The sequence below is a fragment of the Hyphomicrobium sp. MC8b genome (assembly GCF_905067615.1).
Classification (GTDB): domain Bacteria; phylum Pseudomonadota; class Alphaproteobacteria; order Rhizobiales; family Hyphomicrobiaceae; genus Hyphomicrobium_B.
This window is the reverse complement of sequence record NZ_LR898465.1, coordinates 2,876,887-3,337,081: the sequence shown is the minus strand read 5'-3', so window position 1 is coordinate 3,337,081 and position 460,195 is coordinate 2,876,887. Positions and strand designations below refer to the sequence as shown.

The following is a 460,195-nucleotide window of genomic DNA, read 5'->3' as shown; positions in this document are numbered from 1 at the left end:
GAATACCATGTGTTGTGCAACACCTCGCCCTGCGACCAGGACACCAGCTCGAATAGGCTGCCAGCTCGATGTAGCCCTTTGTTTACGAGATCTTCTCGCGGCACGACGTGGCAGCCGTAGCAGTTCTTCGCCAGTTGATAGAGCGCATGACGTCGGATCATGCCTTTTGACTCCGCGAGCTTCCAGCGCGCCTGCGCTTCGCTTTTCGTTTCCGTCTTCGCGGTTTTACCGCTGAAGCTGCTATGGACTTTGATCCAATCCTTGGCGGCGCCATGACAGGACTCGCAGGAGATGCCGGACACGGCCGCATCGTTGTTATCCTTGCGTTGAACTGTGTAATGACAATTCACGCATAAGCTTTCCGATTTGATGCGCCGGACGTCCATCCTTTCCGCGATTTTCCTGGCTTCGGGGTTGCGCGGAAGCTCTCGGAACGTTTTGAAATGATGTGTGCCTTTCCAGGCATCGGCTTCCTGCTTGTGGCATTCGGCGCAGGCATTCGGCCCGACGATCTTCGTCGAATCCAACGCTACAGCGCGACCTATGTCGAGCGTAACGATCAATGGCAGTGCAACTAACAGACCGAACCGCACAGCATTGAAATCTGCGCTGAGCATCGACCAATTGTTACGCTTTGAAAGAAGCAATGAAATATTCCTCGCGCATGTACCGTAAGCGAGCAGCGATTGCTACCTGAAACCTCCTGGGCGGTCGTAAGCGAGTTGAAGCATGTTTCGATCGAGGGGAGAGGAGAGTCTCTCGATGGTGCGCGTGAGAGGGCTTTGCCCGCCCGCTGTGTCGGGCGCCGGCAGAAATGGGTCGGCGTAACAGGTCGCGCCAACGTCTGCCGAAACTGCCCTTACCGACTCGACCATGCCCGGTGCCCCGCAAGCGTACAAAGCATCGGTGGGCAATAAGCGTGGAAGATAGTCGGTTGGCCGACCCGGTCTGACCGCCGGAATCGATACCTGCAAGGAACTGCAGACCGGTACGACGACGACGTTCGGAAAACGCGCCAGGCGCACAAGAGCGGGGGCCATATAAAGGGAATCCAAGGTGCGGCCGCCGGCAATGACCATCATTCTTCGTGAAGGATCTTCGCGAAGCGCTGCGACGGCGATTGCCCAGATCGGCGCAAAACCAGTGTTGGTTGCCACGAGAACGATCCGGCCACCGGGATTCGGCCGGAAGTGCGCAGTTCCGAAAGGTCCTGTGAGTTTGACACGGTGCCCGATCCCGATCCGCTTGCCGAGGGATGCGCTGACGCGGCCCTTCTCGACGCGGCGGACGTGAAACCACGTGGCATCGCAGTTGTCCGATTCATTCAGAGCATGCGTGATGCTATAGGAACGGTTCGGATAGCCGCTGAACTGTACGTGCGCGTATTGGCCGGGCAGATGCGGAAGGGGACGGTCCGTTGTAATGCCGATTTCCAGGACTTCCGACGACAGCGGCCGCAATGTCCTCAAGACGCCGTTGACGGAACGAATATCAGCGGGCTGCCCGCGCTCGATTACTGCGTCGGCAACGATCAGACACTGACAGGCGTGAATGAGCCCGGGCTCAGCTCCTTCGCCACCGTGTACGTCGCCGGATACAAGCCGCACGCAGCATGTTCCGCAATGTCCGGCGCGACAGCTGTAGGGCAGGTCGATACCGTTGTTCAACGCCACATCGAGCAGACGCGCACCGCGCGGCGCCAGAAAGCTTTTGCCGTCGATCGTGATTTTGTGGCGTTTTGACATAAGTTCATCCCAGTAGGGTTGAGGTTCATGATGTCGATCTATCCCGCTGAGATCAGGCGCTGAATTTCAAGTTCATCCGCCTGCATTTTATTTCAGTAATGATCATTCGTGGTCAGACAATGGCCGCGCGAGTAATCGCACAAAAGCGGAAATGAAGACGGAATTGGAAACGAAGAAAAAGCAGTAATGAATGAGGCAATGAGAAAAATTAGATCAATGAGATGAGGCTAGGCGCGGGCCGCAGTGGCCTACTGCGAACGGGAGTGCGAAGGGCACAAAAGTTTCGATAAACAGCAGCTTGCATTGGAAATATAATCAGCAAGCTGATAGAGCGTGTTGCCGTAAGGAAGCGGGTGTCATCAGTAATTACGAAGGCGAGTAATTGTCCGAATTGAACGTTCCGGCGAGAGAATAAATTTGCGGCCATATCGCGGCCCATTTCGCGTTTCAATTAATCAGCAGGCCATCCATTCCAGACGGCTGTTCAGCGTCGTTTCGCGGGGCGATGCGAATTGAAATGATGCCCTGAAATGTACTGAGGACAGGGATAAGGCCATGACGCGATTATCAACATTCGCAATGCTCTCCGGTATGTTCGCCGGTGCCGCTCTCATATCTGCGGCACCTCCGTATAAAGCCGCAGCCGAGGAGAACAACAACGCATCAAGGCATACACAAGCCCTGCCGCGCACGCTTATGCTTGCTGAAACCGCAGGCGAGATCCGAAGGCCGGAGGCCGGCAAAGCCAAGCCTGACGGATTGGATAACAGCAAACCCGATGCGCACGGCAGTCCGAATAGCGACGAAGAGCTTTATCCGACCGCCGCGCAATGCGGCACTTGCCATAAGCAGATCTACGAAGAGTGGTCATCTTCGCAGCATGCTTATGCGTCGATCTCACCGATGTTCCACAAATTCGAGCAAAAGTTCCAAACGCTGACGCAGGGGACGGTCGGCACCTTCTGTGTGCGCTGCCATCAGCAGGTCGGCACGCAACTCGGAGAAGCGCGCGAGGCTCCGCTTTGGGCTAGAAGCCAAATCTCACGTGAAGGCGTCACTTGTATCACGTGCCACCGGGTTAAAGAACAGTACGGCAAGGTCAACGGCGAGCGTCGGGTTGAACCGGGTAAGATTTACGAACCCGTTTATGGCAGCGGCGAAAAAAGCGTCATCAAAAACGTCATAGCGAATAAGGAAACCTATTCGGTCAAGACGAGCGCAAAAGGCCGCGGCAACGACATACATAAAGGCATGATCACGAACGACCAGATCACCAAGTCGGAGTTCTGCGTCAGTTGTCATCAGGTCGCCGTGAACCTCGGCATCAAGCTCGAAATCGTGTGGGACCAATATCGCGATAGCCCGGCGCGTAAAGCAGGGATTACTTGCCAGGACTGTCACATGGGCAAAGTTCCCGGCCAGTCGAAGGGCTATGCGACGGCGCCGTCGGCGATCGTCGGCGGCAAGGAGATCAATCCAGGTCGTAAACATGCCAACCACCGTTTCATCGGACCGGGCTATTCGATCGCTCATCCGGGCATCTTCCCGCACAACGTCAAAGCCCAGGCCTACAGCATTAAGGACTGGCTGCAGTTCGATTGGCGCGCTGGCTGGGGCACGAGCAAATTCGAAGACAAAGTCGCCGACGGCAAGATCAAAGTCTCGTTTCCGAAGCGCTGGAGCGATCCAAACGATCGTGAGGACGCGCGCGAAATTATCGACGAAAATCTGAAGAAGCTCGACGCACGAGATGTTCTTCGTCGTCGGGTGATGGAGAACAGCAGCAAAGTCGATGGCCCATTCATCGAAGGCACGCCGAAGGTCGGCTCGGTTCTTGCGTTCTCCTACAAGATCAAGAACACGAACACCGGCCACAACCTGCCGTCGGGATCTCTCGGCGCACAACCGCAGCTTTGGGTGAATGTCGCGCTTGTCGATCCGGACGGTAACAATGTCTGGGAGTCAGGTTACGTCGATAGCAACGGCGATATGGCCGATCTGCATAGTCTCGACGTCGCCGCCGGCCGCATCGATACCGACCAGATGCTGGTGAATTTTCAGACCAAGTTTCTGACGACCAACGTTAAGGGCACGGACCGCGAAATGTATCTTCCGGTCAATTTCGACATTGATCCGTTGCCGCAATTACGTCCGCCGAGCATCCCGACCACCGTCCTCAATCATCCGCCGCTGGTGCGCATGGAGAACCATTCGTTGACGCCGTTGGGTGTGAGGGAAGCCAAATATGAAGTGCCAGGTAATTTGATCAGCAAGCCTGGTCGATACCGCCTTGCTTTCCGCATGCGAAGCCGCGCCGAGCCGATCTATTTCATGCGCTTTGTCGGCGCCACCAAAGATATGGAGCGGAGCATGAACGAGCGCATCATGAACTTCCACGACTTCGCGGTTGATGTCGACGTAAAGGGCTAACGCCGAGAACCGAGCGTTTCGGATTTGGATCGAAGGAATGGTCCAAAGACGCGGGTCCGAAGCCTCTCTGAATCCTCCTGCCTGCGGTGAAGCGCTGGCCGGAGGCATGAAGTGGGAGCTTCAGCATGACTTCTGCCGTAAAAGGCAACTTGCGATCTTACGCCGGGACGGCAACGGCCATCGCGGCTTTGATCGCGGGCGGCAATCTTATGATCTCAGGTTCGCCTGCAGAGACGATTCTTTCCGAGGAACGCAACGACGCGCGCGAGCGGGACGATGTCGAGGGGGCGTCCGGAAAAGAAACGTCGGAGTGGCAGCCGGAAATAAAGCGCCCCAACGAAACGATTGTTCCGAAGCAATATCTCGGCGCTGCCGTCCCCGGCGACGGTAAGGCGAATGCTCCCACGGAAACGAACTCAAAACCGCGCAAGAAAAAGACATCGACCAAGGGGGCCTTCCGTCCCGATCCCCAATACAACAAAAAGTACGATGCCAAGGGGCAGGCGGATATCTATGGCGGCAAAACCGCAGTCGAGCCGCCACGCCCGCTTTTGGAAATCGGTCGTGAGCAGTACACGTCGGGGATATACGACGAGAGCAACACGCTGTTCGGGAAATTGAACCCGCTGCTGCCGGGGCTATCCGTCTATGGCGATTGGCGAACGGCGATCGCGTACAACAAGAACAACGGCAAGGATATCGCGCAGGTCGCAACCCGCTTGAACCTCGACGTCGATTTCAAGATCACTGCAACCGAGCGAATCCATGCGTTCTTTACGCCGTTTCAGGACGGGAATGCGAAATTCACCCGCTTCGAATTCGGCGGCGTCGACGGCGATCAGAAGTTTAATGACGAAATCGATCTTGATCCGCAGACGTTGTTTTTCGAGGGTGATGTTGGGTCAATTTATTCGGGCGTGACAGGGAAATATGCTGGCTTCGATTTGCCGTTCACGGTCGGGCTCTTTCCGTTGTTCCTGCAGAACGGCATCTGGGCGAACGATGCGATCCTCGGCGGCGCCGTGACAATCCCGGCGCAGAACTCGCCCACCCTCGGCCTGTCAAACTACGATCTCACCTTCTTCGCGGCCTTCGATAACGTCGATAATGCGAGCCTTATCGATCGAAACGGCAAAGTCGATAACCACGCCGCTAATCTGTTTGGCGTTACAACTTTCATCGATGCGTACGGCGGTTATATCGAAGCGGGATACGGCTTCCTTCAAGGCAACGGAAGTCAGGAAGCCGTCGAGCAACACTTCCTAACCGCGGCTTATAGCCGGCGCTATGCCAACACCATTTCGAATTCGACCCGATTGTTCGCTAACTTTGGAGACGATGGTCGGGGAAGCGGAGATGGCTTTGCCTTCATCTCGGAAAACAGTCTGATCTCACCCTTGCCGAGCACGCTTTTGCCTTACGCGAATTTCTTCGTCGGCGTCGGCAGTCCTGAACCGCTGGTCGATGGCAATAATGCGGGTATATTGAAGAACGTCGGTATCAACTTCGAAACCGACGCGCTGACGGGTTATCCGAAACTCGACGATACCGCATCAAATACGTTCGGCGGTGCGCTTGGCGTCGAATATCTCTTCAATCTCGACCAGCAGATTGTTTTTGAAGTGGCAACCGTGCAGCCATTCGAGAACGACGGCATCGGCGTAAGAGATCCGCAATATGGCTTCGGTGTTCGATACCAAATTCCGCTCGACCGAGCGTGGCTGTTTCGCGCCGATGCGACCTATCAGATCCAGGAAGGTGGCGAGGACAACTTCGGGTTCCGCACGGAACTCCGCAGGAAATTCTAGACGCCTCGCCAAAGGAATCGAATAGCGCCCCAAAAGTTGGGGCGCGTGGTGGATGAGATGAAAGGTGATTGGCGTGAGCTATCGCGGCCGAGCGATGGCTTCGATTTCGATATCAACATCATCGTCGACCATGGCTTGGTAGTCCACCATGTTGAACGCGCTGCGCCGAATGCGGGTCTTAGCAATAAATTTGCGCGCGCCGACGTCATACTTCAGGGCGGGATCATCGTGCGGCTCAATTGTGACGTTCAGCGTCACCGGCTTTGTGATGCCATTAACGGTCACCTCGCCGGCGACCTCCGCGGAGGTTGCTGATCCGGCATGCACTTCAACGCTCTTGAACGTTATCACCGGCGACGTTGCGGCATTGAAAAAGCTCGCGCCCTTCAGCTCGCTGTCTATGAGCGTATCCCCAGTCGTAAGGCTGGAAGCCGCAATCAAAGCCTTGATTTTGCTCTTGCCGGGCTTGCCTTCGTCGTAGTCGAGAGTGCCGGAAACCTTGGTGAAGCGGCCGCGCTGTTTTGCATAGGCGATCTTGTAAATGAAGCGCACCTCGGTGCGGCGCTGATCGAATACGAAACGCGCCGCTTGCGCGATCGGAGCCGGTAACAAGTTGATCGCAAGCGCAGCACCAAACAGAACGCGCGTAAAAGTGGGCCTTTTATAACCCCGCTTCTCCAGCACATTTTGGCGCTTGCGGACACTGACAGTCCCGAAATCGCCATGAACATGATTGCCGGTCTTAGCGTTTTTCACTGCTCGCGCTCCCTCGTTTGGCCTGCGCGTCCGCGCCGCTGGGCTGCGTTAGGGCTGCCACGACCTGCGAAATCTCATCTCGAGCCGCCAGGGCTTTGATCGCAATGATCCATGCTACGGACAGAGGCTGCCTCGTCAAAATGCAAAGTTTATGAGGCTGGTAGCGACGCGCCGACGTGGTCCGATCAGCTCTGCGCTGAGCAATCAAATTTCATTGCAGTGATTTTGACGCCGGTGCCAAACACGCCGTAAGGAAAGAGTTGCGGCGGCGCCAATTTTTTAGCGCCGACGCCATTCGCAATGAAGTTAAGAAAAAGGTCATCAAAGGCGTCAATGGGGAATCTGGTTCTGTTCCTGCTTGACGATCGACTCATCGTTTCCCTGAGAGGCATTGGGATCGACGTCGGGCTTGGCGGAATCGCCGATCTGCTCATCCTCCTGCTTCACAATTGAGGAGTCTCCGCCCGTGGAGGCGTTCGGATCCACGTCGGGACGAGCTGAATCGCCGACTTGATCGTGCTCCAATTTGTTAAGTTCTCCCGCTCTCAAATCCGATACATAGGCCGTCGCAACGACGGTCGAAGCTATGAACAGCATCAAAACTTTTTTGGACATCGGAGCTTTATCCTTCAATGGCGCTGAATTCATTGGGCAGTATTCGAGAAAGGATAGGGGACAGACCGAGCAACGCTCGGAGGCGGCATCGACGCCGTTCGCGAAATATGCAATTTTGTCCGATGACGGTCTTTTAGTTTCGCGCTTTTTTTAAAAAAGCCTAAATGGCATGTAAACGCCGTCGTCACAATCGATGCTTTGATGCGGCGCGGCAGAGTTTTCTCGACGGTGTCGAGCGCTCCTTGACCGAAGGCACGATGCCGGCTGATACTACGGCGTGGATTCTCATCAGCCGCCCTCACGACAAACCAACTCCCGTTCCCAGACTGCGATGCTGGGGGTGTGCGCCGCTATTCTCTCGTGCGCGGCGCTATATGTGGCCGAGACGATCTTCGCGCCGCTCGCTTTCGCGCTCTTCATCATCGCCATCACCTGGCCGTTGCAGAGGTTGCTGCAAGCCAGAATGGCCCGGCTCGTCGCAGTTGCAATAACAACAGCTGCGATCATCATCGTGATCGTCGCTTTTGCCATGTTGCTTGCCTGGGCCGCGGGGCGCGTGGGGCAATTTATCGTGAACGACGCAGCCCGCCTGCAGGCTCTCTATGGTTCGCTGACGTCGTGGCTGGAAGGTCATGGTGTCGAGTTGGCCGGGCTATGGGCGAGTTATTTCCGTGGCGATCAATTGTTGCGCCTGGCCCAGGAAGTCACCACACGCCTCAATACTGCGCTCAGCTTCCTGATTGTCGTCTTCATTTATGTGCTGCTCGGATTGCTCGAAGTTGACGACGCATGCGCAAGACTTCGTGCGTGGCGACAAGGAAGCCTTGGCACAGTTCTACTGACCGGAGGAGCGAACGCCGCCACCAAGCTTCGTCACTATATGCTCGTCCGCACACAGATGAGCGCGATCACTGGCCTTTTGGTATGTATGTTCGCGTGGCTTGCGGGGCTGCCGCTGGCGCTCGAATGGGGTGTGATCGCATTCGCCCTGAACTTCATACCTTTCATCGGCCCATTTATCGCGACCATGTTTCCGACCGTGTTTGCCGTCGCGCAATTTGCATCGTGGCCCGCGGCCGTCGCCATTTTCGCGTGTCTCAACGTCATCCAGTTTGTGGTCGGAAGTTATCTGGAACCGCGGTTCATCGGGAACGCATTGTCGATATCGCCTTTCATCGTCCTATTTTCAGTCTTCTTCTGGACGTTCCTCTGGGGGCTTCCCGGAGCCTTCATCGGCGTACCGATCGTCATAGTGCTTCTTTCGCTGTGTGAGGTTCATTCGTCGACGCATTGGATTGCGGATCTTTTCGGCGCACCGCCGCTGCGGGGGGCTGGGACACAGGATTGAGGGCGCCAGAAAGAACAACGCGCTCCGGCGTGAAGAGGGTAAATCGCCCGTCCGGTCCCCCGCCGAGCGTATGGATATAAAAATAGGTATCTTTATCGTCGGTCACGTCCATCACTGGCGACGGAGCAGAGACGATCGTCAGCTCGCCACAGCGCCCGATCCAATCGATATGACGATGGCCGTGCATGACGATGATCTTCTTCCCATGTCGTTGCATCCGACGAACGAACCAGCTGCCATTGATCAGAGCCGTGCCAATCCGCTCCGAAAGCGCCTTCGAGGCTTTGGGATACTCGACGACGTGATGATGAAGCGCAACGATCCAGTAGGCATTGGGAAATTGTGCGAAGACCTTGTCGGCGGCATGTATTTGCTCGGTGGTCACAAGGCCGAGCGCATTCGTGAACGAGAAATGGGTCTCGGCATTCGAATCCATCAGGATGACGCCGAGCCCGTCCGGCGTCTGCGGCGGCAGAATCATCGGAAAGCTTTGCGCCCAAACGTTTGCGAGGCGCCATGATAGGCGCATGGCGCCGCTATCGGCAAATTCTGCAATTTGCTCTTCCAAAGGCTCAAGCGACTTTTGCAAGCTCGCGCCGGACTGATCGCTCTCGTCATCGAAAATGCGGACACGCTTGCCTTGCACCTCGGTTATGGCGGCAAGCGCCCGAACTTCGCGCAATCGCATCTTGGGACTGAGAGGCAAATCGAGTCGCGCAGGATTTGCTCTGTCGACGACATTGAGATCATGATTTCCCGGAAGTATCACGGTGAGTTCTGACAGCCGCGGATAGTACGTTATGGCATCAAGAAATTCCGCCCATTCGGTCGAGCGTCCGGCGTCTGTGATATCGCCGGTGATCACGATCAAATCGAGTGGTGTCCGTGCGTGAATGGCGTCGAGCTTCGCCAAAAGCTGCATAAGGCGATTATTGCCGCGTGGCCCGGAGCGTCCTCCTTCTATGCGAAAGCCATATCTCTCGCCGACGGTATGAATGTCGGAAAGGTGCACGACGCGCCAAAGCTTTTCTGCTGAAGCTGAGGCAGGGCCCGGAGAAAAATCCTGCGGTTGCGTCATGAGGGTATCAGCCAGACCCCAAGTCAATGCCGCAGCCGCGAGATATGCCGTGACGATGGCGAGGCTGTTGCAAAGCGCGATGCCTATCAGTCTCGTTGGCAATGAAAGATCGCTGACGGAGCCCGTCCACCTCGTGTGCGGCCACACGAGCGTAAAGACCCAGATCGCAAATGCGCAAATTAGGACGCCGGCTACAGTAGCGCTCATTGCGCGCACGCGGCCGCGGCTTCGCTGGTCAGCGCTGGCGGTCATGAAGCGCTCGGCGAATTGACGGACCGCTTCCCGCACAATCGCGTAAGCCGGCTGCACCGCGAGTGCGTTCAGTGACCAGAAATTCGTCTCGACGAATCGCCATAATGGCTTGCCGCCAAACCATCCGATCGCAAGCAGGGCGAGCAACGCGATCGGCGCGAAGAGACCGGTATAAAGCGCGGCCGTCTTCGACGAGACTGTTCCGATCCATATCGAGACGAGAACCGGCGCTGCTCCGAGCATGATCGCAGGAACGACGATCAACGCGATCCAGGCCGCAAGTAACTTTGGCAAACTGATTTCCGAGAGAAGCGTTCCGGCAAGGGATAACAATGTTCGTCGTTTCGTGCTCGATCCGTCGTCTTCGGCGTCGCCGTTCCGCGGGTCGATGATCGACTGCATGGTCGCTTCTTTCTGACGAGGTGGCAAAGCCACGAGACTTGCAACACTTAAGGCAAGCAGGCCGAAGTGTCAGCTCCGGCCTCCATGCGCTTTCCTCCCTCTATCAGAGATAGTGATCGACTGCTTGTGGCCACTACAGAATAAACGATAAAAGGCGCCCCAGATGAAGGCTCCATGCGAACCTTCGCCCTGGGTGCCAAATGCCGCCTCCCGCGCAGCGTTCGTCAGCCGAGTGCGGCGCTGTTCTCCTGACGCACCCGGCTTCCGAAGAAGATCCACCAAATGCCATGAGACAGGAGATCGATGCCGACCAGAAGTCCCAAGACCCACAGGCCACTAAATGGCCATTTGGCGAGAATGACGAGGCCTGCCACGATGCCGATGATCCCGGAAATCAGCAGTAGTGGGCCGAACAAAGCCCAATACTGAAACGACTGGACGATCCGAACGCATCCCGAAGCGATCAGAGATAGCGCGAATACTAAGGTCAGGATAACCGAAGCACGTGCAGGGTCCGTGATCAGCATTATTCCGCAGACGCCGTAAAGAAATCCGACAAGCAATCTCAAGATGAAGCCGCGCCAATGCTGTGTCGAAAACGCTTGGAATATTTCCGATATGCCTGCCACCAGCAGCAATATGCCAATGAGCATCGTACTGATTACCGTCGCAGCGACGACGTCTCCCAGGACGAAGATGCCAGCGAAGACGAAAATGGCTCCGACCAGAATAGCGCCCCACCAACTGGGGTCCGAGGCCTCTGTAGGTCTCGCAGAAACAGGACTGGCGGTCATGACGAACCTCTCAATCTATCGAACGAGGAACGGGAAATGCTGATCCATGAGTAGCGCCAAAGAGTGCGCGCCGACCGTTGGATCATAAGCGGCACGTGAAATGTTTAATGGCGCCATCGCCCAGCATATGACGTGCGCTTGCGGACATCTGATCGTCTGCGATAGATGGCGTCGCTATGAAAGACAGAAGAATTTACCGGCGAAGCGGCCGCGAGGAGAGACTGCATGATACGGACTCCTTGGTTTGCTTGTTAGCTGCCAAGTGTCCCCCGTCTCCCACCATTATAGAGAGCGCGCCGAGGAACTGTCTTCTCTTTTGTTTCTCAATTGATTGTCTTGATGAATTCCTGATCACATGCCGCCAATTCGTAGGCGGGGAAAGCAAGGCGCCTGAAGCGGGTGATTGGATCGGGGGGCTGCCGCGTTATCGTTAAATCCCGAGTCGTAATGAGACGCGCCTCGACCGCATCCGTTCGACTGAACGTTGACCTCCATCAAGGCCGAAAAGAGCGCGAGCAACCAGAACTCCGATGAGCTCAACGGAGAAGACAGATGGCTGCAGCTTTAAGACACTTCGTCGACACACAGGACTTCTCGCGCGAGGAGCTGCTGCGGATCATGGACCTTGTCCGCCTTCTTAAGGAAGCTGACAAGGCAGGCGCATGCCCGCGGCTCCTTCAAGGTGCGTCGCTGGGCATGATCTTCGAAGAGCCATCGACACGCACGCGTGTTTCGTTCGAAGTCGCGATGACCAAGCTTGGTGGTCACGCTCTCTATTTGAGACCGGGAGAGATCCACCTCGGCAAGCGCGAGAGCATCCGCGATACGGCAGAGGTGATCAGTCGTATGGTCGACGTGATTGAAGCGCGAACGCTCAAGCACAAGACGGTTCTCGATCTCGTGGCAAATTCGACCGTGCCGGTCATGAATGGCTTGACGGACTACAACCATCCGACCCAGGTCGTGTGTGACGTCTTCACGATGATGGAGCACAAGCTTCCGGATAAGTCGCTGACCGACGTCCATGTGACGTTCCTCGGTGATGCGACCAACGTTTGCTCCTCGCTGATGATGATTTGCACGCAGATGGGCATGCATTTCACGCACGCTGCACCTGTGCGTTATCAGGCCCCGAAGGCCTGGCAGGATATCGCCCGCGCCAATATCGCGAAGTCCGGCGGCACCCTTACTGTTACAGATGACGTTAATGCAGCGGTTAAAGACGCCGACTTCATCTATACGGATCTCTGGTGGTGGATCGGACAGGAAGCTGAAATTCCTGATCGCGAACGGGCTTTCATGCCGAAGTATCAGGTCAACGAGAGCCTGCTCGCGCGTGCGCCCGCGCACGCCAAGTTTATGCACTGTTTGCCGGCATCACGTGGTGTCGAGGTGACAGATGCCGTCATGGATGGACCTCAATCAATTATCTACGACCAATCTGAAAATCGGCTCCATACCGAGAAGGCCCTGCTGGCCTACTTCGTCTATCCGCGCCTGAAGATCGCGGATCCAAGCGCTATCGCGCGGTATCGGAGCGCGGTCGATGACTTCCACATGCGTGCAACCGAACTCGTCAGTTAAAAACATAAGAGGATAATCCAATGGCGGTCTCAGCCCCGGGTGCAGTGCGGCCTCCGCGCTTCCAAAAGGTTCTCCACGGCTTGGATATGACCTTGTTTACCGTCTGTGCGGTACTCGTCATTGATCAGTTGACGGCAGCCGCCTCGATCGGCGTGCAATCGATCTTCTGGTGGACATTCACGCTTGTCTTGTTCTTCATTCCGTATGGTCTGATCACTGCTGAGCTTGGCAGCACCTACACGGAGGAGGGCGGCATCTATGCCTGGGTTCGCCGCGCCTTCGGACCCGTCTGGGCTGGACGTACCGCTTGGCTCTGGTGGGTCAACGTCGCCTTCTGGATGCCGTCTGTGTACATCCTCTTTGCAGGCATTCTGGCGGAATTGATTGCGCCGGATATGAGCCTGTGGACGAAGATTGTCATCACGCTGGGCCTGACGTGGCTCACCGTCGGCATCAATATCATCACCCTGGAGGTCGGGAAATGGGTGCCGAATATCGGCGCCATTTTCAAAGTGATTATCATGCTCGCGCTCGGCCTCGGCGGCATTGCCTACGCAATGCATAACGGTCCCGCGAACGAATTCAGCCTCGCGACGCTCACGCCGCACTGGGGCGATAGTCTCGCGTTCCTTCCGGTCATTATCTATAATTTCCTCGGCTTCGAGCTGATGTCCGGAGCGGGTGAGGAGATGGAAAATCCTGGGCGGGACGTGCCGTGGGCAATCGTACGCTCGGGGTCGATCATCGCGTTCTTCTACATTCTGGCAACCGTCGGCATTCTGCTCGCACTCCCGCTTTCCGACATCGGCCTCATTAAGGGCCTGCCGGATACGTTTCAAAAGATCTTCGGCGCAGGCATCTCCGGCAATGTTCCGGTCATCGCCCTATGCGTGATGACGCTCTATACATTGATCGCCAACATGACGACGTGGTCGATCGGAGCAAACCGATCGGCCGCCGAAGCGGCCAATCGTGGTGATCTGCCGTCGATCTTCGCCAAGCTTCATCCTGTTTATAAGACACCCGCCAACTCGGCTATCCTGTGCGGTGTCATCGCCAGCGTCGTGCTGTTGATTTACGGGTGGCTCGCAAAAAGTTCCGAAGATCTCTTCTGGACGACCTTCGCGTTCTCGTCCGTCGTCTTCCTGCTTCCCTACTTCCTGCTGTTCCTCTCGTTCCTGAAACTACGTAAGGATGATCCAGATATTCGACGTCCTTATCGCGTTCCCGGCGGCTATCCGGTTGCTGTGCTGCTGAGCAGCATCTGCATGCTCTTCATCCTGCAGGCTATCGTCTTCTTCATCTACAAGCCCGGCGCGGTTGATATGACCTACATAGGCGCCGTGCTCGGAGGCGTCGTGCTCACGGTCATCGTCGGCGAATTCCTCGTCCATGGCAAACGTCCCGAACCAGCGAAACCGACGAAGGAGATCGCCCATGTCTAAGGTCCTCGCAACGACACCTAAGCAGGACGGCTTTCGGATGCCGGCGGAATGGGAGCCCCACATTGGTTGCTGGATGCTCTGGCCTGAGCGATCGGATAACTGGCGAAGTGGTGCAAAGCCTGCACAGCATGCTTTCGCGGCTGTCGCCGCCGCGATCGCCCAGGGAGAGCCGGTAACTGTCTGTGCGTCTCCCGCTCAATATCTTATCGCCCGAGAGATGCTCGACCCGTCCGTACGTCTCGTCGAAATGACGAGCAACGACAGTTGGATCCGCGATTGCGGGCCGACATTCGTCGTAAATGATGCGGGCGCGGTAAGGGGTATCGATTGGAAATTCAATGCTTGGGGTGGGCTTGCTGGAGGGCTCTACTTCCCTTGGGATCAAGACGACCTCGTCGGTGAGAAAGTCATAGAACTCGAAAGGGATGATCGGTACGCGCCGGACTTCATTCTCGAAGGCGGTTCAATCGATGTCGACGGGCAAGGCACGCTCTTGACCACAGAAGAGTGCTTACTCAATCCGAACCGCAATCCCGATAAAAGCCGTGCCGAGATCGAGAAGTATCTCTGTGACTATCTCAATCTCGAGAAGATCATCTGGTTGGAAAAAGGCGTCTATCTCGACGAGACGAGCGGCCACACTGATAATTTCTGCCGCTTCGTTGCGCCCGGAGAAGTTGTGCTGACGTGGACGGAAGATCGCTCCGATCCGCAATATGCGATTTCGGCCGGCGCCTTGGAACGGCTCGAAAAGGCAACTGACGCACGCGGGAGGCGGCTGAACATTCACAAGCTCGTCGCGCCAAAACCAGTCTTGATCACGGCTGAAGAAGCCGCTGGAGTCGATAAGGTTGCTGGAACGCTGCCGCGCGAAGCAGGCAATCGACTCGCGGCATCATACGTCAATTTCTACATCGCCAACGACGTAATCGTGATGCCGCGCTTCAACGATCCAGCTGACGATCCGGCGCAGGACGCGTTGGCGAAACTCTTTCCGACCCGGCGGATCGTAAGCGTGCCTGGGCGGGAGATCCTTCTTGGTGGCGGCAACATCCATTGCATCACCCAGCAGGAGCCGCTCGGCCGACGTCTGCTCCGTATGGCAGGAGCCGCATAACAGATGCGGATTGTCGTTGCTCTTGGCGGGAACGCGTTGCTGAAACGCGGCGAGCCTTTGTCTGCAGAAAATCAGCAGCGCAATATGCGCGCCGCTGCCGATGCATTGGCCCTGGCATGTAAGGGACATGAAATCGTCATCGTGCATGGAAACGGTCCTCAAGTGGGCTTGCTCGCTCTTGAAGCCAATGCCTACAAGGCGCTCCCGCCGTATCCGCTCGATGTGCTCGGGGCCGAGTCGCAGGGGATGATCGGTTACGTCGTCGCTCAGGAACTGCGAAATGCTCGCCAGGAACGTCCCACCGCGGCGCTCATTACACAGACTATCGTCGATGGCAGCGATCCAGCATTTCAACGGCCGACGAAGCCGATTGGTCCCGTCTACACTTCAGAAGAAGTTGCGTCGCTTCGGGAGCAGTACTCTTGGACGTACGCGCAAGATGGGAAGTCATTCCGCAGGGTTGTGCCTTCTCCCCAGCCGGTGGAAATCGTTGAACTCCCGATTATTGAAAGTCTCGTTCGCAGCGGCGTTCTTGTCATCTGTGCTGGCGGCGGCGGCATACCCGTCCGTCGCAATCCGGACGGCAGGATCAGTGGCGTCGAAGCCGTCATCGACAAGGATCTAGCCGCAGCACTCCTCGCCGAGAAGCTTGGAGCCGATCAGCTGGTCATCCTCACTGATGTGGATGCTGTCTATCTCGACTGGGGAACGCCGCAACAAAAGGCCATCGGAAAAATCAAATCGCTCGATTTGCGCCGCCATGGCTTTGCGGAGGGCTCAATGGGACCGAAGGTAAGCGCAGCGTGCAACTTCGCCGAACGGACCGGTCGCGCCGCCGTTATCGGATCCTTGTCCGCTGTGCAGTCTGTATTGAGCGGAAAGGGTGGCACGATCGTGCTCCCCTGATGGCCTCATCGTTGCGGTGATTTCACCAGATCCGTGGATCCTTAGAAGGGCAGAAATCCCCCCAGGGACGATTCATAGGTAGGTTTTCGAACGGTGCGACGACCGCCGCTTCCTTTGCGCGCCAGATATCTCTTGGCGTCCGGGTCTCCCAAGGCGGCGGCTTTCTGCAGCCATGCACGGCCATCTTTCGTCATGCGGGGACCGCCTTTCCCCTGGATCAAAGCAATGCCGTAGTCGTACATGCCGATGCGATCACCCGCATTGGCAGCCTTCTCGTACCACTGGCGGGCTTCCTGAAGATTTTTAGGGCCACCCAAGCCCCTTTCGAGGAGAAAGCCATATAGAGGCATCGCAAACGAACAGCTGGCTTCAGACGCGCTCTTAGCCCATGTACGCGCCGATGAATAATTCACGGCAACGCCTTGCCCGTGCGCGTAGATTGTTGCGAGCATCCCCATAGCGTCCGCATCACCTTTTTCGGCCGCTTTTTGAGCCCAGTCCCGCGCTCCGCTTAAATCCTTTCGACCGCCGGTCCCGTCATACAAAACTTTCGCATAGTAGGTCATGGCCCGAACGAGGCCCTTTTCGGCCGCCTTCTGATACATTTCGCGCGCGCCCTGGGGATTTGCCGGGCCACCCTTCCCGGTTTCAAAATAGTAGCCCATTCTGTACAAGCCGTTGGCGTCGCCCTGATCAGCCGCCCGCTGAAACCACGATCGCGCCGCCGCGAAATCTTGAGGGCCGCCCTCACCATCCTGATAAAGATAGCCCATCCAATCCATCGCCGGGACATTCCCGGCATTCGCTGCTTTCTCAAACCAGGAACGAGCAGAGGCAACGTCTTTGGGGCCGCCTTGGCCGTCATGCAGCATCATGGCCAGGCTGAACATTGCTTCTGATAGGTCACCGTTATTTGCGGCCGCTTCATACCATTTTCGAGCGGCTGGTAAGTCCGCGTCGCCCCCCAATCCTTTCTGTAGGATCGACGCCAAAAGGTTCATCGCAGAAGCATTGCCGGCGTCTGCTGCGTGTGACAGCAGCTCTCGCGCCTGAGTTAGGTTTCCGTCGTCGTATGCCTTGGAACCAGCTTCCCAGAGTGCCACCCCTTTCGGGTCAGCGTCCCTCGCGTAGGCGCCCGTGTGACTAAAGAAATTCATAAGCACGGCTGCCAAGGCGAAGACGAATATTCGTGCCAATTCTCTTCTCCGTCTTATGCCGTGCTTGTTCAAAACGATCCGCGATATGCGGCGGGTAGCTGCAACGGCTATCATCGCCTTCGAGGCATCGAATAGCTTCGCTCATGACATCACCGGCGGCACCAACGATTGCAGGATGTGTAAGATTCGCGCTAGGCCAAGGCATTGCATGCGCTGATGGCCATCTGACGTCTGCGGCAAATGTTTTAGTCATATCGCCCGGGCTCGTGCGGGGCACCGTAGACATGCATCAAGACATTGGTTTTCATTGATAAAATGGAATGGCGTGGCCATTTAAATGGCCGTTTTCAGACGCAGTTCCAAGTAATTTTGAGCCAACCTTCTAGGCTCGCGTGGTGCTAGCCCAGCTAAAAATTGATTTCAAACGGCTGGTACATCTCGGCCGCGGATATCGATCGTGCCGACTCGGTTGCTCCTTCGCGACGACATCTTTCAAAGAAGAGGCTTCCCTATGAGCCTCAGCTCTCGAGCAGATTTGATTGATGTGAATCAAGCATCACTGGCAGTGCATATGCGAGCCTCGAAGCCATTCATTGCTCGGGAGGTTTCGTCATGTCCAAGAGCGGGAATCACACGCCATTTCATTACGTCGCAATCGCGATAGGAGTTTTTGGGCTTCTGTTGGTCCGTAGCCCTGCGGCATTCTCCGAGCAATTTCAATCTGCGCAAACCACGTCCGAAACTCCAACGGATGCCGGGGAAGATGCTAAAGCGGCCATTGATGTCGCCAAGAAAGCCGCTTTGAACGCAATCGAAAAGGCAAGGCGAGCAGTCAAAGACGCAATCGACAAAGCGCGAATTGTCATTCCGCGTTCCATTGACAATGCTCACCATAAAACGACGGAAGTCTTGGACAAGGCGCAACGAAGCGCGGATGAGCTATTCGATAAGACCGAAGATGCGACGAAGGATGTCCTCGGCAAAGCTCGGGAAACTATCGATGAAGCGCCAAAGGCGATTCCCGATCAGAGGTTCAAAGCGGGCGAACAAACGTACCGAACCTACTGCGCCTTATGCCATGGAATAGGCGTAGGCCCTGGGATGTTTGCTGAAGCGCTGAAGAAGCCCGCTCCCGATCTAACCCAAATCTCCAAGCGCAACGGTGGTTGGTTCCCCAGAGGAAGGGTGGAACGAATTATCCGCGATGGCGGCATCAGTGGGCACGGAACAATGCGGCTGCTTGCGTGGGAAGGCTATTTCTACGAGAACATGCCACCTGATGCCGCTGATCGTGAAATTGATCAGCTGGTCTCCTATTTGGAGAGCCAGCAGGCACAGTGAACCCAATGCCAGTCTCGGCATCATTGTTAGCATGAGTTCATTGTAGCCGTGACCTGACAAGTTCTTCGGCAGTTGATGTTGGTCCCTAACGTATCGACGCGCCGAGGCCTGCGACGTCCATCGATTGCACGCTCTTTTGAGAGCAGCTCCACGATCATCCCGACGGAATTCTCTCCAGGTGCACAGTCGCTTGCGCCAGTCTACGAAACAGATCTCGCCGGCGCTTCAGCGGCAACCAATCGTAAAGAAAAGTCTCGATCGGCTTCCAATTGGCGACCCATCCAAAGAAGACTAAGCTCTCGGAGACGATGGCCGCAAGCGGCCCTGCGCCGAGCGTGCTTCGCACCAATTGGCTGCCGAGGAGACACGCCACAAGGGTGGCGGAGCCCACGAATAAATAGAGACGTCCGATTCTAAACAGCTCATTTAGTTCGCGTTGCGCAAATTGCGCGCGTTCTGTGAAGTAGTTTGCCAGCGCCGACGGAAGCTCCCACTTTTGAGCATCATGCATCGCCTCGTCGGGCAAATGGATAACAATCTTCAGAGGCGCATCTGATGGTAACTCGCGTGCCCAGCCGACGATGTAATCTTCGGCATCTTGATCCAGATCCCGCTCGTGAAAAGGCGATGGGTCGAGCGAGTTAAAAAGCTGCGCCAGCTTTTGAATCCGCAGCTCGATGACGCCGTTGGCGTTCGATATCTTGTCGTCAGTGTTGCTTGTTGCCATAAGCCCGAGTCCCAATCCGAACCTGCGGTGGCGATGATAATATAAGGCTTAAGCAGGCTTGCGCGACCCACTGGAGGGTGTGTTCGCTTGGCCGAAGTGCGAAATGGCATTTCTACCACTTGGGGACGACGACTTGGGGTGCGCCTGGAGGCCACAAATGCATTTCTGAGTCTGTTTTCTATGCATCTCGGACGAGACGCTATATTTGCACCAATCGAGTGGCGGAACTCGGCGTAATGAGTGTCCGAACGAGCGGTCGTTTAAAGGTTTTACCGCCGCAGCGTGTCGTTCACGGCCGAGGGCAGGTTCACGCGACGCGACAGTTCCTCGGCGCTTTCCTTCCTTTCACTGTAACGGTCGACAAGATAATCAGCGCGGTCGCGGGTAAGCAGGGTGAACTTCACCAGCTCCTCCATCACATCTACAACGCGGTCGTAATACGCTGACGGCTTCATGCGGCCGTCCTCGTCGAATTCATTGAAGGCCTTCGCGACGGAAGACTGGTTCGGGATGGTGATCATCCGCATCCAGCGGCCCAGCACGCGCATCTGGTTCACAGCATTGAAGGACTGAGAGCCGCCGCTGACCTGCATCACGGCCAGCGTCTTGCCCTGGGTGGGACGAATAGCGCCCGTAGACAAAGGTATCCAATCGATCTGTGACTTCATCACGCCGCTTATCGCACCGTGCCGTTCCGGCGAGCACCAAACCTGGCCCTCGGACCAGGCGGCAAGCTCGCGCAACTCCTGCACTTTGGGGTGGGTTGCCGGCGCGTCATCTGGCAGCGGTAAGCCATGCGCGTGAAAGATCTTCGTTTCGGCCCCGAAATGCTCCAGCAATCGCGCCGCTTCCATCGTGAGAAAGCGGCTGTACGACCGCGCGCGTAGTGAACCGTAGAGCAAAAGGATACGCGGCTTATGGCTACCCGCCGCGGCGAGCTTATTATGGGCGGGAATGTGCAGATGCTCGTGCGCGATGTTGGGCAGGTCGCTGGCGCCGTTCTTGCTCATCAAGCCTTCTTTCTTGCCGCAATCACTTCGCCGTCCTCTTTGGTGAAGTTGCCGATGTTCGGCTCCGCCAGGATGTCGAGCACCTTCTCCGATGGCCGGCACAGCTTCACGCCTATCGGTGTGACAACGATCGGCCGGTTGATGAGGATAGGGTGCTCCATCATGAAATCAATGAGTTGATCGTCGGTCCACTTGGCATTGCCCAGGTCAAGTTCCGCAAAGGGCGTTCCCTTTTGGCGGAGCAGCTCGCGGGGAGTGATGTCCATGCGCCTCATCAGGTCCACCAGTGTTGTGCGCGAAGGCGGCGTCTTGAGGTATTCAATGATCTCCGGCTCCTCGCCGCTCTGGCGGATCATCGCCAGCGTGTTGCGGGAAGTGCCGCAGGCTGGGTTGTGGTAGATGGTGATAGCCATCGCTCATTCTCCTGCTTGTGCGGACAGGCCATGCTTTCTGACCGTTTGACCGGCCTCGTACCAGTCGCGCGACGAATTGACGATCTTCACCACAGACAACATCACGGGGACCTCGATCAGCACGCCAACGACGGTGGCGAGCGCTGCGCCGGAGTGTAGCCCAAAGAGGCTGATCGCGGCGGCGACTGCCAGCTCGAAGAAGTTGCTGGCGCCGATTAGCGCGGAGGGTCCCGCCACGCAATGAGCTTCGCCTGACGCGCGGTTGAGAAGGTAGGCGAGCGCCGAGTTGAAATAGACCTGGATGAGAATGGGTACCGCCAGCATGGCGATGATCAATGGCTGCGCCAAGATCTGCTCGCCCTGAAAGCCGAATAGCAAGACCAGCGTGGTGAGCAGGGCCACGAGGGACAGAGGCTGAATTCGCCGAAGCAATGCCTTCAGCGCGCCCTGGCCACCGGTCGAGAGGACGACGCTGCGGATCACCTGCGCGATGATGACCGGCACCACAATGTAAAGGGCGACCGACAAGAGGAGCGTGTTCCAAGGCACCGTGATTGCCGAAAGACCGAGCAGCAGGCCGACAATCGGCGCGAACGCGAAAACCATGATCACGTCGTTGAGTGCCACTTGGCTCAAGGTGAAATGCGGCTCGCCGTCAGAGAGGTTGCTCCACACGAACACCATGGCCGTACACGGCGCAGCGGCGAGGAGAATGAGGCCGGCGATATAGCTGTTGATCTCCTCGGCTGGTAGGTACGGCCGGAATATCCAGCCGACGAAGATCCAGCCCAGCAGCGCCATCGAGAACGGCTTTACCGCCCAATTGACGAAAAGCGTGACGCCGATGCCGCGCCAATGAGCTTTCACTTTGGACAGCGCTGAGAAATCGATCTTCACCAGCATCGGAATGATCATCAACCAGATCAGTGCCGCGACGACGAAGTTCACGTTGGCCACTTCCGCCGCGGCGATCTCTGCAAAGGCAACGGGAAAGAAATGACCAAGCGCGATGCCGAAAACGATGCAGAGCGCGACCCATACTGTCAGATAGCGTTCGAAGGTTGACATGCTCAGGCTCTCTCCGGCACGGCTGAAGCTTTCAATCGGCCAATATCGTTGAGGCGATTCTGGAGGCTGAGTTCGTCGAGTGACGCGAGCGGCAAACTGGTGAAAATGCCAATCCGGTTGTTGAGCATGCGGTACGTATCGGCGAAGGCGAGCGCTCGCTGAGCTTCATCCCCCTGAGCCTCGGCGGGGTCCGGCAGGCCCCAGTGCGCTGTCATCGGCTGCCCCGGCCAGATCGGGCAAACTTCGTTGGCGGCGTTATCGCAAACGGTAAAGACGAAATCTAATTCAGGTGCACCGGCTGCCGTGAACTCCTCCCAGGACTTTGAGCGGAGAGAACCGGTGCCATAGTTGAGCTTATTCAGAAGATTGACGGCCAGCGGGTGAACCTCACCTTTTGGCATGCTGCCCGCGCTGTAGCCTTTGAACTTCCCTGCCCCGATGCGGTTGATGATGGCCTCGCCCATGATGGAACGGGCGGAATTGCCGGTGCAGAGAAAGAGGACGTTATACGGTCGATCTCGGTTCATTTCGCTTCTCCCTTACACAGCTTACGCGCCTTTTTGATTGTCGAGCCGCAAAGCTCCGGATTTCCCTGGCAGCAGTCGTCGGTGAGAAAGCTCAAGAGTTGTCGCATTCCCTCAAAGTGCGCCGCATAGCGGATGTACCGGCCAACGCGCGTGGCATGGATTAGTCCGGCGCGGTCCAATTCTTTAAGATGAAATGACGCTCCTGTTGGGGTGGCGCCAACAGCTTCAGCGATCTCACCTGCAGGCAGCCCGTTTGGGCCCTCCCGCACCAGGAGCCGGAAGATAGCGAGGCGCTGATCGTGGGCCAACGCCGCGAGACGAGTGACAGCTTCATCAGTGTTCATAAATTGACAATACAAGAATTATTGAAATGTGCAAGCCTTATAAAGACTGCTCACTCACGTCTCCCCTCCCATCAACGGATGGGGCGATCAAATATGCCTTTCAGCAGCTCCAGGATTATCAGCAGTACAACGCCCACGCTGACTGATATGAGCGCGTCATGAGCGTGAAAAGCGCCAAAGTCGAAAAGGGCGCGTGCAGGTGTCCAGTAAAGAGTTGTCGCAAAGATTGCCGTAGCGAGTGTGAAGACTGCCCAGAGCATGGGGTTGGGTCGGACGAGAGATCCGAAGAGCACATTGTCAAAGCTGCGATTGATAATAACCAATGCAACCGAGGATGCGATCATTGCTCCGAAGGAGAGGGAACGAGCCTGGTCGGCGGGAAGACCATACCGCAAAGACGTAACATAGAGGCAGGCAATGAGAGCAAACGCTATTGCACCCTGCAGCAAACACCATAGGAGCCGCACCAATGAGAGCAGGGGAGCCTTTGTCGATCGAGGCGGGCGGCTCATGACATCGGATTCTTCCGGCTCGTTTTCGAAGGCGATCGAGCAGACTGGATCGATGATGAGCTCGAGGAAGGCAATATGTAAGGGGCCAAGGATCGGTGGCAGTCCAGCGATGATTGGAAACAAAGCAACTCCTGCGATCTGCACGTGAATAGCTGCGATGAAGCCCGTTGCCTTGCGAAGATTGTCAAATATTCGACGGCCTAGCCGAATAGCAGTGACGACCGAGCTGAAGTTGTCATTCAGGAGGACGAGCGCAGCCGCTTCACGGGCCACGTCAGTTCCGCGACCGCCCATAGCCACACCGATGTGGGCTGCCTTCAGAGATGGAGCATCGTTTACACCATCACCAATCATCGCAGTAATCTCGCCGTTCGACTGAAGCGCTTGAACGATGCGCAACTTGTCGGCCGGCGTAATTCGCGCGAAGACGGAACATTCCCTGATCTTGCGGCCGAGAGCCGCCGCAGCCATGCTCTCGATTTCGGGGCCCGAGACCACACGGCTTGCGTCGATACCGGCTTTACGGGCGATTGCAAGGGCAGTCGTCGGATAATCGCCGGTGATCATGACGACGCGAACGCCAGCGGCCCTACACTCGCTGACTGCATTGGCAATATCTGCCCTAATCGGATCAGCGAGGCCGATGAGTCCCACAAATTGAAAATTGAAAGCGTTCGGCTCGAGCGGCAAATCTCTTTCAGAAAACGTCGCTTCGGCAATGGCTAACATGCGCAGCCCCTCGCGCGCCATCGTATCCGTCATCGTGGAGACCCCGGCATACTCGGCGGCCGATAACCCGCACAGGTTGGCTATCGTCTCGGGCGCGCCTTTGGCCGCTATTTTAAATCCGCTCGTAGAATTCGCCCGCCAAGCATTTACCACGGCCAGGCGCTTCCGTGTCATGCCATAGGTGCGCTCCAAGACGTCCCGATTTCGCGATTCTGTGCCGCAAGAACGCGCCTCGGCAAAATCGACGATAGCGACATCCATGGCGTCGACAGGCGTCGGTTGCGAAGCCAGCGCTCCGGCGCGGATGAGGCGATGGAACTGAGTGGGCAACGAACCCGACGCCTCTGGCTGGCTCGCGCCAAATGTCTCGCCTGTCTGCAAGCGCAGTTCAGCAATCGACATACGGTTCTCTGTCAACGTCCCTGTTTTATCGGTGCAGAGGACGGTGGCTTCGCCGAGTGCCTCTATCGCGGCCGCACGTCGCGTTAAAACCTGGGCGCGCGAAAGACGCCAAGCACCCATGACCGTAAAGACGGTGAGGACGAGCGGGAATTCTTCGGGCAGCATCGCCATGCCAAGCGAGATGCCTGCAAGGAGGGCGGGGAGCACGGAATGCCCCGATGCCCATTGCAATAGGAAAGCGAGAGAGCAGACCGCCACACCGATAATCGAGAACATCCGCACGAGACTATTGATCTCGGCCTTGAGCCGGGGCGGTTCCGGTTCAATTCGGGCGAGTGAGGCACCGATTTTTCCGATCTCGCTTCGGCCTCCGGTTGCGACAACTTCGGCTTTGCCTTGTCCCCGAACGGCGAGCGTGCCGGAAAACAAGTAAGGCGTATCATCGCCACCGGGTTTTCGGTCTATCGGAACCGAGGCATCCCTATCGACAGGAACCTTGCGGACGGCCACGGATTCCCCTGTCAAAAGTGACTCATCGGCCGACAAGTCACCTTCAATCAAAAGTCCATCGGCAGCAATCCGATCACCTTCGCTGATGATCAAAATATCGCCGCGGACAACATCTCTGCCAGCGATGCGGCGACGCTCTCCATCCCGAATGACGAGAGCACGGGGGCTCGAGAGCTCTTTTAGGGCGTCCAGCACACGTTCACTGCGAAACTCTTGGACAATTGCGATGGCGACGGAAGTTGTCGCAAAAAGACAGAGGACAATTGCTTCACTCGTTTCGCCAAGGATGACATAGATCCCGCCAGCGCAGACGAGGAACAGAAACATCGGCTCGCGCAGCACCTCCAACGCAATCGCGAATGCAGAGCGGCTGCTCTTACGTTCAAGCTCGTTTGGCCCCTCAGTGGCGAGCCGCTTCCGCGCCTCGTCCATGGTGAGGCCGGCTTCAAACCGGGAACTCCGCTCCACGTTGTCCGCGTCAAGGGCCATCATAAAAAATGACTATAACTTCTGGCCGCAAGCGTCGCCGTTGCATTGTCGGATAAGTGAAGGAAATCGCTCATCGGCAGATCAACACAGAGACAGCACAGGTCGTGACGACGCGGTGGGCCTGACTGCCAAGTACAAATTCCATCAGGCCGCGATGTCCGTGAGATGCCATAACAATCAGATCACAGGCCCGCGCTTGAGCCGCCTGGACGATGCCCTCAGCCGGAAATTCGTCTTTGATGTGCACGGTCTCGCAGGTTATTCCGACTTTGGCGGCTGCAGAAGCAGCATCGGCGAGAATTTTACTCGCATTTGAAGCCGCCGCTTTTTCATAATCTTCGATCGGATACACCACCGCGACTTCGGCCGGGGCGACCATCCTCCACGGTTCGGTGACTGTTACAATCGTTGCTTTCGACCCGAGCGCTTTCGCCAACTCGCAGCCCTGTGCGACCGCACGTTGAGCAAGCTCTGATCCGTCTGTCGCGATGAGTAAATGTTTGTACATATCGCTTTCCGAAAAGATGTTTGCGGATGATCTTCGCTAGCGCACTGTTTTCCTTGATGAACGTCAATCTCAAAGCAGTTTGAGCGTCCGGATGTGCTTGACGGCGATCAAGGTCGGTTCAGGAAACATAGCCATTTTTGCATCATTTGGAGGAATCCGAAAATGGCGAAGACTACTAGAATTATTGATGAAGCGCCTGCACTGCCTGAGCTTCAAATTTCTCCCGAAAAGGTTTGCTTTATTATTGCGAAGGCGCGGGAGTTCGACGCGAAAGACGCCGTCAGTGATCCAGATCCTGGCTCGAACGCGTCCGACGACAAGATGACATCTGTTCTCGAAGATCATGCGGACGATCCCGTCGTTGAAGAACTAACATCGGTAATCAACGACATGAATGAAGACGAGCAGATTGATCTCGTTGCGCTTGTTTGGCTTGGCCGCGAAGACTATTCGGCCGCGGATTGGGCCGATGTGCGCAAAGAGGCGACCCGGGCGCACAACAAAAACACAGCGCGCTATTTGCTTGGCATTCCATTGCTTGGGGACTTCTTGGAAGACGGCTTCGCGCTTCTCGGTCGTTCCTGCGAGAAATTTGAGCTGGACCACCTTTAATTGTGAAAGGCGACGACGATGAAAACACGAGATTTACATCGCACAGAACCGCGCCATGATCTTATGAAATCGCATCTTATCGAGCCGCATCGGCATGATCCTTACAAGGCGCGAGGGAAGCTGCAAGAGCCGACAGTCTGCAATCAGTGCGGAGCCGTATTTCTCGATGGTCGTTGGCAGTGGCTGGAAAGCGCGCCGACTGACGCTGCGAGGCAATTGTGCCCTGCGTGTCTGCGGGAGAACGATAAATATCCGGCAGGTGAAGTCACGCTGTCTGGCAAGTTTTTCCAAAAACACAAGGGCGAGATTTTCGAGTTAATTCGAAACACGCAATCCGATCAAAACGCCGAGCACCCCTTGTCGAGGATTATTGAGATCGCCGACGCAAACGACTCGGCGATCATAACCACCACAGATATTCATCTGCCGCGCCGTCTCGGGCATGCGCTCGAGCACGCCTACAAGGGCCAATTTGATATTGACTACAGCGAAGGGGATTATTTCGTGAGGGCTCACTGGCGTCGCGACGAGTAAGAGCCATTCAAATTCGCAGCAATTTTCGACATCGCGGGAGTGTTTCCATGCAGATCCCTCTTCAAATCTCGTTTGAGCACATAAAGCCAGTTGATTACATCGCGATCCGGGTTCGCGACGAGGCAAAGAAACTCGAGCAGTTCTACGATCGCATTACATCGGCGCGGATCGTTATAGGGCGACCGCAACATCGCCGCCGGCATGGAGATTACTATAGCATCCGGCTACTCATTACGGTTCCGGGCGCCAACGATATTGCGGTGAGCCGTGAGCCGAGCGTGACGGGTCGCCACGAGGATATCAACGTTACAATTTCAGATGCCTTCGCGGCAGCGCGTCGTCAGCTTCAGGATCTGACTCGCAAGCGGCAGGCCTAGGACAGAAACACGAAGGTCAGGCCGTGTGTTGCGCAAGATTTGCGCCTTTTCGGAATTCGTGCAGTGCTTTCGCAATCTCATCATCGTCGATCTGATGGAAGTCCTTATAGTGCATACCGACAGCGTAAAACGGCTCCGGAGTTTGTAAGCAGATCACCGCATCGACATCGGAACGAAGCGAGTTGACAGTTTCCAGAGGCGCGACGGGAACGGCTACAATAAGTTCCTTTGGCTTCTTTCTGCGGAGTGCGTTTATTGCGGCCCGCATGCTGGTGCCGGTCGCGATGCCATCATCGACAATGATAGCGGTTCGTCCCGTGATAGCGGGTCCAGCCGCCGTGCTGGCATATTCCCGTCTTCGGCGCTCGATCTCATGAAGCTCAGCTTTCATCTCGCGATCGATATAGGCTTGCGGGATTTCGATTTGTGTGCTGATCTCTTCGTTGAGAACAAGCTCCGGCGCCGCACCATCGACGACCGCCGCCATGGCGACCTCTTTGTGCCCCGGAACGCCGATGCGGCGCACGAAAACAAAATCGAGCGGTGCCTTCAGCTGTTTGGCGATCTCGATGGCGACCGGCACACCGCCACGCGGCATGGCTAGAATGATCGGATTTTCGAACTTTTGCTTGGAAAGCACAGATGCAAGGGCGCGTCCCGCCTCTTCTCGGCTTCTGAAAGGCAGCCAGAAACTCATCTGATATCCTCACGTCAAATATTGATCATACCAGCCTATTGAGAGTTCAATAACACGATCCAAAGTGCCCGGCTCCTCGAAAAGATGCCCTGCTCCTGGGACGATCTGCAGCTTTCGGGTACAAGTCATGTGCCGAGCGGCAAATTCGTTGAGTTCGATCACGCCAATGTCGTCGCCGCCAACGATCAGGAGCGTGGGAGCGGTGACGCCTCCCAATGCCTCTTTTGCTAAATCGGGACGGCCGCCGCGCGATACCACTGCCGAAATAGCCGGACCGAGTGCAGCCGCTGCGACCAATGCCGCGGCAGCGCCGGTGCTTGCGCCAAAGAGACCGAGGGTAAGGTCGGCTGTCTTAGGCTCCTCGAGCGTCCAGTTCACCGCCATCTGCACGCGACGCGCCAGGAGCGAGATATCGAACACATTACGGCGGTCGGAAGCTTCGGCCTCGGTCAAGAGATCGAAGAGGAGGGTGGCGTATCTATTTTCATTGAGGACGTCGGCGACATAGCGGTTACGAGGGCTAAGGCGGCTTGAACCGCTGCCGTGTGCAAATATAACAATCCCGCGTGCGCCGCTCGGAATGACAAGGCTGCCCTGAAGCGCCGGCAACCCAATCGTCACATCCTGTTCTTCCAGAACATCGACCGCCACTGACGCCTCCTTAAGCGTGGTGTGCAGATACGGCGCTGATCACCTCGCCAGAGAGATTACGGACGACCGCGTGCGAGACGTCTCCGAGGCTAAGCATGCCCACCATTCTTTTTTTATCGTCAATGACCGGAAGTCGTCGGATCTTCTTCGATTCCATCAAACGGATGGCATCCTCGATATCTTCGTCGGCCTTGCAATAGATGATGCCCTTTGTCATGACCTTCTCTGCGGTCAGGGCGGAAGGATTGGCGGAGTCGGCAAACCCTCTGCACGTAATATCGCGATCGGTCACCATGCCGATGAGACGATCATCTTTCCCGATCGGAACAGCTCCGATATCGAGGTCTTTCATCATTCTGGCGACCTCCGAAACAAGTGTATCGGGGGCAACCCATTTGGCACCTTTATGCATGACATCTTTGACTTTCATGGGACTTACTCCCTTCCCATTTTACGAAGCAACGGTGAGACGATCATCGACCCCTTGCACGCCGGGAACGGACCAAGCGGCATTCTCGATGATGTCGTGATCTTCCCAGCTGTTGACATGGCCTTCGAGACAAACTCGATTGTCTAAAACGGCGACGCGGATTCCTTCAGCCTCGACATGGGCGTTGCGAGCCAGTGCGGCCTCGATTTTCTTTTTGATATCCGGGGCCTCAACGGGCGATTTCACCACTATGGAATTTGTTACGCCGATCACGCCCATCAGCTTTCTGACCTCGTCTTCAGCGGTCTTCTTTTGGTATTGCCAATCGAGTTCGCCGCTCAGATTGACCCAACCTTTCTGCACCGTCACTCGGACGTGTTCGTCGGGTATCATGGCATGCCATTTCAAGACGCTTAGTACGCGCTTTGCAATTTCCTCATCCGACGTCTTGATTTCCGCCGGATAGCAAACATCGATTTCCTGGGCGATGGCACGAACGCCTTTCACCCGACGTGCAGCCTGAAGCGCGGCGACTTTTTCCGCGTAGCTGCGAACGTGTCCGTGGAGCGTGACGACGCCTCCGCTCGCCGAAACGCCAATATTTATCGAGTTGATGCTCGGTTCGAATTCCAGTTCGTCTATGACCAACTGACGAAGCTGCATATCGTTCATGGCCAAAAATCCTCTGACGATAAAGCTCAAAAAAACTTCGCTAGGCTGTCGGTGCGCGCAGAGATCCGGTCGCGGCTCCCGACAATAAAATTTTTTGCAGCGCACTCAGTTCTGAGAAATAATCCTTCGCTGCGTCTTGCCAGAATGCGATGGCGAACGACGTCAATTCGTTTGGCGACTTGATCGCTATGGTGCGCTGCAACGCATCCACGTCCTTCAAGTAACGTTTCTGCAAAAATTCCATCCAATTGCGCGCGATCTCTTCATTAAGACGAAGGGAGACAGCGAGCGCTTGAAATCCAGGCCAATTGGGCATCAACGCTGCCAAGCCAGGTCCGGGCGCTTTTGGATCAAACATTTCGTGAAGCATATTGCGCACCTCCGAATTGTCAGTGCGATTTTTGCTGCTATTCCGCGCCTCTCATTGATGCATCTCAATGTTGCCGCGGAATGCTCGAGTGAGCGAAGTTCAATTTAGATCGTCATCTTTTGACGCTCATCAACGCGGCATCTGCGTTTGATCTGCCTAAAGATGATCGTTGAGTATCGATCAACAAGGAGTTTTGTGCCATGGCAGAACCTGCAGTAAAACTTCCGGTAAAATCTCAGAGAGAACCTACATCGAGCCGCGAGTGGTGGCCGCTCGAAAATATTCGCCATCAGTTCGAGGATCTTATCGAAGAGTTTGACCGAGGTTTCTTGCGATCGCCGTTCCGCGGCTCACGCCTCGGTATTGAGCCATTATTGCGACGGGAACTGAGCTTTGTGTCTACGCCGCCTGTCGACATCGTCGATAAAGACACAGCTTACGAGATCACCGCTGAGCTTCCGGGCCTTGATGAGAACAATATCGATGTAAAGTTCGCCAATGGAATGCTGACCATCAAAGGGGAGAAGAAGGAAGAGAAAGAGGAGAAGAAGAAGGATTATTTTCTCTCCGAGCGTCGGTATGGTTCGTTCGAGCGCCGCTTCAGCGTTCCGGAAGGTGTCGATACCGGAAAGATTGAGGCAAACTTTAAGAAGGGCGTCCTGACCGTAACGCTGCCAAAGACGAGCGAGGCCAAGACAGCCGAGAAAAAGATCGCGGTCAAAGCCGCATAAAGCAGCGCCACCTCCCGCCGGGGTGCGCATCCCGGCGGGGAGTGTGAAATCCAAATTTCGGATGGGCTTAGGGTATATTCATGGAGTTTCATCCATGCCTAAAGCGTTGTTGCAGAGGAAATCGGAATCTTCCGCGGAAGAGCGGCATCAGTTTGTTGCAAGCCAGATAGAAAGCCGTGGCGTCCGTGACGCTCTCGTGCTTGAAGCCATGAGGCATGTGCCCCGCGAGCTCTTCGTTCCGCGCGAACTTGCGGAAAAGGCTTACGATGATACTCCGCTCCCGATTGGATGCGGCCAGACAATTTCGCAGCCTTATATCGTCGGGTTCATGATCGAAGCCCTTCGACTTCGCGGCGGCGAGCGCGTCCTCGAGATTGGCACGGGATCGGGCTATGCAACCGCCGTTCTGGCCCATATCGCCGGCGAGGTTTATACGATCGAGCGTATCGGAGAGCTTGCCGCGAGAGCGCGGGATAATCTTCAGCGGGCGCGGACACATAGCGTGCACGTGCGTCATGGTGATGGTACGCAGGGATGGCCTGAGTATGCGCCGTTCGATGCGATCCTCGTCTCGGAGGGCGTGCCAAATATCACGGCGGCGCTTCGTCACGAGCTTAAAATCGGAGGCTGTCTGATCGCTCCTATTGGCGATAACCCACGTTCGCAGGAGCTTGTGAGAATTACGCGCGTAGCCGAAGAGGAATTTGAGCGCGAGGATATCGCTGATGTGCGCTTCGTGCCCCTGATCGGCAAAGACGGATGGGAAAGCCCTGAGGATGATTGGCGCGTGAAGCCGCCTCGGGTGGTCCGCGCACGGCCGGCTGTCAGCGTTTCGGTGCCCTCGATGATCGCCAAGGAAGGCGAGATTTTCACACATCTCCATGACGCGGACCTCAACCCACTCATCGAACGCATCGGCGATGCGCGCGTCGTTCTCATCGGCGAGGCAAGTCACGGGACTTCCGAATTTTACCGCATGCGTGCGCGGATAACGCAGCGTCTCATCGAAGACAAGAAATTCAAATTCGTTGCCGTCGAGGCCGACTGGCCGGATGCTGCGCGCATCGATCACTATGTTCGCCACCGTGATGTGCCGCCGTCAGATTGGACAGCATTTGCGCGATTTCCCACTTGGATGTGGCGTAACGCGGAGACGAAAAGCTTCGTCGACTGGCTTCACAAGAATAATGAGACGCGAGCCTTCGAAACGCGTGCGGCCTTCTATGGCCTTGATCTCTATAGTCTCTACAATTCCGTTCGCGTTGTCTTGGAGTATCTCGACAGCGTTGATCCCGAACTCGCCGTGATCGCGCGTGAGCGCTATGGCTGTCTTAGCCCGTGGGAGGCGGATCCAGCTGCTTATGGTAGGGCGGCGCTGACGGGCGAATACCGAAAATGCGAAAAAGACGTGTCCCGTGTTCTCGTTGACGTACTGCGAAATCAACAAGACTATATGATGCAGGATGGCGAGCGCTATTTCGATGCGGCGCAGAATGCCCGTCTAATAGCTAACGCAGAACGCTACTATCGCACGATGTACTATGGTTCGCGCGCATCCTGGAACCTGCGCGACAGTCATATGTTCGAGACGCTCAATCAGCTATTGGTCCATCATGGCGCTCACTCGAAGGCGGTCATATGGGCGCATAATTCGCATATCGGTGACGCCTCGGCCACAGAGATGAGCCAGCGGGGTGAATACAATATCGGCCAGCTGTGCCGTCGCGCCTTTGGCGTGGCTTGTTTCAGCATCGGGTTCGGTACGAATGACGGTACGGTGGCGGCGGCATCGAACTGGGACGCGCCGATGGAAGTCATGAATGTGCGTCCGGCCCACGCCCAGAGCTATGAACGTCTCTTCCATTTGAGCAACGCGCCGGGATTGATGCTCTCGCTCAGGGAAAACGGTGCGCTGCGCGAGAAATTGATGAGGCCGCTGCTGGAGCGCGCCATTGGAGTTATCTACCGGCCCGATAGCGAACTTGCGAGCCATTACTTTGAAGCCACGCTGCCCCGACAGTTTGACGAGTATATTTGGATCGACCGGACGAGCGCTGTGAAACCCATCAAGGGCATTGAACTCGAAGGCATGCCCGAGACTTACCCATTCGGGCTTTAGCGGACATCGTCCGCGGCAGCGTCACTTATTGGCCGACGTCGGCTTCACAAGGTCTGCACGATGAAAATAGGAGTGATCCAGCGGCGGTGCTTCACGCTTGCCTTTCTCAATAATCTCAGAAAGGTCATCCACCATCCAGCTAAAAAGCTTTTGTCCATCCTCTACAGTCGCCAGGCTCGGTTTGCCAGTGACACCGTTTTCGCTCGTTCTGTTTACGGGATGCGCAAAGACGAGGTGGTCCGTGCGATCCGGATCATCTGACGTTGGGACAAGTTCAGCACGCACGATTTCCGGCGCGATCGCAAGCATAAGAGCCGTCTCGGCAGCATTGGCATGCCAATCCTGTGCATCGGAAAAATGCGCGTCACGCACGCGTTCGCTGATTGTCGCGGTGTTGATAACCGCAACCATCAGATCATCGTGATCTGCTCGCAGCATTTCGAGAGCACAGCGCAATGGCGCTGCATTCGTAACGTGACTGTTGACAATAAAGAGACGGCGAACTCCGCTGTGGTAAGCCCAATCGCCAATTTCTTTGACTAAGGTGATCAATGTGATGGGCTGTAGCGCAATCGTCCCAGGCCATCTCCAGCTATGCCCAAGAGAGCATCCGTATGGAAGCGTGGGGAGAACCGGAACGCGCGTTCGCTCGCTGACCACCCGACAGAGCTTTTCTCCGAGAATAAAATCCATTCCTGTGCCGAGGTGCGGACCATGTTGTTCCGTCGCTCCGACCGGCAGAATTGCGACCCCGTGGCTATCAGCTAAGTCAGCCGGTAATTCAGTCCAGGTCTTATCGGCCCAATTCATGACGTTTCCCGAGTAAGCATGTGTTTGTTAGGCACCCGATTGAGTGCCATCGCTCCTAGCGATGCTTCCGAACCTTGAATGACGTACGCTTTTTTTCGTCGTTGCCCCCGGCAGATGATTTCATACTCTTCTTGATATGAAGAGGCACATCTGGAAGGGGATGGAGCTGCGGAATGATCGCAGCCGCCAACTGCATTCGGCCGAAGATAATGCCGCGAAGCGTACTCAACTCGTCCGTGAGTTCCTGCAGCTTCACGGCTGGCCCCTGCACGAGAATAACTTCCAGCGTCTGATTTCCCGCCAAGTGCACGTGAAGGGAGCTGATAACCTCCGCAATGTTTTCGTATTGCAAATCTGCGAGCTTTTTCTGCAAGCCGCGAACCGTGTTGTCGTAAAAAAGCGTGATCGTACCGACCATAACTTCGCTCCCGGACTCACGTTTGTGCTCAACCAGCCAATTGTGCAGCATATCGCTGATGGCCTGCGATCGGCTTGCGTAACCCTTCGCTTTAACGACGGCATCGAGCTCCGACAGCTGTTCCTCCGGCAACGACACGCTCATCCTAGCGACGAGGTTACTCGTTGTTTCTACAGACATCGGATCCTCCGGCATGGGCGCCTCCGCATGAAAAAATGCGGACAGCAAATTATCGAGTTGGAATCACTTTATCATGCCGGAGGATCGATGCTCAGAAGAGATGGCTGTAGCGCTCGGTCTCCCAGCTGCTGATCGACAGATGGTAGCTTTCCCATTCGGCCGTTTTGTATTTTACGAACTCGTCGCGAAGTTCCTTGCCAAGCGTTTCCTCCACGAAGGGATCGTTGGCGAATGCGGCAACCGCGTCTTGCAAGTTCTGAGGGAGGAACTGAATGCCGCGCGCTGAACGCTCGGATTCCGAAATTGCGTAGAGGTTATCTTCGTTCGGCTCGCCAGGATCCATCTTCTCGCGAACGCCTTTGAGGCCGGCTGCCAAGGCAAGCGTGGCCGCGAGGTAAGGATTCACCGCGCCGTCGGCGTTTCGTGACTCGCATCGGCCGCCGCCCATCGGGACACGTAATGAATTCGTTCGGTTGTTTGAGCCGTAAGAGTTGAAGACCGGCGCCCACGAGAATGTTCCCATCGCTCCTTGGCGGACGAGTCGCTTGTAGCTATTGACCGTCGGCGCATACGCCGCGCACAGGGCGCGTCCATGACGCAGGATTCCGCCAATGAAGTGATAGCCCGTTTCAGTCAAGCCAAGGCCTCGCGGATCATCCTCCGGCTTGCAGGAAAAAACATTTGTCCCGGTCGCGAGATCGGAAAGCGACATGTTGAAATGGGCGCCGCATCCAGTTCTGTTTGCGAAGGGTTTCGGCATCATCGTCGCGATGAGACCTTCTTCTTTAGCGTAGTGCTTCGCCATAAAGCGGAAAAAGGTGAGACGATCGCAGGTCGTGAGGGCGTCCGAATATGTGAAATCAAATTCGAATTGACCGTTGGCATCCTCATGGTCGAACGAATAGAGATCCCAACCGAGATCGTTGATGCACGACGCAACCTTATCGAGCCAACCGAAGGCATTCACGAAGCCTTGCACATCGTAGCAAGGCTTGGCGAGCTTGTCGTCGGGATCTGGGATCGACAGGCTGCCATCCGCATTTTTCTTCAGCAGATAGATCTCGCATTCAATCCCGAGGTTGAAGCCGAATCCCATGTCTGCGGCTATTGCGAGCTGGTTTTTCAGTGCGACGCGAGTGCTGAGTGGATAGGGCTTGCCGTGGAACGTGAGATCCGCTGGCGCCCATGCGAGCTTTGGCTCCCAGGGGAGTTGGATGACGCCATTAAAATCAGGGACCGAAGCAAACTCATCTTCGTTCGGCTCCTGACCTAGTCCATCAAGCGCATATCCCGTGTAGAGTTCTGAACCTTTCGCCATATGCTTCAAATGCTCGATCGGGACGACCTTGCCTTTCGGCACGCCGTGAATATCGACATAAGCGCCGATACAATATTTGACGCCCTGAGCCTTCAGTCGCTGGTACGTTTCGTCAAGCGCTGACGCCGCGCCGACTGGGGTATGTTCATTCATCGTTTTTTCCTCATACTGGTGATTGTTTGATGCAGGTTGCGTCGGCGGATGGCTTCTCTAACCGCTCCGCGAATTTGAGCTGTCTCTAGTCAATGGTGTCTGAGACGTCCGTCAGTCGCGTGAAAGTTGGAAACGGTTCGTCGGATGCCGCTTCGTTATCGCTGCCGGTCGCAGCATGCTGGCTGCCATGAATGAGCATTTCCAACCGGGCTTTCGCCGCGACGTAACTGGGCGACGCCAAATCTTCGGGCGTGCGCGAACGTGGCACTGGCACTTCCATCAGTTCGATAACTTCACCCGGGTGCGGCTTCAGCACCAGGATGCGGTCTGCGAGGAGAATAGCTTCGTCGAGATCGTGGGTGACGAAGACGATGGTGATATCGATCTTGCGCCAGATCTCCATCAGGTGCCTTTGCATACGGCTGCGCGTCTGCGCGTCGAGTGCACCGAACGGCTCGTCCATTAACAGAATGCGAGGCTGATTTGCCAGCGATCGGGCAATCGCCACGCGTTGTTTCATGCCGCCCGAAAGCTGGTGCGGATAGTGATTGGCGAACTTCGAAAGGCCGATCAAATCGAGCCACTGCAGAGCAGAAGTCTCCGGATCCCGCTTGCCGTCGTAAGACATCTCCAATCCGAACATGACGTTTTTCTTCACCGTCAGCCACGGAAAGAGGGTGTACCCCTGAAAAACCATTCCACGGTCACTGCCGGGACCGATCACAGGTTTGTTGTCGAGCAGTACGTCACCCGAAGTTTGCTGGTCGAGTCCGGCGATGATCCGGATAAGGGTGGATTTTCCGCATCCGGATGCGCCCACGACGCAAACAAATTCCCTACGATACGTCGTGAAATTGATGTCGCTCAGCGCCGTCGTTGTTTTGCCATTGCTGAAAAACGTTTTGCTGAGATTGCGCACCTCCAGAATAATGTCGCGCGCTTTGAGCCGCTGGAATCGATCGTGCACCGCCAGCGATTGCTCGAGTACCGGAAGCGAACTCATGTCCTGCATCAGCGCTAACTCCGCTTCGTTGCTTGGTCCCAGGGGAAAAGACGCCGTCCGATCCGCGCGAGCACCATGTCGACGCCGAGGCCGATGATGCCGATCATGATGATGGCGGCGTAGACGTTGGCGAAATGCTGGTATCGCGCCTGCTGCGTGATGAACCAGGTTATTCCGGAAGAGGTGCCGATCAATTCCGCGACGATGAGATATGTCCACGCCCACCCAAGCAGGATTCGTTGGTCGCGATAGAGGTCCGGCATGATGCCGGGAACGACGACGCGCGTCAGGATTGCTCGGCCTTTAGCGCCGAGTGTCAGCGCAGCTTCGATCAATCCGAAGTCGAGTTTTCTAGTCGTATTCGCGATAATCAGAATCTGCTGGAATAAAGTTCCGATAACGATGATTGCGATCTTCGGGCCGTCATAGATACCCAGGATCGCAACAGCCAGAGCTCCGAATGCGGGTGCCGGAAGATAGCGAACGAACTCAGTGAACGGCTCGATCAGCCGTGAGATGCCGGAATAGGCACCGCACAATACGCCGAGCGGGACGCCGATGAGGGATGAGATTAGAAATCCCCAGAAAATGATCGTGATGCTGTGCCAAAGGCTTTCGTGCAGCCATTGACCGTCTCGCGTCTGAGGAGGTGTTGAGAACGCCGTGAACATCGCGATCGCGACTTCATGCGGCGCCGGAAGATAAACCGGATTTGCCGGATTGCCCTCAGGTTTCGCTAGACCGGCTTTCTCCATAGCCGCAGCCTGCTGATCGAATGCGTCTTGCTGAACCCGCATGCCGGGCCTGAAATAACTCACACCGCCGGGTTGCGTGACGACGACCAGTGGATGCCAAACGAACGGCACATAACTGACGACACACCAGAGGAGCACTGGCAATACGAACGACAGGATGCCGAGCGTGACGCGCGACGTGGGAGAAAGGGGGCGTCCGACCACAAACCAGCGCCGCGTCGACGTACGCTGTTGTGTCGCCGCCCCCGCCGTAACGGCAGGAGCGGCGACGACACCGACGTTAGGGCTGTGCATTGGTGAGCGATGGATCGATGAAGCTGTCGACGTCGAGCTTGTCCTTGTAGACAGCGTATTTCGTGTTGAAGTCGTTAGCGATTTCGGACGAGCCGTAAAGCGATCCGAAGCCTTTGGCTTTCACAAAGACCTTTTTTGCGGCCGCCACATCGAGCAGTTTTGTTCCGGCGATCAGAGGTTTGTATTCCTCTGGCTTCAGGCCAACTCGTGCGGCCATGATTTTCGCTGCATCATCGACCGTCGCGGGATCGTTGATGTATTTAACAACCCGATCCCAGACCTTAATGACTTTTTCCCAATCCGCTTTTCGGGTCGCCAGACTCGTCGGGTTTACAGTGATGACGTCGTAGATCAGGCCGGGTTCGTCGGCCGACGTATAGATTGGCGTCGATCCCGGTACTTGCTTCATCGCCTGGCCTGAGTTCGGCTGCCATGCGCCAATCGCGGAAACCTCGCCGGAAGCAAGGGTTTGAGGTGTCTCATTTGTCTTGGTGTTGACGAGCGTGACATCCGATTCCGTCATGCCGTTTTTCTCAAGGCCGTTCAGCAGCAGTAAGTGCTCGACGAAGCCAACTTCGATCCCGACTTTTTTCCCCTTGAGGTCCTTCAGCGACTTAATTCCTGGAACTCCAACAATCATGTCATTGCCGTTGGAGTAATCAGTCAGCATGATCATCGTGTTCTTGGTGCCCGATCCACCCATGACGAGTGCATCGCCATTCGTCACCGTCACGCCGTCGAGCTTCCCAGCAGAAAATGCGTCCATCGATGGCACGTAGTCGAACCATTCGAAATCGACGTCGACACCGGCTTCTTTGAACCATCCTTTGTCAATTGCGACCTGCCACGCCACCCAGCCAGGCCAATCGCTGTAGCCAATTTTCAAAGGTTCTGCCCAGGCGTTTGCCGCAGATACTGCGAACATTGAAACTGCCAAGACTGCGAGTTCACGGATGCGTAATCGACGCGCCATTCTCAACCTCCTGCGCAAAGGCGATATTACGAAAATGTTGTTTCGTAATACCGGTCATTAGCAAGCGGCGTGCCATTGAGACGGCGCGCATAGCATCGGTGTTTTGAGGGTATAAGAGAGGCGATCTACGCTTGGATTTGCCCAATCGACGGTCGACACGCCAAAAGACTGCGCAGCATCCATCCTAACATCACGCTGGAAAGTGACGGACCCGATACCGAACGTGGCAGACGTTCCGGCTCCAATCTTCCTATAATGGATTAATTGAAAAGAAGGGCTGCGGAGACTAAGGCCCCGCGATAGCCATAACTCGACGAAACCGAAGAAGCGCCAAAAATAAGAAAATTCCACCGATCGCGCCAACAGCAACAAATCTCGGCCAAACCACGTCGAAACCGGCGCCTCGATAAAGGATCGCCTGTGCGAACGCCACAAAATGAGTCGACGGTGATACCTGCATGATGGTGCGCAGGAACGGAGGCATGCTTTCGAGCGGGGTGTTGGCGCCGGATAGCAAGTTCAGCGGCACAGCAACGAGAATGTAAAGCAGGCCGAGTTGAGGCATCGTACGTGCGATCGTTGCAAGAAAGATCCCGACCGCCGTCGAGAAAAACAAATAGATCATCACGCCGCACATAAACAGCGGTATGGAACCTGCGATGGGAATGTGCAGCAGTCTCTGCACGACAAAAAACAACGAGAGCCCGACTGCAATCGTGATAACCACGGCGTTCGCCCACACTTTGGACATGGCAATTTCAAATGGCGTCAGCGGCATGACGAGAAGATGATCGAGCGTTCCGTGCTCACGCTCACGCACGACGGCCGCCCCCGCGAGGATGATCGCGAGCATATTCACGGAACTGATAATACCCATTACGGCAGTGAACCAAGCTGTCGTAACATTAGGATTGAAGGCTATTCGTACCGAGAGCGTGACGGCGAGTGGGGGAACATCCTCAATTCGAGAAACAAATTTATTGATCTCGGTCGAGATGATCTGCTCCGCATAGCTTGAGCCGATGCCCGCCTGGACCATCGCGGTTGCGTCCACATTAACCTGCAAGGCCGGCTTACGCCCTCCAAGGACATCGCTTTCGAATCGGGGCGGAATGTCGATGACGAACGTGTAGCGCCCTGTGTTCATAAGCCGGTCGACGTCGCGCTCTTCAACATATTGCGGCGTTTTGAAATAGGGCGGCAGAAAAGCGCCCGCGATACGCCAAGAGAGATCCGAATGATCCTCGTCCACAATGGCGATCGAAGCGTTGTGCAGTTCCTGTGAGTTGCTCTGGGCCTGCGCCATTACAGCGATAGAGAACGAATATATGACGAGCGCGAGTAGGACCCAATCGCGGAAGAAGCTGCGTAACTCTTTCACTCCAAGCCAATAAATATTAGAAAGCTTACGCATGGCCGATCACTTTTCTTGCTTACGCAGAAGGAACAGGCTGATTGAGGTTAAGGCGGGAACGAAAAGCGCAAGTGTTGCGATGTATCGCGCAAGATCGGGGAACCCTAGCCCCTTCGTAAAAGCCCCCACACTGATCGGGACGAAATAGGTCATCGGAAAAAGACGGCCCAGTATCGCTCCAAAACCGGTGATCGACGAAACGGGCGTCATCATGCCGGAAAACATCGTCGCTGGCAGGACAGTCAAAATAGAAGTCCCGAACAAGGCCGCAATTTGCGTTCCGGTGAAGGAGGAGATGACCATCCCATAGCCCGTCGTCGCGGTAACATAGATGAGCGATCCAACCAGCAGTGCCAAAAAGCTTCCCTTGAGCGGCACATCAAAAATAAAGATGGCCATCAGAAAGAGTATGAAGAAATTGAGCATTGCTACCGCGATGTACGGAAGCTGCTTTCCAATCAGGAACTCAAGCCGCGTTACCGGAGTCACGTAAAGATTGGTTATGGAACCCAGCTCCTTCTCGCGGACGATAGCGAGCGCCATCAAAATCGCTGGGATCAGCGCGAGTTGCATTGCGATCGTCGAGGGGACCATCGCATAAATGCTATCGAAGTCCTGATTGTAGCGAAAGCGGATCTCTATATCCGCGGGCGTGTCCGTATCCGCAAGGCCAACGTGACCTCGGATTGCGGGATCGGAAAGGAACTGCTGGTGCACGCCCTCAATATAGCCGTGAATAGTTTCGGCTCTGAACGGCATCGCGCCGTCAATCCAAACGCCAACCTCGGTTGGCCTCCCGCGTCGTATATCGCGCCCGAAGCCCGGCGGAATCTCGATCGTCGCCGTAACCGTGCCGCTTTTTAGCCGGCTCTGCAACTCATCCTCATTCCTGAAGGGCTCTTGCTCGATGAAATAGCGCGAGCCTCGCAGCTCACTGAGATAAGCGCGGCTTTCAAAACTATTGTCTCGATCGAGAGCGGCGAACGACAGTGAGTTGACATCGGTCGTGATGCCGAAACCAAAAATCAGCATTAGAAACGCCGTACCGAGAAGAGCGAAGCTCAACCGGATCGGGTCGCGAAGCAGCTCGAGCGACTCTCTTATGGTGTAAGCCAACATGCGCCGCACCGAAAAGATTCTGGATACGCCCGGTGAAGCGGTTGAACTATCCCCTTTTTGTCCGACATCGAGGATCGTCTCTGACCCGGAGGGCTGCGATCGTGACGAAGCCGATTCCTCGAGGTATGAAATAAAGGCATCTTCGAGTGTCGTCGCGTGACGCGCTTCGATCAGTTTGGCTGGAGTGTCTGTTGCCAAAACGCGTCCCGCGTCCATAAGAGAGATACGGTCGCATCGCGCTGCTTCGTTCATGAAGTGAGTCGAGACGAAGATCGTCACACCATTCTTTCTCGACAGCTCGATCAGCAATTCCCAGAACTGGTCTCTCGCGATCGGATCTACGCCCGATGTCGGTTCATCGAGAATGAGAAGCTCCGGCTCATGAACCACGGCCACCGCGAGCGACAGCCGCTGACGGATTCCAAGCGGAAGATCTTCCGCCAGTTTATTCAGGTGCTCTGACAGGCCAAAGCGCCGGACGAGGTAAGCAATCCGTCCCTCGATCGATCCAGCCGGAAGATGAAACAGTCGGGCATGTAGCTCGAGATTCTGACGGACGGTCAATTCGCCATAAAGCGAAAACGATTGCGACATGTAACCGACGCGCATGCGAGAACTTATTTCGTCCGCGTTGACGGGTTCGCCGAAAAGCATCGCGCTGCCTTCGGTCGAGGGCAGGAGACCCGTGAGCATTTTCATCGTCGTAGATTTGCCGCAACCATTCGACCCGACGAACCCGAAAATCTCCCCACGCTCTATATCGAAGCTTACGTGGTCAACCGCAGTGAAGTCGCCGAACCGGCGTGTGAGATTACGGGCGACGATCACCGCACCATCGGCAATGCTCTGACGCGGCGGGATCGTCGGAGTGCGATGGTCCAACTTCGCCTCCGGAGGAAGCAGGTCAATGAAGGCTTCCTCGATTGCGCCCGCGCCGGTTCTCTCTTTGATGTCGCTTGGGGATCCCACCGTAAGGATCTTCCCGGCATTCATCGCGATCAGCCAATCGAAGCGCTCGGCTTCCTCCATATAGGCTGTTGCAACTAAGACGCTCATGCCCCCGCGATGCTCGCGCATCCGCTGGATAAGCTCCCAGAATTGCCGCCGCGATAGCGGATCGACGCCTGTCGTCGGCTCATCGAGTATCAAAAGATCTGGATCGTGAATGAGCGAGCAGCAGAGCCCAAGCTTCTGGCGCATGCCGCCCGAAAGTTTTTGCGCCGGCCGATCGGCGAAAGGTCCGAGGCCCGTGCTGTCGAGAAGCTTGGGGATGCGTTCTTCGCGCTGGCGCCGCCCCTGACCGAAGAGCCGGGCAAAAAATTCGATGTTTTCGCGCACGCTGAGATCGGGATAGAGGTTCTTGCCGAGGCCCTGCGGCATGTACGCGATATGCGGACAAACTGCCTCGCGGTCCACGGCCTTGGACATATCCGCGTTCAACACCGTGACGTGCCCCGATTGAAGCATGCGCGCGCCCGAGACTAGCGCAAGCAACGTCGATTTACCGACGCCGTCCGGTCCGATAAGGCCGACCATTTGGCCGGCCGGAATCTCGATTGTTAGGTCGTCGAGCGCGAGGATGCCGCCATATCTGTGGGTCACGCGTTCGAGACGAGCAACTGCTGCCCCGTCCGCCATCGTCATGATCCAGCTTTCAGGCGTTCCGGCCACTCAGTCTTGGTGTCGGTTCGAACGTAAGCGACTCCCGGTAAACCGCTCCGGACGTAGTCCGCATGAGCTTCCGAGCGCTCAGGATCGATACGCACGCGCACCCGGAACATCAGCTTGTCTCGTTCAGTCTGCGTCTCGACCATTTTTGGTGTAAATTGCGCCTGATCAGCAATAAACGTCACGTTCGCGGGAATGGGATGGTCTGGATATGCATCGAGCACGATGCGGGCGTCCTCGCCGATTCTGACTTTCCCGGCCTCGAGTGTTGGAAGATATACGTCCATGTAAACGTAACCGAAGTCCAGCATAGTGAAGACTTTGCCTCCAGCCGCGAGGACCTCTCCCGTATTGGCGATGCGATAAGCAATCCGGCCGTCTCGCGGTGCAACGAGGGTATTATCCGCAATATTCACCCGATAGAGTTCGGCGTCATGATTGGCTGCGTCCAGCGCATGCTCTGCCTCGGTGACGCGTGCCTGGGCCGCGAGTTCTCCGGCTTTGGACGAGTTGAGCGTCTGCTGGCGCTGATCATAGGTCTGCTTCGTGACCCAGCCGGATTTTAACAACGACTCGGCGCGGTCCATCTCCTGCTGCGCGAGCACGACTTGAGTATGCTGCTGATTGAGGAGCGCCTTTGCCTCGCTGATGCTCTTCTTTGCCTGTTCTGCCTGAGCTTCTGCTTTTTTAAGCGACGCATCGAGGTCGCGCGTATCCATGACGGCAAGAACTTGCCCAGCTGTTACCCTGGCGCCCTCGTCGACGCGCAATTCAAGAACCCGCCCGGCAAATTTTGTCGCTATGTCAATCGGGTCGGCTTCAATTCGCCCATTACCCATTACGATCCCAGGAGGAAGCGGAGGCACCCTGTGCATCCACCAATAACCAGCGCCGCCTATGGCCATGATGACGGCGAGAACTGCCAGCATCTTCCGCCAGCGGCCGAATGGGCCCGTCGAGATGTTCCCTGCTGGAACGGGTAATTTTGCTGTTACGGGAACGAGCTGTCCATGAGACGGCGGCAGTTCTTTCAGAGCAATTGCTTTTTTCTCTGCATTTTGCTCGGATTGCATGATGGATTGCTCACTTGGCTCAATGCACGGTTAGAACGCGTTTGCTGGGCCATTGTTCTCGTCTGTCGGCACGAGCATTTCCAAATAAACATTGGCTACGAGGTGCGTGTGCCCGACATGCTCACTTGCCCCTTAGCCATTTCAAGTCGACGCTTAACCTTGCCCATGGATGAGAGCGTTGACTTGGAACAAATTTTCTCTGCCACCCCTCCGGCCAACGCTACGATAATTCTCTTTGCTTGATACTCGTCAACGTTTGAGCCGCCGCCTAGGGTCATTTGTTTATGCGTCTAATCTTGGAGGCGTCTTTTTGGGTATCGCAGCAATGATCAGTTTAAACCAAAGCCGATTCACGGTCCCTGGGATTGCTGGCGCGTTTGCTATGCTGTGTGTCGCCAGTACCGTTGCCGTCTCCGCGCCGATTGGGGAGGCTGAAGTTCCCACAGGGCGAGAACTTTTTCTTCACCACTGTGCTCAGTGCCATGGCGATGATGGCGCGGGAGACGGACCTATGGCCAGCGTTCTGACCTTAAAGCCGGCAGATCTAACCACGCTAAGCAAACGTGCTAACGGAAAATTTGATGCACAGCGTATCGTCGAGATTATCCGCTATGGAGGCGATATCTCGGGACATGGTACGAGCGCCATGCCAATTTGGGGCATGATCTTTAGCATTGAAGGCGAGGGTGGAAAGGTCGGCGCCGCCTATTCGCGCATCGCTGTCATCAACCTCAAAAACTATATCGAAGCCCTCCAGAAGAAATAGCTGTCTGAGCAAGACAAGCGAAGCTGCAGAAATGAGACTAAACGCTGGGCCTTTGCCGTTTGCGAATGTGCGACGGTGACTGTTACGATCTCTACCGTCGACCCGGGCGCTGTCGCCAACTCGCAGCACCGAGAGCGCTAGAGATGGTAAGGTTCCCCCACCAAATCATCTCAAATTCACTGCGCCAAAAAGTTCGAGGATCTCGCCCCTCCGCGATCCTCTTTTTATTTCCTCCCTCGCAGGCGATTGGTGCGCGGATCGCCCCTAATGTCGCTTACTCCATTGAAGTTCCGGCATTTACGACTGCCGCCACGGCCGAAGTGCAAATTTTGCTCTTGACGTAAGCTTGCGCCAGATCAGAATTGGCGGCGTTCATTTTTTCGGCACTTGGGCCTTTTCCTATGTCGCCAATTGCTGCTGACGACCCTGCCCCGGAGGCATCACTCGATCATCTTGCAGCGGTATTTCAGTCCGCAATCGATGCAATTATTGCTATCGATGGTCTGGGCCTCATCACGAGTGTCAACCCGGCGGCTGCAAGACTGTTCGGTTATACGAACGCAGAGCTAATCGGCGCGAATGTCAGCATGCTGATGCCGGCACCCGATTCGGAGCGGCACGACGACTATCTCCGGCAGTACCGTCATACGGGCCGTCGCAAGATTATCGGCATCGGACGCGAGGTTTTTGGGCGGCGACGGGATGGCTCGACCTTCCCCATGCATCTCTCGGTCAGTGAATATCAGATCGACGGCAAGGCGCATTTTGCGGGCATCGTGCGTGATCTCACCATGGAGAGGCGCGTACAAGAAGAAAGCGAACGCCAGCAAGTGCTTTTCGAGGCCATCATCAAGGATACACCCCGCGCGCTCGTTCTGACGGACAGTGGCCGGCGGATTTTTCTCGCAAATCCTGCCGTAAAATCTGTTTTTGGCTACGATGAAGCCGAGCTCGTGGGCCAGAGCTCCCGGCTCCTCTATGAGACCGACTATGACTTTGAGCGGGTCTGGAGAGCCTCTCTCGCGGGCTCGACGGGCCTCGATCCACTGGCGGTTAACTGCCGCCGCAAAGACGGAAAGGTTTTTCCGGCCGAGGTCGTTGCAACCTCTGTCACCGCCCGCAATGGACAGATCCTCGGGCATATGCGTTCCTTCCGCGATTTGACCAAGCAGGTTGCGCAGACGGAGGCACTCCACCGGTCACAACGGCTTGATGCGCTCGGCCAACTGACGGGCGGTGTCGCGCATGATTTCAACAACATCCTGACGATTGTCCTCGGAAACCTTGAGCAAGTTTTCGAAACCTCCGATGTTGCAGAGAAACACGATTACTGCCGGCGAGCGCTAGAAGCTGGGGAAATGGGGGCGCGTCTGACGCGCCGCCTGCTGAGCTTTTCCCGTCAGAGAAAACTGGAGCCGGCCGTTCTCCAGCTCAACACCTACATCACCTCGATGGTTGAAATGCTCGAAAGGGCCCTGGGAGAAACCGTCTCGCTATCGACGAACTTCGCACAAGATCTCTGGATGGTGTGCGTCGATCCCAGCGAAATTGAGAATGCGATCCTCAATCTCTCGGTCAACGCCCGAGACGCCATGAGGCATGGTGGCCGTGTGAGCATCGAGACAGCTAATCTCCAGCTGACATCCGATGACGTTCTCGAAGAATACGGCATCCCGGCGGGGGATTACATACGTATAACAGTGGCCGACAATGGCGAGGGAATGTCACCGGAAATCGTGAAGCGCGCCTTCGAGCCGTTCTTCACGACCAAGGGTACCGGTAAAGGTACAGGTCTCGGGCTTTCAAGCATTCACGGCTTTGTCAAACAGTCAGGCGGTAATGTCACCATCTATAGCGAACTTGGAAAGGGGACCGTGGTCAATCTCTATCTGCCACGCGTGGCGATGGAAGCGCGGCGAGATCTGCAAGCAACAGAAAAACACGCTATCCCTCCTGCCAACTTAAAGGTTCTTGTTGTCGAAGATAACCCTGAACTACGACAGCTGGTGGCCGAGCGAATTCGAAGATTGGGATATACCGTTGAGGAAGCCGATTCCGGCGCCTGCGCGCTGCAAAAACTTTCCGAGAAAAGCTTCGATATTCTCTTCAGCGATGTGGTGATGCCGGGGGGCATGAGCGGCTATGAACTTGGCTCCCGGGCCCGCGTCGCGAGTTCCGTTACGAAGATCTTACTGACCTCAGGGTACGACTCGGAGTTCGCATCCGAGCTTAATAGCACCAATGATACGTTTCATGTGCTCCGCAAACCGTATAGGCAGGCAGACCTCGCGCAGGCGCTTCGAGACTGCCTGTGACCAGCGTGTTTTTTAAGCATATTTGCTCTGCCGGAGACGATGGCAGCTAAAGCTCGAATGAGTAAGTCTCGAGCATGCCTTCGAGTTTAATGCCCTCGATGGGTCTCACCGCGCTCGTCCGGTCGATCCAAATATATTCGTCAAACTGTGGGATAGCGTGCTTCAATGTAATGGCTCGCAAGTCGCTAGACGATAAGAAAAGAATCCTCCGCACCGCCATTTTGGATATCAAGCCTTCCAGCGTGACTCGCGGATCGCCGAGCAGAAGTTCCCTCGATGGAAGTGAGGCACCTTGTCGGCAATGACATCAGCCTTGACGTTGCCAAATGTCGTGTCAGGCTTGTGTTTGATGCCGTCGTAGAAGGCTTGAATGATATCTTCCTTAAAATGAGGCGTGCGCGGATAGGCGTTCACCACAGCCTCTCGGGTGCCATTGGAATATTGCCCATAGGTCAAGCCTAGAACATCCATTTCGACACCTGCGGTCGTCAGTGCAACGATTGGATGCATGAACTCAGGCACGCCCGGTGTCGTATGCAGCGCAATGGCCGTCCAGACTTTTTCTATGTCGGACGGATCGACATTATAGCTCCTGAGAAACTCGCGAGCCGCATTAGCTCCGTCCACTTCGAAACGAAGATTCGAGCTGCTGTGTTTGGGCATGAGGCCGACGTCATGAAACATTGCGGCAGCGTAGAGAAGCTCAGAATTGAAGGTAAGCTCTCGCTGCCCGCCGGCAATGGCAGCAAAGAAGTAGACGCGGCTGGAATGATTGAAGAGTAGGTCGCTTTCAGTGTCGCGGACGAACTCAGTTATAGCTCTGCCGAGCTTGCTGTCGGGCACCTTGACGCCTTCAATGCTCGTGGTTTCCAGCTTATCCGACATGGTTTGAAGCCCTTCCTCATCTCTATATTTCTGAGGATGTTATTGCCCCGTTCGGCGGCATGGCAGCAATCGTAACGTTCATTGAAAAACTGCCAAATTCCGACGATATTCTGCCGACGCCCTGAGAGGAAGCTGACAAGGGAAGTTGGGCTGAATGGCAAAGAAACAGGTTGCACTCGTTATCCATGAAGGTGTGCAAGCATTGGACGTAGCCGGGCCGCTCGACGTCTTTGCCGAGGCAAATGCATTTCTTAGCAAAGGCGAAGGTTATGATTGCATAGTCGTTGCAGGCCAGCGGGGTTCGCTGCGCGCCTCCAATGGCATGCTGATTGGCGTGCATAAGACGTTTGCGCAAGCCGCACGGAAATTTCACACGGTTCTTGTTGCTGGCGGCCCGACGCTTCCAAATGCCGAAGACGATACCGCTGTGTCAAAGTGGCTTCGCACTTGGTGCAAGAGAGCGGTGCGGTATGGGTCAATCTGCACCGGCGCTTTCGCGCTCGGCCGAGCGGGTCTCTTAGACGGGCGGACGGTTACAACCCATTGGCAAAATGCTGCCAAGCTCGAAGCAGACTTCCCCAAAGCGCGGATCGAGCATGATCGTATTTTTTTGCGCGATGGCGCGTTGGTAACGTCCGCCGGCGTCACCGCCGGAATTGATCTTGCACTCGAACTTGTGAGCGAAGACTACGGGGCTTCAGTCGCTCTTTCCTGCGCAAAGCGTCTGGTGGTTGTGACGCAGCGCCAAGGCGGTCAGTCGCAGTTCAGCCCCTTGCTGCAGCCGCGCAGCGATCCGCGATCAGCCCTTGGTAAGGTCCAAGCATACGTGCTCAGTCACATTGGAGAGCCACTATCGGTTGCGCGCCTGGCGCAAATAGCTGGTACAAGTCCTCGCTCGATAGCCCGGCTATTCGTCAAAGACCTCAAGATAACTCCTCACGATTACGTCGAAGCCGTGCGCCTCGACCATGCGCGCAATCTCCTCGAAGCAACCGACCTTGCACTGAAATCGGTGGCTTTTGCTTGCGGGTTTGGAGGCCCCGAGCAGATGCGTGCTGCTTTTCAGCGTCGGCTAGGCGTAAGCCCTCAACGCTATCGAGAGAGCTTCCGCTATGTGCACCGAAGAAGACTGGTTGACGCAAGATCTTGAATTCGCAACGCTCGAGTAAGGGGGCGGCATCACTTTTTGAGTCACCAACTCTTCCTCTCGCTCTGCTAATCCGCCAAGATGATGCGCGCCAGATCGCCGGGATTTTCGACCGCTGAGAAGTGGCCAGTGTCTTTAAGAGTGATCAAGTTTGCCTGTGGGATTAGCGAACGCGTCCGATCCCTTTCGACAGTATGAGACCAGTCAGTGTCACCGTAAATCAAGGTAACCGGTGCGCTGATGCCGCGATAAAGGTCTCGCGCTTTGCTCCAGGATCGCCAGCCGGCCAGCACTTTGCGCGCAGCGCGCTTATATCCTGGTAGGTGGGCAACTTGATCGAATTCGACCAACAAATCGGCAGGAAATTTTTTTGGATCGTGATAGCCGCCGTCCATGATCTTCTTGAGCACGACCTTGTTCTCCAACGACGCGTTGAACGCCCCCAGTACAGGGATTTGCAAACTGCCGATGATGAAGTTCGAGAACCAGTTTCCGCGCCGGATGCCATCGCCGTAACGGGTTTCGTAATCGTAAGGGTTGATCGAATATACGCGCTTGATCCGCTGCGGTATCGAGGCTGCAACAGTCAGCGCAAGTGCACCTCCGATGGACTCGCCAACAAGCGTAACGTCTGTGAGGTTGAGCAATTCAATGAAGCCGATAACGGCTTCTCTCATATAGGGTTCATCCAATCTTGCGTTGGGGTCGATGGGCGAGCGGCCGTGCCCGGGCAGATCAATAGCGTAAACGGTGTAAGACTTGGCGAGAGTTGGCGCTAACTCACGAAAGTATTCAAGTTGCGTTCGGATCGTATGCACGAGAACCAAGGGTGGGCCTTCACCAATCTTTTGGAATCGCATGCTGAGCTTGTCCGAGACCTTAAGAAGGCTTGGTGCGGATACGCTGGCGGTCGCCATAATGGTATCTCCTATATTGATCTGTAAGATTTCGTTCAGGTTAAATGACGCTTGCGAAGACTTACGCTCTGAGATCTCAATCCTTCTGGTCGATGATCTGAAGCGCGCGGCGTTTTGCGTCTGCGAGGACTTTTTCCGATAGCTGCACATCGTTGCTCGCCCGCGCCATGACGAGGGCTCCGAGCATCAGCCCTCCGAGCTCGATGGCGCGTTCAGTGCGCATTTCCTTTGGGCAGGACAATCCGTCTGAGACAAGCTCAATGAGCTGACAGATCCCGGACGTGAAGGCGCCGCGAACGACGTCGCTTTGTCTTGATGCTTCTGCGCCGCACGCCGAGATCATGCAGCCCACAGTGGGATCGTCGCGGTGCGTATCGGATAAATAGTCGAGCACGTACGCCGTGAGCGCCGCACGCGGCCCAGCCTCCTCCGCCTTTCTTTCAAAGCGTTCGACGACTTCCTCGAACGCCTTCGTTGCCGATGAGGCTACAAGCTCGTCCTTCGATTTGAAGTGGCGGTAAAACCCGCCATGCGTAAGCCCGGCCGCATGCATGAGGTCGACGACACTGGTGCGCTCGATGCCCCGTTCCCGCAGCATCCTCGACGCTACGGCTGTGATCTCTTCATGGTGTCGAGCTTTGATCTCGCGCGAGAGTCGCACGGCATTTCTCCTTTGTTCTTGCTCTTGTTCGGTCACGCCACTGCTGTGACTTCAGTCGCACGGACGCGGAACCAAATCGCGTAAAGCGCAGGCAGAAAGAGTAGGATCAGGAATGTTCCGACCGCCGTCCCGCCTATCAGTGTGTAGGCCATCGAGCCCCAAAAGACCGATGTCGTCAGTGGAATGAAGGCGAGCACGGCAGCCAAAGCGGTGAGGACAACGGGGCGTGATCTCTGGACGGTGGCCTCAACCACCGCATGATAATCATCGAGGCCTTCATCCTTGTTGGTCTTGATCTGCTCGATCAGGATCAACGTGTTGCGCATCAAGATACCGGAGAGCCCGATCAAACCGAGGATGGCGTTGAAGCCGAAGGGCTGGTTGAAGATCAGCAGCGTCGGCACCACACCGATCAGTCCAAGCGGCGCGGTCGCCAAGACAAGCCACATTGCCGCGAACGATCTCACCTGGAAGATGATCACGATCATTGTCAGTGCGATCATGATTGGAAACACGGGGACCAGCGCGTCGTTGGCTTTCGTCGCCTCTTCGATGTTGCCGCCCATCTCGATCCGATAGCCATCGGGAAGAGAGGCAATCAGTGGCTGCAAGGCTTTTTGAATTTCCAACGATACCGGCGGCGGCTGCATCGACTCGTCGATGTCGCTCTGCACCGTAATCGTCGGCGTGCGGTCACGCCGCTTCAGGATCGGATCCTCTTGCACAATCTCGATGTGGCCAACCTGACTGAGCGGCACCAATTGGCCGCTATCGTTTTGCAGGACAAGATTGCCGAGTTTGGTCGGATCCAGCCTGTCCGGACCGGCGCTGCGGGCAACGACTTGCACCGTGCGGATATCTTCTCGGACCCCGGTCACAGTCACGCCGGTCAGCAGGAACTGCAGCTGCTGGGCGACGTCGCTCGGTGATAATCCGATCAAACGAAGCCGATCTTGATCAACCGTGAAACGAACGGACGGTGTTCTTTCGGTCCAGTCGGTGTTCACATCACGCGTATGCGGATTGGCACGCATGATCGCGACCACTTTTTGTGAGATTGCTCTCAGCTTATCGAGGTCTGGCCCCATGACGCGGAAAGCGACCGGGAAGGGTGACGGCGGTCCGAACACGAATTGCGTTGCGCGAACGCGTGCCTCGGGTGCCAGTCCCTCGGCAATCTTCTGACGAATGCGCAGCTTCAGTTCATCTCGTGCTTCCGAGCTTGGTGTCAGGACGACGATTTTCGCGAATGATGGGTCCGGCAGTTCCGGATCATAGGCGAGGAAGAAGCGTGCAGCGCCTTGTCCGATGAAGGAGACGATATTCCTCGTTTCGGGCTGCGTTTTTAGCCAAGCCTCGACTTTCGCGACGGCCGCGCTCGTCACTTCGATGCTTGAGCCTTCGGGCATCTGCACTTCGACAAGCAACTCACGTCGATCGGAGCTTGGGAAAAACTGCTGTTTTACCCCAGCCATGCCCACACCAGCCGCAACAAAGAGCAGGACGACGAAGCCCGCCACGATATACTTGCGACGCACCGCCCAGCTTACCGCTCGTCTGAAGCGCTCATAGTTCGGAGTTGAATAAATCGCGGTGTGTCCACCTTGGATGGGCTTAATGTTCGGCAGCATTTTCACACCGAGGTAAGGCGTGAAGGCTACGGCCACGATCCACGAAGTGATGAGGGCGAAGGCGACAATCCAGAAAATATTGCCCGCATATTCGCCTGCCGTTGACCTCGCAAACCCGACTGGCATCAGGCCGATGACGGTGACGAGCGTTCCCGAAAGCATCGGCGCTGCCGTGTGGCTCCAGGCGTAGGCCGCCGCTTTTGTGCGCTCGTAGCCTTCTTCGAGCTTCACGACCATCGTTTCGATAGCGATGATGGCGTCATCGACGAGAAGACCAAGAGCCAGGATGAGCGCGCCGAGCGTAATGCGATCGAAGTTTCTGCCGGTGATCATCATAATCACGAAGACTGCCGCGAGCGTCAAAGGTACGGCCGCCGCCACAACGATGCCGACGCGCCATCCAAGGCTCAGAAGGCTGACGATCATCACCACCGCCAAAGCGACGACGAACTTCAGCATGAACTCGTCAATGGATTCTCGGATGTTTTCAGCCTGATCGATAATCTTGTTTAAGGACAATCCGGCGGGCAAAGATTTCGCAATCTTCGCTTCTTCTTCGTCGAGTGCTTTGCCCAGATCCAGGCCATTCCATCCGTCTTGCATGACGACGCCTAGCACCATCGCCGGATCGCCGTTATGTCGGATCAAAAAGGTGGCTGGATCCTCGTAGCCGCGCTTCACCTCTGCGACGTCGGAGAGCTTCAGAACGCGGCCGCCGGCCACGATTGGCGTGTCGGCAATCTTTTGAAGATCGTCATATGCACCTTCGACGCGGACAAACACTTGCGGACCGTTGGTGTCGACGGAACCTGCGGCCGTAACGACGTTCTGGCGATTGAGCGCATCAAAGATCGTCCGGGCGCTGATGCCCAACGTCGCGAGCTTGGCGTACGAAAACTCGACATAAATGCGTTCTGGCCGCTCGCCGAGGATATCGACTTTCTTTACGCCCGCGACATGGAGCAGTCGCTGCCGCAGCGCTTCGGCCTCTCTAGTTAACTGGCGCGGCGGCATCCGATCGCCCTGTACGGTATAAAGAGCAAAGGTGACATCGGCGTATTCGTCGTTGATGAAAGGCCCAATTGTGCCGGACGGCAGCTTCAGCGCCTCATCGCCGAGCTTTTTGCGCGCTTGGTAGAATTGCTCGGGGATATCGGTTGGCGGCGTCTGGTCCTTCATCTCGACCTTCATCAGCATCAAGCCAGGGCGCGTGAACGTCTCCACCCGATCATACCAACGCAGTTCCTGCATGCGCTTTTCGAGAGGCTCGGCAACGAGATCCTGCATCTCTTTTGCGGTCGCGCCGGGCCACATGGCGGTTACCGTCAAAACTTTGATGGTAAAAGGCGGATCTTCGGCTCGGCCGAGCTTGTCGAACGCATAGGCGCCCGCCAAGGTCATTGCGATGATGAGAAACAGCGTGATGGCACGTTCGCGGACCGCGAGGGCGGAGAGATTAAAGCTTATCATCGTGATGCCGTTTCTTCGCCTTCGACGCGAACGTTATCGCCGTTGTGCAGAAGTCTACCGCCCAGTGCGACTACCTGATCGCCAACGTCTACGCCGCTGCTGATGAATGCCTTCTCTTCACCGATGCCGGCGAGCTTCACCGGTCGGAAATTCACGGCCATCTTCTGCTGATCGACCAGCCATACGCCCGACGACGTACCGTTATCGATCACCGCGCTCACAGGCACTTCGACGATATCTTTGGCTTTGAACTGCGGGATGTGAACCGTTACCGTCGCACCGAGAGGAGCATTTGCTGCCGCCCCGCTAAGGACGTATCGCGCTTCATAGGTACGCGTCGCGGGATTGGCGGCATCAGAAAGCTGACGGAGCCGAGCGTTCGAGCGAGACTTGAGATCGCCATAAAGCGTAGCGGTTGCTTCCGAGCCGATCGCAGGCCGCACGGTTTCGGGAAGATCAACGGAAGCCTCTCTCGCGCCGGCATGCGCGAGGCGAACCACGGTTTGTCCGGCAGAGACGACCTGTCCGGGTTCTGAAAGCGTCTCCATAACCACACCGTCAGCGTCGGCTGTCAGGACCGAATAATCTTCTGCGTTGCGGGCGAGTTGCGCATTGGCTTCAGCGGCGGCGAGCTGCGCTTCCGCGTTATCCAACGCAGACTTCGCCTGTTCGTAGCGCTGATGAGAGATCCAGCCTTCGCCGACAAGGTTCTTGTACCGCGCCTCATCGGCACGCGCTTGAATGGCAGTGGCGCGGGCCGCATTGATGGCGTTTGTCTGCGCGACGATGGTGAGTTTCAGGTCTACGGGATCGAGCTTCATCAATGGCTGACCAGCTTTGACGGTCTGCCCGGTATCGACGAGGCGTTCGATGATCTTTCCGGCAACGCGGAAGCCGAGATTGCTCTGCACCTTTGCCGCAATCACACCTGTGAAGGCGCGTTCGGCGGCGCTTGCCGAGTGAACTGTTGCCACACGAACGAGTGGAACGCCGCTCCTCGGATCGGCGTCGGTCGGTTTGCAAGCGGCTACGCCCACGGACACGAGCGTCAAAGCCACGACGGCGACGGATGCTTTCAATAATGACGTGCCGACCAGATGCGAATGTCCGGCGTTCGTTTCTAGAATTTTCATCACGACCTCACTGCCTGACGGCGGTCCACTAACCTTCGAACCGAATTTCTAAATATAGATTATATTTGACATCTTAAAAGTGCAAGCGGGAAAAGATGCTGGCCATAATCTTTTTTATTTTGGACGGGGGGGGATGACGAGCAGCTTGGGGCGAGCCGGAGGGCGGAGGTCCGGCTATCAAGTGGCAAAGTCTGGCATGACGGACGCTGGCCGGCTACCGCGACGCGACTAGGCGTGCGGGGGGGGGGGGGCAACCGCATTAGCGTCCCGAAGTAGGAGGGAGCCCCGCGAGCCAGGAAGTTTCCGTTATTTACGGGCTTCGATGATTTGGTTTGCGCGTTTGCGGGCCGAAGCGATGATTTCGCCGGACAACTTTTCATCGTCCGTCGCGCGGGCCATAGCGACGGCCCCGGACAGAAGCGAAAGCAGCTCAACTGCTTTGTCTTTGCGCTCTGCCGCTGGGCAGGACAAACCCTCCATGATCAGGGACAGATTTGTCTTGATGCCGTTTGTGAATACGCCTCGGATGGCACCTTGCTCTCGACTCACGTCTGGGCCGAATGCCGCAATTGGGCAGCCCATTTCGGGCTTTTTGACATGCCCGAGCGTGAGATAATCCGTGACGTAAGCGATGAGAGCCGCCTTGCTCCCCTGCGACTCGACGCGTTCCTGAAAGCGCGCGTTGATCTCGGCAAAAATCCGCTCGGTCGCCTCGGCGACAAGCGCATCCTTTGAATCAAAGTGCTTATAGAAGCCACCATGCGTCAGGCCGGCCGCCGCCATCAAATCGGCGAGACTTGTACCGACGATGCCACGTTGGCGCAGCATTTTCGACGTCTCGGAAATGATTTCGTCGTGTCGTTGGGCCATCACCTCCCGGGACACTCGCATGGTCTCACCTCTTGTTTTGAACGTTTCTTTGTTGGTGCAGCTGTCTTAATTGGCTGGCGTAACTTGATCAGTCACCTTGTCCGAAGCGTCCTGATCTCATTTTCCAATCGCGTGACGCAGGCTTCCTGTATGCCGCCAGGCTCGTAGGCCATCGCCAGCGCGACCAGATCCACCCATTTCAAGAAACGGCCTAAATGCCTGTTGCATCATGTCTATCCAAAGCGTCATTGCGTATTAGATGTCGATCGAAATGCAATTGTCAAGGATTGTTTGGGCGGCGTCCAAAATCGAGGGGAGACCGAGGTGGCCACTCGGTCCCCCGATCGTTCTCCTGTTAGCGCTTATTATGCCGCACGGACGCGCCAGCATGGCTAACCTTGGCCGACGAGGAAGCTTGCCAGGCTCCCTGCTTAGAGCCGTTGGGGTTGACATAGGAGCCGGCGCCCATAGCGCGATCGGTCTCTTCGAGAGCCTGGGCGCTAAGCGCACCAGCAGAAAGGGCAGCGGCCGCAACAGTGGCGAGGATCAAAGCTTTCATTGTCGTTCTCCATTCAATTGTTTAGCCGCCAACCCGATGGTCGCGGATTTTTAGATGACGAATGTCATCCGTATAAATAGATTGCTATTAACATCTAAAATATCAAGACATAACCTGACGACGGGGAGGAAGAGACGATTGTGTCGCATGTTGGATGCGAGGCACAATCTAATCGAAGGAGTTTGCTAATCGCCGTAAGGCCGGATTTTCGCACCTAAGGCGCCTCAACCGCATCAAGCAACTTTGCCTGCCGTCAGAGCGGTATGATGCTTTTCGATTTTGTCGGCGAGATAGCGACTATCTTCATCGATGGCGAGGAAGCGACCGGAACCCCAGGTATTTAGCCAACCCAAGCCAATAAAATAGAAGCCGGGAACATCGCAGACGCCGCGATCGAATACGGGTTTTCCGCGCGCGCCGAACACGTCCACGTCGATCCAAGAATAATCCGGTCGGAAGCCAATAGACCAGATGACCGACGTGATGCCGAGCGCCGTGGCATCGATCTCCGTCGTTTCCGTCTCCGGGCGCCACAGTTTCTGGAATGCAGGCTCTGCCGGTACTTCGATGCCGTTCTTCTCGATGTAGGCGTCGATCTGCTCGCGGATGCCGACATAGCTCTTGTCGGCATCGTCGAGATTCTTTTCGAGATCGGGATCAAAGCTAATTTTTGCGCCGTTCATGCCGGAAACAGAACCGTAAAGTGATACGCCACTATCGACGACGAACCGGCGCAAATCGATTTCTTTGCCGCCGTCGCGACCGGACATGTAATGGTTGGTCTGCGTGAGTGCCTTCATTGGATCCGGGTGTTCGGCGATCGTGATGGCGTAGTGGCCCATGTCGTAGAGCCAGTCCGTTGCGTCACGACCGCGATACTTGCGCGGGCTGCGCGGCGCTGGGCCGACCGCCATGTGGACCTTCCGCCCGTCGCGAACGAGATCTTCCATGATCTGTACGCCGGACTGCCCCGTGCCGACAACGAGCGTCGCGCCTTCTGGGATCTGGGACGGCCGGCGGTAATCGACGGAATGAATTTGAGTGATCGCAGGATCGAGATCTTTCGCATAGGGCGGCACGATCGGATTGTCATAACCGCCAGTTGCAATGACAACCTGATCGCAGATCCAGCTACCGATCGATGTTTCAATGGCGTATCCGCCTTGCTCGCGCGGAGCGATCCGCGTTACCGCGACGCCCTCACGGAGCGGCGGATTGAACGAGGATGCGAAGCCGTCGAGATAGTCCGTGATTTCGTCCTTCAGCATGAACCCGTTCGGATCATCGCCAGCATAGGGGTAACTCGGCAGTCTGCATTGCCAGTTCGGCGTGACGAGGCAGAACGTGTCCCAGCGGTTCACGCGCCAGGAGTGAAACTTCCTGTGGCGCTCGAAGACGATATGCGCAATTCGCTTTCGCGTTAGATAATAGCTCACTGAAAGTCCGGCCTGCCCGCCGCCGATAACGACGACAGGAATATGCGGTACGCCGATATCCTTCATATCCGTCTCCTTAAGTGGCCTGATATCCAGACAGGCCACCTCGGCGTCTGGCGTCGCTTCGAACAACTTGACCCGTATCTCGATGCGATCGAGTTGCGCCATGGCGGCGGCGCAGGCATATCCGTACTTGCGCATCACGCGTGATGAGGCGCGTTCCATCGCGATGCGAGCGCGCAGAAGAAATTCCTGGAGTGGATAGCTCGAGCCCGGCGTCAATAATTCCGAGACAATACCTGATGGCGAATAGCAGTGCTCCGTGCTGCCATCGGGCCAGCGCAGGGTGAAAGAGGTTTCAGGCATGTTCGCAATCCCGTTGCCGGAAGCCGAGGTAGGGTTCGTTCGCGTAGTTCCAGAAGGGGGCCGTTTCACCGCCCGCGGAAAAGCGCACTTCATCCCCGTGGAAGACACTCCCGATCACTGCCGCGCTGATGTCGCGATCGGCAAAGTGGCTGACGACGCGATCGGCAAACGCCACGGGTACGGCGAGAAGGAAGCCGTAGCTTGGGAATGCGCGCAGCCAACGCGATAGCGAAATGCCGGCAGGCGGATCGATCACGTCGAGGTCGAGCTCTATTCCGACGTCGGAGCTTTCCGCTAGCATCAGCGACGTGCCGGCAATACCGCTCTGGCTGACGTCCTTGCCTGCCGATACGAGATCGTCTTCGGCGAGACGCGGGAGAATCTCGAGATCGTTTCGAAGTCGGTCGGCCGGCGCGCCCCCAGCCGCGAAGAAGTTATCGTAGTTGCGGAACGCACCGCGCCTGTCTATCGCGGCGATGATGACGTCGCCCGGCGTCGCGTCGAAACTCGTGATGATGGCCTTCGCGCGGCCTAAAACTGTCACGGCGAGGCTGAGCTCGGTTGCGGAAAAATTCGTATGGCCGCCGACAAGGGGCACGCCATAAGCATCCGAAGCGGCTTTGAGACCGGCGAGAAGGGGCCTGGCGAGATCGCTATTCGGCGCCCAAATCTGATCGATGAGCGCGACGCCGCGTCCGCCCATCGCGGCGATGTCGGAAAGGTTCACCATCACGCCGCACCAGCCCGCGAACCACGGATCGCTCTTCACGAATTGCGGAATGAAGCCTTCGCCTGCGAGAAGGTCGTAGCCGCTGGCGTGCGGCAGGATCGCGGCGTCGTCTCCCGGGTGGCCGACGCTTTGTTGGGCGAGGCCAAGTCCCTTGGCAGCGTCGCTGATCGCCCGCTTGGATTGGATCGCAGGATGATTGCGCAGCTCTTCGATCAGAGCGTTGAGTGCTGAGGCCGTCATGCCGCGATCCTCCGCGGCTTGTGATACCAGCCCATGGCCTCGTTCAAGATCGGCGGATAGTGGGCGAGATCCGCGCTCATGAGGCCATGTGGTCTGCCGTGCAGTTCAACCATCTCAAGCAGCCGCCAGTTCAGACGGCGGAACAGGATGACGTTCTGCTCCTGCACATGCGCGTGAAAGGTGTGGCAGCCGCGCGTGTTCGCCAGCGAAACAGCGAAGCGGATCAGCTCAGCGCCCAAGCGGCCGACTTGGCGAAAGTTTCGGTCGACGACGAGGCGAGATCCCCACCAAAGACCGGGCTCGGCCTGGTGAATGCGGACTGTGCCGACCACCGCATCGGCTTCGTGTGCGTAGGTTGAGATCGCGACGAGATGCGTGGCGATCAGATCAATATCGTCGCGGTCGTGCTCCTTGAAGATTTTTTGCTCGTCGACGAACACGCGCTTGCGGAGATCTGATGCGCCGCGCGCTTCCCAAGGCATGGAGGCCGCACGAATGAAATAGCCTGGGCACTGATAGGGACGAGGCTCGATCTCGATCATTGCATCACTCGCAGCTTTTCATAAGTTGAGAGGGCTGAGCAGGCGCCGCACTTGCCGCAACCAGCTTTGATGTTCTCCGATGCCATTCCTGCCGCGACGATCATTTGGCCCAACGGGCGCAGGATCGACGCCATGAAGTCGGCGCTGGGGGCGGGATGACTTTCGAGCGGCGTGCCGGAGATCGGGACGAAGGGGACAACGAAGGGATAGACGCCCATCGTCACGAGTTTCTCCGACACCGCCAGGATGGCGTCGGGCGTATCGCCAAGGCCGGCGAGGATGTAAGTGGAAACTTGTCCGCGCCCGAACACTTTCACGGCGGCTTCGAAGGACGAGAAATATTTGTCGAGCGGGACGGACGCCTTGCCGGGCATGATCTGTTCGCGGATTTCTTGTGTCACCGCTTCGAGATGCATGCCGAGCGCATCGACGCCTGCGTCCGCCATGCGCTGGTGCCAGATATCGTCATCCGGCGGCTCGCATTGCACTTGGATTGGGATATCGACGGCGGCTTTGACGGCGCGTGCACTGTCGGCAAGGACCGCGGCGCCGCGGTCTTTTCCGGGCGGCGTGCCGGTCGTCATCACCATGTGCTTGACGCCGTCGAGTTCGACGGCCGCCCTGGCGACCTCGGCCAACTGTTCCGGCGTCTTGCGCGCGATGGTGCGACCCGCAGCGAGACTCTGACCGATGGAACAGAACTGGCAGGTCTTCTTCCGGCTTTCATAGCGGATACAAGTCTGCAGAACCGTGGTCGCCAGAACGTCGCGCGAATGCAGCGTAGCGATGTGGCTGTAGGGGATGCCGTCTTCGGTCTGCATATCATAGAAGCGTGGACGGCCGGGAAAGCGGACCTGCGCGATTTCGCGACCGTCTCTCGTAATGCGCGCGCGGCCATCGGAGCCCGGAGCCTCGACGAGAAACGGGCTTTCAAACGCAGGTGCGGTATGGACCGGCACCATCACCGTCTTATCGCCGATCGTCAGAGCCTTGTGGTCGGAGGGCCCTGCACCGCCACGGCGGCTTTCGTGGCCGGCGCGCGGATCCAAGAGACGTACGCCGCGTGTCTGAAGTTCGTTGATGAGCGCCGAGTCAGACATAGTTCGCCTCCTCCTCGATCGATTGCGACTCCGATGCTTGTGCTGCGTGCGATATCTCGCGGGCATTCGCGGGGCGCGTGTCGTGGACGAGGTGCAACAGCTCCGGCCGCGCGTAATGGCCGACGCTGTCCATCATCCGCTTGCGCTTCGTGATGAGCCGCATGTCGAGGTCGGCGATGAGGATGCCTTCGCCATTCGTGATGGGATCAGCGAGATGGCGACCTTCGGGCGAGACGATGCAGGTCATACAGCCATCACGCATTGCGGATTGCAGCTTGGGATCGGGATGAATCGATGCGATCTGCTCTTCCGTGAGCCAAGCTGTGGCGTTGACGACGAAGCAGCCGGCTTCGAGAGCGTGATGGCGCATCGTCACCTCGATCTGCTCGCCGAAGATCGGACCTACAAGACTGCCGGGGAAATGCGCTGCGTGGATCTCCTCGTGCTGCGTCATCAAAGCGTAGCGGGCGAGCGGATTGTAATGCTCCCAGCAGGCGAGAGCGCCGACCCGGCCGACTTTCGTCTCGACGACCTTGAGCCCCGCGCCGTCGCCTTGGCCCCACACCATGCGCTCGTGATAGGTCGGCGTGATCTTGCGCCGCTTTAGTAAGAGCGAGCCATCGGCGTCGAAGATCAGTTGCGTATTGTAGAGTGAGCCATGGTCTCTCTCGTTCACGCCGAGAACGATAACGACGCCGCGCTTGCGGGCGATGTCGGCGACCGCGTTCGTATCCGCAGAGGGAACGACCACCGCCTCCTTATAAAGTTCAAGGTGCGGGGCGCCCTGAAGGACCGGAGGAAGGACGAACGAAAAGTAGGGGTAGTAAGGAACGAACGTTTCCGGGAAGACGATGAACTGCGCGCCTTTGTCGGCCGCCTCAGTGATGGCATTCAGCACGCGCTCGATCGTGCCAGCGCGGCCCTTGAGGTCGGGAGCAATCTGGACGGCGGCGGCGCGGATGGTATCAGTTCGCACGACTGTCTCTCCTTCTACGCAAGCGTGTTGCCGGTTGGAGCCGGACCGGCTCGTGCGCGGTCCGGCTCAGGGATCAGACGGTCCAGGTGTCGAGGATGACGGCGTTGGCCTTCTTGTGCAGAAGGACGCAATCGAGAACGTCCTGTGGCGCTATCGGACGAATACCGGGGAGTAGAGACGGCTCGCCGTGGCCATAGAGTGCCTGCAGCGCAAAGCGGCAGGCGTAGACCTTGCCGCCTTCCTTCATGAACTTGTTGAGGTTGGCAGCGAAGTTCTGGTGGCCCGGAAAAGCTTCATCACCGAGGGTTGGGAAGCCGCGCTGTATGCCAAGCGTGACGCCCGGCCCGTACAGCAAGATCGACGTCTCGTAGCCTTTCCGGTTGAGGCGGATGGCATTCAAGATGTTGACCAGGCCGATCGAGCCTTCGAAGGCCACGGTATGGAACGTCACCAGGGCCTTCTCGCCGGGGGAGGCTTTGACGTCTTCGAAAACCTTCTCCTCGTAGTCGACAAAGTAATCGCCGTCCTTGTGGGCTTCCTGGGTCACTTGCGGCATTGCGGGCCTCCTTGTTGCGCCAACATGATTGAGTGTTTCGTCGATAATATGCATACATTTGACGGTCAATAAGACAATCAATTATCCATACAATGTAGTCGCATAATTTTCGCTTTTGTCGATTTTTCTGGCACAATGGTGGGATTTTTGCTCGAAATTCCGGCGAAAGCAGTGCTTCAATTTCCAATATTTGCATGGCCTACATGCATACAATATTGCATCCATACAATCGGCTTCAATTTCCGTGCGGCATCACTTAATGGTTCGGTTGAGGAGAACGAGATGGCGACCTGGAGACCGACGCTCACCGACAGCAGCAAACCGCGATACCTGGCGATCGCCGACGCCGTGGAGGAGGACATCCGGAACGGCACCCTCGCGCCGGGGGATCGCCTGCCGCCGCAACGCAAGCTCGCCGAATGGCTTGGAATCGATTTCACGACGGTTTCGCGGGCCTACACGGAGGCGCAGTCGCGCGGGCTGATCGATAGCCACGTCGGACGCGGCACGTTCGTTCTCGGCACGGACGCGGGCGATGTTGGCCCTGATCCCGCGAGATCGAGCCAGGAAGATCTGGCAATGAACATGCCGCCGGAGCCGACCGACGCCGCACTTCTCGCCAAGATGCGCGAAGGGCTCGAGTACGTCTCGACCAACCTCATTCCGCTCCTTCGGTATCAGTCCGCGATTGGCGGCGAGAAAGACAAGATCGCTGCCTCGACTTGGCTATCGCTAAGGGGGATGGTGCCGAAACTCGACCGCGTGGCGGTGACGCCCGGCGCTCACGCGACGATGACTGCGATCCTGGCGACGATCACCAATCCCGGCGACATCGTTTTATGCGAGCGCATCACGTATCCCGGCATTCGCGCCATCGCCGGCCGCCTGCGTGTGAAGCTCGTTGGTGTCGAGATGGACGGCCAGGGCATTCTGCCTGATGCCATCGAGAAGGCCGTCAAAGCATTTGGCGCGAAGGCGCTCTACCTCAATCCTACTTTGCAGAATCCGACAACAATAACGGTGCCGACGGAGCGCCGCTTGGAAATATCGCAGGTGCTTCGCAAACACGGATTGCCGCTGATCGAAGATGACGCCTATGGATTCATCCCGACCAAGGCCCCTGCACCGCTTGCAGTCTCGGCACCGGAGCTCAGTTGGTATATCGGTGGACTGGCAAAATGCATCGGCGCGGGTTTGCGTCTTGCGTATACGGTTGTGCCGTCGGCAAAGGACGCTTATGCGCTCGCCGAAGCCTTGAAGGCCGTCTCCGTGATGCCGTCTCCGCTCGGAATGGTGTTGGCGACACGCTGGATTGAAGATGGTACCGCGGACCGCATCCGCCGGTTCATCCGCGCCGAAACGGCGGCTCGTCAGCAGCTCGCCTCAGAAGTGCTAAAAGATTTCGATTACATCGCCGCCGAGAATGCCTTTAACGTCTGGCTTCGTTTGCCGGAAGGTGCTGGGCGCGCCGATATCATCGCCCGCATGGCTGGGCGGCATATCGGCATCATTCCATCCGACGCATTCACCGTTGGCGGTTCGCCGAGCGAGCATGTCCGTGTCTGCCTTGGAGGCTCGATCGACCGTGAGGCGCTCAGATCGGGACTTCTCTTCATGTCGCACACTCTCACGCAGAACGCCTATTCCGGATAGCGGTCTCGTCGAACCGCCGAGGCAGAGCGCGTCGCCTTCTCCATGTCAGGCGGCTCTATAGGGTCGTGAAGGTCCACGATCGCGGCAACTCGCCGACGTTCATCGTAGCGATTGATGTGCAGGGATATCCAGCGTTCGGACCATTTCGCGGCAATCGAGCCTTTGCACATTTTTTCTGCAACGCGATGCCTGAAAACCGGTCCGCCGAATCCAAATCTTTGTGCGCCTTAAGACAAGTGCACCGGCGCGCGTCGGGCATAGGCTTCTCAATCGAAATCGGACCATGGCATGCGCCATGACGATGTCGAGGAGACCAGGATGCACAATCGTTATTCTCGTGAATGTCCGCCGATAGCTTCGAGCATGCGTTGGCGATGGATCGCCGTCCTCTTGGGCGCAGCGCTCGTCGCGAATATTTGCGGAACCGCTCCGGCGAGTGCGGCTCCCGATGCGTGCGCGGCGCTGCAGGCAAAGTATCCCGCATGGAAAGGCAAGACGCTCGTCAACGCCATCAACCCGCACACGCCGGGCTACGAAGCGCTCGATCCCAATGACCCGTCGAAGTACGTTGGCTACGATATCGATCTCGGCGAGGCGATCGGCGACTGCCTCGGCTTCAAGGTGACGTACAAGGCCGTGACCTTCGCGGCGCTTCTGACCACGCTTGCCAGCGGCCAGGCTGACATCGTCATCTCCGACATCTACGCCACCGAAGAGCGCGCGAAGGCCGCCGACTTCATCAAATACTCGAAAGTGTTCGATGGTGTCCTCGTGGCGAAAGGCAACCCGAAAAAGATCGACGGCATCAATCTCTCGATGTGCGGCGCTTCCGCTGCCGAGAACACGGGTTATGTCGAAGTGCCTTTGATTCAGGCTCTCGTTCCCGAGTGCAAGGCCGCTGGCAAGCCCGAGCCGACACTACAGCTCTACGACAACAACGCCGACTGCATTCAGGCCATTCTCGCGGGCCGCGCCGACACCTACGTCAACGACGTCAACACTGTCGATCAGGCCGTGAAGGCGTATCCGGACAAGCTCGAGAAGGCGGTCGCGGTGACGATCCCCTATTCGGTCGGGATCGCCGTTCCCAAGGACAAGCCTGAGTTCCGCGAGGCTGTCTTCGCCGCCCTCAAGGAAATTTATAAGTCTGGCGCCCAGGCCGGGCTTCTGAAGAAGTGGGGCCTTGATCCGAACAATCTCGAAGAGCCGAGCATCCTGTCGGTTAAATAATGGATCTCTTCTTTCACTACCTCAGCCTGCCGTACCTGCTCCAAGGCATCTGGTTCACCGTCGAGGTGACCGCCTTGGGGCTGGCCGGCGGGCTCATCCTAGGCGTGATGCTCGCGAGCATGCAGCTGAGCCGGTATAAAATTCTCGCCGCCTTCGCCCGCGCATACACCGTGATTTTCCGAGGCACGCCGCTGATCCTGCAGATGGTGTTCGCCTACGATGCCTTGCCGCGCATCGGCCTGACGTTGAGCGCTATCGGCGCCGCGGGGCTGGCACTGGCCGCCAACGAAGCGCCCTTCATCGCTGAAATGCTGCGCGCCGGCGTGCTCGGCGTCGAACGTGGCCAGATCGCGGCCGGACAGGCTCTCGGCATGACGCCGGGAATGCTGATCCTTCGCATCATCGCACCGCAGGCGTTGCGCACGATGATCCCGGCGATCGGCAACGAAACCGTCAGCGCCTTGAAGAATTCCTCGCTGGCGAGCGTGATCTCGGTGCAGGAGCTGACGCTGCGCAGCACGCAGCTCGCCTCATCGACCTTCGATTTCTTTTCGATCTTCTTCGCGTCGGGCCTGATCTATCTCGGTCTCACGACGACGGTCAGCATCATCCAGCTTGCGCTCGAACGCATATTCGATCTCGACCGGCCCAAGGGCGCATCGACCTGGGTGAACTTCCTTCCCTGGCGTACCGAGGTTCCCGTAACTCCGACTGAGCCGGCCGCGACTGATCCCGAACCGCCGCAGATTTCCGCGCTCGCGCCCAAAGCCGCCGCCCGTCGTGAAGCGGCCGCACGCGCGGCGACACTTGCCGGCAACGACGTGGCGGTTGAGGTGAAAGGTCTGCGCAAGAGCTACGGCAAACAGCCGGTGCTCGACGGCGTCGATCTCGGCGTCCAGTTCGGCGAAGTCATCGCGCTTCTCGGGCCGAGCGGCTCCGGCAAGAGCACACTGCTTCGCTGCATCAATCACCTCGAAAGCTGGGACGCGGGCTCCGTTCTCGTCGCGGGTCGCCGACTCGACGTCAGCGAGAGCGGACGAGCCCTGACGCCGCGCGAAATCGCAAATGAGCGCGCGAGTGTCGGCGTCGGCATGGTATTCCAGCATTTCAATCTCTTCGCCCATCTGACGGCGCTAGAGAATATTGCGGGGCCTCTGCGCTGGATTCACGGCATGTCGCGCCCCGATGCGGAAAAGCGCGCCCGGTCGCTGCTCGCCCGTGTCGGCCTCAGCGACCGTGCCGATGCTTTGCCGCGGCATCTGTCGGGCGGACAGCAGCAGCGCGTCGCCATCGCCCGCGCGCTCGCACCCTATCCGAGCGTCCTGCTGCTCGATGAGCCAACGTCCGCGCTCGATCCGGAGCTCATCAGCGAAGTGCTCGATGTCATCCGCCAACTCGCCGTCGAGGACGGCCTGACGATGATCATCGCCACGCACCAGATCCGTTTCGCCGATGAGGTCGCCGATCGCGTCGCGTTCCTGAGCGGCGGCGCCATCATCGAGCAGGGGCCGGCGCACGAGGTTCTGAGCAACCCCAAGCATGCGCTGACGCAGCGCTTCTTGAGCATGATGGAAGGCGACAAGGCGCCGAAGCGCTCGGCATGAGCAGCCATTCGACAGACCATCCTAACCGCGCGCAAGAGGAATTCAAATGAAGCACTATAATCTGCCGGTTTCGCCCGCGACGATCCACTGGGGCTACTTCAGCAAGATCGTCACGCCGGCGCTGACATTGAAATCCGGCGACCGCGCCACTATCGAAACGCTGACGCACCACGCCAACGACGATTACGAGAGGATGATCGCCGATGATCCCGGCGCCGAGAGCGTGTTCAAATGGACGAAGGAACAAAAAAACGTCGCCCGCCGGGGTGCCGGCCCGACCGAAGGCCCCTTCGTACGCGGATCGGGCGAAGGCGTCGGCGTCCATATCCTGACCGGCCCCGTCGCCATCGAGAATGCCGAGCCCGGCGACGTGCTCGAAGTCCGCATTCTCGATATCCGCCCGCGCCCGTGCTGCCACGTTGCCCACGCTGGCCGCTGCTTCGGCTCGAATGCCGCCGCGAACTGGGGCTTCCATTATAATGATCTGATCGAGGAGCCGAAGCCGCGCGAGGTCATCACGATCTTCGAACTCGATACGTCCGGCGAACCGTTCGCCAAGGCCGTCTACAACTACGTGTGGGTGCCGCAGACCGATCCTGACGGCATCGTGCATTCGACCATCGATTATCCGGGCGTCCGGGTCGATCACACGATCGTCAAGAAGCGCGAGAACATCCTGCCGAACGTTAAGGTTCCCGCCCGCCTTCACTTCGGCACCATGGGCCTCGCGCCGAGCGAGCAGGATTTCGTCAGCTCGATTCCGCCGAGCTACACCGGTGGCAATATCGACGACTGGCGCATCGGCAAGGGCGCGCGCATGTATTACCCGGTCGCGGTGCCGGGCGCATATTTCTCGGTCGGCGATCCGCACGCCGCACAGGGCGACAGCGAGCTTGCCGGAACCGCCATCGAGACGTCGCTGACGGGCGATTTCGAATTCATCCTGCACAAGCATCGCGATCTCGGCGGCACGCCGCTCGAAGGCCTGACGCATCCGATGCTAGAGACCGAAAGTGCGTGGTCGGTCTACGGCTTCACGTACCCCAATTATCTCGCCGAGCTCGGTCCCGGCGCGCAGACGGAGGTTGGCAAGCACTCGAGCCTCGACCGCGCCATGCGAGACGCTTTCCGCAAGCTGCGCCGCTTCCTGATGACGGTTCACGGCCTGAGCGAGGACGAGGCGATTTCGCTGATGTCGGTCGGCGCCGATTTTGGCGTGACGCAGGTGGTGGACGCGAATTGGGGCGTTCACGGCACCATCAGAAAGAACGTGTTCGTCGGCGATTGAGCGCCCGCCTTGCGGCCCTATCTTGGATCGCCGCCACCCAACGGCTGTGTCAGCGGAGAATAAGCAGTGACTTGGCACGCGGGTTGCGAAGCGTCGTTGATGATGAACCAACGCACCGGATTTCAGCCGTTCTCCAGCGAGTCCTATCCCGAGGATGCTCGCACCGAGGCCTGGCAAGACGTCCTGAAGATCGCCGGATTGCAGGGCACGTCCCCATCTTGGGGGCAGAGCCGGCACGCCACGGCTTCCTATCGCCAGGCCGAGGGTGTTGCCCTCGTGAGGTTGTCCGCTGGCCCGCAGTCGGTTGCGCCACTTTCGGGCGGCGGCAGGGACCTGCCATTAGCGCTGATGCCTATTGAGGATGACCTCTGTCTGAAGACGTCCGACGGCCATCTAACCGTTTCGGCGAAAGAGCTTGTACTCGTGCCGCGCCGGAGCGGATCGACCCTTATTTTCCAGCAGACGATGCGCGCGCTCGTTCTCTCTGTCTCACCGGAAGCCTATCACGGCCGCAAGATCGACATGCGCGGGCTTCGCAAGGCGCAGGTGGTCGAACGCAGCGGCCTTAGCGAAATTTTTGTGCAGATGCTCGAAACGGCGTCGCTCTGGATCGAAACGCTGTCGGATCCCGAGTGGCTGGCACTCGCCCGCAGCCTCAGCGATTTCTTGCCGCTGTTCCTGCCGAAGCTGTTGCCTTCTGATGAGCCCGTCGGCACGCATTCGCAAAGCGCCATCCTGCATCGGCTCTGCCAGACGATCGAATACCGACTTGGCGATCCTGATCTCAGCCCCTCGCGCATTGCCGTGATCGAAGGCATATCCGAGCGCTACGTGCAGAAACTGTTCGTCGGCATGGGGAGCAATTTCACCACTTACATTCGCGAACGGCGCTTGCAGCGGGCGTGGGCCGATCTATCAAACCCGGCCGACGCCCATCAATCGATTTCCGAGATCGCCTATCGCGTCGGCTTCTGCGATCCCGCCCACTTCAGCCGCGCCTTCCGTCACCGCTTCGGCATTCCACCGCGCGAGTTCCGCCGTCAGGAGGCCGAACGCGTGACGGCTTCCGCTGCAACGACGGGCCAGCGCGGTTGGCCGGCCGACGCCCTTGCGCAGTTGCGCGGCGCGTCTCCTGTGCCAATCCCGCGCCCGAAAGCTCTGACATCGCTCGGGCGCGCCGCCGCGGGTAAGCACCATCACCATCTCGCAGTCAATGCCGGCAACGTCCATTGGGGCTACTTCTCGCGCTCCCTCCAGCCGCGCATCGAGATCAACTCCGGCGACGCGATTACCATCGAGACGCTGACGCAGCACGCCTCCGACGATCCCGAGCGCATGATCGCTGGCGATCCCGGTGCCGAAAGCGTCTTCCACTGGACGGCCGAGACAAAGAACGTCGACCGTCGCGGCGCCGGACCTATGGACGCGTCCGTCTACGGTCGCGGCGCGGGCGAAGGCTTTGGCGTTCACATCTGCACCGGCCCGGTAGCGATCCGCGATGCCGAGCCCGGCGATGTGCTCGAAGTCCGCATCCTCGACATCGTCCCGCGCCGCAGCCGCAATCCAGACTGCAAAGGCCGGTCATTCGGCAGCAACGTCGCGGCGTGGTGGGGCTATCACTATAGCGAAATCATTACCGAGCCGAAGCAGCGCGAGACGGTGACGATCTACGAGATCTTCGAAAAGGACGAAGATCCGCACGCGCGCGCCGTCTATTCCTATTTGTGGGAGCCGCAGATCGATCCGTCGGGTGTGCTCCACGACACCTATGACTATCCGGGCATTCCGATAGCACCCGAGACGGTGAGACGACGCCACGCCGTGCTCGACGGCATCCGCGTTCCGCTTCGGCCGCATTTCGGTGTGATCGCGGTCGCGCCGGCTGAAGCGGAATTCGTCGATTCAGTTCCGCCCTCCTACTTTGGCGGCAACGTCGACAATTGGCGGCTCGGCAAGGGCGCGACGATCTATCTGCCGGTGTCGGTCGCCGGCGCGCTGCTCTCGGTTGGTGACCCTCACGCGGCCCAAGGCGACGGCGAACTCGGCGGCACCGCGATCGAATGCTCGATGACGGGCACATTCCAGATCGTGCTTCACAAGAAGGCTGACCTCCCGGGCACGGTTCTCGCCGATCTCACCTATCCGCTGATCGAAACCGAAACCGACTGGGTGCTGACGGGTTTCAGTCATCCGAACTATCTCGCTGAATTCGGCGCCCAGGGGCAGAGCGAAGTCTACAACACGTCGTCGCTCGATCTCGCGATGAAGGATGCGTTCCGCAAGATGCGCCGCTTCCTGATGACGATCAAAGGTCTCAGCGAAGATGAAGCCATCACACTGATGTCGGTCGCGGTCGATTTTGGAGTGACCCAGGTCGTGGATGGGAACTGGGGCGTCCACGCGATCCTGAGCAAAAGCGTCTTCGACGAGCCGAAATCCGATTCTTGAAGGAAGCCATCCATTGCAATTTCATATGATCACGGGCGGTCCACGCCCCGTCGCACCGTTCAGCCATGCCGTCGAAACGGCTGGCTTCGTTTTCGTGACGGGACAGATGCCGGATACGCCGGAAGCTCCCGGCGTGCTGCCTGAAGGGATCGAGGCGCAGACACACGCGGTGATGAAAAATCTTAGGCTTGTGCTTGCTGGGCTCGACCTTGGCTTCGAGCATGTGGTCATGAGCCGCGTCTATCTCGAATGCTTCAAGCGCGACTACAAAATCTTGAACGAGGTCTATCGCAGCTATTTCGCGCCGGACCGGCTGCCGGCGCGAACATGCGTGGGTGTCCAAGGCTTGGCCTACGACGCGCTTGTGGAAATCGATTTGATTTGCCGGCGGCCGGCATGATTGCACGAGCTGACGTATGCCAATCTTCTGGTTAGATCGGCAATAGTTTGGGCCAACTTGTATCAGTTAGCGCCATAGCCGAGGCTTACTTGGGCACACCCACATGTCGGGCTCTATGGCGCCCGTGGGGCAGGTTTCAACGCCAAGGAGATCAAAAGCTTATTAGGTCCGGCGCAGGTTCGGCGGAAGGCCGGAAGCTGGGCTTTTTTGACTGCACCGAGATCGGGCAAGTGCTTTGCAATTCCTCGAACACAATTGACCTCTACAAAACTCAGTATGCGGAAGCCAATGACTGCAAGCAGAGTTCGGCAGCACACTCCCGCCAAGGCGACCTCAACTCTGAAAATAAATCCACGATCGTTATCGGGAGCGGCGTGAGCGTCCACAACTGAGGTCCATTGCAAGTTGCACCTCAGTCGACTCTGCCGGAGGCGATTCATGGGGCCTCGACGAGAGCTCTTGGGCTTGCGAAATCGCCGCTCGGCGAAGGCTGGACCTCTGCGTAGTGACCAGCCCACGCTGACTGCCTGAGAGCAGCCCCTTGAACTCGTGGCGGCGGCGTTCGTAGGCAAACATCAAGTTGGGTCGATGGTTCTCAGCAGGTGCAAAGCTGTTTTCTCCAAGGTGTGGGTGCTGAGCCTTCGGTCGAGCTAAGCTTTTTGAGGTTTGGTGGAAAGCATAACTGTACCCCTCGATAATTGCCCTTGATCGGCTGGCAGCCGCGTTTCAAGCCCAAGACAACAAGTGAGATATGGGCCCAACCCCATTTTTCGAATATTGAAGACCATGCGTTGAAGTTGATTGTTCTTCTTCGGCCGACTCCTTGCCGGGATCGTTGTTTCGACTTCGGTCCCACTTGCTTGGGTCACGGGCGGCGGGTCAATCCCGTACACATTCAAGTCCAGTTGCCATGGCCAACGAATTTCGACGTCGATAGGCTCTTTTATCAGGCGAGGCGTCAGGAGTTTGCGCGCGCCGGACAGACTCACCACGAGACCTGTTGTGCTTCTAGGGACTCGCAGGTAGCGGACCAGGGATTTGCCCTGACCAATGTCCACCAGTCGTTGAAGCGGACGTGACGATGTCTCGATGAGACGAATGATGTCCCAATCCCGTGGCACCGTCTTCAATGCGATCGTGAGCGCACAGAGGCAGTCCCTTTCCAAACGAGCGTCATCTTCCAGGACCAATGCGTACGGAAGGCCTCTCTCGACGATTGAGCGGTAAATAACGAGATGGCTTGCGGAGCAACCGATTTCGCCGTCGCTCATGCGATTGTCATAGAACGTTTGCAGCCAGTCAGGAACAGCGCGCCCGTCGACCGCAGATATCCTTTCGGCACGAAGTCCGGCGGTTGCGAGTTCCTCTTCGAACCGCACGCGTCGAGAGTGATCTCTATCCAAATTGATGTAGAAGGCGGGAATCGACAAATTGGGCATGATTGGCACACCGCTTCCTTGCGCTGTTGCCAACGATAGGTGTCACCCGGTTGCGCGATTCGCTACAGAGCGTAGCAGTTATAAACGTTTTCTTCGAAGCCGAGCGCTGACGACACATCGTACCGCTCTTTCTCCACATCTTCTCTTGGCGCGGTTCTGGCGGATTTTTCCCCCTGCGGACTATTATCAGGCACGACGACTGCCAGTCAGGTGAAAATCGAGCATGCAGACATTGACGGTCGCGATGCGACACCACATTGAGGACTTCCTCGCGCAATTCGCAGGAACCAAAGCGGTGTTCGTCCCTAATGAGGGAAATGTCGGCGATTGTTTGATTTTTGCGGCTACGATGAACGCCTTCGCGAAGGCCTCTATCGACGTTGAGGTGGTGGACAAACGGGCGGATTTTCGTAACCGCGTCGTGTTTTTGGGTGGCGGCGGAAACTTGGTCGGCGCGTACCGAGGAATGCGAGAGACGATCGAAGCCTGCCGACAACAAGCCGACCGCATTATTTTGTTGCCGCATACGATAAGAGCTAACGTCGACTTGCTTAAATCGCTCGATGACCGCGCGACGATCTGGTGCCGCGATCTCAGATCGTTTCAACATGTCCGTCAATCGAACCCGAGCCTGGACTGCCAATTGGCACATGACATGGCTTTCCACTGCGATATCCCACAGTTCATGAGCGACGAAGCTTGCAATAGGGCCGGGCCGGCAATGCTAGCGGAAAAGCTAGCACTGCATCGCACGAGCCTGGATAAAATATCGAGCCTGCCCGTCGTTCGATTCATGCGCACCGATCGCGAGGCGCGATTGTCGCATATTCAAACAGACTTAGACGTCTCGAGGGCGTTCGGATGCGTTACGGATGCCGAAACGTCGAGACTGGCGGCTTGGTGTTTCCTCAAGACGATTTCCGTCGCAAATCGTGTGCTCACCGATCGCTTGCACGTGGCAATCGCCTGCGCGCTCCTCGAAGTCGATTGTGAGCTGGTTGACAATAGCTACAATAAGAACAGGGAAATCTACGCGCATAGCCTGAGCCGGTTCGATTGGGTTTCGTTTTCGAAAGCCGACGACGTGGAAGTGCCTGACATTCCATCTGCTAAATTACCATTGGTCACGAAAGTTGCTCGCCGTACCCAACGCTTCAGAGACCGTTGGTTGAATGGCGCTTCGCGATGACGGGAATGCTAGGCAGCGGCCAAGATTATTTCACCCCCGCTCGATCGCTTGAGTTAGTAGCTGACGAAAGTCGGTCCAGAAATCCGCATTTGATCGCGGAAATCGATTTGCGGATTGTTCGGAATAATGTCGAGGTCATCAGGAAGACCACCGGCGTTTCCGTTCTGCCAGTTGTCAAAGCGGATGCATATGGATTGGGAATACGGAGAGTCAGCGAGGCCATAGCTGATCTCGCTGACGGTTTTTGTGTGTTTAGCGCTTCGGAAGCAGTTGCGGTGAACCTGGCCCGTCGTACCAACAGACGGGTGCTCGCACTGGGGCCGCCAGAAAGCAATGATCCAACAGACTACATCACTCATCGCATCACGCCGACAGTCTGCAATCATCAGCAGGCTCGGCAGCTTCGTCGCGCTCAGCCTGCGCTATGCGTTGATACTGGAATGCAACGCTTTTCCTGTCCCCCTGAAGACTGCCGCGAAGCCTTGACCGCAGGAGATTGTCGCGAGGTCTTCACTCATGCCGTCGAGATCGGGCAAGTTGAGCAGCTGATGGACGTGACGAGCGGTTGCGATCGCCCACGTCACGCGGCGGCCAGCGGATTGCTGCATGAAGCGCTAGCCGTTCTCGACGCCGTGCGTCCGGGATTGGCGATGTATAAAGGCGCAGCCAATATTTCTGCGCGAATTGTCGAGATTCGCCAGTCTCGTGGGCCAGCTGGTTACTCCGGGTTCACTGCGGAACGTCACGGGATCATCTTGGTTGGCTATTCGCACGGTCTCCGTCGAGGTCCCTGCTTAATCAACGGTCGGAAATCACGCTTGCTCGAAGTGGGCATGCAGACCGCTTTCGTCGAACTCGACGCCGAGGATCGCGTCGGCGACAGGGTTGTCCTGCTCGGCGACGGTCTGACGGAAGCGGACCTCGCGCAAAACTGGAACTGCGGCCCCCATGAAGTCCTGACAGCATTATCCTCGGCTGCCACGCGCCGTTACCTCCAGTAAATTACCAGCGTCACGGATATTTTGGAGAACTCGAATGGCGGGTCTCAAACTGCGCATTTCTGACGATGGGCTTCGCCGCGAAGTCATAAGTAACGGTGAGCTTCCTCCGCTTTTTTTTGAGATCACGCCGCGCGATAACGCAAGTGCTCCGGCTTTCGATGGTGGCGATTTTGCTCTGATCGCGATGCTGCCGATTGCGATGCATCAAATGGTGGATTTGCACGCCGAGTTCGAATTGGATTCAACGCTTCTTGACGGCCTTGATCATTATCAGGAGGTTTGGCACTCCTGGCGGCCAGACATTTACAAGAAGAAAATTCAAATCACGGCGGACTCGGAATCTTCTCGCGCAAACGCGGGCCAAGTTCCAAAGCCCGCCTTGGTTGCGTTTTCGTCGGGTGTAGACAGTACCTTCACGCTAACCCGTCATGCCCACAGGGAGGCTGGCAGGGCTGCTCGCGATGTCGCGACCGCCGTCATGGTTCATGGATTCGATATGCCGCTCGACGAGGCGGACGGGTTTGAGACAATGGCCCGACATGGCGCCGCGATATGTAGGGATCTGGAAGTTGATCTCGTCACTGTTAAGACGAACTGGCGACGGCTGGTAGCAAATTGGGAAATGACGTTTGGCGCAGGCTTGGCTTCTGTCCTGCATCAATTTTCCCACCAACACAATCTTGCATTAATCGCAACTGAGGAAAGCTATCAGAACTGTTTCCCGGTTTGGGGGAATAGCTTTTGGAGCGATCGCTTTTTTTCTTCTTCGAAGCTGAAGATTGAATCGGACGGTGGCGCTTTCGATCGCATCGAGCGAGCGCGTTACATTGGGCGTTATCGGTCTCTTATTCCTCACCTTCACGTCTGCTGGGCAGGACCAAGGACAGGCAAAAATTGTGGTGTCTGTCCAAAGTGCATTTTGACCAAACTTAACTTTGTAGCGGCAGGTGTTCCGGAGCCATGGCCATTTCCGCAACCGCTGACCACCGGCTTGATCAGCGAGATGCCTCTAAAAACGCGCTGGCAGAGGCAATTCCTGGAACTCATTTTGACGAAGATGGAGGCTCAGCCGTCTGCAGACCCACAGATTGTTGCCGCTGTAAGACGTCGACTCGGCGTGGAGCAACCGCAAAAAGATCGCAAGTTTTCACCCGCCGTTTTGAAATCGGCTCTTTGGTCATCGTTTACTAGAAAAAAGGGGTAAACTTGCCCAAGCGCCGAAAACCCTTGGGCTCCAGCGATCGACGCCGCTCCGCAGTGCGTTATCAGGCAATCAGCAAGCGCGCCAATCCAGTTTCGCATTCCAAAACCGGCACTGGAAACGCAGCTGGCGGTGGAAGAAAAAGAACGCGAGCATCCGTTTTATCCAAATGGGAAGACGTGATGACTAGAAGATAAGCGCGACGGGCTACTTAGATACCGCGTTCGCGTGGGATGCGATCTGCCTCGGCAATTCTCTTTCCAGCAACGACGCGATAGCACGAACACGTGGTGGGATCGGTCTCATCGCGGAGTAGAGCAGATTGAGTTCGAAGCCGGGGACCGTTAACTCGGGTAGGTGATGGTTGGCCCGGTCGATGACTTCAGCGCTCAGGTCCCGCTTCTTACTGACGGACGCCGGGCAAATTCAATTGCGGATCGATCACCGAGCCTAATTAGTGCTGCATCAAAAAAGGCGACGCGGAAGCATGCAACCAATGACCCAATTCGGCTTGTCGACGACCTCGTGGATTCGTAACTCCCCGACCAACCCCAACATTGCATACGCTTCGAGCTCGCTCACGTTTTGCGATCGTGCAAGGGGAGCGATTGCCCGGCGAACCGCGTCGCGAGTAGCGGTCATCATATCGGGGCCGATGCCTGTAAAGATGCGATAGCCTTCCTCCGCTGCGAATGTATCTCCTGTTAGAATTTCAGGTGCTTCTATGCCCGCGTTTTTTATCAAGTTGATCTTGAGCGACATTTCCATCGGACATTCGATGGCGGTGCCATTGATTTCCCCGTCGCCTTGAATGGCATGACCGTCCGCGGCAGATAGCAATGCGCCGTCATTAAAGATAGGCACATACAGCTTTGCGCCGACTCCTAGATAACGGACATCGATATTGCCAGCCGCATTGGTTGGAGTGATGGAAGCGTAATCGCCGTCCTCGCCTGGAGCTACACCGATGCAGCCGATCATCGGGCGTAATTTGAACTTCGCTCCATTAGGCATTTCGATGTGGTCGCGATCAAGCTCCCAGATCTTTAGATAGGGATCCGTGATTTCGTCCGAGAGAAGACCGAAGTCAGGTAGGCATGCGTTCCAACCCCAGCTCAAAATCTTGAGGTCGAGCACTTCAATTTCAAGAGCATCCCCCGGAGAGGCACCTTCAACGTAGATCGGCCCTACCAACGGGTCGAGCTGGCGATAGTCGATTTTAGCGATGTCTGCCGTGGTCGATGCGCGCGTGATCTCGCCATTGGATGCGTCGGGCGATGAAATGGTCACCTGATCTCCGGGCTTGATGAACAGAAGCGGCTTTTGCGTTCTGTTCCAGGTTTTGTGAATGCATTTTTCGGAAAGACAGTGACAGACGCTAGTGGCCATTGGGGCGGCATCCAGATTTCGGTTCCTACTCAAAGTCGTCAGGCTAACAAAGTGCCATCAATCATTGATGAGGGTTCGACGTTGTGGGGGATAAGTTTGGCTTCCACCATGAAGTTGGACATAGCCTTGACGGCTTCAGAATAAGGCCCGGGTTTTTCCGGTGTCCCGATGAGCTGGATATTTTCGGGACGCGAATACATTTTGACACCGGCCCACATGCCCGCGAATTCATCGACCTTGACGTCCGAATGCTTCGCCATGATCGCAAATGCCTCGTCTTTATTCGTACTTACGAATTCGAGCGCGTCGTACCACGCATCCAAAAGGCGCTTCACGTCTTCCCTGCGCGACTTCAGGATGTCGTTGCGCGCCGAGATGATGTCTATGATCAGGTTCGGAGTATCTTTGCTCGTCACCAGCGCCGTGCCGCCCGATGCGATGCCTTGAGAGGCGAACGGTTCCCAGGTCACGGACACGTCGATAGCCTTCGCTACGAACGCCGCGCCTGCGTCTTGCGCCGACATGTTGATGATGTTGACGTCGCTCTCCTTTAGACCAGCTTTTTCCAGCACTTTGCTGAAAAAGAAATGGCTGACAGAACCAATCTCAAGGGCAACCTTTTTGCCCTCCAGATCCTCAACTTTGTCGACGCCCCGCGCGATGATGATATCGGCTCCGGCTGACGCGTTCGTCAGAGTGATGACTTTAGCCACTGGTGATACGGTGTCGATAGCCAGCACGTCGGCTGTATTAAGGGCGCAGACGTCAAGGCTCCCCGCAGCCAGCGCTTGCCGTGCGTCGGTTTGCACCGTGAATTGTGTAAGCACAGCATTGAGCTTGTGCTTATCGCCAATCTTCTTCTCATCCATGATCCAGAATGGCATCCAGCCCACCCAGATCGGAATTCCAACTTTGAGAGGCGCATCGGCAAAAGAAAACTTCGTACCGAACGTCAAACCAGCGGTGGCACCCGCCAGAAGACCAAGCGCGCCGCGGCGAGACACAATTCCGGCGACCATCGAAAATCTCCTTTTCTGACGATTTCGACGAAAATGGCGGACCGGATGCCCCGCGTCTTGGAAGAAAGCGCAGACTTTTAGAAAGGCGCAAAAATTCCAGTGCGTCAGGAGCGCACATTCTTGCGATATTTCGCCGGCGGCAATCCCTCGTAACGGCGAAATACCGAAGTCAAATGGGCTTGATCGACGAACCCAGTGGCGTGCGCGACCTCCCAAATCGTCATGGTGCTGTTGGCAAGATAGTCTTTGGCGCGATCGATGCGCATTCTGATGAGGTATTGATAGGGCGTTTGGCCGGTAGAGAATTTGAAGGCGCTTGCGAAAGAACGTTCTTTCATCTGTACGCGCTTGGCCAAGTCGGCCAAGCAGAGTTCGTCTTCAAGGCGATCTGAAACAAAAGCATGTAGCGACCCTAGTTCTGAACGGGAAAGGCGTCGGCCTTTTTGGCCACGAATTGTTCCGTCTTGAGACCGCCGAACAAGCGCAGCCACGAGTGCCATTCGCATTGAATCGGCATACAACGCGCCGTTACCATTGTTTTCCCGGGCCTCGAGCCAAAGCGCACGCACGATTTCGGATAAAAGCGTATCCTCGAAGCCGTCTTCGTAAGCCAGGCGCGGAGAGAAGGGCGCATCAGAGTGCGCTCGCCAGGGCTCAAATGCGTTCTGTGGCAGCGTCAACATAAGATGCTGCATTGGAGCGCTCATCCAAAAGTCTGCGGAGACATTTGGAGGAGTGACGGGAACGAACATCCCCGCACGAAAATATTGTTTTCGGGCTCTTAATCCATCAAAAGAGGAACGAATGTCGCCGCACCCGCGAAGCACAAAACATAGGACAAAATGATCGCCCGCCGGGTCTGCGCTGCCGCCAGCTGAGAAGTCGACGAGATCGAGGCGCAACGGCACAGCGCCGGCAGTCCGCCAGGATTCCCGCACGTCAACAGTCGCGGCGCAGGTGCTTGCCATAAGTAAGGACTGTCCGAATTACGTCTTGCAGTGTCTGGGCAGGTCCAGCTTATGAAGAGATAACGCAGACGCCAACGGCAAAAAGACATCACGATGCCCAACGAATAGCCATCTTAGCAGCCGATTTATGCAATCGCCGCCGTCACCGCCCACGGGTTTTCACTCGTTATCAGGCTGGCTAGAGTTTTCGTAGCGCGCCGGAGAACATCATTATTTTCCGCTGCCGATAGGCAGACGCGAACGGCATCCCGGGCGTTCTTTGGATCCAAGTTGAAGAACGCCGCCGGACTGACTCCCACGCCGCGTAGTTTGGCTTCCGCAGCAAAGACCTCGCTTGGCCACTCCTCCGGCATGTGCAGCCAAACGTGAAAGGCGTTTGCGTTAGATGAATAATCCAGGCCACGGAAAGCCTGCTCGGCGATGCGTTGCCGTTCCGAGTTTTTTTCTTGTTGCGCGCTCTCTAGATGCGCAATGAGACCGGAACGCACGAGCCGAGCCGCAATCTCGGCCTCGATGGGCGGCGCCATGAGTGTGGTCGCGCGCAGCGCAGTTCCAACTGCCCGACGCCACTGCTCGGGCACGCGCATGTAACCGAGGCGGAAGCCTGGGCCGCAGCTCTTGGAGAAACTGGTGATATAGATTGCTTGAGAGCTGAGCCGAACGGACAGCGGTTCACGTCGCGGCGACATGAGAAATCCATATACGTCATCCTCGACCACGGCGATTTTGTAACGTTCGCAGATTTTAGCGATCGCTTTTCGGCGCGCGGGTGGCATGATCGTAGTGGTCGGATTATGCAGGGTGGGTGCACAATAAAGCACCCTCGCGTGGCTCGAACGCACCTTTTCTTCGAGCGCGTCCGGTACCAATCCCTCGTCATCTATCGTTACGGGGATGACGTTGCGGCCAAGCATCCGCGCCGCGGTCCGAGCGCCGTAAAATGTTGTCGCTTCCATGAGGATACTATCCCCAGGCTCGGTCAAAGCCGCAAAGGCGATTGCAATTCCGTGCTGCGCACCGGCACAAACGACGACATCGTCGCCCCCGGCCTTCACGCCTAAAGTCTCTAGATAAGCGGCTCCAGCCGCGCGATGTGAGACGGTCCCAACGTCGCTTTGCCTGCCGAGAAGCGCTCCGTAATCGAGGTCGCGAGCGACTTCGTTCGCAAGCTCGCGCAAGTTTGGAAGGGGCGGAGCGCCAGCAGGGAAGTTGTGCGAGAGATCAATAAATGGCGCACGGTTTGTCGCCGCAAACGATGACGCAGGCGAATCGGGAAGGCTCGCGAGTACGAAGGTTCCCTGGCCAACGCGAGCTTCCGCGAGTCCGCGCCGCTGAATTTCCGCATACGCACGCGTTACGGTAGTCACGTCGAGTTCCAACTGGTCGGCGAGTGAACGATGTGTCGGCAATCGGGTGCCGTTGAGAAGCTCGCCGCCGTCGATCGCTCGCGTCACTGCGTCTGCGATTGCGAGATACCGCGGCCCTCTGATGCGCCTGACTTCCGAAATCCATTTCATGCAGCATCCACAATCTGATCGCTTTGATTGTATGGATTTTTGCGCGCCTATAAAGACACTTTGTCTGCATATATTGGGAGCACGTCGCCGAACAGTTGGGCAAATAGCTCCTTCGTACATTCGCACAAGCAGGACGACCAGGTGCCGATCCCACAGATTTACTCGAGGAAACCGAATGCTACATCGCGTGACGAATTAGCGAGCGGCGTGGCACATGCCTTGCAAAATTCCATGCAGACACTTCGGCTGTATGGATCAGTTCATGTCGGCAAAAATTGCGACTACGGGATTGAGCTTTTACATGGTCCCGAATGCCCCGGAGCCGGTTGCCACATTCTCGCACGCAGTTGAAGCCGGAAGTTTCGTGCACGTCACAGGGCAGATGCCGACATATCCCGGTGAACCCGAACGCCTCATCGCTAATGACATAAAAGAGCAGACGCATCGGGTGATGGCCAATCTGCATATCGTGCTCAAAGGGTTGGGCCTCGAGTGGTCGAATGTCGTGCGAGCCGGTGCCTACCTGACGAACTTCGAAGACGATTACGCCAGTTTCAACGAAATCTACTCGAGCTACTTCCCGGCGGACCGGTTGCCGGCACGGACATGCATCGGCGTAACTGCGCTCGCGCGTGGTGCGCGCGTGGAGGTCGATCTCGTGGCCTTCAGGCCCGCTGCGCGGTGAGGGGGCTGGACTGATGAACCAACCCGGCCTGACATTGCAAATACGCCGTAACATACCGACACGTCGCTATCGTGTGCTTGCCGTCGTCGGATTTGCGCTCTGCCTCGCCGTTTGGGGCTTGATCAGTGCCTCGGCGATCGTCGATCCGGTGTTCCTGCCGTCACCCGTCACGGTAGCACGCACGATGACGGAGATTTTTAGCGATCAAACGATCTGGTCGGATCTCTGGGTCAGCTTCGTAAGAGTGACGATCGGCTTTTTGCTCTCGGCCATAGTCGCTTTGCCGATGGGGATCCTGATAGGATCGTTTAAGCCAATTGAAGCCATTGCGCAGCCGGTCACCGAATTTGTTCGCTACGTTCCTGTCCCGGCGCTCATTCCAATTTTGATGGTGACGCTAGGCATTGGCGAAGAATCCAAATGGGCGCTGATTTTCATCGGCACTTACTTTCAACTCGTCCTTATGGTCGCTGACGAGGTTCGACGTGTCCCATACGAGCTGCTGCAAGTCGCTCAGACGCTCGGCGCGAAACGAGGGGAGATTATCAGTCGTGTTCTCTGGCGATCGGCAATGCCCGGAATTTTCGATGCGCTTCGTCTCTGCAACGGCTGGGCCTGGACCTATCTGATCGTCGCTGAACTCGTTGCAGCAAACGAGGGGCTGGGCTTTCGTATTCTGAAATTCTCGCGCTTTCTGCAGACACCGAAAATATGGGTGTATCTGATCCTGCTCGGCGCGATCGGCCTGCTTCTCGACTTACTGTTTCGCGCGCTCAACCGCCGTTTGTTCAAATGGGCGGAGAGCGGAAAATGAGACCGATCCTGGAGGTTCAGGACGTATCGAAAGTCTATCCCACCGATAACGGGAGCGTCGAAGCCCTACGTCCCACCTCGTTCAAAGTCGAGCGCGGAGAGTTCGTCACGCTTATCGGTCCATCCGGCTGCGGTAAGACGACGATGCTTTTTATGCTCGCAGGCCTGGAGGAACCGTCGGACGGTTACATGCTCGTCAATGGCCGACAAGCCATCGGGCCAGGCGCGGACCGCGGCATGGTTTTTCAGAACTACACTCTCTATCCGTGGCTGACCGTAGCGCAGAACGTGCTTTTCAGCGCGACATTAAAGACTTTCCGCCAGGACGGAGGGGACCTGAAAGCCGCCAAGGAACGATGCGACGCGCTTCTCTATCTGATGGGGCTCGAAGCGTTTGCAAAGGCCTATCCACGCGAGTTGTCCGGGGGGATGAAGCAGCGCGTCGCCATTGCGCGAGCGCTGCTTCCGCGCCCGGCGATCCTTCTGATGGATGAACCGTTCGGTGCTCTCGACGCGCAGACGCGCGAAGAAATTCAGCAGCTAACCGCGCTTTTGACGAGGCACGAAGGCACGACCGTTTTGATGGTCACTCACGATGTTGACGAAGCGCTTTTTCTATCGACGCGTACGCTCGTGTTCTCACCTCGTCCGGGCAGAATCGTTGAAGACATTTCGGTTCCGTTCGGTGAAGTCCGCACACTCGATTTAAAGCTGACCCCAGAATTCATATCACTTAAGCGGCGCATGCTTGGCCTTCTTAGGCGCGAATCAGATGCAAACCGCGAAGACTATTTGCAACGGCTGCTGCAGGTGCAGGAGCCAGAAATGTCTGATGTGAGCCACCGGCCTAAAGCGCGAAAGGAAAGTCAATGAAAGCTGCGTTCAGAGTATTGGCAGTCAGCCTCGCCTTTGGATTTTCGGCCTTAACGTGTTCCGCCGTCAACGCGGATGCGCTGAAACCTTATAAGGTCGGATATAACAGTTGGATCGGCTATATCTCGCTCTTCATTGCGAAGGAAAAGGGCTTCTTCAAGGACGAGGGCTTGGACCTTCAAATGCAATCGTTCAGCTCTCCGGGGGATGGACTGGCACCGCTGCTCGGAGGACAGCTTGACGCGCATTTTACGACGGCTGACAGTGTTATCACTGCGCTGGACAAAGCTCCTGGTCGCCTGGAGATCGTCTATATGACAGACACCTCCGCGGGCGCCGATGCGATCCTTGCGAAATCGGATATTGCGACACCTGCCGATCTCAAGGGAAAGACTGTGGCCGCGACCGCCGGACAGTGCAACGAACTGCTGCTGCGAAAGGCACTCGCGAAGTACGGCTTAGTACCGAGCGATATCAAGCTGACAAACATGAATCCGGACGATGCAGGCGCCGCCTTTGCCGCCGGCAAGCTCGACGCAGCGGTCACTTGGGAGCCTTGGATTACGAAGGTTCAGGGCGAGAAGAAGGGTCACGTTATCTTTTCATCCAAGGAAGCCCCTAACCTGATCCTCGACGTCGTTGCGATCAGCGACAAGACGGCGAAGGATAAGGCCGACGAGACCAAGGCGTTCCTTCGCGCGTTGAACAAAGCCAATGAACTGGCAATCGCCGATCCCAAGGCCGCTTCGGAAATCGCAGCGAAATCTCTCGAGCTTAAGCCCGAGGAGGTTCTGGATATGCTTCCTAAAGTGAAGCTCTACGGTGCCACCGATAATGTCGCTCAGATGAAGGGCCCGGCGATTGAGGTCGGAAAAGAGCTCGCAGCATTCTTCAAGGAAGTCAAAGTCAACGACGGCGTCGTTGATACCTCAAATATCTTCAACCCGTCCTTCATAGGCAAATGAGCTATGGAGCCACTCTATAGAGCCATGCCTGCCGGCAAAGTGGGGACGCAAAACACGGCTTTGCTGGTCATTGACATGGAGCGCGACTTCATCGACGCGGGCGCGGTTCAAGAGACACCGGGAGGGCGGGAGATTATCCCCGCCATCAATAGGCTCATAAACTGGGCCAGAAACCACGCGCTCCCCATCATTTTCACACACGAAATGCATCGGGCGGATCAAAGCGACTACGGGATCGAACTTGAGTTCGATCCCGTTCACTGCCTCGAGGGCACGCCTGGTTGCGAGTTGGCCGAGGGGCTGAATGCCCGTCCCGAAGATTGGCGCATTCGAAACAAGCGCCGTTATGATTGCTTCGTCGGGACCGACCTCGATATCCTCTTGCGCTCGCGCGGTATCAAAAACCTTGTCTGCTGCGGAGTGACGACGCACTGCTGTGTAATGAGTACGGTTTATTCGGCCCGCAACCTGGATTATCGCGTCATCGTTCCGACCGACGCCGTCGCCGCTGTTTCTCCCGCGCATCAAGCCGCCGCGCTACTCTGTATGAGCGACGTATTTGCCTATCTGTCATCGACAGCCGCAATTACGTCATGGCCAGTCGTCGCGTGCAGCTTCGACACTTCAACAGTTGGTCACCCTCAGCATGTCGTTGCCTGAGCCGTCGGTGGCGTGCCGGGAGACAGTCCGAAAGCTATACGCATCAGGCGAAAAGGGCTGTATTTCGGCTCCCCATCATGCAGCAGCGGAGGCTGGGCTCTCGATCCTTGCCGAAGGCGGTACCGCAATCGAGGCTATGATTGCGGCCGCGGCGACCATCGCCGTCGTCTACCCGCATATGAATGGTCTTGGTGGCGATGCGTTCTGGTTGATAAAGCGCAAGCACCAAGAGCCGATCGTCGTCTCGGGCTGCGGTCGCGCAGCCGAGCGGGCAACGGTGCGTTACTATCGCGATCGCGGTTACGATGCGCTTCCAACGCGAGGCTCTGACGCGGCACTCCTCATTCCAGGCGCGATATCGAGCTGGAAGCTCGCGCTAGACCTCGTTCCCGCCACGCGGCGCTTTGGATTGGAACGTCTGTTGCGAGATGCGATGGACAAAGCGATCAGCGGCTGCCCCGTTTCACGCAGCCTTGCCTCGACTCTCGAAATCTTCTCGCCCGAGCTCAGCACGATTGAAGGATTTGAGCAGGTATTCCTGCCCGATGGGCGAGTGCCGGGCGCAGGCGAGATTTATCGCCAACCGGCTCTTGGAGCGACTCTCGGTAAGCTCGCGGGTAACGGTCTCGATAGCTTCTATCGCGGCACGGTTTCGAAAATTCATGCGCAGTTCCTTGAAGAAGCGGGCACTCCGCTTCGGCTCGAAGACTTTCAATCTTACTCGGCTGAGTATTCGAAGCCGCTATCTCTGCCTGTTTCTGTGGGAACGCTCTTCAACACCCCGCCGCCGACGCAGGGTCTGGCATCTTTGCTCATCCTAGGAGTTTTCGACCAACTGGGCGTGAGCACGGCCGACGAAACTTCTTATATTCATCACCTCGTCGAAGCGACCAAGTGCGCATTCGCGGTTCGAAACGCCAAACTTGGCGACCCCGATTTCATGGATGCTAGGCCATCGGAGTGCCTAGCACCCGCGCTTATCTCCAAAGCCGCAGTATCGATTAATCCGGCGAAAGCGGTACCATGGCCTGGCCCATCGCAAGTCGGGGGCACAATATGGATGGGCGCTGCGGACAGCGAGGGCACCGTCGTGAGCTTCATACAAAGTTTGTTTTGGGAGTTTGGCTCAGGCTTGGCGTGCCCCGAAACAGGCATCGTCTTCGAGAATAGGGGTGCCGGATTTTCGCTTGCGAACGGACCTAATCAGTTAGCGCCGCGGAAACGGCCCTTTCACACGCTCAACCCCGCGATGGCGGAACTCCACGACGGTCGCGTCATGGCATACGGGACAATGGGCGGCGACGGGCAGCCGCAGACGCAAGCGGCGGTATTCACGCGTTACGTCCTATCGGGCCGCGGCCTCGCGGATGCGATTGCCGATCCGCGCTGGCTTCTTGGCAAAACGTGGGGCAACAGCAGCCTTTCGCTAAAGCTCGAAGGGCGTTTTTCTGAACAAACCGAGGAGCAGCTTGTCCGACTAGGGCACGATACCGAGCGCGTCTCCGATTACGCGGAGATGATGGGTCATGCCGGAGCGGTCGTTCTTCATCCATCGGGCCATCTCGAGGGCGCAAGCGATCCTCGCTCGGATGGTGCGGCCTTCGCGATATGACAGCGATCGGAGCAGCTCAAGGAAGCAATGCTTTGGCAAAAACATTCATCGAGGCCGATCCCTACCTCTGGCCCCACGACGGGCATTTGCAGCCGCAAACAACGGCGTTGCTCGTTATCGATATGCAGCGCGACTTCTGCGATCCGGATGGATATTTGGCTGCGTCGGGTTACGACATCCGCGCCACCCGCTCGATTGTCCCGAACGTCGCTTCAGTTTGCCAGACAGTCAGAGACTGGGGTGGTCTGGTTATCTACACGCGGGAGGGCCATCGACCTGACCTCAGCGATTTACCGCCGTTGAAGCGCTGGAGGTCAGAACGAGGCGGAGGGAAGATAGGAACGCCCGGGCCGCTGGGTCGTTTGCTAGTCAGAGGCGAGCATGGCTGGGACATCATTGACGAACTCAATCCGCAGCCAAGCGATGTCGTCGTCGACAAGCCCGGTTATAGTGCATTTTTCGCTACCGATCTCGAACGCATCCTCAGCACGCGTGGTATCCGCAATCTTATCCTGACCGGAGTAACGACCGACGTGTGCGTGCACTCAACTCTGCGCGACGCAGTCGAAAGAAATTACGAATGCTTGGTCATAGAGGACGCGTGTGCTGCAAGCATTCTTGACAACCATGCTTCTGCGTTAAGTACCATCGCAACCGAGGGCGGGATATTTGGTGCGGTGGCAAAATCCGACAGTCTTAGGCGGACGTTAGGAGCAGCCCTTCGTGCCTGAGAGCAACCCGTAACTGCGTTGGCTACGTCTGCTGCCCGCGCAACGCACGCGAGTGGGGCCGCCCAGCACGAGATTGAGCTTCTTTGACCAATGACGGCGAGAAGATGATCGGCCAATCGCCAGGGCTGGCACCTCGCAGAGTAGCAGCGAAAGGTAGCAGCGAGTGAAGAAAGCCCTTGTTTCTCAATGGCTTCTATAAAATCAATGGCTTAGCTTGAATTGGCGCCCCGTAGGGGACTCGAACCCCTGTTGCCCACGTGAGAGGCGGGTGTCCTAGGCCACTAGACGAACGGGGCCGGCGCAGTGCGACGTGTAGTCGACTGTCGGCAGCCGATCAAGCCCCGTCAGCGCGGCAATCACGCCAAACCGACGCATCCGTTCGGCAGGCTGCGAACCGATCTGAAGTGGGAACGGCAACTCATGCCCCCTCGATGTCCTTCGACAGTCTCATTGAGCAACCCCGGTTCAATTCCGCGGCAATGTCTCGGTCGGTTTCAATTCAATGACCCGTTGCCCGGTGTCCGTATCCAGAATTGTAATGCCGGGGCCCGATGGCCCGTCGTGTTGAATAGCAAGGCGGTTGCCTGACAGGGACATCGAAACGATCTTGGCGCCTTTGGGCAGTTCGAACGACACCGACGCATCTGTGCCAGGGACGGCTACGGACCGCGACACAGCCCCGCTTCCCGCCGGGCGCGTCGCTGTCGATATGATTTTGAAGGCGATGGCCGCTAATCCGGCAAAAATCATAAGCCCGAGAACGGCAATGACGATCTTCAGATTGCGTTGCAGCCGCTGTTCGCGCATCAAGTCGGCCGAAGGCGGCTCAGGATGGGTCATCTCTCAGGTTTTCTTTCTGGTAATCACGTGCCGATCGAGGAAAAAACAGCAAGCCACATCGACGTCGTCGCGGGGCCTGAAGATGCCGGCCAGCGTGTCGATCGATGGCTTGCAACGAAAATCGAAGGCGTCAGCCGCGCTCGCGTCCAAGCGCTCATTCGCGAAGGTCACGTCAGCGCGGGCGACACGATACGAGAGCCGCGCACGCCGGTCAAACCGGGCCTGACATACACGGTTAGCATTCCGCCTGCTGAAGAGTCTGGAGTTCAAGGCGAAGAGATCGCACTCGACATCGTGTACGAGGACGAGGACGTCATCGTGATCGATAAGCCGGCCGGCTTGGTCGTGCATCCGTCCGCCGGACACGACGCTGGGACCCTGGTGAATGCTTTGATTGCCCATTGCGGTGACAGCCTCTCGGGCATTGGCGGTGTCAAACGTCCGGGCATCGTTCACCGCCTCGACAAGGACACCTCTGGTCTTCTCGTCATCGCGAAGTCCGACGCGGCACATCAAGGGCTGGCGGAGCAGTTCAAAAGCCACGGCCGGGACGGCCGGCTGCATCGGAGCTATATTGCGTTCGTCTGGGGTCGACTTCCCAAACCGGCCGGAAGTATCGATGCGCGCCTAGAGCGAAGCCGTGCCAATCGCCTCAAAATCGCCGTCGCGCGGGGAGAAAATGGTCGCGAGGCAAAAACCCATTACGAGGTTCTTGACGTCTTTCCAGGCGAAACGCCGTCCGGCGATATTTCGCTGCTTCGGCTCGTTCTCGAAACCGGGCGTACGCATCAGATACGCGTGCATCTCGCGCATATCGGCCATCCAGTCGTGGGTGACCCCACGTACGGCGCCGGCTTTAAGACGAGACTTGCATCGGTTCGTGCGAATGCGAAAGACCAAGCAACCGCGTTGATGCGACAAGCGCTACATGCTGAGCGGCTTCAGTTCGAGCATCCGATTACCGGCAAAAAGCTGAATTTTTACAGCAAATTGCCATTGGACCTCGAACGTCTTGGAGAGGCCTTGCGGCCTATGCCATCAGTGCCGACGGATAAACGCCGCCGGCGGCGTTCGTAAAAGAGACAAGCTCCAAAACCTGGGGTTCGGTGACGGAGCATTCAAGTGGAAGTGACCGGAACCCCTGATGAAATTTTGGATTTTACTACTATGTAACACCCGACGTCGGGGGAGCGTATCGCTTCTCCGACACTGAGAAGGGAGCGCGGGGCCGAACCGGAAACGGGCGAAGGTTCTGCAGAGGGCAATGGCATCAGTAGCAAAAGGTCTTCCGTCCCTAGCCGGCGGTTCGCTCGGCCTGTCGCGGTATCTGGAAGAGATCCGCAAATTCCCGATGCTTGCGCCTGACGAGGAATTTATGCTCGCCAAGCGTTGGCAGGAACATCAGGACGCGGACGCCGCCGAAAAACTCGTGACGTCGCACCTCCGTCTCGTCGCGCGCATCGCGATGGGCTATCGCGGCTATGGCCTGCCGATCGGCGAAGTCATATCGGAAGGCAACGTCGGCCTGATGCAGGCCGTCAAACGCTTCGATCCAGACAAGGGCTTTCGCCTCGCTACATATGCGATGTGGTGGATCCGCGCGTCCATTCAAGAGTACATCCTGCGGTCGTGGAGCCTTGTGAAGATGGGCACCACCGCGGCGCAGAAGAAGCTCTTCTTCAACCTGCGGCGCGCCAAGAGCCAGCTGCAGGCGCTGGACGACGGCGATCTGAAGCCCGAACACGTCAAGACGATTGCGACGAAGCTGGGCGTTCCGGAAGAAGACGTCGTCAATATGAACCGGCGGCTTGGCGGTGACGCTTCGCTGAACGCGCCGATCCGTGCCGAAGCTGAATCCGGCGAATGGCAGGATTGGCTCGTCGACGATACGCCGACGCAGGAAGATCGCCTCGTCGAGGACGAAGAATTGCAACGGCGCAAGTCGTACCTGTCGTCCGCGATGTCGGTTCTGAACGATCGCGAGCGTCGCGTCTTCGAGGCGCGCCGGCTTGCCGAAGAGCCTGCAACGCTTGAAGAATTGTCGGAAGAGTTCGGCGTCAGCCGGGAACGCATCCGGCAGATCGAGGTCCGGGCCTTCGAGAAGGTCCAGAAGGCGGTGACGTCGACGGCTCGGCAGGCGGAAGCGCCTGCCGCCCTTGAGGCCCACCGCTAAAGGACAGTCTTGACGCCGCAACTCACGGCGCATACGCGATGTCCCAATGGGTATTCTGGCGGCGCTGAACGGCGCCGCCATTCTCTTATGGGGTTCGCCACGCCGATGCGGCGCCGATTTGCACTTGTTTTCAATGCGACTGCGGGCGTCGCCCTGCCGAGGCTGCTCGACGGGGTGTTGGGTGCATTGCGCGCAAGAAATGCGGACGTGTTTCAGGTCCCGGCGCGCAGTGCCGAAGAAGCGGCGGACCGCGTGCGGGAACTGGCCCAACGTCATGTCTGCGACGCCGTCATTGCGGCGGGCGGCGACGGGACGTTCCGCGCCGTGGCGACGGGCGCTGCCGGCACCCAGCTGCCGGTGGGCGTCATTCCGATCGGCACGGGTAACGTCCTCGCCAACGAAATCGGGCTGCGCAGGCGGGCAGGGGAGGTGGCCGATGTGCTGCTTTCGGATACTGCGGTTGACGTTCGCGGCGGCCTTGTGAATGGCGCGCCGTTTTTCTTGATGCTCGGCGCTGGATTTGATGCCCGTGTCGTCGCCAAGCTCAGCTATCGGACGAAACGGGCGTTCGGCCGCGGGGCGTATGTCTATCCGGTTTTGAAAACACTCGCTGAAGGTCCGCGACGCTTCGACGTCGAACTGGATGGCCGCAGGTTCGAGGCGAGCTGGACAATCCTGTCGTTCGCCAGCCGTTACGCCAGCGTGTTCGAGCTGGCGCCGGACGCCGGTCTCGGACGCGACAGGCTGATGGCGGTCGTGATGGAAGCAGGGACGCGTCTCGAAACGGCAGCCAACCTCATCTCGCTGGCGTTCGGATGGATTGCCCGGCCCGAAACGCGGCCGAAGGGTGTGCACGTTCTGCCGGTCAATACTGCCCGCATCGGCTACTTTACGACCACGCCCGTTGAGATCGACGGCGACGATGCGGGCGGATCGCCGGTCGAGGTCAACGCCGCGGGAAAGCCGGTGCGTCTCCTCGTCCCCAATCGCTATGTTGCTGATCTCACGAAACGTCACGCGAATCGCTTAGCCTATGAGTCGTGAAGCGTTGCGAGGTATGCGGCTAAAGCATGTCCTTACAACATTGTGCGAGCGTCAGAGCGAGAACTAGGGGTCCATGCCCTTCTCTTCTCTGAACCGGATCCAGACGGACCGGCAGATGGCTTCGAACGGCGCGTGGCAGCGATGGACAGGGCTGCCCGAGGGAGCGTCGTTCGTGTCCAGGCTCCACGACTTCACGTCTCTGTCCAACCCTCCCCGCCCCGTCGATACCGAACCCGGAACGTTAGCGCGCCGCTCAGTGAGCCCGAGTGCTGGACGAGCGCGTGCGTTGTCTCGGTATCGGAAAATCCGCTCTATCGAGCGGATGGGCGGTTACCTGGAAGATGGAGTGCCTCATGCAGAAGCGCTGTCACCGGCCAATCGAATTTCTCCGATCCAGCGAAGCGTACTCTTCGCGCGATATGTCGAGGAAACGTTGGCTTATTCTGCTCTGGCGTCAACACCATAAGCATCCTCCATGTAGGAGATAACTGATGCACTGCGGGAGGTCGGTGCGATGATCTCCTGCCACACAAGATACCAAGGCCGGCTTTGATGAGCCGGCCTTTTTTATTTGGCGCTTCGCGACGCCGGCCGGAAGCGCCGAAATATTCGCTGCATCGTCTGCGCCGGCGGCCGGCTCCCCGGAGGGAAGTCGCCGGCGCAATCAAAAAAGCCAACTACATAGGCAATCTGGCGATGTCGCGTGAGAAGTAGTTGTCGATAGCGGCGACGATCGAATGCGCGACTTTCTCGCGCCATTCGTCTGACTTGAGATTGCTCGCGTCTTTCGGATTGGTGACGTAGGCCAGCTCGATCAGCACGGACGGGAACTGGGCCGTCTTCAGAACGCGGAAAGCGGCTTGCTGCTCCGGCTCATCGCGAAGCGGCGTGCTTTCGCCCATGTTCTCGATCACCGACTTCGCGAACATGCCCGTGCGTTCGTGCGTCAGCTCGACGTCCCGATCGGCGAGATCCGCAAGAATGTCTCTCACGGCATTGACGTCGCCGTTGACGCTCTTGACGGTATCAATCTCGTCCGGCGACAGCACGTTGCGTGCGATTTCGCCTTTCGCGGACCGCTCGAGCTTTTTGGCGACACCGTCACGCAGCGAATAGATTGTTGCGCCGCGTGCACGCGAACCGCCGTCCGAATAATCGGCATGGATCGCGATAAAAAGGTTCGCCTTGTTTTTTTCGGCAAAGCGCGTCCGCTCGTCGAGCGGGATGAACGTGTCGTCGCTGCGCGTCATCAGCACTTTGTAGCGGCCGGTCTTCTCAAGCAGATCGCGCAACACCAATCCGAACGCCAGGACGACGTTCTTTTCGACGATGCCGCGCTTCTCCGCGCCCGAGTCATAGCCGCCGTGCCCCGGATCGAGCACGATGATCGGCTTGAAGGTCCGCGCTGCCCGTTCCTTGGGGCTTTCGGCGAGACGGGGAAGCGGCGGCTGGATGCTGAGAGGTGCAAGCCCCGTCCGTGTCGCCACGCCTTTGACGTCGCCTTTAAGCGCCGCGCTGGCCGGGAGGATCGCGAGGGAAATTCTATACTGTCCCTTGTCGTCTTTGGAGATCTCGGAATTCTCGACGACGACGGGCTGCGTGACCCCGATTACGACGCGCATTTTTCCTGCTGCTGCGAGACCGGCGCGCACGCTGCGGACGAGGCCGACGGGTGTCTTGCCGTTGAGTTCCGGCAGCCGGACGTTGACCTCCGGCAACTCGATCACGACCCGGTTCGGGTTCGAAAGCGAGAAGATCTGGTATTTGACTTTGCTGTCGAGGCCGATGACGAAGCGTGTGCCGGTGATGCGATGTGCGGCAACGGGCACCGGTGCGGGCACGGCCGTCGCCGCCGTTGCTGCGACCTGCAACTCATCGGCGTAGGCGGTGCACATCGCAGCGGCGGCAATGACTGCCGCGAAGACGCCGCTCAATGCGCGTCGAGCCAAACTACGCATTCGTTCCGTTTCCCCCAAGGCGCGCCCACCCAGCCCGTGCGCCACAGATACGATCTGTATGCCTACGGAAGATGGCGTTTTGGCGGTCAAAGTGGCACAAGGATTAAGGTTATCCGGCTCAGCCGGTTAAGCGGCCGTTAACTGCCTCGCTAAAATGCCAGCTATCGAAGCCTCGAAAATCTATTTGCTCCTTAGAGCCCACGCCGCGGCGGCATCCTCATCGCTTTCTCGGGCATCGACCCACTGCGCGCTGCCGTCGCCGAGCGTTTCCTTTTTCCAGAAGGGCGCGCGGGTCTTGAGGTAATCCATCAGATACTCGGCGCCCGCGAACGCATCCTGCCGGTGCGGCGCGCAAGCGATAACGAGCACGATGTTATCGCCGGGCTTGAGTTCGCCGACCCGATGCATGATCAGCGACGCCGAAAGCTTGAAGCGCGCGCAAGCTTCCGTCTCGATGCGTGCGAGTTCCGCTTCCGTCATGCCCGGATAGTGTTCGAGCGTCATCGAGACGAGTGGCTGGCCTTTGACGTCGCCGCGAACCTTGCCGACGAAGAGCGCCACGCCGCCAATGCCCGTGTCGCCGTCCGAGAGTTTCGCCATCTCCTCGGAAATATCGAAATCGTCGGTGGAGACCCGAACGGCCACGGTATCAACCTCCCGTAACGGGCGGAAAGAAGGCGATCTCGCGAGCATTGCCGATAGCTGCCGTTGGCTTCACGTGAGCATGGTCGATGGCGACACGGATTGCCTCGGGTTTGGCAAACGCCTGATCGAACGGTTGCCCGCGGTGCGCCTGCCAGAGTAGCAGATCGCGGACCGTCACGATATTGGCCGGCAGCCTCAGGCGCTCTTCGCTGACGCCCGCGCGCTCGCGCAGCCACGCGAAATAGCGAAGCGTCACTTCGGGGGCTGATTGTCTGTCGGTCATGTCAGGGCTCAGCGATAGATCGCGTGGCGGATACCGGCCTTCAGATAGTCATAGCCGGTGAGAAGCGTAAGGAGCGCCGCTACCCATAGCAGCACCATTCCGGCCAGCGTCGTGCCCGGGAGTAGCTTCTCAGCGGCCGGCCCGGCCAGCAGGATCGCAAGCGCCACGAACTGGACCGCCGTTTTCCATTTGGCAAGCTGCGTCACATGCACCTTGACGTTCAGCTCCGCCAGGAACTCGCGTAGGCCCGACACGAGGATCTCGCGCGACAGGATCGTCAGAGCCGCCCAGATCGACCAGCTCCCAATGGTGTCCGTATATACCAGCATCAGGAGCGTCGCCCCGACCAGCAGCTTGTCGGCGATTGGGTCCAGCATTCTGCCGAGATTGGACTGCTGCTCCCAGATCCGGGCCAGATAGCCGTCGAGCCAGTCTGTTACGCATGCGGCAACGAAAATCGCGAACGCCAGCCAGCGCGCAATTTCGCCCGTCCCGAAGAACAGCACGCCCGCAAGCACGGGCACGGCCGCAATCCGTCCGTAAGTTAGGATATTGGGCAGGCTCATTGACAGCGAGCGGTGCGCGACGTGATCCATGGTTTTGGGTAGCCGCAGCACCGCCGGGCCGTCAATCCCCAGTGAGCAAAGTGCGCGCCGATGGTGAACGGCTCAGGGCAGAAAGCCGCAGGAATTCGTCATGACGCCGCGGCCGAAGCCGGAACCGGGGGAGGCGCAGGATCGGGTGGCGGTGGGGGGGACACGGCAGCCGGCGGCGCGAAAGCCTGCCGACTGACAATGCCGACCTTGCGGAACGCCTCGTAGACTGCAATCCGAAGATCCGATTGGACCTTCAGCGAATGCGTGATGTCGGGGAGCATGATCCGCAGCGTATATTCGGTCGTCGTCGGCGTGTAGCCGTCAAACGTCGCCAGCGGGGCCGGTTCCCGCAGGATCGTGGGATGCCGCGCAGCGCATTCGTTGAGGATCGGCAGGACCAGCCGGGGATCGATCTCGGCGCCAGCGGAAAATTTCAGCACCACCCGGCCGAGTGCGCTGCGGTGCGTCCAGTTCAAGACGCGGCCGGTAATGAGTTCGGAGTTCGGTACGATGAGACTTGCCCGGTCAAACGTTTCGATCTCGGTCGAACGGACCGAAATGCTTCTCACCGTCCCCTGTTCGCTGCCGACGACGATCCAGTCGCCGACTTTGATCGGCCGCTCGATCAGGAGAATAAGGCCCGAGACAAAGTTATTGACGATCGACTGCAAGCCGAAACCGATACCGACCGACAACGCACCGGCAACGATCGCGAGGTTCGTGATGTTGAACCCGGCGTAAGAGATCGCCATGACGGCGGCAAGACCAGTACCGGCGTAGCCGACGGCGGTATCGATCGAGTTTGCGATACCGGGATCCATTTTCGGCGCGATGAGGATGTTATCGCGCAACCGCCGCTGGATCATTCGTGTGACGAGGACGACCGCGATGAACAGAGCGATGCCAATCAGGATTCGCACGATAGAGATGCGGATCGAGCCGACTTCGAAACCGAAGAACGCCCGTTGCATCCAATCGCGGATATCGGGAGCTGAGAAGCCCCACTGCAGCAGGAGCACCGGCACTGTGATCAGAGCTACGCCCAAGGTCAGCGCAGTTTCTGTCAGCCAGCCGAGCTGCTTGCGGCGGACGTCATCGAAGCCCATCCGAGCTTCAAGCAGTTCGCTGATATGTCCTCGCGACGTTGTGCTGCCGCGCGTAAAGGCGCGGATTGCGAGGATCAGAAGCATCGCTACAAGTCCGACGACACCGGTCATGACCAATTGCTGCGCCAGGAACCGGCCGAGCGCGATGTAGCCCGTGAGGCAAAGGCCGATGATGGACAACGCGGCGACCCATAGCGGCAGTTTGAGCCACAGCGGCTCACTGCGCGTAACCGGACGCGTGCGCGTCATCTGGTTGGACTCGAAAGGCGTCAGCAGGAGGCCGATCAGTACAAGTGCGAATGCAATGCTCGTGAACAGCGACTGCGCGACACTCATCGAAAGCGGCAAATACAGAACCTGTGCGAACTTCGACAGGAAGAGATCGATCGAATAGATCAGCGCCAGTATGACGAGAAGCCGCGAGATGCGCCGAGCGCTGCGATCGGAAAGATGCATCAACCGCCGCTCATGACTGCGCGGCGCAAAGACTGTAATGACCAGCGCGGACACCGCCACGAATACCAGCGATGCTTCAAGAAGGGCCACACCCACCGGAGCGGCGGTCGGATAATAGAGCAGTCCAAGATATTCGAGACCGCCATAGGCTAGGAAGGCTGCCGCAACACCGGGAATCGCCCGTACCGGCGCGATCCATGCGGCGGAAGCTGCCCGCTGGAAGAACGTCGGCGGGGTCGCATTCGGAGGAGCCCGATAGCGCGTGATCGAAACGACCACGGTCTTGAGCAGCAGATAGAGACCGATGACTGCGATGAGCAGAATCAGGGCACTCGTCTTCTGTCCGTTAACAGCGTTCCACCAGTCCCGCGCGTTATAATCAAGGCGCCACTGAATGGCCTCTCTGTGCCTGTGGAAGTCGTTCCAGAACGCGGGAAAGACCGGACTCGTCATCTGCTCAGTGAGGCTGCGCACGAACATTTTGAGGCGCAGCTCAGTGATTTTGTCGATCGCCTGGCGGGCGCGCCACCAAGTATTTTCGAGCGTCTTAATGGCTCCCGAGACGTCCGCCTCACGCGCGTCGAGCCTCGACCGTTCCGCTGCCACGGCTGGCGTTTCCGACGGTTGATCTTTCGCGGGCGGTGGACCAAGCCGCTTGATCTGCGTTTGAATGTCGGAAAGACGCGGACGCAATGAATCTGCCGTTTCCGTCGTCTTTGAAATGACCGCGTCGAGCTTGTCGCGCAATTGCCCGAGGTCGTTGTCGGCGTTCGAGATACTCGAAAGCGATTTCTCCGCGCCGTCCATCTGGCCGACGAGATTGGTGATCTCGGCGTTGACCTCCTGAGAAACCGCGGGCGGCGGCGGAGGCGCAGCCGGTGCTGCCGGAGCGGGTGCTACGGCCTGAGCGGGTGCCGTAGCGGGAGCAGGCGCTGCCGGAGCCCCAGCCGCTGGAGCTGTTGCTGTGGGAGCCGCCGCAGCGGGGGCCGCTGCTGCCGGAACCGCTGCCGCAGGCGCCGCTGCCGCAGGCGCCGCTGCCGCAGGCGCCGCTGGGGCTGCGGTCGCCGCAGGAGCGGCTGCAGCGGGTGTTTGCGCCGCGGCAGGAGGAGGTGCTGCGGCGGGTGCCGCAGGCGCTGGCTGGGCCGCTGGAGCCGCCGCGGCTGGCTGTTGAGCCGGCGTGATGGTTTGAGCAGGCACCGCCGATTGTGCAGGCTGTGCAGCAGAATGCGCCGGAGCGACGGGCTGTGCCTGCGTCGTGGCCTGCGCCTGCGGCTGAGCCGGGGCTTCCTTCGTTTCCTTGACGGGATCGGCAACTGGTGCCCAGCCGTTCGTGGTGGCGTCCTGGGCATCGGCCCGCGGTACCGCAAAGAGAATGGCTAAGGTGGCGATCGCAAGTGCACGTCTGAGCATCGGCAGGACTGGAGCCTTTGGAAAGTGAATTGAGCACAAGGATGGCCCATCGCCCTCAAGTGCCGCGAAATTAGGGCGGACGGTGTGCAGCTGGCTAGCCTTTAAAGAGTTCCCGCGACTATCCCGCCCGTTCGTGGAAGAAGTCGTAGATTTTTTTGGCCATATCGGCCGAGATTCCATCGACAGCCTTCAAGTCTTCGACACCGGCGCGTGACACCGCCTTGGCCGAGCCGAAGTGTTTCAGAAGCGCCCGCTTACGCGTGGGACCAACGCCCTCGATCTCGTCGAGCGGATTGGCGCCGAGCGATTTCGCACGCTTCGCCCTGTGCGTGCCGATTGCAAACCGATGTGCTTCGTCACGCAGGCGTTGCACGAAGTAGAGCACCGGGTCCTTCGCTTCAAGCATGATCGGCCGGTCGCGCCCCGGAATGTGGAAATGTTCGCGACCTGCATCGCGATCCGGACCTTTTGCGACACCGATCAATGCAATATCGTGCAATCCGAAGCCGGCCAAGACTTCGCGCGCGACCGAAAGCTGCCCCAGGCCGCCGTCGATCAGGACGAGATCGGGCTTGTCTGGAAACGCGCGTTCATCTGCGGTGTCATCCGGATCGTCGACAATGGGCGAAAGCGGACCTCCGCTGACGTCTGAGGCAATCTCTTCGACCTCGGTCTCGATCTCGTCCAGCACCTCGGCTTCCGCAATGCGCTTGAAGCGGCGCGTCAGGACCTCGCGCATCATCGCGTAGTCGTCGCCCGGCGTTGTCTCCGGCGACTTGATGTTGAACTTGCGATACTGGCCTTTGACGAACCCCTCCGGCCCCGCGACGATCATGCCGCCGACGGCATTGGTGCCGGAGATATGGCTGTTATCGAAAACCTCGATGCGGCGCGGCACGGCCGCAAGCGAGAACCGCTCCGCCACACCTTCGAGCAGACGCGCCTGCGACGAGCTTTCTGCGAGCTTTCGGCCGAGCGCTTCGCGGGCGTTCGCAAGCGCATGTTCGACGAGCGTCGATTTGGTGCCGCGTGATGGCACGCGAATTTCAACCTTGCGCTCCGCCTTTGTCGTCAACGCTTCGGCCAGCAGTTCGCGGTTCGGGATATCGTGCGAGATCAGGATCAGGCGCGGCACGGGCTTATCGTCGTAAAACTGCGCGATGAAGCTATCGAGTACGTCCTCGACGTTCAGCGAGCGATCCGCTTTCGGATAGTAGGCGCGATTGCCCCAGTTCTGTCCGGTGCGGAAGAAGAACACCTGAATGCATGTCTGTCCGCCGTCCTGGTAGGCGGCGAACACGTCGGCTTCTTCGACGCCTTCCGGATTGATCGACTGATCGGCCGTGACATGCGCCAGCGCCCATAGACGATTGCGATATGTCGCGGCGGTCTCGAATTCGAGCTTCTCTGCGGCTTCCGCCATCAACCGTTGATACATCTCGCGGACCGTCTGGCTTTCGCCGCTGAGAAAGCTTTCCGCTTCATCGACGAGCCGGCCGTAATCGTCGAGGCTGATCTCTCCGGTACACGGCGCCGAGCAACGCTTGATCTGATAGAGCAGGCACGGCCGTGTGCGGCTGTCGTAGACGCTGTCGGAGCATGAGCGCAGCAGAAACGCGCGTTGCAGCATGTTGACGGTGCGGCTGACGGCGCCAGCGGACGCGAACGGTCCAAAGTATCGGCCTTTGCGGTTGCGCGCACCGCGATGCTTCATGACGGCCGGCGCGCCGTGGTCCCGGCTGATGAGAATGTAAGGAAACGACTTGTCGTCGCGCATCAGCACGTTGAAGCGCGGCCGGAAGCGCTTGATGAGGTTCGCCTCAAGCAAAAGCGCCTCGGCTTCGGTGCGTACCGATACGAACTCCATCGACGCCGTCGAAAGGATCATCCGTGCGATGCGGTTCGTATGGCCATTGAGACGGGCGTAATTCGAGACGCGGGCTTTGAGCGACCTCGCCTTGCCGACATAGATCACCTCGCCGTCTGTATCGAGCATTCGATATACGCCGGGGCTCTGCGGCAGCAGCTTGAGATAGGCCGCAATGACCTCGGGCCCTGTCTTTGCGGGCGTTTCCGGGGGGGATGTCAATGTCGCGGGTTCTTCGGTCATGGCGCACCTAAAATTGGGCCGCCGCCAAGGTCAAGCAAGGCATTGCATGCTGCGCCACAAAATCACCATGCCGAGGGCGTGGTGTCCAATTTCATTGAAAGTTCAGGGAACAACGATGCGCCGAGGGGGGTGTCATGCGTCGCGTCATCGCCATTCTTGGCCTAGCTTGGTTCATTTTCCTGCCGGCGTTCGCGCTGGCGAGACCCGTGAAAGTGAATGATTTCACACTTGCCGGACCTGCTAGAAATTCCGCCGTTGCGAAACACACGAAAGGCAAGTCTCAGAAGCCGTTTCAGAATTCGCAAGAGCTTCTCAAGTGGATCAACGACTATCGCAAGGATCCTGATCCTCAACGCCTGCCGCAAGCCGTGAAGGCAATGTCGGATTTCGGCGTGACGAGGGATACTGATCAGTCCGGCGTCTACATCGGCTTCGTCGCCGGCGTGCTGGGCGCTAACCCAAAGATCGCCGACGAACTGATAACGAAGATGTTTCCGCTCCCGCCGGAAGATCAGGTGCTCGTGATCAAGGGCATCGCGTATTCTGGCCTGCCGCGTTGGCGCGATACCCTGAAGAAATACGTCGAGCGTATGCCGGCCCGCAGAGTGCTGATCGAAAAGTATCTCTACGGCAATAAGCCGACGCTGACGGAGATGTCGATCAAGGATGACTCCAGCGTTATCGATTTGAATTGGGGCTATTACTTCGCGACCGGCTGGGAAGCGCCAGTCCGGCGCATCGTGACCGCGCTCGAATTATCGCTCGATAAGGACAAGGTCGATTATCTGACAATCGGCGCGATGGCGAAGTGGACGCTGGCGCAAAACGCCGCTCGCAACGATGACTTGCTGCGAATGCTGAAAAAGATTTCGACAGACGTCGATCCCAAACTGCGCAAGCCGCTTGCCGAAGTGATCGACGCGGCCGAGTCCTATGAGCTCGCCAAGCTGCGCAAGGATGCACTGGCGTCGATCGACCAGCTCAAAGCTCAGGGTCCTGAGAGCCTTCGCAATTACAACTGGTGGGGGCAGGCCGGGCAGACTGTGCTGGCGCTCGGCTGTGTGGCTGCCGGTGCGCTGGGACAGGTTGAGGTCGGCATTCCCTGCGTCATAGGCGGTGCGGCATCAACCGCCGCGCTTAAGTATCTGGCGCCGACATCGACGCCGTAAAACGGGCGCGCGAACGGCGCCTCACTTGTCCTCAGGACAATTGACCTTGGCGTCGATCAGCGCCGATTCCGGTGACGCATATTCGCCGACGATCTCGGCACCGACCGCTTCCGTGCGGGCGTAGGCGTCGAACATCGGCTTTTCGAAACCGTCCATGATCGTCAGCGCCGTGTATTGAACTTCATCGCCGGAGCGTGAGCGGATCAGCAGTGTTTTCTTGCCGCCGTAGCTCGCTGTCAGAACCTTGCAGTGCGCTACGGGCGCGTTTTCCGCGGCCTTCGCCGCGGCGCCAAGCTCCGCCGGGAGCGGACCGCCGAGACGTGACGGCTGGGGCGGCTCCGGCGCGATGCGAAACGTGGGCAGCCACGGCAGGAAACTTGAGCTTTCGCTGTTCTCTGCAACTTGCTCTGTCGCTGGCGGCGCGGGAGCCACGGCTTGAGCAGCGTCCGCTCCATCCTTGGCAATAGTCGTCTCGTGCGTGACTTCGGTCGTTGCAACCCAAGCCGACGTTGAAGTATGAGCCGCGGCCGTGACACGCGAAGTCTTTTTCGCCTTGCGCGCCAATTTGCGAACTTTCGCTTTTTTCAGTGCATGTTTCGGGGTTTTCACCGCGGGCTTTTTCGGAGCCACCGCGGCGGGATGGGCATGATGGACCGGTGCAGCCGGTTGTTTCTTCGATTTCACGCCCAGGGGCGGGACTTCGGGCCCGGCGTTGTCGTCTTCGGGTACTGGTCCGCCAAGTCCGGACGGCGGCCGGAACGGATACCGCCATTCCCGCCGGATCTGTAACGGTGCAGGCGGCGGTACATCGCTTTCCGCTGCTTGCGCCGGCTGGTCGCAATAGCGTGAACGGAACAACCCGGCGACAATGTCGATCGACTTGCCGTAAGCGCGGTCTGCAGCCCATCGGCGCGCGAGATCGCCGAACGTCACCGGCCGTCCGAGCCGTTGGGCGAGTTTGATGATGTCGTCTTGATTTTCGCGTGTCCGCTTGGCAACCGGCGCCGCGAGACGTTCGCCCGAATAGGCGACGAGATGCTGGATCTGCGCGTGTACGCCGGTCTTCACATCCGCGAAGCGCTCGCCGCGCACGCCGCCGCCGGTCGCACCGATGCCTGCAAAATTGTTTTGGTTTTCACGAACGTCGCCGCGCTGTCCATCGCCCCGGCGATAGGACAGATAGTTCGTCTCCAGCACCATCTGATAGAACGCATAGTCCCACCGCACGTGCCAGCCTTCGCCGAAATATTTGTACCAGCGCGCGATTTCGCGGAAGCGCGGGTCAACGTGCGGATTGCGCTCGGCCACAAAAGCCATGAGGCGTTCCGGAGTGACGCAGGCCGGAACCTGATTTTGCGCACTCGTCCTGATCGGAGGCGCGGCTTTGGCACCGCTCGTCGTCAGGACGAACAGTGCCGATGCCAGGGCGGCGGTTAGATTCCGGAATGGAAGCGGCTTTGGTGTCGCCATCAAATAAGGCCCTCTGCGACGGTTTCTCTTCGCGATCAACCGTCAGGGCAGAGTTCGAAGGCCTTATCGAGGGCTTGCGATGGGTTCGAATATTCGCCAACGGTCACGCCGCCCTTCGCGTACGCTGCAATGTAGGCTGCAGCCTCGCGTTTTTCGGAGCCTTCGTTGACGTCAAGCACCGTATAATTTTCCTGCGCATCCGCTTTGGCGCGGATAATAACCGAGTGGCCGCCGCCGTAGCTCGCCGTCCAGACTTTGCACTTCGGCTTTACGCCTGCAGCCGGGATCATCATCGCGGTCTTGGTGCCGCTGGACACTTTCGCGGCAGCAGACTGCTTCTTGTTCGTCTTCGACTTCAACGGCTCGACCTGAGCAGAGGTATCAGCAGTCGCGGCTTCATCGTCGGACGACGTCGAGGCGTTGATGACCTTGAACGACGTTGTCGACGTATTGGCGGCCGGTTCGCCGACGGCGGGTGCATTATCCGCCGGCGGGATCAGCGATTCAGCGCCGAGGCCAGAACGCTCGAACGAACCGGATTTCCGCGCTTCTTCTACCGCGCGCTTGGCGAGTGCCGCGCCGGAAATATAGGGACCCGTGTTAGCCGAGCTGTCGTCGGCCGAGGCGACTTGCGTTGACGTGGTGTCCGCAGGCGGCGTCTGCGCGGCAACCTTCGCGCCGCCGCCCGGCTGGGCGAGGGCCATCAGTTCAGGCTGCGGATCAGGCCCGCGGCATGGGCTGCCGTAGAATGCTTCGACGAGTCCTGCGATTTCGCGGCTGTAGCGCCGCGAGCCGGGCGCCCATTGCTTTGCAAGCTGATCGTAGGTGACAGGACCGTGCAGTGATTTCTGCCAGTCCGTCAGAATACCCCACTCCTGAACCTTCCGCGTGCGCTCGGCGACCGGATTGTCGATGTGTTCGCCGGCGTACATCAAGAGATGCTGCAGATGGGCTTCGACGCCCGTCGCGACATTCGGAAAGCTTTCGCCGGGCACATTCTTGCCCGTGGCGCCCATGCCGGCGAAGTTGTTTTGCGTCGCCTTGACGTCGCCTTTGAACGTCAGGTTGCCGGTTTCGAGCATCATCTGGAAGAAAGCGATATCCCAGCGAATTTTAAGCTCGTTGCCGATCCGCATGTAATCAGCGGCAATCGTCTGAAATTTCGGATCGAGATCGCGATTGCGGCTTTCGAGAAAGCCCATCAAGCGTCCAGGCGTGGCGCACACCGGGACCTTGTTCTTTGCGCTGATCTCGACCTGAGGAAGTCCCGCAGCCTTTACAGGCAGCGACATGGCAGCCAGTGGCACGGCTGCAGCCAAAGCGAACGCAAAAGGCGTCCGAACGCGGCGAAGCATGGTTACACCCATTTGCACGCGGCACCCCCTGTCGAGGCGCCCAACAGAACTATTAACGTTCGTAGGCGCTTAACGTTAAAAAAGTGTTTATGAGCCCCCCATTTGGACCCGATTCAAAGGTCGCCAAGTATTTGGGCAGTAATGAGAACAGCGCGCGGTGACATTGCGGCGGGGCTGGGGCATTGCCGCGCAACGACGGGCTTATTTGTGCCTCAAGTCAGATGTTGTCCGCCGTCGAGGGCGATCATCTGGCCGGTGAGGGACGGCGTCGCAAGAATGAATCGCACGGCGGCGGCGATCTCATCGGTAGAGGCGCCGCGCCCGAGCAATGTCGATCGGCTCTCGCGCTCGAAATCATCGTCTGTCTGGTGAATGCTGCGCAAAACGGGGCCGGGACCGATGGCGTTCACGCGAACCCGGGGCGCGAGCGCTTGCGCCAGCGTTCGCGTCGCCGTCCAGAGGCCCGCCTTCGAGATCGTGTAGGAAAAGAAGTCCTGCGTCAGATTCCAAACGCGCTGGTCGATGATGTTGATGATGTTTCCTTCGCAACCCTCTGGCAGACCCGCGGCAATCGCTTGAGCCAAAAACACCGGCGCTTTGAGATTGATGCCGAGGTGGAGATCCCAAGTCGCGTTATCGAGATTCTGAACCGTGTCGGGCAGAAACTCGGACGCGTTATTGATAAGCACGGTCGGCGAGCCGAATACGCGCTCGACGTCGGCAACGAGGGCGCGTGGCGCTTCTGAATCGATCAGATCGGCTTGAAACGCTTGCGCACGGCCGCCGTTCGACTCGATTTCCTCGACCAGCAGCAGGGCCGCTGGCGCCGATTTCCGGTAATGAATCGCAATCGTCCATCCCGCGCGCGAAAGATCGAGGGCGAGCGCACGTCCAATGCGCCGCGCCGCGCCGGTAATGAGGACGGTACCGGGGGGATTGTCGGGGTGATTCATGTCTTTGACGGCTTATGTGCGAGCGAAACTGAGTGCGTTGTAACTGCCACAGATAATTCCTGACGAGACGTCATAGCGAAGCGTGTTCAGATAGTTTCTCATTTGGTGTTCAATTTGCTTTTGCTTTTTGCAAGGTGCCTTTAAGTTGGCTTTTGCCACAGCACTGACGTGCTTAATTTCAAGGCATATCGACAACGCACAGGCTTCTTCTCTCGGCAGCGTTGCACACAGGTAACATACGCCTGGCAAGTCACACAGTGTTGCTCCTAATCGCTTGTGCGGTCCCATCAAAAAAGTTTTCCTAATCTCAGAGCGGTTGAGAGTCGCGTTGTCCGCAATAGAGCGGGTGTTGCGAGCCGCAGATCTGGGACGGGGGTTGTCTTATGAAGAATATCAGAAGTTTCTTGGGCGCTGCAGGCGTGGCGGCTGTCGCCGCGCTGGGCATGTCGACGGCAGCGCTCGCCGATGACGACGGGGCGAACAAGTTCGGCTACTCGATCACCATCTCGGGCACCTCGGACTACATGTTCCGTGGTATCTCGTTCACGAACGAAGATCCGGCCTTCCAGCCGTTTATCGAATTCACCTACGGCAATCCTAACCTGACCTGGTACTTGGATTTCTGGGGTTCGAATATCGCCGATCCGTACGGCCCGTTCGAGTTGGATATGTACGCAGGTGTCCGTCCTGTGACCGGTCCGGTCAACTGGGACTTCGGTATCCTGTACTATACGTATCCGAACAACTCGATCCCTGGCTCGAGCAACGGCGACTACCTCGAACTTAAAGCCGCGGCGTCTATCACGCCGATCACCAACTTTACGACCGGTCTCACGCTGTACTACACGCCGGATCAGGGCGGCAACTACAACGAAACCTGGACGATCGAAGGCAACGCGTCCTACACGCTGCCGAACTTCTACATGTTCACGCCGGTTGTCAGCGGCGTTGTCGGTTATACTGATACCGGCATGTCTTCCACGAGCGCCGACTTCATCGGCGTCGGTCTGGGCCAGAAGGATTACACCTACTGGAACGCTGGTCTGAAGCTGTCGGTCGACAAGTACTTCATGGACTTCCGGTACTGGGATACGAACATCAGCAAGAACGCTGCTGACGGCTTTGATAACGATCTGGCCGACTCGCGGTTCGTCTTCACGGCTGGCGTAAACCTCCCGTAATCACGTAAGTAAAACAGACCCTAATCCCGTCGCAGATGGCCGGAGCCTTCCTCAGGGCTCCGGTTCCATTTTGTGGCGGGATTGCTCTTTATGCAGATAATGTTTTTCACCAAGCGAATTGCTCAAGGCCGCTTGAGAATTGCCGCAACTCAGCTCAGAGATTGTAGTGAGGTTTCTGGCATCGTGCGGTCCGGTCCGTGCTCCTAACGGTCATTGCTCTCGTTTTTCTGACCACTATTGCCGCCGCGACCATCATCGTGCCGCGGCTCGTGCCGCATCATGTCCGCCTTGCCGATAATCCAGACCGACCGCGCGCCTTCGGGCACGATATGGCTTGGCTTGCGATCAAATCAAACGATCGGGCGGCCGTAGCGGCGGCGCTCGGACTTGTCCGGCTTCGGCCTGCCAACTGGAATTCTGGCGTCGGTGCAATTTACGATTCGGAGATCTCGAACGGGCTCGTTTTCATCGCCCCGCCGATCAAGGGCTGGACGCTCGTCGCTGCCGAGTCGCTTCCTATTCCGTCCAGTGAGTCGTTTATCGATAAGATGACGCCGCTGCTTCGGCATCTCGCGATCGAATTCCCAGCCGTTCAGTATTTCGCGTCATTCCCGATCATCGACTTCTACGCCTGGGCGCGCTTTGAAAAGGGCCGGCGCGTCCGGGCCTTTGCGGTTGGCGATGGGGGCGTGATTTGGAATGCCGGCAAGCTGTCGCAAGAAGAACGCCAGCTCGGCCTGTCGTTCATCGAAATCAGGGGCATCCGCGACCGCCACGGAGACCTCGGCGGCGAGCTACAGCTCTACCCGACCGAAGAGCACGTCTCCGCGATTTCCGGCGGCTGGAGCATCAATCCTATGGCGATCGAATCGCTGCGAGCGCCGACCAGCGTCGGCTGGATCGCCGATGCACCGCGTTCCTGGCGGCCTGAGCGCATTCGCAAGGTTGCCTGACGGCGACCACGCGAGGAGAGCGGGAAAGGGCACGGCGCGCCTCGTTGGCCGACGCCAATCACACGACCTTCGAAGCTTCACTGCGTGCTGCGCTCGTAATTGTAATTCATCTGCGGCCCCGGCAGATGGTCGCCGCCTTGTGCATTGTTTCCCGGGGGCGTCGGCAACTGGATCTGCTGTTGGTTCTGCCAGTTGCGCGCCGTCGAGCGGGCTGGCGGCACGAAGACTTGGTTGGCCGTGCAGAGATTGCGTCGCGTTTCGTTCTGGCCGCAACGGCGCGGTGCGCCGTCCTTCGTCAGGCAAAGCCGCACTTCCCGCAGCATGCCACCTGCGCCGCCGCAGACGACGGTCATCATATCGGGACTGAATCGAGGGTTGGCCTGCAGGAAGACCCGTTTGACGTCGGCCGCCGACAAGATCTGCGACTCAAACGGATTGTTGAAGCGCTCAGGAATGTTGATGCCGTCGAACAGGCGGCGTGCCAGCGCGAAGTACTGCATCGGGTTGAGACCCGAGCATGTCCCGTGGGCGCGGTACTCGTGAATGACCAAGCCACGGCTAGGCATGATGTCGAGCATGTTGTTGATCACGGGATCAGGAACGAACGGCCGCCTCGGCAGGCGGCAGTTCGACGGATAGCCGCTGTCATACTGTGGCCAGAGACCATGCAACACGAACGAGTAGCGACGGCCGTCGCGGCGATTGCACTGCGTGTCGTCATCGCGTCCCTGGTCGGAGCAGTAGGTCGGGCTCCATGAGAGAACCAGCGCGTAGTAATCGAACTGGCCCGGAACGTTTCGCTGATCGCTATCGTCGTCGGAGTTCTCGTTCCAACGGTCGTCGTCGTTGTACGCCTGTTTGTTTCGGGCATCGCGGCCGGAGCGATTGGAATTTCCGTTGCCGCTCGTACCGGCGCTGGATCCTGTTGTTCCTTTGCCACCGTCGGCGGTGCGGCCGGGCAACGGATATATCTCGGGCCGCTCGCTCATAAAGTGGGCAAAGTAAGCGCCGAGAGCCACGAGCACTAAAACCGTCAGAAATAAATGAGGTTTGAGCATTTCTCTTTCTCTGACATCGCACGCAAGATGCGGCGTGAGCGGACGGTTTCGGTAGCCTCACGTACCAGGTTTGGCGAGCGCTGCAAGAATACGCGCCCAGCTCCGCGCACCCTTCTCGAAGCTTCGGATATTGTATTTCTCGTTGGGCGAATGAATGCGGTCGTCGTCCAATCCGAAGCCGACCATCAGGCTGTCCATGCCAAGCGCATCGCGGAACGAAGAGACAATCGGGATCGAGGCGCCGCTGCCCATCAGCACCGTGGGCTTGCCCCATTCTTCTTCCAGCGCCTTGGCCGCCGCGCGCATCGTCGGGTCGTTGGTATCGAACATGATCGCGCCTGAGCCGTGATGGCCGAGCCAGGTCGCCTTGCAGTCGGCTGGAATAAGCGTCGCGACGTAATCGCGGATCGATTTCATGACGTGCTCGGGATCTTGGCCGGACACCAATCGGCACGTGATCTTCACCGAGGCTTTCGCCGGGATCACGGTCTTCGAGCCGATGCCCTGGTAGCCGCCCGTCACACCGTTGAATTCAAGCGTCGGGCGCGACCACAGTTGCTCAATGACGGAGCGGCCTTTCTCGCCTGCAGGCACTGACAATCCAACCGAGCCGAGGAACGACTGCGCGCGCACGCCAAGTGCCTGCCACTGCGCGAGCTGCTCTGCTGTCGGCTCTTGAACGCCGTCGTAGAATCCCGGAACGGCGATCTTGCCGGTATCGTCGTGGAGTGCGGCCATCACCTTCGCCAGCACGCGAATGGGGTTCGTGACGGGGCCGCCGTAGATGCCCGAATGCAGATCGCGCGTCGGTCCGATAATGACGAGTTCGTCGCCGACAAGTCCGCGCAGCATCGTCGTGATGGCAGGGGTGTCCTTGTCCCATTGTCCGGTGTCACAGACCAGAACGAGATCGGCCTTGAGTTCATCGCCGTGCGAGGCGAGGAACGCCGGCAGCGACGGCGAGCCGCACTCTTCTTCGCCCTCGATCAACACCGAGACGGCGATCGGCAATTCGCCCGCGACCTTCTTCCAGGCCCGCGCCGCTTCGAAAAAGGTCATGAGCTGACCTTTGTTGTCTTCTGCGCCGCGCGCCACGATCACCTCGCCGTTGACGGGATCGCTTTCGATCCGCGGCTCGAACGGCGGCGTTTTCCAGAGGTCGAGAGGATCCGGCGGCTGCACGTCGTAATGTCCGTAGAACAGGACGTGCGGCATGTTGGGGTCGCGCTTCGGCCGGTCATGCGCCACGACCATCGGATGGCCGCTTGTCGGCACAACCTTGGCTTCCGCAAAGCCGATGTCTTTTAACGTCGCCGCGCACCATTCCGCAGCCCTGAGGCAACTCGCCTTGTGGCCGGGATCGGTCGAGATGCTGTCGATGCGCAGAAGCTGGAACAATCGGTCAAGTCCGGCCGATTTTGACTGGCCCAAGGTATCGAGAACGGTTTCGAGCTTGCTCATTGCGACAGACTTTCCGACGTGTTGCCAGCGGGGCAGGATGAGGCGGCGCTAGGAATGCGGGGCCTCATTTGCTATGGCACCTCTCCCTGACGCCCATCACTCCTGAAAGGAATGATGGGCAGCAAAAAGACCGCATCGGAGGTCTGATGGCACAGCCGAACGCCGACGGCAAAAAGAAATGGGTTTACGCTTTCGTACCTGGAAGGGCCGAAGGCAGCGCCGAGATGTCCGAACTGCTGGGCGGTAAGGGTGCCAATCTTGCCGAGATGGCGGCACTCGACCTCCCCGTGCCGCCCGGATTCACGATCACGACCGAGGTTTGTAAGGCTTTCTTTGCCGCAGGCCACCAGCTGCCGGAAGAGCTGAAAGGCGAGGTGCTCCAGGCGCTCGACGCCGTCGGCGAGACCGTGTCGGCCAAATTCGGCGACGAGACGCGGCCGCTGCTCGTTTCAGTCCGCTCCGGCTCGCGTGCGTCGATGCCCGGCATGATGGATACGATCCTCAATCTCGGTTTGAACGATAAAACGGTCGAAGGGCTCGCCGCGCTGACTGGCGACCCGCGCTTCGCGTTCGACAGCTATCGCCGCTTCATTCAAATGTACGGCGACGTCGTCCTGGGTGTCGATCACGGTGCGTTCGAAGATATTCTCGAAAATTTCAAGAACCTGAACGGCTTCGCCGCCGACACCGACCTCGACGCCGAAGCCTGGCACGAAATCATTGCCGACTATAAGGCCGCGATAGAGCGCGAGCACGGCGCGCCGTTTCCGCAGGACACCAGCGAGCAGCTCTGGGGCGCCATCGCCGCCGTCTTCAATTCCTGGGACAATCCGCGCGCGGAGACGTATCGCCGGCTGCATGACATTCCTGAGGATTGGGGGACCGCCGTCACCGTTCAGGCAATGGTTTTCGGCAACCTGGGTGACAACTCCGCGACAGGCGTCGCCTTCACGCGAAACCCATCGACGGGCGAGAAAGAAATCTTCGGCGAGTATCTTCCCAATGCCCAGGGTGAAGATGTCGTCGCCGGCATTCGCACCCCGCACGCGTTGACGAAAAAGAGCGCAGCCGGTGAGGCCGAGACGTCGCTAGAAGTCGCGATGCCCGACGTCTTTGCCGAACTCAAGAACATCAACGACCGCCTGGAACGCCATTATCGCAACATGCAGGACGTCGAGTTCACTGTCCAGATCGGCAGGCTCTGGATTCTGCAGACGCGGTCTGGAAAGCGCACGACGGAAGCCGCGCTCCGCGTTGCCGTCGATCTGGCGGCAGAAGGCCTGATCTCACAGGATGAAGCCATTCTGCGCGTCGAGCCCGCGCAGCTCGATCAATTGCTGCACCCCGCGATCGACCCGTCGGCCGACCATGACCTGATCGCCAAAGGCTTGCCCGCGTCTCCTGGTGCCGCATCCGGAGAAATCGTTTTCCATTCTGAAATGGCCGAAGCGCTGAAGGCTAAGGGCCGCGACGTCATCCTCGTGCGCTCCGAGACGAGCCCGGAAGACGTTCACGGCATGCACGCAGCCGTCGGGGTTTTGACGGCGCGAGGCGGCATGACGAGCCACGCCGCCGTCGTCGCGCGCGGCATGGGCCGGCCCTGCGTCTCTGGCGCCGGAACCCTTCGCATCGATGCCAACGCCGGCACCATGCGGGCCGGCTCGCGTACCTTCAAATCCGGCGACATCATCTCGATCGACGGCAGCTCCGGCCGCGTCTACGCGGGCAAAGCCAAGATGCTGCCGCCGCAGCTTTCCGGCACGTTCGCGACCGTCATGGAATGGGCAGACAAGACGCGACGCATGAAAGTGCGCACCAACGCTGACACGCCGCGCGATGCCCGTCAGGCCCGCGCGTTCGGTGCCGAAGGCATCGGTCTCTGCCGTACCGAGCATATGTTCTTCGAGGAAAAGCGCATTCTTGCCGTCCGCGAGATGATTTGCGCGGAAGACGAAGAGGGCCGACAGCAGGCACTCGACAAGCTGCTTCCCGTCCAGCGCGCCGACTTCGAAGAGCTGTTCGAGATCATGGCTGGATTGCCGGTCACAATCCGCTTGCTCGATCCGCCGCTGCACGAATTCCTGCCGCACGAAGATCGCGAGGCCGCGCAGGTCGCGGCCGCGTTGGGCATGGATCTGATGCGCCTGAAAGCCCGCGTCGCCGAGCTTGAGGAATTCAACCCGATGCTTGGGTTCCGTGGCTGCCGTCTCGGCATCAAGTTTCCTGAGATCACGCGTATGCAAACGCGCGCCATCTTCGAAGCGGCGATCAATGCGCAGAAGAAAACGGGCGACGCGGTCCATCCCGAAATCATGATCCCGTTCATCGCCTATCGTCGCGAGCTCGATATTCTGCGCGACGTCATCACGGCGACTGCAAAGGCCGTGGAAGAGGAGACGGGCGTCACCATTCCCTACGCCGTCGGCACGATGATTGAGTTGCCTCGCGCGGCGTTACGCGCCGCCGATATCGCTGCAGGCGAGAAAGGGGCCGACTTCTTCTCCTTCGGCACCAACGACATGACGCAGACTGTGCTCGGCCTGTCGCGCGATGACGCCGCGCCAATTCTATCGAACTACCTTGAGCACGAAGTCATCACGACCGATCCGTTCGTTTCGATCGATCAGCTCGGCGTCGGCGAATTGGTGAAAATCGGTGTTGATCGCGGCCGGTCCGTCAAGCCAGGCATCAAGACTGGCATCTGCGGCGAACACGGCGGCGATCCGAGGTCGATCTACTTCTTCGAAACGGTCAATCTCGACTACGTATCGTGCTCGCCGTATCGCGTGCCGATCGCGCGTTTGGCAGCAGCACAGGCAGCGATCCGCAGGAAACGGCGCGAGCAGGCGGCGTCCTAGAGCGGCCCGTTTTCGTGCCTGTCGATTTCATCGAGTGTCGGCCGGCGCGGCCGCGGACCCTTGTTTCGCGGCAAGAGCAGCAGCCAAAGTGCGAACGGCGGCACCAGGAAGCTCCACGCTGTCCAGTACGACAGATCGCGATTCTTGATGCCTGCGAGGACGGCCGCAAAGACCGAGGCTGCGATTGCGATCCCGCCCCAAAGCACGATCCATTGCATTGCCATCGACATGCCGATTCTCCCAAACCCGCGCCCGAGACTCAGAGTTTCTACCACAGTCAGCCAGATGCGAGCCGACTATGGCGAATTCAAGCAGGGCGGCCGGAACTCTTTTGCGGTGCCGAGATGAAATCAAGTCCCAGGTCGAGAACGGGCGCCGAATGCGTCAGCGCACCGACCGAAATCAAATCAACGCCGCTTGCGGCAATTTCCTTGACGGTATCGAGGTTAACGCCGCCCGAGGCTTCGGTCAGGCAGCGCCCGGCGACCGTCGCGACGGCCGCTCGCAATCCCTGCGGGGTCATGTTGTCGAGCAGCACGCAATCGACCTTTTCCCGCATGACGACGTCAAGCTGTTCGAGTGTGTCGACCTCGACTTCGATCTTCGTCATATGACCGGCCGCGTCGCGGGCAGCCTTGATCGCCTCGGCGACACCACCGGCGGCGACGATGTGATTGTCTTTGATGAGGATGGCGTCGAATAGCCCGAAGCGATGGTTGTGGCCGCCGCCGCAGCGCACCGCGTATTTTTCGAAGACGCGAAGTCCGGGCGTTGTCTTGCGCGTATCGACGATTTTCGCCTTCGTTCCTGCCGTCGCTTCGACATAGCGCCGCGTCAGTGTTGCGATCCCGCACATTCGGCCCATGAAATTGAGGGCGACGCGCTCGGCCGTGAGAATGGCGCGGGCATTGCCGCTAATCCGGGCAACCGTATCGTCGGCAACGATGCTTGCTCCGTCGTCGATATCGACCTCAAAACTGCAATCGGGATCGAGTTCCCGGAATGCTGCTTCGGCGAGCGCGATCCCTGCAACGACGCCGGGCGTTCGCGCCACAAGCAGCGCATCCGCACGAGCGTCGGCACGGACGGTCGCATTCGTTGTAATGTCGCCGCTGAGGCCGAGATCTTCGGCAAGCGCAGCGCGAACGGCGGCAAGAACAAGATTATGGGAAAGCATCATTGGCGAACTTGCGGGACTTTGATCATGAGCATGCGGCGAGGGGTGGCGCCTCGGAGCGTTGTTTTGCGGAGTCATCCATCGCATCGAGGTCGGCGAGCGTTATGAACGTACGCTGCGCGAGAGCTGGATTGGTTTGCGGATAGTCGACGCGATAGTGGCCGCCACGGCTCTCCTTGCGAAGCAGCGCTGCCGCCGTAATCAATCGCGCGGCCAGCAGCATGTTGGATAGTACGCGATCATTGGCGTTGCTCGTCTCGAGCGCTTTCAGTTCGGCGAGTGCCCTTTTTAGACCGCGACTGGAGCGTTGAACGCCAACGTGCGTCGTCATGATATTGCGCAGCGTCTGCATCGCTTCCTTCCGCGAGGCAGTATCCGCCGCCCGCCCGCTGCCGGGAATGCGGTGCGGCACCACGAAATGCCCGACGCGATCATGCGGAAGCAGCTTGCGGATATCGTTCGCGACACGCGCGCCAAAGACGACGGCTTCCAGTAACGAATTTGAAGCCAGCCGGTTGGCGCCGTGAAGGCCCGTCGATGCAACCTCGCCGACGGCCCAAAGACCCGTAAGGCTCGTGCGGCCGCGCGCGTCAGTTGCAATGCCGCCCATGTGATAGTGCTCGGCCGGAGCAACCGGAATAAGATCCTTCGACGGATCAATGCCGGCGCGCTGGCAATGTCCCCAGACGGTCGGAAATTCTTTTTCGAAATGCATGCCGATCGCAGCACGGCAGTCGAGATAGACACGGCGTCCGGCAGCGAGTTCGTTATAGACGCCGCGCGCAACGACATCTCGTGGGGCAAGCTCTCCGCGTGGATCAATGGACAGCATGAAGCGCTCGCCGTCCGAATTGACAAGCGTCGCGCCTTCGCCGCGCAATGCTTCCGTCGCCAGCGGAGCGGGATCGATGCCCGCATCGATTGCAGTCGGATGGAACTGCACGAATTCCGGATCGGCAATAACCGCACCGGCGCGCGCCGCCATCGCCAGCGCTTCACCTTTGGCGTAGGAGGGGTTTGTCGTCAGTGCGAACAACGCGCCGACGCCGCCCGTTGCCAGCACCACCGCCGAAGCAGGCACGAAGGCATAGCGGCCGTTGCCAAGCGCTGTCGGACGGATCAGCCGAACGCCTTCGATGCGGCCATCGGCGACGATGAGATCATCCGCTTCGTAACCTTCCAGTACACGGATTGACGGCGTCGCGCGAACCGCTGCGATAAGCGCCTGCATGATCGCCGCGCCCGCCTTGTCGCCGGAGACGCGCACGACGCGCTTTTCCGAATGCGCTGCTTCCTTCGAAAGCACGTAATGGCCTTCGAGATCGCGATCGAACGGCACGCCATAGCCAAGCAGATCGCGAATGCGATCGGGACCTTCCTCCGCAACGAGGCGCGCGACGTCCGGATCGACGATCCCGGCCCCCGCCTCGATCGTATCGGCCGCATGCTTTGCCGTGCTGTCACCTTCGCCGACAGCGGCAGCGATGCCGCCTTGCGCCCACATGCTCGATGCGCCTTCGCCGAGGGGCGCCGCGGCAATCACCGTCACAGGCAGCGGCGCAAGCTTCAATGCCGTAAACAGACCCGCAAGCCCGGCCCCGATAATGGCGACGTCACCGGGGCCGGGCTCGCCCGTGAAGCCTTTGAAGTCCGTTACGGAATAGCGCTTCTTGTGTGCGGCCATTGAATTGCCCTCCTGGGCGAAGTTGACCCCGGCGCTTCGTTCGTTCTCAATTCGTCAGATTGACCATACGCTCGACCGCACGGCGTGCACGGGCAGCGATATCGGGATCGACCGTCACCTCATGCTGCATATGCACGAGGCTGTCGTAGATGTTTTCCAGGCTGATGCGCTTCATGTGCGGGCAGAGATTGCACGGCCGGATGAACTCGACCTCGGGCGCCTCAACGGCCACATTCGACGCCATCGAGCATTCCGTGACGAGCATCACCTTGCGCGGATGTTCGTCTTTCACCCACTTAATCATGCCGGACGTCGAACCCGTAAAGTCCGCCGCCGCGATGACATCGGGCGGACATTCTGGATGCGCGATGATCTTAAGACCCGGCTCGTCTGCGCGCATGCGTTGAAGCTCCTCGCCCGTGAAACGCTCGTGCACCTCGCACGAACCTTTCCACGTGATCACTTCGACGTTGGTCTGAGATTGCACCCATTTCGCCAGATACTGGTCGGGTATGCACAGGACGCGCGGCACGCCGAGGCTCTCGACGACTTTCACGGCGTTCGCCGATGTGCAGGTGATATCGCATTCCGCTTTCACAGCCGCCGACGTGTTGACGTAGGTCACGATCGGCACGCCCGGATAAGCTTCGCGAAGCATGCGAACGTCTTCCGGTGTGATCGACGAGGCCAACGAACAGCCCGCATGCATATCAGGTATGAGAACCGTTTTTTCCGGGGACAACAGCTTCGATGTTTCCGCCATGAAGTGCACGCCGGCCTGCACGATCACCTTTGCGTCGACGCGCGCCGCTTCTTTTGCGAGCTGCAGCGAGTCGCCGCGAAAATCCGAAACGCAGTGGAAGATCTCCGGCGTCATGTAGTTGTGCGCCAGGATGACGGCGTCCCGCTGAACTTTGAGTTCGTTGATCGCCTTGATCAGCGGCGCGTAGTAGGGCCACTCCATCGGCGTGATGACGTGCTTCACGCGCGCATAAAGCGGCGCCATCTCCTTTTCGAGGGCAGGCGACCACGAATAGGGCAAGGGCTTCCGAGCTTTCTCGCGGGTCGCGGAAGCAGGAGCCAATGTCGAAACCGCAGAAACCATTCTTCGTGCCCTCCACATATGCTCTAAGAGAGCATATTTAGCTTACGAAACGCGCCGGCAAACCTGCCGCGCACACCTCACGCAGGAATGCTCAAAAAGAGCATTCCTGAACGTGTTTAAAATAATAGAGTTGAGAACGAATTTCTAGGGCGGGGGTTCCGCCCCAGATATGAGACGAAAGTCGGATCAGTTCCGGCTTGGCGGCGCTGACACCCGAACGCCGGGAGCAGGGCGCTCCAAAAGCACTTCGCGACGGAACCGGAAAAGCTTGGCCGGGCGGCCGCCGGTGCGCGTCTTGACGTCTCCCGTGGGCTCGACCAGGCCCGCGCCTTCAACCAGGCGCCGGAAGTTCTGCTTGTGCAGATGCGGGCCGAGAATGGCTTCCACGGTCTTCTGCAGCTCATACAGCGTGAACTCGTCCGGCATCAGTTCGAATACGACCGGGCGATACTTGATCTTGGCGCGTGTACGGCTGATCGCCGTCGCCAGGATCCGCCGATGATCGGCCTGCATCGGCAGACCGAGTTTTGGACGATCCGTCCACTCGCGCGCAGCCGCTCGATCGTCGCGCAGTGCTTCCTCGGCAAGACCTGCCTCGTAAAGCAGCTCGAACCGCTCAAGCACTTTCTCTTCGTCCCAGGCGGTGCCGTCGAGACCAAAGCAGATCCGCGCGCGATCTGCACGCGCGATCGTCGGCTGGGACGTGGCGGCATTGCCGGACGACCGTTCGGCCCACGCCTTGAGACGCGGCTCGATATCCCGGGCGATGATCTCCGGGCGGCCACGGCGCCAGTCTTCCCATGGGAAATACTGGTACCAGCTACGCCACAGCCCATCGGTCAGCCCGTGGTGGCCTATCGCCTGCGTTAAGGCGAGATAGCCGATCGAGATGAAATGCGGAGCCGTATCGCCCGGTTCGGGATGGCGGCCGCGATCGGCGAACGTATAGAGCTGCTCGGCATATCCCAGTTCCAGACCAGTTTGGTCTTGAACCCAGGATCTAAGCCCGCTCTCGAGCGTGCGATGCGCACGCGGATTAAATGGCCCGTACGGCAGCATGTCCGTAGCGCCAATGCTGTCCGGCTCGGCACGGACGACCAGCGCCACAGGCTCATTGTCAGACACGGCGACGATCGCCGCGTTCAAGCCAATCCCGACAGACGGCTCATGGTCCTGCTCATCATCAGGAGCTCGCTGAGACTTGTCGGGCGTCGGTTTTCTCCGGCCAGAAAGTTCCATGTTCATGTGTATCTTCCCCGTGCTCCCCATGAGGCGAGCTAGTCGCCGATCATGGCGATTTTCAGATAAGCCTCTGAATGAAAACCGCGAAACAGCCCCAAAAACGCCAGATTGTCAGTGCGGCAACAATTCCGCGAACTTGGCAAGAAAGAGTGTTTGGGCATCACTCGCCGATACGGGATCTAATACGGCCAGGGCGTTATGAAGTTCCGTTGGTAAATTCGGAATTTCAAAAAAAGTTTCCGCTTCCGACTTTTCGAAGCCCGCTAGACGAGTTGCTTCGTAGTAGGCCGCAACCGTATCCGCCTGTTTAATCGCGCCTGCTGCGCTAAGGCTTAGTTCTCGAATTCCGAACCGGCAATAGATCGCTTGGAGGAGTTTGTGTTCGAAGGCCTTATAGTCCAGGCCGATTGCCGTTTTGAACGGACTAATAAGATCACCAATGACGTACTCTGGCGCGTCGTGCAAAAGCGCCGCAAGCAGTTCATTATGCGTGTATTCTGGCTGCAGCGCATGAACGATGTCGGTGACGATAAGGCTATGCTGTGCGACCGAGAATGCATAGGAGCCTTGCGTCTGCCCATTCCATCGCGCGACGCGGGCCAAGCCGTGTGCAATGTCTTCGATCTCGATGTCTTTGGGGTCGGGTGAGAGCAGATCGAGCCGCCGGCCGGAGAGCATTCGTTGCCAAGCGCGCGGTTTCGACTGGTTTGATGACGTCATAATCCGGGGATCTTGAGTTTCTTTTGAAGCTTCGCGCACTGATCATATCGAAAGCACGTCACGAGATGATCATTGACCATGCCTGTCGACTGCATGAAGGCGTAGAGCGTGGTCGATCCGACGAAGCGGAAGCCATCAGCCTTCAGAGCCTTGCTCATTCGTTTTGAGACGTCGGTCTCGGTGCGAATGTCCTTTGAGGATGTTATCTCGTTGACGATAGGTCGGCCATCAAGAAAACCCCACAGATATTGCGAAAACGGCGCGTGCTTCGACAACGTGAGAAATGCCTGCGCATTCGAGATCGTAGCTTCGATCTTGGCGCGGTTTCGGATGATGCCTTCGTTCTTCATTAACCGCTCGACGTCGCGCGCTGTGTAGCGCGAGATGCGCTCGGCATCGAAATTATGAAACGCAGCGCGGAAATTCTCGCGCTTGCGCAAAATGGTGATCCACGACAGGCCCGCTTGAAAGCCTTCCAGCACGAGCTTTTCAAACAGCGCACGATCATCAGTCATCGGCACGCCCCACTCTTCGTCGTGGTAGCGGATGTAGTCCGCGTCAGTGCCGGCCCACGTGCAGCGATGGATCTCTTTCGCCGCCATTACGATATCGGCCGTGTCGATTGGGATGCTCGCGCAGCGGCCGCGGAGCGATAGCGGTTCATCGCATCCTCATCGGGAGCAATCGCAATTCCCCCGGCCGTCAACGGAAGACTTTTCTGCTCTCCCTCGATAACGCGATCCAGCCGAAGCATTGCAATTGCATTTGTTCCGTCCGCCGTTCCGACACGTCCGACAGAAATATCGCCGAGAAGAATTTCCGAATTGGGCTCCAGCGGTGCGTTAGCGGAGATTTTGACGGCGCGCTTACGCACCAGTGTTTTGTTTTGCATCCGCGCGACCACTTCCTGCCCGATGAAACAGCCTTTGGTAAAGGACACGCCATTGAGCAAATCGAAATCGGCTTCATGCGGATAAGCATCGCCGAATTCGTAGTCTTTGCCACCTTCGGGAATTCCGTATTCAATGCGAAGTGCGTCGTAGGCGAGGCGCGAATCACCCTCCGATTCTGCGCCATCGGACGACAAAAAATTTTCATGGGGGCTGGCCAAAAGTCTTAGGCCGATGCCCCGATGACGCGGGTCCGGGAACGAAATGCCGCGCCCTTCCGCGAGCATTTTCGAATCAGCTCCCCACAGCGCGAAGACTTTGAAAGAATCCGAAACATCCGTGATCGTGACGTCGGCGCGGAGTTTATACATCGCCATCCGCTTGGCGAGTTCGGCCGCCTTGGCCCGCGCGACGTCGAGCAGATAGCCGTCGCCGTGGCGGACGACAAAAAAGTCGAAGAGAATTTTGCCCTGAGGGGCGAGCAAAGCGGCGTGCCGGGCCTCCCCCTCAGCGAGGCCCTGGAGATCGTTGGTCACCAGCCCCTGGAGCAGCTTTTCGCTGTCGGCGCCGGTCACGCTGACGACACCGCGGTCGGCAAGTCGCGCTATCTTTGCGGCAGACATCGGCTCACGCTCGGTTGCAAACGGAAAGAGAGTTACGTATGCGGGGTTCCGCTTGATGGCAAGACTGAGGAGTTCCCCGACATGGCTGAGACGTTCGACCTCGTGATCCGCGGTGCGACCGTCGTCAACCATGACGGCGAGGGCATTCGCGACATCGCCATATCGGGCGGCCGGATCGCGGCAATCGGCGAGCTGGGCTCGGTGTCCGCGCCTGAGATCATCGAAGCCCAGGGCCTGCACATTCTGCCGGGCGTCATTGATACTCAGGTCCATTTCCGCGAGCCGGGCCTGGAGCATAAGGAAGACTTGGCGACAGGCAGCCGCGCAGCTGTCGCAGGTGGCGTCACGGCCGTTTTCGAGATGCCGAACACCAAGCCGCTGACGACGAGCGCCGAGATGCTGGCCGACAAGGTGCGCCGCGCCCGTCACCGCATGTTCTGCGACTTCGCCTTCTTCGTCGGCGGCACGCGCGACAACATCGCCGACATCCCGGATTTCGAGAAGCTCGAAGGCTCGGCTGGCATGAAGGTCTTCATGGGCTCATCGACCGGCGATCTTCTGGTCGATGACGGCGTCTCGCTAGACAAGATCATCGCCAGGATCTCGCGCCGTGCGTCGTTTCATGCCGAAGACGAGGCGCGGCTGAAATCGCGGATGCATTTGCGCCGCAAAGGCGATCCGTCTTCGCATCCCGAATGGCGTGACCCCGAGGCTGCTCTGATCGCAACCAAGAAGCTCGTCGGCCTTGCTGAGAAGCACGGCAAGCGCGTTCACGTACTGCACGTCTCGACGGCGGACGAAATGGACTTCCTGAAGGATCACAAGAATTACGCGACCGTAGAAGTCACGCCGCACCATCTCACGCTCGAAGGCCCCGAGTGTTACGAACGCCTCGGCACCTATGTGCAGATGAACCCGCCCGTCCGCGACGCGCGCCATCGTGCAGCGATCTGGGCCGCGCTCGAGTCCGGCGTCGTCGATGTGCTCGGCTCCGACCACGCCCCGCACACACGCGAAGAAAAAGACCACGTCTATCCCGATACGCATTCGGGCATGACGGGCGTGCAGACGCTGGTGCCGATCATGCTCGACCACGTCAATGCCGGACGCTTGTCGCTTCAGCGCTTCGTCGATTTGACGAGCCACGGCCCGCAGCGCCTGTTCGGCATTCGCGGCAAGGGCCGCATCGCTGTCGGCTACGATGCCGACCTGACCGTCGTTGATTTAAGCCGCACAGAGACGATCTCGAACGCCTGGATCGAGAGCCGTGCCGCCTGGACGCCGTACGATGGCGTCCAGGTGAAGGGCTGGCCAGTCGGGACGTTCGTCCGCGGCCGGAAGGTGATGTGGGAAGGCGAGATTGTCAGTCCCGCCCACGGGGAGCCGGTCGGCTTTCTCGAAGGCTACGCCGGCTAAGCTTCCAGGGTTCAGCCGTCGCGGTCCGCAACGCGCGACAGGTTCCCCGGCAGCCGCTTCAGGACGTACACCGTCGTCCCGACATCGGCGATGCTTGCCAAATGCATCACGTTGGCGTTCGTCATGCGGATGCAGCCCGACGAGGATGCCGTCCCGATCGACGACGCATCGTTCGTGCCATGAATGCGATAGAGCGTGTTGCCGAGATAGAGCGCCATGGCGCCGAGAGGATTGCGCACCCCGCCCGACATCCGGACCGGAAGTCCAGGCTTTCGAGCCCGCATTTCAGCGGGCGGAATCCAGTCGGGCCACGCAACCTTCTTCGAGATCTTTTCCGTGCCCGACCAAGCAAAGCCCTGCTTGCCGACGGCGATCGGATAACGGTAGGCGGCTTTCGACGACAGCACGTAGTAGAGGTGCCGCCCGGCCGTATCGATAATGATCGAACCCGGCGCATAGCCGCTGCGGAACGAAACCTTCGGCGGCGCCTTGGCCGCGATGCGCGGCTGGCCGCCGCCCGTCAGCGATTGCTTGTTGTCGGCGCGCTCGTCGTCTTCATCGTCGTCATGCGACTTTTGCGGGCGGCCCCAGTCCCAGCCCATGCCGAACAGAGCTTGGCTGTTGTCGGCATCGGTTTTCGCACTGGGCTTGCGGGCGAATTTTTTCGGCGGAACGTAGCCGTACGTTTCGTCGGCCGGATGAAAGGCATAGGCCGGTGCGGCCAGGACGCAGCCAAAAATAATGGCCGCCAAAAGCGACAAACGTTTCATGAAACTAGACCCTCGCTCTCACGTAAAATGTGACAAGCGGAATACAGTCAAGCCGCGGCGGTGACCACCCCTCTGCGGCAATTGGACGGTATATGCAAGCTAAGCAACGGAAAGCACCAACAGATTAGGTGCCCTTCCTAAACAGCGTCCATGTCCCATCGGCTGAAATCACGATGCGCCACCACAGCCAGCGCTTCTTCTTGCGCATTTCCGCGGCGAGTTCTGGTGTCACCAGTCGATAGAGATCGACTTGTTCGGCCGGTGTCAGCTTGTCGAGCTGGCGCGTCGAGAGATATGGCCAGACGTAGATCAGATTATTCTCGATGTCGTTGCCGAACGGCAGTGTCGACGGCGGCATGTCCAGCATTTCGACGATCGCCGCGAGCGTATCGCGGCCCAGTGGATCAGCCGACCTGTCTTTCAAAACTTTAATGGGATCGGAGCGTGGCGAGATGCCGAGATCGGGAATGTTGCCGCTGACCTCGAAGGCCGATTGCAACTCGTTGATATCGCCCGAGCGCGCCGCCGTCAGGATTGCGTCGCGCACATCGGCCACATGATCGGGAAGCTTTGGACCGCGAACACCTTCCGCGTGCGCCCTTGAGACATAGACAAGCGCGCCGGCCGCAACTACGAGTAGGAGAGTGCGCGCCATTGTCGTCAAGGACGCTGACGGGACCAACTGCTGATGTCTTTTCCACACCGCTCGGGGGAGCGCTTGCCATCGCTGCTGCTGCGCTTTCCTCCCGTTCCGATCGATGCGGAGGATGCGCGTCTGCCTGCCGCCGCTGGTGAAGTCCACGTTCGACATCGAGCTTCTGCCCCTTGCTGAGTTACATCCCCAATCCGCTCATCATTCCGGTCGGCCTGATTGTCGGAATGCTCATTGCGGCCCCGGTCGGCCCTGTCAACGTTCTGTGCATCCAGCGGGCGATCGAACGCGGCTTTTGGGGCGGCATAGCGGCCGGCATCGGCTCGGTGACGGGAGACGCCCTGATCGCGTTGTGCGCTGGCCTGGGCGTCGGCTCAATCTCAGGCGTCGTCGAAACGCATCGCGCCGTGATCCAGGTGGTCGGCGGCGTCGCGCTGGTGGCGTTCGGAATGCGTCTTTATTTCAGTGCCCCGCGGCTCAAACTGGACACTGATGGTTCTTCTGCCCGTTTGAAGGATTTTGTCTGGGACATCCCGCAGACTTTTTTTCTGACGATCACCAATCCGGGAGCCGTCCTCGGGCTTTTCGCGGTTTTCGGAGGCATCAGCACGTTCGTCGAGGTTCACTCGACGATCGATGTGCTTCTTCTGGTAGCGGCAATTGCCAGTGGCAGTATGCTGTGGTGGGTCGCGCTCTCGAACCTGATCGGGCGCTACCGTCACCACATCGATCTGCGCATGCTCAACCGCATCAACCGGATCGCGGGCCTGCTGCTCGCGATCTTCGGTGCGGTGCTGATCGCTGAAGTCATCTGGAAGGCTGGACGTTTCTGACGCCGCTTCCCCGATTGCGGCGCTTTACTGGTCGCGCCGCGCCAGCGTGAATTCCCCCTCGACGACGCGCTTCTCCAGACCGCGCGTCAAATGAATGACGGCGTCCTCGCCATAGATCGCGACGAGATCGGTGAGCGCAGTGAACAGAGCCGCGTAGGCCATCTGCTGCGGCTCAACGCCGGTATCCACCCCTTCATCCCAAGCAGCGAGGATTAGATCGAGCGCCTTTAACGTCGGATTTTTCGTATCGAGATCCTCGAAACACTGCATACCGTTTACAATCCTTCCCTCAACCCTGACCGCCACGCACGGGCGGCCCCCATCCATTGTCACCTAGCACGACAATTTGCGGTAGGTCGTAGCTGCCACTATTCACAGTAAACCGGCGAGAAACGATATGCGCCTCTCGCGACCGGCTTCACTGACGTTTAGTTGGGGAAAGCCTTCAGCATCCCATCCGAAAGCTCAGACCCTTCCGACAGAAATCGCGTGATGGCCGTTTGTGCCGACGGGCTGCAGGTATTGTAGGTTCGGCTGTAGCTGCGATACCCCTGGTTGAAGGCGCGCGTGAGTTTCGCGCGTCGCAGCGCCGTCGAACCTTCGGCATTCATCAAGTCATGCATGCGGTCGCGCCAGTATTGGCCTTCGTTGGCACCGCAGAGTTCGCGAAGATAGTGAATGGCGCCCAGAATTTCGGAAAGCCGCATCAGGCGGTCGTCATAGGGCTTGCTGTCGGATGCTGCGAATGCTTGCCCGCCGACTGCTGACAGGGCCAGCATCAGCATAACAAGGTATTGGCAGAGCTTGCGGCAGTGGCGTTTCACGCGGGCGTCCAACACGTTGAGGTTCGCTCAATCAAAGCCGTCCCTGGCGGCGAATCCGTCAACGCTTATAGTCCGGAATCATAAGGCATCAAAAGGACGGCCCTTCGTGTGTGCGCGCTACAGTCTGATATCTTCACCGGAAGCTGTGCGCGCATTCTTCGATGCACCGGCCGTTGACGATTTCCCGCCACGCTACAACATCGCGCCAACACAACCCGTTCTGATTGCACGCAACGATCTCAAGGGCTTTTCCGAGCTTCGGCTGGTGCGCTGGGGTCTGATCCCGTCATGGGTACGCGACCCGGCGGCGTTGCGTGCGCCATTGATCAACGCCCGTGCTGAGACGGCTGCCGAAAAACCAGCCTTTCGCGGCGCGCTGCGCCATCGCCGCTGTCTCATTCCAGCGACCGGCTTCTACGAGTGGAGCGGCAAGCGATCGGCGCGGCGGCCGCATCTTATCCGTTTGAAAGACCAAGATTTTTTTGCCTTGGCCGGGTTGTGGGAAGACTGGCTCGGTGCCGACGGCAGCGAGATCGAGACGGTGACGATCCTGACGACCGCTGCAAACGCTGATATGGCGCCGATCCATGACCGCATGCCTGTGATCATCACGCCAGAAAACTTTGAGCGCTGGCTCGACTGCCGCTCGGGCACGGCTGAGCATATCCTCGACCTGATGAAGCCTTTCGCCGCCGGGCTCCTCACCATCACGCCCGTCAACCCCGCACTTAATGATGTTCGCGCCGAAGGCCCCGACCTTCAGACACCAGCGGCCTTTGGTCCGCTACTTTAAGAGCAGACCTTCTTGGCAACGGATTGGGAGGGAATTGCTGTGTATCTGCCGCTTGCGACTCGCCCCCGAAATGAAACGGCGCTAACCTAAATGCTGTCTTAAAAGTCAAGACCTTGCCGACATAGGCAAGTACATAGCTTCGACGCGGTTGGGGTGTTTGGGTTTGCGAGGCGCGCGGCGACGGACGGCGCGGAGCGACAGAGGGGAGACGACGACATGGCGTATCACGGCGAGGATCTCGATCTCAGGACGTCGCAGACCTGGACACCAAGCGAGGTCATTCAGCCGGCCGAGGCGGCACTGTCGAACGGTAAGCGCGGGTCGCTTCTTGCCGGTCCTGTGCTGGTCGATGACACCGTTCTTGCCTGCTTCAATCAAGCCTATGACATCGCCGCAGCGCATCGCGCCGGAGAGGTTCGCGTCGAACATCTCTTGAATGCCATGACGCGCCTTGATGCCTCTGCGGCAGCCCTAGAAACACATGGCATCCGCGTCGTCGCCCTGAAACGCGAGACGGCGGCGATCATCGCGGGCGATATTCCGGCGATGCCGGGAAGTGGCCCGGTTTCCCCGCGCCGCGCGGAAGATTTGGCGGAAGTGCTGAAGTTTTCAGTTGCGCTCGCAGCACGTCGCAACACGGCGGTATCGGTCGACGACCTTTTACAAGTCCTCTTCGATCACCGCGGCGAATTCGGCGCCTCGGAACTGCTTTTGCGCTTTGTCGCGCGCGCCGAACCATTGCCGCCGCTGACGCGCCCTGAGCCCCGCTATGCGGCGCCACCGCGTTATGCGGTCGATTACGGGCGTCCCCTTTATCGCAACGAATATCTCGGCACTCAAACAGATGCGCTGCAGAATTCTCGCATTGAATCGCTCGAACAAGCTGTGCGGGCGCTGGGGCAGGATCTCTCCAACGAGCGGCACGCCATCGCGAGCCTTGTACGGGACTTCGCGCGCGATACCGTCGCCCACCAAGACGATCAGGGCCGCACCCACGCACTGCTGATCGACCGGATCGGCTCGCTCGAATCTGCGTTTCGCGAAGGGGGCGCCGCCGGTCCCGTCGCCGTCGTTGACACGTCAGGGCTCGTCGCAAAACTCGGCGACATCGAAGCCGCGCTTGAGCTTCGCCTTCAGGAGATGTCGCAGTCGTGGTCGGTGCTTTCGACGCGGCTGCAGGAACTGGAAGAGGCGATAAAGCAACGCCCTATCCAGACAGAAGGCGGCACCGCGCTCGAAGACATTCGTCAGGCCGTTGATTTGAAGCCAATCAGCGATCGCCTCGACATCATCGAAGAGGCGGTCCTCGGTAGCCATCAGAGCGGCTTCGTCGAATTGGGCGATCGCCTGTCCCGCCTCGAAGACGGCGTCGGCCAAGTCCTCGCGACGCCGACGGGCGATGGACGAACCGATGAAATCATCGGCGGCATCGACCGCATCCACGGACTGTGGGGCAACATCGAAGGCCTGTCGGGCAACGTCGCGAGCCTTGCAGGAAACCTTGAAAGCCTGACGGGGAACGTCGCCGGTCTATCGGAAAAGTTCGACGGCCTTTCCGGCAAGGTGGATACGCACTCAGGCTCGCTGACCGAGCTTCTCACCAATCTGTCGGAACGGGTGAAGGGTGCCGAAAGCGCGATCGCTGCCGAGATCGAAACGGCCGCGGCTAAGCATCAAGCCTACACGCAGGACCTCACCGAGGTTCATGAAGCGCTTCTCAAGGTCAATCAGAACCAGCACACGCTCGCCGGCGCGATGGATCAATGGCGCACCGATTCCGCAAGCGACGTCGCGGCCATCATGAACCGGCTCGGTGAGATCGACCGCGATACCGCGCTTCCGGCTGAGACCCTGAGCGCGTTGAACACGCACATGGACCAGATGAACAAGTTCATCATCGAGCGGTATCATCGCCGTCATCGGTTCATGTACTGGCTGTTCGGCACCGACGATTGGATCAGCGCCAGCTGGCCCTCGACGAAGGCGAAAATCGAGACGGATCAGCATCGCCTCAAGGTCGTCGAGCAAACGAAGGCCTAACAGCATCCTTCGTCCCATTCTGGAACACGTATTCACCATGCTTTGATTAAAGGCCTTGAGCCTGGCGGCACCCGCGTGGTCTCATTAACGAAGCGTTAACCGGCTTTGTTTGGGGGGCAGGAATGTTGCGTCGGTACCTGATCACGAACGGAATCAGCACGGCATTGCTATATGGCGGCATCTACGCTGCCATTCCCTCCATCGTGCATGCTTTGGGGTCGGTGCAGGACGCATTCAACGGGTTCGTGGCGCAAAGCCCGATCCTCGCACCGCTCGTCAATAAGATCGTTGTGATGGTCAGCAGCCTCTAGGGCTGCTCACGAGGCGCTGCCGCCCGCCGCAACCGGTCGTTGATAGCTTCGCCGAGGCCCTTCTGAGGAATAGGCGTCACCGCGATGGAGTCCGCCCCGGAGGCATCGAGCGTACGCAGCGTCGCAAAAAGATTTGCCGCCGCCTCGATCAAGTCGCCGCCCTCGCTGATGTTGACGAAGGCGCGTGCCGGTTGCTCCGAGATCGCACCGAACGCCATCACTGCTTCGCTCGGTTTCCACTCATAGGCATTCAGACGCAAACGCGCGCGTGGCGCATAGTGGCTCGCAAGCTGCCCCGGTGACGTGAGATGATCGCCTGCTTCTTCGCGCCGTAGCAGGCGCTCTCCGATAACTTCTTCGATTGCTTCCGCGGGGATGGCGCCGGGACGCAACAGCACCGGTGCACCGTCGACAAGACTGACCACCGTTGACTCGAGCCCGAGTTTCGTCGGGCCGTCATCAAGAATGAGCGCGGCCTTGCCGCCGATGTCGGCCGCAACATGCTCGGCGCGTGTCGCGCTGACGTGCCCCGAGCGATTGGCGGACGGGGCCGCCAGCGGACGATGGGCTTCCGCGAGAAGCGCGCGTGCAACCGGATGATCAGGAGACCGCAGTGCGACGGTCGGAAGTCCTGCCGAGACGAGCTGACTGACGTCTGTCGTCTCGGTGCGCGGCACCACGAGCGTCAAAGGACCGGGCCAGAACGCCTCTATCAGACGACGCGCAGCAGGCGAAAGCACGCCGATGATGAGTGCCTGCTCCAGTCCGAGAACATGTACGATAAGCGGATTGAAAATCGGCCGGCCCTTGGCTTCGAAAATGCGAGCGACCGCTTCACCATTGGTCGCGTCGGCACCGAGTCCGTAGACGGTTTCAGTCGGAAATGCGACGAGCGCACCCGCTCGGATCATTTGTCCGGCTTCGGCAATCCATTCTTTGTTGGCGGGTACGATCCTGCCCAGCATTTGGTATGTCACCTGGTTTGCTTGTACTTTCGTTCGGCTTAGTGTCCTGATGCAAAACCGAACGGCACCGAGAGACGATCCATGACCTATCAGGCTCCCCTAGACGACATTGTCTTTGCCCTCGAGACGGTGGCGGGCCTCAGCGATATGGGCGCTCGCGGCCTCTATCCGGGGCTTGACCGCGAGACGATAATCGCAGTCATCCAAGAGGCAGGAAATTTCGGCGCCGAGGTCCTAGCACCTTTGAACGCAATAGGCGACCGTATCGGCTCCAAGCTCATTGACGGAAAGGTGACAACCCCTCCGGGCTTCGCCGAGGCCTATCAGGCGTTCGTCGCGGGCGGCTGGAGCACGCTGCCATGCTCGGAGGCATACGGCGGCCAGGATTTGCCCGAAATCGCCGCCACACCTGTCGGCGAAATTTGGAACGCTGCGAATGTGTCTTTCGGTCTCTGCCCGCTTCTGACGCAGGGTGCCATTCATGCCATCGAAGCGGGCGGCAGCGAGGCTCTGAAAGCGAAATATCTCCCCAAAATGGTGGCGGGCGAATGGACCGGCACCATGAACCTGACCGAGCCGCACGCGGGCTCCGATCTGAGCCCGCTCTCGACGCGTGCGGTGCCGCAAGGCGATGGTACGTACCGCATCACCGGCACAAAGATTTTCATCACCTGGGGTGAGCATGGGATGGCTGAGAATATCATCCATCTCGTCCTCGCGCGCCTGCCGGACGCGCCGCCCGGAACGCGCGGCATCTCGCTGTTTCTCGTGCCTAAATATCTCGTCGGCGATGACGGTTCGCTCGGCGAGCGCAACGACGTCATCTGTGCCGGTGTCGAACATAAGCTCGGCATCATGGCGAGCCCAACCTGTGTAATGAAGTTCGGCGAGAACGGCGGTGCGATCGGATATCTGGTCGGCGAAGAAAACCGCGGCCTGGCAAACATGTTCGTGATGATGAACGCCGCCCGGCTCGGTGTCGGCGCGCAAGGCGTGGGCGTTGCGGAAAGCGCGACGCAGCATGCAGTCACCTACGCCAAGGAACGTCTTCAGGGCAAAAGTTTCGCGGCCAAAGATCCCGGCAGCATGAGCCCGATCATCGAGCACGCCGACGTGCGCCGCATGCTGCTGACGATGAAATCTCTGACGCAGGCCGCCCGCATGCTCTGTTACGCGACGGCCAAGGAACTCGACGTCGCCCATCGCGCGACAGTTGAAAAAGAACGTGTCGCAGCCCGCAATCGCGCCGCTCTGCTGACGCCGCTCGCAAAAGCCTTCTCTACCGATATTGCCAACGAGGTTGCTTCTCTCGGCGTTCAAGTGCATGGCGGCATGGGCTTCGTCGAAGAGACGGGGGCTGCGCAATTCCTGCGTGATGCGCGAATCCTGCCGATCTACGAAGGCACGAACGGCATCCAGGCCATCGACCTCGTCACGCGCAAGCTGACGCTCGACGGCGGCTCTGCGATGACGAGCCTGCTCGGTGAACTCGGCGCCATTATCGCCGCCGTGCGCGCTGCAAAACGCGGCGAGTTCGGTCACATGACGGAACGCTTGATGGAAGGCTTGAGTGCGCTTCAAACGGCCACCCTCTGGATGGCGCAAATGCTTCCCGGTAATCAAGAAAAGGCGCTGGCGTCGGCAACGCCCTATCTGCGGCTCATGAGCCTCGTCACGGGCGGCACATACCTCGCGAAGGGTGCCCTCGCGAAAGACGCTGCATCGCCCTACATCGTAATCGCGCGGTTCTTCGCCGAAAATATTCTGACCGAAGCCCGCGGTCTGTCTGATGCCGTGCAACACGGCGCAGATGCCGTGCTGGTCGATGCGCATGGAGCGGTGTTCGCATGACAGCAGAAATCGCAATCTGGCGCGATGGCCCCGTCCAGATTCTCCGCATCGCTCGACCTGAGAAGAAAAACGCGCTGACGGGCGCCATGTACGGCACGCTCGCCGATGCCATCGAAGCGGGAGACGCGGACGATACGATTGCGGCGCACATTCTCACCGGCTCGGGCGGCGTGTTTACGGCTGGCAATGACATCGGCGACTTTCTTGCCACAGCGCGCGGCACCGGTGGCCTCGACGAGAATGTCGTGCGCTTCATCCGCCTATTGCCGGTCGTCAAGAAGCCGCTGATCGCCGCCGTCGATGGCAACGCCATTGGCATCGGCACGACGCTGCTGTTCCATTGCGATCTTGTCTACGCCGCGCCGGACGCGACGTTCGCCACTCCGTTTCTTGATCTCGGTGTGGTGCCTGAAGCCGCCTCAAGCCTGCTGATGCCGGCCCGCATGGGCTACACGCGGGCCTTCGCCATGTTGGCGCTCGGCGATCCGTTGTCAGCCGACGATGCGCTCGCTGCCGGTTTCGTCAACGCCATCGTGCCTGCAAGCGATCTTGAAGCCACCGCGCTCGCCGCCGCCAAGCGGCTCTCCGCCAAACCGCCGGAAGCGCTAGCCGTTGCGCGCCGCCTGATGCGTGGCGACCCGGAGATAATTCTTGCCCGCATGGACGAAGAGGTTGCGGCCTTCCGCGAACGCCTGCGCTCGCCGGAAGCCGTCGAAGCTTTCACGGCCTTTTTCGAGAAACGCCCGCCGAATTTCCGCAAACCCGTATAATTCGGAAATCCCGAGCCTCAGTCTTTACTGTTTAAGCAATCGAAGTCACCCCTTACCTAGGGTCCGCCAAGAGATTAGGCTACCCCCGGTCTGGCGTCGGAATGAGAGCAGTGGCATGGCGGCACTCAAGGGCAAGACTCTCTTCATTACGGGCGCGAGCCGCGGTATCGGATTGGCCATCGCGAAAAGAGCGGCCCGCGACGGCGCCAACATTGCCATCGCGGCCAAGACGGTCGACCCCAATCCCAAGCTCGAAGGTACGATTCATTCGGCCGCAAAAGAGATCGAAGCGGAGGGCGGCTCGGCGCTCGCGCTCGAATGCGATATTCGCAACGAAGGGGATGTCGAACGCGCCGTCGCGCTAACGGTTGAACGTTTCGGCGGCATCGACATTTGCGTCAATAACGCCAGCGCCATATCGCTGACGCCGATTGAAAAGACCGAGCTCAAGCGGTTCGATCTGATGTTCGCAGTGAACACGCGCGGAACGTTTCTGACCTCGAAGATCTGCCTGCCGCATCTGAAGCGCGCTGAAAATCCACACATTCTCGCATTGTCGCCGCCGCTCGATATGCATCCCAAATGGTTCTCGGGCCACGTCGCGTATTCGATTGCCAAGTACGGTATGAGCCTTTGCGTGCTCGGTCTCGCCGACGAATTGAAGCCCAATGGCATTGCCGTCAATGCTCTCTGGCCGCGTACGACCATTGCTACGGCTGCCGTGCAGAATATTCTAGGCGGCGATAAGCTAATGCGCATGAGCCGGACGCCAGCAATCGTGGCCGACGCGGCCCACCTTGTTTTTAACCAACCGGCGAAGACATTCACCGGAAACTTTCTGATCGACGATACGTTTCTTTATGATGTGGGCGGCGTCACAGACTTTGGATCCTATCGCATCGACAAGTCGGTGCCGCTGGCGCCGGACTTCTTCGTTCCTGCAGACAGCAAACCGCCGCCTGGCGTGCAGATCGCGCGACTTTCGGAATTGACCTCATAACGCTTCAGAGCCACCCTCGCGATAAATGACGACGGTCCTGATCACCCATCCGGCTTTTCTGGAACACGATACCGGCGAGCATCATCCCGAGCGGCCGGACCGGATGCGGGCGATCGACAAGGCGCTTTCTGCTGCAGTCTTCGACGAGCTTTTTCATCGCGACGCGCCGCTGCGTGAGGATGACAAAACCTATATCGCAATGACGCACGGGCCAGCGCACCTCGCTAACGTGACAGCCGCTATCGAGCATATTGATGGCGGGGCGCGCCATGTCGATTCCGATACCGTCGCGTCTGCCGGCACCTGGGAGGCCGCGCGCCGCGCCGTCGGCGCCGGTCTCGATGCCGTCGATCTCGTCATGGAAGGCAAAGTCACGAACGCCTTCTGTCAGGTCCGTCCGCCCGGCCATCACGCCGAGAGCAATCGCGCGATGGGCTTCTGTTTTTTCAATAACATCGCGATCGCAGCGCATTATGCTCGCGCGAAGTACGGCGCCGAGCGTGTCGCCGTCGTCGATTTCGACGTCCACCACGGCAACGGTACGCAGGAAATTTTCTGGTCCGATAAAGACCTGTTCTACGGCTCGACGCATCAGATGCCGCTCTTCCCCGGTACGGGTGCATTGAACGAGACCGGCGTCGGCAATATATTCAACGCGCCGCTGCGCTCCGGCGACGGGCGCGAGGCATTCGAAGAGGCGTTCCGCAGCCGCATTCTGACGCCTCTCCACAATTTCAGCCCCGATGTGCTGCTGATCTCTGCAGGCTTCGATGCGCATCAGCGCGATCCGCTTGCCGGGCTCGAACTTGTCGAGGAGGATTTTCGCTGGGCGACTGAAGCGCTCGCAGAGATGGCGCGGCGCCATGCAAAAGGGCGAATCGTGTCGATGCTCGAAGGCGGGTACGATCTGAAGGGGCTTGCCCTATCGACCGCCGCCCACGTAAAGGCATTGCTGGACGCAGACGTCTGAGCGGAATTTCGGTACATCCGCCCGTTTGCGCCACGAAAGCAGGACGATTATGACGACGACCAAACCGGCTCCGGCAAAAAGCTTTGCTGACATCAAGGAGATGACCTTCGAACGCGCCTTAAAGGAGCTGGAGGTCATTGTCGGCAAGCTTGAACGCGGCGACGTCGAGCTTGAAGAAAGCATTGAAATTTATGAGCGCGGCGAAGCATTGCGCGATCATTGCGACAGACTGCTGAAAGCAGCCGAGGCCAAGGTCGAAAAGTTGACGCTCGGCGCTGACGGCACGCCGTCAGGCACTGCCCCACTCGACAAGAACGGCGATGCGCCATTTTGAGGCGTCATTCCGCTTTGGCGGTTCGGCCGTCAACTGGTTTTTTAAACGTCTGCGGCACGCGGGCGCATTACATCCGGTCCATAGCAGCGCTCTTTGGGGGATCGAAGATAGCCCAAAGGCATGCTAGCGTCCCTTTCGCACGGCCTGTCTCGGGCGCTTTTGGTCTAATGCCGATCGCCGCATCAAGGTTTTATTGTGAGCAAGACACCATTACTCGATAAAATTGCGACGCCGCACGAACTGCGTCAGTTGTCGGAAGATCAGCTGCCTCGGCTTGCGGCCGAGCTTCGCGACGAGATGATTGACGCCGTTTCGGTGACGGGCGGCCATCTTGGTGCGGGTCTTGGCGTCATCGAGCTGACGGTGGCGCTGCACTGGGTCTTCAACACCCCGGACGATCGTCTGATCTGGGACGTCGGCCATCAGGCTTATCCCCATAAAATTTTGACCGGCCGCCGCGATCGGATTCGCACCTTGCGCCAGCCCGGCGGTTTGGCTGGGTTCACCAATCGCGAGGAGAGCGTCTACGATCCTTTCGGGGCCGGGCACTCGTCCACATCCATTTCCGCAGCACTCGGCATGGCCGTTGCGCGCGACCTGACCGGCAAGTCGAACAACGTCATCGCCGTCATCGGTGATGGCGCGATGAGCGCCGGCATGGCCTACGAAGCGATCAACAACGCCGGTGCCCGCAGCGAACGCTTGATCGTCGTGCTCAACGACAACGATATGTCGATTGCGCCGCCGACTGGCGCGCTCTCGGCTTATCTCGCACGTGTGACGTCGAGCGGCGCTTACGTTCACCTTCGCGACTACGCCAAGCAGCTCGCCAAAATGCTTCCGAAGGCGTGGGAACGCCGCGCCGCGCGCGTTGAAGAATATACGCGTCATCTGTGGCAGGGCGGCGCTTGGTTCGAAGAACTCGGCTTTTATTACGTCGGCCCAATCGACGGTCACAACTTCGAGCAGCTTTTGCCCGTTCTGAAGAACGTCCGTGATCTGGAGCAGGGGCCGATCCTCGTCCACGTCGTCACGCAGAAGGGCAAGGGCTACGCACCAGCCGAAGCGTCGCCCGATAAATATCACGGCGTGAATAAGTTCAACGTTGTGACGGGCGCACAGGACAAGCCGAAGCCGAATGCGCCGAGCTACACGAAGGTGTTCGCCGATAGCCTGATTGCTGAAGCGCGAAAGGATAAGCGCGTCGTCGCGATTACCGCCGCGATGCCGTCCGGTACGGGGCTTGACTATTTTGGCAAGGAATTTCCCGATCGCACGTTCGATGTCGGCATCGCTGAGCAGCATGCCGTCACGTTCGCGGCAGGACTCGCGGCGGAGGGTTATAAGCCTTTCACGGCAATCTACTCGACCTTCCTGCAGCGCGCCTACGATCAGGTCGTGCACGACGTCGCGATTCAGAAGCTGCCTGTCCGCTTCGCGATTGACCGCGCTGGTCTCGTCGGCGCCGACGGCGCAACGCATGCCGGATCATTCGACGTCGCCTATCTCGCCTGCCTTCCGGATTTCGTCATCATGGCGGCGGCCGACGAAGCCGAACTCGTCCACATGGTCGCGACCCAGGCACAGATCGACGATCGCCCGAGCGCGCTGCGCTATCCGCGCGGCGAGGGCGTCGGCGTAGAGCTTCCGGCCGAAGGCATTCCGCTCGAAATCGGCAAGGGCCGTATCGTGCGGCAAGGCTCGAAGGTCGCGTTGCTTTCACTTGGCACCCGGCTCGCGGAGTGTCTGAAGGCGGCCGATCAGCTCGCGAGCTTCGGCCTGTCGACGACCGTCGCCGACGCACGCTTTGCAAAACCGCTGGACGAGGGCCTCATTCGCGACCTCGCAGCCAATCACGAAGTCCTGGTGACCGTGGAGGAAGGCTCCATCGGCGGTTTCGGCAGCCACGTTCTGCAGTTTCTCTCGAACGCGGGCTTGCTGGATCGCGGCCTTCGCGTCCGTCCCAAAGTTTTGCCCGATGTCTTCATCGACCATGGCAAACCCGAAGCCATGTACGAAGCCGCACGGCTTAATGCCTCAGGCATCGTCGAGACGGTCTTTGCTGCCCTTGGCCGCGCAGACATGCTAAGCGAGCGGGCATGACGCGCACATCTGCGCGTTAACCAGCTCGCCGTTCGGGAGAACAAACATGCACGCGCTCGTCAGCTTGGCCGCACGGGTACTTCTGTCCGCCATTTTCGTCACAGCAGGGATCAACAAGGTTTCGGGCTACGCGCAGACCCAGGCGTACATGGAATCGCACGGCTTGCCTGGCAACCTGCTGCCGCTCGTCATCGCACTTGAGGTCATCGGCGGCCTTGCCGTGCTGTTAGGTGTCTTCTCTCGTTATGCCGGTTTGGCGCTCTCCGCTTTCTGCTTGGCTGCAGCTGCCGTCTTCCATAGCAACTTCGCCGACCAGGCCCAGATGACGAACTTCATGAAGAACGTCTGCATGGCAGGCGGCTTTCTTCTCCTGTTCGCGAATGGCTCAGGCCGTTACGCCATCCGGCCTGACTGACGCTGGCGTTTGACTGATGGCCCAGTGATGCGCCTGGATCAGATGCTCGTGAACCGCGGATTAGCGCCGTCGCGCGCCCGCGCTCAGGATCTGATCAAGCGCGGGTTCGTCTCGGTTGGTGGCACCGTGTGCAACAAGCCAGCCTACGACGTGAAAGGCGATCTCGCCGTCGCTGTTGCAGCGGAAGCGCCGGGTTATGTTTCGCGCGGCGCAGAAAAACTGGCAGCAGCGCTTGCACATTTCGGGTTCGATCCGACGGGGCGCACTGCGCTCGATATCGGCGCTTCGACCGGGGGCTTCACCGAGGTGCTTCTGGAACGGGGGGCACGGCGCGTTTATGCCGTCGACGTCGGCACCAGTCAGCTGCACGCGCGCTTGAAAGATGATCTACGCGTCGTTTCACTCGAAAATATCGATGCACGTGCGCTGACGCCAAACGAAATAACAGAGAGCGTTTCCGCCGTCGTGGTCGATGTCAGCTTCATATCCGTCACGAAGGTTTTGGGCACTGTTTTGCCGTTCGCTTCAGGCGGAGCTTGGGCTGTGATCCTCGTAAAGCCGCAGTTCGAAGTCGGCCGCGATAACGTCGGCAGCGGCGGCATCGTACGCGATGAAGCCGCGCGTCTGGGCGCGCTGGCCAGCGTCCGCGAATGGCTCGCCGCGCAGCCTGGTTGGATGGTCGTTGGCGATATGCCATCGCCCATTCTCGGTGGTTCCGGCAACGCCGAGTTCCTGCTCGGAGCGCGCTACGATGGCTGAGCGTGAATTCGTCATCAGTCGTCTCGGCGCGCAAGGCGATGGCATCGCCGAAGTCGATGGCCGGATGGTCTTCGTACCGTTCGCGCTGCCGCGAGAACGCATCGAAGCCGAAGTCGAAGGCGAGCGCGGGCGCCTCCTGCGTGTGCTCGAACCGAGCGCCGAACGCATCGCTCCGGTCTGCAAACATTTCGGCAAATGCGGCGGTTGCAGCGTGCAGCATTTGGCGTCGGACAGTTACGCGGCATGGAAACGCGATCTCGTCGTCAACGCCTTTCAAGCGCGCGGCCTCGAACCCGAGGTCGATCAATTGCAGCGCACCGCCGGGCGCCGTCGCCGTGCGGCGCTCAAGGCGATCCGTTCGCAGTTTGGCGTCGAGCTTGGCTTCCACGAGGCCGCCTCTCACGATCTCGTGGCCATCGAAGAATGTCCGGTGCTTGAACCGAAGATCGTTGCGGCATTGCCGGCTGTAGGAAAACTGATCGCGCCGCTGCTGCCGAAACGCGGTGAGGCGCGCGTCACGATCACGCTCACGAGGTCTGGCCTAGATGTCGAAGTCGATGGCACGGAACGCAAACTGTCGCCGGAAATCCGAACCGGACTTGCGTCCGCGGCGAGCGCGATGGGACTCGCACGTCTCGTCGTGGCCGGCGATGTCGTCGTCGAAACGCTACCCCCCTTCCTGTCATTCAGCTCCGTGGAAGTTCCGTTGCCACCGGCCGTATTCGTTCAAGCCGTTGAAGCCGCCGAGATCGAAATTGCTCACCGCATCGTCGCTGCGCTCGGAAAGACGAAAAAGGTTGCCGATCTCTTCTGCGGCCTCGGCGCCTTCACGTTTCCGATAGCAGCGAAGGCCCGCGTCTCCGCGTTCGACGGCAGCAAGGCCGCGGTGACGGCACTGGGCGACGGCGCAAAAAAAACATCTGGGCTAAAGCCAATTAGCGCCGTTGTTCGTGATCTCTTCCGCGATCCGCTATCGCCGCTGGAGCTCAATGAGCACGATGCTATCGTTTTCGATCCGCCACGTGCCGGGGCCGAAGCGCAGTCGCAGCGCTTGGCGCGCTCAAAGGTGAAGACTGTTATTGCGGTGTCCTGCAATCCCGCGACGCTCGCACGCGACGCGCGCCATCTCGTGGATGGCGGCTATAAGATTGAATCCGTTACGCCGGTTGATCAGTTCATTTATTCCACACACGTTGAGGTCGTCGCGGTCTTTCGCCGTTAGCGGCCGGCCAGAATACGATCGACGAAGGCCGGAACGATCTCGGTCGCATGACCGTAGATGGCTTCGTCGAATTGGCTCGCACCCTCCGACGGTTCGAGGTTGAGTTCCACCGTGCGCGCGCCGTGCTCACGCGCTTCCGCCACGAACCCGGCCGCCGGATAGACGTGCCCGCTAGTGCCAATCGACAGGAAAAGATCAGCCTCTCCAAGAAGCCCCGTGATCCGCCCCATCTGATAGGGCATCTCGCCAAACCAGACGACGTCCGGCCGCATTCCGCCCGGCAGCCCGCAATAGGGGCACGACGTATCGACCAGCAAATCGCCCTGCCACGGGACCCGATGCTTGCAGAACGTGCACAGCGCCTTGAACAGCTCGCCGTGCATATGAATGAGGGAACTCGATCCGGCGGCTTCATGCAGGGCATCGATATTCTGCGTAACGACGGTCACGCCGCCATGCTCGGCTTCGAGACGCGCCAAAGCGATGTGCGCAGCATTTGGCTTGATGCCGTGATGAGCGCGCCGCCGCGCATTATAGAAATTCAGCACGAGTGCCGGATCGCGTTGAAAACCGTCGGGCGTGGCGACGTCGCGCCAATCGTATTTCGCCCACATGCCGTTTGGATCACGAAACGTCGGGACGCCGCTTTCGGCCGACAGTCCCGCGCCAGTCAAAATGACGATCTTTGGATGCTGCGCGATGGGTCGGCCCTCGAAATTACCCGCCGATTTGGCCGCGATGCCGCAGGAAATGGTCCGCGAGCACAATCGCCATCATCGCCTCGCCCACCGGTACGGCGCGAATGCCGACGCACGGATCGTGGCGACCCTTTGTGATGAGTTCCGTCTCATGGCCTTGACGGTCAATCGTCCGGCGCGGCGTTAAAATCGAAGATGTCGGCTTAACCGCGAAACGGCAGACAATCGGCTGGCCGGTCGAAATGCCGCCAAGAATCCCGCCCGCGTGGTTCGACAGGAAATCCGGTGCACCGTCGTTGCCGATGCGGATTTCGTCCGCATTCTGCTCGCCCGTTAGCTCGGCAGCTGCCATGCCTTCGCCGATCTCGACGCCCTTGACGGCGTTGATCGACATCATCGCGCTGGCGAGGTCCTGATCGAGCTTGCCGTAGAGCGGTGCGCCCCAGCCGGCCGGCACGCCTTCCGCTACAACTTCGATAATGGCGCCGACGGACGAACCGGCCTTGCGCACCTTGTCGAGATAGTCGGCCCAATGCTCTGCCGCCTGCTTATCCGGAGAAAAGAACGGATTGTTGCCGACCTCGTCCCAATCCCAGTTGCCGCGATCGATTTTGATCTGCCCGATTTGCACCAGCGCGCCGCGAATCTTGACGCCAGGGATGACCTTCCGCGCTACGGCGCCAGCGGCCACACGCGACGCCGTTTCGCGCGCCGACGACCGCCCGCCGCCGCGATAGTCGCGAATGCCGTACTTGGCGTCGTAGGTGAAGTCGGCGTGGCCAGGACGGAACTTGTCCTTGATCTCGCCGTAGTCCTTCGAGCGCTGATCGGTATTTTCGATTTCGAGCGCGATGGGCGTTCCAGTCGTCACCTGTTTGCCCGCAGCATCGGCGAATACACCCGACAGGATTTTGACGGAGTCGGCCTCCTGCCGTTGGGTCGTGAAGCGCGACTGGCCGGGCTTGCGCTTATCCAGATAGGCCTGGATCTCACTGGCTTCGAGTGCGATGCCCGGCGGGCAGCCGTCGACGACGGCGCCGATAGCCGGGCCGTGGCTTTCGCCCCAGGTCGTCACGCGAAACAGATGTCCGAAAGTGTTGTGAGACATTGCCTGAAATATGCGGAATTGGCCCGATGGGCGCTGGATGGCTCTGCAACGATTGTTGCCGGGCTGCGTCACCGCTCTTCTTAGGTGGCTGGCGGGGTGGCGGCAAGAGCGCATCGCGGCCAAAGCCGCGTGACAACCTTCCGCGACGCAGATTAACTCGACGAAGTACTGCGTTCGTCGGCAGTTCCGTCGCCCTGACGATGGGACGAGGCAGGTGTGAGTCCGTATTTGACCGGCAACTCGGCCGAGCCCGCATCCGCTGCCCGAAAGCAGCCCGCGGCGCATCGCAGGATCGCATGTTGCGAAGGCGGTACGGACAGGTCGCTCATTCGAACGACTGCGCCGTATGCCATGTCTCATCCATTCCAGGGCGAACGTCTCTGTCGGCTCATAAAAGCCCATTCCTCTCGGATTGAGCCCCGGGTCGAGGGGGCTTTCAGCATGCACTCCTTATCGAGTGCCGAAGAGCCGGAGAGCCGCATCTCCGGCTCTTTTGCTCTGATGGCATTACAGCCCTCACAGCCACCGCATCTTGGCGTCGGCGAGCTTCAAAATCTTATCCTGGGGCACTTCAAGGAATGGCACGAGAGTTCTGTCGATTCCGAGCAGAGCGCCTCGCGCGACGCGGCTGACGCCGCCATGTCCGACGGCAACCGTATTTTGGTCCAGGGTTACGAGCCATTTAGAAACGCGGACCTCAAGGTCGTGATAGCTCTCGCCGCCATTTGGCCGCCAGCCGTAGGGATCAGCGGCTTTGGCGGCGACGCCCTGGGGATCTTTAAGCGGTAGCTCGCCCGCGAGTTCGCCTTCCCACTGTCCGTAGCTGAGTTCAGCAATGTCCGGCATAATGCGAAAGCCGTCCGGGTCGAGGCCAAGGCCTTCTCGGATCAAGCGCATCGTCTCGATGGCCCGTTGCAGCGGGCTGGCGACGAAATCGAATTCGGCGATTGCCGGCATCAGCGTTTTCAGCACGCCGCCGTGACGACGCGCCTGTGCCCTGCCAGTATCGTTCAAGGGAATGTCGCGCTGCCCTTGGTAGCGCGCCTCCCGGTTCCAGTCCGTCTCGCCGTGACGAATGAGATAGAGCGTGAGTCCGGGCTTCAACGACGCGGTCGTTGCCGCCCCACCACTCACGCTTCGTCGCTCTTGACGACCGAAATGTCGGGCGCTTCCTCGTTCTTCATGCCCTGCACGTGATAGCCGCTATCGACATGATGAATTTCGCCGGTCACGCCGCGCGACAGGTCCGAAAGGAGATAGAGCCCGGCGTTGCCGACGTCGTCGATCGTGACGTTGCGGCGGAGTGCCGAGTTATACTCGTTCCACTTCAGGATATAGCGGAAATCCGCGATGCCCGACGCAGCCAGCGTCTTGATCGGGCCGGCCGAGATCGCGTTGACACGGATGCCGTTGCGTCCAAGGTCGGACGCCAGATAGCGCACGCTCGCCTCGAGCGCGGCCTTGGCAACGCCCATCACGTTATAGTGCGGCATTACCTTTTCGGCGCCGTAGTAGCTGAGCGTGATCAGTGAACCGCCGTTCGGCATCAGCTTCTCGGCGCGCTGGGCGAGGGCCGTGAACGAATAACAGGAGATCATCAGGCTCTGCGTGAAGTTTTTCTCCGTCGTATCGACGTACCGGCCGTCGAGCTCGTTTTTGTCCGAGTAGGCGATGGCATGGACGAGAAAATCCAGGCTGCCCCAGCTCTTTTCGAGGGACGCGAAAACGCTGTCCATCGAGGCCGCATCGGTCACATCGCAGTGGAGAACCGACTTGGCGCCAAGCTCCGCCGCTAGCGGCTCGACCCGCTTCTTCAGCGCATCCCCTTGATAGGTGAGGGCAATTTCTGCGCCCTGGGCCGCGCAGGCTTTCGCGATGCCCCAGGCGATCGATCGATTGTTTGCGACGCCCATGATGAGCCCCCGTTTTCCGGCCATCAAAGTGCCTGGGGAAATGGACGTGTTCGCTTGAGGCCCCGCCATGGGCGCTATTTCCTTAGTTATTCCAATTTGGGATTGGTGAGTTTGGGCGCATCCTACACAAATGCCCCTTCCGGTCCAGATGCCCGGAGAGGGAGCGTGCGCGGCCATTGGCCCGAGGGACGGCCATTAAGGACTAGCCCGTCCATGCGTGCGCCCGAAAAGGCCGTCATTACAGCCTTTTTGGCGGGGGTTATCCCACCGCCACCCGAACGGGGGCATTTGCAACCTTTGGCCGCTCAGACCCCGCAATCCGGCCGTCGTCGATGGTGATGATACGATCGGCGTATTGCAGCGTCCGGTGGTCGTGGGTAACGGCCAAAACGGCCCGCCCGGTATCCTGTGCCACGGCTGCCAGCAATTCCATGACGGCCATGCCGTTCTGGGCATCGAGCGCCGCCGTCGGTTCGTCGGCCAGAATGACCGAGGGGGAACCGGCGAGCGCTCTGGCAATCGAAACGCGCTGCTTCTCTCCGCCCGACATTTTGGCCGGCATGGCGCTGATGCGGTGGCCAAGGCCAACCGCTTCGAGCGCTTCGACCGCCTGGCGGCGCGCGTCGGGACCGTTGAGGTCGCGCAGGTCCAACGCCAGCATGACATTTTCGACGGCCGAGAGCGTCGGCACGAGATTATAGGACTGGAACACGAAGCCGACATGCTTGCGCCGCAGATTGGCAAGCTGCTCCTTGTTCATGTTCCGCGTATCCATGCCGGAGATCGACAGCTTGCCCTGTGTGGGTGACAGGATGCAGCCGAGGATCGAGAGCAGGGTGGTCTTACCGGATCCGGACGGCCCCATCATCAGCGTCAGCTCGCCGGTATGCAGCTGAAGGTCGACGCCTTTCAAAACCTTGTTTTCGCCGGCTCCCGCGCCCAGTACCTTCACGATGCCTTCCGCTTCGACGATGACTTTGCTGTTGTTTGGCTCGGTCATGTTAAGTCTCCCTGGAATTCGGTTAGCGGCTGAACACGACGGCCGGGTCGATGCGGACGACCTTGATGATGGCGCTTATGGCGGCGAAGATGCACATGCCGATCGTTATTGCGAAAAGTTGGGCGGCAAGTGGCGCAGTCATGATGATTGTGAGCTTGGTGTCCTGCGCAAAATGAATGGCGGTCAGCGCCAGTCCCATACCCAGCACATAGCCGATCAGCCCTGAAAGCACGGCTTGAATGAGAATCACCTTGACGATGTAGCCCGCACCGGCCCCCAAGGCGCGCAGAGTGGCGAACTCGTTGATATGATCTTTCGTGCTCGAATAAAGCGTCTGCGCGACAATGACAATGCCGACGATCAGGCCCAAGAGCTTACCCGCATCGAGGGCGGCACCCGCGCCGGTCTGCTTCAACCAATAGTCCTGGCTGCGGGTGCGGAACTCCGCCTGTGTCAAAACTTCCGTGTCTGGAAGGCGCACTGCGATTTCCTTACGCACCGTTTCGAGGTCGGCGCCGGGCAGCAGTGTGACGCGCTGGTAGCTCGCCTGGTCCTGGTTGGCGCCGGACAGCTGACGCGCTTCGTCGATGGACGTGAAGACGAACGGCAGTGTCGTGAACGAACGCACGCGCTTGGTGATCGCCACAAGCTTGACCGCCGCGCCGTTGAGTTCGGCGTGCTCGCCGAGCCTGTTGACGCCCAGATCGTTGAAGTAGCTGCGATCGATCGCCACCGTATTCGGAGCTTCGAGCGCTGCGCGGCTGCCTTCGATGATGTTCGCAGGCAACGCCTTTGGGCTGTCACCTGACGTTCCAATTAGCAGGACCGTCGTTTCGCCGCCTCGCGGTTTGCGCCAGCGGGCGAATGAAACCAGCATGTCTTCCGAATTTTCAACGCCGGGTGCCGAGAGCGCCAGATAGCGTTCGCGGCCAGCGAGAAACGAGGGATCGTCGTAGCTCTTGGTGCCGAGCGGCACGATCCAAAGATCGGCCGGTGCCGCGTCGATGATCGTCGCGATCTTGTTTGCCGATCCGAGATAGATGCCGGATTGGACCGCGACCAGCACAACCGAAAACAGAATGCCGACGACGGTCACGAAGAAGCTTAGGCGATCATGAAAAAGATTGCGATAAGCGAGCTTCACGACCATCGGCACGCGAAATGCGCTTGGGCGTTTTTCCCGTGCGGCTGCTAACGGCTTACGCATGATGACTGGTGCTGTTGCGGCGAGTTCCATGACCTGCTCCCTCCTTGGGCGTTGGTCAGACTTTGAACGATGGCGTTGCGGTTGGCTGTTTCGCGGGGCACAGAGCTTTCAGCCTGCCGCCCGGTGTTGGTGTCAGGCTTAGTCGCAGGGAACGTCGATCAGCGCCGCGATGGCCGGCGAATAGCGCCGGCAGATGTGTGTGGTTGCTGCCGTTTCGGCATCCGCTTTCGCAGATGAAGCACGAGTATCCGAAGCGACCTTTCCGCCGTTCACTGACGTTTCCAGTTTGGTTGATGCAATCGCCCCCGTCGTAGTAGCGGCGGCCGTCTTTTCTACCGCGGCAGTCGTCACGGTATCGGCTGGCAGCCTGCCTTCGAGCTTTACTGGTTGCACGGTTGCTGTCGCGGGCGCCTTGATGGCGGTCTCGGCAACGTCGGATTGCGCGGGACGCTTGACCTTTACGATTTTGCGAGGGGCGCTCTCCTTGACTTCGCGACGGGCGGAGCGTGGTCGCTCGACGCGCTGATAATCGCGGCCACTGTAAGTCTCGTTCGAATGCGCGACGAACGAACCGAGCGGAAAGCCAAAACCGACCCTGACCGCATCTGCGTTCGCGGCGCTTGTCATCGTCGTCCCTGCCAGCAGCGTCGCGGCGAGAGCAAAGGTGATCTTGGACATGGTAGCCTCCTGACGATGGTTTCTTGCTGGCCGGTCGCGCCGGCCATGTCGCAATAATGCCTCGCCGGCTGCGTGGTCGCTGTTCCGGCAGGAACACGGCCGAAGACCAGGAAATTGCTTTTATTTCAGCGTGTTGCTTTATGCAGCGAGAGGCAGGGTATGGGAACTCTGCCGCGGTCGTGTTGCCGAGGCGTCCAGAGCGAGCAGCATCTGCTGCGTATTGAACCCAAACCGGACGTTCAGTGGGCGCGCCGCGGCGTCCTGAGCAGCAAGCGCGAGCAACCGAAAGCCGCGCTCCAGAAACAGCGCTTTGAGGCGCCGGCCGGAGAAGGCAGTTAGCAGCGCCCGGAAGCGCAGCGCGACGGCGAGCCGGGCCGCGCCCTTGCGCGCATCATCGAACGCCACCCAGATCTCATCCTCGACCTCCCGGATCTCGTCTTCTCGCAGGCCGCGCAGCAGCGCCAATCCCTGACCGCGTTCGCGAAGAAGGTCGATGACAAATGCAAGGTCGGAAGCCCCGACGACCGGCACATCGGATAAATCGAAATGGGCTCGCATGGCTGGTTCTCCCGAAGGCCGATCAAAGGACGTTTCCGAATGCTGTCCATGGCGAGCCCGCAAGCACTATGATGTCGCGCGCTTTGCGTTCGCCGAGTTCGAAATGAACTTCATGGCCTTCGAGTTTTTCGATGCCATTGCGGATGTCTCCGCCTGCGAAACGGAAGCTGCGTCCATCCTCGCCGCGAATGATGCCGACGCCGAGATCGGCGCGGAATTTCTTGATCTCTCCGTACATCTGTCTCTCCTCGATCAGTCGGTGGGGTCGATGCAGAGATGATGCGAAAAACCCATGTTTTCCGCTGTTCCGGGTGAAACAGGATGTAGGCAGATTATTTTTTCGAGGTGCAGAGTAGGTCAAAACGAAACGCGGCGGGGAGGCGTGCTGAACGGGACCGCATTCCCGTTTCTCACACCTCCCCGCCATCGGGGACCTGCGGCGCCTTCACTAAGGAGGAAGCGAGCCGCAGCAGGTCTTTCGAAAACCGCTACTTGAAGAAGGCGTCCGCCCGCATTCCCGGCAGCAGCGGCGGATTGCCCGCGAGATCGATGGTGACTTCGAGCACTTCAACATCGGTTGGGCGGCGTGCACCGCGCAGCGAGAACTGCGGCGAGGTCAAAGTCGGAGCAAGCTCGGCGACGGTGCCATCGAATTCTTTGCCGGGGTAGGCGTTGCTCTTCACGGTGACCTTGCCGCCGGTCTTGATCTTCGAGACGTCGATTTCGTCAACCTCGGCCTTCAGCCGCACGACCGACATATCGCCGAGCATGACCAGCGATTGCTCAGGAGAGGGCGACGCCATCTCGCCGACTTTTGCAGAGAGCTGCAGAACGGTGCCCGCAACAGGTGCACGGATGCGCGTTTTTTCAAGCATGGCTTCCGCAACAGCGACATCCGAGCGTGCAGCCTGCAGTGCCGATTCAAGGCGGTTCGGAGCCGGGATATCCGGTTTCGACTGGGCTTTGGCGTACGAAGAACGCTCTTTCTGCAGCTTGGACTTCGCTTTCGCCAGATCGTCGCGCGCGTCGGCAACACGCGCCGCGCTACCAGTACCTTGGCGCTCGGCCTGTAGTTCGTATTCGAGCCCGAAGCGTGCATTCGTCAGCGCCCGTTCGGCATCGAAAACGTTGTCCTCTGCGGTGCGAAGATCGTCGCGCGCCTTATCGAGCGGCTGCGCATCGCGTTCGCGCTTGCGGGATGCAGCTTCCGTCTCGGCGGCTTGCAGACGAGCGCGGGCTTCTTCATCATCGAGACGGATCAGAAGCTCGCCTTCCTCGACCTTGTCGTTCCGTTTCACGTTCACTTCGGCGATGCGTCCGACGAGCTGTGCGCCGACGCGAATGATGCCGGATTTCGGCTCGACACGGCCAGGTGCTGCGGCCACCCAGTCGATCTGCGGTGCGCTATCATTGTCCGCCTTGATGACGTCATCGCCGCCCGCCTTTGCATTTAGCAAATCGCTGTTCGTCACGGCGATGGCGCCAAACGCTCCGGCGCTTACTGCGACGAGAAAGAAAAAGGTTTTTACGAGAAAGCCGCCGCGTCGGGGGCGATAGGTTTCTTCGGTGCTCATGTCGTTGTCCTCCTTAAGGGCCAACCTTCGAAGCCGCGCCGTCGCGGCGAAAGGTCATGAGCAGCAATAGTCTCTGTGCATCAGGTTCGCTGTTTCGATCGGAACACATGCAAATTGCGACGAAGAAAGACGATCTCCTGGCAGATCATTTGGAAGGAGGCATCAAAAAAGAAAAGCTCCGGTGCGTTGCCGGAGCTTCAAAATGGAGGAAGAGGTTTGCGAGGAAACGAGGTGCTTACTGGCACATCTCACGTAGGGTCCAACCGACGATCCGGCAGCTTTCAGTGCCGTTCGCATTGATCGTGCACTTGCGGTTCGGTAGCCGCTGATAATCGCAGTAGTAGTTGTTCGAATAGCCGGAAAAGCCGTGCATCGGCTTCGAGAACTGATAGTCCTGCACGAAGAACTCCTTGGCGCTGCCCGCCGCGCTCGCGGCCGAAACGCTGGCGCCGAACGTCGCTGCCAGAATGGCGAAAGCCACTGCAACCTGACGTGTGCTGTTGAATGCCGACATATCGAAGTCCTCCTTGTGGTGCGCGTTCGCGCTGGTGTCATTCACTGGAGGCTAAGCTACGGGAGGGCGGTGCGCGTCGCTGTCCCGGGCGGAACAGCAGTTATGGCGGTCCGGCCTTGAACCTGCCAAGTCCTGGACTACTATAAGGAACCCCCCCGCAACATCGCTGCGACAGCGCCCTGCAGGCACGAGGTGAAAGGTGCGAAAGCTCTGGAATACAGGCGTCAATATCTTTTCGATGATGACCGCGAACAAAAGTACGGCGCCCAGCAACCAAGTGGAGGGGTCAGCCTACGACTTTGAGTTCAAAAGCATAGATGGCGGGCCGATGAAACTCTCGGACTGGCGCGGCAAACCGCTTCTGATTGTCAATTCAGCCTCGTTCTGCGGCTTTACCAAGCAATACGCCCAATTGCAGGAGCTTTGGAAGCGCTACGAGGATGACGGCTTAGTGGTCATCGCGGTGCCTTCGAATGATTTCGGCGAGCAGGAACCGCACGCTGACGGTGAAATCCAGTCATTCTGCCAAGGCGTGTTCGGCGTCACGTTTCCGATTGCGTCGAAGCATCCCGTCATCGGCCCTGAGGCGCATCCGTTCTATAAATGGGCCGCAAACGCCATGGGGCCCAGCGGCGTGCCGACGTGGAATTTTCACAAGTACCTTGTCGGCCGCGACGGTCAGCTCGTCAGATCATTTTCGACGAAATTGTCTCCGACCTCTCCTGAAATGGTCTCTTGGATCGAAAAGACCCTCTCAGAGCCTGTCCCGGCCGTCACCTAGCGGCGCTACAGCAGCGATGAAAAAAAGGCGCGCGATCGTCTCGCGCGCCTGTTCTCAACTGGAAGTCACGCAGCGCTCGTTACTTCGCCGGACCTGTCTCGATAGGCAGACCGTTCTCTTGGCCCCATTCGGCCCAGCTGCCGTCGTAGACGGCCGCGTTGGTCTGGCCGACCACGGCAAGTGCCAGGGCCAGCATCGAAGCCGTGACGCCGGAACCGCACGTCGTTACGACCGGCTTCGACACGTCGATGCCGACGCCCGAGAACAATTTGTTGATCTCGGCTGGTGACTTATAGGTTCCGTCCGGATTCAAGAGCTGCTGTGATGGAATATTCTTCGAGCCCGGTATGTGGCCCTTCCGGAGACCTGGTCTCGGCTCCGCGTCCTTGCCTTCGAAGCGTCCTGCCGGGCGCGCATCGACGATTTGGACGCCGTTCTTTTTGAGCAGCGCCTTCATGTCTTCGAGGTCGCGCAGGATCTCGGTATTCTGCAGCGGCGAATAATGCCGTTCTGAGCGCTTCGGTGGCGGCCCATCTTCCAGCGGACGTCCCTCTGCCTTCCACTTGCGCAACCCGCCGTTGAGCACGGCGACGTCGCGGTGTCCCATGGCGCGGAACGTCCACCACACGCGCGCAGCCGAAAAGATGCCGGTCGTATCGTAGACGACGATGCGGGCACCGTCTCCGATACCCATTTTCTTCATCCGCGACGCGAATTTCACGGTCGAGGGCAGCATGTGCGGCAGCGACGACTTCTCGTCCGAGAGATCGTCGATATCGAAAAACAGCGCACCTGGAATATGCTCGGCGAGATATTCCTTCTTGGCATCCCGTTTTTCGGTCGGCAGATGCCAGCTGCCGTCCAGAATGATCAAATCCGGCGATGAGAGGTGATCGGCGAGCCAATCCGTCTCGACGATCCAATTCTTGGCGGTATCAGGCAAGGAATGTCCTACAGGTTCGACATGGCTTTATTTTGGGGCTGACTGCACATAGGCAAAACTTGCTGGCCTCGCAAGTTGGTCGCCACAAAATCAGACGGGGTGGCCAATTGGCCGAGCCTTACAGCCGCTATGCCATACAGCCGTTTACGCGTTGTTTTCGGCAGAACTTTTCAGTATGACACCCGCTCCGCGGCAGTTTGTGGGTGCACCGCACACCTGCCGGGATGCAAAAGTGCGATATCGCGATAAAAGGCGGTTCGTTCAACCGATGCGGGCGTGGCGGAACTGGTAGACGCACTGGATTTAGGTTCCAGCGGCGAAAGTCGTGGGGGTTCAAATCCCTCCGCCCGCACCACTTTTGCGAAGATCATCGCGGCATAAAACTTATCCCGGGCACGCTCGGCCGCAGGCGCGAGCGCTTGCGGATTTGGCGAGGCGCCTCTAAAGGAAGCCCGGTCGGCAGCTACAACGCGCAAACCCGAAGGTTTTCCTGAGTTTACGCGTCATTCTCAGCGCGCTGGCAACGGCTTAACTAGCTCAGAATTGGACGGGGAATGTCTCGAAAATGGCTCGTCGCCGGGGGCGGCATATCGGGACTGGCGGCCGCTCAGTGCTTGCAGGCGAACGGCCGCGATTATGTCCTGCTCGAACGCTGCCCTGCAGTCGGCGGCCTGACGCGGACGACGCAGGTCGAAGATTTCTGCTTCGACTACACCGGCCACTTTCTGCATCTGAGGCGCTACCCATCGCCCGCGCAGGTTCCCTATGCGCATCTGAATGATGACGATTGGGCGACTGTCGACCGGAAGTCCTACTTCTACGCCGGAGAGCGCCTGATCGAAGCGCCCATCCAGTACCACCTGGGCGAGCTGCCGGACGGGCTTCGCCAGGACTGCGAGAAATCATATGACGAGCGGCCGATAGCCTCGGGCGACGGCACCGGCTTTCGCGATTTCATCGTCTCGGGCTTCGGGCAGGTCGTCGCGGATCGCTTCCTCATCCCGCAGAACGAAAAGACGATGGCGACGCCGCTGAGCCGCCTGTCGATCGGCGCCGTCAAGCGCTTTTTCCCGCCGCCCGATGAGGCCCGAATTCGCGCCGGTTTCGCCAATACGGGTGAGCGTTTCGCTGAATACAACACCACCTTCTGGTATCCAAAACGCGGCGGCATCGACGTGCTGACGCGCGGCCTCGCCCATGGCCTCACGAGCGTTGCGACGACGCAGGAAATCTCGCACATCGATCTTAATCGTCGTGTCGCGACCACGAGCGCGGGCCTGGCCGTCGAATGGGAAAAGATGTTCCCCAGCATTCCGCTTAAAACGCTCTGCGAGTTGACGGAAGACGCGCAGCTCGCTGGCGCTGCCGCCAAGCTCAGCCACAGCTCGACGATAAGCTTCAATTTCGGCGTGCGCGGTAAGCTGCCAAGCGTCTTGAAAGATGCGCACTGGGTTTACGTTCCCGACCGCGACATCCCGTTCTATCGTTTCGGCTGCTATTCCAACATCTCGTCGGCGATGGCCTCGCATGGGCTGAATGCGGTCTACGTCGAGGTCGGCGTACCGGGCGAAGAAATCGACAAGATCGATATCGTCAGCAAGACGCAGAAAGACGTCATCGCGGCGCTGGAAAAACTCGGCTGGGTCAAAAGCGAAGACATCATCTGTGCCGTCACCCACGTGATTCGCTGCGCTTACGTTCACCACACGCCCGAGCGCGATCAGCTTGTGGACGAAATTCTTGCGCGGTTGAATACATTCGGAATTCACCCCATCGGCCGTTATGGGCTGTGGGATTATGTGGGCATGGAGGATTCGATCAGCTCGGCGCTGACGACGGTCGAGGCCCAGCTCTGAGGGAGATCAGCGTTTGAAATCTCTGATCGTAACCGCCGACGATTTCGGGATGACCGTCCCGGTCAACGAGGCCATCGAAGCCTCGCACAAGAACGGTATTCTGTCGGCGACGAGCCTGATGACCGGCGGCGAAGCCTTCGCCGACGCCGTTGACAGGGCCCGTCAGCTTCCCGAACTCGGTGTGGGGCTACACATCCATTTGGTCGATAGCCGTCCCGTCTTGCCGCCGGAGCAGGTGCCCGATCTCGTCGGGCCAGACGGGAATTTCTCCAACAACCCCGAGGTTTTTGGCTTCAAATTGTTCTTTTCGCCCGAGATGCGCCGCCAGGCCGAAGCCGAGATTACGGCCCAGTTCGAGCGCTTCGAAAAGACCGGGCTCGTGATGGACCACGTCAATGGTCACCATCATTTCCACATGCATCCGGTGGTGACGGACGCCATCGCCAAGCTGGCGCCGAAATTCGGCTCGCCGCCGGTGCGTTTTCCGGTCGAGCCGTTCGGCCCGTCGCTGCAGGCCGGTGGCGATAAGCCGATCCGGCGGTTCTTCAATTGGGCCTTCTACGCCGGATTGACGCACCGGATGCGCAAGAAGCTCGAATCCGTCAACCTGAAGCTGAACGATCACGTCTTCGGCGTCACCGACACCGGCGGGATGACCGAGGATCGCATTCTGGCCTATCTCGATCATTTGCCCGAGGGCGTAACCGAGCTTTACGCCCATCCAGCCATGGGCGGAGACGGCCGACCGCAGTCTTATCCTTCTTTTGAGGAATACCGTGGGCTGATAAGTCCGGCCGTCCACGCAAAAGTTGCGGCACTTGGGTTGCACCCTCTCACCTTCAAAGCGGCATTTGCGTCCTGAGGGGTCGAAAGCCGCCGCATTTATGCTACGCCCGTGTTGCGTGATTACGGCTAGGTCGTAGTCGCCGCCACCTATGTCTTGGAGACGCCAGCCGAATGCACATGCCGATCGTGCTTCTCAATCCCTTCGTTATTGCCGGCATCGTTTTGGGTCTTGCTGCGCTCGCATACTTGGTTTTGGCGCTCTACTTCACGTGGCGATTCCGCGAACGCCCGGTTCCTGCCGCCGAAGGCTTTCGTCCGCCGGTATCGGTGCTGAAGCCGGTCCACGGCGGCCAGCCATTTCTTTACGAATGCCTGCGGACCTTCTGCGATCAGGACTGGCCGCAATACGAGGTCATCTTTGGTGCCCATTCGGAAACCGACCCGGCCGTAGCCGTGGTGAAACGGCTGATGGCGGAATTTCCGGATCGCGATCTGCGCCTCGTCGTTGATGCAAACCTGGCCGGACCAAATCCCCGTGCCTCGAACCTTGCCAACATCTATCGCGCCGCCCGCTACGACATCCTGCTCGTCGCGGACGCCGATCTGAAGGTCGACAGCAATTGCATCGCGTCGCTGGCTGCTCCCTTCATCGATCCGAAGGTTGGCGCCGTTGCCTCGATTTACAAAGGGTTGCCCTACGGCGGCGCAGCGGCCGCCGATTTCGGCACCATGAACATCAGCGATTGGTTCGCGCCGTCTGTCCTCGTCGATGTCGGCCTGCGCGGCATCGACTTCGTTTTCGCGATGGCGAGCGTGCGTCGCGAGGCGCTCGACTCCTTCGGCGGCTTCAACCATCTGTCGAACTTTTTCCCCGATGACTTCGCGCTCGGAAATCTCGTCGCGCAGCGCGGCTACAAGGTCGAGTTGTCACCCTACTGTTGCGATACGATCGTGGCGGAGAAGAGCTTTTCAGAACTCTTCCGCCACGAAATCCTGTGGCAGCGCATGGAGCGCTTCTGCCGCCCGAGCGATCACTTCATGTCGGTGATCACGTGGCCGTTGCCGCTGCTTCTTCTGCTTCTGCTGCCGTGGCCCACGGTCATCGGACTGTCGATTATCGCAGCCGAAATCGTGCTGCGCATCGCACTCCACTATCAGGTGCGGCGCAGCTTCAAGATGAACACGCCCGCACAGCCCTGGCTCGTGCCGATCCGCGAATGCGTTTGCTTTTTCGCCTGGGCCTTCGGCCTATTCGGCAACAAGGTGAAGTGGGGCAAAAACATCTTCACCTATGAAGCCTTCCGCAAGCTCATCGCCGATGGACGCAACATTGGCGCCATCGCCGCCACGGTTGGAGAGAAGTGATGAGCGCCGAGGAGGTGTCGACACAGATGGGCTCGCGGACGGCCTTGTTCGCCGCTGCGACCTGCGGCGTGCTCCTCGCCGTCGGCCTGGTCGTCTACTTCGGAATTGGCGAGATCTGGGATGCGCTGTCGACCGCAGGCTGGAGCGGCATGCTCGCCGTCATGTGCGCCTATCTCTTTTCGCTGTGGTTCTGCGCCTGGAGCTGGCGCGTCCTCCTCGTCGAAAAATACCCGCAGAGCCGCGGTCTGATGTTTCTATGGGCGCGCTGGATCCGCGACAGCGTCGGCAACCTGCTCGCCGTCATTCCCGGCGCAGGTGAGGCGGCAGGCGCGCGCGAACTGACCAAGCACGGGTTGCGCGTGAACGTCGCCGCAGCGACCACCATCGTCGATATGACGACCGAGATGCTGGGCCAGCTCATCTACACGTTCATGGGCCTTGCATTCCTGTTCGCCTATCACCCGGACGAGCCAGCCGCGTGGTGGGCCGCGGCCGGCCTTTGCGTCGCGACGATCGCCGTCGTCGGCTTTTTGATCGCGCAGCGGAACGGCCTGATCCTTTTTCTCGAACAGCTTCCCGCGAAGCTCGGCTTCACGCGCGGCTGGGAAGGCATGTCGGACACGGGCAGCATTCACAGCGCGATCCAGTCCATCTACCGTGAGCGGAGCGCGGTCGCGGCATCGGTCGGTATCCACTTGCTCGGCTGGCTGTCGGGCGCTGCGGAAACGTGGCTTGCCCTCTATTTCATGGGCCATCAGCTTTCCGTCGGCGATGTTCTCGCACTTGAAAGCCTCGTCTTCGCGCTTAGAAGCGTGGCGTTCGTTGTCCCTTGGGCGGCGGGCGTGCAGGAGGGTGGCTATATCGTGATCGGCGCGCTGTTCGGTCTCGGCCCCGACGTCGCGCTCGCACTTTCCCTTCTGAAGCGTGCCAAAGAGATCATCGCCGGAGTGCCGGGTCTCATTGCCTGGCATATCTCGGAAGGCAAGCGCTTCTGGCAGGGCCGCCTTGCCGAGTCCCGAAAGTGAAGGCGAGGGCTTTCGGCGGCGGCGCGGCAACATCAAACCTTCATACGAACGCCGTATCGAGGTAGCCTCAGCGGAAAATCGCCAGCCGGATCTGTGCCATGAAACGCCTCGCCCTCGCGGGCCTGCTTGCCCTCACAGTTGCAGTCCCAGCAGTCGAAGCCCGACGCGCGCCGCGTTGCGATGGCAATTTCCAGTATGTCAGAGGTGGCTGGGTTTCGACGCCATACTGTCGTGCCGATCAAATCGCCCGCGTAGCGCGCGAACGGGGCATCCGCACGACGGCCGAGGCATTGCTGGCGCATCCGGCGGATGCCGAAGAGATCTGCAGGTTCGTCAAGGCGGACTATCGCGTGCATCCGGCTTGCGAAGAGATCTATTCCATCTTCCAGATCGACGCCGGCACCGACGGGCTGTGGCTGCACTTTTAAGCGCCTGGCAGCAGATCGTTAAGATCGTGCATGCTTTTTAGCGGCAGGGCATCTTTCCGCCCGCGCGAAACTCGCTAGCATGGCGCGTGATGTCGTCAGCCGCCAGAGGACTGTTTGGAACTTTCAAAAGCCGCTCTCCTTCGCGATCTTCCCTCGGTCGATTCCGTTCTGAAAAGCGGAGTTGCTGCCGATCTTCTGGGACGCTTTGGCCGCACCGCCGCAACGGACGCCATCCGCGATGTCCTCGCAGAAACGCGCGCCACGCTCAAATCCGGGAGCACGACGCTACCGACGATCGAGAGCCTGGTCGCCATTGCGTTTGCCCGACTCGCCGAAAGCGATCGCTCGACAATGCGTCCGCTGTTCAATCTAACGGGCACCGTGCTGCACACCAATCTGGGCCGTGCGCTCATCGCCGAGGCCGCCATCGAAGCCGCCGTCGAAGCGATGCGCGATCCCGTGGCGCTGGAATTTGACCTTGCGACCGGTAAGCGCGGAGAACGCGACGACCATATCAGGGAAGTGCTTTGCGAACTGGCCGGCGCGGAGGACGCGACCGTCGTCAATAACAACGCCGCCGCCGTGCTGCTCGCGCTCAACACGCTTGCCGGTGGTCGCGAAGCCATCGTTTCGCGTGGCGAGTTGATCGAGATCGGCGGCGCCTTTCGCATGCCGGATATCATGTCTCGCGCGGGCGCGAAACTGGTCGAGGTCGGAACAACGAACCGCACGCACGCGAAAGATTATCGCGCCGCCCTCACGGACGCGACCGGCGTCATTCTGAAAGTCCACACTTCGAACTATCGCATCCTCGGCTTCACCAAAGAAGTCTCCGCCCCCGAGCTTGCTGAAATAGCCACCGCGGCAGACGTTCCGCTGATGAACGACCTCGGTTCGGGTTCGTTGATCGACCTTTCGATATTCGGCATGCAGTCCGAACCGACCGTACGCGAAGCCGTCGCCGAGGGCGCTGGCATCGTTACCTTCTCCGGCGATAAGCTTCTCGGCGGACCGCAGGCGGGCTTCATCGTCGGCAAGCGCGACCTGATCCAGGCGATCAATCGCAACCCGATGAAGCGCGCGCTCCGCGTCGACAAGATCCGCCTTGCCGCCATCGAGGCCACGCTGAAGCTCTATCGCGATCCGGACCGTCTGTTCGAAAGACTGCCGACGTTGCGCCTTCTTGCGCGGCCGCGCGGGGATATCGAAGCCCAAGCGACACGGCTGCTGCCGCATGTTCAGTCTGCCGTCGGCATGGCGTTCGCGGTCGAGACACGCGACTGCAAGAGCCAGATCGGCTCAGGAGCGTTGCCGCTCGATACCGTCGAAAGCGCCGGGCTCGCAGTTCGCTCGAAAAGCGGGGGCGCGGCCCTCGAACGTCTCGCCTCGGCGCTGCGCACTCTGTCGCGGCCTGTGATCGGCCGCATCGAAGATGGCGTGCTCATTCTCGATCTCAGATGCTTGACCGACGAAGCCGCGTTTCTATCTGTCCTTACACATCTCGATCCTCACCGCCTGGCTTAATGTAGGCCGGACAAACCAAAGCCGACAGATAACAAAATGATCATCGGCACCGCCGGACATATCGACCACGGCAAGACCGCGCTCGTCAAAGCACTGACCGGCGTCGATGGCGATCGCCTGAAGGAAGAGAAGGCGCGCGGCATCACGATCGACCTGGGCTTCGCTTACATGCCTGCCGGGGATGGGCGCATTGTCGGCTTTATCGACGTGCCGGGTCACGAACGCTTCGTGCATACGATGTTCGCTGGCGCGAGCGGCATCGATCTCGCGCTGGTCGTCGTCGCCGCCGATGACGGCGTCAAGCCGCAAACGGTCGAGCACTTGGCTATTCTCGATCTCCTCGGGATCGGCAAGGGGCTAATCGTCATGACCAAAGCCGATCTGGCGAGCCCGGAACGCTTGGCTGACGTCACGTCGGAAATCAGAACCGTCGTCGGCGGAACAGTGCTCGCAGGCGCGGATATTTTGCCGGTATCGGCCGTGACCGGCCAAGGCATCGACGAATTGCGTAACCGGCTGATCGCGGCAGCAGGCGAGACGCCCGCGCGCTCGTCGGAAGGCGCATTCCGCCTCGCGATTGATCGTGTTTTCACGCTGCCCGGCATAGGCGTGGTCGTTACCGGCACCGTGCTTTCAGGCTTCGTCGGCATAGGCGCGCAAATTCAGATCAGCCCATCAGGTTTGTCTGCGCGCGTGCGTTCGATCCATGCTCAGAACACGCCTGCCGAAATCGGCTGGGCCGGCGATCGCTGTGCGCTCAATCTCTCTGGACCGGGCATTGCCAAGGATGCGATCAGTCGCGGCGATGTCGTACTCAGTCCGGCGCTCCATGCCCCGACCGATCGCATCGATGCGGTCCTTAATGTCCTGCCGTCGGAAGAAAAGGCCATCGGACAATGGTTTCCGGTGCGATTGCATCATGCCTCCGCCGAGGTTGGTGCGCGTATCGTTCTTCTCGATGACAAGGCCGTGCGGCCCGGCGCAACGGCCGACGTGCAACTCGTGCTCGATGCACCGGTTGCAGCCGCCGTGCCCGACCGTTTCGTCATTCGCGACGTGTCGGCGCAGCGCACGATCGGCGGCGGCAAGTTCATCGATTTAAGGGCGCCTGCGCGCAAACGGCGAACACCGGAGAGAAGGACACAGCGAGCAGCGCTCGCCATCGACGATCCTAGAGCGGCATTCGCGGCGCTGCTCGATACGCCGCCCTTCACTGCCGATCTTGCGGCCTTCGCGCGAGATCGCGCGCTCTCTTCCGTGCAGGCCGGTTGCATCGCTTCCGAACTCGACCTTGTCGTCCTCGACGCTGACGATACGCGAGCGTCCATCTTGCCTGCCCGCTGGCAATCGTTCGTCGGGTATATGATCGAACGCGTCACGCAATTCCACACTGACAATCCTGATCTCCAGGGCATCGGCCGCGAGCAGTTGCGCCTCCTGCTCGAGCCGCGTCTGAGCAAGTCCGTGTTCGCGGCGGCGCTCTACAAAATTGCCGAAAAGGGCAAGATCGCACTCGATGGCGCGTTCGTTCGTCTCGCCACGCATCAAGTGCGCTTGGCGCCGAGTGATGAGGAGATGTGGAAAACCATCGCGCGTCAGATTGGCGGTAACGAGCGTTTTCGGCCGCCCCGCGTTCGCGATATCGCCAATTCAACAAGAAGTCCCGAGCGCGACGTCCGCAGATTGCTGAAGCTTGCGAGCCGCCTCGGCCGCGCCGACGAAATCGCGCATGATCATTTTTTTCTGCGCGCAACAGTCCGCGAGATGGTCGCGATCGCGGCCGACGTGCAAGCCAAAGCTGAGACCGGCTGGTTCAACGCCGCCGAATTCCGTGATCGTCTCGACAACGGCCGTAAGGTTGCGATCCAAATTCTCGAATTTTTTGACCGCAACGGCGTGACGCTCCGCAAGGGTGATCTGCGCCGCATGAACCAACACCGGCTGGACTTGTTCGGAAGCATCGTGCATGCGTCCACAATGGCCGATGGAGGAGAATCGTCCCCGGTGGGGCGTTCGGACTTCAAATCCGAGTGGGGCAGCGAGCCTGCCCTTGGTGGGTTCGACTCCCATTCTCCTCCGCCAGGCGCCAGAACCCGCAAACGGCAATAACGCATATTGTAACGAATAAGGGCGGATGGATATCGGCGGGATGCTGCTAGCTTTTACCCAGTGATAGCTAGCCGATATTCTGCTCCGTCAATTGCATAACCAAATCTCTCGAAGTCAAGACGATACATTTTCGTAATCGCCTCGATATCACGTTCGTTTAATTTGTGATTGTCTCTGGATTTTTCTACCCAGTGATTAAATGGCCGTGAAACCCCTAGCTTCGCCTCGATGAACTTCATATCTTCGTCGAGTTGCTCGTATCGCGCTATAAAATCTAATGGCTCGTTGAGGATATTGCAGTAAACCGCGTTGGGTTGATGTCGGTCATTTAATAGCTCGCTGCGATTCGAAAAGCGATAATCGTGCTCCAGAACTATGTCGCGACCAAAATGTGAATGGTATTCCTCGAAAGAAATACCGCTTGGCGTTTGCCGCAAGCCAAAATAATCCGAATAGTGCAGGCATGATCGCGTCCGATCAATCGGGTTCCGAACCACGGCGAATTTGAAATAGTCATCCCACCAGTTGGCATAAAGCTCTTTGGCTTGGCTGGCTAAAAGATGCTTGGTGTGAGGCTCGAATTCCCACCAATCCTGATTGCACAGCCACGTCTCAATGCTTGTCCCTGCGCAGCGAGGAATGTGTACAAAAATACATCGATATTCGTGTGAGATCATCATGTCATCCGTACTTATGATCTACGCACTTTAAACAGGCCCATTGTTCTAAGTCTTCAGCGGGGCTGCGGAAACCAGTGGACAACGGGTTGATCGGACGTCTGGGTCTCCGATAACCTTTGCTCATTCTCGCTCGCCGTTGTGTAATGTTAGTATTGATCCATCCGGCGGAACGCTTGTTCGCAATATTGCGCGGGCAAGTGTCGTGTCGGTCCACATTGAAGGATGGTCGGGAGAATTAGTCTGACTATGCCATCGGCGTCCATCGCCGGAATTGCCGTCAAGCCGGAGCCTTTTCAGCGCGCTTGTTCCTGAAAGAGGGATATCGTTCATGGAGAGAAGAGACGTTCGTTATCGTTCAACATTGAACTTTTCTCGCGCATCATGCGCATAGCAATTACCGATAGTTTGCCAAATCGTCCTTATACGGCAGAGCGAGAATTCATTCGACGATTTGCGGTTGCGGCGAAGAATGTTGGCCACGAGGCAATAGAGGTTGTCACGTCGAATGATATCCTGAGGTGCCAGCCCGACGTGGTGCTTTGCCTTCACGAATTCACTCCTAAATTGACCGGCTATCCTACGTTTGGAGTTATGTGGAGCCCTCCGGCGTTCTACAGGCACGATGCCGACCGTATTCGTTCAATAAGGAGCTACGACGCGTATCTGGTGGGCTCTCCTGCCGTCAAACAATACCTGGACGATCTGGAATTCTCTTCTCGGGTTCAGAAGCCGAAATCTGATTTTTGGTTCCTGCCAGCCTCCCCTTGGCAAAAGTTGGCACCGTCCATCCCCAGCACGGTTCGATCGCTTGCGTACATCGGCGTACATTGGGACGGCGCCCGACACGCGGACATACTGACAGATCTTGCCGATGACGGGTCTCTCGCCGTCTATGGACCGGAGTCGAACTGGACCCATCTTCAATCAGGCTATCGCGGTCCTGTTCCTTTTAGCGGAACGGCCGTTCATGACATCCTCTCGTCTCACGGCATCGCGTTATGCCTTCATAAGACAGAACACAGAGAAGCCGATACTCCGTCTATGCGCCTGTTCGAGGCAGCCGGGGCAGGTTGCGTGATCATCGCCGATGAAATTCCGTTTGCTAAACGGATGCTAGGGGATGCCGCCCTTTACGTCGATCTCCGACAGCCCGCAGACAGGGTTGTTGGCGATATCAGGAAGCATCTGGAATGGATCAATCAGAATCCAGGTCAAGCCGACGAGTTGGCAAGACGAGCCCATACCGCCCTGAACCAAGAATACAATCTCGAAGATCTGATTTCCAAAACCGTTGATTTTGCCACCGAAGTCGCATCTATACAGCGCCGCAACATGGAGGAAGTGAAGCGTTTTTATTCGGTTCAAGAGACAGGGTCATCGGCATCGAGCCCGATATCCGAGCCGCTCATAGATATTATTATTCGCGTGGGAGGACGCCCTCTTTCATATGTGGAGCGCGCGGTTCAGAGCGTCGAGAGGCAACTCGTCGGAACATTTCGTATTCTGTTGGTTGATTGCAAAAAGAGAGACGACATACGAGCTATTGAGCATCGCTCGTTCCGTAACTTGAAAATTTGCTACCTCGAATGTGAAGAAGACGGTCTTCGTAGTGCCGCGTTGTGGAGGGGGCTCCAAGCAGTAACCGCTCCTTTCTTCGCCGTCCTGGACGATGCGGATCAGATTGAACCCGCTCACTTCTCGCATCTGCTATTTGCGGCCATCAGGCATCCTGAAGCGGGCTTTATCTATGGTGGTGTAATCCGAACCGAAGAGGACGAAGGCTGCTTCGTGGAGGCTCGCAATTTCAGAGGGCCGGGCGGGAAACAGATCGAGGAAACACGTGAACTCAAGTTTCTTGATGAATTCAATCTCACTCGATTGATAACGGGCGACAATTATATTCATTCAAATGCTTGGATAGCTAGGAAGGAAGTTCTTGATTGGACCCTTCTTCAAGATCCACGACTTGAATTCGCCGAGGACGTTTATCTTTACAATTTGATAGCCTCGAAGACGCGATTTGCATTGTGCAATAGAGCGACAGCGGTATGGAATTGGCGGACGATCAGTGAAGATAACAGCGTATTTTTGGATAAAACTAGCGCGTGGATCGCATGCGACGAAAGAATAAGACTTCGCCTGCAGGAATTGACCTATCCCGGGACGGCGACTTTTTCTGAGTTGTTTCACGCTCAGAGGTCGTCAGCGGAGCTCGTTAACGCGCTGTCCTCGCGCCATCTTCAGGAGCGCCCTCAAGAGAACGACAGTTCTAATGCGATAAAAGACGACAGTCCCGAAACGATAAAAAACGATAACGCCAAGACGATTAAACAAGTGGGCCATTTTAAATCGTGGCTGCAAACAATTCCGATTTACAACTCCTATCGGGAAAATAGGCGGAGGCTCCGGCGAAACGCCAGATCGTTAAAAGAGAGTCAAAGTTCGCCGGAATGAGCTGGCCCGAAATCGGATGTTTGCGGTTCCACCTCGGATGAAGTTCTCGGGCGTCCGGTCGGCGTATTTTCCTGAATTCCTTCGCCGTCTCGAACCGCGCTGCCGCTTCGATTTGAACAAGGTGCGCTTCTTTTTCTGGAAGGACTTGTTGCCCGACATCAGTTGAGTTTCCTGTCGAGCGTCCGTCCTGACGGCGGCAGGATTCAGCGGATGCGAACTTGTGGCGTGCCGCTCGCAACCAAACCAATGATGCGCGCCATCGGATATCCGGCGCGTTCGATCTCGCTGCGAATGTTCTCGGCTTGATCTGCCGCACAGGCGACGAGAAGGCCGCCAGAGGTTTGCGGATCGGTCAGCAGCGCTTGCTGCCATTGCGGGTAATCACCCGGCAAAACGACCTCATGGCCATAGCTCGCCCAGTTGCGCCCAGAAGCGCCTGTGATGAAGCCGCTTTTGGCTAGCGCTTCGGCACGTGATAGAAATGGCAACTTATCAAATGCGATCTCGATGCTGACGCCGCTGCCACGCGCGATCTCGAGCGCGTGCCCCAGAATGCCGAAGCCGGTCACATCGGTAATAGCGTGCACATCTGCGTTCTCGCCAAGCGTCTGACCGATCCGATTGAGCAGTGTGGTGGACGCCATGAATTCTGCGTACGCATCGTCCGGCAACGCGCGCTTCTTGAAGGCGGCCGAGTAAATGCCGACGCCGATGCCTTTGGTCAGGATCAACGCGTCACCGGGCTTCGCACCGGCATTGCGGCGGACGTTCTGCGGCATTGCAAGCCCGATAACGGCAAGCCCATAGATCGGCTCCGGCGCGTCGATCGAATGACCGCCTGCCACGGGAATGCCCGCCTCCGCACAAACGGACGCGCCGCCGGCCAGGATCTCGCGCACGTCCTCAACGGAGAGTTTGCCTAGCGGCATGCCGAGGATCGCCAGCGCCATGATCGGGCGGCCGCCCATCGCATACACGTCCGAAATCGCGTTGGCCGCCGCGATCCGCCCGAAGTCGCGAGGATCATCGACCATCGGCATGAAGAAATCGGTCGTCGCAATGATGCATTGGTCGTCGTCGATCTGCCAGACGGCGGCATCATCGCCGGTTTCGTTGCCGACGAGCAGTTGCGCGAAGGCCCCCGCTGCGGGCTGTTTGGCCAGAAGGTCCTGCAGGACGGACGGCGCGAGTTTGCAACCGCAGCCGCCGCCATGCGCGAGGTCGGTCAAGCGTTGTGTAGGGCCAGACATGTTTCCTGCTATGGTCGAGACGGATTGAGCCCTCGATATAGGCAGGCGCGCCAGTTATCGCCACGGCGATTTTTCGGAATGCATGGTTTCGTAAAAGGCGGACGCTACTGTCGCGCGTCAGCCGACGAGAAGCAGCGGATTGGGCGCATGCCGCGCCCAGCCGGCTTCTGACACCATGATATCGAGCCCGAGGGAAGCCAGATCGTCGGCGTAAGGATCGACCTTCGTATCTTTCACTTGGTAAAGCATCTTCGCGTATGTGTGGCAGTCGTCGCAAGTTTCCGCTTGGACGGCCGCCGAGCCGCCTTGAATACCTTTGAGCAGCAAGGCGCCGGAGCTTTCACACGTGATGCAGACCGCCCGCACGTGGTTCCACGCCGTCGAGCATAGTGAGCAATAGAGGTACCGCGTGCCGGGCGTCGGCCCCGAGGCGGTGATCAATCCTGAAACCGGCGTCGAGCCACAGCAGGGGCAAAGTCCGCGCTGCGGCAGCAGGCGAAGCGTTGACGCATCGAGGCTTGCGGCAAGGCGCGTGAAGTAGACCTGCAAGGCGGCTGCACCATAAAGCGCCGCGCCGACGTCTCCCATGCTCAGAGCACCGCGCAGAAAGCCGTCCGCTAAATCTTCGACGTCATTTACAGGCAAGCCACGCATGTTGGCGATGACCGCCGCAGCAGATTCGGGAATATCTTTGCTGTCGAGTTCTTCGAACAGCACTGCCAGTCCGTCGCGCCATGCTGCATGCCGGTGATGGCCATCTGCCGCGAGGGGCGGCATGCGCGCAGCGACCGATTGCTCGACGAGTGAAGGATCGATACCGGGCATTGGCGGTAACGTCGCCGCGGCTTTGTCCTGCGCGTCCGAAAGAAGCGCCATGAAGCCAAGCCACTTCGTCATCGGGTGGCCGGTTGCAAGCGCTCGAAGACGAGCGGCCGTCGCGGAGAAGCGTGTTGTCAGATCGGCCAGAAGCAGCGGCTCGGGCGTGCTGACGCCGCCAAGCGGACTGCCGACCCATTTGCCGGTCGGTGGCGCGCCGCCTTGCCTCACGCAACACTCCTTACTTGTGCAGACGGCCGTTCACGCTTGGCCGCGGTCCGGTTGAACCCGTCGTCGCGAGCGACCGGAACCATTTCCGATGGTGCCGCCACGCCCAGCCCGGCGTCACCCAGCCTTGCGTCATGGCCCGCATAGAACCGCGCACCCAGATCGCAGCATAGACGTGAACGATCCAGATGATAATCGCGGCAATGGCAGCCAACGAATGAATGAGCAGAGCCGCGCGCTGCGTCGGGATCGACGTATAGCTGCCGAAATAATATTCCCAGATGACGAGGCCAGTAAAGAACAGCACCGGAACGAGAAGCGTCATCGACCAGAATACGAATTTCTGTCCGGCATTGAAGCGCGCAACTTCCGGAACGCCTTCCTCTTTGTTCTCCAGAACCTTGTCGATGGCCTTCATCCACGCGACGTCGTCGCGGGTCCAAAGATTGTCGCGCCAGAACTGAATGATGAGGCCGGTATAGCTGACCAGCAGCACGCAGCCGATCCACGGATGCGCAGCGCGCGTCCATTGCCCGCCGCCGAACAGGTTCGACAGCCAGTACAGCAGCGGATCAAACATCGACAGACCCGACAGCATTAAAAGAATGAAGCAGGCGGCCGTCAGCCAATGGTTGAGGCGAGTGATCGTGCTGTTGCGCGTCAGCGTTCCATACGGGCGGCTCATGTCGGATGCTCCGTTCGCTGCGAACGGCCACCGACTTCGGGGAAGCGGTTGGCCTCAAGAACGTGCTTGGCTTCTTCTTCGTCTTCCGGCTGCACTTCGTTAGGCCCGGCGATGACCCAGTGCAGGAAACCCGAGACCGCTGCGGCAGCGATTCCGACCAGCGCAACCGGCTTGATGAGGCCCTTCCAGAACTCTACAGTCGAGCTGATTTTTGGATTTTCCGGCAGTCCGGCATAGATCCCGGGCTTGTCGGCGTGATGCAACACGTACATCACATGCGTGCCTTGGACGCCCGGGGGATCGTAAAGACCGGCGTTTTCAAAACCACGCGATTTCAGATCGACGATACGCTCTCCCGCCCAGTCCGTCATGTCCTTCTTCGAGCCGAACATGATGGCACCCGTCGGGCATGCCTTCACGCAGGCAGGCTCAAGCCCCACCGCCAGGCGATCGGAACAGAGCGTGCACTTGTACGATTTGTGATCGACCGGGCTGATGCGCGGAATGTCGAACGGACAGCCTTTCACGCAATAGCCGCAACCGATACAATTCTCGCTGATGAAATCGACGATGCCGTTCGCATACTGAACGATCGCGCCGGGGGCAGGGCAGGCCTTGAGACAGCCCGGATCCTCGCAATGCATGCAGCCGTCCTTGCGGATCAGCCATTCGAGGTTGCCGTCGGGATTTTCGTATTCCGTGAACTTCATCACGGTCCACGTGTGCGGATCGAGATCGAGCGGGTTGTCGTAGGTTCCGTGGAACTCGCCGACTTCGTCGCGTAGGTTGTTCCACTCCATGCAAGCCGCCTGGCACGCCTTGCAGCCGATGCAACGCGTAACGTCGATGAGCTTCGACACCTGGTCTTCCCAGCTGCGCGCGTCGGGCGGTGTCATCGTCGTCGCGGAGCGGCGGATGTAGTCTTGCGATTGCAGATCAGACATCGGCTTCTCCGTCAGACCAGAGGTCCGTTGACACTTTCGATATTGACCAGGAACGCCTTGAACTCAGGCGTCTGTGTGTTGGCGTCACCGACGGACGGCGTCAGCGTGTTGGCGCCGTAGCCCTTCTTCGCTTGGCCGGTGAAGCCCCAATGCAGCGGCACGCCGATCACATGCGTCGGCTTGCCGTCGACCATCATCGGCTTGATCCGTTTCGTGACGTAGGCCTTGCATACGATGAAGCCGCGCTTGGAGGCCACGCGCACCCAGCCGTTCTGAGCGATGCCCTTTTCGTTCGCGAGCGCTTCCCCGATCTCGATGAATTCCTGCGGCTGCAGGATCGAGTTGATGCGGGCGTGCTTGGTCCAGAAGTGGAAGTGTTCCGTCAGGCGGTAGGTGGTCGCCACATAGGGGAACTCGGCTGGCGTTCCGAAATCGGCCCTATCGTCGGGGAACACACGCGCGGCCGGATTCGTCTGCACCTTTGGATGCAGCACATTGATCGCCGGCGACTCGAACGGCTCGTAGTGTTCCGGGAATGGGCCTTCGACCATCATTTGGCGCGCGAACAGGCGCCCGACGCCTTCGGCGTTCATGATGAAGGGACCGACCGAGTCGGAAGGCTTCACCGTTGGGCCGTAGTCCGGCACGTCGATGCCGACCCACTTCGAGCCATCCCACTGGATGATCGGTTTCGCCGGATTCCATGGCTTTCCCGCGGGGTCCGCGCTGGCGCGATTGTAGAGAATGCGCCGGTTCATGGGCCACGCCCACGCCCAGTTCGGTGCGATGCCTTGTTCGCGCGGATCGGATGCGTCGCGCCGGGCCATCTGGTTGCCCTTCTCGGTCCAGCAGCCCGAGAAGATCCAGCAGCCCGACTCCGTCGTGCCGTCATCACGCAGTTGCGCGAAACCATCGAGCAATTCGCCCGCTTTCTTGATGACGGCGCCGGACGCATCTTTGAGATCGATGCGCGCCCGGCCGTTCATGTCCTTCGCCAACTCGTCCGGGTTGGGCTCGACCGGATTGGTATAATTCCACGTGAGATTAAGGATCGGATCGGGGAACGCGCCGCCTTCCTTGCGATAAAGCTCGCGCATGCGGTGGAAGATGCCGGACATGATCCAGATGTCGGGCTTCGCCTGAGCAGGCGGCTCCGCGGCTTTCCAATGCCATTGCAGCCAGCGCGCCGAGTTGACGAGCGAGCCGTCTTCTTCGGCAAAGCACGTCGTCGGCAGCTGGAACACTTCCGTCTGGATCTCGGCGGAGTCAGCCGGGTTTTGTGGCCCGAAGTTCTCCCAGAAACGCGACGTCTCCGTATCGAGCGGATCCATCGTGACGAGGAACTTGAGCTTCGACAAGCCGCGCCGGATCTTGCCGCGATCAGGGAATGCTTGCTGCGGATTGAAGCCCTGGCAGATGTATCCATTCATCTGCCCCTGGTTCATCATCTCGAACGCTTTGATGATGTCGTAGAGCGGAATATCGAGCTTCGGCAGCCAATCGTAAGCCCAGTTATTTTCCTGGGTGGCGGCATCGCCGAACATCGATTTCTGGAAGCTGACGAAGAACTTCCTGTAGTTCGACCAATAGCTCGTCTGGCCTGGTCGCAGCGGCTTATAGAGCCGTGTCTTCATATAGTCGTCGAACGTAACCTCGTGATCGGCCGCAAGCGTCATGTAGCCGGGCATGAGGTTCGACAACAGACCGACGTCGGTCAGGCCCTGAATGTTCGAGTGGCCGCGCAGCGCATTCATGCCACCGCCGGCGATGCCGATGTTGCCGAGCAGCAGCTGCACCATCGCCATCGTGCGGATGTTCTGCGAGCCGATCGAGTGCTGCGTCCAGCCAAGCGCGAACAGGCTCGTCATCGCTTTGTCGGGTGCCGCCGTCTCCGCGATCATCTCGCAGATGTGCAGGTATTTATCCTGTGGCGTACCGCAAATGCGCGACACCATCTCGGGCGTGTAGCGCGCGACGTGGGTCTTCAGAAGGTTCATGACGCAACGCGGATGCTGCCACGTATCGTCGACCTTCGCGAAGCCTTGATCGTCGAGTTCGTAGTCCCAGCTAGATGTGTCGTACTGGCCCTTCTCGCGGTCGTACCCGCTGAACAGACCGTCTTCGAAGCCATAGCCTTCTTTCACGATCAGGCCGGCGTTCGTATAGGCGCGCACATACTCGTGCTGGATCTTGTCCTTTTCGAGCAGATACCGGATCACGCCCGACAGGAAGGCGATGTCGGTTCCTGGACGGATCGGCGCATAATAGTCGGCGACCGACGCCGTCCGCGTAAAGCGCGGATCAACGACGACGAGCCGCGCCGCATTTTCTATTTTTGCTTCGACAACCCACTTGAAGCCGCACGGATGCGCTTCAGCGGCGTTTCCGCCCATAACGATGACCAAGTCGGCATTCTTGATATCCTGCCAAGTGTTGGTCATTGCGCCGCGACCGAATGTTGGAGCCAGACTGGCCACCGTCGGTCCGTGTCAGACACGTGCTTGGTTATCGAAGACCAACATCCCGAATGAGCGGGCGACTTTCCACGTGAGATACGACGTTTCGGTCGATGAAGCCGAAGCCGCCAGCATGCCGGTCGAAATCCACCGGTTGACGGTGGTGCCCTCGGCATTCTTAGCGATGAAATTCTTGTCGCGGTCGTCCTTCATCAGGCGCGCGATACGGTCAAGCGCCCAGTCCCAGGAGACTTCCTCGAACTCGGTTCCGCCTGGCTTGCGGTACTTCGGCACCTGCAGGCGCGTCGGCGCGTGGACGATATCAAGCAGCGCCGAGCCTTTCGGGCACAGGGTACCGCGGTTCACCGGATGGTCCGGATCGCCTTCGATGTGAATGATGTCGGAGCGGGCGTTCTTGGCGCCGTCGCCGAGCGTGTAAATAAGGATGCCGCAAGCGACGGAACAGTAAGTGCAGGTGTTCCGCGTCTCCTTGGCGTGGGTGAGCTTGAAGGGGCGAACGTCTTCCGCGACCGCCTCACCGCAACCACCAAACCCGAGCGCTCCCATACTCGAAGTCGCAAGCGCCGCGCCAGTGAGCTTTATGAAGCCTCTACGAGTGAGATCCATGCCGGGCGCTCCATCTTCCATGCCTGCAACTTTTAACAGTTCTCGATGGCGGTCGTATAGCCCTCGTGAACATGGATCGGGGAATTGGCCGCAGTCTTTCAAGAACTTAGCTATAGTTCCGCAGAAATAATCGTGCGTTTTCGATAGACAACCCTTCGAACGGCTGTCCGTTGCAATCACCTCGGCGCCGAGCCTGTGTTTGACGGCCATGCGACAGCGTATTGCCAATCTCCCAGAAAGGCTGTTTAAGCCTCGGCATAGGCTTCCAGGCGCGTGATGCTGGCATTCCCGATGGGGCATGGCCAAGGATTCGTGGCTTGCGGTGGTTTAAAAACGTAGCAATTTCAAGGCAATATCTCTGGGGGCTCACTTCTGTCCGCACGAGTGTTGCGGCAGCTGGTGGCGTTTGGCGCTTTGTGGACCCGCGGGCGGCTTCCTAAATAGTCGGTCGGCGAGGTTGGGTGCCGCGCTTTGATCTCGAATTCAGGACACGGACAATGCAAGTCACGGAAACGGCACGAGAAGGTTTGAAGCGGACGCTCCAAGTGGTCGTCGGCAAGGCGGAGCTGAGCGAGCGCTTCGCGACCCGCCTCGACGAGATCAAGGACCGCGTGGAGATCAAGGGTTTCCGCCGCGGCAAAGTTCCGGTCGCGCACATCAAGAAGCTGTACGGCAAGTCGCTGATGCAGGAAGTGATGGAGCAGACGCTCAACGAAACGAGCGCGCAAGCCATCAAGGATCGCAATGAGCGTCCGGCACAGCAGCCGAAGGTCGAGCTCGTCGACTTCAACGAAGAGACGTTCGAGAAAATCGCGAGCGGGCAGGGCGATCTCGCCTACAACATGTCGTTCGAGGTCCTGCCGCCTATTCCGTTGGCTGATCTGTCGACGCTGAAGCTCGAAAAGCTCGTTGCCGACGTCGACGACGAAGCTCTCGACAAAGCGCTTGCGAACCTCGCCGAGCGCAACACGGCCTACGACATCGAAGAAGGTCGCGCCGCTTCGGAAGGCGATCTCGTAACGCTCGATTTCGTCGGCAAGATCGATGGCGAAGCGTTCGAAGGCGGCTCGGCCGAAGGCCAGAGCCTGGTGATCGGCAAGAAGCAGTTCATCCCGGGCTTCGAAGAAGGCTTGGTGGGCCTGAAAGCCGGCGACGAGAAGGTCGTCAGCGCAACGTTCCCGGCCGAATATCCGGTGGCTGCTCTGGCGGGCAAAACCGCTGAGTTCGACGTCAAGGTCAAGGGCGTTTCAAAGTCTCGCACCCCGGCTGTCGACGAAGATTTCGCCAAGGGCGTCGGTGCTGAAAGCCTAGAGCAGCTGCGCGGCTTCATCTCTGAGCAGATCAAGCGCGAGTATGATCAGGCGTCTCGGCAGAAGCTGAAGCGCGAGCTTCTCGACGCGCTCGACGCCGCTCACACGTTCGAGCTTCCGGCGTCTCTTGTCGATTTCGAATTCGACAATATATGGACTCAACTCGAGAACAATCTCAAAGCCACGAACAAGACGTTCGCCGACGAAGGCAAGACCGAGGACGAGGCGCGCGCCGAGTATCGGAAGATCGCCGAACGCCGGGTGCGCCTTGGCCTCGTGATCGGCGAGATTGGCGAGAAGAACAATCTGCAGGTCTCCCAGGACGAATTGCGCCGGGCTCTGGTTGAGCAGGCGCGCCGTTATCCTGGGCAGGAGAAGCAGGTGTACGAATACTACGAGAAGACACCTGGCGCGCTGGCCGAACTACGCGCACCGATCTTTGAGGATAAGGTCATCGACTTCGTCATCGACGCGGCCAAGCCGACCGAGAAGAAGGTGACTCGCGACGAGCTTCTCAAGGCCGTCCAAGAGGCGACTGAAGAATAGAGAGCCGCAACCGCGGCTCCTGCAATCCAATACGCAATGCGTGCGAGTCAGGCAGGCGGGACCGGGGTGGTCCGCCTGCGAAATGAGGAAAGACGAAGGCGATGCGCGATCCGATCAATACTCTGACCAACACCTTCTGGCCCATGGTCGTCGAGCAGACGACGCGCGGTGAGCGCGGCTACGATCTGCCGTCGCGGCTTCTGAAGGAACGCATCATCTTCGTGACCGGACCGGTCGAAGATCACATGGCCGCATCGATCTGCATGCAGCTTTTGTTCCTCGAGTCCGAGAACCCGAAGAAAGAGATCTCGATGTACATCAACTCGCCGGGCGGTGTCGTCACTGCGGGTATGGCGATCTACGACACGATGCAGTTCGTGAAGCCGGCCGTCGCCACGCTGTGCATCGGCCAGGCTGCCTCGATGGGTTCGTTGCTGCTTTGTGCCGGTGCGAAGGGCATGCGCTACGCGCTACCGAATGCCCGCGTCATGGTGCACCAGCCGTCGGGTGGTTTCTCTGGCCAAGCGTCCGACATTGAACGCCACGCCGAGGACATCATCAAAATGAAGCGGCGTCTGAACGAGACCTATGTGAAGCACACGGGTCAGACCTACGAGATGGTTGATAAGACGCTGGACCGCGACTACTTCATGACGGCCGACCAGGCCCGCGATTTCGGCCTGATCGACAAAGTCCTCGAAAACCGCGACGAAGTCGAAGGGACTGTCTTCGAAACTGGCAAAATCGCCGACTGATAAGGCAAATTGCCAGCGCAACTCGGCCGTTCGCGGTCGGAACACCACGAGAGTGGGCGGCAATTCGCCCTCTCAGGAGAACAAACGCTGCACATCAGCGTGTGAGTTTAGGTAAATGCTCGGATTGAATCGCCGGTGTTGCCAGCTCGTTTATCAACTGTGGCAATAGCGCCGCTTGCGAGCTGTGGCCGGGTAGGCTCCATTAATCCAATCTTGATCTGCTGAACGATAGCGTGCTCAGATTGGCTATGGAGTTCACGTCGCCGCAGAATCGGCTCAGCGCCGAGCGTGAAAAGCGGGCCAAAGCAAGAACATCGCGTTGGTGGGTCTTGCACGGAAGGTGAGAACAAATGGCTCAAGAGAAGAACACTCTCTACTGCTCTTTCTGCGGCAAGAGCCAGCATGAGGTCCGCAAACTGATTGCTGGCCCGACAGTATTCATCTGCGATGAATGCGTCGAACTTTGCATGGACATCATCCGCGAGGAGAACAAGAACACCCTCGTCAAATCCCGCGACGGCGTTCCGACTCCGCAGGAGATTTGCGGCGTGCTCGACAGCTACGTCATTGGCCAGAACCATGCCAAGCGCGTTCTCTCTGTCGCCGTCCATAACCATTACAAGCGCCTGAACCACGCTTCGAAGAACAACGACGTGGAGTTGGCGAAGTCGAACATCCTGCTCGTCGGACCGACGGGTTCGGGCAAGACGCTGCTCGCGCAAACGCTGGCGCGTATCCTGGATGTTCCGTTCACGATGGCAGACGCCACGACGCTCACCGAAGCCGGCTACGTCGGCGAGGACGTCGAGAACATCATCCTGAAATTGCTGCAGGCTGCTGACTACAACGTCGAGCGGGCGCAGCGCGGCATCGTCTACATCGACGAGGTCGACAAGATCAGCCGCAAGTCCGACAACCCATCGATCACGCGGGATGTCTCGGGCGAAGGCGTGCAGCAGGCGCTTCTGAAGATCATGGAAGGAACCGTTGCGTCGGTTCCTCCGCAGGGCGGCCGCAAGCACCCGCAGCAGGAATTCCTGCAGGTCGACACGACGAACATCCTCTTCATCTGCGGCGGCGCGTTCGCCGGCTTGGAGAAGATCATCTCGCGTCGTGGCAAGGGTTCCTCGATCGGCTTCCAGGCCCGCGTCAGCGGTCCGGACGAACGCCGCACGGGCGAGATCCTGCGCAACGTCGAGCCGGAAGATCTGCTGAAGTTCGGCTTGATCCCGGAATTCATCGGCCGTCTGCCGGTCATCGCAACGCTGGAAGATCTCGACGAGTCGGCGCTCGTTCAAATCCTGACCGAGCCGAAGAACGCCATCGTCAAGCAGTACCAGCGCTTGTTCGAGATGGAAGACGTCAAGCTGACGATCACGCTTGATGCTCTGAAGGCGATTTCGCGCAAGGCCATCGAGCGCAAGACCGGTGCACGTGGCCTGCGGTCCATCATGGAGGGCATCCTGCTCGACACGATGTACGACCTGCCGACGCTTAAGGGCGTCGAGGAGGTCGTGATCGGACCGGAAATCGTTGAGGGCTCGGCGAAGCCACTGCGGATCTACACGGAACGCGCGGAAGAGAAGGGCTCGACAGCCTGAGCCGTCGCGACAATTAACGCTTTCCCGGGGCACTGCCCCGGGACTTGTTTGCGGGGCGCTGGTCCCCATTTGTTCGGAGGGAGTGGCGTCAAGCAGCCAGCCGTATTTCTCCGAAAACCGGTGTCTAGGGCTTGGGTCTCACCCCGCGCTCGCGCTCACGAGCATGCAGAACCGTCGCCACAAAAAGGGGCGGGACGCGTGGCTCCTAAAGTGGAACGGGTGTGGAATGTACCGGTAGGATATGACAGACCTTCGGTGCACGGCGAATAGGTAGTGAAATGAGCGAAGACAAAAAGACCAAGGAAAAAGCCGGCGGAAAAGAGCTGTTCCCGGTTCTGCCGCTCCGAGATATCGTCGTTTTTCCCTACATGGTCGTCCCCCTCTTTGTCGGGCGCGAGAAGTCGATCGCGGCCCTTGAAGAGGTCATGCGCGCCGACAAGCAAATTCTGCTCGCCGCGCAAAAGAACGCCAGCGATGATGATCCGGCGCCGGATGCCATCTACGAGATCGGCACGCTCGCATCGGTTCTGCAACTTTTGAAGCTTCCCGACGGGACGGTGAAAGTCCTCGTCGAAGGCAATGCGCGCGCCAAGATCACGCGCTACACGCCGAACGCCAACTATTTCGAAGCTGAGGTCGAGCGCGTCGCTGAAGTACCCGGCGCTAAGGACGAACTCGAAGCGCTGGCGCGTTCCGTCGTGACCCAGTTCGAAAGCTACGTGAAGCTCAACAAGAAGGTCTCGCCCGAGGTCTTGAGCAACGTTGGCCAGATCGAGGATTACGCGAAGCTCGCAGACACGATTGCCTCGCATCTCGCCGTCAAAATCTCCGACAAGCAGGACGTGCTTGAAACCGCCAGCATTTCCGAGCGGCTTGAGCGTGTCTACACGCTGATGGAAAGCGAGATCTCGGTTCTCCAGGTCGAGCGTAAGATCCGTTCGCGCGTCAAGCGCCAGATGGAGAAGACGCAGCGCGAGTACTATCTGAATGAGCAGATGAAGGCCATTCAGAAGGAGCTGGGCGATTCCGACGAGCGCGACGACATCGCCGAGTTCGAGGAAAAGATCGAGAACACCAAGCTGTCGAAGGAAGCCAAGGACAAGGCGCTCGCTGAGCTGAAGAAGCTCAAGCAGATGTCGCCGATGTCGGCCGAAGCGACTGTGGTGCGGAACTATCTCGATTGGCTGCTGTCGATCCCGTGGGGGATCAAGGGCAAGGTTAAGAAGGATATCGCCGAGGCCCAGCAGGTTCTCGATCAGGAGCACTATGGCCTGGAGAAGGTCAAGGAACGCATCCTTGAGTACCTCGCCGTGCAGGCGCGGACGAACAAGCTCAAGGGGCCGATCTTGTGCCTCGTCGGTCCTCCGGGCGTCGGTAAGACGTCTCTGGGCAAGTCGATCGCTAACGCGACCGGCCGTGAGTTCGTGCGCATGTCGCTGGGCGGCGTCCGTGACGAAGCGGAAATCCGCGGCCATCGCCGCACCTACATCGGCTCGATGCCTGGCAAGGTCATCCAGTCCATGAAGAAGGCAAAGCGGACGAACCCGCTCTTCCTCTTGGACGAGATCGACAAGATGGGCCAGGACTTCCGCGGCGACCCTGCGGCGGCTCTGCTCGAGGTGCTCGATCCGGAACAGAACCAGTCCTTCAACGATCACTATCTTGAGGTCGACTACGATCTCTCGAACGTGATGTTCGTGACGACGGCCAACACGCTGAATATCCCCGCGGCCCTTATGGACCGCATGGAGATCATTCGGCTCGCGGGCTACACGGAAGACGAGAAGCTTGAGATCGCCAAGCGCCACTTGATCCCTGAGCAGTATGCAGCTCACGGCCTCGAACAGGGCGAGTGGACGGTCGAAGACGATGCACTGAAGGAAGTCATTCGCCGCTACACGCGTGAAGCCGGTGTGCGTTCGCTCGAACGCGAAATCGCCAAGCTCGCCCGCAAGGCCGTGAAGGAAATCCTGACGTCGTCGAAGACCTCGATTGTCGTCACCGCGGAGAACGTTCACGACTTCCTTGGCGTGCCGAAGTACCGCTTCGGTGAAGCTGAGCTTGAGGATCAGGTCGGTATCGTCACCGGCTTGGCCTGGACGGAAGTCGGCGGCGAGCTGCTCACGATCGAAGGCGTTATGATGCCGGGCAAGGGCAGGATGACCGTCACGGGGAACCTGCGTGACGTGATGAAGGAGTCGATCCAGGCCGCGAACGCCTACGTGCGCTCGCACTCGGTTGATTTCGGCATCCATCCGTCGCTCTTCGAAAAGCGCGACATCCACGTGCACGTGCCGGAAGGCGCAACGCCGAAGGATGGACCGTCTGCAGGCATCGCCATGACGACGGCGATCATCTCGGTTCTGACCGGCATCCCCGTCCGCAAGGACGTCGCGATGACGGGCGAGATCACGCTGCGCGGTCGCGTGCTGCCGATCGGTGGACTGAAAGAGAAACTGCTCGCGGCTCTTCGCGGCGGCATCAAGACGGTCATTATTCCGGAGGAGAACCGCAAGGATCTCGCGGAAATTCCGTCGGAAGTGCAGACCAAGATGGACATCATCCCGGTCTCGCGTCTCGACGAAGTCTTGAAAGTCGCACTCGTCCGTGTGCCGGAGCCCATCACGTGGGACGAAGCCGCGGAAGCTGAGGCTCTGGAAGCCAAAGAAGCGGCCAAAGGCGGTGCGCGAATTACCGCACACTGACCTTCGTCGGATAAGCGTAAATTTACGTTAAGGAATGCCCCTGCTCGGTTGCCGCGCAGGGGCATTTTGTTCTGGGCTGAATGAGCATTAGGATGCGCTTTTGTCCGGAAATACGGGCGTTTTCCGCTTGACGGCCGGGGCGATTGAGCGCTTCTAGCCCTTCATGCGCGGCCCGCTTCTCCCCGAAATGGCCGCCTCGGGCTTCGAGCCCACGCGCCGAAGCCCCACCTCCCACATTAGAGGAAAGACGAGATGAGCAAGAAAGATTTGATTGATGCCGTTGCCCGTGATTGCGAGCTGACGAAGGAGAAGGCGAGCGGCGTTGTCGACGCCGTTCTCGCCCACATTCGTGCCGCGATGAAGGACGGCCATGAAGTGCGCATCCCGGATTTCGGCACGTTCAAGGTCGCTGCCCGTAAGGCGCGCGAAGGCCGCAATCCGGCGACCGGTAAAACGATCCAGATCCCGGCTTCGCGCGTGCCGAAGTTCACGCCGGCCAAGGGCCTGAAAGACGCGCTGAACATCAACTAAGCCGCGGTACACTTTTCCACGCGCGCCGCGAAAGTGGCGCGCGTGTTTGTTTTGACAGCCTTTTGCAGACAGACTAGCAAGGGCGCGTCGGGCGGTTAGCTCAGTGGTAGAGCGCCTCGTTTACACCGAGGATGTCGGGAGTTCGACCCTCTCACCGCCCACCATGTTGCTTCGTTCCAGGCGACAGGCCCGTGCGACGGCGGTATCCCACCTCGCCAATCCCCAAGAAATAACCGTGCGTAGACGTTGCCGCAAACGTAGCGCAGCTGACGTATGTCTTGCTGCCGCTGGCCAGTTATCATACGTTAGTTCGGTATTACCGAACTTTAGAAGGAGGAAACACAATGGCTCTATCACTGTACGACATCGCCATCCCGACCTTTCAGAAGCAGCTCTCAGCGCTTGAAGCGTTCCTCGACAAGGCCGCAGAGCAGGCGGCCGCGAAGAAGATCGACTTTGCAGTTTATCTCGGCTCGCGTTTGTATCCCGATATGTTCAACCTGACGCGTCAGGTTCAGCTTGCGACCGATTTCGCCAAGGCTGCGCCGGCGCGCCTCACCGGAACAGAGGTGCCGGGCTTTCCCGACGTCGAGACGACACTGCCGGAACTCAAGGCGCGCATCGCGAAGATCCAGTCGCTTCTCGCCGGCTATAAGCGCGAGCAATTCGAAGGTGCGGACACGTGCGAACTGACACTCAAGGTCGGTGGTCAGGACGTGACCATGACGGGCCGCGAATACCTGCTCCACGTCGCGTTCCCGAACTTCTATTTCCACTGCACTACTGCCTACGACATCCTGCGCCACAACGGCATTGAGATCGGTAAGCGCGATTTCGTCGGCCGAACCTGAGCACATGGCGCAAACGGCGAAAATTGGATCACGTCTGGTTATTGTTACGGGCGGCCCTGGCTCCGGTAAAAGTTCGCTGGTGTCAGCCTTGGCTGACGCCGGCTTTCGAACCATGCCGGAAGCAGGACGGGGTATCATTCTCGACCAGGTAGCGATCGGCGGCGCGGCACTCCCGTGGGCGGATCGAAACGCATTTGCCGATCTCATGCTGAGTTGGGATCTGCGCTCCTATCGCGAAGCTCAAGCGGCTGCCGAACTAGGAACTGTCTTCTTCGACCGCGGTATCCCGGACGTTATCGGCTATCTGCAACTTTCTGGCTTGCCGGTACCGCCGCAGGTGCGGCGCGCTGCAGAAAAGTTTCGTTATAATGATCGCGTCTTCATAGCGCCGCCGTGGCCCGAAATTTTCACCCAGGATTCCGAGCGCAAGCAGACGATTGAGGAGGCGGAAGCCACCTACCACGCCATGGCCGACGTCTATGCCGGGTTGGGCTATGAATTGGTCACCTTGCCGCGCCTGCCCGTTGCCGAGCGTGCGGCCTTTGTTCTGTCGACTTGCGCCTGAGTTTCAATCGGTTGGAAGCGCTGTGAGCGCATCCAAATTCTATCAACCGGCCGCTTGACTTGGACGCCGCGAACACGTATCTCGACCGCTCGCATCGATGCTCTGCGCATCTGGATTGCGGGAGTAGCTCAGTTGGTTAGAGCGCCGCCCTGTCACGGCGGAGGCCGCGGGTTCAAGTCCCGTCTCTCGCGCCATTTATCAGTCCGCTAAACGGTTTTCTGATGATGGCTTCGACGGTAGCCGATTTACAGCCATCGCAACACGAATTCCCACTCGCAATACCAAAAAAATGGGTCGGCATACCGCCAGACCGAATGGCATCTCAGGCAGAACTGGGCGTTTCTTTTGCCAGCGCCACGAGCACCGGCCTCAGTTCCGCAGCCGAGGAAAGCGGGCGGTCGAACCACAGCCGCGCGGCACGGTCGCCGGAGGCGAGGTCCAGACCCTCGGGATCGAGCGTCGAAATCTTCCAGCCACCCGGTTCTTCACCGATCTTTGCCGCATATCGCTCGATCGCGGCGAGGTGATCGGAATTCATATGTGAGACGGCGCCGTCTTCCATGTCGGCAAGCGCTTCGACACCGTCGAGTGACGTCGCGAGATCGGCAGCTTTCATCGCGTAGGCCTTGCCGAAGCCCCCGTTCAAAGATGCCCGCGCCGTCTCGAAACGCCAGAATGAAAAATCCGGAAAGTCGACGTAAAGCGCCGCCTTCGGATTCCGCCTGAGATAGCGGCTGCGATAAAGCGTGAGTTCGGCTCCCGCGGGAATTTGTTTAGCCGTGCCGATCAGCGTCATGCGTGGATGGGCGAGGGGATCGCCCTTGCCGGGTTCGCCGACGAGCAATGAGCATTTCCCGTCCGCCATCAAGTTGGTGCAATGGGACGAGAGCCGGGAAATAAGAAATATCGGCGCGCCATCCATGGCGGTGGCGAGGCTCACGCGGCTCACCGACGGCGAGCCGTCGAGCGGATCGAGCGTTCCCAGTGCGCCATAGCGGGCACTCCGCACAAGCGTCTTGCCGAGTCGAATAGCTGCGTCGTCGACGGGCTGCAGGACGTCGAGTTTCTTTTCTTCCATGGTCGATGTTCCTTCTATCGGTAGGCACCCGCCCTGGCGCAGGCCGAACCCGTTTGTCTCAGCGGCCGAAACTACACAAATGCGCGGCCATCAGCTACAGGGGGCACCTTACCTGGCAGGCGCACGCACGATTGGAGAACTTGAACCGCATGCATCCCGTCCAAGTCTTCGAACTCATCTTCACGATGCTGCTCGCCATCCTCGCACTCCACTGGGTCGCGCTGCGTCTGAAACTACCTCCCGCTGTGGCGCTTTTGATCGGCGGCGGTGCAATGGCGTTCATTCCGGGGCTGCCGGTCTTCGAACTCGATCCCGAACTCGTGCTCGTGCTGTTCCTTCCGCCGTTGCTGATGGACGGCGCCTTTTTCACTGCGCACGCCGAATTCAAGCGGCACATCGCCGGAGTTCTGTCTCTTGCTGTCGGTGCGGTGATCTTCACGACGCTTGTCGTCGGAGTCGTGACACACTGGCTGTTGCCAAACTTGCCGTGGGCCGCCTGTTTCGCACTTGGCGCCATTGTCTCGCCGCCCGATGCCGTCTCGGCACGGGCCGTTCTGCAAACCGTGAAGCTCCCGCGAAGGCTCTCAACATTGCTCGAAGGCGAAAGCCTTCTGAATGATGCGACTGGCCTGGTCCTTTTCCGCTTCGCCGTCGCCGCCGTGTTGACCGGCACGTTCTCTGCTGGAGCGGCAGCCGGACAGTTCTTCGTGCTGGCGCTGGGTGGCGTCGCGGTCGGCGCGGTCATGGGTGGCCTTTGGATGCTTTTGCTTCGGCGGCTCAGAGACGACTATCTGACGATCACCGCGTCGATCCTGCTGTGCTGGGCGGCCTACATTTCCGCCGAAGCCGTGCATGTGTCCGGCGTCATCGCAACGGTCACCGCGGGGCTTCTGTTCGGCTGGTTTCAGCACACGGTATTTTCAGCCAGCATCCGCATGCGCGCCGGTGCATTCTGGCAGGTGATGGTCTTCATTTTCGAAGCCTTCATTTTCATCCTGATCGGATTATCGCTGCGCGGCGTCCTCGACCGCGTCGGTGGCATTGACGTCGTTCTGGCGCAAATGGCCGTCCCGGTCTTGGTCATCGTACTGGCGATGACGGTTGCGAGGTTCGCGTGGATCTTCGGCAGCGATGCCGTCCTTTCGATGCTACGAAGCCTGGGCGTCAAACGCGCCCGGCCGCTCGGCGCACCGGCAGCGACCGTGCTCGGATGGGCAGGCATGCGCGGCGTCGTTACGCTCGCCGTCGCGCTGACACTCCCAGATGCAGTGCCGGGCCGCGACTTCATGCTGGTAACGGCGTTTGCGGTGATTCTCGTTACGGTGCTCCTGCAGGGAACGACGCTCGGCGCTCTCATCCGCGTGCTCGGTCTCAAGGAAGATGAGACGCCTCACGCGAGACTATCGGCATCTCAGGCCGAAGAGGCGATGATCGTGGCGCAGAAGAACGCCGTCGAAAAGCTGGCATACGATGGCGACGGCAACCTCGTTCATCCGCAACTACTCGAAAGGTATACGCGTCGCGTCGCGGTAGCCGCGATTTACACGGGCAACGAAAGCGCACACACAGATCGGATCAATGCACATTTCGATGTCATCCTGGCAGCCGTCGCTGCCGGACGCAGCGAGCTGATGCGTTTGCATCGCGCTGGCGACATTGATGATGAAACGCTGCATTCGCTCGAACGTGATCTCGACATTCAGGAAATCGGCGCTTTAGAAAACCGCGTTTAGCCGAACCGGCGGAAGCCCCAAACGATTTGTGCCGCCGCCCATTAGCGATGGACGACGGCACTTAATCGGCTTGCTGCCTTTCTTTTTACTTCGACGCTGGGGATTGCGTGCCCGCCTCGCCGCTGCTCGATCCGGTGCTGCTCGCAGGTGGCGATCCCGGCGACGACTGAGCCGTCGCTACGCCGATGGAGTTGAAGCGGGCTTTCTGCTCGTCGGAGAGGGACGCATAGAAGTCATCGACGGCGGGTTGAAGCTCGTTCGTCGCCTGCAACAGCGCATCGACCCGTTTCTCGACCGCATCGAGGCGCCCGCCGACGGTCGTCGGCATCGTCGAGATACAGCCGCCCTTGGAGATATCCGCCGCTTTCGTCGATGCTGTCTTCAGAGCATCGAGCTTACCGCGCTGGGTGTCATCCAAGTTGATCGCCCGTTCGATCTGGTCAGCGGGCAGATCGGCAAACGCCGGTCCGCGGTCGCCGCATAGCTTTGCCACGTCGAGACCTGCGGCCTTGTTGGCTGACTTGCCTTTCGGTTGCGACGCCAGAAGAGCCTTATCGAAGCGCCGCTGTTGGTCCTCACTCAGCGCACTGTAGAGCTTATCGAGCGACGGACGAACTTCGCCAATCGCGGTTTTCATGGCGGTGAGCCGTTGGGTGACGGCCTGGAGCTTGGCCGGAGGCGTAAGCGGCGCCTCGGCGGGACAAGCCTGCTTCATGACGTCAGCGCCTTTGGTCAGCGCCGTGTCGAAGTCCTTCAGCGCGACACGCTGGTCCTCTGTCGTGGGTGCAATAGCTTTCTGGATGCGTGCAACCGGCAACTGAGCCACGCCGGGAGCCAGGCTGCCGCAAGCGTCCTGCCGCTGCGGCTCCGGAATGGACGCACTCGCGACGCTAGTCGAGCGTCGGCGCGGCGTGTTTACGCCATAGATATCGCCGTAGTCGTAGCTGCCGCCGTAATTGTAATATCCGGGTTCGCCACCAGGCCAGAATACGCTCGACAGGATCCAGTCTGAGCCATAGTCCCAGAACGGATCGTAATAGTCATAGGGCCAGAGCGCGAAGGCGAATGCGTCCCCGTAGGCGTACGGCCAGAATACCGGGCCGTACCATCCATAGCCCCAGCCGCGATGCCAGCGCCCGTAGCGGCCATAGGCGTAGCGATTATGCCAGAAGCCATTGCGGGCGAAGTGGTGGCCGTAGCCATGACGACCGAAGGCATGTGTCATGCGGCCTGTCGCGGCCAGCGCCCGCCCGTGGCTTGCGAACTGCTTGTTGCCTCGAAAGTGCTGGTTCGCGAAGCCGCGGTTTCCGACGCCACGATGTCCACGCGCGAAATGCGATCCGCGGAAATGATTGCGCCGAGCAAAGCCTCTATTGCCAAAATGGCGGCCTCCGAAGTGTTGACCGCCGAAGTGCCTGCCGCCAAAATGGCGGCCCCCGAAATGTCGACCGCCAAAGCCCCCGAAGTGCCGTCCTCCGAAGTGCCTGCCACCGAAGCCACCGAAGTGACGTCCACCGAAGTGTCGGCCGCCAAAGCCTCCGAAGTGACCGCCTCCGAAATGGCCGCCGCCAAAATGTCCGCCGCCAAAATGCCCACCGCCGAAGTGGCCTCCATGACCACCGCGCGCCTCAGCTTGGCTGGAAAACATCAGCGAACCCATCGCTAACACCGATGCGCTCGCGACGACGGCAATCATACGCACTATGCGAAACATGAGATTGGCTCCATTTCCCTGACGCGGGAATGATTGAAACAAATACAACTATAATCGACGATTATTGAACACCATCCCACATAATCTGTTCCCGGAGCGAAACGACATATCGGCCATTCCGTAATCGTACGGAGCCGTGCTGCGACGCATCACGTCAGCCAATCCGGAAGGTCTCCGTCAGCCAGTCGAAGGGTGATGCGTCTCGCATTCGAATGCGGGCATTGCGACGGCGAGCAAAACGAAAACAGTCGGTCGCCGACATCACATGTTTCCTAGGCCAACTGGCTAGGCCGAGATTCCGGCGCAAGATCGATAATCTTAGCCCTCCATTAATGTGCAATATTGATCTTCATTCGAGCGTGTAACGGGCTCGGTGTTATCGCAATGCGTTTTGTCAAAATCGTTTTCGCCGGATGGATTGCGTCCCTGGCTGCGACCGCCGTATGTGCAGGCGAGGCGCAGCCGCACCTGCAGCATGTGATCCAAAATCTCTTTTTGGAAGAATACGGAGCCGTCGCTCCTCCTGCCGCTTTCGTCCGGTTTTGCACCGAGTCTCCGAGCGAATGCGTGCTCCGCAAAGCGGGAAATGGCTTTGCGGAATCGGCTAAGCGCCTTGAGCAGCTGGACGAGGTCAATCGCCGGATCAACCGCGCGATCACGCCGATGACCGATATCGAGCACTACGGGATCGAGGATTATTGGACCATCCCGAAAGACGGAAAGGGCGACTGCGAGGATTACGCTCTTCTCAAGCGTCACATCCTAATTTCGATGGGATGGCCGACAAGCTCACTGTTGATGACGGTCGTGCGTATCGAGAACGGAGAAGGGCACGCGGTTCTGACTGCGAGAACGAAATTCGGCGACCTTATTCTCGACAATCGCACGGACGACCTGAAGCCTTGGTACCAGACGGGGTACAGCTACAAAATGATTCAGTCGTCTAATGATCCTCAGGTCTGGCGCGATCTCGATCCCGGCGACGACGTGTTGCCGACGCCGATTGCGGTGCCGCAACTCCTGTATGATCTCACGCATCTGCGATAGGATGCAGAGGGTCTGAAGCTGCGTCCGTGCTTTGCACGCATTTTCGGCGGATACGATGGACAGGCCAATTGCGAGCTTCTGCTCCGGCGCATAGAAGATGATCGAGCAGCACCTCGTGAGCACAGGCCCCGCCCTTGATCGTCCGACCGAAAGCCTCCTTCTTCGACATCCTCTTTGCCGTCCGCGGATCCATCGCGGGCCGTGTCGCATGGCGCTGCCTTTTCATTACGGTGCTAGCCTGCGCCGTCGTCTTTACTGGCGATTTTCATCTGGAGCCGATGTCTCATCTGGGCACGGCGCCGTTCGGCCTGATCGGCATTGCCATTTCAATCTTCATGAGCTTCCGGAACAGCGCCGCTTACGACCGCTGGTGGGAAGGGCGCAAGCAATGGGGAGAGCTTCTCGTTCAAGTCCGGTCTTTGATGCGCGAGCTATCCGACCTTGATACGGAAGCCAAACGCCGCATCTTCATGCCCTTGATCGCGTTCGCCAATGCGCTCTCGGCGCGCCTTCGCGATGAGGATGAACTGGCCGCTGCCCGCCCATGGGACGCGACGGCATCCGCCGGCCCCAACGTGACTGATGCCATTCTCAGGCAGGTCGGTGCGGAGTTGATTGCACTGAATAAATCCGGAGCGCTATCGGATTGGCGTTATTCGTCTGCTGCCATCCGCATGAATGGCCTCTCGAACGTTCAGGCTGCCTGTGAACGCATCAAGGCGACGCCGCTACCATTCGCCTATACGCTTCTCATTCACCGCACGGTTTATCTGTTTTGTGTGTTGCTGCCGTTTGCGCTCGCCCCGCAACTCGGCTGGGGAACGCCCGTCATCGTGGCCTTCATAAGCTATACATTCTTCGGGCTCGACGCGATCGGCGATGACCTCGCCGAGCCGTTCGCCCCCGCCGACAACAGCCTTCCGGTCAAAGCGCTCGTGCGCGTCGTGGAACGCGAAATACTCAGCTCTCTGGACGTGTCGCCTCTGCCCGACGAGCTTCAGCCCGTTGGCTACGTATTGTCGTGAGGCTGAGGAACTCGCGCCGCTATTTGAACAGCGACGTGAGCGAGAACGACGAGGCGACGACGATCGGCGGGTTTTCCGCGACTTGAGGATACGGCTCGTCGATATAGGCGTTGACGCCCGTCGCGCGGCCAGCCTTGACCAATGACGCGACGTAAGCCCAGCCCTTCGGTTCCAGCCCGAGGCAGGCCTCCGACATCTCGCCCTTGAGGCGCTCGTGAATGGCGATGTTCCCGCGCGCGAGAATGGCGGCCGTCTGGCGCGGCGTGAACCTGTCCTTGTCCCAAAGCTTCCGGAGATAGATGCCGACGACGTTCCGCTTGGTCTTCGGCCCCCATGTCACGCGCTTGCTCGGATCGTTCGAGCCGAAGGCGTATTCGCCTGGCGGCAGCGGGCCGACGGCGCGCGTTGCAAGACAATCAGGATCGGGATTGTTTCGGCACATCTCTCGGCCGGAAATCGCCCACGCGATCGTTTGTCCGTTCGAACGTGGATCGCTGGAGATTACGAATAGGCGCCCGGTCCGGATCGTATAGCCGAGCCGGAAAGTTCCGGCGGTCGGCGGAACCTCGTGGATCACATCCTCGAACGGATTGCAGATTTCGCCGCCCGTCAGCTTGCGCGGATAACCGTTGAGCTGAATGGTGACGAAATCGACGCCAGGCGCGCAGTCCCACTGCGGAAGCGTTCGCTTGTTCGCGATGGAAATGGGCGGGCCGGTCGGGACCTTCGCGGGCGCTTTCGGCACGACGGGAGGCGGCGGTGCTTCGGGCTCATCCGTCGGCGCTAGGCTTGCGATCGGCCCTGGTTCCTTCGGCAGACGGCGGATGGCTTCGCACTTTGCGGACAACTTCGGCGGATGAATTTGCTTCACGGCGAGCTTTCGCGCCATGGCAGCGCTCGCGCCGGCCTTGATGTAGGCCACGATCAGAGCCTGCTGAACCTCGATCTGCTCCTGTGAGAGTTCGAAGATGCAATCGTCATAGATTTGATCTCCGACCTCACTGAAGAAGTCCGCGATCTGCCCGGCTGCAGCCGCTGCTGCCGCCGAGGGATGCGTCGCGCCGGGCGGGGATTGCTGCGCCTGGCTATGACCGGCCGCAAGGAGCGGCAGGCACGCGGCGAGCACTACGGTAGCCGCGTTGAACGCCACTCGCGCCCCGGTCAGCCCCGCGCGTGCGCCCCGCCGATGAGCAATATGGTTAGTCCAAATCATATGCCATCCCTAACCAAGAGTCGGGGCAACAGCGAGGCTGTCAGTAAAATTGCGCTCATTCGCCTGCGTCGCAGCGGTCGCGCTCCCCCAAAAGCTCAAAATTGGTCCCGCGCAAATCCGCCGAACGATCCAGTCGCGAGGCGCCTGACGCAGAAAGCGATCTGCGCGCCGATTGCCATCAGCGCGCAGGATGAACTCGAACGGAATATTTGAAAGAGAGCAGGGGGTTATCGCCAGCCGCGATGACCACCCCAGTGTCCACCGCGCCAACCACCGCCATGGCGGCCCCAATAGCCGCCGCGATAGTACGGCCGGCCGCCCCAATAGCCATAACGATAGGGATAATAGCCGGCCCAGTAGGGATAGGGTCGGTAATAGCGGGGCCCGTCGTAATAGGTCACAACGGGGCCGTCATAATAATATTCCCGTACTGGAGGGCCTTCGACCACCGGACCGCGTTCGACATAACCGCCGTTATATCCGTCAAGGTCCGCTGCCTGCGCCGAAAGCGGCGTGACGCCAACAATGGCTATCGTCGAGAGCGCATAAATCAAGGTTTTCATGAGGATCTCTCCCTGGAGAACTTGCAGGAGAAAACACCTCTGGCTCTGAATGGTTGCTGAACACTGCTCGTCATCTTGCCTGATCTCGAAGCGCAAAGAACAATGCTCGCCGAATAGCTATCAGCAGAAAGTAATATTGCATTAATAATTGTGATCGGGTCTGCAATCACCCCGTACTGCAACGCCCTCCAATCGGCGTTCGAACGAAAATGGGACTGGGCAATGCGGGGCGATGCAACTGTTTTGTCCTGCGTTTCTCGCTCGGGGCATGGTCGGAAGCAGGGTGTTGCGCCGCAGGACGGCGTGAGTTAACACCGCACAGAAGGCGCTCGGACACTTCGTGCAAGCGGACGCACTGCAATGATGGATCTGACTACGCAATATTTGCCGATAGCTATCTTTATCGGCGTGGCTCTGCTGATCGGCGGCGCCCTGATGATCGCGCCCTTTCTTGTCGCTGTCCGCAACCCTGATCCCGAGAAGGTCTCGGCCTACGAATGCGGTTTTGACGCCTTCGACGACGCCCGCATGAAATTCGACGTGCGCTTCTACCTCGTGTCGATCCTCTTCATTATTTTCGATCTTGAGATCGCATTCCTCTTTCCCTGGGCAGTCGCCTTCAAGGAAATCGGCGTCTTCGGCTTCTGGTCCATGATGGTGTTCCTCGGTGTGTTGACCATCGGCTTCATCTATGAATGGAAGAAGGGCGCGCTGGAATGGGAATGATCATGAAGGACGACGGCGCGCCTGGCCTGCTCTTCGATCGCACCTTTGACCGCGCCCGCGAAGGCGCCGCGGTGACCGGCGCTCCGGCGGCCGATCCGTTTTTTACCGACGTCTCGAACGAGTTGGCCGATAAGGGTTTTGTCGTCACGACCGTAGACGATCTCATCAATTGGGCGCGAACCGGCTCGTTGATGTGGATGACGTTCGGCCTTGCCTGCTGCGCGGTCGAGATGATGCAAGTCTCGATGCCCCGCTACGACGTCGAGCGCTTCGGCTTTGCGCCCCGCGCCTCGCCCCGGCAGTCCGACGTGATGATCGTCGCCGGTACGTTGACCAACAAAATGGCGCCTGCGCTGCGGAAGGTCTATGACCAGATGCCTGAGCCGCGGTACGTCATTTCGATGGGGAGCTGCGCCAACGGCGGCGGCTACTACCATTATTCCTATGCTGTCGTCCGCGGCTGCGATCGCATCGTTCCGGTCGATGTTTACGTGCCAGGTTGCCCGCCGACCGCGGAAGCACTGCTCTACGGAATTCTTTTGCTGCAACGGAAGATTCGCCGCACTGGCACGATCGAACGTTAGGCAAAAGCAAAAAATCACCATGGCCGGCTCATGCTGTCGGCCGCGCTGGGAGATCGCCGGCCGATGACCGAATTGTCCGTATTGCAGGATGCTGCAAATTCGATTGCGGGCGCTGCTTTGCAGCGGTCGGCCATCGCTTACGACGAATTGACGATCACCGTTGCTCGCGAAGATATCGTCGGCGTGCTGACCAAGCTTCGCGACGATCCCAAATGCCTGTTTGAAGTTCTGATCGACATCTGCGGCGTCGATTATCCTGAACGGGCTGAACGCTTCGACATCGTCTATCATCTGCTGTCGCCGCGCCTGAACCAGCGTATCAGGGTTAAGATCGCAACCGACGAGGTAACTCCGGTCGCGAGCGTCAATGACGTATTTCCCGCTGCCAACTGGTACGAGCGCGAGGCCTACGATCTTTATGGGATCCGCTTCATTGGCCATCCCGATCTGCGCCGCATCCTGACGGACTACGGTTTCCAGGGCCATCCGCTGCGGAAAGATTTCCCGCTCACTGGCTATGTCGAAGTTCGCTATGATGACGAGAAGAAGCGTGTCGTCTACGAGCCGGTGAAGCTCACCCAGGAATTCCGCGATTTCGATTTCGAGAGCCCGTGGGAAGGTCCCAGTCACGTTCTGCCGGGCGACGAGAAAGCCGGTCCGAAATCTTAAAGCCCGCAATCTGGCGTTCCGCTTTAAATGTTCGTTCGTTTAGTCTTGCCATCCAGTTGTTCAGCTGCGTTGCCCGAGGCGCCGAAGCAGGGGCATGCTCTCGAATTCAGAGGTCGGCGCGAAGTGCGCCTTTTCGCAGTTGCCGGTAACGAGGTTGTCGGAGGTGCGAAATGGCGGTGATGCACAGGACCCGGATCGCAATGCAACTGGAAGCTAGCGTCGCAATCGCGGCAGCCTTCATGACCATGGCCTTTATCATCGACTGGCCGCGCGCTGTGGCGGGCTTGGTTCTTGGTGCCGTATGCCGCTTTCTGCCCTACGGCACCATTGTCGTGCCGCTGGGCGTGATCTTCGTCTCCGCGCTGTTTGAGCTTCTCTATCCGTGGTTCGGACGCACGACGGGGCCGCACTTCTGGGGTTTTTTCGTTGGCCTGTTTGCAGTCGCAGGGACGGCTTCGAGCCTCTACATCACGATCCGCAATCTGAAGGATCGCGTATGAGCGGCGTGCCATGAAAGATACGCTTCATCCCGGCGCCAAGACACAATTTACGTATCGTGTTCCCGCGACGAAGACCGTGCCGCATCTCTACCCCGAGGCGCATGAGTTCCAGCTCATGCCGACGGTGTTCGCAACAGGCTACATGGTCGGCCTGATGGAATGGACGTGCCTACACATCATTGCGCCTCACCTCGACAAGGGGGAGGGCTCGCTTGGCATCCACATCAATGTTTCGCACCTCGCCGCCACAGTCCCCGGACAAACGGTGACGGTCGACGCCGAATGCACGAAAGTTGCTGGCCGCCGCCTATATTTTCATGTCAAAGCCCACGACGGCATTGACCTAATTGGCGAGGGCGAGCATCAGCGTATGGTCGTCAACTGGGAAAAGTTCGAGCAGCGGGTGAACGAAAAGGCGAAGATCGCCAGGCTTGCACCCATCACGCGCGGGACCGTTTGAACATGGCCGAGACTGAGATCCGCAATTTCAACATCAACTTCGGGCCCCAGCACCCGGCAGCGCATGGCGTGCTGCGCTTGGTGCTCGAGCTCGATGGCGAGGTGGTCGAGCGGGTCGATCCGCACATCGGGCTTCTCCATCGCGGCACCGAAAAGCTGATCGAGCATAAGACGTATATGCAGGCGATAGGCTACTTTGATCGCCTCGATTACGTCGCGCCGATGAACCAGGAGCATTCGTTCTGCCTCGCAGCCGAAAAGCTTCTAGGGTTGGAAGTTCCGCGCCGCGCACAGCTCATTCGCGTGCTTTATTCCGAGATCGGGCGCCTCTTGTCCCATCTCTTGAACGTCACCACCCAGGCGATGGACGTCGGCGCGTTGACCCCGCCGCTCTGGGGCTTCGAAGAGCGCGAAAAGCTGATGGTGTTCTATGAGCGCGCATCAGGCTCGCGCATGCACGCCAAGTACTTCCGCATCGGCGGCGTCCATCAGGATTTGCCCGATCAGTTGATCGACGATATCTACGCTTTCTGCGATCCGTTCCTGAAGGTTCTGGACGACATCGATGGTCTGTTGACCGAGAACCGAATTTTCAAGCAGCGCAACGTCGATATCGGCGTCGTCTCGCTCGATGAAGCGTTTGCGTGGGGATTTTCTGGCGTCATGGTCCGCGGCTCCGGCGCCGCCTGGGACCTGCGCAAGGCGCAGCCTTACGAATGCTATGCCGAACTCGATTTCGATATCCCGATCGGCAAGAACGGCGATTGCTACGATCGCTACCTCATTCGCATGCAGGAAATGCGAGAGTCGACCAAACTGATGAAGCAGTGCTGCGAGCTTTTGAAGTCGGCCAGCGGCCAAGGCCCGCACGTCGCCCAGAACAAGAAGGTCGTGCCGCCCAAGCGCGCAGAGATGAAGCGCTCGATGGAAGCGCTCATTCATCACTTCAAGCTCTACACCGAAGGCATCCATGTACCGCCCGGCGAAGTCTATGCGGCCGTCGAAGCGCCCAAGGGCGAATTCGGCGTCTATCTCGTCGCCGACGGTTCGAACAAGCCCTATCGGTGCAAGATCCGCGCTCCCGGCTTCCCGCATCTGGCGGCGATGGATCACATCAATCGCGGCCACATGCTCGCCGACGTCTCGGCGATCCTCGGCTCTCTCGATATCGTCTTCGGCGAAATCGACCGCTGATTCGCCATGGCGCGCGTGATCGAAACGGCGGTGCTGATTCGGGCTGTGCCGTCGCGCGTCTGGTCCGTCCTGATGGACTTCCACGCCTACCCGAGCTGGAACCCTTTTATTCGCAGCATCTCCGGGGAAAGGCGTGTCGGCGGCAAGCTCGAGGTGGTTATCGCGCCGCCGGGCGGAAAGCCGCAGACGTTTCGGCCAGTCGTCGCCGAATTCGTCCCCGAACAACGCTTCTGCTGGCGCGGATCGCTTCCCATTCCGGGGCTCTTCACGGGTGAGCACCGGTTCGTGCTTGGCGCAGAGGGACCAAACACGCTTTTCACGCACTCGGAAGCATTTTCAGGTCTTCTGGTGCCGTTTGTCGGCGGTATCCTCGCCGCGACCGAACGCGGATTTCAAGCCATGAACGGCAAGTTGAAAGCGCGCGCTGAAGAGAGCTAGCGGTCGTCGCCCCAAAAAAACTTATCCCCCCGCGTGGGGGGTCCGGTATGATAGCCGGAGGATAGATTTCGAGGCATTGCGCAGAAGGACTCCAACATGCTTCCCGGTGCAGCCCCCATGGTCGACAATCTCTTTCTGCTGGCGGTCGCGTCCCTCGGATGGGGCTTGAGCCTCGCGACCTATCGGCTTTTTGCCCGTTCGCGCGGCTGGCCGATGGGCGCGCTGCAAGCCGATCTTCCGTTCATCCCTGTTCTGATCGGTCTCGTCGGGCTCTTCTCGGCATTGCTATTCGCGACCGCGCGCGGCGCTGACGACGGTGGTTGGGTGATTATCGTGCTGGGGCTTCTCTCCGCGGCCATTTGGACGGGCTTCCTGCGCGTGGGATCGCAAGTCGCGCTCTTTCTGGCGCCGGTCGCGACGTTCCTGTTGTTGCTTGGCTGGCTTGCTGTGCCGCTCGGATTCTCCGAACGCAGATGGGCGACCGAGAAGCCGACCGAGACGTTGCAACGGCGCGGGCTGCTCCCCTCGGAATCGGCGGCGCCGCCTCCGTCTGCGACACCGTAATCTCGCGCGCGTATCGTCGCACCTGAACGCTGATGACGATCATCACTTGTCACATGTGACAGATGGACAAATGCTTGCTTTGCGTCCGCGATCCTCGTACTGGACCGCGTAACGAAGTGAGAGTTAATGTCGCCGAGTGATTAGACGTGAAGCATAACGGGCAAATCGTCCCGCGACGTTCGCTCATTATGCTCTGGCGACATTAGGATTGACGTTCGAGGGAGCCGTGAATGGCCGTTCGCCGACTGAATCCTGAGCAACCTGCCCAGTTCGCTTTCACGGCTGAGAATCTTGCATGGGCGCGCGAGACAATCGCGAAGTATCCCGAAGGCAAGCAGGCTTCCGCGATCATTCCGCTGATGTGGCGGGCGCAGGAGCAGGCGGGCGGTTGGCTTCCTGAGCCGGCGATCAGGCTCGTTTGCGATATGCTGGGCATGGCCCACATACGCGGCATGGAAGTTGCGACCTTCTACACGATGTTCCAGCTGTCGCCCGTTGGCAGCAAGGCGCACATCCAGGTCTGCGGCACCACGCCTTGCATGCTGCGCGGCTCCGGCGATCTCATCTCCGTTTGCAAGAAGCGCATCAACGAGCACGCCCACGAAACGAACGCCGACGGTACGCTGTCGTGGGAAGAGGTCGAATGCATTGGCGTGTGCGCCAACGCCCCTGTCGTCCAGGTCCACAAGGATACGTACGAGGATTTGACGGCGGAGCAATTTGACATGCTCTTGGACGCGTTCCTCGCCGGCAAGCAGCTCAAGCCCGGTTCCCAGATCGGACGCACGGCATCCTGCCCGTCCTCGGGACCGACCTCGCTGACCGACGCGACGCTTTACGACGGTTCGACGATCGGCGCTTGGAAGAAGAGGTTCGAGGAAACCACAGACGGCGCCGAAGACCAGCCGAAAGAGTCGACGCCGCCTTCGGCTCTGGCTTCGCCAGCACACAAAGAGCAGGTTGCGACCGGGACGTCTCCGGCATCGCCGGCGAACGCGCAATCCGGCAGCGCACCGCTGCATCCCGCGGCCCTGACCGCGATGGCGAACGCCGGTCTCGTCAAGGAACTCGAAGCGCGCGGCGGCGGCAAGGCATTGAGCGCCGGCGAGCTCGATAAGATCAAGTCCGACATGATCCGCGACCGCGCGATTGCGGCAGCTGCCGAGCAGGCGGCTCCGGCAATCGCTATCGTCCAGCCCGAGCTTCTCAAGGAGCCGCTCGGAGGCAGCGCGCCCGACGATTTATCCTTGATCTGGGGCGTCGCCGAAAAGTTAGCCGAGAAACTGCACGCGATGGGAATTTGGCACTTCGATCAGATCGCCAAGTGGACGCCCGAAAACGTCGCTTGGTTCGAAAGTCAGCTTGACGGGTTCAAGGGCCGCGTTACCCGTGACAAGTGGATTGAGCAGGCTCAGAAGCTTGCTTCCGGGTGGCGTCCCGAAAGCAAAGCCGGCGAAAAGCCGAAGGGGTAGCGCGCATGCTGCATGATCGCGACCGGATTTTCCGTAATATCTACGGCTTCCACGATGTCAGCCTCAAGGGCGCGCAGAGCCGTGGCGTATGGGATGGCACCAAGTTCTTCATCGACAAGGGCCATGACTACATCATCGATGAGGTGAAGAAGTCGGGCCTGCGCGGACGCGGCGGCGCCGGCTTCCCGACCGGCCTCAAGTGGTCGTTCATGCCGAAGGCCGATGCCCGCCCGAGCTATCTCGTCATCAATGCCGACGAGTCGGAGCCCGGCTCCTGCAAAGACCGCGAGATCCTCCGCCATGACGCGCATCTACTAGTCGAAGGAGCGCTTCTCGCATCCTTCGCGATGCGAGCGCATGCCTGCTACATCTATGTGCGCGGCGAATACATCCGCGAACGCGAAGCGCTGCAGCTGGCCATCGATGAGGCTTATGCGGCGAAGTTCATCGGCAAGAACAACATTCATGGCTGGGACTTCGACCTCTACGTCCACCACGGCGCCGGCGCTTATATCTGCGGTGAAGAGACGGCGATGCTCGAAAGTCTCGAAGGCAAGAAGGGCCAGCCGCGCCTGAAGCCGCCGTTTCCGGCCAATGTCGGACTCTACGGCGCGCCGACGACGATCAACAATGTCGAAAGCATCGCGGTGACCGGCGAAATCCTGCGTCGCGGATCGGCCTGGTTCGCGGCTCTCGGCAAGCCGAACAACACCGGCACGAAACTTTTCCAGATCTCAGGCCACGTCGAACGCCCGTGCGTCGTCGAGGAAGAGATGGGCATTCCATTGAAGGAACTCATCGACCGTCACTGCGGCGGCATTCGCGGCGGCTGGGATAATCTGCTGGCAGTTATTCCAGGTGGTTCGTCGGTTCGCTGCATCACCGCTGAGCAGGCCGAAGCCGTGACGATGGACTTCGACGCGCTCGGCAAGCTCGGCTCCGGTCTCGGCACCGCCGCCGTGATCGTGATGGACAAGTCGACCGACATCATCGCCGCCATCCGGCGCATCGCCTACTTCTATAAGCATGAGAGCTGCGGCCAGTGCACGCCGTGCCGCGAAGGCACCGGCTGGATGTGGCGCGTCATGGAACGCATGGAGCGTGGCGAAGCGGAAAAGCGCGAAATCGATTTGCTGTTTGAAGTCTCCAAGCAGATCGAAGGTCATACGATTTGCGCGCTGGGAGACGCAGCGGCATGGCCTATCCAGGGTCTCATCAACAATTTCCGCCCGGTGATCGAGCAGCGGATCGACGACTATAAAGCCAAACATGCCCGTGTGGCGGCGGAATAAGCGGCGGATAAAGCAAGATGCCAAAGCAACTGATTGTCGACGGCACACCGATCGAGGTCGAGGACGGTACGACCTTGATGCATGCTTGCGAAATGGCGGGCTCGGTCATTCCGCGCTTTTGCTATCACGAGCGGCTGTCGATCGCCGGAAACTGCCGCATGTGTCTTGTCGAAGTGCAAGGCTCTCCAAAGCCCGTCGCTTCATGCGCGATGCTCGTCAACGATTTGCCGCCGAACAAGGACGGCTCGCCGAAAGTCGTCAACACCTCGTCCCCAATGGTCAAGAAAGCGCGGGAAGGGGTGATGGAATTTCTTCTCATCAACCACCCGCTCGATTGCCCCATCTGCGATCAGGGTGGCGAATGCGATCTGCAAGATCAGGCGATGGCCTTCGGCATGGGTGGCTCGCGCTATCACGAAAACAAGCGCGCCGTCGAAGAGAAGCACATCGGTCCGCTGATCAAGACGATGATGACGCGCTGCATCCACTGCACGCGCTGCGTCCGCTACATGACGGAAGTCGCGGGCGTCGAAGAGCTAGGCCTGATCGGCCGTGGCGAGGATGCCGAGATCACGACCTATCTCGAACACGGCATCATGTCGGAGATGAGCGCGAACGCCGTCGATCTCTGTCCTGTCGGCGCGCTAACCCACCGTCCGTGGGCGTTTGCCGCGCGGCCCTGGGAAATGGAAGCCGTCGAGACAATCGACGTCATGGATGCCGTCGGCTCCGCCATCGCGGCGGACGTACGCGGCGCGGCGGTCATGCGCATCCTTCCGCGCAACAACGATGCCGTGAACGAAGAATGGATTTCCGACAAGACGCGGCACGTCTCGGACGGACTGAAAACGCAGCGTCTCGATCAGCCCTACATCAAAAAGAACGGCCGCTTCGTGCAGGCGAGCTGGGACGAAGCGCTGGGCCTCGTCGCGGAGAAATTGAAAGCTACGCCTGCCGACAAGATCGGTGCGATAGCGGGCGATCTGTCCGGTGCGGAAGAAATGTTCGCGCTGAAAGATCTTCTCACCCGCTTCGGCGCAAAATCGCTCGATTGCCGCCAGTCGGGTGACAGGCTCGATCCCAAGCTCGGCCGCGCGAGCTATCTCTTCAATTCTTCGATCGAAGGCATCGAGCAGGCCGACGCAATTCTGCTGATCGGCGCCAATCCGCGCATTGAAGCGACGGTGCTCAATGCCCGCATTCGCAAGCGCTGGCGGTCCGCGCCGACGAAGATCGGCGTCGTCGGCCCGAAAGTCGATCTAGCCTACGGCTACGACTATCTTGGCGCCGGGCCGGACACCCTGGCGGAAATCGCCAACGGCAGGCATCCGTTCGCCGAAGTTTTGAAAGCTGCCACCAAGCCGATGGTCATCGTTGGCGAAGGCGCTTTTGCACGGCCCGATGGGCTTGCAGTGCTGTCGCTTGCAGCACGCATTCTCCTTGCCGCTTCGGCCGGAAAAGAAGCGAGCTGGAACGGCTTCAATGTCCTGCACACTGCCGCGGGGCGTGTCGCGGGGCTCGATCTCGGCTTCGTGCCCGAGAAGGGCGGCAAGGACACCTCAGGCATTCTCGGACCCGACACCGAGTTTCTTTATCTTCTCGGCGCCGACGAGTGCGATCTTTCCAAGCTCAGCCCGAAAGCCTTTGTCGTCTACCAGGGTACGCATGGTGATAAAGGCGCCGAACGCGCCGACGTCATTCTGCCGGGCGCCGCGTACACCGAAAAGAACGCGACCTACGCCAACACCGAAGGCCGCGTGCAGCAGACTGCAAAAGCTGTCTTCCCGCCGGGCAACGCCAAGGAAGATTGGACGATCCTTCGCGCCCTATCGCAGCGCGCTGGCGCCACGCTTCCCTATGACAATATCAAGGAGCTGCGCGCCGCCATGTACCGGGCGAGCCCGCAACTTGCTGCCCTCGACACGGTTGAGATGCGCGCCGTGTCTGGCTTGGAGACGCTCGCCAAGCTGACCGGTCAAACATCGTCCGAGCCTTTCGCTCCGGCCGTGCTCGACTTCTATCTCACGAATCCGATCGCGCGTGCCTCGGCTGTGATGGCGGGAATGAGCGCGCTCAAAGCTTCGAAGACGCAGCAACTCAAGGCGGCGGAGTAGGGACGGATGCTCGAATCGCTGCAGACCTTCATGACGGACTACGGCTGGAACATACTGGCCCTGATCGGCTTCTCGCTGCTCATGCTCGTGGTTCTGCTCATCATCATCGCGTTCCTTCTGCTGATGGATCGCAAGGTGTGGGCCGCCGTGCAGATGCGGCGTGGTCCCAACGTCGTCGGCCCGTTCGGCCTGTTGCAGTCGTTCGCCGATCTTCTGAAATTCGTCTTGAAGGAACCGATCATTCCGGCAGGTTCCGACAAGGGCGTTTTCTTGCTCGCGCCGCTCGCGACGGCTGTCTTCGCGCTCGCGTCTTGGGCGGTCATACCGGTCAACGAAGGCAGCTTTTTCGGTCTTACCTCCGGCCGCTGGGTCATTTCCGACATGAACGTCGGAATTCTTTACCTCACGGCCATCTCGTCGCTCGGTGTCTACGGCATCATCATGGGCGGCTGGGCCTCGAACTCGAAGTATCCATTCATGGGCAGCTTGCGCTCGGCAGCTCAGATGGTCTCCTATGAAGTTTCGATCGGCTTCGTGATCGTCTGCGTGATCCTTTGCGTCGGCTCGCTCAACGTCACCGATATCGTCAATGCGCAGAAGGCCGGTATTGGTACGCGACTCGGCCTAACAAACTCGTTCTTAGACTGGCACTGGTTGCCGCTGTTCCCGATGTTCGTCGTCTTCTTCATCTCGGCGCTGGCTGAAACGAACCGGCCGCCGTTCGACCTCGTCGAAGCGGAATCGGAACTCGTCGCGGGCTTCATGGTCGAATATTCCTCGACGCCCTATCTTCTCTACATGCTCGGCGAGTACGTCGCGATCACCACCATGTGTGCGCTGACGACGATCCTGTTCCTCGGTGGTTGGCTGCCGCCGCTCGATATCTGGCCGCTCAATGCCATCCCTGGAATTTTCTGGTTCCTGATCAAAGTCGTGATGGTCTTCTTCATGTTCGCCATGGTGAAGGCAATGGTGCCGCGGTATCGCTACGATCAATTGATGCGCCTCGGCTGGAAAGTGTTCCTGCCGCTGTCGCTCGTCATGGTGATCCTCACCGCCGCCGTGCTGCAATTCGGAGGCTTCCTCTCATGAACATGGCGCAGGGCGTAAAGTCGCTCTTTCTCACCGAGTTCGTCTCGGCGTTCTTTTTGACGATGCGCTACTTCTTCTCGCCGAAGAAGACGCTGAACTACCCTTATGAAAAGGGCCCGCTGTCGCCCCGCTTTCGCGGCGAACACGCGCTCCGCCGCTATCCGAACGGCGAGGAACGTTGCATTGCCTGCAAGCTCTGCGAAGCGATCTGCCCGGCGCAGGCAATCACCATCGAAGCCGGCCCCCGCCGCAACGACGGCACGCGCCGCACGACGCGCTACGACATCGACATGACCAAGTGCATCTACTGCGGCCTGTGCCAGGAAGCCTGCCCCGTCGATGCCATCGTCGAAGGCCCGAATTTCGAGTTCGCGACGGAGACGCGCGAGGAGCTTTTCTACGACAAGGACAGGCTGCTCTCGAACGGCGACCGCTGGGAACGCGAGATCGCCAAGAACATCGCGCTCGACGCGAAATATCGCTGAGGGGAGAGAAATGGCATCGGCTCTCTTCTTTTATATCTTCGCGGTCCTCGCGGTCGCATCCGGCGCGATGGTGATCCTGACCAAGAACCCGGTCCACGCCGTGTTGTTCCTGATCCTCGCCTTCTTCAACGCCGCCGGGCTCTTTGTTCTCCTAAATGCCGAGTTCCTGGCAATGCTGCTCGTCATCGTCTACGTCGGTGCGGTCTCGGTGCTGTTCCTCTTCGTCGTGATGATGCTCGATGTTGACTTTGCGGAACTGAAAGCCGGCTTCATCAAAAATGCCGGCGTCGGCGCGGTCGTCGGCGGCATCGTTCTCGCTGAAATTCTGGCACTCGTCGGCTATCGCGGTTTGACGGCTGCTTCGTCTCTCAACGTCGCGTCGCCTGTTCCTGCCGCAGGCTCCGGCATCACCAATACGCAGGCGCTCGGCGAGATCCTCTACACGAAGTACGTCTACTTCTTTGAGGGCGCGAGCTTGATCCTGTTCGTGGCGATGATCGGCGCCATCGTGCTGACCCTGAAGCATCGTGTCGCCGTGAAGCGCCAGTCGATCGCCGCCCAGGTCGCGCGCGGACCGAAAACTGGCCTCGAAGTCATCAAGGTCCCAAGCGGCGGCTCTGTGATCCCGCCCGCTGCAAAGCACCCGGAGGCAGCCGAATGACCATCGGTCTTGGACATTACCTCGTCGTCGCGGCGTGCCTATTTACGCTCGGCATCTTCGGCATCTTCCTCAATCGCAAGAACGTCATCGTCATCTTGCTGTCGATCGAGTTGATGCTGCTGGCGGTCAACATCAACCTCGTGGCGTTTTCTCACTTCAACGGCGACCTCGTCGGCCAGGTCTTTGCGCTGTTCGTGCTGACGGTCGCCGCCGCCGAATCTGCCATTGGTCTCGCGATCATGGTCGTCTACTTCCGCAACCGTGGCTCCATCGCGGTTGAAGACATCAACATGATGAAGGGGTGAGGCGGGATGATTTACGCCGCCATCGTATTCCTGCCGCTCGCAGGCGCGCTCATCGCGGGCTTTTTCGGCCGCGCGATCGGCCCGCGGCCGTGCGAGATCATCACCACCTCGTTTCTGATGATCGCCGCGGTGTTGTCCTGGATCGTTTTCTTCCAGGTCGCGCTTGGCCACCAGACGAGTGAGATCACGCTGATGCGCTGGATCACATCCGGCGAACTCGACATCTCGTGGGCGTTGAAAGTCGATACGCTGACGTCGGTGATGCTCGTTGTCGTGACGACGGTGTCCTCCCTCGTGCACCTTTATTCCATCGGCTACATGCACGAGGACGACTCGCGTCCACGCTTCTTTGCATATCTGTCGCTGTTCACGTTCGCGATGTTGATGCTCGTGACCAGCAACAATCTCGTGCAGATGTTCTTCGGCTGGGAAGGCGTCGGCCTCGCGTCCTATCTGCTCATCGGCTTTTGGTACACGAAGCCGTCGGCATGCGCCGCGGCGATAAAGGCCTTCGTCGTCAACCGTGTCGGCGACTTCGGCTTCGCGCTCGGCATCTTCGCCCTGTTCTTCGTCTTTCACACCGTCAATTTCGATACGCTCTTCACGGCTGTGCCGAGCGCTGTCGGCAAGACGTTTAGCTTCGCCGGTCATGACGTCGACATCCTGACGACGATTTCGCTGCTCCTCTTCATGGGCGCGATGGGCAAGTCAGCGCAGTTTCTGCTGCACACCTGGTTGCCCGACGCCATGGAAGGACCGACGCCGGTATCGGCGCTCATCCACGCCGCCACCATGGTCACCGCCGGCGTGTTCATGGTTGCTAGGCTATCGCCGATCTTCGAACTCGCGCCGGATGCCTTGGCGTTCGTCACGCTTATCGGTTCGATCACGGCGTTCTTCGCGGCGACCGTCGGCCTCGTACAGAACGACATCAAGCGCGTCATCGCCTATTCGACGTGTTCGCAGCTCGGCTACATGTTCGTGGCGTGCGGCATCGGCGCGTATGGCGCCGGCATCTTCCATCTCTTCACGCACGCCTTCTTCAAGGCGTTATTGTTCCTCGGGGCAGGCTCCGTCATCCACGCGATGCATCACGAGCAGGACATGCGCGCGATGGGCGGACTGCGTAAGAAAATCCCGTGGACGTTTGCCGCCATGCTGATCGGCACATTTGCGTTGACGGGCGTCGGCATTCCGCACCTGACGGGCTTTGCAGGCTTCTATTCCAAAGACGCCATCATCGAAGCCTCCTACGCTGCTGCGACGCCGAACAACTATGCCTTCTGGGCCCTCGTCATCGCGGCGGTGTTCACGTCGTTCTATTCGTGGCGTCTGGTCTTCATGACCTTCTACGGACATACCCGCGCCGATCATCACACCTATGATCACGCGCACGAAAGCCCGCCCTCGATGATGATCCCGCTCGCGGTCCTTTCGATCGGCGCTGCGCTGGCAGGTGTCGTTTTCACGTCGTATTTCATCGGGCATGACCAGAAGGAGTTCTGGGGCGCTGCAATCTTTACCGGCGAGCACAACCACATCCTGCACGAGATGCACGACGTGCCGGAATGGGTCAGCTACTCGTCGTTCATCGCGATGATCTTCGGCTTCGTCGTTGCCTGGGTTTATTACATCGGCGCGCCCTGGCTTCCCGAAGCCACTGCAAGGGCATTCAAGCCGCTATACCTGTTCCTGTTGAATAAGTGGTATTTCGACGAACTCTACAACTTCATCTTCGTGAAGCCAGCCTTCGCGCTCGGCCGCTTGCTCTGGAAAGGCGGCGACGGAACGATCATTGACGGCGCGATCGACGGTACGGCGGAAGGCGTTGTCCGCGTCACCGACCGGGTCGTCAAACTGCAGACCGGCTACATGTATCACTACGCCTTCGCGATGCTGATCGGTGTCGCCGCCATCCTCACGTGGCTGACGTACAACGGGCTCTTCGGCGGGGTGCTCAAATGAGCAACATTCTCTCGGTCACGATTTTCCTCCCGCTCATCGGAGCGGTGCTGATCGCGACGCAAAACGCCGAAGCGAAGGGCAATGCCCGCTGGATCGCGCTTTGGACGACGCTCGTCACCTTTGCTGTGTCGTTGCTGATCTGGATCAACTTCGACAGCTCGTCTGCCGGCTTTCAGTTCGTTGAGGAATACAACTGGCTTGGCCCCCTGAAATACAAGATGGGAGTCGACGGCATCTCGATGCTGTTCGTCATCCTGACGACGTTCCTGATGCCGCTTTGTATTCTTGCGAGCTGGCAGTCGATACAGATCCGCGTCAAGGAATACATGATCGCGTTTCTGATCCTCGAGACGATGATGCTCGGCGTCTTCTGCGCGCTTGATATCGTGCTCTTCTATCTGTTCTTCGAGGGCGGCCTCATCCCGATGTTCGTCATCATCGGCGTCTGGGGCGGTAAGCGCCGCGTGTACGCGAGCTTCAAGTTCTTTCTGTATACGCTGCTCGGCTCTGTGTTGATGCTGCTCGCGATGATGGCGATGTACTGGCACGCCGGTACGACCGACATCCCGACGCTGCTGCAAACGAAGTTCCCGCCTGAAATGCAATGGTGGCTATGGATCGCGTTTTTCGCATCCTTCGCGGTCAAGATGCCGATGTGGCCTGTTCATACGTGGCTGCCCGATGCTCACGTTGAAGCGCCGACCGCAGGCTCCGTCATTCTCGCCGGCATTCTGCTGAAAATGGGCGGCTACGGCTTCTTGCGTTTCTCGCTGCCGATGTTCCCGAACGCATCTGCCGATCTCGCGCCCTTCGTCTTCACGCTCTCGATCGTGGCGATCGTCTACACCTCGCTCGTCGCGCTCGTTCAGGAAGATATGAAGAAGCTGATCGCCTATTCGTCGGTTGCGCACATGGGCTACGTGACGATGGGCATCTTCTCGGCGACCCAGCAGGGCGTTGACGGCGCCATCTTCCAGATGCTCTCGCACGGCATCGTCTCGTCGGCGCTGTTCCTGTGCGTCGGCGTTATCTACGACCGCATGCATACGCGTGAGATCGCAGCTTACGGCGGCCTCGTCGAGCGCATGCCGAAATACGCCTTCGCCTTCATGGTCTTCACGATGGCGAATATCGGCCTGCCTGGCACCAGCGGCTTCATCGGCGAATTCCTGACTTTGCTCGCGGCGTTTAAAGCCAATACCTGGGTTGCGATCATCGCGACGACGGGCGTGATCCTCTCGGCGTCTTACGCGCTCTATCTTTATCGGCGCGTGATTTTCGGGGCGCTGGAAAAGGCGAACCTCAAAAGCATCCTCGATCTGTCGCCGCGTGAGGTTGCGATCCTGGCGCCGCTGATCCTGCTCACCATTTTCTATGGCGTATATCCGTCGCCGGTTCTGGACGTGACGGCGACGTCGGTGAAGAACCTAGTCGAAAATTATCAGTCGGCCCAGGCAACGGCGGCCGCATCGCTGACGACGCGAGGATACCAATGATCGATAGCACGGTCCTGCAAGTCGTCCTGCCCGAGCTCATCCTCGCGCTCGGCGCCATCGCGCTGCTGATGGTCGGCGTTTTCATGAAGAACGGCGAAGCGGCTGGCCGCGTCGTCTCGTGGTTGGCCATCGGCCTGCTGGTCGTCGTCGCCATCGCCGTCTTCGAGCAAAGCGGCTCCGCAACGGTATTCAATGGTGCGTTCGTATCCGACAGTTTCACCCGCTTCCTGAAGATCGTCATTCTCGTCGGCGCGGCGCTGACGCTGCTGATGACCTTCGACAACTTCACGCGCGCGAAGCTGCTGTTGTTCGAATATCCGGTGCTGGTGCTGCTGGCGACGCTCGGCATGCTGATGATGGTTTCGGCAAATGACCTCATCGCGCTCTATCTTGGACTCGAATTGCAATCGCTGGCGCTTTACGTCGTGGCCGCCTTCAATCGCGACGATGTCCGCTCGAGCGAGGCGGGTCTGAAGTATTTCGTGCTCGGCGCGCTGTCGTCAGGCATGCTGCTCTATGGCGCTTCGATCCTGTACGGCGTCACTGGCTCGACGAGCTACGCGTCGATCGCATCCGCTGCTGGCTTGCCGGAAATGGCGACGAACGTCGGCCTGACGTTCGGCCTCGTTTTTGTGCTTGTCGGCATCGCTTTCAAAATCGCCGCCGTGCCGTTCCATATGTGGACGCCCGACGTCTACCAGGGATCGCCGACGCCGGTGACGGCCTTCTTCGCCGGCGCGCCGAAAATCGCTGCGATGGCACTCTTGCTGCGATTCACGCAAGCCGCAATGCCCGCAGCCGCGCCGCAATGGCAGCAGATCGTCATCTTCCTGTCGATCGCGTCTATGGCGCTTGGCGCGTTCGCCGCCATCGGTCAGACCAACATCAAGCGGCTGCTCGCCTATTCGTCGATCGGCCATGTCGGCTTCTCGCTGGTGGGCCTCGCCGCCAACAGTCCCGAGGGAACGAGCGGCGTACTGATCTATCTCGCGATCTACGTCGCCATGACGCTCGGCGCCTTCGCCTGCGTCCTGTCAATGCGCCGCGGCGACCGCTACGTCGAAAGCATCTCCGATTTGGCCGGGCTCGCGCGCTCCGATCTGACGTTCGCGACGATCCTGGCGATTTTGATGTTCTCGTTTGCAGGCATTCCGCCGCTCGCGGGCTTCTGGGCGAAGTGGTACGTGTTCCTTCCCGCCATCAAGGCAGGGCTCTATCCGCTCTCGGTCATCGGCATGGTTTCGAGCGTCATCAGCGCCTACTATTATCTGCGCATCGTGAAGGTCATGTTCTTCGATGAACCGGCCGAGGCGTTCTCGCCGCGCGAAGGCCGAACCTCCGCTGTCATGGCGCTGTCGGCTGTTTTCGCGGCTGCATTCGTGCTGCCGTTCGTCGGTGGTGCCATCGTTGACGCTGCCACCGCCGCCGCCTCAGTCCTGGTGTCGGCGCATCCGCTTTAATGACTGATGGATGAAGTCCCGCCGCCGCGAATCGTCCACGTCGCCCAGACCGGCTCGACGAACGCCGACGCTACGCGCTTAGGACTGGCGGGTGAACCGCTGCCCCTATGGGTCATCGCCGACGTCCAGACCGGGGGTAGGGGGCGTTCCGGGCGACAGTGGGTCTCCCAGACGGGAAATCTTCACGCCAGCTTGGCCTTTCGTTGCACTGCGCCAATGGAAAAAGCGGGCCAATTGTCACTTCTGGCAGGAATTTCAGTCATAGACGCCATTCGAGCGACAATGGATCTTGCTTCGGAGGCCGAACTTCGCCTCAAATGGCCGAACGACATTTTGATTGGATTTGCCAAAGCCGGTGGAATTCTGGTCGAGAGCACGTCGTTACGGGAAGGCTCCGGCTTTTTAGCTATTTTGGGTTTTGGATTGAATCTTGTGACTTTTCCGGACGCGCTTGGGCGCGCTGCTACTGCACTCGGCCATTTCGGTCGATCACCTGAACCGAGTGCCTTGCTCGACGTCCTGTCGGAACGCGTTTTCCATTGGCTGGATTGCTGGAACGCTGGAGCGAATTTTGCTGCGATCCGCGAGGCCTGGATCGAACGCGCCGGTCCGCTCGGGGAACGGATAACGATCAATACAACCCAGGGGCCCGTCTCCGGAACCTATCAGGGACTGGCGGAAACCGGTGCTCTGCTGGCCGAGGTCGGCGGCGCCGTCAGGGAAGTCAATTACGGTGACGTTGCCTTGGTCGGCGAAGTCGCGCGCGATGGGGATTCATGAGCGAACGTCCGACGTCATCCCCATCCTCCGGAAAGTTTAATTCAGACGAACTCGTATTCATGGCGCTTGGCGGTCTCGGTGAGATCGGCATGAACGTCTATCTGTACGGCTTCGGTCCACCGCGCGCGCGCTCGTGGCTGATGGTTGATCTCGGCGTGACATTCCCGCACGAGGGAGAACCTGGCGCCGACGTCATATTGCCCGATCTTCGTTTCATCATTCCCGAGCGCAAGAAACTCGCGGGCCTTGTGTTGACGCATGCGCATGAAGACCACATCGGCGCTGTCATCGACCTGTGGCCTTCGCTGGAATGCCCGATCTTCGCGACACCGTTCACGGCAGGAATGCTGAAGACGAAAGCCGGCGAGTTCGGAGGTTCCGTTTCGCTGCCCATCAAAGAGGTCCCGCTTGGGGGTCGCTTCAAAGCGGGCGCTTTCGATATTGAACTCGTATGCCTCACGCATTCGATCCCTGAGCCCAACGGGCTCGCGATCCGGACGCCTGCGGGCCTCGTATTCCATACTGGCGACTGGAAGCTCGATCCGACGCCCGTCGTCGGTCGTCCACACGATGCCGCGAAGTTGCAGTCGCTCGGCGATGAAGGCGTGCTCGCACTTGTCGGCGACTCGACCAACGCCATGCGTGAAGGGCGCTCGGCCTCGGAAGAGGACGTCGCCAAAACGCTGAAAAAGCTGATCGCCGATGCACCGCGCTGTGTCGCTGTCACGCTCTTTGCCTCGAATGTCGCCCGCGTTGCTTCGATTGCGGCCGCGGCTCAAGCAGCCGGGCGCTCGCTGGTTGTCGCAGGGCGCGCTTTGCATCGGATCATCGAAGTTGCGATTGAGACCGGCTACTTGCCGCCGAACTTCACGTATCTGGACCAGCAGCGCTTTTCGGATCTGTCGCGCAATAAAGTCGTCGTGCTGTGTACCGGCAGCCAGGGTGAGCCGCGCGCCGCCATCGCGCGTATCGCCGAAGACGAGCATCCGGACATTTCGCTCGATAAGGGCGATCTCGTCATCTTCTCGTCGCGCACCATTCCGGGCAACGAACGCGCCGTCTCGCGCGTGCAGAATGCTTTGGCGCGACTCGGTACCGAAATCGTCACCGACGCCGAAGCGCTCGTGCACGTCACCGGCCATCCCCGTCGCGACGAACTGAGAGATATGTATTCCTGGCTTCGCCCGAAGATTGCCGTCCCGATGCACGGCGAAGCGCGGCATCTCAGGGAACACGCCAAGCTCGCGCGCGCTTGCGGCGCTGAGCAGACGTTTACCATTGTTGATGGCGAAATCCTGAAGCTCTGGCCGGAGCCGGTTTCTGTCATCGATGAGGCGCCGGTCGGCCGTCTCTATCGCGACGGCAATCTCATCGTGCCCGACGTCGAAGGACCGGTGAAGGCGCGCCGCAAGCTATCGTTCGTTGGCATCGCCGTCGTTGCGATGGCATTGTCCCGCCGTGGCGAAATTCTGAGTGAACCCGGCGTCGTGCTCGAAGGCATTCCGGCCGCGGACCGAGACGGTGACTCGATGCGCGAGATCGTGCTCGATGCCATCGATGGCACGCTCCGCTCCATTCCGCCGAAGCGGCGGGCCGACCACGGCATGGTCCAGGAAGCCGTTCAAAGGGCTGTGCGCTCGGCCATTAACGAAGCCTGGGGCAAGAAGCCTGTTGTCAAAGTGCTCCTCTCCGTGGTGGATGGCAGGGGCTGAAGTCTCGAAACTTCGCCAAATCTCAATCCCACATCGGAGAACGGAGCATGATCGGACGCCTGAACCACGTTGCCATCGCGGTCAAGGACCTCGAAAAGGCCTCGGGCGTCTATAAGAACGCTCTGGGAGCCAAAGTCGGCGCGCCCACGGATCAGCCCGAGCACGGCGTCAGGGTCGTGTTTATCGAGCTTCCGAACACCAAGATCGAGCTTCTGGAGCCGCTTGGCGAAGCTTCGCCTATCGCGAAGTTTCTTGAAAAATCTCCTGACGGCGGTATCCACCATGTGTGCTATGAGGTTGACGACATCATTGCTGCGCGTGACCAGTTGAAGGCCCAGGGTGCGCGCGTGCTCGGCGACGGAACTCCGAAGATCGGCGCGCACGGTAAGCCCGTGCTGTTCCTGCATCCGAAGGACTTCTGCGGCACCCTCGTCGAGCTGGAACAGGTGTAAACCGAGCCTCTGGCTCTAGTTCGAAGGGTCTCGTCATGCGAACCTCGATCGCCGTCGCCACGTTCTTTTGCCTGTGGTTCATCACGCTTTTTACGGTCCTGCCGTTCTTTGCAAAAACACAGGGTGAAGCGGGCGACGTCGTGCCCGGCACACCCGAAAGCGCGCCCCACAGAATCAACCCGTTACGCGTCTTCCTCGTGAATACGGTCGTGACGTGCGTGGTGTTCGCGATCATTTACGCTGTCGCTGCAAAGGTCGACCTTTTGCAGATCTCAACAGGCCTCATTCACGTCGGCAACTAGGCGGCGAACCCGTCCGGCGGCCCTTAAGCGCAAATTTCGCACATAATTCCACCAATTTGGGGCTTGCACCTGCGCGACGTGTTGCAAGCGGCATTCCAAGCGGCTATGCGCGCTGATCCCTAGAATAGGCTAGGCCCGCGGCTACGGGTCCGCCAGAAGCATAAAGTCGGTACGATGAGCAAGCGCGCGCTTTCCGTTTCCCGCGAGGAGAACTTCCCCGAGTGGTACCAAGCCGTCGTCCGTGACGGCGACATGGCCGAGACGAGCCCTGTCCGCGGCTGCATGATCATCAAGCCATGGGGCTGGGGCGTGTGGGAGCGTATTCAGGCCGATCTCGATGCCCGCATCAAAGAGACGGGGCACGACAATTGCTATTTCCCACTCTTCATCCCGATGAGCTTCATCGCCAAGGAAGCCGAGCACGTCGAAGGCTTCGCCAAGGAAATGGCGGTTGTCACTCATCATCGCCTGAAGAACGAAGACGGCAAGCTCGTCGTCGATCCCGACGCCAAGCTCGAAGAACCGTTGATCGTCCGTCCGACGTCGGAAACCATCATCGGCGATGCGTTTCAGCGCTGGGTGAAAAGCTATCGCGATCTTCCGCTACTGATCAACCAATGGGCCAACGTCGTGCGCTGGGAAATGCGCACGCGTCTGTTTCTACGCACGGCAGAATTCCTCTGGCAGGAAGGTCATACCGCTCACGCCGACCGCGACGATGCCGTCACTGAAACGCTGAAGATGTTGGAGGTCTATCGCACGTTCGCTGAAGACGTTCTCGCGATGCCGGTTGTGGCTGGCGAAAAACCGCCGAATGAGCGATTTCCCGGCGCCGACAACACCTATTCCATCGAAGCCATGATGCAGGACGGCAAGGCGCTGCAAGCCGGTACGTCCCATTATCTCGGTACGCACTTCGCCGAAGCGCAGAACATCCAGTTCCAGAATGCGCAAGGCCAGCTGACCTATTGCCATACGACGAGCTGGGGCGTGTCGACCCGTCTCATCGGTGGTGTGATCATGACCCACGGCGACGACGATGGCCTTCGCTTGCCGCCGATGATCGCGCCGCGCCAGATCATCATTGTCCCGATGCTACGCGAGAAGCCGGAAGATGCCGCGCTCATCGAATATTGCGCTTCAATTGAGAAAGACCTGAAAGCAGCCGGTGTCCGCACCCTCGTCGATCTGAAGCCGATCAAGTCGGCCGAGAAGCGTTGGAACTGGGTCCGCCGCGGCGCGCCCGTCATTGTCGAGGTTGGCGGCCGCGATGCTAGCGGCGGCAACGTCACGTTCATGCGCCGCGATCGTCTGCGCGATGGCGACAAGGTCATCTCGACCACCATGCCGCGCGACGCGTTCGTCGCCGGAGCCCCAGCACTTCTCAAGGATATTCAAGGCACTCTGTTCGCCGAAGCCAAGGCGCGGCTCGACGGCAACATCATCACCAACATGACGACGTTCGACGAGCTGGCTGACTATTTCGGGCCTGGCGAGGGCGAAGACGAGGCGGGCGCCTTCAAAGGCTGGGTCCGTGTCCCGTGGTCGCGCCCTGATGGCGAGGTCCTGGAAGGAATTGCAGATCGCCTGAAGGCTCTGAAGCTTACGATTCGCAATGCGCCTCTGGTTCAAGACGCGCCCGCAAGTAAATGTTTCTTCACGGGAGAACCCGCGAAAGAGTATGTGCTTATCGCCCGCGCATACTAAAACGGCCGCAATGCGGTGAGATGGCCTTAACTGCGACACAGGGAGCTGCGATGCGGCGCGCAATGGGGCAACGACAGTGAGGGCTCGATGACAGTTTCAGCGCACGGTGGGGTGTCCGCTGGAGTGCCCGCCGACCAAGGTGCCATAAGCGGGACGGCGCCGTTTTCCGCTTTCGAGTGGATGATCGCGGGCCGCTACCTCCGCGCGCGCCGCAAGGAAGGCTTTATCTCGGTCATCGCCGGGTTCTCCTTTCTCGGCATCATGCTCGGCGTCGCCACGCTAATCATCGTGATGGCCGTGATGAACGGCTTCCGACACGACCTGTTCTCCAAGATCATGGGCCTGAACGGCCACGTCATCGTGCAGAAGATCGGCGAGCGCTTCACCGATTATGATGCAGTCGCTGAGCGGATCAGCAAAGTGCCTGGCGTCAAAATCGCGATGCCGGTGATCGAAGGCCAGGTCATGGTTTCCTCCAGCACCCAGGCGCTTGGCGGACTTGTGCGCGGCCTGCGCGAAAGCGACCTCAAATCCTTGAAGCTCGTTTCCGGAAATATGCGCGCCGGAACGCTCGATGGCTTCGACAGCCAGCACGGCATCGCTATGGGCGTGCGCCTTGCCAATCAGCTTCACGTTGGCCTGGGCGACATGGTCACGCTTGTGTCGCCGCGTGGCGCTTCGACTCCCTTCGGCACCGCGCCGCGATCGAAGGCCTATCAGATCACCTCGATCTTCGAGCTCGGCATGTCGGAATACGACCGCATGATGATTTTCATGCCACTGGCCGAAGCGCAGAAGTATTTCTCAAAGACGGGCGAGACCGATGTCGTCGAAGTGGTTGTCGACAATCCTGAGGACGTCGATCACTACGACGATCTGATCAAGAACGCGGGTGGCCCGACGATCGCCGTCAACGACTGGCGTCAGCGCAACGAGACGTTCTTCAACGTGCTCTCAGTTGAGCGCAATGTCATGTTCATCATCCTGTCGCTGATCGTGCTGGTCGCGGCGTTGAACATCATCTCCGGCCTGATGATGCTCGTGAAAGACAAGGGCCGTGACATCGCCATTCTCAGAACGATGGGCGCCACCAAAGGCGCAGTGATGCGCATATTCCTGATAACCGGCGCATCGATCGGTATCGTCGGCACGCTCGCCGGTCTCGTCATCGGCGTGCTCTTCTGCTGGAATATCGAGAGCATCAAGAACTTCGTCTCGTGGGTTTCGGGTACGACCGTATTCGACCCGAGCGTCTACTATCTGACGAAGCTTCCAGCCGAGATCGATTTCCACGAAACCGGCGGCATTGTCGTGATGGCGCTCGTGCTCTCGGTTATCGCGACGCTCTATCCATCGTGGAAGGCGTCGAAGCTCGATCCCGTCGAAGCCCTGCGGTACGAGTAGGACGCATGGAAAACAAACCGATCGCACCAATTCTGCAGCTTGAGGGCGTCACGCGTTCTTTCCGCCAAGGCGAGAAGGAAGTCGTTGTGCTGCGCGGCGTCGATGCCGTGCTTTGGCCGGGTCAGGCCGTGGCGCTCGTCGGCCCTTCCGGTGCTGGTAAGTCGACGCTTTTGCACATCACGGGCCTACTTGAATCGCCGTCGAGCGGTCGGGTCGTCATCAACGGACGCGACTGCGCCACGATGACAGAAGCCGAGCGCACACGTCTGCGCCGCAAGGAAATCGGCTTCGTCTACCAGTTCCACCAGTTGCTGCCCGAGTTCAGCGCGCTGGAAAACGTCGTCATTCCGCAGCTCATTCTCGGCAAAAGCCGCAAGGCCGCCGAAGCCCATGCGCACGAACTTCTTGCCGGCGTCGGGCTTGCGCAGCGTGCGGAGCATCGTCCAGCCGAGTTGTCCGGCGGTGAGCAGCAGCGCACTGCCATCTGCCGTGGCTTGGCGAACAGCCCCCGCCTTCTGCTCGCCGATGAGCCGACGGGCAATCTCGATCCGCACACGTCCGACCACGTTTTCGTGCAACTCGTTGACGTCATCCGCCGCCAGGGCGTTGCAGCCTTGATCGCGACCCACAATATGGAGCTGGCAGCGCGCATGGACCGCGTGCTGCAAGTCCAGGAAGGCCAGCTGATCGAAATTTCGCTGTCCAAAACGCGTTAAGGCGCCAAATGGCTTTCGACGCGAGCCAAACGGGTTGTTTTTGCCCGGTATTTTTGCGTCGAGACAGCCGCGTTTGAAGCGCGCAAAATAGGCTTATGAACGCTCCGATTCGCACCGCTCCGCACGCGCCAAAATTCATTCACCTGAAGGTTCATTCGGCTTATTCGCTGCTCGAAGGCGCGTTGCCGATTACCAAGCTCGCCAAGCTCGCGACGGCGATGAACCTTCCCGCGATCGGCCTCACCGATACGAATAATCTTTTCGGCGCGCTTGAGTTCTCCGAGAAAATCTGGGGCGCCGGTGTGCAGCCCATCGTCGGCACGACGCTCGATATTGATTTCGGCGATAACCGCGACAATGGCCCGATGGCATTGCGAGCCATGAGCAACGAGCCGCGCGTGAAGCCCGCGGGCAAGCTCGCGCTGCTGGCCATGAACGCCGACGGCTTTGCGAACCTTATGAAGCTGTCGAAGGCGCTGAATTTCGAGGCGGCGTCGGACGAGCCTGCGCATGTGAAGATCGCGCGGCTCGAGGAATTGTCAGCCGGATTGATCGCGCTGACGGGTGGCCCGCAAGGCCCGATCGACACCGCTTTGCGCAACGCTCAGCCCGATCACGCCGCCGAGAGGCTCGCGACGCTTGAGAAGATATTCGGCGATCGCCTCTACGTCGAAATTCAGCGGCACGGTCTTGCAGAAGAAGCCGAAGTCGAGCCGCAGTTGCTCGAACTTGCCTATGCGCGGCGCTTGCCGATCGTTGCGACGAACGAATGCTATTTCGCCTCGCGTGCCGATTACGAAGCGCACGACGCGCTGCTATGCATCGCCGATGGCCGTTATGTTGTCGAAGACGATCGACGCCGAGCCAGCCCCGAGCATTATCTCAAGACCGAAGACGAGATGGCGTCTCTCTTCGCCGATCTTCCCGAGGCGCTGGCGAACACGATAGAAATTGCGATCCGCTGCGCATTCCGCCCCGAAGGCAAGAAGCCGATCCTTCCACGCTTTGTTGCCGGTGATGATAGCCTCAGCGAAATCGAAAATTTCCGCTTAGAAGCCGCGGAGATGAAGCGTCAGGCGGTCGAAGGCCTGAAGCGCCGCCTCGAGGCACACGGGCCATCGCCAGGCTTCACGGTCGAAGATTACGAAAAGCGCCTCGCTTACGAGGTCGACGTCATCACGCAGATGAAGTTTCCCGGCTACTTCCTCATCGTGGCCGACTTCATCAAATGGTCGAAAGCCAACGGCGTGCCGGTCGGACCGGGCCGCGGTTCGGGGGCCGGTTCTCTCGTCGCTTATGCGCTGACGATTACCGATCTCGATCCGTTGCGCTTCGGCCTGCTGTTCGAGCGCTTTCTCAATCCTGAGCGTATTTCGATGCCGGACTTCGACGTCGACTTCTGCCAGGAAAAGCGCGACCGCGTCATCGACTACGTGCAGAAGAAATACGGCGACGACCGCGTCGCGCAGATCATCACGCACGGAAAGCTGCAAGCGCGCGCCGTGCTGCGCGACGTCGGCCGCGTGCTGCAGATGCCGTATGGCCAGGTCGATCGGCTCTGCAAGCTCGTGCCGAACAATCCTGCCAATCCCGTCACGCTCCGTGAAGCGATCGACGGCGAACCCAAATTGCAGGAAGAGCGCGATAGCGAACCGATCGTCGCCCGCTTGCTCGAAATCGCCGAAAAGCTCGAAGGCCTTTATCGCCACGCCTCGACGCACGCCGCCGGTATGGTGATTGGTGACCGTCCGCTCGAAGAGTTGGTGCCGCTCTACCGCGATCCGAAATCGAACTTCCCGATCACACAATACAACTGGAAGATGGTCGAGGCAGCGGGCCTCGTGAAGTTCGACTTCCTGGGTCTCAAGACGCTCACCGTGCTCGAAAAAGCCGTGCAGCTCATCAAGCGCGTGCGCGGCATAACCGTCGACTTGCCGAGTTTGCCGCTCGACGACAAGCCCGCTTATGAAATGCTGGCCAAGGCCGACACGGCCGGCGTGTTCCAGCTTGAAAGTACGGGCATGCGCGAAAGCTTGAAGCGGCTGAAGCCCGACCGCTTCGAGGACATCATCGCTATGGTGGCGCTCTATCGCCCCGGCCCGATGGATAACATCCCGACCTACATCAACCGCAAGCACGGCGAGGAGCCGGTCGACTATCTGCATCCGATGCTCGAAGGTATTCTAAAAGAGACCTACGGCGTCATCATCTACCAGGAGCAGGTCATTCAGATCGCGCAGGTGATGGGCGGATACACGCTTGGCCAGGCCGACATGCTTCGCCGTGCGATGGGTAAGAAAGACAAGGCCGAAATGGCGAAGCAGCAAGCGCGCTTCGTCGAAGGCGCTGTCAGCAAGGGCGTGAAAAAGGAAGAAGCGATCTACATCTTCGAACTCGTCGATAAGTTCGCTGGCTACGGCTTCAACAAATCGCACGCAGCCGCGTATGCGCTCGTCAGCTATCACACGGCGTATTTGAAGGCGAACTTCCGCGAGGAATTCTTCGCCGCGTCCATGACGCTCGATATGGGCAACACGGATAAGCTCGCGATGTTTGCGTCCGAAGCGCGCAAATCCGGCATCCGTATGCTGCCGCCGTGCGTGAACAATTCCGGCGTGGATTTCGGCGTTGAGCCGCCATCCGGAGATTCCAAGCTTGGTTCGATCCGTTATTCGCTTGCCGCATTGAAGAATATCGGGGCGAGCGCCGTCGAGACGATCGTCAATGAGAGAAACTCCGGCGGCCTTTATGAATCGCTTGCCGACTTTGCGTCGCGCGTCGATGCAAAGGCGCTTAATAAGCGTGCGCTCGAAACGCTCGCCAAGGGCGGCGCGTTCGACTCGTTGAATTCCAATCGCGCGCTCGTCGCCGCCAACGCCGATACCATTCTGGCGTCTGCGCAGCGCCGCACCGCCGACGAAGCGCAGGGCACGACCGACCTTTTCGGCACCGCCGGGAAGCCCGCAGATCTCGTTCTGCGCGCGACGCAGTCGTGGACCGCGATGGAGAAGCTATCGGAAGAGTTCCAAGCCATCGGCTTTTATCTCTCCGGCCATCCGCTCGATCAGTATGATCGCGTGCTGAAGAAGCTTGGCATAAAGAAATTCAGTGAATTCGAAATGCTCGTGCAGCGTGGCGCGACGGCCGGACGCCTCGCTGGCATCGTCATCGCCGCCCGCGAGCGCCGCTCGCAGAAAGGCAACAAATTCGCCTTTGCTACGTTCTCCGACGCGACGGGCCAATTCGAAGCGGTCATATTTTCCGATACGCTTGCAGCCAGTCGCGATCTTCTGGAGCCAGGCACGCCGGTGATCGTTTCAGTCGAAGCCGAACGCGATGGCGAGACGATGAAAATGCGCGTGCAATCTATTGAGGAACTCGACAAGGCCGCATCCGCCGTTCCCCGCAACCTCAAGCTCGTTCTCGATCGCAAGTCGATCGTGGCGAATGCAGCGCCTGTTTCGGACGTCAGCAAGTATTTGCGGCCGAATGCACGCGGCGGTGAAATTCGAATCGTATTGCCGCTCGAAGATCGCAACCGCGAAATGGAATTTGTCCTCGCAGGCCGGTATGACGTTTCCCCCCGCGAAGCAATTCGCATTGAAGCGCTGCCAATTGTGGCCGAAATAATCGAAATCTAATACCACTGGTTGCTGGCTCAAAAGTTACACTCAATTCGCGGAATATTTTTCGTCATCATCGACGGCTTTTCGCTGCGCTAAGCGTTAGAGGTTCAAGACGTGAGAGACCGCGTCTTTCTTTGAAGAAGATAGGAGCCTCTAATGAAAAAGAGCTTGATCGCAGCAGCTGTTGCCGCTGCCGTCACCCTCGGCGCTTTTGGCGGCGCTGCAAACGCAGGTGTCGCCGGCGCGAACCTCAACGGGATTGGCGTGCACGCGGATAAAACCGCCGTCGAGCACGTCTATTACAAGAAGCGCTACTACAAGCATCGGCACTACAAGCACCGCAAGTGGGTTTGCCGTTGGCATCACGGCCACCGCAAGTGCTACTGGCGCTATTGGCGCTAAGTGAAGTTGCGTTTTTAGTCGAAGGCAGCGCCGTGACGCTGCCTTCTTCTGACACAGTTTCAGCGCATAGCTCCGCACCCCGAGCTAGCCAAAAACGAGGCAAGAGATGTCAAAATTCCACGCCGCTTTGATTGCTGCTTTGCTGCTTGCTCCTGCTGCTACCGTCGCTCGCGCCGCCGACGACGAGAAAGAGCCGCCGAAATTGAGCGCAGCCGACATTAAGAAGAATATCGAAGCCGTCGCCTCCGATCCCGCGAAGGTGAAAGCCTATTGCGCCATGACCAAGAAAATGGACGAGGTCGGCGACGACGAGAAAAAGGCGGAAGCCGCCAGCGACGAAATCGACGGATATTTCAAAACGCTGGGCGAGGATTTCGAGAACGCCTGGGATGACGGCCAGGACGCCAAGGACGACTCGCCGGAAGCCAAGGCGATGGACGACGCCGTCTCGACGCTCGATTCCAAGTGCAGCAAGTAAACTGACGACGCGACGCGTCTCGCCCCGAACGCGGGGAGGGGCGGGAGCAGTAGCCGCATATCCCCTTAATCCATGATTCCGCGCGCCACGATCCGCTCATCAAGACGGCGGCCGTGGTGCGCGTTGCATTCGCCGCCTGGCAGGCGGGTGCCGGAAGTGGCTGATACAAGTTTAGCCGCAGCCTAGGCTTGCACAAAAAGCCGATCCCCCGTATACAGCCGCCATCTCACACGCGAGACATTTGCGCCATGCGGATGAAAAGCCCCGCATCGTGCTCCGGTGGAGAAATGCTAAGTCCGTAAAAAGGCTTGCAAATCTCTTCTCAAGTCTCGCGGAGGTCTAACCGGAAAAGGAAACGTTTCGATGGCACTTCCTGCCTTCAACATGCGTCAGCTATTGGAAGCTGGCGTTCACTTCGGCCACCAAGCTCACCGCTGGAACCCCAAGATGGCGCCGTTCATCTATGGGTCGCGCAACAAAATCCATATCCTTGATCTGACGCAGACGGTGCCGTTGCTGCACCAGGCGTTGCTGAAGGTTTCCGACACGGTCGCCGGCGGCGGTCGCGTTCTCTTCGTCGCGACGAAGCGTCAGGCGTCAGACGGCATCGCTGATGCTGCCAAGCGCAGCGCCCAGTACTTCATCAACCATCGTTGGCTCGGCGGCACGCTGACCAACTGGAAGACGGTTTCGCAGTCGATCCGCCGCCTGCGTCAGCTGGATGACATCCTCGCCGACCCGCAGGGCCGCACGAAGAAGGAAATCCTGAACCTGACGCGTGAGCGCGACAAGCTCAACCAGTCGCTCGGCGGCATCAAGGACATGGGCGGCACGCCCGATCTTCTCGTCGTGATCGATACCAACAAGGAATCGATCGCCATCCAGGAGGCGCGCAAGCTCAACATCCCGATCGTTGCGATCGTCGATACGAACTGCGATCCCGACGGCATCGACTATCCGGTTCCGGGCAACGACGACGCCGGCCGCGCCATCACGCTCTATTGCGATCTCATGGCCCGTGCTGCGCTCGATGGTCTGGAGCGTTCGCAGGGTTCCGCCGGCGTTGACGTTGGTGCATCCGAGACGCCGCCGGCTGAAGATCTGCCGAAGGTCACCTTCAAGGGCATCGAAGCGCCGCGCGGCGAGGCCGACGATCTCAAGCGCATCACCGGTATCACGCCGAAGATCGAGCAGCGCCTCAACGATGCGGGCGTCTACCACTTCTGGCAGATCGCCGATCTCGACAACGATTACGCCGAGGCGCTCGATCGCCAGCTGAAGCTCAAAGGCCAGATTGCCAGCGAAAACTGGGTTGCCCAGGCCAAGAAGCTCGTCGAAGCCGCCAGCGTCTAAAGCGCGTTGGCAATTCGACACAAAACTGACGTGCTTTTGAAGCGCGAACGTGAATGAACTTTGATGAGGCGCCCGCCGGGGCGCCTCGAACCTCATAGGTGACAGGAATGACAACGATCACCGCCGCAGACGTGAAAAAGCTGCGCGACATGACCGGCGCCGGTATGATGGACTGCAAGACCGCGCTGACCGAAACGAACGGCGACATCGAAGCCGCCGTTGATTGGCTGCGTAAGAAGGGCCTTTCGAAGGCTGCGAAGAAGTCGGGCCGCATCGCCGCCGATGGTCTGATCGGCATCGTCGCCAAGGGCCGTGAAGGCGCCGTCGTCGAGGTCAACTCGGAAACCGACTTCGTTGCCCGCAACGAGCAGTTCCAGACCCTCGTCCGTGATATCGCAGGCCTCGCTCCTGCAGCGAAGGGCGACCTCAAGGCGCTCCTCGATGCGAATTATCCGGGCACCAAAAACACCGTCGAAGTCCAGCTTCAGGAAGCTGTCGCAACGATCGGCGAAAACATGACGCTGCGCCGCACGGCGGCCGTTGCGGTGAAGGAAGGCGTCGTCGCTGACTACGTCCACAATCGCGTCGCAGACGGCCTCGGCAAGATTGGCGTGCTCGTTGCACTCGAAAGCGCGGGCGATGAGCCGACGCTCTTCGATTTCGCCCGCAAGATCGCGATGCATGTGGCAGCTTCGCCGACCACGCTCGTTGTCAACGAGAGTGACCTTTCCCAAGAGGCGATTGACCGCGAAAGGGCGGTCTACGTCGAGCAGGCGAAGGCTGAGCCGCGCAACGCCGGTAAGTCGGATGACATTCTGGCCAAAGCCAGCGAGGGCCGGCTGCGCAAGGAATTCATCGGTACGGTTGTGCTCATGAACCAGGCGTTCCTGATTGGCGACGGCAAGGCGACGGTCGCGCAGGCCGTTAAAGAAGCCGAGAAGGCCTGCGGTGCGCCGATCAAGGTCGCAGGCTTCATCCGCTACGCGCTCGGCGAAGGCATCGACAAGAAGGAAGAAGATTTCGGCGAGGAAGTCCGCAAGCTGGCAAGCGGCGGTCGCTGAGATCGGCAAGGTCGAGCTCAAGGTCAACGGACGCCCGCTGGCCGGAATCGCCCGAGCAGGTTAGGTATCAACCGGCCGATCGCCCGTGATCGGCCGGTTTTTCGTATTATGATGGCTTTGGTGCTGATCGGGAGGCAACGGAATGGCGGACGCGCGGGGTCTTAAATACAAGCGGCTGCTGCTGAAGCTTTCCGGCGAAGCTCTGATGGGTAAGCAGCCCTACGGCATCGACATGAGCGTTGCCGAGCGGTTGTCGAAAGACATTGCGGATGCTGTTGCGGCAGGCGCCGAAATTGCGGTCGTCATCGGCGGCGGCAATATTTTCCGCGGCCTTTCCGGCGCAGCGAAAGGCATGGACCGCGCGACTGCCGACTACATGGGCATGCTCGCGACAGTCATGAACGCATTGGCGTTCCAAAATTCTCTTGATCGTCTCGGCGTCCCCGCCCGCGTGCTCTCGGCAATCCCCATGCAAACGGTCTGTGAAAGCTACGTGCGCCCCAAGGCGCTGGCCTATCTCGCGCGCCAGCAGGTCGTCATTTTCGCGGCAGGCACCGGAAATCCGTTCTTCACGACCGATACGGCAGCCGTTCTGCGGGGCATCGAGATGAACTGCGACGCCGTCATCAAGGCCACCCAGGTGGACGGCGTTTACTCTGCCGATCCCAAAAAACACAAAGATGCAGTACGTTATGACCGGCTCAGTTATTCCGAAGTTTTAGCGAATGATCTCAAAGTGATGGACGGAGCGGCCATTGCCCTTGCCCGGGATAACGGACTTCCGCTAATTGTGGTTTCCATCGAAGAACCGGGAAATCTCTTGAAGGCGCTGCGCGGCGAGGCTCGCCAGACCCTCATTGAAGGAACCGGCTGAAGGCCGCTCGATGCCGATCTGCGCCGCGTTTCGAGCGGGGCGCTGCTGTCCGGTTTTGCGCGCCGGGAAGGAATAGGAAATGTCTCAGACTGTTCACGACATCAAAGAAATTGAAAAGCGCATGCGCGCTTCGATCGACGCTCTGAAGCGCGAGTTTACGGGCCTTCGCACTGGGCGTGCACACGCCAATCTCCTCGATCCCGTACAGGTGATGGTTTATGGCTCGCGGATGCCGCTCAATCAGGTTGCAACCGTTTCGGTTCCCGAACCCCGCATGATTACGGTTCAGGTTTGGGATCGCAGCAACGTCATTGCCGTCGATAAGGCAATCCGTGAAGCTAACCTCGGCCTCAATCCCATCACCGATGGCCAGATACTCCGTCTGCCGATTCCCGCGCTGACAACCGATCGCCGCCAGGAACTCGTCAAGCTCGCCCACAAGTATGCCGAGCAGACGAAAGTTTCGGTTCGCAATGTTCGGCGCGAAGCCATGGATCTTCTCAAGAAACTTGAGAAGGACGGCAAAATGAGCCAGGACGAACAACGGGGAAACTCGGATAAGGTCCAAGAACTCACCGATCGCCTCATCAAGGAGGTCGACTCGACGCTCGCTACTAAAGAGGCCGAAATTCAAAAAGTCTGATGGCCACGGTCGTTTTGCTGGCTTGAAGTTGTCTGAAGATATGTGAGATCTCAATCCCAGAGGCCGTTTGACATTGGCGCCACCAGCGAAGCCGACAGACGAGCGGACCGGCCCTGTAACGCCGCCGAAGCACGTTGCCATTATCATGGATGGCAACGGTCGCTGGGCGCGCGAGAGGGGATTGCCGAGAACGCTCGGTCATCGGCAGGGCGTCGAAGCCGTCCGCCGTGCCGTGCGCGCCGCAATAGAGCTGCAAATCACATATCTCACGATCTTCAGCTTCTCCTCTGAGAACTGGAAACGTCCGATCGACGAAATCGACGATCTGATGGGACTAATGAAACGCTTCATCCGGCGCGATCTTGCCGATCTGCATAAGTCGGGCGTTTGCATTCGGGTCATCGGTCAGCGTTTGCACGTTGACAGCGAACTGATGACCCTGATCGACGAAGCCGTCGAATTGACCCGCAATAACGACAAGCTGACGCTCGTTATCGCTTTCAACTACGGCTCGCGCTCGGAGATTGCAGGCGCTGCGCGCAAGCTCGCCGAACAGGTCGCAGCGGGCTTGCTGGATCCGGCCGATATCACCGTCGAACGCATGGCGAATGCGCTCGATACTTCTGGTATTCCGGACCCCGATCTGCTGATCCGCACGTCCGGCGAAATGCGTCTTTCGAACTTTCTATTGTGGCAGACCGCCTACTCAGAGTTCGTCTTTCTCGACTGCTACTGGCCGGATTTCGACAAGACGGCATTTGAAAACGCCATTGCGGAATTTCGCTCCCGCGAGCGCCGTTTCGGCGGCTTGACCAAGCGCTCGATGGCCTGAGGATTGGCAATGCCATCAGAAAATCGGGACGGCCAGCAGCGTTTTCTTGGCGGCTTGTTCGACTTTATCCCCGCTGAATTGCGCCTGCGGATCGTCTCTGGTGTCGCCATTGGCGCCATTGCCTTCACCATGCTGTATTGGAGCCCAGGCGCCTTCGCGCTGCTGACCTTTCTGGTCGCTGCGGCGATGAGCTGGGAGTGGGGCCGGATTGTCAGGGGGCCGATGCCGGATAGCGGGTTGATCGTCCATGTGCTGGCGGTATTGGCTGCCGCCATGCTGACGGCCCGAGACATGGCCGGAATGGCCATCGTCTCAGCCGTCGTCGGCGCCGTCGCCGTTGCAGCATTGGCGGCTGGTTCCGATCGGGCGCGGCTGTCAGGAGCGGGCGTGCTTTACACCGCGCTGCCGGTCGTCGCGCTCGGATGGCTGCGAAGCGACGAGCCTCTGGGCTTTCTCGCCACGTTGTTCGTTGTTCTCGCTGTGGCCGTAACCGACGTCGCAGCCTTTGCCGCCGGACGCATCATCGGAGGGCCGAAACTCTGGCCCCAGGTCTCACCGAACAAGACCTGGTCCGGTTTGATCGGTGGCATCACGGCTGCGGCTGCGGTGGGCGCGTTGTTCTCGGTCGTGTCCGGTACGGGCGGCGCGATTTGGCTCGCAAGCCTCGGATTGGCGGTCGGTTTGGTGTCGCAATGGGGCGATTTGGCTGAATCGGCACTAAAGCGCCATTTCGGCCTGAAAGATTCTGGAGGCTTGATTCCCGGCCATGGCGGTTTCATGGACCGTATGGATGGGCTTGTGACAGCCAGCGTTGCGGCCGCGCTCATCGGCTTTTCAATTGATGCGTTCGCGCCGGCGCGAGCGCTTTTATACGGATCATAATGATGGCAGTGACCGCAAGCGTTCCGAACCGGTTGCCCGATCGCGCCACGGCAGCGCCGCGAGGCGATGCAGCACGGCCGATGCGGCTCAGCGTGCTTGGAGCGACGGGGTCGATCGGGACGAGCACACTCGATCTCGTCTCGCGGACTCCCGAAAAATTCGAAATCGTTGCGCTGACGGCGCAATCGAACGCCAAGGAACTCGCGGCCCTGGCGCGCCGTCACAATGCCCGGGTTGCCGTCATCGGCGATGAAACGCGTCTTGGCGAACTGCGTGAGGCGCTGGCTGGAACGAGCATCCGCACGGCCGCAGGGCCGGACGCGCTTGTCGAAGCCGCGCTTGAACCCGTTGATTGCACATTGGCGGCCATCGTCGGCGCCGCGGGGCTCAAGCCGACGTTTGCGGCAGCCTCGCAAGGCGCCCGCGTGGCACTCGCAAACAAGGAATGTCTGGTCTCGGCCGGCCACGTCTTCACGTCGGCAATCTCTCGGGCTGGCGCCGAACTCCTGCCGGTCGACAGCGAGCACTCCGCCGCCTTTCAGGTCATGGCCGGCGCAGACCCAGCGTCGATTGATAAGATCGTGCTGACGGCGTCCGGCGGCCCCTTCCGGTCCTGGACCCGCGACGCCATCGCTGCCGCTACGCCGGAGCAGGCGCTCAAGCATCCGAACTGGTCGATGGGCGCCAAGATCACCATCGACAGTGCCACCCTGATGAATAAGGGCCTGGAACTGATCGAGGCTTTCCACCTCTTTCCTGTGGGTGTGGATAAACTCGATTGCATCGTCCACCCGCAATCAATCATCCATTGCCTCGTCAGCTACGTCGACGGCTCTGTGCTCGCACAGATGGCGTCCCCCGACATGCGCACGCCGATCGCCGTCGCTCTGTCCTGGCCCGACCGAATGGCGGCGCCGACGGAAAAGCTCGATCTCGCCCGCCTCGCGACCTTGACGTTCGAAGCCCCTGACGAAAATCGGTTTCCGGCTCTGCGCGTCGCCCGGGCGGCGATGCGCCGCGGCGATACGGCTCCGGCAGTGTTGAATGCCGCTAACGAGGTGGCCGTAAAGGCATTTCTCGATCGCCGCATCAAAATGTTCGACATCGCCGCGCTCGTCGAAGAAACGCTTGCTGCGGCGGAGCGTCAGGGGGCCATTTGCCCGGCCCAAAGCCTCGACGATATACTGGCGGTCGATGACATGGCCCGAGCCTTATCTAACGAGAAACTTAGTGGCTATTGAGGCGCCTAGCGCCTAATCTCAGCGGCTAACGGTAATCCGAATCAGCATCGGGATCGCGGACCTATGGATTTTTTGGCGTCGCTCGCAGGTTGGATCTGGCAATACGGCGTGATGTTCCTGCTGGTGTTGACCCTCGTAGTCTTCATCCACGAGCTGGGGCATTTTCTGGTTGCGCGCTGGTGCGGCGTGACGGTCAAGGCCTTTTCGATTGGCTTCGGCCCTGAAATCTTTGGCTTTTATGATAAGTACGGGACTCGCTGGCGCTTCGCCTGGATCCCGCTTGGCGGCTACGTCAAATTCATCGACGACGAAAATCCTTCGTCGTTCGGCGGCGAAAAGCAGCTGAAGCCGTCCGAACGTGCGGGCGCATTCCATTCGAAGTCGGTAGGTGCGCGCGCCGCGGTCGTCGCGGCCGGTCCGATCGCCAACTTTATCCTCGCCATCGTTCTTTATTCCGGCCTTAACGCCACGGTTGGCCTGCATATTCTGCCGCCGCTGGTGGACGCGGTCGTGCCCAATTCCCCCGCCGAGCGCGGCGGTTTCAAGCAGGGCGACATGATCGTCGCGATCAATGGCACGAAGATTGATCGTTTCGATGATCTGCAGCGAATTGTCGGCTCAAGCGCCGGCGAGCAGTTGACCTTCACGGTCGATCGCGACGGTAAGACCGTCGAACTCAAGGCGACGCCAAACGTCGATGAGCAGCGCGATGCGATGGGTCGGACGTTCCGCCGTGGCTTGATCGGCATCCAGCGCGCCATTGCGCCGGACAAGGTGCGGACCGTTCACGTCGGGTTGCCGGAAGCCGTAATGCTCGGCGTCAGCGAAACCTATGGCAACATTACCGCGACGCTGGCAGGGCTCAGAGATATCATAACCCGCCGGCAGTCGGCAGAGCAGATGGGCGGCCCGATTATGATGGCCGAGGTCACCGCAAAAGTCGCCGAACTCGGAATCGAGCCGATGCTGCGGTGGATCGCCTTCATCTCGGCCAATATCGGCTTCCTGAACCTGCTGCCGATCCCCGTTCTCGACGGCGGTCACCTTATGTTCTACGCGTTCGAGGCGGTGCGCCGGAAGCCTGCCAGCGAACGCCTGCAGCAGATGGGCTTCCAGGTCGGGCTGGCGCTGCTCATGATGTTGATGGTTTTCGTGAATTTCAACGACATTATGAACGTTTGGCGTCGATTGACGGGGGCTGGCTGATGCCGAGAAGAATCATTGGGGAGTGACGTAAACTTACAACTTTTCGAGGGCTTTCTGAATCGTTAAAAGCGGTATCCTGCGCAGCATGTTATGATTTCGACTCGGGGGGCCGAAGAGAAGTCAGACGGGAGAGGCTGTCGCAGAGCTGGGACGTCACCACGAACAAGACCAATAAGAAACGAGCCGACAAGAACGACAAAAAGACGACGAAAAAAGAAGACGCATGAGTGTGACGCTGCCGCCGACAGCGCGCATGTGAATTTGGGGGTCGGCGGCACACGGGGGCAATTCCGCGTATGCAGAAATTCAAGATCATCCTGGCGGGATTGCGCCTCTTACTGGCGCTTCTTGTCCTCTCGCCGATGGTCGCGATGGTGGATGCAACCTGGACGTCGGGTGCTGCGTTCGCTCAAAGCGTGATCAAGAATATCGAAGTTATCGGTAACCGGCGGGTGGAGCCGGAGACTGTTCGCTCCTACTTGCAGTTCAACGCTGGCGATCCCTACAACGCCTCGAAGGTCGACGCCTCGATCAAGGCTCTCTTCGCAACCGGCCTCTTCGCTGACGTTTCGATCGACTACAAGGGCGCGACGATTGTCGTGACCGTGAAGGAAAACCCGGTCATCAACCAGGTCGCCTTTGAGGGTAACAGCGAGGTCGATACGGCCACGCTTGTCGGCGAAGTTCAATTGAAACCCCGCTCTGTCTTCACGCGCGCCAAGGCTCAGGCCGATGTGCAGCGCATTCTTGACGTTTATCGCCGTCAGGGCCTTTTCGCCGCGACCGTCGAACCGAAGATCATTCAGCTTGAACAGGATCGCGTAAACCTCGTCTTCGAGATCAACGAAGGTGCGGCTACGAAGGTCAAAGGCATCAATTTCGTCGGCAACCACGCGTTCTCCGACAGCCAGTTGCGCGACGTCATCTCGACGACGCAGGTCGGCTGGTTCGACTTCCTCAAGGGAACGTCGATCTACGATCCTGACCGCATGAACCTCGACCGCGAGCTCATCCGTCAGTATTACCTCAAGAACGGCTATCCCGACGCGTCCGTTACGGCTGCTAACGCCGAAATCGATCCGGACGGCACGGGATTCATCATCACCTTCGCAATCGAGGAAGGTCAGCCCTACACGTTCGGGGCCATCAACATCGAAAGCTCGCTTCCGGGCATCGATACCAGCACGCTGACAGGCGATCTCCTGACACAGACGGGGCAGGTCTATGACGCCTCGCAAATCGACAAGACGTCCGAAAAGCTGACGCTCGACATCGCGGACCAAGGGTATGCCTTCGCGCGCGTTCGTCCGCGGCCGATCCCTGATGCAGCATCGCACACGATTGCGATTACCTACGTCGTTGACGAAGGCCCGCGCATCTACATCGAGCGCATCAACGTCATCGGCAATACGCGCACGAAAGACTTCGTGATCCGTCGCGAATTCCGCCTTGCAGAAGGCGACGCGTTCAACGCCTTGATGGTCGATCGCGCCAAGAAGCGCTTGCAGGCACTCGGCCTCTTCAAGAGCGTCGACATCAAGCGCCGTCCCGGTTCCGCACCCGACCGCGTCATCCTCGACGTCGAGGTGCAAGAACAGTCGACCGGCGAGCTTTCGTTCGGTGCAGGCTACTCGACGAGTGAAGGCGTCATCGGCGACGTCTCGATCTCCGAGCGCAACCTGTTCGGTAATGGACAGTACGTCCGCTTGAAACTTGCTGGCTCGTTCGAGCGTGCGCAGGTGGACTTCTCGTTCACCGAGCCACGCTTCCTTGATCGTAACTTGGCCGCGGGCTTCGACCTGTTCTTCAAACAGCTCGACTACACGGATCAGTCAGGTTTCCAACAACGCAAAATCGGCGGTGACCTTCGTCTGGGCTTCCCGCTTGCCGAGCATCTCTGGATGCAGACGACCTACGCATTGTCTCGCGATGAGATCTTCGACGTTACGTCTTGGGCATCGCCTGCCATTAAAGAAGCCTGCGGTGCGAACTTCAGCGGCGGCACCGACCAGAACGGCCTGTTCCGTTGTACCGATAAGGGCTACTGGACCTCGCTCATCGGCACGACCATCAGCTACGACAAGCGTAATAACGCTCGGAACCCAACCAACGGCTACTACATCGAGCTGGCCAACGACTTCGCGGGTCTCGGCGGCGACGCACAGTACTGGCGCGTCAATGCGGAAGGTCGCTACTACTACCCGATCACCGACAAGATCACCTTCGTTGGCCGCGCCGTCGGCGGCGTGATCCAGGGCTGGGGTGGCGAAGATGTCCGCCTGCTCGACTCCTTCTTCAAAGGCGGCGAGACGGTTCGTGGTTTCGATATCTCTGGCTTCGGTCCGCGAGACATCAATTCGTCGAACAAAGACGCGCTCGGTGGTCAGAAATACTGGGCGGCAACTGCGGAAATCCGCTTCCCGCTGCCGTTCGTTCCTGAGGACATCGGCCTCAGCGGTGCGGTCTTCGCCGACGCGGGCTCTCTCTGGGATGCGACGGGCGGCGCCCACGACGCGCTTGATGGCTGCGTAGCGAAGAACGGTCAGTCCTGCTTGCAGGATAGCAGCGCCATTCGTTCGTCGGTCGGTGGCAGTATCATGTGGAACTCGCCGGTCGGACCGCTTCGCATGGACTTTGCCAAGGTCCTCACCAAGGAAAGCTACGACCAGACGCAGTTCTTCCGCTTCGGTGCTTCGTCCAGGTTCTAAGATCCGGACGCGAACGGTTTGAAATTATGATAAATTTGAGAACGGCGCCCCAACAGGCGCCGTTCTTTTTGTCGATCAGGCAATACAGCTTTGGGCAATTCCGCTCAGGGGCTTGCCATTATCTCTCAGGTCGTTCATTCAACGTCCCCACACCAATCATCTGAAACAACGACGTGCCGGAGGCGGCGCCATGGAGCATCCCGGTTTTTTCGAACGCACCGGGCCATATACGCTGTCTGAAGTCGCAAAGGCGGCAGGCGCAAAATTGGCTGAAGGGGCAAATCCCGATGCCCTGATCGACGACGTACGGCCGCTCGTCGAAGCGGCGGCCACGCATGTGTCGTTTATCGACAATAAGAAATATCTGCCGCAGCTGGCTACGACGAACGCTGGCGCTTGTCTGGTTAGTCCGGCACTCGCCGATCGCGTGCCGGCCGGAACGACGGCTCTAGTCACGCCGCAGCCCTATCACGGCTTTGCTTTGGCTTTGGCGCTGTTTTATCCAAGCGCTATGCAACCCATGGTGGCTGCAGTAGGCGCGCCGCCTATCGACCCGACCGCCAAGATCGAGGCGGGCGTCATCATCGAGCCGGGCGTCATCATCGGACCCGGCGTGCAGATCGGCAGCGGCACTCGCATCGCCGCAGGCGCGGTCGTCGGCGCCCGGGTAACGATCGGACGGGACTGCTTTATCGGCCCGCTAGCGACCGTCACCCACGCTCTTGTGGGCGATCGCGTCATAATTCATTCCGGCGTCCGGATCGGCCAGGACGGTTTCGGCTTCGCCATGGGCCGCGGTGGACATCTGAAAGTTCCGCAGATCGGTCGCGTCATCATCCAGGATGATGTTGAGATAGGGGCAAATACAACCATAGACCGCGGCGCCCTTAAGGATACGATCATCGGCGAGGGGACGAAAATTGATAATCTCTGCCAGATCGGGCACAACGTCCTGATCGGCCGCAACTGCATCATCGTTGCGATGTGCGGCATCTCGGGCTCGACCGAGCTCGGCGATTTTGTCGTCATGGGCGGTCAATCCGGGACTGTCGGCCACATCAAGATCGGTAGTGGCGCGCAGGTCGGCGGGGCATCGCATCCCACGCACGATCTCGCGGCGGGCGGCCGATACTTCGGCACACCGGCAAAGCCGTTGCGCGAATCCGCGCGTGAGCAGGCCATGATCAAACGGCTTGTCGCGCGCGACAAGGGAAGTCATGACGACGGATCGTCAGGCTCGGACGCAAGCTGACAATTCGAAGTCGGCGGGTGCGCCCGTGCAGTCATAATTTTTTGGAGCAGACGACGATGGAAGGCAAGGCACCAGCGGGCAAGGTTCTCGGGACCGCGGATATCAATCGCGTGATGCAGCTATTGCCCCATCGCTACCCGTTCCTGCTCGTCGATCGCATCTACGATATGGACGGCGATGAAAGCTGCGTCGGCGTCAAGAACGTGACGATCAACGAGCCGTTTTTCCAGGGGCACTTTCCGCAGTTTCCGGTCATGCCGGGCGTGCTGATCATCGAAGGCCTTGCGCAGACGGCAGGCGCGCTTTGTGTCTCGAACGTCGGTCAGGATTACAAGGCCGAACTCGTCTACTTCATGGGCATCGACAACGCGAAGTTCCGCAAGCCGGTTCTACCGGGCGATCAGCTCCACTTTCACGTGAAGAAGGTCCGCAATCGCGGCCGCGTCTGGCGCTTCAAGGGCGAAGCCAAAGTCAACGGCAAGGTTGTCGCCGAGGCGGAGATCAGCGCCATGCTCGCCGACACGGCCGACGCCCGCGCATTTGCGAGCCAGAATGGCTGAGGTCGAAGTCCATCCGACGGCCATCGTCGAAGACGGCGCCTCGCTTGCGCCCGGCGTGAAGATCGGGCCGTTCTGTGTCGTCGGGCGCGAGGTCAAGCTCGGCGAGCGCGTGGAGCTCGTGAGCCATGTCGTCGTCGCCGGCACGACGGACATCGGAGCGGGCACGCGCGTCTTTCCGTTCGCCTCGATCGGCCATCAGCCGCAGGATTTGAAATACAAGGGCGAGCCGTGCTCGCTGTCCATCGGTTCCGATTGCATCATCCGCGAAGGCGTGACGATGAACCCCGGAACGGCTGGCGGCGGTTCGGTAACGACGGTCGGCAACGGCTGCGCGTTTCTTGCAAACAGCCACGTCGGCCACGATTGCCGCGTCGGCAATGGCGTCATCTTTTCGAACAACGTCATGCTGGCGGGCCATTGTAACGTCGGGGACTTCGCCATTATCGGCGGCGGCGCGGCCGTGATCCAGTTCGCTCGTGTTGGTCATCACGCCTTCGTCGGCGGCATGTCTGGCCTTGAGAACGATCTCATTCCGTACGGCATGGCGCTCGGCAATCGCGCCTATCTGTCGGGCCTCAATATCGTCGGCTTGCAGCGGCGCGGCTTCTCGCGCAACGACATCCACGATCTCCGCCGCGCCTATCGCCTGCTTTTCGCGGCCGAAGGCACGCTCGTAGAACGCATGGAAGACGTCGCCGAGGAATTCGCGGGCCACGCCTCCGTGCAGGAAATCCTGGCCTTCATCCGCCAGGGCGGCAAACGTTCTCTGTGCACGCCGAAGAACGGCGCTGAAGACTGAGCTTACGCGCGATGGGCGAGGCGACGACGAAGCGCATCGGGATCATCGCGGGCTCAGGATCGTTGCCGCTTGAGGTCGCTCGAAGCATCGCGCGTCAAGGCGGCAGCGTTCACGTTGTCATGGTCGAAGGCGCAGCCGATCCGGCCTTAGCGGCCTTTCCACATACGATCGTCAATTGGGCACAGCCCGGCCGCGCGATGGCCGCGTTCCGCAACGCCGGCATCACCGACGCCGTGCTCATCGGCGGCTACGGCCGCCCGTCGTTTGCTACCGCGCGTCCCGATCTCACGTTTCTGCGTCTCGTCCCGGCCGTCGTGAAGTTGCTGAAAGCAGGCGGCGACGATGCTGTGCTGCGCGGCGTGCTCGCGCAATTTGAAGCCCTTGGTCTTCACATCTTGAGCGTCGGCGATGTCGCACCGGAATTGATCGTTGCTGAAGGCGGCCTGACGAAAGCGCGTCCCTCCGATGGCGACACTGCCGACATCGCCCGCGGGTTCGATCTCGTTGCCGCGCTCGGCCGCTACGATATCGGCCAGGCTGTCGTCGTCACGCGCGGCGAGATCGAGGCCATCGAAGGTGCGGAAGGCACCGACCGTATGCTGAAGCGCGTCGCTGAATGCCGGGCCGCGCATGGAACGCGCGAACGCGCAGGCGTACTCGTCAAGCGCCCGAAGCCCGGACAGGACATGCGCGTCGATCTTCCGACCATCGGACCCGATACGGTCGCGAATGCCGCCGCAGCCGGATTGGCAGGCATCGCCGTGATGGCCGACCACGTCATCGCCGTGAACCTCAACGACATGATCGCGGGCGCCGATGCGCAAAGCCATTTCGTGACCGGCGTGAAAGATGGCGAGCGCACCCCGCTTGCTGCAAATCCGCCGTCATCGCGCATGACCACGCTTGGTCATATGACCGCCTACGAAGCAGCCGATAAAGACGTGGCACGCGCTGCGGGCATTTTGTCGGCCCTCGAACATTTCGGCGGCGGATCAGCCGTCGTCATCGACCGTGGCCGCGTACTCGCTGTCGGCACGACTGAAGGCCCGTCCGACGTCATCGCCCGTGTTCGCGATCTTCGCGGCAACAATGCCAAGCGGCGCGGCTTGGTCGTCGTCGGCGCGGGGCAAGCTCTCACCCCAGATTTCATAAAGGTCGCCAACGCCGCGCATCTTCTCGGCGTCGTCGCAACCGAAGCAGTAATCTCTCCGCCTGTCATCACGGCGGCAAACGAATTAGCGATGTTCGTCGCAACGACTGCAGCACCGGCAACCGCACGAGGCACGGCTCGAACGATGACATCGCAATCCACATCGCGACCGTTAAAGATTTTTGTCGTCGCGGGTGAGCATTCCGGCGACGCACTTGGCGGCAAGCTGATCCATGCGCTGAAGAAGCGATATGCGGGCGACATCACCTTTGCCGGTGTCGGCGGGGAAGATATGGCGCGCGAGGGTTTCTCGTCGCTCTTCTCGATCGAAGACGTCGCGGTCATGGGGCCGCTGTCGATCCTGCCGAAGCTGCCGCGCATCGTGCGCCGCGTCTATCAGACGGTCGATGCCGCGCTTCGCTTCGCGCCCGATCTCGTCGTCATCATCGACAGCCCGGAGTTCACGCACCCAATCGCAAAGCGCATCAGGAAGCGCGCACCGCAGATCCCGATTGTCGACTACGTCAGCCCGAGCGTTTGGGCTTGGCGTCCCGGACGCGCAAAAAAGATGCGCCCGTATGTCGATCATATCTTGGCACTGCTGCCGTTCGAGCCGGAAGCGCACGCGCGTCTCGGCGGACCTGCATGCACCTATGTCGGCCATCCGCTGATCGAAAAGCTTGCCGAAATCCAGAACGCCGACGCCGCGGCTCTTTCCGCGCGCTTGCATCTCGATCCGACGCGCCCGGTCCTTCTCGTTCTTCCCGGCAGCCGAACATCCGAGGTCGAGCGCCTGATCGACGTCTTCGGAGAAGCGGTGTCGCAGCTGGCCGGTTCTATCGGACCGATCGAAGTCGTTATTCCAGCGGTGCGCCACGTCCGCGACCGCATCGTGGAAAAAACCGCAAACTGGACGCCGCGTCCGCACATCGTTGAGAGCGACGACAAATACGCCGCGATGCGATTGGCCCGCGCCGCGCTCGCCGCTTCCGGTACGGTGACGCTCGAACTGGCGCTCGCGCAGACGCCCGCGGTCGTTGCCTACAAAGTCGATAAGGTAATCGCGAACCTGCGCTTCCTGCTGAAGGTGCCGAGCGTCGTGCTGGCAAACCTCGTCATCGGTAAGAACGTCTATCCGGAATTTCTACAGGAGGCCTGCACGGCGGAAAATCTCGAAGCCGCGCTGAAACCGTTGTTCGGCGAAACACCTGAACGCGCAGCCCAGCTCGAAGGCCTCTCGCTGGCGCCCGCCAAAATGCAGCTCGCCGCCTCAAGTCCAAGCGAGGCGGCGGCCGATGTTGTTCTGTCTGTCGTGAAGGCTTAGGCCGCCGGAAAATCGCGGCGTGCCGGACCGATGTAGAGCTGGCGCGGACGGCCGATGCGCTGCTCCGGATCTTCGATCATTTCTTTCCACTGCGCGATCCAGCCCACGGTGCGAGCCACGGCGAACAGCACCGTGAACATGTCGACCGGGAAGCCCATCGCGCGCAGAGTGATGCCCGAATAGAAGTCGATGTTCGGATAGAGCTTCTTCTCAATGAAGTACTCATCCTGCAGCGCAATGCGCTCAAGCTCGATTGCGACCTTCAAGAGCGGATCGTCCTTGTGGCCGAGCGCATCGAGCACCTCGTGGCAGGTCTTCTGCATCACCTTGGCGCGCGGATCGTAGTTCTTGTAGACGCGATGGCCGAAGCCCATGAGGCGGAAGCCCGATGTCTTATCCTTCGCCTTCTTCACGTACTCGGGAACGCGATCAACCGTGCCGATCTCTTTCAGCATGTTGAGCGCGGCTTCGTTGGCGCCGCCATGTGCCGGACCCCAAAGACAGGCGATGCCCGCCGAGATGCAGGCAAATGGATTGGCGCCGGACGAGCCCGCAAGGCGAACTGTCGAGGTCGAAGCATTCTGCTCATGGTCGGCGTGCAGGATGAAGATGCGATCGAGCGCGCGAGAGATGATCGGATTGACGATGTAGGGCTCGCACGGAACGGCGAAGCACATCTGCAGGAAGTTCGACGTGTAATCGAGATCGTTGCGCGGATAGATGAAGGGCTGGCCCATCGAATATTTGTAGGCCATTGCCGCGATCGTCGGCATCTTGGCGATCATGCGCTGGCTCGCGACCTCGCGCTGCGCCGGATCGTTGATGTCGGTCGAGTCGTGATAGAATGACGACAGCGCGCCGACCGTGCCGACCATCACCGCCATCGGATGCGCGTCGCGCCGGTAGCCGGTGAAGAACCGCGTCATCTGTTCGTGAACCATCGTATGGTTCGTGATCGTCTTGCGGAAGTTGATGAACTCGGCGTTCGTCGGTAGCTCCCCGTAAAGCAGCAGGTAGCAGACCGCGAGGAAATTGGTGTTCTCGGCGAGCTGATCGATCGGATAGCCGCGATAGAGCAATTCGCCCTTGTCACCGTCGATATACGTGATCGAGCTTTTGCAGTTCGCCGTCGACGTGAAGCCGGGGTCGTACGTGAAGCAGCCTGTCTCTTTGTAGAGATTGCCGACGTCGATGACGTCCGGGCCGATGGTGCCGGAGCGAACCGAAAGCTCGACCTGCTTGTTCTCGACCGTCAATGTTGCGCTGGGCTTCGCTGTGCCCTTCGCCGCCTTGTCGTGGATGTTCATGATCGCCACCTCGCCCCGGGGAAGACACTACCGACGCCTGAAGTAACTATCGCATTCCCCGACGGGTGGGCCCGTATGCTTAAGGACCCTGGAGAACGTTCGGCGGCCTTCACAGAAGCAATCGGCAAACCAGGATTTACCGGATTTTTTGCGGTGCGGCAAGAGATCGTTAAGTGGGATATGAATGCTGAAAACAGCCCGGATACAGTCCGTCTGATACGGTCATCCGGAAAGGCAAAGCCGATGATACAGTGCGGCCGCTCGCTAGTTTCCCGTCGATCTTCGGAACAAGCCCGAGGATCGCATTCGAAGCCGGAAATTAGCGTTTACGCTGCGGTATCGGCAATCCGGCCTAGACTTTCGTCGCGTCCCAGCACTTCAAGGACGTCGAAGACCGGCGGCGAGACTGCGCGCCCCGTCAGCGCCGCGCGCAGCGGTTGCGCGACGTTGCCGAGCTTTAACGCTTTCTCTTCGACGTAGGACTTCACCTTGGCTTCGAGCAACGCCGAGGTCCATTGCTCCGCGGAAACCTCCGAGAGCAGCTTGACCACTTCGGCGTTCGAAGCCCGGCCCTCTGCATTCAAAAGCTTCGCTGCCTTGTCTTCGAGCTTCAGCGGACGCTGAGCGACAATGAACAATGCGCCGCCAACCAACTCGGCGAGCGTCTTCGAGCGTTCTTTCAGCGACGGAATTGCGCGCGTGAACGTCTCCCAGCCTTTCGCCGCAAAGAGATCCGCCAGGTCTTTTCCCGACTGCACGGCCGGAAGCTGGCGCAGCACTTCGCGCGCGAGAGCGACGTCGGATCGCGGCGGAGCCTTTGGGTCCGGCGCGATCTCGGCAAGCGCTGAAAAATTCAGGTGCGGCAGCATTCCGCGCACGTGCGCAGCCAACTCATCGTCGGAGGCCGCGCGAATGTAATGGCCATTGAGATCGTCGAGCTTCTTGAAGTCGAGCCGCGCCGCACTCTTGTTGATGTTATCGATGTCGAACCAGCGGATCAGGTCCTCCGTCGAAATAATCTCGTCGTCGCCGTGGCTCCAGCCGAGGCGGACGAGATAATTGCGCAACGCCACCGGCAGATAGCCCATGTCGCGATATTCTTCGACGCCCTGTGCGCCATGACGCTTCGAAAGTTTCGCGCCGTCCGCGCCGTGAATGAGCGGCACGTGCGCAAAATCGGGCACCGTCCAGCCCATGCCATTGTAGATTTGCGTCTGCCGCGCCGAGTTGGTCAGGTGATCGGCGCCGCGAATGACGTGCGTGATTTCCATGTCGTGATCGTCGACAACGACAGCGAGATTGTACGTCGGGTTGCCATCCGATCTGAGGATAATCAGATCGTCGAGATCCTTATTCGGAAAGGCAACGCGTCCCTGCACGTGATCGTTGACGATCGTCTCGCCGTCGCGCGGTGCCTTGAGGCGGACAGCGGGCTTCACGTCCTTCGGTGCGTCACTCGGATCGCGGTCACGCCAGGGCGATAGGAAAATCTGCGGTCGCCCCTCAGCTTTGGCTTTCTCACGTGCCGCTTCGATCTCGGCAGGCGACGAATAGCAGTAATAGGCGGCGCCACGCGTCAGCAACTCGTTCGCCACCTCGCGATGCCGGTCGGCGCGCGAGAACTGCGAAATGACATCGCCGTCCCAGTCGAGGCCAAGCCACTTGACGCCATCGAGGATCGCAGCGACCGCCGCCTCGTTGTTGCGTTCCCGGTCCGTATCTTCGATGCGCAGCAAAAAGCGGCCCCCACGCCCACGCGCATAAAGCCAGTTGAATAGCGCCGTCCGTGCGCCGCCGATATGGAGAAATCCGGTGGGCGAGGGTGCAAATCGAACGATGGGCGCGCTGGGTGTCATGGTCTCGGCCTTTGGACCTTTTGTTCTGTCTGCCATTGAGGGATTGAGGCTCCGCTCGTAGCATGTGAGATGGGACAAGTTAAGGGGGCGGAAAATTCCCGTTCCCGATGCGTCATGGACAGGGCATGTCGGTCGAAGCGCGGGGACCGGACGTCGCATTTCCAGGCTATGCCGACCACGGCATGAGCCGCGCTGCCCTGTTGTTTGAAGCTGAACGGCAGAGCTTTTTCCTTTGGGCGCCCGTTTGCCTCGGTGCCGGAATTGCCGCCTATTTCGCGCTCCCAATGGAGCCGGCGCTGATCGTAGCGTTCGCGCCGCTGGCACTCGCCGTGATTTTGCGCCTGACAGTGCGCTCCGGCACGCTCGCCGCGACACTGATGATGGCGCTGGTTCTGATCGGTGCGGGCTTTGGCATCGCCAAGCTGCGCGTCGAAGCGGTCCGCGCGCCCGTTCTGACCAAGGCGCTGCACAGCGTTGAAGTCTCAGGCACCGTGACAATGGTCGAGGCCAAGCTGCCGCGTGGCCAGCGACTGACGATTGCCAACCCCAAAATCGCAAATCTCGCTGCAGCCGATACGCCTGCCGTCGTGCGCATCCGCACGATGTCGTCCAAAACGCGCGCCGCACCGGGCGACAAGATCCGCATCAAAGCCAATCTCTCACCGCCGGCAAAGCCAGCGCTTCCAGGCGGCTTCGATTACGCGCGCACCGCTTGGTTCGAATCTGTCGGCGGCGTCGGCTACGCATTCGCAGCGCCAACGATCGAAGGCCATCTCGACCCCAATAGCATCGTCCAATGGTATCGCCGCACCATCGAAAATATCCGTCAGGCGATTGCTGCGCGCATCCGTGCGGCGCTTCCTGGCGAAACCGGCGAGATTGCACTTGCCCTTATCACCGGCGAGCGCGGCGGCATCAGTGCCGAGACGAACAACGCCTTCAAGAATTCGGGCCTGTTTCACATTCTCTCGATCTCCGGCCTGCACATGGTGATTGCAGCAGGCGCTGTTTTCTTTTCGATCCGCCTGATCCTCGCTGCGATCCCGCGCATCGCCTTGACGATGCCGATCAAAAAGATCGCCGCCGCGCTCGGCATCATCAGCGCGGTCGCCTATCTCGCGATTTCGGGAGGCCAGTTCGCAACCGTGCGCTCGGCGCTGATGATCTTGATCATTTTCGGCGCCATGCTGATCGACCGGCCGGCGCTTGCGTTGCGCAACGTCGCGCTCGCGGCGTTCCTTATTCTGTTGGCCTATCCCGAGAGCCTGCTCGACGCGGGCTTTCAGATGTCGTTTGCCGCCGTAACCGCGCTGATCGCCTCGCACGAATTTCTGAGCAGCCTGTTCAATCGCGAGCACAAGCCGCATCCCGTCATGCGCGTGGTCGTGTTCTTCGGCGAGATCATCGCCTCGACGTTGATCGCAAGCGTCGCGGTCGCGCCGTTCGCGGCCTATAATTTTCACCAGAGTCAGCAATATGCCGTGCTCGCGAACATGATCGCCATTCCGATCTGCAACCTGATCGTCATGCCGGCGGCGCTCGTCGCGATGGTGCTGATGCCGTTCGGCCTCGAATGGCTCGGCCTGAAGCTGATGGGCTGGGGCATCGAAGGCATGACGTGGTGTGCGAACGAAGTCGGCGCGTTGCCGGGCGCTGTCGGACATATTCCAGCGATCCCTGAACTGGCTTTCGTGCTGATGCTCACGGGCGGCATCTGGTTTTTGCTTTGGCAGACGCAGATCAGGCTTCTCGGCGTTGCACTTGTCGGCGCCGGTTTGCTTGTTGCGCCTTGGATGCCGCGCCCTGATGTTCTGGTCGGACAGAAAGGTTTGCTTGTCGCCGTGCGCGATGACTCGGGCAAGCTCGACGCCATGCCGGGCAAGGGCACGAAATACGACCTCGACCGCTGGCTCGAATACGACGGCGATTCCCGAACGGCGCGCGATGCCAAGACCGGCGAAGGCTTTACTTGCGACGCTGTCGGCTGCATCGCGCATGTCAAAGGCGCGACCGTCGCGGTCGCGCGCCATCCCGCTGCCGTGACCGACGATTGCCTCAACGCCGACGTGCTTGTGCTCGATACGCCCAAGCCCGGCAATTGCGCCGTGCCGCGAACGGTCGTCGACGTTTTCGATCGCTGGCGCAATGGTGCTTACGCCCTTTACGTCGACCGCAGCAACGACAGTCCGGAACCCAAAATCCGTCTCGAAACGGTCGCGGCCCATCGCGGCGAACGACCTTGGAGCGAGACGCCGGAGCGAAAGCAGGTAGTGCTGCCGAAACCGCGTATTCTGCAGGCCCCGCCCCCGGCGGGCGCCCCGGCTGCCGAACCTGCCCGGACGGCCGAAGCAGAACCCGAAACACGCACATCAGCCGACGTCGATCCGGGAGAGGGGGCGGAGATCGAAACGGAAGATCTCACGGAGCCGGACGCCGAAAGCGGTCGTTAGCCATCGACGCTGCGCCGCGTCGCTCTAGCTCCGTCGACGCATGGCGGCGAACCGCCCCTCAATACCGCCGCATCAAGCCGACGAGGCGCCCCTGAATGTCGATCTGATCCGGTCCGAAAATCCGCGTCTTGAATTCGGGATTAGCGGCTTCGAGCGCAATCGTCGAGCCCTTCTTGCGCAGCCGTTTCAGCGTCGCTTCCTCGCCCTCGACCAGCGCCACGATAATATCGCCGTTCTCCGCCGTATTGCACCGCCGGATGATGACGGTATCGCCGTCATGGATGCCCACCTCGATCATCGAATCGCCTTTGACCTCCAGCGCAAAGTGCTCGCCGTTGGTCAGGATGTCGGGTGGCACCGCAATGTCGTGCGTGTGGTTCTGAATGGCGCTGATCGGCGTACCGGCAGCGATGCGGCCCATGACCGGGATCGACACCGTCCGCGCGTCGATGACGTGCGACGGGGGCGGCGTGGCCACATTCGTCTTCGGCGGACCGGAGCCTTCGATCACGCTTGGCTGGAAGCCCCGCTGCGGTGCTGCGGCCGTGCTGGCACCCTGTGCCGCGGACGGCAAGCCAACCTGGTTGTCCGGCAGCTTGATGACTTCGATGGCCCGCGCCCGGTGCGGCAAGCGGCGGATGAACCCGCGCTCCACCAGCGCGGTGATCAACCGGTGAATGCCGGACTTCGACCTGAGATCCAGCGCGTCCTTCATCTCGTCGAAAGAGGGCGGCACGCCGCGCTCCTGCATGCGCGCATGGATGAAGAGAAGGAGGTCTTTCTGCTTTTCGGTGAGCATCTGGGTTCGTCTCAAGCCTTTCCTGGCTGGCAAGCGCGGCGGGCTGAGACGCTGACCACCGAATGCCGCCCGCTCATTCTCGGTACAAATCGTGTATGTACCCTACACGTTCTCGTCTCGTTCCGCAACCCATGCAAGGCGGGAGGGTCGTGTCTCAGTTTGAATTTTTAGCGCCTGTTGCGCGTTTGCTTGCCCCATTCAGGGTGGCGCTCACCATCTGGGCCAATTTCCGAGGCGCAGTGACTGCAAACCAAAACTGTTACTAGGCCAGGAACCCGTAAGTCCGGCTGGAGAAAAGATTTTATGCCTTCTTGGTAGCAGGATGCACAAAGGCGATGACCGGGCTCGCCGTTGCGCATTTCTTCCCTCAGGACATAGGCCAAAACCTCATTGTGCCCGAACCTCTCCAGCTGATAGCGTGATGTCACGCAAGGCGGGAATAGAAACGAGCTTTCGGGACTGAAGCCTGACGATCTTATCTGCACGTAAGACGCACAATTTGCAGATTACAGTTATAATCACCTCGGCTATGCGCGGACAGAATCACGCGGCCATGCGACACCCAAAGCATAAGCGGCTTGATAGAATAGCATCACCCCGAAAACGACAATTCCCACACGCCGGACCATAGGATCGGCCAAATTCGTATCCAGCGTCCCACTTAAAACAGACAACAAAATCCAAGGAGCCACTCCGACTACCAACATCGTTAGTAGGCAAAAAAACAGAACTCCGAACAAACGGAGATAGGGAGACATCCCCAGCTTGTGGAAAGCGAAATTCCACCATTTTGCCCAAAGAGGGGCCATTGCCGTCCCGAACAAGCTAACGACTATAAGCCAACTGCTGTCCATGCATCCTCCTACATTAGCGGCAATCCCGCTTCTTATAGGGTCGTCCGTCTTCCGGGCTTAGGCGCCGCTTCGCCCGTCAGTCCAATAATCTCTTCCATCGTCCACAGATGATCTGTGAATCCCGTGGGCGTGGCGGCCGGCTCGCTGGAGGCGAGTCGGATGCGCCAGCAAAAAACGACGGAAAGACGTCGCATGTCTGTTTATCGACCCGGGCGTTTCATACTTTTGACGTCGGGGTGGAGCATCGTGCGAACCATGCGAGGTTTGTTTTCTCAAATCGTCATCGGCATCATCGTCACCGTGATCGGTACGCTGGTGACGGACGCCATCACCGGCGGCAACATGAGCCGTCATTTCGTTCCAGGCGTGCACGGCTCCTGGCGCGGACATTGACGCACAATTTGCGACGCCCCTCGCATAGCGCCAACTCGCGGAACGCTGTCACTAGCGCCACTAATTTCAAAGAACGAAGCAACAGGCATGTGCCGGCGGCCGGCTCCCCGCAGGGGAGTCGCCGGCACCATCAATAAAGCACGAAGCGGACGGGTTCCGCGGCTGGGTCGTGGCATTTGAAGTCTCGGAACCGATCCGCTCCGTGACAGCCTGAGAACAGGGTCGCGAGCACGGTCACTTAATGAAGCGGGATGCTCCGCACACGGGTTTCTCACCCCGTGCGGACCGGCCGTTCGCCTTGTCCGGAAGCGTGCGTGATGCCCCGGGTCAGGCTGCCCCGTCCGAGCCCGACGCAACGCCTCGCGCGCGAGCCCTTCACCGGACGGGCGAGGGAAGTATGCGGGCGGTTCGGAAGGCGGGGATAAGTTTTTTATGGGAGGCGCAGCGCCCCGCACGAGCTGACTGACCCACGCCCGAAGCTGACCCGATACCCGCCTTTCGATGGCTGGGAACATAACGGGAGCATTTTTAGGCGACAGGTTGCGGTGGGGCAGGGTCCGCCTTACATTTTTTGAATGAAGCCGAAGTAATCGGTTTATGGAACTCGCCATAGCGGCATTCCGAGCGCGTTTAATCAACAGCCAGCCAAGGAAAAAAGCCATGAACTATTATTCGGATTCTGGTCGCTTCTATTCTCCACGGCCCAATCGGACCGGGGCGATTTACGATGCGCTTGCCGTATCAGTCTTCATGTTTCTGCTGGTCTTCGGGATCGTCTCGACCTACGGCCTCGGCTAGCGCGCCGCGTGTAACCTCTTCCTTGAGGCTTAGACGGCGGAGCCCTCGGCGTTCAGCGGGACAACACCAGATGGGTTGCCAAACCCGTCGGGACCACCTCCGTTACGCGATACCCAAGGCTTGGCAGGTCGATGCCTGCAAACAGGTTTTCACCGCGGCCCAGGACGATGGGCGACTGCACAAGGTGTAACTCGTCGATCGCTCCTGCCATCAGGTATTGGCGAACTGTCGAAACCCCGCCGCCGATCTTCACATCAAGGTCACCGGCAGCGGCTTTGGCTTGAGCGAGAGCCGCCTCGATCCCATCGGTAACAAAATGGAACGTCGTCCCGCCGTCCATCACGATTGGGGCGCGCGCATGGTGGCTGAGGATGAACGTCGGAGCATGATACGGGGGATTGTCGCCCCACCATCCTTTCCAGTCGGGTCCTCCCCAATCGTCTCCGGCCGGGCCGAACATATTTCTTCCGAGGATGAAGGCGCCAAAGCCTGCCATTGCGGCGCTGGCGAACCGGTCTTCGGTGCCGCCATCCTTTCCTATCATCGACCGAAAAGCCCGCGTCGGATAGAACCACTGGTGCAAGTCCTTGCCACCCTTTCCCATCGGGTGTTCCAGGCTTTGTTCTGGGCCTGCGCCGAAGCCGTCGATCGATACCGCAAAGCCAGCTACGCGAACCCTGCCCATGAATTTCCCTTCCGATTGTGAAACTCGCCGTCTTGTTTGCTTTAAGGACGAACGACTAACCGCACGGCCGACATGCGGTTAGAAATTTATCCCTGCAAATCCCCGGCCTCGGCAACAGCAACCAGCAAACTAAACCATTAGTGGAGGGATGACGGTGCTCCTCAGCCGAGAACGCGAACTTGAGACGAGGCTTTCTGGCGCGCCAGCCGAGGCGTTCAGTAGCGCCACAACCACAGAAGGAGGGTTCCGACATAAGCCGTTGATAACCACGCAACGCAAACGGCGATCAGAGAGTTTCAGGTCCGGCAATTCGGAGCACACAATTGAACGCAGCATCATCGGAGGCTTCACCCCTCCGTCTCCCCACCATCATCCTCGTCGCAATCGAGACGCTGGTCGCGATCTTCTACATCGCGGTCTTTCATCAGGCGGGGCGGAGCAATGCCATCGCCAACATCGCCGTCGATAGCGTGACGACGATTGTCGTCGCGATTTGGGTCGTGTTCGTGCTGCCCGCAATCGTGCTCGTCGTTCGCGACACGAAACCGGGATTGGCGCTGGGCCTGTCGCTCGCGGCAGTCGTGGCCTTTGCTGCGAACCTCGTCATTTTCTGATGCTTCGTGGGCCGGACGTCGCTCGTCCCGTGAGAGAAGCGCAACCGGCAGCGCAGTCGCCCGATGCCAGCAAAGAAGAAACACCAAGCCCGCGCGTGCGGCCGGCTGCGCGCAGCGCAGTCGCACGCGCCGATAAAGAACGAGGCAGCACATCCGCGCCGAGCGGCCGGCTCGCGGAACGCGAGTCGCCCGGCGCAAATAAAAAAGGCGACCCAAGGGCCGCCTTTTTCATTGGTCTGGGGGAGAGGTTTGGGGAAACTTATGACTCGATCTGCCAGATGCCGGTCGGCAAACGGCAGGCGACGATTTCGGTCCGCTTCGTGGCATGCACGGCGGTCAGCATGACGACGGCATAGCGGCAGACGCTGCCGTGCGTGTCTTTGAATGAGGCGAGGGGCGCCACGAGCCCGGAGAGCTGACCGTGGCCGCGATGCCAGACATAGTTGGCGCCGTCGGCGACTTCGGTCAGTGCGAATTGCACGCTTTCGAGCGCCGCATATTCGTCGCTCTGATCGAGAACGGCTTTCGCGCTCTTGATATCGGGCAATTTCGGTTTGATATCGACGGCGCTAGGGTGCGCCTGCTTAGGCTCGCCGAAGCTCTGATCGGCGGCGAGCGTGTAGTTGTAGGGTACGAAAATGGCCGCAACCAGCGCGAATGCTGTTGCGCCGGCCGCGGCTAAGGGAAAAAAACACGGATTTGACGACATAACGCGACTGACCCTAACGCGACTGAAAAACTCGAACTCCGCCCAACAAGGCGGCTACTGGGATACAGTCTGCGCCGGTATGGTTAATACGGACTAAAGAGCGAGCCTTGAACGTCCTCAAACGGCGCAGGGCAGATAAGTGAAATCGAGCGTTGAGCACGCAACATGAGCAACACTGACGATACCCCGGCCGCGACGCCGGAAACGGCGCTGGACTTCTCAGGCGCAACCGATCCGTTTCAGCTCTTCGACGCGTGGATGGCGGAAGCCGGCCGCACTGAGCCGAACGATCCCAACGCCATGTCGCTCGCGACCGTCGATGCCGGCGGCATGCCGAACGTGCGCATCGTGCTGCTGAAGGGCGTCGATGCGCCGGGCAATGCCGACCGCGGTTTCGTTTTCTATACGAACTTCGAAAGTGCGAAGGGCCGCGAGCTGCTTGCCAACCCCAAGGCAGCATTGCTCTTTCACTGGAAAACGCTGGAACGCCAGGTGCGTATTCGCGGCCCCGTCTCGCTGGCCTCGCACGGTGAGGCGGATGCCTATTTCGCGTCGCGTCCGCGGCTCAGCCGCATCGGCGCCTGGGCCTCGCATCAGTCGCGGCCGCTTTCCACGCGTGACGTGCTCGAAGCCAAGGTCCAGCATTTTGAGGCGAAATTCCCCGATGAGGGCATCCCGCGCCCGGCGTATTGGTCGGGCTTCCGCGTCCTGCCCGTCGAAATCGAATTCTGGATGAGCCGCCCATATCGCCTGCACGACCGCATCGTTTTCCGCCGCGACGCGCCGCGCGACTCCTGGCACAAAACCCGCCTCTATCCTTAACGAATCACAAAAACGAACGAGTTAGGGTAGAGAAGGCGGGACGTATCAGAGTTCGGGGACGGGAGCGTTTGGGTCGCGAATGGTGACGGATCGTATCGACGAACGCCGCACGCAAAGGCGGCCGCGCGATCGTTATCGTTCGTCGCGCATTTATTATGCTGTCGGCGAGCCTCCCTCGTTCCTGGCGATGTGGACGAGCCGCATTGCGATTTTTTGCGCTGCGGCAGCGGTCGTGACGGCGGCGCTACATCGTGTGTCGCTGTTGCAGACGCCTGTCGCGCTCACGATTGCATATCTGCTGGTCGCGGGCGCGGCGCTGGCGCTGCTGATGGCCCTCGTCGCCGGGCTCGATATCTGGGTGACGGGCAGGCCTGGGTCCGCGCGTGTCTTCGTCGGCGCCATCGTGGGCCTCGGCATTCTTGCCGTGCCGGTCGCGGTCTGGGCCATGAGCCTGCATTATCCCGCACTCTACGACGTGACGACCGACCTCGCCGAGCCGCCCGAGTTCACGATGGCGAAAGAGGAACGGGGAGCCGAGACCAATCCGATCAGCTATGACGGTGAGCGGTTCGCCGCGCTCCAGCGCCAGGACTACCCCGATCTCAAAAGCCTGACCATTCCGCGCGCCACGGATGAGACTTACGAACTCGTTCTGCAGGCGCTTCATAAATTAAAATTTAAGCCGACGCTTGAAGTCCCGCCCGACGATGAGGACGACTCTCCCGGCTTCATCGAGCTCTCCGAGCACACGCAAGTCCTGGGCCTGATCGATGATATCGTTATTCGCGTGCTCGGCAGCGACGACGACAGAAGCGCGCGCGTCGACGTCAGGTCCGCGTCGCGCTACGGCCCGACCGACTTCGGCCGCAACGCCGACCATGTCCGCACGATTTTGAAGGAAGTCGCGGCGCGCTTCGAAGCCTCCGTCCCCGATCCTGACAAGGAAGCTATGGCGGCGCGAAAGGCCAAGCTTAAAGCCGAGAAAGGTCGCGGTCGGGCGTCAAAGGCAGATCGGAAGCGACCAAACCTTTCTCGATCAAATATTCGACGTGCGCCTGAACGGAAAGCGTCGCGGCCGGGATCAGCTGGGGCGCGAGGTCGCGATAGACCTGGGGCACAATTCGACGAATAGTCGTAGCACCGCCCGTCAATGCATCGAGAACAGATTTCTCGCGCCAGTTCCGGTGCAGCAGATACGCTCTGACGGTTCGCTGCGGCTCGCTCAAGCGATCGCCATGACCCGGCAGGAAAACGTCGTCGTTGCGATCGAGCAGAATTTCGAGCGACGCTTCGTAGTCGGCCATGCGCCCCTCGGGCGGTGCGATGACGGTCGTGTTCCACGCCATCACGTGATCGCCCGAGAAGACGACCCGGCGGCCATCGACGGCAAAGCAAAGATGATCCGGCGCGTGTCCCGGCGTATGGATCGCCGTGAGACCCCAGTCGGCGCCTTCGATCCTGTCGCCACCCGCGAGCGGAATGTCCGGTTCGAAATCGTAATCGACGAAGTAGCGCCCCGAGGGTGAATTTTCGAGCGCAACGCGTCCGGCTTCCGGATCGCGCGCATAGGCAGCGACCAGCGCGCTAGTCTCGGCCTTGAGCTTCGCAACGCCGTCGACGTGATCGCGATGTGCGTGCGTCGACAGGATATGCGTGATCGGTCGCCCGGCCGCGGCTTTCAGAATGGCCGCGCGATGCTCATCGCTATCGGGACCCGCGTCGATCACCGCAAGCGACGTCGAACCGATGAGATAGGTATTCGTGCCCTTGTGCGTCAGCGGGCTCGGGTTGGGCGCGACGAGGCGAACGATCCCCGGCCCCATCGGCGACGGTTCGCCATAGGTGAATACCATTTCCGTTTTGAATTTGAGAGAGTCCAAGCCCCCAAAACCTCTCGCGTAAGCCCTCAGTATTGCGCCGGGTTATAGAAAACTCGGGCGAACGACGAATACCCCGAAATTCGCCGCAGGTTAACGCTGCGCTTTCAGCCGCACATGCTCGGGCCGAAAACCGAGCCCGATCAACCGTCCCGAAAGGTGCGCGAGGATCGGCCAACGGGCGATGCCCTTGATGAAACCGGGCGGACCCGAGCGCGTCGCCGCATCGGCTTCGCGCTTGCGCTTGTCGCTACGCATCATGAGCTGAATTTTTTGCGTCGCTTTCGTCGGAAACGTGCGCCGCTTCTCCACTGCCGCCAGATGCCGGTCCGACAAGCGTCTGTCTTTCAATGGACCTGCAAGGATGTTCGCCGCAGCGACCGCATCCTGAATCGCAAGGTTCACGCCGACACCGCCGATCGGTGACATCGCGTGCGCCGCATCGCCGATGCACAGAAGCCCCGGCCGCCACCACTGCTTCAGCCGGTCGATGCGGATGCTTAAGAGGTGCACGTCGTCGAAGGAGGCAAGCTCTTGCACGCGATCCTCCGGCAGCGGCGACACCGCTGCGACCATGGCGCGGAAAGCCTCGATACCGCCCGCCTTAATATCGGCATACGTGCCGCGCCGCACGATATAACCGCATTGCCAGTAAGTGCCGCGGTCGATCATCACGAAGCCTTGGCGCGGCCCGGCGTGGCCCATCGTGTAATGCGGATCGGTCGCCAGATGCGAGAACTTCATCCACAGCACTTCGCTCGGGATGCCGAAGCTTTCGATCTCCAGGCCCGCGAGCGTTCGCGCGATCGAGTTGCGCCCGTCCGCGCCGACGACGAGAGACGAGCGGATCGTCAGTGCGCCATCCGGAGACGTCGCGCGAACGCCCGCAACATTGCTGTTCGCGATGATGAGATCTGTCACTTCCGTTTGCATCAGCAGCCGGAAGTTCGGATGCCGGTGCGCCTCGCGCGCGAGAAAATCGAGAAAGTCCCATTGCGGCATGAAGGCGATGAAACGGTTCTTCGTCGGCAGCCATGAAAAGTCGGCGATAGTGATGTCCTTGCCGCCGATCTCGGCATGCAGCGAGCGCGCTTCCGTGTGCGGTAGTTTCAGAAGCTCGTCGGCGAGGCCGAGTTCGTGCATGACTTGCAGCGTCGAAGGGTGAATGGTGTCGCCGCGAAAATCGCGCAGAAAATCGCCGTGCTTTTCGATCACCGTCACATCGACGCCCGCACGCGCCAGCATCAGGCCGAGCATCATCCCCGCCGGTCCGCCGCCGACGATGGCGCAGGCGGTGGTGATGTTTTGATCTGCCGCAGAACGAGATTCCGCATTCGCAAGTCCGGCGGATTTTGTACCCTCAGTCATGTCGTAGCCGACGTCTTGGGCCATGGGCCTCATCCCGAAAAGCTGCCGTTGTTCGCAATATAGATAGGCGCTCGGAAGCAGGTAGCCAAATTTGTATATTTTCGAAGGGATTCGCTTGTTCTCAGGTGGCCGTGATTTTTTCCCTCATGTCATCCCGGCTCAGGCCGGGATTCAGTCAAGCGGCACCATCGAGCTTGCTGCTTGTTGTCTAATGGCCGCCTTCGCGTCTAAAAATCAAACGCCGTAATACGACCGGTACCACGCAACGAACCGTGCGATGCCGTCGTCGAGCGATGTCGAAGGCCGGAAGCCGACGTCGCGCACCAGATCGTCGATATCTGCAAATGTCTTCGCAACGTCGCCGGGCTGCATTGGAAGAAATGTCTTCTTCGCCTCGCGCCCTGTCGCCTTTTCTATCGCTGCCACGAAATCCATCAGCGCCACCGGTTTGTTGTTGCCGATGTTGTAAACGCGGTAGGGCGCATCGGATGTCGCGGGATCGGGCGCATTGCTGTCCCAGTTAGGATCGGGCGCGGCGATCTTATCAGCCGTTCGCAAGACGCCCTCGACGATATCGTCGATATAGGTGAAGTCGCGCGCATGATCGCCGCCGTTGAAAATCTCGATCGGCTCACCTGCCAGGATCTTTTTCGTAAAGCTGAAGTAGGCCATGTCCGGCCGTCCCCATGGACCGTAAACGGTGAAGAAGCGCAGCGCCGTGATAGGAAGCCGATAGAGATGCGCGTAGGAATGCGCCGCAAGCTCGTTGGCCTTCTTCGTCGCGGCGTAGAGGCTGACGGGATGATCGACGTTGTCGTGCTCGCTGAACGGCATCTTCGTATTGGCGCCGTAGACCGAACTCGACGACGCCATCACGAGATGCTTCACGTCATTGTGGCGGCAGCCTTCGAGAACGTTCTGCGTCCCGACGATGTTGGAGTCGATATACGCGTGCGGATTGTGCATGGCGTAACGCACGCCGGCTTGCGCCGCGAGGTGAATGACCTTGTCGAAGCGCTGCACGCGAAAAACCTCCGCCATAGCGCTCCGCTCCGCGATGTCGAGATGCAGGAATGAAAAACCCGGCCTGCCGCCGAGATTGACGAGGCGCGCTTTCTTCAGCGCCGGATCGTAGTAGCCGTTGAGGTTATCGATGCCGACCACTTCGTCGCCGCGTTCGAGCAGGCGCAGACACGTGCAAAAGCCGATGAAGCCAGCGGCGCCGGTCACCAGAAATTTCATTGCGGCAGCCCTCGTTGCGAATTTCTCGCCAAGCCTGAAACGACGCCCGGTTTAGAGAGTCCGGTGTCGCTGTCAATCGCACTGGCGGCAAGCAGTAAATGAAAGCAATCAGATGTCATCCTCTGGCATCTCACCAAGGCCGCGCCAGCGGCCGGCTAGCTTTTTATCGGTGCTGGCGACTCCCGTCCCGGGAGCCGGCCGCTAGCACAAAATAAAAAACAAAAAACTTATCCCCGCCCTTTCGCCCGCCCGTATCTTCATGCTGGGAGCATGACAACGGACGAACGCGCGACGATGACCGATACGCCGAACCTCGCATTGCCTTACATTTTGCCGTCCCAAGCGCAGAAGCACGTCACGCACAACGAAGCGATCCGCGCTCTCGATTGTCTTGTGCAACTCGCGGTCGAAAGCCGTTCGCTGGCCGCGCCGCCCGCAAGTCCCGGCGAAGGCAGCCGCTATCTCGTCGCCGCGGCGGCGACGGGCGACTGGAGCGGCCAGAGCGAGAAGATCGCAGCCTTCCAAGATGGCGCCTGGATGTTTTACGAGCCGCGGGAAGGGTGGCTCGCATGGGTTACTGACGACCATGAACTCGCGATCTATTCGGCCGGAGCCTGGGCGGCGTTCACGTCCGGCGGAGACGGCGGCAGCGATCCGGGCGACATCACAGAACTCGATGATCTCGCCCACGTCGGCATCAACGCGACCGCGGACACCACCAACCGTCTCACGCTGAAAAGCCCGGCCAGCCTCTTCGATAATGCGGGCAACGGCCACCAGCAGAAGATCAACAAGCACGCAGCGGGCGACACTGCATCCGTGCTTTACCAGACGAACTATTCCGGCCGCGCCGAAATGGGGCTCGCCGGCGATGATGATTTTCATTTCAAGGTGAGTCCTGACGGCGCAAGTTGGTACGAAGCGCTCAAGATCGACCGTAACACCGGCAGGCTCACTTTCCCGGTGACTGGCGGTCCGCGCGAAGTCTTGACCGCCAATCGCACCTACTACGTCCGCTCGGACGGTTCCGACAGCAACAACGGTCTTGCGAACACATCGGGCGGTGCATTTCTGACGATCCAGAAGGCACTCGACGTCGTCTACGGCACGCTCGATCTCTTCGGTTTCAACGTCACCATTCAGGTGCAAGCCGGAACGTGGACGCAGAGCCTAAGCGTATCGTCGCCGCAAGTTGGCGCAGGCGCCGTTACGCTTCTCGGTGACGCAACAACGCCGTCCAATGTCGTCATATCGACCACGAGCGCATGCATCACCGTGGCAGGCTCGGGCACCTCTCTCACCGTGCGCGGATTCAAGCTGACGTCATCGGGCAACAACTGCCTTCAGGCGACGCAAGGCGGCCGCATCAGCTATGGAAAGATCGAGTTCGGCGCGGCGAGCGCCTTCCACTTGCGTGCCGATAATGCGGGCGCAATCAGCTGCCCCTCAGGAGAAGCGTTTACGCTCTCGGGCTCTGCGCAGGGCCATCTCCTCACACTGTCCTACGGCCTGATCTCGATCCCAACGAGTGTGCTCACAATCACGGGCACGCCCGCTTGGGGCACCTCGTTTGTCAGCAACCAAGGCGGGCAGGTGTCCTTGTACGGCGTGACCTTCAGCGGATCGTCCACGGGCCGCCGCTATGACGTGTCGGTCAACGGCGTGATCAATACATTCGGCGCCGGTTCGGCCTCGACCTACTTCCCCGGCAACGTCAATGGCGTGTCTTCCACCGGAGGCCAGCAGGTATGATGACTGATTTCGATATGCCAGTCTTCGTGATCCGGGATTGGTTCTGGCAGATCGGCGCGGATCAGAGCCGCTACTGGTCGAGCGCGGCCGGCGCGTATGTCGCCGAGGCGCAAGAGGGCCGGATTACCGTGGTGCCCTCGCTCGAAGACTTGCAGGCGGCCTTGGCGCAGCTCGGACTATCCGCGCCGAGCGAATAAGTCAGTGAGCCGTGCGCGCCCTGTTGGATTGTTCGCGCCGCCCCCGCATAGCGGGACGCAGCGTATCGCCAGCGCGAACGTCTCACGCAGCGTCGCCGAAAACAGGATTTCTTGCGACAATTTCCGGGGCACGGCTAGCGGATTAACTCGCTAACCCATTGAAAAGACTGGTCGGAGCGAGAGGATTCGAACCTCCGACCCCTTGCTCCCGAAGCAAGTGCGCTACCAGGCTGCGCTACGCTCCGCCCGACCGTCTATGCCTGCATTTAGGCTTTCCTGGGCGCCGTGTCGAGCGCCTAGGAGACGCGCTTATAGCGGCCTCGATCCCGTACCGCAAGCGTCTCAAAACACCGAATTTTTGAGATGCCTCATGCAACTTCCTGATGGAAGCCCGCCGAAGCTTGCCCGCTGCGGCGCGCCATCGCATCGAGTCTGTGAATCCGATGGTGCGCTTTGCCGCGCGCCATTGCCCAGTCGCAAACGACTGACTATGGTGCGCTCCGCCGACGCTTCGGACGTCGGTTCTCCTGACGCGCTGGTGGGATGTAGCCAAGTGGTAAGGCAGCGGATTTTGATTCCGCCATTCGGAGGTTCGAACCCTCCCATCCCAGCCAACTGTTTGCAGCGGCGATAATCGCTATTTCTGCGCCGCATCGCCTGTCGGCACACGAAATGCCGAAGCATGGCCGCTGTCGCCGAAATCGCTTTGCCGGCATTTGCCGTCGAGATTGCGAAATTCGTTGCTCCGCAGACCCGCATCGACAAACGCAACCCCGCGCGCGGAAGGCTCTAAAGCAAAAAGCACGATGCGGATGGCGCCGTCTGGCGAGGTGACCGTCGGCGCTCCGTCGTCGTCGAACGCATAGGTCCAGACAGGGCGCTCACCGGCATTGAAGATTTGGTTGCCGTCGCGCGTCGCTTGACTGCGCAGATCGAAACGGGGCGGCGCACCATCCGGAAAGGCGACGGCAAAATCGAAGCTGACGACGATGTTCGCGTGCGTCAAATCGTAGAATACGCAATTGAGCGTGGGGGCCGGGCTTTGCGCCGCGATCTTTTGCGGCGGCGCGGTGGGTTCGTGGACGAAGCGCGCGATCGCGATACCGGCCAGGAGAACCGCCGCGGCACCAGCCGAGAGCAGGAGCACGGACCGTCGGGTGTGAATGACTGGCATGGCAGGCCGCTAAGCTCGTTTGAGGCTCCGGAGACGCCGGATGGAGATGCCCCGATCGATGTTGCCAATCAACCCTTGATGAAGGGTGCATCCATCACAGTTGCGCGTAAAGCCGCGATCCCATACCACGCATCCAGCATTCGCGGGGCAGCGAGAGACGTTTCGGACATGGCGGCATCAGAGGCGGCAAGCGATTTCGAGACGGTTGTCATCGGCGCCGGTGTCGTCGGATTGGCCGTCGCAGCCGAGCTTGCCGAAGCAGGGCAGAATGTGCTCGTCGTCGAGCGTCACGGCACGTTCGGTACTGAAACGTCGTCGCGCAATTCCGAGGTCATTCACGCCGGAATTTACTATCCGCCGGGCTCGTTGCGCGCCAAGCTGTGTGTCGAGGGCCGCGAACGCCTCTACGCGTTTGCTGCGAGATACAATGTGCCGGTCCATCGTTGCGGCAAGCTATTGGTCGCGACGGTCGAAAGCGAAATCGCGCAGCTCGAAGCCATCGAAGCGAAAGCTGCGGCGAACGGCGTACCCGATCTAAAACGGCTGACTCTGGACGAAGTCCACCGCCTCGAACCCGATGTGCGCTGCGTCGCTGCAACTCTGTCGCCGTCCACCGGCATCATCGACGGTCACGCCTTCATGGCTGCGCTCGAAGCGCGATTGCTCAACGCCGGAGGCGAGATCGCGTATCATTCCGAAGTCGTCGGCATATCCGCCGGATCGGGCGATGGCTTTCGCCTCTCGATATCCTCCGCAGGCGATGTCTCTGAGCTTTCATGCATGCGCCTCGTCAACGCCGCAGGTCTTGGCGCCTCGCGCATCGGCCGCATGATCGAATATCGCAACGCCGGTTACGCCGTGCCCGGCCTTTTTCCCGCCAAGGGCCATTACTTCTCGCTAGCTGCAAAAGCGCCGTTCAAGCATCTGATCTATCCGATGCCGTCGCCCGACGCGCTGGGCGTGCACGTCACGCTCGATATGTCAGGCTCGGCGCGCTTCGGCCCGGACGTCTATTGGCAGAACGATCTCGACTATGCGTTCGTCTCAGCCGATGCGCGCCGCGAGACGTTCGCAAAAGAGATCAAGCGCTATTGGCCGTCGCTGCCTGAGGGCGCGTTGATGCCTGCCTATACCGGCATCCGCCCGAAGATGTACGCCGAAGGTTCGACCCCGGCCGACTTCGAGTTTCATGGCGTCGAGCGGCACGGTGTTCCGGGCTTCGTCGCGCTTTACGGTATTGAAAGCCCCGGCCTCACATCCGCGCTCGCGATCGCGACGCACGTCGCGCAATTGCTCGACGCGTGACGAAAAACGCGAGGCCCGCACACCCTGCTGCGAGCCTCGCGCCGCACGCGACTTAGTGGTTCGCGTCGTCCGCGTCCGCTGCCTGCTTCGGTTCCGGCGCATAGAGGCCAAGCGGGTTGCCGTCGGGATCTTCGATGATGGCGAGACGGCCGACATCGTCAACGTCGGAAGGTGCTTTCAATACGCGTCCGCCTTTTTTGATGGCTTCGGAAACAGCGGCATCGACATCGCCGACCTGAATGTACGTCACCCAGCCCGGACGCGGATCGTTCGGCTTGCCTTCATATTTCGTAAGACCGGCCTGCTCGGAGCCGTTGGCGTTGAAAAGCGTGTACTCGGACTCGCCCGGCGCAGGCGGCCGCGAGTTGTCGTCCGCCGAAACGATCTTCGGCGTCCAGCCGATGACGCTCGCATAGAAATCGCGGGCCTTGTCGGGATGTGCGCTGACGAGCTCGCTCCACCATACGCTGCCGTTATCGCTGCTCGATGCCGGTGCCGTCGGGCTCTCGGCGAAAGCCGGCATCGCAACGCACGCGGCGAGCGCCACAGAGAAGACCGCGGCGACGCCGTGGCTGGAACGCGAAAGAGTACGGGACATTGCTTCACTCCTGGATCGGATAAAATCTATCAGGCCCGAAGCAATTGAAGTGCCAAGTCGCGTAACCGTGCTATTTCGGGACGCACTGGAGAATATAGGTGAAGCCGCGAAAGCCTGCGTAATCTCTGCCTTTGACGAACGGCACGATCTTTACGTTGCCGTCTTTCGGCGGGTCGTTGAGACCCAACATGTAAAGCGGATCGATCAGCGCAGCGGTCCCGTTCCACCAGTCTTCGGCGCCGTAACGGTTGGGACGCCAGCTGATTTGATCGTCATCGACTTCCCAGACTTCCCAGTGGACTTCGGGCAGATAATTCGGGTTGCCGCCGGGCCGTGTCACGCGAGCCAGACGCTCGCCGCGTTCGACGCGCTGTCCCTCTTTGAGATGCTTGATTTCGTCGAAATCGAGATGATCAAACTCGGAATAGTAATATTTCGGGCCATCGGACAGGTTGACGTCGCGCCGGTCGTGCCGGATGAGCAGCGCGCCCTCGCGGCCCCATTTCCAGTCGGCCTTCCAGACAGCGCGCACCGTGCCGGACGCAGGCGCCACGATCCAGTCACCGAGCCGCCCGGCATCGATGCCGGTGTGGACTTCGTCGCGCCGCGTACCGTCGACGTCGATCCACGTCGCATAGGGTGACGTGATCGGCGAGCATTTGAAGTCGTCCGGATAGACCGGCTTCAACCCGGTCGGCTTGACGCCGTAGCCTTTTTTCATCGCCATTTGCGGATCGTCCTGCGGAGCGTTTGCCCTCGCGATTACGGCGAGCGCCAGGCACCCGAGCGCGAACGGCACAAATCGTCGTGTCAGTGAAAGCATGAGCTACATCGCGATCCGATGGCGGACGCGCAAGGCCCCGCAAGTCTCTTCGGTATCGGCCGCAACGAGCGGCATCGCGATGGCGTCAGGGCGGGCTGCCGCATTTACGTTAATATGAGCAATTTGATCGGTCATTCGTTATCGGTCCCTTAATGGGCTGGTCTTTGCAGAACACCGCACTGTGTTTGCGCCAGAAAGGCCGGCCCAGTGTTTGGTTTCGAATTCCTTGCAAGTGTTGCTCCAATTTTAGCTTACCGCGGTGAGGGCGGCCGGAGCGTTTCGGCACGCCGCGTTTCGGAATGCGCCAACCCTGTCTCGGGTCAGGAAATTTCGCCCGGTGTCCGGATCTGGTACGTGCCGCACCGCTCTGAGACGGGCGCGGGTCATTGTGCGACGACGACCGCTGACGATGCCGCCGAGTTTGCCGATATTCGTGACGCCGCCATGCGCCGCCGCTCGCTAACGACGCGGGCCGTGCTGCGCTCCGCGCTGAGCGAAATGGTTGGCGGCACGGTCGCTCCGCACGCCTGGCGCTTCGGTCGGACGGAGAACGGCAAGCCCGTCCTGACGAATGGCCCCGATACGCTGAACTTCAGCTGCTCACACACCGAGATAGCGTCAATAATCGTGGTTTCCGCGAGCAAAGAGGTCGGCATCGATATCGAAGCGGCCGCTATTCCCACGACTGAGCATTGGCTGGCCGATGTCTTCACCAAGACGGAACGCGCCGCCATTAATGCTTTACCGGCTCACGAGCGCGAACGGACCGTCGCCCGGCTTTGGACGCTGAAAGAGTCGTATTTGAAGATGCTTGGCACCGGAATTGCTGACCTGTTGGAAGTTGCGTTCGATCCCCGCAACGATTGCCTCTTGCCGGGACATATGTCCCGCCAGGCGGCGGCATCGTTTCAAACGTGGATCGTTAACTGCCAAGGGCAGCTTCTCTCCGTGGCCGTCGCCATCCGCGACCCCAAGAAGAAAGGCGCCTTTTGGCGTCAGTTGATTGGGGAATGCCGTGGCCGTTCACGAGCCAAATTTGTATCCGATGACAACCGCGCGCCCTCGGGAGCCGCGGCTGCTGCATCACTATTTCGAGGCGCAGGTTCGGCGGCGACCTGACCATCCGGCGGTTGAATTCGCGGGTGAGATGCTGACTTATGAAGAACTCGACCAGTCGGCCAATCGCATCGCCAACTATCTCATTGAAAAAGGCGTCGGGCCTGACGTTCTCGTCGGCATCTACCTGAAGAAGTCGCCGCGCCTTTACGCGACCATCCTCGGCATCCTGAAGGCGGGCGGCGGCTACGTGCCGATTGACCCGCGCGCGCCGCAGGAGCGCATCCAGGCCATCGCCGAAGACGGCAACCTGCATTCCATCGTCACGGAAGACGCGCTTGCCGATCAGATCGAAGGCAAGCTTGAAACGCCGTTGTTCCGTCTTGACAGCGAGCAGCGCGCACTCGCAGCGCAGCCGTCCGCACAGGTGCTGCGCGTCGACGCCGAGATCAGCAACAAGGCGCTGAGCTACGTCATCTTCACGTCGGGTTCGACGGGCCGTCCCAAGGGCGTCATGATCGAGCACCGCAACGTCGTCGCCTTCGTCAAATCGCTGCAGACCGTTTATCGTGTCACGGCGGATGATCGCGTCTATCAGGGCTTCTCGACGGCGTTCGATGCGTCCGTCGAAGAAATCTGGGCTGCGTTCTCTCGCGGGGGCACGCTGATCGTTCCGACCGAAGACGTCGAGCGCTCGCCTGTGGATGTTGCCCAGTTCATCGATGACATGGGCATCACCTATTATTCCACGGTGCCGACGATGCTGGCGATGATCGACCACGATCTTCCCACCGTCACGACGCTGATCCTCGGCGGCGAAGCCTGCTCGAACGAGCTCGTCGCGCGCTGGGCGAAGCCCGGCCGCCGTATGCTCAACACCTACGGCCCGACGGAAGCGACCGTCGTCGCGACGTGGCACGAGTGCGTCAGCGGTGAGCCCGTCGCCATCGGTAAGGCCATCCCGCAGTATTCGACATATGTTCTCGATGAAAACCTCAAGCCGGTGCATCCGGGCGAGAGCGGCGAACTGTTCATCGGCGGCGCCGGCGTCGGCCGCGGCTATATGAACCTCGAAGCCCTGACCGCGCAGCGCTTCATCGCCAACACCATCGAGCCGGAATGCAACGACCGCCTCTATCGCACCTACGACCACGTTCGGTTGGGGATGGACGGAGAATTGTTCTTTCTCGGACGCCTCGACGATCAGGTGAAAATCCGCGGCTTTCGCATCGAGTTGTCCGAGATCGAAGCGGTGCTGATGGAGCATCCGCAGATCAAGGCGGCGACCGTCGCCGTCATCGATCGCGGCGAAACGAAGGACCTCGCCGCTTACGTCGTCGCGAATTGCGCCGCCGACGATCTCGATCGCGCCGAGGTCGATCAGCTGCTTCGTCGCCGCATGCCCGCGTACATGGTGCCGCAGTATCTCGATGTCATCGACGAGATGCCGATGATGCCGAGCGGCAAGGCGGATCGCAAAAGCCTCCCCGCGCCGAAATCGCTGCTGAAAGGCCATAAGGACATCGTCGCGCCCGCGAACGATCTCGAACGTCAGGTAGAAGCCGCCTGGAGCGAAGCGTTCCGCTTGAGCAACGTCTCCGTAACCGATGACTTCTTCCTCGATCTCGGCGGCCATTCGCTGATGGCGTCGCGCTGCGCCAGCTTCCTGCGCGATAAGATCGATGGCGTGCAGCTTTCGGTCCGCGATTTCTACGAGCATCGCACGGTGCGTCGCTTGGCGGCCGTCCTCAAGGATCGCATCGACGCCAGAGGCCAGAACGCCGCCGGCAACGACAACGCCGGTACGGATGCCTTCAAGAGCGTCCACCCGCTGATGCGCTGGACGACGGTTGCGCTTCAGGCTGTCAGTATCTCGATCTATTACGCCATCCTCGTTGCGCCGATCGCCTACGCCATTCTGATGGTGACCGCCGTGATCGACGGCAAGGTCAACTGGGTCGATGCCGCGCAGATTTCGACCATTGTCGGCTTCGCGATCTGGCCGTGCATGCTGCTGGGCAGCATCGCGCTGAAATGGATCGTCATCGGCCGCTACAAGCCGGGCCGCTATCCGCTGTGGAGTTTCTATTATTTCCGCTGGTGGCTCGTCACGCGCTTCCAGGCGCTGAGCTGGGCCGAGATGTTCTCCGGCACGCCACTGATGAGCCTCTACTGGCGCGCCATGGGCGCCAAGATCGGCCGCGACGTGACGATCTGCACACCGCTCTGCGGTGCCTTCGATATGGTGTCGATCGGCAGCGGTACGAGCGTCGGCGTCGAGAGCCAAATCCTCGGCTATCGCGTCGAAGACGGCTATCTCATCATCGCGCCCGTTTCGATCGGCAATGATTGCTTCGTCGGCATGCACTGCGCGCTTGGGCTGAACACCAGAATGGGCGACGGCGCTCGTCTTGATGACATGTCGTTGCTGCCAGACGGCACCGAGATGGCAAGCTACGAATGCCGCCGCGGCTCGCCTGCGAAGCTATCGGCCGTCGTCGTGCCGGAAGCGAAGCGCGTGCGCGCTCCGCGGCTGAAGCGCATTGCCTTCGGCCTGATGCACCTCGCGCTGATCTATGCGATGGGCTATTTTCTTCTTGCGACGATGGTCCCCTCGATCGTGCTGATCGCGGCCGGTCTTTGGTATGCAGGTCCGGTCGGCGGCATCGTCGCGGCATTCGTTGCCGTGCCTGTCGGCATCCTGAGCTACGCGTTCGGCGCAATCGACATGGTTCGCATTATCCGTCCCGTCGCGGCCGGCACCATGTCGCTCTATAGCGTCAAGTATCTGCGCCACTGGTTCGAGGGTTATCTGCTCGAAAACACCAAGACGATCCTGTCGCCGCTCTATGCGACGATCTACTGCCCGTCGTTCCTGCGCGCCCTCGGTGCTAAGATCGGCGCCGGATCGGAAGTCTCGACCGTTGCGCACATCACGCCGCATCATCTCGAAGTAGGCGAGGGCAGCTTCCTCGCCGATGCTTGCCTCGTCGGCGGCCAGCGCGTCTTTGGCGACGTGGTCGAGATCGGCGCTGTCCGCATTGGCGCCAAGAGCTTCATCGGCAACAGCGCGCTCGTGCCGGGCGGCACCACCATCGGCAACAACACGCTGATCGGCGTCGCTTCGACGCCGCCGTCGGATACGAACGTTGTCCCCGACGACACGCGTTGGCTGGGCTCGCCCGGTTTCGAACTGCCGCATACGCAACGCAACGTCTGCTTCAACAACGCCGAGATCTTTGCGCCGACGCGAAAGATGATCGTGGCGCGGGCGCTGACCGACGCAATGCGTATCCTGTTGCCCAGCTTCATCATGATGGCCGAGGGCGTCGGGCTTGCGGCCTATCTCGTCGCTGGGTTCCGCTCCCTGCCGCTGTGGATGGTGATCGCCGGCATTCCGCTTGTCGCGACGGCTCTTGCCGCCGGTTCGGTGCTGATGACGGCGCTGGTCAAGTGGCTGGTCGTCGGTCGCATCCGCCCGACCGTCAAGCCGCTGTGGTCCCGGTTCATCTGGAACAACGAACTCGTCAACGGCGTGTTCGAGATGAACGCCGCAGCCGCCATGACACCGCTGCTCGGCACGCCGTTCGTCGCCACCTGTCTGCGGCTCATGGGCGCCAAGGTTGGCAAGTGGTGCTATCTCGAAACGACGCTCTTCTCCGAGTTCGACCTGGTCGAAATCGGCGATCGGGCCTGCTTGAACCTCGGCGCAACCGTTCAGAACCACCTGTTCGAGGATCGCGTTTTCAAGGCTGAGCGCATCAAGATCGGCAACGGCTGCAGCGTCGGCAACATGGGCGTCGTTCTCTACGGAACCCAGATGCACGACGGTTCGAGCCTCGGCGCTCTATCGGTGCTGATGAAAGGCGAGGTGCTGCCTGCAGCGACCCGCTGGCATGGCACCCCATGTGAACCGCTGGTCTCGCAACCCGCCGACATCGATGCGGCCATCATTAAGTTGTCCACAGCCGCAGGTTTCCGTGCACAAGAGTCTCGTTCGCGGCGACAGGCCAAGCAACACATCGAGTTACTGCCGCTCTCTGCATAGCGGCAGCCTCTCTCTGTGGCTTGGCGGTCATCCGAGCCACAGATTGACGCTTGACTATTGACACCATCCTCGACGGGCCGTCGCGAATCACGTTCCCTCATCCCAAATCGGGACTCTGCCAAACGCGTTGTTAAGGGTTTGGCGGCGACAAACAGCGCGACGCAAAAAAACGCGCCGAGGAATGGTGATGAAGAAATATCTGGTGTTGGTTGCGTGTGGAGCGGCAATGCCCGCATTGAGCGTACCTGCTTTTGCGGACGGGCCGTTTTCGCTCAAAGATACGCCAGTTCAGGTTGAGGTTCCCAGCTGGACCGGATTCTATTTCGGTGTCGGCGCCGGATACGGCCATAACCACTCGAAGAACAACTATCACGATAACGGCGGCGGCGGCGATGGGCCGACAACCTCATCGAAGAATGAGTCCGCGGATGGCGGTTTCATCTCGACGATGTTCGGCTACGATCGCCAGATCAGCGATCGGTTCGTTGTCGGCGCCTTCGCGGATCTTTCGACGTCGGAATTCACGCGCGGCAACGAAGACATTCACGACGGTCTCGTCGTCGATCGCTCTTGGGCCATCGGCGGCCGTCTCGGCTACCTCATCAACGAACGCACGATGATTTACGCCAACGCCGGTTATACCCAGGCGCATTTCTCCAATGATGGCTGGTGGGACATCGACGCCAATGGCGTCGGTCCGACGCTCCCCGGTAAGGGCGGCAATTGGTTCAGTGGCTATTTCGTCGGCGGCGGCTTCGAACGCAAGCTGAACGACAATTTCTATCTTCGCGGCGAGGCCCGCTATTCGGATTTCGGCTCGGAAGTCACGAACACCGGCGACTTCGAAGGCACGCACTACGTCGACAAGGAAGTCCCGTCCATCGTCACGGGTGAGCTGGCGCTCGTCTATAAGCTCGACCGGCCGCGCATCCTCGGCGGCGACACGACGCCGATCGACGAAAATCACGGCCCGCGCGTCATCACCTATAACGGGATCGATGCGGCATCGAACTCGGTCTATTATTACGGCGGTACGGTCTTCGGCCTGACCAACGACCTCTACCACAACGGCTTGCTGCTCCGTTCGGAGGGCGTCATCGCCGACTACAACTATGATGAGTCTGCTGCGCCCCACACCAACGTCGACGCCGATGATCGTTCGCTCGACGTGATGCTGGGCTATCAGTGGGTGTTCCCGACCTGGAGCGCAATCGGCTACGTCGGCTACGAGGTGCGCAGCGTGCACCTGTCGCCGTTTGATCCGAACAATAACGTCGTCGGTGGCGAGAGCGGCTTCAAGGTTGCCGGCGAGTTGGAAACGGACGACTCGCTGCCGTATTACGCCAGCCTCGAAGGCAGCTACTCGACGGCATTCGACTCCTATTACGGCCAGGCGCGTGTCGGCTGGAACAGGGAAATGTCGTTCTTCGGACCGCGCACGATCACGTTCGGGCCTGAAGCGGCCGTTTACGGCGACGGCGGCGATTACGCCCCGCGCGTCGGTGCCTTCGCGACGATCCCGTTCCAGATGTGGTGGCTGAATACGCCCGCCAAGCTGACCTTCGACGTGGGGCAGCAGTGGACCGGCGGCAGCGATGGTGGCGAAACCCGAGCCGGCGGCGAGGGCGCCTATGGCGGCTCGATGCTCCGCATCGATTTCTGATCGCAAGAGGGGGGCAGAGATGCCCCTCTTTCTTTTTAAGGTCGCTCTAGCTTCAGAACCGGGCCTTGGCCCGGCGCTTGCTCGATACCCGTTGAAATGACAGCGAGTGTTCGACAATGAAACTGAGCAACTACAACTCACCCCGCCGCCCGACAATTGCCCCGAACAGAAATCTGACCGAGCGTGCTGGTTTGATCCGCGACGTCGCCAACATGCTGGGCATTGACGCGATCAAGATCGAGCTTTCAAATCTGCTGAAAGATGCGTTCCGAATCCAGTTCGACGACTGCACCGGCCGCGCTCAAACCCTCTTCATTCCCGCCGCCGCCAGCCCCGCCCGCATCAGCCAGACGCTTAGGCTTGTCTCGGGGCCTCGGCGCAGCAGTGGCCAATTCTGGCGGGGTTGAAGCAGATCTCGTCAATAAGCGCGGAGGGCGATCGCTCGCCTATTGCGGCCTTTCGACGAGCGCCTTCAGATCCGGGCGCGATCGCGACACGCAAAAGTAGTTGCAGAACTTAAAGTCCTCCATCGTCCAGTGATAATCCTGGAACGGCACGCCGCCTGGAAAGATCTTTCCAATCCAGAACGACTTGGAAAGCGTCGCAAAATAGTCCGCAAGCAGATGGCGCGTGTCGATCGCGAACGGCCCGTATTCGAACTGCAGACAATTGACTTTACCCGCGTCGAGGAAGTCCGAAAAACCTTTCAAGACGCGATACTCGGCGCCTTCGACGTCGATCTTCAAGAAATCGATTTTTTCGATGCCGTTCTTTGCGCAATAGGTATCGAGCCGAACCATCTTTGCCTCGAACGGGACTGAGGTCAGGTCGTGCCGCGGCATATCACAAGTGAGTTCTGGCGCGTCGGCGAAGTAGTACATAGTTTGCGTTTCTTCAGTGTCAGAAACGCCGACGTTGTTCAGAGTGATCCGCTTGCTGTTTGCCGGAAATGCACTCTGTAAATCTCGAAACGTGTTGGGAGCAACCTCGAACGCGTGTACGTGAGCATTCGGCCAGTTTTCGAGAGCGGTTTGGGACCATTTCCCAACGTTTGCGCCGACATCGAAAATGATGTCGAAATTCGCTTTGCTCAACTTGGAGAGCAGCTCTTTCTCGCCATTTCTCGTGAAGTCAGAGCCTTCATTCTCATATGCCTGCTCGATGAAGCGAGCGACGCTGTGCGCCATCCTTATGGGGTAGGTCGATCTGTTCTTGGTGATCGCCGATTTCACGGCCTCCTTCATCTGGCCGAGACGTAAAACCTTTTTGAGCGTGGTCATGACTGGAGACCTGTGTCTACGGGCTAGATGACGTTGATTGGGTATCAGGTATTAGGGTCAGCTTGCGGCGATATTCTATAGTTCGCTATTTATTTGGTTATTTACTTGAAGCCATTTCTGCATTGCCATCGCCATCAAGACGAAAAAGCCAACATACAGCATGCTGAGGTTCCTCATTTCGCCCTCGGCGCAAAAAAGGAAAAAGAGTGGAATGTTGACTATCGCCGCAATGGCGATGTGCGCCTTTATGTAGTGTGGCGTATTCGGCCAGCCATAGTAAGCGAAGACGGCGATCCATGCGAACATGATCAGGCTATAGCCTTTAAATAATGGAAGGCCGTAAGTCTGGTCGAAGCCGAAAAGATTGAGCGGATTGGCGTAAAACGACAAGTGTCTGAAGAATTGAAAAATCGCTGTTGATCCAGGATTTCCAGAATAGATTTGGTGGACTACCGCATAGGCCGCCAAGGAGATAACTAAGCTGCCGACAGTACCAATTAGCGCTTTCCTGCCGGAGACGCGATAAAGCAGAAGCGGCCATAGGCTCAAAGTAAAGAACGCGTACGATTCCTTATTCAGCGTCGCAGGCACGGCAAGGAGCAGAAGAAGGCCCACCTGGCCCGCCAAAGCGAGGCGTGCCGCCAGGGCGAACGCCAGCAATTCCGGATAGTCGTAGAAGTAACCGCCTCGCGTTTGGATTACAGGGATCATGATGGCAAACACGATCGGCGCGACGGTTGCCGCTGGCCTCCCGGCGCCGATGCATTCCCCGATCGACTTGAGCACGAACAACGCAGCGAAAAGCGACAGAAAGGTCAAGTAATAAACGATGCGATACCGCAAAACATAGCCGGTCTTGTTTGCGTCGATACCAGTCGGTGCTTTCAATGCGCCATTAGCGTTTTCCAGGCGTGTGCTGATTGCGGAGCGTAACCGCTCGGGTAGCGCTTTCTCTATAAGGTTTGCCGTCGCCGGTAGCAGTTGTCTGTAGACGTATGGGCGATCCGCGATGCCATCGAGCATTGAGATCAAAGACTGCGAAGGCGTTTCGTCGCTCATCGTCCACTTCGAATAATAGCCTTGGAACGTAGCGGCGGCCGTTACGGCATAGAGAACGATCAGCACAAAATTAAACGCAACCGTTCGGGAAGTGATAGAAGCGCGGATACGCTGAAACACAGGGACGCCTACGTCTATTTGCGTTGTCATGCCCGATCCATTGCTGCTGAGGCGTGGTTCCATAGGTGCGTCGTTGTAATGAGAACCGTGGCGAGCCCGACCAAAGTTACCTCTGCGCGATGAGGAAGATGCCGATGAACACGAGGATCGTACCGCCAATGCGCGACGAACTCAGCGTGTCGCCAAACAGCAGATGTCCCGCAAGCGCGGTCATAACAAAGCCAAGGCCGACGAACGGATAGGCCTGCGAGAGCTGAACCTTGCCAAGCGCAGTAAGCCAGAGAAGGGTGCCAATGCCATAACAGCCGAGGCCCGCGAGCACGCCTGGTGTGATCAGTGCATGCGCAAGTTTGCTGATGGCGCCGATGTCGGACCGCTGGTCCATCCAACTCAATGAATTGAGCCCGAACTTGAAACAGATTTGGGCGAGTGCCGATAAACTCACGCTCGTGATGATCAGAAGCAGCGCAGAAATGGGCATGGAGATCCTCAGTAGAAAGAAACAAATCCGGTCGCTGATGCGAACATGATAAGAACCGCAGTAACGACCACGCACCATGTAACCCAGTCGCGCGCCGCATACACGATCGGGTCATCGTGCATCCAACCCCGCATCGTTGCGAGCCAAAGCCGGCACTGCCAGAAAAGCATGAGCGGAACGAGCAGCCATAGAATCTCGGGCGAACGATATTGTTCAGATGCCGCGGAGCTGCCGACGAAGAGAGCCAGAACAACGCTAGAAGCAAACGTCGACGAGCAGCCGAGCATTTGAAGAAATGGGAGGTCTTCGGGCAGATAACCGCGCGCCGAGTTTGTTTTTCTGGTGGGTGATCTCTGTATGGCCATCAGTTCTTCTGTTCTCTTGACCGACGAGAGGCTCAAGAATGTGAAGCCCGAAAAGCCGAGCAGCCAAAAGCTGACTGGGTGCGCAACCGCGATGCCGCCTGCGAGAACACGAAGCGTGTAAAGCGCGGCCAGAATGAAGATGTCGACGAGCGGCAACTTCTTAAGCCCGAGCGAATAGGACAAAGACGTCAGCGCATAGATGACGACGACCGTTGTCACGCCGGCGACATAGGACAGGACGAGGCCGATCGAAAGTGTAGTCAGTGAAATCGCGATCGCGATGGGGATCGATACGTCTCCGCTCGCAACCGCCCGCTTGCGTTTGCGTGGATGTCTGCGATCCGATGAAATGTCGATGATATCGTTGATGACATAGATCGAAGACGCGATCGCGCAAAAACTCAGAAACGCATATATGGCGTCGCCCCATGCGCCCAGATCGGTCCAAAGTCGCGCCGCAATGAGTGGGACGAAGACCAGTAGATTCTTCGACCACTGATGAGGACGCAAAAGGCGCAGGTTGGAGACCAGGATATTCGGGCGGTCGTCGATGATCGTTTGAATGGTCGCCGATTGCTGCGCTTGGGCAACGACCGCCGGAGAGGCATTGACGACAATTGCCGCATCCGCAATTTTCCAGACGGCTAAGGCGTCTTGGTCATTTCCGACATAAATGAAACCGCTTTCACCGAACCGCTCTTTGAGACTGTCGACAATCTGATTTTTATCTGATGGGCCGTGTTCAAGAAAGATGACGTCGTCGAAGATTGATAAATGCTCCACCACCGCGCGCGCCAGCGGGTCTTCGGCCGTGGCCAGAAGCACGATGGGATGCCCCTTCGATTTTTCTGCCCGCAGAAATTCAAGAAGCTTCTCGTTGTATGGAAGTGTTTCTGCATCCTGCGTATCGAAGCGGGAGACGCACTCCCGGAGTTTGGTGGCCCCTCCGCCGGCGTTTGCAAGGAGCGCCAGCAGTCCGGTCGGCTTAAAGAGCATCGCCAGCAAGCGTTCTTGCGTAAGGTTCGCACGAACGAGGCCACCCTCCAAGCAGAGACAAATCGGTTTCAAGGCGAGAGTCCGCGAACCACCAGCCGGCGCGGGCGAGTGGATTTTCTGTGCGATGTCGAAGGGCTGACCCATCAACTTTCCCTCGGAATTAAATGGCGGCACCGGGCGTTGAAACAAAAGCGATCTCTTTTCCCGTCATGAGATCGTACGACCAGTGACATTTGGGCATTCATAGAACGGCTGAATAAAATTAGTCCTACTGCCGGAGTATTGATGGAATTTAAGAAATGTCCGGAATTGGATAGCTGCGGTCAACTCGTTAATCGAGTATTTATTGCCGAAGATCCGACGCTGTCGCTTCGGGCAGGAATAAAGGGGCTCATTCCGGCGAAGTATCAAAGTCGTCGTCCAGTTTTTTGCTTTTCGGCTTCGGCGGAGGCGGATGGGCGGGACCGGCCTCATAGATGAATTTCAAGCATCCCTGAAAGAATGCCTTTGAATGCCCGTAGCAGAGTGAAATGTCACGCGTGTCTTTCTCTTGACCGAATTTATAGCCTGCGACGACGTCGTCGCAGTCGTCGTCGCAGGCAATGCCATGAACGTCCCTGCTCAGCGCGGCTTGAGGCGCAGCTAGGGCGAAACCGACGAGCAGGAGTGTCACGGCTGTCTTTGACATGAGGTACTTTGAGAGAGTGATGGCAGATGTCTCTGTATCTAAAGTGCGCACGAACCCCTTAAGGAAGAGACCGTCAATCCGCGGCAACAGCTTAAAAAGGTAAGGGCCGGTACCGCTGGGATCGCTGGCGTGCAGATGAGCAGTAATCATGCCAGCGATGCGACGTCGCATCGATCTCCTCCGGCGTTGGTTAATAGCTGTCGAAGATCACGGACTACGGCCTACCTCCGTGAGATATCGAGACTACGAAGCGCGCGGCCGGATATGATGAGACTAAATTAACTGAATTTCAAAAACCTATAAATTTGATGCATCTCAGGCGCAGCAATTTACGCGCATTTGACGCTTGGCTGATTTTCTGGCCCGAACCTTTGACAACGCCATCGACTGGGCGAGTCCATGCAGCGTTTGCGGTCACGAAGCCCTGTCGCGGTGGCAGCGCACCGGCAACTCAATTGAGCAAAACAGTGGGAAATTCGTCCTTGCCGGAAGTGACATCACAGTTCACCGCCATCGTGATGCCGGCGTTCAATGAGGAATTGTACATCGCGGCAGCGATAAACTCACTCTTACAACCGCAAGAGCCGCATGATTACGAGTTGTTGGTTTTGGATGGCGGAAGTTCCGATCGCACGCCGGCAATCGTTCAGGAACTCGCCAAACTTAATCCTCGCATAAAGCTCATTCACAATACGCGCCGCACCCAATCCGCCGCAATGAATATCGCTGCCTCTATTTGCGATCCGAGGGCGACAGTGCTGGTCCGTGCGGACTGCCACGCCAGTTACCCGCCGCACTTTGTTTCCGATTGCGTCGCGACGCTGCGTGAAACGGCAAGCTCCTCGGTCGTCGTTTCGATGCGCGCCGTCGGCCGCTCGCCGCTTCAGAAAATCTTTGCTGCGGCTCAGAACAGCCGACTGGGCAACGGAGGCTCCGCGCACCGCCGTCAATCGCAGTCCGGATACGTCGATCATGGCCATCATGCCGCGTTCGATCGACAGTCGTTTCTGTCACTCGGCGGCTACGATGAAACCGTCCAATATAATGAAGATGCCGAATTCGACGCCCGTCTCGTCGCGTCTGGGCGGAGAATTTATCACGATGGCCGCTTGCTGATAGACTATTATCCTCGCACGTCCTTCCCATCTCTGGCGCGACAGTACTTTCGGCACGGCAAGGGGCGCGCGAATACGCTGTTGAAGCATAAAATGCGGCCGAAGCTTCGCCAGATGTTACCGGTGTTCGTCCTTCTGGCCTCCGTGATTGCGCTCGCCGCTTACCCGTTCGTCGGATCCATCGCGTTGCTAGTTCCCGTTGGGTACATACTGGTGTGCATGGCGTGGGGAGCGTACCTCGCGGCCGAGTGCCGACAGCCGTCATTTCTCCTTATCGGGCCTGCGGCAATCACAATGCACATGAGCTGGGCCGCGGGCTTTCTGAGCCGATTTCTGCGCGGAAATTCGAACGGTCTTAACCATGCGAAATAGTTTTGCGGCGCGATTGGCACATCAATTGCTTCATCTCAACTGCTTGGTCGGTAAACCAACCGCCCAAGCGCGTCTAACGCGTATCTACCTCTTTAGTAGGCTTTCTGGTGGAGAGGATTACCCCAGGCGAATATCCCATTGGATCGCTAGGGAAATACTGGTGCCGTGATAGGATGTAGAGTGCAGTGGGAAGGTTTTTGGCGTTCGCCAAGTTTTGGTTGCGAGAGTCTCGGCGAAGAAATCCGAGCTGTTGTGCGTCCCGAATTGGGACCGCTGAAAGTAAGATTTCGGGACGAGATGGTTGTTTTGGGATTGAGTGCGGAGAGGGTTTCGCTATGAGACGTCGGTTTGGTTTTCTGCCATCCAATGCGTCCAGGTCATTCAAGCTCTGGGCCTCGATGCCGGTTGCTTGCAGCTTCGCAACACTGATCGCGTTGGGAACCGTTATTCCCAACGACACGACAGCTGCTGCCGATCAACAGCGCGACGGCGCGCTGAGTGACGTAATCGCGCAAAGAGGCGTTGCGTCCAATCCGATGGCTGATTACCGGCTTGGCGTACGCGATCGCGTTCGCGTCCAGGTCTTCGAGTGGCGCCCTTCGCGTGACGAAGTCTACAGCTGGAACGCGCTCAATCAGGTCTATACGGTTGACCCCGCAGGCAAGATTTCGATGCCGCTTGTCGGCGTCGTGAATGCAGCCGGCTACACCACTGAAGAATTGGGGATGATTATCTCCCGCCAGTTGATGCACCGGCTTGGTCTTGCGACCCAGCCGGACACGACGGTCGAAGTTACGGATTTCCGTCCGATTTATATCACCGGCGCGGTCGAAAAATCGGGCGAATATCCCTTCGCGGCGGGCATGAACGTCCTCCAAGGCGTAAGCCTCGGCGGCGGCCTGTTCCGGAATTCGGCACTCGCCGGTCTGCGGCTTGAGCGTGAATTCGTTTCGACGGTCGGTAGCTATCAGGCGCTTGAGCAGGAGCGTCAGCGTCTGCTCGCCCGCAAAGCTCGGCTCGACGCAGAGCTGAGCGGAGCTGATCGCATCGCATTTCCCGCGGAACTTCAAACCGTCAGCGCGCCCCAGGCAATCGAATCCACGTCGTCTGTGATGGCGAAGGAACAGAGCGTGTTCGATCTGCGGCGGCGCGCCAACGAAACACAGCTAATCGCGCTTGATCAGTTGCAAGGTTCGCTCGAGCAGGAGGTCAAGACGCTGGATATGCGCGTCGACTCCCAGCAAAAGCAGATTGATTTGTTGCGTTCGGAATACGACGGCATCAAGCGGCTGAGCGACAAGGGGCTGTCCACTGCACCACGAGTTCTGGGTCTACAACGGAACTTGGCGGAGCTTGAAGGTGAGAAGCTGCGCATCGAAAGCGATCGCACGCGTGCCGAGCAGGAAGTCAGCCGCACCAAGATTTCTCGTATCGAATATCAGAATAAGCGAGACAACGATCTGACCGTCGAACTCCAGACGACGGAAGCGCGCTTGCAGCAGATCGACCAGGAAGCAACTGTCAATCAGCGCCTTTTGGCCGAGACCAAGTCGCAGGCCGTTGCCTCGCCGCTCCATCTTGTTACGACGGGCGGCACGGCCCCTGACGGCAGCTCGACTCTGGAGCCGAAGATCCACTACACAATCGTGCGGCAGGTAAGCGGCGGTGGCGTGCTCAATATAGACGCAACGGAAGACACGCTTTTGCAGCCGGGTGATACGGTTAAGGTCGAGATGACGATGCCGGCAACGTCGAAAGATGCCATGTCGCTTGATGCCGTCCTTCGCTCTCAGAAGCCGGCAATTCAGGAGCGGTCCGTCCAGACGACGCCCATCAGCGCGCCTCCGAGCATGGTGCCGTCCACGGTCTTTCCCGCGCCGGATCATGCCTCGCTGGAACCTGTCCGGGCAGATGTGCTGCGGCCCGATTGATCCGCATTGTCATAAAATGAGACTTCGAATGTGTGGGGCAGCACCGTTGCTCCACACATTTCATTTTGGGATCGGGGAACTGTCGTCAGGTCGCTGGACCGTCAGCGTTCCGAAATAGACAGAGTAAATAGATTTCGCTTGATACGGGGCCTTTTCCCATTCGTTTTTCCCTCACCCTCGAAACCAGAAACGCTGTTTCCTCGCTGGCGGCGTATCCTGCGCGCGCGGACGAATTGCGCGAATTGTCTCTCTGCTGAATGGATTGTTTACATCGTTCGATAATTCGATAACGGATCAGAAATGGTGATGTGTTATCGATGTCATTGCGATGACGACGACGGCATTCGTCAAAAAAGCTGCCTGCATGTGCAATTGAGAATTTGAATGTCGAGCGTTCGCAGGGGACTGATATTTTCAAGTTTTGAGCGCTATAGCGTCCTCTTACTGGGGATGTCGACGACCATTGTAACGGCCCGCCTCCTGACCCCGGCGGATTTTGGTATCGCGGTCATCGGCCTAGCAATCTTCGGATTGATCGACATCTTCCGAGATTTCGGCAGCGGCACCTACATTATTCAAGTCGATGATCCGACACCGGAACGCGTACAGTCCGTTTTCACCGTTACGCTGATGCTCGCGCTTCCGCTTTTTCTGTTGACCTATTTCTTCGCCGGAACAATCGCAAAATTCTATGGTCTGCCGGGTCTCGAATCCTATTTGCATGTCACCGCGTTTTGCTTGCTGACGTCATCATTCTGTTCTCCGGCTTACGCGTTGTTGAACCGAAATCTTCAGTTCGACAAACTGACGATCCTGAGCCTGACGACCAGTTCCTTGAATGCCGTCGTAACGATCCTGCTGGCGCTCGCTGGCTTCAGCTATATGAGCTATGCTTGGGCACAGCTCGTATCGACGGTCATATATTTTGGGCTTTGCCTGATGTGGGGCCCGAAGTTTCCAATTTACAGGTTTTCGCTTTCGGAATGGCGGCCTGTCGTCAGGTATGGGGTGTATGATAGCGCCCGGGCGCTGTTGTTGCACCTTGGCGATGCCGCTCCTTTTCTTGCCTTCGGAAAGACACTCGGCGCAGCGTCTCTCGGTATCTATCAGCGCGCGTTGTCGATCAGCCGGCTGGCAGACAAAACGTTATTGTCTGGCTTCGCTCCCGTTCTCCAACCAGCCTTCTCCAAACACTCGCGCGAGGGGCGCGATCTCGGCAAGAGTTTCCTGTTGGGTATTGAGCATGTGACCGTGCTTCTATGGCCCGCATTGGTTGGAGTGGTCCTCCTCGCTCATCCGTTGGTCATGATTTTGCTGGGGGCGCAGTGGAGTAGCACCGTTCCGATCATCCAGGTGCTGGCGATGTCGTCGATGATTTGCTTCCCGCTCAGTTTGTGTCGTCCCGCTCTCATTGCCGCCGGAGGAGTTCGCGAGACAGCTATTCTAGCAATCCTGACTGTGCCTGTCGTTGTTGCCGTGCAGATCGCAGCTTCTTTTTGGGGGCTGATGGCCGTCGCTTGGAGCTTTGTTTTGACGAATATGTATACAGTCGCGGTCTCACTTCATTTCGTCAGTAAACACATCTCATTGCCTCAAAACGACGTTCTACGTGCTTTGAAAAAAAGTTTTATCGTGACCCTCGTGAGCGCAGTACCTTTGATACTCGCGGCAATCATTGCGGACGGAGCGGAGCAAATGCCAGTGGCGATCGGCGTCGGCGCAGGCATTCTCTCGGCCATCTCGTGGTTCTTCGCAATCCATTTGACGGGCCATCCCATTAAAAATGAGATAGATCGCTTATTGGATGCCGCAGCCGCGGTCTTGTTTTCACCAGCGACGGTGCAAAATTTGAAAGCTGTCAGGTTGGCTGTGGTCTCGCGGACGTCCGTGAGAAAAGAATAATCCAAGGATAGCCGGTCAGATGGGCGTCGTCGGATCGACAGCGGTAGTGATTGCAGCCAAGAACGCCTCGGCGACCGCGGCTTACGCCGTCAGTTCGGCTTTGCGCCAGTCCTTGGCCGGAGAAGTCATTTTCGTCGACGACGGATCGCGTGATGATACTGCAGCTGTTGCCGCGTTCGCCGATGATGGATCGGGACGACTTAAGATTTTGCGCCTCGAGCAGAATGTCGGGCCGTCCAGAGCCCGCAACATAGCAATCGAGTCCTCGACGTCGCCGTTCATTTGTATCCTGGATGCCGACGATTACATGGCGCCGGATCGTCTTGAGCGGCTGTTTTCAGCGGGAGGAGACGACTGGGATTTCCTCGCCGACGATCTGTTCTTCACGGCTGATTACCGCGGCGAAAGCATCCTCGATAGGCTGTTGCCGAAGGCGACAAAACTGCCGCTTCAGCTCAGCCTAGATGCCTTTCTTGCTGGGAATATCTCACGCAAGGATCGTGTTCGCCGCGAACTGGGGTTTTTGAAACCCGTCATTCGGAGAGAGTTTCTGCAGACGCATGCCCTGCGGTATGACGAACGGCTGCGCCTGGGCGAAGATTTGATCCTGTATGCCCATGCACTCCGCCGCAACGCGCGATTTAAGCTGGTTGCGGGCTGCGGTTATTTCGCGGTCGAACACCCCACGTCGTTGAGCGGCTCCCATCGCACCCAGGACATCGCCGAACTCTATCGCGCCCTGACGGAACTCGACGCTGCATTGGGTCACGATGGGTACGCTCCCTCGCTCGAAAGATTGTTAGTTTCAACTCGGAACAATAGGGACTTCCGGATTTTGTTGGATGCCAAGCGCGAGCATGGGCTTGTGGGAGCGCTTGGCGCTATCTCGAAGTCACTTGCAAGCGTCCCCTATATGGCTCGCGAAGTCGCCGAGGCAAAGCTCAGCGCAATAAAGCGAAAGCTGAGCGCCTCGCCCTAGGCCACCCTCAGTTAAGGCGATCCAAATCGAATGGCGCTCATGCCGGCCACGACGACGGCCGGCCCGTGCCGTTGTGAAGTGTTCGGCAATAGGCGGTCCTACGAAAACTTCGCGCTCACGACGCCCAGAGGCGGCTGTCCGACGATTCGCATGCGCGATGCGACGTCCTCAAGTTCCGCCAAGCTTGTCTGCCATATTTCTGCAACGATGACGACGCCTTCGACGGCCTTCGTGACGATTTCGGTGTCCGATCCAGAGGGAAGATGCACGAAAATATTTTCGTATGACCCGCTCAGGCTTTTGATGAGTTCGCTCAGTTTCGCGACACGCTGGAGGGTCCAGAACCCGGGCGCCTCTGTCTTGTCGGCCAGAAGCAAGGAGAGGGCAGGCTCGATGTCGTATTGCACGATAGCCGCTTCCGGTTCGGCTCGGCCTTCGATCACATCCTTCAGATCGAACTGGAGATCGCCGACTAGCGAGGCCGCAAGATTTGTACGACCAGGCTCGGTCTCGATCAGTAACGTCTTCTTGCCGGCGCGCGCATTGAGAAGCGCAACGTTGCTGCAAACGGCGGCGTCATCGATTGCCTTGGAAATTCCGAAGACGCCTATGGCTACCGCACCCCTCGCTTTGGCTGCATCGTTGATGGCAGCCGCGGTCTTGACGAGTTGTCGGGCGTCTGGCGATTGCGGATGGCTTACGACGATTAGGGCGTTTCGCTTTCGTCGCTGCTGCCGGCCGAGATGCTTTCCAACGAAGGGTAGCCGCGAACGCCATCGCGTATCGTCGATTTCACCAAGAAGGGGCGCTCCGATATGCCTCATAAGCTGGTTGGAGGACCGCACACGCTCGTTCAGAACAGACATGGCCAGCGCCGCTCCGGCGCCTAGAATGCCGCCAAAGATGAGAGAGCCGAGAAGAGTCAGCGTGCCTTTTGGGCTGCTTTTGCGTTTTGGCGGCTGGGCTCGAGTGATGAGACGAGCGGACGTCGAAGGGTAGGACTGGCGCTGAACGGTGTCCGTGTAGGCGCGAAGGTAGCTCTCATAGATCTTCTGATAGGTAAGCGCGCGGGAGTCGAGCTCTTCGAGCGTCGGAGCCTCCTGAGGCGTCGTCACCGGCTGATTATCCTTCGGCACCGGTTTGGGAGCGCTGTCTCCCGTGGCGGGGCTTGCCGGAGCTGTCGGTTTGGGCAGAAAATCTAGTCCGAGATTGCTGTCGCTGGATGTGGGACGGTCAGCCAAGCGGTAATCGCGGCGAGCCTTGAATTCCTGCACGTCGATAGCGGCTTCATTCATCAGTCGGCGGATTTCTTCGATGCGCGCCTCGAGCCAAAGGCTGTTGCGCCGAGCCGCGCTTGCGCGCCCGTCGATCTTGTCCTGGACGTAAGCATCTCCAAGTGTATTGACGATCTCTGCAGCCTTTTTCGGATCCGGATCTCTGTAGGAAAGCTCCAGAACATAGGAAAGTCCGACACGCTTGACGCCCAGATTGGATTGGATGGTGAGCTCGATCTGGCGCAGCTTTTCCGCTTCTTGAGCCGGCGTTGGCGGCGGGGGAGCGCCAAACAGAAGCCGTGACAGCCAGCCCCGCTCGCTGGTGCTGGCCGGAGGGGGCGGAGGAGTTTTGTCGGCTGCGTCTGCTTTCGCATCACCTTTGAGCAGTGTTTTCGCGACGCGCCCGACAATCTGTTCCGAATTGAGAACGGCAATCTCGCTTTCGATCTGCGGTGTATCAAGAGAAACCACCGCCTCCGGCGTCATAATGGTTGGTCCGGAAGCCTGATTGGTCTCGATCAAAAGCTGAGCCGTCGCCATGTATGTTGGCGTGGCCGTCAAGACATAAAGCAGACCTAATATTGCGCACGCGATTGAAGCGCTTGCGATGAAAGGCCAGAAATGCTTGAAAAATGAGATGACGTCAGCGATCGAGAGAAGCTCGCCATGTCGAATGCCGTCGTCATCCTGATGAATGTCCGCATTTTGAACGCTGCGCAAATTATCGAAACGCACCAGAGCGACTCCTGACCCAATCCGTATGTTCGAGCCAATATGACATGACGGTTAGTGTGTATCTTATGAAAATTTGCGCAATACCTGATGTCAGACGGTGACGCAGACTTTGACCATTTATTCGCTGTACGGAATAAAGATATCTTAAATTTTTAAGCGACGGCCTTATGGTGATCCGGGACGCAAATTTTCTGCTACGTTAAGTTTAGATTTCGAGGTCTTTTTTAAATCTTCAGGAGATAGATATTCGGCCACGACGGCCTAACCCGTCGAAAGGTCAGTTAATGAAGTATTGCCAAATTGGGAACAGGAAATGCCGATCGACGGATCTGTGCGGTTGGGGGTGGACGTTAAAATTTATCACCCCGATCAGGTCAATCTTTACGGATGCACAATCGGCAATGGCACGAGAATTGGATCGTTCGTCGAGATTCAGAAAAATGCCGTTGTTGGGGACCGGTGCAAAATTTCGTCCCACAGTTTCATTTGTGAGGGTGTCGAAATCGAAGACGAGGTGTTCATAGGCCATGGCGTGATGTTTACCAATGACCTCTATCCCCGAGCGGCAAACCCCGACGGGAGTCCGCAAAGTGAGGCGGATTGGACGGTCATTAAGACACTCGTCAGGAAAGGAGCAAGTATCGGTAGCAACGCAACGATCCTTCCCGGCGTGACAATCGGATATGGCGCGCTTGTTGGCGCCGGTGCCGTGGTTGCGAAGGACGTGCCGGACCATACGATCGTGGCAGGGCCTGCCGCGACCATCGTTCGGAAATGTGATTGAGAGTTTTTCGCTTTCTGCTTCGGCAGGAGCGGGGGTGTCTTGTTAGCGGGTGGCGTGAGTACGATGATTGGTATCGGCGTAATCGGGTATGGCTATTGGGGGCCAAACCTCGTTCGAAATTTTGCGGAGCTTTCGCGGGCTAAGCTCGTTGGCGTTTCAGACCTTGACAGCAAGCGACTTGCCTTAGTCGCCGCGCGTTTTCCAGGTGTTCACACTACAACTGATTATCATGAGCTGCTTCGCGACCCGAAGATTGACGCGATTATTATCGCTACTCCGGTCTCAACGCACTTTCCCATTGCAATGGCGGCTTTGAAGGCTGGAAAGCATGTCTGGCTCGCCAAGCCGATGACGGAAACGTCGATGCAGGCCGCGCAACTTGTCGAGGTCGCTGCAAAGCGCAATCTCGTTTTGCTGGTCGATCACACATTCGTCTATACCGGCTCGATCCGGAAGGTCGGCGAGATCGTGCGCTCGGCCGATATGGGACAGTTGTTCTATTATGACTCGATCCGGGTCAACCTCGGCCTCTTCCAGCGCGACGTGAACGTCATTTCTGATTTGGCCGCGCACGACTTCGCAATTCTCGACTATCTGCTCGACGAAAAGCCCATTGCGGTGACGGCGGCGGGTTCGAACCATTTTCCCGGCTCGCCAGAAAATCTCGCGTACGTCACGCTATTCTATAACTCCGGCATGATCGCCCACGCCAATGTCAGCTGGCTTGCCCCCGTGAAGGTCCGTCAGATTCTGATCGGCGGAAGCAGCAAAATGATCACTTACAACGATCTCGAGCCGAGTGAGAAAGTCAAAATTTACGACAAGGGCGTCAGCTTCACGGACGATCCAGGACAGATCCAGGAAATGCGCGTCGGCTACCGCATGGGCGACATGTGGGCACCCAAACTGGACAGTAAGGAAGCTTTGAGCGTCGAGGGCGAACATTTCCTCGATTGTATCGAAAAGCAGCAAAAACCTATTTCAGACGGCCAATCCGGAGAGCGTGTCGTTTCGCTCATCGAGGCGGCAACCAGTTCCATGCGCGGCCGTGGCGAAACCATTTACATTCATCGGTAGGCTTTGATGATCCCGTTCGTAGACCTCAAGACCCAATTTCATTCTATCAAGCCGGAGATCATGAGTGCGATCGAAGGCGTTCTCGAAAGCTGTCAGTTTACGCTCGGCAAAGAAGTCGCAACTCTCGAAAACGAGTTCGCGACTTACTCAGGCAACAGCATCGGCTGCGGCGTGAACAGTGGTACGAGTGCCCTTCATCTGGCGCTCCTGGCGGCAGGCGTTGGTCCTGGCGACGAAGTCATCACCGTGCCGTTCACATTCGTCGCAACCGTCTCGGCGATCCATTATGCCGGCGCGAAGACCGTGTTCGTTGATATCGATCCACTGACCTACACCATGGCGCCGGACGCGATCGAAGCTGCAATTACGCCGCGGACGAAAGCAATCATGCCGGTCCATCTCTACGGCCAGCCCGCCGATATGGATCCGATCAACGCGATCGCGAAGAAACATGGCCTCGTCGTTATCGAAGACGCCGCTCAAGCGCATGGCGCGGAATATAAAGGCCGCCGCGTAGGCAGCCTCGGCGATCTTGCGTGCTTCAGCTTCTACCCGGGCAAGAATCTCGGCGCGTACGGTGAAGCCGGCATGGTCGTCACGGGAAACGAGAATTATGCACGCACGGTCCGCATGTTGCGAGACTGGGGCGCGGAAAAAAAATATCAGCATGAGCTCAAGGGCTTCAACTATCGCATGGAAGGCGTCCAGGGTGCCGTTCTTCGTGTGAAGTTACGCTATCTCGAAGGTTGGACGGAGAACCGTCGCGCGGCCGCTGAGCGCTATCGAGATCTGCTTCAGGGCAGCCCCTATGCGCCGCCGCATGAGCGCAACGATGCACGTCACGTTTATCACGTTTACGCCATCAGGACGAAGTCGCGTGCGGCGCTGCAAAGCTGGATGGAGTCCAAAGGCGTGCAGACGGGCATTCATTACCCGACGCCCGTTCATTTGCTGCCCGCGTTCCGGGATCTCGGATACGAGGCAGGTCAATTCCCTTACGCCGAAGCGGCCGCTGCCGAGGTCCTTTCGCTTCCGATGTATCCGGAGCTGAAGCCTGAAGCGCAGAAAGCCGTCGTCGATGCTCTTCTTGCATTTCCAGGATAATAGCGCCGTAATAACTTTGGGGATGGATAGGACAAGGCCATGTTGATCGAAGGTTCAAGAATACTCGTAACGGGCGGTTGCGGTCTCGTCGGCTCGACGACAATTGATCTTCTTCTCCAGCATCACAAACCCGAGAAGATTATTATTCTCGACAACCTGGAACGCGGCACCATCGGCAATGTCGACGGTGCGTTACGTGACCCCCGCGTCGAACTCGTCAAAGGCGATATTCGCGATATTGCCACCGTCCAGCGAGTGACGGATGGCATGGACGCCGTCATCCACATGGCAACGCTGCGTATTACGGCCTGTGCCGAGCAGCCGCGCGCCGCGCTGGAGACGATGTGCGACGGCTCCTACAATGTTCTCGAAGCGGCCGTCGCAAAGGGCGTCAAGAAATTCGTCACTGCCTCGTCGGCTTCAATTTATGGTTTGGCCGATGTCTTTCCGACCAAGGAAGACCATCACCCGTACAACAACCGGACCTGGTACGGCGCGAGCAAGATCATGCTCGAAGGCTTGCTTCGGTCGTTCAACGATATGTATGGGCTGCCGTACGTCGCGCTGCGCTACTTCAACGTCTACGGTCCGCGCATGGACATCTACGGCAAATATACCGAGGTACTGATCCGCTGGATGGAACGCATCGAAGCCGGTCAACCACCGTTGATCTTTGGTGACGGTAAGCAGACGATGGACTTCGTCTATATCGACGACGTTGCCCGCAGCAATATCCTGGCGCTGCAGTCTGATAAGTCCGATAATGTCTACAATGTCGCCAGCGGCACCGAGACGTCGCTGAACGATCTTGCCTATGCGCTGCTCCGCGTTATGGGTTCGAACATGCAGCCGGAATATGGTCCCGAGCGCAAGGTGAACCCGGTATCCCGCCGCCTTGCCGACACGACAGCCGCCGAAAGAGATCTCGGCTTCACGGCCGAGGTCGATCTCGACGAAGGGCTGCGCCGCCTCGTGAACTGGTGGCAGATGAAACGTAAGAGCGCCGCATGATCCCGATCATGCGCCCGATCATGGATGAGCGCGAGGCGGACGCCGTCCGCCGCGTCATCCTGAGCGGATGGACGACACAAGGCCCAGAAGTTGCAGCCTTCGAAAAAGAGTTTGCGGCGTTCGTCGGCGCGCCGCACGCTTGTGCTGTGTCGAGTTGCACGACGGCACTTCATCTTGCGCTGCTCGCTCTTGGCGTAGGCGAGGGCGATGAAATCATCACCGTCAGTCACACCTTTGTCGCGACTGCCAACGCCGTCCGCTATTGCGGCGCGACGCCGGTCTTCGTCGATATTGAGGAAACTGGCTTCAACATCGATCCAGAACTGATCGAAGCCGCGATCACACCGAAGACGCGTGGGATCATCTGCGTGCATCAGATCGGAATGCCGTGCAATCTCGAAGCAATCGCCGCCGTTGCCTCCGCTCACGGTTTGCCTGTCATCGAGGATGCAGCCTGCGGCATCGGCAGCGAGATCAATTGGAAGGGCAATTGGGAGCGGATCGGCAGACCGCACGGCGACATTGCCTGTTTTTCGTTTCATCCGCGCAAGATCATGAACACCGGCGACGGCGGCATGATCACCACCGCCAATCCGGAATGGGATGCGAAATTTCGCCTGCTGCGCCAGCACGGCATGAGCGTACCCGATACGGTGCGGCACGGCTCCGCTCAGGTCATTTTCGAAAGCTATCCGACCGTCGGATACAACTATCGCATGACCGACATTCAAGCCGCGATCGGCCGCGAGCAGTTGAAGCGCGTGCCTGAAGTTGTCGCCGCTCGCCGCGCGCTTGCAGACCGCTACACGGCACTATTTAGCGACAATTCCGGGATTAACGCACCGGTTGAACCGGCATATGCGCGCAGCAACTGGCAGAGCTATTGTGTCCGCCTGCCTGATGGACTCGATCAGAAAGCGGTAATGCAATCGATGCTCGACGCGGGAATTTCAACTCGTCGCGGCATCATGTGCATTCATCGCGAAGCCTCTTACTCCGGCGCCGCGAACACGGTTCTGCCGCGCTCGGAAGCCGCCCAAGATCAATGCATCATTCTGCCATTGTACCCGCAAATGACGCATGCAGAGCAAGATCAAGTCATCACAACCTTGAAGCAATCCTGCACCGTAAACGTATGAGTTTTCTATCGACTGATACCATTGTTCCATCCGGCGCGCCGCCGAAAGGCGGACGGTCGCCAGGCTATGACTTGCGGCCTAGCCGTGGGCTGTTCGATCTGGAACTCGGTGATGTCTGGCGCGCGCGCGAGCTTCTGTTCGTCTTGATGATGCGCGACGTGCAGGTGCTTTATCGCCAAGCCATACTCGGCGTCGCTTGGGCGATTATTCAGCCGGTCTTCGCCGTCATAATTTTCACGATCATCTTCGGCCACTTCGCCAGAATTGCTTCCGATGGCCTGCCGTATTCAGTCTTCGCATTCGCAGGCGTTTTGATCTGGACGTATTTTTCGGAGTCCGTTCGCCGCAGCGCAACTGCGCTCGTCACCGATGCCGAACTCGTGCGCAAAATCTACTTTCCGCGTCTTATCATTCCGCTCGGAAGCGTCATTGCACCCTTGATCGAATTCTCGATTGGCTTTGTCATTCTGCTTCTGCTGATGTTCTGGCACGGGCTTTATCCGTCTTGGCATATACTCGCCATTCCACCGCTTCTGCTGGTGGCCGGCGCTCTGGCGCTGTCAATGGGACTTTGGCTTGGCCCGCTTAACGTGCGCTTTCGCGACATCAAGCACACGCTGCCGTTCATGCTGCAGATCTGGATGTATGCGTCGCCCATCGTCTATCCGCCGAGCATCGTGCCGCCAGAATGGCGTTGGGCCTATTCGCTCAATCCGATGGTCGGCGTTATCGACGGTTTTCGCTGGGCCGTCTTCGGTCAGGGCCAGTTGAACCTCGATACTTTGGGCATCAGCGTGGTGATAATCGCCGCCCTTCTGGTCAGCGGCTTGGTCTTCTTCAAACGCCAGGAGCGCGTCTTCGCGGACGTCATATGACGACGAATGATATTGCCATTCGCGCGTGCGGCCTCGGTAAACGCTACCGGCGGGGACAGCGCAACAAAAGTAACTCGTTCCGCGAAGTCCTCGTGGATGGCGCAAAGTCGTTGTTCGCACCACGTGCGAAAGCGGATGACGATAGGCCTTCGCCCGACTTCTGGGCGCTTCGCAACGCGACGTTCGACATAGAACGCGGTGAAAACGTCGGCATCATCGGGCTGAACGGCGCCGGCAAGAGCACACTTTTAAAGATTCTATCGCGCATTACCACGCCGACCGAGGGTACGGGTCGCGTCGAAGGGCGCCTCGGTGCACTTCTCGAAGTCGGCACCGGCTTCCATCAGGAACTGACCGGCCGCGAGAATGTTTTTCTTTACGGCTCGATCCTCGGCATGTCGCGCGAAGAAATCGCCCGCAAGTTCGACGCCATCGTCGCCTTTTCCGAGATCGCTGATTTCATCGACACGCCGGTTAAGCGTTATTCGAGCGGCATGTACGTCCGTCTCGCGTTTTCGGTCGCTGCCCACCTTGATCCGGACATTCTTCTTCTCGACGAGGTTCTGGCCGTCGGTGATTTTACGTTCCAGCGCAAATGCATCGACTTTGCACACGAGCTTGAAAGGAAGGGCGCGACCATCCTGTTCGTGTCGCACAACATGTTCTCGATCAAGTCGATGTGCCAGCGCGTTATCTATCTGCGGCACGGCGAGGTCGTGTTCGACGGGCCAACCGACGATGGATTGAAACTTTATGAGGCCGATTGCCGTCTCGCCGTTGCGCCCTGGTTCCACCCGGATCCGGATGCGCCCGCCATCGACATCACCGATATCGAGCTCATTGGTGAAGGCGGCGAGCGCAAGCAGATGTTCGATTTCGGCGAGCGCATGACGATCCGAGTACATTACGACGCCAAGGATCCAATCAAAGATCCAGACATACGCATCGGCATCAACCGCTCGGACGAAGTTCATTGCTGCACGTTCAGCAGTGTCGCTGACGATGTCGGCTTGAGCGTACTCTCAGGCCCCGGTGAAATAGAGCTGACGACGCCGCCGATCAAGCTCGTCTCCGATCTATACACGCTGACGATTGCGGTTCGTGAAAAGAAATTCGGCCGCATGGTCGTGGCCCGACTTGGTGAAACTTTTCACGTTCGCCATCCGGTCTTTGCTTCGAACGCTTTCGGGGTATTCAACGAGCCGGCGGAATGGAATGTGGCAGCGGCGCTCCACACCCAAAGCAGCACCGAAAAAGTGCCGCGGACCTTTGCAGAGAATATTGCGCGGTGAAGATGTTTGGACCGCGGCATAATTATTTTGGACGATTGGCGATCGCAGAGCCAAAACTTGGGGTGAGGCCTGAGATGAACATGCAAAAAATTAGCGCAACAGCACCTGTCGAATTCATCCCGCCGCGGGAAGAAAATCCGATTTTGGCGAGTTTCTCCGAGTACGACGCTCACGTGCGGTTCGCGGAGAAGCTCTATGGCGAAGGCCGTTTCGCGGCTGCAGCGCTAGAGTCCGCCGTAGCTGCGTCCGTCGCGGCACATCGCCATTGCGGTATATTTGCGAGCCCGCGCATTGAAGGTGTTCTCACATCTATCGGCCGCTCCATTGGAGACGGAAAGAAAGATGCAGAAATCGCCCCTCGGCCCAATCGCATCAAGTCGGTTCTGCACGTCGCCACGCAGCTCGCCCCGGTCGGCGGCTTAACGAGAATGATCAGCCGATGGGTGAACGCCGACAAGAGCCGAACGAACTCGCTCGTGCTCACGCAGCATCGCGGACCGATCCCCGACCATACCAATGAAGCTTTTCACAGCAGCGGCGGCCAGATCTTTAAGCTGAATCATTCGCCCGGCGGGAAGCTTGAATGGGCGTTGGCATTACGGAACCTCGCGCGAAAATTTGACGCTGTCGTTCTGCATTTTCATTGCGAAGACGTCGTCCCCATCATCGCGTTCGCAAATCCCGAGACCATGCCGCCGGTCATCCTTCTCAATCACGCCGATCACATTTTTTGGCTGGGCCCAAGCATTAGCCAGGTCGTCGTCAGTCTTCGCGAGGCGGCGGCCGATATCGCAATCGGGCGGCGCGGCGTCGAGCCCCGTCGCAGTATTGTCATGCCGACGATTGTTGATCCGACCGTGCGAGAGAAATCGCGCCAGGACGCGAAAAAAATTCTTGGTATCGACAGCGACTGCGTGCTCATTTTGTCCGTAGCACGAGGCGTGAAATATCGAACGATCGGCGGCGTAACGTTCGCCGACAGGCATGCAAAAGTTCTCGCCGAGAATCCGAAGGCCAAACTCCTGGTTATCGGCGTGGGAAATCCCGACGATTGGGAGCCGGTGAAGCAGGTGTATCCCGGCCGCCTCGAAACACTGCCGGAGATCGAACTGCCGCGGGCCTACTTCGAGGCCGCGGATGTCTACGTGGATTCGTATCCGTTTGTATCTTCGACGTCGATGATGGAGGCGGCAGGTTACGGTCTGCCACTGCTAACGATCTTCGATGCACCGAAAGAAGCCCGCATATTCGCGATCAATCACGTTGGCCTCGATGGCACCGCGGTCGTCGCTACGACGCAATCGGACTACGAGGAAAAGTTGACGCGATTGATTCAAGACGAGCCTTATCGCCGAAAGGTCGCTGAGGCATCGCACGATGCTGTCGAAAGCCAACATACGCCGCCGGGTTGGCTCGCCTTCCTGGAAGCTGTCTATCAACGTGCGATTGATTTGCCTCTGCCTGATCCACAGACTTTTATACGTCGCGATGATCTTGAAACGCCTCAGCTCGGGGAACCTGATCGCCGGCATCACGATATCGTCGGTTCGACTTTCAGTACGGCAAACATCACGAAAGGCTTCATGGGGATGTTGCCGCTCAGAGAGCGATACACATTATGGCGGAGGCTACAGCGGCAGGGACATTATGGTTCAAACCTGTCGTTAAAGTCGTTCATTCCGCTCGTTGCACCGGAGTGGATGAAGAGGTGCGTCCTGGATCGATGATCGAAAGGGCGCTTTGCCTCGTATGTCCCATTTGATCGCTATGCTGCGAAATCTGCTCGCGTCGATGTTATCGCTTTTCAGCATTGACCGATCGCGAACCGAACGTGGATGCCAGTACGGCAGTCCGTAGTTCAGGCGAGCGGACAAAACGCGATAATGCAACGTGAGGCAGCGTTAGGAACGCGCCGAAAAGAGCATGGCGCGCACCCGCATGCTCTCCAGAGTTTGATCGTTGCACCGCATGAGTGCAGAAATAGTCGAAATATTGCCAGGCGGCGCCGGCATAGGCGCGATAGATCGTACTTGGCCGCAATCTTTGGAATGGCGCTCGCCGTGAAAGAAACGCATGGCGGCGAAAAATACGCTTCGTAAATTTTTGCCTTGTGCGCTGAAGTTGATCGAATGAACCAGGATCGCGCTGCCGGAACAGCACGCATGGGATTTCGACAAAACCGATCCTGGCATTTCGCGCGATCCGTAATTGCCAATCCCAATCGGAGTCGCCAATCAGCGTCTCGTCCATGAGGCCATATTTATCTATGGCGTTCCCGCGAAAGACACTTCCGCCGACTTGAGGAAAATACCCGCTCAGCATCAGATCGAAGACGTCGCCGTCAAGAGGCAACGACGCGGGCCACGGTTCACCCAACGGTTGTCTCCCGGTGTTCGTGCTGACGATCTGACCAAAGACGGCCTCATAATCGGGATGGGCATCGAGAAACGCGATATGCGAACGGATGTGCTCGGATGTCCAAAGATCGTCGTCGTCGAGGAAGGCAATAAAATCGCCTGTCGCGCGCCGCATCGCAAGGTTGCGCGCGGCGGCACAACCATTCTTGTCCGTTCTCGCATAGACGCCACCGAATTCAGCGACGACGTTTGGTGTTTCGGGGGTCGTGCCGTTATCCCCGACGAGAATCTCGAACGTCAGGTCCGATCCTTCGAGCGCACGGATGCTGGCCATTGCTTCGCGCAAGAGTGCAGGGCGATCGCGTGTGCCGATGATAACCGAAACCCGCCTGGGCGTTGTTGGCGTCATATCCATTCCTCCCAGCGGTCGAACACGCCGGCAAGCGAGGCACTGAAAATGCGCGAGTCGTCGAAATGGGTGACGAATGTGCGCGGTACGGTAGAAGCGGGCCGCGTCTCCTCCGCCTGCGCGTAAATGATCTCATATCCGGCTTCTCGCGCGGCGGTGGCCGCAGCGGCGGTCCAATTCATTGATTGACCGAGTGGAATGGCAAATGTCGTTGGCGCGACCCCCAATCTGTCTTTGATAATCTTTCGCGATCCAGACAGCTCGTCAGTCAGAAAGCGCTCGCTGATCTTGCCAAAGTCGGGGTGGGTACGAGAATGGCTGCCGATCTCGACGCCGAGGGTCATCAAGTGTTCGAGATCTTTCCAGGATACGATCCGCTCTTGGTGATAGGCATTCGCGTGGTCCGTCCAATCCGTAACCACGAACAGCGTCCACGGAATTTCGTATTCTGCAAGAATGCGGGCAGCGTGTGTCGCCACGCTCCGGCGACCATCGTCGAACGTAATCGCGAGGTCGCGTTCGCTTCCGAGGCCTCGCGCTATTCGCGACGGCTCGACGAACGTATAACCCTTCTTGAGCGCCAGCTCGATCTGCGCCCGGAATTGCCGCTCGCTGACGTCATTGACGCCCATTTCCGGTTCGTCGATGGAGTGATAGCAAAGAATGCGGCCATGAGGCTTGAAGCGTTTCTGGCCGAACGTGGCGAGGAAATTCCGTTCCCCCCACATCCGCGCTGCCGCCACGTGTTTGCGTTCAATGCCCGCCGCTTTAGCCAGTGATTTAACCTGTTGCCGCATTCGTTCGGACCCCGTTAGCCCAGCTAGCGACTTCTATTCATTGTCCAGCCCGGTGCAAAGACTATGCCCATCGTAAGCTGGCAGACGATCATTAACGCGGCGTGGCGGTCGATGAAGAAAGACTGTCCCTATAGTACGGGAATTGCAACGCAGTCACGCCATGAACTTGGTGTATTAATTTGGGCTTCGGGTCCGATGTCCCACTAACCCAATCGGAGATCATGTTGTCCCAACGGATCAGGGGCTTTGACGGCCTGCGCGCGATCGCATTCTTGCTCGTTTTTGTCAGCCACAAAGTTATTATGCCGGTGACAGATCGCATCGGATCGCTGGCGGTTTGGATTTTTTTTGTTCTGAGCGGCTTTCTGATCACCCGCATTTTGGCGGGGCAAAGATCGAAGATCGAAACGGGACGAACGTCCCGTAAAGAGGCACTGCTGGGCTTCTATCTGACTCGGGCTTTTCGGATTTTTCCGCCCTACTACGCATTGCTGGCGGCGCTGGCCATCCTGGCCGCGAGCGGCCATTACGATCTTGGAGACGCCGGGCGGCAATGGGCTAATCTGCTTTTCTATTCGAATATTTATATCGAGCGTCACGGTTGGCGGGACGATCTCGGCCACTTTTGGAGCCTGGCCGTCGAGCAACAATACTATCTCGTCTTCGCACCGCTCGTACTGTTCCTGCCGCGCGCCGTCGTATCCAGATTATGCGTTGCCCTGCTAATCGTCAGCATTGCGGCAACTGTCTTGTTCATCGCTGATCGCCGTCCGCCCATTACCTTCGACGTCAATTCGCTCGTAAATATCGGACTGTTTGGCTTTGGCGGCCTGGCCGGACTTTTTGCCGACCGGCCTTTGCCGCGATGGCTGTTGAACGATTGGGCGATCGTGATCGTGTTCGCACTCGTCCTGTCGCCGCCAATTCTACTATCCAATCCCGAATTTGCTGAACTTAGCCGTCCGGCCGTCGGCATCTTGGCGGCCTGCCTTCTCGTTCAGATTACGCAATGTCAGGATGGTCTCGCGGTCAGAGCCTTGGATCTGGCGCCAATCCGCTGGGTGGGCGTGATCAGCTACGGCGCCTACCTCTTCCACCCAGTGATCCATTCCAACGCGTTTCTTGAATTTTTTGGCCTGCCAATTCCGCTGCTGCATCGGTGGATCGTGGTGCTCGATTTCTTGCTCACCATTCTCTTCGCGTCGGCATCCTGGCTATTACTGGAACAACCCTTGATCAGACTTCGCCAGAGGCTGACAACGCGGCGGCTCGATGGCGCGCGCGCCTTCCAAAAAGGCTGAGCGACGGTTTAGCCACCCCTAGCCATTTGCCGTAACGGCAGACCGGCGCGCATCTCACCACTTACATCTTTTGGTTCGGTTGGCTTTCACAGGGCAATATTTGACAATTGGAATGAGCGGAAGAGACCTAGTTCATTAAATTATAAGTGCGTTTTTGCGGGGTATATGTTCCAGATGTCTGTCGTTTCGCCGCGCGATTTTTCGGTAATTTCGCGTTCGGATGGCGGCGGCTCAGAGGCTAGGCTGCTGCCTGCAACTTTAGCTCGCACCGACGAGCGCGGACGCGTGGAGGTCGAAGGCGAAGCGTCTGTGACCCGCGCGCGGCGTCGCCTCTGGGCGCTCTACAGCATCAACGCCAGTCCTGAGCGGGCACCGCCGCCTGTCGGCGGCCGATTCAAGCGTGTGTTCGACGCGTTCGTAGCATTCACGGCTTTGATCCTGCTTGCCCCATTACTGCTCGCCCTCGCCGGCGCCATCAAGCTGACGACTGGCGGCGACGTGATTTACCGCCACCGAAGGGTCGGCTTTGGCGGCAAGTATTTTTCATGTCTCAAGTTCCGCACGATGGTGCTAAACGGCGACGCGGTTCTCCGTCGCCACCTCGAGACAAATCCTGCAGCAGCCGACGAATGGCGGCGGACGCGCAAGTTGGCCGATGATCCGCGGATTACGGCACTCGGATATGTGCTCCGTAAAACAAGCCTTGATGAGCTGCCCCAGCTAATTAACGTTCTTCGCGGGGAAATGAGTTGGGTCGGCCCTCGGCCGATCGTTGCCGAGGAACTGCATTTCTACGGCGACAATGCCGTCGAATATTTCAAGGCTCGCCCCGGCATTACCGGCTTGTGGCAAATCAGTGGTCGCAGCCTCGCAACCTACGATGAGCGCGTAAATTACGATCTTCGATATGTGCGGGATTGGTCGTTTGCAAAGGATCTCGTAATCCTGATCCGTACCATCCCAGCGGTTTTGAATACAGGGCAGGCGGCCTAGCTAGCGGCTCTCGATGGCGCAGCGCCATGTTTGGCAACTAGAGGTAGCGTCCAAAAAAGGGGAAGAGGGGGGAAATCATTTATTCCAGAAATGGGGCAGTGATCCGGATTCTGAGCAGTTTTTATTCAAATTACATTCATACCCACATCTGATGACCTATAATGAAACAAATCATAAAGCGTAAGTTGTAGAACTTTTGCGTGCGTGGTCTGATAATCAGCCATCGGAGATGGCAGTGTGCGCTATTTATATGGTAAACGAGCGCGTGTAAGACCTTGGTAGAAGAAACAAGAATGCTGTAAAATAAAACTTATTTACTCATGCAATTTCAGTAGCTTGGACGTCATGCATTCACGATGACAACAAAAAGCCGGCATATAAATGGCTTAGATCTGCGACTATGGCACCAATAATGCAATCCGAATTTATTAACGAGGTGCTGCGTTTTCGGTCCAATTGTAACTAAAATTGGTATAAAAGAGAGTGGGCCATACTACGTCATACACCTCATCGTGGCGGTAGGTTTGGAGTTTTTGTATCGTGCGTACGTCCTTCCGTGAGACCGGGCCCGTCGTTCCTTTGGCGATGGGCAAAACACCTTCAAATAACAACAAAGCGCCTTTGGAGAATGCGCGGTCTGAAACCGCGCAATTGAAGCAGCCCGGCATTTCGGTGCTAATTGTAATTGAGCCGCGCTCTTTCGTGCGCAACTGCATTGTTTCAAGCCTTTCCAATGCAACCGAAATAAAGGGCATCGGTGTCGGCAGTGTCGCGGAATATTTCGACAAGCTCTCCGATGTCAGGCCCGCAGTCATCATCGTATGCGCGATGGACGCCAGCAGCTCCGACATTTCGAGCCAACTCGAACAGCTGAAGAATGCTGGCGTTAACGTTCCGGTCATCGTTATGGCCGACGCGAATAATGTCGACCTCATTCTTACTGCGCTCAACGGCGAGGCTAACGGCTTCATTCCCGCGGATATTTCGCTTGAAATAGCGGCGCACGCTCTGCGGCTCGTTATGGCCGGCGGCAAGTATTTCCCAGTGAACGGCCTACTCGCGGCCCGGAAATCGTCCGCGGCGTCCGCGCCTCGTGAGGCGCAGCCCAAGACCACGCTTTTCACGCGGCGCCAGATTGCGGTCATCGACGCGCTTCGCAAGGGTAAGGCGAACAAGATTATCGCCTACGAACTGAACATGTGTGAAAGCACGGTGAAGGTTCACGTCCGTAACATCATGAAAAAACTTAACGCAAAAAATAGAACTGAGGCTGCTTATTTGGCGGGTGAGATGCTCTGCGCTGACAGCCGATAGTCAACCGGGCATTCGCAACTTCCGCATCTATGCGGCGAGTGATTTCTCCTCGGACGGAGAAGCCGATCGGCTTTAAGACATAAGTAATGCTTAGAGTTTCACCCGCGCCGACCGTCTCGGTTCTGATCGCCAATTACAATTGCGCTCAATTCCTCGGCGGCGCGATTCATTCGGCATTGCGTCAGACGTTGAAGCGCCTCGAAGTCATCGTCGTCGACGACGCGTCGACAGACGGAAGCCGAGAAATCGCGCGGGATTTTGCCGCTCGCGATCATCGCGTCAGATTGATCGAACTGCCTACCAACGCTGGCCCGTCCGCTGCGCGCAATGCGGGGCTTGCTGCGGCTGAGGGAACCTGGGTCGCCATTCTTGATAGCGACGATTTCATGCACCCGGAGCGGCTGCAAAGGCTCGTCGAGGAAGCCCAGGCCGGAGCGGATATCTGCGCCGATGACCTGCTCGTATTCGGCGAGGGCCGCCGTCCTGGCGGGCACCTTTCAAAAGCTCAGCGACAGATGGCCTATATCTCGCTCGCCGATTTTTTGAATTCGAACCTCATCTACGGGACCGTTCCGGCGACAGGCTACCTCAAACCACTTTTGAATTTGGCGTTCTTACGCAAGCACGCCCTGACATACGATACGGCGCTGAAGATTGGCGAAGATGCCGATCTTATCGCGCGGGCCCTTGCTGCGGGCGCCAAATACCGGCTGATCGACAGTCTTGGCTATTTCTACCGCAAGCATCCGAATTCGATTTCTCACCGTTTGTCACGCGATGACCTTCAGCAGATGCTCAACGGCGACATGCGCCTGAAGGCGTCGCTCTCGGCTTGTTCTGTTGAAGTCGCCGAAGCGTTCGCTCGCCGCCAAGCATCCATCGAACGCGCGTCGAACTTCGATCGTCTCGTTACGGCGATCAAATCTCGATCCTGGTCGCAAGCCCTACAGATTGCGATCCATCATCCCAACACGACCTCGGCTCTGGGGATGCCGTTGGCTGCGCGTCTCCAACGTCTGCGCCGAATTCAAGGTTCGAAAGACCAGTCGGAGTCGACCAAAAAGGCTTGTTTGATTTCAAGACAACGCATCATCGGGCCGACAAACGGCAGCTCCGCGTACATCCTGGGAATTTGCCGGGCGTTGCGAGACGATGGCTATGACGTAACGCTCGTATCGCCGAACGCCGGTACCATCGGGCGCTTGCCAGTGTTGCGTCTTCGTCCAGAAATGTCAGTCTTCAATCAAATCTTTCTGCGCGGCGCCTGGAAGTTCGGAAATTTCTGCGTCAGCAAAGACCCGCGCATCGCACTTGCTGCATTGAAGGCCAAGATTGCACGCGTCCTACGGCGCTTCGGCGTGGAACGTCTCTCTTATTGGGATACGCCGGCGCCCTATGTCATTGGCGCGCCTTGGCAACGTGACGAACTTCTGTACGTGGCTCGGCACGCTTCGAAAAGTGAACTGGTCATCGCCGATTATGCGTTCACCACACCAGCAATCCCGTTCGCGCTCAGCGAGCCGGCGCGCAGCTTGGTCGTCATGCACGACCTTCTTTCCGTGAGGGAAAGTCGCTTCAAGGACGCCAAGCTGCCTGACTCGGTCAAGACTTTGGACGAAGCCAGCGAGATGCAGCTTCTTGGTCAGGCCGATGCGATCATCGCCATCCAGGATATCGAGGCGAAACACGTCAAGGCGCGCCTTCCGGATCATACGGTACTCCTGGCTCCCGTCGTGTGCGCATCAGTCGATGCGCCTCAACCAGGCGCAGGCAAAAGCGTGCTGTTCATAGGCAGCAATACGGCTCCGAATGTTATCGGCCTCAGATGGTTTCTGGAGTTTTGCTGGCCGCGGATATATGCCGAAAATCCCGACGCTGAATTGGTTGTCGCGGGCGGTGTCGGTTCGCAATTTCCCGAAGGTGCGCCCCGAGCCAAGTTCTGCGGCATCGTCGATGACCTTGCTCCTATCTATCGCGAAGCCAGCGTTATTATTTCGCCGCTGACGGTAGGCTCCGGACTGAAAGTCAAAGTCGTTGAGGCATTGGCCCAGGGCAAGGCCATCGTAGCGACTACGGTGTCCGTCGAGGGGATGGGGGACGACATCGCGTCGGCGCTTAATGTCTGCGATGACGCTGTCACTTTCGGCAATGCAGTCAGCGCGCTCTTATCGGACAATGAATTACGCCGTCGGAGCGCTGATGCCGCCTACACCTACTTCAAGCAACATTATTCTCGCGAGGCTTGCGTCCGTGAGTTGCTCGCCTACGTCGACGGGCGGTCGGACGTATCGGCGTCGACAGTTTGCAGTCTTGCTCCCTACGCTCGTCGAGGCACGTCGATCGCGGTCGATTGTGTGCGCTGAGCGATAACTCCGAAGCCGGACAAAGAGATGCCAACAAGCTGCTGCATCGGACAGGACGAGGAGATCGAGCTTTCGTTTGATGAAAGCAGAGCAAGGCGTGCGCGCGAGAACATCAGCATCGCGTTTTTTGGACATGACTCGAACGAGAGCACCATCCGAAAGCGCGTTTGCGCATTGCAAAGAAATGGTGCCGACGTTACCGGTTTCATGTTCGATCGTCGCCGTGAAATGGCATTGCCTGCCCCAGATTGGAATAACATCAATCTTGGGGTGACCGAGGACGGGCATCACGGTCGTCGTTTGTTCAGCTTGATGCAAGCGATTGTAATTCTATGGTGTCACCGTGCGGTCATTCGGCAAGCCGACATTCTTTATGCACGCAACATCGACATGCTTGCGCTAGCTTGGTTGGGTCGCCTTTTGGCGCGCTCCCATGCACCGATTGTCTACGAAGCGCTCGATGTTTATCCGGCCTTTACGGGCCGCGGCGTCAAGGCAGCCATCCTGCGCCTCCTAGAGCGCCAGCTGTTGGCTTGCAGCCGACTGCTGGTTGTGAGTTCTCCCTATTTTGTCGACCGTTATTTCTCGCCGGTTCAGAGATACACGGGAGAGTGGTTTCTTCTCGAAAACAAGCTCGGGTCAGAGCATGAGACGGTTCGTCCTCTGGATCACATCCGCAATCAAAGCGACGAGCGTGCTTGGACGATAGGTTGGTTCGGTGTTCTTCGCTGCAATCGCAGTCTAGAGATTCTCCGCGCGATCGCGTCTCGGCTCGGGAATCGGATCGCCGTCCATATCAGGGGCGTTCCGTCGGAACCCGACGGGATTACCCGTGAACTGCTAGAATCTGTCGCGGCTGAAACACCGAATATATCCTATTTCGGAACATATCAAAATCCGCGCGATCTCCAGGAAATCTATTCCGCAGTCGATTTCGCCTGGGCTATCGACTTCAGCGCCTGCGGTGCCAACTCCGATTGGCTGATACCGAACCGGCTTTACGAGGGCGGGCTATACGGCGTGCCTGCGTTGGCACGGGCAGGTACGGCCACAGGCGATATTGTGGAGCGCGACGATCGCGGCTGGACGTTTCGCGAGCCAATGGAGGAAACTGTCTCCGATTTTCTCATTCATCTCGATGCCTCCGGCTACAACGAAAAAGCAAACGCGTTGCGTCAAACCGAGCGCGCTGTGTTTGTAGACGTGTCCGACACATCTCGGCTCTTGTCGCGGCTGAGAAACCTTTGTCACCTGGCGGAATCCCGCCAGCTTCCGGAACATCAGCCGTGATAAGAATCCCAGCAAACGCCACCGAGACGAATAACGGGCGCGAAACCAATGTGGTTAAGCGCATCGACACGATCGATTCTCTGCGCGGTTTGGCGATCTTGCTCGTCATCTGCTTCCACTATCTTGTTCGCTGGGCGCCTCCGTTCTTTCCCGACAACCTCTATCAGTATTCACAGGCCTATTCGCCGCTATGGGAACTCGGCCGCTTCGGCGTTGAATTCTTCTTCGTCATCTCAGGTACGGTCATCGCGCTAACGGTTGAGAGCTCGAGTAATGCAGTTGACTTCCTCTTCAGGCGGTTTTCGAGGATATACCCGGCGCTTATCTGCTCGATCTTCGTGACATTTTTTATCGTCAACGTTTTTGGCCCCGAACCCTTCCATCGCGGCGTCGTCGACATCATTTCAAGTATGCTGATGCTTCCCGCCGTTCTGCCGTCGAAGTGGAACTTTCAGTATGTCGATGGTGTGTATTGGAGCTTGGCCGTCGAATTTAAGTTTTATGCGGTGGTCGCTTTTTTTCTGATCCTCTTGGGCCGGCGGTTCTGGGCCGGGATCATTCTGTTCGGCATTCTGGGCGAAATTTGCTTTCACATCGCCCCTAACCTCGCTGATAAAATATTCATTCACCAATATATGAGCTTCTTTCTCTTCGGCGTCGCGATCGCCCAATGGCACTTCTCCCGAAACGTTCTCGCGGCCAGTCTTTGTCTGATGAGCGCGGTAATTCTTTACGTCCTTAATCTCGACTACGTCAGCTTGCTCGATCAGCCGTCCGTTGTGGCGGCGCTCTTCGTCGCGACCGGGGTCGTTTTGATGGGTGTTCTGATTTGTCTGAACGTTCCGCTCAGTTGGCGGCCGCTGCTGCTTGTTGGTCAGGCATCATATTCGCTGTATTTACTGCATGAAAACATCGGCATAACGATCATCTCAAATCTGAAGCGATTAGGCTTCGGCGACATGACCGCTATCGCGATTGCCTTCACGTCGATGCTTGCGCTGGCAGTTGCGATGTTTAACTTGCTCGAAAAGCCAGCTCAGCGCGCCTTGCGGCAGATGTGGAAAGCATTTCCCGTCTTTGGCGCAGCCAGATCCAGTTCGGCAGCTTGAGGACGGCTGAAAGCGATGACGCGAAAACACAAATCTTCACAGCGATCGCGCCGCCGCCTGCTGAATTACCCGCTCGCCGCCACGACGTTTTTCTTTGCCATCTTCAACGTCCAGATTTTTTCGCTGATTATTCCATTGCTAATAATGGCGGTCACGGGCCTCTGCGCTCTCAAGTTTCACCGGGAGCTTGTGGGATATGGTGCCGAACTTAAGGTCGTGCTCATTTTTCCGGCGATTGTCATGCTGTCGGCGACCTGGTCAGACGTGCCGACCATCTCGCTTTGGTACGGTATCCAGCTGCTTGTGACGATCTTTGTCGGCATTCTCATCGGCATCTGCGCGACAAGTCGAGAAATTGTTCGCGGCATTTATTACGCGATGGCAATCGTGGTCATTGCTTCGCTCATATCCGGTCAAACTGGCCCGTCGGCGGCGGGTCCGGTACTCATCGGAATAACGGGAAGCAAGGACGCAATGGGTTTCGTGGGCCTTACGCTGTTCGCTGCGGCCTTGGGCGTGGCCACGGATGCAGGTCAGCCGACGTTCTCCCGCTTGTCGACACTCGTCTTTCTTCCGCTCGGCGCGGGCATAGCGGCCGGCGTCGAGGCGCTCTCATCGGCGCTTGCAGCCGTCGGCTTCGCATTGGCATTCTTGGGCTTCCTGACGCTCAAGCGGTTTGACCGATGGTCGCGCTGGACATTTGTGGTCATTGGGCTCATCGCTGTGATGTTCGCCGCCTTGGCCCTTGCTGGCATGGGGTTCTCGTCAGACCGCGTGCTTGCCGCCTTCAACAAAGATCCGACGTTGACAGGCCGAACCACGCTTTGGGACTGGGCCGATATCTGGATTTCGAGAGCCCCGTTGCTTGGACATGGATATAAGGCATTTTGGCTCGGCGACTCGAATGAAACGGCTTCAGTGCTGTCGATGTTCGGGCAGACCGATGGACGCGTCTTTCAGTTCCACAATACCTTCCGCGAAATTCTGGTCGACCTGGGATGGGTCGGGTTACTTGCGTTTCTGGCTGCTGCCCTTGTCTTTGTTTATTTCGCGTTGATGAACGTCATGAATTTTCCAAGCAGCACGACAGCATTTTTTGCGTCGATGCTATTATTGCTCGTCGCTCGCTCACCATTTGAATCGATAGTTCTGGTTTTTTACCCTTACACCGTTTTGTTTTACGCCTGTGGAATTGCCAGCTTGATGCCTCGGCTCAAATTGCGGCATAGGACACCGATGCCACGTTGGCCATCGTTGCCCAACGCCGAATTGACCCCCTCTGTTGGCATTCAACAAACCCGGTAGGTCGATCTCGGCCTGCGCCGAATTCGCCGCGAGAGCATGTATGCGTTTCATGAGTTTCCCCCACCCTCTGGGCGCAGTGCCGCTTGTGCTTGTCGTCTGCTTGCAGCTCTGCTGCGCCGTCGTCGCCAAAGCTCAATCGTCTGAAGCCTCCGGTACTGGGACCACCTATTATGTGTCGCCGACGGGGGATGATTTGAATTCAGGAACAGCGCCTGACGCGCCTTGGCGCAGCCTCGAGAGGATACAGCAGTCTGTCTATAATGCCGGAGATTCAATTCTCCTTGAGGGCGGCAAGACATTTGTAGGCTGTCTTCAGATTTCGCGCGGGATGCTGCGCGGTACCGCGGAACGTCCGGTAACGATCGGCGCTTATGGGGATGGAAAATTTGAGATCAAATCGAACTGCGCCGGGCGTCTCGTGGCAGCGATCGATATCGTCGGCGCCAGCGGCGTTGTCGTGCAGGATTGCACTCTACGCGGCAACGGCGGCAAGACGCCCTTTGGTGTCTGGATTCAAAACCCTTACGACAATGACGCCGCTCGAAACATAACAGTTCGACGATGCGACATTAGCGGGTTCTTCACCACCAGTCCCGGACAGAATGGCGCCGAGATTTTTGTTACTGGCCACCCGGGCGCCGGCCTCGATGGTGTGAATGTCATCGACAATGTGCTGCACGGTTCCGACGGACCGACAAGTCCGGACAATAACGGGCTTTATGGCTTTGGACGCGACAAGAACGTCCGAAACATTCTGTATCAGGGCAATGTCATTTACGACATTGGAGGCCGGCCTGGCGGTACCAACGGGGCCGACGGCAACGGCATGATCGCCAATGGCGTCACTGGCGGCCTGATTCAAAACAACATTGCGTACAATCTCGGCGCCAATGTCGATACCTGCGGTGGGCCATCCGGTTTCTGGGCGTATAGCTCAAGTCACATCATCATTCAGTTCAACGAAGTCTACAACGCCAAGCCGAGTAAATTCGTCAAAGGCTGCGATTGGGATGGCTTCGATCTAGACGGCTACGTCACGGACTCGGTTCTTCAATACAACTATGCTCACGACAACTGGGGTGCCGGATTTGCCGCCTATATCGACGGCGAGTGGGGGCGGAATATCATTCGCTATAATGTCGCCGTGAATAATGCCACATCGTGGGGCGCTTCCTACTTCGGAAACATCGTAATTGCGAGGGGAGCCGAAGCGCCCCAGCTCAGTATTTATAACAACACGCTCATTTCCAACGGCCCGTCGAACACAACAGCCGGCATTTCCATACAGGGAAATCCCAAGGGCGCAATCATTGCAAACAATCTTATCGTAGCGCTGAATGGAGCGAACTACATCAATACCGGGTCAGAACTGCCTGAGGTTCAAATCCTCTCCAACAGCTACTATTTGACGGACCAGTTCGCCATTCGGTGGCGCGATAGAAACTACACCAATCTTGATACTTGGCGGCAAGCGACGGACAACGAAACGCTCGATGGCAAGTCGACGGCATTCACCGATGATCCGCAAATTGACACCACCGCCCTGGGAGAGATTTGCGGCGGCTACAAGCGATCATGTCCGCGTGCGGCATTGCACGTCTCGCAAAAGCTGATGGGGCGCGGAATTGATCTAACGAAGCCGCCATTTAATCTTGATGTCGGATCTCGCGACTACTTCGGCAACAAGATTCCGCAGTCGGGATCGGGCACCGGATATGGGATCGGCGCAGTTGCTGTAGATAAGTGAACTGGGGTAGATGCGAAACAACAGGACAGTTCACGGCCTAGGTGCGTCTTGCGGGACCATTCGCGTCGAGCGCGATTTTCGTCGCCGCGCGAACCAAGCCTTACCCCGCTCCAGCATCAGGTAAATCACCGGCGTCGTATAGAGCGTCAGGATCTGCGACACGACCAGTCCGCCGATAATGGTGATGCCGAGCGGCCGGCGCAGTTCGGAGCCGGGGCCGATGGCGACGGCAAGCGGAACAGCACCCAGGAGTGCCGCGAGCGTCGTCATCAGGATGGGCCGGAAGCGCTGCAGGCATGCGTCATAGATGGCGTCATGCGGGGAAAGCCCAAGCTCGCGCTCGGCATGGATTGCGAAATCGACCAGCATGATGCCGTTCTTCTTCACGATGCCGATCAGCAGAATGACGCCGATGAGCGCGATCAGCGACAGATCCATATGGGCAAGTTCGAGTGCCAGCAGCGCGCCGAGGCCCGCAGACGGCAACGTCGATATGATCGTCAGCGGATGCGCGAGACTTTCATAAAGAACGCCAAGCACGATGTAGATCGAGAGCAGAGCGGCAACGATCAGCAGCGTCTGGGCGCGTGCTTGCTCCTGAAACGCCTTGGCATCGCCTGCGGGCTCGGCCCGGATGCTTTCCGGCATATGCAGTTTCTGCAGCGCCTGATCGATTGCCTGCAGGCTCGTGTCTACGCTGACACCCGGCTTCAGGCTGTAGTTGATGGTGACCGCCGGGAACGGTCCCTGGTGATTGACGACGAGCGGCGCGATGCCTTCAGTCAATGTCACGACGCTCGACAGCGGAACCTGCCGCCTTCCGTCAATCGTCGGTACATAGATGCGCGACAGATCTTTCGGCTGGCCCTGGAGATTGGGGTCCACCTCGATGACGACTTTATATTGATTGCGATCGGTGTAGATCGTCGAGAACTGCGTCTGCGAAAAGGCGTTGGATAGCGCGGTGTCGATATCGGCGATCGCCACGTTGAGGCGTGAAGCGACATCGCGGTTGATGTTGACGTTGAGCTGAAGGCCGCCCGACTCGCGATCTGAGCTGACATCGACGACGCCCGGGATGGCGCGAACCGCGGTGAGGGCTTTTGGCACCCAGGCATAAAGATCGTCGGCGTTGAGCGACCATAATGTATATTGATAGTCGGCTTTGCCCGATCGCGCGCCTACGCGAACGTCGCGTGACGACATCAACCGCGTCGCGAGCCCGACGATCTTGCCGAGCGGCTTCCTCAGCCGGTCGATGACTTCCGCCGTTGGAACGTTGCCGCGCTCGCTCAGCGGCTTGAGGCTGATGAACATCCGGCCCTGGTTCTGCGTCGGGTTGAAGCCTCCGGCGCCCATCGACGAACCGATGTTGTCGACGGCGGGATCGGCGAGGATGACCTTCAGCGCCCGGTCCTGAAGTTTTTTCATTTCGGCGAATGAGATATCCGCGTTGGCTTCGGTTGCCGCGATGATCAGGCCCGTGTCGTCCTCGGGCAGAAAGCCCTTCGGCAGTACGCTATAAAAATGCACAGTCAGGAAGATCGTTGCGATGAAGACGCTCAGCATGACAAGCTGATTACGCAGCGCGATCCTGAGAGTGAACGCATAGGCGCGCACAACCATGCTCAGCGCACCTTCGAAGATGCGGTCGGCGAGGTTGCGATGTTCTTCAGCGCCTTCCTTGATGAAGTGCGCGCAAATCATCGGCGTGACGGTCAGCGAGACGATCGCGGAAATGACGATGGCGAAAGTCAGCGTCATGGCGAACTCGTGCAGCAGCCGGCCGGCAATGCCGGTCATGAACAGCACTGGAATGAATGCTGCGACGAGCGAGACGGAAATCGATATGACGGTGAAGCCGATCTGGCGCGAGCCTTCTAGCGCCGCAGGAATAGGCTTCATGCCCTTTTCCATGTTGCGGTAGACGTTTTCGATCATCACGATTGCGTCGTCGACCACGAAGCCCACAGCAACGGCGAGGGCCATCAGCGTCAGGTTATTGATGGAATAGCCTGCCGCCCACATGGCCGCGCACGTTCCGGCAAGCGAGAGTGGCACCGTGATGCCTGCGGCGATGGTCGGCGTCGTGCGCCGCAGAAAGACGAACACGACCGACATGACGAGCAGGATCGTGAGACCCAGCGTGAACTGCATGTCGTGCACCGAAGCGCGGATCGTCGTCGTGCGGTCGGACAAAATGGAAATGTCGACGCCCGCCGGAATCCATTCCTTGAGCTGCGGCAGGATCGCCTTCACGCGATCGACGGTGTCGATGACGTTGGCATCGGCCGTCTTGGTGACGATGAGCAGGACGGCGGGCTGCAATCCATAGCGCGCCAGCGAGCGGGTGTTACGCGTGGCGTTGATGACTTTCGCAACGTCCCCGACCTTGACCACATCGCCGTTCGGCATGTTCTTGATGACGATGTCCTTGTAGTCCTCGGGGTCCGTCATCTGCGAATTGGACTGCAGCACGATGGTCTGGTTCGGTCCGTCGATGGAACCGATCGACGACAGATCGTTCGCCGCCTCGACCGCGTTTTTGACATCGTCGAAGCTGACGCCCATCGATGCTACAAGCGTTGGGTCGACCTGGATGCGCGTCGCCGGCTGGTCGGCCCCGCTGACGGTCACGTCTGCCACGCCTTCTACCTGCGAAATACGTTGCCCGAGGATCGTATCCGCGGTGTCGTAGATGTCGCTGGTCGTCATCGTCTTCGACGTCAGTGCCAGAATGAGAACGGGCGCCGCCGACGGATTATATTTGCGGTACGTCGGCACCTGCGGAAGATCGCCGGGAAGATCGGCCGTCGCACTGTTGAGGGCGGCTTGAACGTCGCGCGCTGCGCCGTCGATATTTCGGCTGAGATCGAACTGCATCGCAATCGACGCCGAGCCGAGCGAGCTGGTCGACGTCATTTCCGTCACGCCCGCGATCTCGCCGAGTCGGCGTTCGAGCGGCGACGCGACGCTTGCTGCCATCGTCGCTGGGTCGGCACCCGGTCGCGACGCCATGATGCGGATCGTTGGAATTTCGATCGACGGCATGCTGGCGACCGGCAGCATGAAGTATGCGACCGCGCCCACCAGAAAGAGCCCGATGGCGAGAAGCGCCGTGCCGATCGGTCGTTCGATGAAGATGCGTGAGACGTTCATGCGCCTACTCCGCAGCCTCGCGGTTGCCCGCGGTGATCGCCCGTGATTGCTCCGGCGCAGCGGTAACCGGTTCGCCATTGGCGTCGAGCGCGCGGCCGCCGAGCCTGGCGCGCAGCCGTTCCATCGCCAAATAGATAACTGGCGTGGTGTAAAGCGTCAGCAGCTGGCTGAGCAGCAGGCCGCCGACGATGGTGATGCCGAGCGGGTTGCGCAGCTCAGAGCCCGTTCCGCTTTCGAGAGCCAGCGGCAACGCGCCGAACAGTGCCGCGAGCGTCGTCATCATGATCGGCCGGAAGCGCAGAAGTGCCGCTTCCTTGATCGAGTCCCGCGGCGACAGCCCACGCTCGCGCTCCGCTTCCAGCGCGAAGTCGATCATCATGATCGCGTTTTTCTTCACGATGCCCATGAGCAGGATGATGCCGATCAGCGCCACGAACGACAGGTCGTTGCCCGTCAGTTCCAGTGCCAGCGCCGCACCGATGCCCGCCGACGGTAGCGTCGTCAAAATCGTGAACGGATGAATGAGACTCTCATAGAGCACGCCGAGCACGATATAGATCGTGACGATGGCCGCCAGGATGAGCCACGGCTGGTTCTGCAGCGACTTGGAAAACTCTGCCGCGTCGCCATAGAACGTGCCCGATACCGTCGCGGGAAGGTCAATTTCCTTCTTCGCCGTGTCGATGGCCGCGAGCGCATCGCTCAACGACGCATTCGGCGCCAAGTTGAAGCTGATCGTGATGGCCGGGAACTGATCCTGGTGGCTGATCGCAAGCGGCGCCGTCTCGTACTTGATTTTCGCCACGGCCGTCAGCAGCACGGGCGTTCCGGCCGTCGTCGATGCAACGTAAAGCCGGTTGAGGCGTGACGGGTCGCTGCGATATTGCTCAGCGGCTTCCAACACGACGCGATACTGGTTCGCCTGTTCGTAGATCGTCGAAACCTGCCGTTGGCCGAAGGCATTGCTTAGCGCATCGTTGATGGCCTGCATTGTGACGCCGAGACGTCCGGCGACGACACGGTCGACGTCGATCCGCGCGATCAGCCCGCCATCGACTTCTTCCGTCGCGACGTTGCGCAGGAACGGCGACGCCCTGAGCGCGTCGGCCATCTTCTTCGACCACTCGGTGACCTCGTCGCTGTCGGTGCTGGCGAGCGTATACTGATAGCGCGCGCGGCTCGACTGCGTTGAAATCTGCACGTCTTGGACCGGCTGGAAATAGACCATCGTGCCCGGCGCGGTCTTGACCTCGCGCTTCAGGCGCTGGATCACCTCGACGACGTTGGACTCGCGTTCGTCGCGCGGCTTCAGCATGATCTTGAGGCTGCCCGCATTCTGCGTCGCGTTGAGCTGTCCGATGCCGACGATGGAAGCAACGCCCGCAACGTCTCTATCCGTTGCGACGATGGCTGCGACGTCCTTCTGCAGCTTCGTCATTTCGGTGAACGAGATCTGCGGGCTGCCCTCGACGACGGCGGTGATGGCGCCGGTATCCTGGTCGGGCAGGAAGCCCTTCGGCATGATGACATAGAGCCAGATGGTCAGGACCACGGTCATCAGTGCCACGATAAGCGTCGCGCCCTGATGCCGGAACACGAATTCCAGCGAGCGGTCGTAACCGGCGATCACGCGCTCGATGAAGCGGCCGATGATGCCCGACTTCTCATCATGGCCGCCGCGCAGAAGCTTCGAACACATCATCGGCGTCAGCGTCAACGACACGATCGCGGAGACGACGACGGCAATTGTCAGCGTCATCGCGAACTCGCGGAACATGCGCCCGACGAGACCCGTCATGAAGAGCAGGGGGATGAAGACGGCGATCAGCGACAGCGTCAGCGAGATCACTGTGAAGCCGATTTCGCGCGCACCATCGAGCGCCGCCTTCATCGGCTTTTCGCCCTTCTCGATGTGGCGCACGACGTTCTCGATCATGACGATGGCGTCGTCGACGACGAAGCCGGTGCCGATCGTCAATGCCATCAGCGACAGGTTATCGAGACTGAAGCCGCAGAAATACATCACGCCGAACGTGGCGATCAGAGAAACCGGCAGCGCCACGCCTGCAATGATCGTCGCGCGCAGCGAGCGCAGGAACAAAAGCACGACCATGACGACGAGGCCGACGCTCAGGACGAGTGTGAACTGCACGTCGCGGACGGAAGCCTCGATCGTGCCGGTACGGTCGCTGACGATCTGCAGATTGACGCCGGCCGGCATCGAACGCTCGAAGCGGGGCAGTTCGTCCTTGATGCGGTTGACCGTATCGATGACGTTGGCGCCAGGCTGCCTCTGAACGTCGACGATGACCGCAGGCTTGCCGTTATACCAGCCGCCAACGCGTGTATTCTCCAGCCCTTCCGTAACCTTCGCGACGTCCTTGATGCGGACCGGCGCGTCGTTCCGATAGGCGATGATGACGTCTTCATAGATATGCGCCTGGTCGATCTGGTCGTTGGCGGCAATCGTGTAGGATTGCTTCACGCCGTCGATCGAACCTTTCGGCCCCGAGACGTTGGCGCTCGCAATCGCGGCGTTGAGATCGGCCATGCTGAGGCCGTAACTCGCCAGCCGAGAGACGTCGGCTTCGACGCGCACCGCAGGCTTGATGCCGCCTTCGATCGATACGTGGCCGACACCCGAGACCGACGCCAAGCGTTGCGCCAAAAGCGTATCGGCAAGGTCAGACAGCGACCTGAGCGATTGCGTATCGGACGTCAGCGCTAAGGTGACGATCGGCGTGTCGGCCGGATTGACCTTCGAATAGGTCGGCGGGTAGGGGAGGTTCTTCGGTAGCGTCGATCCAGCGGCATTGATCGCTGCCTGCACGTCCTGAGCCGCGGCGTCGATATCGCGGTCGAGGTTGAACTGCAGCGTGATGCGGCTCAACCCGAACGAGCTCGTCGAAGACATCGCGGCGAGCGATTGGATCTGTCCGAACTGGCGTTCGAGCGACGCCGTAACGAGCGTCGACATCGTCTCGGGGCTGGCGCCCGGAAGCTCGGTCGTCACCTCGACGGTCGGGAAATCGACCTGTGGCAACGACGAGATCGGCAGCGCGAAGTAGCCGAGAATGCCGCCGAGGATCGTCGCTACTGCAAGCAGTGACGTCGCGATCGGACGGACGATGAAAAGGTGCGAAACGCTCATGGCGATGCGCCGTTATCCTGGTCGTGGTGGCGGCGATGTTTGCCGTGGCGCGGTTCGTCGCCAGCTGTCGAGCCGGTAACGAGCGCGGCTTCCGTCGGCAACTGCGCGGCCTGCGCGTTCTGATCCGCCGAGGTCGACTTTTTGCCGTCCGGCGACTTCTTGTGGCGCGGTTTGTCGGCGGCAGGCGCGGACGTGCCGTCATTAATAGAGACAGTCGATCCGTCCTTCAGACGGCTGAAGCCGCTCGTCACGACCTTGTCGCCCGGCTTGAGGCCCTCGGCGATGACAGCGAACTTGTCGTCCTGGCGCGAAACCTTGACCGCCCGCATCGCGGCGGTGTTGTCGGGGCCGATGACGAACACATAGGTTCCATCCGGTCCGCGCTGCACGGCTTCCGTCGCCACGACCGTCGCGTCTTTGACGGTATCGACCAGCAACCGCACATTGACGAACTGGCCCGGCCAAAGCTGACGCTTCTCGTTCGGGAATTCGGCCTTAAGCTTGATCGTGCCGGTTTGCTGGTCGACCTGATTGTCGATGACCTTCAGCGAGCCGGTTTCGAGTTCCGTCTGGCCGTCCGTCGACAGCGCCGTCGCGACCAACGGACCGGTTTCGATGGCTTTGATCAGGGTGGGCAACTCCTGCTGCGGCAACGTGAAAGTTGCCGTGATCGGCTGCACCTGGGTAATGACGACGATGCCGGTTGTGTCATTGGCATGCACGAGGTTGCCTTCATCGACGAGGCGGATGCCGGTACGGCCGTCGAACGGCGCCACGATCGTCGTATAGCCGAGGATCGCCTGCGCATTCTCGATAGCCGCGACGTCAGATTTGATCTGCGCTTCCTGTTGCTTGATCAGCGCGACTTGGGTGTCAATCTGCTGCTGGGAAATGGCGAGCGTGCCGACCTTCTGGTAGCGGTCGAGGTCGCGCTTCGTATTTGCGAGCAGGGCTTCGTCGAGCGCTTTCTTTGCTACGGCCTGATCGAGTTGCGCCTGGTAGGTCGCCGGGTCAATCTTGGCGAGCAGATCGCCCTTCTTGACGTCCTGGCCTTCCTTGAAGTTGACGCTCAAAATGCGCCCATCGACCTGCGCCCGGATGGTCGCGGTGTTCAGAGCTTTGACGGAGCCGACGCCTTCGAGATAGACCGGCACGTCAGCCTTTGCGGCGTCCTTAGCAAGAACGGCAACCGGGCCGCCGAAGCCGCCGCGCGCATTCCGGCCTTTGGCGCCGTCCTCCGGCGCTCCGCTGCCTCCGTGCATCGTATAATAGACGCCGCCCGCTATCGCACCGATAACGACGACCGTAGAAACCCACCGGAGTAACGCCATAGTCTCTTTGCTCTCGTAAGAACTTCGCATGCCGGGCTGAACGATTGGCAGGCGGAAGCTCTGTCCCATACACCCGGAGAAGAAAACGTACCGCCCTGCGGAATCCGTTGCCCTTCATGTGGTGCTTCTGCATCACATGGCCGGGGTACGCATGGGCCACCGGCATGGCCGAAACATGCCGCAAAGCCTTCCGGGTCGCGGAGCCATAACGAAAATTCGCTCGGCGCCGCTTATGCTCTCAATTATTATATTGTGCTTGCGGCGAGTGACGCAGCGCAACACTCGGAAAGCGCGATTTTTTTTGCGAGTGCCGGAGCAACTTAACGAATTATCTGTCCTGGCGCAGCAGGATCGTTAAGGGCTCCGGCCTAGTGTGGCCGCCGTCTCAATGCGCACTGAGGCCTGGAAGTGAAATTTCTGCATGATGAAGGCGGGTGGAAGTGGTCATCCGTCCACAAGGAGCAACTTGCGAGTATCGCCCGGGCAACGCCAGCGGCGATGGCTGGTTACGCGATCAACGTCCTGCTGGCCACCATCGCATTCAGCGGCCTGATTCGATGGCCGGCGCTCCTGCTCTGGACGCTCTTTGCATTAGCGATTTGCAGTTTTGTCGGCATTCGGTCACTGCGTAACCGTGCTAATCACCGGACGTCTGCCAACGGCAGAAATACCTCGCGCCGCCCGGCCCGAAACGCCTTGCTGTTTAGTGTCCTGCTGGCCCTGCCCTGGAGTCTGCTCGGAACGCTATGGACCGGGACGGTTGCCAACAGCGAGGTCATCATTGTTGCGCTTGTAGTCGGCATGGCCGCGAGTGGCAGCGTCTTGCTCTCTCCCATTCCTGCCGCCGCGATCCTCTATGCGGCGACGATCCTGATCCCGTTGGCGGTGAAGTGCGTGTTCATCACGCTCGACAACCATCTCATTCTCGCCGCACTGGCGCTCAGCTATTTCATGTTCCTCGTCGGCCTCATTGCGTCGAACGCCCGGATTTTCGCCGAGCGCCTGGAGGCCGTCGAAAAACTGAAGGACTCCTTTGCCGCCCTGGTGTCGGCGCGCGAAGAGACCGAACGTGCCGCGATGACCGACGGCCTGACGGGTGTCGCCAACCGCCGCGCTTTCATGGCCCGCCTCAACACGCTGGCCGCCGATCGCGATCAGTCGCCGGAATATGGCGTCTTTTATATTGACCTCGATCGCTTCAAAGGCGTCAACGATGCCTTCGGCCACGCAGCGGGCGATGCGGTGTTGCGAATGGCGGCATCGCGGATCGCGAAAGTCGTCCGCGACGGCGATCTGGTAGCACGCCTCGGCGGCGACGAGTTCGCTGTCGTCGCTCAGGAGATCTGCGGCCGCGCTACGGCTCAGGCCCTGGCTGTGCGTCTCGTCTCTGCTTTATGCGATCCGTTCTTTCTTGAAGGTCAGCGCGTGCAAATTGGCGCGAGCGTAGGCGTCGCCATCGCTTTCGAAAGCGACTCTACCGGCGATCAACTGCTGACTCAGGCCGATCTTGCGATGTACGCGAGCAAGTCTGCGGGCCGCAACGCGTACTGCGTTTTCGAGCCCGACATGCTGCGCTCGGTGGAAGAGCGTCAGGCTGTTGAGCAAGGGCTGCGGAGCGCGCTTGCCAAGAACGAACTGGAACTCTTTTTCCAGCCGATCCACGGCCTGACCAAGAATGAAATTGCCGGTTTCGAGTGTCTCATTCGTTGGCGGCACCCGCTGCGTGGTCTGCTGCCGCCTGCCCAATTCTTAAGTATCGCAGATGAAATCGGAATGGCGAACGATATCGGCGGATGGGTGATCGAGGCTGCATGCGCCCAGGCCGCGAAGTGGCCATCCGATGTCGTCGTCGGCATCAATCTATCGCCGTTGCAGATCGCCTCCGACGACGTCGCGCAACGCGTCGAGCGCGCGCTCAAGTCATCGGGGCTTCCGGCCAATCGGCTCGAAATAGAGATCACCGAGACGAGTTTGCTGCAAAACGATCCGGTGACACTCGATCAGCTCAAACGGCTGAAACAACTCGGCGTCTCAATCGCACTTGACGATTTCGGGACCGGCTATTCGTCGTTGAGCTATCTTGTCAGCTTCCCGCTCGATCGCATCAAGATCGACCGGCTGTTCGTCAGTCAGCTGGGGCGTTCGCGGGAAAGCGATCTCATTGTGCGCTCAATCACGCAGCTTGCGCGCAACTTGAACTGTACGGTTGTCGCTGAAGGGATCGAGACGGACGAGCAGCTTCAAAGGCTGCGTGCGCTTCATGTCGGGTTCGGGCAGGGTTATCTGTTGGGAATGCCGATGCCAGCCGCCGAGGCGACGGAATTTCTGGCTTCGGGCAAGAGCAACGCTCTCGCCCAAAGTGCTTGACGATTTGCTTGCTGACTAGGCGACCTTGGGCACGAACTTCAAAGCCACGCCGTTCATGCAGTAGCGCAGGCCTGTCGGCTTCGGTCCGTCTTCGAACACATGACCAAGATGTCCGCCGCAGCGGTGGCAATGAACTTCCGTGCGGGTCATGAAGTAGCTATTGTCGGTAGACGTCTCGACCGCACCATCAAGCGGCTTCCAGAAGCTCGGCCAGCCGGTGCCGCTATGATACTTCGTTTCCGATGAGAACAATGCAAGCTGACATCCGGCGCAAAGGTAGGTGCCCGGCGCGTCGTTTGCATCGAGCGGCGACGTGCCAGCCCGTTCGGTGCCCTGCTTGCGCAGCACGTTGTACTGCTCCGGCGTCAGCTCTTTGCGCCACTCCGCGTCCGACTTCGTAACTTGGAATGCCTCGGCCGAACCTTCCGCCGCCAAGCCGGTTGCCGATTTAAGTGCTGCGACGCCACCGGCCAGGGCAAGCCCCAGCCTCGAAAAATCGCGACGTGAATACATCGATCGTCACCTTGGGTTTCGTTTCCTTGACCGGCGCCCTAAACGCCGTCTGCTGGAGAGTACGTTGCCTCTCTCTTGTGTGTTTCAGCCGTTGACCGGCCTTCTCGTTAAAGATCCGCAATCTCGATGCGTTTCTCAACTGCGATTTCTGTAGGGCTGAGCTGGCATTTATAGCAGAGCATTTCAACACCTGATGCTGCAGCAGCCTGAAAAGCGGTGGCATATGCGGGGTCGATGTCACGCGCGAGCTTGAAACTCTCAGCATCGCTGCGCTGCACAAGAAAAACCATCACGGCGCGGTGGCCTTCGCCAACCATGTTTGCAAGTTCGCGCAAGTGTTTGGCACCGCGCTCTGTTTTGCTGTCGGGAAACTCGGCGAGGCCGTTCTCGCGCATCAAATGCACGTTCTTCACCTCGACATAGCAGTCGCGATTATCACGTCCGCCCGAAAGCAGCACGTCGATGCGGCTGTCGAGTCCGTATTTCACTTCGCGCCGCAACATCGGATATCCGGCGAGCTCTGCGATCGTGCCGGTCTCGATGGCTTCGGTGACGAGCGCGTTCGGTCGTCCCGTATTGATGCCGACGAGGTGCGGACCCGTCCCAAGGTCGGCCTCGATCATTTCCCAGGTATGCCTGTATTTACGCGTCGGGCTGTCGCTTTCCGAAAGCCAGACCTTCGAGCCGGGCTTCGTCAGGCCGAGCATAGAGCCCGTATTGGGGCAACTCGCGGTGACCGTGACGCCGCCAGCGGTTGTGACGTCCGCGAGAAAGCGCTTGTAGCGCTGGATCAGAATGCCGGGCACGAGGGGGTGTGTAAATTTCATGGATCAGGCCATATCGGCGTTCGGCGCCGCCCGGCAAGTATTTTCGCCGCGCGTTCGGCGGTGCTATGACGGCGGCTGAAAGCAGCGATGGACGAGCGAGCCTTGACGGAAGAACGGATTGTTACAGCAGCCCTCCTGGTCATCGGCGACGAGATTCTGTCGGGCCGCACCAAGGATGAGAACATCGGCGCCGTCGCCGAGCATTTGACGAACATCGGCATCCGCTTGCAGCAGGTGCGCGTCGTCGCCGACGATGAGGATGAGATCGTCTCGGCCGTCAATGCGCTTCGCTCCCGCTACACCTATGTGTTCACGACCGGCGGCATCGGTCCGACGCACGACGACATTACCGCCGACAGTATCGGCAAGGCGTTCGGCGTTTCGGTCGGCATCGACGCCCGCGCGGAAAAGCTGCTTCGTGACTATTATACCGGCCGCGGGCTTGAGGTGACGGCTGCGCGCTTGCGCATGGCGAGAGCGCCCGCAGGCGCCGAGCTGATTGACAATACTATTTCGGTCGCGCCGGGATTTCGCATCGGCAATGTGTTCGTGATGGCGGGCGTGCCGAGCGTCATGCGCGCCATGCTCGCAAGCGTGACGCCGATGCTGGAAACCGGCGCCAAGCTTTTGTCGATCACCATTCCCGTCGATCGCCCGGAAAGCGAGATCGCGGATATCTTCTCGACGCACCAGCAGCGCTATCGCGACGTGGCGATGGGCAGCTACCCGCAATTGCGCAATGGCCGCCCGGTGTCCGACCTCGTGCTGCGGTGCTCGAATCCTCAGCGCCTGAACGAGGCGGCTGAAACGCTCAAGGCTGCGCTGAACCTTTGAGCGACGCTGGGGTCGGCCTATCAGGCGCCGCGACGGGCGCTGCGATAGGTGCCGGCGCAGGCTCGGGAGCGCTGGGCCTTATGGTTCCTGATGACTGTTTGTTGCAGTCCGGCGACCACGTGTAGGCGCTCCGATCGCCGCAGACATGCGGATCAAAGTCCTGCGGACAGTCGCACCTCTTGATGCGTATTGATCTCAGCACGGACGTGGCGGATGGTTTCGTCGCATCTGTGCTAGTTCTTGGCTTGGCCGGTATCGCCAGCGCGACCCGTTTCGCGTGCACGCGCTTTTTGATGGTCAGTCGCTCGACCGGCGGATCGCAGACACAACCGCTTAGAAACGGCAGCAATGCCAGCGCAATAGATCCCAGGAATAGACGCAAAATTTCCCCCGAAAATCCCCGTATTTGCGGCCCCCGAGCGAGATGAGACGCATACGCCCTATACGGCGCAACCGGAGAATTTCGTCCGGCTTCGTATTACACTCTGCGTGATGCATATACGCCTCAGCAACCGTGGCCTTCGGGGCGCATGCGGCACACCGTTTCACCTGCATAGAAACGGAGCCAACTCAGTCACGCAACGTCATGAAATAACTTGTGATTGCGCGGGAATTGTAACGGCAATTCTTGGGTTGTCGTGGTGCATCGCAAACTCTATGGTCCGGCGCTGCAGTTGGTGTTTTGTTCCAAGGCGGATGGAACGCACGGAGGAGAACGGCGCGTAGGCCCGTGCCGAAGAAAGACGGGAGAGTAGGGATGTCATCGAGTATTCGTCGTCGTGCGCATGCATGCGCAGCGGCATGGGTTGCCTGGAGTGTGCCGGCAGCCGTTGCAGCGATGTTGGCCTTCAGCGCCGCCCCTGTCGAAGCCAAGACGCCTGGCAAGACATACTGCTTCAACCACACCTGTCACCGCGTGCTGAGCATCGCCGAGATGGTCGCCATCGTCGGCCAGGACACGGTGCTCCAAGCCTCGTACTATGACGACTGTCGCCGCGATCGCTACAACCCATGCGGATTGACGTCATCTGGCGAAGCCTTTCGCCCCAACGAGGCCGATAGCGCCGCCAGCCCGATCTATCCAGACGGCACGATCCTGCTCATTCGCAACCCTGACAATGGCAATGCCGCCGTCGTTCGCGTCAACAACGCCGGACCGTACTGGCGTCAGCGCAAGCTCGACGTATCGCGCGCAACCGCGCACAAGCTGGGCTTTGCGGGAAGCGGCGTTGCGAAACTCGAAGTCCGCGTGATGTCGGCGCCGTCCATCGTCGACGCGACCTATAAAAGAAATCGCCGTTATGCGCCGGTTCCGGGTTCCATCGGGTCGTTCGCATCGCTCGACCAGGCCCAGGGCGGCATGATGATCGCGATGGCGCTTGATGCCATGTCGACGTCGGTCTTCGCGCCGGTCGCCGGCAAGATGCTGACGGCGGTGAAAACCATGAAGCCCGCATTGGCCAACGTCCTGCGCACGGATTCAACCCGCGTGGCGTCCGTTGACGGAACTGTGCCGGCAAGCATCGCGGTGAATTTCGAAAAGTCGGCGGCTGCGGTTGAGAAGCCTGAGGCCAAAGCTGAGGCGCGTTCGCTTGTTCTCAGACGAGCGACTGTGGCGTCGCGCTCGGTCAAGCGTTCGCCTACCCGTTCGGCACGCGTCGCCAAATGGCGCAGCAAAACGCGCTGGGCGTCTGCGACGTCGCGCCGTCAGTTCAAGGGCAGCCGGTCGGCGTCGTCGAGGTCGAGCAGGAGCGTCCGCTTCGCAACCGGCGCCTCTTCGACGAAGAGATCATATTGGACGTCGAGAGCATCAAGGAAGGCCGCCGCCATATCCAAGAGAGGCCCGAGAGCCATGCGCGCGGCGACCAGGAAGCTGTCGTCGATCGTCAGGTCCGACGCTTTCCGGATGGCCGCTGCATCGGGGGCGATCAGTCCGCGGCTGCGAACGTAGGCGATGATCTCATCGCCCGTGTCGAAGTCGAGTTCGCGCGCGTCGCCGCTTTCCTCGACCGCGTCGAGCAGAATGGCCGTGCCCGACGCAAATAACCGTCCGAGCGTGCGAAAACGCTCGTCGTATTCGGAGAGCGCGATGGCATGGCTGCGCGCCTTCAGAACGCGGGCAACAAGCATCAGCTCAAGGGCGCGGATCTCGTCGGCAATCTTGCGCTGACGCATCACGAAGTCTGCCGGCTCGCTGGTGTGTTCGGCGAGTTCGCGCCACTGGCTGCCGCGCACCATGATGTCCTCGCCGGCGGCGAGTGCAGCATCGAGGTGATCGGCCAGCATATAGACCGATAATGGCGCCTGCGCCCCACCGAGTTTCATCTTCAACTCCGCATTATTTCTCAAGCACTTGGATACGACTGAAGCGTGTTGATTCGCTATTGCCGAGCGGCGTTTACCCAAGGTGCAAAAGGAACGGGGAGGACTGAGGATAAGGTGTGGAAGCGCATTGCGGCTTCATGCTGGACACAATCAAAAACGCAACAAACAAGGCGTTAGCGGTCTTTCGCTGAGAATCACTGTGATTGATGCGGCGTACACGTCCAATGAACGCCGAAATGTTTTCGCACCTCGATGTGGCCGAGACGACATACAAAGCCGTCGCAAAAATGCGACGCGCGCCTCGGAGGCGAGGCGGCCGTTCGAAAAAAATCTTCCGAGCATTTGAAGTCTTCTTCTTTCTCTTTTCGGGAACCGCCGCCTAGCGTCGCGTTGCAGCTCGAGACCGGCTGCGGCTCTGCTTGGGATAGAAGACAATGAAAATTGCACGATTGATTTTGCTCGGCGCCTTCGCTCTCGGCGTTGGCGCCACCGCTTCCGCCGAGGCTGCAACGACAGCGCCACGGCTATCCGCCTCGCACACCGCGACGCTCGTTACGCTGAAATCAAAGGACAAGAAAAAGGTCCACGCGCACAAGGCTGGCAAGCAGAAGGTCGCGCAGACGCATAAGACGAAAAAAGTGAAGAAAGCCAAGAAGACTTGACGCCGGATCGCGCGCTGGATCGGGGGGTCGATTCAGTCCGCGCGCGTCCACGCACCGCCGAGAGCGCGCTCCGTTTCCTCGCATCTCAGGACGCACGCTCTCGGCGGGTTGGTTCTACCGAGACACCTAACCACCGTCAGCCCGGCGCAGCGCAAAGTTCCGAGCGCCGTCGCAGACGCCAACCATTTCTCGACATCCCGGCGCAACAGCCAGCCCCACCACCGTCATCCCGGCGAAGGCCGGGATCCAGTCAACGAGCAATCAAAGGATTTGCGCGATCTCCTGCGGCGCTTCAATCTGCGCAGGGGGACGTCATGAGCCGGAAAAGCAAATCACCGTGCGTCTATATCTTGGCGAGCAGCCAAAACGGCACGCTCTACATTGGCGTGACGAGTGATCTTCACGCGCGGATGGCTCAGCATTCGCAGAAGCTCATTCCCGGCTTCACTGCGCAATACAACGTGACGCAACTCGTCTACTACGAGCTCCACGAAACGCTCGACCAAGCCATCGCGCGTGAGAAGCAGTTGAAAGAATGGCGGCGGACTTGGAAGCTGCGTTTGATCGAACAGATGAACCCCGAGTGGCGCAATTTCTTTGATCCGCAAACAGGCGAGATCGGCGCGGGTCCATTTGATATGTCCGAGCAGGCTCTCTGACCGACAATCTGCTGCGGCTTGTCTGGGTGCCGACCTTCGTCGGCATGACGGAGAATGGGCACGATCTTCGCCCCATCTCCCTCATCCCGGAGAAGGTTAGCCCCCGCGATAGCCCCCAACACATCATCCCGGCGTTCGCAGACCATTCCCAATTCCGTCATCCCGGCGCAGTCTGTCATCTCCCACCGTCATCCCGGCGAAGGCCGGGATCCAGTCAAGCCGAAACCAAACAAGGCGCCACGAGTGGTGGCGCCTTGCTGAAATTCGGTCGTCTCCGACGAGTCTCACGCTGGATCTCCGAACGCGCATCGCTGCGCCCACGCGTTCGAGGATGACGTCAGTCAAATTCCGGAATCCTCGGCAGATATTTGCTTGCCAAAAGAGAAGATCTGAGCGCCGAGAGAACAACGCTTCTTTCCTTTGGGACGCTTTGATATTGGCGTTTGTGTTCCGGATATTCGTCGAGGAAATCCATCTTAAAGTATTGAGGATATAACAGCATCATCGCGACAGAAAAATGAGCCATCGGCCCAGTAGGTTTTCTGCCTAACGAATGATAACCAGAGATATTAAATAGCGTTTGAGCATCGTTGAGGTGAGCTAAGTTGCCGTAAGATGGCCCGTTATATAAGGCATCAGGGTCCCGATCAGCGTGCTTGAAGTAGTTGTAAGCAAGCACAGATTTTTGACGATATTGGTTCCAAAATTGCGGTTTAACAAAACGGCGATGATCCCATTCAAGCTCAATACCTTTTTGATGGGCTAGATTGAGCAATAGCTCTCTGCAAGCCATAGTTACGACGTGCACTGAGAAGCTATTGCATTCAGTCGAGATCATTTGAATGCTGGCATAAATGTGCTCAAGCACGATATCCAGCTTAGTATATTGAACGGGCTGAACTGTTTCAGGAATCCTGATCATAGGTTGCTGCCCGTTCAAATTATTGAACTGGTCGTCCTTATTCACGAACACCCGCTCGTGCTGCCGCACGTGTCGCACTTCAGGCAAGTGCCGTTCCGGACCATCGTGAAGTTCTGGCACTCGGTGCAGGCGACGCCTTCGTAGCCGCGGAGTTTCGCTTCGGAGAGGCGCTGCTTGTAAAGCTCCGACTTCGTCAGAACCGGCGATGACACCGCCGCTTGCATCTCTTCGCTTACCGCCGACAGCGCATTCGCGCCGTGCGTCAGCGTCGATTCAACGTAGCGGGCGCTGACGTCGTAGCTCGCGTTCTGCACGGCGGCCGCGCCAAGCGATGACGCCTTGGGACCAGATGCAGACGAAACGTTTGTCGTCGTGCGGCTCGCGAGGCGAACCACGTCGGCGCCGCGAACGAGGCCCTTCGACACCATCTTCGTCACGCTCTCCGGCAGGTTGAGCGAAAGCTGCTCATCCGTATCGTCGTCGCTGGAGCCCAGCCCCGTCTCGCCGACGATTTCGCGCGGATCGACGTGCGCCAGATCGTGACGGCCGAGGTACGACACCGCCAGTTCGCGGAAGATGTAGTCGAGGATCGACGTCGCGTTCTTGATCGTCTCGTTGCCCTGCACGAGACCTGCCGGTTCGAAGCGCGTGAAGGTGAACGCCTCCACGTATTCTTCCAGCGGCACGCCGTATTGCAGGCCGAGCGAGATCGCGATGGCGAAGTTGTTCATCAGCGAGCGGAAAGCAGCGCCTTCCTTGTGCATGTCGATGAAGATTTCGCCGACGCGGCCGTCGTCGTATTCGCCCGTGCGCAGATACACTTTATGCCCGCCGACAGCGGCTTTCTGCGTGTAGCCCTTGCGACGGCCCGGAAGCTTATCACGGCCCTTCGCCTTCTCGCGCTCCACGTAGACGACGCGCTCGACGATCTTCTCGACGATCTTTTCAGTCACGGTCGCCGTGCGAGCGGCAAGCGGCTGGCTCATCAGAGCATCCACAGCGTCCGCTGCCTCGTCCGCATCATCGCCGAGGATCTGGCTGTTGAGCGGCTGAGAAAGCTTCGAACCGTCGCGATAGAGCGCGTTGGCTTTGAGAGCCAGCTTCCACGACAGCATGTACGACTGCTTGCAGTCTTCGACCGTCGCATCGTTCGGCATGTTGATCGTCTTCGAGATCGCGCCCGAGATGAATGGCTGTGACGCCGCCATCATGCGGATGTGGCTCTCGACCGAAAGGAAGCGCTTTCCCTTCTTGCCGCACGGATTGGCGCAATCGAACACCGGCAGATCATCGGCCTTGATGTGCGGTGCACCCTCAAGCGTCATCGCTCCGCAGACGTGCTCGTTGGCGGCTTCGACGTCTTTCTTCGAGTACCCGAGGTGCGCGAAGATATCGAACGACGGATCGTTGAGCTTGTCGGCAGGAATGCCGAGTTTGCCCGTCATGAAGTCGTCGCCGAGCGTCCAGCGGTTGAACACGAACTTAATGTCGAACGCGGTCGCCAGACCCTTCTCGACCTTCGCCAGCACATCGTCAGTGAAGCCCTTGGCCTTCAGCGTGCCCGTGTTGATGGCGGGTGCCTGGGCCAGCGAGCCGTGGCCGACTGCATAAGCCTCGATCTCGGCGATCTGGCTTTCGCGATAGCCGAGCGCGCGCAGCGCTTCCGGCACCGACTGGTTGATGATCTTGAAGTAACCACCGCCGGCGAGCTTCTTGAACTTCACGAGAGCGAAGTCGGGCTCGATGCCGGTCGTATCGCAGTCCATCACGAGGCCGATCGTGCCGGTCGGCGCAACGACGGTGGCTTGAGCATTGCGATACCCATGCTCCTGGCCGAGTTCGATCGCGCGATCCCAAGCGCGTTTCGCAGCGTCGCCGAGGCGCGCATCCGTTAGAGCGTCGTGATCGAGCGGCACGGGAGCAACCGAGAGCTTCTCGTAGAACTCGGCTTCGCCATGAGCGGCGCGGCGATGGTTGCGCATCACGCGCAGCATGTCCTGCGCATTCGGCGCGTAGCCGGGGAAGGGGCCAAGCTCTTCCGCCATCTCTGCGCTCGTCGCGTAGGCAACGCCCGTCATGATCGCTGAGATCGCGCCGCAAATCGCGCGGCCTTCCTCGGAGTCATAAGGAATGCCCGACGACATCAAGAGGCCGCCGATGTTCGCGAAGCCAAGGCCCAGCGTGCGATAGCGGTACGAAAGCTCCGCGATCTGCCGCGACGGGAACTGCGCCATCAGCACCGAGATTTCGAGCACGACCGTCCACAGACGGCAGCCGTGCTCGTACGATTCGATGTCGAAGGATTTGTCTTCGCGGCGGAAGCGCAAGAGGTTCAGCGAAGCCAGGTTGCACGCCGTATCGTCGAGGAACATGTATTCCGAGCACGGGTTCGATGCGCGGATCGGCCCCGACTGCGGGCAGGTGTGCCAGTCGTTGATCGTCGTGTGGAACTGAATGCCGGGATCGGCCGAGGCCCACGCTGCAAAGCCGATTTGCTCCCAGAGATCCTGGGCGCGGATCGTCTTCGTTACCTTATTGCCAAGGCGAGAACGCAGGTTCCAGTCTTTGTCCTCGACGACGGCGTTGAGGAAGTCATCCGTCACGCGCACCGAGTTGTTGGAGTTCTGACCGGCGACCGTGAGATAGGCCTCGCTGTCCCAATCGGTGTCGTAGGTGTCGAACTCGATGTCCTTGTAGCCCTGGCGCGCGAACTGGACGACGCGCAGGATGTAGTTCTGCGGAACGCCGTCACGCTTGGCTTCGCGGATCGCGATCTTGAGCTTGGGGTTCTTCGTCGGCTCGAAGCAGGCGTCGCCTTCCGCTTCGCAGTTGACGCAAGCCTTCATCACGGCCTTGAGCCGCTTCTGGCAGATCTTCGAGCCGGTGACGAGCGCCGCCACTTTCTGCTCTTCTTTGACCTTCCAGCCGATATATTCCTCGATATCCGGGTGGTCGACATCGACGACGACCATCTTCGCCGCGCGCCGCGTTGTGCCGCCCGACTTGATGGCGCCCGCCGCCCGGTCGCCGATCTTGAGGAAGCTCATCAGGCCCGACGAACGGCCGCCGCCCGACAGCTTCTCATTTGCGCCGCGCAGCGACGAGAAGTTCGAGCCCGTGCCCGAGCCGTATTTGAAGAGGCGCGCTTCGCGCACCCAGAGATCCATAATGCCACCCTCGTTGACGAGGTCGTCGGCAACCGACTGGATGAAGCAGGCGTGCGGCTGCGGATGCTCGTAAGCCGACGTCGACTGCACGAGTTCGCCCGTCTGATAGTCGACATAAAGGTGGCCCTGGCCGGGGCCGTCGATGCCATAAGCCCAGTGCAGGCCGGTGTTGAACCACTGCGGCGAGTTCGGCGCCGCCATCTGCATGGCGAGCATATAGCGCAGCTCGTCGAAGAACGCCTGCGCGTCTTCCTCGGACGAGAAGTAGCCGCCCTTCCAGCCCCAGTAGGTCCAGGTGCCGGCGAGACGGTCGAAGACTTGGCGCGCGTCCGTCTCGCCGCCGAAACGCTCGTTCTCCGGCAGCTCGGCAAGAGCGGCGTCATCCGGGGCGGAGCGCCACAGCCACGACGGAACCTGCGTTTCTTCGCACCGCTTCAGGCGCCGCGCCACGCCCGCCTTGCGGAAGTATTTCTGCGCCAGGATGTCGGCTGCAACCTGACTGAACTGTTCGGGAACATCGAAGCCTTCGAGACGGAAAACGATCGAACCATCGGGGTTCTTGATCTCTGACGTCGCACGCCGGAACGGGATCGAGGCATAGGGAGAAAGGCCGGCTTTCGTGAAACGCCGTGTAATCTTCATGTGAAAGTGCCCCCGAATTGCGCGGCGCGCAGCGGTGTTGCCGAGCGCCGTATGTGATTTTTTGGACGCCACGCGCTCAGAGCCCTGCAACTCCGGCGAACGGCGGGTCGAGAACGCGGATGGACTGCCCTGAGGCGCCTCGTCGGCACTCAACACACCGGCCGCAGTTTCCCCGTGCCCGCGAAGACACCGAAAAGGCGACTCCGCCGGCCTCATGCCGACCCGAAGTGTGTGATTGCGACGAAGACTCGCGCGCTACGCTGGAACGCTACTGAACCGAACAGCTGCGAAGTCGTCGTCAACCGATCTCGAACGGTCCGTCTTACGAATGTCGCAACAGGGCCAAAGTTAGGAGATTCGAAGCCGATCCGACAAGGGAAATTAAATAGATGTTGGGGTGGCAGAGACAACAAGCACTACATCTAGTGGTGTTAACAACTTCCGGCCGGAGTTGGCATTTGCCGCGCATTCGTTGGGGTTTTACCGGTCATCTTGGCCGTTGGTGGTGTGGACAGGACTTAATTACGTCCGTTTTTTCGATCCGGCTGCTGACGAGCTTAGTGCGATTCCGCGTCAGCTATGTTGCATGCCTGCACCGGCTCAATGGCGTCTGGACATCACCGCCGAAGAACCGCTAATTCGTGATCAGGGTAGCAGCGGCAAAGGATGCCCAAACGATGAGCTTATTCAGCGAGATTTTCTGCTGGTGGGGCGGCAATACCTGGGGCACGCGCCTGTTTACGTGGCGCAAAGGCAAGCTCGTCGGCGAGGACCAGTTCGGGAATCGCTACTTCATTCAGAGAAGCGGCGTCGGCCCGTTGGGCGTCCCGGCGCGATGGGTCATCTATCCCAAGCTCTCGGAAGCGAGTCAGGTGCCGCCCGAATGGCACGGCTGGCTGCATTATACTGTCGATACGCCGCCGACCGAAGAGCGCTATCATCCGCGCCCCTGGCAGAAGCCCCATCAGATGAACATGACGGGCACGGCGAAGGCTTATCGCCCCAAGGGATCGATCCTGGGCACCGGCCAGCGCGCGGCATCCACCAGCGACTACAAGGCGTGGAAGCCGAATTAATCGAGATTAATCCGGCAGAACGAAATATCGCCCCCTTTGGCGGGCAATCCGGCGAGGCGCGGTAGCGCGCCTCAGGGGAATGGATTTTTGCAGTTGAGACAGACGGACTTGTTAGATTTCGGGCGCTGCACGAAGGTCTGTCGCCGTGCGGGCGTGTTCGTGTCGGCGCTGCTTCTGTTTGGCACGCTCGCCGTCCTGACCGCGCCGCCCGCAGCCGCCGATCGCATTGAGAATCAAGTCGCCGTCTTTTCAGCGCTCGATAAGGTGACGGCGCACATCTCGAAGATCGAAGTAGAACTTAACAAGACGGCGACATTCGGCGCGCTCAAGATCACGCCGCGCGCCTGCTATTCGCGCCCGCCCACCGACGAGCCCAAGACGGACACGTTCGTCGAGATCGATGAGTCTCAGGTCGACGGTTCCGAGAAACGTATTTTCACCGGCTGGATGTTTGCCGAAAGCCCCGGCATCTACGGCCTGGAGCATCCGACATATGATGTCTGGCTGACAAAATGCGAGAAGCCGATCCGCACCATCGCTGAGGACAATCCGAACGCTGGTACGGTCGCGCCGTCCGACGATCCGAACCAAGCTGGTGCTGCCGCGGCCGCAGGCGGCAACGCCCCTGCCGATCAGATCCCGCCCGACCAGGATTTCCGCCGCCGCGTTCGGCGCTAGCTTCTTATCGTCGTCCTCGGACGAGTGCAGCGAAACGCCAGACCTCCGACGTCATGGCCGCGCAGGCGGCCATCCACGGCAACACTCAGCTCAAGCGCTGAAACTTGTCTGGGTGCTGACCTTCGTCGGCATGACGATGTTGTGGGATGACGGCCCACGCAACAACCGTCATCCCGGCGCAGGCCGGGATCCAGCCAAGTTGGATGTTCGGCCGGTTCTTTGATGGCGCGGTGAGCCTCGGCGTCGCTCGGAGATGACGAGCGGCCGAATTACTCAGCCAGCAGTTTCGCCACTCTCGGAGCAAAGTACGTCAGCACGCCCGACGCTCCCGCGCGTTTGAAGGCCAACAGGCTCTCGACCATTGTCTTGTCGGCATCAAGCCAGCCGCGCTCGAACGCCCCCGCCAGCATCGCATACTCGCCCGACACCTGATACGCGAACGTCGGCACGCCGAATTCGCTCGAAACCCGCTGCACGATGTCGAGATAGGGCATGCCGGGCTTCACCATGATCATGTCGGCGCCTTCGTCGAGATCGAGCGCAACCTCGCGCAGCGCTTCCTCGGTGTTTGCCGGGTCCATCTGATACGTGCGCTTGTCGCCCTTGAGCAGACCCGTCGAGCCGACCGCATCGCGGAAAGGCCCATAGAATGCGCTCGCATACTTCGCGGCATACGACATGATCTGCGTGTTCTTGAATCCCGCCGTCTCAAGTGCGGCGCGAATGATGCCGATGCGCCCGTCCATCATGTCCGAAGGAGCGAGAACGTCGGCCCCAGCTTCCGCCTGGACCAGCGATTGCTTGACGAGCGCGGCCGTCGTCTCGTCGTTCACGATCTCGCCGCCGACGATCAGCCCGTCATGCCCGTGGCTCGTATAGGGGTCCAGCGCCACGTCGAGAATGACGCCGATGTCGAGCTTGGCGGCCTTGATCGCGCGCGTCGCCCGGCAAACGAGATTGTCGGGATTGAAGGCTTCCTCGGCGCTCTCGCTACGCTTCCTGGGGTCGGTAAACGGGAAGAGGGCGAGAGCCGGGATGCCGAGCGCTTCAGCTTCCTTCGCCGCGTCGACGATCAGATCGACGCTCAACCGTTCGACGCCCGGCATCGACGCCACCGGAATGCGCTGGGCTTCGCCATCGACGACGAACAGTGGCCAGATCAGATCGTTCGGCGAAAGCAGATGCTCGGCAACGAGGCGGCGCGACCACGGACTTTTCCGGTTCCGGCGCATGCGAATTGCCGGAAATCCGCCGGAAAGAGAGTCGGGCGGCGTGCCTGCATTGGCGGCGGAAGACGTGGGGCGCATGCGAGAAGACATGGGAAAAGTCCTGCTGACGTGTCGATCCGTTCCTGAGATGGCGGAACCGCGGGGACAATGGACACGTGCCGGGCTTCCGCGCAAGCCGCGTTACGCAGGTCAGATATCCGCAGGCGCCACGCTCGTTCCCTCATCCCCTGGCCTAGAGAGGGCGGCCGATCTCAATCGCAGATCTTGCCGAACTTTCGCTGGGCCATGTCGATGTGAAAGTGGTTCCGGTGCGCGGCATTCGCTTCTGGTCCAAGCGTCGTGCCGAACGTCCGGCAGGCCGACGCGTGCGCCTCCCGCAGGAAGGCCTGCATTTCCGGCGGCGGGTTTCTGAGGCCGACAGGAAACGCCGCCTTGGGCGTCGCTGTTTCCGGGCCCGGTCCGCCGAGCCGGTTCACATCCGTGGCCGATGCCCACGACGACGTGACCACGACATTTGACACGCCTTCGATGATGGTCGAACGCACGAGCCCCGCCGCCGCCGCGCCCGCAGTCGATGGCACGATGGACGGCAACGCCCCTTGCGCCGGATTGCTGGCCACGTTCGTTTGCGCAGTCTTGGCGGCCGCGTCTTCCGCAGCCTTCTTCCGAGCCGCAGCTTCAGCGGCAATCTCGCGCTGCGGCATGCCCCAGTCGTCGAGCACCTCGGCCGTCTTCGCGGATCTGGTAACGAAACCGCCGATGTCGATGGCGTTTGCAAGCGCGTGTTCGCTGAGCTTCGTCGACTTGCGGCCATAGGCGTTGCGGCAGGAATAAGAACTCATCGTCTCGATTCGGACGATCGCCGATTTTAGATGCTTGCGCGCCAGGGGCTGCACGTCGTTTTCGAACCAATTCGCGAGCTGCTCCACGAGATCGCAGCGCACAATCGCGGGCGGCGACAGCGCGACCTCCGGACTTTGTCCGATGCTGATGAGTTCGACCGGCGCGGGAGCCCCGCAAGCGCCGTCGCGGATGGGCGCGTGCGGGAGGGCCACGGCATGAATGCGCTGCAGGATAACGGCGCAATGCGCGCGGGCGTCGGCAATTTCCGTCTCCGACCAAGCGTCGGCAGGTTTCGCTGCGGCTTGTGCGTCGGCCTCGGCGGCGGAAGGCGTCGCCTTGGCCGGATCGGCGGCCGTGGAAGCCGCCGCAGCGTTTGTTTTCGGCGCGGCCGTTTGCTGCGCCGGCTTATGAGGTTTCTTGGTGGTTGTCGCGTCCGCGTCTGCCGCAACGAAGCCGATCGCAGCGGATGCGCAGGCCGCAGCAGCCACGACGGCGCGCCAATACGTTCGTTTGGCCGAATTGCGCTCGTGTGCTGTCATCATGATTGTCTGTATGCGGCCTGGTATTTCAACGCGGGCGGGATTTCGAAAGCCGATGCCAAGGTCAGGGCGCGACGCATGCCCGCGCAGTCACGCAATTATGATCATTGCAGAGTTTGCGTCCGCGGCCAAGTCATTGGCGTTGCACGGCAGTTACAAGTTCTGGACAAATTCCGTGAGCCTTGTGACCGATTGTGCTTTATCGCCGCAAAAACTAGCGAGCCCGGTGGAAACGGGGCATAGCATAACGATTGGAATCAAAGCACGTCTACGATCGAGCAGGCAGTGAACGAACCTAAGATCGCCATCAACACGGCCACACCGATGCAGGCTGAGAAAATCGTCGCCGCCCAAACACAGGCGTTGCAGACGTTCACGCTTGATCGGCCCTCGTCCCTCAATGCTCTCGACAATGAGATGTGCCGTGTGTTGCTTTCGGCCATTCCGCGTGTTGCGAGAAATCCCGACGTTTACATCGTTGCGCTCGTGTCGAGCAGTCCGAAAGCATTTTGCGCCGGCGGCGATGTTGTGGCGCTTTCCGCCGCCGCGAAAAGCGATATCGCGACGGCAAAAAGCTACATGCGAGACGAATATTCGCTGAACTGGTTGCTTGAATGCTTCTCCAAGCCGACCGTCTCTTTCATCGACGGGCTGTGCATGGGCTCGGGCGCGGGGCTTTCGGCGTTCAATACGCACCGCATCGCCGGTGAAAACTTCAAATGGGGGATGCCTGAGACGAAGATCGGACTTTTTCCCGATGTCGGGATTGCGCGCGTCCTGGCGAAAATGCCATGGCCGATCGGTCTCTATCTCGGCCTGACGGGGCGCTCGATAGGCCGCGCCGATGCGCAATGGCTGAGGCTCGTCACGCACTGCATATCGTCCTCGCATTTCGAAGATATTCGCGCCAAGCTCGCAGACGCCCTGCCCGTCGATCCGCTTCTCGATGATCTGAACCAGCCGCAAGTGCCGGGCGATCTGCAGAAAGAGCGCGGCCATATCAATGAGCATTTCTCCGAGCCGACACTGGACGGAATTTTTCGCTCGCTCGAAAGGGCCGAGGCGAAAGGTTCGGAATGGGCGCAACGCACGCTTTCTGGGTTGAGGAAGTGCTCTCCGATTTCATTGGCGATAACGCTGCGCCATATTCAGAATGCGCTTCGTTTCGATATTCGCGATACGCTGATTGAAGATTATCGTCTCGCGGTGCGCTGCCTTGAAAATCACGATTTCCACGAAGGCGTGCGCGCTCTGCTACGCGATAAAGATGGCAAGCCCGTCTGGCAGCCGGCGCGTTACGAAGATGTTGCAGCCGACATCGTCGAAGGTTATTTCAAGCCGCTGCCGGAAGGCGATCTCGAACTGCCGAGTCGCGTGGAAATGCAGGCCGCGCGCGTCTAGTTTTGCGATGGCGTATTGCATCCAATTATCGTTGCGCAATTAACGCGAAAATCACCACAAACAAATTTCATGTTGCTGACTGGTTAAAAAACCCTTGGAAATAGGGCCTGTCACTATTCTTTTACTATATCTATTTAGGCGAAATTCAGTCCTTCCCATTATCTATTTGTCAAAACCCGGGGCAAACCGGGTGGCGTCAAAAACATGTGAGGCAGGGTAATGAGTTTAGCGTATGAAGTGGCACGTCACCGCGCGCCCGTTCAAGAAGAAGGCTTTCGCGGTGAATATCTCCAGGCATTGCGCCTGATCGAACGCCTTCATCGGCTTTTGCTCGACGTCATCAAAGACGAATTCGATCGTCGTGGCGGCGCCGAACTCAACAGCGTGCAAGCGCTGCTGCTCTATAACATTGGTGAGAGCGAATTGACCGCGGGCGAATTGAAGACGCGCGGCTATTACCTCGGCTCGAACGTCTCCTACAATTTGAAGAAGCTCGTCGATATGGGCTACATTCACTACAAGCGGTCGGATACCGATCGCCGCTCGGTGCGTGTCAGCCTCACCGACAAAGGCCACGAGGCCCGCGACGTCGTCAGCAAGCTCTATCTTCGCCAGCTCGGTTCCGTTCAAACCGTCGGCGAAGTGTCGGGCGATGACGTCAAGAGCCTGAATAAGGCGCTGGTTCGCCTGGAACGTTTCTGGTCGGATCAGATCCGCTACCGCCTGTAATACTGACGATTGCGCCACTCCTCGGGTTTGCCATGCTGTTGTCCCGCAGCATTAAATGGGCCGTTCCTTAAATCCGGAGCGGTCCTTTTTCGTTTGCAGTTATTCGGTTAGACTGTCCCTGAGAAAAGCCGCCATGGCGAGGGGCAGGGGGACGACGTGCATATCGGGCGATCGACATTTGCCAGGGCGGGCTCAGCCGCCCGCAGAATGGCGCCACTGCTGGTCGGTATCGGTTTCGTGACGCTTTCCGCCGCCGCATGGACCGGCATGGGAAGTGCCGCCGCCCAGAGCTTCGGCTGGATCAATTTCGGCCCGACCGGCAACGACGCGCCGGGTTCCTCGCTCTCGACCAATCCGACCGACCCCGATTTCGTCCGCGAGTGGGAAGCCAACCCGCCGAAGGGCTTCGCCACGCTCGCGAAGGCGAACATCGAAGCGACGAAGATGGCTGTCCGCGAATATCTGATGATCGTCAGCCGGGGCGGCTGGCCGCAGCTTCCGGTACCGCCGAACAAGACGCCGCGCGATAGCCTGCTGCAGTATGGCACGACCGATCCAAGCGTCGCGCTTCTCCGTGCACGCCTTGCAGCGTCCCGCGATTTGCGGAGCGGCAATACAACTTCGACCTATTTCGATTACGAGGTCGACAAGGCGCTGAAGCGGTTCCAGGCGTCGAACGGATTGACCCCGACCGGCATCGCCGACAAGCGCACGATCATGGCGCTGAACGTGCCCGCGGACGTACGCCTGAAGCAATTGAAGGCTAATCTGGCGCGCCTCCAGGAAGTCATCCCGACGACGCAGAAGAAGTACGTCGTCGTGAACATTCCTGCCGCCCAAATCGAAGCTGTCGAGAACGGACAGATCGTTGCTCGCTATGCAGGCGTCGTCGGCAAGGAAGATCGCCCGACGCCGTTGCTACGCACCCCGATCACCGATCTGAGCTTCAATCCGACCTGGCGCCTGCCGCCGACGGTCATCGCTGAGGATCTGATTCCGCGCGGTCAGCAGATGCAGAAGAAGGGGCAGAACGTTCTGCTGAAATTCGGCATCGACGCCTACGACGGCGGCGGTAGGAAAGTCGATCCAGCGAAAATCGACTGGGACAAGGTCAAGCCCGGCACCTACCGCTATAGCCAGAAGCCCGGCAAGGAGAACCCGCTCGGGTTCCTCAAGATCAATTTCAACAGCGCCCACTCCGTTTACATGCACGACACCCCGTCGGACCGAATTTTCGGGCGGAATTTCCGATCCGAAAGCTCGGGCTGCATCAGGGTTCACAACATCGAAAATCTGGCGACGTGGTTGCTTGCCGGACAAAACGGCTGGAATGCCGACCGGATCGCGCAAATGAAAGAATCAGGCAAGCCGATGGACGTCCGGCTGAAAAAACCCGTTCAGCTGCTGTTTGTTTACATTAGCGCCTGGGCCACGGCCGACGGGGTCGTCCAGTTCCGCCGCGACATCTATCAAAAGGACGGCGTCGGCGAGATCGCCGCCTCATATTAGCTCAGAGAACTGTCTACATACCTCGGTATGGTTTGATGCGCCTCAAGGTTGGTTGTGGTGCTTTAGAATAATTGCAAAGGTTCTGGGCAGGAGCGTTGGGTGTTGAAGAAAGTCCTTGAACCTGACCAAAATTTCATGCAACTGCGCGACGAAACGGCACTGGTTCTTTGTGCCCTCCGGGGCCATAAAGGCTGAAAAATAAAATGAACGTCGTGCTTTTGGGAGCGGAAACCAGAAGATGAATTACGAGCAGAAGCTCTCCGATGCCCTCGATGCCGTCAAGAAAGAAGGCCGCTACCGCGTCTTCGCCGACCTGAAGCGCCGCCGAGGTTCCTTTCCCAAAGCCGAAGTGATCAAGGGCGAGGCTGCCAAGCCCATTACCGTATGGTGCTCGAACGACTATCTCGGCATGGGCCAGCACCCCAAAGTGCTCGCCGCCATGCACGAAGCGATCGACCTCGTCGGTGCCGGTTCGGGCGGGACGCGCAACATCGCCGGCACGACCCACTATCACGTCGAACTCGAAAACGAACTCTCCGACCTCCATGGCAAGGAAGCCGCTCTCGTCTTCACGTCGGCCTTCGTTGCCAACGAAGCGGCCCTCTCGACGCTGGCCACGCTCTTTCCGGGCTGCGTGATCTTCTCGGATGAAAAGAACCACGCTTCGATGATCGCAGGCATTCGCAACGGCCGCGGACCGAAGCAGATCTTCCTCCATAACGATCTCGCCGATCTCGAAGCGAAACTCAAAACGGTGCCGCGTGAGACGCCGAAGATCATCGCTTTCGAGAGCGTCTATTCGATGGACGGCCACGTCGCCATGATCGGCGCCGTCTGTGATCTTGCGAAGAAATATAACGCTCTGACGTATCTCGACGAAGTGCATGCCGTCGGCCTCTATGGTCCGCGTGGCGGCGGCGTCGCCGAACGTGACGGCGTCATGCACCGCGTCGACATCATCAACGGCACATTGGCCAAGGGCTTTGGTGTGATGGGCGGCTACATCGCTGCCTCGAAAACCATCTGCGACGCCATCCGTTCCTACGCGCCGGGCTTCATCTTCACGACGTCTTTGGCGCCGGCCATCGCTGCTGGTGCAGTTGCTTCGATCCGTCACCTGAAGTCGAGCAGCACTGAGCGCGAAGCTCACCAGGAACGTGCCCGCACGTTGAAGCGCAAGCTCGCTGCCGCCGACCTTCCGGTCATCCAGGGGCCGAGCCACATCGTGCCGGTGCTCGTCGCCGATCCGGTGCGCTGCAAGGCGCTGACGGACGTTCTCCTTGATCGCTACGGCATCTACGTCCAGCCGATCAACTACCCAACCGTGCCGCGCGGCACGGAGCGTTTGCGTCTGACGCCGTCTCCGCATCACACCGATGCCGACATGGATCACCTCGTTAACGCCCTGTCCGAGCTGTGGTGTCAGTGCCCGCTGGCGCTGATGGAAAGCCTCGCCGAAGCCGCCGAATAGGGCGGGGTCGCCGAGCAGGACCTGACTACCCCTTTGAGCCAAAAGCCCCATCCGCGCCGATATTACGCGCCCGGGTGGGGTGTTGAGCCCTGGCGCCTGAGCCCTTACTATGGTTGAACCCGCGTCCGGCCGGGCTTGACTTAACGGTCCCCGCCAGCGCTACAAAAACATTTCCAAAATCAGGGGAAAGCTCAATGTCGACTGCACCGGCCGCAGCAAACTCGCAGACGTCGCGCTTCTTCAAGGCGCACCTCTCGGAGACCGATCCCGAGGTCTTCTCCGCCATCCAGAAGGAATTCGGACGTCAGCAGCACGAGATCGAGCTGATCGCATCTGAGAACATCGTGTCTCAGGCTGTGCTCGATGCTGCAGGTTCCGTTCTGACGAACAAGTACGCCGAAGGCTATCCGGGCAAGCGCTACTACGGCGGCTGCCAATACGTCGATATCGCCGAAGAGCTCGCGATCGACCGCGCCAAGAAGCTGTTCAACTGCGGTTTTGCCAACGTGCAGCCGAATTCGGGCTCGCAGGCCAACCAGGGCGTCTTCAACGCGCTGGCGAAGCCGGGCGACACGATCCTCGGCTTGTCGCTCGCTGCCGGCGGACACTTGACGCACGGCGCACCCGTCAACCAGTCGGGCAAGTGGTTCAACGCCGTCCATTACATGGTGAAGCCCGACACGCACCTCATCGACATGGACGAGGTGAAGAAGCTTGCCCACGAGCACAAGCCGCGCATCATCATCGCCGGCGGTTCGGCCTATCCGCGCAAGATCGACTTCGCAGCGTTCCGCGCGATTGCCGATGAAGTCGGCGCGACGTTCCTCGTCGATATGGCCCACTTCGCCGGTCTCGTCGCTGCTGGCCTGATCCCGAGCCCGTTCCCGCACGCCCACGTCGTCACGACGACGACGCACAAGACGCTGCGCGGCCCGCGTGGCGGCATGATCCTGACGAACGACGAAGATATCGCGAAGAAGATCAACTCGGCGATCTTCCCTGGCATCCAGGGTGGCCCGCTGATGCACGTCATCGCAGCGAAGGCCGTCGCTTTCGGTGAGGCGCTGCGCCCGGACTACAAGGTCTACATCAAGAACGTCATGGACAACGCCAAGGCTCTTGGTGAGGTCATGGTGCAGAACGGCTTCGCGCTCGTCTCGGGCGGCACCGACACGCACCTGATCCTCGTCGACCTTCGTCCGAAGAAGATCACGGGCAACAAGGCCGAGAAGTCGCTCGGCCGCGCGCACATCACCTGCAACAAGAACGGCATTCCGTTCGACCCCGAGAAGCCGATGGTCACGTCGGGCATCCGTCTGGGTTCGCCTGCCGGCACCACGCGCGGCTTCGGCGTCGCGGAGTTCCAGGAGATCGGCCGCCTGATCTCGGAAGTTCTCGATGGTCTGTCGAAGAACGGCGAAGAAGGCAACGCAGCTGTCGAAGAGGCCGTGAAGGCCAAGGCGACGGAACTCTGCACCCGTTTCCCGATCTACGCTTAAGCGCGATGTAATGAAAAAGGCCGTGCGGCGCTCGCCCACGGCCTTTTTTCATGTCTGCGAAGCTGAGTGATCGGGGCTTTACGCGCCCTTCTTCCAGCGCGCGGCGGCTTCGGCGATGCGGGCCCCGAAGAGTTCCGCTGTCTTCCTGTCCTGTTGTGGCGGCGCTTTATCAGCGCCTTCGTCGGCATTCGCTTGCGTCATGAGGCCGAGAAACGATCCCAGGCGATTAATGGCTTCGGGCGTCGTCGTCGTTGAATTGTAACCCGGCATCATGCCCGTGCCGACCCAGACCATTCCGTGCTGACCGGCAAAAACCGCCAACTGGGTGAGCGTTGACAGCTTATCACCCGACCAGCTCGCCGAATTCGTAAAGCCGGCCGCGATCTTGTCTTTCCAGCCCCGCGTGTACCAAACCTTCGAGGAAGCATCCATGAACTGCTTCATGACGGCGGAAGCCGAGCCCATGTACGTCGGCGCGCCGAACACGATGGCGTCTGCATTCGCAAGCTCGTCCCAAGGCCCTTGTTCGGACGCGGTAAGGTCGTCAGCTTTATAAAGCCGGGCTGTGGCGCCCGCGACGGTTTCTACACCTTTGGCCACGTACTCCGCGACGACGGCGGTGTGGCCATATCCAGAGTGATAGACGACGGCGATAGTGGTCATTTAGCGTTCTCCGCACTTGCGATCTGCCGGGGGCGCATATACGGGTTAGAAACTGACGGTAAAGTACGCACCTTTTGGTAACTATGGGTCAAACATGCCAGGCGCCGATCCATTCAAGAGGTTGAAGGACGATGCGGAAAAGCGGGGTTCTCGCGCCGCGAACATCTATGCGGAAGCTTGCCCGTCGCGCGCCCTGCTTGAACTCGTGGCGGACAAATGGACGCTACTCGTCATGCCCGCGTTACGCCGCGGCCGAATGCGCAACGGCGAACTCATGCGGCTGGTTGAGGGTGTCTCGCAAAAAATGCTGACTCAAACTTTGCGTACTCTTGAGAGCAACGGGCTCGTGCGACGCATCGATCGCATGGAAGTCCCTCCTCATGTTGAATACGAACTGACTGAGCTTGGCCTCTCTCTGGCCGACGCGATGCGCAAGCTTGATTCGTGGGTTGAGACGCATATCCAGGCAGTCGAAAAGGCCCGTGAGGAGTTTAAAAAGCAGAATCGGCCTAAGAGCCGGCAATCGAAGCTTTGAGTTCTTTGAACTCTTTCACCCATATGAATTTGGTTCACAAATGCGCTTCCGTAAGGGATAACGCGCCACTCCGTGCTATACGACGCACGTATTGAATTAAGGAGAAATCGGGATGCGCTGTCCCTTCTGTGGAAGCGAGGATAGCCAGGTCAAGGATAGTCGGCCGTCGGACGAGAACTCCGCGATCAGGCGTCGGCGTATCTGTTCCGATTGCGGCGGCCGCTTCACGACGTTCGAGCGCGTGCAGTTGCGCGAGCTGACGGTTGTCAAACGTTCCGGCCGCAAGGTCCTGTTCGATCGCGACAAGCTCTCGAAGTCGATCTCGGTCGCGATGCGCAAGCGCCCCATCGAGCCCGAACGCATCGACCGCTTGGTGTCGGGCCTCGTCCGCCAGCTCGAAAGCTCCGGTGAAACCGAAATTACCTCGGCCGAGATCGGCGAACTCGTCATGGCAGCCTTGCGCGGCCTCGATCCGGTCGCATATGTCCGCTTCGCCTCCGTCTATCGCGACTTCCGCGATGCGGCGGATTTTCACGCCGTCCTACGCGAACTCGCGAGCGATACCCACGATCCGCTCGATCTTAACGAACGGTTCGGCACGCCCGTGCTTGATGAGCTTGCCGCCGAGAAAAAGCACTAAGCGACATGTCGCGAAGAAAAAGTTCTGCGTTCGACGCCGAGATGATGGCGATTGCGCTGCGCATGGCCGAGCGCGGGCTTGGTGCGACTGCGCCTAATCCATCCGTCGGCGCTGTGATCGTCAATGAAGAAACCGGGGAAGTGATCGCGCGCGGCACGACGGCGCGCGGCGGCCGCCCGCACGCAGAACCTCAGGCGATCGCGCTCGCCGGCGATAAAGCCCATGGCGCGACGATTTATGTGACGCTGGAGCCATGCTCGCATTATGGCCGTACCGCGCCATGCGCCGACGCCATTGTTGCCGCTGGATTGAAACGCTGCGTCGTCGCTATCGAAGATCCCGATCCGCGCGTAGCGGGCCGGGGGCTCAATCGTCTCCGCGATGCTGGCATCGAAGTCTTGCGCGGCGTCGGTGTGTCGGAAGCCCGCTGGATCACGCGCGGCCACATCGTCCGCATCACCGAGCGCCGCCCGCTCGTCACTCTGAAACTTGCGCTCGATGCCAACGGCGAAATCGCGCGCGGCTCGGGCTCTGCGCCCGTCTGGGTCACGGGCGAACTCGCCCGCCGTCACGGCATGCTTCTGCGCAAAGAATTCGATGCGATCCTCGTCGGCAGCGCCACCGTGCGCGATGACGATCCGGAGCTGACGTGCCGCCTGCCGGGCCTCATGGATCGCTCGCCGGTACGCGTCGTGCTTTCGCGTTCGCTCGATCTGCCGCTCGCAGCCAAGCTCTTCAAAAGTGCCCGCGACGTTCCCGTCTGGCTGATGACGTCGGCGGCAAGCGACGCTGCGAAGAAACGCGCCATCGCCGACGGCGGCACGGAGGTCGTCGACGTCGGTGTCGTCGGCGACACGTTATGGCTGCCATCGATCATGGAGGCGCTGGTCGCGCGCGGCATCACCCGCCTCCTGGTCGAAGGCGGCCCGGGAATCTGGCGCGGCTTCGCGGATGCAGCGCTGGCGGACGAGGTCGTGCTCTATATGGCGGGCAGCCCATCAGACGTTGCCGCCGACAGGGCCATGCGGCGGTGGGTCGGAGACCTTGGAATGACCGCAGTCGAACGACGGACAATCGGCACCGATACGATGTGGCGCTATCGTCGCCTTGCAGATAGGGAAGGACGCTGATCGCATGTTTACTGGATTGATCACCGATGTCGGCGAGGTCATAGCGCGCTCTGGCGGCTGCTTTACGCTGCGGACGGCCTATCCCCTGAAGCCGGAAGAAACAGGCCTTTCAATCTGCTGCAACGGCGTCTGCCTGACGGCGACGGACATCAGACCAATTTCGGCCGGTGCCGAATTTACCGTCGACGTCTCGAATGAAACTCTGGCCAAAACCACCCTCGACAGCTGGCAGCCTGGCCGCCGCGTCAATTTGGAACGGTCGCTCCGGGCGGGCGACGAGCTTGGCGGGCATATCGTCTCGGGGCACGTCGACGGCGTCGCCAAAATTATTTCAATTACCCCGGACGGTGACAGCAAACGCTTTCTTTTGGAAGCGCCCGAGCATCTTTCCCGCTATATAGCGCCCAAGGGTTCGGTCGCGTTGGACGGAACCTCGCTGACCGTCAATGAGGTTGCGGAAACCCGGTTCGGCGTCAATCTCATACCGCATACCTTGACGGTGACGACCTGGGGCGCGAAAACCCCCGGCGATCTGGTCAATCTGGAAGTGGATGTTTTCGCGCGCTACGTCGCGCGGCTGATGGAGTTTCGCCCCTAATGTCGGGTCCTTCAAACCTACGGACTGTGCGCAGCGACAGCGTCCTGTCGTCGATCGAGGAGATCATCGAAGACATGCAGAATGGCCGCATGGTCATTCTCGTCGATGCCGAAGATCGCGAGAACGAAGGCGATCTCATCATCCCGGCGCAGATGGCGACGCCCGATGCCATCAACTTCATGGCCAAGTACGGCCGTGGACTGATCTGCCTATCGCTGACGCAGACGCGCGCGACCGAGCTCAATCTCGATTACATGGTTCGCCACAACGGCTCGCGCAATCGCACGGCTTTCACCGCGTCGATCGAAGCCCGCGAAGGCATCTCGACGGGCATCTCAGCGTTTGATCGCGCCCGCACCATCGCGACCGCCATTGATCCGACGAAAGGGGCAAACGACATCGTCTCGCCCGGTCACGTCTTCCCGCTGATCGCGCGCGAAGGCGGCGTTCTCGTCCGAGCCGGCCATACTGAAGCCTCGATCGATCTCGCCAAGCTTGCCGGGCTCAATCCGGCGGCCGTGATCTGTGAGATCATGAACGAGAACGGCACGATGGCGCGTCTTCCCGACCTGACAGCCTTCGCGCAGTTCCATGGGCTGAAGATCGGTTCGATCGAAGATCTCATCGCCTATCGCCTGAAGAATGACCGCATCGTCAAGCGCGTCGCCCAGACGCCGGTGACGACGGCGGCAGGCGATTTCAATCTTGTCGTCTACGATACGACGGTCGAGCCAGGCGAACACTTGGCGCTCGTCAAGGGCGACCTCTCGAAGGGCGGCCCGGTTCTCGTGCGTGTGCATGCCGTCAATGTTCTCTCCGACGTCGTCGGCATTGATCAGCATTGCGAAGATGGCACCGCCATCGAGCAGGCGATGCGCGCCGTCGAAGCTGACGGCCGTGGCGTCATCGTTTTGATCCGCGATCTTCGTCCGAAGTCCGTTTCCGAATGGATTTCGCGTCGGTCGACGCCGGGCGCGGTGGCGGATGCGAGCAAGGAGCGCCGCCAGGTTGAAATCGGTATAGGTTCGCAAATTCTTGCCGATCTCGGCGTCAAGGACATGGTGCTTTTGACGACGTCCCCGCAACATGTGTACGTGGGCCTCGAGGCGTTCGGGCTGCGTGTCACCGGAACACGGAAAATCGAGTAGCCCGAGCCATGGTTCAGAAAACGCCAGCAGCGCCGCACGATGACAAGGGCGCCGGCCAGATTCGCGCCCACGTCCTCCTGATCGAGGCGCGCTTCTATGAAGATATTGCCGATCTGCTGATCGAAGGCGCCATTGCCGAGTGCGCCAAGCGTGGTGTCACGTTCGAGCGGGTTGCCGTTCCGGGCGCGCTTGAAATTCCGCAGGTGCTTGCTGCTGCCGCCGAAGCGCGCGCAGCCGGCCGCGCCACCTTTGACGGCGCCATCGCTTTGGGCTGTGTCATTCGAGGCGAAACGGGCCACTATGACATCGTCTGCAACAACGCCAATCACTGGCTGATGGATGTCGCGATGAAGCAGTGCATTCCCGTCGGCAATGCTATCCTCACCGTCGAAACGCGCGCTCAGGCACTGGCGCGCGCCGAAGGCGGCATCAACGGCAAAGGCGGCGATGCCATGCGCGCGTGCCTCCGCCTCATCGAGACGAAACGCGCATTCTGGGACGTGCAGGTATGACGGCCAAGGGCAAACCAAAGGTCGGAGAAATAACGCCGCGCACGGCTGCGCGCATTTCGGCTGTCCAGGCACTCTATCAGATGGACGTCGCGGGCACGGACGTAAACGACGTCATCGCTGAGTTCATCGAGCAGCACTTCGAAGGCGACAATCGCAACGAGACGCTGGCGACCGCAGATCGCGTTTTCTTCGCTGACATCTTGCGCGCGGTGATCCGTCGGCAGCGCGAGATTGATCCGATGATCGACGAGCAGCTCGCAGCCGGTTGGCGGCTCGTACGCGTCGATTCGATCCTGCGCGCCATTCTCCGCGCGGGCGTCGCAGAAATTCTGGACCGCAGCGATGTTCCCGCGCGCGTCGCCATCAGCGAATATGTCAACGTCGCGCATACCTTCTTCGACGAGGAAGAGCCACGCGTCGTCAATGGCATCCTGGATAAACTAGCGCGGCGCGTTCGCGGCCACGAATTCGTTTCAAAGCGCGTGACGCCGTCGTCCTGAGACGTCTCGCCCGCAGCCAAGCGTTGGGTTGAGAGCATGCCGCCAGCGCCGTCGAAAATGTCTGCCTCAGGCGATCGGATCGCGAACGAAACCGATCTGATCCAGACCTATCTCGCACCGCTGACGCGCGGCGCGCCGGGCGCATTTGAACTGCGCGACGACGCCGCGCTGATTGCGCCCGAGCCCGAAACCGATCTCGTCTTCACGAGTGATCCGATTATCGCGGGCGTGCACTTCTTTCCGACGGACAACCCCGCCGACATTGCGTGGAAGGCACTCGCCGTCAACGCCTCCGATCTCGCCGCCAAGGGCGCGAAGCCCATTGCCTACATGCTGAACCTCGCGCTCCCCGGGCCGCCGATGCGGGAATGGATAAGCAACTTTGCGAATGGCCTGCACGCCGCGCAAGATCGCTTCGGCTGTCATCTAATCGGCGGCGATACCGACATGACGCCCGGTCCGCTTTCGATTGGCGTGACGATCATCGGAGCGGTGCCGACGGGCAAATTCGTTCGTCGCCAGGGCGCGGCATCGGGCGACCACGTGTTCGTCACTGGTACAATCGGGGATTCCGCGCTGGGTCTGCGCGTTCATGCCGATCCCTCGGCGTTCCCGCACCTGACGTCCGTTGAGCGCGCCTTTCTCGAAGACCGTTACTTGCGCCCGACGCCGCGGCTGGCGCTCGGCGAAGCGCTGCGCACCCACGCATCCGCCGCGCTCGATATCTCGGATGGCCTGATGAAGGATCTCACCCGGCTTGCGGGCGGCCTGGGGTTGAGGCTTCATTTCGATCTCATACCTTTGTCTAAGGCCGCAGCCTCGGCGCGGGCACATGATCCGGCCCTCGCTGAAACGATCCTTGGCGGTGGCGACGATTACGAATTGCTGGTCGCGGTAGCCCCGGCGGCGATCGCGGACTTCAGAAATGCGGCGCAAGCCGCAGGCATCGCCGTGAGTGACCTTGGTGCACTCGACGCGAACATTTCGCTGCAGGTCGTCGATGCGGACGGAACCCCGATGGCGATTGAGCGGTTTGGATACGACCATTTTTCCCGGTCGGCGCGATAGCAACACTCGGACCGCTTCCGCGCGGCATGTATGCCACATCGCATCGGCTTTCGCAGCGAGATCGAGACGGAAACGGCTTGGAAACGCGTCACTGTTTGGCCATATGCGTGATGACAGGTAAGTGGCTGAAATAGCACGACGGTGGCGTTTGAGGGCGGTGTGCGGCTGCAAGCCGACCGGGTGCGTATTATCTATTGGTGCGCGTCGAACGAGGTAGCCGGGCAAGCGGGGATGAAAGATTTGATTTCGACAACGCGGTTTGGGACTTCTGTTGTCAGAGCTGCGGTGCTTGGCGCCGTTGTTGCGTTCGCCCAATTCGTCCCAAGCTTCGTGACGACCGGCCACGCCCAAAGCCTATGGGAACAGCTGCAGCGAAACTACGGCGCGGACACGAGCACCAACAGCGCACCGATTGACCGCGCGCCTCAGCGGCTCGACGACCTGCGGCCGGACTCGACGCCCTGGCGCAGCGACACGATGCTGAATGCGATTTCCGCGGCCATCGAACACTATCAGCAGATCGTTAGCGCTGGCGGCTGGCCGTTGGTCCCACCCGGCCGCATGATGCGCGAGGGCGACGACGACGACCGCGTGCCTATCCTGCGCAAGCGTCTTCGCATCACTGGCGATCTCTCCAGCAAAAGTACCTATTACGACTCGACGACGTTCGATTCCGAGCTGACCGATGCCGTGAAGCATTTTCAGAAGCGCAACGGCTTGCGCGAAACGGGTCGCATCGAGCGCTCCGTCTATCCGGTTTTGAACATCACGGCCGAGCAGCGCCTCGCTGAGCTGAAGCTCAACTACGATCGCATCAAGGGCCTGATGCAGAACGTCGAGGAGCGCTACGTCCTCGTCAACATCCCGGCGTTTCAGGCTGAGGCCGTCGACAAGTTCGAGGTGCAGCTGCGTTTCCGCACCATTGTCGGCCGCCCCGAGCGCGAAACCCCCGAAGTTGCGGCGATGATCCGGAACATCAATTTTTACCCATACTGGCACGTGCCGCAGAGCATCGCGACGCTGGACCTTATTCCGCGCCTCAAGAAAGAGCCGGGCTACCTCTCCGATGAAGGCATCCGCGTCTATACGGGTAATGGCCAAGAGCTTGATCCGAAGACTGTCGATTGGTCGTCGCCGCAGACGGCAACGTATCGCTTCCGGCAAGACCCCGGCGCGAAGAACGCTCTCGGTCTGCTGCGTCTCGATATGACGAACCAGTACGGCGTCTACATGCACGATACGCCGATGAAGACCCTGTTCGACCAGCGCAGCCGTCCGTTCAGCGCTGGGTGCGTGCGCGTGCAGAATGTCGTCGATCTGGCGGATTGGATCGCGCACAACGAGCCCGGCTGGGGCGAGCCGGGCAGCGTCCGCAAGCAGCTCGCCCTCGGCCAGCCGATGGAGCTGAAGCTGACGCGTCCCGTGCCGGTTCACTTCGTCTACATCACGGCCTGGGCCGAGCCCTCGACCGGCGAGGTGCAATTCCGCCAGGACATTTACGGCCGCGACGGCTCGGCGCTGAAGTCCGGCTACGAACGTGACGACGGCGACGCCCCCAATGCCGCCTCCGCTGCAGCGCTCGCGCCTTGATCTAATTGCTTCGTCCTCGGCCGAGCACGCCATAGGCGTGTCGAAGGCGGGGATCAGGCACAAAAATTACTTTGCAATATTGGGCCTTCGGCGCATCTCACGCTGGATCTTCTCAGCGCAGCAGGCTGGACACCGGCAGCGAGCGGCTCGCGACTTCGCGCAGTACAAAGCTCGAGTGCAGCCGCGACACGCCCGGCAGCCGTGAGAGCTGCTCCTTATGGATGCGTTCGAAATCCGCGAGATCGCGCGCCAGCACCGTGATGAGATAATCGTCCTGCCCCGACATCATGTAGCAGGACACGATCGAGGGCGCCGCCGCGGCTGCCTTCTCGAAGGCCTCCAGCAGTTCCTGGCTTTGGCTTTCGAGGCTGATCTGGACCACGGCCATCATGCTGAGCCCCAGGGCCTTGCGGTTGACCCGCGCCTGGTAGCCGTCGATCACTCCGGACTGTTCGAGCGCCTTGATCCGCCGCGCGATGGCCGTCGGCGATAGAGGAACACGCTCAGCGAGGTCGACTTGGCTCTGACGGCCGTCAACCAGAAGGGCCGCCAAGATGGCCTTATCCAGCGCATCCAAAGGAACTTCAGCCATTTTTCTGCGCCTATCCCGCCATTTTCGCAGATTTTCATCAAAAACGCTGTTGAGCACAACAAAAATCGCAGAGTAACGGCCGCGGGCCTGTGTCAACCTACACTGTAGAAGATCGGAAGCTGCGCTTTACAGGAGCGGATCATGCGCATCGGTGTTCCCACGGAAATTAAGAGCGATGAGTTTCGGGTCGGCCTAGTGCCGGGTTCGGTTCGCGAACTGGCAGCTCGCGGCCACGAAGTGATCGTTCAGTCGGGTGCCGGTGCCGGCATTTTCGCCGACGATGCGGCCTACGAAAAGGCGGGCGCCCGCATCGTCAAATCGGCCGAAGAAGTTTTCTTCGACTCCCAGATGATCGTGAAGGTCAAGGAGCCGCAGAAGGTCGAGTGGAAGCGCCTGAAGCCCGATCAGATCCTGTTCACCTATTTGCATCTCGCTCCCGATGCGCAGCAGGCCATCGGCCTGATGGAATCGGGCGCGACGGCCATCGCTTACGAGACGGTCACCGACGCCAACGGCTCGCTGCCGCTTCTCGCGCCGATGAGCGAAGTTGCTGGCCGTCTTTCGATTGAAGCCGCAGCTCAGGCCCTGCGTCGCCCTACCGGCGGACGCGGCGTTCTGATGGGCGGCGTCCCGGGTGTGAAGCCCGCAAAGGTCGTTGTACTCGGCGGCGGGGTCGTCGGTACGCATGCAGCGCGGATGGCGGCCGGTCTCGGTGCCGACGTGTCGATCATTGACCGGTCGCTTCCGCGTTTGCGCCAGCTCGATGAGCTGTTTGAAGGTCGCGTGCGCACGCTCGCTTCGACGATGGAAACGATCGAGACCGAAGTTCTCGCCGCAGACGTCGTCGTCGGCGCGGTGCTTGTCGCCGGTGCGAGCGCACCGAAGCTCGTCAATCGTGCGATGCTGAAAGACATGAAGAAGGGCGCCGTGCTCGTTGACGTCGCGATCGATCAGGGCGGCTGCTTCGAAACGTCGAAGCCGACAACGCACGCGCAGCCGACGTTTGAAGTCGACGGCATCATTCACTACTGCGTCGCCAACATGCCGGGCGCTGTGCCCGTCACGTCGGCTCAGGCATTGAACAACGCAACGCTGCCATTCGTGATGAAACTCGCAGAGCAGGGGCTTGCAGCATTCGATCGCGATCCCCATCTCGCAGCAGGATTGAACGTCAAAGGCGGCCGTATCATGCACTCTGTTGTTGCTGCGTCGCTGGGCTTTGACACGGTAGAAGGCAGCCGGAACTTTCGTCACGCCGCTGAGTAGTTAGAACATCGAACCCCCGTGCCGCCGGATCCCTCACCGGCGGTGACCAGCCGGTCGCTTCTTCCCCCCGGAGCGACCGGCTTTCTTTTTTGTAATTTTGTAATTCACCGCAGCTTCATCGCGGAGAGAGTGTACTGCGCTCATCGCCTTCGAAATGTCGCGAAGCGAGTCCATCGTGTTCAGCAACGAATCATCAGGACTTGTGATCATTTCAGGGCAAGCGACGGATCTCTTCCGTCCACCGCGTTAGGCGGATCAGACACTTCGTTACGGTGGAAACGTAATATGACGAAATTCAAAAAAGTTATCGCTTCTTCTCTCATTGCCGCCACCATGACGGCGACTTTTGCTGCGACTGAGCAAGCTGCTGCCGCGCCGTTCGGAACCGGCGTTCCGGCGCTTTCGAAAGACGCTGGCGCCGTCACCCACGTTTATTGGCGCGGCCATGGCGGTTGGGGCTGGGGTCCTGGCGCATTGGTCGGCGGCCTTATCGGCGGCGCAATCATCGCAGCCGCTATTTCCGAGCATCGCGCCGCACCGCGCGACATGGATCGCTGCGCGCGTGACTTCCCCGACTTCAGCTATCGCACGGGCACCTATATCGACCGCCGCGGCGTCGAACGCGTCTGCCCCTATCTCCGCTAAATCAGACATTCGGCAGTGATGCCGAATGAGCGACTGTGCGCTTTCCTTAAAGGAAGGCGCACAGCGCGGGACGTACGCCGCTAGCGGGGCGGTGCGTGCAGGATCTCGTGTGCTTCGCCCGCTCGGTTTCTCCGGCCTTGCCAAGACCATTGGCCATAACGATCAGCAAGGAGATGGTATGAAATTTTTGTTGGTGTTCGCCGCTGCCGCAACGCTGGGTTCTGCGGCATCTCTGGCAGCCGATAGCGCCACGCCTCCCAACGGCGGGAAAGGTGCCTGCAGGGCCGACATCCAGAAATTCTGCACGAGCGTTCCACACGAGAAGAGCAAGATACGCGGCTGCCTGACGGAGCATCAAGCTGACCTTTCCGATACGTGCAAACAGCGCGTGGCAGCGTGGGCCGCAAAGGCCAAGTAACCGTTGCCGATTTTGCAAATGACGGCGGCGCCCGATCCCAAGGATCGCGGCGCCGCTTCTGTTTTTGTTCGGGTTTGTACGCTCAGCCGACGACGCGGAGCCGTGCGCTCTTTGCGACGGCGTGAGCGGAATCAGACGTCTTGAATGCCGTGGCGAGAGATTTGAGATCGCTCGTTTCCGAAGCCAGCACGTTCGTCGATGACGTCAGCTCTTCGGCCATCGCCGCATTCTCTTGCGTGTCGTGATCCATCGTCGCGACGGCGCTGCTGACTTCGGCAAGCGCGGATGCCTGCTCTTGTGCTCCCGCCGCGATCTCGGCCATGACCGTGTTCACCTGTGTGACGGCTTTGGCAATCTCTCCGAACACATGTCCGGTGCTCGTCACCAGCCTCACGCCGTCGCTGACATTTTGCTGCGCCGTCGAAATCAGATCTTTGATCTCGCGCGCCGACTCGGCCGACCGCTGTGCGAGCGCGCGCACTTCCGATGCCACGACCGCGAAGCCGCGGCCATGCTCGCCCGCACGGGCGGCTTCGACGCCCGCATTGAGCGCCAGCAGGTTCGTCTGGAACGCGATGTCGTCGATGACGCTGATGATATGCCCGATCTGCTTCGACGAACTCTCGATTTTCGAGACGGCCTCGATCGCCTCATCGACGATCTTTCCGCCGTCGGACGCCTGGCTGCTGGCGCGCGTTATGATGTCCTGCATGCTGGTCGTCGAGGTCGCCGTGCTTTGCACCGAGACGGCGGTTTCTTCGAGTGCCGCCGCCGACTCTTCGAGAGAGGCGGCCGTGGTCTGGGCTCGCCGCGAAAGGTTCTCGGACGCCGCGAGGATCTGCTCGGTCGCTGCCGTAATGCCGCTGATGCGCTGTAGAACGACCTGCAAGGCTTGATCGAGCTGACCGCTCGCCGAATTGAAATCATCGCGCACGCGTTCGAACTGTGGCGGCAACGCCGCGCCGATGCGGTACGACAGGTTCTGCTTGGCAAGCTCTGAGAGGCCCGACGTGATCGCATCGAGGACGTGCGCGCGCTCGGCCGCAACCTCTTCTTCAACGCGCAGGCGGTCCGCGTCTGCTTCCCGCTGGCGCTTCGCGGCTTCGGCCTGTGCCTGCTGTTGCTCCGCCTCGGCCTTGAGCCGGGCGCTTTCCGCCGCCTCAATGTACGTCGAAATGGAATAATCCATGTCGAGCATCACCGCTTTCGTAAGCGCGATGAGTTTATTGAGCAGGTTCTGATGCGTCGTCTGCTGATTGAAGGAGAGAAGGCTTTTTGGCTTGCTCTCCTCGATGATCGCCGCGAAGAGATGTTCAAGCAGCAGCGTGTAGCCGCCGATGTACCATCGCGGCTCAAGTCCGATCCTGGCGTGTGTTTGGCCGATGCGGCGAACATTGCCGACATACGTCTCATCGATCTTGCCCGCGCTTATCGCGCCCCAGTGACCGAGCTGAGCGGACTTGGCGCGCGCGATATGCGCGTCGTCAGCGAAGAAGCGCTTGAGTTCCGGCGTGGCTTTGATCTTCGCATAGAATTTATCGAGAGCGACGGGGAGATGCCGCATGAGAAGCGGCTTGAGGTCGCGAAGCTGCGAGGTCGTAAGCTCATCCAGTTCCAGGAAAGAAAGGCGGCCGTCGAGATCGGCGCCGGAATTTGCCGGGTGAGCGGTCTTAGCAGGTTGGTGCATTGGCAAAGGATCTCGCGAACTTGAGTTCATGCTGCGATGAACTAAGGACGCAGGGCTTGTGCCAGCCTTAAAGTCAGGAAGAAATTTCTGATGTGCCGCAGTACTTTAGAATAAGGAGGGAGTGAGCGGGCTCATCTGCCGCTCACTCATCCAATTTTACTTCAGGCTCGGAAAATTAAACTCCGCACCCTTGCGGATGCCGGCCGGCCAGCGCGCCGTAACTGTCTTGAGACGCGTGTAGAAGTGCACGCCTTCCGGTCCGTAAATCGCGTGATCCCCGAACAGCGAGCGCTTCCAGCCGCCGAACGAGTGATAGGCAACCGGCACCGGCAGCGGCACGTTGATGCCGACCATGCCGACCTCGATCTTGTCTGCGAACGCGCGTGCCGTATCGCCGTCGCGCGTGAAGATCGCGGTACCGTTGCCATATTCGTGCGTGTTGATGAGATCGGCGGCTTCATCGTAGTTCTTCGCGCGCACGACCGAGAGCACCGGCCCGAAAATTTCTTCGCGGTAGATCGTCATGTCGCGCGTGACGTTGTCGAACAGTGTACCGCCGAGGAAGAAGCCGTTCTCGTAGCCCTGCAGCGTCAGTCCGCGGCCATCGACGACGAGCTTCGCACCTTCCGCGACGCCCTTGTCGATCAGCGAGGTGATCTTGCGCTTTGCGTCTGCCGTGACGACCGGGCCCATCTCCGATTCAGGGTCCGTTGCCGGGCCGACTTTCAGCGCGCGCACGCGCGGTGCCAGAGCCTCGACAAGCTTGTCGGCCGTCTTCTCGCCAACCGGAACCGCAACCGAGATCGCCATGCAGCGCTCGCCAGCGGAACCGTAGCCCGCGCCCATCAGCGCATCGACCGCCTGGTCCATGTCGGCGTCGGGCATCACGATCATGTGGTTCTTGGCGCCGCCGAGTGCCTGCACGCGCTTGCCGTTCGCGGTTCCGCGGCCATAGATGTACTGCGCAACGGGCGTTGAGCCGACGAACGAGATGGCGGCGATATCGGGATGATCGAGAATCGCATCGACGATCGTCTTGTCGCCGTGCACGACGTTGAACACGCCGTCCGGCAGACCGGCCTGCTGGAACAGCTCCCAGATCAGCATCGGTGCCGACGGATCGCGTTCGGACGGCTTCAGGATGAAAGCATTGCCGCACGCGATAGCGACGGGGAACATCCACATCGGCACCATGGCGGGGAAGTTGAAGGGCGTGATGCCCGCAACGACGCCAAGCGGCTGCCGGTCCGACCAGCTGTCGATGTCCGGGCCGACGTTGCGGCTGAATTCGCCCTTCAAAAGATGCGGAATCCCGCAGGCGAAATCGACGACATCGATGCCGCGCGCCAGCTCACCGAGCGAGTCGGCGTGCGTCTTGCCGTGTTCGCGTGAAATCGCGCGTGCGATCTCATCGGCGTTCTTTTCCAGCAGCTCCTTGAACTTGAAAAGCGGACGCACGCGCTTCATCGGCGGCGTCGTGCCCCAGGTCAGTGCGGCTTTCTTCGCGGCAGAGACGGCGGCGTTGAGATCGTCGACTTTCGACAGCGGCAGGCGCGCAACTTCTTCGCCAGTCGCCGGATTGAAGACAGCCTGCGTGCGCTCGGCGTGAGCAGGTGAGCGGCGCCCGTTGATGGCGTTCTCGATCATGTGCATTGGGAAAGGAATCCTCGTTTTGACTTTCGTCATCCTCGAACACGAGAGCGCAGCGATCGCGTTCGGGGATGACAAGTGAATTAGTTCGTCTCCTTCAGCACCTTCGTGAAGGTGTCGAACAACTGGTCGATCTCGGACTTCGAAATGACGAGCGGCGGCGACAGCGCGATGATGTCGCCCGTCTGGCGAACCAGAATACCGGCCTCGAATGCTTTGACGAAACGGTCGAACGCCCGCTTGCCGGGCTGCTCCGGATCGGGCGCGAACTCGACCGCGCCGATGAGGCCGATGTTGCGCACATCGATGATATGCGGCAGGCCCTTTAGTGCGTGGACGCGTTCTTCCCAGTAGGGTGCCAGCTCTGCGGCGCGCGTCAGCAGGCCTTCTTCCGCATACGTGTCGAGCGTGCCGATGGCGGCTGCCGCGGCGACTGGATGGCCCGAATACGTATATCCATGGAAGAAGTCGATCATCCAATCAGGGCCGTTCATGAAGGCGTCGTGGATGTGCGATTTGACGAACACGGCGCCCATCGGAATCGTGCCGTTCGTCACGCCCTTCGCCGTTGTGATGATATCCGGCGAGATGCCAAAATAGTCGGAACCGAACGGCACGCCGAGACGGCCGAAGCCCGTGATGACTTCGTCGGCGATCAGCAGAATGTCGTGCTTCTTGGCGATGGCTTCGAGGCGCTTCAGATATCCCTTCGGCGGGATCAGCACGCCCGTCGAGCACGCAACCGGCTCGACGATGACGGCGGCGATGGTTGAAGCGTCATGCAGCGCAACGAGGCGTTCCAGATCGTCCGCAAGCTCCGCTCCGTGCTCCGGCTCGCCGCGCGTGAAAGCGTTCTTCGCCAGATCGTGCGTGTGCCGCATATGATCAACGCCCGCGACGAGCGCACCGAACATCTTGCGGTTGGGGCCGATGCCGCCGACCGACATGCCGCCGAAGTTGACACCATGATAGCCGCGTTCGCGGCCGATCAGGCGCACCTTGGTACCGTTGCCCTTGGCGCGATGATAGGCGATCGCCATCTTCAGTGCCGTCTCGACCGACTCCGAACCGGAGTTGGTGAAGAACACATGATCGAAGCCCTTCGGCGCGATGGCCGTCAGCCGATTCGCGGCCTCGAAGGCCTTGTTGTGGCCCATCTGGAACGTGCCTGCGAAGTCGAGAGTCTCGACCTGGGCTTTGATCGCTTCGGCAATCTTCGGACGGCAGTGTCCGGCGTTTACGCACCAGAGACCCGATGTGCCGTCGAGCACCTTGCGGCCATCGTTCGTCACATAATGCATGTCCTTGGCGCCGACGAAGAGCCGCGGGTTCGCCTTGAACTGCTTGTTGGCGGTAAACGGCATCCAGAAGGATGCGAGGTCGTTGGGCTTGATCTGTACGTTCATAGGCGAGTCCTTTGTTGGCTCCCGGCGACTCCCCTCCGGGGAGCCAGCCGCCGAAAGCGAGTCCAAATATCAAGCTACCTTGGTGACGGCGTCGGTGAGTGCCGATTCGAACACGTCCATGCCCTCGCGAACGAGTTCGTCGCTGGCAGTCAGCGGCACCAGGAAGCGAATGACGTTTCCGTACGTGCCGCACGAAAGAAGAATGAGGCCGCGGTCGCTCGCCGCCTTGAGCAATGCGCTCGTCAATTCCGGCGCCGGTTCGCCGCTCGCCTTGTCTTTCACAAGCTCGACCGCGCACATGGCGCCGAGGCCGCGGACGTCGCCGATGCAGTTGAGGTTCGAATTGGCCTGCAGCGCCGAGCAGCGATCCATGATGATCTTGCCGATTGCGTTGGCGCGGTCGCAGAGCTTCTCGTCGTGAATGACGTCGAGCACGGCATGGGCCGACGCACACGCGACCGGATTGCCTGCATAAGTGCCGCCGAGGCCACCGGGATTGGAAGCATCCATGACGTCCGCGCGGCCGACGATCGCCGACAGCGGCATCCCGCCCGCGAGGCCCTTCGCCATTGTGACGACGTCGGCCTTCACGCCGAAATGCTCCATCGCGAACATCTTGCCAGTACGTGCAAAGCCCGTCTGGATTTCATCCGCGATCAGCAGAATACCGTGGTCGTCACAAAGCTCGCGCAGTGCGACCATGAATTCCTTCGGCACGATATTGAAGCCGCCTTCGCCTTGCACCGGCTCGATGATGATACCGGCGATGTTCGACGGATCGACCGAATGTTTGAACAGCGACTTCAGGCTGCGGATGCTCTGTCCCGTGCTGCCGCCGTGGAAGACGTTCGGGAATTCGACATTATAGACGTCCGGCGGAAACGGTCCGTAGCCCTTCTTATAAGGAACGACCTTGCCCGTCAGCGCCATGCCCATCAGCGTGCGGCCATGGAAGCCGCCCGCAAACGAAACGATGCCGGGACGTCCTGTGAATGCGCGCGCCACTTTGACGGCGTTCTCGACGGCTTCAGCACCCGTTGATGCCAGCATCGTCTTGGCCGGACCGGCGATTGGAGCAATGGCGTTGAGCCGTTCCGCAAGGCTCACATAGTTTTCGTACGGCGTCACCTGGAAGCAGACGTGACTGAAAGCCTTGAGCTGCTCCTCAATGGCCTTGATGAGGCGAGGGTGCTGATGGCCTGTGTTGACGACCGCGATGCCCGCACCGAAATCGATATAGCGCTTGCCGTCCTCGCTCCAGATCTCGGCGTTCTTCGCGGTCTTGGCAAAGATTTGCGTCACGTTTCCGACGCCGCGTGGGACAGCGGCGACGCGACGGGCCTGAAGCTCGGCTGAGGTAGCCATGGACGATCCTTCGTGGTTCGATGGGTGAGCGAAAGAGGGTTCAATGCTTTTTCGGCGGAGCATTAATCGAAATGCCCCGCCGAAACTTGACTGCTAGGCGTTGATGCCGCCAAGGGCGATCATTTTTGTCTCGAGATATTCGTTGAGGCCTTCGTCCGCGCCCTCGCGGCCGAGACCCGACTGCTTGATGCCGCCGAACGGCGCGACCTCGTTCGAGAACACGCCTTCGTTGACGCCGATCATGCCGGCTTCGAGTGCTTCAGCCACGCGCCAAGCGCGCGAGACATTCTGGCTGAAGAGGTAAGCCGCGAGGCCAAACGGCGTGCTGTTGGCGATGCGGATCGCGTCGGCTTCCGTCTCGAATTTGATGAGCGAGGCGACCGGCCCGAAGATCTCTTCGTTCGCGATCGTCATGGCGGTGGTGACACCAGTCACGATGGTCGGCTCGAAGAAGAGCGCGCCGTGATTGTCCGGCTTGCCACCGATCTCGATCTTGGCGCCTTCGGAGACCGCACCGGAAAGCAGCGACTTCACCTTGTCGATGGCTTCCGCATTAATCAGCGGTCCGACCGTCGATTTGGCATCACGGCCGGGCGCCACGACGAGCTTCGCGGCTTCCTCTTTCAGGGCTGCAACGAACTTGTCGAAGATGCCTGCCTGCACGAGGATGCGGTTGGCGCAGACGCACGTCTGGCCCGCGTTGCGGAACTTCGACGCCATCGTTCCGGCGACCGCCTGCTTCAGATCGGCATCGTCGAAAATGATGAGCGGCGCGTTGCCGCCGAGTTCGAGCGTCAGCTTTTTGATGGTGTCGGCACACTGACGATAGAGAATGCGGCCGACTTCCGTCGAGCCTGTGAACGTCAACTTGCGCACGCGGTCATCCGCCGTCAGCACCTTGCCGATGCCGGGGCCGTCCATCGTCGTGATGACGTTGAATACGCCCGCCGGAACACCTGCGTCCTGCGCGAGCTTCGCAAGCGCCAGCGCACACAGCGGCGTCTCTTCCGACGGCTTCACGACGATCGTGCAACCGGCAGCCAGGGCGCAGCCAACCTTGCGGGTGATCATCGCGATCGGAAAGTTCCACGGCGTAATCGCCGCGCATACGCCGATGGGTTGCTTGATCGTGAGGTAGCGGCGCGAAGCGACCGTCGTTGGGATCGTGTGCCCGTAGGCGCGCTTTCCTTCTTCCGCGAACCACTCGATGAACGACGCGCCATAAGCGACTTCGCCGCGCGATTCCGTCAGCGGTTTGCCTTGCTCGGCCGTCATCAACTGAGCAAGCGCTTCGGTATCCGCGATGATGAGGTCGAACCACTTGCGCAGGATTTGCGCGCGTTCCTTTGCGGGCTTCGCGGCCCATGCCGGGAAGGCCTTGTGCGCGGCGTCGATGGCGCGCTTTGCGTCGTCGGGCGTCAGGTCCGGCACATCGACGAGCTTTTCGCCCGTCGCCGGATCCACGACCGGAAATGTCTTCTTTGAGGTGACCCACTCGCCGTCGATGAAGGCGGCGGAGGGGAAGGGCGTCGATGGCTTTACGTTCATTTCACTGCCTCCGGGGGCGTCAGAGTGTGATCGAGACCGATTTCAAATCGGCATACTTATGTAGTGCGTGCAGAGAGCGATCGCGACCGAAGCCCGATTGCTTGAATCCGCCGAACGGCATCGTGATATCGCAGCTGTCCCAGCCGTTGATCCAGACCAGTCCGGCGCGGATCTCGCGGGCGGCGCGGTGGGCCAGCGTGATGTCCTTGGTCCAAAGACCGGCGGCGAGGCCGTAGTTCGTATCGTTGGCGATGCGGATGGCGTCGTCTGCTTCGGTGAAACGCGTGATGGCGAGCACAGGTCCGAAAACTTCTTCGCGCGCCAGTGTATTCTCAGGCGTCACGCCCGAAAACACCGTCGGCTCGACGTAGAACCCGCCGCTTCCTTCGAGCGTACGATTGCCGCCGAGGGCCAGTGTGCCGCCCTCGCGCTTCGCCGTTTCGATATAGCGGAGTGCCGTCTTCATCTGTTCTTCGCTAACCATAGCGCCCGACGTCGTCGCGGGCTCCAAGGGGTCGCCAGCAACGATTTTTCGAGCAACCGATATGAGCCGATTGGTGAAATCATCGGCTATCGCGTCCTGCACCAAGAGACGAGACCCGGCAGTGCATACCTGCCCTGAATTATAGAAGATGCCCCACGCCGCTTCCGTGGCGGCGCGGTCGAGATCGGGGCAGTCTGCGAAAACGATATGCGGAGACTTTCCGCCGAGTTCCAGGCTCACGCGCTTCAGATTGCTCTGTCCCGAATACTGCATGAGCAGCTTGCCGACCGGGCCCGAGCCGGTGAATGCAAGCATATCGACGTCATTGTGCAGCGCGAGCGCCTTGCCTGCTTCTGCGCCGAAGCCCGGAATAACGTTCAGTACACCCGCAGGAATACCGGCTTCGAGCGCCAATTCACCGAGCTTTAGCGCTGTCAGCGGCGATTGCTCCGCAGGCTTCAGAATGACGGAGTTGCCCATCGCGAGTGCCGGGGCGACCTTCCACATCGCCATGTGCAACGGGAAGTTCCACGGCACGATAGCGCCGATGACGCCCAGCGGATCGTGGACGACGAACGAGAACCGGTCCGGAGCTTCCGGCGCCACTTCGCCGTAAACCTTATCGAGCGCTTCCGCATAATAGCGCAGCGAGCGGATGGCGTTCGGAACGTCGCCGCCGAGCGCGTTCGAGATCGGCTTGCCAACGTCGAGGCTTTCGAGCACGGCGAGCGTTTCGATATCGCGTTCCATCAGTTCGGCGAGTTTGAACAGAATGCGCTTTTTCTCGCGATAATGCAGTTTGCGCCACGATCCCTCATCGAAGGCGCGGCGCGCGCTTTTGACGGCGAGATCGACATCCTCCGGCCCGCATTGGGCGACATGATTAAGGACGCGCCCGTCACGCGGAGAGACGTTGGCGAACGTTTTGCCGGAAACGCTCTCCGTCAGCTTGCCGTCGATGACGGCTTCACCCGGAATTTTGATCGATCCGGCAACGGCTTCGAAGTGTGCAAGCGATCTCATGACCGTAAAGCCTTATGCAACTTGAGCGTACCATTCATAGTCGAGCGCAGTAACGACACGCTCGAAACTGATGCGTTCGGTCTCTTTCAAGCGATAGTAGACGTCCTGGAACGCCGGGCCGAAAGACTCGCGCACGATGTCGGAGGTGCGGAACGTCTGCAGAGCGTTCACCCAGGCGGTCGGCAGTTCGTTGCCGTCGAGTTCTTCCGCATTGCCTTCCGCATGCTGCCCCGGATCGACGCCGTTGGTGATGCCATGGCGGACGCCCGCCAGGATACTTGCAATAACGAGGAACGGATTGGCGTCCGCGCCTGAGACGCGATGTTCGATGCGCGTCGCAGGCCCCGAGCAGCACGGCACGCGCAGTGCCACCGTGCGATTGTTGAAGCCCCAGTGCGCCGACATCGGCACATAGGATTCAGGCACGTAACGGCGATAGGCGTTCGCCGACTGCGCCCACACCGCCATGAAGTCCGGCATGGATGTCCGCAACCCGCCGATCGCCTGCCGGAACATTGGCGCCATCGGATCGCCCGCGAACAGGTTGTTGCCCTGCTTATCAATCAAGCTGACGTGAACGTGCATGCCGGAGCCCGTCCAATCGTGGTGCGGCTTCGCCATGAACGTCGCTTCGAGATCGTGCGCATGAGCAGCCGCCTTGACCGCGCGCTTCAAGAGCACGCCGTCGAGCGCTGCCGTCATGGCCTCGCTGTGCTTCAGATTGATCTCGAATTGACCAGGGCCGGACTCCTGCATAACCGCGTCGAGCGGCAGCCCTTGTGCCTCAGCGATGCGATAGACGTCATCGATGAACGGCCCGAGCGTGTCCATTTCCTCAAAGCCGAACGTCATGGGCCGTTCGGGATCGGCGGAGAGGCCGGGCGGCGTCACGAGGCTGAAAACGCCGTCCGGCGGGCGCTTTGTCACGTAGAATTCGAGTTCGACCGCGACGATGGGCTTCTGCCCGGCATCCGCAAATCGCGACACCTGAGCGGCAAGCACACCGCGCGGATCCATATCGCAAAGATCGACAGGCACCATTACCGCTTGACCGTGCGAGCCCTTACCGACGGGGACTGGCTTCAGCGTGCCGGACAGCACGCGGAACGGAATGTCGTGATCGCCCGTCTCCCAGAGCCGGCCTGTCTCGGCAATCGAATTGCCGCGCGGATCGAGCACGTAAACGGACGCCGGAAGCAGCAGCCCGTTCCGCGCAATGCTGACGAGATCGCCGCGCCGGATGCGCTTGCCCCGCGGCATGCCGTTCATGTCGAACAGCAGAATGTCGATCCAAGACACGCTTGGATTGGCATCAAGGAAAGCTGCAGCTTCTTCGACGGAAATGAATGTATCGGTCATGCGGCCTGGCCTTTCGCGATCATACCTCTCGCGGCGTCGCCGAAGCGGCGGAACAGCGCCAGGGATGCTGGGTTGGATGTGTATTGCCATTCGGGGTGCCACTGCACACCGAGGGAGAACGTATTGCCCGCCGCGACGCGGGCGGCTTCGACCAGGCCATCCTCAGCGAATGCCTCCGCAACGAGCGGCTTGGCGAGATCGCGGATGCCTTGCCCGTGCAGCGAGTTGACGATGATCTGATCCTGGCCGAGCCACGCCTTGAGCTCACCCTTGAGCGTCACCGGGTGGCGCGGTGCAAACATCACGTCGAAGTCCGTCACCTTCGGCTCGCGATGGTCGGCATAGCCTTCGACGGTATGAACCGCTTGGTGCAGAGAGCCGCCAAGCGCGACGTTCAACTCTTGAAAGCCCCGGCAAATCGCCATGATCGGCACCTTGCGTTCGACCGCCGCGCGGATAAGCGGCAGCGTCACCGCATCCCGGTCACGGTCGATGGCGTCCGGCAGAACGGGCTCTTCGAGGCCGTAGTTTTCAGGGTGCACGTTCGAGATCGCGCCCGTCAGCAAAATGCCCGAGGCGACATCGAGAACGGAGCCGATGTCGGAAAGGTTCTTGCCGACCGGCAGCAGCAACGGCTGGCAGTCGGCGCCCTCGGCCACGGCGGCGGAATATTTCCGCCCCGCCGCGTCCGAGGTCAGTCCGCTGACCGTCTCTGTACTGCAGGGTATGACGACGACGGGCCGCCTCATGCCGCCATTTCTCCCTGGACTGCCGAAAGCGTCTGATCAAGCGCCTTCTGGATCACGCGGCCCGCTTCCTCGAACTGCTGCTCTTCCCACGTCAGCGGCGGCGCGCACACCATCGTGTCCCAGACGGCCCGCATGATGAAGCCTTCCCGGAAGAAATGATCGCGACAGATAAGACCCACACGGCCGAGATTATCAAAGCGGCGACGCGTTTTCTTATCCGCCACGAGTTCGATCGCGCCCATCATGCCGACCGTGCGAACCTCGCCGACCAGCGGATGATCCTTGAAGCGATCAAACAGCTTCGCCAGAGCCGGGCCGGTGAATTCCTTCACTTTCGGAACGAGTCGGTCGCGCTCCATGATCTCCAGGTTCTTCAGCGCGACAGCGCACGCCACCGGATGGCCCGAGAACGTGTAGCCGTGGTTGAAATCGTCGTCCTTGGCCATCAGCGCTTCGACGATTTTGTCGTCGACGAGCACGCCCGACAGCGGGATGTAGCCCGACGTCGCCGCCTTCGCGAAGGTGATGATATTGGGCCGGATGCCGTAGAAATCCGAGGCGAACCACGTGCCGAGGCGGCCGAAGCCGGTGATGACTTCGTCGGCCAGCAAGAGGATGCCGTACTTGTCGACGATGCGCTGAACCTCCGGCCAGTAGGTCGACGGCGCGATTTTCACGCCGCCTGCACCTTGAACCGGTTCGCCCGCGAACGCCGCGACGTTTTCCGGACCGCAACGCAGAATTTCTTCTTCAATAGCCCGTGCAGCACGCAGCCCGAACGCCTCCGGCGTCTCGCCGGGGAAGGAGTCGCCGTACCAGTACGGGTCCATGACGTGGCGGAAGCCCTCATAGACTGGATAGCTGTGCGCATGCACGTGGCTCATGCCGCCCATCGAGCCCGCCGCAATGGTCGAGCCGTGATAGGCGTTCTTGCGGCTGATGATGATACGCCGCTGCGGCTGGCCCTTGAGCACCCAGTAATGACGGATCAGGCGGATCGCCGTGTCGTTCGATTCCGAGCCCGACGAACCGAAGAAGACCTGATTGAGATGCGCCGGTGCGATCTCGGCCAGCTTGCGCGCCAGCTCGACGACCGGCGGGTGCGTCGTCTTGAAGAAGGTATTGTAGAACGGCAGTTCGACCATCTGATCGTAAGCGGCCTGCGCTAGCTCTTTGTTGCCGTAGCCGATGTTCGTCGTCCAAAGGCCGGCCATGCCGTCGAGAATGCGATGGCCCTCGCTGTCGATCACATACGGTCCTTCACCTTTGACGATGACACGAACGCTGCCGCTGCCTCTCAGCGACTGATGATCGGAGAAGGGATGCAGATGGTGCTGCGCATCGAGTTGTTGGATCTGTTGCGTCTGAATACGGTTGGACACGAGGAAGCCTCCAGCAAAAAAAAATGGGAATGAGCAGGCCTTGAGGGCCTGCTGAGAACTGAGCGCTCGGAGAGTTCAGTGCGGCGTGTAGCCGATGCGCGCGCAGAGCTTCAAAAGCTCGCGCTTGGGATGGGGAATGCTGCACATGGGACGCGGCACCTCGCGGCAGTGAGCGATATCACCGCCATCGTAATAAGCCGGAAACCCGATATGCAACAGTGTCATACGCGACGTTCCCTGGGGCAAGCACGACCCGCGCCTAGCTTCGACACTCAACCATTGACACGAAAGCGTCTTGCTTCTTAGAACGCTTCGAGTGTAAAGTCTACAGTGTAGAAGTCAAGAGGCTGGACGGATGACTGAGCCAAAATCGCGGGCACGGCGGGGCGTTGAGAAATCCGAGATCCTCCAGGCGGCGTTCGATTTGTTCGCCGAGGTCGGGGAGGCTGCGTTTTCCATTCGTAAGGTGGCGGCGATCGTCGGTGTCGATCCGATGACCGTTCTGCATCACTTCGGCTCCAAGGATGAGCTGTTGCGCGCCATCGCCGATCACGGACTTCGAAGCGTTGAGATGCCGACGGCAACAGCGAACTGGCGCGACGACTTAAGAGCCGTCGCGAAGGCCTACCGGATGCTGGCTCATCATCATCCGCGGGTTTTTCCGCTGCATTTTCGCTACAATGCAACCGGTCCTGCTGACCACATTTCGAGTGAGATCGTCTACTGTGCCCTGCGTCGTGCGGGGTTGACCGATACTGCGGCGGCAGGCCTTGGCCTTGCATTCTATGCATTCGTTCTGGGATTTGCGTTGGCTGAGGCCGAGGGCCTTCTGCGCGCGATCGGCCCGGCGGAAGAGACCGAGTTGAGTGCACTCGATCCGACTATGTATCACGCCACGCAGGACCTCATTCCTGTTCTGAAGACGCTCGATCCGAGCCTTGCGTTCGAAGACTCTATGGACGTCTTCATCGCAGGCGTCGCAGATCTCGCGAAGCTCAAACCCCGTCCGAAACCGGTCGTCGAGTGCGACGCCAAGTGTGCATGAGCGAAGCTGCTCCCTGATTGGGCGGCGGGAGGCACCATTTGATGCTTGCAAGCCGCTGATTGAAGGACATTATTGAACGAGCAACCGGCGAGATTGGGAGAGCGGCCATGTATCGGGTGCACGCGGGCGGAACAACCTACACGTTTTCATCCCTGAAAGAGCTGTTGGCGAAAGCCACGCCGCCGCGCTCTGGCGACGTGCTGGCGGGTGTCGCGGCAAAGTCCGCCGCCGAGAACGTCGCCGCCAAGATGGCGCTCGCCAACGTGCCGCTGAAGCAGTTCCTTAACGAAGCCATCATTCCCTACGAAGACGACGACGTCACGCGCCTCATCGTCGACACGCATCATGGCGCGGCGTTCGCGCCAGTTTCTCATATGACGGTCGGCGAATTCCGCGATTGGCTGCTGTCAGAGAAGGCGACGCCGGAGAAGGTCTCCGCGCTGGCGCCGGGCCTGACGCCGGAAATGGTCGCCGCCGTCTCGAAGATCATGCGCAACCAGGACCTCGTGCTCGGCGCCAAGAAGGCACACGTCATCACGAAGTTCCGCGATACGATCGGTTTGCCCGGACACATGTCCGTGCGTCTGCAACCCAATCATCCCACCGACGACAAGAAAGGCATCGCCGCGTCGATGGTCGATGGCTTGATGTACGGCTGCGGTGATGCCGTCATCGGCATCAATCCGGCGAGCGACAACATCGGCGCCATCACCGATCTTCTGGTGATGATGGACGACGTCATCCGCCGCTTCGAAATCCCGACCCAGAGCTGCGTGCTGACACACGTCACGACGACGATAGACGCCATCGCCAAGGGAGCGCCTGTCGATCTCGTCTTCCAGTCGATCGGCGGCACGCAGGGCGTCAACGATAGCTTTGGCGTAAAGCTCTCGCATCTGCAGGAAGGCCGCGAAGCCGCTTTGAGCCTGAAGCGCGGCACCGTTGGCGACAACTGCATGTATTTCGAGACGGGGCAGGGATCGGCGCTCTCGGCCGACGCGCATCACGGCTGCGATCAGCAGACGCTCGAGGCCCGCGCCTACGCCGTCGCACGCCAGTTCAAGCCGCTGCTCGTCAATACCGTCGTCGGCTTCATCGGCCCGGAATATCTCTACAATGGCAAGGAGATCATCCGCGCCGGCCTCGAGGACCATTTCTGCGGCAAGCTGCTTGGCCTGCCGATGGGCTGCGATATCTGCTACACCAACCACGCCGAAGCCGATCAGGACGACATGGACATCCTGCTGATGATGCTCGGCGCTGCCGGCGTCAACTTCATCATGGGTATTCCGGGCGCCGACGACATCATGCTGAACTACCAGTCGACCTCATTCCACGATGCGCTCTATGTGCGCGAGGCGCTGGGCCTGAAACGCGCGCCCGAGTTCGACGCCTGGCTGACGAAGATCGGCGTCACCGATGCGAAAGGTCACCTCGCACCGCATCGTCCGGGCAATCCGCTTCTCACCCACGCTCAAGCATTGGCGGCGTAACATGACAGCGGATCCCTGGGCCAATCTCAAACAGTTCACGGACGCACGCATCGGCCTCGGCCGCTCGGGTTCGGCCATGCCGACGCACGAAGTCTTGGACTTCGCATTGTCTCACGCCATGGCGCGCGACGCCGTGACGACACCGATCGACTGGACGCCGATCGAAAAAGGCTTAGCCGATCTCGGTCTTTCCACGCTTCGCGTCGGCAGCGCCACGCACGACCGGTCGGAATATCTCCGCCGCCCGGACCTCGGTCGCAAATTGTCCGATCACTCGCGCGAGGCGCTGATGCGCGCCGCCGAGATGGAGGATGGCCGGCCCGATCTCGTCGTCCTCGTCGGCGACGGGCTCTCGTCGATGGCAGTTTCCGCCAATACCATTTCCTATATGGCGGCCCTCCTGCCGCATGTCGTCAAAGCCGGCTGGAAACTGTCGCCGATCTTGCTTGCCGATGACGCGCGCGTCGCGCTCGGCGACGAAGCCGGAGAGATCCTGGGCGGCAAAGCCGTGCTCGTGCTGATCGGCGAGCGTCCCGGCTTATCGTCGCCCGACAGCCTCGGTGTCTACATCACCTTCTCGCCGCGCGTCGGTATCAAAGACGCCGACCGCAACTGCATCTCGAATGTGCGCCAGCGCGGACTGTCCTATGAGGAAGGCGCCTTCAAGACCGCATGGCTCCTGCGCGAAGCCTTCCGTCGCGGCCTGACGGGCGTGAACCTCAAGGACGAATCTCAGTTCCTGATCGAAGGCCAGAAAGGCCCCGAGCAGATCAAGTGATTGGTATAAGTTGATAGGGGGACGGCACTATAAGCGTCTGTCCCGCTCCACCAACCTCTGAGGCTAGTCCGGGACTAAGCAAAAACTCGCGACCGTCGTATTGTGAACCTGGGCACGTCCAAGCGCATCGGTAACAATCTTGCAGCTCTTTTTCTTTCTCGACTATCATCAATGTGCCCCGCAGCATACCACCGTGCATTGTGAGAGACACGCCATTGCCGACAACGAATTGGAAGTCGATGGGCAGGGGTACCGTACCGGAAACTAACAAGTCTGATGTGTAGCCTTCGCGTGTAATATCGATGATCATCGCCAAAGCCCCTATGATTTAAATAATCGGCTCGACATGGGCGATAAGGGCGGTATTGCAAGGCGAAATAATAAATTTAAATCGGTGCGTAAGCGCAAAATTCTCCTTTGCAAGAGGGGTTACAGGGCGATTCGCTCGGGTCTCAGCGGATCGCCCCAATGCATTTGTGAATTTAGTCCGAAGACACTTAATCGTATCACACCGCCGTAAAGCAGTTATCGACGAAGATGGACGCGCCGTTGACGAAGCTCGCTTCGTCGCTGGCAAGGAAGAGAGCCGCGTTGGCCACTTCTTCCGGCTTGCAAAGACGGCCCTGCTGCACGGCGAGCGCTTCCTCTGATGCGTCAACGCCGAGCTTTTGCAGCTCCGCCACTTCACGCAGTCCGTGTGGCGTCGCGACGAAGCCCGGTGCAACGGCGTTGCAGCGAATGCCCTTGTCGCGATATTCGACCGCAATCGACCGCGCAAACATATGGCAGGCAGCTTTCGACGTATTGTAAGCCGTCTCGAGCGGCGTCGCAGCGATCGCCGAAATCGACGACGTGCACACGATGGAGCCGCCGCCCATCTCGATCATGCCCGGCAGGACGGCCTTCGTCATGAGGAACATGCTCGTGACGTTGATGCCCATCAGCCATTCCCATTCCTTCAGCGTCATTTCGAGGAACGGCTTGATGATGATCGTGCCCGCGTGATTGAACAGCACGTTCGCCTGCCCAATGGCCGACGTTACCTTGGCGACGGCGTCGTTGACCTGGCCTTCATCCGCGACGTCCGCAGCCGCGAACACCGCCTTGCCCCCGGCGTTGTTGATCTGATCGACGATGGCTCGTCCTTCTTCCTCCCTCCGGTCGATAACGCCGACCGTGGCGCCTTCGGCCGCGAACAGCAGCGACGACGCCCCGCCCATTCCCGTCGAGCCGCCTGAGATGATCGCAATCTTGCCTTTGAGCCGGTCTGCCATCGTCAACACTCCTTGTCGTAGTCGTTTGGCTGAGCGGGTGTAACAGAAACGGGCCGGATCGTTTGATCCGGCCCGTACGATTTCTTGACATCTGACAGCGTGCCGCGGCGCGGTCTTACTGCGGCTTCATCCTGGCGAGCAGATCGGTGGTCGGCTCGAGCCGGAAAAGGGCCGCCTCGCTGCTGTCCTGCAGCAGGTAGATATAGCCATCGGGCCCGATTGCGACGTCGCGGATGCGCCCCATCGTATGATGCAGGTAGCGCTCTTCTTTCACGACGCGGCCGGAGTCGATGTGCAGCCGGATTAGGCATTCACCCGCGAGCGAGCCGATCAGGAAGTCGCCGCGCCAGTCGTCCGGCATGATGTTCCCGTAATAGGAAACGAGGCTTGCCGCGGCGACCGAAGGCACCCAGTAGTGAACAGGGTCGATCAGCCCAGGGGCTGACGTCTTGTCCGAGATGATGGTCTCGTCGTAGTTGGTGCCGTAGGTCACGAGCGGCCAGCCGTAATTGCCGCCGGCCTTGATGAGGTTCAGCTCATCGCCGCCCTTCGGGCCTTGCTCGATCGCCCAGATCTGACCGTCGCCGACATTGCCGATGATGCCCTGAGGGTTACGGTGGCCGTAGCTGTAGATCTCCGGTAGTGCATCGGCGCGTCCAACGAACGGATTGTCCTCGGGGATCGAGCCATCGACGTTGATGCGGATGATCTTGCCGCCGTCGTCCAGCAGGTTCTGCGCCCGCTCCATCTGGAAGCGATCGCCGATCGTCAGATAGAGCTTATGGTCGGGACCGAACGCAAGGCGGCCGCCGATCTGATCGAGGCCCTTCGCAGCCGGCCGGCTTTCGAAAATAACCCGATTGTCGATAAGCGAATTGCCATCGAGTGTGGCACTCATAATACGGATTGTGCCGGCTTCCGCAGTCCCGTGCATATAGGTCAGGAATAGACGGTGATTGTCGGAGAAATCGGGATCGACCAAAACGTCGAGCAATCCCGAATGGCTGCAGCACAGAACTGTCGGTACGCCGGAAATCGGCTGCGACTGTAATTGATCGCCGATGACGACGCGCAACCGGCCTGGCCGCTCGGTGACGAGCATGCGGCCGTCGGGCAGGAAGGCCATCGACCAAGGGCTTTCGAGCTTGTCGGCAACCTTGCGTAACTCATAGGGAAAATCCTTATCCGCGACGTCGCGCGGATCTTCCGGCGGCTGCAGGGCGTCGACCCGCGGCTCGTCCGAACCAATCTCCGCCCGGCTGACGTCCGGCGTTCCCAGGAGGAGAGCTGCGAACAACGCTGTTACGAAACCGGAGTGAATTCCGAGGCGCCTTCCAAGGGCTAATGTTCTATTTTCCAATTTGCCCCATCCCACAATGAAAAATCCGCCGTATGCGGATTTGTGATAGTTTTAAGACTATTCGGAATGTGGGCGTGAGCAAGCCCAAAAAATGAACGTTCAGTCACCCGCTTAGCTTAGGAGAGTTCGCGTATCTTGCGCACGTGTCTTTCCGTCCTAATACCGCACGTGCAGACCAAAGTTCCACGTCGGATGAATGCGTTAAGCTGAGGACCATGCCGCGGCCTTTGCCGTGGGGCAAAACCTGGATCGGAGCATGACTGCCGGATCGAATCGCCTTTCGCTCGCTCTGGTCATCGCCGCGATCCTGTTAACCGCTTGCGTCGCGATTCGCATTGCCGATCCCGAGCCGGTCGCGCGGCTTCGGCTGTCGGTCTTCGATACCTATCTTCGTAGTGCCCCCCGAGCCCTGGATAAGTCTTTTCCGGTTCGGATCGTCGCGATCGACGAAGCGTCTCTCGCGCGCATCGGACAATGGCCGTGGCCGCGCGATCGGCTCGCCGCCATCGTCACGAAGCTCGCTGCAGCCGGAGCTGCCTCGATCACGTTCGACATGGTCCTCGCCGAGCCCGACCGGCTGTCGCCCGACGTGATTGCTGAAGCCCTCGCAAGCAATCCGCGGGCGACGGGACTCGCGTCCGAACTGGCGGGCCTGCCCTCGAACGATGAAATTCTCGCCAAGGCGATCGCCCCGGCGCCCGTCGTGCTCGGCGTCGCTGGTGACAACGGCCGCGCGTGGAAGCAGGGGATCGGCCGCTACCCCGGTGCAATATCGTTCGCGGGTGACGATCCGGCCACTTTCGTTCACGCCTTCTCCGGCGGCGTCGAGAACCGTCCGGAGCTGACGAAAGCCGCCCGCGGTGTCGGCGCCGTCAACTGGCTGCCGTCCAGCGATCAAGTCGTACGCCGCATTCCGCTGCTCGTTTCGATCTCCGGCGCGCTTTACCCATCGCTGGCGCTGGAAGCCTTTCGCGTCGGCACCGGCCAATCGACAATTTTCATCAAGTCGTCGGGAGGCAGCGGTGTGCTGGCCTTCGGACAACAGACCGGCATCGACAGCATTCGCGTCGGTCAGACCGTTCTGCCGACCGACGGACGCGGCGAGCTTTGGCTGAAATTCTCGCGCAGCGATCCGCGCCGCGAGATTTCGGCTCTCAAGATCTTGGACGGCACATTCGATCCGGCGGACGTGAAAGGCCGCTACGTCATCATCGGCGCAACGGCGACAGGCCTGCTCGATTTGCGCGCCACACCGCTCGACGTTGCCGTTCCGGGCGTCGAAATCCATGCCCAGGCTTTGGAACAAATTCTGTCAGGCGATCACCTCGTGCGGCCGGCTTACGCGACCGGCGCTGAGATCGCATTCATCCTGCTTGTCGGCGGCTTCGTCGCATGGCTGATCGAACGCTCCGGCGCGCTTGTCGCCGCCATCGTCGGCGCAAGTGCGATCGCGCTGATCGTCGCTATATCGTGGTTCGATTATGCGTACATGGGCATGCTGTTCGACCCCGTCTATCCGTCTCTCTCAGTTGCGTTGCTCTATCTCGGTGTCTCGTTGACGAGTTATCTCAAATCGGAGATGCAGCGCGCCGAGATTCGATCCGCATTCGGACACTACGTTGCAGCACCGCTGGTCGAGGAACTGGCGCGCAATCGCGACAAGCTGAAGCTCGGTGGCGAGACGCGTGAGGTGACGCTGCTTTTCGCCGACGTGCGAGGCTTCTCGAAGATATCGGAAGGCATGCGCGCGGAGCAATTGATCCGCTTCGTCAATCGGCTCTTTACGCCGCTGACGGACGAAATTCTGAAGCACAACGGCACCATCGACAAATTCATGGGCGATGCCGTCATGGCCTTTTGGAATGCACCGTTGCCCGATCCTGCGCACGCTGCGAATGCCTGCCGCACAGCGTTAGCGATGCTGGATGCGCTGGCGCGCTTAAATGAAGCGTTGGAATCCGAATGCCTAGCCGGCGGCCAACCCTTCGTCCCGATTCGCATAGGTATCGGCCTGAACACGGGGGAATGCGTCGTCGGCAACGTCGGCTCGCCGCAGCGCTTCGACTATTCCGTTTTGGGCGATGTCGTGAACGTTGCTGCCCGGTTCGAAGAAGCTACGAAGACATATGCCGCCGGCATCATCGTCGGCGAGCGGACGGCAGCCGAAGCGCCACAATTTGCATTGCTTGAACTCGGCGCCGTAACGCCGCGCGGCATGGAGCGGCCCGAAATCATCTTTGCGTTGCTCGGCGACGAAGCGTTTGCGCGTTCGGAAGATTTTCGTCGCTGGGAAACGGCGCATGCAGACTTTCTGTCCGCAAAATGCGACGGCGATGGAGATCGGATGCACGTCGCTATCGCCAATTGTTTGCTGTACGCAACGGGCGGCATGGCCGACTACTACCGCAAGGCGCTCGCGGACGGGACGGCGCGCTGCTAAAGGCCAAGCCGCGCGCCGAAATGCTCCTGCTCAACGGCCGCGATTGCCGCCATACCCACCGCCATCGGACCCGCCGCGACGTCCGCCACCGAATCCGCCCATGCCGCCGCCGATGGCGATGCCCATGCCGGTCATGCATCCATCGCAGCCGCCACCGTACGCGCCGTCACCATTCCTCGGCTTGCGCGTTGCGACCTTCTTCTTCGGCGGCGTCTTTCTGGGCTTCTCAGCCTTCTTCGTCTTGATCGGCTTGGTCGGGATGATCTGCAGGTGCGGATTGAGGCACTTCTGATCCGGCTCGTCCGCAAAGTTCGCTTCGATGATCTGCGCGCGTGACAGCAGCGGATTGGGATCAATCGACGGCGTGTTGATCACGAACGGGAACGCGGTGTCGAACGCAACCGCTTTACTATCCGGCATTTTCGACCAGTTGAACGGCCCGGTCACCGCGCCGTTCGCGCCGATGTGCATCATCTGGCCCGGACGGTCGAGCACGCGGCACACGTTTCTCTTGCCGGTCGCTTCGATGGCGCCTTCATGCAGCAGCACCCAAACCGATTTGTCCGGCAATACGTAAACGTCGAAGATGGTCCCGCGGACGGTGATCGATGCATTCGGCGTGTTGATGACATAGGTTGGCTTCGTCGCGACGCCGGTAATGAAGCGAAAGGCGCCCTTCGCCATGTTCAGGATGATCGAGCCGGATTTCTTGTCGCTGTCGTAGACGAACCTGTCGAGCACGAGGCGAGAGCCGGGGCCGAGCGCGAGCTTAGTGTCGTCGTCGAGCTTGAACTCGCCTTGAGCGTCGGTGTTGACCTCAATGATCTCGTCCTGCCGGACATCGTCGCCGCGCACGAGGCGCCGCTCTTCTTTGGCGAAATCCGCCATGACGATGTTGGTGATCACGACCGCATCGCCGATCCGATCTCCGGACGCAGCGAAGGCCGGCAAAGAAAAAGCCGCCAGCGAACCGGCACTCACTGCGGTGAAGGCGAATGCAAACGACATCAACGAAGATCGCGGCATGTCACGGCTCCAGGATCAATGAATCCGAAACGCTATGCGCTTCCTGAATACCACAGTTGCGCAGCGTCCGCTCGTTTATGCCGAAGTTTGCGAAACCGCTGTGCCGGAGGTGACACGCGGTTCTCGTCCACCGGGAACCGCAAGATTGCAATGGATTCGAAATAGTTGACGGACTATAATGAGAGTGGCTATCGATCGTAACTGAACGACGTATGGGAAGCGGCGCATGCGCATCGACGTGCAGGATCTGACGCAATTCGACGTTGAAGCAGACGGCCGCAGCGTGACGCTTCATGTCGTTGATACAAAGGGAATGCCCGCAGCCGTCAATCTTCAGGTGGCGCAGCTCGGAATGCTGGCCATGTCGTTGCCGAACCTCATCGATGCGGCGATCCAAGTCCAATATGACGATGCGAGCTGCCGCTTCACGTATCCGCTGGCGTCGTGGGTGGTTGATCAGGCGCTCGATCCGTCTCTCTTGATTGTGACCTTGAAGACCTCGGACGGCTTCGGTGTCCGCTTTTCGTTGCCGCGACAGAAAGCGGACGAAATGTCGGAATCGCTGGCGATGGCGGCGCAAAAGGAAGTCGAATTGCTCACCCACTGAGGGATCGTTCTGCGAAGATTTGCGTTTTTTGTTAATCGGCTCGTTGTAGCGAATATAAATGTCGATTATAATTTAAATAAAAAGCGCGTTCCGAATGGAAACGCCACGGCTCCTTGGAGGAAGCATGAGGTCACGGAAGCGAAAGGGCTATCTCGCAGCCCTCGCCATCGTTTGTTCATCTGCAGTTGCTGCTTCGGCGATGGCAGGGGACATGAAGCCGATCGCGATACCCGGCGATCAGGCTTATCCGGAAAGTATGTCGGCATCGTCTGACGGCACGATCTATATCAGCAGCATCGCGTCCGGTGGTGTCGCGCGTGTCAAGCCCGGCGAATCCAAAGCAGAGATGTGGATCAAGCCCGGCGCATTCGACACGCGCAGCACGTTCGGCGTTCTGGTTGACGAAAAAAACAACACGCTCTGGGTCTGTTCAAACGACGTATCGACGATGGGCGTCCCGGGCCCCAGCACGGTTCCCGGCGCTTACCTGAAGGGTTTCGATCTGAAGACGGGAGAGGGGAAATTCAGCGCCGCATTCCCCGGCAAGGCCCATGTCTGCAACGACATGGCGATTGCATCTGACGGCACGATGTACGTAACGAACACGGCTGCGCCGCAAATCCTGCGCCTGAAGCCGGGGGCCAAGGAACTTGATGTCTGGCTTGAAAACGATCTGCTCGCACCGAAAAATGGAGCGGGGCTTGACGGCATCGCGTTCGGTAGCGATGGCAATCTTTACGTCAACACCTATGGCGGCAACGAATTCTTTCGTGTCACGTTGAAGGATGGCGCAGCGGGAAGCGTCACAAAGCTTGAAACATCCAGGCCCATTCAGAACCCTGACGCGCTCCGTCCTCTCGACGGCAACACGTTCCTGATGGCCGAAGGTGGCGGCACTGTCGATCGCGTAACGGTCAACGGCGATAAAGTCGATATCGAAACCTTGAAGGATGGCCTCGGCGGACCGACATCGGTTGCAAAGGTGGGCGATACGGTCTGGGTCGGCGAGGGCCAACTCACTCATCTCTTCGGCGCCAAAGAGAACGGACCGCCGAAACTGCCTTTCCAGGCCGTGCCGGTTCCTCTCGGCAAATAAATACAGCCGAGGCTTTATGGGCGTCGGCTTCCAGTCGAGACTTCCAGGAGAATGAACATGCAACCTGCTGCAACAGTACGCACATGGGTGTCTGCAGCACCGATGGCGTTTGTACTCGCGCTCGCCATGCCATTGGCCGGGGCGACATCGTCGCGCGCCGCCGAATGTCCGGGAGACAATGGCGGCCTCAGTTTGCCGAAAGGTTTCTGCGCTTCGATATTCGCCGACAAAGTCGGCCATGCCCGTCAGATGGCCGTGGCACCGGACGGCACGCTCTATGTCAACACGTGGAGCGGGCGCTACTATCAGAACAACGATTTGCCTCCGGGCGGTTTTCTAGTCGCCCTGAAGGATAGCAAAGGCACGGGCAAAGCCGATGTCATCAAGCGCTTCGGCGAAACGCAGGCCGAAGGCGGCCACGGCGGCACCGGTATCTATCTCTATAAGAATTACGTTTACGCCGAGATCAACGATCGCATCGTTCGCTATCCGCTGAAGGACGGCGAGATCGCGCCGGAAGGAAAGGGCGAAACGGTGCTGTCGGGCATGCCGATCACCGGCGATCATCCGATGCATGGATTCATCATCGACGCAAATGGCAACCTCTTCGTAGAGATGGGTTCGGCGACGAACACCTGCGAAATCAAAAATCGCATGCCGCACTCGAAAGGCCACGAGCCGTGTATCGAGCAGGAAACGCGCGCCGGCATCTGGAAGTATGACGCCAACAAGCTCGATCAGAAATTTTCGCCTGCCGAGCGCTATGCGACGGGTATCCGCAATGGCGAAGGCTTCGACTTCGATGCCGCGGGCAGGCTCTACGTCACCCAGCACGGCCGCGATCAGCTTCATGAAGATTGGCCCGAGCTTTATACCGCGCAGCAGGGTTTCGATCTGCCTGCTGAAGAAGTGTTGGAACTGAAAGCAGGCGGCGACTACGGCTGGCCGCACTGCTATTACGACGGCTTCCAGAAGAAGCTTGTTCTTGCGCCGGAATACGGCGGTGATGGCGGCAAGACAGTCGGCGTTTGTGCCGACAAGCTCGGTCCCGTTGCAGTCTTCCCAGCTCATTGGGCGCCAAACGACATGAAGATCTACAAGGCGTCGGCATTCCCGGAGCCTTATCGCGGTGGCATGTTCATTGCGTTTCATGGCTCATGGAATCGCGCGCCAGGTCCGCAGGGTGGCTACAACGTTGTCTTCCAGCCGTTCGCTGACGGCAAGACGACGGGCAACTTCATCGTCTTCGCCGACGGCTTCGCGGGCACGCAGAAAAATCCGGGTAGTGCTCCGCACCGTCCATCGGGTCTCGCGGTTGCACCCGATGGTGCGCTGTACGTTTCGGATGACGTCGCCGGTCGCATCTGGCGCATCACGTACGTCGGCGATCCGAACGCGAAAGAGCTTGAGGCAGCACCCGAAGTGCAGGCTCAAGCATCGGGCGACAAGAACGTCCTGCCGCCGGAAGGCATTCATCCGGATGCAGGCGTTGCGGCATCGCTTCCCGTTCCGCCTGGTGCGACTGCCGACCAAGTCGCGCTCGGCAAGAAGATCTTCGACGGCGAGGAAGCCGGCGCAACGTGTGCAGGCTGCCACGGTGCAGGCGGTGTTGGCAGCCCCGTCGGCGCCGATTTGACGGCCGGCAAATGGCTATGGAGCGACGGCAGTCTTGCAGGTCTCAAGAAGACGATCCTGGACGGCGTCGAAACGCCGAAAGAGCACGCCGGCGCCATGCCACCGAAAGGCGGTGTGGACTTGACCGATGCACAGGTGAACGCCGTCGCCGCCTATGTCTGGGCAATTGGGCATGTGAAGAAATAGATTGCGTCATCCTCGGCCGGGAGCAACGAATGGCGCTTCGAAGGCCGAGGATCCAGCGTGAGCCTCGCCGGAGCCGCGAAACATGAGGCGGCTCCGATGAATTTTATGTTGGATGCTCGAATGCGCTGTCGATGCTCAGACATTCGAGGACGACATGTCTAGAAAAGCCGCGCCCCGTTCGGCACTTTGATGTCGGGCGCGAACAGCACGACTTCGCCGTTTGTGTCGGGAAAGCCGAGCGTCAGCACTTCCGACATGAACTTGCCGATCTGGCGCGGCGGAAAATTCACGACCGCCGCCACCTGTCGCCCGATCAGCGTCTCGCAATCGTAATGCCGCGTGATCTGCGCACTCGATTGCTTAATGCCGATACCGGCGCCGAAGTCGATCTTCAGTTTCAATGCCGGTTTTTTCGCTTCCGGATAAGGCTCGGCTGCGACCACGGTGCCGACGCGAATATCGACCGTCAGAAACTGATCGAACGTGATCGCGGGAGATATCGGCGCGTTGGGATCATGCACGAGATGCATCGTAAATTCCTTACTCCGGCTTGCCGCAAAGCTTGCCTGTCAGGAACTGCGCCTCGCCATTGCCGAACGACCAGTCGGCGTCGGTATTGGTGACGAAGTTCACCATAACGTCACTCGACGCGATACTGCAACGCTTCGACAACGCGTCAGTCAGCAGGCGGTAGAACGTCGTCTTTTCTTCGGTCGTACGGGGCCGCGTGGTCACAGAAACGAGAACAACCTTGTCTGTGCGCGGAATGTCGAGGCCCGTATCCTCAATGCGGACGCGGCTTGGCTCGTGCTCGTGCACGATCTGATAGCGGTCGCGCACCGGAACCTTGAAGGCTTCGAGCATCGCGTCATGTGCAGCATCGAGCAGCGCTGTGAGTTCTGCGTCCGTGCGTCCTTTGATGAGGTCGAAGCGAAGAAGGGGCATTGCAGTATCCTTGCGAAGCGGAGGGAGGGAGCTAGCGGGAAACGTCGATGACGATGCGGCCGCGGATCTTGCCGTCGATGAGATCGCGAGCAGCATCGATCGCGTCGGAAAGAGGGATCGTCTTGGTCATGGCATCGAGCTTGGCAAAGTCGATCTCGTCGGTGAGACGGTTCCAGGCTTCGATGCGGTCAGCGATTGAACGGTAGACCGAGTTGATGCCGACAAGCGTCACCCCACGCAGGATGAACGGCGCGACGGTAGCGGGAAAATCCATGCCCTGCGCGAGGCCGCAGGCGGTCACGACACCCTCGTCCTTTGTTTGCGCACAGACGTTTGCGAGCGTGTGACTTCCGACGCTGTCGACAGCGCCTGCCCATCGCGCCTTTTGCAGCGGGCGGCCGGGTGAGGACAGTTCGTTGCGGTCGATGATCGTTTTTGCCCCGAGGCCTCTGAGGTAGTCGGATTCTCCGATGCGCCCTGTGGAGGCTGCGACCTCGTATCCAAGGCGCGAAAGGAGAAGCACCGCAACGCCGCCGACGCCGCCAGCGGCCCCCGTCACGATCACTTCGCCCTTCGCCGGCGTCACGCCTTGGCGCTCTAGCGCCATGACGCACAACATCGCCGTATATCCGGCAGTGCCGAGCGCCATCGCGCGTGCGGCGGTCATGCCCGGCGGAAGCGGGATTAGCCAATCGCTTTTGACGCGCGCATATTCGGCGAGGCCGCCCCAGTGGTTCTCGCCGACGCCGAAGCCGTTGAGAAGCACCGTCTCGCCCTTTTTGAAGCGCGGGTTCGCACTGTCCTCGACGATTCCTGCGAAATCAATGCCGGGCACCATCGGGAAGCTGCGAACAATCGGCATTTTGCCGGTGATCGCAAGGCCGTCCTTGTAGTTCAGCGTCGAATGGCTGATGCGGACAGTTACGTCGCCGTCTGGCAGCGCCGTTTTGTCGACATCTGCGAGGCGGGGCCCTGAGCGCTCGCTGCTTTTTTCAATGAGAATGGCTTTGAACATCGATGTCTTCTCCCTCAGAGCTACGGCGCGTTTAGCCCTCGAAGACAGGAGACGCAACACGGACGGCCTAAAAAAACGCGGCCGGGAGTGCTCCCAACCGCGTTTTGCATGCGTGCTATGCGTGGAGCTTCACATCCGGACGCGTTCTTTCTTTGGATCGTAGAACGGGAACGGCACGACTTTCGCCTTGAAGCGCTTCTGCAAGCCATCGAGACGGCCAATTTCAACGGCCGTGTCGTTGGCGGCGTGAATGGCTTCGATACGTGCGAACGCCAACGTCTTCTTCAATAGCGGCGAGCGCATCGCGCTTGTTACGATGCCAATCTGTGCCCGGCCGATGTACACCGGATCGCCGTGCGACGGCTTCTCGTTGCCCTCGATTTCGAGACCGACCAGTTTGCGCAACGGGTGAGCACGGCGATTTTCGATCGCGGCCTTTCCGATGTAGTCGTCTTCCTTCTTCGTTGGCACCGTAAAGCTGATGCCGGCTTCGAGCGGATCAGTCGTCGAGTCGAAGTCATGTCCGCCAAACACGAGGCCGGCTTCGATGCGGACCATATCGAGCGCGTCGAAACCGAACGGCTGGATCTTGAACGGCGCACCCGCCGCCATGATCGCATCCCAAACGGCAGGCGCATCTTTGGGATGGCAGAAAACCTCGTAGCCGAGCTCGCCGGTATAGCCGGTGCGCGACACGAGTACCGGAATGCCCGCAACGCCTCCGATGCGTCCGATCGTGAAGCGGAAAACGCCAAGCTCCTGCATCGTCGGACGGCTGGGAGCTGTCTCGACGATGGATGCCAGGATTTCGCGCGACTTCGGGCCTTGGACGGCGACGTTATTGAGTTCGTTCGTTGCCGTCTTGAGGTTCACCTTATAGTTCGTCTTGGCGAGTTGCTCTTTTAGCCAGATGAGACTTGCGTCGTCACCGCCGATCCAGCGGAAGTTGTTTTCGCCCAAGCGGAACAGCGTGCCGTCGTCCACCATACCGCCGTGCTCATAGCACATCGGCGTATAGTAAATTTGACCGACCGCAAGCTTGCGCACGTCGCGCGTGATGATGCCGTTGAGGAACTGCTCAGCATCCGGCCCGAGCACTTCCATCTTGCGCAGCGGCGACAAGTCCATGATGACTGCCCGCTCGCGGCATGCCCAATATTCTTCAATGGCCCCGGCATTCGCATAGCAGTGCGGTACCCAGAAGCCGCGATAGTCGCCGAAGTTGCGGGTGAGGGCTGACGTGCGCGGGTGAAATCCCGATTCTCTTGTCAGCTGCATTGGTGCATCCGGTGCCATTCTGTATCCGATCGAGCGCTTGAACGGGGTGTCCTTCGGGTAGACCCGAACTTGGATTTCAGTGAGGTTCCAGCCGTTCGAAGCGTCGATGTCGGCCGGGCAAGAGGATGTGCCGCAGACGAGATCGGTCAGCGCGCGCATCATCACGTAGTCGCCTGGACGCGACCACGGTTCGTCGGACCATATGTTGTTATGGCAGTCGACGTTGGTGTTGAAAAAGAAGTTGATCGCCGGCCAGCCTTTATAGCTGCCGATCGGATAGTCCTTCAGCGCCTCGTTGAAGTTGTCCGAGCAGTTCGGGTGGCCGAAGTAGCCCATGTCTTCATAATAGCGGGTGGTGCATGCAAGGTTGAATGTATCATGGCGTCCGACCGTGTCCTGCACGACTTCGACGAGAGGGTTGCGGTCGCGATCGAAGAATTTCGAGAACAGTCCGGGCTTCGGATAAGCCATGCCTGTCATCGTCCGCGTCGTCGTCGAGTCGAGGCCGAGCACATTGCCCTTGTCGAGCTCCTTGCGGTTGAATGCCAGGAAGTCCGAGCACTGACGGCCTTGCACGTCGATGATCTGAATATATTCGCCTTCGTGAACCTCGAAGCTTTCCGCACTTGCGATGTTGATTCGAATGTCGAGGCGCGGCTCGGCAATCGGATCGGGCAGTCTTGCTTCGTTCAGAAGTTTCGGATTGGCGCGCTGAATGAAAACAAGAACGTCGGTCGCAGGCGTCTGATCCCAGACGATCATCGGCTCCGCCGGTGCGCCGATAACAACGAGAACCGGTTTTTCAGCCTGAAGAGAAACGACGTCGCCGGGAGCGGATTCGGGGCCAAGCACGCGTGCAGCTTTGACCCGTCCGAGATCGAGGCCGCGCCGGAAAAGCCCAAAGCGCACGCGTTGTGCATCCTCGCTGTCGGCTTCAAGTGCCTTTTGGATGCCGGTCGGCGTCCCTTCGCCTTTGAGGCCGATTGCGCCGAGGTCACTTTTTCCGCCCGGTGCGAAAGCCGCGATCTCAACGGTCTGTCCGCCTTCGAGCGGACTGATTTCCACGCGGTCGCCCTTGTCGAGTTCGTAGACGGCCGTGCCGCCGCCTTTCAAGACATAACGCTCGACGCCGGGCAGCAGTGAGGATTGGCCCGGAACAAAAAGCTTGGGTCGTGCGGGGGACGTCAGAACATTGTCGCTCATGGTGTCCTCATCTCGCTGAAAACGATCGGTGGACTGACCGCTCCGTTGCGGCCAGTCCACGATCGGTCGTTGGCGTGTCGTAGGGCTTACTCAGCAGCCACCTTCGTGCCTGGCTGGTTGAGGAACGCTTCCATCGAGTCATCGAGTGCACGCATCCATGGCGTATGATGAACCGGTGCCTGCGTGCCCGTCAGAACCGATTTGTGCGAGCGGTCACGGTAGGTCAGGATGTCTTCCATCTTGTGATGCTCCCACTCCTTGAACATCTTCGCGACGGCGTCGACGTCGAGGCGCGGATAGTCGGTCGGAGCAAGAAGATCGCGCATGTACTCGGTCTGGAAATCGATCGCGCCTTCCGCATCCGGAATGGCTTCTTCCATCTCCGTCCACTTGTGGATGTCTGCCATCATATCCGACTTCGACGGCAGCTTGATGCGGCCAAGCACGACGTCACGCGCATACCACGCCTGAGCATCGAACATGTTGAACGTGTAGAACTGATCCTGCATGCCGATGTACATCAGCTTCGGATTGTCGATCCAGAAGATGCCCTTGTACAGGTTCGGCGGATAGAGACGGTTGCGCGACTTGAGACGCAGCGAGTCTTCCATGAACGGGTGATGGTGCAGGTAACCCGTGCACAATACGATGGCGTCGACTTCCTTAGACGTGCCGTCCTGGAAGAACGCAGTCTTGCCTTCGACCTTTTCGAGGAGCGGACGCTCGTCCATTCGCGCCGGCCATTTGAAGCCCATCGGCCGCGTGCGGAACGAGAACGTGACAGACTTCGCGCCGTACTTATAGCACTGAATGCCGATGTCTTCCGACGAGTAGCTTGCGCCGACGCACAGAACGTCTTTACCCGCGAACTCGTCTGCCGAGCGGAAGTCGTGCGAGTGCAGCGTGCGGCCGAGGAACTTGGTGAGGCCGGGGAATTCCGGAATATTCGGCGTCGAGAAGTGGCCACTGCCGCAGAAAACATAGTCGAATTCCGACGACGAAATCTGATCGGTTACGAGATCCTTCACCGAAACCGTGAACTTCTGCGTCGTCTCGTCGTAGCTCACCCAGCGAACCGTATGGCTCATCTTGATGTAGTGCATGATGCCGCTGCGCTCGATGCGGCCCTTGATGTAGTCATGCAGCACGGCGCGCGGTGGGAACGACGGGATCGGCCGGCCGAAGTGCTCTTCGAACGAATAGTCGGCAAATTCGAGCGCTTCCTTCGGGCCGTTCGACCACAGATAGCGATACATCGAAGCGTGAACCGGCTCGCCGAACTCGTCGGTTCCGGTGCGCCACGTGTAGTTCCAGATGCCGCCGCAGTCTTTCTGCCGCTCGTAGCAGACCATCTCCGGAATGTCCGCGCCCTTCTTCCGGGCGCTTTCGAATGCGCGCAAAACTGCCATCCCGCTCGGGCCGGCGCCGATAATCGCAATACGCTCTGCCATGTGTTGGTGTCCTTCCGACAAATACTTTGGGTTCAAGTCCTGGGTCAAAATTGGGTTACGCCGCTTCGCGCGGATGCGTGCGCAAGCGGAGCGGATCGTAGAACGGCATGCGAACGACGGTCGCTGGGAAGTCGCCCTTATCGTGCACGACGAGTTGCGTTCCGAGCTTCGTATAGGCCGGCTCGACCTGCGCCATTGCCAACGATTTCATCAGATACTTGCTGTAGGTCGTGCTGGTGACGACGCCGACTTCCTTACCGTCGACGGTGATCTTCGCACCCGGCTCGATCGCGCGATCGGTATCGACTTCAAGGCCAGTCACGAACGAGCGTTCCTTGCCCTTCTTTTCTTCCAGCGCCTTCTTGCCGATGAAATCTGGCTTGGACAGATCGACAGTCCAGTCGGCGCGAACCTCCCACGGCGTCGTGTCTTCGTTCGACATTTCGTAGGGGAAGAACAACAGGCCGCCTTCGACGCGGACGATGTCGAGGCATGCCCACGAGACCGGAATGAGGCCCTTGTCCTTGCCCGCCTCAAGAATGGAATCCCACATCTTGTGCGCGTCGGATGCCTTGCAGAACACTTCGTAGCCGCGCTCAGCCGAATAACCGCCGCGCGCCAGGCGCACCGGCGTGCCGAACAGTGTCGTCGGCTCATGCTTGAAGTAGCCGAGGCCAGCGAGATCCATCGGCGTATGCGGCGCGAGGATTTCGAGCGACAGCGGACCCTGCAGCGCAAGAATGTGGACGTCGTCGTCCTTCTCGACCTTCACGTCGTACTTCGGCGCAAGCGAGAACAGAACTTCTTCGAGCTTGCCCGCGCCGTGCGAGAGCCGGAACTCCGTCGGGCTGTCGACGTAGACGAGGACGTCGTCGATTAGTCCGCCGTTTTCGTTGACGATATTGGAGATGTGCGAGTCGCCGGGCTTCGCCTTCGAGAGGTCTGACGTCAGCATGTAGTTCAGAAGCTTCTGCGCATCCGGACCCGACACGTTGATGATCTGCAACGATGAGACGTCGAACAGACCTGCGCGGTTGCGGACGGCTTCGGTCTCGAAATAGGGGTCGGTCTGATAGGTCTGCGGCAGCGGCATGTTGTTCCATGAAACCGAATCCAGATCGGCTCCGTTCGCCCGGTGGCGATCGTTCAGGATGGATTGCCGGGGCAGATGAGCGAGTGACATGAGCATTACCTCTTGGCTGTCTTTAAACTGGTTGTGGCTGACGTTTCTTTGGGGACGAAGGATTCAATCCGGGCCGCCGCCGGGCGAGGTCGGCGCGCCGTCATCGTATTTCTCCAGCCAGTCGATTGCCGTCTGGCGATAGCGGACGAGACCTTTGTACTCGACGAGCTCGGGCGGCAGCGTCTTCAGTACGCGCGGCAGACGGCGGCCCCACTTCGGCACCGTGACGATCTGTTCGAGGCTCATGAGATAGCCGCGGATAGAGAACAGGATTGCGTTCGAACGCGGCAGGCGGAAGAGGCCCTGAAGCTCGACGCGAAGATGCAGCTTCTCTCCGACGTTTTCCGGCGTGATCGTCGTCCGGTCCTTGCCCCACTTGGGATAGTTTTCCGGGCTCGTATCGAGGCGTGGATTGATGGTCATGGTCCAGTTGAGGCGGCGCACAGGACTGCCGATCTGCAGGTTCAAAAGGAATTTCAGCGCGCGTTCGAACACGCCAGCTTCATGCGCCAGTGGTACGGGACCGTGCCATTCGAAGAAGTTCATGCCGACGTCAAAATCGAGCGACCAGTCCGCCTGCGAGGTAATGATGCCCGCATCCATCCAGAGTTGATTGTCGCGCTGGTCCTGGATCGAGAAATCGCCCTGCACCTGACGACCGATATATTCCATCGGTTCGTAAGGCAGCGAGTTGACTTCACCGAACGTGAACTTCTGGTCTATGTTGAGCGGCTTGTTGATCCAGTGCCAGTGCGCGCCGTCCCGGTGCAACGTGAAAAGATCGGGATAGTCGCGTGCAAGCGAGACCATGACCAGTTCGAGCATGTCCCACTGCGCCGTCATCATGTGCGGCAGGGCCTGGCAGCGGCCTGGATCTTCCTGCAGCACCATCGCCCGATCGCGCATTTCCGAGACGTAGTGCTCGTCGATGTCGAAGGCGTTCTCGTAGACCGAACCCTTAGGGCCTGGCGTGTGCGGCTCGATGTTCACCGAATAGCGGTACTTGTCTTCGATGAACGGAAACGGAAATCGACGGATCGTCGACGGGCTGTTCTTATAGGTGAAATCGTCCCGGAACGTCTCGTCTTTGAAAGTCAGCGCCATGCCGGTGCCTCCCCGAATGCGAATTGAAAGATGCCGTCAGAGGTCGAGTGTGATCGACCCGGTTTGAATGCGAGACATGCAGATCATGATCTTCTTGCCGCTGACCCGTTCGGGCTCGGTCAGGAAGTGGTCGTTGTGCTCGATGTAGCCGTCGCATGCGACCACGCCCGTTTCGCACTGGCCGCAGGCGCCGCCGCGGCAGAGGAATGGTGCGTCGACGCCGTGTTCTTCGAGCGCTTCGAGAATGCTCTGATGGCCTTTGACCATGATCTCGCGGCCGGATTTCGCGAGCTTGACGATGAACGGCTTGCCCGGCGGCGGGGCAGAGAACTGTTCCGAATGAACGTTTTCTGCAGGCCAGCCGAGCAGCTCCGCCGTCTGCAGCGCCCAGTCGATCATCGGCTTGGGGCCGCATGCGTACATGTGCGTGCCGAGCCGCTGATTGCCGAGGATGCTTTCGAGCGGGATCATCTGTCCTTGGTCCTGGCGATAGACGTTCACCCGTGCGCCGTACCGCGACTGCAGATATTTACAGTAGGCTCCTTCTTCGAGCGAACGCACGCCGTAGTGCAGCTCGAAATTCGATTTCAGGCTGTCGAGGTCGTTCATCATCGACATGAACGGGGTGATGCCGATGCCGCCTGCAATAAGAACGTGCTTCTTCGCGAGCTTCACGGGCGCAAACAGATTGAGCGGCTCGCTGATCTCAAGCTCGGTGCCGACCGAGACGTTCTCGTGCATGAACTTCGAGCCGCCGCGCGAGTCAGCACCGCAATTCAGGACGCTGATCTGGTAGCTCGATGTGTCGAACGGCGATCCCATCAGCGAGTAGGGGTTGCGCATCATGCGGTCGCCCGAATGCATGACGACGGAAATGTGCGAGCCGCCGGAGAATTCCGAAAGCGGCGCGTTGTCGATATCGACTAGGCGAAAGCGCTTGATGCGGGCGGCGACTTGCTCAACCTCGGCAACGCGGACGCGGCGAAGAGGGGAACCGCTCATTGATAAAGTGCCTCCGTCGGTGGAACATCGCCTGGAATTTCAGCGTCGATGCAGACGCCTTGGAATGCCGCGAGGCGGCGGGAATAGTGGTCGCGAACGAGAAGCGTCAGGCCGCAGTGTGTGCAGGTCACGGGATTGGTCGTGACGTTCTCGATGAAGCCTTTGCAATGCACGCATTGCACGCGGCGCATCAGCGAGCCGCGGTGTTCTGTCCGGATCGAGAGATGGTCGATTGAATAGTCGGCCGCGGTCTGTACGACCGAGCCGATCAGCGGCTCTGTTCCGGCGGCGTACAGCCGGAGACCCATCGGCGCCTCCTCGAGCAGCTCGCGAAGTCGCGTGATCGCTGGCGCAAGTGAAGGAAGAAATTCGGTTGTCGCCGGCGAGAGCTCGGACTTCGCTGTTTGCATGTCAGCGTCGCTCAGCGTGTCGGCAAGAAGCACCGTGGTGCGCTTTGCAAAGGCGGTGTCGGCGCGCGAAAACAATTCTGTGACGGCGGCCGCGCCGCCCTTGTCACATACGATGATGTTGCTGCGGGCGTTGAGGTCCGGGCTGAGGCCCGGATAGATCGGACGGCTTTTATTCGTGCTGATCGTCATCAAGTGCTCCTTAATTCCGGTGAGCTTCCTGCCGGAAACTTCCGGAAGCGATTTGACCAGACCGGAGCGGCGATGTGAACCGCTCCGGTCCGCTCTTTCTTTAGGCAGGCAACTGGAAGAACCAGTTGGAAGCCAGGACCACAAGGAAGCCGGCTACGAGCACGATGTAGGGCAGCGCGCCGGCTTTCTTTTTCTTGAAGTCAGCTTCGTGCAGTCCGAGGTCTTCCAGCATGTGTGCCGGGAAAACGCCTTTGTCCTGCACGTAGTGGCGGAAGCAGAAGACCGGGATGATCAACGCTGCCGTGAACAGGCCGGCCCACAGAGCCGACGGATTCCACACCTTCGCGCCCGCTCCCATGAACACGGCGTTCACGAAAGCAAACACTGCGCCGATGGCAAGCACCCACGTCGGCGCCCGCCACGGACGCGGAACGTCGGCGTTATCGATGCGATGCAGCCAGCCCGAGTTGAGGTTCAGGAAGTTGAAGATGATGTAACCGCAGTTCGAGACGGCGAGGATGAAGAAGAAGCTCGTGGCATCCGCGCAGGCAATCGCCAGGACTGCGAGGTTGATCACGAGATCGGTCCACATTGCGCGCGTCGGTGCACCGTGCTCGTTGACGTGGCTGAGGTAACGCGGCAGCCAGCCGTCACGCGAGCCCTGATAGAGCGTGCGCGAGGAACCCGCCATCGCCGTCATTAGGCAGAGCATCAGGGCGAGGATCATGAGCATGACGAGTAGGTTCGTGACGAACGCGCTGCCATGACCCACCATGTTGGCCATCGCCGCCGCGACGCCCGAACCATCGACGATGGATGGCTCAAGCATACCCGACAGGCCGAGGACGCCCTGGAACGTGAAGGGCACCAGCGTGAAGAGCACAAGGCAAAGGAGACCCGAATAGAAGATCGCCTTGAACGTGTCGGTGCCGGGATTGCGGAACTCGCTCGTGTAGCAGACCGCCGTCTCGAAGCCGTAGGTTGACCACGCCGCGATGAACATCGCGCCGAGGATCAGCGTCCATCCGCCGATATCCCAAGAGCCCATGTCCGGCGCATACGCCGCTTTCAAGGGTTCAAGGGGTGTGAAGTTCGACCAGTCGATCTGGCCCGTTATGATTGGCACGACGCCGACGATCAGCATCGGGATGATGACCGCGAGGCCGATGTACTTCTGCACGCTCGCAGTGCCGAGAATGCCCCGGTGCTGAATAGCGAAGGTAATCAGCATCAGGATTGCGCCGATGAAGAACGCGGCGTTGAACGAGAACGACACCGGGCCGAGGGTGCCGTGGAACGCCGACCAGTTGCGAATTGCAGGCGTCAGCGCCGCGATGGCATCCGTCGAGAGCAAAGCGCTAATTGCGTCGGCCGCGGTCTTACCGTGGTTGGCAGCAAGCCATTCGGCGATACGCGGAGAATCGGCCGGGATCGAACCTGCGTGTGCACTGATCCAGGCCGCCACTTGCGGCGCATCTGCCGGCGGGATCGGAGCCAGTGCGTTGAGGATGTAAGCGGCGGCAATGGAGCATCCGAGCGATAGCACGGGCGACCAGGCGAACCAGTTACACCAGACGGAGAGCGGTGCGATGAGCTTGGAATAACGCACCCAGGCGGCCGCGCCGTAGACTGAGGCGCCGCCTGATTTGTTGGGAAAGAGACCGGCGATTTCTGCGTAGGTGAAGGATTGAATGAATCCCATGATCATCGACGCGAACCACACGAGAAAGGCGACCTTTCCCGCAACGCCCGCGATACCGCCGATCGAGAAAAGGACGAGAGCCGGGACGCCGCTGGCGACCCAAAACGCACCTCTCCAATCGATCGCCCTAACAAGTTGACCGGACGTGGCGCTTGGCCCGTCCGCAGTAAGCGTTCCCGTTTCTGTTGCCATGTTCTCTCCCGATTGAGCCTTATCGGTTGATGAAAAACGAGCACCTCCCGGTTTCGCGGCTCAAGCCCTTGAGGGCCTTTGCCGATCGAAGCCGAAAGAGCGGCGGACTGCCGTCGAGCGCGGGCTTGGTTTGATGCAACCGGATGAAATGGCCGGAAACCAATTTAAACCAGAAAACACCGCAATTGCCCAACGGCGGCCATGTTAGGGGAAGGTGAATTACCCGCAAGTCAAAAAAATCACCATCAAGAAACCCTAATTGATTATTTCGCAGGCACAAAAAGCATATTTTATCGCAATACTTAGATGTTATCGCGGTTATCGCAGTTGCGAAACCAAATTGGGTATTTTTGGTCAAATGCGGTTGCATTTTGGTCCGCAAAGAGCGATTGCTGTGGCATGGGAGTGAGATAGAGAAGGATTTTCGCAATCGAGATGCGAAGCGCAGCGGCCAGCAAGTCTCGGAATTTGTGGGTGGAATCGACGGTGAGTGGGTTCGATCGGATATCGCGCGCCCGGACCGAAGAGGCTGCGCGTTGCTGGCTCGAAGCCGACGCCGTGTCGGCTGAGGAGCAAAGCGAATTCGATTCCCTGCGCGCCGTCTGTCGATCCAACGCGGGCGCTGCGCGCCTGCTTCTCGGGCACGAGCACGAAGCTGGGAACTGCTTTGAGGCGGCCGAGCTAACGTGGCGAAATGTTATCGCAGGCGTCGCCACACTCGATGTGCCGATGGGCGGCGCGAGTTCGTCTTTTCATTTCCGTCTCGCCGCAAAGGCGCCGGACGTTTTGATAGGCGCGCAACGGGAGCGATATCGCCGTCTCGCAGAAGCGGCTCTCGCGATCACCCAATTCAACCGCACGCTGATCGGTCGCCGAACGCCAGACGCCGCATGCACCGCGGAGTGTGCGGCCGCGTTGAGGGCGACTTTACGAGACGTGCTAGGCTATGCGGCGCCGGAAGCGCGCCTGCTTTCGGCTTGCATCGAGCCGAACGGCGACGCTGATATCTACGCGATTTATGCCGACAAACTCTACGATATTTCCACGCGTCAGCTGACGTTGTCGGCCGCGCTTTCCGAGACGTGCGCAAATTTGGAAAGCGCCGTGGCACTGACCGCACTTCTCGCACCCACGATTTTAGAGGCGATCGATCGTTCCGCTGACGACCCGTGCGACGCCGCCAATCCGAACCAGCAGCTTGAGTTTGAATGATGTCTGATACCTACGACTTCGAAACACCGCCTTGGATCCATGACGTCTCGCGTCATCCGCTCGTCACGCCACGGGTCAAGGAGATTGCGACACGTCTTTTCGGGCGGCTCGCGTCGGGAGAATTTCCGTTCGGAACGCGAATCCCTGCCGAACGAGACTTAGCGGAAGCGTTCGGTGATAGCCGCGCAACGATCCGTCAGGCGCTCGAATTTTTATCGGTTTACGGCATTGTTTCGCGTCGCCCTGGCAGCGGTACGTTCGTTTCATATCAGCGAAAACCACATGCGAACGGCAATGCGGGGGGACACTCCTCGTCACATATCAACGTCGATCAGCTTGCCGAGACGGCCTCGCCCTTTGCCATGAACGTCGCGGGCTCCATTCTCGCGCCCGAGATGACGCGCCTCGCGACGATCTATATGTCGACACGCGATATCGCCGACCTCCAGAGTCAGCTTCAGCGCCTCGAAGCCATCGTCACCGAAGCTGAAATATTTGCTGCGCTTGAAGAAGAATTTATGATGACGATCGCGCGCGGCACGCATAATTCGCTCATCGTCGCGATGTACGCGATCCTCCATGAAGTTCGTCGCCATCCGCAATGGGCGGCCGCCAGGCGGCAGGTGCTTACGCCGGCCAAGATCAAGAGCATCCAGTTGATGTTTCGATCGCTTTACGATGCTATTGCTCGGCGCAACGTCGAGACGGCCGTCGAGATCATCAAGCTTTACGTGGCGAACGCCCACGAAGATATGATCTACGAATCCTGAGCGGTCAGGCGTTCGAGCGTTTCCGCCGACGCCGCCAAATGCTCGCGCTGGTCCCACATCAGATCAAGCGCACGCATATGCTTGACGAGCAACGAGCGGTTCTTTGCCCACCAATCGGCAATCGAACCGAACTCCTGGATGCGTGCCTTGCCGTCAACGATGGCGACGACCGGCCAATCGCCGACTAGCGCGTTGTCGATGCCGAACAGATCCTTGCCCCACCACCGTGCTTCGCCGAACGCGTGCTGGCCGATGCCGCCGATCTTCATGGCGGCGAGCACTGAGAAGGGCTCGAACGCGCGGGCGCGCTGCACGGCAGATTTCCAAAGCTCCAGCGTCGAGGCGTATTCCCACGACACCGCGCTCCATGTGCCCGGAAAGCGCCGGCAGAATTCATCGTAGAAGGCGCCGGGATCTTCGAAATTGATGTGCCCTTCGTTGAGGCGCGGATCGTCGAAATCAGGGAACTGAAAGACGAAACCTTCCATGAAATCGCTGCTCGTCCGCCGGATCAGTTCCTCGTAGTTGTCGCATGTGCACGATAGCAGCCTGCCGCGGAAGCCGCGCTTGAATGCTTCGATCGTCAGCGCATGGACGAACGGCTCGTAGGCCGTGTCCCAGCATAGAATGTCCGGGTTCTTCGCCATCAACTTATCGACGATCGGACCGAAATCGTTCGTATCCGGCTCGAACAGGTGCTCCGCAACGAGTTCAATGCCGGCCGCCTCAAAGGCCGCCCTATAGGTCGCGATCGACGGCAGGCCGAGTAGATCGCGCTGCGCGCACAGGGCCGCTGTCTTGATGCCTGGATGCGTCCGCTTGAGCCACTCGACTCCCGTCACATTATAGATCGGATGCACTTCGCTCGGCGCAACGAGCGTTGGCGCATCGGGAGACAGATCGCTCGGCAACAGCGTCGCGACGAGCATGCGATGCTGCTTGATCAGCCTGCGAACGTCCGTCGTGAGATCGTTGCCGCCGATCATCAGGATGAGTTTGACGCCTTCCTCGACGATCAGCTTCTTGGCGCCCTGAAGCGCCCGGTCGGGCTGATACATCGTGTCGTAAGGCACTAGTTCGAGCATGTAACGGCGGCCGCCGACTTTCAGTCCGCCGGCAGCATTCACGCGCTCGGTCCAGATGAGGCTGCCGTTATATCCGGGAACCGCCCATGCCTTCAGCGGGCCTGTAAGAGGCGCGAGAACGCCGATCTTGAGGACGGTTGAAGACCCCAACCCTAGGTCTCTCATCGCAACCGCCAGAGCCGATACAACGGCACTTCGGGGTCTAGCGGCCATAGCTTGAAATTACCGGACTTTGAGTTTGTTGCCGCACGAGGATTAACGTCATTGCATTCCAAAAGGCCCACGCTTGCACGGCGGGCGACAACTCTTCACACGCAAGAATGTTTAGCTACGCTAAATCGCAGCACGCATCTTGTCGATAGCGCTGGATCAATGACAGACCGTCCCGATTAGAGGAACGGCCTGTTGTGCGGTCGCTATCGCGTTGCGCCGGTTGTTGCAATGGCCGAAGTTGCCAATGCCGTCGCAGGTTGCTCGGCGGGCTCTCCTGCAACCAGCATCTCGCTGCCGCGAACCGTCGTCAGAAAATGGTCCAGGCTCGCACCCCAGATGTCCCAGCCCTGGCGATCGTCCGCAATGGTGTGTCCGTCCGAGCCGTAGGGCGGCAGGATGTGTTCCTCGACGTTGCCGCCGCCGCTGCTCCAGGCGTGCGCCAGCTTCACCGCGAGGTTGGGTCCGAAATAACTGTCGTTTTCGGAATAGAACCAGATCGTCGGCTCGCGTGCCGTCTCGCCGTAGAAATGCGCCGCCGACAGAAGATCGCTTTCACCGCAGATCGCATTCGGCTGGCCATACGCGTGCCCGCCGCGTCCGCCGGCGAAATTCACGATGGCCTGGACTTGCGGAAGGTTGCGAGCCGCAACGGCCAGCGATGCCCATCCGCCGGTTGAGATGCCGGCGACGATGGCGCCGCGCTTGGCGATAAAGGGCTGTGCCGTCATGTAGTTGATCGTCGCCACGATGTCGTCGGCGGCGATGTTGCCGGATTCATAGTGATTGGGATTGGCGCAGGTGCCGACGGCCTCCGACAGTTGGCCGCCGGTGGCGCCATGTCCGCGGCGCTGCGGAAGGATGACGGCATACCCACGCTCGACGAACCACCGCGACAGCCAATAATAAACCGGCATCGAAACGGCGAGGCGCGTGGATTCATCAGTGCCGTGATTGATGACGACGAGCGGAAACTGTTTGCCCGGCGCTTTGGGATCTTCCGCGGGCCGGAAAAGGGTCGCGCGCAGCGAACGTCCGGGTTCACCGCTCGGCAGGATCCAAAGCTGCTCGCGCATGCGCGGACCTTCGGGACCAAAGCCGCCATAGGTGTTGTCCGCCGCTGATGCCGTGCCGCAAACGAGGGCGGTGAGGCCGATTACGGCGATGAGAAAAAGTCCGGTACGCTCCACCAATATTCGCAATCCGTCCCCCGCGTCGCGCGACACGCAAATTCCCTTCAAGAAAGCCATCAGAGGTTCCCCGTCTCGCGCAACTTCCGCGCTGCAACATTGGATGGCGGCGCGCCGCCATCGTCAAGGGCTGTAATAATGATCGCGGAATTGCGATTTATGCCTGTTTTTATTGACGAATTTTGACGTTCGCGCCGATGGCCCGCGACAGGCAGCCACCGAATTTCCCCAATTGCAATGGCCAAGCTTCGCTGTGCGCGGCGCGGCGGACGCTGCGATTCGTTTCCAATTTGCTCCGCCGACGTCAAAAAATGAAAGCGCCGGAAAGCCTCCGGCGCTGTTCGTTCGTCAGATGTGATCACCACCAGCACAGGCCGATGCAATAGCCCGGACGATAGCGGTAGGCGTACGGGCGGCGATAGGAATTATAGTAATAGTGGCGCCGGTATACGCTGTGATGGCGGCGATAGTAGCGGTTGCGCCAGTGGCGGTGACGCCAAGCGCGATGATGACGCCAGTAGCCATGCCGGTAGCCGCAATGGCGATATCCGTTCCGCCACCAGCAGCGGTAGCGGGCCTTTTCGACGAGATTGGCCTGATCGCCTTTCAGCGCCAGCACGCCGCTCGTCAGCGCACCGGCGCGCGCACTTGGTGCGTAAGCGCCGAATGCCAAGGCCATCGCGCAGCTGAGCGCGATGATCGAAAGCAGTTTCCTCACATTGTCCCCCTTTTACCCAACAGTTTGTCCCGAAGAAATTGTGATCCGTTGTGCTCCGGGTCCGGCGATACTGCATTCGCGCCATGTCAGTACAACCCTAATCCGTCCGTTCAGCCCGCGTCGACGCGCACTTGTGGCGAGAGTGTGGCATGTGCGCGCCACCGCATGGCTCAGACGAGGGGGCTATCCACAGGCCGCGAAGTATCGCAGGGGGCGCCGGATGGTGCTTGGCGATGTGCTGCCCCGGTTCCGGCGCTAAATTGCTCCGCCGCGAGCCGACAGCCGTCGCCGAATTTCGCGTAGAAAAATCTGCGTCGGCACGGTCTGTTGTGCCTCGGGATGCGTGATCAGGTAGAGGCAGTAATTCGGCAGCGTCGCCGACCGTAGCAAGGGCCAGAGGTGATCGCGTTCTTCGCGCGAGACGAGAATGGTCGGCAGAAAGCCAAGTCCGACGCCCATGCGGATCATGCGCTTGGCTTCATCCAGGTTTTCCGCTTCGCCTGATGGTCTCAGTCCCAGTCCATAACGCAGGCGGAAATTCTTCACTTCCATCGGCTCATCCGTGCCGGTCACAACGAAGCGTTCTGTGGCAAGCACTTCCGGACGGTTGACCGTCGCGCCATAGAGGGGGCTGGAGCGAGCGCAGTAGAGCTGCTGAAATTCGCGCACCAGCGGCTCGTAAAGCAGCTCGGCGCGCGGCGCGGCATCGAAAGAAATGCAGACTTCCGCGCGGCCCTTGGCCAAGGCCTCGACGACGATCGGACAAGGTGCAACTTCGATCTTCAGGCGGATGCCAGGGTGACGCCGCCGCATCGTATCGAGCGTTGCATCGAGTTCCGGCGAGACAACGCCTGAGACGGTGCGGATCGTGAGCAGGCCCTGCACGTCGCCGGACGTCCTGGCAATATCGTTGGGCAGGGATTGGACGGAGTCGAAAAGGGTGTCGCAAAACTTGGCCAGGACGTGCCCCGCCGCCGTGAGCTCGACACCCCGCGGTGTTCGAAGGCATAATTTTTCACCAACGTGATCTTCGAGACGACGAAGCGCCAGGCTCACCGTCGGTTGTTGCAGGTTGAGCCTTCGGGCCGCCGAGCCGATACCTTCCGAGCGGCATATTTCGCGGAAAACCTTCAGTAAATTGAGGTCCAAGCGCCTAAAAAGCGAGGCGCCTGACAACATCGTCTTTTTCCGCACAGCCAATGCGAAACCACTTTTGATCGAGCCAACCCACTCATAAATTCTATTTATGTCACAGATTGTAAAGCGATGGGTTCCCGGCCTCAGCCCGACCGCTGATGATGCGCGCGCCTTCAACAGTCGAATTCGACCTCCCGGGAAAGGATCGAAATTCCATGCCCCCTTCAAATATCGTCGGGTTTTCCTCGACGGAAACAATTGCCGACAAGCTCGCGACGATCACCGCTAAAATCGAGCAGGCGGCCGCGCAGCCGCTGGCCCGTGCGGTGACGTTTCCTCCGGCAGCCTATACCGACGAGGATTATTTCGCCTTCGAAGCCAAGCGCGTTCTTGAGACCGGCTGGCTTTGCGTCGCGCATGTCTCCGAGTTCAAGGAGCCAGGCAGCTTTCTCGCCGTCGATCTGCTTGGTGAACCGCTGGTCGTGACGCGCGACGAACGCGATCAGATCCACGTGCTGTCGCGCGTTTGCCCCCATCGCTCTATGGACATCATCCCGGAGGGCTTTGATTTTCCGCGCCGTGGCACCGCGAAGCGTCTGACGTGCCCTTACCATCTTTGGGCGTTCGATCTCGATGGGCATCTCAAGGGCTGTCCGCACATGCAGCGCGTCGAGGATTTCAAAAAGGACGACTGGCAGCTCGCGGGTTTCCGTACCGAAGTCTGGAAGGGCTTCGTCTTCGTCAACTTCGACGGCAACGCGGCGCCTGTCGCCGAGCAATATAAAGACCTCGCGACGATGCTCGCGCCATGGAACACGGAAGACATGGAGGTCGTCATCACGCTCGACTGGGAGTGCGACTTCAACTGGAAGGTGATGATCGAGAATTGGATGGAGTCCTATCATCACATCGGTGCGCACGCCGAAACGCTCAATCGCACGATGCCTGGCCAAAACACCTGGAGCGAGCCCGAGCACCCGCATTTCATTCGCGCCCATCTTCCCTTCAAGGAACGCATTCGCGAGGAGATGGAGGAGGCACTGGCCAAAGGCGAAACGCTACCCGGTTTTTCGCCCATCTCCGGTCTTTCGATGGAAAACCAGGTCGAATGGGGGCTTTATGTCGGCTTTCCCTGCTTCATGCTTCTGACAACGCACGACCGCGTGCTGTGGTATCGGCTGCTGCCGCTATCGGCCGGAAAGTGCAAGCTGCAGACAATGACGCTCGTCACGAAGGCTGCGATGGTCGCGCCCGACTACGCTGAGACACTCGCTGCCGAAACCAAGATGCTGAGCGACTTTCACAAGGAAGACATGCTCGTGAACGTCGGCGTGCAGCGCGGGTTAGCGTCACGGAAAGTCGTGCAGGGGCGCCTCAGTCATCTCGAGGAACCGGTCTGGCTTATTCAGCGCTACGTTGCTGCCCGGCTGAAAGGGACGTATCCCGAACGCGCCAAGCGCGCGCCCTATAGCGGTCCGCTCGCGGCTGCTGAATAGACGATATGGTCTCGGCTAGTTGCCGAAGATCTCGCGCTGACGGGCTTCGAGCTCCTGGCGATAGCGCCGGAGCGCGAACGCTTCCGTGATGTAGCCCAAGGCGTGCCTCGACGTTTCGTTGTCGACGATGACCAGTCGCTCTGTTTCGCGCTGTTCAAATAACTGCACGAGCATGTCGAAGCGCGTCGAGGCCATCACCCAGTCATTGCTATGCTCAAGCGACGACTTCAGGTCTTCCAGCGTGCTGCCCGGATTGTCGTTCAATTGGTCGACATGCAAGGCAGCGACATCAAGGAGGCCAACGTACGCCGCCTTTTGGTCCGCGACCGCTACGTACTTCGTCGAGCCGACAGGAAAGCGTGCGCAAAAGTCGGCGAGCGACATGCTGATCGGCACTGTATTCAAATCGCGCCGCATCAGATCGCGGGCCGTCGTCTGTCGTGCCCAGCCGACGTCTTCGCCGCCGAGGATCGCTTCGCCGCGCAGATGAAAACGCCACGTCGCAAACGAGTATCCGAACACTTGCCTGACGGTCAGTGTCGCGGCCAGAACACCGAGCAGAACAGGTTCGACGACCGTCAAGTCGCCGGTAACTTCGATCGCGAGCAGCGCCATCGCCATCGGTGCTCCGACGACTGCAGCGCCAAAGCTTGCCATGCCGACAAGGCTGATGATCGCCACATCGTTCGGCGCGACCACGCCGGCCATCACGCCGACGTTTCCGGCAATGGCGCCCGTGACGGCCCCGAGGAAGAGCGATGTCGAGAACAGGCCGCCACGAAACCCCGAGCCGAGCGACAGCGCCGAAGCCACAATCTTGCCAGCCAGTACGACGGCCAACAGCTTTACCGGCCATTCGTTATTCAGGATCAGCGCCATCGCATCGTGGCCGGAGCCGAGCAGATGCGGCACGAAAATGGCCATTAAACCGACCAGCAGGCCGCCTGCCCATGGCCGGAAGACGTCACGCATTTTGCTCTGTCGGAATATGCGCTCGACACCCGTCACGCAGCGCATCAAACCGACCGACAGTAGTCCGCAAGCGACGCCGAGAAACAGTGCCAGAATGGCGTAACCATCGCTGCCAAAGCCATTTGGATTGAGCGGAATGTGATAGGAGTGGCCGACCAAAAGTCGCGACGCCAGATGTCCCGCCACGGCCGCCGCAACGACGGGTGACAGCGTCGCGACGGTATAGCTGCCGACGATGAGTTCGAAGCCATAAGCGGCTCCTGCGAACGGCGCCGCAAAGGCTCCCGCGATGCCGCCTGCGCATCCTGCGCCGACGAGCATGCGCACGTCGTGACGACGACGGTTCAAGAATTGTCCGACTTTCGAGCCGACGGCTCCGGCAGCCTGCGTAAAGCCGCCTTCGATACCGAGCGACAGGCCGAAGCCGCTCGATAGCAGCGACTGCAAGGCCACGAACGCGCTGTCCCTGAACGACATGCGGCCGCCGTAAAGCGCGTTGGCTTCGATCGGGTCGACGATCACATGCCTTAGCCGCGACTGGTGCAAGTACGTTGCGCCGACAAGGACGCCGCCCAGCGTTACGATGAAAATCACCTGGGTGGGAGAGAGGTCCAATGCCGAGCTGAGCCGCTCTCCCGCATTAAGCCCAAAGAGATATTGGTGCGCGGTTTCCGAGATGAGGATCATCAGCGAAGCGATGGCGCCGCTGGCCGCGCCGACACACGCTGCTGCGACGACCAGGATAAAAGTGTTGTCGCGGAGAAGCTTGCGCAGGGACCCCCGGTAAACGCGGATAACGGCAACAGCCCATCTGAGCGGTCTGCGTTTCTGGCCGAAGGGGAAAAGGCGCATATGGAATTTAAATCGACATGAGGCTCCCAGCTGAGCCGGACCTAGCATACGCCGATTGTCTCTGTCATTGCAGAAGATGCCGTATTCGGGCGGGCGAAAGGCAGCCGAACTTGTACGCTGGGTCGCTTGTGCCAGTCTCCAGCAGAAGACAATGAGCGGTGGAGAGACAGCGCGAGAAGAAAAGAGTAGCTGGACAACTATGACGAGTCGTCGCACCCTGACGCTCTCTATGCAGACCATCAGGAGCCCCGGCCGAAATCCCCTGAAGTCAGGCCGGGGCTTTTCTCTGCCGATTGACGGTACGCCCCAGGAGCTATTTCGTTTCCGCGCTCCTCCCATAGTATTGCGCTGGAGCATGCATTTGCTCGGCCGTCAGATCTTTCGCGATCGAGCGCCTCCGCGCAAATGTATCGCTGTGTCTCTCGCCGCTCGCAAATTTCGGAGACGTCTTCGATCTGCGGATCTGTCAGAGCGTTGCCACCGGCGCCATGATATCCGACCGCCGTGCACACTCTCACGACGCTCCGCCGGCGTGTCGGTGCTGTCCGAAAAGGCCGGACAGATTTTCCGAGCAGGGTACGGTAAATCCCAGAGCTCAGACGGCAAATTTGCTATGTAATTTGACCTTCCGGACGCTTCTGCTTAATGCGGCGTCGCTGCAATGCATTCGGGCCTGCCGACAACAGTTCTCGCGGGGGGCGGCGACCGCCGCTGCGTCATTGGCGCTTGGCGCGAGACCCTGTTATCTTCGGCATTCGGCGCCAGTTATGCTATTGGCCAGCCCACGAAAAGCGGCCGGGATGGCGAGCCATCGTCCGCTTGATCTCCAAACGACTGTTACGAGCTCATTACGAGAAAGACCCTCGATATGCCTCCTTATCGTTCCAGGACGACCACCCACGGCAGAAACATGGCTGGAGCGCGCGGCCTATGGCGCGCAACCGGCATGAAGGACGAGGACTTTGGCAAGCCGATCATTGCCGTCGTCAACTCGTTTACGCAGTTCGTTCCGGGGCATGTGCATCTCAAGGATCTCGGACAGCTCGTGGCGCGTGAAATCGAACGCGCAGGCGGGGTAGCGAAAGAGTTCAACACCATCGCCGTCGATGACGGCATCGCGATGGGCCACGACGGCATGCTCTATTCGCTCCCCTCTCGCGAGCTGATTGCCGACAGCGTCGAATACATGGTCAACGCCCATTGCGCTGACGCCATGGTTTGCATTTCCAATTGCGATAAGATTACGCCCGGCATGCTGATGGCGAGCCTGCGTCTCAACATTCCGACCGTGTTCGTTTCCGGTGGCCCGATGGAAGCGGGCAAGGTCATCCACGACGGCAAGGAGACCGCAATCGACCTTGTCGACGCGATGGTCGCTGCCGCCGACGATCGCGTGTCCAACGAAGCCGTCATGGCGATGGAGCGTTCCGCCTGTCCGACGTGCGGTTCGTGCTCGGGCATGTTCACCGCGAACTCGATGAACTGCTTGACCGAGGCGCTCGGCCTTTCGCTGCCCGGCAACGGCTCAATCGTCGCGACGCATGCTGGTCGCAAGCGATTGTTCATTGAAGCTGGCCATCTCATCGTCGATCTGACCCGCCGCTATTACGAGCAGAATGACGAGACAGCACTACCGCGGACCATTGCAGGCTTTGCCGCCTTCGAGAACGCTATGACGCTCGACATTTCGATGGGCGGATCGACGAACACGGTGCTGCATTTGCTTGCCGCTGCGCAGGAAGCCGAAGTGCCGTTCACGATGAGCGACATCGATCGGCTGTCGCGCCGCGTGCCATGCCTGTGCAAGGTCGCGCCCGCGAAGTCCGACGTGCACATGGAAGACGTTCATCGCGCGGGTGGCATCATGGCGATCCTCGGCGAACTCGATCGTGCGGGCCTGCTCCACACCGACGTTCCGACCGTCCACGCCGCCACCCTGGGTGAGGCCCTGTCGCACTGGGACGTCGCTCAGTCCAACAGTGAGACGGTCGCAGATTTTTATCGCGCATCGCCCGGAGGCGTGCCGACGCAGGTCGCATTCAGCCAGGATCGCCGCTACGCCGAACTCGACCTCGATCGCACGAAGGGGGTCATTCGCGACAAGGCTCATGCTTTCTCGCAAGACGGCGGCTTGGCCGTACTGTTCGGCAATCTCGCCGAAGACGGCTGCATCGTGAAAACCGCGGGCGTCGACGACAGCATCCTGAAGTTCACCGGACGTGCCCGCGTTTTCGAAAGCCAGGATTCGGCCGTGTCAGACATCCTCGGCGGCCGGGTTAAGCCGGGCGATATCGTGCTGATCCGTTATGAGGGACCGCGCGGCGGACCTGGCATGCAAGAGATGCTCTATCCTACGAGCTATCTGAAATCGAAAGGCCTCGGCAAGGCTTGTGCCCTCGTTACGGACGGGCGCTTTTCAGGCGGATCGTCGGGCTTGTCGATCGGCCACGTATCGCCAGAGGCGGCAGCCGGCGGCGCTATCGCGCTCGTGCAGGAAGGCGACGAGATTCAGATCGACATCCCCGAGCGCCGCATTCATCTCGCGATCAGCGACGAGGAAATGGCAAAGCGTCGGGCCGCGCAGGAGCGGATCGGCTGGAAGCCCGCAGAAGCCCGAACGCGTAAGGTTTCGAAGGCTCTGAAAGCCTACGCCAGCATGGCGACCAGCGCTTCCCGGGGTGCCATTCGCGAAATTTGAGCCTTCAAAATCGGCGCCGTCTTCCTGAGAGGGAGGACGGCCGCTCTGGGCTTGCGGGAATAGGCCGTTTGATGCCTCGACGTTCCGTTCCGTTTCGACTGCGGCGGCACGCCATTATGCCATTCCTATAACGTCGCCCCTTCCGCCTTCTCGATTCCAAATATGGCCATCGCTACCTCTTCGTGACGAAAGGAGATGTGCCATGACATATCCAGGCATAGTACTGATTGGGCGTAACACTTGGGATCGACAAGACAGCGATAAGGGCGCGGCCCGCAAGATCGCGTACAACTTGTTCGCGGTCGTCGCGCTGATGGTTGCGGCAGGCGTTATCACAACTGCATATCATCCAACCAACGGTTCGGTCTCAAATCCGCGCTTCGAGTCGATGGGCGTGAACCATATCCCCACAACGTTTCGAGGCGCCCCACCGCCAAAACACGGCAGCTGATTGCGGCCAAGCTTCTTTAATGGCCGCTAGCCAGAAAGGTCGGACGACTTTGCTACGAACGGCGTCCGGCCTTTTTGAGCGTTGTTATTCCGAGCGCCAAGCGGCCGCCAGGGTTCTTATGGGATCCTTAGGAGATTACCCGGTGCCCCGCATGGCTTTCGAACATTGGTCACCCGAAATGAAAGTGGTGATGATGACGCGTTCGGAGGCTGCAGATGCTATTTAAGTCTAATTCTGAAAGCGCAGATCGACATGACTCAGCCGCCCTCTTTTGCCAAGCCCGTTTAATCGAACTGACATCGATCACGGATCGCGCGAGAGGCAGTGTTGTGAACCCTCCCACGGATGTCGCCGAGGAAGACCTGCGGAATAAGGGCCATGCCATCGGTCCAACGCACGATAGTCCGGCCGCACAGATATTCCATATGATCGCTCATCGGTCGGGGTCGTGGGAAATTCGCAACGACGAAGGCAGCAAGGCAGGTCTATTTCGCTCGCGCCAAGCCGCAATCAAGTTTGCCCGCGACGAGAGCCCTGACGGACAGTTTATCATCATCGACGACACGACGTGGGCGTAGCCGAGCCTTCCACAGGGCCACGCCGGAGGCAGCGCTGCCCCGCATCGTTATGCCGTGCTGACTTTAACCGCCGACGACGCGGTTTCTGCTGCCTAGGGCTATAAGCGGTCTACGGCGGCGACATCGATCAACTCCCAAGCTTCGCACTCCGCTTCGGAGGGATGCTCCCAAGCGTCGGACGCTGCTTCAAACAGGGCCGGCGGGACAATCTGGGTGAAGGGCTGAGGATATTGATTGCGTCGCGCTACCCGCTCCCGCCGCTCGTTACGCGGCGCATCCAACAAGTGAACGCGAAGAGGCAAATCCTGTGCGCGCGCTTTATCATAAAAGGCGTAGCGCTCTTTCGCGCTTACCAAGCCGATCTCAAGGAGCACATCGATACCCACGGCCAGTATGCTGAGGGAAACATCCCAAAGTAGGCCACGGCAACGCTCCCGGTGCTCAATGTACCAGTCGATAACTTCATTCGTCGGACGCGTGTCCGCGCCATACAACCGAACCATGGAGCTATCGAGATCCAAGAATACGCCGCCTGATCTTGCGACGCACTGGCAGGCGTAGGTGGTTTTGCCGGCTCCGACCGGGCCGATGAGCAGATGAAGCGTTCCGCGCGGGTTCATTTGAATCCTCCCACCTCAAACTTCGCGGCAGCGCGACGTTCGATGCCATCCGATCTAGTCCGCCGAGGTCACAACGAGACCTCGTTCCCGTAGGCGCGCCTCTCTCCGCCCCCATTCGAAGACGGCCTCTCTCAACGAGAGCCACGATTTGACTTCGCGGGAGGCTCATACCTAGCCGGTTGGATGTTTTTACCGTTAGGCCAGCCAACCAAAACTCGGCTGAACATACTTCCGGCTTGACATTGGTGCTCAGCGCCAGAGAGGCGTGATCCTGCATTCAGATAAGGCGTTGAAAAATGTGATTTTTTGGCTCCGCGGGTAGGGCTCGAACCTACGACCATCCGATTAACAGTCGGACGCTCTACCACTGAGCTACCGCGGAATACCGGGGCTGTGCCCGGAAAGCGCCCCGCATAGCAGAACGAGTCTGCGCTGGCGAGAGGCTAGCTCGATTTTCTTTAGCGCATCCAACGACGCCGGACGGCGACAAGTCGAAGCACGCTTGGAGGCCACGGCCGGAATTGAACCGGCGTTCACGGATTTGCAATCCGCTGCGTCACCACTCCGCCACGTGGCCCCACTCGTATTCGTCCAACCGCCTCTCCGAATCGCAATGTGGTCGTGCAAATCCGGGCGCCAATCGATCGAACGGGCCGTCTAACACAGACGCCGCGCTTCTTACAAGCCGTTACGAAGATCGATTGAAATTGTTTCGGATGAGGCTGCCTCGCCAGGGTTCGAGACGCAACCGGAGCAAGGCCCACGTGGCCGGCACGCGGATGTTTCCTCCCCCAGGGGCAAATTAGTCAGTGAGTACCGTAGATAAGCGTTGCAAACCGCCCACATGCGACCGCTTTCCAGTCGCGCTAGGCTCATGGACTGCGTATAGAAAGACTTAACACAGGCAAGAACTCCGGCGCGGAGACAGGCGTGACGAACACTGCTTTGCAACGCAAGAATATGGTCGAAAGCCAAATCCGCCCGAGTGACGTGACGGACAGGCGCATCACGGCGGCCATGACGGTCATTCCGCGCGAAGCCTTTCTGCCCGCGAAGCTCGCAGACTTGGCCTATAGCGACGAAAGTTTGATGATCGCGCCCGGACGCGAGGTGCTGGCGCCGCGCGTTCTCGCCAAGCTCATTCAATTGGCCGAGATCGAAGAGGCCGACAACGTCCTCGTCATCGGTGAAGCCGGTTATGGCGCGGCACTCGTCTCGCAGTTCGCGGCCAAGGTCGTCGCACTGTTGCCTGATGAGGAAAGCGCCAAGACCGCTCAGGCGGCGTTTGCGGCGAACGGCATCACGAACGCTATCGCCGTATCTGGCCCGGCAGCTGCTGGCTGGTCGGCCAAGGCACCATATGATGTCGTCCTTGTCGAAGGCGGGATCGAGCAAGTGCCTGAGACGCTGAAACCGCAGGTTCGCGAGAACGGCCGTTTAGTCGCCATCGCAACGAATGACCGGATCGGCAAGGCCGTCGAGTTTCATAAGCGGGGAGGAATCTTCGCTCTGCGTGAGGGGTTCCAGGCGTCGGCTTTGCCGCTCGCTGGCTTCTCGGTCGAGCGGCCTGCTTTTGTATTCTAAATGGGGATTTCTGGTGCAAAGGGGGCACAGTCGGAGGTCTTTTGACCGAGCTGATGCAGAGTTGCGCTGGAAAACGGATCGCCGAAGCTTTTGAAGAAAGACAGGGAAGTGCATTTCCTGCAACGCTTACAAACAAAAGCGCAGGCGAACACTGGCGTGACGTAAATACCGCCATAGATTACGCAGTGCGTTTATGAAGGGGAAACCCTTTAGTCGGTCGGGATCGAATCGGCTAGACGGGTTACAAACGGGGGTCCGCTCGCTTGTTCGGGGCAGCGAGTGGAATGCAGGTGCACACAATTGGCTAAGACAAAATCAAATCAATTGTCCCGTCGCGACGTGACTTCGGTCCAACGTCGCGCGTTGACTACATTCATCGCTTTAGCGGCCTATGCCGCTTTTTCGACTGACGTCAGCGCCGAGACGCTGATCGATACGCTCTCAGCGACGTACCAGTACAGCCCGACGCTCGATGCGGCCCGCGCCCAGCAGCGTGCGCGAGACGAAGACATTGCTCGTGCGAACTCCGGCTATCGGCCCGACATCAACGCCTCGGCGAATGTCGGCCGTGAGCGCACGAGAACGGTCTCTCCGGTGCCAGGAGCGACGGGGACGAACGTCGGCTCGCCGCGTGGATATGCAATTGATCTCGTGCAGCCGCTGTTCACGGGGTTTCAGGTCACCAACGCCGTCAACGCGGCCGAAGCGAATGACCGCGCCGGCCGTGAAACGTTGCGGAGCACCGAACAGCAAGTTCTGCTCGATGCGGTGACAGCCTACGGCGACGTCACCCGTGATCAGGCGATCGTCAAGCTGAATGAAAACAACCTCAAGTTTCTCGACGCCGAACTGAAAGCTCAAAGAGACCGTTTCGCCGTCGGTGAAGTGACGAAGACGGACGTTGCGCAGTCGGAAGCTCGCCGCGCTCTCGGTCAGTCGGACCTCGATCAGGCGCGCGCCAATTTGAAGTCGAGCCGTGCGATCTTTGAGCAGGTCGTTGGCCATCCGCCTTACAACTTAATTGAGGCCAATCCGAACACCAAGCTTGTGCCGCGAACGCTGCAGGACGCTATCGCGATCGGTACGAAAGAAAATCCGATCGTCGTGCAGGCGCTCTATTCGGAACAGGCCGCCCGCTACACAGTCGATCAGGTTCGTGGCCAGTTGCTGCCCCAGGCGCAACTCGAAGCCAACTACACCGATCAGTACGACGGGTCGGAAGGCATCGATCAAGGAACGTCCGCATCCGTTGTCGCCAGCGTTACTGTTCCGCTTTATGCGCAGGGCGGCGAAGTCTTCGCTCAGGTTCGCCAAGCCAAGCACAACCATATTGCTGCGCTTCAGCAGATTGAGGTGCAGCGTGCTTCGGCCCAATCGCAGGTGGTTCAGGCTTGGTCGCAGCTCGTCGGCTTCAAGGCCCAGGCTGAATCGGACAAGGCGTCGATTGTTGCCAACACCACCGCTTTGAACGGCGTCCGCGAAGAAGAGCGGGTCGGTCAGCGTACGGTTCTCGACGTCTTGAACGCACAGCAGGAATTGCTGCAGTCCCAGGTCAACCTCGAGACCACGAAGCGCAACATTCTCGTCGCGTCGTATACGCTGGTTTCGGCAATCGGACGCCTCAGCGTCTCGGAAGTCGGCGCCGCAACGGCCGTCTACAATCCCGAAGTCCACTACCAGCAGGTTCGTAGCAAGTGGTGGGGTATCGATATCACCCACGGCGACGGCCGCCGGGAACACGTGGATGTCGCACCGGCCAAGTAGCCGGATAGAGTTCTCAAGGGTTTATCGAGGCCGGATTTTTACGGCCTTGATGCTTTTTTTGCATTTCAGCGTCCCCTCGCCGCCTTGAGAGTGCCGCTCTCCGGGGATAACTTCGGCGGAGATTGTTGCGGTTTTTCCGCAACCTGCCACCATTATGGCAATCGTTGATGGCGCGATGATTCTAGGCGAAACACCGGGCCTTTATGGTGCAGTCATCGCGTACGCTCGCGCATGCGGGCGGCTCAGTTGCGAAAAAGGTAGGGTATGTCGAGACTTGAATCCAACTCTGAGCCGAGCATGGAGGAGATCCTCGCCTCGATCCGCAAGATCATTGCGGAGGATTCATCCGGCCTAAGAGCGCCATCGGCGGCACCCAAACCAGGCACGCCCTATTCGCCAGCGCCGAAATCAGCCTCGCCTCAGCCGACTCAGGCTCCAGCGCCGACACCGCAGCGCGGGTTCATGTCGCGGGAGGCTTTTTTGAAATCGCCGCCGTCCTCGGAGCCCGAGACGCGGAAAGACACGGATGCGCCGTTTGGAGGTCCACGTTCTGCTGCGGCGGAGCGCGCTGACCTTTCGCCATCGTCGCGGCTTCGTCCGCGTGATGAACCGTCGCCCTTCGACAGAGTTTCGCCCTCTCTTCGCGATCGTGACGCGGCGCCGACGCGAGAGCCCTTCCGGGCGCGCGGTGACGAACGGTCGACTGAATCTGCGCCGACGAACGAATTCAAGGCCGAGCCGCAGTCGTCCGCATCATCGCAGCCGTCCATCTCGCGCAGCGACACGCTTTCGATCGACGCTCAGATTGCGGCCGCTCGGTCCGTGACGATCGAAACGGTCGAGGTTGTGCCCGTCGAGGAGGCGCTTCCGATCGTCAAGGAAGACTCGCCTGCAATTCTCAAGGTCGAGCCTGAGCCCGCAGCCGCCAAGTCCGTCAGCAAGACCGATACCGCAAGCATTATTGAAGCGCAGTTGACGGAACTCCTGAGCGAGGACCTTAACGCGCTCCGCCAGGGCCGCGCGAAGGCGCAAGCAGACGAAACGGCCGCAAAGCCCGACGAGCCGAAAATCGAGGCAGAAGAAACAGCCTCGGCGGAAGCGGCGAAAGACACGGCGTCGAAACCAGAGACCAGCGATCCATTCGCGTTCGATCTTGGCCCATCGCCGTTTGCGCCGAAGCCCGCTCCGCCGCAGCAGAAAACCGAAACGCAGGAAGCGTCAGCGCCTACGCCGAAGACCACATCGGCTCCTGCTGCGGAGGCGGAGCCAGCTCCCGTCGCAAAGGCCACGCCGTCACCGCAAGCATCCGCTCCCGTAGAGCCCGCGCCGCTGCCGAAATTCGAACCCGTCGCTCCGGCGCCGCAGCAGCTCCGCACTTCGGAACCTGCCTCCGAAGAGCCGCCGCACCCTGCGCCGCGCGTCACATCTCCTGAACCGAAACCGGTTGAGGCAAACAATCCGTTTGGGAGCGCTCCGTATTTCGGCCCGTTCGGGCCGCAAAGCGCCAGCCCGGCTGAAAAAGCCGTCTCGCCAGCGGCGATGACGGCATCGCCAATCGCAGCGCCTCCGCCGAAGTCCGAGCCGGAAGCGCCTGCGCCGCGCGGACGGCCTACCTTCGCGGTTCCAAGCGTATCGGCGACGCTGGGTCCGTCCCGCAAGCTGGAGCCGCTTGCAAACGCCTTCCAGCCTGCGCCGCCACCGCCGCCGAGCGTGATGGAAACGTTCGCCCCGGCCGCCGAAAGCGCGCTCGAGCGGCGTTCGTCCGCGGCACAGCAGTCTGCGCCGGAGCCGCCCTGGGCCGCGATTGCTGCCCGCACGGCCTCGCCCGAGCCGCCGTCGTCATCTGCGACGCCGACTATTGACGACAAGCGCGACGAAACGGTTCTGCATTCGACGCTTCCCGCGACGACATCGGAAACAGCGCTTGACCGCCAGATAGAAGATGCCGTCGCCGATCTTCTCAGGCCGCTGCTCAAAACGTGGCTCGCCGAAAATATGCCGAAGATCGTCGAGCGCGCGCTTCGCCGTGAAATGTCTGAGCGTCTCTTGCCTGGGCAAAAGAACCCACGCGACTAGCCCATTGACCGAAGTGGAGAACGTCGTCTCGGAGACTGTGCTCTCCAGGACGCGATAACGCGCGTTTTGTCAGATCACGGGCCCTACAACAATTTTATTCTTGCCCGTGACTTTCGCCACACGGTTGCCTCGACCCCGTCCTAGCGTTGCCTCCAGCGGGGGGCCGCATCGACCGACAAGTGCGAAGTTCGGCTGCCCGTGACGTCACTGGGTTGGGCACGCGCGCTGCGGCGAACATCTCCAATCCAGCTACGACGAACCGGAGGGGCAACAACGGGGCTGCCGACGCGGTTCTGCGATTTGAAGTTTGTACGCAGAAGAGGATGCGTCATGACACAGATGAACGGAGCGAAACACGACGTTGAGGACATTCTGGCCTCGATCCGCACGAGTATTGCCGATCGCGCGCCCATGTTCGAAAGCGAGAAGCGGGAGGCGCGCATGACGGCATTGCGCGGCCGAAACGCCCTCGCGGAAGAAGCTGCGGATTTCGAGCTGCCGGCGATCTTCAAGTCTTCGGCGCAACCGACCTCCGTGCGGCCCAACTTACTCGGGAGGCTAAGTGAAGCTTTGGCATCAGCACCACCAGAGCGCGAGAGATCGCGCACGGTTATTCCATTCGAGCCGATCCACGGCCGCATGATCGAACCGCCGCCGGTCCGGCGCGACCAGGCGGAGAAAGAGATTTCGTCGGTCGCAGCCGAGAAGATTGCGGCTGAAAACGACAGCCAGAGACGCAATATGCCGTCGTTCTTCGATACCCGCATGAACCGCATGAGCGCGATGTCGCAGCAGGCTGCCGAACCGCCGCCGGAACCGGAGCCCGCGCCGCGCGCTCCAATGACCGATATGGCCCAGCCGCCGCGCCTGCCGGATTTCCCGTTTGGTGTAGAATCCGGCGGCGATGTCGAAGACGCCGCGGCCCAGCTTCTGCGGCCGATTCTGCGCCAGTGGCTGTCGGAAAACATGCCTAAAATTGTCGAGAAGGCGCTTATGACGGAAACCGGCCGGCCGACCCACGTCGGCCCCGTGCGCCGCTGAGCATGTCGCAAACGCGCGATGACAGGGTAGAAGGGAGCGAAGGTTGACAGCTGCCGAAGGTCGGCCTTACGACCGTGGTCCGAAAATCACGGCCTGACAGCTGAAAAGCGACGCTCCCTCCAATGCTTGAAAAGACATTCCGACCGGCCGACATCGAGCCGCGTATCAATTCCGAATGGGAGAAGGCCAACGCCTTCAAGGCCGGGCGCGCCGCGTCCGGCGGAAAGAACGCGGCGTACTCGATCGTCATCCCGCCGCCGAACGTGACGGGCTCGCTCCACATGGGGCACGCCCTCAACAACACCTTGCAAGACATCCTCGTCCGTTTCGAGCGCATGCGCGGCCGCGACACGCTCTGGCAGCCGGGCACCGATCACGCGGGCATCGCAACGCAAATGGTCGTTGAGCGCCAGCTCTCCGCCAACAAAGAGCCGTCGCGCCGCGAGCTTGGCCGCGAGGAGTTCTTGAAGCGCGTCTGGACGTGGAAGGAAGAATCCGGCGGCACCATCATCACGCAGTTGAAGCGTCTCGGCGCCTCCTGCGATTGGAGCCGCGAGCGTTTCACAATGGACGAGGGCCTGTCGAAGGCCGTCGTGAAGGTCTTCGTGCAGCTCTACAACGAAGGGCTGATCTACAAGGATAAGCGCCTCGTCAACTGGGACCCGAAGTTCCAAACCGCGATTTCCGATCTCGAAGTCGTGCAGGTCGAAGCGCGCGGAAAATTCACGTGGTCGAAAGACAGCGGCGAGCCGTTTGATCCGGCGGCGCTCGCAAAGGTGCTCGCCAAAGACCCGAGCGGGCACATGTACCACTTCCGCTATCCGCTCACGAAGAAAGTGCCGGGCTACGACAAGGATTACATCGTCGTCGCCACAACGCGTCCCGAGACGATGCTGGGCGATACCGGCGTCGCGGTGCATCCGGATGATGAGCGCTACGCTGCGCTGATCAAGGCAGGCGCAAAGGTGAAGCTGCCGCTTGTCGGCCGTGAAATTCCGATCGTCGCCGACGAATACTCGGACCCTGAAAAGGGCACCGGCGCGGTGAAAATCACGCCCGCGCACGACTTCAACGACTTTGAGGTCGGCAAGCGTCACGACCTTGCGCAGATCAACATTCTCGACGCCTTCGGCAAGATCAACGACGAAGCGCCCGAAGCCTATCGCGGTCTCGACCGTTTCGATGCGCGCAAGAAAGTCGTCTCTGATATCGACGCGCTGGGCCTGCTCGAAAAGATTGAGCCGACCGGCCACACTGTTCCGCACGGCGATCGTTCCGGCGTCGTCATCGAGCCGTGGCTGACGGACCAGTGGTACGTCAACGCGGGCGAGCTTGCAAAAAATGCCGTCTCTGCCGTCGAAAACGGCAAGACCGTGTTCGTGCCGAAGAACTGGGAAAAGACCTATTTCGAGTGGATGCGCAACATCCAACCCTGGTGCATCTCGCGCCAGCTGTGGTGGGGGCATCAGATCCCGGCGTGGTATGGGCCTGACGGTAAGTTCTTCGTCGCCGCGACCGAAGAAGAAGCGCAAGCTCTTGCGAACAAGCACTACGGCAGCGACGTTGCGCTCACCCGCGACGAAGACGTGCTCGACACGTGGTTCTCGTCCGCACTCTGGCCGTTCTCGACGCTCGGCTGGCCCGACGACACGCCGGAGCTTGACCGTTATTACCCGACGTCCGTCCTCGTCACCGGCTTCGACATCATCTTCTTCTGGGTCGCCCGCATGATGATGATGGGCCTCCACTTCATGAAGGAGGTGCCCTTCAAAGACGTCTACATCCATGCCCTCGTCCGCGACGAGAAGGGGCAGAAGATGTCGAAGTCGAAGGGTAACGTCATGGACCCGCTCGTCCTGATCGACGAGTTCGGCGCCGACGCGCTGCGCTTCACGCTCGCCGCGATGGCAGCGCAAGGCCGCGACATCAAGCTCGCGAAATCGCGCGTCGAAGGCTACCGCAACTTCGCGACCAAGCTCTGGAATGCCTCGCGCTTCGCCGAAATGAACGAGTGCGTACGCCAGCGCGACTTCGATCCGACGACAGCGGTGCAGACGTTCAACAAATGGATCATCGGCGAAACCGAGCTGACATCGAAGGCCGTCACCGCTGCGCTTGACGCCTACAAGTTCAATGAAGCAGCTGGCGCGATCTACGATTTCGTCTGGGGCCAGTTCTGCGACTGGTATCTGGAACTCATCAAGCCGGTGCTCGCGGGCGATGAAGAAGACGCGAAGTCCGAGACGCGCGCCGTCACGGCCTGGACGCTCGACCAGATCTTAAAGATGCTGCACCCGTTCATGCCCTTCATCACCGAAGAGCTGTGGGCGCACATGGTCGAGCACGGCGTGAAGCGCGATGTGCTTCTGTGCCTCAGCCAATGGCCGAACCTCGATGGTCTCGTCGAAGTCGATGCCGTCAACGAGGTGAACTGGCTCGTCAACCTCATCTCGGAAATCCGCTCGGTCCGCACCGAGATGAGCGTGCCCGCTGGCGCAAAAATTCCGCTCGTCATCGTCGGCACCGATGAGGTCACGCGTCAGCGTGTCCGCCGCAACGACGAGACGCTGCGGCGCATCGCACGCGTCGATGAAATTGACTTCGAAGACGCCGCGCCGAAAGGTGCAGCCCTCGTTGTCGCCGGCGAGACGACGGCGGCCCTGCCGCTCGCCGGCATCATCGACATGGATGCCGAAAAACGCCGCCTCGCGACAGCGATCGAGGGCGCAGAAGGCGATCTGAAGAAGATGGACGCGAAACTGTCCAACCCGCAGTTCATCGAACGCGCGAAGGAAGAGGCGATCGAGGAAGCGAAAGAGCGCAAGGCCGAGCTTGAAGCCGAGATCAAGCGCTTCTCCGCTGCCCTCAAACGCTTGAGCGACGCGGCTTAGGTCTGCTCAATCCGTCATCCTGGCGAAGGCCGGCTCTACAATGCGTCAGTTAGAATGCTGGCTATTGGCGCGGATGGCTGCAGAGGCAGCCATCCGCGCAAATCTCAATTGAGATCGGTGAGTTTCTGCGCCGCGCTTTTCACCGGCGTCAGAAACTTCACGCGCAACGACGTCAGCTTCCAGCCGGTGGGGCGTAATTCCAGCTTCCCGAGATAGACACGCGACGCATCGTGCTTGTCTTCCATATCGATTTCGAAGCTCGTGAAGCTCGTGAACTCTGCGCGCTTTACACGCGCCCACGCTCGCGAAACGCGCTCAAAGATCGGCAGCTTGCTCGCGTCATCATCGCTCTCGACATAGCTGCGATAGGTCTGGCGAAGTTTGAAAAGTTTAGGCAGCCCTTCGGGCGTCACATACTTATCGACAAGACCATCGACGACGCCCTGGCCCCAATAAGCCTTGAAGCGTGTCCAGTACCCTTGCTTCTCTGACGCGCTTCTCTCGCTATCGGGAAGGCTCAAGGCGATCTGCGCAATGGCTGGCTTCAGCGTTTCGCGCACGCCTGGCCACTCGATGGCGTGCGCCAGATAATCGGAATCGCCATCGCGCACCGCCTCGCGAATGCTCCACGCAGTCACGAACGGCGAGCCGACGTATGCGACCGCGATGAAGGCGAGTAGAGCGGCAATGACGGCAAACGGCTTCATCGTATTTCAATACCAACCAACGCGCGGTTATCGCAAAAGTCGCAAGCAATTCCGGCCAACATCGGGCTGAAATCAGCTCTTGTCAGCATCCTCTTTTGGATCGCGCGTCACCCGGCATATGGATTTCAGGTCCTCCCATTGCGTGGCATTGAGCGCAGGCGTCGCCGGATAAGCCGCCTGCGCCCGAACGAGCCGCACGCGTTCTGCCGGGAGCGGATGCGTGCGCAGCCACGATACCGCGCCGGTCGGGCTGCCGCCCTCCGTTTCCATCTTCGTGACGCGCGTGAAAAAATCGCCGAGCCCTTTCTGAGAAATGCCCGCGGCCTTCAGAAGCTCCAGCGCGTGAATGTCGGCTTTGTGCTCGGCACCGCGTGAATAGCCAAGCTGCGCCAGCATCAGCCCAACATTGGCGAGGCCGCCGCCCGCCGTTCCGCCGAGCATGATCTGCAGCGCCGCGCCGAGGCCGACACCGCGAATGAGGGCCGCCTCTGGGTCCGTCTCGATGCCGTGTCCCATCTCGTGCGCCAGAACGCCTGCGACTTCGTCCGCGCTTCCCGCTTTGTCGATCAGGCTTTTCGTCAGAACGATTTGCTCGCCCGGCACCGCAAACGCATTCATCAGCGGCCAGTCGTAAACGTGAATGTCGAACGTCGTTCCCGCAGGCACGCCTTTGGAGAGGCGCTCACTGAGCGTCTTCAGCGCTGCGACGCCCGCCGGATCGACGCATTCCTTGTAGTCTTCAGTCATCGAGTCGCGTGCCGCATTGCCGAGCCGCTCGCGCCAGCTGAGCGGCAAGGTCTTTGCGATCCATTTGGCTGGGCTCCAGCTCAGCACGAAGCCGGCCGCGACGAGCCCGGAGAAAAGCGCAAGCAGCGTTATCCAGATCCGCCTCCGCCGCAGTTGCCGCGCACGTTGGGACAGATGCGGCGCGCGCTCGCGCAAACCCGCTGCGAACGCCGAGCCCTGCACGAACAGCGATGCATTCGGTTCATCGCGCGACGTCAACAAGACGTCGATTGCGTTGGGCCTGATCGGCTCGTCGACCTTCAGCCCGGCATAGTGCCAAATGCGCCGTGGATTTCGGTCGGCGAGATCGACCTCGACGCCCCTCAGTCCAAGATAGGCGGTGCCGTCCATCGGTGCCTGTCCACGTCCCGGCGTGAACCGGCAATAGCTTGAGGCGGGGAGGGGCACTGCGGAACGGCCAGATGACGACATAGGGCTTGGCGCTGTTTCTCGATGCGGTGATCCGCCATGTAAGCACGGTCATCGGTGAAGGAAATGTCTTGCCGGTGACAAAGTCGAGCCTTTGTGCGGACTCAGTCCTAGGCGAAATGCGCAGGAGCCCGACCAAAAATTCGCAGGCCGTCAGGCTGCCGGGCAACGCAACATTAAGCATGAAGTGCCGGTCCGATGACCGATGTTGCCGTTAAGCAACTTCCCGAAAGGGCTACGCCACTTTCGAGCCACAATGACCGCGCACGTGCTGGACGTTAGTCCCGGCGACGCGGCAGCGTTTTTTTTGTTCGCTGTGCCTGTACAGCGGCTCCGCGACTGGCATCCTGGCGTCGTTTCGATCGCCGGATGAGAAACGGACATCGGCAGATGTCCGAAGAGGAATGAATGGACGCAAAGACGTTCGACAAATCGAAACTGCCGAGCCGCCACGTGACGGAAGGGCCGTCGCGCGCGCCGCACCGTTCCTATTACTATGCGATGGGCCTCAAGGAAGAGGACATCCACCGACCGTTCGTCGGCGTTGCCTCGTGCTGGAACGAAGCCGCGCCCTGCAACATCTCGTTGATGCGCCAAGCCCAGTCGGTGAAAACCGGGGTGACAGAAGGCGGCGGCACGCCGCGTGAATTCTGCACCATCACCGTTACCGACGGCATCGCGATGGGCCACCAGGGTATGAAGTCGAGCCTCGTTTCGCGCGAGGTCATCGCCGATTCGATCGAACTCACGATGCGCGGCCATTGCTACGACGCACTCGTCGGCGTCGCAGGCTGCGACAAGAGCCTGCCGGGCATGATGATGGCGATGCTACGCCTCAATGTGCCGAGCGTTTTCATTTATGGCGGCTCGATTCTGCCGGGCCGCTTCAAGGGCCGCGACGTGACCGTTGTCGATGTTTTCGAAGGCGTCGGCATGCACTCCGCGGGCAAGATGTCGGATGCCGAGCTTCATGAGCTTGAGTGCGTCGCCTGCCCATCGGCAGGTTCGTGCGGCGGCCAGTTCACCGCGAATACGATGGCCTGCGTTTCAGAAGCGATCGGCTTGGCGCTTCCCGGTTCGGCCGGAGCGCCCGCGCCGTACGAAAGCCGCGACGCGCTTGCCATAGAAAGCGGCAAGGCTGTCATGCGCCTCGTCGCCGATGGCCTCCGGCCGCGCGATATCTGCACGCGCAAAGCTTTCGAGAATGCGGCAATTGTCGTAGCCGCGACCGGCGGCTCGACCAACGGCGCGCTGCATTTGCCCGCCATGGCGAACGAAGTCGGCATCGACTTCGATCTGTTTGACGTCGCCGAGATTTTCCGGAAAACGCCGTACATTGCCGACCTGAAGCCCGGTGGCAAATACGTCGCGAAAGACGTTTACGACATCGGCGGCGTGCCGCAGATTTTGAAGGCTTTACTCGAAGGCGGTGTATTGCACGGTGATTGCCTCACCGTGACCGGGAAGACACTCGCGCAAAATCTCGAAAGCGTGAAATTCAATCGCGACCAAAAAGTCGTTTTTCCGGTTTCCAATCCGATCTCGAAAACGGGCGGTGTCGTGGGCCTCAAAGGCTCGCTCGCGCCTGATGGTGCAATTGTGAAGGTCGCCGGCCTGAAGACGCTGAAGTTTCGCGGCACGGCGCTGTGCTTTGACTGCGAAGAAGATGCGTTCCAGGCCGTCGATGACCGCAAGTACAAGGACGGCGACGTGATCATCATCCGCTATGAAGGTCCCAAGGGCGGACCCGGCATGCGCGAGATGCTCTCGACCACCGCGGCGCTCTATGGCCAGGGCGCGGGCGACAAGGTCGCACTCATCACCGACGGACGCTTCTCCGGCGCAACACGGGGACTTTGCATTGGCCACGTCGGTCCCGAAGCTGCTGTCGGCGGACCGATTGCACTCATTCGCAACGGCGACGTCATCGTGATCGATGCCGAAGCAGGAACGCTCGATCTTGAGGTGGGAGAGGAAGAGCTGAAGAAACGGCGCGAGGCATGGAAGGCGCCGTCGAACATGTATCAGTCAGGGGCACTGAGAAAATTTGCGGACCAAGTGGGACCGGCCAGATTCGGCGCCGTAACCCATGCGGGAGGAAAGGCGGAAGTTCACTGCTATGCGGATATTTAAGCTTGCAGTTGCAGGAAGCGTTGCGTCCATTCTGATGTTGGGCACGGCGATGGCGGGAACCGTGGTATTCCGCTCGTCCGACGACGCGATGAAGCAAGGCATTTCGGCGTTCAACGGCGGCTATTACGAATTGGCGCTCCCGGCGCTGGAAGCCTTGGAAGCCACCAAGCCTCAGATCGCCCACTTTTACGAGGCGCGCATCTACGCCGACAACGAGGGCGCGTACACAGATCATGGCAAGGCCTTCCATCTCTACAAGGAGCTGGCAGACGAACTGCAAGACGTCGACCCAGACGACGATGATCTGGCGCCAATCGCCGCCAAATCTCTGACCGCGGTTTCAATGTATTTGCGCGATGGCATTCCCTCGGCGGGCATTCAGCCGGATGTCGAGGAAGCCAACCGCGATCTTCAGCGCGCCGCGCTGACCTTCAACGACGAGGACGCGCAATTCGAACTCGCCAAGGTTTATCTGCGCGGCGAGGGGCCGGACATGACGGTCACCGGTTACGACGATCCGGCCAGCAAGATCGAGAACGGCCGCCATTGGCTGTCGCGACTTTCGCAGGCCGGCCATCCCGGTGCTCAGGCGTTTCTTGCCGACTTGATGTGGCGCGGAAAGTTCGTCCAGAAAAACCAGGCGGCGGCGTTGAACCTGATCGACGTTGCGGTGGCCAATGCACCGCCAAGCGAGCGCGTGTGGATCGAGGACATCTACCAGAACATTTTCTGTAATGCCGGTGAAGGCGTTCGCCAGCAGGCCACAGGCCGCGTCGCCGAGTGGCACAATCGCTATGGCCGCAGCCCGGATCTGCAGGAAAGCCGCGATGGTTTGGACGATCTGACGGTCGAGCCGGTGCGGACTTGCGCGAATGGCGAACTCGTCCGCCCAATGAGCGTCCTAGCGACCGATCCGAAAAAGCCTATTCCGCAACCGCAGATGATCAGCACGCCGACGGCGCCGCAGCCCCGGCGCAGCTCGCTCATTCCAGCAGGCGCGGCCAGCATCCAGCCTGCTTCGGAGGCTGCCGCCGTCGCTGCTCCGGCACCGGCACCCGTCGTCGGCCTGACACCGAACGGAGAGACTGCGCGCTAGCTCGAACAGACTTGATCGCTTTTTCCGAATGTCATCCTCGGGCTTGTCCCGAGGACCATCGACCATGCTCAAGCGGCGAGCTTTACCCACACCGGCACATGATCGGACGGCTTTTCCTGCGCACGCGTTTCCCGGTCGATGCCGGAGGAGCGCAACAGGTCGGCGGCCTGGCTCGAAAGTAGCATGTGATCGATCCGGATGCCGTCGTCCTTTTGGAATGCACCAGCTTGATAGTCCCAGAACGTATAAACGCCCGGTCCCGGATGGCACGCGCGCGTCGCGTCCGTAAAACCGAGATTGACGAGCGCCCGCCATGCCGCCCGGCTCTCGGGCTGGAATAGTGCGTCGTTCGCCCACGCTTGCGGCCGCTTGGCGTCTTCGGGCTCCGGAATGACGTTGAAATCACCCGCAAGGATCAGTGGCATTTCCTCGGCAAGCAGCGCTTTGGCGCGTGCCTGCATGCGTTTCATCCAGGCGAGCTTGTAGGCAAACTTCTCTGTCCCGATGGGATTGCCGTTCGGAAGGTAGAGCGACACCACGCGGACCATTTTCGGCCCGAGCGCCACCGATGCCTCGATCCAGCGCGAATGCTGGTCGCTATCATCGCCCGGCAGTCCGCGCACCACATCTTCAAGCGGGGTCTTCGACAGGATCGCGACGCCGTTAAAACCCTTTTGTCCGTTCGTCGCAACGTTGTAGCCGATGTCCTGAAAGGCTTGCGCTGGGAAGCCGTCATCGACGGACTTGATCTCCTGCAGGCAGACGACGTCGGGCGCGTGGTTGCGCAAATAGGTCAGCGCCGCTTCGAGCCGCGCCTTGACGCCGTTGATGTTCCACGTTGCGATGATCATGCTCGCGCTACGTCCATAGAATTTCAATACACCATGGCGAGGCTTGCCCCGGCCATCCAGGAAAATAGCGCTAAATGAGAAGGGTCAGATCGAAAAGCTCGTGCCGCAGCCGCAAGAGGCCGTCGCAACCGGATTGTTGATCTTGAACGATGCGCCGATCAGGTCATCGACGAAGTCGATCTCGGCGCCTTCCATATATTGCTGGGAAACCGGATCAATCACCACGGTTGCGCCGTTGTGCTGGATCACCAGATCGTCGTCGGCTTTGTGACCGACAAGATCGAACTTATATTGGAAGCCCGAGCAGCCGCCACCCTCAACCGAAACGCGCAACACCGGCGCGGCGGCCTCGTTGGCAACGATTTCCGCGATGCGGTTTGCGGCACGGTCTGTGACGGTGATTGTCATCGTACGATCAAATCTTGAGCGGTTAAAAAGCCCCAATCGCCGGCCGAGAAAGCTGGCATCCGGAACTCTCAAAAGATAGGAAGGCGGCAGTCGAAGTCAAATGCTTAAAGCTCGCGGATAATGGCAACCCAGGCTAAATCGCTGCCGGACCCTTTGGATTATGGGCAGAACCTCCGGCCGGGAGAGCGTAGGCCCGCGCCTTATGCAGCGAATGCTGTGCCGTCGCGGGGGCGCTACTTTCCCGAATCGGATTGCCCGACCCGCAGCCCCTTCCAGCGCGACCGCGACCGCATTTTGCACGCGACCGCCTTCCGGCGTTTGACCTACAAGACGCAAGTCTTCCTGCCGCATGAAGGCGACCATTTCCGAACCCGGCTGACCCACTCGCTGGAGGTCGCGCAGATCGCCCGCACCGTTGCCCGCCAGCTTCGTCTCGATGAAGACCTGGCCGAGACGATCGCGCTGGCGCATGACCTCGGGCATTCTCCATTCGGGCATGCGGGTGAACGCGCACTCGACGATGCTATGAAAGCCTACGGTGGTTTCGACCACAACGCCCAATCGCTGCGTATCGTGACGACGCTTGAACGCAAGTATCTGGCCTTCGACGGCCTGAACCTCACCTGGGAAACGCTCGAAGGTCTCGCCAAGCATAACGGACCGCTGTCGAAGGCCGATAGCGCGGTTGCCAAGGTCGTGCGCCACATCGAGGCTTGGAAATCGTTGCACCTCGATGCATGGCCGTCCGCCGAAGCGCAGGTTGCAAGTCTCGCCGACGACGTCGCTTATCTCTCGCATGACGTCGATGACGGTCTGCGCGCCGGATTGATTACGTTCGACATGCTGTTCGACGTGCCGGTGGCCGGGCCGATCGCGCGAGATGTTCAGGCCATCGCCCACGGTGCCGAACCGAGCCGGGCCATCTACGAGGTGACGCGCCGCATGATCACCGTCATGGTCGCCGACATCGTCACTGAAAGCCGCTGCCGTCTCGCGGCCATTGCTCCCAACAGCCCGGACGACATTCGCGCCGCAGGCCGAGCTGCGGTCGCGTTCTCCGCCGGCATGGCCGCCGATCTTGGCCGTCTCAAGAGCTTCCTGTTCCAGGCTGTCTACCACCACGGGCGCGTTTTGGGCGTCATGAAGCAGGCGGAGAAGGTCGTCCGTGACCTCTTCGAGAAATATCACGCCGACGCCGAAACGCTTCCCACAGGCTGGCGCGAAGCGCTTCCCGGCCTCGATGAGCGGCAGCGCGCGCGCCTGGCATGCGACTTCCTGGCCGGACAGACGGACCGATACGCGCTTGCCGAACACCGCCGCCTATTTGACGTCACCCCGGAACTGGGCTAGGCGCGAAGCCCCATTTCCGCGCTGGCGGCCGGCTCCCCGCAGGGGCGTTGCCAGCGCGCATCAAAAAGGCCTTTCATGAACGTTTTCGCCGAAGTCGCCGCCCGCGTAACGACCGCGCTCGAAGCTCTGAAATCAGAGGGCGTTCTGCCTGCGGATCTTCCGCTTCCATCCTTCGACGCCGAACCGCCCCGCGATGCGAGCCATGGCGACGTCGCCGTTAACGCCGCGATGATGCTGGCGAAGCCCGCTAAGATGAAGCCGCGCGATATCGCCGAGGCATTAAAGGCAAAGCTCGAAACCGCGCCGGACGTCGAGAAGGTCGAAGTCGCCGGTCCGGGCTTCCTCAACATCACGTTCAAGCCGGAAGTCTGGCAGCAGCTCGTCCGCACGATTTTGAAGTCCGGCCAGCGCTACGGTTCGGGCAGCGCCAGCCAAGGCGGCAAGCTCAATGTCGAATACGTGTCCGCCAATCCGACCGGACCGATGCACGTCGGTCATTGCCGCGGCGCCGTGTTTGGCGACGCGTTGGCCAACCTTCTCGTCTTTGCTGGTTTCGACGTTACGCGTGAATATTACATCAACGATGCGGGCGGGCAGGTGAACGTGCTCGCACGCTCGGCTTTCCTGCGCTACCGCGAAGCGCTGGGCGAAGACATCGGCGCCATTCCGGAAGGTCTCTACCCCGGCGAATACCTGAAGCCGGTCGGAGCTGCGCTCGCCGCCGAGCATGGTCCGTCGCTTCTCAATATGCCCGAAGAACGCTGGCTTCCGCTCGTGCGCTCCTTCGCGATCTCCAAAATGATGGAGATGATCAAGGATGATCTCGCCGCGCTCAACATCCGCCACGGAGTCTTCTTCTCCGAAGCCTCGCTGACGTCGAACGGCCACGACCAGGTCAAGGCCGCCATCGAGGTCCTGCGGGCTAAGGGCCTCATCTACGAAGGCACGCTCGAAAAGCCGAAGGGCCACGACGACGATGAGTGGGAAGACCGCGTCCAGACGCTGTTCAAATCGACCGCCTATGGCGACGACGAAGACCGGGCGCTGCAAAAGTCCGACGGCAGCTACACCTACTTCGCGGGCGACGTCGCCTATCATTACGACAAGCTGCAGCGTGGCTTCCGCCATCTGATCAATGTTTTCGGCGCCGATCACGTCGGCTACATCCCGAGGATGAAAGCCGCGGTCGCCGCACTATCTGACGGCGAAGCCGACCTCGATATCAAGGTCGTCAATCTCGTTCGCCTGTTCAAAGGCGGCGAGCCCTACAAGATGTCGAAGCGGGCAGGCACCTTCGTGACCCTTCGCGATGTGGTGGACGAAGTGGGCCGCGATCCGGTCCGCTACATGATGCTTTACCGCAAGAACCAGGAAACGCTCGACTTCGACTTCGCCAAGGTCACCGAGCAGTCAAAGGACAACCCCGTCTTCTACGTGCAGTATGCTCACGCCCGGGCCGCCAGCGTCTTGCGGAACGCAGCCGAGCAGGTCGCCGGCATAGACGTGTCGACCCAAGCGCTTCAGAACGCTGATCTCTCGATCCTGACGGATGCGGGCGAAATTGATCTCGTCAAACGCCTTGCCGGTTTCCCACGCCTGATCGAGGGTGCCGCGGCCGCGCACGAGCCGCATCGGATCGCGTTCTACCTCTATGATCTCGCGAGCGCTCTCCACACCCAATGGACGCGAGGCAACGATTCGCCACATTTACGATTTATTCAGGCAAATGACGGGGTTGCGACTTCAGCCAGACTCGCGCTGATTTCCGCGACAAAGACGGTGATAAAATCGGGGCTTGGGATCCTAGGCGTCGAGGCGCCCGACGCAATGCGTTAAAGTCTCGACTCGACGATTAGGCGCAACCACTGCTTGCGCCCCACTCTAAGGGGGTTTCCGCGATGTCCTCGCAGAACGCATTTCCCGGGCAGAATTCCGGCAGGCCGCTTGCCCGCCCCACAACGCAGACGAGCAATTCCCAGCCATCCTGGGTCAATCCGCAGGCGCAGCCGGTCGGCCGTCCTCAACAGCAGCAGCCACAGCAGGCGAATGCGTGGCCACCGCAGCAGCCGGCACAGAATTACCCTGATTACGGTCAGCAGGGGTTCGGTGGCCGCCAGCCCGCGCCTCAGCAGCCGGATTACGGCCAGTGGAGCGAGCCGCAGCGTGGTGGCACACAGTCGGGGTCACAGACCGGATACGGCGGCTATCCACAGGATAACGGCGGCCAGAACGACCCTTATGCGCCGCAGTTCGAGCCTTACGTTCCGCCGTCACGGCCCAATTACACCCAGCCGCCGCAACAGCGTCAGCCGCAGTCGGCGCCAAGCTTCACCCAGCCGCAGCACACGTCGGATTACGGCACGCAGCAGCCGCAGACCCGCGCCCCGCAGTGGCCCGCCCGCGAGCCGGAGCCGCGCGGCTTCGATCCGGGCGGTTTCGGCACGCCGCAGCAGCCGTCCTATCCGGCGCAACAGCCCGCCCATTCCGCGCCGACGTTCGGCCAGCAGCAGTATCACGAGAACGAGCTGAGCGCCGCCGACTGGGCCGGGCCGCATGATTCGTTCGGTCACGATCCCTATCAGCAGCAACAGCATGGTGACCCGCAGCTCGGTTTCGCCCAGGCCGAGGGCGGCGAGCTGGAGCCCGTCTATAGCGACGAAGAGTACGAATACGAGGACGAGGAGGTCGCGCCGCGCAGTCGCCGCCCCATGTTGATTCTCGCGGCTTTGGTCGGCGCCATCGTGATCGGCGGCGGCGTCGCCTACGGCTACAAAAAATTGACCGGCGGGAGCCATCCCGAAGGCGAGCCGCCGGTGATCAAGAGCGATGATTATGCCGCAAAGACCAAACCGGCGGACGCCGGCGGCAAGCAGTTCCCGTATTCCGATACCAAGATCATGGGCCGCCTCGGCGACGGCACCTCGTCGGCATCAGCCGAGGCCGCAAACGGTTCGTCCGATGGCGGCACGTCGCAAGACCAGGACGGCCCGCGGAAGGTTTCGACACTGGTCGTAGGCCGCGACGGCAGCATCATGGCGCCTGCGACGCCGACCCAAGATCTAGCGGCGCCGCCACAGCAAGGCGGAACTGCCGTGCCCGGTACCGCCCTCGTGGATGTCTTCGGCCAGCAACAGCAGCAGGCAGCAGCCGCTCCGTCTCCGCCGCCCGCCGCAAATGACGCGCCGTCCGAACCCGATGACGCCGCTCCGCCGCAGAAATCAAAGCCGGTCAAGATTACGACGATCAATTCGCCGACCAGCGACAGTGCGCAGGCGCCGCCGAAGAAGAAATATAAGAAGGTCGCGCGCGCTGAGCCGACGGTCGAAACAGATGCGAACAGCGATGCGCCGCCCGTGACGACGCATAGCGGTACCGGCTTCGTGGCAGTTCTCGCCTCGATCCCGCACTCGTCTTCGAGCCGCATCGATGCTTTGAAGCGATTTGCGGATATGCAGCAGAAATATTCGACGGCGCTCGCCGGTAAAACACCCGACATTGCTTCTGCAAATTTGTCGAAGGGCGTTTATGATCGTCTCGTAGTCGGGCCGCCGGGCTCGCGCGAGCAGGCCAGCAACGTTTGCGTGCAGCTGAAAGCTGAAGGCTATCAAGGCTGCTGGGTAACGTCGTACTGATCTTCTGCCGCATCGTTATCTGCCCGGCTGGTGCCATCGCGCCGGCCGGTTGCGTTTCGTCGGCTGGCTTTGTTACGAACGGCCTTGGAGGGCCAACTTGCAATGACGGCAAGTCTGATCGCCGGTCTTTCCGGTGTCACGCTCACCGATGACGAGCGGCGCTTCTATCGCGATGTCCGGCCGGCCGGTGTGATCCTGTTCCGCCGCAACGTCTTCGACCGGGCGCAGATCGCGCGCTTGATCGATGAGACGAAGAACGCGGTCGGCAGCGATGATTTCCTCGTTTTGATCGATCAGGAAGGTGGTCGCGTTCAACGCCTCAGGCCGCCGATCGCACGCGCACTGCCGCCCGCTGCGGCCTTCGCAGATTTTTTTGCAGAAGACCCAGAGGAGGGGAAAGAAGCCGCCTTCGCGGTTGCACGCTTGACCGCGGAAGAGCTTCGCGCCTTCGGCATCACGATGAACTGCGCACCGGTCGCCGACCTGCCCGTCGAAGGCGCCCACGAGATCATCAGCGACCGTGCGTATGGCCGAGGCGTCTCCCAGGTCGTGGCGCTGGCGCAGGCGGTTGCCGACGGTTATCTGGCGGGCGGTGTCGTGCCGGTCGTGAAACACATCCCAGGCCACGGCCGTGCGACTGCGGATAGCCATCTGGCGCTGCCCGTCGTCATGACCTCGCACAAGACGTTGTCGGCGACCGACTTTGCCCCCTTCAAGGCGCTGGCCGCGCTGCCGGCCGCGATGACCGCCCACGTCGTCTATGCCGATATCGACGCCGAAAATCCCGCCAGTACGTCGGCTATCGTCACGCGTGATGTCATCCGCGGCGAGATCGGGTTCGACAACCTGCTGATGAGTGACGATCTGAGCATGCAGGCGCTGAGCGGGCCCATGCGCGCCCGGGCCGAAGGTGTGATCGCCGCGGGCTCAGATCTAGCCCTTCACTGCAACGGCGATATCGACGAAATGCGCGCCGCCGCCGAGGGCGTGCCGAAGCTTTCGGGCCGCGCCGCCGAAAGATTTACCGCAGCCTGCGCTTGCGTCACGCCGCCGGAGCCATACGATAAAGAGCGGGCTCTGCAACTCTTGGCCGCACTCCTGGACGAGCAGACTCCGACCGTTTGAATCAGTGTAGTGTCCGGCGATGCGCCAGCAATTGGGCGCAGGCGCTTTGCTGCGACAACGAAACCGAGATCCGATGGACGAGATGGCAGCCGAGGGCGAAGGAGAGGCTCCCGAATGGGAGGCTTCCAGCCTGGATGACATGCCGGCTGCAGGCGAAGCCTTCGTCGTCGATATCGACGGTTTTGAAGGCCCGCTCGATCTGTTGCTCGCCCTGGCACGGACGCAAAAGGTCGACCTCGCGAAGGTTTCGATCCTGGCGCTGGTCGAGCAATATCTTGGCTTCATCGCCGAGGCGCAGCGCCTGAGGCTCGAAATTGCGGCCGATTATCTCGTCATGGCGGCATGGCTCGCCTACCTCAAATCGCGTCTGCTGCTGCCCAAGGAAAAAGACAGCGCCGATACGGCGACCGCTGAAGAGCTGGCGCAGAAGCTGTCTTTCCGTCTCATGCGCCTCAACGCTATGCGCGACAAGGCCGCCGTGCTGATGACGCGCCGCCGGCTCGATCGTGATGTCTTTGCGCGCGGGCTGCCTGAGCACATCAAGGTCACGCGCGATACGACCTACACGGCCGCCGTCTATGATTTACTGAAGGCGTATTCCGACCAGCGAAAGCGCACCATTCGCGTCGTTCACGTGGTGAAGGCGCGCCGCGTGTGGTCGATCAAGGAAGCGCGCCTAAGGCTCGAAAAGCTGGTCGGTGCAACCGAGGGCCACTGGGCGCAGCTCGATCTCTTCCTGGAGCAATACCTGCCGAAGAACGAGGAAGAGCGCTCCGCGCTTGCAAGTTCCTTCGGCGCGACGCTGGAAATGGCCCGAGAAGGGTTAATCGAGCTTCGCCAGGACGAGCCGTTCGCGCCGATTTACATGCGCAAGCGCGAGGAAGGCGCTCAGTGGGAAAAGATCGGCTAATTGCGCCGCAAAGATCGTTATAAGGGGGCTGATAAAGCCATGGTTCCGCCGAGACTGACATTGGTGTCGGACAATACTCGCGAGAAGAAAGAAACGCCCGCAAGCGGCGCCTCGTCAGAGGCGCGCGCTGACGCTCCGCCTGCCGCTTTGAGCGATCCGGAGAAGGTGGACGCGCCGGAGGTACAAAGCCGCAATCGCGAAAAGCTTCGCCGGCTCGAAGCCATGCTGTTTGCAGCTTCCGAACCTCTCGATGTCAAAGCACTCCTGCGTGGCCTCGATGGTGATGACGACGTCAACGCGCTGCTGACCGAATTGCAGGCCGAATACCGCGATCGCGGCGTCAATCTTGTGCGCGTCGCCGGGCGCTGGCAGTTCCGCACGGCGGATGACCTTTCCTTTCTGCTCGAACGCCAGCAGAAGGATGAGCGCAAACTTTCCAGGGCCGCCCTCGAAACGCTGGCGATCGTCGCCTACCACCAGCCGGTAACGCGCGCCGAGATCGAGGAAATCCGCGGCGTCTCAACGTCGCCCGGAACGCTGGACGTCCTAATGGAGACGGGCTGGATTCGCCCGCGTGGCCGCCGTCGCGCTCCTGGGCGTCCGCTGACCTATGGAACGACCGAGGAGTTCCTGGTCCACTTCGGCATGGACAGCATCAAGGATCTACCGGGTCTTGCCGATCTCAAGGCATCGGGCCTGCTCGATGCCAACCTGCCGCCGGGCTTCACGGTGCCGTCACCAACCGACGTTGCGGCCCTGATGCCGGATGAGCTTCCGTTGACCGACGATGGCGACGACGAGGAGCAGGAAGAACTCGCGCTCGACGAGGCGGATGAGCCTGAGACCGATGGCCAGACCGAAGCTCAGGCGCCTGACGGCAGCGAAAAGTAATCCGGCGAAAATTACTTTTCATTAATTTGCGCCGAGCGGCGCCGCAAATGGCCAAATCCACAGCAATTCGAGCGAACCTTGGCATTTCGCCTGAGCTCCCGGAGCCGCGGTGAGGCGATGCGAACCTTGCCGCGCCTTGGAGGTTCTGCGATAAAGCCTTAAATACGTTGAGCAGCAGCCTTCCATCAACTCCAGGCTGCCGCCGAAAGGTCTTACGATGGGTTTCAGCGCGCAACACATTCTTTTGCTCTTGATCATTGCCCTGCTGCTGTTCGGCCGCGGCAAGATTTCCGAGTTGATGGGCGACGTTGCCAAGGGCATCAAGAGCTTCAAGAAGGGCATGGCCGAGGACGATGAGCCTAAGCCCATGCCGCGGACGATCGAAAACGAAGCAACCAATCCGGACCGTTCGAAGGTCGGGTGACCGCTTCAGGCTCGCAGCGTTGCGGCTGATCTCGACAGGGTTGCTCGATGTTTGACATCAGCTGGAGCGAGCTTCTGATCCTCGGGATCGTGACGCTGGTTTTCGTTGGTCCAAAGGAATTGCCGGTCTTCCTGCGCACCCTCGGCCGCTACGCCGGTATGGTGCGTCGGCACGCGAACGACTTCAAAGCTCAGTTCGACGCCGCGATGCGTGAAGCTGAGCTTGATTCGATGCGCAAGGAAGTCGAGCAAATGCAAAGCTCGATCAATTCCGAAGTCATGAAGGCCAAGAGCACGATCAACGATGCGGCGTCCGCTGCGAAGATCGAAGCGCCAGCCGCGCCGATATCGGCCAGCGCCGCAGCTCCTGCCATTCGGCCCGACACCACTGCTCCGCAGATGACTCCCCTTCCATCGCCGCCGATGCCCGCATCGCCGTCTGAGATGGCGGCCGCCGACGTACGGCAAGCCGCCGCAAAAGCGGAGTCCTGACGTCATGCAGGAACGGCTGCCGACATCCGGCTCCGAGACGGAAGCGCTGCGCGATGGTCAGGATGAGATCGACGCCAGCAAAGCGCCGTTGCTCGATCATCTGATCGAACTGCGCCAGCGTCTGATCTACGCGCTCGGCGCCTTTGTCGTGATGTTCTTCATCTGCTTCTCGGTTGCGGGCCACATCTACAACGTGCTCGTCTGGCCCTACATGTGGGCGTCCGGCAACGATCACGTAAAGCTCATCGCGACGCACTTCCTCGAACAGATCATGACGCAGGTGAAGCTCGCCATGTTCGGCGCGGCGTTCCTGTCGTTTCCCGTCATCGCCACGCAGGTCTACAAGTTCGTCGCGCCCGGCCTCTACAAGAACGAGCGCCGCGCCTTCCTGCCGTATCTCATCGCAACGCCGGTACTGTTTCTGCTTGGCGCGATGATGGTCTACTTCGTCGCGATGCCGGTCATCATCAAGTTCTCGATCGGCCTGACGCACACATCCGGGCCGGGCACGCCCGAGATCGAATTGCTTCCGAAAGTCTCCGAATATCTGTCGCTCATCATGACGCTGATTTTCGGCTTCGGGTTGGTGTTCCAGCTGCCGGTTGTCTTAACCCTGTTGGCGCGCACCGGCATCGTCACGTCTCAGGCTCTTGCCGCCGGACGGCGCTACGCAATCGTCGGGATATTCGCAGCGGCCGCGCTTCTGACACCGCCCGACGCACTCAGCATGTGCATCATGGCTTTCCCAACGATCGGGCTTTACGAAGCTTCAATCCTCGCCGTGCGCTTCGTCGAGAGGCAGCAGGCCAAGGCTAAATCCGACGCATAGCTCCTATTCGCTCATGACGGTTTATGCGCCGTCATGGCTGCGATGCGCGCTCGCTGCGCAGTCTCGAAGCGTGCGCATCCCGCGATGAAACGGGGGATGCTGAGCGCCTTGTTCTGGATCAACAGAACAAGGCATATCTCCTATTCAAGTCAGCACCAAAACCTGTCGTGCGATCTCGAAATCCGAGCCTAACGGATCGAGATGACAATGCGTACATGTCTGCAAGAGCGGTCGCCAAGATGACGTCGCTAAGACAACGAACAGAATATCGAGGAGCAATCCGATGTCCGCATTTCTCAAGGTTTTTGTTGCAGTCGCTGCACTGACTGCAGCTTCGAGCAACCTCGCTTTCGCGAGCTATGAATCAAACCAGGTCTGTCAGGATCACGCCTACACGCACTGCCGTTAAGCTTTGCGTTTGATGGCGACCGCCGCCGTCACCGCGATACGAAACTCTCCGCCCGACAACAGAAACACTGCAGCAGCAGGAAACGAAATCCTGCTGCGGCACGAAGTTTGACTTGTCGCTCAGCGTGGCAAGTTACGAGGATCGGCCGCGAGATGTTCGGCGATTGAAGCTAATTCGAATGGCTAGAGCCAAAGGCCACTACTAAGGAACAATACCAATGACCAAAACATTCAAAGCAACATTTGTTGCGCTCGCGTTTCTCGTCAGCGCCACCCCGGCGACGATGGCGTTCGCCGCTACGGGCGGAAACGGTACGTATCAGGCGTGCGAGAACCACGAATATACGCCTCACGGCATCTGGGACTGCCGTTAATCGTCCCGCGGAATGATGGTGCGTGGACACCATAAGTTCGAAGACGTTGCAGTGATCCAATCGCGCGACAAAGACGCGAGGGACGCTCCCAAAAAGTAAAAACGATGCTGTATGCCGATCTTTTGAGATTGGCCGTCGGCGGGGAGCGTGACTTGCGAGTGTGAAAGGACTGCGAGGCGTTCGAACGTTTGAGACTAACGTCAACTCAAAGGACCACGCACATGTCTAAAGCTTTGAAAATCGCCGTTGCTGTCTTTGCACTGTCCATCAGCGCCGCTCCAGCCACCGTCGCATTTGCGGCTTCGGCTGGCGATCAGGCCTCGTGCACTTCGAGCCAGCCCACGCCGCACGGCGTCTGGGACTGCCGATAAATTGTTGAAATTGGGTGGCGCCCGTTTTTCGGGTGCCATCCGATTGTCCCGGACTGGACCGGGTGCAGCGCATCGTATAGGACGGCCCCACAGTTACGACCGTGAAGGGGCCACCCGTGTTCGACATCAAGTGGATCAGAGATAACGCCGAGACTTTCGATGAGGGTCTGCGTCGCCGTGGGCTCGAACCGCAAGCCGGGCGCATCATTGCGCTCGACGATAAGCGCCGCGCACTGCTGACATCGCTCCAGGAAGCCCAGTCGCAGCGCAACGCCGCCTCCAAGGAAATCGGTAAGGCGAAAGCCGCCAAGGACGATGCCACAGCCTCGCGGTTGATGGCAGAGGTCGCCGCACTCAAGGATACGATCGCCAGCGGCGAAGAAGAAGAACGCGTTCTCGATGCTGAGATCCGCGATGTCCTCTCCGTTATTCCCAATACACCGCGCGCCGATGTTCCTTTCGGCACGGACGAAACCGGCAATGTCGAAGTTCGCAAGGTCGGCACGCCCGGCACATTCGATTTCGCGCCGAAGCAGCACTTCGAAATCGGCGAGGCGCTGGGCCTCATGGACTTCGAAGCCGCGCAGAAAATTTCCGGCGCGCGTTTCGTCGTACTGAGGGGCGCGCTCGCGCGATTGGAGCGCGCCATCGCGAGCTTCATGCTCGATCTGCACACGGGCCAATTCGGCTACACTGAAGTCAACCCGCCGCTGCTCGTGAAAGATCAGGCCGCCTACGGTACCGGCAACCTGCCGAAGTTCGCCGAAGATCTGTTCAAAACCACCAACGACTTCTGGCTCATCCCGACAGCAGAAATTTCGCTGACGAACCTCGTCCGCGAGCAGATCCTCGACGAAGCGCAACTGCCGATGCGCATGACGGCATGGACGCCCTGCTTCCGCTCCGAAGCCGGCGCCGCTGGCCGTGACACGCGCGGCATGATCCGCCAGCATCAGTTCTCGAAGGTCGAGCTTGTCTCCGTCGTCACGCCCGAGACGGCGGTCGAAGAACATGAGCGCATGACCTCATGCGCTGAGGAAGTTCTGAAGCGCCTCGGCCTGCCATTCCGCACGATGCTTTTGTGTACGGGCGACATGGGCTTTGCCTCGCAGAAGACGTATGACATCGAAGTCTGGTTGCCGGGGCAGAATGCCTATCGTGAAATTTCTTCGTGCTCTGTCTGCGGTGATTTCCAGGCCCGGCGTATGGATGCGCGCTATCGACCGAAAGACGGCGGCAAGCCCGTCTACCCAAACACGCTGAACGGTTCGGGCCTCGCGGTCGGGCGCACGCTGATCGCGGTGCTCGAAAACTATCAGCAGGCCGACGGCACCGTTGTCATTCCCGATGCACTTCTTCCCTACATGGGCGGATTGGCGCAGATCCAGAAAGCGTAGTTCTCTGAGGTCCGACGAGTGCTTCGCCCTTACGACATTGTTGTCGTCAATCAGGATGTTGATGACGAAGACATTCGCGGCCTTGAGGGCTATGTCATCGGCGAAGTGTCGCCTGAGCAAATTGGCGTCTTCGTGTATCAACGAGAGCGGGTCTGGTGCCTCCATCCATCCAGCGTCCGTGCTACAGGCGCAAGCGACGAAGGTGCACGGCATGAACGTGGAACTCCGCTTCGCGTGAATTCAAAGGGCGAGATCATCGGCTGAACAATGCGTATCCTCATCACCAACGACGACGGCATCAACGCCCACGGACTGGAAATTCTAAAAGCGATTGCGCTGGGAATTTCGCCCGATGTTTGGACGGTTGCGCCGGAGACAAATCAATCCGGCACGGCGCACTCGATGACGCTGCATACACCGCTGCGTCTGCGCAAACTCGACGAGCGCACGCACGCAATCACCGGTACGCCGACCGACTGCGTGATCATGGCCGTTCGTCATATCTTGCTCGATCAGCCGCCGGATCTCATTCTGTCCGGCGTCAATCACGGCTCGAATCTCGCCGAGGATGTGACCTATTCGGGCACTGTTGCTGCTGCGATGGAAGGTGCCATTCTTGGCATTCCCTCGATCGCGCTGTCGCTGATGATGGGCTTCGAAGAAGGCGCCCGCCGCGCGCTATGGGATACGCCGCTTGCTCACGCGCCGTCGCTGATCCGGAAGCTTCTTGATGAAAAGTGGGATCCAAAGACGCTCATCAACATCAACTTTCCAGACGCCGCCCCCGATGAAATCAAGGGCGTGGCCGTCACTTCGCAGGGCGTACGCGATCAGGGGCTGCTCGATATCGACAGCCGGATAGACCCCTGGGGCACACCGTACTTCTGGTTCGGTTTCGAGCGCCGCATGTCGACGCTCGTTCCCGGAACTGATATTGCCGCGATTGCCGAAGGCAAAATTTCCGTCACACCGCTGAGCATTGATCTCACCGAATATCGTGCGTTGGACGCGCTGAAGGGCAAGCTGGCCTAAGGCGCTCGTCGCCCGCGCGGCGATACCACTTCAAGCGCAAAAGCCGCGGGTTTGACGAAATCCTTCCGCGAAGTGAGCGCAATTGTCATCTAAGCAGAGAAAACTCGGAAGCGGTGTGCAACGCATCGGTTCCGACGTCTTCGACTTCTCCAAATGGGCCGTTCACTCTGTGGGGCAGGGGCGGATGGTTCTCAGCACGACACGACAACTCGGGGCATCGATTTAAAATCGCGCGGCGGTGTTTACCGCCTGTTAACCGGTTAAAGGTTAATAGATGGTGCGAGTAGAGGTGCGTACCATGATGAGTTGTTTTGGCGTTGGCCAGTGCGGTCGCTTGTGCCTCAAGTCCGCGACGGCTTTTTCTCTAATATTCGCAAGCATTTCCATGGCCGGTTGCAGCGCGGATATCACGCGCTTCGACAGTACGTCATTTGCCCTTAACGATCCTCCGGAAACCGGCAGCAATCCGGCGCCGCGAGAATCCGTATACAGTAATTCACTTAGCGATAACCAACCCGTCGAAGGTTCGACACCGCGCGGCCCCTATGGCGCAGGCGCTTCGTCTGTGCAGGTTGCTGCTCTTCCTGATGCGAACAACGACCGCTCTTACGCGCCGCCGCCAGCGTATCGTCAACCGACGTATCAGCAGCCGGCATATCAACAGCCTGCCTATCGCCAGCCGACCTACAACGCGAAGCCGTCTATCCAGCCGCGCAGCGCCAGCGTGCCGTCGCATGGCGCTCCGATTGCCAAGGGCGAAGCTATTGAGGTGCAACCGGGCGACACGCTTTACGGTCTGTCGCGTCGCCATCACGTCTCTCTGGCGGAGCTGACGACGCTCAACAATCTGAACAATCCGAACATTCATCCGGGCCAGAAGCTCTATCTTCCGGCTGCCGATGGCGGCGGTTACACACCGCGCTCGAGCGCTGCTGCCGCGAGTGCAGCGGTCGAAGCTGCGCGTCCGGCACCTGTTCCGCTTGCCCAGGCGACGCCCGACGTCGCCGTCCGCTACAATGCGAGCTACACGGTGCAGCCGGGTGACTCTCTCTATGGGATCTCCCGTGCGCACGGCGTGAAATTTTCCGAGCTGCAGCAGGTCAACGGCATCAGCGACCCACGTCGCGTAAAGCCCGGTACCGTCTTGCGCATTCCGGGACGTGGCGGCAATGAAGCACCCGCACGCATAGCCGCCAACACGCCGCCGGCGCCGCCTCTGCCGCCTGCCGCGCCGAGGCAACCTGAGCCGACTGCGCCACCGCCGCCGATTGCCGATGCGCAACCATCCGAACCGCAGCGCTATGGCGAGGCGACGACGACGCAGCCGACGATCATCAATGGCGAGAAGCGCGTCGCGTCTCTCTCGAACCAGACGAACGACGCATCTCCAGTCGTACCGCCCGTGCAGCCGTCGCCGCCTGAACGCAAGCCCGAAGCAGCTGCGCAACCCGTTGCGCCTGAGCAGAACGTCGCCATCGCAGCTCCGCCGCCGTCATCCGGCCCGGCGACGGTCGATAGCGTCAAACTGCGGTGGCCCGCGAGCGGCAAGATCATTGCTGGTTTCGGCAGCCGCCCGGATGGCACGCATAACGACGGCATCAATCTGCAAGTGCCGCTTGGAACGGATGTTCATGCCGCCGAGTCCGGTGTCGTCGCCTACGCCGGCAGCGAGCTCAAGGGCTACGGCAATCTCGTTCTGCTTCGTCACGACAACGGCTGGGTCACGGCATATGCCCATAACGACGAGCTTCTCGTGAAGCGCGGCGACAAGGTCAGGCGCGGACAGGTCATCGCGAAGGCCGGCAAGACCGGCTCGGTTGATCGGCCGCAGCTGCATTTTGAATTGCGTCAAGGTTCGAGGCCGGTTGATCCGATACCGTATCTTGAGAAGCTTTGACGCCACGATCTAGCGCGGGGGCAACGCGCTGGCACAGAGGGAAGCATGGGGGCCGGGTCGCAAGATCCGGCTCTCTTTATTGATTGGCGCTGGCGACTCCGCTGCTGCATAGTCTGCGCTCGGCGGCCGGCGCGCGGAACGCGTGTCGCCGAGCGCCAACTAACGAGCGCCAACTAAATAGAAGTCTTATTCCGGCCTGCCAAATCCTGCACGTATTGCCAGGCGACACGGCCCGAGCGTGCACCGCGCGTCGTCGCCCATTCGAGCGCATCGCGTTCGAGTTCTGCGTCGCTCACTTTGATGCCGAAATGCTCGACATAGGCGCGCACCATCGCGAGGTAATCGTCCTGGCTCGCGTTGTGGAATCCGAGCCAAAGCCCGAAACGATCAGACAGCGAGACTTTCTCTTCCGTCGCCTCGCCTGGATTGATCGCCGTCGCCCGCTCGTTGTCGATCATATCGCGCGGCATCAGGTGCCGCCGGTTCGACGTCGCATAGAACAGCACGTTTTTCGGACGGCCCTCGATACCGCCATCGAGCACGGCCTTAAGCGACTTGTAGCTCGTGTCGTCGTGATCGAACGACAGGTCATCGCAGAACACGATGAACCGGAGAGGGGCCGCCGCCTTGAGCAGAGACAGGCACCTCGGCAGCGAGGCGATATCTTCGCGGTGAATCTCAACAAGCTTCAAACCGCCGCTGATGGCGAGAGCATCCGCATGGGCGGCCTTGACGAGGCTCGATTTGCCCATGCCACGTGCCCCCCAGAGCAGCGCGTTGTTGGCAGGAAATCCGGCCGCGAACCGACGGGTGTTGTCGAGCAGGATGCCTGCCGTCCGGTCGATGCCTTTCAACAGCTTAAGCGGCACGCCGCTAACCTCCGGCACCGGCTCGAAACTGTTGCTCTCGGCCTGCCAGATGAACGCGTCGGCGGCATCGAAGCTGACGGCGCGCAGCGGTGGCGGGCTCAATCGTTCCAGGGCATCTGCAATTCGCTCCAGAAGCGGGCGGTAGGCGTCGGCATCAGACATCAGGAAATCCAGAAAGGCGAAAACCCGGCTCGCTAGTGGCCGGAAAAACCGTGTTTAATCACTATGAAAGGCCGTGCCAACGCCATTTTGCCGGGGTTTGTGTGGTTGCAAATGGGCCTCGGACCACTATAGTCCGCCCGAATTTGAGGGGCTCTTTCCCCCGGCCCATTGGGTTTCGGGGCGGCAGTGCTTATTTCAATCGCATCAAGAGGACGTTCCTTCGCAATGTTTACGACTCCCGCGTTCGCACAAGCCGCAGGCGCTTCAAGTGCCATGGATCCGCTTGGCGGACTTCTGATCCCCATGCTCCTGATGCTGGCGATCTTCTACTTCCTGTTGATCCGCCCTCAGTCGCAGCGTGCCAAGCAGCTCCGCGAACGCCTGAATGCCGTCCGTCGCGGCGACACGGTCGTTACGTCCGGCGGTATGGTGGGCAAGGTGATCAAGGTCTCCGACACCAGCGACGAGATCGAAGTCGAACTCGCAGACAACCTAAAAGTCCGCATCGTGAAGAGCACCTTGATGGAAGTGCGCTCCAAAGGCGAACCCGTCAAAGAAGGCTAAATCTGTCAAAGTCGCAACGTGATCGCGATCGGTCCGTGTGCGAAAAGTAGGATGCGCCCGGTGTGCGGCTGTTGATCCGCACATCGCCTAATGCACGAGATCCGTTTCCGATGCTGCACTTTACCCGCACCAAAGTTTTTCTCATCCTGCTGACCTGTCTCGCCGGGATCTTGGTCGCGATGCCGAACCTCTTCTCGAAAGAGACGGTTGCGTCGTGGCCTTGGTATATCCCGCATAAGCAGATGCCTCTCGGCCTTGACCTGCAAGGCGGCGCGCACTTGCTGCTTGAGATGGATCAGAACGAAATTAAGAAAGATTGGCTGAACAATCTCCGGGATGAATCGCGCAAAGTGCTGCGTGACGCGCGGATCGGGTTCACCGGCATTGGCGCTCAGGGTTCACAGCTCGTCGTGAAGCTTGCAAAGCCTGACGAGCGCGACAAGGCGATCAAGGAACTCTACAAGGTCCGCCAGGCGATCGGCAGCGCCGTGCTCGGAACCGGCGGCTACGATGTTGATGTCAGCGAAGGCAGCGATCCCGGCACGATCATTATCAAGCCGACCGAAGCCGGTTTGCGCGCCCGCCTTTCGAATGCTGCCGCTGCGTCGATCGAAACGATCAACCGTCGCGTCAACAATCTCGGCACCTCGGAATCGACCATCGTCCGCCAGGGTACCGATCGTATTTTGATCCAGTTCCCCGGTCTGAAAGACACCAAAGAACTGAAAGCGCTCATCGGTGAAACTGCGAAGCTGACGTTCCACGAAGTCAATCCGTCGATGTCCGCTGACGAAGCCCAGCAGACCAGCATTCCGACGGGCTACAAGATTTATCCCGCCGACAAGGACGACGGCGGTCCGCGTTCCTATTTGTTGCGCGAAACGCCGGTGGTGCAGGGTGAAGACCTCGCCGACGCCCAGCCGGGCTTCGACAGCCGCACCGGCGAACCCGTCATCAACTTCCGCTTCAATCAGGTTGGCGCGCGTAAGTTTGCGAACTTCACGAAAGACAATGTCGGCCGTCCGTTCGCCATCGTGCTCGACGACAAGGTTCTCTCTGCGCCTGTCATCCGCGAGCCGATTCTCGGTGGTTCCGGCCAGATTTCCGGTAACTTCACCGTCGAAAGTTCGACCCGTCTCGCCGTTCAGCTCCGCTCGGGTTCGCTGCCCACGAAGTTGACCATCGTCGAAGAACGTACGGTCGGCCCGTCGCTCGGCGCTGACTCCATCGCCGACGGTAAGCTGGCCGGCACGATTGGCGGCATCGCTGTCGTCGTCCTGACCATTCTTGCGTATGGGACGTTCGGCATTTTTGCCTGTGTCGGCCTCATCGTGCATTTGATCATGACGGTGGCTTTGATGACGCTCATCGGTTCGACGCTGACGTTGCCCGGCATCGCTGGTCTCGTTCTTGGCGTCGCGATGGCTGTCGACGCTAACGTTCTGATCTATGAGCGTATCCGCGAAGAACTGCGCACCGGCAAGACGCCGGTTGCAGGCATCGACGCCGGCTTCCAGCGCGCCTTCGTGACGATCGCCGATAGTCAGCTGACGACGCTGGCTTGCGCCATCATCATGTTCTGGCTCGGCTCCGGTCCGATCCGCGGCTTCGCCGTCACGCTCACAATCGGCATTCTGACTTCGATCTTTGCGTCTGTGACGGTCGTGCGAATGCTCATCTGGTTCTGGCTCAGGGCCCAGCCCAAGGGCCGCATTCAGACCGTTCCGGTCTAGGAGACGCCTTCCGTGTTGATGAAACTCATTCCCGTCTTCAAGGGCGTCGACTTCTTCCCGCACGACCTTCGCTTGCCCTTCATGAAGTTCAAGGGCCCGGCGCTCGCGCTGTCGATCATTTTGATGGCGATCTCGATCGGTCTCTGCATGACGCTCGGCCTCAATTACGGCGTCGATTTCAAGGGCGGCTCGCTCGTCGAGTTGAAGACCAAATCCGGAAACGCCGACATCGCCGCTCTGCGCGATAAGCTCAACGGTCTCGGACTCGGCAACGTCCAGATCCAGGAGTTCGGCACGCCGGATGATGTCCTGATCCGCCTCGAAGAGCAGCCCGGCGGCGAAGCGGCCCAGCAGGAAGCCCTGAAGAAGGTCACCGCAGCGACCAGCAACGATTATGTCCAGCGGCGTGTCGAAGTCGTCGGCCCGGCCGTTTCGAGCGAACTGCGCATGACCGGCTTCATCGCCGTTGCAGCGGGTATTCTCGCCATCGTCGCCTATGTCTGGTTCCGGTTCGAATGGCAGTTTGCGCTTGGCGCCGTCGTCGCGTTGACGCATGACGTGCTGGTGACGGCAGGCATATTCTCGCTGTTCCGGTTCGAATTCGATCTGTCGACCGTCGCAGCCCTTCTGACCATTCTCGGCTACTCGGTGAACGATACCGTCGTCGTCTCGGACCGTATCCGCGAAAACCTGCGCAAGTATAAGAAGATGGAGCTCAACGAGCTTCTGAACCTCTCGATCAACGAGACGCTGTCGCGCACGATCCTGACGGGTATGACGGCTATCGCGGTATTGTTGTCGCTTTACATTTTCGGCGGCGAAGTCATTCGCTCGTTCAACCTTGCGATGCTGTTGGGCGTTGCGATCGGCACCTATTCGTCGATCTTCATCGCCGCGCCGCTGCTGGGCTACCTCGGCGTCAAGCGCGACTGGAGCGATGCTGCCGCAAAGGCGATGGCCACGACGAAATCGAAGGCGAAGGCCTAAGGCCGAAAGCAGGGCGGCGCCGTCATGACTAGCGACGTCGCCCGCTATCCCTACGAGACGCCGATAACGGCTTACGGCAATGGCGGCTTTCGGTTCGCCGATATGAGCCATCGCGGTTCCGTTCTGTGCCTGCCGTCCGGTGTCTGGGCTTGGCCTGCGACAAGCGTCGATGCGCTGACCGACGGCGATATTGCATTCCTTCTGAACCTCGTCGAACCGCCGATTACCGTGCTGTTCGGCACCGGCGAAAAGCAGCTCTGGCCTAAGCCCGAAATCTACGAAGCGTTCGCCAAAGCGGGCATCGGCCTCGAGCCGATGTCGACAGGGGCGGCGGCCCGCACCTACAACATTCTGATCGCCGAAAAACGCCCGATCGCAGCAGCCCTGATCGCCGTTCCCTGAGACGTCTTCATCATCCGGCCGCGCAGGGATTGAGCTACGATGCTATTCACGTTCCGTAGTTTCCATCGAGCGAAAGCCACAGCGTGACCGACGCCGCAGCAACGACAGCATCCTTCGACACGGTGCGCACGAGCGCCCGCACCCACGCGCCCGACCGGTTCTATGCGGCGCTTTTTGCACCTGCCGCCGCCCGCGATGACCTGATCGCTCTCGCCGCCTTTACCGGCGAAATCGAGCGCATTTCGCGTCAGGTGAGCGAAGCTATGCTCGGCGAGATCCGCGTCGCGTGGTGGCGCGACGCATTCCTCAGCAGGGGCGAGAGCGGCCGTTCCGGCAATCCCGTTCTCGACGCCTTTGCCGAGGTCATCCGCCGCCGCTCTCTTTCGCTCGGGCGGATCGAAGGCTACCTGGAGGCCCACGCCGATGCGCTCTATGCGGAGCAACCGGCCTCCGACGAGGATCTTATCGCCCGCCTACGCATCATCGACGGCACGCCGTTTTTGCTTGCGGGCTCCATCCTGGGCATTGACCTTGATGAGGCGCTCGTTGATGCCGCCGCCCGCGCGTCGGGCTTTGCCCGCCTCGGGATCGAACTGCCCTATGCACTGATGCACGGCCGCGCGCCCCTGCCGATGCCCAGATCGCCGAACCCTTATGATCAAAAAGAGGTGACCGACTGGCGTCCGCAAATCGCATGGATGGCGGCAGAAGGCAGGCGCGGACTTGCCGACGTGCGGCGTCATCTCACGGGCAAACCAAGGCTATTTACGACCGCGCTTTTGCCGCTTGCCCTCGTCGAGCCCTATTTTCGCGCTTTGCAAAGGGCTCGGCATGAGCCGGCGCGCGAAATCGTGGACGTCGCGCCGATCGCTCGATTGTGGCGTATCGCACGCGCGCAGTGGTCCGGCCGCATTTGACGGCCGACGAAGAGGGCTGATGGCATCGATGTTGAAACGGGGGCTGCGAGCGATCGCAGCGGGGCTGTTCCTTCCGCTGGCTTGCGTCATTGCAGGACTTGCAATGCCGGGCCGCGCCGAGGCTGCACCTACGATTACGTGGCGTATCGAAAACCCGTTCCGCTTCTTCATCGACCCAAACGACACCAACGCCCATCGCGAGACCTACCGTTCATTGGGACCGCGCGAAAAAACGACGCCGATCCTCTCAGAAGAGCATTCCCTTCAGCGAGACGATCGCGACGGCTGGGCCGCGTCGATGTTCGATAAGACCTGCTGGAGCAACAATCGCTTCAAGTGCAAAGCCTACGACGACTACATTAACCCCACGCATCATGCCGTCATCGCCAAGATTTCCGGTATCGACAGCCCGTCGATGCTGTCGTGCACTTGGCTATCGGCGCCGCGCGGTGACACCAAGAATCCGCGCGGCGATGCCATCACGCAGCCGTGCAGCGAGCCCGCGCGCTTCGTCGTGCCGTATCCGGGCGGCGCAATGGTCACCGTCGAGATCGGCGGCCGCCAGATCGCGCAGATCAACATCAAGGTGCGCGACATCCTGATCGCAGGCATGGGCGACAGCTTCGCATCGGGCGAGGGCAACCCCGACATGCCGGTGCGTTTCTCGCGCGAGCGCACGTCCGACTACAGCACGCTCGGCATGTACGCCAGCTTGACGGGATATCCCGCCCGTATCGGCCCGTGGAAAGAACTCGGCGACGCTGCCTTCATCAAGGAAAACGCCCGCTGGCTCGATCAAGCCTGCCACCGCTCGCTCTATTCCGAGCAGCTTCGCACATCGCTTCAGCTCGCCATCGAAGACCCGCATCGCGCTGTCACCTTCGTCGGTGTGTCCTGTGCCGGCGCCGAGATCACGGACGGCCTTTTCTTGCGTTACAAGGGCAACGAATGGGTGCCCAACCCGCCACGCTATTCGCAGCTTTCAGCCGTCGCCGAAGCGCAATGCGGAAAGAGCAAAACCCAGTTGGTCAAGCTCACCGAAGCCTACGACCAGAACGGCGCGGTGCCGGAGCTACAGGATCTGATCATGCATCAGTGTCCACAGGATTCCGCGCGCAAGATCGACCTCGTATTGCTCTCCATAGGCGGCAACGACATCGGCTTCTCTCGCATTCTTGCGAACACGGTGCTCTCCAACGAGTCCCTGCTGCGCGAGCTTGGTGGCTGGCTCGGTGAAATTCATAGCGACGCCGAAATCTCGACCGCGCTTCAAAATCTCGGGCCACGCTATAAGGCGCTCAATCGAGCCATCCACGCGCTGCTCTACGTGCCGTGGGAGGAAAGCGATCGCATTTTGCTCGTCGCATATCCGGGCCTCGCGCTGCAAGGTGACGGCAGTCAGATCTGCGCCAGCGGCAATGCCGGCATGGACGTCGTGCCTGATTTTCAGCTCGATCGGACGAGGCTGAAGCTCGCGATGTGGTTCGCCGACAAGCTCAATCGTCAGATGCGGGATAGCGCACAAGAGTTCGGCTGGACCTACGTCGAAACGCATCGCCGCGACTTCATCGGCCGCAGCATCTGCGCGGGCCTTAGCGTCGAAGGCGTCAGCGAAGTCGACGATCTACGCCTTCCGCGCAAGCTAGATGGCATGTGGACGCCCTACAACCCGGCTGACTATCGGCCCTATGCCGCCCGCCAGCGCTGGTTCCGCACGCCGAACGATGCCTTCATGACCGGCAACTTCCACGCCGCCGCCGGCTTCCTGACGAACTATCTGAAGATCGAACCGTTCGCGCCCTTCCAGGCGATCCTCGCCTCGACCTATTCGGGCGCCTTCCATCCGACCGCGGAAGGACAGGCTGCCATCGCTGACGCTGTAGCGGACAAGGCGAGGGCCATTCTCGCGAAATACGGCGACGGTCCTGACGCTGCGACGGCAACGGGCTATACCGTGCCGCCGCCAGTTGTCGCCGCACCGCCCGTTGCCGAGCCGAACGTCGAGATCCCCGACGTGAAATCGGTCCTGTCGAAAAGCCCTGCGGGCAGCGGAGGCGCGGTCACCGGTGCAATTCCACCGGCCGCGACGGCACCCGCGCCGTTCGACGATAACGACATCGGCGCACCCGATCCCGAGGATACGCCGAAACCGATGGAAACGATTGGCGTGACATCCGGGCCGCCGGGCAGCGAGCCCCCTCCCGCGACCACTCCGAGCATCGGCACGCCAAGCATCACGGTACCGAGCACCGCCGCCGCGACGCCGGCCGAAGTGCCTGGCCAGACCATCGAACTGAGGCGCTCGGCCATTCCGGCCCCGGCGGCACCAACGGCGGCACCGCCGAATGCACCCGCTCCCGTCGCGACGACTGTGACGCCCGCAGAGAGCACGCTGCCACCTGTTGCCGCGCCCGCCGCGGGCCAAGCTCCCGCTGTCTCGCAATCGCCTCCGGCTGCTGTCGAAAGCAAGCCGCTTGCGCCGCCCACTCCGTCTGCGCCCGCCGCCGATGATGAGTTCGCGCCGAAGCCGTTCGCGCCGGCGGGCCAATAGTGGCTCTGCCAATTCCCCCTTGCGGGGAGGGGTCAGGGGCAGGTTCGCTTCGGTAAGGAAGACGATTTTACGCCGACTTCTTCACGGCCGCATCGTCGCTAAGCCACAGAGCGAGATCGGCAAGCGCTCGTCGCGACATGAGCCGCTTCTTCTCGCGTCCGCGCTCCGGTCCCTTGAGCTTCTGTCCGCTCTTATCGTGTGTCGGATTGGCGTCGAGATCCGGCAGCAGGCCGTAGTTGATGTTCATCGGCTGGAATGATCGCGCCGCGCCACGCTCGCCGTCATCAACGCTAAGATGGCCGCCCGTGATGTGATCGAGGAGCGCCCCAAGCGCCGTCGTCGGTGGTGGTGCAGCGGCGGCGACGCCGACTGCATCGGCTGCCGCGAACCGCCCCGCGAGCAAGCCGATGGCGGCGCTCTCTATGTATCCCTCGACGCCGGTCACCTGTCCCGCAAAGCGCAGCCTCGGCATCGCTTTGAGACGCAGCGAGCGGTCGAGAAGCTTCGGCGAATTGAGATACGTATTGCGATGCAGGCCGCCAAGTCGTGCAAACTCGGCTTTCTCCAGGCCGGGGATCATCCGGAAGATGCGCACCTGTTCGGCGTGCTTCAGCTTGGTCTGGAAGCCGACCATATTCCACAGCGTGCCGAGCGCATTATCTTGCCGAAGCTGTACGACGGCATACGGCCAACGCCCCGTGCGCGGATCATCGAGCCCGACCGGCTTCATCGGCCCATAGCGCAGCGTATCGCGTCCGCGCTCGGCCATCACTTCGACGGGCAGGCAGCCGTCGAAGTAGGGGGTCGAAGCCTCCCACTCTTTAAAGACCGTTTTTTCGCCCGCCAGCAGGGCATCGACGAAGGCATTGTACTCGTCCTTCGACATCGGACAGTTGAGATAGTCAGCGCCCGTGCCCGCCGGTCCCGCCTTGTCGTAACGTGACTGGAACCATGCAATCGACGTGTCGATGGAATCGCGATGAATGACCGGCGCGATGGCATCGAAGAAGGCAAGCGAGTCTTCGCCGGTCAGCTTGCCGAGTGCTGCGCTTAGCGATGGCGACGTCAGCGGCCCCGTGGCGATGACCACGTTTTCCCAATCGTCAGGCGGCAATCCTTCGATCTCGCCGCGTTCGATGGTGACGAGCGGATTGGCGGAAAGCCTTGCCGTGACTTCCGCGGAAAATGCATCGCGATCGACAGCTAGCGCGCCACCGGCAGGCAGCTTGTGTGCGTCGGCCGCCGCCATGATGAGCGAACCAGCGCGGCGCAGTTCTTCATGTAAAAGTCCGACGGCATTGTTTTCCCAATCGTCCGACCGGAACGAGTTCGAGCAGACGAGTTCGGCGAAGCCGTCCGTCTTATGGGCTTCGGTCGAGCGCACGGGCCGCATCTCGTGCAGCACGACGGGCGTGCCCGTCGCTGCGATCTGATGGGCGGCTTCCGATCCGGCAAGTCCGGCGCCAATAACGTGAACAACAGATGAGCGAACGGTCTGCACGGCGGTCCTTCGGACGTGGAATGAGGATGGGTTCGTCGGCCGAAGGGGGGCAGGGGTAGCCCGGCATCGTCAGCCTGACGCGCCTTCTTACGCGTGGGCGCGGCGCAAGGCAAATCACGCGCAACTAGCCGATGAAATAGTCGTAAACCAGCTTCGCGTTGAGAATGACGATGGTGGCCGCGATCACGACGGCAACGGCCGTCAGCCAGCGCGGCGCAACGAGGTTGCCGAGCTTGCCGCGGCTCGCCGTGAATTGCACGAGCGGGATCACGGCAAATGGCAGCTGCAGGCTTAGGACGACCTGTGTCAGGATCAGCAGCTTACCCGTCTCCGCTTCCCCGTAGAGCAGCGTCACGCCTGCGGCCGGAAGCAGCGCGACGGATCGTGTAATCAACCGGCGCACCCAGGGCGCCAGCCTGATGTGCAGGAAACCTTCCATTACCGTCTGTCCGGCAAGTGTCGCAGTGACGGTCGAATTCAAACCGCAACAGAGCAGCGCGATGCCAAACAGCGTCGGCGCGATGGCCGAGCCGAGGAGGGGATGCAGCAGCGATTGCGCTTCGCTGAGTTCGACCACGTTTGTCTTGCCGGCCGTATAGAACGCCGCCGCCGCGAGGATCAAGATCGAAGCATTGATGAGCAGCGCGAGACACAGTGCCAGCGTCGAGTCGATCGTCGCAAACTTGAGGGCTTCATGCTTCTGTTCCGACGTCGTGCCGTAGTCGCGTGTCTGCACGATCGCGGAATGCAGATAGAGATTATGCGGCATTACTGTCGCGCCGATGATGCCGAGCGCGAGATAGAGCATCTCGGGGTTTTTCAAAATTTCCGTCGTCGGCGCAAAGCCGCGAATCACGGCGCCCCATTCCGGATCGGCCATGGCGATCTGTACCGCAAAGCAGATGGCGATGACGCCCAGCATCGTAATGATGAAAGCTTCGAGATAGCGAAAGCCGAGCCGCTGCAACAACAGTACGACGAAAACGTCGAGCGCCGTCAGCAGCACGCCGATTTCGAGCGGTATGCCGAACAGCAGGTTGAGGCCGATGGCCGTACCAATGACTTCCGCTACGTCGGTCGCGATGATGGCGATTTCTGCGAACAGCCATAGCGGATAAGCCGCCCACTGCGGATAGCCATCGCGGCAGGCCTGCGCGAGATCGCGCCCCGAGCCGATTGCAAGGCGCGCGCACAACGACTGCAAAACAATCGCCATGATGTTCGAAAGCAGCGCAACGAAAAGCAGGGCATAGCCGAATTTCGAGCCGCCTGCGATCGAAGTCGCCCAATTGCCCGGATCCATGTACCCGACGGCGACCATGTAGCCGGGGCCGAAAAACGCCGCGAGGCGCCGCCAGCTGGTGTTGTGGTCTGAGACACGGACAGTGCGAAAAACATCCGATAAGGATGGATCTTTAGCCGGACTGCGCCATGTTCCCTGATGGGGACGTTCGGATGCTGTCGATGTCGGTTCTGCGCGGGCGTCCACGATCCATCCTGCTATTGTCGCAAATGACAATCATTTGCAACTAGAGTGGTCGAGAAGCGTGGCCCCGTCAAGGCCTGCACAACTCTCTATCCTGTGACAAATTTGAAAATCAGAGCGAAATTGCGGATAATTGCAGCGAGCGTTACGCAACGACCGGCAACCACGAGACCGCCGCACTCTGGTCAACGGATTGTCGGCGTGCTCTTCAATCTCATAGCTAAAACGTATGTCGCTCCGGTGAAGAGACGAAATGTGGTCCCCTTACAAAAGACGCCTTCTCCGTGATCTTGATCGTTGGCAGTCGAACGGCTGGCTGAGCACCGAAGGGCGTGCGGCGATCGCTGCGGACGTTGAGAACGGTGCGTACGCCTTCAATTTGGCGTCGGCGCTTGGAATTCTGGCGAGCGTCCTGTTCGGCTTTGCGGCGCTGTCGTTCGTTGCGGCTCACTGGGAGGACGTTCCGCGCCTGGCGCGCCTCGCGCTGCTGCTGGCGTCGATCTGGGCAGGCTATGGCCTCGCCGGTGGGTTCGCCACGCGCGGACAACCCTACCTGGCAGACGCGGCCGTTCTGTTTTCCGGGGGTATGTTCGGCGCCAGCATCATGCTTGTCAGCCAGATGTACCACATCGCAGGCGACCCGTTAGATGGCCTTCTGCTGTGGTGGATCGGAACGCTCGTATCGGGCGTCGCGCTGCGCTCCAATCCGGCGCTGGCCCTGACGATGATCCTCGTCTGTGTCTGGTCGTCGATGCATGTCTCGGCAAGCGGCGACGTGCACTGGCCGTTTTTGATCGGCTGGGGCTTGGTGACGATGGCGTTCGTTTGGCAGCGCTGGTGGCCAGGGCTGCATCTGTCTGCTCTGACGCTGACGGTCTTCATCGTGTCGCTCGGCTACCTGATGGGACACGGGCATTCGCACGATCTCGTCGCCATCATCGGCGTACTGGCAGCGCTGGGTTTCGTCGGCCTTGAAAAAAGCAGGCCCGATCTCGGACACATCGTAGCGCCCTTATTCGTCTATGCAATTGCCATCACCTTCGCCGGGCTGTTCGCACTGCAATTTTTTGAAAGTCCATCGGTCGGGCGGCTCATCGTGCTCGCGATTATCACGCTCGTACTGCTGATCGCCGCCATTTCGCATGCGCTATCGACGGGCAATCGCGGCGCGCTTTGGCTCGGATACATCGCGTTCTCAATTGAAATTCTGGCGCTCTACGGCCAGACCGTGGGCTCGATTCTCGGCACCTCGCTCTTCTTCTTGATTGCCGCCCTGATCGTTGCGGCGCTCGCGTATGCAGCACTCCGCTTGGCCCGCAGAAGCACGACCGGAGGCCTGCCCGCATGATCGCCACCGGCAAATGGATGTGGCCGCTTCTTGGCGGCGTCGCGCTTCTTCAATCGGCGGCGCTCTTCAACATGATCCACGAGCGCGACCGGCTTTTGAAGTCGGGCCGCGAGGTGACCTTGGCGGTTCAGCCGCTCGACCCCCGCGATGTCTTCCGCGGTGATTACGTGACGCTCGGCTACGACATCAGCCAGATCAAGACTTCGGCCACCGCAAGCGACCCTGTATTCACCGGCTTTGTGCCGGGCGGCGAAGTCTTCGTGACGCTGTCGGCAAAGCCTGAAGGTGGATGGCTGGTCAGCCACGTCAGCACCGTTTTTCCGCCGAAACTGGCGGCCGGAGATCTCGTGCTGAAGGGCAGGGTGCAATCGGCCTGGACAACCCAGAACCCGCCTGAAACCAACGCCAGCGTCCGTTACGGGATCGAGCAGTACTTCGTGCCCGAAGGTACGGGCATCGATCTGGAAAAGAAGGTCCGAGACCACAAAATCGAGGCGATCGTCGCAGTCGGCACCGACGGCACCGCGGCGCTCAAAGGTCTCGTCATCGACGGCGAGCGGCACGAAGACCCACCGCTGCTTTGAGGCTTCTGGCCGGAGCGGGCGCCTGCTATGAGGCGCCGGCAATCCATCCGCATACAGGAGACCTCAAGTGACCGTTACCCGCTACGAAACCTCCCCCGTCTATTCGAAGGTCACGGAGGCCAACGGCTTCGTCTTTACCGCCGGTGTCATCCCGACCGACCTGTCCAAGGATGTCGAAGGCCAGACCGCCGAAGTTCTGGCCGAAATTGACCGCCTGCTGGCGCTTGCCGGTACCGGCAAGGCGAAGATCGTGCAGGCGACTGTCTGGCTCAGCGACATCCGCAGCCGCGACGGCATGAACAAGGCCTGGAGCGCATGGCTCGGCGGCGAAGGCGCTCCGGCGCGCGCTTGCGTCGAGGCCAAGGTCATCGACCCGCGCATGCTCGTTGAAATCTCGGTCGTCGCCGTCAAGTAAAAGACACCCAAACTCGGGCGCAGAAATAGAGCTTGTCCAAATTGCGAAACGCGTTGGCGACGTAGGACAAGAAAGCTGTGCCCGGATTGCCTCTCTCCTCCAATTTCTTTTCTCTCCCTTCGACAAAGCTTTCTGAACGGCTGTTGAATCTGCGAAATAGCCGGAATGGGGAACTAGCCCCCATTAGTCTTCGGAGACGGGAACAGATGAATCGGTTCGGATGGGTGAAGCCGGCGCTCGCCGCCGCTGTAGTTGTGGCCTGCGCAGTTCCTGCGCTCGCGGATGAGACGGGATTAGCCGCAATTCACGCGCAGCAGCGCGAACGTGGCAACAAGACATGCTTCGTTGATCACTACCACTACGGTTCAAGCTCGGGCCGAGCCACGAAAAAGGCAGCAATCGCTTCCGCGATCAAGTCGTGGGCGGACTTCACCGACTTTGAATATGGTTCGACTTGGGCGCACTGGGGTTTGGCTTCGAGCAAGACTGTTACCTGCTCAGGCGGCGACGGCTCATGGGGCTGCGATATTAACGCTCGCCCGTGCCGCAAGGGCCGCTGACACTTCTGCATTTCGCCAATCTATCAAAGGGCCGGCCTTCGGGGCGGCCCTTTGCATGTAGGGGGGCTTTTCCCCGCGTTATCGCCGACTAAGTGCGCCCGCGAGAACCCGCCGGACCAGCGAGACGATCCAGCGGACGAGAAACAGCTTGATCATCGTCCCGACGACGCCGCTGTTCGACCCGAGTAGATTGCCCAGGATCGACCGGATGACGCTCTCCAGCGAGCCGCCGTCCGGGCCCGGCACGCGCTCGCCCCCGCGACGGACGATATCGGGCAATCGGCTATACGGATTATCGTCCTGACCCGGTTGGGGGTAGCGATTGCGACGTCCGACGCCCGGTATCGTGTCGCCAGGTACCGGCAGCGGATTGCCGGCATCGATCGGCCCGCGTGAGGCGCTGGATGCCGGTCCGCTTGGCAGATCGGACGAGGAATTGGAGTTCGACCCCCTGGGCGGGAAAATATCTCCCGGTAGCGGCAAGGGGCTGCCGCCTGCACCGCCAAATCCGGGAAGACTTCCCGCGACCTTGGCGATCGCCGGGGCCGATTGCCGCTGCAATTCGCCGACCATCAGATTAGCGACCACCGGCAGCAACTTCTGGACCGTTATCGGATCGAGCCCGGTCATCCGCGCCGTGCGCTGGGCGATGCCCCGGCTCACATGTTTGCTGCCGATAAGCACGTCGAGGATGTCGTCGCCGTCCGCAGCGACCCCCGAGGTGGCAAGCGCATCAGGACGCGTAAGCGCTCGCTGCGCTGCCGGGGCTGTCACCAGCGACACGACATCGGCCACCCCCCCGCGGGACAGCATGGCGCGCTGGATCCGAGCGCTGAGCTCATCGGTAAGCAGCTGTACAGCCTCGGCCGCCTTTTGTTCGTCGATACCGAAAGCTGAGGCAACATTTGAGATGAGCTGCTGTCCCTCGGCACTTCGCAGACTGTTTTCGATCGTCACGCCCCGCCTCCGGTCGCTAAAGCGAATATCGAGCTTAACTATCACGGCTCGCGCTGCCTGACAGCAGGCGCGAAAAGACCGTGCGACGCACAACGAAAATGCGATCAGACATTCATCGGCTGTTCACAACAAACGGAACTTAATCCGCCTCAGGTCGAGACAATTTGCGATGTGTCTGTGAGGTTCGTGAAACGTGCGCGAACTCACGAGCGTTTGAAGTTCGCCGGCCCTGGGTCGATCCCATAGCCGTCCGAGGGCGACTGTCCCTTATGGAGAGACCAATGCGAAAACTTGTCATGAGTTTATCCGTTCTCGCCGGACTCTTTTTTGCGGGAACACTCCCGGCTTCTGCCAACGCTGCAGCCGGCTTGACGGCCATGCATGTCGACAAGGCCTCAAGCGTTGTCACCAAGACGGGTTGGCGTCGTGGCGGTTGGGGCCACCGAGGCTGGCATCGTGGCTGGGGGTGGCATCGCGGCTGGCGCCGAGGCTGGGGTTGGCGCGGCGGCTGGGGCTGGCGTCGTCGCTGGTGGGGACCCGGTTATTACGGATACGGCTGGCCCTATTATTACGGTGGCTACTACCCGAGCTATTATTACGGCGGCTACTACGGCGGCCCGTATTATGGCTATCGCCGTTGGTATGGGCCCGGCTGGCGCTATCGCCATTGGCGCGGTGGCTACTGGGGACACCGCGGCTACTGGCGCGGCGGGCGCTGGGGCCATCGCGGATGGCGCGGCGGCTGGGGCCACCGTGGTCATTGGCGCCGCTGATTCGCTAGCGTCTGCTGCTAGCTCCTGTCAGGCGAACGTTCGAATGCGGCTCGCGCGGGTCTCCCGTCCGGGCCGCTTCTTTTTGGGACGGGAGTACGTCTCGCACGAGTTGCAACCCTGCGACACTTTTGGCATGGTCCGCCGACCAAAACCGATACTGCAACAATCACAGAATAAAGAGTCGGGGCGGAAAAGCTGTTTCGGCAGCACCTGGAAGCACCGGCGATAGGGGTCCGATCAAAACGGGCCTCATAGGAAGCGTGCCAAAAGGGACCACTCATGACCAACATACTTTGGGCGATCATCGCCTGCGGGGCGTTGTCGATCCTCTACGCTGTCATCACTGCGAATGCGGTGTTAAGTGCCGACCAGGGCACCGCCCGCATGCAGGAGATCGCAGCCGCCGTTCGTGAAGGCGCGCAGGCCTATCTCAGCCGGCAATATCGCACGATCGCTATCGTCGGCGTCGTCATCTTCATTCTCGCTTGGCTGCTGCTCGGACCTCTGCAGGCCATCGGCTTTCTGATTGGTGCGGTTCTTTCCGGCGCCGCCGGATTCATCGGCATGAACGTTTCCGTTCGCGCCAATGTCCGCACGGCTCAGGCGGCGACGATCTCGCTGGGCAAGGGCCTCGACATCGCGTTCAAGGCCGGTGCCATCACCGGCCTTTTGGTTGCGGGCTTGGCGCTACTCGGCGTCGCCGTCTACTACACGGTGCTGACGGTCGGCCTCGGCAAGGAAGCGGGCAGCCGTGAGGTCGTCGATGCGCTGGTGTCGCTCGGCTTCGGTGCGTCTCTCATCTCGATCTTCGCGCGTCTCGGCGGCGGTATTTTCACGAAGGGCGCTGACGTCGGTGGCGATCTTGTCGGCAAGGTCGAAGCCGGCATTCCCGAAGACGATCCCCGCAACCCTGCAACGATTGCCGATAACGTCGGCGACAACGTCGGCGACTGCGCCGGTATGGCGGCCGACCTGTTCGAAACCTACGCCGTGACGGTCGTCGCAACGATGGTGCTCGCCGCGATCTTTTTCGCAGGCCAGCCGAACCTTGCGGCGCTCATCACGTATCCGCTCGCGATCTGCGCCGCCTGCATCGTCACGTCGATCGTTGGCACGTATTTCGTAAAGCTCGGCAGCAACGGCTCGATCATGGGCGCACTCTATCGCGGCGTGATCGCTTCCGCTGTGCTGTCGATCCTCGGTCTTTACGTTGCCACACAATACGTTCTCGGCGGTTTCGGAGAAGTCGGCACCGCAGCCGGCCAGACCATCACCGGCGGCAACTTGTTCCTGTGCGGTATCGTCGGACTGGTGCTGACAGGCCTGATCGTCTGGATCACCGAATATTATACCGGCATCGGCTATCGTCCGGTGCGCTCGATCAGCCAGGCGTCGGTGACGGGCCACGGCACGAACGTCATCCAGGGTCTGGCGGTTTCGCTTGAAGCTTGCGCCCTGCCTACGCTTGCGATTGTCGCCGCGATCATTGCAACCTACCAGCTCGGCGGCCTGTTCGGCACCGCCATCGCCACGACGACGATGCTCGGTCTCGCGGGCATGATCGTCGCGCTCGACGCCTTCGGCCCGGTGACGGACAACGCGGGCGGCATCGCTGAAATGGCCGGACTGCCGAAGGAAGTCCGCCGCTCGACCGATGCGCTCGACGCGGTCGGCAACACCACGAAAGCCGTCACCAAGGGTTATGCCATCGGTTCGGCCGGTCTCGGCGCTCTCGTGCTCTTCGCGGCCTATAACTACGATCTGCATCACTTCATTGATGAAGCGAACAAGGCAGGCGCCACGGGCTATCAGTTCTTCAAGGGCGTCGAAGTCAACTTCGGCCTTGAAAATCCCTACGTCGTTGCCGGTCTGCTTCTCGGCGGCCTCATTCCGTATCTGTTCGGCGGTCTCGCCATGACGGCCGTCGGCCGCGCAGCGGGATCGATCGTCGAAGAGGTGCGCCGCCAGTTCAAGGCCGATCCAGGCATCATGAAAGGTACGTCGAAGCCCGACTATGCGCGAGCGGTCGATCTACTGACGCGTGCCGCGATCAAGGAAATGATCGTGCCGTCGTTGCTGCCGGTGCTGTCGCCGATCGTGCTGTTCTTCGTCGTCAATGCCATCGCAGGCAAGGGTGCCGCCTTCTCCGCGGTCGGCGCGATGCTGCTCGGTGTGATCGTCACGGGCATCTTCGTCGCAATCTCGATGACATCGGGCGGCGGCGCATGGGACAACGCCAAGAAGAGCTTCGAAGACGGCTTTGTCGATAAGGACGGCGTCAAGCATATGAAGGGCTCGGAGGCCCATAAAGCGTCCGTTACCGGCGACACCGTCGGCGATCCTTACAAGGACACGGCAGGTCCCGCCGTGAACCCGGCGATCAAGATCACGAACATCGTTGCGCTGCTGCTGCTTGCCGTGCTCGCACACATGGCGTGACGATCACAGACGAACCTACAGACAGAAAAGGCCCCGCGGTCGTTCGCGGGGCCTTTTTTCGTTCAGCACACTGTACAGATGTTTATCCGACGAGCTTGGGATCTTCGCTGTCGTGGACATGACCGATCGCGGCTAAAATGCGCTTGTCGAGAAGCTCAGGCTTCAGCAGCACCTTTTGCGAGTGCACGTCTTTCACCGCCGATAGCGGCACGACGAATTCACCAGCGTTCTCGACATAAAGCACGAGTGAGGTCGGCGTCACTTCGCGGATCGCGCCGATACCGTCTTTGCCGTCCACGAGAAAGGCCATGAAGCCCGCTTGGATTTTTTCGGTCATGGAATACCTGGATTTGTTGCGTTGGCCGACGTCTGGCCCTGCGCGCCGGCCATCTGTTTCATTTGCTGCCGGCTCACGTTTTTTCAAGCGCGACCCGGCGGCACCCATCGCGATATAGCAGGTGCTGCCGCGCGAAACGAGCCCCCGGCACGGAGCGAAGTAAACGTCAGCCGCCGCCGAAGAGCTGTTGCTTGCCGAGATTGCGGAAGAGGCCTTTCAGAATGCCTTCGTCCTTGCCGCCCGGCGCCGGGGTCGTCCGGCTGATGAAGTCGAAGACCTTGCCGTCTTTCAAACCATAGTTCGCGATGTGGTCGACAGTCGCGCCCTGGTTGAAATAGACTGCAACTACCTGCCGGTTCTCTTCCGTCGGCAAGAAGAACGACTTTTCAGAGTCGGTACTGGAAATATAATAGAACGCGCTGCCATCACCCAAGACCGCCGTCGTGCTTGGCGTTCCGAGCGCGCTCCGCACTTGGTCCTTGCTCATGCCGGACTGGATGGCCTGCAGATCTGTCGGCCGAAATTCAATGCCGTGCTTGGTGATCGTCGGCGCGCCGCAGCCTGAAAGAACAGCAGCCGAAGCCAGCAGGCTCAGCAGAAGCGCTCCTGCACGGTACTGGCGCCTGGTCCCGTTCTGTTTCATTTGTACTTTCATTAGCGGGAATCACCTCGCCCTTTCGGCCACGCGTGTTTAGATTGAGTGCCGAAAAGCAGCAACTGCGCGCCCCCGTGGCCGCACAGCATGTTCCCCAGAATTCACTGGGTCACGCCGCAACCCTCTAGCTTATTAACAGTTGCCCCCAACATGTTGCGATGGCTGAACAAGCGGACGGAAACCGGGCGCAGAGCAAAAGAGCTTTATGGCAGCGTCGTGACCGCTGCGAGACAGCCGGACTTTTATGGTGCGATTGGCGTTCCGGACACACCTGAAGGCCGGTTCGAACTGGTCGCACTGCACCTTTATCTCGCCCTGGAGGGATTGCGCGGCACCGTGCCCGATGCCGCGGGCCTCAGCCAGCGCATGATCGAAATTTTCGTCGAGGACATGGACGATTGCATGCGCGAAATGGGTATCGGCGATCTTGCGGTGCCAAAGAAGGTTAAGCGCGCCGCCGCGGCATTTTATGAACGCGCCACGATTTACCAGAGCAGCGTCGCCGACATAGAAGATGGCCGCTTGGCTGCAAACCTTGAGCATTATGCATTGCCCGGCGCCGCAAAACGGCAGGATGCAGAGCGCGCGCTGGCAAACTATGTTCGCGCTGCGTCATCGGCGCTAGCTGTGGTGCCTTTTGACGTCTGGGTGCAAAGCGGTGCAGCTGCGCAACTCTTGGACGCGAGCACTTCAATGATCGGGCAGCACTCAATGATCGGAAAGACTGAGACGTGACGGACGCTTTGGATTGGACCGAAAAAACCACCGAAATTCCAGCGGGTGGGTTGAACCGCACGCGAGAGGCGACGGCTGAGGAATTGCAGGACGTTGCGAAGGGGCTCGAGATCCTCAGTGTCGCGAGCCTGTCGTCGCGCTATCGCATCGTCTCGATTTCGGGCGGCGCGTACCGACTTTCGGGGACACTCTCTGCGCGCGTAGAACAGGCGTGTGTCGTCTCGCTCGAACCCGTCGCTGGCAAGGTCGAAGCGGCGTTTGACGTCGAGTTCTGGCCCGACCTCAAGTCCGAGGAAAGTGATGAGGATTCCAGCGTTCTAAGCGGCAGCGATGTCGAATTGCTGGAGCATGGGTTGATTCCCGTCGGGCGCATCGTCTTCGAAACGCTGTCGGCATCCCTCGATCCCTATCCACGGCGCGAAGGCGCGGAATTCTCATGGGAAGATCCAAAATCGGGTCAGGAGAGCCCCAGCAACCCGTTCGCCGCTTTATCGAAGCTTAAGGATAAGCGCTAAACCGCGCGTTTGGTTGCCCCGGTCAGCACCCGGTCAGGCCAAGCTTACGAAGCCGTAAAACGGCTTCATGGCGCTATATGCGAATGAAAAGTCAAGGTAAAGTACTCAGATGTGAGTGGTTCTGTCACGAGGTGCGATTTCGCCTTGTGGGCGGGCTCCAAAAGGATATGGTCTCGCCGAATTTCGGGGACTGATAGGGCCGTAAAGCTGAGTCTGGTGCAGGTGCGCCGAACGCGGCGTTCGCGGCAATCGACAAAGAATGGCAAGCCCAAAGACGATCGCACTCGATGCCATGGGCGGTGATCACGGTCCTGAGGTCGTGGTCCCCGGCGCCGCGCTCTCACTTGAGCGCCAGCCCGCATTGAGCTTTATCCTTTACGGCCAGCAGCCGCGCATCGAAGCAGCGCTTGCGCAGCATCCGGCGTTGCGCGCAAAGAGCCGTGTCGTCCACACCGATCTTGTTATCTCGATGGATGAAAAGCCGAGCCAGGCCCTGAGGCGCGGCAAGGGTTCCAGCATGTGGCTGCCGCTCGAAGCGGTGAAAGCCGGCGAGGCAGACGCTGCCGTGTCGGCGGGCAACACCGGCGCGCTGATGGCGATTGCGAAGCTGGTGCTGCGCCCAATCGCAGGCATCGAGCGTCCGGCGATCGCGGCTCTGTGGCCAACAGTGAAATCCGAATGCATTGTGCTCGATGTCGGCGCCAACATCGGCGCGACGGCCAGTCAGCTCGCTGACTTTTCCTTGATGGGCGCTGCGATGGCGCGCGCCGTCTTCCACATCGAGCGGCCGTCCGTCGGCCTGCTGAACGTCGGCACCGAAGAGATGAAGGGCAACGAGGACGTCAAGTCCGCGAACGCGCTTTTGAAGTCGGTCGATGTTCTCCCGCTCGAATACAAGGGCTTTGTCGAAGGCGATCAGATCGGGCAGGGCGCCGTTGACGTTGTCGTTGTCGAGGGCTTCGCCGGCAATATTGCGCTGAAGACGGCGGAGGGAACAGCCAAGCAGATCAGCACCTATATTCGATCTGCAATGATGAGTTCTATCGTCAGCAAGATCGGCGCCTTCTTGGCGCAAGGCGGCTTCCGCGTTCTGAAAGAAAAAATGGACCCTCGCCGCGTCAATGGCGGCACGTTCCTGGGCTTGAACGGTATTGCGGTGAAGAGCCACGGCGGCACCGATGCCTTTGGATTTGCGAGCGCCGTCGATCTTGCGTACGAGATGGCCGATTCCGGCCTGATCGCGCGCCTCACGGCCGACATTGACGGTTTTCACCATAGGCTTTCGGCGGCGGCTGTCAGCAGCGCGGCACCTGTGCCCCGCGACACGACCGGAAGTTTGCTTGGAAAGGCATAGATTTGGCAATTCTCCGCTCTGTCATTCGCGGCGTCGGCGCACACCTTCCTAAGCGCGTAGTGACGAATGATGATCTCGCGAAAATCGTCGATACAAGCGACGCGTGGATCCGCGAGCGCTCTGGAATTGTCGAACGCCACATCGCCGACGAAAAAGAGCTGACATCCGAACTCGGCGCAGCTGCTGCGAAGCAGGCGTTGATCCGTGCAGGGATCGACCCTGTCGAAATTGATCTCATCGTCTGCGCGACGTCGACGCCCGACCGCACGTTCCCCGCCACGGCGGTGAAAATCCAGACGATGCTCGGCGTCACGAAGGGCGCCGCATTCGACGTGCAGGCCGTCTGCTCCGGCTTTGTCTATGCGCTTACCATCGCCGACAATTTCCTGAAAGCCGGGCAATCCAAGCGCGCTCTCGTCATCGGCGCCGAGACGTTCTCGCGTATTCTCGATTGGTCCGATCGCTCCACCTGCGTTCTATTCGGCGATGGCGCCGGTGCGGTCGTGCTCGAAGCGCAGCCGCAGCGTGGCATGCGCGACGACCGCGGCATCATCTCGACGCTCATTCGCTCCGATGGCCGTTTTGAAGAACTGCTGTATGTCGACGGCGGCCCCGGCTCGACCAAGACCGTCGGTCATCTGCGCATGAACGGCCGCGAGGTCTTCCGCCACGCCGTTCAGAAGATCTCGGGCGTCATCGAGGAGACGCTCGTTCAAACCGGCTATACGCCCGATGAAATTGATCTCTTCATCCCACATCAGGCGAATAAGCGCATCCTGGATGGCATCGCCAAAAAGCTGAACGTCGCGCCCGAAAAAATCGTCATGACGCTCGATAAGCACGGCAACACATCGGCCGCCTCGATTCCGCTCGCTCTGAACGATGCTTTTGAGGCTCATCGCATCAAGGAAGGCAGCCTGATCCTGATGGAAGCGATGGGCGGAGGATTTACTTGGGGCGCCGTCCTGGCCCGCTGGTAACGCCCGTTTTGGTGCGCTGCAGCGTAGAATATCGTTCTTTATCAGACGCTTGTTGCAGCGTACCCAGTTGACCCCGCGGCGAACCGCCGCTACCATCCCCGGCCGAAATGATGTTTCGAGATCATTTTCAAAGTGATGTTCGGCTGGGAGGAATTGGGATGGTGGGCAAGACATTGACGCGGGCTGATCTCGCGGAAGCCGTCGTGGAAAAAGTTGGTTTGCCGCGCAACGAGAGCCAGGATCTCGTCGAGCGGGTGCTCGAGGAAATTTCCGGCAGCTTGGCGGGTGGCGACGCAGTAAAACTGTCGTCGTTCGGCTCGTTCGGCATTCGTCAGAAAGGCGAGCGTGTCGGCCGCAATCCCAAGACGGGCGAGGAAGTACCGATTACGCCGCGCCGTGTGCTCGTGTTCCGTCCGTCCAATATTATGAAGGATAGGATCAACAAAGGCCACGCGAGTCGCTAACACCGCTGTTGCAAGTGCGCGAAACTAAGCGTTCAATTGCAAGGGGTTGTTGGGAACGCGAGGGGGCGAGCCATGAACAAGTCGGCGGAAGCATTTCGCACGATCGGAGAAGTGGCCGACGAGCTCCAGATACCAAAGCACGTGCTGCGCTTCTGGGAAGGGCGCTTTCCGCAGATTCGCCCGATGAAGCGTGGCGGCGGTCGTCGTTATTACCGGCCCGAGGATATGGAGCTGCTGCGCGGCATCCGTGCGCTCCTCCATGCGGAAGGTTATACAATTCGCGGCGTGCAGAAAATTCTGCGCGAGCATGGCGTCGATCAGGTAAAGGCTGCAGCCCATCGGGTCGCTGCACCTCAGCCAGCACCTACGACCGTTGCGACAGGCCGCAAGCGCGGCCGCAAGCCGATCGCGAAGCCTGCGCCGTCCGTCGTGGCGATCGAGCCGCAGACGAAAGCGCCGGTTGATCTTGCTGCCATTACGAAAAGCCAGATTCAAAGCGCAATCCGCGAGCTTGAAATCGCCTGTGCTATTCTTCGCGGACAGCCTATCAATCCTGTCGCCGCACCCGACGATGTGAAGAAATCGCGTGCAGGGCGAACCTAAATCTCCTGCCAAACTCGCTCCGATCTCAGGAGTGCGCGAAGCACCCCCCGATATCCGGATATTCTTCGTCGATCTCGACAGCGCGGCTGCTGGCCTCGAAGTCGAGGAGGAGCGGACGCCCCGGTTGTCGCCCGCTGATGTCGAGCGCGCAGAAGCGATGAAGAATATCGAGGCACGTCGTCATTGGCGTGCCTCGCGCATCGCAACGCGCATCGCGCTTGAACGTATCGTCGGCCCTGGGCTGCGGCAAATTCCGTTTGAAATCGAGCCGGGCGGCCGACCGGTTCTACCTGGAAGATTGGCGCACTTCAGCATCTCTCACACTGGCAGCGCCGCGCTTATCGCGGTGTCGGCGAGCATGCCCCTCGGAGTCGATCTGGAAAGACGCGCCCGGCCGCTAAAGATGTCGCCCGATCGCCGTCACCGCATCGTCGCGGCCGCTGGACGTTTCGCAGCTCAGCCCCACCTTTCGGCGGCCAACGATGCGGACGTTATCGCGGCGTGGGTCCGGCTCGAAGCTGTGGCTAAGGCATTGGGCATCGGCATCGGCCGTTTGCTGACGCAGGAAGGAGTCGTTGGCGGCGAAGAGGTGAGGGAAACGGACACCGCGCGGCGCGTGGCGGTTCAAGATCTCACGATTGATGCGCAGCATGTCGGCGTCGTCGCAGCCGAATGCCTTCCCGAAACGCTCGCCGTCGAGGTATTTCCGCATACGACGCTTGACGCATTCCTGCGCGGCTAAACGCGATCAGCCGCGGTCTCAGTTCGCTGGGTTTATGGAATGCAGCCGCGTTTACGGCCCGAAGAGCATCGGAAAGAAGGAGTTGTCGACCGATTTCTGCTTCCGGTAGCGATAGCGGCGCTTCGCAGGCCTGTCGGCCGCCGTTTCCGCCTTCAACCTCGAATTTCCCGACGCGCTGGTCTTGACGACCGGCGGTATCGTCTCGTTGAACGCCACCGCAGTCTCGTCCTTGACGGCGAGCAGGACATTCGACTCCGCCGGCCGCCACCGATACCCAAGGCTGAAGTCAATCGGAGTTGTCTTGTCCTTCGCGAAAACCTCATTCAGACGCGCCTGATACTTTCCGGCGAAGAGGCTGATCGGCCCTGCGTACCGCCCATAGGGGTGAAGCTGCCAGCCCTTGGCGAAGTAGCGGATCGGAATGCCGGAATCGTCTTCCAGCAGCGACACGCTATGATCCAGCAAGTACGTGCGCACGGTGGAGAAGTTGTCCTCATGCATGAGATAGGACGCGCTCTTGACGAAGCTGTCACCCTTTCCGAGCGTGTCGCAAAACGTCAGGAAGCCGCTCGACTTCAAGCCTCCATCCGAGAGATCGGTGCTGAAATAGTAGAGCGTCCGTTTGGCGCCGATGCTGGCATCGCCGAAGGTGATCTTGACACCGCGGCCCGTAGGTTTCGCAATCTTCTCATCAACGGAATGCAACGTCCCATCGCTCGCCAAATCAAACAGCTCGGCGTCGTAAATCGTTTTGCCGGAGCGGGCGAGGAACGTCATCAGCACGGGCGTCGTGCCGTTGAGCTTGGCGCTGCCAAAGTCGATCCGCATGGAGCGCGTGCGGAAGAAGCTGTAGCTCAGCAATGAAGAAAGCGACGCACGAAGCTCACGAAGCGCGCCAGCCATCTCGCCGCGCGAATATTTCCGCAGGTCCGGAATTTGTCCTGGCGGCTCCAACCCTGCCATCACGTAAGTCTTGGCCGACGGAAAGAAAGCATCTGCGTAGAGATAGTCGGCGCCGCTGAAGAAATAGAACAGCGTCGGCTGCGGATTTTTGAAATCGCGCGACACGAGCATCCGAATTTTGCTCAGTTGACGCTTTTCCAGACCGTCCCAAGCTTGGTTGAAGCCCGCCGCGTACTGCTTCCAAAAGCCATCGTTCGTGTAGGCCTTGAGCGGCGAACCGTCGGACGGCTGCATGCCCGCAATGAATTTGGCGGTGTCGTCCAGGCTTGCGCGAGGTTCGGCACGTGCGGGAATCGACAAAATCGAAACCGCGAGCGCCGCGAAGGCGATCGCTGCGGTCACGCGTATTCTAGCCATGTTGGGTCCTATCGAGATCCTGACCGAGCATCGGGCGCCGCTGCGCATAAGCATACACGGCTAAACCCGTCATCATAATGACGAGACCAGCCAGAGACTGCAGAGGACGCTCTACGATGAGGTGATACATCATGAAGGCAGTTACGCCGAGGAAGATAAACGGCGTGAGTGGGTAACCCCACGTCTTATATGGCCGCGGTAGATTGGGTTCTTTCCAGCGCAGGATGATGACGCCAATCACGGCGAGGAACGAGCAGAGCGTCAGACTGAACTGAATCGTATCAAGCACAGCCTCGAAACTCTGCGTCATCAAAAGCACGCTGACGATCGCGAGCTGTAGCAGGATTGCATACGTCGGAACGCCGTTCTTGCTGGTGAGAGCCAAGGCGCGGAATAGCGCATGATCCTTGCCCATCGCCATCGTGACGCGTGGCCCGATCCAGACCATGGCGCTGATCGAGGAGATGAGCCCAATGCAAATGAGCGCGCCGACGATCATTCCGCCGAGCTGACCGAAGATGTGCTTGCCCGCGATCATCGCAACGTCGATCTGGCCCGCCATTGCTGAGATCGGCGTCGTGTACAGAAAGACGGCATTGAGCGCGACGTAGCAGCTGATGACGATGACGGTCGCGGCAATGATCGAGCGTGGCAGGCTGACGGCAGGCTCTCGAATTTCGCCTGCGATATAGGTCGCGGCATTCCAGCCCGAGTAGGCGTACATCACGAATACAAGGCTGACGGCGAATGGCGCGCTGGCGATGTAATTGAAGTCCACCGCCGAGGGCGCAAACGAGATCGGCTGCGGCACGCCATAGGCAAGTCCCGCGACGATCAACGCGATGATTAGCGTGCCTTTGATGATCGTCGAAATATTTTGGAATTTGCTCGAATGCTTGATGCCGCTCAAATGGATGAGCGTCACCGCCCAAACGACGGCAAGCCCCAGAAGGAGAGGGGGTGCACTGGGAATGATCCCCTTAAAATACACGCCGAAAGCCATAGCCGCGAGCGCGATAGGCGCCGAAAAACCGAGCGTCGCCGAAATCCAGCCCGCCAGAAACCCGACGGCGGGATGATAAATGCGCGACAGGAAATTGTATTCCCCACCCGATCGCGGAAATGCGGCCGCCAATTCGGCATAAGCCAGCGCACCGCAGAGCGCCGCAATTCCGCCGACGACCCAGAGCATCAGCACCGAGAAGGCCGACGGAATGGTCGCGACCTGAAATCCGAGACTGGTAAAGACACCGATGCCGATCATATCAGCAACGGCGAGCGCGGTGGCGGTGACGGTCGAAACCGTACGGACATCAAGTCCGGATGTTACGGAAGACGGTGCGCTGATGGATGCGGCAGTTGTCATGATTGGGGCTTAACCAAGGCCAGCTTGCGGACAGTATTGACTCGGTAACGTTCCAACAACTGCCGCAAAAACATGTTAAATCCGAGTTGCCAAAATACATCTAAGAGGCGCGTGCGGAACGTTTTTCGAGCACGATTATGGCAATTGCCAAATTATGGTTGCCGCATTGGTCGACATTTGCCTCACGAATTGAACAATTTTGGACTTTAGAGCGACACATTCGTTTTTGCGGCGCGCTCCGCCCACTATTCTGTCAGAGGGTAAATGCGATTCGAATGATGGCCGTATCGAATGCGGGGGCGCTATGGCATCGCGCCGGCGGCAATGAATAACGGACGCAGGCAATTCCTCGCACGCACGCTTAGTGCAGGCGCCGCCTGGACGCTTGGCCTCGCCTCGGCCGACGCCAGCCAAGGAAAGCCGCGCCCCATCGTTCCATCGAAGACGCTGGTGCAGTCGCGCAGCCGGCCAACGAAAATCGACAAGACCGCTCTCGTACATTTCGATACTGCACCGTTCCCCTATCACGGCATGCTGCCGGGCACGAACGTGCCGTTTCTCAACGTCAACGAGAACGGCCGTTTGGGCCATCGCACCAATTCAGGGCGCCTGTACTGGGAAGATCAAACGTATGACGACAATCGGGTGCTGCTGCACATTCCGAAAGGATTCGATATCCGCCGCCCGGCGCTGATGCTGGTTTTCTTTCACGGCCACGGCGCGACGCTGCAGCGCGACGTCCTCGCGCGCCAGAAGGTCCCGGCGCAGATTACAGCATCGAACGCCAACGTCGTTCTGGTCGCGCCGCAGCTTGCCGTCGATGCGCGCGATTCAAGCGCGGGGAAATTCTGGCAACCCGGCGCTTTCGGCCGCTTTATCGGCGAAGCGGGTCAACATCTGGCGCGCATGTTCGGCGACCGCAGATCGCTGCGCACATTCGCCAGCATGCCGATCATCGTCGTCGCCTACAGCGGCGGCTACGTCGCGGCGGCGTCGGCCATCGAGAAGGGCGGTTTGAAAAAACGCGTGCGCGGCGTGGTGCTGCTGGACTCGCTGTACGGCGATCTCGACAAGTTCGCACATTGGATCGAAGCCGACCCGTCGGCGTTTTTCGTCAGCGTTTACCTCAGCTCGACGCGCAATCAGAATGCCCAGCTCGAAGACATCCTGGCCGCGCACGACGTTGACGTCAGCGGTCAGATCAACACGCGGCTGGCGTCGGGAGGCGTCGCCGTGGTTCCCGGCGGCGGAGGCCGTCACCGCGATCTCGTGACCCACGCCTGGGTCGACTACCCCATCATCGACTTGCTGCAGCGCCTGCCCGAGTATCGCCGTTAAAGCATCTGCGCCTATCCGCAGGAGCGTCGCAAAACAATGAGCGGCCGACCGACGCGGCGGGGGAGGACACCGCATCCGTCCTTGACGTGCGGATGCGTTCCGGGTACCCAACCGGCAGACCGGGACGGTCTTCCCATGCAATTTTGAGTTGCGGCGGCCGTCAAGATTTTCCAAATCGGAGCGTAGCGCAGCCTGGTTAGCGCACCAGTCTGGGGGACTGGGGGTCGGAGGTTCAAATCCTCTCGCTCCGACCATTTCTTTCAAAACATCGCGTCAGTACAACATCTGCGCCAAGGCAGGCGTGATGCGTTCCGTTAGGGCACGGCCCTCGAGGGACACGAACCGGGCCGCGAACCCATTTGCCGCTGCGAATGCTGGCCCTTCCTCAGGTCCCAGCACAGTAAGCGCCGTCGCCAGCACGTCCGCCGTCATGCAGTCGTCCGAGACGACGGTGACCGAGATCAGGTCGTGGGCGGTCGGGAATCCGGTCCGCGGATCGACCGTGTGGGCATAGCGGCGGCCGCCGTGCTCGAAATATCGTTGCTCGTCGCCGCTGGTCGCAACGGAAAGCCCTGCGAGCGCAAGCACGGTCTCGGGGCAGGTCCTATCGGCAACCTGTGTGTGGCGCGGCCGTTCGAATTCCACCCACCAGGGCGACCCGTCCGGTTTTAGACCTTCGCCTCTGAGTTCTCCTCCGATCTCGACGAGGAGATTGCTCACGCCCGCGGTACGCAGCACCGAGACGACCTCATCAACGGCGTAGCCCTTGGCGATGGCGCAGAGATCGAGCCGCACGCCGCCGGGCTGAAACACGCGCCGGTTTTCCTTATCGAGCATTGCGCTGCGCCAACCGGACGCTGTACGCGCTGCATCGAGCGCCGCCCCGTCCGGCAAGCCGGGCGCAATGTGAAACGGACCGAAGCCCCACAGATCGACAATCGCGCCGACCGTCGGATCATATGCGCCGCCCGTTCGCTCCGCCCAGGAGAGCGCGCTGGAAAGCACCTTGAAGAACCCGTCAGCCAAAGGATGCCACGTTCCGGCGGGCGCAGCATTGAAACGCGAGAGGTCCGACGCCGGCTCCCACGGGCTCATCTCGGCGATCACCTGCGCCAGCACGCGTTCGATCTCGCATCGAAGGGCATCGACGTTGGCGTTCCGCGGGAGCGCCATCTTGGCGCTCCACGTCGTTCCCATTGTTTCGCCGCCGATCTGGCACACCGACAATGTGCGCAGCGCGGCGAGCGTCGCGGGTATCGGCGTTCGGCGCGGGATCAAGACCCGCCGCGCCGAAGCCGTCATTCCGGAAGCACCTCAAGCGTTGCCGCATACGTCGAACGGCGCTTGCTCGCTTCCTTGACGCTGGGCTTGTCGTCGGTGACGCTCGCCTCCATCCAGTATAGGCCGGCTTCCGGCCACTTGACCTTGAACACGCCGTCCTTGTCGGTCGTCACCGAGAAATCGCCCGGCTGATTGCGATAGCGCACGCCGCCAGGCACGATCTCGATCTTCATATCTGCTGCAGGCTTGCCGTCGAGTAGAAGCCTGAAGCTCGCTTCGTCGTTGGCCACGAGATCATTCGGGTGCGTGATCGGTTGCATTTCGAGGCCCTTGCCCGCAGGCTTCAGAGCGGTCTCGTCGGTCTTGCCCGCCGTCACAAACGTTTCCATGCGGCGCTGCGATTGGATCACGACAACATCGCTCGCCGAGGCCGGGATTTCCTTCAGGTTTTCGACCTTGCCGCGCCAGCGCTTCTTCTCGCCATTATCGGTATACTGCGCCATCAGGCGGTCGTCGACGAGCGCGATGCGATAGGTCCCGGGTGTTTTCAATGGAATGTCGAAGGTGCTGCGAAGCTTGCCGGAGTTCGCGTTTTCAGGCGCGATTGTCGATCCATCCGGCGCCGTGATCTCCAGGCCGTCGAGGGGAAGAGGACGGAATTCAAAATAAAACAGATCGTTCGAGACCGCAGCGTCCACGGTGACGAACGTATCTTTGGTAGACAAAACGGTTGCTGAGGGCCGCAACCATGCCCGATGGGCGTCAGCCGCTGCCGGAATAAGAAATGCGAACGCCGCTGCGGCGTATACGAGACGTTTCATGGTTCGCGGTATCCCAGATTGCATCATGGTTTCGTGCTGATAGTGACGGTTCCGAGTTCGTGCTCGCCTTTGCCGCTGATCGTCGCCCCTTTTTGCAGCGGCCATTGCACCGGGATCTTCACCACCTCACGCCCGCCGACTTCGCGCGCTGCTTCGACGACAAGCTGGTATTGGCCCGGAGCAAGCCCGCTCAAGATTTTGTTCTTGTCGTCGTCGATGCTGATTGAGTGCGTGCCCGGCGCGCGCGTTGCGCTGGTCAGTCCATCGGCCGGGAGCTTCAACTCGCGGCCGGCGCGACGCCACCATTGGCGGAGATCTTTAAGCCACTTTTCGCCTTCGTTGCGCTTGTTGGCGATGTCGTACCAGACGGCGAGGTTGGCAGCGACGTGCCGGTCCGGACCTTCAAGCCACACCGCCACGTACGGCTTGTGGTACTCGGCAACATCGAGGCGAGGGACCTCGACCGAAATTTCGAGATCTGCGGCGAGCGCCGGCGTTGCGGCAAGGCCGGTAAGCCCAACGGTCAAAAAGAGAGTTCGCATTCGTTTTGTTGCCTCGTGTGTCAGTGGATGAGCAAAATAGCAATCAGGATCGGGATGACCACGCCCAACCCGACGACCGGCCATGTGCTGGGTCGTCCGCGTGCGTACATTTGCAGGAGCAGGAGACCCGTTATGCAGAATGCGACGCAGCACAGCGCAAAGACGTCGATGAAGATGCCCCACGCGGTGCCGACGTTGCGCCCTTTGTGCAGGTCGTTGAGATAGGCGATCCAGCCGCGATCGGTCTTCTCGTAAGTGAGTTCGCCGGTTTCGCGGTCGATCGAGATCCACGCATCGCCACCCGGACGGGGCAGCGTCACATAGGCCTCGTCGTCCGACCATTCGACATCGCGGCCGTCGACATCCACGCCGGTTGCGGCTGTGATCCCTGCCACGGTCGCAGCAGGAAATGGCGACCGTCCCTTCGTCGGAGCGCTTTCCAGAGGCTTCAAGCTCGATTGATCAAGCGTTGCCTTCACCGTCGTGACTGAAGGCTTGGCTTCGATGCTCGCCGCATGATTGAGCGTAATGCCCGTCACCGCGAAAAGCAGCATCGTGACGAGGCTCACCGCACCGCTGATCCAGTGCCATTGCCGCAGCTGCCGCATCCATTCCGCACGCCGGTTGGAGCGTTCCGCGCGCCGCATCTGAGCATCTGGCACGTTGATATTCACGCTCGCGGCTCCTGCACCGTTGGGGGCGCATCAAAATCAATCCGGCGGATCTTCTCGACGGGATGGCTGCGCAGCATGGCGAGAGCATCGCGGCGGTATTTATCAGGCGCCTGCGCCAACGACGCGCGAAACCATTTTTCGGCTTCGTCTATGCGGCCGAATGCGACGAGATATCGTGCATGATGGAACTGGCCGCGGAAACATCCGCGCTGGGCGGCAAGCGCAAACCATCGCGCTGCCGCTTGCGGCTTCGGTGCGCCGATCACGCCGTCTTCGCGAAATCGGCCCAGCATGTTCATGGCCTTGGGAACGCCGCGCCGCGCTGCGCTGACGAGCAACGATAGGGCGACGCGCGGGTCGCGATTGCCGCCGTGACCACGCGCCAGGAGCTTGCCGAGATTGTACAGCGCCCAGGCGTGTCCTTTATCGGCCGCGAGACGAAACCAGCGAATGGCTTCGTCCGGATCGGCGGCAACGGCCCAACCGCACTCATAGCAGCGGCCGACCATGTTGAGCGCGTCGGCATTACCGCTGTGGGCTGCAATCCTGAACCAGCGTAGCGCCGCTTCGGCATCGCGTTCGACGCCATGGCCGTCGAGCAGCATATAGCCCCACGCGACCTGCGCCTTCACTGACCCGTTCACGGCTTCGGAGCGCACATGTCGAGCCGCCGTCTCCGGATCGCGCGTGAGGCGAAGCGCGAAGCCCTCTTCCGTTTCGCGGATGTAGAGCGGCTGATACCGTGCGCCTGGCTCGGGGATCGACAGCTCGAAATCCTCATCTATTAAATCGTGTTGCATCACAGTTCAGCCCAGTGCCGCAACAGATTGTGGTAGTGGCTGGTCAGCCCCAACACGCCCGGCTGATCGTCGGGAAGGACGGCGCGAACGTCTCGGATCGCCGCGTCGAGATCGAACAGCAACGCGCGCCGCCCGTCGTCCTTGATCATCGATTGGGTCCAGAAGAACGATGCCCAGCGGCTGCCGCGCGTGATCTCTGTCACGCTGTGCAGGCTCGTCGACGGATAGACGATGGCATGTCCGGCCGGAAGCTTCACGGCGTGCGAGCCATACGTGTCGACAATGACCAGCTCGCCGCCGTCGTAGTCTTCAGGCGGGCTCAGGAACAGCGTCGTCGAGACGTCGGCGCGCATGCGCATTCCGGCGCCTGGAATGGCTCGGATCGCACCGTCGACGTGCGCGTGGAATTTCATGCCCGCGTCATAGCGGTTGAACAATGGCGGCAGCACGCGCAATGGCAGCGCTGCGGAATTGAACGTCGGATTGCGACCGAGTGCACGCAGGATGATGTCGCCCGCCTCCATGGCCGCTTTAGAGCCTTCGCGGATTTGCAGATTATGCTTGGCACTGGCGGCCTGCTCGCCTGCCGTCTCTTTGCCGTCCACCCAGGCCGACTGTTCGAGAATGTTGCGGACGGCCGCGACCTCTTCCGGCTTGAGCACGTCAGGAATTTGAACAAGCATCGGTAACTCATAAAATGGTGTGCAGGAGGGCGTTGGGCGCCCTCCTGCTGGTTACGTTCGCTGAGATCGCCGTGGACCTCAGAACTTCTTGCCGATCGTGAACACGGCGCTCGTGCCGGCCGATGGCGTGGCGCGGCTGCCGAACGATTGGTCGTAGTTCACGCGGTCTGTCAGGTTGTAGCCGTTGACGGCGAACCGCCACCCGTCGAGCTCATACGACAGCATCGCATCGAGACTGAACGTGTACGGGACGACGTACGCGTTGGTGTTGGAACCCGAGATGCTGAACATCTGGCTCTGGTAGATGAAGCCACTTCCGATGGTCCACTTTCCCGGACCTTGGATAAGCTCTTCCGACAGATTGTAGGTTGACCAGAGACTGACCGAGCTTGCGGGAACGCCGCCGATTTTGTTGCCGATGTTTGCAGGTGTCGTTGAGCCCGTCACCTCGCTGTCGAGGTACGTGTAGCCGACGTTTGCCGTCCACGCTTTCGTCAGCTGACCGGCAAGGCCGACTTCGAAGCCGCGAACGCGCTGGGACTCGCCCGTCTGGATCAGGTCACCCGTATCCGGATCGGGAGTGACGACGCCGTTCTTCTCGACTTGGAAGAGCGCTGCCGTTAGGCCAAGGCGATTATTGAGAAGGCTCCATTTCGCGCCGACTTCATAGGTTTCGTTTTCTTCTACCGCGTTCTGAGGGACGGTGAGCGTGATCGGGTTCGTCGCGTTAGTGACGAACTGCCCGACCGGTGATGCTGATTTAGACCACGAGAAATAGTACGTCTGAGACTTCGTCGGCTCCCAGATGACACTCGCTTTCGGGCTCCAGTAGTTGCCGGTCGAGGACGCATCGAGCGGCGGCGCAGCATTGGGCTGCTGGAAGTTATAATCGAAAGTCGTCCAGCGGGCACCGCCGAGAATAGAAAGTTGGCTCGTCAGCCAAACGCGATCGCTGGCAAACAAGCCGAGTTCCGTGCCGTCGCTCGACCGATCGTTCACTGGATTACGTTTGACCGGGTAGTACTGATAGAAGAACGAGCCCGGATCGCGGATCGGCGCACCCGCACTCGCGCCGGCAGTTCCCGACGGTCTCCCGAACTGCGAATATCCGGGGCGATCGTCCTCTTGATAGAATACGTCTATACCCGCGACGCTTTCGTGCTTCAGGCCGAAGGCTCTGAATTTCGCCACGCCGCTCGCGACGTTCTGGATGCCCCACGAATTCTGAATGATCGTCGGGTTGCCGCCACCGTTGGAGACGTTCGGATCAAGACCGGCGAAGAACTGTGACGCACACGTCGTCGTGCCGACAGGACCCGAAGAGCAGCCCGGAACGGTCGTCGCAAAATCTCGGTCGTAGAACGCCAATCGCGTGTCGTTATAGAACGTGACGGCGCTCGAAACGTCCTTGCGGAAATGCGACGTGACCATATCGACTTTCGTGTTGTCGTGGTCCGAAGCAATGCCGTAGAAATTCGAGCGATCGACCCCAAGCTCAGTTACGGGAAGGCCGCCCGTGGTCGCTCCCGGCCGCAAGACCATCGGCACGCCGAAGTCCGGCGTGCGATCACCTTCCTGATGCAGGTAGTTGAGCGTCCACGTCGTATCGGTGTTGAGACCGAAGGCGAGCGACCCCAGGAAGCCCCAGCGTTCGCTTTCGATGTGGTCGCGATCCGCAAAATCCTGGCTGTGGTACATGCCGACGGCGCGTGCCGCCGTCGTGTTGTTGATCTGTTTATTGACGTCGAGGACGCCACGATAAAAGTTATCGGTGCCGATGCTGAATTCGATGCTTGTGGCATCGCCGAGGTGAGCCGTCTTCTGACGAAGGTTGACGACACCGCCCGTTGTTCCCGCACCGAACGTTTCCGAAGACGAACCCTTGATGACGTCGATTTCTTCGGTTGCGAAGCTATCGCGCACATAGACGCCGAAGTCGCGCAATCCGTCGACATAGAGATCGCCTTTGGCCTCGAAGCCGCGGATGCGGAACTGGTCGCCGTTCATGCCGCCGCCACCTTCGCCGATGGCAACGGTGATGCCGGGAACGGCCCGCAACGCTTGCTCGACAGTAGTCGGATTCTGCTCGCGCAATTGCTTCTCTGGAATGACGTTCACGACCTGCGGCGTGTCCTGAACGCTGCCGGGGAGGCGGCCGATGCCTGTGCCTGCCTGTAGGGTATTGCCCGTGCTCGGCGTGAGTGCGTCAGTGGCCTGCTGAACCTGCTGCGCTTCTGTCGGCTGCGGAGCGACGGGCGCTGCCGCGACAGGCGCGGTTTTTTTTTGAACGGTCTTTTTCTTTGCTACCGCTTTCTTCTTCGCCGTAACTTCAAGCGGCGGCAGGACCGCCTGTTCCTCCGCCGGAGCTTGTTGCGCTGCCGCCCCGCCGCTCGCGAGAACCATCGTTGCGAAGCCGAGCGTTAGTGCTCCCAATTTGGTGGCGTCGCCTGAACCATATGACAGTTCGTCCTCGGGCGATCTTGCCTCCCAAAAAACTTCCATTGCATTCCCCCATTCCCAAACGCAAAAAACTGGAAGTCAGAAGAGTTTCCCCGGTCCCCCATCTGGTTCCTTACGAATTTGTAAACAAGGGTACTTTACTCCTTCGGTCAAGAATTAAAATACGCACGATTGACGAAGGTCTTAGATCGTTCCGATAACGCCACATTTTGTATGCGGTTCAGAATGCGGAACGGTGCAATTCAGCGGCCGGAAGACCTGTAACGTCGATCAGCGGACGTTGAATTTTATGGGAAGCGCGATCGTGCGAGCGGTATTCCCCGATGGCTGCGAAGCTTCTGCCATTTTTGGGGGCGCCGGCAACGGCGCGGCAGCCCGAAGCATGCTGACTGCTGCGTCATCGAGGATCGACGAGCCCGAACCTTTATAAATGCGCACGTTTGAAACGTTGCCACCGCCATCGATCGAGAAAATGACGGTCGCGACTCCTTCGACACGTTGGCTGCGGGCCTGATCGGGATAGCGCTTGAATTTGCTGATGTGCATGTAGAGCGCCTTCTGCCACGTCAACTCCGCGGCGTTCGGCTTGCGCGACATCCCTTGATTGGGTGCGGTTGCCTTCGGGCCAATTTCCTTGACGTCGATCGGTGGCGGCGCGGCAGCGAGCGAAGCAAGCATCTCCGGCTGCGCTTCCTGCACCGGTTTGTCCTGGGGCTTCTCTTTGACTTCCTCCGGCTTGACCTTCTCCAGCACGACTTCAGGATTTTCGACGAGCGGCGCTTCTTCCAGTTGCGGCAGATCTTCCTTGGGCTGCTCCTCCTTGACTTCCTCGGTAGCGGGCGTCGCGACGGAATCTTCCGAGGGTGCACCGATCGCCAGATTTTCTGATCGCTCGGGCAACGCAACCGCCACAGCCGCGAGTTCCATCATCATCGCGCCCTCGGGGTCGGCATCGTCTTCGACCGGCGGCGAATGCAACATGGCAAGCGTTCCGCCGACATGCAGCGCCACGACGACGATCGCAGCGATCGTCCACCGGAACCGGCCGTGCCACGCTGGTTCAAGGATGTCGAGCGTCGTCAGCATGTCATTGTTGGTTGGTCGAAACGGAGTTACCCGATGCAGAAGGGGACGCCGCGCCGCCCGACATATCTTCCAGCCCAACCATCGCGATCTTGACGTAACCGGCGGTGCGCAGCTGGTTCATGACTTTCATCATCTCACCGTAGGGCACCGTCTTGTCGGCGCGCAGAAAGACTCGCTGCTGACGGTCGGAGCCGGTCGCCGCATCGAGCGATGGCCCGATATCGCGGCGGCTGATCGGGCCGTTGCCGAGCGCCAGCGAGAGGTCGGCCTTGATCGTGAGGAAGATGGGCTTCTTCTGGCGCGGCTGCGGCTTGGCCTTCGCGACCGGCAGATCGACCGGAACGTCAACTGTCGACAGCGGCGCCGCTACCATGAAGATAATGAGCAGCACGAGCATCACGTCGATGAACGGCGTCACGTTGATCTCGTGGTTCTCGACGAGATCGTCGCCGCCGTCGTCCAGTCTTCCAGCCATAGCTGCCGCCTTGATTATTCCGCCGCCTGCTGCGCGAGTATGGGCTTCATGCCGCGATCGAGATCACGCGAGACAAGCCGCATCACTTCAGCTGAGGCTTCGCCGATCAACGCTTTGTACCGCGAGATCTGACGCGAGAAATGATTGTAGGTGATCACCGCCGGGATGGCCGCGATCAGGCCTGTCGCAGTTGCGAGCAGCGCTTCGGCAATACCCGGAGCGACGATCGCGAGGTTCGTCGTCTGTGTCTCCGAGATGCCGATGAAGCTGTTCATGATCCCCCAGACGGTGCCAAAAAGACCGATGAACGGCGCTGTCGATCCAATGGTCGCGAGCACGCCCGTGCCGCGGTTGATGTGCCGCCCTGCTGCCGCCGACAATCCGTCGAGCCGCGACTGCACCCGTTCCTTGATGCCGTTCTTGTCCGCGATATCGGCCGAAAGACGCAGCTCTGTGATCGCAAGATTGATGAACGACGACACGATGCAGCGTTTGGAGCGCGAACGTTTGCTGTCGCCGAGGCGTTGCGCGGCTTCGGCCAAGCTCGCCGTTGCGTTGATGCGTGAAAACGCCGAGACCAGTCGCCGCTTCGCAGCCGCAAGCTCGAGGGATTTCGCCAGCCAGACGGTCCACGTCGTGACGGACGCGAGGATCAGAAAGATCATGACGCCCTTTACGACGCTGTCGGCGGCAAGGAACATTTTCCACGGTGACAGGTCGTGCGGAAGGTCCGCTTTTTTCGGCGATGCGTCTTCCGCATTCGGTTCCGTCTCCGATAGCGCAGACGCAGCGCTCGTCGCCTCGGTCGATGGCGAAGCCGGTGACGATGCAGCGTTATCAGCCCCAGCAGGCGTGCTTTCGGTGACCGCAGTCGCGGGAGCGGGCGTTTCGGCTGGGGCGGGCGCCGTCATGACCGGGGCGGGAAGAGCGGGCGCTGTAGCCCCGCCATCTTGTGCGGCTGGCGCCCCGACGTCCTGCGCCGTCGCGGGCATGACGCTGAACGACACCGTGCCGGAGATGCAAAGAACGACCGCAACCAATCGCCAAATGTGGTGTGTTCCGAAAATACTGCGTAACGTCATTTTGTCAGGATGACCTTCTCTGGTCCCTCACTCTGCCGCGAGTGCGAAAAAGCATAAACAAAACTATACTGCTGTCGTCAAGTTTCCCGCGGGGCGCACGAGGCGAGGCCACACGCGACAAGGCGTCCCCCACAGGCGAAGGCGCCGGGCAGAGAGGCGTGGGCGATCCGCAGCACGCGAATCCGTGTCCGTCGCCGTTACACGTGCAAGCGAAAATACGGTCCGACGCAAAAAAAACGCCGCGGTTGACGCCCTGAGGCCGCGGTCCAGCCGCCCTTCGTGGCAGGAAGCAGGCAGATGCAGAAATTTTTAGGTTTGCGGGTGGAAAAAGCGTGGACAACCTGAGTCAAGGAGTTATCCGCGGCGCGCGGTTCCTGCATCATCGCGTCTGTGGTTCTGTGGCGACGCTGTAACCAAAATGTCTTGTTGTCTTAAAATCGATTAGTGGCCCCTGACAAGGAACGCGGCTAGGAGATACGGATATACTTTATATTTTTTTTGATATTAGACGCATTGAAAGGCATCCTGCATGAGCCGACTGCCAATTTCATGCTTCATTATTTCTAAGGACGAGTCTGATCGCATTGTTCGCACAATTCGTTCCGTCAAATCTTGGGTCGACGAAGTCGTCGTCGTAGATAGCGAAAGCCGCGACAATACGACGGCCCTGGCTTTAGCTGAAGGATGCCGCGTCATTACGCAACCGTGGCTCGGGTTCGGGCCGCAAAAGCGCTTCGCCGAAGATCAATGCAGAAATGATTGGGTTCTGAACCTCGACGCTGACGAGGTGGTGACGCCCGAGCTTCGCGACGAGATCATCGGCATGTTCTCGGCAGGGCATCCGGCACAAATTGCATACGCCATGGCTCTAGACCTCGTTTATCCCGGCGATCAGCGGCCGAGGCGTTGGGCGCGCGACCATTGGTACGTCCGGCTATACGATCGCCAAGTCGTCCGCTTTCGCAACTCGCATGTCCATGACACTGTCGTGATGGGCGGCCATGCCGTCGGCAGCCTTCGACATTCGGTCTATCATTATTCCTTTCGGAGCTATGATGACCTGAAGCAGAAGCTGGGGGAGCGTATGCTGCTCTCGGCAAAGCACGCACAGAATTCCTCTCAGGTGATGTTGCTTACGCGGCTTCTGCTGGAAATGCCCATCAATTTTTTCAAGTATTACATCGTCCGCCGACATTTTACCGGCGGCTTCAAGGGTCTGAGATACGCTTGGATCCAAGGCACATACCGACAAGTCAAGATTGTCCATATGTGGCGCGCACGATACGAAAAGAGCGCCTCGGTAGCGACCGTGCCGTGCAATGGGAACACCGGCCTCGAAGCACGCGCGGATGTTCAGGGGGCAATGGCATCTCCTCGAACGGATTTTGGATTGTACCCAAAAACACCGCCTGCGGGCGAAATCTATGCCGAACGGGCCTAGACCCGTCTGCCAAAGCGCACAGCAGCGGTCAGCGTCCCGTTCCCGCGAGCATCTGTAGCCAGTTCAGGACGTCGGCAGGCCCCTGAAACGAGGCTTCGTCCTTCGAGAAATTCTCGCCCGCGACTTTCAGGCCGAAGCCGCTCAAATCCTCTGCCGCCTGGAACGCATCGATATCCGAAATATCATCGCCGAGCATCACTGGCGTCTTGTTCGCAAACTGCGGGAGAGACGCAATTCGGCGCAGCGCCCGTCCCTTCGAGAAGCCGACCGGCAGGATTTCAACAACCTTCCGCCCACCGCAGATCTTGAATTGGTTGGGATAGAGCGGAAGCAGCGCTTCGAGGAGATCGGTCAACGGCTGTTGCATGTCGGGAACCAGCCGGTAGTGCAGGGCGATGCCGCTGCCTTTGTCTTCGAAGACGACGCCAGGCAACTCATGCACGATCTTCTTGATCGCAGCCTGCAGTTCGGGATCGAAGCTCGGCGTCAACGTTTCGATCTCGCCGTCATCCGCAAGTCGCATCTGTCCACCGTGAACGCCCGCGCCAATGAACTTCGAGGGACTGAGCAGGCGATCGGCTTCCATCAGCGGCCGCCCGGTGATGATCGCAACGGCGCCCGCTAGGCGCTGGGACAGGGAGCTGATGAGATCAGGCAAAATGGCCGGCACATGCACTGTTGATGGCGTCAGGGCGACATCGAGCAGTGTGCCGTCGATATCGAGAAAGATCGCAACCGGTTCCTCGGACGAAACAAGCTTCTCGACGTTCGCACGCAGTGCCGCAGCGCGCTCGCGCGGCGAAATACCCGTATCGGTTTGCTCGACCCTCAAATGCTGCATTCCGAATGTCCTTCCTAGATCGGGAAACTGAGAAGCGCAGCTTCGCTTTCGTGCGCCAGTTCTCGCTCTAACACCGGCCGGGATAAAAGCCCCGTCTGTGTA

The 460,195-nt window shown here is 59.6% G+C and carries 405 protein-coding genes, 10 tRNA genes and 4 pseudogenes (2 of these 419 running past the window's edge); 234 read left to right on the top strand and 185 right to left on the bottom strand.

The genetic code is table 11. The annotated features are described in order from the left end of the window. Nucleotides 1–617, bottom strand: partial view of a cytochrome c family protein gene (locus tag ACLB1Z_RS16150; RefSeq protein WP_409560749.1) — the 5' portion only. Its footprint begins 412 nt before the window's first position; only the first 617 of its 1,029 coding nucleotides appear in the window; it begins with the start codon at nucleotides 615–617; its stop codon lies off the left edge, out of view. A 72-nt stretch (nucleotides 618–689) separates the two neighbouring features. After that, nucleotides 690–1,745 carry a 2Fe-2S iron-sulfur cluster-binding protein gene (locus tag ACLB1Z_RS16145; RefSeq protein ID WP_409560748.1) on the bottom strand — a complete coding sequence of 352 codons (1,056 nt, stop codon included), beginning with the start codon at nucleotides 1,743–1,745 and terminating at the stop codon, nucleotides 690–692. Nucleotides 1,746–2,300: 555 nt separating this feature from the next. On the opposite strand from ACLB1Z_RS16145, the gene ACLB1Z_RS16140 reads away from it, so the two are divergent. Further along, on the top strand, nucleotides 2,301–4,175 hold the full coding sequence (locus ACLB1Z_RS16140) for a multiheme c-type cytochrome (protein ID WP_409560747.1): 1,875 nt from the start codon (nucleotides 2,301–2,303) through the stop codon (nucleotides 4,173–4,175). Between the two features lie 125 nt (nucleotides 4,176–4,300). Then, nucleotides 4,301–5,983 carry a hypothetical protein gene (locus ACLB1Z_RS16135; protein ID WP_409560746.1) on the top strand — a complete coding sequence of 561 codons (1,683 nt, stop codon included), beginning with the start codon at nucleotides 4,301–4,303 and terminating at the stop codon, nucleotides 5,981–5,983. A gap of 78 nt (nucleotides 5,984–6,061) precedes the next feature. On the opposite strand, the gene ACLB1Z_RS16130 is transcribed toward ACLB1Z_RS16135, so the two are convergent. Together ACLB1Z_RS16130 and ACLB1Z_RS16125 are read right to left on the bottom strand one after the other, a co-directional pair. Beyond that, nucleotides 6,062–6,739 (bottom strand): YceI family protein, encoded by a 678-nt coding sequence (locus ACLB1Z_RS16130; RefSeq protein WP_409560745.1) that lies wholly within the window; start codon nucleotides 6,737–6,739, stop codon nucleotides 6,062–6,064. Nucleotides 6,740–7,069: 330 nt separating this feature from the next. Continuing rightward, complete coding sequence (locus ACLB1Z_RS16125) at nucleotides 7,070–7,354, bottom strand: hypothetical protein (protein ID WP_409560744.1); 285 nt, start codon at nucleotides 7,352–7,354, stop codon at nucleotides 7,070–7,072. A gap of 376 nt (nucleotides 7,355–7,730) precedes the next feature. On the opposite strand from ACLB1Z_RS16125, the gene ACLB1Z_RS16120 reads away from it, so the two are divergent. Then, nucleotides 7,731–8,702, top strand: a complete 972-nt coding sequence (locus ACLB1Z_RS16120; protein ID WP_409560743.1) for an AI-2E family transporter — start codon at nucleotides 7,731–7,733, stop codon at nucleotides 8,700–8,702. On the opposite strand, the gene ACLB1Z_RS16115 is transcribed toward ACLB1Z_RS16120, so the two are convergent. Together ACLB1Z_RS16115 and ACLB1Z_RS16110 are read right to left on the bottom strand one after the other, a co-directional pair. Beyond that, a complete protein-coding gene (locus tag ACLB1Z_RS16115) occupies nucleotides 8,602–10,434 on the bottom strand; it encodes a metallophosphoesterase family protein (RefSeq protein ID WP_409560742.1) in 1,833 nt (610 codons plus the stop codon). The two genes, ACLB1Z_RS16120 and ACLB1Z_RS16115, sit on opposite strands and share 101 nt — an antisense overlap. Before the next feature lie 224 nt (nucleotides 10,435–10,658). Continuing rightward, nucleotides 10,659–11,228 carry an HdeD family acid-resistance protein gene (locus ACLB1Z_RS16110; RefSeq protein ID WP_409560741.1) on the bottom strand — a complete coding sequence of 190 codons (570 nt, stop codon included), beginning with the start codon at nucleotides 11,226–11,228 and terminating at the stop codon, nucleotides 10,659–10,661. 552 nt (nucleotides 11,229–11,780) lie between these two features. On the opposite strand from ACLB1Z_RS16110, the gene ptcA reads away from it, so the two are divergent. Genes ptcA through arcC form a run of 4 tightly spaced genes read left to right on the top strand, consistent with a single transcriptional unit; the run spans nucleotide 11,781 to nucleotide 16,280 of the window. Further along, on the top strand, nucleotides 11,781–12,812 hold the full coding sequence (gene ptcA / locus ACLB1Z_RS16105; protein WP_409560740.1) for a putrescine carbamoyltransferase: 1,032 nt from the start codon (nucleotides 11,781–11,783) through the stop codon (nucleotides 12,810–12,812). A 20-nt stretch (nucleotides 12,813–12,832) separates the two neighbouring features. Beyond that, nucleotides 12,833–14,257 (top strand): APC family permease, encoded by a 1,425-nt coding sequence (locus ACLB1Z_RS16100; protein ID WP_409560739.1) that lies wholly within the window; start codon nucleotides 12,833–12,835, stop codon nucleotides 14,255–14,257. Continuing rightward, entirely contained in the window at nucleotides 14,250–15,374 is a 1,125-nt protein-coding gene (aguA, locus tag ACLB1Z_RS16095) for an agmatine deiminase (protein ID WP_409560738.1), read from the top strand. Before ACLB1Z_RS16100 ends, aguA begins: the two co-directional genes overlap by 8 nt. A 3-nt stretch (nucleotides 15,375–15,377) precedes the next feature. Next, nucleotides 15,378–16,280 carry a carbamate kinase gene (arcC, locus tag ACLB1Z_RS16090; RefSeq protein ID WP_409560737.1) on the top strand — a complete coding sequence of 301 codons (903 nt, stop codon included), beginning with the start codon at nucleotides 15,378–15,380 and terminating at the stop codon, nucleotides 16,278–16,280. A 41-nt stretch (nucleotides 16,281–16,321) separates the two neighbouring features. Here arcC and ACLB1Z_RS16085 read toward each other — a convergent pair whose 3' ends face one another. Beyond that, nucleotides 16,322–17,476 (bottom strand): SEL1-like repeat protein, encoded by a 1,155-nt coding sequence (locus ACLB1Z_RS16085; protein ID WP_409560736.1) that lies wholly within the window; start codon nucleotides 17,474–17,476, stop codon nucleotides 16,322–16,324. A 573-nt stretch (nucleotides 17,477–18,049) separates the two neighbouring features. Between ACLB1Z_RS16085 and ACLB1Z_RS16080 the strand changes: the two genes are divergently transcribed. Next, nucleotides 18,050–18,778 carry a c-type cytochrome gene (locus tag ACLB1Z_RS16080; RefSeq protein WP_409560735.1) on the top strand — a complete coding sequence of 243 codons (729 nt, stop codon included), beginning with the start codon at nucleotides 18,050–18,052 and terminating at the stop codon, nucleotides 18,776–18,778. A 154-nt stretch (nucleotides 18,779–18,932) separates the two neighbouring features. Here ACLB1Z_RS16080 and ACLB1Z_RS16075 read toward each other — a convergent pair whose 3' ends face one another. The 8 genes from ACLB1Z_RS16075 to ACLB1Z_RS16040 form a co-directional block, all read right to left on the bottom strand. Next, nucleotides 18,933–19,505, bottom strand: a complete 573-nt coding sequence (locus ACLB1Z_RS16075; RefSeq protein ID WP_409560734.1) for a hypothetical protein — start codon at nucleotides 19,503–19,505, stop codon at nucleotides 18,933–18,935. A gap of 269 nt (nucleotides 19,506–19,774) precedes the next feature. After that, a complete protein-coding gene (arsH, locus tag ACLB1Z_RS16070; protein WP_409560733.1) occupies nucleotides 19,775–20,518 on the bottom strand; it encodes an arsenical resistance protein ArsH in 744 nt (247 codons plus the stop codon). Continuing rightward, on the bottom strand, nucleotides 20,515–20,928 hold the full coding sequence (gene arsC, locus ACLB1Z_RS16065; RefSeq protein WP_409560732.1) for an arsenate reductase (glutaredoxin): 414 nt from the start codon (nucleotides 20,926–20,928) through the stop codon (nucleotides 20,515–20,517). The genes arsH and arsC overlap by 4 nt, the downstream gene beginning before the upstream one ends. Before the next feature lie 3 nt (nucleotides 20,929–20,931). Beyond that, nucleotides 20,932–21,996: an ACR3 family arsenite efflux transporter gene (gene arsB / locus ACLB1Z_RS16060; protein WP_409560731.1), complete on the bottom strand. Its 1,065-nt coding sequence runs from the start codon at nucleotides 21,994–21,996 to the stop codon at nucleotides 20,932–20,934. Between the two features lie 2 nt (nucleotides 21,997–21,998). Continuing rightward, nucleotides 21,999–22,523 (bottom strand): arsenate reductase ArsC, encoded by a 525-nt coding sequence (locus ACLB1Z_RS16055; protein WP_409560730.1) that lies wholly within the window; start codon nucleotides 22,521–22,523, stop codon nucleotides 21,999–22,001. Beyond that, complete coding sequence (locus ACLB1Z_RS16050) at nucleotides 22,520–22,867, bottom strand: ArsR/SmtB family transcription factor (protein WP_013948685.1); 348 nt, start codon at nucleotides 22,865–22,867, stop codon at nucleotides 22,520–22,522. Before ACLB1Z_RS16050 ends, ACLB1Z_RS16055 begins: the two co-directional genes overlap by 4 nt. Before the next feature lie 71 nt (nucleotides 22,868–22,938). Beyond that, nucleotides 22,939–25,512, bottom strand: a complete 2,574-nt coding sequence (locus ACLB1Z_RS16045) for a cation-translocating P-type ATPase (protein ID WP_409560729.1) — start codon at nucleotides 25,510–25,512, stop codon at nucleotides 22,939–22,941. Between the two features lie 67 nt (nucleotides 25,513–25,579). Beyond that, nucleotides 25,580–26,017 (bottom strand): universal stress protein, encoded by a 438-nt coding sequence (locus tag ACLB1Z_RS16040; protein WP_409560728.1) that lies wholly within the window; start codon nucleotides 26,015–26,017, stop codon nucleotides 25,580–25,582. A 162-nt stretch (nucleotides 26,018–26,179) separates the two neighbouring features. On the opposite strand from ACLB1Z_RS16040, the gene ACLB1Z_RS16035 reads away from it, so the two are divergent. From ACLB1Z_RS16035 to ACLB1Z_RS16025, 3 genes are read left to right on the top strand one after another with little or no spacing between them, the layout of a single operon-like run. Then, nucleotides 26,180–26,629, top strand: a complete 450-nt coding sequence (locus ACLB1Z_RS16035; protein WP_409563293.1) for a DUF3775 domain-containing protein — start codon at nucleotides 26,180–26,182, stop codon at nucleotides 26,627–26,629. Nucleotides 26,630–26,647: 18 nt separating this feature from the next. Beyond that, nucleotides 26,648–27,163 (top strand): BCAM0308 family protein, encoded by a 516-nt coding sequence (locus ACLB1Z_RS16030; protein ID WP_409560727.1) that lies wholly within the window; start codon nucleotides 26,648–26,650, stop codon nucleotides 27,161–27,163. 47 nt (nucleotides 27,164–27,210) lie between these two features. Beyond that, entirely contained in the window at nucleotides 27,211–27,540 is a 330-nt protein-coding gene (locus ACLB1Z_RS16025; protein WP_409560726.1) for an HPF/RaiA family ribosome-associated protein, read from the top strand. A gap of 16 nt (nucleotides 27,541–27,556) precedes the next feature. On the opposite strand, the gene ACLB1Z_RS16020 is transcribed toward ACLB1Z_RS16025, so the two are convergent. Genes ACLB1Z_RS16020 through ACLB1Z_RS16000 form a run of 5 tightly spaced genes read right to left on the bottom strand, consistent with a single transcriptional unit; the run spans nucleotide 27,557 to nucleotide 30,360 of the window. Then, a complete protein-coding gene (locus tag ACLB1Z_RS16020; RefSeq protein WP_409560725.1) occupies nucleotides 27,557–28,237 on the bottom strand; it encodes a phosphoribosyltransferase in 681 nt (226 codons plus the stop codon). Between the two features lie 9 nt (nucleotides 28,238–28,246). After that, nucleotides 28,247–28,888 (bottom strand): dienelactone hydrolase family protein, encoded by a 642-nt coding sequence (locus ACLB1Z_RS16015; protein WP_409560724.1) that lies wholly within the window; start codon nucleotides 28,886–28,888, stop codon nucleotides 28,247–28,249. A gap of 10 nt (nucleotides 28,889–28,898) precedes the next feature. Then, on the bottom strand, nucleotides 28,899–29,318 hold the full coding sequence (locus ACLB1Z_RS16010; RefSeq protein WP_013948679.1) for a CBS domain-containing protein: 420 nt from the start codon (nucleotides 29,316–29,318) through the stop codon (nucleotides 28,899–28,901). Between the two features lie 21 nt (nucleotides 29,319–29,339). Further along, entirely contained in the window at nucleotides 29,340–29,990 is a 651-nt protein-coding gene (locus ACLB1Z_RS16005) for a BON domain-containing protein (protein WP_409560723.1), read from the bottom strand. Nucleotides 29,991–30,030: 40 nt separating this feature from the next. Then, entirely contained in the window at nucleotides 30,031–30,360 is a 330-nt protein-coding gene (locus ACLB1Z_RS16000) for a hypothetical protein (protein WP_409560722.1), read from the bottom strand. Between the two features lie 200 nt (nucleotides 30,361–30,560). Here ACLB1Z_RS16000 and ACLB1Z_RS15995 point away from each other — a divergent pair, with 200 nt between their 5' ends. Together ACLB1Z_RS15995 and ACLB1Z_RS15990 are read left to right on the top strand one after the other, a co-directional pair. Continuing rightward, nucleotides 30,561–31,091, top strand: coding sequence for an Hsp20/alpha crystallin family protein (locus tag ACLB1Z_RS15995; protein WP_409560721.1), 531 nt, complete (start codon nucleotides 30,561–30,563; stop codon nucleotides 31,089–31,091). Between the two features lie 94 nt (nucleotides 31,092–31,185). Further along, nucleotides 31,186–33,210 carry a protein-L-isoaspartate(D-aspartate) O-methyltransferase gene (locus tag ACLB1Z_RS15990; RefSeq protein ID WP_409560720.1) on the top strand — a complete coding sequence of 675 codons (2,025 nt, stop codon included), beginning with the start codon at nucleotides 31,186–31,188 and terminating at the stop codon, nucleotides 33,208–33,210. A gap of 21 nt (nucleotides 33,211–33,231) precedes the next feature. Here the strand turns inward: ACLB1Z_RS15990 and ACLB1Z_RS15985 are convergent, their stop codons facing one another. The 9 genes from ACLB1Z_RS15985 to ACLB1Z_RS15945 form a co-directional block, all read right to left on the bottom strand. Then, on the bottom strand, nucleotides 33,232–34,020 hold the full coding sequence (locus ACLB1Z_RS15985; RefSeq protein ID WP_409560719.1) for a creatininase family protein: 789 nt from the start codon (nucleotides 34,018–34,020) through the stop codon (nucleotides 33,232–33,234). Nucleotides 34,021–34,075: 55 nt separating this feature from the next. Further along, a complete protein-coding gene (gene nikR / locus ACLB1Z_RS15980) occupies nucleotides 34,076–34,666 on the bottom strand; it encodes a nickel-responsive transcriptional regulator NikR (RefSeq protein WP_409560718.1) in 591 nt (196 codons plus the stop codon). 43 nt (nucleotides 34,667–34,709) lie between these two features. Then, nucleotides 34,710–36,089 carry a type III glutamate--ammonia ligase gene (gene glnT / locus ACLB1Z_RS15975; protein ID WP_409560717.1) on the bottom strand — a complete coding sequence of 460 codons (1,380 nt, stop codon included), beginning with the start codon at nucleotides 36,087–36,089 and terminating at the stop codon, nucleotides 34,710–34,712. Between the two features lie 85 nt (nucleotides 36,090–36,174). After that, nucleotides 36,175–37,101, bottom strand: coding sequence for an ABC transporter ATP-binding protein (locus tag ACLB1Z_RS15970; RefSeq protein WP_409560716.1), 927 nt, complete (start codon nucleotides 37,099–37,101; stop codon nucleotides 36,175–36,177). 5 nt (nucleotides 37,102–37,106) lie between these two features. After that, nucleotides 37,107–38,141 carry an ABC transporter permease gene (locus tag ACLB1Z_RS15965; protein ID WP_409560715.1) on the bottom strand — a complete coding sequence of 345 codons (1,035 nt, stop codon included), beginning with the start codon at nucleotides 38,139–38,141 and terminating at the stop codon, nucleotides 37,107–37,109. Continuing rightward, entirely contained in the window at nucleotides 38,128–39,114 is a 987-nt protein-coding gene (locus ACLB1Z_RS15960) for an ABC transporter substrate-binding protein (protein ID WP_013948669.1), read from the bottom strand. Before ACLB1Z_RS15960 ends, ACLB1Z_RS15965 begins: the two co-directional genes overlap by 14 nt. Before the next feature lie 286 nt (nucleotides 39,115–39,400). Next, nucleotides 39,401–40,528 (bottom strand): ABC transporter permease, encoded by a 1,128-nt coding sequence (locus ACLB1Z_RS15955; protein WP_409560714.1) that lies wholly within the window; start codon nucleotides 40,526–40,528, stop codon nucleotides 39,401–39,403. 6 nt (nucleotides 40,529–40,534) lie between these two features. Beyond that, a complete protein-coding gene (gene rbbA / locus ACLB1Z_RS15950; protein WP_409563292.1) occupies nucleotides 40,535–43,291 on the bottom strand; it encodes a ribosome-associated ATPase/putative transporter RbbA in 2,757 nt (918 codons plus the stop codon). Then, complete coding sequence (locus tag ACLB1Z_RS15945; protein ID WP_409560713.1) at nucleotides 43,288–44,388, bottom strand: HlyD family secretion protein; 1,101 nt, start codon at nucleotides 44,386–44,388, stop codon at nucleotides 43,288–43,290. The genes rbbA and ACLB1Z_RS15945 overlap by 4 nt, the downstream gene beginning before the upstream one ends. A 325-nt stretch (nucleotides 44,389–44,713) precedes the next feature. Between ACLB1Z_RS15945 and ACLB1Z_RS15940 the strand changes: the two genes are divergently transcribed. Together ACLB1Z_RS15940 and ACLB1Z_RS15935 are read left to right on the top strand one after the other, a co-directional pair. Continuing rightward, entirely contained in the window at nucleotides 44,714–45,154 is a 441-nt protein-coding gene (locus ACLB1Z_RS15940) for a c-type cytochrome (RefSeq protein WP_409563291.1), read from the top strand. A gap of 362 nt (nucleotides 45,155–45,516) precedes the next feature. Next, entirely contained in the window at nucleotides 45,517–47,469 is a 1,953-nt protein-coding gene (locus tag ACLB1Z_RS15935; RefSeq protein WP_409560712.1) for a PAS domain S-box protein, read from the top strand. 228 nt (nucleotides 47,470–47,697) lie between these two features. On the opposite strand, the gene ACLB1Z_RS15930 is transcribed toward ACLB1Z_RS15935, so the two are convergent. Continuing rightward, entirely contained in the window at nucleotides 47,698–48,354 is a 657-nt protein-coding gene (locus tag ACLB1Z_RS15930) for an HD domain-containing protein (RefSeq protein WP_409560711.1), read from the bottom strand. A gap of 154 nt (nucleotides 48,355–48,508) precedes the next feature. On the opposite strand from ACLB1Z_RS15930, the gene ACLB1Z_RS15925 reads away from it, so the two are divergent. Beyond that, complete coding sequence (locus tag ACLB1Z_RS15925) at nucleotides 48,509–49,504, top strand: GlxA family transcriptional regulator (RefSeq protein WP_409560710.1); 996 nt, start codon at nucleotides 48,509–48,511, stop codon at nucleotides 49,502–49,504. A 65-nt stretch (nucleotides 49,505–49,569) separates the two neighbouring features. Here the strand turns inward: ACLB1Z_RS15925 and ACLB1Z_RS15920 are convergent, their stop codons facing one another. From ACLB1Z_RS15920 to ACLB1Z_RS15865, 12 genes are all read right to left on the bottom strand, one after another. Beyond that, a complete protein-coding gene (locus tag ACLB1Z_RS15920; protein ID WP_409560709.1) occupies nucleotides 49,570–50,418 on the bottom strand; it encodes an alpha/beta fold hydrolase in 849 nt (282 codons plus the stop codon). Nucleotides 50,419–50,494: 76 nt separating this feature from the next. Beyond that, the gene (locus tag ACLB1Z_RS15915) at nucleotides 50,495–51,079 is read right to left on the bottom strand and encodes a TetR/AcrR family transcriptional regulator (protein WP_409560708.1); all 585 of its coding nucleotides are present in this window, start codon (nucleotides 51,077–51,079) and stop codon (nucleotides 50,495–50,497) included. A gap of 32 nt (nucleotides 51,080–51,111) precedes the next feature. Next, nucleotides 51,112–54,177: an efflux RND transporter permease subunit gene (locus ACLB1Z_RS15910; protein ID WP_409563290.1), complete on the bottom strand. Its 3,066-nt coding sequence runs from the start codon at nucleotides 54,175–54,177 to the stop codon at nucleotides 51,112–51,114. Next, nucleotides 54,177–55,313 (bottom strand): efflux RND transporter periplasmic adaptor subunit, encoded by a 1,137-nt coding sequence (locus tag ACLB1Z_RS15905; RefSeq protein ID WP_409560707.1) that lies wholly within the window; start codon nucleotides 55,311–55,313, stop codon nucleotides 54,177–54,179. The genes ACLB1Z_RS15910 and ACLB1Z_RS15905 overlap by 1 nt, the downstream gene beginning before the upstream one ends. A gap of 306 nt (nucleotides 55,314–55,619) precedes the next feature. After that, nucleotides 55,620–56,183, bottom strand: coding sequence for a TetR/AcrR family transcriptional regulator (locus ACLB1Z_RS15900; protein ID WP_409560706.1), 564 nt, complete (start codon nucleotides 56,181–56,183; stop codon nucleotides 55,620–55,622). 355 nt (nucleotides 56,184–56,538) lie between these two features. Continuing rightward, on the bottom strand, nucleotides 56,539–56,742 hold the full coding sequence (locus ACLB1Z_RS15895; protein WP_409560705.1) for a hypothetical protein: 204 nt from the start codon (nucleotides 56,740–56,742) through the stop codon (nucleotides 56,539–56,541). Nucleotides 56,743–56,975: 233 nt separating this feature from the next. Beyond that, nucleotides 56,976–58,544, bottom strand: a complete 1,569-nt coding sequence (locus tag ACLB1Z_RS15890) for an MSMEG_0569 family flavin-dependent oxidoreductase (protein ID WP_409560704.1) — start codon at nucleotides 58,542–58,544, stop codon at nucleotides 56,976–56,978. Then, complete coding sequence (locus ACLB1Z_RS15885) at nucleotides 58,537–59,514, bottom strand: sll0787 family AIR synthase-like protein (RefSeq protein ID WP_409560703.1); 978 nt, start codon at nucleotides 59,512–59,514, stop codon at nucleotides 58,537–58,539. Before ACLB1Z_RS15885 ends, ACLB1Z_RS15890 begins: the two co-directional genes overlap by 8 nt. Further along, nucleotides 59,511–60,056 (bottom strand): MSMEG_0567/Sll0786 family nitrogen starvation N-acetyltransferase, encoded by a 546-nt coding sequence (locus tag ACLB1Z_RS15880; RefSeq protein WP_409560702.1) that lies wholly within the window; start codon nucleotides 60,054–60,056, stop codon nucleotides 59,511–59,513. The genes ACLB1Z_RS15885 and ACLB1Z_RS15880 overlap by 4 nt, the downstream gene beginning before the upstream one ends. Further along, a complete protein-coding gene (locus ACLB1Z_RS15875) occupies nucleotides 60,053–61,156 on the bottom strand; it encodes an MSMEG_0568 family radical SAM protein (protein WP_409560701.1) in 1,104 nt (367 codons plus the stop codon). The genes ACLB1Z_RS15880 and ACLB1Z_RS15875 overlap by 4 nt, the downstream gene beginning before the upstream one ends. Beyond that, nucleotides 61,149–62,132, bottom strand: a complete 984-nt coding sequence (locus ACLB1Z_RS15870; protein ID WP_409560700.1) for a Nit6803 family nitrilase — start codon at nucleotides 62,130–62,132, stop codon at nucleotides 61,149–61,151. Before ACLB1Z_RS15870 ends, ACLB1Z_RS15875 begins: the two co-directional genes overlap by 8 nt. A 73-nt stretch (nucleotides 62,133–62,205) precedes the next feature. Continuing rightward, the gene (locus tag ACLB1Z_RS15865) at nucleotides 62,206–62,688 is read right to left on the bottom strand and encodes an MSMEG_0572/Sll0783 family nitrogen starvation response protein (RefSeq protein ID WP_409560699.1); all 483 of its coding nucleotides are present in this window, start codon (nucleotides 62,686–62,688) and stop codon (nucleotides 62,206–62,208) included. Between the two features lie 282 nt (nucleotides 62,689–62,970). Between ACLB1Z_RS15865 and ACLB1Z_RS15860 the strand changes: the two genes are divergently transcribed. The 6 genes from ACLB1Z_RS15860 to ACLB1Z_RS15835 all read left to right on the top strand — a co-directional run bounded on the left by ACLB1Z_RS15860 (nucleotide 62,971) and on the right by ACLB1Z_RS15835 (nucleotide 71,311). Then, nucleotides 62,971–64,341, top strand: a complete 1,371-nt coding sequence (locus ACLB1Z_RS15860) for a PLP-dependent aminotransferase family protein (protein ID WP_409560698.1) — start codon at nucleotides 62,971–62,973, stop codon at nucleotides 64,339–64,341. Nucleotides 64,342–64,704: 363 nt separating this feature from the next. Then, nucleotides 64,705–65,571 carry an ABC transporter substrate-binding protein gene (locus tag ACLB1Z_RS15855; protein ID WP_409560697.1) on the top strand — a complete coding sequence of 289 codons (867 nt, stop codon included), beginning with the start codon at nucleotides 64,705–64,707 and terminating at the stop codon, nucleotides 65,569–65,571. After that, nucleotides 65,571–67,175, top strand: a complete 1,605-nt coding sequence (locus tag ACLB1Z_RS15850; RefSeq protein WP_409560696.1) for an amino acid ABC transporter permease/ATP-binding protein — start codon at nucleotides 65,571–65,573, stop codon at nucleotides 67,173–67,175. The genes ACLB1Z_RS15855 and ACLB1Z_RS15850 overlap by 1 nt, the downstream gene beginning before the upstream one ends. Before the next feature lie 46 nt (nucleotides 67,176–67,221). Then, a complete protein-coding gene (locus tag ACLB1Z_RS15845; protein WP_409560695.1) occupies nucleotides 67,222–68,463 on the top strand; it encodes an acetamidase/formamidase family protein in 1,242 nt (413 codons plus the stop codon). 102 nt (nucleotides 68,464–68,565) lie between these two features. After that, the gene (locus ACLB1Z_RS15840) at nucleotides 68,566–70,911 is read left to right on the top strand and encodes an acetamidase/formamidase family protein (RefSeq protein WP_409563289.1); all 2,346 of its coding nucleotides are present in this window, start codon (nucleotides 68,566–68,568) and stop codon (nucleotides 70,909–70,911) included. 13 nt (nucleotides 70,912–70,924) lie between these two features. Continuing rightward, nucleotides 70,925–71,311: a RidA family protein gene (locus tag ACLB1Z_RS15835; RefSeq protein WP_409560694.1), complete on the top strand. Its 387-nt coding sequence runs from the start codon at nucleotides 70,925–70,927 to the stop codon at nucleotides 71,309–71,311. Nucleotides 71,312–71,961: 650 nt separating this feature from the next. Here the strand turns inward: ACLB1Z_RS15835 and ACLB1Z_RS15830 are convergent. Further along, nucleotides 71,962–72,750 carry a glycosyltransferase family 25 protein gene (locus ACLB1Z_RS15830; RefSeq protein ID WP_409560693.1) on the bottom strand — a complete coding sequence of 263 codons (789 nt, stop codon included), beginning with the start codon at nucleotides 72,748–72,750 and terminating at the stop codon, nucleotides 71,962–71,964. Between the two features lie 223 nt (nucleotides 72,751–72,973). Between ACLB1Z_RS15830 and ACLB1Z_RS15825 the strand changes: the two genes are divergently transcribed. The 3 genes from ACLB1Z_RS15825 to ACLB1Z_RS15815 all read left to right on the top strand — a co-directional run bounded on the left by ACLB1Z_RS15825 (nucleotide 72,974) and on the right by ACLB1Z_RS15815 (nucleotide 76,144). After that, nucleotides 72,974–73,939 (top strand): polysaccharide pyruvyl transferase family protein, encoded by a 966-nt coding sequence (locus ACLB1Z_RS15825; protein ID WP_409560692.1) that lies wholly within the window; start codon nucleotides 72,974–72,976, stop codon nucleotides 73,937–73,939. 89 nt (nucleotides 73,940–74,028) lie between these two features. Continuing rightward, a complete protein-coding gene (locus ACLB1Z_RS15820; RefSeq protein ID WP_409560691.1) occupies nucleotides 74,029–74,940 on the top strand; it encodes an alanine racemase in 912 nt (303 codons plus the stop codon). A gap of 34 nt (nucleotides 74,941–74,974) precedes the next feature. Continuing rightward, the gene (locus ACLB1Z_RS15815) at nucleotides 74,975–76,144 is read left to right on the top strand and encodes a hypothetical protein (protein WP_409560690.1); all 1,170 of its coding nucleotides are present in this window, start codon (nucleotides 74,975–74,977) and stop codon (nucleotides 76,142–76,144) included. A 462-nt stretch (nucleotides 76,145–76,606) separates the two neighbouring features. Here ACLB1Z_RS15815 and ACLB1Z_RS15810 read toward each other — a convergent pair whose 3' ends face one another. From ACLB1Z_RS15810 to ACLB1Z_RS15795, 4 genes are all read right to left on the bottom strand, one after another. After that, entirely contained in the window at nucleotides 76,607–77,530 is a 924-nt protein-coding gene (locus ACLB1Z_RS15810) for an acetamidase/formamidase family protein (protein WP_409560689.1), read from the bottom strand. A 38-nt stretch (nucleotides 77,531–77,568) separates the two neighbouring features. Next, nucleotides 77,569–78,549 carry an ABC transporter substrate-binding protein gene (locus ACLB1Z_RS15805; RefSeq protein ID WP_409560688.1) on the bottom strand — a complete coding sequence of 327 codons (981 nt, stop codon included), beginning with the start codon at nucleotides 78,547–78,549 and terminating at the stop codon, nucleotides 77,569–77,571. A gap of 104 nt (nucleotides 78,550–78,653) precedes the next feature. Then, nucleotides 78,654–79,517: a helix-turn-helix domain-containing protein gene (locus tag ACLB1Z_RS15800; protein WP_409560687.1), complete on the bottom strand. Its 864-nt coding sequence runs from the start codon at nucleotides 79,515–79,517 to the stop codon at nucleotides 78,654–78,656. A 125-nt stretch (nucleotides 79,518–79,642) separates the two neighbouring features. Then, nucleotides 79,643–81,034 carry a PLP-dependent aminotransferase family protein gene (locus ACLB1Z_RS15795; protein WP_409560686.1) on the bottom strand — a complete coding sequence of 464 codons (1,392 nt, stop codon included), beginning with the start codon at nucleotides 81,032–81,034 and terminating at the stop codon, nucleotides 79,643–79,645. A 289-nt stretch (nucleotides 81,035–81,323) separates the two neighbouring features. Between ACLB1Z_RS15795 and ACLB1Z_RS15790 the strand changes: the two genes are divergently transcribed. Genes ACLB1Z_RS15790 through ACLB1Z_RS15760 form a run of 7 tightly spaced genes read left to right on the top strand, consistent with a single transcriptional unit; the run spans nucleotide 81,324 to nucleotide 87,373 of the window. Continuing rightward, nucleotides 81,324–81,719, top strand: coding sequence for a RidA family protein (locus ACLB1Z_RS15790; RefSeq protein ID WP_409563288.1), 396 nt, complete (start codon nucleotides 81,324–81,326; stop codon nucleotides 81,717–81,719). A gap of 13 nt (nucleotides 81,720–81,732) precedes the next feature. Beyond that, nucleotides 81,733–82,533: an ABC transporter permease gene (locus ACLB1Z_RS15785; RefSeq protein WP_409560685.1), complete on the top strand. Its 801-nt coding sequence runs from the start codon at nucleotides 81,733–81,735 to the stop codon at nucleotides 82,531–82,533. After that, nucleotides 82,530–83,405, top strand: a complete 876-nt coding sequence (locus tag ACLB1Z_RS15780; protein ID WP_409560684.1) for an ABC transporter ATP-binding protein — start codon at nucleotides 82,530–82,532, stop codon at nucleotides 83,403–83,405. The genes ACLB1Z_RS15785 and ACLB1Z_RS15780 overlap by 4 nt, the downstream gene beginning before the upstream one ends. Then, complete coding sequence (locus tag ACLB1Z_RS15775; protein WP_409560683.1) at nucleotides 83,402–84,370, top strand: aliphatic sulfonate ABC transporter substrate-binding protein; 969 nt, start codon at nucleotides 83,402–83,404, stop codon at nucleotides 84,368–84,370. Before ACLB1Z_RS15780 ends, ACLB1Z_RS15775 begins: the two co-directional genes overlap by 4 nt. Nucleotides 84,371–84,394: 24 nt before the next feature. Then, nucleotides 84,395–85,030 carry a cysteine hydrolase family protein gene (locus ACLB1Z_RS15770; RefSeq protein WP_409560682.1) on the top strand — a complete coding sequence of 212 codons (636 nt, stop codon included), beginning with the start codon at nucleotides 84,395–84,397 and terminating at the stop codon, nucleotides 85,028–85,030. Continuing rightward, nucleotides 85,017–86,642, top strand: a complete 1,626-nt coding sequence (locus tag ACLB1Z_RS15765) for a gamma-glutamyltransferase family protein (protein WP_409560681.1) — start codon at nucleotides 85,017–85,019, stop codon at nucleotides 86,640–86,642. Before ACLB1Z_RS15770 ends, ACLB1Z_RS15765 begins: the two co-directional genes overlap by 14 nt. Next, complete coding sequence (locus ACLB1Z_RS15760; RefSeq protein WP_409560680.1) at nucleotides 86,639–87,373, top strand: cysteine hydrolase family protein; 735 nt, start codon at nucleotides 86,639–86,641, stop codon at nucleotides 87,371–87,373. Before ACLB1Z_RS15765 ends, ACLB1Z_RS15760 begins: the two co-directional genes overlap by 4 nt. A gap of 220 nt (nucleotides 87,374–87,593) precedes the next feature. Here ACLB1Z_RS15760 and ACLB1Z_RS15755 read toward each other — a convergent pair. Together ACLB1Z_RS15755 and ACLB1Z_RS15750 are read right to left on the bottom strand one after the other, a co-directional pair. Then, nucleotides 87,594–87,669: transfer RNA gene (locus ACLB1Z_RS15755), tRNA-Glu, on the bottom strand. Between the two features lie 169 nt (nucleotides 87,670–87,838). Then, nucleotides 87,839–88,213 carry a hypothetical protein gene (locus ACLB1Z_RS15750; RefSeq protein WP_409560679.1) on the bottom strand — a complete coding sequence of 125 codons (375 nt, stop codon included), beginning with the start codon at nucleotides 88,211–88,213 and terminating at the stop codon, nucleotides 87,839–87,841. Here ACLB1Z_RS15750 and ACLB1Z_RS15745 point away from each other — a divergent pair. From ACLB1Z_RS15745 to ACLB1Z_RS15735, 3 genes are all read left to right on the top strand, one after another. Beyond that, complete coding sequence (locus tag ACLB1Z_RS15745; RefSeq protein ID WP_409560678.1) at nucleotides 88,205–89,290, top strand: RluA family pseudouridine synthase; 1,086 nt, start codon at nucleotides 88,205–88,207, stop codon at nucleotides 89,288–89,290. The two genes, ACLB1Z_RS15750 and ACLB1Z_RS15745, sit on opposite strands and share 9 nt — an antisense overlap. 187 nt (nucleotides 89,291–89,477) lie before the next feature. Continuing rightward, entirely contained in the window at nucleotides 89,478–90,386 is a 909-nt protein-coding gene (rpoH, locus tag ACLB1Z_RS15740; protein ID WP_013948612.1) for an RNA polymerase sigma factor RpoH, read from the top strand. 105 nt (nucleotides 90,387–90,491) lie between these two features. After that, nucleotides 90,492–91,430, top strand: coding sequence for a diacylglycerol/lipid kinase family protein (locus tag ACLB1Z_RS15735; protein ID WP_409560677.1), 939 nt, complete (start codon nucleotides 90,492–90,494; stop codon nucleotides 91,428–91,430). A gap of 677 nt (nucleotides 91,431–92,107) precedes the next feature. On the opposite strand, the gene ACLB1Z_RS15730 is transcribed toward ACLB1Z_RS15735, so the two are convergent. The 6 genes from ACLB1Z_RS15730 to uvrC form a co-directional block, all read right to left on the bottom strand. Continuing rightward, nucleotides 92,108–93,388, bottom strand: coding sequence for an N-acetylmuramoyl-L-alanine amidase (locus ACLB1Z_RS15730; protein WP_409560676.1), 1,281 nt, complete (start codon nucleotides 93,386–93,388; stop codon nucleotides 92,108–92,110). Between the two features lie 180 nt (nucleotides 93,389–93,568). Further along, a complete protein-coding gene (locus tag ACLB1Z_RS15725; protein ID WP_409560675.1) occupies nucleotides 93,569–94,033 on the bottom strand; it encodes a molybdenum cofactor biosynthesis protein MoaE in 465 nt (154 codons plus the stop codon). Between the two features lie 4 nt (nucleotides 94,034–94,037). Further along, on the bottom strand, nucleotides 94,038–94,316 hold the full coding sequence (gene moaD / locus ACLB1Z_RS15720; RefSeq protein ID WP_409560674.1) for a molybdopterin converting factor subunit 1: 279 nt from the start codon (nucleotides 94,314–94,316) through the stop codon (nucleotides 94,038–94,040). Nucleotides 94,317–94,324: 8 nt separating this feature from the next. Next, a complete protein-coding gene (gene pgsA, locus ACLB1Z_RS15715; RefSeq protein ID WP_024276208.1) occupies nucleotides 94,325–94,912 on the bottom strand; it encodes a CDP-diacylglycerol--glycerol-3-phosphate 3-phosphatidyltransferase in 588 nt (195 codons plus the stop codon). Between the two features lie 98 nt (nucleotides 94,913–95,010). After that, nucleotides 95,011–97,884 (bottom strand): mechanosensitive ion channel domain-containing protein, encoded by a 2,874-nt coding sequence (locus ACLB1Z_RS15710; protein ID WP_409560673.1) that lies wholly within the window; start codon nucleotides 97,882–97,884, stop codon nucleotides 95,011–95,013. A gap of 118 nt (nucleotides 97,885–98,002) precedes the next feature. Beyond that, a complete protein-coding gene (gene uvrC / locus ACLB1Z_RS15705) occupies nucleotides 98,003–99,994 on the bottom strand; it encodes an excinuclease ABC subunit UvrC (protein WP_409560672.1) in 1,992 nt (663 codons plus the stop codon). 134 nt (nucleotides 99,995–100,128) lie between these two features. On the opposite strand from uvrC, the gene ACLB1Z_RS15700 reads away from it, so the two are divergent. After that, complete coding sequence (locus ACLB1Z_RS15700) at nucleotides 100,129–101,163, top strand: hypothetical protein (protein ID WP_409560671.1); 1,035 nt, start codon at nucleotides 100,129–100,131, stop codon at nucleotides 101,161–101,163. Nucleotides 101,164–101,184: 21 nt separating this feature from the next. On the opposite strand, the gene ACLB1Z_RS15695 is transcribed toward ACLB1Z_RS15700, so the two are convergent. The 3 genes from ACLB1Z_RS15695 to ACLB1Z_RS15685 all read right to left on the bottom strand — a co-directional run bounded on the left by ACLB1Z_RS15695 (nucleotide 101,185) and on the right by ACLB1Z_RS15685 (nucleotide 104,941). After that, nucleotides 101,185–102,633 (bottom strand): hypothetical protein, encoded by a 1,449-nt coding sequence (locus ACLB1Z_RS15695; protein WP_409560670.1) that lies wholly within the window; start codon nucleotides 102,631–102,633, stop codon nucleotides 101,185–101,187. A gap of 35 nt (nucleotides 102,634–102,668) precedes the next feature. After that, complete coding sequence (locus ACLB1Z_RS15690; protein ID WP_409560669.1) at nucleotides 102,669–103,988, bottom strand: glucosaminidase domain-containing protein; 1,320 nt, start codon at nucleotides 103,986–103,988, stop codon at nucleotides 102,669–102,671. A gap of 212 nt (nucleotides 103,989–104,200) precedes the next feature. Next, a complete protein-coding gene (locus ACLB1Z_RS15685; protein ID WP_409560668.1) occupies nucleotides 104,201–104,941 on the bottom strand; it encodes an SDR family oxidoreductase in 741 nt (246 codons plus the stop codon). A 383-nt stretch (nucleotides 104,942–105,324) separates the two neighbouring features. On the opposite strand from ACLB1Z_RS15685, the gene ACLB1Z_RS15680 reads away from it, so the two are divergent. Continuing rightward, nucleotides 105,325–106,122, top strand: a complete 798-nt coding sequence (locus ACLB1Z_RS15680) for a TorF family putative porin (protein WP_409560667.1) — start codon at nucleotides 105,325–105,327, stop codon at nucleotides 106,120–106,122. Nucleotides 106,123–106,319: 197 nt separating this feature from the next. Then, entirely contained in the window at nucleotides 106,320–107,075 is a 756-nt protein-coding gene (locus ACLB1Z_RS15675; protein ID WP_409560666.1) for a hypothetical protein, read from the top strand. Nucleotides 107,076–107,152: 77 nt separating this feature from the next. Here the strand turns inward: ACLB1Z_RS15675 and ACLB1Z_RS15670 are convergent, their stop codons facing one another. Together ACLB1Z_RS15670 and ACLB1Z_RS15665 are read right to left on the bottom strand one after the other, a co-directional pair. Beyond that, entirely contained in the window at nucleotides 107,153–108,133 is a 981-nt protein-coding gene (locus ACLB1Z_RS15670) for a ribonuclease T2 family protein (RefSeq protein WP_409560665.1), read from the bottom strand. Nucleotides 108,134–108,190: 57 nt separating this feature from the next. Next, nucleotides 108,191–109,594, bottom strand: a complete 1,404-nt coding sequence (locus tag ACLB1Z_RS15665; RefSeq protein ID WP_409560664.1) for a dipeptidase — start codon at nucleotides 109,592–109,594, stop codon at nucleotides 108,191–108,193. A gap of 146 nt (nucleotides 109,595–109,740) precedes the next feature. Here ACLB1Z_RS15665 and ppdK point away from each other — a divergent pair, with 146 nt between their 5' ends. After that, a complete protein-coding gene (ppdK, locus tag ACLB1Z_RS15660) occupies nucleotides 109,741–112,452 on the top strand; it encodes a pyruvate, phosphate dikinase (RefSeq protein ID WP_409560663.1) in 2,712 nt (903 codons plus the stop codon). On the opposite strand, the gene ACLB1Z_RS15655 is transcribed toward ppdK, so the two are convergent. The 8 genes from ACLB1Z_RS15655 to ACLB1Z_RS15620 form a co-directional block, all read right to left on the bottom strand. Then, nucleotides 112,449–112,682: a hypothetical protein gene (locus ACLB1Z_RS15655; protein WP_409560662.1), complete on the bottom strand. Its 234-nt coding sequence runs from the start codon at nucleotides 112,680–112,682 to the stop codon at nucleotides 112,449–112,451. The two genes, ppdK and ACLB1Z_RS15655, sit on opposite strands and share 4 nt — an antisense overlap. 77 nt (nucleotides 112,683–112,759) lie before the next feature. Continuing rightward, nucleotides 112,760–113,632 carry a carboxylating nicotinate-nucleotide diphosphorylase gene (gene nadC, locus ACLB1Z_RS15650; RefSeq protein ID WP_409560661.1) on the bottom strand — a complete coding sequence of 291 codons (873 nt, stop codon included), beginning with the start codon at nucleotides 113,630–113,632 and terminating at the stop codon, nucleotides 112,760–112,762. Between the two features lie 22 nt (nucleotides 113,633–113,654). Further along, a complete protein-coding gene (locus ACLB1Z_RS15645; RefSeq protein ID WP_409560660.1) occupies nucleotides 113,655–115,313 on the bottom strand; it encodes an L-aspartate oxidase in 1,659 nt (552 codons plus the stop codon). A 46-nt stretch (nucleotides 115,314–115,359) separates the two neighbouring features. After that, on the bottom strand, nucleotides 115,360–116,418 hold the full coding sequence (gene nadA / locus ACLB1Z_RS15640; protein WP_409560659.1) for a quinolinate synthase NadA: 1,059 nt from the start codon (nucleotides 116,416–116,418) through the stop codon (nucleotides 115,360–115,362). A 186-nt stretch (nucleotides 116,419–116,604) separates the two neighbouring features. Further along, nucleotides 116,605–117,663 (bottom strand): NUDIX hydrolase, encoded by a 1,059-nt coding sequence (locus tag ACLB1Z_RS15635; protein WP_013948589.1) that lies wholly within the window; start codon nucleotides 117,661–117,663, stop codon nucleotides 116,605–116,607. A 108-nt stretch (nucleotides 117,664–117,771) separates the two neighbouring features. After that, nucleotides 117,772–118,380 (bottom strand): hydrolase, encoded by a 609-nt coding sequence (locus ACLB1Z_RS15630; protein WP_409563287.1) that lies wholly within the window; start codon nucleotides 118,378–118,380, stop codon nucleotides 117,772–117,774. Continuing rightward, the gene (locus ACLB1Z_RS15625; RefSeq protein ID WP_409560658.1) at nucleotides 118,377–118,982 is read right to left on the bottom strand and encodes a DNA-3-methyladenine glycosylase I; all 606 of its coding nucleotides are present in this window, start codon (nucleotides 118,980–118,982) and stop codon (nucleotides 118,377–118,379) included. The genes ACLB1Z_RS15630 and ACLB1Z_RS15625 overlap by 4 nt, the downstream gene beginning before the upstream one ends. After that, a complete protein-coding gene (locus ACLB1Z_RS15620) occupies nucleotides 118,982–119,893 on the bottom strand; it encodes a YgfZ/GcvT domain-containing protein (RefSeq protein ID WP_409560657.1) in 912 nt (303 codons plus the stop codon). Before ACLB1Z_RS15620 ends, ACLB1Z_RS15625 begins: the two co-directional genes overlap by 1 nt. Nucleotides 119,894–119,974: 81 nt before the next feature. Here ACLB1Z_RS15620 and ACLB1Z_RS15615 point away from each other — a divergent pair, with 81 nt between their 5' ends. Further along, nucleotides 119,975–121,309 (top strand): dihydroorotase, encoded by a 1,335-nt coding sequence (locus ACLB1Z_RS15615; protein ID WP_409560656.1) that lies wholly within the window; start codon nucleotides 119,975–119,977, stop codon nucleotides 121,307–121,309. Nucleotides 121,310–121,320: 11 nt separating this feature from the next. Here the strand turns inward: ACLB1Z_RS15615 and ACLB1Z_RS15610 are convergent, their stop codons facing one another. Both ACLB1Z_RS15610 and ACLB1Z_RS15605 read right to left on the bottom strand, forming a co-directional pair. After that, nucleotides 121,321–122,079, bottom strand: a complete 759-nt coding sequence (locus ACLB1Z_RS15610; RefSeq protein ID WP_409560655.1) for a L,D-transpeptidase — start codon at nucleotides 122,077–122,079, stop codon at nucleotides 121,321–121,323. 124 nt (nucleotides 122,080–122,203) lie between these two features. Then, a complete protein-coding gene (locus tag ACLB1Z_RS15605) occupies nucleotides 122,204–122,734 on the bottom strand; it encodes a hypothetical protein (protein WP_409560654.1) in 531 nt (176 codons plus the stop codon). Nucleotides 122,735–122,904: 170 nt separating this feature from the next. On the opposite strand from ACLB1Z_RS15605, the gene ACLB1Z_RS15600 reads away from it, so the two are divergent. Continuing rightward, entirely contained in the window at nucleotides 122,905–123,564 is a 660-nt protein-coding gene (locus ACLB1Z_RS15600; protein WP_409560653.1) for a LysE family translocator, read from the top strand. A 24-nt stretch (nucleotides 123,565–123,588) separates the two neighbouring features. Here ACLB1Z_RS15600 and ACLB1Z_RS15595 read toward each other — a convergent pair whose 3' ends face one another. Both ACLB1Z_RS15595 and ACLB1Z_RS15590 read right to left on the bottom strand, forming a co-directional pair. Then, nucleotides 123,589–123,834, bottom strand: coding sequence for a hypothetical protein (locus ACLB1Z_RS15595; protein WP_013948581.1), 246 nt, complete (start codon nucleotides 123,832–123,834; stop codon nucleotides 123,589–123,591). 158 nt (nucleotides 123,835–123,992) lie between these two features. Next, complete coding sequence (locus tag ACLB1Z_RS15590; protein WP_013948580.1) at nucleotides 123,993–124,388, bottom strand: TIGR02301 family protein; 396 nt, start codon at nucleotides 124,386–124,388, stop codon at nucleotides 123,993–123,995. A 106-nt stretch (nucleotides 124,389–124,494) separates the two neighbouring features. Between ACLB1Z_RS15590 and ACLB1Z_RS15585 the strand changes: the two genes are divergently transcribed. The 3 genes from ACLB1Z_RS15585 (at nucleotide 124,495) to ACLB1Z_RS15575 (ending at nucleotide 127,532) form a co-directional block, all read left to right on the top strand. Next, a complete protein-coding gene (locus ACLB1Z_RS15585) occupies nucleotides 124,495–125,181 on the top strand; it encodes an SOS response-associated peptidase (RefSeq protein WP_409560652.1) in 687 nt (228 codons plus the stop codon). 216 nt (nucleotides 125,182–125,397) lie between these two features. Then, entirely contained in the window at nucleotides 125,398–127,221 is a 1,824-nt protein-coding gene (locus ACLB1Z_RS15580) for a Clp protease (protein WP_409560651.1), read from the top strand. A gap of 122 nt (nucleotides 127,222–127,343) precedes the next feature. Next, nucleotides 127,344–127,532 (top strand): hypothetical protein, encoded by a 189-nt coding sequence (locus tag ACLB1Z_RS15575; RefSeq protein ID WP_409560650.1) that lies wholly within the window; start codon nucleotides 127,344–127,346, stop codon nucleotides 127,530–127,532. Here the strand turns inward: ACLB1Z_RS15575 and ACLB1Z_RS15570 are convergent. Further along, nucleotides 127,529–128,497, bottom strand: coding sequence for an L-threonylcarbamoyladenylate synthase (locus tag ACLB1Z_RS15570; RefSeq protein WP_409560649.1), 969 nt, complete (start codon nucleotides 128,495–128,497; stop codon nucleotides 127,529–127,531). The genes ACLB1Z_RS15575 and ACLB1Z_RS15570 overlap by 4 nt on opposite strands. A gap of 81 nt (nucleotides 128,498–128,578) precedes the next feature. Here ACLB1Z_RS15570 and ACLB1Z_RS15565 point away from each other — a divergent pair, with 81 nt between their 5' ends. The 9 genes from ACLB1Z_RS15565 to ACLB1Z_RS15525 all read left to right on the top strand — a co-directional run bounded on the left by ACLB1Z_RS15565 (nucleotide 128,579) and on the right by ACLB1Z_RS15525 (nucleotide 137,921). Further along, nucleotides 128,579–130,348: an acyl-CoA dehydrogenase gene (locus tag ACLB1Z_RS15565; RefSeq protein ID WP_409560648.1), complete on the top strand. Its 1,770-nt coding sequence runs from the start codon at nucleotides 128,579–128,581 to the stop codon at nucleotides 130,346–130,348. Further along, nucleotides 130,345–131,118, top strand: coding sequence for a crotonase/enoyl-CoA hydratase family protein (locus tag ACLB1Z_RS15560; protein ID WP_409560647.1), 774 nt, complete (start codon nucleotides 130,345–130,347; stop codon nucleotides 131,116–131,118). The genes ACLB1Z_RS15565 and ACLB1Z_RS15560 overlap by 4 nt, the downstream gene beginning before the upstream one ends. Before the next feature lie 115 nt (nucleotides 131,119–131,233). Then, nucleotides 131,234–132,118 carry an SDR family oxidoreductase gene (locus ACLB1Z_RS15555; RefSeq protein ID WP_409560646.1) on the top strand — a complete coding sequence of 295 codons (885 nt, stop codon included), beginning with the start codon at nucleotides 131,234–131,236 and terminating at the stop codon, nucleotides 132,116–132,118. 25 nt (nucleotides 132,119–132,143) lie between these two features. Further along, entirely contained in the window at nucleotides 132,144–133,088 is a 945-nt protein-coding gene (locus tag ACLB1Z_RS15550; RefSeq protein WP_409560645.1) for a histone deacetylase family protein, read from the top strand. 49 nt (nucleotides 133,089–133,137) lie between these two features. Beyond that, a complete protein-coding gene (locus ACLB1Z_RS15545) occupies nucleotides 133,138–133,422 on the top strand; it encodes an exodeoxyribonuclease VII small subunit (protein WP_409560644.1) in 285 nt (94 codons plus the stop codon). 195 nt (nucleotides 133,423–133,617) lie between these two features. Beyond that, complete coding sequence (gene dxs / locus ACLB1Z_RS15540; RefSeq protein WP_409560643.1) at nucleotides 133,618–135,525, top strand: 1-deoxy-D-xylulose-5-phosphate synthase; 1,908 nt, start codon at nucleotides 133,618–133,620, stop codon at nucleotides 135,523–135,525. 46 nt (nucleotides 135,526–135,571) lie between these two features. Continuing rightward, nucleotides 135,572–135,940 carry a DoxX family protein gene (locus tag ACLB1Z_RS15535; protein WP_409560642.1) on the top strand — a complete coding sequence of 123 codons (369 nt, stop codon included), beginning with the start codon at nucleotides 135,572–135,574 and terminating at the stop codon, nucleotides 135,938–135,940. 42 nt (nucleotides 135,941–135,982) lie between these two features. After that, nucleotides 135,983–136,699, top strand: a complete 717-nt coding sequence (locus ACLB1Z_RS15530; RefSeq protein ID WP_409563286.1) for a TlyA family RNA methyltransferase — start codon at nucleotides 135,983–135,985, stop codon at nucleotides 136,697–136,699. Then, nucleotides 136,692–137,921: a class I SAM-dependent RNA methyltransferase gene (locus ACLB1Z_RS15525; protein WP_409560641.1), complete on the top strand. Its 1,230-nt coding sequence runs from the start codon at nucleotides 136,692–136,694 to the stop codon at nucleotides 137,919–137,921. The genes ACLB1Z_RS15530 and ACLB1Z_RS15525 overlap by 8 nt, the downstream gene beginning before the upstream one ends. On the opposite strand, the gene ACLB1Z_RS15520 is transcribed toward ACLB1Z_RS15525, so the two are convergent. The 11 genes from ACLB1Z_RS15520 to ACLB1Z_RS15470 form a co-directional block, all read right to left on the bottom strand. Beyond that, on the bottom strand, nucleotides 137,918–138,604 hold the full coding sequence (locus ACLB1Z_RS15520; protein ID WP_409563285.1) for an NAD-dependent deacylase: 687 nt from the start codon (nucleotides 138,602–138,604) through the stop codon (nucleotides 137,918–137,920). The genes ACLB1Z_RS15525 and ACLB1Z_RS15520 overlap by 4 nt on opposite strands. A gap of 34 nt (nucleotides 138,605–138,638) precedes the next feature. After that, nucleotides 138,639–139,727, bottom strand: a complete 1,089-nt coding sequence (gene aroC, locus ACLB1Z_RS15515; protein WP_409560640.1) for a chorismate synthase — start codon at nucleotides 139,725–139,727, stop codon at nucleotides 138,639–138,641. Between the two features lie 516 nt (nucleotides 139,728–140,243). After that, complete coding sequence (locus ACLB1Z_RS15510; RefSeq protein ID WP_409560639.1) at nucleotides 140,244–140,861, bottom strand: histidine phosphatase family protein; 618 nt, start codon at nucleotides 140,859–140,861, stop codon at nucleotides 140,244–140,246. Beyond that, complete coding sequence (gene fabI, locus ACLB1Z_RS15505; protein ID WP_013948563.1) at nucleotides 140,858–141,709, bottom strand: enoyl-ACP reductase FabI; 852 nt, start codon at nucleotides 141,707–141,709, stop codon at nucleotides 140,858–140,860. The genes ACLB1Z_RS15510 and fabI overlap by 4 nt, the downstream gene beginning before the upstream one ends. A gap of 190 nt (nucleotides 141,710–141,899) precedes the next feature. Then, nucleotides 141,900–142,640: an ABC transporter ATP-binding protein gene (locus ACLB1Z_RS15500; RefSeq protein ID WP_409560638.1), complete on the bottom strand. Its 741-nt coding sequence runs from the start codon at nucleotides 142,638–142,640 to the stop codon at nucleotides 141,900–141,902. Nucleotides 142,641–142,662: 22 nt separating this feature from the next. After that, nucleotides 142,663–143,877, bottom strand: a complete 1,215-nt coding sequence (locus ACLB1Z_RS15495) for an ABC transporter permease (RefSeq protein WP_409560637.1) — start codon at nucleotides 143,875–143,877, stop codon at nucleotides 142,663–142,665. A 108-nt stretch (nucleotides 143,878–143,985) separates the two neighbouring features. Next, a complete protein-coding gene (locus tag ACLB1Z_RS15490) occupies nucleotides 143,986–144,525 on the bottom strand; it encodes a hypothetical protein (protein ID WP_409560636.1) in 540 nt (179 codons plus the stop codon). A 138-nt stretch (nucleotides 144,526–144,663) separates the two neighbouring features. Continuing rightward, complete coding sequence (locus ACLB1Z_RS15485) at nucleotides 144,664–145,083, bottom strand: hypothetical protein (RefSeq protein WP_409560635.1); 420 nt, start codon at nucleotides 145,081–145,083, stop codon at nucleotides 144,664–144,666. Nucleotides 145,084–145,105: 22 nt separating this feature from the next. Continuing rightward, nucleotides 145,106–145,321 carry a hypothetical protein gene (locus tag ACLB1Z_RS15480; protein WP_013948558.1) on the bottom strand — a complete coding sequence of 72 codons (216 nt, stop codon included), beginning with the start codon at nucleotides 145,319–145,321 and terminating at the stop codon, nucleotides 145,106–145,108. A 250-nt stretch (nucleotides 145,322–145,571) separates the two neighbouring features. Then, the gene (locus ACLB1Z_RS15475; RefSeq protein WP_409560634.1) at nucleotides 145,572–146,657 is read right to left on the bottom strand and encodes an HlyD family secretion protein; all 1,086 of its coding nucleotides are present in this window, start codon (nucleotides 146,655–146,657) and stop codon (nucleotides 145,572–145,574) included. A 235-nt stretch (nucleotides 146,658–146,892) separates the two neighbouring features. Further along, a complete protein-coding gene (locus ACLB1Z_RS15470; RefSeq protein ID WP_409560633.1) occupies nucleotides 146,893–147,171 on the bottom strand; it encodes a hypothetical protein in 279 nt (92 codons plus the stop codon). 328 nt (nucleotides 147,172–147,499) lie between these two features. On the opposite strand from ACLB1Z_RS15470, the gene ACLB1Z_RS15465 reads away from it, so the two are divergent. Beyond that, the gene (locus tag ACLB1Z_RS15465) at nucleotides 147,500–147,952 is read left to right on the top strand and encodes a glutathione peroxidase (protein WP_409560632.1); all 453 of its coding nucleotides are present in this window, start codon (nucleotides 147,500–147,502) and stop codon (nucleotides 147,950–147,952) included. Between the two features lie 79 nt (nucleotides 147,953–148,031). On the opposite strand, the gene sseA is transcribed toward ACLB1Z_RS15465, so the two are convergent. Then, entirely contained in the window at nucleotides 148,032–148,895 is an 864-nt protein-coding gene (gene sseA, locus ACLB1Z_RS15460; protein ID WP_409560631.1) for a 3-mercaptopyruvate sulfurtransferase, read from the bottom strand. A gap of 270 nt (nucleotides 148,896–149,165) precedes the next feature. Here sseA and ACLB1Z_RS15455 point away from each other — a divergent pair. The 9 genes and pseudogenes from ACLB1Z_RS15455 (at nucleotide 149,166) to ACLB1Z_RS15415 (ending at nucleotide 157,961) form a co-directional block, all read left to right on the top strand. Next, nucleotides 149,166–149,250: transfer RNA gene (locus ACLB1Z_RS15455), tRNA-Leu, on the top strand. A 199-nt stretch (nucleotides 149,251–149,449) separates the two neighbouring features. Next, on the top strand, nucleotides 149,450–150,751 hold the full coding sequence (locus ACLB1Z_RS15450; protein ID WP_409560630.1) for a protoporphyrinogen/coproporphyrinogen oxidase: 1,302 nt from the start codon (nucleotides 149,450–149,452) through the stop codon (nucleotides 150,749–150,751). Nucleotides 150,752–150,764: 13 nt separating this feature from the next. Continuing rightward, entirely contained in the window at nucleotides 150,765–151,613 is an 849-nt protein-coding gene (gene hpnK, locus ACLB1Z_RS15445) for a hopanoid biosynthesis-associated protein HpnK (RefSeq protein WP_409560629.1), read from the top strand. A gap of 95 nt (nucleotides 151,614–151,708) precedes the next feature. Further along, nucleotides 151,709–152,902: a bacteriohopanetetrol glucosamine biosynthesis glycosyltransferase HpnI gene (gene hpnI / locus ACLB1Z_RS15440; protein WP_409560628.1), complete on the top strand. Its 1,194-nt coding sequence runs from the start codon at nucleotides 151,709–151,711 to the stop codon at nucleotides 152,900–152,902. Further along, nucleotides 152,902–153,927 (top strand): lysylphosphatidylglycerol synthase domain-containing protein, encoded by a 1,026-nt coding sequence (locus ACLB1Z_RS15435; protein ID WP_409560627.1) that lies wholly within the window; start codon nucleotides 152,902–152,904, stop codon nucleotides 153,925–153,927. The genes hpnI and ACLB1Z_RS15435 overlap by 1 nt, the downstream gene beginning before the upstream one ends. A gap of 98 nt (nucleotides 153,928–154,025) precedes the next feature. Next, nucleotides 154,026–154,355, top strand: a complete 330-nt coding sequence (locus ACLB1Z_RS15430) for a hypothetical protein (RefSeq protein ID WP_409560626.1) — start codon at nucleotides 154,026–154,028, stop codon at nucleotides 154,353–154,355. Nucleotides 154,356–154,469: 114 nt separating this feature from the next. Continuing rightward, a complete protein-coding gene (gene selA / locus ACLB1Z_RS15425) occupies nucleotides 154,470–155,879 on the top strand; it encodes an L-seryl-tRNA(Sec) selenium transferase (RefSeq protein WP_409560625.1) in 1,410 nt (469 codons plus the stop codon). A gap of 36 nt (nucleotides 155,880–155,915) precedes the next feature. Then, nucleotides 155,916–157,748 (top strand): annotated as a pseudogene (gene selB, locus ACLB1Z_RS15420) (selenocysteine-specific translation elongation factor); the annotation flags it as partial. Nucleotides 157,749–157,865: 117 nt separating this feature from the next. Continuing rightward, nucleotides 157,866–157,961, top strand: a tRNA-Sec gene (locus ACLB1Z_RS15415). Between the two features lie 80 nt (nucleotides 157,962–158,041). Here the strand turns inward: ACLB1Z_RS15415 and ACLB1Z_RS15410 are convergent. After that, nucleotides 158,042–158,665, bottom strand: coding sequence for a sulfotransferase family 2 domain-containing protein (locus ACLB1Z_RS15410; RefSeq protein WP_409560624.1), 624 nt, complete (start codon nucleotides 158,663–158,665; stop codon nucleotides 158,042–158,044). Nucleotides 158,666–159,049: 384 nt separating this feature from the next. Here ACLB1Z_RS15410 and ACLB1Z_RS15405 point away from each other — a divergent pair, with 384 nt between their 5' ends. Next, entirely contained in the window at nucleotides 159,050–161,122 is a 2,073-nt protein-coding gene (locus tag ACLB1Z_RS15405; protein WP_409560623.1) for a glycosyltransferase, read from the top strand. Between the two features lie 203 nt (nucleotides 161,123–161,325). On the opposite strand, the gene selD is transcribed toward ACLB1Z_RS15405, so the two are convergent. From selD to fdnG, 5 genes are all read right to left on the bottom strand, one after another. After that, a complete protein-coding gene (gene selD, locus ACLB1Z_RS15400; RefSeq protein ID WP_409560622.1) occupies nucleotides 161,326–162,372 on the bottom strand; it encodes a selenide, water dikinase SelD in 1,047 nt (348 codons plus the stop codon). A 117-nt stretch (nucleotides 162,373–162,489) separates the two neighbouring features. Continuing rightward, nucleotides 162,490–163,419, bottom strand: coding sequence for a formate dehydrogenase accessory protein FdhE (fdhE, locus tag ACLB1Z_RS15395; protein ID WP_409560621.1), 930 nt, complete (start codon nucleotides 163,417–163,419; stop codon nucleotides 162,490–162,492). Nucleotides 163,420–163,429: 10 nt separating this feature from the next. Next, nucleotides 163,430–164,101, bottom strand: coding sequence for a formate dehydrogenase subunit gamma (locus ACLB1Z_RS15390; protein ID WP_409560620.1), 672 nt, complete (start codon nucleotides 164,099–164,101; stop codon nucleotides 163,430–163,432). Further along, on the bottom strand, nucleotides 164,098–165,045 hold the full coding sequence (gene fdxH / locus ACLB1Z_RS15385) for a formate dehydrogenase subunit beta (RefSeq protein ID WP_409560619.1): 948 nt from the start codon (nucleotides 165,043–165,045) through the stop codon (nucleotides 164,098–164,100). Before fdxH ends, ACLB1Z_RS15390 begins: the two co-directional genes overlap by 4 nt. Nucleotides 165,046–165,056: 11 nt before the next feature. Then, a complete protein-coding gene (gene fdnG, locus ACLB1Z_RS15380; RefSeq protein ID WP_409563284.1) occupies nucleotides 165,057–168,128 on the bottom strand; it encodes a formate dehydrogenase-N subunit alpha in 3,072 nt (1,023 codons plus the stop codon). A 497-nt stretch (nucleotides 168,129–168,625) separates the two neighbouring features. On the opposite strand from fdnG, the gene tig reads away from it, so the two are divergent. The 9 genes from tig (at nucleotide 168,626) to ACLB1Z_RS15335 (ending at nucleotide 177,186) form a co-directional block, all read left to right on the top strand. Further along, nucleotides 168,626–169,984 carry a trigger factor gene (gene tig, locus ACLB1Z_RS15375; protein WP_409560618.1) on the top strand — a complete coding sequence of 453 codons (1,359 nt, stop codon included), beginning with the start codon at nucleotides 168,626–168,628 and terminating at the stop codon, nucleotides 169,982–169,984. A gap of 101 nt (nucleotides 169,985–170,085) precedes the next feature. After that, a complete protein-coding gene (locus ACLB1Z_RS15370) occupies nucleotides 170,086–170,739 on the top strand; it encodes an ATP-dependent Clp protease proteolytic subunit (protein WP_409560617.1) in 654 nt (217 codons plus the stop codon). A gap of 350 nt (nucleotides 170,740–171,089) precedes the next feature. Further along, nucleotides 171,090–172,340, top strand: a complete 1,251-nt coding sequence (gene clpX, locus ACLB1Z_RS15365) for an ATP-dependent Clp protease ATP-binding subunit ClpX (protein WP_013948534.1) — start codon at nucleotides 171,090–171,092, stop codon at nucleotides 172,338–172,340. Nucleotides 172,341–172,618: 278 nt separating this feature from the next. After that, a complete protein-coding gene (gene lon / locus ACLB1Z_RS15360) occupies nucleotides 172,619–175,045 on the top strand; it encodes an endopeptidase La (protein WP_409560616.1) in 2,427 nt (808 codons plus the stop codon). A 252-nt stretch (nucleotides 175,046–175,297) separates the two neighbouring features. Continuing rightward, a complete protein-coding gene (locus tag ACLB1Z_RS15355; protein WP_013948531.1) occupies nucleotides 175,298–175,576 on the top strand; it encodes an HU family DNA-binding protein in 279 nt (92 codons plus the stop codon). 89 nt (nucleotides 175,577–175,665) lie between these two features. Next, a tRNA-Val gene (locus ACLB1Z_RS15350) sits at nucleotides 175,666–175,740 on the top strand. Between the two features lie 180 nt (nucleotides 175,741–175,920). After that, on the top strand, nucleotides 175,921–176,427 hold the full coding sequence (locus ACLB1Z_RS15345; RefSeq protein ID WP_409560615.1) for a DUF1993 family protein: 507 nt from the start codon (nucleotides 175,921–175,923) through the stop codon (nucleotides 176,425–176,427). Between the two features lie 4 nt (nucleotides 176,428–176,431). Continuing rightward, nucleotides 176,432–176,992: an AAA family ATPase gene (locus ACLB1Z_RS15340; RefSeq protein ID WP_409560614.1), complete on the top strand. Its 561-nt coding sequence runs from the start codon at nucleotides 176,432–176,434 to the stop codon at nucleotides 176,990–176,992. A gap of 117 nt (nucleotides 176,993–177,109) precedes the next feature. Then, nucleotides 177,110–177,186 (top strand) — tRNA-Asp (locus ACLB1Z_RS15335). Nucleotides 177,187–177,314: 128 nt separating this feature from the next. Here the strand turns inward: ACLB1Z_RS15335 and ACLB1Z_RS15330 are convergent. Then, on the bottom strand, nucleotides 177,315–178,070 hold the full coding sequence (locus ACLB1Z_RS15330; RefSeq protein ID WP_409560613.1) for a HugZ family protein: 756 nt from the start codon (nucleotides 178,068–178,070) through the stop codon (nucleotides 177,315–177,317). 149 nt (nucleotides 178,071–178,219) lie between these two features. On the opposite strand from ACLB1Z_RS15330, the gene ACLB1Z_RS15325 reads away from it, so the two are divergent. Continuing rightward, entirely contained in the window at nucleotides 178,220–179,803 is a 1,584-nt protein-coding gene (locus tag ACLB1Z_RS15325; RefSeq protein WP_409560612.1) for a Na+/H+ antiporter, read from the top strand. 85 nt (nucleotides 179,804–179,888) lie between these two features. On the opposite strand, the gene ACLB1Z_RS15320 is transcribed toward ACLB1Z_RS15325, so the two are convergent. Further along, nucleotides 179,889–181,028 carry a Spy/CpxP family protein refolding chaperone gene (locus ACLB1Z_RS15320; protein ID WP_409560611.1) on the bottom strand — a complete coding sequence of 380 codons (1,140 nt, stop codon included), beginning with the start codon at nucleotides 181,026–181,028 and terminating at the stop codon, nucleotides 179,889–179,891. Here ACLB1Z_RS15320 and ACLB1Z_RS15315 point away from each other — a divergent pair. After that, a complete protein-coding gene (locus ACLB1Z_RS15315) occupies nucleotides 181,005–181,469 on the top strand; it encodes a hypothetical protein (RefSeq protein WP_409560610.1) in 465 nt (154 codons plus the stop codon). The two genes, ACLB1Z_RS15320 and ACLB1Z_RS15315, sit on opposite strands and share 24 nt — an antisense overlap. Nucleotides 181,470–181,835: 366 nt before the next feature. On the opposite strand, the gene ACLB1Z_RS15310 is transcribed toward ACLB1Z_RS15315, so the two are convergent. After that, a complete protein-coding gene (locus tag ACLB1Z_RS15310; RefSeq protein WP_409563328.1) occupies nucleotides 181,836–182,198 on the bottom strand; it encodes a hypothetical protein in 363 nt (120 codons plus the stop codon). Here ACLB1Z_RS15310 and ACLB1Z_RS15305 point away from each other — a divergent pair. Continuing rightward, a complete protein-coding gene (locus ACLB1Z_RS15305; RefSeq protein ID WP_409560609.1) occupies nucleotides 182,085–182,564 on the top strand; it encodes a transglutaminase-like cysteine peptidase in 480 nt (159 codons plus the stop codon). The two genes, ACLB1Z_RS15310 and ACLB1Z_RS15305, sit on opposite strands and share 114 nt — an antisense overlap. Before the next feature lie 134 nt (nucleotides 182,565–182,698). Next, entirely contained in the window at nucleotides 182,699–183,589 is an 891-nt protein-coding gene (locus tag ACLB1Z_RS15300) for a bestrophin family protein (protein ID WP_409560608.1), read from the top strand. Nucleotides 183,590–183,608: 19 nt separating this feature from the next. On the opposite strand, the gene ACLB1Z_RS15295 is transcribed toward ACLB1Z_RS15300, so the two are convergent. Further along, nucleotides 183,609–184,739, bottom strand: a complete 1,131-nt coding sequence (locus ACLB1Z_RS15295; protein ID WP_409560607.1) for a DUF2778 domain-containing protein — start codon at nucleotides 184,737–184,739, stop codon at nucleotides 183,609–183,611. Nucleotides 184,740–185,029: 290 nt separating this feature from the next. Then, complete coding sequence (locus ACLB1Z_RS15290) at nucleotides 185,030–185,365, bottom strand: hypothetical protein (RefSeq protein ID WP_409560606.1); 336 nt, start codon at nucleotides 185,363–185,365, stop codon at nucleotides 185,030–185,032. A gap of 360 nt (nucleotides 185,366–185,725) precedes the next feature. Between ACLB1Z_RS15290 and ACLB1Z_RS15285 the strand changes: the two genes are divergently transcribed. The 42 genes and pseudogenes from ACLB1Z_RS15285 (at nucleotide 185,726) to lpxB (ending at nucleotide 230,305) form a co-directional block, all read left to right on the top strand. Next, on the top strand, nucleotides 185,726–186,091 hold the full coding sequence (locus ACLB1Z_RS15285; RefSeq protein WP_013948518.1) for an NADH-quinone oxidoreductase subunit A: 366 nt from the start codon (nucleotides 185,726–185,728) through the stop codon (nucleotides 186,089–186,091). After that, complete coding sequence (locus ACLB1Z_RS15280) at nucleotides 186,082–186,675, top strand: NuoB/complex I 20 kDa subunit family protein (RefSeq protein ID WP_409560605.1); 594 nt, start codon at nucleotides 186,082–186,084, stop codon at nucleotides 186,673–186,675. Before ACLB1Z_RS15285 ends, ACLB1Z_RS15280 begins: the two co-directional genes overlap by 10 nt. 63 nt (nucleotides 186,676–186,738) lie before the next feature. After that, nucleotides 186,739–187,344, top strand: coding sequence for an NADH-quinone oxidoreductase subunit C (locus ACLB1Z_RS15275; protein WP_024276165.1), 606 nt, complete (start codon nucleotides 186,739–186,741; stop codon nucleotides 187,342–187,344). A 200-nt stretch (nucleotides 187,345–187,544) separates the two neighbouring features. Continuing rightward, a complete protein-coding gene (locus ACLB1Z_RS15270) occupies nucleotides 187,545–187,844 on the top strand; it encodes a hypothetical protein (RefSeq protein ID WP_409560604.1) in 300 nt (99 codons plus the stop codon). 10 nt (nucleotides 187,845–187,854) lie between these two features. After that, a complete protein-coding gene (locus ACLB1Z_RS15265; protein ID WP_409560603.1) occupies nucleotides 187,855–188,304 on the top strand; it encodes a thioesterase family protein in 450 nt (149 codons plus the stop codon). A gap of 2 nt (nucleotides 188,305–188,306) precedes the next feature. Then, nucleotides 188,307–189,497: an NADH-quinone oxidoreductase subunit D gene (locus ACLB1Z_RS15260; RefSeq protein ID WP_409560602.1), complete on the top strand. Its 1,191-nt coding sequence runs from the start codon at nucleotides 188,307–188,309 to the stop codon at nucleotides 189,495–189,497. Between the two features lie 6 nt (nucleotides 189,498–189,503). After that, complete coding sequence (locus tag ACLB1Z_RS15255; RefSeq protein ID WP_409560601.1) at nucleotides 189,504–189,935, top strand: SRPBCC family protein; 432 nt, start codon at nucleotides 189,504–189,506, stop codon at nucleotides 189,933–189,935. 96 nt (nucleotides 189,936–190,031) lie between these two features. Then, the gene (locus ACLB1Z_RS15250) at nucleotides 190,032–190,499 is read left to right on the top strand and encodes a hypothetical protein (RefSeq protein WP_409560600.1); all 468 of its coding nucleotides are present in this window, start codon (nucleotides 190,032–190,034) and stop codon (nucleotides 190,497–190,499) included. A gap of 230 nt (nucleotides 190,500–190,729) precedes the next feature. Then, nucleotides 190,730–191,971 (top strand): NADH-quinone oxidoreductase subunit NuoE, encoded by a 1,242-nt coding sequence (gene nuoE, locus ACLB1Z_RS15245; protein ID WP_409560599.1) that lies wholly within the window; start codon nucleotides 190,730–190,732, stop codon nucleotides 191,969–191,971. Between the two features lie 5 nt (nucleotides 191,972–191,976). Next, complete coding sequence (gene nuoF / locus ACLB1Z_RS15240) at nucleotides 191,977–193,263, top strand: NADH-quinone oxidoreductase subunit NuoF (RefSeq protein WP_409560598.1); 1,287 nt, start codon at nucleotides 191,977–191,979, stop codon at nucleotides 193,261–193,263. 17 nt (nucleotides 193,264–193,280) lie between these two features. Beyond that, nucleotides 193,281–195,377: an NADH-quinone oxidoreductase subunit NuoG gene (gene nuoG, locus ACLB1Z_RS15235; protein WP_409560597.1), complete on the top strand. Its 2,097-nt coding sequence runs from the start codon at nucleotides 193,281–193,283 to the stop codon at nucleotides 195,375–195,377. Nucleotides 195,378–195,383: 6 nt separating this feature from the next. Next, nucleotides 195,384–196,469, top strand: coding sequence for an NADH-quinone oxidoreductase subunit NuoH (gene nuoH, locus ACLB1Z_RS15230; protein WP_409560596.1), 1,086 nt, complete (start codon nucleotides 195,384–195,386; stop codon nucleotides 196,467–196,469). After that, nucleotides 196,466–196,954: an NADH-quinone oxidoreductase subunit NuoI gene (nuoI, locus tag ACLB1Z_RS15225; RefSeq protein ID WP_409560595.1), complete on the top strand. Its 489-nt coding sequence runs from the start codon at nucleotides 196,466–196,468 to the stop codon at nucleotides 196,952–196,954. Before nuoH ends, nuoI begins: the two co-directional genes overlap by 4 nt. 10 nt (nucleotides 196,955–196,964) lie before the next feature. Continuing rightward, nucleotides 196,965–197,615 (top strand): NADH-quinone oxidoreductase subunit J, encoded by a 651-nt coding sequence (locus tag ACLB1Z_RS15220; protein ID WP_409560594.1) that lies wholly within the window; start codon nucleotides 196,965–196,967, stop codon nucleotides 197,613–197,615. Next, the gene (gene nuoK / locus ACLB1Z_RS15215; RefSeq protein ID WP_013948504.1) at nucleotides 197,612–197,920 is read left to right on the top strand and encodes an NADH-quinone oxidoreductase subunit NuoK; all 309 of its coding nucleotides are present in this window, start codon (nucleotides 197,612–197,614) and stop codon (nucleotides 197,918–197,920) included. The genes ACLB1Z_RS15220 and nuoK overlap by 4 nt, the downstream gene beginning before the upstream one ends. 6 nt (nucleotides 197,921–197,926) lie before the next feature. Beyond that, nucleotides 197,927–199,885, top strand: coding sequence for an NADH-quinone oxidoreductase subunit L (nuoL, locus tag ACLB1Z_RS15210; RefSeq protein WP_409560593.1), 1,959 nt, complete (start codon nucleotides 197,927–197,929; stop codon nucleotides 199,883–199,885). Next, nucleotides 199,882–201,381 (top strand): NADH-quinone oxidoreductase subunit M, encoded by a 1,500-nt coding sequence (locus ACLB1Z_RS15205; RefSeq protein ID WP_409560592.1) that lies wholly within the window; start codon nucleotides 199,882–199,884, stop codon nucleotides 201,379–201,381. The genes nuoL and ACLB1Z_RS15205 overlap by 4 nt, the downstream gene beginning before the upstream one ends. Further along, the gene (gene nuoN / locus ACLB1Z_RS15200; protein WP_409560591.1) at nucleotides 201,378–202,841 is read left to right on the top strand and encodes an NADH-quinone oxidoreductase subunit NuoN; all 1,464 of its coding nucleotides are present in this window, start codon (nucleotides 201,378–201,380) and stop codon (nucleotides 202,839–202,841) included. Before ACLB1Z_RS15205 ends, nuoN begins: the two co-directional genes overlap by 4 nt. Before the next feature lie 6 nt (nucleotides 202,842–202,847). Further along, a complete protein-coding gene (locus tag ACLB1Z_RS15195; protein ID WP_409560590.1) occupies nucleotides 202,848–203,621 on the top strand; it encodes a biotin--[acetyl-CoA-carboxylase] ligase in 774 nt (257 codons plus the stop codon). Continuing rightward, the gene (locus tag ACLB1Z_RS15190) at nucleotides 203,618–205,333 is read left to right on the top strand and encodes a ribonuclease J (protein ID WP_409560589.1); all 1,716 of its coding nucleotides are present in this window, start codon (nucleotides 203,618–203,620) and stop codon (nucleotides 205,331–205,333) included. The genes ACLB1Z_RS15195 and ACLB1Z_RS15190 overlap by 4 nt, the downstream gene beginning before the upstream one ends. A gap of 47 nt (nucleotides 205,334–205,380) precedes the next feature. After that, nucleotides 205,381–205,785, top strand: a complete 405-nt coding sequence (mce, locus tag ACLB1Z_RS15185; protein WP_409560588.1) for a methylmalonyl-CoA epimerase — start codon at nucleotides 205,381–205,383, stop codon at nucleotides 205,783–205,785. Between the two features lie 35 nt (nucleotides 205,786–205,820). Then, nucleotides 205,821–206,087 carry a DUF1467 family protein gene (locus ACLB1Z_RS15180; protein ID WP_409560587.1) on the top strand — a complete coding sequence of 89 codons (267 nt, stop codon included), beginning with the start codon at nucleotides 205,821–205,823 and terminating at the stop codon, nucleotides 206,085–206,087. A gap of 174 nt (nucleotides 206,088–206,261) precedes the next feature. After that, nucleotides 206,262–207,794, top strand: coding sequence for a proline--tRNA ligase (gene proS / locus ACLB1Z_RS15175; protein WP_409560586.1), 1,533 nt, complete (start codon nucleotides 206,262–206,264; stop codon nucleotides 207,792–207,794). Between the two features lie 87 nt (nucleotides 207,795–207,881). Further along, nucleotides 207,882–209,198: a lipoprotein-releasing ABC transporter permease subunit gene (locus tag ACLB1Z_RS15170; protein ID WP_409560585.1), complete on the top strand. Its 1,317-nt coding sequence runs from the start codon at nucleotides 207,882–207,884 to the stop codon at nucleotides 209,196–209,198. Between the two features lie 5 nt (nucleotides 209,199–209,203). Then, entirely contained in the window at nucleotides 209,204–209,914 is a 711-nt protein-coding gene (locus ACLB1Z_RS15165) for an ABC transporter ATP-binding protein (protein ID WP_409560584.1), read from the top strand. A 95-nt stretch (nucleotides 209,915–210,009) separates the two neighbouring features. Then, complete coding sequence (gene dnaE / locus ACLB1Z_RS15160) at nucleotides 210,010–213,555, top strand: DNA polymerase III subunit alpha (protein WP_409560583.1); 3,546 nt, start codon at nucleotides 210,010–210,012, stop codon at nucleotides 213,553–213,555. Nucleotides 213,556–213,696: 141 nt separating this feature from the next. Further along, on the top strand, nucleotides 213,697–213,942 hold the full coding sequence (locus ACLB1Z_RS15155) for a hypothetical protein (protein WP_013948492.1): 246 nt from the start codon (nucleotides 213,697–213,699) through the stop codon (nucleotides 213,940–213,942). A gap of 106 nt (nucleotides 213,943–214,048) precedes the next feature. Then, nucleotides 214,049–214,420, top strand: coding sequence for a hypothetical protein (locus ACLB1Z_RS15150; protein ID WP_409560582.1), 372 nt, complete (start codon nucleotides 214,049–214,051; stop codon nucleotides 214,418–214,420). 363 nt (nucleotides 214,421–214,783) lie between these two features. Then, nucleotides 214,784–215,773 carry a 30S ribosomal protein S2 gene (locus ACLB1Z_RS15145; RefSeq protein WP_409560581.1) on the top strand — a complete coding sequence of 330 codons (990 nt, stop codon included), beginning with the start codon at nucleotides 214,784–214,786 and terminating at the stop codon, nucleotides 215,771–215,773. A 107-nt stretch (nucleotides 215,774–215,880) separates the two neighbouring features. Next, on the top strand, nucleotides 215,881–216,834 hold the full coding sequence (gene tsf / locus ACLB1Z_RS15140; protein ID WP_409560580.1) for a translation elongation factor Ts: 954 nt from the start codon (nucleotides 215,881–215,883) through the stop codon (nucleotides 216,832–216,834). 142 nt (nucleotides 216,835–216,976) lie between these two features. Continuing rightward, nucleotides 216,977–217,708 carry a UMP kinase gene (gene pyrH / locus ACLB1Z_RS15135; RefSeq protein ID WP_409560579.1) on the top strand — a complete coding sequence of 244 codons (732 nt, stop codon included), beginning with the start codon at nucleotides 216,977–216,979 and terminating at the stop codon, nucleotides 217,706–217,708. A 79-nt stretch (nucleotides 217,709–217,787) separates the two neighbouring features. Beyond that, nucleotides 217,788–218,351, top strand: a complete 564-nt coding sequence (gene frr / locus ACLB1Z_RS15130; protein WP_409560578.1) for a ribosome recycling factor — start codon at nucleotides 217,788–217,790, stop codon at nucleotides 218,349–218,351. A gap of 73 nt (nucleotides 218,352–218,424) precedes the next feature. Then, entirely contained in the window at nucleotides 218,425–219,183 is a 759-nt protein-coding gene (locus ACLB1Z_RS15125; RefSeq protein WP_013948484.1) for an isoprenyl transferase, read from the top strand. A 9-nt stretch (nucleotides 219,184–219,192) separates the two neighbouring features. Next, a complete protein-coding gene (locus ACLB1Z_RS15120; protein WP_409560577.1) occupies nucleotides 219,193–220,065 on the top strand; it encodes a phosphatidate cytidylyltransferase in 873 nt (290 codons plus the stop codon). A 2-nt stretch (nucleotides 220,066–220,067) separates the two neighbouring features. Next, the gene (locus ACLB1Z_RS15115) at nucleotides 220,068–221,306 is read left to right on the top strand and encodes a 1-deoxy-D-xylulose-5-phosphate reductoisomerase (protein WP_409560576.1); all 1,239 of its coding nucleotides are present in this window, start codon (nucleotides 220,068–220,070) and stop codon (nucleotides 221,304–221,306) included. Between the two features lie 63 nt (nucleotides 221,307–221,369). Continuing rightward, the gene (rseP, locus tag ACLB1Z_RS15110; protein WP_409560575.1) at nucleotides 221,370–222,512 is read left to right on the top strand and encodes an RIP metalloprotease RseP; all 1,143 of its coding nucleotides are present in this window, start codon (nucleotides 221,370–221,372) and stop codon (nucleotides 222,510–222,512) included. 296 nt (nucleotides 222,513–222,808) lie between these two features. Further along, a complete protein-coding gene (bamA, locus tag ACLB1Z_RS15105) occupies nucleotides 222,809–225,220 on the top strand; it encodes an outer membrane protein assembly factor BamA (RefSeq protein WP_409560574.1) in 2,412 nt (803 codons plus the stop codon). Nucleotides 225,221–225,410: 190 nt separating this feature from the next. Further along, nucleotides 225,411–226,472 carry a UDP-3-O-(3-hydroxymyristoyl)glucosamine N-acyltransferase gene (gene lpxD, locus ACLB1Z_RS15100; RefSeq protein ID WP_409560573.1) on the top strand — a complete coding sequence of 354 codons (1,062 nt, stop codon included), beginning with the start codon at nucleotides 225,411–225,413 and terminating at the stop codon, nucleotides 226,470–226,472. Between the two features lie 56 nt (nucleotides 226,473–226,528). Beyond that, nucleotides 226,529–227,032 (top strand): 3-hydroxyacyl-ACP dehydratase FabZ, encoded by a 504-nt coding sequence (gene fabZ, locus ACLB1Z_RS15095; RefSeq protein ID WP_013948478.1) that lies wholly within the window; start codon nucleotides 226,529–226,531, stop codon nucleotides 227,030–227,032. Next, entirely contained in the window at nucleotides 227,025–227,831 is an 807-nt protein-coding gene (gene lpxA / locus ACLB1Z_RS15090) for an acyl-ACP--UDP-N-acetylglucosamine O-acyltransferase (RefSeq protein WP_013948477.1), read from the top strand. The genes fabZ and lpxA overlap by 8 nt, the downstream gene beginning before the upstream one ends. An 11-nt stretch (nucleotides 227,832–227,842) precedes the next feature. Further along, nucleotides 227,843–228,889, top strand: a pseudogene (locus ACLB1Z_RS15085) (LpxI family protein); the annotation flags it as partial. 237 nt (nucleotides 228,890–229,126) lie between these two features. Next, nucleotides 229,127–230,305, top strand: coding sequence for a lipid-A-disaccharide synthase (lpxB, locus tag ACLB1Z_RS15080; RefSeq protein ID WP_409563283.1), 1,179 nt, complete (start codon nucleotides 229,127–229,129; stop codon nucleotides 230,303–230,305). Here lpxB and gltA read toward each other — a convergent pair. Then, on the bottom strand, nucleotides 230,302–231,612 hold the full coding sequence (gene gltA, locus ACLB1Z_RS15075; RefSeq protein ID WP_013948475.1) for a citrate synthase: 1,311 nt from the start codon (nucleotides 231,610–231,612) through the stop codon (nucleotides 230,302–230,304). The two genes, lpxB and gltA, sit on opposite strands and share 4 nt — an antisense overlap. A gap of 326 nt (nucleotides 231,613–231,938) precedes the next feature. Continuing rightward, on the bottom strand, nucleotides 231,939–233,504 hold the full coding sequence (gene gltX / locus ACLB1Z_RS15070) for a glutamate--tRNA ligase (protein WP_409560572.1): 1,566 nt from the start codon (nucleotides 233,502–233,504) through the stop codon (nucleotides 231,939–231,941). A 71-nt stretch (nucleotides 233,505–233,575) separates the two neighbouring features. Between gltX and ACLB1Z_RS15065 the strand changes: the two genes are divergently transcribed. Continuing rightward, complete coding sequence (locus ACLB1Z_RS15065; RefSeq protein WP_409560571.1) at nucleotides 233,576–235,918, top strand: ComEC/Rec2 family competence protein; 2,343 nt, start codon at nucleotides 233,576–233,578, stop codon at nucleotides 235,916–235,918. Between the two features lie 58 nt (nucleotides 235,919–235,976). Here ACLB1Z_RS15065 and lexA read toward each other — a convergent pair whose 3' ends face one another. Next, a complete protein-coding gene (gene lexA / locus ACLB1Z_RS15060; RefSeq protein ID WP_409560570.1) occupies nucleotides 235,977–236,717 on the bottom strand; it encodes a transcriptional repressor LexA in 741 nt (246 codons plus the stop codon). A 1,109-nt stretch (nucleotides 236,718–237,826) separates the two neighbouring features. Between lexA and ACLB1Z_RS15055 the strand changes: the two genes are divergently transcribed. Both ACLB1Z_RS15055 and ACLB1Z_RS15050 read left to right on the top strand, forming a co-directional pair. Continuing rightward, nucleotides 237,827–237,964, top strand: a complete 138-nt coding sequence (locus tag ACLB1Z_RS15055) for a hypothetical protein (protein WP_409560569.1) — start codon at nucleotides 237,827–237,829, stop codon at nucleotides 237,962–237,964. A 660-nt stretch (nucleotides 237,965–238,624) separates the two neighbouring features. Next, entirely contained in the window at nucleotides 238,625–238,762 is a 138-nt protein-coding gene (locus tag ACLB1Z_RS15050) for a hypothetical protein (RefSeq protein WP_409560568.1), read from the top strand. Nucleotides 238,763–238,814: 52 nt separating this feature from the next. Here ACLB1Z_RS15050 and ACLB1Z_RS15045 read toward each other — a convergent pair whose 3' ends face one another. Continuing rightward, complete coding sequence (locus ACLB1Z_RS15045) at nucleotides 238,815–239,447, bottom strand: dihydrofolate reductase family protein (RefSeq protein WP_409560567.1); 633 nt, start codon at nucleotides 239,445–239,447, stop codon at nucleotides 238,815–238,817. 323 nt (nucleotides 239,448–239,770) lie between these two features. Between ACLB1Z_RS15045 and ACLB1Z_RS15040 the strand changes: the two genes are divergently transcribed. Further along, nucleotides 239,771–240,061, top strand: a complete 291-nt coding sequence (locus tag ACLB1Z_RS15040; RefSeq protein WP_409560566.1) for a hypothetical protein — start codon at nucleotides 239,771–239,773, stop codon at nucleotides 240,059–240,061. Between the two features lie 259 nt (nucleotides 240,062–240,320). Here ACLB1Z_RS15040 and ACLB1Z_RS15035 read toward each other — a convergent pair whose 3' ends face one another. Continuing rightward, nucleotides 240,321–240,770 carry a hypothetical protein gene (locus ACLB1Z_RS15035; protein WP_409560565.1) on the bottom strand — a complete coding sequence of 150 codons (450 nt, stop codon included), beginning with the start codon at nucleotides 240,768–240,770 and terminating at the stop codon, nucleotides 240,321–240,323. Nucleotides 240,771–240,935: 165 nt separating this feature from the next. Here ACLB1Z_RS15035 and pdxH point away from each other — a divergent pair, with 165 nt between their 5' ends. After that, a complete protein-coding gene (pdxH, locus tag ACLB1Z_RS15030; protein ID WP_409560564.1) occupies nucleotides 240,936–241,592 on the top strand; it encodes a pyridoxamine 5'-phosphate oxidase in 657 nt (218 codons plus the stop codon). A gap of 79 nt (nucleotides 241,593–241,671) precedes the next feature. Beyond that, nucleotides 241,672–242,433: pseudogene (locus ACLB1Z_RS15025) on the top strand (DUF1499 domain-containing protein); the annotation flags it as partial. Between the two features lie 130 nt (nucleotides 242,434–242,563). Here the strand turns inward: ACLB1Z_RS15025 and ACLB1Z_RS15020 are convergent. The 3 genes from ACLB1Z_RS15020 to ACLB1Z_RS15010 form a co-directional block, all read right to left on the bottom strand. Beyond that, the gene (locus tag ACLB1Z_RS15020) at nucleotides 242,564–243,472 is read right to left on the bottom strand and encodes an MBL fold metallo-hydrolase (protein ID WP_409560563.1); all 909 of its coding nucleotides are present in this window, start codon (nucleotides 243,470–243,472) and stop codon (nucleotides 242,564–242,566) included. Between the two features lie 90 nt (nucleotides 243,473–243,562). After that, the gene (locus tag ACLB1Z_RS15015) at nucleotides 243,563–244,837 is read right to left on the bottom strand and encodes an FAD-dependent oxidoreductase (RefSeq protein ID WP_409563282.1); all 1,275 of its coding nucleotides are present in this window, start codon (nucleotides 244,835–244,837) and stop codon (nucleotides 243,563–243,565) included. Between the two features lie 234 nt (nucleotides 244,838–245,071). Beyond that, the gene (locus ACLB1Z_RS15010; protein WP_409560562.1) at nucleotides 245,072–246,079 is read right to left on the bottom strand and encodes an NAD-dependent epimerase; all 1,008 of its coding nucleotides are present in this window, start codon (nucleotides 246,077–246,079) and stop codon (nucleotides 245,072–245,074) included. 270 nt (nucleotides 246,080–246,349) lie between these two features. On the opposite strand from ACLB1Z_RS15010, the gene ACLB1Z_RS15005 reads away from it, so the two are divergent. Together ACLB1Z_RS15005 and ACLB1Z_RS15000 are read left to right on the top strand one after the other, a co-directional pair. Then, nucleotides 246,350–247,831 carry a DUF2793 domain-containing protein gene (locus ACLB1Z_RS15005; protein WP_409560561.1) on the top strand — a complete coding sequence of 494 codons (1,482 nt, stop codon included), beginning with the start codon at nucleotides 246,350–246,352 and terminating at the stop codon, nucleotides 247,829–247,831. Next, a complete protein-coding gene (locus tag ACLB1Z_RS15000) occupies nucleotides 247,828–248,028 on the top strand; it encodes a hypothetical protein (protein WP_409560560.1) in 201 nt (66 codons plus the stop codon). The genes ACLB1Z_RS15005 and ACLB1Z_RS15000 overlap by 4 nt, the downstream gene beginning before the upstream one ends. 168 nt (nucleotides 248,029–248,196) lie before the next feature. Here the strand turns inward: ACLB1Z_RS15000 and ACLB1Z_RS14995 are convergent. Beyond that, nucleotides 248,197–248,273: transfer RNA gene (locus ACLB1Z_RS14995), tRNA-Pro, on the bottom strand. A gap of 294 nt (nucleotides 248,274–248,567) precedes the next feature. Between ACLB1Z_RS14995 and ACLB1Z_RS14990 the strand changes: the two genes are divergently transcribed. Then, nucleotides 248,568–248,642 (top strand) — tRNA-Gln (locus ACLB1Z_RS14990). 23 nt (nucleotides 248,643–248,665) lie between these two features. On the opposite strand, the gene ACLB1Z_RS14985 is transcribed toward ACLB1Z_RS14990, so the two are convergent. Beyond that, nucleotides 248,666–249,202: a hypothetical protein gene (locus ACLB1Z_RS14985; protein ID WP_409560559.1), complete on the bottom strand. Its 537-nt coding sequence runs from the start codon at nucleotides 249,200–249,202 to the stop codon at nucleotides 248,666–248,668. Nucleotides 249,203–249,370: 168 nt separating this feature from the next. Between ACLB1Z_RS14985 and ACLB1Z_RS14980 the strand changes: the two genes are divergently transcribed. Then, nucleotides 249,371–250,507 carry an NAD(P)/FAD-dependent oxidoreductase gene (locus tag ACLB1Z_RS14980; protein WP_409560558.1) on the top strand — a complete coding sequence of 379 codons (1,137 nt, stop codon included), beginning with the start codon at nucleotides 249,371–249,373 and terminating at the stop codon, nucleotides 250,505–250,507. A gap of 52 nt (nucleotides 250,508–250,559) precedes the next feature. Here the strand turns inward: ACLB1Z_RS14980 and ACLB1Z_RS14975 are convergent, their stop codons facing one another. The 3 genes from ACLB1Z_RS14975 to ACLB1Z_RS14965 all read right to left on the bottom strand — a co-directional run bounded on the left by ACLB1Z_RS14975 (nucleotide 250,560) and on the right by ACLB1Z_RS14965 (nucleotide 252,063). After that, nucleotides 250,560–251,105, bottom strand: a complete 546-nt coding sequence (locus ACLB1Z_RS14975; RefSeq protein WP_409560557.1) for a VOC family protein — start codon at nucleotides 251,103–251,105, stop codon at nucleotides 250,560–250,562. A gap of 70 nt (nucleotides 251,106–251,175) precedes the next feature. Continuing rightward, nucleotides 251,176–251,928, bottom strand: a complete 753-nt coding sequence (locus ACLB1Z_RS14970; protein ID WP_409560556.1) for a M23 family metallopeptidase — start codon at nucleotides 251,926–251,928, stop codon at nucleotides 251,176–251,178. A 3-nt stretch (nucleotides 251,929–251,931) separates the two neighbouring features. Further along, a complete protein-coding gene (locus ACLB1Z_RS14965) occupies nucleotides 251,932–252,063 on the bottom strand; it encodes a hypothetical protein (RefSeq protein ID WP_409560555.1) in 132 nt (43 codons plus the stop codon). A 72-nt stretch (nucleotides 252,064–252,135) separates the two neighbouring features. Here ACLB1Z_RS14965 and ACLB1Z_RS14960 point away from each other — a divergent pair, with 72 nt between their 5' ends. The 4 genes from ACLB1Z_RS14960 to ACLB1Z_RS14945 all read left to right on the top strand — a co-directional run bounded on the left by ACLB1Z_RS14960 (nucleotide 252,136) and on the right by ACLB1Z_RS14945 (nucleotide 259,102). Next, entirely contained in the window at nucleotides 252,136–253,047 is a 912-nt protein-coding gene (locus ACLB1Z_RS14960) for a 4'-phosphopantetheinyl transferase family protein (RefSeq protein WP_409560554.1), read from the top strand. Beyond that, a complete protein-coding gene (locus tag ACLB1Z_RS14955) occupies nucleotides 252,974–257,032 on the top strand; it encodes a Pls/PosA family non-ribosomal peptide synthetase (protein WP_409560553.1) in 4,059 nt (1,352 codons plus the stop codon). Before ACLB1Z_RS14960 ends, ACLB1Z_RS14955 begins: the two co-directional genes overlap by 74 nt. Nucleotides 257,033–257,219: 187 nt before the next feature. Next, nucleotides 257,220–258,695, top strand: a complete 1,476-nt coding sequence (gene bcsS / locus ACLB1Z_RS14950; RefSeq protein WP_409560552.1) for a cellulose biosynthesis protein BcsS — start codon at nucleotides 257,220–257,222, stop codon at nucleotides 258,693–258,695. A gap of 116 nt (nucleotides 258,696–258,811) precedes the next feature. Then, nucleotides 258,812–259,102, top strand: a complete 291-nt coding sequence (locus ACLB1Z_RS14945) for a hypothetical protein (RefSeq protein ID WP_409560551.1) — start codon at nucleotides 258,812–258,814, stop codon at nucleotides 259,100–259,102. 39 nt (nucleotides 259,103–259,141) lie between these two features. On the opposite strand, the gene ACLB1Z_RS14940 is transcribed toward ACLB1Z_RS14945, so the two are convergent. The 5 genes from ACLB1Z_RS14940 to ACLB1Z_RS14920 form a co-directional block, all read right to left on the bottom strand. Further along, nucleotides 259,142–259,975 carry an FkbM family methyltransferase gene (locus ACLB1Z_RS14940; protein ID WP_409560550.1) on the bottom strand — a complete coding sequence of 278 codons (834 nt, stop codon included), beginning with the start codon at nucleotides 259,973–259,975 and terminating at the stop codon, nucleotides 259,142–259,144. Nucleotides 259,976–260,050: 75 nt separating this feature from the next. Next, nucleotides 260,051–261,217, bottom strand: coding sequence for a hypothetical protein (locus ACLB1Z_RS14935; RefSeq protein ID WP_409560549.1), 1,167 nt, complete (start codon nucleotides 261,215–261,217; stop codon nucleotides 260,051–260,053). A 43-nt stretch (nucleotides 261,218–261,260) separates the two neighbouring features. Continuing rightward, nucleotides 261,261–261,635 carry an EamA family transporter gene (locus ACLB1Z_RS14930; protein WP_409560548.1) on the bottom strand — a complete coding sequence of 125 codons (375 nt, stop codon included), beginning with the start codon at nucleotides 261,633–261,635 and terminating at the stop codon, nucleotides 261,261–261,263. 8 nt (nucleotides 261,636–261,643) lie between these two features. Continuing rightward, the gene (locus ACLB1Z_RS14925) at nucleotides 261,644–263,140 is read right to left on the bottom strand and encodes a UbiA family prenyltransferase (RefSeq protein WP_409560547.1); all 1,497 of its coding nucleotides are present in this window, start codon (nucleotides 263,138–263,140) and stop codon (nucleotides 261,644–261,646) included. Nucleotides 263,141–263,387: 247 nt separating this feature from the next. Continuing rightward, entirely contained in the window at nucleotides 263,388–263,855 is a 468-nt protein-coding gene (locus ACLB1Z_RS14920; RefSeq protein ID WP_409560546.1) for a hypothetical protein, read from the bottom strand. A gap of 320 nt (nucleotides 263,856–264,175) precedes the next feature. Here ACLB1Z_RS14920 and ACLB1Z_RS14915 point away from each other — a divergent pair, with 320 nt between their 5' ends. The 4 genes from ACLB1Z_RS14915 (at nucleotide 264,176) to ACLB1Z_RS14900 (ending at nucleotide 269,983) form a co-directional block, all read left to right on the top strand. Further along, nucleotides 264,176–265,171 carry a glycosyltransferase family 2 protein gene (locus ACLB1Z_RS14915; protein WP_409563281.1) on the top strand — a complete coding sequence of 332 codons (996 nt, stop codon included), beginning with the start codon at nucleotides 264,176–264,178 and terminating at the stop codon, nucleotides 265,169–265,171. A 335-nt stretch (nucleotides 265,172–265,506) separates the two neighbouring features. Next, nucleotides 265,507–267,102 carry a polysaccharide biosynthesis/export family protein gene (locus ACLB1Z_RS14910; protein ID WP_409560545.1) on the top strand — a complete coding sequence of 532 codons (1,596 nt, stop codon included), beginning with the start codon at nucleotides 265,507–265,509 and terminating at the stop codon, nucleotides 267,100–267,102. 384 nt (nucleotides 267,103–267,486) lie between these two features. Then, a complete protein-coding gene (locus tag ACLB1Z_RS14905; protein ID WP_409560544.1) occupies nucleotides 267,487–269,004 on the top strand; it encodes a lipopolysaccharide biosynthesis protein in 1,518 nt (505 codons plus the stop codon). 19 nt (nucleotides 269,005–269,023) lie between these two features. Beyond that, nucleotides 269,024–269,983, top strand: coding sequence for a glycosyltransferase family 2 protein (locus ACLB1Z_RS14900; protein WP_409560543.1), 960 nt, complete (start codon nucleotides 269,024–269,026; stop codon nucleotides 269,981–269,983). A gap of 98 nt (nucleotides 269,984–270,081) precedes the next feature. Here the strand turns inward: ACLB1Z_RS14900 and ACLB1Z_RS14895 are convergent, their stop codons facing one another. Further along, on the bottom strand, nucleotides 270,082–271,992 hold the full coding sequence (locus ACLB1Z_RS14895) for an exopolysaccharide transport family protein (protein WP_409560542.1): 1,911 nt from the start codon (nucleotides 271,990–271,992) through the stop codon (nucleotides 270,082–270,084). Between the two features lie 313 nt (nucleotides 271,993–272,305). Between ACLB1Z_RS14895 and ACLB1Z_RS14890 the strand changes: the two genes are divergently transcribed. From ACLB1Z_RS14890 to ACLB1Z_RS14855, 8 genes are all read left to right on the top strand, one after another. After that, nucleotides 272,306–272,776 (top strand): acyltransferase, encoded by a 471-nt coding sequence (locus ACLB1Z_RS14890; protein WP_409560541.1) that lies wholly within the window; start codon nucleotides 272,306–272,308, stop codon nucleotides 272,774–272,776. Between the two features lie 63 nt (nucleotides 272,777–272,839). Beyond that, on the top strand, nucleotides 272,840–273,853 hold the full coding sequence (locus ACLB1Z_RS14885) for a Gfo/Idh/MocA family protein (protein ID WP_409563280.1): 1,014 nt from the start codon (nucleotides 272,840–272,842) through the stop codon (nucleotides 273,851–273,853). A 6-nt stretch (nucleotides 273,854–273,859) separates the two neighbouring features. Beyond that, complete coding sequence (locus ACLB1Z_RS14880) at nucleotides 273,860–274,957, top strand: DegT/DnrJ/EryC1/StrS family aminotransferase (RefSeq protein WP_409560540.1); 1,098 nt, start codon at nucleotides 273,860–273,862, stop codon at nucleotides 274,955–274,957. 45 nt (nucleotides 274,958–275,002) lie between these two features. Beyond that, entirely contained in the window at nucleotides 275,003–275,968 is a 966-nt protein-coding gene (locus tag ACLB1Z_RS14875; protein ID WP_409563279.1) for an NAD-dependent epimerase/dehydratase family protein, read from the top strand. After that, nucleotides 275,965–277,107, top strand: a complete 1,143-nt coding sequence (locus ACLB1Z_RS14870; protein ID WP_409560539.1) for a DegT/DnrJ/EryC1/StrS family aminotransferase — start codon at nucleotides 275,965–275,967, stop codon at nucleotides 277,105–277,107. Before ACLB1Z_RS14875 ends, ACLB1Z_RS14870 begins: the two co-directional genes overlap by 4 nt. Continuing rightward, nucleotides 277,104–277,982 (top strand): ABC transporter permease, encoded by an 879-nt coding sequence (locus ACLB1Z_RS14865; RefSeq protein ID WP_409560538.1) that lies wholly within the window; start codon nucleotides 277,104–277,106, stop codon nucleotides 277,980–277,982. Before ACLB1Z_RS14870 ends, ACLB1Z_RS14865 begins: the two co-directional genes overlap by 4 nt. Beyond that, nucleotides 277,979–279,274 carry an ABC transporter ATP-binding protein gene (locus tag ACLB1Z_RS14860; RefSeq protein ID WP_409560537.1) on the top strand — a complete coding sequence of 432 codons (1,296 nt, stop codon included), beginning with the start codon at nucleotides 277,979–277,981 and terminating at the stop codon, nucleotides 279,272–279,274. Before ACLB1Z_RS14865 ends, ACLB1Z_RS14860 begins: the two co-directional genes overlap by 4 nt. 80 nt (nucleotides 279,275–279,354) lie before the next feature. Next, nucleotides 279,355–281,001: a glycosyl transferase family 1 gene (locus tag ACLB1Z_RS14855; RefSeq protein ID WP_409560536.1), complete on the top strand. Its 1,647-nt coding sequence runs from the start codon at nucleotides 279,355–279,357 to the stop codon at nucleotides 280,999–281,001. A 67-nt stretch (nucleotides 281,002–281,068) separates the two neighbouring features. On the opposite strand, the gene ACLB1Z_RS14850 is transcribed toward ACLB1Z_RS14855, so the two are convergent. Next, entirely contained in the window at nucleotides 281,069–282,040 is a 972-nt protein-coding gene (locus tag ACLB1Z_RS14850; RefSeq protein WP_409560535.1) for a glycosyltransferase family 2 protein, read from the bottom strand. Next, a complete protein-coding gene (locus ACLB1Z_RS14845) occupies nucleotides 282,037–282,837 on the bottom strand; it encodes a polysaccharide deacetylase family protein (RefSeq protein ID WP_409560534.1) in 801 nt (266 codons plus the stop codon). Before ACLB1Z_RS14845 ends, ACLB1Z_RS14850 begins: the two co-directional genes overlap by 4 nt. A gap of 221 nt (nucleotides 282,838–283,058) precedes the next feature. Between ACLB1Z_RS14845 and ACLB1Z_RS14840 the strand changes: the two genes are divergently transcribed. The 8 genes from ACLB1Z_RS14840 (at nucleotide 283,059) to ACLB1Z_RS14805 (ending at nucleotide 294,259) form a co-directional block, all read left to right on the top strand. Then, nucleotides 283,059–284,138 (top strand): acyltransferase family protein, encoded by a 1,080-nt coding sequence (locus ACLB1Z_RS14840; protein WP_409560533.1) that lies wholly within the window; start codon nucleotides 283,059–283,061, stop codon nucleotides 284,136–284,138. A 174-nt stretch (nucleotides 284,139–284,312) separates the two neighbouring features. After that, nucleotides 284,313–285,131, top strand: coding sequence for a sugar transferase (locus ACLB1Z_RS14835; RefSeq protein ID WP_409560532.1), 819 nt, complete (start codon nucleotides 284,313–284,315; stop codon nucleotides 285,129–285,131). A 540-nt stretch (nucleotides 285,132–285,671) separates the two neighbouring features. Beyond that, a complete protein-coding gene (locus tag ACLB1Z_RS14830; protein WP_409560531.1) occupies nucleotides 285,672–286,445 on the top strand; it encodes a LuxR C-terminal-related transcriptional regulator in 774 nt (257 codons plus the stop codon). Nucleotides 286,446–286,531: 86 nt separating this feature from the next. Continuing rightward, complete coding sequence (locus ACLB1Z_RS14825) at nucleotides 286,532–288,808, top strand: glycosyltransferase (RefSeq protein ID WP_409560530.1); 2,277 nt, start codon at nucleotides 286,532–286,534, stop codon at nucleotides 288,806–288,808. 312 nt (nucleotides 288,809–289,120) lie between these two features. Then, nucleotides 289,121–290,098 (top strand): glucosyl transferase, encoded by a 978-nt coding sequence (locus ACLB1Z_RS14820; protein WP_409560529.1) that lies wholly within the window; start codon nucleotides 289,121–289,123, stop codon nucleotides 290,096–290,098. Beyond that, a complete protein-coding gene (locus ACLB1Z_RS14815; protein ID WP_409560528.1) occupies nucleotides 290,095–291,207 on the top strand; it encodes an acyltransferase family protein in 1,113 nt (370 codons plus the stop codon). The genes ACLB1Z_RS14820 and ACLB1Z_RS14815 overlap by 4 nt, the downstream gene beginning before the upstream one ends. A 15-nt stretch (nucleotides 291,208–291,222) precedes the next feature. Beyond that, nucleotides 291,223–292,512: an O-antigen ligase family protein gene (locus ACLB1Z_RS14810; RefSeq protein ID WP_409560527.1), complete on the top strand. Its 1,290-nt coding sequence runs from the start codon at nucleotides 291,223–291,225 to the stop codon at nucleotides 292,510–292,512. A 40-nt stretch (nucleotides 292,513–292,552) separates the two neighbouring features. Next, the gene (locus tag ACLB1Z_RS14805) at nucleotides 292,553–294,259 is read left to right on the top strand and encodes a hypothetical protein (protein ID WP_409560526.1); all 1,707 of its coding nucleotides are present in this window, start codon (nucleotides 292,553–292,555) and stop codon (nucleotides 294,257–294,259) included. A gap of 30 nt (nucleotides 294,260–294,289) precedes the next feature. On the opposite strand, the gene ACLB1Z_RS14800 is transcribed toward ACLB1Z_RS14805, so the two are convergent. Genes ACLB1Z_RS14800 through ACLB1Z_RS14790 form a run of 3 tightly spaced genes read right to left on the bottom strand, consistent with a single transcriptional unit; the run spans nucleotide 294,290 to nucleotide 301,900 of the window. Further along, entirely contained in the window at nucleotides 294,290–297,418 is a 3,129-nt protein-coding gene (locus ACLB1Z_RS14800) for an efflux RND transporter permease subunit (RefSeq protein ID WP_409560525.1), read from the bottom strand. Nucleotides 297,419–297,422: 4 nt separating this feature from the next. Then, nucleotides 297,423–300,569 (bottom strand): efflux RND transporter permease subunit, encoded by a 3,147-nt coding sequence (locus ACLB1Z_RS14795; RefSeq protein WP_409560524.1) that lies wholly within the window; start codon nucleotides 300,567–300,569, stop codon nucleotides 297,423–297,425. Continuing rightward, nucleotides 300,566–301,900: an efflux RND transporter periplasmic adaptor subunit gene (locus tag ACLB1Z_RS14790; RefSeq protein ID WP_409560523.1), complete on the bottom strand. Its 1,335-nt coding sequence runs from the start codon at nucleotides 301,898–301,900 to the stop codon at nucleotides 300,566–300,568. Before ACLB1Z_RS14790 ends, ACLB1Z_RS14795 begins: the two co-directional genes overlap by 4 nt. Before the next feature lie 408 nt (nucleotides 301,901–302,308). On the opposite strand from ACLB1Z_RS14790, the gene ACLB1Z_RS14785 reads away from it, so the two are divergent. After that, nucleotides 302,309–304,267, top strand: a complete 1,959-nt coding sequence (locus tag ACLB1Z_RS14785) for a putative bifunctional diguanylate cyclase/phosphodiesterase (protein ID WP_409560522.1) — start codon at nucleotides 302,309–302,311, stop codon at nucleotides 304,265–304,267. Nucleotides 304,268–304,282: 15 nt separating this feature from the next. Here ACLB1Z_RS14785 and msrB read toward each other — a convergent pair whose 3' ends face one another. Together msrB and sfsA are read right to left on the bottom strand one after the other, a co-directional pair. Further along, the gene (gene msrB / locus ACLB1Z_RS14780) at nucleotides 304,283–304,780 is read right to left on the bottom strand and encodes a peptide-methionine (R)-S-oxide reductase MsrB (RefSeq protein ID WP_409560521.1); all 498 of its coding nucleotides are present in this window, start codon (nucleotides 304,778–304,780) and stop codon (nucleotides 304,283–304,285) included. Between the two features lie 107 nt (nucleotides 304,781–304,887). Further along, nucleotides 304,888–305,607 carry a DNA/RNA nuclease SfsA gene (gene sfsA / locus ACLB1Z_RS14775; protein ID WP_409560520.1) on the bottom strand — a complete coding sequence of 240 codons (720 nt, stop codon included), beginning with the start codon at nucleotides 305,605–305,607 and terminating at the stop codon, nucleotides 304,888–304,890. 87 nt (nucleotides 305,608–305,694) lie between these two features. Between sfsA and ACLB1Z_RS14770 the strand changes: the two genes are divergently transcribed. Together ACLB1Z_RS14770 and ACLB1Z_RS14765 are read left to right on the top strand one after the other, a co-directional pair. Continuing rightward, on the top strand, nucleotides 305,695–306,441 hold the full coding sequence (locus ACLB1Z_RS14770) for a competence/damage-inducible protein A (RefSeq protein ID WP_409560519.1): 747 nt from the start codon (nucleotides 305,695–305,697) through the stop codon (nucleotides 306,439–306,441). Nucleotides 306,442–307,198: 757 nt separating this feature from the next. Further along, nucleotides 307,199–307,624: pseudogene (locus ACLB1Z_RS14765) on the top strand (hypothetical protein); the annotation flags it as partial. A 116-nt stretch (nucleotides 307,625–307,740) separates the two neighbouring features. Here ACLB1Z_RS14765 and ACLB1Z_RS14760 read toward each other — a convergent pair. After that, nucleotides 307,741–308,073 (bottom strand): hypothetical protein, encoded by a 333-nt coding sequence (locus ACLB1Z_RS14760; RefSeq protein ID WP_024276122.1) that lies wholly within the window; start codon nucleotides 308,071–308,073, stop codon nucleotides 307,741–307,743. A 75-nt stretch (nucleotides 308,074–308,148) separates the two neighbouring features. Beyond that, nucleotides 308,149–308,766: a hypothetical protein gene (locus tag ACLB1Z_RS14755; protein ID WP_409560518.1), complete on the bottom strand. Its 618-nt coding sequence runs from the start codon at nucleotides 308,764–308,766 to the stop codon at nucleotides 308,149–308,151. 434 nt (nucleotides 308,767–309,200) lie between these two features. Here ACLB1Z_RS14755 and ACLB1Z_RS14750 point away from each other — a divergent pair, with 434 nt between their 5' ends. After that, nucleotides 309,201–309,428, top strand: coding sequence for a hypothetical protein (locus ACLB1Z_RS14750; RefSeq protein ID WP_409560517.1), 228 nt, complete (start codon nucleotides 309,201–309,203; stop codon nucleotides 309,426–309,428). Nucleotides 309,429–309,742: 314 nt separating this feature from the next. Next, nucleotides 309,743–310,087 (top strand): GIY-YIG nuclease family protein, encoded by a 345-nt coding sequence (locus tag ACLB1Z_RS14745; protein WP_409560516.1) that lies wholly within the window; start codon nucleotides 309,743–309,745, stop codon nucleotides 310,085–310,087. A gap of 337 nt (nucleotides 310,088–310,424) precedes the next feature. Here the strand turns inward: ACLB1Z_RS14745 and ACLB1Z_RS14740 are convergent, their stop codons facing one another. Both ACLB1Z_RS14740 and ACLB1Z_RS14735 read right to left on the bottom strand, forming a co-directional pair. Then, nucleotides 310,425–311,054, bottom strand: a complete 630-nt coding sequence (locus ACLB1Z_RS14740) for a hypothetical protein (protein ID WP_409560515.1) — start codon at nucleotides 311,052–311,054, stop codon at nucleotides 310,425–310,427. Beyond that, entirely contained in the window at nucleotides 311,051–314,818 is a 3,768-nt protein-coding gene (locus ACLB1Z_RS14735; protein ID WP_409560514.1) for a vitamin B12-dependent ribonucleotide reductase, read from the bottom strand. The genes ACLB1Z_RS14740 and ACLB1Z_RS14735 overlap by 4 nt, the downstream gene beginning before the upstream one ends. 677 nt (nucleotides 314,819–315,495) lie before the next feature. Between ACLB1Z_RS14735 and ACLB1Z_RS14730 the strand changes: the two genes are divergently transcribed. Beyond that, nucleotides 315,496–315,894, top strand: a complete 399-nt coding sequence (locus ACLB1Z_RS14730; RefSeq protein WP_409560513.1) for an NADH:ubiquinone oxidoreductase subunit NDUFA12 — start codon at nucleotides 315,496–315,498, stop codon at nucleotides 315,892–315,894. Between the two features lie 93 nt (nucleotides 315,895–315,987). Next, entirely contained in the window at nucleotides 315,988–316,572 is a 585-nt protein-coding gene (locus ACLB1Z_RS14725; RefSeq protein ID WP_409560512.1) for a DUF2155 domain-containing protein, read from the top strand. Nucleotides 316,573–316,841: 269 nt separating this feature from the next. Here the strand turns inward: ACLB1Z_RS14725 and hemB are convergent, their stop codons facing one another. After that, a complete protein-coding gene (hemB, locus tag ACLB1Z_RS14720) occupies nucleotides 316,842–317,891 on the bottom strand; it encodes a porphobilinogen synthase (RefSeq protein WP_409560511.1) in 1,050 nt (349 codons plus the stop codon). 161 nt (nucleotides 317,892–318,052) lie between these two features. Next, entirely contained in the window at nucleotides 318,053–319,186 is a 1,134-nt protein-coding gene (locus ACLB1Z_RS14715; protein ID WP_409560510.1) for an extensin family protein, read from the bottom strand. 282 nt (nucleotides 319,187–319,468) lie between these two features. On the opposite strand from ACLB1Z_RS14715, the gene ACLB1Z_RS14710 reads away from it, so the two are divergent. The 5 genes from ACLB1Z_RS14710 (at nucleotide 319,469) to glyA (ending at nucleotide 325,792) form a co-directional block, all read left to right on the top strand. Beyond that, nucleotides 319,469–320,584, top strand: coding sequence for an enoyl-CoA hydratase/isomerase family protein (locus ACLB1Z_RS14710; RefSeq protein ID WP_409560509.1), 1,116 nt, complete (start codon nucleotides 319,469–319,471; stop codon nucleotides 320,582–320,584). A 219-nt stretch (nucleotides 320,585–320,803) separates the two neighbouring features. Continuing rightward, nucleotides 320,804–321,313 (top strand): transcriptional regulator LdtR, encoded by a 510-nt coding sequence (ldtR, locus tag ACLB1Z_RS14705; RefSeq protein WP_013948395.1) that lies wholly within the window; start codon nucleotides 320,804–320,806, stop codon nucleotides 321,311–321,313. A gap of 207 nt (nucleotides 321,314–321,520) precedes the next feature. Further along, complete coding sequence (locus tag ACLB1Z_RS14700) at nucleotides 321,521–322,822, top strand: L,D-transpeptidase family protein (protein ID WP_409560508.1); 1,302 nt, start codon at nucleotides 321,521–321,523, stop codon at nucleotides 322,820–322,822. Nucleotides 322,823–323,060: 238 nt separating this feature from the next. Beyond that, nucleotides 323,061–324,293 carry a 5-aminolevulinate synthase gene (gene hemA / locus ACLB1Z_RS14695; protein WP_409560507.1) on the top strand — a complete coding sequence of 411 codons (1,233 nt, stop codon included), beginning with the start codon at nucleotides 323,061–323,063 and terminating at the stop codon, nucleotides 324,291–324,293. Between the two features lie 194 nt (nucleotides 324,294–324,487). Next, nucleotides 324,488–325,792: a serine hydroxymethyltransferase gene (gene glyA, locus ACLB1Z_RS14690; protein ID WP_409560506.1), complete on the top strand. Its 1,305-nt coding sequence runs from the start codon at nucleotides 324,488–324,490 to the stop codon at nucleotides 325,790–325,792. A 78-nt stretch (nucleotides 325,793–325,870) separates the two neighbouring features. Here the strand turns inward: glyA and ACLB1Z_RS14685 are convergent, their stop codons facing one another. Then, entirely contained in the window at nucleotides 325,871–326,455 is a 585-nt protein-coding gene (locus tag ACLB1Z_RS14685) for a flavodoxin family protein (protein ID WP_409560505.1), read from the bottom strand. A gap of 94 nt (nucleotides 326,456–326,549) precedes the next feature. On the opposite strand from ACLB1Z_RS14685, the gene ACLB1Z_RS14680 reads away from it, so the two are divergent. The 9 genes from ACLB1Z_RS14680 to ACLB1Z_RS14640 all read left to right on the top strand — a co-directional run bounded on the left by ACLB1Z_RS14680 (nucleotide 326,550) and on the right by ACLB1Z_RS14640 (nucleotide 334,176). After that, nucleotides 326,550–326,990, top strand: a complete 441-nt coding sequence (locus tag ACLB1Z_RS14680; RefSeq protein WP_409560504.1) for a winged helix-turn-helix transcriptional regulator — start codon at nucleotides 326,550–326,552, stop codon at nucleotides 326,988–326,990. Between the two features lie 112 nt (nucleotides 326,991–327,102). Further along, nucleotides 327,103–327,630, top strand: coding sequence for a transcriptional regulator NrdR (gene nrdR / locus ACLB1Z_RS14675; RefSeq protein WP_013948389.1), 528 nt, complete (start codon nucleotides 327,103–327,105; stop codon nucleotides 327,628–327,630). 5 nt (nucleotides 327,631–327,635) lie between these two features. Next, nucleotides 327,636–328,760 carry a bifunctional diaminohydroxyphosphoribosylaminopyrimidine deaminase/5-amino-6-(5-phosphoribosylamino)uracil reductase RibD gene (gene ribD, locus ACLB1Z_RS14670; RefSeq protein WP_409560503.1) on the top strand — a complete coding sequence of 375 codons (1,125 nt, stop codon included), beginning with the start codon at nucleotides 327,636–327,638 and terminating at the stop codon, nucleotides 328,758–328,760. A gap of 4 nt (nucleotides 328,761–328,764) precedes the next feature. Beyond that, nucleotides 328,765–329,358 carry a riboflavin synthase gene (locus ACLB1Z_RS14665; RefSeq protein WP_013948387.1) on the top strand — a complete coding sequence of 198 codons (594 nt, stop codon included), beginning with the start codon at nucleotides 328,765–328,767 and terminating at the stop codon, nucleotides 329,356–329,358. Continuing rightward, entirely contained in the window at nucleotides 329,358–330,506 is a 1,149-nt protein-coding gene (gene ribB / locus ACLB1Z_RS14660) for a 3,4-dihydroxy-2-butanone-4-phosphate synthase (protein WP_409560502.1), read from the top strand. The genes ACLB1Z_RS14665 and ribB overlap by 1 nt, the downstream gene beginning before the upstream one ends. An 8-nt stretch (nucleotides 330,507–330,514) precedes the next feature. Next, the gene (gene ribH / locus ACLB1Z_RS14655; RefSeq protein ID WP_013948385.1) at nucleotides 330,515–331,018 is read left to right on the top strand and encodes a 6,7-dimethyl-8-ribityllumazine synthase; all 504 of its coding nucleotides are present in this window, start codon (nucleotides 330,515–330,517) and stop codon (nucleotides 331,016–331,018) included. Further along, on the top strand, nucleotides 331,015–331,518 hold the full coding sequence (gene nusB / locus ACLB1Z_RS14650; RefSeq protein ID WP_013948384.1) for a transcription antitermination factor NusB: 504 nt from the start codon (nucleotides 331,015–331,017) through the stop codon (nucleotides 331,516–331,518). The genes ribH and nusB overlap by 4 nt, the downstream gene beginning before the upstream one ends. A 57-nt stretch (nucleotides 331,519–331,575) precedes the next feature. Then, nucleotides 331,576–332,586: a thiamine-phosphate kinase gene (gene thiL / locus ACLB1Z_RS14645; RefSeq protein ID WP_409560501.1), complete on the top strand. Its 1,011-nt coding sequence runs from the start codon at nucleotides 331,576–331,578 to the stop codon at nucleotides 332,584–332,586. 231 nt (nucleotides 332,587–332,817) lie between these two features. Beyond that, on the top strand, nucleotides 332,818–334,176 hold the full coding sequence (locus ACLB1Z_RS14640; RefSeq protein ID WP_409560500.1) for a murein L,D-transpeptidase: 1,359 nt from the start codon (nucleotides 332,818–332,820) through the stop codon (nucleotides 334,174–334,176). Between the two features lie 112 nt (nucleotides 334,177–334,288). On the opposite strand, the gene ACLB1Z_RS14635 is transcribed toward ACLB1Z_RS14640, so the two are convergent. After that, nucleotides 334,289–334,768, bottom strand: a complete 480-nt coding sequence (locus ACLB1Z_RS14635; RefSeq protein WP_013948381.1) for an Lrp/AsnC family transcriptional regulator — start codon at nucleotides 334,766–334,768, stop codon at nucleotides 334,289–334,291. Nucleotides 334,769–334,909: 141 nt separating this feature from the next. Here ACLB1Z_RS14635 and ald point away from each other — a divergent pair, with 141 nt between their 5' ends. The 3 genes from ald to ACLB1Z_RS14620 all read left to right on the top strand — a co-directional run bounded on the left by ald (nucleotide 334,910) and on the right by ACLB1Z_RS14620 (nucleotide 337,097). Then, entirely contained in the window at nucleotides 334,910–336,034 is a 1,125-nt protein-coding gene (gene ald / locus ACLB1Z_RS14630; RefSeq protein ID WP_409560499.1) for an alanine dehydrogenase, read from the top strand. 285 nt (nucleotides 336,035–336,319) lie between these two features. Then, nucleotides 336,320–336,679: a hypothetical protein gene (locus ACLB1Z_RS14625; protein WP_013948378.1), complete on the top strand. Its 360-nt coding sequence runs from the start codon at nucleotides 336,320–336,322 to the stop codon at nucleotides 336,677–336,679. 178 nt (nucleotides 336,680–336,857) lie between these two features. Further along, nucleotides 336,858–337,097 carry a cysteine rich repeat-containing protein gene (locus ACLB1Z_RS14620; RefSeq protein ID WP_409560498.1) on the top strand — a complete coding sequence of 80 codons (240 nt, stop codon included), beginning with the start codon at nucleotides 336,858–336,860 and terminating at the stop codon, nucleotides 337,095–337,097. An 82-nt stretch (nucleotides 337,098–337,179) separates the two neighbouring features. Here ACLB1Z_RS14620 and ACLB1Z_RS14615 read toward each other — a convergent pair whose 3' ends face one another. The 10 genes from ACLB1Z_RS14615 to ACLB1Z_RS14570 all read right to left on the bottom strand — a co-directional run bounded on the left by ACLB1Z_RS14615 (nucleotide 337,180) and on the right by ACLB1Z_RS14570 (nucleotide 349,975). After that, nucleotides 337,180–338,784: a globin-coupled sensor protein gene (locus ACLB1Z_RS14615; protein ID WP_409560497.1), complete on the bottom strand. Its 1,605-nt coding sequence runs from the start codon at nucleotides 338,782–338,784 to the stop codon at nucleotides 337,180–337,182. 156 nt (nucleotides 338,785–338,940) lie between these two features. Next, nucleotides 338,941–340,437: a CoA-acylating methylmalonate-semialdehyde dehydrogenase gene (locus ACLB1Z_RS14610; RefSeq protein WP_409560496.1), complete on the bottom strand. Its 1,497-nt coding sequence runs from the start codon at nucleotides 340,435–340,437 to the stop codon at nucleotides 338,941–338,943. An 80-nt stretch (nucleotides 340,438–340,517) separates the two neighbouring features. After that, nucleotides 340,518–341,840 (bottom strand): aspartate aminotransferase family protein, encoded by a 1,323-nt coding sequence (locus ACLB1Z_RS14605; protein WP_409560495.1) that lies wholly within the window; start codon nucleotides 341,838–341,840, stop codon nucleotides 340,518–340,520. Between the two features lie 69 nt (nucleotides 341,841–341,909). Beyond that, on the bottom strand, nucleotides 341,910–343,205 hold the full coding sequence (gabT, locus tag ACLB1Z_RS14600) for a 4-aminobutyrate--2-oxoglutarate transaminase (RefSeq protein WP_409560494.1): 1,296 nt from the start codon (nucleotides 343,203–343,205) through the stop codon (nucleotides 341,910–341,912). A gap of 93 nt (nucleotides 343,206–343,298) precedes the next feature. Continuing rightward, complete coding sequence (locus ACLB1Z_RS14595; RefSeq protein WP_409560493.1) at nucleotides 343,299–344,753, bottom strand: NAD-dependent succinate-semialdehyde dehydrogenase; 1,455 nt, start codon at nucleotides 344,751–344,753, stop codon at nucleotides 343,299–343,301. 19 nt (nucleotides 344,754–344,772) lie between these two features. Beyond that, nucleotides 344,773–346,260 carry an aldehyde dehydrogenase gene (locus tag ACLB1Z_RS14590; RefSeq protein ID WP_409560492.1) on the bottom strand — a complete coding sequence of 496 codons (1,488 nt, stop codon included), beginning with the start codon at nucleotides 346,258–346,260 and terminating at the stop codon, nucleotides 344,773–344,775. A gap of 12 nt (nucleotides 346,261–346,272) precedes the next feature. After that, complete coding sequence (locus ACLB1Z_RS14585; protein WP_409560491.1) at nucleotides 346,273–347,619, bottom strand: glutamine synthetase family protein; 1,347 nt, start codon at nucleotides 347,617–347,619, stop codon at nucleotides 346,273–346,275. After that, complete coding sequence (locus tag ACLB1Z_RS14580) at nucleotides 347,616–348,368, bottom strand: gamma-glutamyl-gamma-aminobutyrate hydrolase family protein (protein WP_409560490.1); 753 nt, start codon at nucleotides 348,366–348,368, stop codon at nucleotides 347,616–347,618. The genes ACLB1Z_RS14585 and ACLB1Z_RS14580 overlap by 4 nt, the downstream gene beginning before the upstream one ends. Beyond that, nucleotides 348,365–349,750, bottom strand: coding sequence for an aspartate aminotransferase family protein (locus ACLB1Z_RS14575; protein WP_409560489.1), 1,386 nt, complete (start codon nucleotides 349,748–349,750; stop codon nucleotides 348,365–348,367). Before ACLB1Z_RS14575 ends, ACLB1Z_RS14580 begins: the two co-directional genes overlap by 4 nt. 75 nt (nucleotides 349,751–349,825) lie before the next feature. Continuing rightward, nucleotides 349,826–349,975: a hypothetical protein gene (locus tag ACLB1Z_RS14570; protein ID WP_013948367.1), complete on the bottom strand. Its 150-nt coding sequence runs from the start codon at nucleotides 349,973–349,975 to the stop codon at nucleotides 349,826–349,828. Nucleotides 349,976–350,105: 130 nt separating this feature from the next. On the opposite strand from ACLB1Z_RS14570, the gene ACLB1Z_RS14565 reads away from it, so the two are divergent. The 3 genes from ACLB1Z_RS14565 (at nucleotide 350,106) to eutC (ending at nucleotide 353,066) form a co-directional block, all read left to right on the top strand. After that, nucleotides 350,106–350,795, top strand: coding sequence for a TetR/AcrR family transcriptional regulator (locus ACLB1Z_RS14565; protein ID WP_409560488.1), 690 nt, complete (start codon nucleotides 350,106–350,108; stop codon nucleotides 350,793–350,795). A gap of 107 nt (nucleotides 350,796–350,902) precedes the next feature. After that, nucleotides 350,903–352,288: an ethanolamine ammonia-lyase subunit EutB gene (locus tag ACLB1Z_RS14560; RefSeq protein WP_409560487.1), complete on the top strand. Its 1,386-nt coding sequence runs from the start codon at nucleotides 350,903–350,905 to the stop codon at nucleotides 352,286–352,288. A 1-nt stretch (nucleotide 352,289) separates the two neighbouring features. After that, nucleotides 352,290–353,066 carry an ethanolamine ammonia-lyase subunit EutC gene (gene eutC, locus ACLB1Z_RS14555; protein ID WP_409560486.1) on the top strand — a complete coding sequence of 259 codons (777 nt, stop codon included), beginning with the start codon at nucleotides 352,290–352,292 and terminating at the stop codon, nucleotides 353,064–353,066. 506 nt (nucleotides 353,067–353,572) lie between these two features. On the opposite strand, the gene ACLB1Z_RS14550 is transcribed toward eutC, so the two are convergent. Together ACLB1Z_RS14550 and ACLB1Z_RS14545 are read right to left on the bottom strand one after the other, a co-directional pair. Continuing rightward, the gene (locus ACLB1Z_RS14550; RefSeq protein ID WP_013948362.1) at nucleotides 353,573–354,340 is read right to left on the bottom strand and encodes an SDR family NAD(P)-dependent oxidoreductase; all 768 of its coding nucleotides are present in this window, start codon (nucleotides 354,338–354,340) and stop codon (nucleotides 353,573–353,575) included. Between the two features lie 115 nt (nucleotides 354,341–354,455). Beyond that, the gene (locus ACLB1Z_RS14545; protein WP_409560485.1) at nucleotides 354,456–355,637 is read right to left on the bottom strand and encodes a PQQ-dependent sugar dehydrogenase; all 1,182 of its coding nucleotides are present in this window, start codon (nucleotides 355,635–355,637) and stop codon (nucleotides 354,456–354,458) included. Nucleotides 355,638–355,956: 319 nt separating this feature from the next. Here ACLB1Z_RS14545 and ACLB1Z_RS14540 point away from each other — a divergent pair, with 319 nt between their 5' ends. After that, nucleotides 355,957–358,140 (top strand): CHASE2 domain-containing protein, encoded by a 2,184-nt coding sequence (locus ACLB1Z_RS14540; RefSeq protein WP_409560484.1) that lies wholly within the window; start codon nucleotides 355,957–355,959, stop codon nucleotides 358,138–358,140. Between the two features lie 30 nt (nucleotides 358,141–358,170). Here ACLB1Z_RS14540 and ACLB1Z_RS14535 read toward each other — a convergent pair whose 3' ends face one another. Then, on the bottom strand, nucleotides 358,171–359,166 hold the full coding sequence (locus ACLB1Z_RS14535) for a FecR domain-containing protein (RefSeq protein WP_409560483.1): 996 nt from the start codon (nucleotides 359,164–359,166) through the stop codon (nucleotides 358,171–358,173). A 226-nt stretch (nucleotides 359,167–359,392) separates the two neighbouring features. Between ACLB1Z_RS14535 and ACLB1Z_RS14530 the strand changes: the two genes are divergently transcribed. From ACLB1Z_RS14530 to ACLB1Z_RS14520, 3 genes are all read left to right on the top strand, one after another. Further along, nucleotides 359,393–359,773 carry a hypothetical protein gene (locus tag ACLB1Z_RS14530; RefSeq protein WP_409560482.1) on the top strand — a complete coding sequence of 127 codons (381 nt, stop codon included), beginning with the start codon at nucleotides 359,393–359,395 and terminating at the stop codon, nucleotides 359,771–359,773. 124 nt (nucleotides 359,774–359,897) lie between these two features. Continuing rightward, the gene (locus ACLB1Z_RS14525) at nucleotides 359,898–360,869 is read left to right on the top strand and encodes an SMP-30/gluconolactonase/LRE family protein (protein ID WP_409560481.1); all 972 of its coding nucleotides are present in this window, start codon (nucleotides 359,898–359,900) and stop codon (nucleotides 360,867–360,869) included. 57 nt (nucleotides 360,870–360,926) lie between these two features. Next, nucleotides 360,927–362,690, top strand: a complete 1,764-nt coding sequence (locus tag ACLB1Z_RS14520) for a PQQ-dependent sugar dehydrogenase (RefSeq protein WP_409560480.1) — start codon at nucleotides 360,927–360,929, stop codon at nucleotides 362,688–362,690. 158 nt (nucleotides 362,691–362,848) lie between these two features. Here ACLB1Z_RS14520 and ACLB1Z_RS14515 read toward each other — a convergent pair whose 3' ends face one another. The 10 genes from ACLB1Z_RS14515 to ACLB1Z_RS14470 all read right to left on the bottom strand — a co-directional run bounded on the left by ACLB1Z_RS14515 (nucleotide 362,849) and on the right by ACLB1Z_RS14470 (nucleotide 374,364). Continuing rightward, entirely contained in the window at nucleotides 362,849–363,220 is a 372-nt protein-coding gene (locus tag ACLB1Z_RS14515) for a tRNA-binding protein (protein WP_409560479.1), read from the bottom strand. Between the two features lie 10 nt (nucleotides 363,221–363,230). Beyond that, complete coding sequence (locus tag ACLB1Z_RS14510) at nucleotides 363,231–363,635, bottom strand: tautomerase family protein (protein ID WP_409560478.1); 405 nt, start codon at nucleotides 363,633–363,635, stop codon at nucleotides 363,231–363,233. Nucleotides 363,636–363,666: 31 nt separating this feature from the next. Continuing rightward, the gene (locus ACLB1Z_RS14505) at nucleotides 363,667–364,650 is read right to left on the bottom strand and encodes an MDR family oxidoreductase (protein ID WP_409560477.1); all 984 of its coding nucleotides are present in this window, start codon (nucleotides 364,648–364,650) and stop codon (nucleotides 363,667–363,669) included. Between the two features lie 129 nt (nucleotides 364,651–364,779). Next, nucleotides 364,780–367,131, bottom strand: a complete 2,352-nt coding sequence (locus tag ACLB1Z_RS14500; protein ID WP_409560476.1) for a DUF1989 domain-containing protein — start codon at nucleotides 367,129–367,131, stop codon at nucleotides 364,780–364,782. 86 nt (nucleotides 367,132–367,217) lie between these two features. Continuing rightward, on the bottom strand, nucleotides 367,218–368,582 hold the full coding sequence (locus tag ACLB1Z_RS14495; protein WP_409560475.1) for an NAD(P)-binding domain-containing protein: 1,365 nt from the start codon (nucleotides 368,580–368,582) through the stop codon (nucleotides 367,218–367,220). A gap of 55 nt (nucleotides 368,583–368,637) precedes the next feature. Continuing rightward, nucleotides 368,638–369,765: an aminomethyltransferase family protein gene (locus tag ACLB1Z_RS14490; RefSeq protein WP_409560474.1), complete on the bottom strand. Its 1,128-nt coding sequence runs from the start codon at nucleotides 369,763–369,765 to the stop codon at nucleotides 368,638–368,640. A 63-nt stretch (nucleotides 369,766–369,828) separates the two neighbouring features. Further along, entirely contained in the window at nucleotides 369,829–370,869 is a 1,041-nt protein-coding gene (locus ACLB1Z_RS14485) for a heme-dependent oxidative N-demethylase family protein (RefSeq protein WP_409560473.1), read from the bottom strand. 36 nt (nucleotides 370,870–370,905) lie between these two features. Then, on the bottom strand, nucleotides 370,906–371,871 hold the full coding sequence (locus tag ACLB1Z_RS14480) for a PDR/VanB family oxidoreductase (RefSeq protein ID WP_409560472.1): 966 nt from the start codon (nucleotides 371,869–371,871) through the stop codon (nucleotides 370,906–370,908). Continuing rightward, a complete protein-coding gene (locus tag ACLB1Z_RS14475; RefSeq protein WP_409560471.1) occupies nucleotides 371,868–372,470 on the bottom strand; it encodes a dimethylamine monooxygenase subunit DmmA family protein in 603 nt (200 codons plus the stop codon). Before ACLB1Z_RS14475 ends, ACLB1Z_RS14480 begins: the two co-directional genes overlap by 4 nt. Nucleotides 372,471–372,570: 100 nt before the next feature. Further along, nucleotides 372,571–374,364, bottom strand: a complete 1,794-nt coding sequence (locus ACLB1Z_RS14470) for an APC family permease (RefSeq protein WP_409560470.1) — start codon at nucleotides 374,362–374,364, stop codon at nucleotides 372,571–372,573. Nucleotides 374,365–374,850: 486 nt separating this feature from the next. On the opposite strand from ACLB1Z_RS14470, the gene ACLB1Z_RS14465 reads away from it, so the two are divergent. Both ACLB1Z_RS14465 and ACLB1Z_RS14460 read left to right on the top strand, forming a co-directional pair. Further along, complete coding sequence (locus tag ACLB1Z_RS14465) at nucleotides 374,851–375,576, top strand: hypothetical protein (protein WP_409560469.1); 726 nt, start codon at nucleotides 374,851–374,853, stop codon at nucleotides 375,574–375,576. Next, nucleotides 375,573–376,346, top strand: a complete 774-nt coding sequence (locus ACLB1Z_RS14460) for a FadR/GntR family transcriptional regulator (protein ID WP_409560468.1) — start codon at nucleotides 375,573–375,575, stop codon at nucleotides 376,344–376,346. Before ACLB1Z_RS14465 ends, ACLB1Z_RS14460 begins: the two co-directional genes overlap by 4 nt. Here ACLB1Z_RS14460 and ACLB1Z_RS14455 read toward each other — a convergent pair. The 4 genes from ACLB1Z_RS14455 to ACLB1Z_RS14440 all read right to left on the bottom strand — a co-directional run bounded on the left by ACLB1Z_RS14455 (nucleotide 376,334) and on the right by ACLB1Z_RS14440 (nucleotide 380,728). Beyond that, the gene (locus tag ACLB1Z_RS14455; protein ID WP_409560467.1) at nucleotides 376,334–377,644 is read right to left on the bottom strand and encodes an ABC transporter substrate-binding protein; all 1,311 of its coding nucleotides are present in this window, start codon (nucleotides 377,642–377,644) and stop codon (nucleotides 376,334–376,336) included. The two genes, ACLB1Z_RS14460 and ACLB1Z_RS14455, sit on opposite strands and share 13 nt — an antisense overlap. Nucleotides 377,645–377,847: 203 nt before the next feature. After that, on the bottom strand, nucleotides 377,848–378,891 hold the full coding sequence (locus ACLB1Z_RS14450) for an alpha/beta hydrolase family protein (RefSeq protein WP_409560466.1): 1,044 nt from the start codon (nucleotides 378,889–378,891) through the stop codon (nucleotides 377,848–377,850). 298 nt (nucleotides 378,892–379,189) lie between these two features. Next, entirely contained in the window at nucleotides 379,190–379,549 is a 360-nt protein-coding gene (locus tag ACLB1Z_RS14445) for a hypothetical protein (protein ID WP_409560465.1), read from the bottom strand. 255 nt (nucleotides 379,550–379,804) lie between these two features. Beyond that, the gene (locus ACLB1Z_RS14440) at nucleotides 379,805–380,728 is read right to left on the bottom strand and encodes a LysR family transcriptional regulator (protein WP_409560464.1); all 924 of its coding nucleotides are present in this window, start codon (nucleotides 380,726–380,728) and stop codon (nucleotides 379,805–379,807) included. 173 nt (nucleotides 380,729–380,901) lie between these two features. Between ACLB1Z_RS14440 and ACLB1Z_RS14435 the strand changes: the two genes are divergently transcribed. Then, entirely contained in the window at nucleotides 380,902–382,182 is a 1,281-nt protein-coding gene (locus tag ACLB1Z_RS14435; protein ID WP_409560463.1) for an aromatic ring-hydroxylating oxygenase subunit alpha, read from the top strand. A gap of 15 nt (nucleotides 382,183–382,197) precedes the next feature. Here the strand turns inward: ACLB1Z_RS14435 and ACLB1Z_RS14430 are convergent, their stop codons facing one another. Further along, complete coding sequence (locus ACLB1Z_RS14430) at nucleotides 382,198–384,006, bottom strand: chloride channel protein (RefSeq protein ID WP_409560462.1); 1,809 nt, start codon at nucleotides 384,004–384,006, stop codon at nucleotides 382,198–382,200. Nucleotides 384,007–384,874: 868 nt separating this feature from the next. On the opposite strand from ACLB1Z_RS14430, the gene ilvD (ACLB1Z_RS14425) reads away from it, so the two are divergent. The 3 genes from ilvD (ACLB1Z_RS14425) (at nucleotide 384,875) to ACLB1Z_RS14415 (ending at nucleotide 387,733) form a co-directional block, all read left to right on the top strand. Further along, nucleotides 384,875–386,704 (top strand): dihydroxy-acid dehydratase, encoded by a 1,830-nt coding sequence (gene ilvD, locus ACLB1Z_RS14425; RefSeq protein ID WP_409560461.1) that lies wholly within the window; start codon nucleotides 384,875–384,877, stop codon nucleotides 386,702–386,704. Between the two features lie 202 nt (nucleotides 386,705–386,906). Beyond that, on the top strand, nucleotides 386,907–387,155 hold the full coding sequence (locus tag ACLB1Z_RS14420; RefSeq protein ID WP_409560460.1) for a hypothetical protein: 249 nt from the start codon (nucleotides 386,907–386,909) through the stop codon (nucleotides 387,153–387,155). A gap of 329 nt (nucleotides 387,156–387,484) precedes the next feature. Next, on the top strand, nucleotides 387,485–387,733 hold the full coding sequence (locus ACLB1Z_RS14415) for a hypothetical protein (RefSeq protein ID WP_409560459.1): 249 nt from the start codon (nucleotides 387,485–387,487) through the stop codon (nucleotides 387,731–387,733). Between the two features lie 98 nt (nucleotides 387,734–387,831). Here the strand turns inward: ACLB1Z_RS14415 and ACLB1Z_RS14410 are convergent, their stop codons facing one another. From ACLB1Z_RS14410 to ACLB1Z_RS14400, 3 genes are all read right to left on the bottom strand, one after another. Beyond that, complete coding sequence (locus ACLB1Z_RS14410; protein ID WP_409560458.1) at nucleotides 387,832–388,353, bottom strand: AAA family ATPase; 522 nt, start codon at nucleotides 388,351–388,353, stop codon at nucleotides 387,832–387,834. Nucleotides 388,354–388,660: 307 nt separating this feature from the next. Next, nucleotides 388,661–388,735: transfer RNA gene (locus tag ACLB1Z_RS14405), tRNA-Asn, on the bottom strand. 121 nt (nucleotides 388,736–388,856) lie between these two features. Further along, nucleotides 388,857–388,930 (bottom strand) — tRNA-Cys (locus tag ACLB1Z_RS14400). A 353-nt stretch (nucleotides 388,931–389,283) separates the two neighbouring features. On the opposite strand from ACLB1Z_RS14400, the gene ACLB1Z_RS14395 reads away from it, so the two are divergent. From ACLB1Z_RS14395 to ACLB1Z_RS14375, 5 genes are all read left to right on the top strand, one after another. After that, a complete protein-coding gene (locus tag ACLB1Z_RS14395) occupies nucleotides 389,284–389,937 on the top strand; it encodes a protein-L-isoaspartate O-methyltransferase family protein (protein WP_409560457.1) in 654 nt (217 codons plus the stop codon). A gap of 363 nt (nucleotides 389,938–390,300) precedes the next feature. Then, nucleotides 390,301–391,701: a TolC family outer membrane protein gene (locus ACLB1Z_RS14390; RefSeq protein ID WP_409560456.1), complete on the top strand. Its 1,401-nt coding sequence runs from the start codon at nucleotides 390,301–390,303 to the stop codon at nucleotides 391,699–391,701. A 264-nt stretch (nucleotides 391,702–391,965) separates the two neighbouring features. Continuing rightward, a complete protein-coding gene (locus ACLB1Z_RS14385) occupies nucleotides 391,966–393,777 on the top strand; it encodes a DUF2497 domain-containing protein (RefSeq protein WP_409560455.1) in 1,812 nt (603 codons plus the stop codon). Nucleotides 393,778–394,107: 330 nt separating this feature from the next. After that, the gene (locus ACLB1Z_RS14380) at nucleotides 394,108–394,818 is read left to right on the top strand and encodes a DUF2497 domain-containing protein (protein WP_409560454.1); all 711 of its coding nucleotides are present in this window, start codon (nucleotides 394,108–394,110) and stop codon (nucleotides 394,816–394,818) included. Nucleotides 394,819–394,940: 122 nt separating this feature from the next. After that, nucleotides 394,941–397,709 carry a valine--tRNA ligase gene (locus tag ACLB1Z_RS14375; protein WP_409560453.1) on the top strand — a complete coding sequence of 923 codons (2,769 nt, stop codon included), beginning with the start codon at nucleotides 394,941–394,943 and terminating at the stop codon, nucleotides 397,707–397,709. 104 nt (nucleotides 397,710–397,813) lie between these two features. Here ACLB1Z_RS14375 and ACLB1Z_RS14370 read toward each other — a convergent pair whose 3' ends face one another. Both ACLB1Z_RS14370 and ACLB1Z_RS14365 read right to left on the bottom strand, forming a co-directional pair. After that, the gene (locus tag ACLB1Z_RS14370; protein WP_409560452.1) at nucleotides 397,814–398,416 is read right to left on the bottom strand and encodes a DUF2939 domain-containing protein; all 603 of its coding nucleotides are present in this window, start codon (nucleotides 398,414–398,416) and stop codon (nucleotides 397,814–397,816) included. A gap of 72 nt (nucleotides 398,417–398,488) precedes the next feature. Then, a complete protein-coding gene (locus ACLB1Z_RS14365; protein ID WP_409560451.1) occupies nucleotides 398,489–399,553 on the bottom strand; it encodes a M48 family metallopeptidase in 1,065 nt (354 codons plus the stop codon). Nucleotides 399,554–400,039: 486 nt separating this feature from the next. On the opposite strand from ACLB1Z_RS14365, the gene ilvD (ACLB1Z_RS14360) reads away from it, so the two are divergent. Both ilvD (ACLB1Z_RS14360) and ACLB1Z_RS14355 read left to right on the top strand, forming a co-directional pair. Next, nucleotides 400,040–401,764 carry a dihydroxy-acid dehydratase gene (ilvD, locus tag ACLB1Z_RS14360; protein WP_409560450.1) on the top strand — a complete coding sequence of 575 codons (1,725 nt, stop codon included), beginning with the start codon at nucleotides 400,040–400,042 and terminating at the stop codon, nucleotides 401,762–401,764. Beyond that, nucleotides 401,751–402,860 (top strand): tetratricopeptide repeat protein, encoded by a 1,110-nt coding sequence (locus ACLB1Z_RS14355; RefSeq protein WP_409560449.1) that lies wholly within the window; start codon nucleotides 401,751–401,753, stop codon nucleotides 402,858–402,860. Before ilvD (ACLB1Z_RS14360) ends, ACLB1Z_RS14355 begins: the two co-directional genes overlap by 14 nt. Nucleotides 402,861–402,928: 68 nt before the next feature. Here ACLB1Z_RS14355 and xth read toward each other — a convergent pair whose 3' ends face one another. Further along, nucleotides 402,929–403,711, bottom strand: coding sequence for an exodeoxyribonuclease III (gene xth, locus ACLB1Z_RS14350; protein ID WP_409560448.1), 783 nt, complete (start codon nucleotides 403,709–403,711; stop codon nucleotides 402,929–402,931). An 84-nt stretch (nucleotides 403,712–403,795) separates the two neighbouring features. Beyond that, nucleotides 403,796–404,119: an iron-sulfur cluster insertion protein ErpA gene (gene erpA / locus ACLB1Z_RS14345; protein WP_013948311.1), complete on the bottom strand. Its 324-nt coding sequence runs from the start codon at nucleotides 404,117–404,119 to the stop codon at nucleotides 403,796–403,798. 120 nt (nucleotides 404,120–404,239) lie between these two features. On the opposite strand from erpA, the gene ACLB1Z_RS14340 reads away from it, so the two are divergent. The 15 genes from ACLB1Z_RS14340 to ACLB1Z_RS14270 all read left to right on the top strand — a co-directional run bounded on the left by ACLB1Z_RS14340 (nucleotide 404,240) and on the right by ACLB1Z_RS14270 (nucleotide 419,250). After that, nucleotides 404,240–405,469: a deoxyguanosinetriphosphate triphosphohydrolase gene (locus tag ACLB1Z_RS14340; protein ID WP_409560447.1), complete on the top strand. Its 1,230-nt coding sequence runs from the start codon at nucleotides 404,240–404,242 to the stop codon at nucleotides 405,467–405,469. Nucleotides 405,470–405,544: 75 nt separating this feature from the next. Next, complete coding sequence (argS, locus tag ACLB1Z_RS14335; RefSeq protein WP_409560446.1) at nucleotides 405,545–407,305, top strand: arginine--tRNA ligase; 1,761 nt, start codon at nucleotides 405,545–405,547, stop codon at nucleotides 407,303–407,305. Between the two features lie 62 nt (nucleotides 407,306–407,367). Then, nucleotides 407,368–409,101 (top strand): SPOR domain-containing protein, encoded by a 1,734-nt coding sequence (locus ACLB1Z_RS14330; RefSeq protein WP_409560445.1) that lies wholly within the window; start codon nucleotides 407,368–407,370, stop codon nucleotides 409,099–409,101. A 102-nt stretch (nucleotides 409,102–409,203) separates the two neighbouring features. Beyond that, the gene (nagZ, locus tag ACLB1Z_RS14325) at nucleotides 409,204–410,226 is read left to right on the top strand and encodes a beta-N-acetylhexosaminidase (protein ID WP_409560444.1); all 1,023 of its coding nucleotides are present in this window, start codon (nucleotides 409,204–409,206) and stop codon (nucleotides 410,224–410,226) included. Between the two features lie 73 nt (nucleotides 410,227–410,299). After that, entirely contained in the window at nucleotides 410,300–411,136 is an 837-nt protein-coding gene (locus ACLB1Z_RS14320; protein ID WP_409560443.1) for a segregation and condensation protein A, read from the top strand. A gap of 39 nt (nucleotides 411,137–411,175) precedes the next feature. Next, nucleotides 411,176–412,027, top strand: a complete 852-nt coding sequence (gene scpB, locus ACLB1Z_RS14315) for an SMC-Scp complex subunit ScpB (RefSeq protein ID WP_409560442.1) — start codon at nucleotides 411,176–411,178, stop codon at nucleotides 412,025–412,027. A gap of 217 nt (nucleotides 412,028–412,244) precedes the next feature. Continuing rightward, entirely contained in the window at nucleotides 412,245–412,451 is a 207-nt protein-coding gene (locus ACLB1Z_RS14310) for a twin-arginine translocase TatA/TatE family subunit (protein WP_013948304.1), read from the top strand. Between the two features lie 47 nt (nucleotides 412,452–412,498). Next, nucleotides 412,499–412,942, top strand: a complete 444-nt coding sequence (gene tatB, locus ACLB1Z_RS14305) for a Sec-independent protein translocase protein TatB (protein ID WP_409560441.1) — start codon at nucleotides 412,499–412,501, stop codon at nucleotides 412,940–412,942. Nucleotides 412,943–412,946: 4 nt separating this feature from the next. Beyond that, entirely contained in the window at nucleotides 412,947–413,771 is an 825-nt protein-coding gene (gene tatC, locus ACLB1Z_RS14300; protein ID WP_013948302.1) for a twin-arginine translocase subunit TatC, read from the top strand. 283 nt (nucleotides 413,772–414,054) lie between these two features. Next, nucleotides 414,055–414,180: a hypothetical protein gene (locus ACLB1Z_RS14295; RefSeq protein WP_280949180.1), complete on the top strand. Its 126-nt coding sequence runs from the start codon at nucleotides 414,055–414,057 to the stop codon at nucleotides 414,178–414,180. Nucleotides 414,181–414,397: 217 nt separating this feature from the next. Further along, a complete protein-coding gene (locus ACLB1Z_RS14290; protein WP_013948300.1) occupies nucleotides 414,398–414,553 on the top strand; it encodes a hypothetical protein in 156 nt (51 codons plus the stop codon). Nucleotides 414,554–415,040: 487 nt separating this feature from the next. After that, on the top strand, nucleotides 415,041–416,321 hold the full coding sequence (gene serS / locus ACLB1Z_RS14285; RefSeq protein WP_409560440.1) for a serine--tRNA ligase: 1,281 nt from the start codon (nucleotides 415,041–415,043) through the stop codon (nucleotides 416,319–416,321). Between the two features lie 18 nt (nucleotides 416,322–416,339). Further along, nucleotides 416,340–416,585: a hypothetical protein gene (locus ACLB1Z_RS14280; RefSeq protein ID WP_409560439.1), complete on the top strand. Its 246-nt coding sequence runs from the start codon at nucleotides 416,340–416,342 to the stop codon at nucleotides 416,583–416,585. Nucleotides 416,586–416,588: 3 nt separating this feature from the next. Continuing rightward, nucleotides 416,589–417,353 (top strand): 5'/3'-nucleotidase SurE, encoded by a 765-nt coding sequence (gene surE / locus ACLB1Z_RS14275; RefSeq protein WP_024276096.1) that lies wholly within the window; start codon nucleotides 416,589–416,591, stop codon nucleotides 417,351–417,353. 385 nt (nucleotides 417,354–417,738) lie between these two features. Next, nucleotides 417,739–419,250 (top strand): LysM peptidoglycan-binding domain-containing protein, encoded by a 1,512-nt coding sequence (locus ACLB1Z_RS14270; protein WP_409560438.1) that lies wholly within the window; start codon nucleotides 417,739–417,741, stop codon nucleotides 419,248–419,250. A 173-nt stretch (nucleotides 419,251–419,423) separates the two neighbouring features. Here ACLB1Z_RS14270 and ACLB1Z_RS14265 read toward each other — a convergent pair whose 3' ends face one another. Continuing rightward, nucleotides 419,424–420,281 (bottom strand): ATP-binding protein, encoded by an 858-nt coding sequence (locus ACLB1Z_RS14265; protein ID WP_409560437.1) that lies wholly within the window; start codon nucleotides 420,279–420,281, stop codon nucleotides 419,424–419,426. 225 nt (nucleotides 420,282–420,506) lie between these two features. On the opposite strand from ACLB1Z_RS14265, the gene yajC reads away from it, so the two are divergent. The 6 genes from yajC (at nucleotide 420,507) to ACLB1Z_RS14235 (ending at nucleotide 427,435) form a co-directional block, all read left to right on the top strand. After that, on the top strand, nucleotides 420,507–420,845 hold the full coding sequence (gene yajC / locus ACLB1Z_RS14260) for a preprotein translocase subunit YajC (protein WP_013948293.1): 339 nt from the start codon (nucleotides 420,507–420,509) through the stop codon (nucleotides 420,843–420,845). A 110-nt stretch (nucleotides 420,846–420,955) separates the two neighbouring features. Continuing rightward, the gene (gene secD, locus ACLB1Z_RS14255; protein WP_409560436.1) at nucleotides 420,956–422,578 is read left to right on the top strand and encodes a protein translocase subunit SecD; all 1,623 of its coding nucleotides are present in this window, start codon (nucleotides 420,956–420,958) and stop codon (nucleotides 422,576–422,578) included. A gap of 12 nt (nucleotides 422,579–422,590) precedes the next feature. Further along, complete coding sequence (gene secF, locus ACLB1Z_RS14250) at nucleotides 422,591–423,565, top strand: protein translocase subunit SecF (protein ID WP_409560435.1); 975 nt, start codon at nucleotides 422,591–422,593, stop codon at nucleotides 423,563–423,565. Between the two features lie 24 nt (nucleotides 423,566–423,589). Then, entirely contained in the window at nucleotides 423,590–423,967 is a 378-nt protein-coding gene (locus ACLB1Z_RS14245; protein WP_409560434.1) for an Mth938-like domain-containing protein, read from the top strand. An 83-nt stretch (nucleotides 423,968–424,050) separates the two neighbouring features. Then, nucleotides 424,051–424,884 carry a squalene/phytoene synthase family protein gene (locus tag ACLB1Z_RS14240; protein ID WP_409560433.1) on the top strand — a complete coding sequence of 278 codons (834 nt, stop codon included), beginning with the start codon at nucleotides 424,051–424,053 and terminating at the stop codon, nucleotides 424,882–424,884. Nucleotides 424,885–424,903: 19 nt separating this feature from the next. Then, nucleotides 424,904–427,435: a hypothetical protein gene (locus tag ACLB1Z_RS14235; protein WP_409560432.1), complete on the top strand. Its 2,532-nt coding sequence runs from the start codon at nucleotides 424,904–424,906 to the stop codon at nucleotides 427,433–427,435. Nucleotides 427,436–427,502: 67 nt separating this feature from the next. On the opposite strand, the gene trmFO is transcribed toward ACLB1Z_RS14235, so the two are convergent. Beyond that, nucleotides 427,503–428,936, bottom strand: coding sequence for a methylenetetrahydrofolate--tRNA-(uracil(54)-C(5))-methyltransferase (FADH(2)-oxidizing) TrmFO (trmFO, locus tag ACLB1Z_RS14230; RefSeq protein ID WP_409560431.1), 1,434 nt, complete (start codon nucleotides 428,934–428,936; stop codon nucleotides 427,503–427,505). Nucleotides 428,937–429,060: 124 nt separating this feature from the next. Then, entirely contained in the window at nucleotides 429,061–430,425 is a 1,365-nt protein-coding gene (locus ACLB1Z_RS14225; protein ID WP_409560430.1) for an Nramp family divalent metal transporter, read from the bottom strand. A gap of 250 nt (nucleotides 430,426–430,675) precedes the next feature. Here ACLB1Z_RS14225 and ACLB1Z_RS14220 point away from each other — a divergent pair, with 250 nt between their 5' ends. The 4 genes from ACLB1Z_RS14220 to ACLB1Z_RS14205 all read left to right on the top strand — a co-directional run bounded on the left by ACLB1Z_RS14220 (nucleotide 430,676) and on the right by ACLB1Z_RS14205 (nucleotide 433,329). Continuing rightward, on the top strand, nucleotides 430,676–431,770 hold the full coding sequence (locus ACLB1Z_RS14220) for a DUF2157 domain-containing protein (RefSeq protein ID WP_409560429.1): 1,095 nt from the start codon (nucleotides 430,676–430,678) through the stop codon (nucleotides 431,768–431,770). Continuing rightward, the gene (locus ACLB1Z_RS14215; protein WP_409560428.1) at nucleotides 431,767–432,354 is read left to right on the top strand and encodes a GDYXXLXY domain-containing protein; all 588 of its coding nucleotides are present in this window, start codon (nucleotides 431,767–431,769) and stop codon (nucleotides 432,352–432,354) included. Before ACLB1Z_RS14220 ends, ACLB1Z_RS14215 begins: the two co-directional genes overlap by 4 nt. Nucleotides 432,355–432,421: 67 nt before the next feature. Next, entirely contained in the window at nucleotides 432,422–432,769 is a 348-nt protein-coding gene (locus ACLB1Z_RS14210; RefSeq protein WP_024276090.1) for a RidA family protein, read from the top strand. A 206-nt stretch (nucleotides 432,770–432,975) separates the two neighbouring features. Continuing rightward, entirely contained in the window at nucleotides 432,976–433,329 is a 354-nt protein-coding gene (locus tag ACLB1Z_RS14205; protein WP_409560427.1) for a hypothetical protein, read from the top strand. A gap of 78 nt (nucleotides 433,330–433,407) precedes the next feature. On the opposite strand, the gene ACLB1Z_RS14200 is transcribed toward ACLB1Z_RS14205, so the two are convergent. Further along, on the bottom strand, nucleotides 433,408–434,286 hold the full coding sequence (locus ACLB1Z_RS14200) for a DUF937 domain-containing protein (RefSeq protein WP_409560426.1): 879 nt from the start codon (nucleotides 434,284–434,286) through the stop codon (nucleotides 433,408–433,410). A gap of 281 nt (nucleotides 434,287–434,567) precedes the next feature. Between ACLB1Z_RS14200 and ACLB1Z_RS14195 the strand changes: the two genes are divergently transcribed. Both ACLB1Z_RS14195 and ACLB1Z_RS14190 read left to right on the top strand, forming a co-directional pair. Beyond that, nucleotides 434,568–435,059, top strand: a complete 492-nt coding sequence (locus tag ACLB1Z_RS14195; RefSeq protein WP_409560425.1) for a VrrB protein — start codon at nucleotides 434,568–434,570, stop codon at nucleotides 435,057–435,059. A gap of 279 nt (nucleotides 435,060–435,338) precedes the next feature. Then, nucleotides 435,339–437,498 carry a sodium-translocating pyrophosphatase gene (locus tag ACLB1Z_RS14190; protein WP_409560424.1) on the top strand — a complete coding sequence of 720 codons (2,160 nt, stop codon included), beginning with the start codon at nucleotides 435,339–435,341 and terminating at the stop codon, nucleotides 437,496–437,498. Between the two features lie 82 nt (nucleotides 437,499–437,580). On the opposite strand, the gene ACLB1Z_RS14185 is transcribed toward ACLB1Z_RS14190, so the two are convergent. Then, nucleotides 437,581–437,835, bottom strand: coding sequence for a hypothetical protein (locus ACLB1Z_RS14185; protein ID WP_013948278.1), 255 nt, complete (start codon nucleotides 437,833–437,835; stop codon nucleotides 437,581–437,583). Nucleotides 437,836–438,001: 166 nt separating this feature from the next. Next, nucleotides 438,002–438,478: an outer membrane protein assembly factor BamE gene (locus ACLB1Z_RS14180; RefSeq protein WP_409560423.1), complete on the bottom strand. Its 477-nt coding sequence runs from the start codon at nucleotides 438,476–438,478 to the stop codon at nucleotides 438,002–438,004. A 57-nt stretch (nucleotides 438,479–438,535) separates the two neighbouring features. On the opposite strand from ACLB1Z_RS14180, the gene ACLB1Z_RS14175 reads away from it, so the two are divergent. From ACLB1Z_RS14175 to ACLB1Z_RS14145, 7 genes are all read left to right on the top strand, one after another. Next, nucleotides 438,536–439,225 carry a ubiquinol-cytochrome C chaperone family protein gene (locus ACLB1Z_RS14175; RefSeq protein ID WP_409560422.1) on the top strand — a complete coding sequence of 230 codons (690 nt, stop codon included), beginning with the start codon at nucleotides 438,536–438,538 and terminating at the stop codon, nucleotides 439,223–439,225. Next, on the top strand, nucleotides 439,222–439,740 hold the full coding sequence (locus ACLB1Z_RS14170; RefSeq protein ID WP_409560421.1) for a YceD family protein: 519 nt from the start codon (nucleotides 439,222–439,224) through the stop codon (nucleotides 439,738–439,740). The genes ACLB1Z_RS14175 and ACLB1Z_RS14170 overlap by 4 nt, the downstream gene beginning before the upstream one ends. Before the next feature lie 259 nt (nucleotides 439,741–439,999). Continuing rightward, nucleotides 440,000–441,094: a phosphate acyltransferase PlsX gene (plsX, locus tag ACLB1Z_RS14165; protein ID WP_409560420.1), complete on the top strand. Its 1,095-nt coding sequence runs from the start codon at nucleotides 440,000–440,002 to the stop codon at nucleotides 441,092–441,094. 2 nt (nucleotides 441,095–441,096) lie between these two features. Beyond that, nucleotides 441,097–442,074: a beta-ketoacyl-ACP synthase III gene (locus ACLB1Z_RS14160; RefSeq protein ID WP_013948273.1), complete on the top strand. Its 978-nt coding sequence runs from the start codon at nucleotides 441,097–441,099 to the stop codon at nucleotides 442,072–442,074. 158 nt (nucleotides 442,075–442,232) lie between these two features. Next, nucleotides 442,233–442,538, top strand: coding sequence for an integration host factor subunit alpha (locus tag ACLB1Z_RS14155; RefSeq protein ID WP_013948272.1), 306 nt, complete (start codon nucleotides 442,233–442,235; stop codon nucleotides 442,536–442,538). Nucleotides 442,539–442,610: 72 nt separating this feature from the next. Further along, nucleotides 442,611–443,141: a MerR family transcriptional regulator gene (locus ACLB1Z_RS14150; protein ID WP_409560419.1), complete on the top strand. Its 531-nt coding sequence runs from the start codon at nucleotides 442,611–442,613 to the stop codon at nucleotides 443,139–443,141. Beyond that, a complete protein-coding gene (locus tag ACLB1Z_RS14145; protein ID WP_409560418.1) occupies nucleotides 443,125–443,883 on the top strand; it encodes a 4'-phosphopantetheinyl transferase family protein in 759 nt (252 codons plus the stop codon). Before ACLB1Z_RS14150 ends, ACLB1Z_RS14145 begins: the two co-directional genes overlap by 17 nt. Before the next feature lie 51 nt (nucleotides 443,884–443,934). Here ACLB1Z_RS14145 and ACLB1Z_RS14140 read toward each other — a convergent pair whose 3' ends face one another. Both ACLB1Z_RS14140 and ACLB1Z_RS14135 read right to left on the bottom strand, forming a co-directional pair. After that, the gene (locus ACLB1Z_RS14140; RefSeq protein WP_409560417.1) at nucleotides 443,935–445,203 is read right to left on the bottom strand and encodes a hypothetical protein; all 1,269 of its coding nucleotides are present in this window, start codon (nucleotides 445,201–445,203) and stop codon (nucleotides 443,935–443,937) included. Further along, nucleotides 445,196–446,569, bottom strand: coding sequence for an APC family permease (locus tag ACLB1Z_RS14135; protein ID WP_409560416.1), 1,374 nt, complete (start codon nucleotides 446,567–446,569; stop codon nucleotides 445,196–445,198). The genes ACLB1Z_RS14140 and ACLB1Z_RS14135 overlap by 8 nt, the downstream gene beginning before the upstream one ends. Nucleotides 446,570–446,860: 291 nt before the next feature. Between ACLB1Z_RS14135 and ACLB1Z_RS14130 the strand changes: the two genes are divergently transcribed. Further along, the gene (locus ACLB1Z_RS14130) at nucleotides 446,861–447,907 is read left to right on the top strand and encodes an alpha/beta hydrolase (protein WP_409560415.1); all 1,047 of its coding nucleotides are present in this window, start codon (nucleotides 446,861–446,863) and stop codon (nucleotides 447,905–447,907) included. A gap of 176 nt (nucleotides 447,908–448,083) precedes the next feature. Further along, a tRNA-Pro gene (locus tag ACLB1Z_RS14125) sits at nucleotides 448,084–448,161 on the top strand. Between the two features lie 19 nt (nucleotides 448,162–448,180). Here the strand turns inward: ACLB1Z_RS14125 and ACLB1Z_RS14120 are convergent. The 10 genes from ACLB1Z_RS14120 to exbB form a co-directional block, all read right to left on the bottom strand. Then, nucleotides 448,181–449,209 (bottom strand): FAD:protein FMN transferase, encoded by a 1,029-nt coding sequence (locus tag ACLB1Z_RS14120; protein WP_409560414.1) that lies wholly within the window; start codon nucleotides 449,207–449,209, stop codon nucleotides 448,181–448,183. Beyond that, nucleotides 449,206–450,009, bottom strand: coding sequence for a DUF4198 domain-containing protein (locus ACLB1Z_RS14115; protein WP_409560413.1), 804 nt, complete (start codon nucleotides 450,007–450,009; stop codon nucleotides 449,206–449,208). The genes ACLB1Z_RS14120 and ACLB1Z_RS14115 overlap by 4 nt, the downstream gene beginning before the upstream one ends. A gap of 23 nt (nucleotides 450,010–450,032) precedes the next feature. Then, a complete protein-coding gene (locus ACLB1Z_RS14110; protein WP_409560412.1) occupies nucleotides 450,033–450,551 on the bottom strand; it encodes a DUF2271 domain-containing protein in 519 nt (172 codons plus the stop codon). A gap of 20 nt (nucleotides 450,552–450,571) precedes the next feature. After that, a complete protein-coding gene (locus ACLB1Z_RS14105) occupies nucleotides 450,572–451,225 on the bottom strand; it encodes a PepSY-associated TM helix domain-containing protein (RefSeq protein ID WP_409560411.1) in 654 nt (217 codons plus the stop codon). Then, nucleotides 451,222–452,025, bottom strand: a complete 804-nt coding sequence (locus tag ACLB1Z_RS14100) for a tetratricopeptide repeat protein (RefSeq protein ID WP_409560410.1) — start codon at nucleotides 452,023–452,025, stop codon at nucleotides 451,222–451,224. The genes ACLB1Z_RS14105 and ACLB1Z_RS14100 overlap by 4 nt, the downstream gene beginning before the upstream one ends. Then, the gene (locus tag ACLB1Z_RS14095; RefSeq protein WP_409560409.1) at nucleotides 452,025–452,708 is read right to left on the bottom strand and encodes a Fe2+-dependent dioxygenase; all 684 of its coding nucleotides are present in this window, start codon (nucleotides 452,706–452,708) and stop codon (nucleotides 452,025–452,027) included. Before ACLB1Z_RS14095 ends, ACLB1Z_RS14100 begins: the two co-directional genes overlap by 1 nt. A 78-nt stretch (nucleotides 452,709–452,786) precedes the next feature. Then, nucleotides 452,787–455,210: a TonB-dependent receptor gene (locus ACLB1Z_RS14090; RefSeq protein WP_409560408.1), complete on the bottom strand. Its 2,424-nt coding sequence runs from the start codon at nucleotides 455,208–455,210 to the stop codon at nucleotides 452,787–452,789. A 228-nt stretch (nucleotides 455,211–455,438) separates the two neighbouring features. Beyond that, complete coding sequence (locus ACLB1Z_RS14085; protein ID WP_409560407.1) at nucleotides 455,439–456,254, bottom strand: TonB family protein; 816 nt, start codon at nucleotides 456,252–456,254, stop codon at nucleotides 455,439–455,441. Between the two features lies 1 nt (nucleotide 456,255). Further along, entirely contained in the window at nucleotides 456,256–456,729 is a 474-nt protein-coding gene (exbD, locus tag ACLB1Z_RS14080) for a TonB system transport protein ExbD (protein ID WP_409560406.1), read from the bottom strand. A 14-nt stretch (nucleotides 456,730–456,743) separates the two neighbouring features. After that, nucleotides 456,744–457,811 (bottom strand): tonB-system energizer ExbB, encoded by a 1,068-nt coding sequence (gene exbB / locus ACLB1Z_RS14075; protein ID WP_409560405.1) that lies wholly within the window; start codon nucleotides 457,809–457,811, stop codon nucleotides 456,744–456,746. A gap of 529 nt (nucleotides 457,812–458,340) precedes the next feature. On the opposite strand from exbB, the gene ACLB1Z_RS14070 reads away from it, so the two are divergent. Beyond that, nucleotides 458,341–459,252: a glycosyltransferase family 2 protein gene (locus tag ACLB1Z_RS14070; RefSeq protein WP_409560404.1), complete on the top strand. Its 912-nt coding sequence runs from the start codon at nucleotides 458,341–458,343 to the stop codon at nucleotides 459,250–459,252. Between the two features lie 28 nt (nucleotides 459,253–459,280). Here the strand turns inward: ACLB1Z_RS14070 and otsB are convergent, their stop codons facing one another. Together otsB and ACLB1Z_RS14060 are read right to left on the bottom strand one after the other, a co-directional pair. Continuing rightward, complete coding sequence (gene otsB, locus ACLB1Z_RS14065; RefSeq protein ID WP_409560403.1) at nucleotides 459,281–460,093, bottom strand: trehalose-phosphatase; 813 nt, start codon at nucleotides 460,091–460,093, stop codon at nucleotides 459,281–459,283. Nucleotides 460,094–460,107: 14 nt separating this feature from the next. Beyond that, nucleotides 460,108–460,195, bottom strand: the final stretch of a protein-coding gene (locus tag ACLB1Z_RS14060; protein ID WP_409560402.1) for a carbohydrate kinase family protein. It continues 1,055 nt past the right edge of the window; the window shows 88 of its 1,143 coding nt (coding positions 1,056–1,143); its start codon lies off the right edge, out of view — the gene reads right to left on this strand; the stop codon is at nucleotides 460,108–460,110.

Bases quoted from the DNA above. Each gene is read 5' to 3' on its own strand.
- ACLB1Z_RS14340 (WP_409560447.1), top strand. From the start codon at position 404,240: ATGGCAACCCAGGCTAAATCGCTGCCGGACCCTTTGGATTATGGGCAG.
- ACLB1Z_RS15575 (WP_409560650.1), top strand. From the start codon at position 127,344: ATGTTGCGTCGGTACCTGATCACGAACGGAATCAGCACGGCATTGCTA.
- ACLB1Z_RS14460 (WP_409560468.1), top strand. From the start codon at position 375,573: ATGATGTCTGATACCTACGACTTCGAAACACCGCCTTGGATCCATGAC.
- ACLB1Z_RS14495 (WP_409560475.1), bottom strand. From the start codon at position 368,582: ATGGCAGAGCGTATTGCGATTATCGGCGCCGGCCCGAGCGGGATGGCA.
- ACLB1Z_RS15810 (WP_409560689.1), bottom strand. From the start codon at position 77,530: ATGGCCACTAGCGTCTGTCACTGTCTTTCCGAAAAATGCATTCACAAA.
- ACLB1Z_RS15945 (WP_409560713.1), bottom strand. From the start codon at position 44,388: ATGCAATCCGAGCAAAATGCAGAGAAAAAAGCAATTGCTCTGAAAGAA.
- ACLB1Z_RS14940 (WP_409560550.1), bottom strand. From the start codon at position 259,975: ATGACCACGCTCAAAAAGGTTTTACGTCTCGGCCAGATGAAGGAGGCC.
- nagZ (WP_409560444.1), top strand. From the start codon at position 409,204: ATGACGGCAAGTCTGATCGCCGGTCTTTCCGGTGTCACGCTCACCGAT.
- ACLB1Z_RS15115 (WP_409560576.1), top strand. From the start codon at position 220,068: ATGGCAGTGACCGCAAGCGTTCCGAACCGGTTGCCCGATCGCGCCACG.
- ACLB1Z_RS14870 (WP_409560539.1), top strand. From the start codon at position 275,965: ATGATCCCGATCATGCGCCCGATCATGGATGAGCGCGAGGCGGACGCC.
- aguA (WP_409560738.1), top strand. From the start codon at position 14,250: ATGTCTAAGGTCCTCGCAACGACACCTAAGCAGGACGGCTTTCGGATG.
- ACLB1Z_RS14530 (WP_409560482.1), top strand. From the start codon at position 359,393: ATGCGCATCGACGTGCAGGATCTGACGCAATTCGACGTTGAAGCAGAC.
- ACLB1Z_RS15530 (WP_409563286.1), top strand. From the start codon at position 135,983: ATGCTCGTGAACCGCGGATTAGCGCCGTCGCGCGCCCGCGCTCAGGAT.
- ACLB1Z_RS14115 (WP_409560413.1), bottom strand. From the start codon at position 450,009: ATGAAACGTCTCGTATACGCCGCAGCGGCGTTCGCATTTCTTATTCCG.
- ACLB1Z_RS14885 (WP_409563280.1), top strand. From the start codon at position 272,840: ATGATTGGTATCGGCGTAATCGGGTATGGCTATTGGGGGCCAAACCTC.
- msrB (WP_409560521.1), bottom strand. From the start codon at position 304,780: ATGTATTCACGTCGCGATTTTTCGAGGCTGGGGCTTGCCCTGGCCGGT.
- gabT (WP_409560494.1), bottom strand. From the start codon at position 343,205: ATGGCTACCTCAGCCGAGCTTCAGGCCCGTCGCGTCGCCGCTGTCCCA.
- ACLB1Z_RS15970 (WP_409560716.1), bottom strand. From the start codon at position 37,101: ATGCAGGACATGAGTTCGCTTCCGGTACTCGAGCAATCGCTGGCGGTG.
- ACLB1Z_RS14955 (WP_409560553.1), top strand. From the start codon at position 252,974: ATGACAACCGCGCGCCCTCGGGAGCCGCGGCTGCTGCATCACTATTTC.
- ACLB1Z_RS15280 (WP_409560605.1), top strand. From the start codon at position 186,082: ATGGGAATGATCATGAAGGACGACGGCGCGCCTGGCCTGCTCTTCGAT.
- ACLB1Z_RS14470 (WP_409560470.1), bottom strand. From the start codon at position 374,364: ATGGCAACAGAAACGGGAACGCTTACTGCGGACGGGCCAAGCGCCACG.
- fabI (WP_013948563.1), bottom strand. From the start codon at position 141,709: ATGGCGGGGCCTCAAGCGAACACGTCCATTTCCCCAGGCACTTTGATG.
- ACLB1Z_RS15205 (WP_409560592.1), top strand. From the start codon at position 199,882: ATGAGCAACATTCTCTCGGTCACGATTTTCCTCCCGCTCATCGGAGCG.
- ACLB1Z_RS15170 (WP_409560585.1), top strand. From the start codon at position 207,882: ATGACAGTTTCAGCGCACGGTGGGGTGTCCGCTGGAGTGCCCGCCGAC.
- ACLB1Z_RS15620 (WP_409560657.1), bottom strand. From the start codon at position 119,893: ATGTCTGCCGCAAAGATAGCGCGACTTGCCGACCGCGGTGTCGTCAGC.
- ACLB1Z_RS14220 (WP_409560429.1), top strand. From the start codon at position 430,676: ATGTGGTCCCCTTACAAAAGACGCCTTCTCCGTGATCTTGATCGTTGG.
- proS (WP_409560586.1), top strand. From the start codon at position 206,262: ATGAGCAAGCGCGCGCTTTCCGTTTCCCGCGAGGAGAACTTCCCCGAG.
- ACLB1Z_RS16010 (WP_013948679.1), bottom strand. From the start codon at position 29,318: ATGAAAGTCAAAGATGTCATGCATAAAGGTGCCAAATGGGTTGCCCCC.
- ACLB1Z_RS14730 (WP_409560513.1), top strand. From the start codon at position 315,496: ATGAGCTTATTCAGCGAGATTTTCTGCTGGTGGGGCGGCAATACCTGG.
- pyrH (WP_409560579.1), top strand. From the start codon at position 216,977: ATGGCGGACGCGCGGGGTCTTAAATACAAGCGGCTGCTGCTGAAGCTT.
- ACLB1Z_RS15665 (WP_409560664.1), bottom strand. From the start codon at position 109,594: ATGAGCAAGCTCGAAACCGTTCTCGATACCTTGGGCCAGTCAAAATCG.
- ACLB1Z_RS14380 (WP_409560454.1), top strand. From the start codon at position 394,108: ATGACACAGATGAACGGAGCGAAACACGACGTTGAGGACATTCTGGCC.
- ldtR (WP_013948395.1), top strand. From the start codon at position 320,804: ATGAGTTTAGCGTATGAAGTGGCACGTCACCGCGCGCCCGTTCAAGAA.
- ACLB1Z_RS15855 (WP_409560697.1), top strand. From the start codon at position 64,705: ATGCGTTGGCGATGGATCGCCGTCCTCTTGGGCGCAGCGCTCGTCGCG.
- ACLB1Z_RS15700 (WP_409560671.1), top strand. From the start codon at position 100,129: ATGCGTCGCGTCATCGCCATTCTTGGCCTAGCTTGGTTCATTTTCCTG.
- ACLB1Z_RS14795 (WP_409560524.1), bottom strand. From the start codon at position 300,569: ATGAGCGTTTCGCACCTTTTCATCGTCCGTCCGATCGCGACGTCACTG.
- ACLB1Z_RS15470 (WP_409560633.1), bottom strand. From the start codon at position 147,171: ATGTCGGCATTCAACAGCACACGTCAGGTTGCAGTGGCTTTCGCCATT.
- ACLB1Z_RS15770 (WP_409560682.1), top strand. From the start codon at position 84,395: ATGCCTGCCGGCAAAGTGGGGACGCAAAACACGGCTTTGCTGGTCATT.
- ACLB1Z_RS14755 (WP_409560518.1), bottom strand. From the start codon at position 308,766: ATGAAACTCGGTGGGGCGCAGGCGCCATTATCGGTCTATATGCTGGCC.
- ACLB1Z_RS15825 (WP_409560692.1), top strand. From the start codon at position 72,974: ATGCAGACATTGACGGTCGCGATGCGACACCACATTGAGGACTTCCTC.
- ACLB1Z_RS15330 (WP_409560613.1), bottom strand. From the start codon at position 178,070: ATGGAAGAAAAGAAACTCGACGTCCTGCAGCCCGTCGACGACGCAGCT.
- ACLB1Z_RS14385 (WP_409560455.1), top strand. From the start codon at position 391,966: ATGTCGAGACTTGAATCCAACTCTGAGCCGAGCATGGAGGAGATCCTC.
- ACLB1Z_RS14310 (WP_013948304.1), top strand. From the start codon at position 412,245: ATGGGTTTCAGCGCGCAACACATTCTTTTGCTCTTGATCATTGCCCTG.
- yajC (WP_013948293.1), top strand. From the start codon at position 420,507: ATGTTTACGACTCCCGCGTTCGCACAAGCCGCAGGCGCTTCAAGTGCC.
- ACLB1Z_RS14970 (WP_409560556.1), bottom strand. From the start codon at position 251,928: ATGCTTTCACTGACACGACGATTTGTGCCGTTCGCGCTCGGGTGCCTG.
- ribD (WP_409560503.1), top strand. From the start codon at position 327,636: ATGTCGCGAAGAAAAAGTTCTGCGTTCGACGCCGAGATGATGGCGATT.
- ACLB1Z_RS15850 (WP_409560696.1), top strand. From the start codon at position 65,571: ATGGATCTCTTCTTTCACTACCTCAGCCTGCCGTACCTGCTCCAAGGC.
- ACLB1Z_RS14735 (WP_409560514.1), bottom strand. From the start codon at position 314,818: ATGAAGATTACACGGCGTTTCACGAAAGCCGGCCTTTCTCCCTATGCC.
- glnT (WP_409560717.1), bottom strand. From the start codon at position 36,089: ATGAATGAACATACCCCAGTCGGCGCGGCGTCAGCGCTTGACGAAACG.
- exbD (WP_409560406.1), bottom strand. From the start codon at position 456,729: ATGGCTGGAAGACTGGACGACGGCGGCGACGATCTCGTCGAGAACCAC.
- ACLB1Z_RS15745 (WP_409560678.1), top strand. From the start codon at position 88,205: ATGGGTCATCTCTCAGGTTTTCTTTCTGGTAATCACGTGCCGATCGAG.
- ACLB1Z_RS14195 (WP_409560425.1), top strand. From the start codon at position 434,568: ATGCGAAAACTTGTCATGAGTTTATCCGTTCTCGCCGGACTCTTTTTT.
- ACLB1Z_RS15370 (WP_409560617.1), top strand. From the start codon at position 170,086: ATGCGCGATCCGATCAATACTCTGACCAACACCTTCTGGCCCATGGTC.
- ACLB1Z_RS15035 (WP_409560565.1), bottom strand. From the start codon at position 240,770: ATGTCGTCAAATCCGTGTTTTTTTCCCTTAGCCGCGGCCGGCGCAACA.
- ACLB1Z_RS15490 (WP_409560636.1), bottom strand. From the start codon at position 144,525: ATGTCCAAGATCACCTTTGCTCTCGCCGCGACGCTGCTGGCAGGGACG.
- dnaE (WP_409560583.1), top strand. From the start codon at position 210,010: ATGAACGCTCCGATTCGCACCGCTCCGCACGCGCCAAAATTCATTCAC.
- ACLB1Z_RS15465 (WP_409560632.1), top strand. From the start codon at position 147,500: ATGAAACTCTCGGACTGGCGCGGCAAACCGCTTCTGATTGTCAATTCA.
- ACLB1Z_RS15955 (WP_409560714.1), bottom strand. From the start codon at position 40,528: ATGCGTAAGCTTTCTAATATTTATTGGCTTGGAGTGAAAGAGTTACGC.
- ACLB1Z_RS16020 (WP_409560725.1), bottom strand. From the start codon at position 28,237: ATGAGTTTCTGGCTGCCTTTCAGAAGCCGAGAAGAGGCGGGACGCGCC.
- ACLB1Z_RS14625 (WP_013948378.1), top strand. From the start codon at position 336,320: ATGACGAAATTCAAAAAAGTTATCGCTTCTTCTCTCATTGCCGCCACC.
- rseP (WP_409560575.1), top strand. From the start codon at position 221,370: ATGGATTTTTTGGCGTCGCTCGCAGGTTGGATCTGGCAATACGGCGTG.
- ACLB1Z_RS14890 (WP_409560541.1), top strand. From the start codon at position 272,306: ATGCCGATCGACGGATCTGTGCGGTTGGGGGTGGACGTTAAAATTTAT.
- ACLB1Z_RS15195 (WP_409560590.1), top strand. From the start codon at position 202,848: ATGGATGAAGTCCCGCCGCCGCGAATCGTCCACGTCGCCCAGACCGGC.
- ACLB1Z_RS14135 (WP_409560416.1), bottom strand. From the start codon at position 446,569: ATGACAACTGCCGCATCCATCAGCGCACCGTCTTCCGTAACATCCGGA.
- lpxA (WP_013948477.1), top strand. From the start codon at position 227,025: ATGGCTGAGGTCGAAGTCCATCCGACGGCCATCGTCGAAGACGGCGCC.
- ACLB1Z_RS14435 (WP_409560463.1), top strand. From the start codon at position 380,902: ATGCCCCCTTCAAATATCGTCGGGTTTTCCTCGACGGAAACAATTGCC.
- ACLB1Z_RS15055 (WP_409560569.1), top strand. From the start codon at position 237,827: ATGCGAGGTTTGTTTTCTCAAATCGTCATCGGCATCATCGTCACCGTG.
- lon (WP_409560616.1), top strand. From the start codon at position 172,619: ATGAGCGAAGACAAAAAGACCAAGGAAAAAGCCGGCGGAAAAGAGCTG.
- ACLB1Z_RS14980 (WP_409560558.1), top strand. From the start codon at position 249,371: ATGGCGGCATCAGAGGCGGCAAGCGATTTCGAGACGGTTGTCATCGGC.
- ACLB1Z_RS15735 (WP_409560677.1), top strand. From the start codon at position 90,492: ATGCGGCGCCGATTTGCACTTGTTTTCAATGCGACTGCGGGCGTCGCC.
- ACLB1Z_RS14215 (WP_409560428.1), top strand. From the start codon at position 431,767: ATGATCGCCACCGGCAAATGGATGTGGCCGCTTCTTGGCGGCGTCGCG.
- ACLB1Z_RS15865 (WP_409560699.1), bottom strand. From the start codon at position 62,688: ATGCCGCAAGTGACCCAGGAAGCCCACAAGGACGGCGATTACTTTGTC.
- ACLB1Z_RS15495 (WP_409560637.1), bottom strand. From the start codon at position 143,877: ATGGAACTCGCCGCAACAGCACCAGTCATCATGCGTAAGCCGTTAGCA.
- ACLB1Z_RS14790 (WP_409560523.1), bottom strand. From the start codon at position 301,900: ATGGCGTTACTCCGGTGGGTTTCTACGGTCGTCGTTATCGGTGCGATA.
- ACLB1Z_RS15695 (WP_409560670.1), bottom strand. From the start codon at position 102,633: ATGGCGACACCAAAGCCGCTTCCATTCCGGAATCTAACCGCCGCCCTG.
- glyA (WP_409560506.1), top strand. From the start codon at position 324,488: ATGTCGACTGCACCGGCCGCAGCAAACTCGCAGACGTCGCGCTTCTTC.
- ACLB1Z_RS15685 (WP_409560668.1), bottom strand. From the start codon at position 104,941: ATGAATCACCCCGACAATCCCCCCGGTACCGTCCTCATTACCGGCGCG.
- ACLB1Z_RS14715 (WP_409560510.1), bottom strand. From the start codon at position 319,186: ATGATGACAGCACACGAGCGCAATTCGGCCAAACGAACGTATTGGCGC.
- ACLB1Z_RS14505 (WP_409560477.1), bottom strand. From the start codon at position 364,650: ATGTTCAAAGCCATTCTCATTGAAAAAAGCAGCGAGCGCTCAGGGCCC.
- ACLB1Z_RS14525 (WP_409560481.1), top strand. From the start codon at position 359,898: ATGAGGTCACGGAAGCGAAAGGGCTATCTCGCAGCCCTCGCCATCGTT.
- ptcA (WP_409560740.1), top strand. From the start codon at position 11,781: ATGGCTGCAGCTTTAAGACACTTCGTCGACACACAGGACTTCTCGCGC.
- arsC (WP_409560732.1), bottom strand. From the start codon at position 20,928: ATGGCTATCACCATCTACCACAACCCAGCCTGCGGCACTTCCCGCAAC.
- ACLB1Z_RS15655 (WP_409560662.1), bottom strand. From the start codon at position 112,682: ATGTCGATGGCAATGCAATGGATCGTGCTTTGGGGCGGGATCGCAATC.
- ACLB1Z_RS15930 (WP_409560711.1), bottom strand. From the start codon at position 48,354: ATGTCGGATAAGCTGGAAACCACGAGCATTGAAGGCGTCAAGGTGCCC.
- ACLB1Z_RS14865 (WP_409560538.1), top strand. From the start codon at position 277,104: ATGAGTTTTCTATCGACTGATACCATTGTTCCATCCGGCGCGCCGCCG.
- ACLB1Z_RS14810 (WP_409560527.1), top strand. From the start codon at position 291,223: ATGACGCGAAAACACAAATCTTCACAGCGATCGCGCCGCCGCCTGCTG.
- ACLB1Z_RS15710 (WP_409560673.1), bottom strand. From the start codon at position 97,884: ATGCTCAGACGTGCACTTGCGATCGCCACCTTAGCCATTCTCTTTGCG.
- ACLB1Z_RS16055 (WP_409560730.1), bottom strand. From the start codon at position 22,523: ATGAACCGAGATCGACCGTATAACGTCCTCTTTCTCTGCACCGGCAAT.
- ACLB1Z_RS14095 (WP_409560409.1), bottom strand. From the start codon at position 452,708: ATGCTTGTTCAAATTCCTGACGTGCTCAAGCCGGAAGAGGTCGCGGCC.
- ACLB1Z_RS15985 (WP_409560719.1), bottom strand. From the start codon at position 34,020: ATGAATTGGGCCGATAAGACCTGGACTGAATTACCGGCTGACTTAGCT.
- ACLB1Z_RS14570 (WP_013948367.1), bottom strand. From the start codon at position 349,975: ATGACACTGTTGCATATCGGGTTTCCGGCTTATTACGATGGCGGTGAT.
- ACLB1Z_RS15265 (WP_409560603.1), top strand. From the start codon at position 187,855: ATGAAAGATACGCTTCATCCCGGCGCCAAGACACAATTTACGTATCGT.
- lexA (WP_409560570.1), bottom strand. From the start codon at position 236,717: ATGCTCACCGAAAAGCAGAAAGACCTCCTTCTCTTCATCCATGCGCGC.
- ACLB1Z_RS15815 (WP_409560690.1), top strand. From the start codon at position 74,975: ATGGCGGGTCTCAAACTGCGCATTTCTGACGATGGGCTTCGCCGCGAA.
- ACLB1Z_RS14845 (WP_409560534.1), bottom strand. From the start codon at position 282,837: ATGCGGCAACAGGTTAAATCACTGGCTAAAGCGGCGGGCATTGAACGC.
- ACLB1Z_RS15500 (WP_409560638.1), bottom strand. From the start codon at position 142,640: ATGACCGAGCCAAACAACAGCAAAGTCATCGTCGAAGCGGAAGGCATC.
- ACLB1Z_RS14965 (WP_409560555.1), bottom strand. From the start codon at position 252,063: ATGACCGATCAAATTGCTCATATTAACGTAAATGCGGCAGCCCGCCCT.
- tatC (WP_013948302.1), top strand. From the start codon at position 412,947: ATGCAGGAACGGCTGCCGACATCCGGCTCCGAGACGGAAGCGCTGCGC.
- ACLB1Z_RS15615 (WP_409560656.1), top strand. From the start codon at position 119,975: ATGGCTGAGACGTTCGACCTCGTGATCCGCGGTGCGACCGTCGTCAAC.
- tatB (WP_409560441.1), top strand. From the start codon at position 412,499: ATGTTTGACATCAGCTGGAGCGAGCTTCTGATCCTCGGGATCGTGACG.
- ACLB1Z_RS14475 (WP_409560471.1), bottom strand. From the start codon at position 372,470: ATGACGATCAGCACGAATAAAAGCCGTCCGATCTATCCGGGCCTCAGC.
- tig (WP_409560618.1), top strand. From the start codon at position 168,626: ATGCAAGTCACGGAAACGGCACGAGAAGGTTTGAAGCGGACGCTCCAA.
- ACLB1Z_RS15275 (WP_024276165.1), top strand. From the start codon at position 186,739: ATGACCGAATTGTCCGTATTGCAGGATGCTGCAAATTCGATTGCGGGC.
- ACLB1Z_RS15165 (WP_409560584.1), top strand. From the start codon at position 209,204: ATGGAAAACAAACCGATCGCACCAATTCTGCAGCTTGAGGGCGTCACG.
- ACLB1Z_RS14820 (WP_409560529.1), top strand. From the start codon at position 289,121: ATGCAAGCGATTGTAATTCTATGGTGTCACCGTGCGGTCATTCGGCAA.
- ACLB1Z_RS15315 (WP_409560610.1), top strand. From the start codon at position 181,005: ATGACGACCGAAGGCATGTGTCATGCGGCCTGTCGCGGCCAGCGCCCG.
- ACLB1Z_RS15875 (WP_409560701.1), bottom strand. From the start codon at position 61,156: ATGTCTGACTCGGCGCTCATCAACGAACTTCAGACACGCGGCGTACGT.
- frr (WP_409560578.1), top strand. From the start codon at position 217,788: ATGTCTCAGACTGTTCACGACATCAAAGAAATTGAAAAGCGCATGCGC.
- ACLB1Z_RS16110 (WP_409560741.1), bottom strand. From the start codon at position 11,228: ATGACCGCCAGTCCTGTTTCTGCGAGACCTACAGAGGCCTCGGACCCC.
- ACLB1Z_RS15390 (WP_409560620.1), bottom strand. From the start codon at position 164,101: ATGAGCCGCCCGTATGGAACGCTGACGCGCAACAGCACGATCACTCGC.
- ACLB1Z_RS15565 (WP_409560648.1), top strand. From the start codon at position 128,579: ATGACCTATCAGGCTCCCCTAGACGACATTGTCTTTGCCCTCGAGACG.
- ACLB1Z_RS16025 (WP_409560726.1), top strand. From the start codon at position 27,211: ATGCAGATCCCTCTTCAAATCTCGTTTGAGCACATAAAGCCAGTTGAT.
- ACLB1Z_RS15860 (WP_409560698.1), top strand. From the start codon at position 62,971: ATGGCGACCTGGAGACCGACGCTCACCGACAGCAGCAAACCGCGATAC.
- ald (WP_409560499.1), top strand. From the start codon at position 334,910: ATGCGCATCGGTGTTCCCACGGAAATTAAGAGCGATGAGTTTCGGGTC.
- ACLB1Z_RS15150 (WP_409560582.1), top strand. From the start codon at position 214,049: ATGTCAAAATTCCACGCCGCTTTGATTGCTGCTTTGCTGCTTGCTCCT.
- ACLB1Z_RS14605 (WP_409560495.1), bottom strand. From the start codon at position 341,840: ATGAACGTACAGATCAAGCCCAACGACCTCGCATCCTTCTGGATGCCG.
- ACLB1Z_RS14770 (WP_409560519.1), top strand. From the start codon at position 305,695: ATGGACGAGCGAGCCTTGACGGAAGAACGGATTGTTACAGCAGCCCTC.
- plsX (WP_409560420.1), top strand. From the start codon at position 440,000: ATGGCAAGCCCAAAGACGATCGCACTCGATGCCATGGGCGGTGATCAC.
- ACLB1Z_RS14185 (WP_013948278.1), bottom strand. From the start codon at position 437,835: ATGACCGAAAAAATCCAAGCGGGCTTCATGGCCTTTCTCGTGGACGGC.
- ACLB1Z_RS15800 (WP_409560687.1), bottom strand. From the start codon at position 79,517: ATGGCAAGCACCTGCGCCGCGACTGTTGACGTGCGGGAATCCTGGCGG.
- ACLB1Z_RS14090 (WP_409560408.1), bottom strand. From the start codon at position 455,210: ATGGAAGTTTTTTGGGAGGCAAGATCGCCCGAGGACGAACTGTCATAT.
- ACLB1Z_RS15780 (WP_409560684.1), top strand. From the start codon at position 82,530: ATGAGACCGATCCTGGAGGTTCAGGACGTATCGAAAGTCTATCCCACC.
- ACLB1Z_RS15550 (WP_409560645.1), top strand. From the start codon at position 132,144: ATGACGACGGTCCTGATCACCCATCCGGCTTTTCTGGAACACGATACC.
- ACLB1Z_RS14070 (WP_409560404.1), top strand. From the start codon at position 458,341: ATGAGCCGACTGCCAATTTCATGCTTCATTATTTCTAAGGACGAGTCT.
- ACLB1Z_RS15355 (WP_013948531.1), top strand. From the start codon at position 175,298: ATGAGCAAGAAAGATTTGATTGATGCCGTTGCCCGTGATTGCGAGCTG.
- ACLB1Z_RS15480 (WP_013948558.1), bottom strand. From the start codon at position 145,321: ATGTACGGAGAGATCAAGAAATTCCGCGCCGATCTCGGCGTCGGCATC.
- ACLB1Z_RS14685 (WP_409560505.1), bottom strand. From the start codon at position 326,455: ATGACCACTATCGCCGTCGTCTATCACTCTGGATATGGCCACACCGCC.
- ACLB1Z_RS15890 (WP_409560704.1), bottom strand. From the start codon at position 58,544: ATGCCTGAAACCTCTTTCACCCTGCGCTGGCCCGATGGCAGCACGGAG.
- ACLB1Z_RS14355 (WP_409560449.1), top strand. From the start codon at position 401,751: ATGCGGATATTTAAGCTTGCAGTTGCAGGAAGCGTTGCGTCCATTCTG.
- ACLB1Z_RS15050 (WP_409560568.1), top strand. From the start codon at position 238,625: ATGAACTATTATTCGGATTCTGGTCGCTTCTATTCTCCACGGCCCAAT.
- ACLB1Z_RS16125 (WP_409560744.1), bottom strand. From the start codon at position 7,354: ATGTCCAAAAAAGTTTTGATGCTGTTCATAGCTTCGACCGTCGTTGCG.
- gltX (WP_409560572.1), bottom strand. From the start codon at position 233,504: ATGGCAGACAGAACAAAAGGTCCAAAGGCCGAGACCATGACACCCAGC.
- ACLB1Z_RS15760 (WP_409560680.1), top strand. From the start codon at position 86,639: ATGACAGCGATCGGAGCAGCTCAAGGAAGCAATGCTTTGGCAAAAACA.
- ACLB1Z_RS14520 (WP_409560480.1), top strand. From the start codon at position 360,927: ATGCAACCTGCTGCAACAGTACGCACATGGGTGTCTGCAGCACCGATG.
- secD (WP_409560436.1), top strand. From the start codon at position 420,956: ATGCTGCACTTTACCCGCACCAAAGTTTTTCTCATCCTGCTGACCTGT.
- hemA (WP_409560507.1), top strand. From the start codon at position 323,061: ATGAATTACGAGCAGAAGCTCTCCGATGCCCTCGATGCCGTCAAGAAA.
- ACLB1Z_RS15925 (WP_409560710.1), top strand. From the start codon at position 48,509: ATGGCAAAGAAACAGGTTGCACTCGTTATCCATGAAGGTGTGCAAGCA.
- ACLB1Z_RS14500 (WP_409560476.1), bottom strand. From the start codon at position 367,131: ATGAGCGACAATGTTCTGACGTCCCCCGCACGACCCAAGCTTTTTGTT.
- ACLB1Z_RS15990 (WP_409560720.1), top strand. From the start codon at position 31,186: ATGCCTAAAGCGTTGTTGCAGAGGAAATCGGAATCTTCCGCGGAAGAG.
- ACLB1Z_RS15250 (WP_409560600.1), top strand. From the start codon at position 190,032: ATGCTTCCCGGTGCAGCCCCCATGGTCGACAATCTCTTTCTGCTGGCG.
- ACLB1Z_RS14440 (WP_409560464.1), bottom strand. From the start codon at position 380,728: ATGTTGTCAGGCGCCTCGCTTTTTAGGCGCTTGGACCTCAATTTACTG.
- ACLB1Z_RS15525 (WP_409560641.1), top strand. From the start codon at position 136,692: ATGGCTGAGCGTGAATTCGTCATCAGTCGTCTCGGCGCGCAAGGCGAT.
- ACLB1Z_RS15340 (WP_409560614.1), top strand. From the start codon at position 176,432: ATGGCGCAAACGGCGAAAATTGGATCACGTCTGGTTATTGTTACGGGC.
- ACLB1Z_RS15000 (WP_409560560.1), top strand. From the start codon at position 247,828: ATGATGACTGATTTCGATATGCCAGTCTTCGTGATCCGGGATTGGTTC.
- nadC (WP_409560661.1), bottom strand. From the start codon at position 113,632: ATGATGCTTTCCCATAATCTTGTTCTTGCCGCCGTTCGCGCTGCGCTT.
- nuoG (WP_409560597.1), top strand. From the start codon at position 193,281: ATGCCAAAGCAACTGATTGTCGACGGCACACCGATCGAGGTCGAGGAC.
- ACLB1Z_RS14985 (WP_409560559.1), bottom strand. From the start codon at position 249,202: ATGCCAGTCATTCACACCCGACGGTCCGTGCTCCTGCTCTCGGCTGGT.
- exbB (WP_409560405.1), bottom strand. From the start codon at position 457,811: ATGACGTTACGCAGTATTTTCGGAACACACCACATTTGGCGATTGGTT.
- ACLB1Z_RS16005 (WP_409560723.1), bottom strand. From the start codon at position 29,990: ATGAACGATATGCAGCTTCGTCAGTTGGTCATAGACGAACTGGAATTC.
- ACLB1Z_RS16045 (WP_409560729.1), bottom strand. From the start codon at position 25,512: ATGATGGCCCTTGACGCGGACAACGTGGAGCGGAGTTCCCGGTTTGAA.
- ACLB1Z_RS14205 (WP_409560427.1), top strand. From the start codon at position 432,976: ATGAATCGGTTCGGATGGGTGAAGCCGGCGCTCGCCGCCGCTGTAGTT.
- ACLB1Z_RS14375 (WP_409560453.1), top strand. From the start codon at position 394,941: ATGCTTGAAAAGACATTCCGACCGGCCGACATCGAGCCGCGTATCAAT.
- ACLB1Z_RS15410 (WP_409560624.1), bottom strand. From the start codon at position 158,665: ATGATCTCACACGAATATCGATGTATTTTTGTACACATTCCTCGCTGC.
- ACLB1Z_RS15065 (WP_409560571.1), top strand. From the start codon at position 233,576: ATGCGTCATGGACAGGGCATGTCGGTCGAAGCGCGGGGACCGGACGTC.
- ACLB1Z_RS16100 (WP_409560739.1), top strand. From the start codon at position 12,833: ATGGCGGTCTCAGCCCCGGGTGCAGTGCGGCCTCCGCGCTTCCAAAAG.
- nuoN (WP_409560591.1), top strand. From the start codon at position 201,378: ATGATCGATAGCACGGTCCTGCAAGTCGTCCTGCCCGAGCTCATCCTC.
- ACLB1Z_RS14620 (WP_409560498.1), top strand. From the start codon at position 336,858: ATGAAATTTTTGTTGGTGTTCGCCGCTGCCGCAACGCTGGGTTCTGCG.
- ACLB1Z_RS14420 (WP_409560460.1), top strand. From the start codon at position 386,907: ATGACATATCCAGGCATAGTACTGATTGGGCGTAACACTTGGGATCGA.
- ACLB1Z_RS14665 (WP_013948387.1), top strand. From the start codon at position 328,765: ATGTTTACTGGATTGATCACCGATGTCGGCGAGGTCATAGCGCGCTCT.
- ACLB1Z_RS15775 (WP_409560683.1), top strand. From the start codon at position 83,402: ATGAAAGCTGCGTTCAGAGTATTGGCAGTCAGCCTCGCCTTTGGATTT.
- ACLB1Z_RS14640 (WP_409560500.1), top strand. From the start codon at position 332,818: ATGAAAGATTTGATTTCGACAACGCGGTTTGGGACTTCTGTTGTCAGA.
- ACLB1Z_RS14450 (WP_409560466.1), bottom strand. From the start codon at position 378,891: ATGGCTTTCTTGAAGGGAATTTGCGTGTCGCGCGACGCGGGGGACGGA.
- eutC (WP_409560486.1), top strand. From the start codon at position 352,290: ATGACAGCGGATCCCTGGGCCAATCTCAAACAGTTCACGGACGCACGC.
- ACLB1Z_RS14245 (WP_409560434.1), top strand. From the start codon at position 423,590: ATGACTAGCGACGTCGCCCGCTATCCCTACGAGACGCCGATAACGGCT.
- ACLB1Z_RS14700 (WP_409560508.1), top strand. From the start codon at position 321,521: ATGGCGCCACTGCTGGTCGGTATCGGTTTCGTGACGCTTTCCGCCGCC.
- ACLB1Z_RS15450 (WP_409560630.1), top strand. From the start codon at position 149,450: ATGTCTCGAAAATGGCTCGTCGCCGGGGGCGGCATATCGGGACTGGCG.
- sfsA (WP_409560520.1), bottom strand. From the start codon at position 305,607: ATGAAATTTACACACCCCCTCGTGCCCGGCATTCTGATCCAGCGCTAC.
- ACLB1Z_RS14595 (WP_409560493.1), bottom strand. From the start codon at position 344,753: ATGAACGTAAAGCCATCGACGCCCTTCCCCTCCGCCGCCTTCATCGAC.
- ACLB1Z_RS15180 (WP_409560587.1), top strand. From the start codon at position 205,821: ATGCGAACCTCGATCGCCGTCGCCACGTTCTTTTGCCTGTGGTTCATC.
- ACLB1Z_RS16000 (WP_409560722.1), bottom strand. From the start codon at position 30,360: ATGCTTCACGAAATGTTTGATCCAAAAGCGCCCGGACCTGGCTTGGCA.
- ACLB1Z_RS15920 (WP_409560709.1), bottom strand. From the start codon at position 50,418: ATGGCGACCGCCAGCGTATCCGCACCAAGCCTTCTTAAGGTCTCGGAC.
- xth (WP_409560448.1), bottom strand. From the start codon at position 403,711: ATGATCATCGCAACGTGGAACATCAACGGCGTCAAGGCGCGGCTCGAA.
- bcsS (WP_409560552.1), top strand. From the start codon at position 257,220: ATGAAGAAATATCTGGTGTTGGTTGCGTGTGGAGCGGCAATGCCCGCA.
- ACLB1Z_RS16075 (WP_409560734.1), bottom strand. From the start codon at position 19,505: ATGGCAACAAGCAACACTGACGACAAGATATCGAACGCCAACGGCGTC.
- ACLB1Z_RS15555 (WP_409560646.1), top strand. From the start codon at position 131,234: ATGGCGGCACTCAAGGGCAAGACTCTCTTCATTACGGGCGCGAGCCGC.
- tsf (WP_409560580.1), top strand. From the start codon at position 215,881: ATGACAACGATCACCGCCGCAGACGTGAAAAAGCTGCGCGACATGACC.
- ACLB1Z_RS14265 (WP_409560437.1), bottom strand. From the start codon at position 420,281: ATGTCTGATGCCGACGCCTACCGCCCGCTTCTGGAGCGAATTGCAGAT.
- ACLB1Z_RS14945 (WP_409560551.1), top strand. From the start codon at position 258,812: ATGAAACTGAGCAACTACAACTCACCCCGCCGCCCGACAATTGCCCCG.
- ilvD (WP_409560461.1), top strand. From the start codon at position 384,875: ATGCCTCCTTATCGTTCCAGGACGACCACCCACGGCAGAAACATGGCT.
- uvrC (WP_409560672.1), bottom strand. From the start codon at position 99,994: ATGACCGAAGAACCCGCGACATTGACATCCCCCCCGGAAACGCCCGCA.
- pdxH (WP_409560564.1), top strand. From the start codon at position 240,936: ATGAGCAACACTGACGATACCCCGGCCGCGACGCCGGAAACGGCGCTG.
- ACLB1Z_RS14840 (WP_409560533.1), top strand. From the start codon at position 283,059: ATGTTGTCCCAACGGATCAGGGGCTTTGACGGCCTGCGCGCGATCGCA.
- ACLB1Z_RS14330 (WP_409560445.1), top strand. From the start codon at position 407,368: ATGTCCTCGCAGAACGCATTTCCCGGGCAGAATTCCGGCAGGCCGCTT.
- ACLB1Z_RS14920 (WP_409560546.1), bottom strand. From the start codon at position 263,855: ATGCGACGTCGCATCGCTGGCATGATTACTGCTCATCTGCACGCCAGC.
- rpoH (WP_013948612.1), top strand. From the start codon at position 89,478: ATGGCATCAGTAGCAAAAGGTCTTCCGTCCCTAGCCGGCGGTTCGCTC.
- nuoH (WP_409560596.1), top strand. From the start codon at position 195,384: ATGCTCGAATCGCTGCAGACCTTCATGACGGACTACGGCTGGAACATA.
- selD (WP_409560622.1), bottom strand. From the start codon at position 162,372: ATGTCTGGCCCTACACAACGCTTGACCGACCTCGCGCATGGCGGCGGC.
- ACLB1Z_RS16145 (WP_409560748.1), bottom strand. From the start codon at position 1,745: ATGTCAAAACGCCACAAAATCACGATCGACGGCAAAAGCTTTCTGGCG.
- ACLB1Z_RS14565 (WP_409560488.1), top strand. From the start codon at position 350,106: ATGACTGAGCCAAAATCGCGGGCACGGCGGGGCGTTGAGAAATCCGAG.
- ACLB1Z_RS15880 (WP_409560702.1), bottom strand. From the start codon at position 60,056: ATGATCGAGATCGAGCCTCGTCCCTATCAGTGCCCAGGCTATTTCATT.
- hpnI (WP_409560628.1), top strand. From the start codon at position 151,709: ATGCACATGCCGATCGTGCTTCTCAATCCCTTCGTTATTGCCGGCATC.
- ACLB1Z_RS15645 (WP_409560660.1), bottom strand. From the start codon at position 115,313: ATGGCCGCACACAAGAAGCGCTATTCCGTAACGGACTTCAAAGGCTTC.
- clpX (WP_013948534.1), top strand. From the start codon at position 171,090: ATGGCTCAAGAGAAGAACACTCTCTACTGCTCTTTCTGCGGCAAGAGC.
- bamA (WP_409560574.1), top strand. From the start codon at position 222,809: ATGCAGAAATTCAAGATCATCCTGGCGGGATTGCGCCTCTTACTGGCG.
- ACLB1Z_RS14155 (WP_013948272.1), top strand. From the start codon at position 442,233: ATGGTGGGCAAGACATTGACGCGGGCTGATCTCGCGGAAGCCGTCGTG.
- ACLB1Z_RS15895 (WP_409560705.1), bottom strand. From the start codon at position 56,742: ATGAAAGCTTTGATCCTCGCCACTGTTGCGGCCGCTGCCCTTTCTGCT.
- ACLB1Z_RS14585 (WP_409560491.1), bottom strand. From the start codon at position 347,619: ATGACCGATACATTCATTTCCGTCGAAGAAGCTGCAGCTTTCCTTGAT.
- ACLB1Z_RS15905 (WP_409560707.1), bottom strand. From the start codon at position 55,313: ATGAAAATTCTAGAAACGAACGCCGGACATTCGCATCTGGTCGGCACG.
- pgsA (WP_024276208.1), bottom strand. From the start codon at position 94,912: ATGGATCACGTCGCGCACCGCTCGCTGTCAATGAGCCTGCCCAATATC.
- ACLB1Z_RS14850 (WP_409560535.1), bottom strand. From the start codon at position 282,040: ATGACGCCAACAACGCCCAGGCGGGTTTCGGTTATCATCGGCACACGC.
- ACLB1Z_RS14510 (WP_409560478.1), bottom strand. From the start codon at position 363,635: ATGCCCCTTCTTCGCTTCGACCTCATCAAAGGACGCACGGACGCAGAA.
- ACLB1Z_RS14085 (WP_409560407.1), bottom strand. From the start codon at position 456,254: ATGCTGACGACGCTCGACATCCTTGAACCAGCGTGGCACGGCCGGTTC.
- ACLB1Z_RS16080 (WP_409560735.1), top strand. From the start codon at position 18,050: ATGTCCAAGAGCGGGAATCACACGCCATTTCATTACGTCGCAATCGCG.
- nuoE (WP_409560599.1), top strand. From the start codon at position 190,730: ATGGCCGTTCGCCGACTGAATCCTGAGCAACCTGCCCAGTTCGCTTTC.
- ACLB1Z_RS15900 (WP_409560706.1), bottom strand. From the start codon at position 56,183: ATGGCCCAACGACACGACGAAATCATTTCCGAGACGTCGAAAATGCTG.
- ACLB1Z_RS16115 (WP_409560742.1), bottom strand. From the start codon at position 10,434: ATGCAGTCGATCATCGACCCGCGGAACGGCGACGCCGAAGACGACGGA.
- ACLB1Z_RS14410 (WP_409560458.1), bottom strand. From the start codon at position 388,353: ATGAACCCGCGCGGAACGCTTCATCTGCTCATCGGCCCGGTCGGAGCC.
- ACLB1Z_RS14270 (WP_409560438.1), top strand. From the start codon at position 417,739: ATGGCCGGTTGCAGCGCGGATATCACGCGCTTCGACAGTACGTCATTT.
- ACLB1Z_RS14975 (WP_409560557.1), bottom strand. From the start codon at position 251,105: ATGTCCCGTACTCTTTCGCGTTCCAGCCACGGCGTCGCCGCGGTCTTC.
- ACLB1Z_RS14900 (WP_409560543.1), top strand. From the start codon at position 269,024: ATGGGCGTCGTCGGATCGACAGCGGTAGTGATTGCAGCCAAGAACGCC.
- surE (WP_024276096.1), top strand. From the start codon at position 416,589: ATGCGTATCCTCATCACCAACGACGACGGCATCAACGCCCACGGACTG.
- ACLB1Z_RS16135 (WP_409560746.1), top strand. From the start codon at position 4,301: ATGACTTCTGCCGTAAAAGGCAACTTGCGATCTTACGCCGGGACGGCA.
- ACLB1Z_RS14365 (WP_409560451.1), bottom strand. From the start codon at position 399,553: ATGGACGGCACCGCCTATCTTGGACTGAGGGGCGTCGAGGTCGATCTC.
- ACLB1Z_RS14590 (WP_409560492.1), bottom strand. From the start codon at position 346,260: ATGAGATCGCTTGCACACTTCGAAGCCGTTGCCGGATCGATCAAAATT.
- ACLB1Z_RS14750 (WP_409560517.1), top strand. From the start codon at position 309,201: ATGAAAATTGCACGATTGATTTTGCTCGGCGCCTTCGCTCTCGGCGTT.
- ACLB1Z_RS15005 (WP_409560561.1), top strand. From the start codon at position 246,350: ATGACAACGGACGAACGCGCGACGATGACCGATACGCCGAACCTCGCA.
- ACLB1Z_RS14480 (WP_409560472.1), bottom strand. From the start codon at position 371,871: ATGAGCGGTTCCCCTCTTCGCCGCGTCCGCGTTGCCGAGGTTGAGCAA.
- ACLB1Z_RS14910 (WP_409560545.1), top strand. From the start codon at position 265,507: ATGAGACGTCGGTTTGGTTTTCTGCCATCCAATGCGTCCAGGTCATTC.
- lpxD (WP_409560573.1), top strand. From the start codon at position 225,411: ATGGAGCATCCCGGTTTTTTCGAACGCACCGGGCCATATACGCTGTCT.
- ACLB1Z_RS15680 (WP_409560667.1), top strand. From the start codon at position 105,325: ATGAAGAATATCAGAAGTTTCTTGGGCGCTGCAGGCGTGGCGGCTGTC.
- ACLB1Z_RS15320 (WP_409560611.1), bottom strand. From the start codon at position 181,028: ATGACACATGCCTTCGGTCGTCATGGCTACGGCCACCACTTCGCCCGC.
- ACLB1Z_RS15435 (WP_409560627.1), top strand. From the start codon at position 152,902: ATGAGCGCCGAGGAGGTGTCGACACAGATGGGCTCGCGGACGGCCTTG.
- scpB (WP_409560442.1), top strand. From the start codon at position 411,176: ATGGTTCCGCCGAGACTGACATTGGTGTCGGACAATACTCGCGAGAAG.
- ACLB1Z_RS15430 (WP_409560626.1), top strand. From the start codon at position 154,026: ATGAAACGCCTCGCCCTCGCGGGCCTGCTTGCCCTCACAGTTGCAGTC.
- ACLB1Z_RS14580 (WP_409560490.1), bottom strand. From the start codon at position 348,368: ATGAGGCGGCCCGTCGTCGTCATACCCTGCAGTACAGAGACGGTCAGC.
- aroC (WP_409560640.1), bottom strand. From the start codon at position 139,727: ATGTCTCACAACACTTTCGGACATCTGTTTCGCGTGACGACCTGGGGC.
- ACLB1Z_RS15940 (WP_409563291.1), top strand. From the start codon at position 44,714: ATGATCAGTTTAAACCAAAGCCGATTCACGGTCCCTGGGATTGCTGGC.
- fabZ (WP_013948478.1), top strand. From the start codon at position 226,529: ATGGAAGGCAAGGCACCAGCGGGCAAGGTTCTCGGGACCGCGGATATC.
- ACLB1Z_RS16035 (WP_409563293.1), top strand. From the start codon at position 26,180: ATGGCGAAGACTACTAGAATTATTGATGAAGCGCCTGCACTGCCTGAG.
- ACLB1Z_RS15595 (WP_013948581.1), bottom strand. From the start codon at position 123,834: ATGCAGTGTTTCGAGGATCTCGATACGAAAAATCCGACGTTAAAGGCG.
- ACLB1Z_RS15730 (WP_409560676.1), bottom strand. From the start codon at position 93,388: ATGCGTAGTTTGGCTCGACGCGCATTGAGCGGCGTCTTCGCGGCAGTC.
- ACLB1Z_RS15795 (WP_409560686.1), bottom strand. From the start codon at position 81,034: ATGAAATGGATTTCGGAAGTCAGGCGCATCAGAGGGCCGCGGTATCTC.
- ACLB1Z_RS15570 (WP_409560649.1), bottom strand. From the start codon at position 128,497: ATGCTGGGCAGGATCGTACCCGCCAACAAAGAATGGATTGCCGAAGCC.
- ACLB1Z_RS14880 (WP_409560540.1), top strand. From the start codon at position 273,860: ATGATCCCGTTCGTAGACCTCAAGACCCAATTTCATTCTATCAAGCCG.
- ACLB1Z_RS14925 (WP_409560547.1), bottom strand. From the start codon at position 263,140: ATGGGTCAGCCCTTCGACATCGCACAGAAAATCCACTCGCCCGCGCCG.
- ACLB1Z_RS15885 (WP_409560703.1), bottom strand. From the start codon at position 59,514: ATGACGGCCTCAGCACTCAACGCTCTGATCGAAGAGCTGCGCAATCAT.
- ACLB1Z_RS14120 (WP_409560414.1), bottom strand. From the start codon at position 449,209: ATGACGGCTTCGGCGCGGCGGGTCTTGATCCCGCGCCGAACGCCGATA.
- ACLB1Z_RS14130 (WP_409560415.1), top strand. From the start codon at position 446,861: ATGCGGGGGCGCTATGGCATCGCGCCGGCGGCAATGAATAACGGACGC.
- ACLB1Z_RS14180 (WP_409560423.1), bottom strand. From the start codon at position 438,478: ATGAAACAGAACGGGACCAGGCGCCAGTACCGTGCAGGAGCGCTTCTG.
- ACLB1Z_RS14680 (WP_409560504.1), top strand. From the start codon at position 326,550: ATGCCAGGCGCCGATCCATTCAAGAGGTTGAAGGACGATGCGGAAAAG.
- ACLB1Z_RS15580 (WP_409560651.1), top strand. From the start codon at position 125,398: ATGGCGTATCACGGCGAGGATCTCGATCTCAGGACGTCGCAGACCTGG.
- ACLB1Z_RS16050 (WP_013948685.1), bottom strand. From the start codon at position 22,867: ATGAACACTGATGAAGCTGTCACTCGTCTCGCGGCGTTGGCCCACGAT.
- ACLB1Z_RS14745 (WP_409560516.1), top strand. From the start codon at position 309,743: ATGAGCCGGAAAAGCAAATCACCGTGCGTCTATATCTTGGCGAGCAGC.
- ACLB1Z_RS14835 (WP_409560532.1), top strand. From the start codon at position 284,313: ATGTCTGTCGTTTCGCCGCGCGATTTTTCGGTAATTTCGCGTTCGGAT.
- ACLB1Z_RS15535 (WP_409560642.1), top strand. From the start codon at position 135,572: ATGCACGCGCTCGTCAGCTTGGCCGCACGGGTACTTCTGTCCGCCATT.
- ACLB1Z_RS14455 (WP_409560467.1), bottom strand. From the start codon at position 377,644: ATGGCCGCTAGACCCCGAAGTGCCGTTGTATCGGCTCTGGCGGTTGCG.
- ACLB1Z_RS15190 (WP_409560589.1), top strand. From the start codon at position 203,618: ATGAGCGAACGTCCGACGTCATCCCCATCCTCCGGAAAGTTTAATTCA.
- ACLB1Z_RS15630 (WP_409563287.1), bottom strand. From the start codon at position 118,380: ATGACGTCATCAAACCAGTCGAAACCGCGCGCTTGGCAACGAATGCTC.
- ACLB1Z_RS14150 (WP_409560419.1), top strand. From the start codon at position 442,611: ATGAACAAGTCGGCGGAAGCATTTCGCACGATCGGAGAAGTGGCCGAC.
- ACLB1Z_RS14490 (WP_409560474.1), bottom strand. From the start codon at position 369,765: ATGTCACTCGCTCATCTGCCCCGGCAATCCATCCTGAACGATCGCCAC.
- ribH (WP_013948385.1), top strand. From the start codon at position 330,515: ATGGTTCAGAAAACGCCAGCAGCGCCGCACGATGACAAGGGCGCCGGC.
- thiL (WP_409560501.1), top strand. From the start codon at position 331,576: ATGTCTGCCTCAGGCGATCGGATCGCGAACGAAACCGATCTGATCCAG.
- ACLB1Z_RS14905 (WP_409560544.1), top strand. From the start codon at position 267,487: ATGTCGAGCGTTCGCAGGGGACTGATATTTTCAAGTTTTGAGCGCTAT.
- ACLB1Z_RS15750 (WP_409560679.1), bottom strand. From the start codon at position 88,213: ATGACCCATCCTGAGCCGCCTTCGGCCGACTTGATGCGCGAACAGCGG.
- ACLB1Z_RS15155 (WP_013948492.1), top strand. From the start codon at position 213,697: ATGAAAAAGAGCTTGATCGCAGCAGCTGTTGCCGCTGCCGTCACCCTC.
- hemB (WP_409560511.1), bottom strand. From the start codon at position 317,891: ATGTCTTCTCGCATGCGCCCCACGTCTTCCGCCGCCAATGCAGGCACG.
- erpA (WP_013948311.1), bottom strand. From the start codon at position 404,119: ATGACAATCACCGTCACAGACCGTGCCGCAAACCGCATCGCGGAAATC.
- ACLB1Z_RS15960 (WP_013948669.1), bottom strand. From the start codon at position 39,114: ATGGCGCGTCGATTACGCATCCGTGAACTCGCAGTCTTGGCAGTTTCA.
- ACLB1Z_RS15965 (WP_409560715.1), bottom strand. From the start codon at position 38,141: ATGCACAGCCCTAACGTCGGTGTCGTCGCCGCTCCTGCCGTTACGGCG.
- ACLB1Z_RS14110 (WP_409560412.1), bottom strand. From the start codon at position 450,551: ATGCGAACTCTCTTTTTGACCGTTGGGCTTACCGGCCTTGCCGCAACG.
- ACLB1Z_RS15690 (WP_409560669.1), bottom strand. From the start codon at position 103,988: ATGCTTCGCCGCGTTCGGACGCCTTTTGCGTTCGCTTTGGCTGCAGCC.
- nuoI (WP_409560595.1), top strand. From the start codon at position 196,466: ATGAACATGGCGCAGGGCGTAAAGTCGCTCTTTCTCACCGAGTTCGTC.
- ACLB1Z_RS16030 (WP_409560727.1), top strand. From the start codon at position 26,648: ATGAAAACACGAGATTTACATCGCACAGAACCGCGCCATGATCTTATG.
- ACLB1Z_RS15805 (WP_409560688.1), bottom strand. From the start codon at position 78,549: ATGGTCGCCGGAATTGTGTCTCGCCGCGGCGCGCTTGGTCTTCTGGCG.
- nadA (WP_409560659.1), bottom strand. From the start codon at position 116,418: ATGGTTTCTGCGGTTTCGACATTGGCTCCTGCTTCCGCGACCCGCGAG.
- gltA (WP_013948475.1), bottom strand. From the start codon at position 231,612: ATGAACATCCACGACAAGGCGGCGAAGGGCACAGCGAAGCCCAGCGCA.
- ACLB1Z_RS15325 (WP_409560612.1), top strand. From the start codon at position 178,220: ATGCATCCCGTCCAAGTCTTCGAACTCATCTTCACGATGCTGCTCGCC.
- ACLB1Z_RS15120 (WP_409560577.1), top strand. From the start codon at position 219,193: ATGCCATCAGAAAATCGGGACGGCCAGCAGCGTTTTCTTGGCGGCTTG.
- nuoK (WP_013948504.1), top strand. From the start codon at position 197,612: ATGACCATCGGTCTTGGACATTACCTCGTCGTCGCGGCGTGCCTATTT.
- ppdK (WP_409560663.1), top strand. From the start codon at position 109,741: ATGGCACAGCCGAACGCCGACGGCAAAAAGAAATGGGTTTACGCTTTC.
- ACLB1Z_RS15290 (WP_409560606.1), bottom strand. From the start codon at position 185,365: ATGAAAACCTTGATTTATGCGCTCTCGACGATAGCCATTGTTGGCGTC.
- ACLB1Z_RS15485 (WP_409560635.1), bottom strand. From the start codon at position 145,083: ATGCGAGCCCATTTCGATTTATCCGATGTGCCGGTCGTCGGGGCTTCC.
- ACLB1Z_RS14370 (WP_409560452.1), bottom strand. From the start codon at position 398,416: ATGAAGCCGTTTGCCGTCATTGCCGCTCTACTCGCCTTCATCGCGGTC.
- ACLB1Z_RS15560 (WP_409560647.1), top strand. From the start codon at position 130,345: ATGACAGCAGAAATCGCAATCTGGCGCGATGGCCCCGTCCAGATTCTC.
- ACLB1Z_RS15010 (WP_409560562.1), bottom strand. From the start codon at position 246,079: ATGAAATTTCTGGTGACCGGCGCCGCTGGCTTCATCGGCTTTTGCACG.
- ACLB1Z_RS14930 (WP_409560548.1), bottom strand. From the start codon at position 261,635: ATGCCCATTTCTGCGCTGCTTCTGATCATCACGAGCGTGAGTTTATCG.
- moaD (WP_409560674.1), bottom strand. From the start codon at position 94,316: ATGACCGACAGACAATCAGCCCCCGAAGTGACGCTTCGCTATTTCGCG.
- ACLB1Z_RS14860 (WP_409560537.1), top strand. From the start codon at position 277,979: ATGACGACGAATGATATTGCCATTCGCGCGTGCGGCCTCGGTAAACGC.
- ACLB1Z_RS14610 (WP_409560496.1), bottom strand. From the start codon at position 340,437: ATGCACATGATCGAGAACGCCATCAACGGGCGCCGCTCACCTGCTCAC.
- ACLB1Z_RS15405 (WP_409560623.1), top strand. From the start codon at position 159,050: ATGCGCATAGCAATTACCGATAGTTTGCCAAATCGTCCTTATACGGCA.
- ACLB1Z_RS14550 (WP_013948362.1), bottom strand. From the start codon at position 354,340: ATGGCAGACCGGCTCAAAGGCAAGATTGCGATCATCTCAGGCGGCTCG.
- ACLB1Z_RS14295 (WP_280949180.1), top strand. From the start codon at position 414,055: ATGTCCGCATTTCTCAAGGTTTTTGTTGCAGTCGCTGCACTGACTGCA.
- ACLB1Z_RS15670 (WP_409560665.1), bottom strand. From the start codon at position 108,133: ATGCTCAAACCTCATTTATTTCTGACGGTTTTAGTGCTCGTGGCTCTC.
- ACLB1Z_RS15545 (WP_409560644.1), top strand. From the start codon at position 133,138: ATGACGACGACCAAACCGGCTCCGGCAAAAAGCTTTGCTGACATCAAG.
- ACLB1Z_RS15610 (WP_409560655.1), bottom strand. From the start codon at position 122,079: ATGAAACGTTTGTCGCTTTTGGCGGCCATTATTTTTGGCTGCGTCCTG.
- otsB (WP_409560403.1), bottom strand. From the start codon at position 460,093: ATGCAGCATTTGAGGGTCGAGCAAACCGATACGGGTATTTCGCCGCGC.
- ACLB1Z_RS15255 (WP_409560601.1), top strand. From the start codon at position 189,504: ATGGCGCGCGTGATCGAAACGGCGGTGCTGATTCGGGCTGTGCCGTCG.
- ribB (WP_409560502.1), top strand. From the start codon at position 329,358: ATGTCGGGTCCTTCAAACCTACGGACTGTGCGCAGCGACAGCGTCCTG.
- ACLB1Z_RS15995 (WP_409560721.1), top strand. From the start codon at position 30,561: ATGGCAGAACCTGCAGTAAAACTTCCGGTAAAATCTCAGAGAGAACCT.
- mce (WP_409560588.1), top strand. From the start codon at position 205,381: ATGATCGGACGCCTGAACCACGTTGCCATCGCGGTCAAGGACCTCGAA.
- ACLB1Z_RS14320 (WP_409560443.1), top strand. From the start codon at position 410,300: ATGGACGAGATGGCAGCCGAGGGCGAAGGAGAGGCTCCCGAATGGGAG.
- ACLB1Z_RS14805 (WP_409560526.1), top strand. From the start codon at position 292,553: ATGCGTTTCATGAGTTTCCCCCACCCTCTGGGCGCAGTGCCGCTTGTG.
- ACLB1Z_RS14290 (WP_013948300.1), top strand. From the start codon at position 414,398: ATGACCAAAACATTCAAAGCAACATTTGTTGCGCTCGCGTTTCTCGTC.
- argS (WP_409560446.1), top strand. From the start codon at position 405,545: ATGAACGTTTTCGCCGAAGTCGCCGCCCGCGTAACGACCGCGCTCGAA.
- ACLB1Z_RS15830 (WP_409560693.1), bottom strand. From the start codon at position 72,750: ATGCCCAATTTGTCGATTCCCGCCTTCTACATCAATTTGGATAGAGAT.
- ACLB1Z_RS14100 (WP_409560410.1), bottom strand. From the start codon at position 452,025: ATGCAACACGATTTAATAGATGAGGATTTCGAGCTGTCGATCCCCGAG.
- ACLB1Z_RS14485 (WP_409560473.1), bottom strand. From the start codon at position 370,869: ATGGCGCTGACTTTCAAAGACGAGACGTTCCGGGACGATTTCACCTAT.
- ACLB1Z_RS15635 (WP_013948589.1), bottom strand. From the start codon at position 117,663: ATGAACATGGAACTTTCTGGCCGGAGAAAACCGACGCCCGACAAGTCT.
- nuoL (WP_409560593.1), top strand. From the start codon at position 197,927: ATGATTTACGCCGCCATCGTATTCCTGCCGCTCGCAGGCGCGCTCATC.
- ACLB1Z_RS15145 (WP_409560581.1), top strand. From the start codon at position 214,784: ATGGCACTTCCTGCCTTCAACATGCGTCAGCTATTGGAAGCTGGCGTT.
- rbbA (WP_409563292.1), bottom strand. From the start codon at position 43,291: ATGACGATGGCGGACGGGGCAGCAGTTGCTCGTCTCGAACGCGTGACC.
- arcC (WP_409560737.1), top strand. From the start codon at position 15,378: ATGCGGATTGTCGTTGCTCTTGGCGGGAACGCGTTGCTGAAACGCGGC.
- nrdR (WP_013948389.1), top strand. From the start codon at position 327,103: ATGCGCTGTCCCTTCTGTGGAAGCGAGGATAGCCAGGTCAAGGATAGT.
- ACLB1Z_RS15845 (WP_409560695.1), top strand. From the start codon at position 67,222: ATGAAGCACTATAATCTGCCGGTTTCGCCCGCGACGATCCACTGGGGC.
- ACLB1Z_RS14855 (WP_409560536.1), top strand. From the start codon at position 279,355: ATGCAAAAAATTAGCGCAACAGCACCTGTCGAATTCATCCCGCCGCGG.
- ACLB1Z_RS15285 (WP_013948518.1), top strand. From the start codon at position 185,726: ATGATGGATCTGACTACGCAATATTTGCCGATAGCTATCTTTATCGGC.
- ilvD (WP_409560450.1), top strand. From the start codon at position 400,040: ATGGACGCAAAGACGTTCGACAAATCGAAACTGCCGAGCCGCCACGTG.
- ACLB1Z_RS14560 (WP_409560487.1), top strand. From the start codon at position 350,903: ATGTATCGGGTGCACGCGGGCGGAACAACCTACACGTTTTCATCCCTG.
- ACLB1Z_RS15260 (WP_409560602.1), top strand. From the start codon at position 188,307: ATGGCCGAGACTGAGATCCGCAATTTCAACATCAACTTCGGGCCCCAG.
- ACLB1Z_RS14140 (WP_409560417.1), bottom strand. From the start codon at position 445,203: ATGGCTAGAATACGCGTGACCGCAGCGATCGCCTTCGCGGCGCTCGCG.
- ACLB1Z_RS15345 (WP_409560615.1), top strand. From the start codon at position 175,921: ATGGCTCTATCACTGTACGACATCGCCATCCCGACCTTTCAGAAGCAG.
- lpxB (WP_409563283.1), top strand. From the start codon at position 229,127: ATGACATCGCAATCCACATCGCGACCGTTAAAGATTTTTGTCGTCGCG.
- ACLB1Z_RS15785 (WP_409560685.1), top strand. From the start codon at position 81,733: ATGAACCAACCCGGCCTGACATTGCAAATACGCCGTAACATACCGACA.
- fdxH (WP_409560619.1), bottom strand. From the start codon at position 165,045: ATGTCTGATCTGCAATCGCAAGACTACATCCGCCGCTCCGCGACGACG.
- ACLB1Z_RS14635 (WP_013948381.1), bottom strand. From the start codon at position 334,768: ATGGCTGAAGTTCCTTTGGATGCGCTGGATAAGGCCATCTTGGCGGCC.
- ACLB1Z_RS14540 (WP_409560484.1), top strand. From the start codon at position 355,957: ATGACTGCCGGATCGAATCGCCTTTCGCTCGCTCTGGTCATCGCCGCG.
- ACLB1Z_RS15625 (WP_409560658.1), bottom strand. From the start codon at position 118,982: ATGGCGGCGAAAGAGATCCATCGCTGCACGTGGGCCGGCACTGACGCG.
- ACLB1Z_RS16140 (WP_409560747.1), top strand. From the start codon at position 2,301: ATGACGCGATTATCAACATTCGCAATGCTCTCCGGTATGTTCGCCGGT.
- ACLB1Z_RS15765 (WP_409560681.1), top strand. From the start codon at position 85,017: ATGTCGTTGCCTGAGCCGTCGGTGGCGTGCCGGGAGACAGTCCGAAAG.
- ACLB1Z_RS15015 (WP_409563282.1), bottom strand. From the start codon at position 244,837: ATGACTGAGGGTACAAAATCCGCCGGACTTGCGAATGCGGAATCTCGT.
- arsB (WP_409560731.1), bottom strand. From the start codon at position 21,996: ATGTCAACCTTCGAACGCTATCTGACAGTATGGGTCGCGCTCTGCATC.
- ACLB1Z_RS15840 (WP_409563289.1), top strand. From the start codon at position 68,566: ATGAACCAACGCACCGGATTTCAGCCGTTCTCCAGCGAGTCCTATCCC.
- ACLB1Z_RS14935 (WP_409560549.1), bottom strand. From the start codon at position 261,217: ATGGAACCACGCCTCAGCAGCAATGGATCGGGCATGACAACGCAAATA.
- nusB (WP_013948384.1), top strand. From the start codon at position 331,015: ATGACGGCCAAGGGCAAACCAAAGGTCGGAGAAATAACGCCGCGCACG.
- ACLB1Z_RS15270 (WP_409560604.1), top strand. From the start codon at position 187,545: ATGCAACTGGAAGCTAGCGTCGCAATCGCGGCAGCCTTCATGACCATG.
- ACLB1Z_RS15045 (WP_409560567.1), bottom strand. From the start codon at position 239,447: ATGGGCAGGGTTCGCGTAGCTGGCTTTGCGGTATCGATCGACGGCTTC.
- ACLB1Z_RS14515 (WP_409560479.1), bottom strand. From the start codon at position 363,220: ATGCATCTCGTGCATGATCCCAACGCGCCGATATCTCCCGCGATCACG.
- ACLB1Z_RS14825 (WP_409560530.1), top strand. From the start codon at position 286,532: ATGCTTAGAGTTTCACCCGCGCCGACCGTCTCGGTTCTGATCGCCAAT.
- ACLB1Z_RS14800 (WP_409560525.1), bottom strand. From the start codon at position 297,418: ATGAACGTCTCACGCATCTTCATCGAACGACCGATCGGCACGGCGCTT.
- ACLB1Z_RS14535 (WP_409560483.1), bottom strand. From the start codon at position 359,166: ATGCCGCGATCTTCGTTGATGTCGTTTGCATTCGCCTTCACCGCAGTG.
- nuoF (WP_409560598.1), top strand. From the start codon at position 191,977: ATGCTGCATGATCGCGACCGGATTTTCCGTAATATCTACGGCTTCCAC.
- ACLB1Z_RS14190 (WP_409560424.1), top strand. From the start codon at position 435,339: ATGACCAACATACTTTGGGCGATCATCGCCTGCGGGGCGTTGTCGATC.
- ACLB1Z_RS15475 (WP_409560634.1), bottom strand. From the start codon at position 146,657: ATGAGCACCGAAGAAACCTATCGCCCCCGACGCGGCGGCTTTCTCGTA.
- ACLB1Z_RS15605 (WP_409560654.1), bottom strand. From the start codon at position 122,734: ATGGCGCGCACTCTCCTACTCGTAGTTGCGGCCGGCGCGCTTGTCTAT.
- ACLB1Z_RS14615 (WP_409560497.1), bottom strand. From the start codon at position 338,784: ATGCACCAACCTGCTAAGACCGCTCACCCGGCAAATTCCGGCGCCGAT.
- ACLB1Z_RS14430 (WP_409560462.1), bottom strand. From the start codon at position 384,006: ATGCGCCTTTTCCCCTTCGGCCAGAAACGCAGACCGCTCAGATGGGCT.
- ACLB1Z_RS16040 (WP_409560728.1), bottom strand. From the start codon at position 26,017: ATGTACAAACATTTACTCATCGCGACAGACGGATCAGAGCTTGCTCAA.
- ACLB1Z_RS14235 (WP_409560432.1), top strand. From the start codon at position 424,904: ATGGCATCGATGTTGAAACGGGGGCTGCGAGCGATCGCAGCGGGGCTG.
- ACLB1Z_RS15220 (WP_409560594.1), top strand. From the start codon at position 196,965: ATGGCATCGGCTCTCTTCTTTTATATCTTCGCGGTCCTCGCGGTCGCA.